General features: G+C 60.2%; 402 protein-coding genes, 4 pseudogenes, 2 riboswitches and 1 other annotated feature (2 of these 409 only partly in view). Of the genes and pseudogenes, 207 read left to right on the forward strand and 199 right to left on the reverse strand.

Features of this window, described 5'->3' with window-relative positions:
• The 3 genes from fecA to fecI form a co-directional block, all read right to left on the reverse strand.
• Window positions 1-145 carry the 5' end (the start) of a TonB-dependent Fe(3+) dicitrate receptor FecA gene (gene fecA / locus J0F90_RS11470; RefSeq protein WP_033640442.1) on the reverse strand. 2207 nt of this gene lie to the left of the window's left edge, so only the first 145 of its 2352 coding nucleotides appear in the window; its start codon is at window positions 143-145; its stop codon lies off the left edge, out of view.
• Window positions 146-259: 114 nt separating this feature from the next.
• The gene (fecR, locus tag J0F90_RS11475) at window positions 260-1216 is read right to left on the reverse strand and encodes a ferric citrate uptake sigma factor regulator FecR (protein ID WP_033640440.1); all 957 of its coding nucleotides are present in this window, start codon (window positions 1214-1216) and stop codon (window positions 260-262) included.
• The gene (fecI, locus tag J0F90_RS11480; RefSeq protein ID WP_033640439.1) at window positions 1213-1737 is read right to left on the reverse strand and encodes a ferric citrate uptake sigma factor FecI; all 525 of its coding nucleotides are present in this window, start codon (window positions 1735-1737) and stop codon (window positions 1213-1215) included. The genes fecR and fecI overlap by 4 nt, the downstream gene beginning before the upstream one ends.
• A gap of 427 nt (window positions 1738-2164) precedes the next feature.
• Between fecI and guaD the strand changes: the two genes are divergently transcribed.
• On the forward strand, window positions 2165-3481 hold the full coding sequence (gene guaD, locus J0F90_RS11485; protein WP_033640438.1) for a guanine deaminase: 1317 nt from the start codon (window positions 2165-2167) through the stop codon (window positions 3479-3481).
• Here the strand turns inward: guaD and J0F90_RS11490 are convergent.
• A complete protein-coding gene (locus tag J0F90_RS11490; RefSeq protein ID WP_033640434.1) occupies window positions 3463-4629 on the reverse strand; it encodes an MFS transporter in 1167 nt (388 codons plus the stop codon). The genes guaD and J0F90_RS11490 overlap by 19 nt on opposite strands.
• Window positions 4630-4732: 103 nt before the next feature.
• Between J0F90_RS11490 and J0F90_RS11495 the strand changes: the two genes are divergently transcribed.
• The 3 genes from J0F90_RS11495 to J0F90_RS11505 all read left to right on the forward strand — a co-directional run bounded on the left by J0F90_RS11495 (window position 4733) and on the right by J0F90_RS11505 (window position 9462).
• Window positions 4733-5647, forward strand: a complete 915-nt coding sequence (locus J0F90_RS11495; RefSeq protein ID WP_033640432.1) for a LysR family transcriptional regulator — start codon at window positions 4733-4735, stop codon at window positions 5645-5647.
• 436 nt (window positions 5648-6083) lie between these two features.
• Window positions 6084-7370, forward strand: a complete 1287-nt coding sequence (locus J0F90_RS11500) for an HlyD family secretion protein (protein ID WP_016927851.1) — start codon at window positions 6084-6086, stop codon at window positions 7368-7370.
• On the forward strand, window positions 7363-9462 hold the full coding sequence (locus J0F90_RS11505; protein ID WP_016927850.1) for a peptidase domain-containing ABC transporter: 2100 nt from the start codon (window positions 7363-7365) through the stop codon (window positions 9460-9462). The genes J0F90_RS11500 and J0F90_RS11505 overlap by 8 nt, the downstream gene beginning before the upstream one ends.
• A 186-nt stretch (window positions 9463-9648) precedes the next feature.
• Here J0F90_RS11505 and J0F90_RS11510 read toward each other — a convergent pair whose 3' ends face one another.
• The 9 genes from J0F90_RS11510 to J0F90_RS11545 all read right to left on the reverse strand — a co-directional run bounded on the left by J0F90_RS11510 (window position 9649) and on the right by J0F90_RS11545 (window position 21276).
• Window positions 9649-9936, reverse strand: coding sequence for a hypothetical protein (locus tag J0F90_RS11510; protein ID WP_025302730.1), 288 nt, complete (start codon window positions 9934-9936; stop codon window positions 9649-9651).
• 42 nt (window positions 9937-9978) lie between these two features.
• Window positions 9979-10146: a hypothetical protein gene (locus J0F90_RS11515; RefSeq protein WP_016927849.1), complete on the reverse strand. Its 168-nt coding sequence runs from the start codon at window positions 10144-10146 to the stop codon at window positions 9979-9981.
• A gap of 24 nt (window positions 10147-10170) precedes the next feature.
• Window positions 10171-10431 (reverse strand): hypothetical protein, encoded by a 261-nt coding sequence (locus J0F90_RS11520; RefSeq protein ID WP_016927848.1) that lies wholly within the window; start codon window positions 10429-10431, stop codon window positions 10171-10173.
• Between the two features lie 244 nt (window positions 10432-10675).
• A complete protein-coding gene (locus tag J0F90_RS11525; RefSeq protein ID WP_033640430.1) occupies window positions 10676-14821 on the reverse strand; it encodes a non-ribosomal peptide synthetase in 4146 nt (1381 codons plus the stop codon).
• Complete coding sequence (locus tag J0F90_RS11530; protein WP_033640429.1) at window positions 14821-18627, reverse strand: AMP-binding protein; 3807 nt, start codon at window positions 18625-18627, stop codon at window positions 14821-14823. Before J0F90_RS11530 ends, J0F90_RS11525 begins: the two co-directional genes overlap by 1 nt.
• A 17-nt stretch (window positions 18628-18644) precedes the next feature.
• Window positions 18645-19094, reverse strand: coding sequence for a toxin-activating lysine-acyltransferase (locus tag J0F90_RS11535; protein WP_025302733.1), 450 nt, complete (start codon window positions 19092-19094; stop codon window positions 18645-18647).
• Between the two features lie 18 nt (window positions 19095-19112).
• On the reverse strand, window positions 19113-20639 hold the full coding sequence (locus J0F90_RS11540; RefSeq protein ID WP_050072187.1) for a hypothetical protein: 1527 nt from the start codon (window positions 20637-20639) through the stop codon (window positions 19113-19115).
• 77 nt (window positions 20640-20716) lie between these two features.
• Window positions 20717-21004 carry an E492 group microcin gene (locus tag J0F90_RS24920; protein ID WP_125460888.1) on the reverse strand — a complete coding sequence of 96 codons (288 nt, stop codon included), beginning with the start codon at window positions 21002-21004 and terminating at the stop codon, window positions 20717-20719.
• Window positions 21001-21276 (reverse strand): hypothetical protein, encoded by a 276-nt coding sequence (locus J0F90_RS11545; RefSeq protein WP_126186697.1) that lies wholly within the window; start codon window positions 21274-21276, stop codon window positions 21001-21003. Before J0F90_RS11545 ends, J0F90_RS24920 begins: the two co-directional genes overlap by 4 nt.
• A 315-nt stretch (window positions 21277-21591) precedes the next feature.
• On the opposite strand from J0F90_RS11545, the gene dcp reads away from it, so the two are divergent.
• On the forward strand, window positions 21592-23793 hold the full coding sequence (dcp, locus tag J0F90_RS11550; protein ID WP_033640427.1) for a peptidyl-dipeptidase Dcp: 2202 nt from the start codon (window positions 21592-21594) through the stop codon (window positions 23791-23793).
• Window positions 23794-23901: 108 nt separating this feature from the next.
• Here the strand turns inward: dcp and J0F90_RS11555 are convergent, their stop codons facing one another.
• Window positions 23902-24798, reverse strand: coding sequence for a LysR family transcriptional regulator (locus J0F90_RS11555; RefSeq protein ID WP_025302737.1), 897 nt, complete (start codon window positions 24796-24798; stop codon window positions 23902-23904).
• Window positions 24799-24903: 105 nt separating this feature from the next.
• Here J0F90_RS11555 and J0F90_RS11560 point away from each other — a divergent pair, with 105 nt between their 5' ends.
• Complete coding sequence (locus tag J0F90_RS11560) at window positions 24904-26319, forward strand: aldehyde dehydrogenase family protein (protein WP_033640426.1); 1416 nt, start codon at window positions 24904-24906, stop codon at window positions 26317-26319.
• A 125-nt stretch (window positions 26320-26444) separates the two neighbouring features.
• Here the strand turns inward: J0F90_RS11560 and J0F90_RS11565 are convergent, their stop codons facing one another.
• From J0F90_RS11565 to J0F90_RS11585, 5 genes are all read right to left on the reverse strand, one after another.
• Window positions 26445-27755 carry an MFS transporter gene (locus J0F90_RS11565; RefSeq protein WP_016927840.1) on the reverse strand — a complete coding sequence of 437 codons (1311 nt, stop codon included), beginning with the start codon at window positions 27753-27755 and terminating at the stop codon, window positions 26445-26447.
• Window positions 27756-27897: 142 nt separating this feature from the next.
• Window positions 27898-28527 (reverse strand): N-carbamoylsarcosine amidohydrolase, encoded by a 630-nt coding sequence (locus tag J0F90_RS11570; protein WP_016927839.1) that lies wholly within the window; start codon window positions 28525-28527, stop codon window positions 27898-27900.
• Between the two features lie 9 nt (window positions 28528-28536).
• Complete coding sequence (locus tag J0F90_RS11575; protein ID WP_016927838.1) at window positions 28537-29289, reverse strand: maleate cis-trans isomerase family protein; 753 nt, start codon at window positions 29287-29289, stop codon at window positions 28537-28539.
• Between the two features lie 15 nt (window positions 29290-29304).
• Entirely contained in the window at window positions 29305-30099 is a 795-nt protein-coding gene (locus tag J0F90_RS11580; protein WP_033640424.1) for an alpha/beta hydrolase, read from the reverse strand.
• Entirely contained in the window at window positions 30096-31247 is a 1152-nt protein-coding gene (locus J0F90_RS11585; protein WP_033634195.1) for an FAD-dependent monooxygenase, read from the reverse strand. The genes J0F90_RS11580 and J0F90_RS11585 overlap by 4 nt, the downstream gene beginning before the upstream one ends.
• Before the next feature lie 326 nt (window positions 31248-31573).
• Here J0F90_RS11585 and J0F90_RS11590 point away from each other — a divergent pair, with 326 nt between their 5' ends.
• The 4 genes from J0F90_RS11590 (at window position 31574) to J0F90_RS11605 (ending at window position 37362) form a co-directional block, all read left to right on the forward strand.
• The gene (locus tag J0F90_RS11590; protein ID WP_025302742.1) at window positions 31574-32632 is read left to right on the forward strand and encodes a 2,5-dihydroxypyridine 5,6-dioxygenase; all 1059 of its coding nucleotides are present in this window, start codon (window positions 31574-31576) and stop codon (window positions 32630-32632) included.
• A 66-nt stretch (window positions 32633-32698) separates the two neighbouring features.
• Window positions 32699-33172, forward strand: coding sequence for a MarR family winged helix-turn-helix transcriptional regulator (locus J0F90_RS11595; protein WP_028128198.1), 474 nt, complete (start codon window positions 32699-32701; stop codon window positions 33170-33172).
• 85 nt (window positions 33173-33257) lie between these two features.
• Complete coding sequence (locus tag J0F90_RS11600; protein ID WP_033640422.1) at window positions 33258-33800, forward strand: (2Fe-2S)-binding protein; 543 nt, start codon at window positions 33258-33260, stop codon at window positions 33798-33800.
• Window positions 33793-37362 carry a molybdopterin cofactor-binding domain-containing protein gene (locus tag J0F90_RS11605; protein WP_033640420.1) on the forward strand — a complete coding sequence of 1190 codons (3570 nt, stop codon included), beginning with the start codon at window positions 33793-33795 and terminating at the stop codon, window positions 37360-37362. The genes J0F90_RS11600 and J0F90_RS11605 overlap by 8 nt, the downstream gene beginning before the upstream one ends.
• Window positions 37363-37368: 6 nt before the next feature.
• Here the strand turns inward: J0F90_RS11605 and J0F90_RS11610 are convergent, their stop codons facing one another.
• Complete coding sequence (locus tag J0F90_RS11610) at window positions 37369-38250, reverse strand: LysR family transcriptional regulator (RefSeq protein WP_033640419.1); 882 nt, start codon at window positions 38248-38250, stop codon at window positions 37369-37371.
• Window positions 38251-38357: 107 nt separating this feature from the next.
• Here J0F90_RS11610 and J0F90_RS11615 point away from each other — a divergent pair, with 107 nt between their 5' ends.
• The 9 genes from J0F90_RS11615 to J0F90_RS11655 all read left to right on the forward strand — a co-directional run bounded on the left by J0F90_RS11615 (window position 38358) and on the right by J0F90_RS11655 (window position 49739).
• Window positions 38358-39101, forward strand: coding sequence for a sulfite exporter TauE/SafE family protein (locus J0F90_RS11615; protein ID WP_033640417.1), 744 nt, complete (start codon window positions 38358-38360; stop codon window positions 39099-39101).
• Between the two features lie 269 nt (window positions 39102-39370).
• Window positions 39371-39694, forward strand: a complete 324-nt coding sequence (locus tag J0F90_RS11620) for a hypothetical protein (RefSeq protein ID WP_080286921.1) — start codon at window positions 39371-39373, stop codon at window positions 39692-39694.
• Between the two features lie 261 nt (window positions 39695-39955).
• Entirely contained in the window at window positions 39956-41230 is a 1275-nt protein-coding gene (locus tag J0F90_RS11625) for an HlyD family secretion protein (RefSeq protein WP_033641424.1), read from the forward strand.
• Window positions 41223-43322, forward strand: a complete 2100-nt coding sequence (locus J0F90_RS11630; RefSeq protein WP_033640415.1) for a peptidase domain-containing ABC transporter — start codon at window positions 41223-41225, stop codon at window positions 43320-43322. Before J0F90_RS11625 ends, J0F90_RS11630 begins: the two co-directional genes overlap by 8 nt.
• A 323-nt stretch (window positions 43323-43645) precedes the next feature.
• Window positions 43646-44701 carry a P1 family peptidase gene (locus J0F90_RS11635; protein ID WP_033640413.1) on the forward strand — a complete coding sequence of 352 codons (1056 nt, stop codon included), beginning with the start codon at window positions 43646-43648 and terminating at the stop codon, window positions 44699-44701.
• Between the two features lie 16 nt (window positions 44702-44717).
• The gene (locus J0F90_RS11640; RefSeq protein ID WP_033640412.1) at window positions 44718-45542 is read left to right on the forward strand and encodes a M55 family metallopeptidase; all 825 of its coding nucleotides are present in this window, start codon (window positions 44718-44720) and stop codon (window positions 45540-45542) included.
• A gap of 200 nt (window positions 45543-45742) precedes the next feature.
• Window positions 45743-47965, forward strand: a complete 2223-nt coding sequence (locus tag J0F90_RS11645) for a xanthine dehydrogenase family protein molybdopterin-binding subunit (protein WP_033640411.1) — start codon at window positions 45743-45745, stop codon at window positions 47963-47965.
• Window positions 47965-48423, forward strand: coding sequence for a (2Fe-2S)-binding protein (locus J0F90_RS11650; RefSeq protein WP_016927823.1), 459 nt, complete (start codon window positions 47965-47967; stop codon window positions 48421-48423). The genes J0F90_RS11645 and J0F90_RS11650 overlap by 1 nt, the downstream gene beginning before the upstream one ends.
• Window positions 48424-48434: 11 nt before the next feature.
• Entirely contained in the window at window positions 48435-49739 is a 1305-nt protein-coding gene (locus J0F90_RS11655; RefSeq protein ID WP_033640410.1) for a c-type cytochrome, read from the forward strand.
• Between the two features lie 37 nt (window positions 49740-49776).
• Here J0F90_RS11655 and J0F90_RS11660 read toward each other — a convergent pair whose 3' ends face one another.
• Window positions 49777-50946 (reverse strand): cupin domain-containing protein, encoded by a 1170-nt coding sequence (locus tag J0F90_RS11660; RefSeq protein WP_033640408.1) that lies wholly within the window; start codon window positions 50944-50946, stop codon window positions 49777-49779.
• A gap of 561 nt (window positions 50947-51507) precedes the next feature.
• Between J0F90_RS11660 and J0F90_RS11665 the strand changes: the two genes are divergently transcribed.
• From J0F90_RS11665 to licT, 3 genes are read left to right on the forward strand one after another with little or no spacing between them, the layout of a single operon-like run.
• Window positions 51508-53364 (forward strand): beta-glucoside-specific PTS transporter subunit IIABC, encoded by a 1857-nt coding sequence (locus tag J0F90_RS11665; protein WP_033640407.1) that lies wholly within the window; start codon window positions 51508-51510, stop codon window positions 53362-53364.
• Window positions 53361-54776 (forward strand): glycoside hydrolase family 1 protein, encoded by a 1416-nt coding sequence (locus tag J0F90_RS11670; protein WP_033640406.1) that lies wholly within the window; start codon window positions 53361-53363, stop codon window positions 54774-54776. The genes J0F90_RS11665 and J0F90_RS11670 overlap by 4 nt, the downstream gene beginning before the upstream one ends.
• Window positions 54777-54796: 20 nt before the next feature.
• Window positions 54797-55639, forward strand: coding sequence for a BglG family transcription antiterminator LicT (gene licT / locus J0F90_RS11675; RefSeq protein ID WP_033640405.1), 843 nt, complete (start codon window positions 54797-54799; stop codon window positions 55637-55639).
• Here the strand turns inward: licT and J0F90_RS11680 are convergent.
• A complete protein-coding gene (locus J0F90_RS11680) occupies window positions 55624-56538 on the reverse strand; it encodes a LysR family transcriptional regulator (protein WP_033640404.1) in 915 nt (304 codons plus the stop codon). The two genes, licT and J0F90_RS11680, sit on opposite strands and share 16 nt — an antisense overlap.
• Window positions 56539-56641: 103 nt before the next feature.
• On the opposite strand from J0F90_RS11680, the gene J0F90_RS11685 reads away from it, so the two are divergent.
• Entirely contained in the window at window positions 56642-57208 is a 567-nt protein-coding gene (locus J0F90_RS11685; RefSeq protein WP_016927816.1) for a chromate transporter, read from the forward strand.
• A complete protein-coding gene (locus tag J0F90_RS11690; RefSeq protein WP_028127817.1) occupies window positions 57205-57726 on the forward strand; it encodes a chromate transporter in 522 nt (173 codons plus the stop codon). The genes J0F90_RS11685 and J0F90_RS11690 overlap by 4 nt, the downstream gene beginning before the upstream one ends.
• A gap of 4 nt (window positions 57727-57730) precedes the next feature.
• Here the strand turns inward: J0F90_RS11690 and J0F90_RS11695 are convergent, their stop codons facing one another.
• On the reverse strand, window positions 57731-58084 hold the full coding sequence (locus J0F90_RS11695; RefSeq protein WP_016927814.1) for a protease inhibitor Inh/omp19 family protein: 354 nt from the start codon (window positions 58082-58084) through the stop codon (window positions 57731-57733).
• A 411-nt stretch (window positions 58085-58495) separates the two neighbouring features.
• Here J0F90_RS11695 and J0F90_RS11700 point away from each other — a divergent pair, with 411 nt between their 5' ends.
• Window positions 58496-60112 (forward strand): serralysin family metalloprotease, encoded by a 1617-nt coding sequence (locus tag J0F90_RS11700; protein WP_033640403.1) that lies wholly within the window; start codon window positions 58496-58498, stop codon window positions 60110-60112.
• Window positions 60113-60154: 42 nt separating this feature from the next.
• Here J0F90_RS11700 and J0F90_RS11705 read toward each other — a convergent pair whose 3' ends face one another.
• Both J0F90_RS11705 and J0F90_RS11710 read right to left on the reverse strand, forming a co-directional pair.
• Window positions 60155-60805, reverse strand: coding sequence for a dihydrofolate reductase family protein (locus tag J0F90_RS11705; protein ID WP_033640402.1), 651 nt, complete (start codon window positions 60803-60805; stop codon window positions 60155-60157).
• A 69-nt stretch (window positions 60806-60874) separates the two neighbouring features.
• Complete coding sequence (locus tag J0F90_RS11710) at window positions 60875-61879, reverse strand: alpha/beta fold hydrolase (protein WP_033640401.1); 1005 nt, start codon at window positions 61877-61879, stop codon at window positions 60875-60877.
• Window positions 61880-62113: 234 nt separating this feature from the next.
• On the opposite strand from J0F90_RS11710, the gene J0F90_RS11715 reads away from it, so the two are divergent.
• The 4 genes and pseudogenes from J0F90_RS11715 to J0F90_RS24890 form a co-directional block, all read left to right on the forward strand.
• Window positions 62114-62545: a DcrB-related protein gene (locus tag J0F90_RS11715; protein ID WP_016927810.1), complete on the forward strand. Its 432-nt coding sequence runs from the start codon at window positions 62114-62116 to the stop codon at window positions 62543-62545.
• 31 nt (window positions 62546-62576) lie between these two features.
• Window positions 62577-66839, forward strand: coding sequence for an RHS repeat-associated core domain-containing protein (locus J0F90_RS11720; RefSeq protein WP_072009666.1), 4263 nt, complete (start codon window positions 62577-62579; stop codon window positions 66837-66839).
• 11 nt (window positions 66840-66850) lie between these two features.
• Entirely contained in the window at window positions 66851-67174 is a 324-nt protein-coding gene (locus J0F90_RS11725; RefSeq protein WP_033640400.1) for a hypothetical protein, read from the forward strand.
• A gap of 134 nt (window positions 67175-67308) precedes the next feature.
• A pseudogene (locus J0F90_RS24890) lies at window positions 67309-67559 on the forward strand (RHS repeat-associated core domain-containing protein); the annotation flags it as partial.
• A gap of 193 nt (window positions 67560-67752) precedes the next feature.
• Here J0F90_RS24890 and J0F90_RS11735 read toward each other — a convergent pair.
• Together J0F90_RS11735 and J0F90_RS11740 are read right to left on the reverse strand one after the other, a co-directional pair.
• On the reverse strand, window positions 67753-68649 hold the full coding sequence (locus J0F90_RS11735; protein ID WP_033640399.1) for a PhzF family phenazine biosynthesis protein: 897 nt from the start codon (window positions 68647-68649) through the stop codon (window positions 67753-67755).
• 54 nt (window positions 68650-68703) lie between these two features.
• Window positions 68704-69621 (reverse strand): DMT family transporter, encoded by a 918-nt coding sequence (locus J0F90_RS11740; protein ID WP_033640397.1) that lies wholly within the window; start codon window positions 69619-69621, stop codon window positions 68704-68706.
• A 181-nt stretch (window positions 69622-69802) separates the two neighbouring features.
• On the opposite strand from J0F90_RS11740, the gene J0F90_RS11745 reads away from it, so the two are divergent.
• The 4 genes from J0F90_RS11745 to J0F90_RS11760 all read left to right on the forward strand — a co-directional run bounded on the left by J0F90_RS11745 (window position 69803) and on the right by J0F90_RS11760 (window position 72388).
• The gene (locus tag J0F90_RS11745; protein WP_033640396.1) at window positions 69803-70672 is read left to right on the forward strand and encodes a helix-turn-helix domain-containing protein; all 870 of its coding nucleotides are present in this window, start codon (window positions 69803-69805) and stop codon (window positions 70670-70672) included.
• Between the two features lie 17 nt (window positions 70673-70689).
• Window positions 70690-71124: a VOC family protein gene (locus tag J0F90_RS11750; protein WP_033640395.1), complete on the forward strand. Its 435-nt coding sequence runs from the start codon at window positions 70690-70692 to the stop codon at window positions 71122-71124.
• Between the two features lie 310 nt (window positions 71125-71434).
• On the forward strand, window positions 71435-71887 hold the full coding sequence (locus tag J0F90_RS11755; RefSeq protein ID WP_028127408.1) for a MoaF-related domain-containing protein: 453 nt from the start codon (window positions 71435-71437) through the stop codon (window positions 71885-71887).
• Window positions 71888-71896: 9 nt separating this feature from the next.
• Entirely contained in the window at window positions 71897-72388 is a 492-nt protein-coding gene (locus J0F90_RS11760; RefSeq protein ID WP_033640394.1) for a nuclear transport factor 2 family protein, read from the forward strand.
• A 171-nt stretch (window positions 72389-72559) separates the two neighbouring features.
• On the opposite strand, the gene J0F90_RS11765 is transcribed toward J0F90_RS11760, so the two are convergent.
• Complete coding sequence (locus J0F90_RS11765) at window positions 72560-73759, reverse strand: multidrug efflux MFS transporter (RefSeq protein ID WP_004940721.1); 1200 nt, start codon at window positions 73757-73759, stop codon at window positions 72560-72562.
• 251 nt (window positions 73760-74010) lie between these two features.
• On the opposite strand from J0F90_RS11765, the gene J0F90_RS11770 reads away from it, so the two are divergent.
• Window positions 74011-74457, forward strand: coding sequence for a MarR family winged helix-turn-helix transcriptional regulator (locus J0F90_RS11770; protein ID WP_033640393.1), 447 nt, complete (start codon window positions 74011-74013; stop codon window positions 74455-74457).
• Between the two features lie 36 nt (window positions 74458-74493).
• On the opposite strand, the gene J0F90_RS11775 is transcribed toward J0F90_RS11770, so the two are convergent.
• On the reverse strand, window positions 74494-74775 hold the full coding sequence (locus J0F90_RS11775; RefSeq protein ID WP_033640391.1) for a YjcB family protein: 282 nt from the start codon (window positions 74773-74775) through the stop codon (window positions 74494-74496).
• Between the two features lie 294 nt (window positions 74776-75069).
• Between J0F90_RS11775 and mrdA the strand changes: the two genes are divergently transcribed.
• Window positions 75070-76995: a penicillin-binding protein 2 gene (mrdA, locus tag J0F90_RS11780; RefSeq protein ID WP_033640389.1), complete on the forward strand. Its 1926-nt coding sequence runs from the start codon at window positions 75070-75072 to the stop codon at window positions 76993-76995.
• A gap of 107 nt (window positions 76996-77102) precedes the next feature.
• Window positions 77103-78821 (forward strand): penicillin-binding transpeptidase domain-containing protein, encoded by a 1719-nt coding sequence (locus J0F90_RS11785; RefSeq protein ID WP_033646122.1) that lies wholly within the window; start codon window positions 77103-77105, stop codon window positions 78819-78821.
• A gap of 6 nt (window positions 78822-78827) precedes the next feature.
• Here J0F90_RS11785 and J0F90_RS11790 read toward each other — a convergent pair whose 3' ends face one another.
• Together J0F90_RS11790 and J0F90_RS11795 are read right to left on the reverse strand one after the other, a co-directional pair.
• A complete protein-coding gene (locus tag J0F90_RS11790; RefSeq protein ID WP_033640386.1) occupies window positions 78828-79226 on the reverse strand; it encodes an SRPBCC family protein in 399 nt (132 codons plus the stop codon).
• 46 nt (window positions 79227-79272) lie between these two features.
• Window positions 79273-80511, reverse strand: a complete 1239-nt coding sequence (locus tag J0F90_RS11795) for a hypothetical protein (protein WP_103086402.1) — start codon at window positions 80509-80511, stop codon at window positions 79273-79275.
• A 338-nt stretch (window positions 80512-80849) separates the two neighbouring features.
• On the opposite strand from J0F90_RS11795, the gene J0F90_RS11800 reads away from it, so the two are divergent.
• Window positions 80850-82475, forward strand: a complete 1626-nt coding sequence (locus J0F90_RS11800) for a methyl-accepting chemotaxis protein (protein ID WP_392391985.1) — start codon at window positions 80850-80852, stop codon at window positions 82473-82475.
• 154 nt (window positions 82476-82629) lie between these two features.
• On the opposite strand, the gene osmB (J0F90_RS11805) is transcribed toward J0F90_RS11800, so the two are convergent.
• Complete coding sequence (osmB, locus tag J0F90_RS11805; RefSeq protein WP_004940700.1) at window positions 82630-82842, reverse strand: osmotically-inducible lipoprotein OsmB; 213 nt, start codon at window positions 82840-82842, stop codon at window positions 82630-82632.
• A gap of 230 nt (window positions 82843-83072) precedes the next feature.
• Here osmB (J0F90_RS11805) and J0F90_RS11810 point away from each other — a divergent pair, with 230 nt between their 5' ends.
• The 3 genes from J0F90_RS11810 to J0F90_RS11820 all read left to right on the forward strand — a co-directional run bounded on the left by J0F90_RS11810 (window position 83073) and on the right by J0F90_RS11820 (window position 84401).
• A complete protein-coding gene (locus tag J0F90_RS11810) occupies window positions 83073-83468 on the forward strand; it encodes a DUF427 domain-containing protein (protein ID WP_033640383.1) in 396 nt (131 codons plus the stop codon).
• A gap of 131 nt (window positions 83469-83599) precedes the next feature.
• Window positions 83600-84070 (forward strand): Rrf2 family transcriptional regulator, encoded by a 471-nt coding sequence (locus J0F90_RS11815; RefSeq protein ID WP_016927780.1) that lies wholly within the window; start codon window positions 83600-83602, stop codon window positions 84068-84070.
• A gap of 193 nt (window positions 84071-84263) precedes the next feature.
• Window positions 84264-84401 (forward strand): AcrZ family multidrug efflux pump-associated protein, encoded by a 138-nt coding sequence (locus J0F90_RS11820; RefSeq protein WP_016927779.1) that lies wholly within the window; start codon window positions 84264-84266, stop codon window positions 84399-84401.
• Between the two features lie 39 nt (window positions 84402-84440).
• Here J0F90_RS11820 and J0F90_RS11825 read toward each other — a convergent pair whose 3' ends face one another.
• The 6 genes from J0F90_RS11825 to J0F90_RS11850 form a co-directional block, all read right to left on the reverse strand.
• A complete protein-coding gene (locus tag J0F90_RS11825) occupies window positions 84441-85202 on the reverse strand; it encodes an amino acid ABC transporter ATP-binding protein (protein WP_033640382.1) in 762 nt (253 codons plus the stop codon).
• Window positions 85199-86104 carry an amino acid ABC transporter permease gene (locus J0F90_RS11830; RefSeq protein WP_033640380.1) on the reverse strand — a complete coding sequence of 302 codons (906 nt, stop codon included), beginning with the start codon at window positions 86102-86104 and terminating at the stop codon, window positions 85199-85201. The genes J0F90_RS11825 and J0F90_RS11830 overlap by 4 nt, the downstream gene beginning before the upstream one ends.
• Entirely contained in the window at window positions 86101-87015 is a 915-nt protein-coding gene (locus tag J0F90_RS11835; protein ID WP_033640379.1) for an ABC transporter substrate-binding protein, read from the reverse strand. The genes J0F90_RS11830 and J0F90_RS11835 overlap by 4 nt, the downstream gene beginning before the upstream one ends.
• A gap of 17 nt (window positions 87016-87032) precedes the next feature.
• Window positions 87033-88370 (reverse strand): LLM class flavin-dependent oxidoreductase, encoded by a 1338-nt coding sequence (locus J0F90_RS11840; RefSeq protein WP_033640378.1) that lies wholly within the window; start codon window positions 88368-88370, stop codon window positions 87033-87035.
• Window positions 88371-88389: 19 nt separating this feature from the next.
• Window positions 88390-89694, reverse strand: a complete 1305-nt coding sequence (locus tag J0F90_RS11845; protein WP_033640377.1) for an MmgE/PrpD family protein — start codon at window positions 89692-89694, stop codon at window positions 88390-88392.
• A 225-nt stretch (window positions 89695-89919) separates the two neighbouring features.
• Window positions 89920-90807 carry a LysR family transcriptional regulator gene (locus J0F90_RS11850; protein ID WP_033640376.1) on the reverse strand — a complete coding sequence of 296 codons (888 nt, stop codon included), beginning with the start codon at window positions 90805-90807 and terminating at the stop codon, window positions 89920-89922.
• Window positions 90808-90928: 121 nt separating this feature from the next.
• On the opposite strand from J0F90_RS11850, the gene J0F90_RS11855 reads away from it, so the two are divergent.
• Both J0F90_RS11855 and J0F90_RS11860 read left to right on the forward strand, forming a co-directional pair.
• Window positions 90929-92095, forward strand: coding sequence for a serine hydrolase domain-containing protein (locus J0F90_RS11855; protein ID WP_033640375.1), 1167 nt, complete (start codon window positions 90929-90931; stop codon window positions 92093-92095).
• On the forward strand, window positions 92086-93303 hold the full coding sequence (locus tag J0F90_RS11860) for an MFS transporter (protein WP_033640374.1): 1218 nt from the start codon (window positions 92086-92088) through the stop codon (window positions 93301-93303). The genes J0F90_RS11855 and J0F90_RS11860 overlap by 10 nt, the downstream gene beginning before the upstream one ends.
• Here the strand turns inward: J0F90_RS11860 and J0F90_RS11865 are convergent.
• Window positions 93230-94105: an alpha/beta hydrolase gene (locus J0F90_RS11865; protein WP_033641421.1), complete on the reverse strand. Its 876-nt coding sequence runs from the start codon at window positions 94103-94105 to the stop codon at window positions 93230-93232. The genes J0F90_RS11860 and J0F90_RS11865 overlap by 74 nt on opposite strands.
• 149 nt (window positions 94106-94254) lie before the next feature.
• Between J0F90_RS11865 and J0F90_RS11870 the strand changes: the two genes are divergently transcribed.
• From J0F90_RS11870 to J0F90_RS11880, 3 genes are all read left to right on the forward strand, one after another.
• Window positions 94255-95004 (forward strand): DeoR/GlpR family DNA-binding transcription regulator, encoded by a 750-nt coding sequence (locus J0F90_RS11870; RefSeq protein ID WP_033640373.1) that lies wholly within the window; start codon window positions 94255-94257, stop codon window positions 95002-95004.
• Between the two features lie 12 nt (window positions 95005-95016).
• Window positions 95017-96084: an oxidoreductase gene (locus J0F90_RS11875; protein WP_033640371.1), complete on the forward strand. Its 1068-nt coding sequence runs from the start codon at window positions 95017-95019 to the stop codon at window positions 96082-96084.
• A 113-nt stretch (window positions 96085-96197) separates the two neighbouring features.
• Entirely contained in the window at window positions 96198-97592 is a 1395-nt protein-coding gene (locus tag J0F90_RS11880; protein ID WP_033640369.1) for an MFS transporter, read from the forward strand.
• Here the strand turns inward: J0F90_RS11880 and J0F90_RS11885 are convergent.
• The 7 genes from J0F90_RS11885 to J0F90_RS11915 form a co-directional block, all read right to left on the reverse strand.
• A complete protein-coding gene (locus J0F90_RS11885; RefSeq protein ID WP_195757903.1) occupies window positions 97577-98113 on the reverse strand; it encodes a dihydrofolate reductase family protein in 537 nt (178 codons plus the stop codon). The two genes, J0F90_RS11880 and J0F90_RS11885, sit on opposite strands and share 16 nt — an antisense overlap.
• A complete protein-coding gene (locus J0F90_RS11890; RefSeq protein ID WP_015377846.1) occupies window positions 98113-98514 on the reverse strand; it encodes a VOC family protein in 402 nt (133 codons plus the stop codon). The genes J0F90_RS11885 and J0F90_RS11890 overlap by 1 nt, the downstream gene beginning before the upstream one ends.
• A gap of 146 nt (window positions 98515-98660) precedes the next feature.
• On the reverse strand, window positions 98661-98855 hold the full coding sequence (locus J0F90_RS11895; RefSeq protein WP_004928567.1) for a ribbon-helix-helix protein, CopG family: 195 nt from the start codon (window positions 98853-98855) through the stop codon (window positions 98661-98663).
• A gap of 80 nt (window positions 98856-98935) precedes the next feature.
• Window positions 98936-99724, reverse strand: coding sequence for a spermidine synthase (locus J0F90_RS11900; protein ID WP_033640367.1), 789 nt, complete (start codon window positions 99722-99724; stop codon window positions 98936-98938).
• Between the two features lie 30 nt (window positions 99725-99754).
• Window positions 99755-100210, reverse strand: a complete 456-nt coding sequence (gene fabZ, locus J0F90_RS11905) for a 3-hydroxyacyl-ACP dehydratase FabZ (RefSeq protein WP_004928563.1) — start codon at window positions 100208-100210, stop codon at window positions 99755-99757.
• 188 nt (window positions 100211-100398) lie between these two features.
• Window positions 100399-100893, reverse strand: a complete 495-nt coding sequence (locus tag J0F90_RS11910) for a TIGR00645 family protein (protein ID WP_025302805.1) — start codon at window positions 100891-100893, stop codon at window positions 100399-100401.
• Between the two features lie 94 nt (window positions 100894-100987).
• A complete protein-coding gene (locus J0F90_RS11915; protein WP_033640366.1) occupies window positions 100988-102184 on the reverse strand; it encodes an MFS transporter in 1197 nt (398 codons plus the stop codon).
• A 97-nt stretch (window positions 102185-102281) separates the two neighbouring features.
• Between J0F90_RS11915 and J0F90_RS11920 the strand changes: the two genes are divergently transcribed.
• A complete protein-coding gene (locus tag J0F90_RS11920) occupies window positions 102282-103223 on the forward strand; it encodes a LysR family transcriptional regulator (protein ID WP_015377850.1) in 942 nt (313 codons plus the stop codon).
• A gap of 6 nt (window positions 103224-103229) precedes the next feature.
• On the opposite strand, the gene J0F90_RS11925 is transcribed toward J0F90_RS11920, so the two are convergent.
• A complete protein-coding gene (locus tag J0F90_RS11925; protein WP_004928553.1) occupies window positions 103230-103523 on the reverse strand; it encodes an Rdx family protein in 294 nt (97 codons plus the stop codon).
• A gap of 127 nt (window positions 103524-103650) precedes the next feature.
• A complete protein-coding gene (locus tag J0F90_RS11930) occupies window positions 103651-104889 on the reverse strand; it encodes an NAD(P)/FAD-dependent oxidoreductase (RefSeq protein WP_033640364.1) in 1239 nt (412 codons plus the stop codon).
• 65 nt (window positions 104890-104954) lie between these two features.
• On the opposite strand from J0F90_RS11930, the gene J0F90_RS11935 reads away from it, so the two are divergent.
• Window positions 104955-105866 (forward strand): sulfite exporter TauE/SafE family protein, encoded by a 912-nt coding sequence (locus tag J0F90_RS11935; protein ID WP_227944605.1) that lies wholly within the window; start codon window positions 104955-104957, stop codon window positions 105864-105866.
• Between the two features lie 16 nt (window positions 105867-105882).
• Window positions 105883-107172, forward strand: a complete 1290-nt coding sequence (gene blh, locus J0F90_RS11940; RefSeq protein WP_033640361.1) for a bifunctional sulfur transferase/dioxygenase Blh — start codon at window positions 105883-105885, stop codon at window positions 107170-107172.
• A gap of 65 nt (window positions 107173-107237) precedes the next feature.
• Here the strand turns inward: blh and J0F90_RS11945 are convergent, their stop codons facing one another.
• The gene (locus tag J0F90_RS11945; protein WP_033640360.1) at window positions 107238-107456 is read right to left on the reverse strand and encodes a hypothetical protein; all 219 of its coding nucleotides are present in this window, start codon (window positions 107454-107456) and stop codon (window positions 107238-107240) included.
• Between the two features lie 249 nt (window positions 107457-107705).
• On the opposite strand from J0F90_RS11945, the gene adhP reads away from it, so the two are divergent.
• Window positions 107706-108722: an alcohol dehydrogenase AdhP gene (gene adhP, locus J0F90_RS11950; protein WP_016927758.1), complete on the forward strand. Its 1017-nt coding sequence runs from the start codon at window positions 107706-107708 to the stop codon at window positions 108720-108722.
• A gap of 55 nt (window positions 108723-108777) precedes the next feature.
• Here adhP and exaC read toward each other — a convergent pair whose 3' ends face one another.
• Entirely contained in the window at window positions 108778-110298 is a 1521-nt protein-coding gene (gene exaC / locus J0F90_RS11955) for an acetaldehyde dehydrogenase ExaC (protein WP_016927757.1), read from the reverse strand.
• Window positions 110299-110573: 275 nt separating this feature from the next.
• On the opposite strand from exaC, the gene J0F90_RS11960 reads away from it, so the two are divergent.
• A complete protein-coding gene (locus tag J0F90_RS11960) occupies window positions 110574-112346 on the forward strand; it encodes a sigma-54-dependent Fis family transcriptional regulator (protein ID WP_033640359.1) in 1773 nt (590 codons plus the stop codon).
• A gap of 55 nt (window positions 112347-112401) precedes the next feature.
• On the opposite strand, the gene J0F90_RS11965 is transcribed toward J0F90_RS11960, so the two are convergent.
• A complete protein-coding gene (locus J0F90_RS11965; RefSeq protein WP_103086403.1) occupies window positions 112402-113319 on the reverse strand; it encodes an ABC transporter substrate-binding protein in 918 nt (305 codons plus the stop codon).
• A 149-nt stretch (window positions 113320-113468) separates the two neighbouring features.
• On the opposite strand from J0F90_RS11965, the gene J0F90_RS11970 reads away from it, so the two are divergent.
• Window positions 113469-114665, forward strand: a complete 1197-nt coding sequence (locus tag J0F90_RS11970; protein ID WP_033640357.1) for an MFS transporter — start codon at window positions 113469-113471, stop codon at window positions 114663-114665.
• On the opposite strand, the gene J0F90_RS11975 is transcribed toward J0F90_RS11970, so the two are convergent.
• Entirely contained in the window at window positions 114662-116755 is a 2094-nt protein-coding gene (locus J0F90_RS11975; RefSeq protein WP_033640356.1) for a putative bifunctional diguanylate cyclase/phosphodiesterase, read from the reverse strand. The two genes, J0F90_RS11970 and J0F90_RS11975, sit on opposite strands and share 4 nt — an antisense overlap.
• A 907-nt stretch (window positions 116756-117662) precedes the next feature.
• On the opposite strand from J0F90_RS11975, the gene J0F90_RS11980 reads away from it, so the two are divergent.
• Complete coding sequence (locus J0F90_RS11980; protein WP_072009665.1) at window positions 117663-120698, forward strand: autotransporter domain-containing protein; 3036 nt, start codon at window positions 117663-117665, stop codon at window positions 120696-120698.
• 139 nt (window positions 120699-120837) lie between these two features.
• Here J0F90_RS11980 and pqqF read toward each other — a convergent pair whose 3' ends face one another.
• From pqqF to J0F90_RS12020, 8 genes are all read right to left on the reverse strand, one after another.
• Window positions 120838-123153, reverse strand: a complete 2316-nt coding sequence (pqqF, locus tag J0F90_RS11985) for a pyrroloquinoline quinone biosynthesis protein PqqF (protein ID WP_033640352.1) — start codon at window positions 123151-123153, stop codon at window positions 120838-120840.
• A gap of 2 nt (window positions 123154-123155) precedes the next feature.
• Window positions 123156-124292, reverse strand: coding sequence for a pyrroloquinoline quinone biosynthesis protein PqqE (gene pqqE, locus J0F90_RS11990; RefSeq protein ID WP_033640350.1), 1137 nt, complete (start codon window positions 124290-124292; stop codon window positions 123156-123158).
• Window positions 124285-124563: a pyrroloquinoline quinone biosynthesis peptide chaperone PqqD gene (gene pqqD, locus J0F90_RS11995; RefSeq protein WP_016927749.1), complete on the reverse strand. Its 279-nt coding sequence runs from the start codon at window positions 124561-124563 to the stop codon at window positions 124285-124287. Before pqqD ends, pqqE begins: the two co-directional genes overlap by 8 nt.
• The gene (pqqC, locus tag J0F90_RS12000) at window positions 124563-125318 is read right to left on the reverse strand and encodes a pyrroloquinoline-quinone synthase PqqC (RefSeq protein WP_015376769.1); all 756 of its coding nucleotides are present in this window, start codon (window positions 125316-125318) and stop codon (window positions 124563-124565) included. Before pqqC ends, pqqD begins: the two co-directional genes overlap by 1 nt.
• A 9-nt stretch (window positions 125319-125327) precedes the next feature.
• Complete coding sequence (gene pqqB / locus J0F90_RS12005; protein ID WP_033640348.1) at window positions 125328-126239, reverse strand: pyrroloquinoline quinone biosynthesis protein PqqB; 912 nt, start codon at window positions 126237-126239, stop codon at window positions 125328-125330.
• A gap of 58 nt (window positions 126240-126297) precedes the next feature.
• Window positions 126298-126375, reverse strand: coding sequence for a pyrroloquinoline quinone precursor peptide PqqA (gene pqqA, locus J0F90_RS12010; protein WP_004937827.1), 78 nt, complete (start codon window positions 126373-126375; stop codon window positions 126298-126300).
• Window positions 126376-126492: 117 nt separating this feature from the next.
• On the reverse strand, window positions 126493-127542 hold the full coding sequence (locus J0F90_RS12015; RefSeq protein WP_033640346.1) for a dipeptidase: 1050 nt from the start codon (window positions 127540-127542) through the stop codon (window positions 126493-126495).
• Between the two features lie 81 nt (window positions 127543-127623).
• A complete protein-coding gene (locus J0F90_RS12020) occupies window positions 127624-128286 on the reverse strand; it encodes an O-methyltransferase (RefSeq protein ID WP_033640344.1) in 663 nt (220 codons plus the stop codon).
• Between the two features lie 93 nt (window positions 128287-128379).
• Between J0F90_RS12020 and J0F90_RS12025 the strand changes: the two genes are divergently transcribed.
• Window positions 128380-129021 (forward strand): TetR/AcrR family transcriptional regulator, encoded by a 642-nt coding sequence (locus J0F90_RS12025; RefSeq protein ID WP_033640343.1) that lies wholly within the window; start codon window positions 128380-128382, stop codon window positions 129019-129021.
• Window positions 129022-129028: 7 nt separating this feature from the next.
• On the opposite strand, the gene J0F90_RS12030 is transcribed toward J0F90_RS12025, so the two are convergent.
• The gene (locus J0F90_RS12030) at window positions 129029-129958 is read right to left on the reverse strand and encodes a LysR family transcriptional regulator (protein WP_033640342.1); all 930 of its coding nucleotides are present in this window, start codon (window positions 129956-129958) and stop codon (window positions 129029-129031) included.
• 68 nt (window positions 129959-130026) lie between these two features.
• A complete protein-coding gene (locus J0F90_RS12035) occupies window positions 130027-130833 on the reverse strand; it encodes a helix-turn-helix domain-containing protein (RefSeq protein WP_227944604.1) in 807 nt (268 codons plus the stop codon).
• A 127-nt stretch (window positions 130834-130960) separates the two neighbouring features.
• Between J0F90_RS12035 and J0F90_RS12040 the strand changes: the two genes are divergently transcribed.
• Window positions 130961-131749, forward strand: a complete 789-nt coding sequence (locus J0F90_RS12040) for a cyclase family protein (RefSeq protein ID WP_033640340.1) — start codon at window positions 130961-130963, stop codon at window positions 131747-131749.
• A 3-nt stretch (window positions 131750-131752) separates the two neighbouring features.
• Entirely contained in the window at window positions 131753-132280 is a 528-nt protein-coding gene (locus J0F90_RS12045; protein ID WP_033640338.1) for a carboxymuconolactone decarboxylase family protein, read from the forward strand.
• Window positions 132281-132350: 70 nt separating this feature from the next.
• Here J0F90_RS12045 and J0F90_RS12050 read toward each other — a convergent pair whose 3' ends face one another.
• The 3 genes from J0F90_RS12050 to J0F90_RS12060 form a co-directional block, all read right to left on the reverse strand.
• Entirely contained in the window at window positions 132351-133820 is a 1470-nt protein-coding gene (locus J0F90_RS12050; RefSeq protein WP_033641419.1) for a pyridoxal phosphate-dependent decarboxylase family protein, read from the reverse strand.
• Between the two features lie 18 nt (window positions 133821-133838).
• Entirely contained in the window at window positions 133839-135221 is a 1383-nt protein-coding gene (locus tag J0F90_RS12055) for a diaminobutyrate--2-oxoglutarate transaminase (protein WP_004937838.1), read from the reverse strand.
• 505 nt (window positions 135222-135726) lie between these two features.
• Complete coding sequence (locus J0F90_RS12060; protein ID WP_033640337.1) at window positions 135727-136947, reverse strand: NADH:flavin oxidoreductase/NADH oxidase family protein; 1221 nt, start codon at window positions 136945-136947, stop codon at window positions 135727-135729.
• A gap of 70 nt (window positions 136948-137017) precedes the next feature.
• On the opposite strand from J0F90_RS12060, the gene J0F90_RS12065 reads away from it, so the two are divergent.
• Window positions 137018-137425: a MerR family transcriptional regulator gene (locus J0F90_RS12065; RefSeq protein WP_033640336.1), complete on the forward strand. Its 408-nt coding sequence runs from the start codon at window positions 137018-137020 to the stop codon at window positions 137423-137425.
• Here the strand turns inward: J0F90_RS12065 and eno are convergent.
• The 3 genes from eno to J0F90_RS12080 are packed head-to-tail and all read right to left on the reverse strand — an operon-like array spanning window position 137422 to window position 140119.
• Window positions 137422-138705, reverse strand: coding sequence for a phosphopyruvate hydratase (gene eno, locus J0F90_RS12070; protein WP_033640335.1), 1284 nt, complete (start codon window positions 138703-138705; stop codon window positions 137422-137424). The genes J0F90_RS12065 and eno overlap by 4 nt on opposite strands.
• Window positions 138706-138721: 16 nt before the next feature.
• On the reverse strand, window positions 138722-139150 hold the full coding sequence (locus tag J0F90_RS12075; RefSeq protein ID WP_033640334.1) for an adenine nucleotide alpha hydrolase family protein: 429 nt from the start codon (window positions 139148-139150) through the stop codon (window positions 138722-138724).
• A 3-nt stretch (window positions 139151-139153) separates the two neighbouring features.
• Entirely contained in the window at window positions 139154-140119 is a 966-nt protein-coding gene (locus tag J0F90_RS12080; RefSeq protein ID WP_080286918.1) for a DHHA2 domain-containing protein, read from the reverse strand.
• Between the two features lie 40 nt (window positions 140120-140159).
• Window positions 140160-140235, reverse strand: a riboswitch (Fluoride riboswitch).
• 176 nt (window positions 140236-140411) lie between these two features.
• Between J0F90_RS12080 and J0F90_RS12085 the strand changes: the two genes are divergently transcribed.
• The 3 genes from J0F90_RS12085 to J0F90_RS12095 all read left to right on the forward strand — a co-directional run bounded on the left by J0F90_RS12085 (window position 140412) and on the right by J0F90_RS12095 (window position 143673).
• Complete coding sequence (locus J0F90_RS12085; RefSeq protein WP_033640333.1) at window positions 140412-142292, forward strand: diguanylate cyclase domain-containing protein; 1881 nt, start codon at window positions 140412-140414, stop codon at window positions 142290-142292.
• Window positions 142293-142363: 71 nt separating this feature from the next.
• Window positions 142364-143212: an AraC family transcriptional regulator gene (locus J0F90_RS12090; RefSeq protein WP_033640332.1), complete on the forward strand. Its 849-nt coding sequence runs from the start codon at window positions 142364-142366 to the stop codon at window positions 143210-143212.
• A 53-nt stretch (window positions 143213-143265) separates the two neighbouring features.
• Window positions 143266-143673 (forward strand): DUF2000 family protein, encoded by a 408-nt coding sequence (locus J0F90_RS12095; protein ID WP_016927731.1) that lies wholly within the window; start codon window positions 143266-143268, stop codon window positions 143671-143673.
• Window positions 143674-143722: 49 nt separating this feature from the next.
• On the opposite strand, the gene J0F90_RS12100 is transcribed toward J0F90_RS12095, so the two are convergent.
• A complete protein-coding gene (locus J0F90_RS12100; protein WP_033640331.1) occupies window positions 143723-144592 on the reverse strand; it encodes a LysR substrate-binding domain-containing protein in 870 nt (289 codons plus the stop codon).
• 181 nt (window positions 144593-144773) lie between these two features.
• Between J0F90_RS12100 and J0F90_RS12105 the strand changes: the two genes are divergently transcribed.
• From J0F90_RS12105 to J0F90_RS12120, 4 genes are all read left to right on the forward strand, one after another.
• Window positions 144774-145946: an MFS transporter gene (locus tag J0F90_RS12105; RefSeq protein WP_227944603.1), complete on the forward strand. Its 1173-nt coding sequence runs from the start codon at window positions 144774-144776 to the stop codon at window positions 145944-145946.
• Window positions 145947-145963: 17 nt separating this feature from the next.
• On the forward strand, window positions 145964-147010 hold the full coding sequence (locus tag J0F90_RS12110; protein WP_033640330.1) for an NAD(P)/FAD-dependent oxidoreductase: 1047 nt from the start codon (window positions 145964-145966) through the stop codon (window positions 147008-147010).
• A gap of 315 nt (window positions 147011-147325) precedes the next feature.
• Window positions 147326-147643 carry a cupin domain-containing protein gene (locus tag J0F90_RS12115; RefSeq protein WP_015377878.1) on the forward strand — a complete coding sequence of 106 codons (318 nt, stop codon included), beginning with the start codon at window positions 147326-147328 and terminating at the stop codon, window positions 147641-147643.
• Window positions 147644-148000: 357 nt separating this feature from the next.
• A complete protein-coding gene (locus tag J0F90_RS12120; protein ID WP_033640329.1) occupies window positions 148001-148792 on the forward strand; it encodes an AraC family transcriptional regulator in 792 nt (263 codons plus the stop codon).
• Between the two features lie 41 nt (window positions 148793-148833).
• Here J0F90_RS12120 and J0F90_RS12125 read toward each other — a convergent pair whose 3' ends face one another.
• A complete protein-coding gene (locus tag J0F90_RS12125; RefSeq protein ID WP_033640328.1) occupies window positions 148834-149730 on the reverse strand; it encodes an NAD(P)/FAD-dependent oxidoreductase in 897 nt (298 codons plus the stop codon).
• A 156-nt stretch (window positions 149731-149886) separates the two neighbouring features.
• Between J0F90_RS12125 and J0F90_RS12130 the strand changes: the two genes are divergently transcribed.
• From J0F90_RS12130 to J0F90_RS12150, 5 genes are all read left to right on the forward strand, one after another.
• Entirely contained in the window at window positions 149887-150501 is a 615-nt protein-coding gene (locus J0F90_RS12130; protein WP_033640327.1) for a TetR/AcrR family transcriptional regulator, read from the forward strand.
• Window positions 150502-150576: 75 nt separating this feature from the next.
• On the forward strand, window positions 150577-151686 hold the full coding sequence (locus J0F90_RS12135) for an efflux RND transporter periplasmic adaptor subunit (RefSeq protein WP_033640326.1): 1110 nt from the start codon (window positions 150577-150579) through the stop codon (window positions 151684-151686).
• A complete protein-coding gene (locus J0F90_RS12140; RefSeq protein WP_033640324.1) occupies window positions 151683-154793 on the forward strand; it encodes an efflux RND transporter permease subunit in 3111 nt (1036 codons plus the stop codon). Before J0F90_RS12135 ends, J0F90_RS12140 begins: the two co-directional genes overlap by 4 nt.
• Entirely contained in the window at window positions 154786-154980 is a 195-nt protein-coding gene (locus tag J0F90_RS12145; protein WP_126186462.1) for a Rossmann-fold NAD(P)-binding domain-containing protein, read from the forward strand. The genes J0F90_RS12140 and J0F90_RS12145 overlap by 8 nt, the downstream gene beginning before the upstream one ends.
• A gap of 177 nt (window positions 154981-155157) precedes the next feature.
• Window positions 155158-156693 (forward strand): phospholipase D family protein, encoded by a 1536-nt coding sequence (locus J0F90_RS12150; protein WP_033640323.1) that lies wholly within the window; start codon window positions 155158-155160, stop codon window positions 156691-156693.
• Here J0F90_RS12150 and J0F90_RS12155 read toward each other — a convergent pair.
• Together J0F90_RS12155 and J0F90_RS12160 are read right to left on the reverse strand one after the other, a co-directional pair.
• On the reverse strand, window positions 156653-157030 hold the full coding sequence (locus J0F90_RS12155; RefSeq protein ID WP_042706934.1) for a thioredoxin family protein: 378 nt from the start codon (window positions 157028-157030) through the stop codon (window positions 156653-156655). The genes J0F90_RS12150 and J0F90_RS12155 overlap by 41 nt on opposite strands.
• Window positions 157027-157449: an MAPEG family protein gene (locus J0F90_RS12160; RefSeq protein WP_033640320.1), complete on the reverse strand. Its 423-nt coding sequence runs from the start codon at window positions 157447-157449 to the stop codon at window positions 157027-157029. Before J0F90_RS12160 ends, J0F90_RS12155 begins: the two co-directional genes overlap by 4 nt.
• Window positions 157450-157634: 185 nt before the next feature.
• On the opposite strand from J0F90_RS12160, the gene J0F90_RS12165 reads away from it, so the two are divergent.
• Window positions 157635-157949 (forward strand): ArsR/SmtB family transcription factor, encoded by a 315-nt coding sequence (locus J0F90_RS12165; RefSeq protein WP_033640317.1) that lies wholly within the window; start codon window positions 157635-157637, stop codon window positions 157947-157949.
• A 30-nt stretch (window positions 157950-157979) separates the two neighbouring features.
• On the opposite strand, the gene J0F90_RS12170 is transcribed toward J0F90_RS12165, so the two are convergent.
• Window positions 157980-158393, reverse strand: coding sequence for an energy transducer TonB (locus J0F90_RS12170; protein WP_072009664.1), 414 nt, complete (start codon window positions 158391-158393; stop codon window positions 157980-157982).
• A gap of 293 nt (window positions 158394-158686) precedes the next feature.
• Between J0F90_RS12170 and J0F90_RS12175 the strand changes: the two genes are divergently transcribed.
• On the forward strand, window positions 158687-159772 hold the full coding sequence (locus tag J0F90_RS12175; protein WP_033640314.1) for an NAD(P)-dependent alcohol dehydrogenase: 1086 nt from the start codon (window positions 158687-158689) through the stop codon (window positions 159770-159772).
• A gap of 62 nt (window positions 159773-159834) precedes the next feature.
• Here the strand turns inward: J0F90_RS12175 and J0F90_RS12180 are convergent, their stop codons facing one another.
• The 3 genes from J0F90_RS12180 to J0F90_RS12190 all read right to left on the reverse strand — a co-directional run bounded on the left by J0F90_RS12180 (window position 159835) and on the right by J0F90_RS12190 (window position 162953).
• Window positions 159835-160776, reverse strand: a complete 942-nt coding sequence (locus J0F90_RS12180) for a sugar phosphate isomerase/epimerase family protein (protein ID WP_033640311.1) — start codon at window positions 160774-160776, stop codon at window positions 159835-159837.
• A gap of 10 nt (window positions 160777-160786) precedes the next feature.
• A complete protein-coding gene (locus J0F90_RS12185; protein ID WP_033640308.1) occupies window positions 160787-161962 on the reverse strand; it encodes a Gfo/Idh/MocA family protein in 1176 nt (391 codons plus the stop codon).
• Between the two features lie 67 nt (window positions 161963-162029).
• A complete protein-coding gene (locus tag J0F90_RS12190) occupies window positions 162030-162953 on the reverse strand; it encodes a substrate-binding domain-containing protein (protein ID WP_033640306.1) in 924 nt (307 codons plus the stop codon).
• A 317-nt stretch (window positions 162954-163270) separates the two neighbouring features.
• On the opposite strand from J0F90_RS12190, the gene J0F90_RS12195 reads away from it, so the two are divergent.
• Entirely contained in the window at window positions 163271-164293 is a 1023-nt protein-coding gene (locus J0F90_RS12195) for a LacI family DNA-binding transcriptional regulator (protein WP_033640304.1), read from the forward strand.
• Between the two features lie 34 nt (window positions 164294-164327).
• On the opposite strand, the gene J0F90_RS12200 is transcribed toward J0F90_RS12195, so the two are convergent.
• The gene (locus tag J0F90_RS12200; protein WP_033640302.1) at window positions 164328-164990 is read right to left on the reverse strand and encodes a hypothetical protein; all 663 of its coding nucleotides are present in this window, start codon (window positions 164988-164990) and stop codon (window positions 164328-164330) included.
• A gap of 176 nt (window positions 164991-165166) precedes the next feature.
• Here J0F90_RS12200 and J0F90_RS12205 point away from each other — a divergent pair, with 176 nt between their 5' ends.
• A complete protein-coding gene (locus tag J0F90_RS12205) occupies window positions 165167-165547 on the forward strand; it encodes a nuclear transport factor 2 family protein (protein WP_033641413.1) in 381 nt (126 codons plus the stop codon).
• A gap of 150 nt (window positions 165548-165697) precedes the next feature.
• Here the strand turns inward: J0F90_RS12205 and J0F90_RS12210 are convergent, their stop codons facing one another.
• Window positions 165698-166168: a GrpB family protein gene (locus tag J0F90_RS12210; RefSeq protein WP_050072205.1), complete on the reverse strand. Its 471-nt coding sequence runs from the start codon at window positions 166166-166168 to the stop codon at window positions 165698-165700.
• A gap of 272 nt (window positions 166169-166440) precedes the next feature.
• Here J0F90_RS12210 and J0F90_RS12215 point away from each other — a divergent pair, with 272 nt between their 5' ends.
• Entirely contained in the window at window positions 166441-166818 is a 378-nt protein-coding gene (locus J0F90_RS12215) for a VOC family protein (protein WP_016927710.1), read from the forward strand.
• A 220-nt stretch (window positions 166819-167038) separates the two neighbouring features.
• Here the strand turns inward: J0F90_RS12215 and J0F90_RS12220 are convergent, their stop codons facing one another.
• Window positions 167039-167974, reverse strand: coding sequence for a GlxA family transcriptional regulator (locus tag J0F90_RS12220; protein ID WP_033640301.1), 936 nt, complete (start codon window positions 167972-167974; stop codon window positions 167039-167041).
• 113 nt (window positions 167975-168087) lie between these two features.
• Here J0F90_RS12220 and J0F90_RS12225 point away from each other — a divergent pair, with 113 nt between their 5' ends.
• Window positions 168088-168885: an SDR family NAD(P)-dependent oxidoreductase gene (locus J0F90_RS12225; RefSeq protein WP_016927707.1), complete on the forward strand. Its 798-nt coding sequence runs from the start codon at window positions 168088-168090 to the stop codon at window positions 168883-168885.
• Between the two features lie 11 nt (window positions 168886-168896).
• Here the strand turns inward: J0F90_RS12225 and J0F90_RS12230 are convergent, their stop codons facing one another.
• The 3 genes from J0F90_RS12230 to J0F90_RS12240 form a co-directional block, all read right to left on the reverse strand.
• Window positions 168897-169361 (reverse strand): carboxymuconolactone decarboxylase family protein, encoded by a 465-nt coding sequence (locus tag J0F90_RS12230; RefSeq protein WP_033640300.1) that lies wholly within the window; start codon window positions 169359-169361, stop codon window positions 168897-168899.
• A 3-nt stretch (window positions 169362-169364) separates the two neighbouring features.
• On the reverse strand, window positions 169365-169802 hold the full coding sequence (locus tag J0F90_RS12235; RefSeq protein WP_033640298.1) for a cupin domain-containing protein: 438 nt from the start codon (window positions 169800-169802) through the stop codon (window positions 169365-169367).
• A gap of 75 nt (window positions 169803-169877) precedes the next feature.
• The gene (locus J0F90_RS12240; RefSeq protein ID WP_033640296.1) at window positions 169878-170333 is read right to left on the reverse strand and encodes a carboxymuconolactone decarboxylase family protein; all 456 of its coding nucleotides are present in this window, start codon (window positions 170331-170333) and stop codon (window positions 169878-169880) included.
• A gap of 170 nt (window positions 170334-170503) precedes the next feature.
• On the opposite strand from J0F90_RS12240, the gene pdxR reads away from it, so the two are divergent.
• The 3 genes from pdxR (at window position 170504) to J0F90_RS12255 (ending at window position 173456) form a co-directional block, all read left to right on the forward strand.
• The gene (gene pdxR, locus J0F90_RS12245) at window positions 170504-171913 is read left to right on the forward strand and encodes a MocR-like pyridoxine biosynthesis transcription factor PdxR (protein ID WP_033640294.1); all 1410 of its coding nucleotides are present in this window, start codon (window positions 170504-170506) and stop codon (window positions 171911-171913) included.
• A gap of 177 nt (window positions 171914-172090) precedes the next feature.
• Complete coding sequence (locus J0F90_RS12250; RefSeq protein WP_033640293.1) at window positions 172091-173005, forward strand: NAD-dependent epimerase/dehydratase family protein; 915 nt, start codon at window positions 172091-172093, stop codon at window positions 173003-173005.
• A 61-nt stretch (window positions 173006-173066) separates the two neighbouring features.
• On the forward strand, window positions 173067-173456 hold the full coding sequence (locus J0F90_RS12255) for a hypothetical protein (RefSeq protein ID WP_048795332.1): 390 nt from the start codon (window positions 173067-173069) through the stop codon (window positions 173454-173456).
• A gap of 68 nt (window positions 173457-173524) precedes the next feature.
• Here the strand turns inward: J0F90_RS12255 and J0F90_RS12260 are convergent, their stop codons facing one another.
• Window positions 173525-173983 (reverse strand): YbaK/EbsC family protein, encoded by a 459-nt coding sequence (locus J0F90_RS12260; RefSeq protein ID WP_033640290.1) that lies wholly within the window; start codon window positions 173981-173983, stop codon window positions 173525-173527.
• A 169-nt stretch (window positions 173984-174152) separates the two neighbouring features.
• Between J0F90_RS12260 and J0F90_RS12265 the strand changes: the two genes are divergently transcribed.
• Window positions 174153-174578: a DUF2231 domain-containing protein gene (locus J0F90_RS12265; RefSeq protein WP_033640288.1), complete on the forward strand. Its 426-nt coding sequence runs from the start codon at window positions 174153-174155 to the stop codon at window positions 174576-174578.
• A gap of 10 nt (window positions 174579-174588) precedes the next feature.
• Window positions 174589-175890 (forward strand): PQQ-dependent sugar dehydrogenase, encoded by a 1302-nt coding sequence (locus J0F90_RS12270; RefSeq protein WP_033640286.1) that lies wholly within the window; start codon window positions 174589-174591, stop codon window positions 175888-175890.
• Between the two features lie 40 nt (window positions 175891-175930).
• Here J0F90_RS12270 and J0F90_RS12275 read toward each other — a convergent pair whose 3' ends face one another.
• The gene (locus J0F90_RS12275; protein WP_033640284.1) at window positions 175931-176539 is read right to left on the reverse strand and encodes a class I SAM-dependent DNA methyltransferase; all 609 of its coding nucleotides are present in this window, start codon (window positions 176537-176539) and stop codon (window positions 175931-175933) included.
• A gap of 244 nt (window positions 176540-176783) precedes the next feature.
• Between J0F90_RS12275 and J0F90_RS12280 the strand changes: the two genes are divergently transcribed.
• From J0F90_RS12280 to J0F90_RS12290, 3 genes are all read left to right on the forward strand, one after another.
• On the forward strand, window positions 176784-177170 hold the full coding sequence (locus tag J0F90_RS12280) for a DUF2946 domain-containing protein (protein ID WP_229601634.1): 387 nt from the start codon (window positions 176784-176786) through the stop codon (window positions 177168-177170).
• Between the two features lie 224 nt (window positions 177171-177394).
• Window positions 177395-179461, forward strand: coding sequence for a TonB-dependent copper receptor (locus J0F90_RS12285; RefSeq protein ID WP_033640281.1), 2067 nt, complete (start codon window positions 177395-177397; stop codon window positions 179459-179461).
• Window positions 179462-179602: 141 nt separating this feature from the next.
• Complete coding sequence (locus J0F90_RS12290) at window positions 179603-179764, forward strand: hypothetical protein (protein ID WP_016927696.1); 162 nt, start codon at window positions 179603-179605, stop codon at window positions 179762-179764.
• Between the two features lie 27 nt (window positions 179765-179791).
• On the opposite strand, the gene J0F90_RS12295 is transcribed toward J0F90_RS12290, so the two are convergent.
• Window positions 179792-180685 carry a LysR family transcriptional regulator gene (locus J0F90_RS12295; protein ID WP_016927695.1) on the reverse strand — a complete coding sequence of 298 codons (894 nt, stop codon included), beginning with the start codon at window positions 180683-180685 and terminating at the stop codon, window positions 179792-179794.
• Window positions 180686-180769: 84 nt separating this feature from the next.
• On the opposite strand from J0F90_RS12295, the gene J0F90_RS12300 reads away from it, so the two are divergent.
• A complete protein-coding gene (locus J0F90_RS12300) occupies window positions 180770-181546 on the forward strand; it encodes an NAD(P)H-dependent oxidoreductase (protein WP_033640280.1) in 777 nt (258 codons plus the stop codon).
• A 15-nt stretch (window positions 181547-181561) separates the two neighbouring features.
• Here the strand turns inward: J0F90_RS12300 and J0F90_RS12305 are convergent, their stop codons facing one another.
• Window positions 181562-182212 (reverse strand): LysE family translocator, encoded by a 651-nt coding sequence (locus tag J0F90_RS12305; RefSeq protein ID WP_028127429.1) that lies wholly within the window; start codon window positions 182210-182212, stop codon window positions 181562-181564.
• A 91-nt stretch (window positions 182213-182303) separates the two neighbouring features.
• Window positions 182304-182858: an NAD(P)H-dependent oxidoreductase gene (locus J0F90_RS12310; protein ID WP_033640278.1), complete on the reverse strand. Its 555-nt coding sequence runs from the start codon at window positions 182856-182858 to the stop codon at window positions 182304-182306.
• Window positions 182859-182959: 101 nt separating this feature from the next.
• On the opposite strand from J0F90_RS12310, the gene J0F90_RS12315 reads away from it, so the two are divergent.
• Window positions 182960-183319, forward strand: a complete 360-nt coding sequence (locus J0F90_RS12315) for a winged helix-turn-helix transcriptional regulator (RefSeq protein WP_033640277.1) — start codon at window positions 182960-182962, stop codon at window positions 183317-183319.
• Window positions 183320-183323: 4 nt separating this feature from the next.
• Here the strand turns inward: J0F90_RS12315 and entS are convergent, their stop codons facing one another.
• From entS to fes, 4 genes are read right to left on the reverse strand one after another with little or no spacing between them, the layout of a single operon-like run.
• Window positions 183324-184607: an enterobactin transporter EntS gene (gene entS / locus J0F90_RS12320; RefSeq protein WP_033640276.1), complete on the reverse strand. Its 1284-nt coding sequence runs from the start codon at window positions 184605-184607 to the stop codon at window positions 183324-183326.
• A gap of 58 nt (window positions 184608-184665) precedes the next feature.
• Entirely contained in the window at window positions 184666-193176 is an 8511-nt protein-coding gene (locus J0F90_RS12325; protein WP_033640275.1) for a non-ribosomal peptide synthetase, read from the reverse strand.
• 51 nt (window positions 193177-193227) lie between these two features.
• Entirely contained in the window at window positions 193228-193452 is a 225-nt protein-coding gene (locus J0F90_RS12330) for an MbtH family protein (RefSeq protein WP_004937955.1), read from the reverse strand.
• Between the two features lie 30 nt (window positions 193453-193482).
• Complete coding sequence (gene fes / locus J0F90_RS12335) at window positions 193483-194790, reverse strand: enterochelin esterase (protein WP_227944602.1); 1308 nt, start codon at window positions 194788-194790, stop codon at window positions 193483-193485.
• A 201-nt stretch (window positions 194791-194991) separates the two neighbouring features.
• On the opposite strand from fes, the gene J0F90_RS12340 reads away from it, so the two are divergent.
• Window positions 194992-197181 carry a TonB-dependent siderophore receptor gene (locus J0F90_RS12340; protein ID WP_033640273.1) on the forward strand — a complete coding sequence of 730 codons (2190 nt, stop codon included), beginning with the start codon at window positions 194992-194994 and terminating at the stop codon, window positions 197179-197181.
• A 176-nt stretch (window positions 197182-197357) separates the two neighbouring features.
• Here the strand turns inward: J0F90_RS12340 and J0F90_RS12345 are convergent, their stop codons facing one another.
• Window positions 197358-198134 (reverse strand): SDR family NAD(P)-dependent oxidoreductase, encoded by a 777-nt coding sequence (locus J0F90_RS12345; RefSeq protein ID WP_033640272.1) that lies wholly within the window; start codon window positions 198132-198134, stop codon window positions 197358-197360.
• Window positions 198135-198310: 176 nt separating this feature from the next.
• Here J0F90_RS12345 and J0F90_RS12350 point away from each other — a divergent pair, with 176 nt between their 5' ends.
• Window positions 198311-199225: a LysR substrate-binding domain-containing protein gene (locus J0F90_RS12350; protein WP_033641411.1), complete on the forward strand. Its 915-nt coding sequence runs from the start codon at window positions 198311-198313 to the stop codon at window positions 199223-199225.
• 67 nt (window positions 199226-199292) lie between these two features.
• Here J0F90_RS12350 and J0F90_RS12355 read toward each other — a convergent pair whose 3' ends face one another.
• Both J0F90_RS12355 and J0F90_RS12360 read right to left on the reverse strand, forming a co-directional pair.
• The gene (locus J0F90_RS12355) at window positions 199293-199913 is read right to left on the reverse strand and encodes a helix-turn-helix transcriptional regulator (RefSeq protein ID WP_016927684.1); all 621 of its coding nucleotides are present in this window, start codon (window positions 199911-199913) and stop codon (window positions 199293-199295) included.
• A gap of 111 nt (window positions 199914-200024) precedes the next feature.
• Window positions 200025-201482, reverse strand: a complete 1458-nt coding sequence (locus J0F90_RS12360; RefSeq protein ID WP_033640271.1) for an amino acid permease — start codon at window positions 201480-201482, stop codon at window positions 200025-200027.
• Between the two features lie 618 nt (window positions 201483-202100).
• On the opposite strand from J0F90_RS12360, the gene J0F90_RS12365 reads away from it, so the two are divergent.
• Window positions 202101-203375 (forward strand): Glu/Leu/Phe/Val family dehydrogenase, encoded by a 1275-nt coding sequence (locus J0F90_RS12365; protein ID WP_025302877.1) that lies wholly within the window; start codon window positions 202101-202103, stop codon window positions 203373-203375.
• Between the two features lie 67 nt (window positions 203376-203442).
• Here J0F90_RS12365 and J0F90_RS12370 read toward each other — a convergent pair whose 3' ends face one another.
• Complete coding sequence (locus J0F90_RS12370; RefSeq protein ID WP_050072193.1) at window positions 203443-204432, reverse strand: ankyrin repeat domain-containing protein; 990 nt, start codon at window positions 204430-204432, stop codon at window positions 203443-203445.
• A gap of 336 nt (window positions 204433-204768) precedes the next feature.
• Here J0F90_RS12370 and J0F90_RS12375 point away from each other — a divergent pair, with 336 nt between their 5' ends.
• Window positions 204769-205338 carry a DJ-1/PfpI family protein gene (locus J0F90_RS12375; RefSeq protein WP_004937978.1) on the forward strand — a complete coding sequence of 190 codons (570 nt, stop codon included), beginning with the start codon at window positions 204769-204771 and terminating at the stop codon, window positions 205336-205338.
• A gap of 6 nt (window positions 205339-205344) precedes the next feature.
• Here the strand turns inward: J0F90_RS12375 and J0F90_RS12380 are convergent, their stop codons facing one another.
• The 5 genes from J0F90_RS12380 to J0F90_RS12400 all read right to left on the reverse strand — a co-directional run bounded on the left by J0F90_RS12380 (window position 205345) and on the right by J0F90_RS12400 (window position 213221).
• Window positions 205345-205698 carry a DUF1493 family protein gene (locus tag J0F90_RS12380; protein ID WP_033640270.1) on the reverse strand — a complete coding sequence of 118 codons (354 nt, stop codon included), beginning with the start codon at window positions 205696-205698 and terminating at the stop codon, window positions 205345-205347.
• Between the two features lie 156 nt (window positions 205699-205854).
• Window positions 205855-207297 (reverse strand): efflux transporter outer membrane subunit, encoded by a 1443-nt coding sequence (locus J0F90_RS12385; RefSeq protein WP_033640269.1) that lies wholly within the window; start codon window positions 207295-207297, stop codon window positions 205855-205857.
• 1 nt (window position 207298) lies between these two features.
• Window positions 207299-210436 (reverse strand): efflux RND transporter permease subunit, encoded by a 3138-nt coding sequence (locus tag J0F90_RS12390; RefSeq protein WP_033640268.1) that lies wholly within the window; start codon window positions 210434-210436, stop codon window positions 207299-207301.
• Between the two features lies 1 nt (window position 210437).
• Window positions 210438-211586: an efflux RND transporter periplasmic adaptor subunit gene (locus J0F90_RS12395; protein WP_033640267.1), complete on the reverse strand. Its 1149-nt coding sequence runs from the start codon at window positions 211584-211586 to the stop codon at window positions 210438-210440.
• A 120-nt stretch (window positions 211587-211706) separates the two neighbouring features.
• Window positions 211707-213221, reverse strand: coding sequence for an MDR family MFS transporter (locus tag J0F90_RS12400; protein ID WP_033640266.1), 1515 nt, complete (start codon window positions 213219-213221; stop codon window positions 211707-211709).
• A gap of 82 nt (window positions 213222-213303) precedes the next feature.
• Between J0F90_RS12400 and J0F90_RS12405 the strand changes: the two genes are divergently transcribed.
• Window positions 213304-213972: a TetR/AcrR family transcriptional regulator gene (locus J0F90_RS12405; RefSeq protein WP_227944601.1), complete on the forward strand. Its 669-nt coding sequence runs from the start codon at window positions 213304-213306 to the stop codon at window positions 213970-213972.
• Here J0F90_RS12405 and J0F90_RS12410 read toward each other — a convergent pair.
• Together J0F90_RS12410 and J0F90_RS12415 are read right to left on the reverse strand one after the other, a co-directional pair.
• Window positions 213969-214664 carry a class I SAM-dependent methyltransferase gene (locus tag J0F90_RS12410; RefSeq protein ID WP_033640263.1) on the reverse strand — a complete coding sequence of 232 codons (696 nt, stop codon included), beginning with the start codon at window positions 214662-214664 and terminating at the stop codon, window positions 213969-213971. The genes J0F90_RS12405 and J0F90_RS12410 overlap by 4 nt on opposite strands.
• A 76-nt stretch (window positions 214665-214740) precedes the next feature.
• A complete protein-coding gene (locus J0F90_RS12415) occupies window positions 214741-215880 on the reverse strand; it encodes an agmatine deiminase family protein (RefSeq protein WP_033640261.1) in 1140 nt (379 codons plus the stop codon).
• Between the two features lie 143 nt (window positions 215881-216023).
• Here J0F90_RS12415 and J0F90_RS12420 point away from each other — a divergent pair, with 143 nt between their 5' ends.
• The 3 genes from J0F90_RS12420 to J0F90_RS12430 all read left to right on the forward strand — a co-directional run bounded on the left by J0F90_RS12420 (window position 216024) and on the right by J0F90_RS12430 (window position 221222).
• Window positions 216024-216887: a LysR substrate-binding domain-containing protein gene (locus tag J0F90_RS12420; protein ID WP_033640260.1), complete on the forward strand. Its 864-nt coding sequence runs from the start codon at window positions 216024-216026 to the stop codon at window positions 216885-216887.
• 161 nt (window positions 216888-217048) lie between these two features.
• Window positions 217049-218722, forward strand: a complete 1674-nt coding sequence (gene ggt / locus J0F90_RS12425; RefSeq protein ID WP_033640258.1) for a gamma-glutamyltransferase — start codon at window positions 217049-217051, stop codon at window positions 218720-218722.
• A 202-nt stretch (window positions 218723-218924) separates the two neighbouring features.
• A complete protein-coding gene (locus J0F90_RS12430; RefSeq protein WP_103086404.1) occupies window positions 218925-221222 on the forward strand; it encodes an FdhF/YdeP family oxidoreductase in 2298 nt (765 codons plus the stop codon).
• 48 nt (window positions 221223-221270) lie between these two features.
• Here the strand turns inward: J0F90_RS12430 and J0F90_RS12435 are convergent, their stop codons facing one another.
• From J0F90_RS12435 to J0F90_RS12445, 3 genes are all read right to left on the reverse strand, one after another.
• Window positions 221271-222041 (reverse strand): DeoR/GlpR family DNA-binding transcription regulator, encoded by a 771-nt coding sequence (locus J0F90_RS12435; RefSeq protein ID WP_033640255.1) that lies wholly within the window; start codon window positions 222039-222041, stop codon window positions 221271-221273.
• Window positions 222042-222154: 113 nt separating this feature from the next.
• A complete protein-coding gene (locus tag J0F90_RS12440; protein ID WP_033640252.1) occupies window positions 222155-223378 on the reverse strand; it encodes an NAD(P)/FAD-dependent oxidoreductase in 1224 nt (407 codons plus the stop codon).
• On the reverse strand, window positions 223368-224771 hold the full coding sequence (locus J0F90_RS12445; protein WP_033640249.1) for an NAD(P)/FAD-dependent oxidoreductase: 1404 nt from the start codon (window positions 224769-224771) through the stop codon (window positions 223368-223370). The genes J0F90_RS12440 and J0F90_RS12445 overlap by 11 nt, the downstream gene beginning before the upstream one ends.
• Window positions 224772-225029: 258 nt before the next feature.
• On the opposite strand from J0F90_RS12445, the gene J0F90_RS12450 reads away from it, so the two are divergent.
• The 3 genes from J0F90_RS12450 (at window position 225030) to J0F90_RS12460 (ending at window position 228172) form a co-directional block, all read left to right on the forward strand.
• Window positions 225030-226490, forward strand: a complete 1461-nt coding sequence (locus J0F90_RS12450; protein ID WP_033640247.1) for an FGGY-family carbohydrate kinase — start codon at window positions 225030-225032, stop codon at window positions 226488-226490.
• Window positions 226483-227715 carry an ethanolamine utilization protein EutH gene (gene eutH, locus J0F90_RS12455; protein ID WP_033640245.1) on the forward strand — a complete coding sequence of 411 codons (1233 nt, stop codon included), beginning with the start codon at window positions 226483-226485 and terminating at the stop codon, window positions 227713-227715. Before J0F90_RS12450 ends, eutH begins: the two co-directional genes overlap by 8 nt.
• A gap of 100 nt (window positions 227716-227815) precedes the next feature.
• Window positions 227816-228172 carry a DUF1937 family protein gene (locus tag J0F90_RS12460; protein ID WP_033640244.1) on the forward strand — a complete coding sequence of 119 codons (357 nt, stop codon included), beginning with the start codon at window positions 227816-227818 and terminating at the stop codon, window positions 228170-228172.
• Between the two features lie 38 nt (window positions 228173-228210).
• Here J0F90_RS12460 and J0F90_RS12465 read toward each other — a convergent pair whose 3' ends face one another.
• Both J0F90_RS12465 and J0F90_RS12470 read right to left on the reverse strand, forming a co-directional pair.
• Complete coding sequence (locus J0F90_RS12465) at window positions 228211-230136, reverse strand: DUF3857 domain-containing protein (RefSeq protein WP_033640243.1); 1926 nt, start codon at window positions 230134-230136, stop codon at window positions 228211-228213.
• Between the two features lie 122 nt (window positions 230137-230258).
• On the reverse strand, window positions 230259-230828 hold the full coding sequence (locus J0F90_RS12470) for a helix-turn-helix domain-containing protein (protein ID WP_033640241.1): 570 nt from the start codon (window positions 230826-230828) through the stop codon (window positions 230259-230261).
• Between the two features lie 129 nt (window positions 230829-230957).
• On the opposite strand from J0F90_RS12470, the gene J0F90_RS12475 reads away from it, so the two are divergent.
• A complete protein-coding gene (locus J0F90_RS12475; RefSeq protein ID WP_033640239.1) occupies window positions 230958-231854 on the forward strand; it encodes a DMT family transporter in 897 nt (298 codons plus the stop codon).
• A 210-nt stretch (window positions 231855-232064) separates the two neighbouring features.
• Here J0F90_RS12475 and J0F90_RS12480 read toward each other — a convergent pair whose 3' ends face one another.
• The 5 genes from J0F90_RS12480 to tetR form a co-directional block, all read right to left on the reverse strand.
• Window positions 232065-232670 (reverse strand): nitroreductase family protein, encoded by a 606-nt coding sequence (locus tag J0F90_RS12480; RefSeq protein ID WP_033640238.1) that lies wholly within the window; start codon window positions 232668-232670, stop codon window positions 232065-232067.
• Window positions 232671-232739: 69 nt separating this feature from the next.
• Window positions 232740-234038: a c-type cytochrome gene (locus J0F90_RS12485; RefSeq protein ID WP_033640237.1), complete on the reverse strand. Its 1299-nt coding sequence runs from the start codon at window positions 234036-234038 to the stop codon at window positions 232740-232742.
• A gap of 28 nt (window positions 234039-234066) precedes the next feature.
• Complete coding sequence (locus J0F90_RS12490) at window positions 234067-236325, reverse strand: xanthine dehydrogenase family protein molybdopterin-binding subunit (RefSeq protein ID WP_033640235.1); 2259 nt, start codon at window positions 236323-236325, stop codon at window positions 234067-234069.
• Window positions 236322-236795 (reverse strand): (2Fe-2S)-binding protein, encoded by a 474-nt coding sequence (locus J0F90_RS12495; protein WP_033640233.1) that lies wholly within the window; start codon window positions 236793-236795, stop codon window positions 236322-236324. The genes J0F90_RS12490 and J0F90_RS12495 overlap by 4 nt, the downstream gene beginning before the upstream one ends.
• 175 nt (window positions 236796-236970) lie before the next feature.
• Window positions 236971-237612 (reverse strand): tetracycline resistance transcriptional repressor TetR, encoded by a 642-nt coding sequence (gene tetR / locus J0F90_RS12500; RefSeq protein ID WP_033640232.1) that lies wholly within the window; start codon window positions 237610-237612, stop codon window positions 236971-236973.
• 76 nt (window positions 237613-237688) lie between these two features.
• Here tetR and tet(41) point away from each other — a divergent pair, with 76 nt between their 5' ends.
• The 4 genes from tet(41) to J0F90_RS12520 all read left to right on the forward strand — a co-directional run bounded on the left by tet(41) (window position 237689) and on the right by J0F90_RS12520 (window position 242567).
• The gene (gene tet(41) / locus J0F90_RS12505; RefSeq protein ID WP_033640231.1) at window positions 237689-238855 is read left to right on the forward strand and encodes a tetracycline efflux MFS transporter Tet(41); all 1167 of its coding nucleotides are present in this window, start codon (window positions 237689-237691) and stop codon (window positions 238853-238855) included.
• Window positions 238856-239051: 196 nt separating this feature from the next.
• On the forward strand, window positions 239052-240008 hold the full coding sequence (locus tag J0F90_RS12510; protein ID WP_033640230.1) for a sulfonate ABC transporter substrate-binding protein: 957 nt from the start codon (window positions 239052-239054) through the stop codon (window positions 240006-240008).
• Between the two features lie 259 nt (window positions 240009-240267).
• A complete protein-coding gene (locus tag J0F90_RS12515) occupies window positions 240268-241002 on the forward strand; it encodes a MurR/RpiR family transcriptional regulator (RefSeq protein ID WP_016927659.1) in 735 nt (244 codons plus the stop codon).
• Window positions 241003-241130: 128 nt separating this feature from the next.
• The gene (locus J0F90_RS12520) at window positions 241131-242567 is read left to right on the forward strand and encodes a 6-phospho-beta-glucosidase (protein WP_089184643.1); all 1437 of its coding nucleotides are present in this window, start codon (window positions 241131-241133) and stop codon (window positions 242565-242567) included.
• 48 nt (window positions 242568-242615) lie between these two features.
• Here J0F90_RS12520 and J0F90_RS12525 read toward each other — a convergent pair whose 3' ends face one another.
• From J0F90_RS12525 to J0F90_RS12545, 5 genes are all read right to left on the reverse strand, one after another.
• Window positions 242616-243953 carry a D-serine ammonia-lyase gene (locus J0F90_RS12525; RefSeq protein ID WP_033640228.1) on the reverse strand — a complete coding sequence of 446 codons (1338 nt, stop codon included), beginning with the start codon at window positions 243951-243953 and terminating at the stop codon, window positions 242616-242618.
• 109 nt (window positions 243954-244062) lie between these two features.
• Window positions 244063-244752 (reverse strand): VIT1/CCC1 transporter family protein, encoded by a 690-nt coding sequence (locus tag J0F90_RS12530; RefSeq protein ID WP_033640227.1) that lies wholly within the window; start codon window positions 244750-244752, stop codon window positions 244063-244065.
• Between the two features lie 26 nt (window positions 244753-244778).
• Window positions 244779-245252: a VOC family protein gene (locus J0F90_RS12535; protein WP_015377932.1), complete on the reverse strand. Its 474-nt coding sequence runs from the start codon at window positions 245250-245252 to the stop codon at window positions 244779-244781.
• Window positions 245253-245263: 11 nt separating this feature from the next.
• Window positions 245264-245614, reverse strand: a complete 351-nt coding sequence (locus tag J0F90_RS12540) for a DUF1428 domain-containing protein (RefSeq protein WP_016927653.1) — start codon at window positions 245612-245614, stop codon at window positions 245264-245266.
• A 104-nt stretch (window positions 245615-245718) separates the two neighbouring features.
• On the reverse strand, window positions 245719-247161 hold the full coding sequence (locus J0F90_RS12545; protein ID WP_033640226.1) for a GGDEF domain-containing protein: 1443 nt from the start codon (window positions 247159-247161) through the stop codon (window positions 245719-245721).
• A gap of 465 nt (window positions 247162-247626) precedes the next feature.
• On the opposite strand from J0F90_RS12545, the gene J0F90_RS12550 reads away from it, so the two are divergent.
• Window positions 247627-249687 carry a TonB-dependent siderophore receptor gene (locus J0F90_RS12550; protein ID WP_033640225.1) on the forward strand — a complete coding sequence of 687 codons (2061 nt, stop codon included), beginning with the start codon at window positions 247627-247629 and terminating at the stop codon, window positions 249685-249687.
• A gap of 50 nt (window positions 249688-249737) precedes the next feature.
• Here J0F90_RS12550 and J0F90_RS12555 read toward each other — a convergent pair whose 3' ends face one another.
• Window positions 249738-250553: an alpha/beta fold hydrolase gene (locus tag J0F90_RS12555; RefSeq protein ID WP_033640224.1), complete on the reverse strand. Its 816-nt coding sequence runs from the start codon at window positions 250551-250553 to the stop codon at window positions 249738-249740.
• Between the two features lie 129 nt (window positions 250554-250682).
• Here J0F90_RS12555 and J0F90_RS12560 point away from each other — a divergent pair, with 129 nt between their 5' ends.
• Entirely contained in the window at window positions 250683-250850 is a 168-nt protein-coding gene (locus J0F90_RS12560) for a hypothetical protein (RefSeq protein WP_227944600.1), read from the forward strand.
• Window positions 250851-250898: 48 nt separating this feature from the next.
• Here the strand turns inward: J0F90_RS12560 and J0F90_RS12565 are convergent, their stop codons facing one another.
• Entirely contained in the window at window positions 250899-253328 is a 2430-nt protein-coding gene (locus J0F90_RS12565; protein ID WP_042706499.1) for a DUF3772 domain-containing protein, read from the reverse strand.
• Between the two features lie 448 nt (window positions 253329-253776).
• Between J0F90_RS12565 and J0F90_RS12570 the strand changes: the two genes are divergently transcribed.
• From J0F90_RS12570 to J0F90_RS12580, 3 genes are all read left to right on the forward strand, one after another.
• The gene (locus J0F90_RS12570) at window positions 253777-255507 is read left to right on the forward strand and encodes an ABC-F family ATP-binding cassette domain-containing protein (RefSeq protein ID WP_033640222.1); all 1731 of its coding nucleotides are present in this window, start codon (window positions 253777-253779) and stop codon (window positions 255505-255507) included.
• Between the two features lie 47 nt (window positions 255508-255554).
• Window positions 255555-255995, forward strand: coding sequence for a GNAT family N-acetyltransferase (locus tag J0F90_RS12575; RefSeq protein ID WP_033640221.1), 441 nt, complete (start codon window positions 255555-255557; stop codon window positions 255993-255995).
• A 66-nt stretch (window positions 255996-256061) separates the two neighbouring features.
• Window positions 256062-256907: an inositol monophosphatase family protein gene (locus J0F90_RS12580; protein WP_033640220.1), complete on the forward strand. Its 846-nt coding sequence runs from the start codon at window positions 256062-256064 to the stop codon at window positions 256905-256907.
• On the opposite strand, the gene J0F90_RS12585 is transcribed toward J0F90_RS12580, so the two are convergent.
• The 5 genes from J0F90_RS12585 to J0F90_RS12605 all read right to left on the reverse strand — a co-directional run bounded on the left by J0F90_RS12585 (window position 256850) and on the right by J0F90_RS12605 (window position 261794).
• Window positions 256850-258226 (reverse strand): cation diffusion facilitator family transporter, encoded by a 1377-nt coding sequence (locus J0F90_RS12585; RefSeq protein WP_033640219.1) that lies wholly within the window; start codon window positions 258224-258226, stop codon window positions 256850-256852. The genes J0F90_RS12580 and J0F90_RS12585 overlap by 58 nt on opposite strands.
• Before the next feature lie 26 nt (window positions 258227-258252).
• Window positions 258253-258432, reverse strand: coding sequence for a hypothetical protein (locus tag J0F90_RS12590; RefSeq protein ID WP_004938106.1), 180 nt, complete (start codon window positions 258430-258432; stop codon window positions 258253-258255).
• A gap of 107 nt (window positions 258433-258539) precedes the next feature.
• A complete protein-coding gene (mgtS, locus tag J0F90_RS12595; RefSeq protein ID WP_004938109.1) occupies window positions 258540-258632 on the reverse strand; it encodes a protein MgtS in 93 nt (30 codons plus the stop codon).
• 129 nt (window positions 258633-258761) lie between these two features.
• Window positions 258762-259784 (reverse strand): magnesium transporter, encoded by a 1023-nt coding sequence (locus J0F90_RS12600; protein ID WP_033640218.1) that lies wholly within the window; start codon window positions 259782-259784, stop codon window positions 258762-258764.
• A 75-nt stretch (window positions 259785-259859) separates the two neighbouring features.
• A riboswitch (M-box (ykoK) riboswitch) is annotated at window positions 259860-260033 on the reverse strand.
• Window positions 260034-260174: 141 nt separating this feature from the next.
• The gene (locus J0F90_RS12605; RefSeq protein ID WP_033640217.1) at window positions 260175-261794 is read right to left on the reverse strand and encodes an ABC transporter substrate-binding protein; all 1620 of its coding nucleotides are present in this window, start codon (window positions 261792-261794) and stop codon (window positions 260175-260177) included.
• 411 nt (window positions 261795-262205) lie between these two features.
• Between J0F90_RS12605 and J0F90_RS12610 the strand changes: the two genes are divergently transcribed.
• From J0F90_RS12610 to J0F90_RS12620, 3 genes are read left to right on the forward strand one after another with little or no spacing between them, the layout of a single operon-like run.
• Window positions 262206-263222, forward strand: a complete 1017-nt coding sequence (locus J0F90_RS12610; protein WP_016927639.1) for an iron ABC transporter substrate-binding protein — start codon at window positions 262206-262208, stop codon at window positions 263220-263222.
• 33 nt (window positions 263223-263255) lie between these two features.
• On the forward strand, window positions 263256-264839 hold the full coding sequence (locus tag J0F90_RS12615) for an ABC transporter permease (RefSeq protein ID WP_033640216.1): 1584 nt from the start codon (window positions 263256-263258) through the stop codon (window positions 264837-264839).
• Window positions 264836-265873 carry an ABC transporter ATP-binding protein gene (locus J0F90_RS12620; RefSeq protein ID WP_033640215.1) on the forward strand — a complete coding sequence of 346 codons (1038 nt, stop codon included), beginning with the start codon at window positions 264836-264838 and terminating at the stop codon, window positions 265871-265873. The genes J0F90_RS12615 and J0F90_RS12620 overlap by 4 nt, the downstream gene beginning before the upstream one ends.
• A 33-nt stretch (window positions 265874-265906) precedes the next feature.
• On the opposite strand, the gene J0F90_RS12625 is transcribed toward J0F90_RS12620, so the two are convergent.
• Complete coding sequence (locus tag J0F90_RS12625; RefSeq protein ID WP_033640214.1) at window positions 265907-267403, reverse strand: alpha/beta hydrolase; 1497 nt, start codon at window positions 267401-267403, stop codon at window positions 265907-265909.
• 221 nt (window positions 267404-267624) lie between these two features.
• On the opposite strand from J0F90_RS12625, the gene J0F90_RS12630 reads away from it, so the two are divergent.
• Both J0F90_RS12630 and fusA read left to right on the forward strand, forming a co-directional pair.
• Window positions 267625-267873 carry a CsbD family protein gene (locus J0F90_RS12630; RefSeq protein ID WP_016927634.1) on the forward strand — a complete coding sequence of 83 codons (249 nt, stop codon included), beginning with the start codon at window positions 267625-267627 and terminating at the stop codon, window positions 267871-267873.
• A gap of 237 nt (window positions 267874-268110) precedes the next feature.
• Window positions 268111-270216, forward strand: coding sequence for an elongation factor G (gene fusA, locus J0F90_RS12635; RefSeq protein ID WP_033640213.1), 2106 nt, complete (start codon window positions 268111-268113; stop codon window positions 270214-270216).
• A gap of 27 nt (window positions 270217-270243) precedes the next feature.
• On the opposite strand, the gene J0F90_RS12640 is transcribed toward fusA, so the two are convergent.
• Both J0F90_RS12640 and J0F90_RS12645 read right to left on the reverse strand, forming a co-directional pair.
• A complete protein-coding gene (locus J0F90_RS12640; protein ID WP_033640212.1) occupies window positions 270244-271212 on the reverse strand; it encodes a DMT family transporter in 969 nt (322 codons plus the stop codon).
• Window positions 271213-271310: 98 nt separating this feature from the next.
• Window positions 271311-272138: an AraC family transcriptional regulator gene (locus J0F90_RS12645; protein ID WP_016927631.1), complete on the reverse strand. Its 828-nt coding sequence runs from the start codon at window positions 272136-272138 to the stop codon at window positions 271311-271313.
• A 197-nt stretch (window positions 272139-272335) separates the two neighbouring features.
• Here J0F90_RS12645 and J0F90_RS12650 point away from each other — a divergent pair, with 197 nt between their 5' ends.
• On the forward strand, window positions 272336-273769 hold the full coding sequence (locus J0F90_RS12650; protein WP_016927630.1) for an NAD-dependent succinate-semialdehyde dehydrogenase: 1434 nt from the start codon (window positions 272336-272338) through the stop codon (window positions 273767-273769).
• 48 nt (window positions 273770-273817) lie between these two features.
• Here the strand turns inward: J0F90_RS12650 and J0F90_RS12655 are convergent, their stop codons facing one another.
• From J0F90_RS12655 to J0F90_RS12665, 3 genes are read right to left on the reverse strand one after another with little or no spacing between them, the layout of a single operon-like run.
• On the reverse strand, window positions 273818-274720 hold the full coding sequence (locus tag J0F90_RS12655; protein WP_033640211.1) for an alpha/beta hydrolase: 903 nt from the start codon (window positions 274718-274720) through the stop codon (window positions 273818-273820).
• Complete coding sequence (locus J0F90_RS12660) at window positions 274710-275603, reverse strand: alpha/beta fold hydrolase (protein ID WP_033640210.1); 894 nt, start codon at window positions 275601-275603, stop codon at window positions 274710-274712. Before J0F90_RS12660 ends, J0F90_RS12655 begins: the two co-directional genes overlap by 11 nt.
• Window positions 275604-275629: 26 nt before the next feature.
• Window positions 275630-276685: a sugar phosphate isomerase/epimerase family protein gene (locus tag J0F90_RS12665; RefSeq protein ID WP_033640209.1), complete on the reverse strand. Its 1056-nt coding sequence runs from the start codon at window positions 276683-276685 to the stop codon at window positions 275630-275632.
• A 140-nt stretch (window positions 276686-276825) separates the two neighbouring features.
• Between J0F90_RS12665 and J0F90_RS12670 the strand changes: the two genes are divergently transcribed.
• Window positions 276826-277416: a TetR/AcrR family transcriptional regulator gene (locus tag J0F90_RS12670; RefSeq protein ID WP_033640208.1), complete on the forward strand. Its 591-nt coding sequence runs from the start codon at window positions 276826-276828 to the stop codon at window positions 277414-277416.
• Here the strand turns inward: J0F90_RS12670 and J0F90_RS12675 are convergent.
• Together J0F90_RS12675 and J0F90_RS12680 are read right to left on the reverse strand one after the other, a co-directional pair.
• Window positions 277413-277715, reverse strand: coding sequence for a cupin domain-containing protein (locus J0F90_RS12675; RefSeq protein ID WP_028127440.1), 303 nt, complete (start codon window positions 277713-277715; stop codon window positions 277413-277415). The genes J0F90_RS12670 and J0F90_RS12675 overlap by 4 nt on opposite strands.
• Window positions 277716-277793: 78 nt before the next feature.
• On the reverse strand, window positions 277794-278726 hold the full coding sequence (locus J0F90_RS12680; RefSeq protein WP_033640207.1) for a LysR substrate-binding domain-containing protein: 933 nt from the start codon (window positions 278724-278726) through the stop codon (window positions 277794-277796).
• A gap of 169 nt (window positions 278727-278895) precedes the next feature.
• Between J0F90_RS12680 and J0F90_RS12685 the strand changes: the two genes are divergently transcribed.
• From J0F90_RS12685 to J0F90_RS12725, 9 genes are all read left to right on the forward strand, one after another.
• Complete coding sequence (locus tag J0F90_RS12685; protein ID WP_033640206.1) at window positions 278896-279846, forward strand: branched-chain amino acid ABC transporter permease; 951 nt, start codon at window positions 278896-278898, stop codon at window positions 279844-279846.
• 10 nt (window positions 279847-279856) lie between these two features.
• Window positions 279857-280969, forward strand: coding sequence for a branched-chain amino acid ABC transporter permease (locus J0F90_RS12690; protein WP_033640205.1), 1113 nt, complete (start codon window positions 279857-279859; stop codon window positions 280967-280969).
• Window positions 280966-281736, forward strand: a complete 771-nt coding sequence (locus tag J0F90_RS12695; protein ID WP_033640204.1) for an ABC transporter ATP-binding protein — start codon at window positions 280966-280968, stop codon at window positions 281734-281736. Before J0F90_RS12690 ends, J0F90_RS12695 begins: the two co-directional genes overlap by 4 nt.
• Complete coding sequence (locus J0F90_RS12700) at window positions 281729-282442, forward strand: ABC transporter ATP-binding protein (RefSeq protein ID WP_033640203.1); 714 nt, start codon at window positions 281729-281731, stop codon at window positions 282440-282442. The genes J0F90_RS12695 and J0F90_RS12700 overlap by 8 nt, the downstream gene beginning before the upstream one ends.
• A 76-nt stretch (window positions 282443-282518) precedes the next feature.
• Complete coding sequence (locus J0F90_RS12705; RefSeq protein ID WP_370531000.1) at window positions 282519-283628, forward strand: branched-chain amino acid ABC transporter substrate-binding protein; 1110 nt, start codon at window positions 282519-282521, stop codon at window positions 283626-283628.
• A gap of 18 nt (window positions 283629-283646) precedes the next feature.
• The gene (locus J0F90_RS12710; RefSeq protein WP_033640201.1) at window positions 283647-284138 is read left to right on the forward strand and encodes an L-2-amino-thiazoline-4-carboxylic acid hydrolase; all 492 of its coding nucleotides are present in this window, start codon (window positions 283647-283649) and stop codon (window positions 284136-284138) included.
• The gene (locus J0F90_RS12715; protein WP_033640200.1) at window positions 284135-285361 is read left to right on the forward strand and encodes a Zn-dependent hydrolase; all 1227 of its coding nucleotides are present in this window, start codon (window positions 284135-284137) and stop codon (window positions 285359-285361) included. The genes J0F90_RS12710 and J0F90_RS12715 overlap by 4 nt, the downstream gene beginning before the upstream one ends.
• 83 nt (window positions 285362-285444) lie before the next feature.
• Complete coding sequence (locus tag J0F90_RS12720) at window positions 285445-285792, forward strand: ArsR/SmtB family transcription factor (protein WP_004938187.1); 348 nt, start codon at window positions 285445-285447, stop codon at window positions 285790-285792.
• Window positions 285793-285795: 3 nt separating this feature from the next.
• Window positions 285796-286329: an SRPBCC family protein gene (locus tag J0F90_RS12725; protein ID WP_016927616.1), complete on the forward strand. Its 534-nt coding sequence runs from the start codon at window positions 285796-285798 to the stop codon at window positions 286327-286329.
• Here J0F90_RS12725 and J0F90_RS12730 read toward each other — a convergent pair whose 3' ends face one another.
• On the reverse strand, window positions 286330-287358 hold the full coding sequence (locus tag J0F90_RS12730) for a transporter (RefSeq protein ID WP_033640199.1): 1029 nt from the start codon (window positions 287356-287358) through the stop codon (window positions 286330-286332).
• A gap of 186 nt (window positions 287359-287544) precedes the next feature.
• Here J0F90_RS12730 and J0F90_RS12735 point away from each other — a divergent pair, with 186 nt between their 5' ends.
• From J0F90_RS12735 to J0F90_RS12755, 5 genes are all read left to right on the forward strand, one after another.
• Window positions 287545-289155: an inorganic phosphate transporter gene (locus J0F90_RS12735; protein WP_033640198.1), complete on the forward strand. Its 1611-nt coding sequence runs from the start codon at window positions 287545-287547 to the stop codon at window positions 289153-289155.
• A 26-nt stretch (window positions 289156-289181) separates the two neighbouring features.
• Window positions 289182-290096: a polyphosphate kinase 2 gene (gene ppk2, locus J0F90_RS12740; RefSeq protein ID WP_016927613.1), complete on the forward strand. Its 915-nt coding sequence runs from the start codon at window positions 289182-289184 to the stop codon at window positions 290094-290096.
• Window positions 290097-290216: 120 nt separating this feature from the next.
• The gene (gene nudI, locus J0F90_RS12745; RefSeq protein WP_033640197.1) at window positions 290217-290642 is read left to right on the forward strand and encodes a nucleoside triphosphatase NudI; all 426 of its coding nucleotides are present in this window, start codon (window positions 290217-290219) and stop codon (window positions 290640-290642) included.
• Window positions 290643-290735: 93 nt separating this feature from the next.
• Window positions 290736-291572: a D-alanyl-D-alanine endopeptidase gene (gene pbpG, locus J0F90_RS12750; RefSeq protein ID WP_033640195.1), complete on the forward strand. Its 837-nt coding sequence runs from the start codon at window positions 290736-290738 to the stop codon at window positions 291570-291572.
• Window positions 291573-291710: 138 nt separating this feature from the next.
• Entirely contained in the window at window positions 291711-292697 is a 987-nt protein-coding gene (locus J0F90_RS12755) for an LLM class flavin-dependent oxidoreductase (protein ID WP_033640194.1), read from the forward strand.
• Here the strand turns inward: J0F90_RS12755 and J0F90_RS12760 are convergent.
• On the reverse strand, window positions 292694-293998 hold the full coding sequence (locus J0F90_RS12760; RefSeq protein WP_016927609.1) for an aminotransferase class I/II-fold pyridoxal phosphate-dependent enzyme: 1305 nt from the start codon (window positions 293996-293998) through the stop codon (window positions 292694-292696). The genes J0F90_RS12755 and J0F90_RS12760 overlap by 4 nt on opposite strands.
• A gap of 66 nt (window positions 293999-294064) precedes the next feature.
• Between J0F90_RS12760 and J0F90_RS12765 the strand changes: the two genes are divergently transcribed.
• Genes J0F90_RS12765 through J0F90_RS12775 form a run of 3 tightly spaced genes read left to right on the forward strand, consistent with a single transcriptional unit; the run spans window position 294065 to window position 295878 of the window.
• A complete protein-coding gene (locus J0F90_RS12765; RefSeq protein WP_016927608.1) occupies window positions 294065-294319 on the forward strand; it encodes a hypothetical protein in 255 nt (84 codons plus the stop codon).
• Window positions 294316-295032: a glutamine amidotransferase gene (locus J0F90_RS12770; protein WP_033640193.1), complete on the forward strand. Its 717-nt coding sequence runs from the start codon at window positions 294316-294318 to the stop codon at window positions 295030-295032. Before J0F90_RS12765 ends, J0F90_RS12770 begins: the two co-directional genes overlap by 4 nt.
• Window positions 295033-295035: 3 nt before the next feature.
• Window positions 295036-295878, forward strand: a complete 843-nt coding sequence (locus J0F90_RS12775) for a PfkB family carbohydrate kinase (protein ID WP_033640192.1) — start codon at window positions 295036-295038, stop codon at window positions 295876-295878.
• Between the two features lie 43 nt (window positions 295879-295921).
• Here J0F90_RS12775 and J0F90_RS12780 read toward each other — a convergent pair whose 3' ends face one another.
• From J0F90_RS12780 to J0F90_RS12795, 4 genes are all read right to left on the reverse strand, one after another.
• Window positions 295922-296635, reverse strand: coding sequence for a flagellar brake protein (locus J0F90_RS12780; RefSeq protein ID WP_004938226.1), 714 nt, complete (start codon window positions 296633-296635; stop codon window positions 295922-295924).
• Between the two features lie 76 nt (window positions 296636-296711).
• A complete protein-coding gene (locus J0F90_RS12785) occupies window positions 296712-297494 on the reverse strand; it encodes an N-formylglutamate amidohydrolase (RefSeq protein WP_033640191.1) in 783 nt (260 codons plus the stop codon).
• Between the two features lie 101 nt (window positions 297495-297595).
• Window positions 297596-299317, reverse strand: coding sequence for an ornithine lipid synthase OlsF (gene olsF / locus J0F90_RS12790; protein ID WP_033640190.1), 1722 nt, complete (start codon window positions 299315-299317; stop codon window positions 297596-297598).
• A 155-nt stretch (window positions 299318-299472) separates the two neighbouring features.
• Window positions 299473-301143 carry a DUF4091 domain-containing protein gene (locus J0F90_RS12795; protein WP_033640189.1) on the reverse strand — a complete coding sequence of 557 codons (1671 nt, stop codon included), beginning with the start codon at window positions 301141-301143 and terminating at the stop codon, window positions 299473-299475.
• Window positions 301144-301608: 465 nt separating this feature from the next.
• Here J0F90_RS12795 and J0F90_RS12800 point away from each other — a divergent pair, with 465 nt between their 5' ends.
• The 13 genes from J0F90_RS12800 (at window position 301609) to uspE (ending at window position 314728) form a co-directional block, all read left to right on the forward strand.
• Window positions 301609-302862 (forward strand): ABC transporter substrate-binding protein, encoded by a 1254-nt coding sequence (locus J0F90_RS12800; protein ID WP_033640188.1) that lies wholly within the window; start codon window positions 301609-301611, stop codon window positions 302860-302862.
• A gap of 78 nt (window positions 302863-302940) precedes the next feature.
• Window positions 302941-303882 (forward strand): carbohydrate ABC transporter permease, encoded by a 942-nt coding sequence (locus J0F90_RS12805; RefSeq protein WP_015377976.1) that lies wholly within the window; start codon window positions 302941-302943, stop codon window positions 303880-303882.
• A gap of 10 nt (window positions 303883-303892) precedes the next feature.
• On the forward strand, window positions 303893-304711 hold the full coding sequence (locus J0F90_RS12810; RefSeq protein WP_016927600.1) for a carbohydrate ABC transporter permease: 819 nt from the start codon (window positions 303893-303895) through the stop codon (window positions 304709-304711).
• A 21-nt stretch (window positions 304712-304732) separates the two neighbouring features.
• A complete protein-coding gene (locus J0F90_RS12815) occupies window positions 304733-305845 on the forward strand; it encodes an ABC transporter ATP-binding protein (RefSeq protein ID WP_033640187.1) in 1113 nt (370 codons plus the stop codon).
• A 20-nt stretch (window positions 305846-305865) separates the two neighbouring features.
• Window positions 305866-307149 (forward strand): Gfo/Idh/MocA family protein, encoded by a 1284-nt coding sequence (locus J0F90_RS12820; RefSeq protein WP_016927598.1) that lies wholly within the window; start codon window positions 305866-305868, stop codon window positions 307147-307149.
• Between the two features lie 18 nt (window positions 307150-307167).
• A complete protein-coding gene (locus J0F90_RS12825) occupies window positions 307168-308073 on the forward strand; it encodes an ROK family protein (protein WP_033641409.1) in 906 nt (301 codons plus the stop codon).
• A 332-nt stretch (window positions 308074-308405) separates the two neighbouring features.
• Window positions 308406-309176, forward strand: coding sequence for a transcriptional repressor AgaR (gene agaR / locus J0F90_RS12830; protein ID WP_016927596.1), 771 nt, complete (start codon window positions 308406-308408; stop codon window positions 309174-309176).
• A 26-nt stretch (window positions 309177-309202) separates the two neighbouring features.
• Window positions 309203-310369, forward strand: a complete 1167-nt coding sequence (locus tag J0F90_RS12835) for an SIS domain-containing protein (protein WP_033640185.1) — start codon at window positions 309203-309205, stop codon at window positions 310367-310369.
• 9 nt (window positions 310370-310378) lie between these two features.
• Window positions 310379-311233, forward strand: coding sequence for a tagatose bisphosphate family class II aldolase (locus tag J0F90_RS12840; protein ID WP_033640184.1), 855 nt, complete (start codon window positions 310379-310381; stop codon window positions 311231-311233).
• A gap of 305 nt (window positions 311234-311538) precedes the next feature.
• On the forward strand, window positions 311539-311850 hold the full coding sequence (locus tag J0F90_RS12845; protein WP_033640183.1) for a hypothetical protein: 312 nt from the start codon (window positions 311539-311541) through the stop codon (window positions 311848-311850).
• A gap of 219 nt (window positions 311851-312069) precedes the next feature.
• Window positions 312070-312594, forward strand: coding sequence for a methylated-DNA--[protein]-cysteine S-methyltransferase (gene ogt, locus J0F90_RS12850; RefSeq protein ID WP_004938274.1), 525 nt, complete (start codon window positions 312070-312072; stop codon window positions 312592-312594).
• 280 nt (window positions 312595-312874) lie between these two features.
• Window positions 312875-313639 carry a fumarate/nitrate reduction transcriptional regulator Fnr gene (locus J0F90_RS12855; RefSeq protein WP_004938278.1) on the forward strand — a complete coding sequence of 255 codons (765 nt, stop codon included), beginning with the start codon at window positions 312875-312877 and terminating at the stop codon, window positions 313637-313639.
• Window positions 313640-313765: 126 nt separating this feature from the next.
• Entirely contained in the window at window positions 313766-314728 is a 963-nt protein-coding gene (gene uspE / locus J0F90_RS12860; RefSeq protein WP_004938281.1) for a universal stress protein UspE, read from the forward strand.
• A gap of 55 nt (window positions 314729-314783) precedes the next feature.
• Here the strand turns inward: uspE and pntB are convergent, their stop codons facing one another.
• Both pntB and pntA read right to left on the reverse strand, forming a co-directional pair.
• Window positions 314784-316178 carry a Re/Si-specific NAD(P)(+) transhydrogenase subunit beta gene (gene pntB / locus J0F90_RS12865; protein ID WP_033640182.1) on the reverse strand — a complete coding sequence of 465 codons (1395 nt, stop codon included), beginning with the start codon at window positions 316176-316178 and terminating at the stop codon, window positions 314784-314786.
• Between the two features lie 10 nt (window positions 316179-316188).
• Window positions 316189-317718 carry a Re/Si-specific NAD(P)(+) transhydrogenase subunit alpha gene (pntA, locus tag J0F90_RS12870; RefSeq protein ID WP_028128335.1) on the reverse strand — a complete coding sequence of 510 codons (1530 nt, stop codon included), beginning with the start codon at window positions 317716-317718 and terminating at the stop codon, window positions 316189-316191.
• Between the two features lie 537 nt (window positions 317719-318255).
• Here pntA and ydgH point away from each other — a divergent pair.
• The 3 genes from ydgH (at window position 318256) to J0F90_RS12885 (ending at window position 321543) form a co-directional block, all read left to right on the forward strand.
• Window positions 318256-319206 carry a DUF1471 family protein YdgH gene (gene ydgH, locus J0F90_RS12875; protein WP_033640181.1) on the forward strand — a complete coding sequence of 317 codons (951 nt, stop codon included), beginning with the start codon at window positions 318256-318258 and terminating at the stop codon, window positions 319204-319206.
• Between the two features lie 244 nt (window positions 319207-319450).
• Window positions 319451-320842, forward strand: a complete 1392-nt coding sequence (locus tag J0F90_RS12880) for an amino acid permease (RefSeq protein WP_033640180.1) — start codon at window positions 319451-319453, stop codon at window positions 320840-320842.
• Window positions 320843-321057: 215 nt separating this feature from the next.
• The gene (locus J0F90_RS12885) at window positions 321058-321543 is read left to right on the forward strand and encodes a hypothetical protein (protein ID WP_033640179.1); all 486 of its coding nucleotides are present in this window, start codon (window positions 321058-321060) and stop codon (window positions 321541-321543) included.
• A gap of 168 nt (window positions 321544-321711) precedes the next feature.
• Here J0F90_RS12885 and J0F90_RS12890 read toward each other — a convergent pair whose 3' ends face one another.
• The gene (locus J0F90_RS12890; RefSeq protein WP_004938301.1) at window positions 321712-322122 is read right to left on the reverse strand and encodes a hypothetical protein; all 411 of its coding nucleotides are present in this window, start codon (window positions 322120-322122) and stop codon (window positions 321712-321714) included.
• A gap of 184 nt (window positions 322123-322306) precedes the next feature.
• On the opposite strand from J0F90_RS12890, the gene folM reads away from it, so the two are divergent.
• From folM to J0F90_RS12910, 4 genes are all read left to right on the forward strand, one after another.
• The gene (gene folM / locus J0F90_RS12895; protein WP_016927586.1) at window positions 322307-323029 is read left to right on the forward strand and encodes a dihydromonapterin reductase; all 723 of its coding nucleotides are present in this window, start codon (window positions 322307-322309) and stop codon (window positions 323027-323029) included.
• Window positions 323030-323104: 75 nt separating this feature from the next.
• Window positions 323105-323830 carry a two-component system response regulator RstA gene (gene rstA, locus J0F90_RS12900; RefSeq protein ID WP_004938307.1) on the forward strand — a complete coding sequence of 242 codons (726 nt, stop codon included), beginning with the start codon at window positions 323105-323107 and terminating at the stop codon, window positions 323828-323830.
• A complete protein-coding gene (rstB, locus tag J0F90_RS12905) occupies window positions 323827-325131 on the forward strand; it encodes a two-component system sensor histidine kinase RstB (protein ID WP_033640178.1) in 1305 nt (434 codons plus the stop codon). Before rstA ends, rstB begins: the two co-directional genes overlap by 4 nt.
• 34 nt (window positions 325132-325165) lie before the next feature.
• Window positions 325166-326665 carry a carboxypeptidase M32 gene (locus tag J0F90_RS12910; RefSeq protein ID WP_033640176.1) on the forward strand — a complete coding sequence of 500 codons (1500 nt, stop codon included), beginning with the start codon at window positions 325166-325168 and terminating at the stop codon, window positions 326663-326665.
• A 168-nt stretch (window positions 326666-326833) separates the two neighbouring features.
• On the opposite strand, the gene J0F90_RS12915 is transcribed toward J0F90_RS12910, so the two are convergent.
• Window positions 326834-327739, reverse strand: coding sequence for an alpha/beta fold hydrolase (locus tag J0F90_RS12915; RefSeq protein WP_033640175.1), 906 nt, complete (start codon window positions 327737-327739; stop codon window positions 326834-326836).
• 184 nt (window positions 327740-327923) lie between these two features.
• Between J0F90_RS12915 and asr the strand changes: the two genes are divergently transcribed.
• The 3 genes from asr to J0F90_RS12925 all read left to right on the forward strand — a co-directional run bounded on the left by asr (window position 327924) and on the right by J0F90_RS12925 (window position 329306).
• Complete coding sequence (gene asr / locus J0F90_RS12920) at window positions 327924-328199, forward strand: acid resistance repetitive basic protein Asr (RefSeq protein ID WP_033640174.1); 276 nt, start codon at window positions 327924-327926, stop codon at window positions 328197-328199.
• Between the two features lie 86 nt (window positions 328200-328285).
• Window positions 328286-328366 carry a small membrane protein YdgU gene (gene ydgU / locus J0F90_RS24925; protein ID WP_455677416.1) on the forward strand — a complete coding sequence of 27 codons (81 nt, stop codon included), beginning with the start codon at window positions 328286-328288 and terminating at the stop codon, window positions 328364-328366.
• A gap of 127 nt (window positions 328367-328493) precedes the next feature.
• A complete protein-coding gene (locus J0F90_RS12925; protein WP_033640173.1) occupies window positions 328494-329306 on the forward strand; it encodes a trypsin-like serine peptidase in 813 nt (270 codons plus the stop codon).
• Between the two features lie 38 nt (window positions 329307-329344).
• Here the strand turns inward: J0F90_RS12925 and J0F90_RS12930 are convergent, their stop codons facing one another.
• Window positions 329345-330121, reverse strand: coding sequence for an AraC family transcriptional regulator (locus J0F90_RS12930; protein WP_033640172.1), 777 nt, complete (start codon window positions 330119-330121; stop codon window positions 329345-329347).
• A 101-nt stretch (window positions 330122-330222) separates the two neighbouring features.
• Between J0F90_RS12930 and J0F90_RS12935 the strand changes: the two genes are divergently transcribed.
• Complete coding sequence (locus J0F90_RS12935) at window positions 330223-331380, forward strand: MFS transporter (RefSeq protein ID WP_033641408.1); 1158 nt, start codon at window positions 330223-330225, stop codon at window positions 331378-331380.
• Here the strand turns inward: J0F90_RS12935 and hrpA are convergent.
• Window positions 331358-335245, reverse strand: coding sequence for an ATP-dependent RNA helicase HrpA (gene hrpA / locus J0F90_RS12940; protein ID WP_072009661.1), 3888 nt, complete (start codon window positions 335243-335245; stop codon window positions 331358-331360). The two genes, J0F90_RS12935 and hrpA, sit on opposite strands and share 23 nt — an antisense overlap.
• Window positions 335246-335514: 269 nt before the next feature.
• Here hrpA and azoR point away from each other — a divergent pair, with 269 nt between their 5' ends.
• Window positions 335515-336120 carry an FMN-dependent NADH-azoreductase gene (gene azoR, locus J0F90_RS12945; protein WP_016927576.1) on the forward strand — a complete coding sequence of 202 codons (606 nt, stop codon included), beginning with the start codon at window positions 335515-335517 and terminating at the stop codon, window positions 336118-336120.
• Window positions 336121-336239: 119 nt separating this feature from the next.
• On the opposite strand, the gene J0F90_RS12950 is transcribed toward azoR, so the two are convergent.
• From J0F90_RS12950 to J0F90_RS12965, 4 genes are all read right to left on the reverse strand, one after another.
• A complete protein-coding gene (locus J0F90_RS12950) occupies window positions 336240-336563 on the reverse strand; it encodes a YdbL family probable chaperone protein (RefSeq protein ID WP_033640171.1) in 324 nt (107 codons plus the stop codon).
• 8 nt (window positions 336564-336571) lie between these two features.
• Window positions 336572-336769 carry a YnbE family lipoprotein gene (locus tag J0F90_RS12955; protein ID WP_004930472.1) on the reverse strand — a complete coding sequence of 66 codons (198 nt, stop codon included), beginning with the start codon at window positions 336767-336769 and terminating at the stop codon, window positions 336572-336574.
• Window positions 336766-339378 carry a YdbH family protein gene (locus J0F90_RS12960; RefSeq protein ID WP_033640170.1) on the reverse strand — a complete coding sequence of 871 codons (2613 nt, stop codon included), beginning with the start codon at window positions 339376-339378 and terminating at the stop codon, window positions 336766-336768. The genes J0F90_RS12955 and J0F90_RS12960 overlap by 4 nt, the downstream gene beginning before the upstream one ends.
• A 324-nt stretch (window positions 339379-339702) precedes the next feature.
• Window positions 339703-340527, reverse strand: coding sequence for a LysR family transcriptional regulator (locus J0F90_RS12965; protein WP_206640382.1), 825 nt, complete (start codon window positions 340525-340527; stop codon window positions 339703-339705).
• A 139-nt stretch (window positions 340528-340666) separates the two neighbouring features.
• Between J0F90_RS12965 and J0F90_RS12970 the strand changes: the two genes are divergently transcribed.
• The 3 genes from J0F90_RS12970 to hslJ all read left to right on the forward strand — a co-directional run bounded on the left by J0F90_RS12970 (window position 340667) and on the right by hslJ (window position 342571).
• A complete protein-coding gene (locus J0F90_RS12970; RefSeq protein WP_016927572.1) occupies window positions 340667-340957 on the forward strand; it encodes a putative quinol monooxygenase in 291 nt (96 codons plus the stop codon).
• 142 nt (window positions 340958-341099) lie between these two features.
• Window positions 341100-342092: a 2-hydroxyacid dehydrogenase gene (locus tag J0F90_RS12975; RefSeq protein ID WP_016927571.1), complete on the forward strand. Its 993-nt coding sequence runs from the start codon at window positions 341100-341102 to the stop codon at window positions 342090-342092.
• A 50-nt stretch (window positions 342093-342142) separates the two neighbouring features.
• Entirely contained in the window at window positions 342143-342571 is a 429-nt protein-coding gene (gene hslJ, locus J0F90_RS12980) for a heat shock protein HslJ (RefSeq protein WP_033640169.1), read from the forward strand.
• A gap of 23 nt (window positions 342572-342594) precedes the next feature.
• Here the strand turns inward: hslJ and J0F90_RS12985 are convergent, their stop codons facing one another.
• A complete protein-coding gene (locus tag J0F90_RS12985) occupies window positions 342595-342849 on the reverse strand; it encodes a DUF333 domain-containing protein (RefSeq protein WP_016927569.1) in 255 nt (84 codons plus the stop codon).
• A 201-nt stretch (window positions 342850-343050) separates the two neighbouring features.
• Between J0F90_RS12985 and J0F90_RS12990 the strand changes: the two genes are divergently transcribed.
• A complete protein-coding gene (locus tag J0F90_RS12990) occupies window positions 343051-343233 on the forward strand; it encodes a hypothetical protein (RefSeq protein ID WP_151261873.1) in 183 nt (60 codons plus the stop codon).
• Window positions 343234-343326: 93 nt separating this feature from the next.
• On the opposite strand, the gene ssmE is transcribed toward J0F90_RS12990, so the two are convergent.
• Window positions 343327-343659: a multidrug efflux SMR transporter SsmE gene (gene ssmE, locus J0F90_RS12995; protein ID WP_004930487.1), complete on the reverse strand. Its 333-nt coding sequence runs from the start codon at window positions 343657-343659 to the stop codon at window positions 343327-343329.
• Between the two features lie 237 nt (window positions 343660-343896).
• Here ssmE and nifJ point away from each other — a divergent pair, with 237 nt between their 5' ends.
• The 3 genes from nifJ to J0F90_RS13010 all read left to right on the forward strand — a co-directional run bounded on the left by nifJ (window position 343897) and on the right by J0F90_RS13010 (window position 349146).
• Window positions 343897-347430, forward strand: coding sequence for a pyruvate:ferredoxin (flavodoxin) oxidoreductase (nifJ, locus tag J0F90_RS13000; protein WP_033640168.1), 3534 nt, complete (start codon window positions 343897-343899; stop codon window positions 347428-347430).
• A gap of 232 nt (window positions 347431-347662) precedes the next feature.
• Window positions 347663-348601 carry a tRNA 2-thiocytidine(32) synthetase TtcA gene (gene ttcA / locus J0F90_RS13005; protein ID WP_004930494.1) on the forward strand — a complete coding sequence of 313 codons (939 nt, stop codon included), beginning with the start codon at window positions 347663-347665 and terminating at the stop codon, window positions 348599-348601.
• Between the two features lie 146 nt (window positions 348602-348747).
• On the forward strand, window positions 348748-349146 hold the full coding sequence (locus tag J0F90_RS13010) for a VOC family protein (RefSeq protein WP_004930496.1): 399 nt from the start codon (window positions 348748-348750) through the stop codon (window positions 349144-349146).
• A 218-nt stretch (window positions 349147-349364) separates the two neighbouring features.
• On the opposite strand, the gene zntB is transcribed toward J0F90_RS13010, so the two are convergent.
• On the reverse strand, window positions 349365-350348 hold the full coding sequence (gene zntB / locus J0F90_RS13015; protein ID WP_016927567.1) for a zinc transporter ZntB: 984 nt from the start codon (window positions 350346-350348) through the stop codon (window positions 349365-349367).
• A 155-nt stretch (window positions 350349-350503) separates the two neighbouring features.
• Between zntB and J0F90_RS13020 the strand changes: the two genes are divergently transcribed.
• From J0F90_RS13020 to J0F90_RS13030, 3 genes are all read left to right on the forward strand, one after another.
• Window positions 350504-351202, forward strand: a complete 699-nt coding sequence (locus J0F90_RS13020; protein WP_033640167.1) for a hypothetical protein — start codon at window positions 350504-350506, stop codon at window positions 351200-351202.
• A complete protein-coding gene (locus J0F90_RS13025) occupies window positions 351154-352245 on the forward strand; it encodes a hypothetical protein (protein WP_033640166.1) in 1092 nt (363 codons plus the stop codon). Before J0F90_RS13020 ends, J0F90_RS13025 begins: the two co-directional genes overlap by 49 nt.
• Window positions 352246-352439: 194 nt before the next feature.
• Window positions 352440-352688 carry a hypothetical protein gene (locus J0F90_RS13030; RefSeq protein ID WP_004930507.1) on the forward strand — a complete coding sequence of 83 codons (249 nt, stop codon included), beginning with the start codon at window positions 352440-352442 and terminating at the stop codon, window positions 352686-352688.
• Between the two features lie 159 nt (window positions 352689-352847).
• Here J0F90_RS13030 and J0F90_RS13035 read toward each other — a convergent pair whose 3' ends face one another.
• Together J0F90_RS13035 and J0F90_RS13040 are read right to left on the reverse strand one after the other, a co-directional pair.
• On the reverse strand, window positions 352848-354482 hold the full coding sequence (locus J0F90_RS13035) for a peptide ABC transporter substrate-binding protein (RefSeq protein WP_033640165.1): 1635 nt from the start codon (window positions 354480-354482) through the stop codon (window positions 352848-352850).
• 158 nt (window positions 354483-354640) lie between these two features.
• The gene (locus tag J0F90_RS13040) at window positions 354641-354991 is read right to left on the reverse strand and encodes a hypothetical protein (protein ID WP_015378006.1); all 351 of its coding nucleotides are present in this window, start codon (window positions 354989-354991) and stop codon (window positions 354641-354643) included.
• Window positions 354992-355197: 206 nt separating this feature from the next.
• Here J0F90_RS13040 and mpaA point away from each other — a divergent pair, with 206 nt between their 5' ends.
• A complete protein-coding gene (gene mpaA, locus J0F90_RS13045; RefSeq protein ID WP_028128339.1) occupies window positions 355198-355905 on the forward strand; it encodes a murein tripeptide amidase MpaA in 708 nt (235 codons plus the stop codon).
• A gap of 3 nt (window positions 355906-355908) precedes the next feature.
• Here the strand turns inward: mpaA and ycjG are convergent, their stop codons facing one another.
• Window positions 355909-356883 (reverse strand): L-Ala-D/L-Glu epimerase, encoded by a 975-nt coding sequence (gene ycjG / locus J0F90_RS13050; protein ID WP_033640164.1) that lies wholly within the window; start codon window positions 356881-356883, stop codon window positions 355909-355911.
• Window positions 356884-357108: 225 nt separating this feature from the next.
• Between ycjG and tpx the strand changes: the two genes are divergently transcribed.
• Window positions 357109-357612 (forward strand): thiol peroxidase, encoded by a 504-nt coding sequence (gene tpx, locus J0F90_RS13055; protein WP_016927561.1) that lies wholly within the window; start codon window positions 357109-357111, stop codon window positions 357610-357612.
• A 57-nt stretch (window positions 357613-357669) separates the two neighbouring features.
• Here tpx and tyrR read toward each other — a convergent pair whose 3' ends face one another.
• From tyrR to pspA, 7 genes are all read right to left on the reverse strand, one after another.
• The gene (gene tyrR / locus J0F90_RS13060; protein WP_033634193.1) at window positions 357670-359241 is read right to left on the reverse strand and encodes a transcriptional regulator TyrR; all 1572 of its coding nucleotides are present in this window, start codon (window positions 359239-359241) and stop codon (window positions 357670-357672) included.
• 313 nt (window positions 359242-359554) lie between these two features.
• Window positions 359555-360616: a YcjF family protein gene (locus tag J0F90_RS13065; RefSeq protein ID WP_004930545.1), complete on the reverse strand. Its 1062-nt coding sequence runs from the start codon at window positions 360614-360616 to the stop codon at window positions 359555-359557.
• The gene (locus J0F90_RS13070) at window positions 360613-362010 is read right to left on the reverse strand and encodes a YcjX family GTP-binding protein (protein ID WP_033640163.1); all 1398 of its coding nucleotides are present in this window, start codon (window positions 362008-362010) and stop codon (window positions 360613-360615) included. The genes J0F90_RS13065 and J0F90_RS13070 overlap by 4 nt, the downstream gene beginning before the upstream one ends.
• Entirely contained in the window at window positions 361991-362257 is a 267-nt protein-coding gene (gene pspD / locus J0F90_RS13075; protein WP_031299672.1) for a phage shock protein PspD, read from the reverse strand. Before pspD ends, J0F90_RS13070 begins: the two co-directional genes overlap by 20 nt.
• 94 nt (window positions 362258-362351) lie before the next feature.
• Window positions 362352-362711: an envelope stress response membrane protein PspC gene (gene pspC, locus J0F90_RS13080; RefSeq protein WP_015378011.1), complete on the reverse strand. Its 360-nt coding sequence runs from the start codon at window positions 362709-362711 to the stop codon at window positions 362352-362354.
• On the reverse strand, window positions 362711-362938 hold the full coding sequence (pspB, locus tag J0F90_RS13085; protein WP_004930553.1) for an envelope stress response membrane protein PspB: 228 nt from the start codon (window positions 362936-362938) through the stop codon (window positions 362711-362713). Before pspB ends, pspC begins: the two co-directional genes overlap by 1 nt.
• 63 nt (window positions 362939-363001) lie before the next feature.
• Window positions 363002-363667: a phage shock protein PspA gene (pspA, locus tag J0F90_RS13090; protein WP_033640162.1), complete on the reverse strand. Its 666-nt coding sequence runs from the start codon at window positions 363665-363667 to the stop codon at window positions 363002-363004.
• A gap of 184 nt (window positions 363668-363851) precedes the next feature.
• Between pspA and pspF the strand changes: the two genes are divergently transcribed.
• On the forward strand, window positions 363852-364859 hold the full coding sequence (pspF, locus tag J0F90_RS13095) for a phage shock protein operon transcriptional activator (RefSeq protein WP_033640161.1): 1008 nt from the start codon (window positions 363852-363854) through the stop codon (window positions 364857-364859).
• Between the two features lie 193 nt (window positions 364860-365052).
• On the opposite strand, the gene zigA is transcribed toward pspF, so the two are convergent.
• Genes zigA through folE2 form a run of 3 tightly spaced genes read right to left on the reverse strand, consistent with a single transcriptional unit; the run spans window position 365053 to window position 367727 of the window.
• Window positions 365053-366240, reverse strand: coding sequence for a zinc metallochaperone GTPase ZigA (zigA, locus tag J0F90_RS13100; protein ID WP_033640160.1), 1188 nt, complete (start codon window positions 366238-366240; stop codon window positions 365053-365055).
• Window positions 366241-366250: 10 nt separating this feature from the next.
• Window positions 366251-366811: an LbetaH domain-containing protein gene (locus J0F90_RS13105; protein WP_016927555.1), complete on the reverse strand. Its 561-nt coding sequence runs from the start codon at window positions 366809-366811 to the stop codon at window positions 366251-366253.
• Window positions 366801-367727, reverse strand: a complete 927-nt coding sequence (gene folE2 / locus J0F90_RS13110) for a GTP cyclohydrolase FolE2 (RefSeq protein WP_033640159.1) — start codon at window positions 367725-367727, stop codon at window positions 366801-366803. The genes J0F90_RS13105 and folE2 overlap by 11 nt, the downstream gene beginning before the upstream one ends.
• A gap of 204 nt (window positions 367728-367931) precedes the next feature.
• Here folE2 and sapA point away from each other — a divergent pair, with 204 nt between their 5' ends.
• Genes sapA through sapF form a run of 5 tightly spaced genes read left to right on the forward strand, consistent with a single transcriptional unit; the run spans window position 367932 to window position 373229 of the window.
• Window positions 367932-369584, forward strand: a complete 1653-nt coding sequence (sapA, locus tag J0F90_RS13115; RefSeq protein ID WP_033640158.1) for an ABC transporter substrate-binding protein SapA — start codon at window positions 367932-367934, stop codon at window positions 369582-369584.
• Window positions 369581-370546, forward strand: a complete 966-nt coding sequence (gene sapB, locus J0F90_RS13120) for a putrescine export ABC transporter permease SapB (RefSeq protein ID WP_004930575.1) — start codon at window positions 369581-369583, stop codon at window positions 370544-370546. Before sapA ends, sapB begins: the two co-directional genes overlap by 4 nt.
• Window positions 370533-371423: a putrescine export ABC transporter permease SapC gene (sapC, locus tag J0F90_RS13125; protein WP_004930580.1), complete on the forward strand. Its 891-nt coding sequence runs from the start codon at window positions 370533-370535 to the stop codon at window positions 371421-371423. The genes sapB and sapC overlap by 14 nt, the downstream gene beginning before the upstream one ends.
• Window positions 371423-372415 carry a putrescine export ABC transporter ATP-binding protein SapD gene (gene sapD, locus J0F90_RS13130; RefSeq protein WP_016927551.1) on the forward strand — a complete coding sequence of 331 codons (993 nt, stop codon included), beginning with the start codon at window positions 371423-371425 and terminating at the stop codon, window positions 372413-372415. The genes sapC and sapD overlap by 1 nt, the downstream gene beginning before the upstream one ends.
• Before the next feature lies 1 nt (window position 372416).
• The gene (sapF, locus tag J0F90_RS13135) at window positions 372417-373229 is read left to right on the forward strand and encodes a putrescine export ABC transporter ATP-binding protein SapF (protein WP_004930589.1); all 813 of its coding nucleotides are present in this window, start codon (window positions 372417-372419) and stop codon (window positions 373227-373229) included.
• Between the two features lie 146 nt (window positions 373230-373375).
• Here the strand turns inward: sapF and J0F90_RS13140 are convergent, their stop codons facing one another.
• Window positions 373376-373633, reverse strand: a complete 258-nt coding sequence (locus J0F90_RS13140) for a hypothetical protein (RefSeq protein ID WP_033640157.1) — start codon at window positions 373631-373633, stop codon at window positions 373376-373378.
• Between the two features lie 17 nt (window positions 373634-373650).
• Here J0F90_RS13140 and J0F90_RS13145 point away from each other — a divergent pair, with 17 nt between their 5' ends.
• Both J0F90_RS13145 and J0F90_RS13150 read left to right on the forward strand, forming a co-directional pair.
• A complete protein-coding gene (locus J0F90_RS13145; protein WP_016927548.1) occupies window positions 373651-374835 on the forward strand; it encodes a CMD domain-containing protein in 1185 nt (394 codons plus the stop codon).
• Window positions 374836-375296: 461 nt separating this feature from the next.
• Window positions 375297-375845, forward strand: a complete 549-nt coding sequence (locus J0F90_RS13150) for an inclusion body family protein (protein ID WP_015378018.1) — start codon at window positions 375297-375299, stop codon at window positions 375843-375845.
• An 88-nt stretch (window positions 375846-375933) separates the two neighbouring features.
• Here J0F90_RS13150 and J0F90_RS13155 read toward each other — a convergent pair whose 3' ends face one another.
• Window positions 375934-376839, reverse strand: coding sequence for a LysR family transcriptional regulator (locus tag J0F90_RS13155; RefSeq protein ID WP_016927547.1), 906 nt, complete (start codon window positions 376837-376839; stop codon window positions 375934-375936).
• Between the two features lie 65 nt (window positions 376840-376904).
• Complete coding sequence (gene dacD, locus J0F90_RS13160; protein WP_033640156.1) at window positions 376905-378074, reverse strand: serine-type D-Ala-D-Ala carboxypeptidase DacD; 1170 nt, start codon at window positions 378072-378074, stop codon at window positions 376905-376907.
• A gap of 282 nt (window positions 378075-378356) precedes the next feature.
• Between dacD and J0F90_RS13165 the strand changes: the two genes are divergently transcribed.
• Complete coding sequence (locus J0F90_RS13165; protein ID WP_016927545.1) at window positions 378357-380663, forward strand: FdhF/YdeP family oxidoreductase; 2307 nt, start codon at window positions 378357-378359, stop codon at window positions 380661-380663.
• Window positions 380664-380678: 15 nt separating this feature from the next.
• Here the strand turns inward: J0F90_RS13165 and J0F90_RS13170 are convergent, their stop codons facing one another.
• Window positions 380679-381533: a LysR family transcriptional regulator gene (locus tag J0F90_RS13170; protein WP_033640155.1), complete on the reverse strand. Its 855-nt coding sequence runs from the start codon at window positions 381531-381533 to the stop codon at window positions 380679-380681.
• Between the two features lie 99 nt (window positions 381534-381632).
• On the opposite strand from J0F90_RS13170, the gene gloA reads away from it, so the two are divergent.
• Window positions 381633-382160: a lactoylglutathione lyase gene (gloA, locus tag J0F90_RS13175; protein WP_016927543.1), complete on the forward strand. Its 528-nt coding sequence runs from the start codon at window positions 381633-381635 to the stop codon at window positions 382158-382160.
• A 187-nt stretch (window positions 382161-382347) separates the two neighbouring features.
• Window positions 382348-384282, forward strand: a complete 1935-nt coding sequence (locus J0F90_RS13180; protein WP_033640154.1) for an exoribonuclease II — start codon at window positions 382348-382350, stop codon at window positions 384280-384282.
• 74 nt (window positions 384283-384356) lie between these two features.
• Here J0F90_RS13180 and J0F90_RS13185 read toward each other — a convergent pair whose 3' ends face one another.
• Together J0F90_RS13185 and J0F90_RS13190 are read right to left on the reverse strand one after the other, a co-directional pair.
• A complete protein-coding gene (locus tag J0F90_RS13185) occupies window positions 384357-385667 on the reverse strand; it encodes an MFS transporter (protein ID WP_033640153.1) in 1311 nt (436 codons plus the stop codon).
• 30 nt (window positions 385668-385697) lie between these two features.
• Entirely contained in the window at window positions 385698-386861 is a 1164-nt protein-coding gene (locus J0F90_RS13190; protein WP_033640152.1) for a M20 aminoacylase family protein, read from the reverse strand.
• A gap of 385 nt (window positions 386862-387246) precedes the next feature.
• Between J0F90_RS13190 and J0F90_RS13195 the strand changes: the two genes are divergently transcribed.
• Window positions 387247-389313, forward strand: a complete 2067-nt coding sequence (locus tag J0F90_RS13195) for a carbon starvation CstA family protein (protein WP_033640151.1) — start codon at window positions 387247-387249, stop codon at window positions 389311-389313.
• 84 nt (window positions 389314-389397) lie between these two features.
• Here J0F90_RS13195 and J0F90_RS13200 read toward each other — a convergent pair.
• From J0F90_RS13200 to fsa, 5 genes and pseudogenes are all read right to left on the reverse strand, one after another.
• Window positions 389398-389850, reverse strand: a pseudogene (locus J0F90_RS13200) (hypothetical protein); the annotation flags it as partial.
• A gap of 56 nt (window positions 389851-389906) precedes the next feature.
• Entirely contained in the window at window positions 389907-390209 is a 303-nt protein-coding gene (locus J0F90_RS13205; protein ID WP_033640149.1) for a hypothetical protein, read from the reverse strand.
• On the reverse strand, window positions 390196-400848 hold the full coding sequence (locus tag J0F90_RS24690; RefSeq protein ID WP_103086405.1) for a hemagglutinin repeat-containing protein: 10653 nt from the start codon (window positions 400846-400848) through the stop codon (window positions 390196-390198). The genes J0F90_RS13205 and J0F90_RS24690 overlap by 14 nt, the downstream gene beginning before the upstream one ends.
• A 68-nt stretch (window positions 400849-400916) precedes the next feature.
• On the reverse strand, window positions 400917-402521 hold the full coding sequence (locus J0F90_RS13230) for a ShlB/FhaC/HecB family hemolysin secretion/activation protein (protein ID WP_227944653.1): 1605 nt from the start codon (window positions 402519-402521) through the stop codon (window positions 400917-400919).
• A gap of 374 nt (window positions 402522-402895) precedes the next feature.
• Entirely contained in the window at window positions 402896-403561 is a 666-nt protein-coding gene (gene fsa, locus J0F90_RS13235) for a fructose-6-phosphate aldolase (RefSeq protein ID WP_033640146.1), read from the reverse strand.
• 149 nt (window positions 403562-403710) lie between these two features.
• On the opposite strand from fsa, the gene J0F90_RS13240 reads away from it, so the two are divergent.
• The 4 genes from J0F90_RS13240 (at window position 403711) to osmB (J0F90_RS13255) (ending at window position 408334) form a co-directional block, all read left to right on the forward strand.
• A complete protein-coding gene (locus J0F90_RS13240; protein ID WP_033640145.1) occupies window positions 403711-404610 on the forward strand; it encodes a glycyl-radical enzyme activating protein in 900 nt (299 codons plus the stop codon).
• Between the two features lie 4 nt (window positions 404611-404614).
• A complete protein-coding gene (locus J0F90_RS13245) occupies window positions 404615-407047 on the forward strand; it encodes a formate C-acetyltransferase/glycerol dehydratase family glycyl radical enzyme (protein WP_033640144.1) in 2433 nt (810 codons plus the stop codon).
• Window positions 407048-407097: 50 nt separating this feature from the next.
• Window positions 407098-407844, forward strand: a complete 747-nt coding sequence (locus J0F90_RS13250; RefSeq protein ID WP_004930631.1) for a DeoR/GlpR family DNA-binding transcription regulator — start codon at window positions 407098-407100, stop codon at window positions 407842-407844.
• Between the two features lie 271 nt (window positions 407845-408115).
• A complete protein-coding gene (osmB, locus tag J0F90_RS13255) occupies window positions 408116-408334 on the forward strand; it encodes an osmotically-inducible lipoprotein OsmB (RefSeq protein WP_004945176.1) in 219 nt (72 codons plus the stop codon).
• Window positions 408335-408522: 188 nt separating this feature from the next.
• On the opposite strand, the gene yciH is transcribed toward osmB (J0F90_RS13255), so the two are convergent.
• The gene (yciH, locus tag J0F90_RS13260) at window positions 408523-408849 is read right to left on the reverse strand and encodes a stress response translation initiation inhibitor YciH (protein WP_033640142.1); all 327 of its coding nucleotides are present in this window, start codon (window positions 408847-408849) and stop codon (window positions 408523-408525) included.
• A gap of 10 nt (window positions 408850-408859) precedes the next feature.
• Window positions 408860-409588: an orotidine-5'-phosphate decarboxylase gene (pyrF, locus tag J0F90_RS13265; RefSeq protein ID WP_042705513.1), complete on the reverse strand. Its 729-nt coding sequence runs from the start codon at window positions 409586-409588 to the stop codon at window positions 408860-408862.
• Between the two features lie 329 nt (window positions 409589-409917).
• Between pyrF and bhsA the strand changes: the two genes are divergently transcribed.
• Together bhsA and J0F90_RS13275 are read left to right on the forward strand one after the other, a co-directional pair.
• Entirely contained in the window at window positions 409918-410178 is a 261-nt protein-coding gene (gene bhsA, locus J0F90_RS13270) for a multiple stress resistance protein BhsA (RefSeq protein WP_016927533.1), read from the forward strand.
• A gap of 172 nt (window positions 410179-410350) precedes the next feature.
• Entirely contained in the window at window positions 410351-410650 is a 300-nt protein-coding gene (locus J0F90_RS13275) for an Arc family DNA-binding protein (RefSeq protein ID WP_004930644.1), read from the forward strand.
• Window positions 410651-410718: 68 nt separating this feature from the next.
• On the opposite strand, the gene lapB is transcribed toward J0F90_RS13275, so the two are convergent.
• The 3 genes from lapB to pgpB form a co-directional block, all read right to left on the reverse strand.
• The gene (gene lapB / locus J0F90_RS13280) at window positions 410719-411891 is read right to left on the reverse strand and encodes a lipopolysaccharide assembly protein LapB (protein WP_016927532.1); all 1173 of its coding nucleotides are present in this window, start codon (window positions 411889-411891) and stop codon (window positions 410719-410721) included.
• 6 nt (window positions 411892-411897) lie between these two features.
• Window positions 411898-412200 carry a LapA family protein gene (locus J0F90_RS13285; RefSeq protein WP_004930650.1) on the reverse strand — a complete coding sequence of 101 codons (303 nt, stop codon included), beginning with the start codon at window positions 412198-412200 and terminating at the stop codon, window positions 411898-411900.
• A 298-nt stretch (window positions 412201-412498) separates the two neighbouring features.
• On the reverse strand, window positions 412499-413263 hold the full coding sequence (gene pgpB, locus J0F90_RS13290; RefSeq protein ID WP_016927531.1) for a phosphatidylglycerophosphatase B: 765 nt from the start codon (window positions 413261-413263) through the stop codon (window positions 412499-412501).
• Window positions 413264-413542: 279 nt separating this feature from the next.
• Between pgpB and ribA the strand changes: the two genes are divergently transcribed.
• On the forward strand, window positions 413543-414136 hold the full coding sequence (gene ribA / locus J0F90_RS13295) for a GTP cyclohydrolase II (RefSeq protein ID WP_004930678.1): 594 nt from the start codon (window positions 413543-413545) through the stop codon (window positions 414134-414136).
• A 56-nt stretch (window positions 414137-414192) separates the two neighbouring features.
• Here the strand turns inward: ribA and acnA are convergent, their stop codons facing one another.
• Window positions 414193-416865: an aconitate hydratase AcnA gene (gene acnA / locus J0F90_RS13300; RefSeq protein WP_033640140.1), complete on the reverse strand. Its 2673-nt coding sequence runs from the start codon at window positions 416863-416865 to the stop codon at window positions 414193-414195.
• Window positions 416866-417166: 301 nt separating this feature from the next.
• On the opposite strand from acnA, the gene J0F90_RS13305 reads away from it, so the two are divergent.
• A complete protein-coding gene (locus J0F90_RS13305; protein ID WP_126186631.1) occupies window positions 417167-418024 on the forward strand; it encodes a DUF6216 family protein in 858 nt (285 codons plus the stop codon).
• Between the two features lie 65 nt (window positions 418025-418089).
• On the opposite strand, the gene cysB is transcribed toward J0F90_RS13305, so the two are convergent.
• The 3 genes from cysB to topA form a co-directional block, all read right to left on the reverse strand.
• Window positions 418090-419064, reverse strand: a complete 975-nt coding sequence (gene cysB, locus J0F90_RS13310; protein WP_004930690.1) for an HTH-type transcriptional regulator CysB — start codon at window positions 419062-419064, stop codon at window positions 418090-418092.
• 221 nt (window positions 419065-419285) lie between these two features.
• On the reverse strand, window positions 419286-419420 hold the full coding sequence (locus tag J0F90_RS24820) for a hypothetical protein (RefSeq protein WP_255253503.1): 135 nt from the start codon (window positions 419418-419420) through the stop codon (window positions 419286-419288).
• Window positions 419421-419425: 5 nt separating this feature from the next.
• Complete coding sequence (gene topA, locus J0F90_RS13315) at window positions 419426-422023, reverse strand: type I DNA topoisomerase (protein WP_004930691.1); 2598 nt, start codon at window positions 422021-422023, stop codon at window positions 419426-419428.
• Window positions 422024-422450: 427 nt separating this feature from the next.
• Between topA and J0F90_RS13320 the strand changes: the two genes are divergently transcribed.
• Window positions 422451-422702 carry a YciN family protein gene (locus tag J0F90_RS13320; protein ID WP_004930700.1) on the forward strand — a complete coding sequence of 84 codons (252 nt, stop codon included), beginning with the start codon at window positions 422451-422453 and terminating at the stop codon, window positions 422700-422702.
• Window positions 422703-422753: 51 nt separating this feature from the next.
• On the opposite strand, the gene sohB is transcribed toward J0F90_RS13320, so the two are convergent.
• Window positions 422754-423800: a protease SohB gene (gene sohB / locus J0F90_RS13325; RefSeq protein ID WP_016927527.1), complete on the reverse strand. Its 1047-nt coding sequence runs from the start codon at window positions 423798-423800 to the stop codon at window positions 422754-422756.
• Window positions 423801-424159: 359 nt separating this feature from the next.
• Between sohB and J0F90_RS13330 the strand changes: the two genes are divergently transcribed.
• Together J0F90_RS13330 and cobO are read left to right on the forward strand one after the other, a co-directional pair.
• Entirely contained in the window at window positions 424160-424921 is a 762-nt protein-coding gene (locus J0F90_RS13330; protein ID WP_016927526.1) for a YciK family oxidoreductase, read from the forward strand.
• A gap of 13 nt (window positions 424922-424934) precedes the next feature.
• Window positions 424935-425525: a cob(I)yrinic acid a,c-diamide adenosyltransferase gene (gene cobO / locus J0F90_RS13335; RefSeq protein WP_033640138.1), complete on the forward strand. Its 591-nt coding sequence runs from the start codon at window positions 424935-424937 to the stop codon at window positions 425523-425525.
• A 39-nt stretch (window positions 425526-425564) separates the two neighbouring features.
• Here the strand turns inward: cobO and rluB are convergent, their stop codons facing one another.
• The 5 genes from rluB to rnm all read right to left on the reverse strand — a co-directional run bounded on the left by rluB (window position 425565) and on the right by rnm (window position 429595).
• On the reverse strand, window positions 425565-426461 hold the full coding sequence (gene rluB / locus J0F90_RS13340; RefSeq protein WP_015378049.1) for a 23S rRNA pseudouridine(2605) synthase RluB: 897 nt from the start codon (window positions 426459-426461) through the stop codon (window positions 425565-425567).
• Between the two features lie 162 nt (window positions 426462-426623).
• On the reverse strand, window positions 426624-427421 hold the full coding sequence (locus J0F90_RS13345; protein ID WP_033640137.1) for an alpha/beta fold hydrolase: 798 nt from the start codon (window positions 427419-427421) through the stop codon (window positions 426624-426626).
• Window positions 427422-427570: 149 nt separating this feature from the next.
• Window positions 427571-427930 carry a Rap1a/Tai family immunity protein gene (locus J0F90_RS13350; RefSeq protein WP_016927523.1) on the reverse strand — a complete coding sequence of 120 codons (360 nt, stop codon included), beginning with the start codon at window positions 427928-427930 and terminating at the stop codon, window positions 427571-427573.
• A gap of 115 nt (window positions 427931-428045) precedes the next feature.
• Window positions 428046-428666, reverse strand: a complete 621-nt coding sequence (locus J0F90_RS13355) for an L-threonylcarbamoyladenylate synthase (protein ID WP_016927522.1) — start codon at window positions 428664-428666, stop codon at window positions 428046-428048.
• Window positions 428667-428713: 47 nt separating this feature from the next.
• Complete coding sequence (gene rnm / locus J0F90_RS13360) at window positions 428714-429595, reverse strand: RNase RNM (RefSeq protein ID WP_016927521.1); 882 nt, start codon at window positions 429593-429595, stop codon at window positions 428714-428716.
• Between the two features lie 239 nt (window positions 429596-429834).
• Window positions 429835-429938 (forward strand) — a sequence feature (Trp leader region).
• Between the two features lie 24 nt (window positions 429939-429962).
• Here rnm and J0F90_RS13365 point away from each other — a divergent pair.
• The 6 genes and pseudogenes from J0F90_RS13365 (at window position 429963) to J0F90_RS13395 (ending at window position 437056) form a co-directional block, all read left to right on the forward strand.
• A complete protein-coding gene (locus tag J0F90_RS13365; RefSeq protein ID WP_033640136.1) occupies window positions 429963-431525 on the forward strand; it encodes an anthranilate synthase component 1 in 1563 nt (520 codons plus the stop codon).
• Window positions 431525-433121: pseudogene (trpD, locus tag J0F90_RS24695) on the forward strand (bifunctional anthranilate synthase glutamate amidotransferase component TrpG/anthranilate phosphoribosyltransferase TrpD). The gene J0F90_RS13365 and the pseudogene trpD overlap by 1 nt, the downstream one beginning before the upstream one ends.
• A gap of 3 nt (window positions 433122-433124) precedes the next feature.
• Window positions 433125-434486 carry a bifunctional indole-3-glycerol-phosphate synthase TrpC/phosphoribosylanthranilate isomerase TrpF gene (trpCF, locus tag J0F90_RS13380; protein WP_195757907.1) on the forward strand — a complete coding sequence of 454 codons (1362 nt, stop codon included), beginning with the start codon at window positions 433125-433127 and terminating at the stop codon, window positions 434484-434486.
• A gap of 41 nt (window positions 434487-434527) precedes the next feature.
• Window positions 434528-435718, forward strand: coding sequence for a tryptophan synthase subunit beta (gene trpB / locus J0F90_RS13385; RefSeq protein ID WP_033640132.1), 1191 nt, complete (start codon window positions 434528-434530; stop codon window positions 435716-435718).
• Window positions 435718-436524: a tryptophan synthase subunit alpha gene (gene trpA / locus J0F90_RS13390; RefSeq protein ID WP_033640131.1), complete on the forward strand. Its 807-nt coding sequence runs from the start codon at window positions 435718-435720 to the stop codon at window positions 436522-436524. The genes trpB and trpA overlap by 1 nt, the downstream gene beginning before the upstream one ends.
• Window positions 436525-436741: 217 nt before the next feature.
• Window positions 436742-437056 (forward strand): BON domain-containing protein, encoded by a 315-nt coding sequence (locus J0F90_RS13395; RefSeq protein ID WP_033640130.1) that lies wholly within the window; start codon window positions 436742-436744, stop codon window positions 437054-437056.
• 44 nt (window positions 437057-437100) lie between these two features.
• Here J0F90_RS13395 and ompW read toward each other — a convergent pair whose 3' ends face one another.
• Entirely contained in the window at window positions 437101-437733 is a 633-nt protein-coding gene (ompW, locus tag J0F90_RS13400) for an outer membrane protein OmpW (RefSeq protein WP_016927514.1), read from the reverse strand.
• Between the two features lie 286 nt (window positions 437734-438019).
• On the opposite strand from ompW, the gene J0F90_RS13405 reads away from it, so the two are divergent.
• Together J0F90_RS13405 and J0F90_RS13410 are read left to right on the forward strand one after the other, a co-directional pair.
• Window positions 438020-438460, forward strand: coding sequence for a YkgJ family cysteine cluster protein (locus J0F90_RS13405; protein WP_028127465.1), 441 nt, complete (start codon window positions 438020-438022; stop codon window positions 438458-438460).
• Window positions 438461-438494: 34 nt separating this feature from the next.
• Window positions 438495-439247 (forward strand): YciC family protein, encoded by a 753-nt coding sequence (locus J0F90_RS13410; RefSeq protein ID WP_016927513.1) that lies wholly within the window; start codon window positions 438495-438497, stop codon window positions 439245-439247.
• A gap of 53 nt (window positions 439248-439300) precedes the next feature.
• On the opposite strand, the gene J0F90_RS13415 is transcribed toward J0F90_RS13410, so the two are convergent.
• Window positions 439301-441004 (reverse strand): SulP family inorganic anion transporter, encoded by a 1704-nt coding sequence (locus J0F90_RS13415; RefSeq protein ID WP_016927512.1) that lies wholly within the window; start codon window positions 441002-441004, stop codon window positions 439301-439303.
• A 221-nt stretch (window positions 441005-441225) separates the two neighbouring features.
• Here J0F90_RS13415 and J0F90_RS13420 point away from each other — a divergent pair, with 221 nt between their 5' ends.
• Both J0F90_RS13420 and yciA read left to right on the forward strand, forming a co-directional pair.
• Window positions 441226-441765, forward strand: a complete 540-nt coding sequence (locus J0F90_RS13420) for a septation protein A (protein ID WP_033640129.1) — start codon at window positions 441226-441228, stop codon at window positions 441763-441765.
• Window positions 441766-441841: 76 nt separating this feature from the next.
• The gene (gene yciA, locus J0F90_RS13425) at window positions 441842-442270 is read left to right on the forward strand and encodes an acyl-CoA thioester hydrolase YciA (RefSeq protein ID WP_004932085.1); all 429 of its coding nucleotides are present in this window, start codon (window positions 441842-441844) and stop codon (window positions 442268-442270) included.
• A 67-nt stretch (window positions 442271-442337) separates the two neighbouring features.
• On the opposite strand, the gene tonB is transcribed toward yciA, so the two are convergent.
• Window positions 442338-443081 carry a TonB system transport protein TonB gene (tonB, locus tag J0F90_RS13430; protein ID WP_016927510.1) on the reverse strand — a complete coding sequence of 248 codons (744 nt, stop codon included), beginning with the start codon at window positions 443079-443081 and terminating at the stop codon, window positions 442338-442340.
• A gap of 236 nt (window positions 443082-443317) precedes the next feature.
• Window positions 443318-443971 (reverse strand): epoxyqueuosine reductase QueH, encoded by a 654-nt coding sequence (locus tag J0F90_RS13435; protein ID WP_033640128.1) that lies wholly within the window; start codon window positions 443969-443971, stop codon window positions 443318-443320.
• Between the two features lie 175 nt (window positions 443972-444146).
• On the opposite strand from J0F90_RS13435, the gene J0F90_RS13440 reads away from it, so the two are divergent.
• Window positions 444147-444443 (forward strand): YciI family protein, encoded by a 297-nt coding sequence (locus J0F90_RS13440; RefSeq protein WP_016927508.1) that lies wholly within the window; start codon window positions 444147-444149, stop codon window positions 444441-444443.
• Window positions 444444-444614: 171 nt separating this feature from the next.
• Window positions 444615-445565 (forward strand): amidohydrolase family protein, encoded by a 951-nt coding sequence (locus J0F90_RS13445; protein ID WP_033640127.1) that lies wholly within the window; start codon window positions 444615-444617, stop codon window positions 445563-445565.
• A gap of 208 nt (window positions 445566-445773) precedes the next feature.
• Here J0F90_RS13445 and J0F90_RS13450 read toward each other — a convergent pair whose 3' ends face one another.
• From J0F90_RS13450 to J0F90_RS13465, 3 genes and pseudogenes are all read right to left on the reverse strand, one after another.
• Window positions 445774-447660, reverse strand: a complete 1887-nt coding sequence (locus tag J0F90_RS13450; protein WP_080286916.1) for a hypothetical protein — start codon at window positions 447658-447660, stop codon at window positions 445774-445776.
• A 174-nt stretch (window positions 447661-447834) separates the two neighbouring features.
• A pseudogene (locus J0F90_RS24835) lies at window positions 447835-448164 on the reverse strand (substrate-binding domain-containing protein); the annotation flags it as partial.
• A 168-nt stretch (window positions 448165-448332) separates the two neighbouring features.
• Window positions 448333-449199: a LysR substrate-binding domain-containing protein gene (locus tag J0F90_RS13465; protein ID WP_033640124.1), complete on the reverse strand. Its 867-nt coding sequence runs from the start codon at window positions 449197-449199 to the stop codon at window positions 448333-448335.
• A 91-nt stretch (window positions 449200-449290) separates the two neighbouring features.
• On the opposite strand from J0F90_RS13465, the gene J0F90_RS13470 reads away from it, so the two are divergent.
• Window positions 449291-450247, forward strand: coding sequence for a DMT family transporter (locus J0F90_RS13470; RefSeq protein ID WP_033640123.1), 957 nt, complete (start codon window positions 449291-449293; stop codon window positions 450245-450247).
• Between the two features lie 23 nt (window positions 450248-450270).
• Here the strand turns inward: J0F90_RS13470 and J0F90_RS13475 are convergent, their stop codons facing one another.
• Window positions 450271-451272: a LacI family DNA-binding transcriptional regulator gene (locus tag J0F90_RS13475; protein ID WP_028127466.1), complete on the reverse strand. Its 1002-nt coding sequence runs from the start codon at window positions 451270-451272 to the stop codon at window positions 450271-450273.
• A 71-nt stretch (window positions 451273-451343) separates the two neighbouring features.
• Entirely contained in the window at window positions 451344-451898 is a 555-nt protein-coding gene (locus tag J0F90_RS13480) for a D-lyxose/D-mannose family sugar isomerase (protein ID WP_028127467.1), read from the reverse strand.
• Between the two features lie 228 nt (window positions 451899-452126).
• On the opposite strand from J0F90_RS13480, the gene J0F90_RS13485 reads away from it, so the two are divergent.
• The 5 genes from J0F90_RS13485 to J0F90_RS13505 form a co-directional block, all read left to right on the forward strand.
• A complete protein-coding gene (locus J0F90_RS13485; protein WP_004932112.1) occupies window positions 452127-453161 on the forward strand; it encodes an NAD(P)-dependent alcohol dehydrogenase in 1035 nt (344 codons plus the stop codon).
• 4 nt (window positions 453162-453165) lie between these two features.
• Window positions 453166-454683 carry a xylulokinase gene (gene xylB / locus J0F90_RS13490; protein WP_033640122.1) on the forward strand — a complete coding sequence of 506 codons (1518 nt, stop codon included), beginning with the start codon at window positions 453166-453168 and terminating at the stop codon, window positions 454681-454683.
• The gene (locus tag J0F90_RS13495; protein WP_016927502.1) at window positions 454680-456185 is read left to right on the forward strand and encodes a sugar ABC transporter ATP-binding protein; all 1506 of its coding nucleotides are present in this window, start codon (window positions 454680-454682) and stop codon (window positions 456183-456185) included. Before xylB ends, J0F90_RS13495 begins: the two co-directional genes overlap by 4 nt.
• Window positions 456186-456261: 76 nt before the next feature.
• Window positions 456262-457239: an ABC transporter permease gene (locus J0F90_RS13500; RefSeq protein ID WP_016927501.1), complete on the forward strand. Its 978-nt coding sequence runs from the start codon at window positions 456262-456264 to the stop codon at window positions 457237-457239.
• Between the two features lie 33 nt (window positions 457240-457272).
• Window positions 457273-457568, forward strand: the 5' portion of a protein-coding gene (locus J0F90_RS13505) for a substrate-binding domain-containing protein (protein ID WP_033640121.1). 712 nt of this gene lie beyond the right edge of the window; only the first 296 of its 1008 coding nucleotides appear in the window; the start codon lies at window positions 457273-457275; the stop codon falls past the right edge of the window.

A 457568-nucleotide genomic window follows, 5' to 3' on the forward strand; every position in this document is an offset into this window, starting at 1 on the left:
CGGCCGGAATGTGATAGGTGGCAGCGGCGCTGGCGGCGCTCGCCGTCAGCGGTGCGGCGAAGACCAGGCCAATGGCCACGGCCAGCGGCGTGGCCCGTTTTCCCCAAAGCGAAGCCGGAGCGACCTTTCCCCAAGCGTTGTTCATACCTTCTCCTGAATCATTTTTTATTTATTGCTGCAGTGTTTTCCTGGGAGTCGGATGAGCAAAGCAAAAGGGACAATCAAGAATGCGATTTTTTATCATTTTCATTTAAAAAATTCAGGCGGGGACGATTTGCAGCCAATAGCGGGTAAAGCTCTGCAGGCGAACCGGCAGCGTCTGGCTGAGCAGGGCGAGGGCGCGATCGGTATCGTTGAGCGGGAAACTGCCGCTGACGCGCAGGCCGGCAACGGCCGGATCGCAACTCAGATGGCCGCGCCGGTAGCGCGCCAGTTCGGCGATCACCCGGTCCAGCCGCCACTGGCTGACGCTCAGCACGCCGCGCAGCCAGCCGTCCTCCTGCGCGGCGGGGTGTTTGTCGCCGAAGGCCGTCGCGCTGAAGCTGATCTGTTCACCGGCGTTCACCCGGCGCTGTTGTTGCGCGTTTTGCGCCAGCTGCGCCTCGACCGCATGCTCCAGCACTGTCAGGCGCGTTTCGCCGTCGCTCTCGCGCACCAAAAAACGGGTGCCGAGCGCGCGCATCGCCCCCTGCGGGCTTTGCACCCACAGCGGCCGGGGATCGCGTCCGGTAACCAGGCTGATTTCCCCGGCGTGCAGGCGGATCAGCCGTTGGCGATCGTCGTAATGCACGTCCACCGCGCTGGCGGTGTTCAGCACCAGCTGGGTGCCGTCGCTTAACACAATGGGTTTGATTTCACCGGTGGCGGTGCGGTAGTCGGCGCGCAGCTCCCGGCCGAGCGGCGACTGGTAAAGGAGGCCGCCGCCGCCCACGCCGAGCAACAGCAGCAGGCTTTTCAGTAGGGTGCGGCGATCGATCGCGGATTGGCGGCCGGCGCGATCGAGCGCGCGATAGCTGAATTTGCCCGGCACGCCCTGCAGCTGGCTCTGCAACGCTTCGACGCGCTGCCAGGCCCAGCGGTGATCGTCATGCTGCTGGTGCCAGGCTTGCCACTGTTGGCGCTGGCGTTCGGTGACGCGCTCGTCGCACAGCAGGGCATACCAGTGTGCGGCCATTTTCAGCGCCTGGCGCTGCTCGGGGGTGATGGCGTTGCTCATGAATAAACGTCGTTTTCGAGGCTGAACAGCAGGCAATGCTCGGTGGCTTTGGCCATGTATTTTTTAACCGAGCTGACCGACACGCCGAGGCGCGCGGCGATGTCCGCATAGCCCAGGCCTTCGAGCTGCGACAACAGAAAGGCCTGTTTTACCTTCGGCCCCAGGCCGTCGAGCATGGCGTCGATCTGCTGCAGGCTGTCCAGCAGGCTCTGGCGCTGCTCCGGCGACGGGGCGTAGCCTTCCGGGATCAGCGCCAGCATCTCCAGATAGGCGCGCTCCAGCGTTCTGCGGCGGAACAGATCGACCATCACCCGCTTGGCGACAGTGACCAGAAAATCTTTCGGCTCGCGCAGGGTTGCCGCGGCGTCGCCTTTCAGCAGGCGCATAAAGGTGTCCTGCGCCACATCGTCCGCATCGAACGCGCAGCCCAAGCGCCGGCGCAGCCATCCCTGCAACCAGGCGTGATGGGTGGCGTAGAGGCGCGACAGCGCGGCGTGCGGGGCAGAAGCGGTGGCGGACATGATTTTCGCATTGCTGGTCAAAAAGATGCGCGGATGATAATTGAGAATAGTTATCGTTTCAAGTTTGGTTGTTGTCCTCAGGCCGAGATTCAACCCCCAGGGGCGGTGTTGAAAATAAGCCGTGCGCCGTGAAGATATTCGCTTGCCCATTCAAGGTGCAGCGGCGCGGTGTTATTTTGGCAGGCAAACGGTTGCTATTGATCTGCCGGCGAAGAGCGACGTTTGCTTTATTCTTTTTTGCCGGTCAACTCCCCTTGGTTAATTAATATCACTTTGTTTTTTAAGTGGTAATTTATTTTACGCCATCAGCTGGCACGCGGCTTGCTATGCTTAAGCCGGTCTTGGCGTTTGGGCGACAAAGGCATTGTTTCATCGGCGCAGGTTATTACGCGGGTGAGGTGGGCCGGTCGCGACAAGGAAGAAAATAATGGCACTGCAATTCACCACGGCTATTCGTGGCAATTTTTTTGATATCTCAGCCTGTGTGGAGGCGCCGCAACAGCTTGAGGAACGCTTGCGGCATATTCCCGACGGTTTACTGCTGCTGAACGACGGCGTCATCGTCTGGTTCGGCAGCTGGCGGCAGGGCGAGGCGCTGCTGCCGCCGGGTTTCACGGTCACGGAGTATCGCGACAAACTGATCGTGCCGGGGTTTATCGACACCCACATCCACTATCCGCAAACCGAAATGATTGGCGCCTATGGCGATCAACTGCTGGACTGGTTAAACAATTACACCTTCCCGACCGAAAGCCGTTACGACTGTGGGCAGCACGCCGACGCGATGTCGGCCTTCTTTCTGCGGGAGTTGCTGAGTAACGGCACTACCACCGCGCTGGTGTTCGGCACCGTGCATCCGCGGTCGGTCGATGCGCTGTTCAGCCAGGCGGCAGCGCTGAACATGCGCCTGATCGCCGGTAAGGTGATGATGGATCGCCATGCGCCGGAGGCGCTGCTGGAAACGCCGGCGCAGAGTTACCGCCAGACGCGCGAACTGATCGAACGTTGGCACGGCAAAGGCCGCCTCGGTTACGCCATTACGCCGCGCTTTGCGCCCACCAGTACGCCGGCGCTGCTGGCGCAGGTGCAGCGGCTGCGTGAAGAATATCCCGACGTTTGGCTGCAGACGCACCTGAGCGAGAATCCGCAGGAAGTGGCCTGGGTAAAAGCGCTGTTCCCGCAGAGCCAAAGCTATCTGGACGTTTACCACCGCTACGGCATGACCGGCGATAAAAGCGTGTTCGCCCACTGCCTGCATCTGGAGGAGCAGGAGTGGGACTGCCTGTGCGAGACCCGTTCGGCAATCGCCTTTTGCCCCACCTCCAATCTGTTCCTCGGCAGCGGGCTGTTTGACCTGCAGCAGGCCTGGCGCAAGCGGGTGAGGCTCGGCATCGGCACCGATGTGGGGGCCGGCACCACCTTCAATATGCTGCGCACGCTGGGTGAGGCGTACAAGGTCGGCCAGCTGCAGCATTACCGGCTCTCCGCCGTAGAAGCGTTCTACCACGCCACCCTGGGCGGCGCCCGCGCGCTGTCGCTGGACGACAAAATCGGCAACTTCAACGTCGGCAAAGAGGCGGATTTCGTGGTGCTCGATCCGGCGGTCACGCCGCTGCAGCAGTTGCGCTACGCCAACAGCGCCACGTCTGCGGAGCAAGGGTTCGTACTGATGACCTTGGGAGACGATCGTAACATTTATCGCACCTATGTGAATGGTAAGGTGGTTTATGAGGCGTCGCGCTGACGCAGCCGCGCCTGCAGCCAAACGCTGAGCGGCGCGACGGCGACGGCGCTCAGCGCACACAGCCATAACAGAGGTTGCAAACTGAGCGGGGTGAGGCCGCCGCTCAGCAGCGTGGAGGAGAGCAAGAAGGCCACCGTGGCGCTCAGGTGTATCAGGGCGGTTTGCAGCGTGCCGAAGGCGGCGCGTTGCCGATTGTCCGGCCAGCGCATGCTCAGGGAAGAGATCGCCACCAGCCGCGCATAGGCCGCCGCGAGAAACGCGACCATGAACAGTTCACCGCGATCGCCACCGCGCGCCGCCAGCCACAGGCTGCCCAGCAGCAACAGCGTGGCGCCCACCGTCAGCGTCACGGCGCCAACGCGTTGCAGCCAGCGGCCCGCCAGCACGGTCGCCAGATAGCCGGCCACGCCGCCGATGAGAAACAGCCAGGACAAATGCGCGTCTGCCACCTGTAGCCGCTGGGTGAGCAGCGGCGCCAGCACCGGGATCAGCAGCATCGGGCTGAACTGTGTCAGGCCGGCGGCGGAGGCGAACAGCAACAGCCGGCGATCGAGCGTGACGGGCGCGGCAGCCTGTGGCTGCGGCGCATCCTTGGGAACAAACAGCGCCACCAATACGGCCGCCAGCAGACACAGCCCGCCGATAGCCGCCAGCGCGGCGCGCCAGCTTGCCACTTCGCACAGGTACAGCATGCCCGGCATGCCGACAATGCTCACCAACGAAAAGGACGCGATCACCGTCGCCAGCATTCGGCCGTGCAGCGCGGCAGGCGCGGCGTTGAGCAGCAGGCCGATCCCGACGCCCATCGTAGTGCCGCCCAACAGCCCGGCCAGCAGCCGCAGCGCCAACAACCAGTAAAACTGCTGGGTTGTGGCGATCAATAAGGTGGTCACGCCCAGCAGCGTGACGTTGAGCATCAGAAAGCGCCGTTTCTCAACGCCGCCGATCCAGAAAAATGCGCCGATGCCGGAAATCACCGCCGCCAGCGTATAGGCCGCGCTGACATAGCCGGCGAAGCTGACGGGCACGGAAAAATCGCCGGCCATGTAGATGAATATCGGGTTGAATACCATGTATTCCAGGGCATTGGTGAACTGAATAAAGGCGATGACCAGCGCTATCGCCGTCAGCTTTCTCGCGGGTGTCATAAGCATCCATGGGTTGCAGAGTCAGGCCGGCAGTGTAGCGCTTGGCGTTGATCGGGATTAGATGGTAGAAATGGCATGGTTTGTTATCAAATCAGGGATAATCATGCGCGATAAATTGGATTTAAACCTGTTACGCATTTTCGTGGCGGTGGTGGAGCAAGGCAGCTTCGTCGGGGCGGCGCGGGCGCTGGCGATGCCAACCTCCAACGTCAGCCGCTATATCTCTCAGTTGGAGCGCCAGCTTGAGCAGCGGTTGATCGAACGCAGCACCCGCTCGATGCGGCTGACGCCGAACGGCCAGTTGCTGCATGAACGCACCCAGCCGCTGCTGGCGTCGCTGGAACACACCGCGCAAACCCTCAGCGAGCGGCAGCAACAGCTGCGCGGGCCGCTGCGCCTGTGCGTGCCCAATGAAGTTGGGCCATACCTGTTGGGCGAGCCGCTGGCGGCGTTCGCCCTGCAGCATCCGCAGATCGAAATCAGCTGCGTAACCAACCTGGCGGGTATGACGTCGCTGCTTGATGATGTCGATCTGGCGGTGATGATCAGCCGGGGCATGCTGGACGACAGCGACTATGTCGCGCAGCCGCTGGCGTCTTTCCCCTGCATCGTGGTGGCCGCCCCGGCGCTGCTGGCGCAGTGGCCGCCGTCGTCGGAGATTGAGCAATTCACGCAATCGCCCTGTATCAGCACGGTGGATGCGCTAAAGGGGATGCCGTGGCAGTTCGTCCGCCCGGACGGCAAGTTCGTTACCGTCCCGGTCAATGCGCGCTATCGCGTCAACAGCGGGGAGATGGCGCTGAAGGCGGCCTTGGCCGGCGTGGGGTTCGCCATGCTTTCCGAGCTCGGCTGCCGGCCGTTTCTGGCCGACGGGCGATTGGTTGAGGTGCCGCTGACGTTGCCGCCGGCGCCGCTGCAGCTGTATGCCGTTTATCCCGGCCGCCGCTATCTGCCAGCCAAAACGCGCGCGCTGCTGACCTTTCTGATACAGCAGGTCGGCGAGGCGGCTCACGTCTAATCACTTGTTTTTGCTCAAACTGCCAACTGCCCTAAGCTAGGAGGTGACTCAGAGGGAGCCATTCCCCGAGACCTTATTCCGTGAACATGGAGGCGTTTCGATTTGATGCGTTATCCACATTGCTGCTCGATCCGGCGGTCACGCCGCTGCATATTACATATGGCGAGAGATAGAATGAATAGAGTTATTTGATTAGGAGACTCTTTATTGGTTTTTTATCGATATGCATAGTGATATACGGCTATGTGGCTGGGTAAGTGCGTAAAAAACATTGCATTTCTTCGGAACGCCCGATATCATAATGAGAATAATTATCTTTACGATATCGCTAATTAAAAACAACAGACCTGTTTTAATCTCTGCTGCTGTTTTTCGATATGCTTCCGCATTTTACGAGCCAAGGCTGGCTTGAATTTTATTTCTGGAAAGGGATGTCATGCGTGATTTGTTTCGACAGGAAGCCACGGATCATCAGCGGGCGAAATGGGCGGGTAAGGCTTTATTGATAAACGGCTTGCCTGCCTGGTGCTTTGGTCTTTTATCGTTTTTATTTATTCTTGTTTTCCTCTCTTTTCTTATATTCAGTCATTATACACGCCGCATTAATGTTTATGGTGAAATCACCACCTTCCCCCGCTCAGTCAACGTGTTTGCGCCCCAACAAGGCTTTATCTCGGAACGCTTCGTCGAAGTGGGGGATGTGGTTAAAAAAGGCCAGCGTCTTTATCAGATTGATGTCAGCCGAGTGACGGATAACGGGAAAGTGAGCGCCAATACGCGCCTGGCGCTTGAAAACCAGTTAAAACATGTCGACAGCATCATTCTTAAGTTGCAAGACAACAAGCGTATGACGCTGGAAAATCTACGCGCGCAAAAAAAACAGTATGAATTGGCGCATATGCAGTCCAAACAGCTGTTGGATAATGCACGAGAGGGGGTGGCATTTGCTCAGGACAACATGCGTTCCTATAAGGAATATCAGCAACGCGGTCTGATTACCAAAGATCAGCTTAGCGGGCAAACCTATTCATTTTATCAACAACAAAGTCTGTTCCAAAACCTGCATAGTCAACACATTCAGGAGTCGTTGCAAATTACGAATTTGGAAAGTGACATCGTTACGCGCGCGGCAGATTTCGATAACCAAATTTCGCAGTACCAGTTTCAGCGCAATGATTTGCAACGGCAGTTAGCGGAAGCCGATGCCAGCGGCGCATTGATCGTGAACGCCCCAAGCGATGGCCGCATTGAGTCTCTCAGCGTTACGCCGGGTCAGATGGTCAATAGCGGTGACAGCTTGGTACAGATTATTCCACGTAATGGCGCGATTTATCAGCTAGTTTTATGGTTGCCGAACACCAGTGTGCCTTATGTTTCAGCGGGGGACGGCATTAACATTCGCTATGACGCTTTCCCTTATGAGAAGTTCGGTCAGTTTCCCGGCAGAATAGAAAGCATCGCTTATGTACCGGCCTCCATTCAAGAAATGTCAACTTACAGCAGTTCTCCCGTGCATCAACCCAGCGCGCAAACGGCATCTTTTTACAAGGTAACCGTTTCCCTGGATAAAACGCATATCAGTTACCAGGGCAAAGCGTTGCAGCTCACTAACGGCATGCGGGCTCAATCCACGCTGTTTCTGGAAGAAAGGCCTCTATATCAATGGATGTTCTCACCTTTCTACGATATGAAAAACAGCCTGATGGGGCCAATCAATGACTGAATCTTATTTAGACGCGCTAAAGGGCAAACTCAATTTGTCGCTGCGCCGCAAAGTGCCGCAGATCCTGCAAACTGAAGCCTCGGAATGCGGGCTGGCCAGTTTAGCGATGGTATGCCATTACCATGGCTTGCAAATCGATCTGTTTAATCTGCGCAGCCGCTACGGCTTTTCTTCACGCGGGGCGACGCTCTCCGCGTTGATTGACATCGCGAGCGCACTCAAGCTGCAATCCAGAGCGTTATCGCTGAATATCGATGAGCTTAAAGCGTTGAAAATGCCCTGTATTCTGCATTGGGACATGAAGCATTTCGTGGTGCTTGTCAGTGTCAGCCGAGGGCGGGCGGTGATCCATGATCCTGCCTTTGGCCGTAAAGTGCTGGAGTTGCATGAACTGTCGCGGCATTTTACCGGCGTAGCGCTTGAGCTATGGCCAGACAGTGAATTTCAGCCGATCAAACAGCAAAGCAGATTGCGCTTTCGTAAGCTGATGAGCAATGTGCGCGGCCTTAAGGGAGCCTTGCTAAAGATCTTCTGTCTGTCGATCGTGATTGAAGCGGTTAATCTGCTGTTGCCCGTTGGTACGCAGTTGGTCATGGACCATGTGATTTTGGCCGGCGATCATGATCTTTTAGCGCTGATATGTATAGGATTGCTGTTCTTTATTTTATTCCGCACCGGCGTATCCATGTTGCGCTCGTGGATCTCTATCGTCATGGGCGCGTTGATAGACGTGCAATGGAAGGCGGGAGTGTTTGATCATCTGATGAAATTGCCGCTTTCCTTCTTTGAGAAGCGCAAGTTGGGTGATATTCAATCCCGTTTCGGCTCATTGGATACGATAAGAGCGACTTTCACTACCAGCATCGTCAGCAGCATTATTGATGGCATCATGTCTGTCGGGGTATTTGTCATGATGCTGCTCTATGGCGGCTGGTTAGTTTGGGTGGTGCTCGGCTTTACGGCGATATACGTCATTCTCAGGCTGTCGACTTATCAACATTATCGGCAGCTGTCGGAAGAGCAGTTGGTGAAGGGCGCGCGGGCCGGGTCTCATTTCATGGAGACGTTATATAGCATCAGTACGTTAAAGGCGTTGGGGTTATCTGAAACCCGTTCACAGTATTGGCTGAATCTAAACGTAGAAACGATCAATGCGGGTATCAAGCTGACCAAGTTAAACATGATGTTTGGCGGTTTGGGGGCGTTTATTGCCACCTGCGATCAGGTGATCATCCTTTGGCTCGGCGCGGCATTGGTCATAGACAATCAAATGACGATCGGCATGTTTATCGCGTTTAACGCCTACCGTGGGCAGTTCTCGGAGCGTGCCAGCAGCCTGATTGACATGATGCTTCAGCTGCGAATGTTAAGCTTGCACAATGAAAGGGTGGCGGACATTGTGCTTTCGTCACCGGAACCGCAAATGCCCGCGCGTCAGCTCTTCACAAAAGGCAACGCCGCAGAGCTTCAGGTGCGGAATCTGCGCTACCAGTATGATCGTTTGGCGAAACCCATTATCACGGATTTGAATCTCAGCATTGCTGCGGGAGAAAGCGTGGCGATTGTCGGCCCCTCCGGCGTGGGTAAAACCACATTGATGAAGTTAATGTGTGGGTTGCTGTCGCCGGATGAAGGGGCCGTGCTGGTCGATGGTATGGATATCAGCAACATTGGCGTTAATAATTATCGCCAATGTATCGCTTGCGTGCTGCAGGATGACAAGCTGCTGGCGGGATCTATCGCTGAAAATATTTCAGGATTTGACGCCGAAATGGATCTGAAACGTATTGAGGCGTGCGCACGGCGTTGCAATATGCATGATGATATTCAAAACATGCCGATGGGCTACGAAACATTGATCGGCGAATTGGGGGGAAGCCTTTCTGGCGGACAGAAACAGCGTTTATTGATAGCCCGTGCGCTCTATCGCCGCCCAAGCATTCTGTTTATGGACGAAGCGACCAGCCACCTGGATCTCGACAATGAAACACATATTAACCGCGCTATTTCACAACTGAACATTACCCGCGTGATTATTGCGCACCGTCCATCGACGATTGCCTCTGCGGATAGAGTCATTCAACTCGGGTAACGTCAGCTTCGCTTCACCTGGCTTCTTCATCTCGACATTTTCGCTACGCCAACCGCGCTGCTCACCCTGTGGTGGGCCCATGACAAAAAGGGTTATCATAACGATAACCCTGGCATGAAATGACGCTTTAGGCGCTGAAGCCAACGTTAACCGGGGAGGTCAGCCGTGTGGCTGGCAGGGCCCCGATCAGTTCGAATCGGTATTGTTGTTGTTCCCCCACATGGTACCGCCGCCGTTGCTCCCGCCCCAGGGAATGCCTGATGGGCCAACAGAGCCGGGGGCACGATCGCCAGTGACATAGTTACCGACAGCACCGCCGACAATGGTGCCGACAACGCCGCCCGCCACGCCACCGATAGAGCCGATGCCACCGCCGATCGCTGCGCCGACCGTTTCCGCGGAAACCGTCAATGTACCGCTGCGATCTCCTGCACCGGAAATGATTGAACATTCTTCAGAGGTAAGATTGCGCATATTTGCTCCTTAATCATTAAATTTTAAAATAAGCCACGTTTATCATGCCGAGCGTTGCCCGCGATCGCTATTGAGCAATTTATGGGTGCCGATAACGGCAACGGCGATAAGGGCGTATTTCAAGAAGCGATTGAGGGTGAAATAATCCGCAATCGTGCCAGCAACAAGCCCAATTAAAATGGCGAACAATACAATAAGTGACTTTTTCATATGATGAACACGAATCTTCCTGTATTAGTTACTGTCGGCAGGATTGTTCGTCGATGTTTGTTTATTACCACCCAACATGGATTCCACCATTTTGCCTGCGGTATAGGCGGCACCACCGATAACGGCACCGGCAACAGCGCCTGGGCCGGCACCGACACCGCCAGCCATGGCGCCGGTCATCGCGCCACCAACCGCGCCGGCCGCGACGGCCCCGCCCAGCTCCGCATAGCTGAAATCCCCAGCGGCTGCGATAAAGTTCACTTCATTAATCGTAAGTTCTCTCATAACGACTTCCTTATATTATTGGTTTTTGGTTTTTGCAGTTTTCCGATACCAGAAAAATGCCACTAGCAAGGTTGAAAAGATAAAGGATTGAATGATTGTGCTGGTAAACCTCCTGTCTTCGGAAAAAAATAACGAATAAAAAATATCCATGAATGTGTAGTAAAAGCAGAACAAAAAAATCCAACTGCTGGGTAATTTCATCAGTGCCTCGATAGGTTTGATTGGCCAGGGGTATCTTCTCGCGTTATTCCAATGATGTGGACAACGCGCGCAGCATCCGCGTCAGCGCTCGAAGAAGTTGAGCGTTGTTTAAAATGCTGTAATGCGTTTCTGCACAATAATTGAGTTGAACGTCATGAGAGGATTGCCTCTCCCAGCGTTGTGCAAGATTGGGGTGTTTACGCTGACGTTGCTGGCTGAGCCAAAGCGTCAGCGGTATCGCTATCTGTGGCAGAGGGCCGGCGTTATTCGTCAGATCAAAGGATTTTTTCAGCGCCCAACAAAAGGCTTCGGCATGTTCCAGCGTGATCTTCTCCGCAAGCACGCTCTGATTCAGCGCATAGTGCATTTTTATCTCGTTGGCGAAGCTGTCTATCGCGTTCGTTTCTTGATGCCGACACAAATGGCGCGCAATACCGAGAGAGTCGAACAGGCTGAGGTAACTTTGCGCCACGCTGAAACCTCGATTCACTGAGGGGGGCTGGGCGGGCAAACCGCTGTCGACAAGCACCGCATGCGCAAAGGGCGCGCCTTGTTCCGTAGCCTGCGCCGCCATATGGACAGCTAATTGGCCGCCCAATGACCAGCCGGCGATAACGGCAGTGTCGCGTTTGGCACGCGGTATGGCCGTCAAATGGGAGGCGGCCAATCGCTGCAGGGTGAGTGTGTCGTCTGCGCCTGGCGCGGCCAACCCCGGGCTGGCGATGGTGATGATGTTGGCGCAGGCGGAAAGTTGTTTTGTCCACTTTGCATATTGATGCACCTGGCCACCGGCACCATGCACCAAATACAAGGTGGGCAGAGAGGGGCGATCGGCTGCGCCGGACAAAATCGATAACGGCAGGGGCGCGTTATCGCGCAGACGCTCGGCAAGTTTATCGAGTTGTGAGTAGCCAAGGATTTCCGCCAGGGTTAATTCCACATTAAGGGCACGTTTGATGTTACCCAAAAACGTGATGCCGGAAAGCGAGCTGCCGCCATTGCTGAAGAAGCTGGCATAGGGGTCGATCTTGTCTGGAGCACAGCCTAACGTATCCGCCAACAACTCACGTAGCAGCATGAGTTCCGCGGACGCGGCGGGAACAACATCGCTGGCCTGACTCCGTTCGGTGCCTGGCGATAGCAAGGTGCGATCCAATTTGCCGTTGCGTGAAAGCGGGAAACGTTCAATAAGATGATAGTGGGATGGCGCCATATACGCGGGCAATGCGGCCGTAACCTGCTCGCGTATTCTTTGCTCCGCCTTGACGCTGGCTTTCCCCGCCTCGGTCAATGTGAAATAGGCTTCCAGATACGGTGTGCCGTTCCGGGTTTCATCGCGACAGACGACGCACGCTTCAGCGACCAGTTCGCTGCTTTTGAGCGCGAATTCGACGTCACCCAATTCGACGCGAAAACCCTGCAGTTTCACCTGTTGGTCTTCGCGGCCGAGAAATTCGATGTAACCGCTGCGATGCCAACGGCCACGATCGCCGGTGCGGTACACGCGTTCTCCGGTGGTTGGGAGAAGAACAAAGCTGCCGGCGGTGGTTTGCCTATCGCGCCAATACTCGCGGGCAACGCCAACGCCACCGATATAAATGTCGCCGGTAACGCCGAAACCGCACGGCTCGAGTTTTTCATTCAACACCCACATGCTTTGATTCGGCAATGCGGTTCCATAGGGGATGGCGTTTCTGTAGTGCGTATCTCGTGTAAGCGGATGATAAATTGACCATATTGCCCCTTCGGTGGCACCGCCAAGGCTGGTGATGGTGGCGTTGGGGCAAAGCCGATGTGCTTCGGCGATCAGCCGCGGAGAGATACGATCGCCGCTCAGCCAGATATGCCGCAGTTGAGGCAGCGACAGGATGTTTTCTTGTGCGCAGTATTGCACCAGCATTTGCAAGATGGCGGGAACCGAGTTCCAGATGCTGATTTTCCGCTGGCGTATCGCATGTAGCCATGCTGACGGCTCTTTAGCGTCGTGCGGCGATAACACGGTTACCGATGCGCCGGCTAGCCAACTGCCGAACAGGTCATAGACCGATAAATCGAAGGCCAGGTCGGCGAGCGCCAATACGTTGTCACGATGTGAAACGTTAAACAGTTGATTCATGGTCAGCAAGGTATTGGTGACGGCGCCGTGTTCCATCGCCACGCCTTTTGGCGTGCCTGTCGTCCCCGATGTATAAATGACATAGGCGAGTGCTTCCGCTTCGCCTGGTGGGAAGGTTGCTGCGCCTGTGACAGGGGGAGAAAACAGCGCCTCCAGATCCTGAACGCGGGTTGTCTGCGGATAGCGGGCGCGATGGTGAACCCGATTGCTCACAACCCAGGCGCAACCCGATATTCGCATAATGGCCGCTACGCGGGCATCCGGTAATCCTTCGGCCAACGGCAAGTAGGCGCGTCCGGCGAGGATCACGCCGAGCGCCGCAATAGCTTGATGAGCGCCGCGTGGAAGATCGATGGCGATGAGCGCGCCTGGGGCGGTATGGGCGTTCAGCCAATGCGCCACGAGGCCGGCGTGCCGCAATAGCCGATCGTAATGCCACACCTGATCTCCCTCGAACAACGCCGGGCGATCCCCATGCTGGTGGGCAGCGCGTAACAGCCGATCGGAAAGAGGTTGCCGCAAGCAGGCCGGCATCGCCTGCCCGACGGAGAGCTGCCGCAATTGCCGGTTATCGGCCATTGGCGCCAGCGAATAGTGGTCGACGGCCTGCGAAGGATCGCAGGCAATTTGCTGCAACAGCAATGCGTAAGCTTGCGCCAATCCGTTAATACGCTCCGGCGTAAACAGCTTGGCGTTGTATTGCCACTCCAACTGAATGCCTTCTGCGCCGGAAATTACTTCCAGAACCAGATCAAACTTGGGCGGCGCATAACTTCTTGGCAGGGGGTTAACCTGCGCACCGCCAAGATTTAGCTCGTTGCTTTTGCGATGTTGGCAGACGAACATGATTTGAAAAATGGGGTGGAACTTGCCGCGCGTGGGCTTGAGTTGTTCAACCAGGTAAGAGAAGGGCAATCCCTGATGTTTGAAAGCGCGCGCAAATTTATTGGCGTTCTTTTGCAGCAGCGCGGTGAAACTGTCGTCGCCAGTGATGATAAATTGGTGAGCGATCGTGTTGACGAAGCTGCCAACGGCGTCGTTTAACGTCGGCTCATTCCTGTTGGCGATCGGGCTACCGATGACCACGCGATCCGTCGCCGATTCTCTGGCAATCAGTAACGCGAAGGCGGAGTGCAACAGCGTAAACAGCGTCGTACCGTTATGTTTGGCTAACTGGGCCAGGGCCGGCTCCAGTTCGTTCGTAAGCGATGTTCTGACGATATTCTGTGTTTTGCCTGCCGCGGTGATGGCGATATCGTATTCAAGCGCGTGTTTTTCCGGCGCACCATCCAGTTCATCGCGCCAAAACGCCATGCTGTCATCGACATTGGCGACGGCGAGGAAAGGGTCTTCAAGATAGCGGAAAAACGCCTGGCCGTTGTCATAATGCCAATGCTCTTCGTACGCTTGATAGTCACGGCTCAGTTCATCCACCAGCAAATTGGCCGTCCAGCCGTCGACCACGCAATGGTGGAAGGTCAAGAATAGATAGTGGTGCTGCGCGCTCTTTCTCAAGATCCGGCAGCGCAGGGGATACTCAGCCGCGAGGTCAAACGGAATCGTACACTGGGCGTTAAGCGCCGCCAGCATATTTTCTTGCTGCTCTTCACTGTTCAGCCTGCTGATGTCCTCGAGGCTGTGTTCGAAAATGGTTTCATCAGGATGCACGATGTCAACGGTGATGGCTTCACCGTCTAGCCGGTAGCGGCCGCAAAGCGCACCGTGCCGCTTGAGCAGTTTTTTCAACGCGGCGAGCAAACGCTCGGGTTCAAAGGGCCCCAGGATCTCTTTAGCGATCGGAATGTTATACAGCGGGCTGTTCTTGGTGAAGTTTTCATACAGCCACAGGTATTGCCCCGCGTAGTGATTGACGGTGTAACAAGGCTTCTCGCCGGTGTGCCGCTCTGAATTGTCCGGCGTACAGACAGATAAAAATGCGGTAATGTCTTCCTGCACCGCACTGAGTGCGGCGGCGTCAACATGCTCGATGGTTTGGCGTCGAGGCGACAGTTCGCCGAATTTTGCTCCCTGTTTCGCCATTTCCATCAGATTGATCAAGCCGATGACGCTCATCAGTGCGCTCCTTCCATGTTGACGTCGATAGTTTTCGCTGTTCGACCGCTTTTATTCGGGCGTTTGTCGCTGTGGGCGGAAATCAAATTCAGCCAATGCGCTAAGCTACACAACTGCACTCCCGGGTTTCTCCGCTGCGCCATTGTGAAGGCGGCGCGATGGTCGATATTCTCGCCATCATCGAAACCGAAGATCCTCAGTACGCAGCCGTTCAATCGCTCATTGGCCGTATCGAACCGAATGTGCGGGAAATAACCCAGCCGCGCAGAGAGGGCTATCAACTCTGTAACACCGGCGTCGACGGCTTGGCGGCGCGCATCGACTTTATGCAGCAACAGTAGCCGCTCATGCCGGAAATCGCGTAGCAGGCCTTGCGTGAGTCTGGCTCCGCCGGCCGTATCATGCATAAAGATCATGTGGTTAACTCGACCGGGCAGGGTGTGCAGCAGGGCCGAAAGTGCATCAAGCCAACTGGCATATTGAGTGGCTTCGTTCGGTACGTTGAATATGGCCGCGTTCAGCGACCATTCAGCAGGCAACGGCAGCGCCTGCGGTGACAGAATGTCCACACCGCGTTTGTCGGCGAGGGCGGCCAATAAAAGCCGTTCATCTGTGCCTTCGGGAGATTGAATAAACAGCCTGCTGCTGGTCGGCGCCTCGGTTGATAGACAGCGGCCGATAGCGCAACGGATGTCCAGATGCTGCGGATCCAGACCATAGCGTGCATGGGCCAACTGCGTCAGGTGTCGGCAGAAATCGGCGAGTCTTGGATGTTCAAGAATGTCGCTCAGGTTCAGATCCAACCGACAGTGGGCGTTAAGCACGTTAATGATTTTTATGGCCTGCAGGGACTCGCCGCCGAGCGTGAAGAAGTCGCCATCGTCACTGCCCAGCGTCGCCAGCCAAACTTCATGCACTAGGGTGTTGAATGTCGTCGAACGCAACTCCCGTGTGGGTTCAGGCATCCGGGATTGTCTCTCCAGGGTGCGATAATCAATCTTGCCGTTAGCCAGTTTGACCAGCGGCGTTGGATGATGCACGAAGCGCTGAGGAATATGGGCATTGGGCAATTCGCCGTACAGTGTGCGGCGCATTGCCTCACTGAGCGGCTGCCGGCTGTGATAATGCGCGTACAGTTCCGTTCCCGCGTCGCCGCTTTGGGCCAGTACGGCAATCTCGACAATGGAGGGCAAGCGGGCCAGACAGCTTTCTATCTCACCCATATTGACGCGCTGCCCGGCGATTTTCGCTTCACGAATTTTGCGGCCAAGGAACACCAACTGCCCATCTTGGCGCTGGCAGGCGATATCGCCGGTACGAAAGGCGGGCATGAGATGGCCGTTGGCCTCAAGGGTGACGAACTTTTCCGCGCTCAGCGTTGGCTGTTGCCAATATCCCAGGCCGACGGTCGCTCCGGCTATCAGTAATTCGCCGCTGCAGCCGAGCGGCAACGGCCTGAGATCCTCGCCGACGATCGCCGTATATATACCATCCAGCGGTGTGCCTATCGTCACGGCGGCGCCATCGTTTTTGATTTCTGCGGCCGTCGCCACCACGGTTGTTTCGGTTGGGCCGTAGGAGTTGAATAACTTCCTGCCTTTGGGATAGTGCGCGAACCAGCGTTCTTTGGCTCGCGGTGAAAGGCTTTCGCCGCCGATGATAACGGTAGTGACGGCCGGCGGTAGCGTCTGTTCACCGCCGGAGGCGAACAGCATTTCATTAAAGTAGGCGGTCGGCAGATCCAACAGGCTGATTTGATGATCGTCGCAGAATGTGAAGAAAGCGGCAAAGCTGTGCTTGACGGTCTCGGGGGCGATACACAGGTGGGCGCCGGCCCCCAGCGTCATGAAAATTTCTTCGATGCAGGCATCGAAATGCAAGGGCGCAAATTGCAACACGCGTTCGTGCGGTTGAATGCCATAGCATTTTATCGCCGCATCGACAAAAACGTTGAGAGCATGTCGGGCGCCTATCACGCCTTTAGGCATTCCCGTCGAACCGGAGGTAAACATGATATAGCTGGTTCCGACCGGGAACGCCGGCGCTTCAGTCGATGTTTGCCGGCGAAACACGGTGAAGTGTGCGAAATCCGTCGGCATATTGAGTGTCGATGCGCGCCAATGCGCCAATGCGCCAGGCTCGGAATGAACGGAGGGACGCGTGCGATCGGTAATCAGGATAGCGTCGCTAAACTGTTCAAGCAGTTGACGGTAAGCCGCTCCATCCCCTTTGGCATTCAGGTTGACGAAGGGCATTTTCAATTGCAACGCAGCAAGCATGCAGATGATGGCCTCCGGCCCTTGCGGCAAGTCGAGCAACAGTACGGTATGTGCGGCGCGAACGGGAGCCAGGACATCGGCCAGCGCACGCCACTGCTGCTGCAAAACGGCATAAGACAGCGTTCTGAGCGATGACGAAGCGTGTTCAGGCGTGAGGATCGCCGTGCGTTGCGGCGCTTGAACGGCGGCACGATCGATACGCTGCATGATATCGACCACGGTGTCGTTGGCTGTTTTACCCAGCAGCGAGAGCGGGAAACGTTGTCGCAATGCCGCGACGGAAAGATTTTCCGGATCGTCGTACAGCAAGGTGCACAAGGTCTGTATCCCCTGGCTGTGCCGCACCAGACTGGCCGCATCGTAAAGCCCTGAGTCGGCATCGATCTCCAGCCGCAGCGTTTGGTTATCGAGATCGGGACGCATGTTGAAGACCAGATCCTGCGCGCCTCCTGAGCGTAAGTTACGGATTTCACTACGCTGAGCGGGAGAGAATGAGGCTGCCGCTTCAAAGGGAATGATATTGACCACGATGTTGAACAACGGCGAGCGGCTGGCGACGCTCCTCAGACTTTTTATCTCTTCGTAACGAAACGCTTGATGTTTCTTGAGTTGCTTGAGCGCGTGTTCAATGGTTTGCGCCAACTGTCGGCATGAGGCGGTGTCTTCAATATCGAGAGTCAAAGGAACAACGTTGGTCTTGCAGGTTAGCGCCTGCCTCGACAGGGCGTCTGTTCGCGCCATCATAGGAACGCCGATCGTTTGCTGCTTCTCGCCGGTACATAAGTACAAATACGCCATCACCGCTACAAAAGTGCGCGCCAGCCAAGAAGGATGTTCGGTTTGCAGCGCAAGGCGCTCGACAGGATAGGGCAACGACGTCACATGGCGGATGGTCTGTCCCGAGGGAATATTGGCGCAGGCTAATGTCATCGGGTCTGGCAGTGAGGCGCTGGCCGCTTGCCAAAAATGTCGGTCTGCTTGATAGGCGGCTGACTGTTTATACTCAGATTCAGCCCTGAGCAAGGCATCGATCGCCGGTACGTCTTGCGGTTGTTGTGTCTGGTCTCGGTAGGCCTGCGCCACTTGATGGATCAGCAAATAAGTGCCGTAACCATCAAGCAGCAGATGGTGGCTGCAGAAATACCACAGAAAGCGTTTCTCACCCAGCCTGATGATTTTTTGTCTGAATAACGGCGCCGCGTTCAGCGAGAAGGGGCGCTTAGCATCCGCTTCCATTAATTCGATAGCGGTGGCCATATCGTTGCCGCTCTGCGAAAGATCTACCCATTCCACTGAGATATTGGCGGTGACGGGATATTGATAAGGCGTGCCGTTATCCTCATCAAACAGAACGTGCAGCGTAGGGGTTTGGCTGACGACACGATGAATAGCACGTTTCATTCTTGCGATATCGAGAGTGTGATTTATTTCGACATATTCCGCGATATTATAGCTCGATTTGTCATCGCCGATCTTGGTGCCATAGTAAAATCCTGCCTGTGAATCCAGTAATTGATGTTTGCTCATTGCCTCATCCCTGACAATTATTTTTCTTTATTTTTTACAGTCATCAGTCTGCCCGTTCGGCGGGAGCGCCACACAACCGTGCGGCGTTCTACGATGGGGTGAACTCTTTTAAGGTGTTCCAAACATAAATGCGCGCTGCCTGGCTTGCAGCAAAAATCTAAAATACACAGCGTGCCGCCCTCATCCCATTCTGAGTTATGGAGAAGAAACTGCGGATCGTTAATAAATCGACTCAGCGTCTCATCTCTCAGGTAGGCCCAGGTTATATACCCTATCGGGTTATCCAAATGGTCGAATAATATTTTAAATTGGTTTTGATTAATCGCTTCCTGAGTCCATAGCTGCAACGTTTTTATATGGTACAAACTGTAATTTTTATTCATCAACATACAGTTAACGGCGAAGCCCAGGCTCTCGTATTGACTGAACCTACTTTTACCCTGCTGGTTTTCTTTGATAAAACTCACGAAATATCCTCAGCGTTATTATTGTAATACGTTGATCGCCTGGCGCTCGAAACGGTCGAGATAGGTTTGCAATTGTTCAGTGATCTCGCTGACTTCGCCGCGCCAGCCGGCAATTTCTTGAAAAATCACTTCACGGCGCATGAACGTGCGGGAACCCAACCTTCTGGTGACGGTCTGCTTCATCGCCAGTTGTAATCCGGCGGAGGTTTGAGCTGCTGATGTTTCCTGAAGGTATTGCGCGTATAACCGACGGAACGCCAGAGAAAATCTCTCCTCCGCGGTCGTACCCTGTTGTTCGGCGGGAACCCTTACGGGCGCGTCGATGAGCCGGTGCAACAGGGCAATCGCCGGATGAGCATTCCCCAGGCCAAGACCTTGTCGACGGGTAAAGACGCCGGGAGCCAAATCGAACATTTTTTGCAAGCGTTCGCCTAAGGCGAACCACTCGGCGGTGAGAGGCAGGCGTTGTAAAAATGCAGGGTCAAAACCCGCCATACCGAGATTATCCAGCAGGCAGGCTCGTTTATAGGCTATGTTGAAGGCCGCACCGATGCCTTGGTGCGCTGCCGCGAGAAATGCCGGGCCGAATTGATGCTTGGCTAAATAAAAAGCGAGATCTTGCAAGCCTCTCAGCAACAAAGGGGCGTCTTCATTGAGCTTGTTGTGTTGAATGTAGCTGCGTCCGGGATCGCGACGTTCTGCGGGAAAAACACTGCGAACACCATGAAAGTCCAGCAGCCTGCCGGCCATATCGCAATTGGAGGGTGAGGTCATCATCACCAAATGCCGGGTGCGGCAGTACGCGATCTGCGTCGCGAGACGCCGGGCAAGCTCGCAGAGCCCGTAGAATGCTTGTTCTTCCTGGGGCAATGCCAACCAGCTTGCGGCGTCAAACTCCGGGGGACGAGGCAGAAAAGCCGGTGCGGCGACAATCAGCTTTTCGACCCGCTGAATATCCGAAGGCTGCCTTTGCATCGCATCATGAGGATGATAGTAGGGTGCGCGGCAAAAATGTGCAGGGCGCACGACGGGCTCACGCACCAGCAACGCCTTGCGGTTATGGGGACTTCTCGCCGATTCAGGAGAGATGGCGGCTAAGGGGCTATCGGTCAACAAGATCGCCTTATTGGGCACGGCACCGTAAGGCAGCAGTTTGGCCATGACGTTCCCCCATAATGCCTCCAATACTGCGCCGGTCATCGTCAACTCGCCATCGACATGCTTTGCCCCTTGACCGACTAACGCATTAGCCCCAATACCTTTAACCTGCCAACGCCCATCAAAGCCACAGCGTGCTCCGCCGCCGTTGCGCGAAATAGCGCCGCCGCCATAACGTTCGGCGAAAAAGACTTTTTCATCGTTTAAGCGCGGCGTACCGTCATCAAAAATAGCATGGCGATTATTTTCTTCGATGAGATAGCTGGTCTCTTTTTTCAGTTCGTCTTGTTCGGCAGGGCTTAATGCATTGTGCCAGAGTAATTGAGAACCTGTCTTTTTTGCGACGAAAGGGATCAAGCTTTCGTGAAGCATGGCGAGCTTTGTCATTTTTTAATCGTTATTTTTATTGGTGCAGAGTAAGTTAAATCCCGGCCTTATTGCACAAGGAATAATAAGACTGTTTTTTAATTTGATGAATCCGGTGTTGAAAGTGAAGACGAAGGTGAAGGGCGGCCACCGCCACTGCCATTCCAGGTTGGGCCCATAGGAACCTGTGGAATAGCAACGTTAACCGGCATGTGTGGTGCGGCTTGAATAGCTATTTCCGTCCCGACCCCCACGGCTAAGGATACGGGGGTGGGTAATTTCGCTATTGTGCTCAGGCTACCGACAATGAGCGAAGTCGGATTATAAGAGTCGTTGCCGTCAGATCCGTTAATACATGACAATTCAACTTCCGTTAAGGCTCTCATTTAAACTCCTTCTTGCGAGAGGTGATAGATAAAACAAGCGAAAAAATAATCGCCATCGGCAAACCATAACTGGCCGTGGTTTTAAGGGCGGCCGTATCCAAAAGGATCGCCTGGCGCTGCAGGCAGTAGTCTAAAAATACGGCAAGGGGAAATATCAAGAACAGCATAACGATGTGGTACGTGCGCACGCCTTTTTTCTTCGCGTTTTTATAGATCGCACTGATAATGAGGATGAAAATGACAATAAGAACTATTTCCGTTATAAGGTACAATTTGATTAGCTCCATTAATCAAAATTTACATCAAGTTACATTGGGTAACCTGATAAGTCAACAGGGTATTTTATGATTCCTCTTTATTTATCATGGTATTGAATTAATTAATCATAAAATGATTACTTTTTGTGACTATGTGTCGATGATGAAAAATAAAGATGTCAAAGAAGCGTTTGGCCGCGGTCGGCGAGGCGGTTAACTTCTAATCACTTGTTTTTGCTCAAACTGCCAACTGCGCCTAAGCTAGGTGATGACTCTGAGGGAGCCATTCCCCGAGACCTTATTCCGTGAACATGGAGGAGTTTCGATTTGATGCGTTTATCCACATTGGTGCTGGCGATCGGCATGGCGCTGGGCTCGCAGGCACAGGCAGCAGAAACCCAACCTCACGCCGACCATAGCGCGCTACCCAGCGGCCAGGCGAAGGAGGCTACCGTGACCGGTGAAGCCAATCAGCACGACAAGCAAAAGACTCAGAATCCGTTCTTCTATCAAAGCCGCCTGCCGTTCCAGGCGCCGCCGTTCAACCTGATCAAGGAAAGCGACTACGCGCCGGCGATCGACGCGGGCATCAAGCAAAAGCGGGAAGAGGTGGAGAAGATCGCCAACAACCCGGCCAAGCCCAACTTCAAGAATACCTTTGTGGCGCTGGAGCAGGCCGGTTCGCTGCTGACGCGGGTGATGAACGTGTTCGGCGCCATGACCTCGGCTAATACCAGCGATGCGCTGCAGAAGCTGGATGAAGAAACCTCGCCGAAGCTGGCGGCGCTGAACGACGACATCATGCTCAACGGCAAGCTGTTCGCGCGCATCAAGGCCATCTATCAAGATCGCGATGCGCTGAAGCTGGATCCGGAGTCGCGTCGGCTGGTGGAAGTCACCTATAAGAACTTCGAGCTGGCGGGCGCCAACCTGTCGGACGCCGACAAGGCCAAACTGAAAGCGCTGAACCAGGAAGCGGCGACGCTGAGCACCCAGTTCACCAACAAACTGCTGGCGGCGAGCAAAAACGGCGCGCTGGCGATAACCGACCCGGCGAAGCTGGACGGTCTGTCCGAAGGTGAGCTGGCCGCGGCAGCGCAGGCGGCCGCCGAGCGCAAGCTGGAGAAACAGTGGCTGTTGGTGCTGCAGAACACCACCCAGCAGCCGCTGCTGCAGAGCCTGAAAGATCGCGGCACCCGCCAAGCGCTGTTCGACGCCTCCTGGACGCGTGCGGAGAAGGGGGACGGCAACGATACCCGCCAGACCATTTCCCGTCTGGCCAAGGTGCGCGCCGAGCAGGCCAAACTGCTGGGCTACCCGAACTACGCCGCCTGGAAGCTGCAAAACCAGATGGCCAAAACGCCGGATGCCGCCTTGAGCTTTATGCGCAACATCGTGCCGGCGGCCACCGCGCGCGCCGAGCGTGAAGCCAAAGACATTCAGGCGGTGATCGATCAGCAGAAAGGCGACTTCAAGGTGCAGGCCTGGGACTGGCAGTTCTATGCTGAACAGGTGCGCAAGGCCAAGTACGATCTGGACGAATCGCAGATCAAACCTTACTTCGAGCTGAACAACGTGCTGAACAACGGCGTGTTCTACGCCGCCAACCTGCTGTACGGCATCAGCTTCAAAGAACGCAAGGACATTCCGGTCTACCAGCCGGACGTTAAGGTGTATGAAGTGTTCGACAAGGACGGCAAATCGCTGGCACTGTTCTACACCGACTACTTCAAGCGCGACAACAAGGGCGGCGGCGCCTGGATGAGCAACTTCGTCGATCAGTCGAAGCTCAACGGCACCAAGCCGGTGATCTACAACGTCGCCAACTTCACCAAACCGGCGCCGGGGCAGCCGGCGCTGCTGTCGTATGACGACGTGATCACCATGTTCCACGAGTTCGGCCACGCGCTGCACGGCATGTTCGCCGATCAGGAATACCCGAGCCTGTCGGGCACCAACACCGCGCGCGATTTCGTCGAGTTCCCGTCGCAGTTCAACGAGCACTGGGTCAGCGATCCGAAAGTGTTCAGCCACTTCGCCAAGCACTACCAGACCGGCGAGGCGATGCCGCAGGAACTGGTCGACAAGATCAAGAAGGCCGACAAGTTCAACAAGGGCTACAGCATGACCGAGCTGCTCTCCGCCGCGCTGCTGGACATGCACTGGCACATGCTGACCGCCGATCAGCCGCAGCAGGACGTGGACAAGTTCGAGGCCGAGTCGCTGCAAAAAGACAAGGTGGATCTCAGCTATGTGCCGCCGCGCTACCGTTCCAGCTACTTCCAGCACATCTGGGGTAACGGCTACGCCGCGGGCTACTACGCCTATCTGTGGACGGAAATGCTGGCGGACGACGCCTTCCAGTGGTTCACCGAGCACGGTGGCCTGACCGCCGAAAACGGCCAGCGTTTCCGCGACATGATCCTGTCGCGCGGCAACAGCCAGGATCTGGAGAAGCTGTACATCGACTGGCGCGGCAAAGAGCCGAGCATTGAACCGATGCTGATCAACCGCGGGCTGAAGGACGAATAATCCCGAGGGTATGAACAAGGAGAGTGAATAAACCAACGGCACGCCAAATGTCGGGTCGCATTCCGACGTTTGGCGGTGCCGTTTTCTGGTCGGCAGGGAGAAGACAAGCTACCTGGCCTGAATTTCATGCACCAAATCGATAAATGCTTTGAGCCCCGGAGGCACATGTCGTCTGCCGGGATAATAGAGACGCAATCCGCCGAAAGCTGGGCACCATTCGTCCAGTACGCTAATAAGGCGGCCTGATGCGATATCTTCACGGGCAAACCAATCTGAAACGAAGGCAATCCCCACACCGCTCAATGCGGCACGATGAATGGCGCGCATTTCATTCAATACAATGCGCGGCGGTACGTTGACTCGAAGTTTCTGCTGGTGGCGTTCCAATTCCCAATGGTAAATCCCTCCGTGTGACATACGCATCCCGACGCTTTTGTGCCGTAACAGATCCTCCGGCGATTGCGGTATGCCATGTTCAGCAAAATAGTCTGGTGTAGCGACCACCAACATGCGGATATCTCCCGTTAGCTCCACGGCGATCATGTCCTGCGGGACGGACTCCGCCAAACGGATCCCCGCGTCGTAACCTTCCGCCACAATGTCCACCATTCTTGATTCGCTGGTGATATCGAGCCGCATTTGCGGGTAACGCCGCAAATACGTTTCGATCAACGGTTCGTAGAGCAGGGAGACGCACTCCTGCGGTGCGCTGATGCGCAGCGTGCCGGTTGGCGCGTCGGGCTGGGTGGCGATCTCTTCCGATGCACGCCGAATCTCGGCCAGAGCGGGGGCGATTCGTTCTACATAACGCGCGCCCGCCGGCGTCAGCGCCACGCTGCGGGTCGAACGGTTAAACAGACGTATTTTCAGGCGGCTTTCCAACCCGGCCACCGCATTGCTGACGGCGGTGGCCGACATGCCTAATTGCCGTGCGGCGGCGCGAAAGCTTTGTCGCTGCGCTACGGCCAACACGACTTCCAACTCTGTCAGTCCACTGCGATGCATAGATTATCCCGATTATCGGTACAGTTCGTACAGGATAGACCCACTTATCGTATTGATCATCTGTTTCTATACTCGTTTGACTAATCGGAACATGTGGAGCACACCATGCAAAAAATTGACAGCATTTATATCAACGGTGAATTCGTGACACCCCACGGTGAAGAACGCTTCACGCTGTTTAACCCGGCGACAGAAGACGTGATTGGCACTGTGCGTCTGGCGGACGAGGTGGATGCCGAGCGGGCGATTGCCGCAGCCAAGGCCGCATTTCCTTACTGGTCCAAGACCAGTAAGGCGGAACGCCTTGCCGTATTGCGCCGTATGCACAAAGCGGTTATGGCCCGTGAAGATGCGCTGATGGACGCTGTCGTGATGGAATATGGCGCGCCCAAAATTCGTGGGCGCTGGATGGCCAGTTACCCGGCGGACGCGATAGCTCAGGCGATCGACGCGCTGGAAAATTTCGAGTTTACGGAACAGGCGGGTAAGGCGCAGGTCATCATGACGCCTGTCGGCGTCGCCGGGCTGATTACGCCTTGGAACAGCGATGCCGGATTTATCTGCAACAAACTGGCGACGGCAATGGCGGCAGGGTGCACCGCGGTGATCAAACCCAGCGAAATGAGCGCGATGCAAACGCGGGTCATCACCGAAGCGTTGCACGACGCGGGCATTCCTGCCGGGGTATTTAACATTATCACCGGGCGAGGCGAGGTAGTGGGTGAGGTCATTAATCGACATCCCGATATTGCCAAGATCTCGTTTACCGGTTCCACGGCGGTGGGCAAACATATCGTAGAAAGCGGTGCAGAATCGCTGAAACGGGTGACATTGGAACTGGGGGGTAAATCGCCGACGCTGATCCTGGACGATGCGGATGTCATGCAGGCCGTGCCTTTGGCGCTTGCCGCCGGTTTTATGAATAGCGGCCAGGCCTGCATTGCAGGCACGCGAATTCTGGTGCCGCGCAGCCGTCAGGCGGAGTTTGAACAGGCGATTGCCGACGCGGTAGGCAAAGTCCGGTCGGGCGATCCGCGCGATGAAAATACGGAAATCGGCCCGATGGTGAGCCAAAAACAGTGGCAACGGGTGCAGGATTATATACGCCTGGGCGAGGAAGAAGGGGCGACATTGTTGGTTGGCGGCGTTGGCCGTCCATCGGGTATGGATAAAGGCTGGTGCGTGAAGCCTACGGTATTTGCGGGCAATAACCGGATGCGCATTGCCCGGGAAGAAATTTTTGGTCCGGTGCTGGTGATCATCCCTTACGACAATGAGGCCGAAGCGCTTGCGATCGCCAACGACACCGCCTACGGGCTGAGTGCGCTGGTGTTAAGCGGCGATCGCGAACGCGGGGTGCGGGTGGCGCAGCAGATTGACTCCGGGCGTGTTCTGGTGAACACGTTGGATCATGAACCTAAAGCGCCGTTTGGCGGTTTCAAACAGTCCGGGCTGGGCCGCGAGATGGGCAAATGGGGGATGCAGGCTTATCTGGAAGCAAAAACGTTGTTGGTGGGGTAACCCAGAGCCCATCGCCGTTATTGACATGCCCTGTTATGGGGAGAAAACGGCGCAAGAATCAAAGCAGACAACGGTCCCTTATCATCATTGTCATTGTCTTGCGCCTTTTCCCTTTCTATTAACGCTCAGCGGTTCACCACCTTGGCCGGCAGGGCCACCACCAGCAGCGAGCTGAGCAGCAGGCAGCCGGCGAAGGCCCAGAGCGCGCCGCCGCTCTTGCCGGTCAGATCCAGCGCCAGCCCCATCAGCGAATTGCTCACCAGCCCGGCGATGTTGGCCAGCGAACAGGCCAGCGCGAAGCCGGTCGCCGCCGCCGTGCCGCGCAGGAAGGTGGCCGGCAGGCTGAAGAACACCGGCACCGCGCCGATGATCGCCGCCTGGGCGATGGAGAACAGCAGCACCGTGGCCAGCGCGTTGTGAGTAAAGAAGGTGCTGCCGGCCATCGCCAACGCGCCGATGATAAACGGCACGATGATATGCCAGCGCCGTTCGCGCAGCCGGTCCGAACTGCTGCCGATCAGCAGCATGCCGAGCAGGGCGGCGACGCTGGGGATCGCCGTCAGATAGCCGATGGTGGTGATGTCGGTGACGCCGGCGGTTTTGATGAAGGTCGGCATCCAAAAGCCCATGGCGTAGGCGCTGAGCAGAATAGCGAAGTCGATGCCGCCGAGCATCCACACCTTCAGGTTGAAGAAGCCGTCGCGGAAGCTGTGCTTGCCGTGATCGGCCTCGGCGTCGTCACGCGCCAGATCGTCGGCGATGCGTTGTTTCTCCTCGGGCGTAAGCCACTTGGCCTGCTGATAAGTGTTAGGCAACAGCCAGAAGGTCAACACGCCCAACAGCACGCTGGGAATGCCTTCCAGCAGAAACAGCCACTGCCAGCCGTGCAGCCCGTGGCGCATGTCGAAATGGCCCATGATCCAGCCGGAGAGCGGCCCGCCGATCACGCTGGACAGCGGCAGGCCGATCATGAACAGCGCGATGATGCGGCCGCGGCGATAGGTCGGGAACCACAGCGTCAGGTAAAAGAGCACGCCGGGCAGGAAACCGGCCTCCGCCACGCCGAGCAAAAAGCGAATGACGTAGAACTGGGTCGGCGTGGTGACGAACATGGTGGCGGTGGACAGCAACCCCCAGGTGATCATGATGCGGGCGATCCACATCTTGGCGCCGACGCGCTGCAGGATCAGGTTGCTCGGCACCTCGAACAGAATATAGCCGACGAAGAACAGCCCGGCGCCCAGACCAAAGGCCGCTTCGCTCAGCTGCAGCGCGTCGGCCATCTGCAGCTTGGCCAGCCCGACGTTGATGCGATCGAGGTAGGCTGCCAGGTAGCACAGGCAAAGAAACGGGATCAGTTTCCAGGTGATTTTGCGGTACAGCAGCAGCGATTCTGCGTCCGCTTTCCCCGCCAGCGGGGTGTCGACAATGGCCATGATGTTGTCTCCAGGTGGTGCGTGTTGGCCTCCGCAGGAGGCGCCTGTTGTGTTTGCGTTGCATGGGCGCCGCCCTGTTTCGGGCGGTCGCGTGAGGCGCTGTCTGCGCCTTCGTTATTGTCGTTGCAGGTGAATCGTTGACTCATAACCGGTTCAGGTAGTCGAGCGCCTCCTGTTTGTGCACCACATCGCCGTATTTGCTGTCGATGTCGAACAGGTTGGCTTCGTGCGGGCCGGGGTGACGATCGCCGACGCACTCGCGCACCACCATGGCGCGAAAGCCGTGCTGCACCGCATCCACCGCGCTGGCGCGGATGCAGCCGCTGGTGGAACAGCCGATCATCAGCAGCGTGTCGATCCCTTGCGCCACCAGCAGCGGCGCCAGCGCGGTGCCGAAGAAGGCGCTGGCGTATTGCTTGCTCAGCACCACCTCATCGGCCAGCGGCGCCACCGGCGGGCAGAACGCCGCCAGCGGGTTGCCCGCCACCATGTCTTTCATCACCGGCGCTTTCTTCACCCACAGGCCGCCATCGGCAAAATGGCCTGCATGATAGCGGATATGGGTGTGGATCACCGGAATTCCCGTTCGGCGCGCGCAGGCCAGCAGCTCGCGGCTTTCCTCGACCGCGCTGACTACGCCCGGCGCGAACAGCGGCGCGCCTTCGGTGGTGTAGGCCTGCATAAAGTCGATCGCCAGCAGCGCCGGGCGCCGGCCGAAGCCGATGCGCTGGCCCCAGACGCCGCGATAGTTGTCGCTGAGGGTGTCGTTCATTCTGCCTCCTCAATAGGCGCCGGACAGCAGGGCGCCGGCGCCTGGGACGATCGGCTCCAGCTCCAGCGCGGTCAGCATCGCGTAAGTGGTGGCGATGGCGGCGGTGATCACCGGTTTGCCGGTTTGGGCCTCCACCGTCGGGACGGCCGGCAGCGAAGGCATCTGCACGCAGGCGGACAGCACGATAGCATCGACCTCGCGTAAGTCCATCTCGGCGACGATCCCCGGCAGCCTGGCCGGATCGTGCCGGCCGACGTCGAGGTTGTCCGGGATCTCCAGCGCGCGCCATACCTTGACCTCGATGCCTTCGTGCTGGATGTAGTCCACCACCAGCTGGGTCAGCGGTTTCATGTAGGGCGCCACCAGCGCGATGCGTTTGGCGCCGATCACCTTCAGGCCGTTGACCAGCGCGCCGGCGCTGCTGATGACCGGCGCGGCGGCCTGATTGTCTTTCGTCACCTGCGCCAGCCGGGCCTGCGATTCGCGGTGGTAACCCAGCCCCATCGCCATGATGGCCACCAGGCAGGCGTAGCCGAGCACGTCGACCCGCGCGTCGGACAGCTCCAGCGCGCAGCGATCGGACTCGGCGTCCATCGCCGCCAATTCTTCTTTATTGACGTGTTTCATGCGCATGCGGCTGGAGTGAAAGGTGAAACGCTCAGGGCGTATCAACTGGCGCGCGCCCAGCATCGCCGGGATCTCGGTTTCCATCGTGGTGTTGGAGCTGGGCACGATCTGGCCGATGCGGTAGTGGTTGCTCATGTCGGTGTTCCTCAGTTAATCCAGAAAATCGCCCAGGGCGCGGAAGAAGCCGTCGAAATCGTCCCACGGGATCATGTGTCCGGCGTTCTCGACCTCGACGATGGCGATCTCCGGCTGCAGCGCGCGGATCTCCGCCCGGTCTTCGGGCTGAATGACGCCGCCTTTGCCCGCGGCCATCAACAGCGTCGGCATGGTCAGCTGCGGGTAGTCGCGGTGGCTGTCCACCTGATGAAAATCGTCGTAGGCGCGTTGGATCGCCGGCTCGTAGCAGGTATGCAGCCACTCGGCGCGCAGCTGGCGCTGTTCTTCGCTCCAGGTTGGGCAAAAGGCGCGCATCTGCTCGGCGCTCATGCCCGGCAGCGACTGCCGGATGGAGTCGGCGTACCACGGCCATTGGCCGGGATAGGCGCGGCGGCCGGGGCCGGAAACCGGCGGATCGACCAGCACCAGCCGCCGCACGCCGGCGGGCCGCAAAACGGCGGCGCGCAGGGCGAAGCGGGCGCCCATCGAATGGCCGAGCAGGGCGTAACTGTCCAGGTTCAGCGCGGCGGCGAAGGCGTTGACGTCCTGTGCGCAGGTCTCTGCGTCATAAGCCAGTTCCGGGCCGCTGGACGACAAACCGCGGCCGCGCACGTCGAGCACGTAGACGTCGTATTTTTCCCCCAGCCGCTCGGCGACGAAGCCCCAGGTGATCGCCGGGCTGGTGATGCCGGGGACCAGGATCAGCGCCGGGCCGTGGCCGCCGTAGCGCAGATAGTGTTGGCGAATGTCGTTGGCGTGAACGTGGGCGCCGTAGAGGAAGGTGCTCATGCGGCGTTCTCCGATTTCAGCGCTTGCGCGTACAGGTCATAGCCGTAAACCCAGGCCGGATCTTCCTGGGTGCGCAGGAAGGTGTTGGCGTTGGACACCGCCTGCACCCTGGATGCGCGCTCCTTGCGGTTGGCTTCATACAGCTGGAAAGCGGTGCGGTAGTCGCTGAGGCCGGTTTCCTGCAGGCAGCGGGTCAGCATGGCGGCGTCTTCGATCGCCATCGCCGCGCCCTGCGCCATGTGCGGTTTCATCGGATGGCAGGCGTCGCCGAGCAGCACCAGACGGCCTTCGCTCCACAGCGGCAGCGGTTTGCGGTTCAGCAATGGCCATTTGGTGACCTGTTCGCTGGATTCGATCAGCGCCTGCACGATCGGGTGGTAGCCGGCGAAGGTCTCGAACATCTCTTCGCGGCTGCTGTCGATGAAGCTGCCCTGGAAATCCCAGGCCGGGTGCGGCACGCCGCTGACGTAGTAATACTCGTCGCGCCGTTGGGTGGTGTAGTAGACCATCAGATGGCGGTCCGCCGACCACCACTTCACGCAGTCTTCGAACGTCAGGTTGTATTTCGCCAGCTTCTCGCCGCGGATCAGCGCGCGGTGGGCCACCCAGCCGCTGTAGGTCGGCGCTTCCGCGCCCAGCAGGTGCTCGCGAATGCGCGAGTTGATGCCATCGGCGCCGATCACGATATCGGCGTGGGCCGAGGTGCCGTCGACGAAGTTCAGCACCACCTCGTCACCGCGATCTTCTATCTTGCTCAGGCACTTGCCGAAGTGCAGGGTGCCGGGCTGCAGCGCGGAGAGCTGCAACGCCTGCAAATCGCCGCGGTGCACCGTCACATAGGCGGCGCCGTACTCCCGGCGGGCGAAGGCGCCCAGTTCGATGCGCGACAGGTAGTCGCCGCTTTCGGCGTCGCGGCTGAACCAGAAATCGGGATGAGACGCCATCTGCTCCAACCGTTGCTCAATACCGAGGCGGCGGAAAATTTTCAGTACGTTCGGCCCCATGTGAATGCCCGCGCCGAGGCGTGAGAACGCCGGGCTCTGTTCATACAGATCGACGGTAAAGCCGGCTTTTTGCAGCAGCCCGGCGGCGGCGGCGCCCCCCAGCCCGGCGCCGACGACGGCGATGCGTGGTTGTTTGCTCATCATGTTTCCCCTGTCTGTTGGCTTTTTTCAGCGTAGGCCCAACGCGTGGCTGGACGATCGATTTATAGTGTATGCGCTAGATAACGCAAAGTTGCAAAAGTGTTAAATCAGATCTCGCTCACGCTAATTGACAGCGTGTTACTGTTAAACTCATGTTAATCACAGGATTGATGCGGGATGAAATAGGACTTTCTTATGGTGGATATTCGCAGCTTGCTTTCCTTTGCTTTTTTGACTTAGATGAAATGAGTGTGTTCACTTTAAATTGTTTGAAAAACCACCGCCGCCTTGCGGGCGTCGGTCACCCTTGACGAGACAGGAGACAGGCCATGGCGGTCAATGAAACCCAGTTGGTACAGCTGTTCGAGCAGGTGCTTACGCTGTCGAAGGTCGATGCTTCGCAGAGCGTGGCGATTTTGAAAAGCCATTATTCCGATGCGCGCACGGTGCGCGCCGCGACCGACGCGGCGCTGCGGCTGGGCGCCAAGGTGTATGCCGTCGAACTGCCGGCGTTCAACCATCCGCGAGCGATGGGCAACGACATGACCGCCTATTGCGGCGATACCGCGCTGACCGGCAATCTGGCGGCGCAGCGTGCGCTGGAGGCCGCCGACCTGATCGTCGATACCATGATGCTGCTGCATTCGCCGGAGCAGGAACAGATCCTGAAAACCGGCACCCGCATCCTGCTGGCGGTGGAGCCGCCGGAGGTGCTGGCGCGCATGTTGCCCAACGCGGAGGACAAGGCGCGGGTGCTGGCCGCCGCCGCCGTGCTGGAGCAGGCGAAGCTGATGCAGGTGACCTCCGCCGCCGGCAGCGATTTCCGCGCGCCGCTCGGGCAATACCCGACGGTGACCGAGTACGGCTATGCCGATGAACCGGGGCGCTGGGATCACTGGCCGAGCGGTTTCCTGTTCACCTGGCCGAATGAGGAGCAGGCGGAAGGGGTGCTGGTGCTGGAGGTCGGCGATATCTTGCTGCCGTTCAAAAGCTATGCGCGCGAACGCATCACGCTGGAGATCGAACAAGGGTTCGTCACTCGCATTCACGGCGGCTTTGAGGCGGAATACCTGCGCGAATACATGAAATATTTCGACGATCCGGAGGTGTACGGCATCTCGCACATCGGCTGGGGTCTGCAGCCGCGCGCCCAGTGGACGGCGATGGGCCTGCACGACAAGAACGACGGCATGTGCATGGACGCGCGCGCGTTCTACGGCAACTTCCTGTTCTCCACCGGGCCGAACACCGAAGTGGGCGGCACGCGCAAAACGCCTTGCCATATGGATATCGCGCTGCGCCGCTGCGACATTCGCCTCGACGGGCAAACGGTGGTGGCGGACGGTGAAGTGGTGGCGCCGGAGGCGTCGCGCGTGCGCCGGGCGTAATCGTTGCTGCCAACGGCGGGGGTTTGTACTATTCTCGTGGATTCCATAGATGGTGAGAGTAACGCAATGACGCCCCCCGAATACCCGTCAGCCGTGAGCGGCCAACCCGAAAATTATCATTTTACCGAGCAAGTCGGGCACCTGCTGCGCAAGGTTTATCAGCGCCACGTGGCGATTTTCCAGCAAAACGTCGGCGATTCGCAGCTGACGGCGGTGCAGTTCATCACCCTGTGCGCGGTGCGCGATATGGGGCCGAGCTCGCTGACCGAGCTGGTGCAGGTGACGGCGGTGGATCAGGCCACCATCCGCGGCATCGTCGAACGGCTGAAGGCGCGCGATCTGATCACGGTGACGCCGGATCCGATCGATCGGCGCAAGGTGGTGGTCGGCCTCACCGACGCCGGCGGCGCGCTGCTGGCGGAAACGGTGCCGCAGGCGGCGAAAATCACAGAACTGACGTTCGGTACGCTGAACCCGGCCGAACGGATAGCACTGATATTCCTGCTGAATAAAATGCTGGAAGAACCTGCCACCGGCTGATTCGCCCGCGCAACGTCGGTTGCCTGGTGGTCGGCGGCGAGAGGCCAGCCCATAAGATCATCACGTGCAGGCGGAGACGCGAACAATGGCGATATCTGAAGTGCAATCGCCCAGGGACGGCGCGAAAACCACGCTGACGGAGCATCCGCTGATGCTGTCGGTGAACGGCGAACAGCTTCATGCGCAGGTGATGGCGGATACGCCGCTCTTGCTGGTACTGCGCAACGATCTGGCGCTCAACGGCCCGAAATACGGCTGCGGCCTGGGCGAATGCGGCGCGTGCACCGTGCTGATCGACGGCGTGGCGGCGCGCTCCTGCGTGATCCCGGCGCTCGGCGTGTCCGGCCGGGCGATCGTGACCCTGGAAGGCCTTGGCGATCGCCAGCGCCCGCACCCGGTGCAGCGTGCCTTTATCGAAGAGCAGGCGGCGCAATGCGGCTACTGTCTCAATGGCATGATCATGACCACCAAAGCCCTGTTGGATCGCAATCCCGCCCCGAGCGAGGCGGAGATCCGTCAGGCGCTGTCCGGCAACCTGTGCCGCTGCGGCACCCATCTCGAAATCCTGCGTGCGGTTCAGCGCGCCATCATTCTCTGCCGCGATGAGGACGCCCACGCCCATGACTGATTCCCGTGTCCCATCGCCGAGCCAGGCCGACTTGCTGCAGCGCGACGGCGTGCTGCTGATCGTCGACAGCGTGCAACCGCCGCCGGGGCTGGTGCCCAAGGGGCAAACGCCGGTGCTGAAGCCCAAAGAGCAGGGGCTGTTTATCGCCCTGTGCGGCAGCGGCGAAATCTATGCCTTTAACGGCCATGTCGATCTCGGCACCGGCGTGCGCACCGCGCTCGGGCAGATCGTCGCCGAAGAGCTGTACCTGCGCATGGATCAGGTGCAAATGGTGTTGGGCGATACCGAACGCGCGCCGAATCAGGGCGCCACCATCGCCAGCGCCACGCTGCAGATCTCCGCCGTGCCGCTGCGCAACGCCGCCGCCGAGGCGCGCCGTTGGCTGTTGCGCCAGGCGGCGCAGCGCTTCGATGCGCCGGTGGAACAGCTGACGCTGGAAGAGGGCGTGATCCGCAGCCCGCAGGGGCAGGCGCTCAGCTACGCCGAGCTGGTGGCCGGCGACCATGTCGAACTGCCGATTTCCGGCGACGCGCCGCTGAAACCGCAGGCGGAATATCGCCTGGTGGGCACCAGCGCCGCGCGCGTCGATATTCCGGCCAAGGCGACCGGCGAAACCACCTACGTACACGATATGCGCCTGCCGAACATGCTGCATGGCCGGGTGGTGCGGCCGCCCTATGCCGGGTACGACAGCGGCGAATTCGTCGGCACCAGTCTGCTGGCGGTGGACGAAACCTCGATCGCGCATATTCCCGGCATCGTCAAACTGGTGGTGATCGGCGATTTCATCGGCATTGTCGCCGAGCGCGAAGAGCAGGCGATTAAGGCGGCGCAGGCGCTGCAGGTCAGCTGGAAAGACTGGCGCCGCAATTTGCCGCAGATGACCGACGTGGCGCAGGCGCTGCGCGACAACCCGCATTCGACCCGGGTGGTGCACGATACCGGCGACGTGGACGCGGCGCTGGCGGCGGCTGACAGGCGTTTCACCCGCAGCTACCTGTGGCCGTATCAGCTTCATGCCTCGATTGGCCCTTCCTGCGCGCTGGCGGACTACCGGCCGGAGCGTCTGCAGGTCTGGTCAGGCAGCCAGAACCCGCACCTGCTGCGCGCCGATCTGGCCTGGCTGCTGGAGTACCCGGAAGCGCAGATCGAGATCGTTCGCATGGAGGCGGCCGGCTGCTATGGCCGCAATTGCGCCGATGACGTCTGCGCCGACGCGGCGCTGCTGTCGCGCGCGGTGGGCCGGCCGGTGCGGGTGCAGCTGACCCGCGAGCAAGAGCATGTGTGGGAACCGAAGGGCACGGCGCAGCTGATGGAGGTGGACGGCGGGCTGGACGCCGCCGGGCACCCGGTCGCCTACGATTTTCGCACCTATTATCCTTCCAACGGCGCGCCGACGCTGGCGCTGTTGCTGACCGGCCGAGTCGAGCCGCTGCCTGTGGCCTATGAAATGGGCGACCGCACCTCGGTGCCGCCTTATGAGTATCCGGCGCTGCGCGTCAGCATCGAGGACATGGCGCCGATCGTGCGCGCCTCCTGGATGCGCGGCGTTTCCGCCTTGCCCAACACCTTCGCCCACGAGTCTTATATCGATGAGCTGGCCCACGCCGCCGGCGTCGATCCGCTGGAGTATCGGCTGCGCTACATCCATGATGAACGCGCCAGTGAACTGATGCGCAGCACCGCAGAACGCGCCGGCTGGACGCCGCATACCGAACCGATGCAGACCCCGGCGGAAGACGGCGTGCTGCGCGGGCGCGGCTTTGCCTACGCCCGTTACATCCACAGCAAGTTTCCTGGCTTTGGCGCGGCCTGGGCCGCCTGGGTGGCCGACGTGGCGATCGACAAAGCCAGCGGCGAAGTGGCGGTAACGCGCATCGTGGTCGGCCACGACGCGGGCATGATGGTTAACCCGGACGGCGTGCGCCACCAAATTCACGGCAACGTATTGCAATCGACCAGCCGGGTATTGAAAGAGCGCGTGACCTTTGAGGAATCGACGGTCTCCGCCAAAGAGTGGGGGGCTTACCCGATCCTGACCTTCCCGGAGGTGCCGGAGGTGGACGTGGTGATGATGCCGCGCCCTTACGATCCGCCGCTGGGCGCCGGGGAGTCGGCGTCGGTGCCCAGCGCGGCGGCCATCGCCAACGCGGTGTTCGACGCCACCGGCATTCGTTTTCGCGAGCTGCCGATCACCTCGGACAAGCTGCGAGAGGCGCTGAACGGGCCGGACGCCGAGCGGCAGGCCGCGCCGCCCAAGAAAAAGAAGCGCGGCAAATGGTGGTTCGGCGGCGCGGCGGGGCTGTTCGGCGCGGTGCTGGGCATCGCCGGCAGCGCCTTGCCGTGGCGGGCGGAGATCGCGCCGGTGGCGACGCCCGGCGCCGGCACCTGGTCGGCCGCCACGCTGGAGCGCGGCCGTCAATTGGCCGCCGCCGGAGACTGCGCGGTTTGCCATACCGCGTCGGAAGGGGCGACCAACGCCGGCGGGTTGGCGATGGCGACGCCGTTCGGCACGCTCTACAGCACCAACATTACCCCGGACGTGGCAACCGGCATCGGCAACTGGTCGTTTACCGCATTCGATCGGGCGATGCGTCAGGGCATCGCCCGCGACGGCCGCCACCTCTATCCGGCATTTCCTTACACCGCCTTCAGTAAAATGACCGACGGCGACATGCAGGCGCTGTACGCTTATCTGATGTCGCAACCGGCGGTGCGCCAGAGCAATCCGGCCAATCAGATGCGCTTCCCGTTTAACCTGCGGCCGCTGATGGCGGGCTGGAACGCGCTGTTCCTGCGCCAGGGAGAATATCAACCCGATCCGCAACAAAGCGCGCAGTGGAACCGCGGCGCCTATCTGGTCAATGGGCTCGGTCACTGCGCCGCCTGCCATTCGCCGCGCAATCTGCTGGGGGCGGAAAAGGGCGGCGCGGCTTTCCTGGCGGGGGGGATGGTGGACGGGTGGGAAGCGCCGGCGCTGAATCAATTGGCCAACGCGGACAAACCCTGGACCGAGGAACAGCTGTTTCAGTACTTGCGCAGCGGGCATTCCGCCGAGCACGGCGTGGCGGCCGGGCCGATGGGGCCGGTGGTCAGCGAACTGGCGACGTTGCCGCAGAGCGATCTGCGGGCGATGGCCAACTATGTGATGTCGTTGAGCGCCAAGGCGACGCTGAATGTGGAACCGCAGGCGCAGTTGGCGGCCCGCGCGTTGCCTGCGGGTCAACTGGCGGGCGAGCGGTTGTTTCAGGGCGCTTGCCAGGCCTGCCACAGCGCCGCCGCCGGCGGACCGCAGCTGTTCGGCGTCAGCCCGGATCTGGCCAATAACACCAATATCTTCAGCGATCGCCCCGATAACCTGATCAAGGTGATCCTGCAAGGGATCCCCAAACCGGCCACCGCCGAATTGGGCTTTATGCCGGGCTTTAAGGACAGCTTTTCCGATCGGCAGGTGACGGCGTTGGTGAATTATCTGCGCCAACGCTATGCCGGCGACAAACCGGCCTGGCGCGACGTGGAGGCTCAGGTGGCGCGGCTGCGCGCAGAGCCGGGCACGCACTGAGCCGCCTCAGGCTTGGCGCAGGAACGCCACCAGCCGCTGCGCCGGCAGCGGCAGCTGCGCCAGGTCACGCACCGCGATTGACAGACGCCGGGTCGCCCACTCGTCCGTCAGCGGCAGGGCGCCGTGTCGGATCTCCGGATGGCGTTGGGCGCTCTCTTCCGGCACCACCGCCAGCCCGGCGCCGCGCAGCACCATACGGCAGATGGCGTCGAAATTAGCCGCACGCGCCCGCAGCCGCATCGGGCCGCCGCTGCGTATCGCCAGCTGTTCCAGATGCTGTTGCAGCGCACTCTCTTCCGGCAGACCGATGAAATCAAAAGGCAGGGCGTCCGCAAAGCTGAGCGTGCGGCGGCCGCTGAGCGCATGCCCCGGCGGCAGCGCCAGCACCAGACGATCCTGGCGAAAAGGGTAACTTGTCAGCCCGCGCAGATCGGCGTGGTCCGCCACGATGCCGATATCCGCCGCCCGTTCGGCGATGGCCTGCGCGATGGCCGGGCTGGGCAGCTCCTCCAGCGCGATGTCGGTGTGCGGGTGCAGCACCAGAAAATCCGCCAACAGCTCCGGCAGAAAAGCGTCGGCGGCGACGGTATTGGCGACAATGCGCAGCTGGCTGCGCTGGCCCGGCGCGAACTCGGCCATATCACCCCGCAGCCGGTCGCGCTGTTGCAGCAGCACACGCGCGTGTTGCAACAGGCGCTCACCGGCGGACGTCGCCTGGACGCCGCGCGGATTGCGCGTCAACAGCGCCACGCCGGCCTGTTGTTCCAGCCCGCGCATTCGGGCGCTGGCGGCGGCCAGCGACAGCCCGACGCGCTCGGCGCCGGCGGTGATGCTGCCGGTTTCGAGCACCGCCGCCAACAGCCGCAGATCGATAAAGTCAAAATGCATGCGTTCTTCCTCTGTCTTTGCCGCAGGCAGGCTCTGCCATTGCCGCATTGTGCCGCGGCGCGGCGCCGGCCACAATCGGGCCGTTGATTCGCCATAAGGATAGACGCATGTCGCTGACGTTACTCGAGATTATCGCCCTGACGGGCATTTTTACGCTGGCCGGCACGGTCAAAGGGGCGATCGGTCTGGGGTTGCCGACGGTATCGATGGGGTTGCTCAGCCTGATGATGCCGCCGGGGCAGGCCGCCGCGCTGCTGCTGTTGCCCTCGTTGATCACCAATCTGTGGCAGTTGCTGTGCGGGCCGCGGTTGGGGGCGCTGTGCCGGCGGCTCTGGCCGATGATGCTCTGCGTCATGCTGGGCACGTTGCTGAGCGCCGGCGCGCTCACCGACATCGACGGCCGCCTGGCGCCGCTGGCGCTGGGCGTTTGCCTGATCGGCTATGCGCTGCTGGGTTTTACCCGTTTCGACTGGCGCGTTTCCGCCACGGCAGAGCCTTGGCTGGGACCGCTGTGTGGCCTGGTGACCGGTACGTTGACCGGCGCCACCGGCGTATTCGTCATACCGGCGGCGCCCTATCTGAACGCATTGGGCCTGGCGCGTGACGATCTGGTGCAGGCGCTGGGGTTGTCGTTCACCGTCTCGACGCTGGCGCTGGCCGCCGGATTAGCCTGGCATCAGGCGCTGCCCGCTACGCTGCTCGGCGGTTCGCTGTTGGCGCTGTTGCCGGCGCTTGCCGGCATGTGGCTGGGGGAGAGGGTGCGTCGTCATTGGCGCCCGCAGCTGTTCCGCCGCCTCTTCTTTATTGGGTTATTAATCTTGGGCGTTGAGATTATTTGGCGATTCAATTAATTGAATCGATAGTGCCTACGTGTAATTAGGTTCGGTATATTATTCCGGGTTTTATTTTAATATGATGGGTTGCAATGTTTAGAACACACTTTTCTTATTGGTTTTTTCATGAAATACAGGATGGTTATGGATTGTTATTAGTGTGTTTTACTTTTGCCACTACAGCTATTTTTAATGACTGTAAAACCAGTAGACCCATAGGAGAGTATTTATGAAGGAAATTTTAAGTAGCCAATTCGATGCGGTGTCGGGTGGATGGCAGGATCGCGATGGGAGTGGAAAAAGATCGTCTGATAACGGAGAGGGGGTATATGATGAATAGATATATTTTTTTTATAAAGAGGGATGAATCAAAAGTGCTAAGAAAGGAAGTGGTTACACGAGAAATTATTAAGGATATGAAGCGGAAGGGATTCAGAAAGCATCATGTCGAAGTGGAGGCTGATAACGGAAGCGATGCCATTAAAAAATTAAATAAGAACAGCACTGATTATTTGGATTCATTGAAATATTTTTCCGGTGATTTATTGTTTTGTTCTATTTGTGTTATTGTTATGACGATAGTCTATTTCGCCACGATGGAAATGAGTTAGGGTCAGATACTGTTGGATTTGAAGAAATAAAAAGGCTTATCGAACTGGATTTCTCTGATTTTCCCTGGATATGACATTGCCATTGAGTGAAACATACGTTCATAAAAATCTATTGGCGCCAGGATCACTCAGAAGATTTAAAGGCGTTTACTTTAATAGTTTCATATCCTATCGCCAAAATTAACTGACCTGCTGCTTGTTTTATTGTCAATACAATAGCCTGTGAATTTGAATGTTAGCTATCAATAAGGGATGCTGATCATGTTTCGCCAGGAAGCGATCGATAATCAGAGAATGAAATGGCGTGGCAGGGCGCTCCTGCTACCCGGTATTCCCGTTTGGGGCACGACAGGGCTCTGCCTGTTTTTCTTCATCGCCTTTCTCACCTTCGCGATCGCCGGTACCTATACCCGGCGGGTCAACGTGACCGGCGAGATCAGCACTTATCCGCGCGCCGCCAACGTCTATTCCGCCGTCCAAGGGATAGTGGTCAAACAATTCGTCACCGAAGGGCAGGTGATTGCCGTTGGTGCCCCCATTTACCAGATTGACGTCAGCAAGAGCACCCGTAGCGGTGTGATCAGCGACAACCAGCGCCGGGATATCGATGGCCAGCTGGCACGCATTGCGCAAATCATCAACCGACTGGAAAGCAGCAAGCAGGCCACGCTTATCATGCTGGAACAACAGAAGGCGCAATACACCGCTGCATTCATCCGCTCCACTGATATCCTCAAACGCGCCCAGGAAGGGATACGCATCATGAAGGAAAACATGGAGAGCTACCGGCACTATCAGACCAAGGGGCTGATCAATAAGGATCAGCTTACCAACCAGGTGGCGCTGTATTACCAGCAGCAGAACAACCTGCTGGGCCTGTCCGGCCAGAACGAACAGAATGCGCTGCAGATCACCGCGCTGGAAAGCCAGATCCATATCCAGGGTGCCGAATTCGACAACCAGATTTACCAGATGGAGCTGCAGCGCTACGAGCTGCAAAAGGAGCGGCAAAACATAGATGCCACTGGCGATATTATCGTTCGCGCGCTGGCCGGAGGCCGTATCGATTCGCTGAGCGTCACGGTTGGCCAAATGGTCAACGTCGGCGACAGTCTGCTGCAGATTATCCCGCAAAACATCGATCGCTATGCCCTGGTACTGTGGGTGCCCAACGACGCCATCCCCTACATCGCCGCCGGCGATAAGGTCAATGTGCGCTATGACGCCTTTCCGGCGGAGAAATTTGGTCAGTTCGCCGGCACAGTGTCCGTCATCTCCAAAGCCCCGGCTTCGCCGCAGGAAATGCTGACCTACCAGGGAGCGCCCAAAACGGCGCTGACCGCCGCCGTGCCGTACTACAAGGTGATCGTCATGCCGGAGAAACAGGCCATTGCCTATGACGGTAAACGCCTGAGCCTGGAAAACGGCATGAAAGCGCAAAGCACTCTGTTTCTGGAAAAAAGGAAGATGTATCAATGGATGCTCTCGCCGTTCTACGACATGAAACACAGCGCGACGGGGCCAGTCAATGAGTAGGACCACATTCAAACAGCGGGTCAGCCAACTGGATCTGCGGCTGCGCCACCGGGTTCCGATGGTGCACCAGACCGAGTCGTCGGAATGCGGGCTGGCCTGTCTGGCGATGATCTGCGGTTATTACGGCAAAAACATCGACCTGATCGCGCTGCGCCGGCAGTTCAACCTGTCATCCCGCGGTGCAACGCTGGTTGGACTGACCGGTATCGCCGAGCAATTGGGGTTGAGCACCCGTCCTCTGTCTCTGGATCTGGACGAACTCGGTGCGCTAAAACTGCCCTGCATTCTGCACTGGGAATTCAACCATTTCGTGGTGCTGGTCAGCATCAAAGGCCACCGCGCGGTGCTGCACGATCCGGCGCGCGGGCGCCGGGCCGTCAGCCTGACGGAACTGTCGCACAGTTTCACCGGCATAGCGCTTGAGGCCTGGCCCGGCAGCGAATTCACCGCCGACAGCGTCCGTCATCGCATTCATCTTCGCACGCTGATCGGCAGCGTGCATGGCCTCAAGGGGGCGCTCGGCAAAATCTTTTGCCTGTCTCTGGTGTTCGAAACCATCAACCTGGTGATGCCCATCGGCACGCAGCTGGTGATGGATCACGCTATTCCTGCTGGCGATCGCGGGTTACTGTCGCTCATCTGCGCCGGATTGATGCTCTTTATCTTGTTGCGGGCTGCCATCGGCATGGTGCGGGCATGGTCAGGATTGGTCATGGCGGCGCTTATCAACGTTCAGTGGCAGGCCGGGTTGTTCACCCATCTGTTGCGCCTGCCACTCGGTTACTTTGAACGTCGTAAACTGGGTGACATTCAGTCACGCTTCGGTTCACTGGATACGCTGCGCAGCACTTTCACCACCAGTATCGTCGGCGCCATCATGGACGGCATCATGGTGATCGGTGTGTTGGTGATGATGGTGCTGTATGGCGGCTGGCTGACCTGGGTAGTGCTCACTTTCACCGCGCTTTATGTGTTGATGCGGCTGCTTACCTATGGATATTACCGTCAGCTGTCTGAGGAGGCGCTGGTGAGAGAGGCTCGGGCCGGCTCGTATTTTATGGAAACGCTGTACGGTATCGCTACCGTCAAGATGCAGGGCATGGCAGAACGCCGCATCGCTCACTGGCTAAACCTTGAAATCGACACCATCAACACGGGTATCCGCGTCACCCGAATGGACATGCTGTTTGGCGGGATCAACACCTTTATAGCGGCGTGTGACCAGATCGTCATTCTGTGGTTGGGAACCAGCCTGGTGATCGATAACCAGATGACCCTCGGCATGTTCGTGGCGTTCGGCGCCTTTCGGGGGCAGTTCTCCGATCGCATCGGGTCGCTGACGGAATTTTTGCTGCAGCTGCGCATGATGAGCCTGCATAACGAGCGCATCGCTGATATCGCCCTGCATCCGCGGGAGGCGCGTAAGCCCGATCACCCTTACACGGCGGGCCTGCAACCTTTGGGATTGACGACCCATGCCCTGAGCTATCGTTACGACAGCCAGTCACCGGCTATTTTTGATGGCCTGGACATCAGCGTTGCGCCAGGCGAAAGCGTGGCCATCGTGGGCCCGTCCGGCGCCGGCAAAACCACGTTGATGAAGGTGCTGTGCGGACTGTTTACCCCGGATTCAGGGCGGGTTGAGGTGAACGGCGTCGATATCCGGCAGCTCGGCATCAACAACTACCACAAAATGATTGCCTGCGTGATGCAGGACGACAAACTGTTCTCCGGCTCGATCCGGGAAAATATCTGCGGGTTCGCGGACGAGATGGATGATGCCTGGATGGAAGCCTGTGCCCGTGCCAGCTATCTGCATGAGGTGATCATGCGCATGCCGATGGGGTATGAAACCCCGATCGGCGAGTTGGGGGAGGGATTGTCCGGCGGGCAAAAACAACGGTTATTCATAGCCCGGGCAATCTACAAAAAACCGGCTATTTTGTTCCTGGACGAGGCCACCAGCGCGCTGGATAAGGAGAGCGAAGCTGCCGTGAATCAGGCAATTAAGAGACTCAACATCACTAAGCTGATCATTGCCCATCGTGAAACGACCATTGCGTCGGCAGATCGAGTTATACATTTTGGATAAGGGGGGATATCACCCGCGGCACCGGCCATTTACACTGTTTTTCCCCCTAAAAACCCAATAGGTTCAGGCCGCCAATGACGATTACTTTCATCGGGCTGTTCTCCTCGCATGGCGATAACCGAAGCGGCGATTATCGTGCCCGCTAGCCGGGGCGGTGGCGCGCGGGCTGACGTAGAGGGGCGGCCGCAAACGCAAAGTGGTGCAGGCAATGAACGGCGACGGGGCAAGGCAATTTTTGCTGCCCGCTTCCGCTTTCAATTTACGGCGCGGCTCATTGCGCGATATTCTGGTTTTCTGATGGGCTGACGGCGGATGAGGGAACCATGACAGACAGCCAGGCGTTTGAACAACAAAGCCTCGACAATCTGCTGAGCTATTGGCGGCGCCATCGCCGCCTGCCGGGCGCGCGCTATCCGGCCGGCCCGACCGACACCCTGTGCGACGTGCCGGGCGTCAGCGTCGGGCATCACACGCTGGCCGACGGCGAATGCCAGACCGGCGTTACCGCTATCGTGCCGCCGGGCGATCTGTTTAACCAGCCGCTGCCGTGTGGCAGCGCGGTGCTCAACGGCTTCGCCAAGCCGCTGGGGCTGGTGCAGCTGAACGAGCTGGGGGTGCTGCAAACGCCTATTCTGCTGAGCAACACCTTCGCCGTCGGCACGCTGTTCAACGCCATGGTGCGGCGCAGCTGTCTGCGTTACCCGCAGATCGGCCGCGGCAGCGCCACCATTAATCCGCTGGTGCTGGAGTGTAACGACGGTTACCTCAACGATATTCAGGCGATGGCGGTGCGTGAGGAGCACGTCTTCAGCGCGCTGGATAACCATTCCACCCGCTTTGCGCGCGGCAGCGTCGGCGCCGGGCGCGGCATGAGCAGTTTCGGCTTGAAGGGCGGCATCGGCACCGCCTCACGCTATTGCCCTGGGCTTGGCACCACGCTCGGCGTGCTGGTGCTGGCCAATTTCGGCACCCTCGACTCGCTGACGCTGAGCGGCGTGCGCGTCGGCCAGGCGTTGGGTAAACTGTTGGCGGACCCGCCGCCGCAGGTGGACGCCGGTTCGGTCATCATCATCATCGCCTGCGATCGGGCGCTGGACAGCCGCCAACTGAACCGCATCGCCCGCCGCGCGGGCGCGGGTCTGGGGCGGGTAGGCAGCCATTGGGGGCACGGCTCCGGCGACATCGCGCTGGCGTTCTCCACCCGGTTGCTGGGGGCCACGCTGCCGGACGAACGGCTGGAGCCGCTGTTTGCGGCGGCCGCGGACGCCACCGAATATGCGGTGTTGGATGCGTTGCTGAGCGCCGAGGGCGTCAGCGGTTTCCAGCAGCATGCGCGCGTGGCGCTGGGCCCGCTGCTCGATCGGCTGGCGGCAAATTAAATAACGGGAGTGTGATGTGAAAGTCTTTATCTCTGCGGATATCGAGGGTATTGCCGGCGTGATGCGGCCGGAGCAGTGCAACCCGGCCCACGCCGACTATGCGGCGGCGCGCGAGCTGATGGAGCAGGAGGTCAACGCCGCCATCGACGGCGCTTTCGCCGGCGGCGCCACCGAGGTGACGGTGGCCGACAGCCACGCCATGATGCAGAACCTGCGCGCCGATCGCATCGATGCGCGGGCGCGCCTGGTGCAGGGCAAACCGCGCGGGTTGTCGATGGTGGAAGGGCTGCAGCATCAACGTTACGACGGCCTGATGTGCATCGGTTATCACAGCGCCGCCGGCGAACGCGGCGTGCTGGCGCATACCATCAACGGTCGGGCCTTTTATCGCGTCAGCCTGAACGGCGAGGTCGTAGGCGAAAGCGATCTGTATGCGGCGATGGCGGCGGAGTTGAACGTGCCGTTGTGGCTGGTGAGCGGTGACGACGAGCTGCAACGTTGGATCGCTGAACGTTATCCGCAATCCGGCTATGTTTGCGTAAAACGCGCCCTCTCGCAAACCGCCGCCGAATCGCTCAGCCCACAGCGGGCGCGGGCGGAGATCCGCGAGCGGGCGATGCAACAGGTGCGCCAGGGCGCCAGACTGCCGGTGGAGCGCCGTTTTATGCCGCCTTACCGGCTGACGCTGATGGCGGCCAAACCGGTGCTGGCGGATCTGTTCAGCCTGGTGCCTGGCGTGGAGCGCCAGGACGCGCTCACCGTGGCCTTCGACAGCGACAACATGGCGGCGCAAATCAACCTGCTCAGCGTCTTCTCCTCTCTGGCGGCGACGCAGAGCTGACCCCGGTGCGGGTGCCTGCCCGCACCGCACGATTCTCCAATAGAAAAACCCTCTTCAACATTAAGTCTACTGGATAATAGGCTACGCTAATTATTGCTCTGTTGCGCTATATCACCTGACGGGCGCGACAAGCCATTCCCATAACAAGATTTGTTTCGCCGAAGGCAGTGACGCCTTCGGCTTTTTTGGAGTCATGAGCAATGAGCATATCCCAAGTTCCGCTTTCGCGGCGGCGGTTTATCGTCGGCGCCGGGGCGTTGGTGATCGGCGCTTATCTGCCGTCCACCGGCGCGCTGGCGCGTTCGGCTGCCCCGATCGCCTCCGGCGCGGCGGCGTTAGACGCCAACGCCTTCGTTCAGATCGGCGCCGACGGCGTCGTCACCGTCATCAGTAAACACACCGAAGTGGGCCAGGGGGTCTATACCGGCATGGCGACGCTGGTCGCCGAAGAGCTCGATGCCGACTGGGCACAGGTGCGGGTCGTGGCCGCGCCGGTGGACACCAATATCTACAAAAACCTGGCCTTCGGATTCCAGGGCACCGGCGGTTCCAGCTCGGTGGCCAATGCCTATGAGCAAATGCGGCGCATGGGCGCCATGGCGCGCGCGCTGCTGGTGCAGGCCGCCGCGCAGAGCTGGAAAACCTCGGCGCAGGAAATCACCGTGCAGGCGGGCAAGATCCGCCATGCCGCCAGCGGGCGCGAAGCGGGCTTCGGCGAATTCGCCGCGCTGGCCGCCACGCTGCCGCCGCCCGATCCCGCCAGCCTGACGCTGAAGGATCCGGCCAATTTCACCCTGATCGGCAAAGCGCGCGGTTTGCACCGCGTCGATTCGCTGGCGAAAACCAACGGCAGCGCGCAGTTCTCGCAGGATATCCACGAGCCGGACATGCTGACCGTCACCATCAAGAAACCGCCGCGTTTCGGCGGCAAAGTGGCGACCTTCGACGCCGAGCGGGCGCTGGCGGTGCCGGGCGTGGTGGCGGTGAAGCAGGTCGCCACCGGCGTGGCGGTTTACGCCAAAAACACCTGGGCGGCGATCCAGGGGCGGGAACGGCTGCGGGTCACCTGGGACGACGCGCAGGCCGAACGGCGCAACACCGAGGAGATCTACGCCGAATTCCGCCAGGTGGCGCAGAAAACCGGCGTGGTGGCGAAGAGCCACGGCAAGCCGGACGAGGTGTTCGATAAGGCCGACAAGGTGATCGAGGCCGAATACACCTTCCCGTACGTCGCGCACGCGCCGATGGAGCCGCTGGACGGCTATCTGTTCTGGGACGGCGAGAGCGTCAAGGCGCGCTACGGCTGCCAAATCCAGACGCTCGACCATAAGCAGCTGTGCGATCTGTTCGAGTTGCCGCCGGACAAGGTGCAGATTGAAACCATTCTGGCGGGCGGCAGCTTCGGCCGGCGCATCGATTTAGGCAACCCGACGCTGGGGCCGGATCTGGCGGCCGACATGGCGGCGGCGGCCAAGGGCATCGGCCCCGGCCACGGCGTGAAGGTGGTGTGGACGCGCGAGGACGACATCCGCAACGGCTGGTATCGCCCGATGATCCTGCACCGCCTGCGCGGCGCCATTCGGGGCGGCAAGGTGGTGGGCTGGACCGATACCGTGGTCGGCCACTCCTGGACGCGCCACAGCGCGATGGATGCGCTGGTGGTCAACGGCCTCGATCAGATGATGGTCGAGGGCGCCAGCGAGGTCTCATACACCTTCGAAGCCTTCCGCTGCGATGCGCATATCGTGCCCGGCAAGGTGCCGACCACCTCGCTGCGGTCGGTCGCCAGCACCCACACCGGCCACGCGGTGGAGAGCTTTATCGATCAGCTGTTGCAGGAAACCGGCCAGGATCCGGTCGAAGGGCGGCTGGCGCTGATGGGCGATGCGCCGCGCGCGGCGGGCGTGCTGCGGGCGGTAGCGAAAGCCGCCGGCTGGCAGGGCGCTAAAGTGGTAGACGGACGCGCGCGCGGCGTGGGCGTCGCCAAGGCGTTCGACACCTATGTGGCGCAGGTGGCCGAGGTGTCGATCGGCGAAGGCGGCATCCCCAAAGTGCATAAAGTGTGGTGCGCGGTGGACTGCGGCGTGGCGGTGAATCCCGACGTGATCCGGGCGCAGATCGAGGGCGGCATCGGCTACGGCCTGAGCCTGGCGCTGTACGGCAATATCACGCTGAAAGACGGCGTGGTCGAACAGTCCAATTTCAATAACTTCCGCCCGCTGCGCATCGATGAGATGCCGGAGATCGAGGTGATCATCGTGCCTTCGACCGAGAAACCGACCGGCGTGGGCGAGCTGGGGGTGCCGACCATCGCCCCGGCGGTCGGCAATGCGCTGGCGCTGCTTGGGCGGCCGCGCACCTCGCTGAGCCTGCCGCTGCATAATCCCACTGCGAATCCGGCGTCTGACAAGGAGAGAACCTGATGATTCATTTAACCGTAAACGATCAGCCGCTGACTTTCGAGGGCGATCCGCACATGCCGCTGCTGTGGTTTCTGCGTGACGAAGCCGGCTTGACCGGCACCAAATTCGGCTGCGGCATCGCCATGTGCGGCGCCTGTACCGTGCATCTGGACGGCGTGCCGGTGCGTTCGTGCATGACGCCGGTCTCCGCCGCCGTCGGCAAAAAAATCACCACCATCGAAGCCGTGGGCGCCACGCCGGAAGGCAAGGCGGTGCAGGAAGCCTGGCTTGATCTGGACGTGGTGCAGTGCGGTTACTGCCAGTCCGGCCAGATCATGAGCGCCAGCGCGCTGCTGGCGCAAAGCAAGAATCCGAGCGATGCGGACATCGACGCGGCGATGGGCGGCAACGTTTGCCGTTGCGCCACCTATGTGCGCATTCGCGCCGCCATCCACCAGGCCGCCAAGGCGTTGGGTTAGGGAGAGATGCGATGAGCAATGCCTTGAAAGGGCTGTTATGGCTGATTATCGCCGTGGTGGTGTTGGCGGGAGGATACGCGCTGTATACGCTGCTGCGGCCCACCGGCGCTGAGCCTGCGGCGCCGATCGCCGGGGCGCCGGCCGGCATGACCGACAAACTGGCGCGCGGCGAGTACCTGGCGCGCGCCGCCGACTGCGTGGCGTGCCACACCGCGCCGGGCGGCGCGCCTTATGCGGGCGGCTTCGCCTTCAAGCTGCCGTTCGGCACCATTTACGGCACCAACATCACCGCCGACAAGGAAACCGGCATCGGCAACTGGAGCGACGATCAGTTCGTGCGCGCGGTGCGTGAGGGCATCGGCCCACAGGGCAACCTGTATCCGGCGATGCCTTATACCTCCTACACCGGGCTGAGCCGCGATGACGTGCTGGCGATCAAGGATTATCTGTTCAGTCTGCCGCCGGTGAAACAGGCCAACCCGCAAAACGAGCTGTCGTTCCCGTTCAACCAGCGTTGGGGCATGAAATTCTGGAACCTGGCGTTCTTCCAGGAGCAGCGTTTCGCGCCGGATCTCAACAAGGATGAACAGTGGAATCGCGGCGCCTATCTGGCGACGGCGCTCGGCCACTGCGGCGAGTGCCATACGCCGCGCAATCTGGGGTTCGGTCTTAACCAGAGCAAGCACCTGAGCGGTGAAGTGGTGCAGGGCTGGTTCGCCGCCAACATCACGCCGGACAAACAGACCGGCATCGGCGGCTGGAGCGACCAGCAACTGTCGCAATATCTGGCCAACGGCCATGCGCCGGGGCGCAGCAGCGCCGCCGGTCCGATGGCGGAAGCGGTGGAAAACAGCCTGCAGTTCCTGACGCCGGAAGATAATCTGGCGCTGGTGAAATACCTGCGCGACATCGAACCCATCACCGGCGACAGCGCGGCGGCGGTGAACTTGCAGCCGAAGGGCGCGGGGGCTTCCACCCCGATCCTGCCGGGCGGGCAAGACAGCTCGCTCGGGCGGCGGATGTTCGCCAACGACTGCAGCGGCTGCCACCAGTGGAACGGGCCGGGCCGCCAGAGCGAGTATGCTTCGCTGGTGGGCAGCACGGCGGTGAACGATCCGCAGGGGCGCAGCGTGGTGCAGGCTATCCTGAAGGGGACGAGCATCAGCGTCGGCGAGCGGCATGAGATGATGCCGTCGTTCGGCAGCGCGTATTCCGACGAGGAAGTGGCGGCGGTCGCCAACTTCGTGGTCGGCCACTTCGGCGATAAGCAGGGCAGCGTCACCGCCAAACAGGTGGCGGAGCAGCGCAAGCAGTAACGAAAAGCGGCGAGGGAGATTCTCCCTCGCCGCGGCGTTATCGGCTGCGCCGCGACATCACCCGTTTGTCTTTCGGTCTATCCTGCCAGTCCTCAACCTGATTATTGAAGTTGTCCGCCAGCAGGTAGGCCGGGGTTTTCGCCAGCCAGTCGGACAACGAAATATCCTGATAAATGCCGTTGTCCATCACGATCAGTACCTTCAAATCCTCATCGCCGATGTTCTCGATGTAATGGCCGAAGCCCTGCGGCACGTAACCGACGTCCGAAGGGGCGTACTCTTCCGTCTGCGCGTGGCCGTGCGAGCTGAACACCGTCATGCGGCCTTTGCCGGCAATATAGTATTGCCATTCGTTGGCGTTGGGGTGCCAGTGCAATTCCCGGATCGCGCCGGGTTTCACGATCTCGATGATGCCGGTCATGGTGGTGGAAATGGGAAATTCTTTCGACGACACCAAATGGACACTGCCGGCGTCATTTTCAAAGAACGGCTTTTGCTTCATTAATTCATAGCGGTGGGTCAGCGGGGCATTATTTAATCCGCCGTCGCTTTTCGGTAATGGCAAGGTGGGCGGAACGGCGCCGCCGACAATATAAGCTTCGCCCTGTTTGGCCTTGGAAAATACCGCCGCCGGCATGTCGACGCTTTTTTCCAATACCTCTTTCGGCATATGCGCCACCCAATCGGTGATGCTGAAGGTGCCGAATTCGGAGAAATGGCCGTTATCGAACGCCAAAATAAAATGCGCGCCGTCCGCAAGCGCCTGAATGGAATGGCCGTAGCCTTTCGGGAAATACCAGACGTCGCCGGGGCCGAAATCCGCCACCTCACATTTTCCCTCGGGATCGAGGATGGTGATGCGCGCATGGCCTTCCAGCATGAATGCCCATTCGGCGGCGATGGCGTGCCAATGCAGTTCGCGCACGCCGCCCGGCTCCAGCGTCATGTCGACGCCCGCCACGCCTTCGGAGATCGGGAATTGCTCGACGGTGGCTTCGCGCGCCCAGCCGCTGGGCAGGCTGCGTTTTTTGCTGTCGGTGAATTTGTATTTATAGAGATGTTGCGCATCGGCAGGCGGCTGATAGCTGCTGGGAGGCACGATATTGCGATGGTCGTCGGCAGCGGCATTTTTGGCGATGCCGCCGATCATGCCGGCGGCGGCCGCGCTGACGGCGGAGACTTTCAATATATCACGACGCGATAGCATAGCATTTTCTCCAATATAAAGCCGTGTGCCTGCAGAAGCAGGCGACGGGGAAGGCGCGATCGCCATTGAAATGATTTTTGTCATCGGCGGGAATAGGCTGTGACCCTTAAATCCTAGCGGCTGGAAGGTATTGCGTAGGCGTTTATTTGTTTGCGTTTGTTACTAAGTGAGAGCGGGTTTAATTATTCATTGTTAATCTCAATAGTCATGGATCTGAATTAATCTTTCCCTGTAATTAAATAAACAAAGTGTCAATAAAACGCATTATTTTGGGTTATTTCATTACGATTGCGCTATGGGTGTGCGCAAAAAGCGTGCAGCGGCGACATTGCAGTGCATTTACGCTAAATCGTGACGCCTTTCACAACGCTGACGTCTGGCTATTGCCGAGTATTCGCGAGTATGGTGATACTTTTAGCGCGGTCGAGAAGACCGCACACCATTTTTATTGCGGCGTGTTACTGCTAAAGCAGGCAAGACCAAAATAGGAATGCACTTCTCCTTGTGACGAGGCGCATTTCCATTTTGGTCTTTTTTTTTTGCATTTTACCGGGGAAGACGATGGACTATCAAAAACTTGGCTTAGAAATATTGGCGCGGGTCGGCGGTAAAGGCAACGTCAGCAAGCTGACGCACTGCGCGACCCGTTTGCGTATGGAATTCAACGACGACGCTAAAGTGGATTCGAAGGCGATCGAAGCCCTGCCGGGCGTTATCAGCGTGGTGGTGCGAGGCGGCCAGTTTCAGATCGTGGTCGGCAATAACGTGCAGCAAACGTTCCGCGTGCTGCAAAAGGAGATTGGCCAGCCGCAAACCGGCGCTCAAAAGCAGCAGCCGAAAGGTGGCGTGGTGTCACGGATTATCAGCGTGATTTCCACGACCTTTACCCCGGTGATCCCGGCCATTACCGGCGCGGGGATGATCAAGGCGCTGCTGGCGATCCTCAAGCTGGCCGGGGCGATAGATCCCGCCGGCACGACCTATCGATTGCTGGATACCGTCGCCGATGCGGCCTTTTTCTTCCTGCCGGTGCTGTTGGCTTACGGTGCCGCGATAAAATTCGAGTGCAATCCCATCCTGGCGATGACCCTCGCCGGCGCGTTGCTGCACCCTAATCTGGCTCAGATGCAGGCGGCGGGCGCCGCGATTGATTTTCTCGGCATTCCGGTGCGGCTGGCGGATTATGCCGGCTCGGTGTTGCCGATCATTTTTACCGTGTGGCTGATGTCCTATATCGAGCGGTTTGCCGAGAAAGTTTCGCCGACGATGATCAAGTTCTTCACCAAACCGATGATCGTGCTGCTGGTCACCGCGCCACTGGCGTTGGTGGTGGTCGGGCCGTTCGGCATTTTCCTCAATGACATGGTGGCCGCCGGTGCGGCGATCGTCGATGGCAAGGCCAGCTGGCTGATTCCTATGTTGATGGGCGGGTTGCAGCCATTTTTGGTGATCACCGGCACCGCCTGGGCGATGACACCGATCGCCACCGGCCAATTGACCAAGAATGGCTTTGAGATGATTAACGGGCCGGGCATGTTGGCGTCCAATATTGCACAAGGCGCGGCGACGCTCTGTGTGGCATTCCGCACCAAGAACACGAATTTGCGCCAGTTGGCGTCCTCCGCCGGTTTTACCGCGTTGTTGGGGATCACTGAACCCTCGCTGTACGGGGTGACGCTGAAACTGCGCAAACCGTTGATCGCGGCGATGATCGGCGGTGGCTGCGCCGGCATTTACGCCGGGTTGAGCGGGTTGGTGCGTTATGCCTTCGTTTCTCCTGGCCTGGCCGCTTTGCCGGCGTTTATCGGTGAGAACCCGATGAATATCGTGCACGCGCTGATCACTTGCGCCATTGCCATCGTCGTGACCTTTGCCCTGACCTGGATCCTTGGCTTCGACGATCCGGTCGAGGAGACGAACGACGAGACTCAGGTGGCGGCGGCCGACGAGGCATCGCCGGTTTTCAGCCCGCTGACCGGCAAAGCCGTGACGTTGGATCAGGTCAACGATGACGTTTTCTCCCAGGGCTTGTTGGGCCAGGGCATGGCGATCATACCGTCGGAAGGCGTGCTGCGTGCGCCGCTGGACGGCGAGATCGTGACTTTCCTGCCGTCAAAACATGCGGTCGGCATCAAGGGGGACAACGGCGCGGAGCTGTTGCTGCATATCGGCATCGACACGGTAAACCTGGGTGGCCAACACTTTGACTCCGGACTGCAGATCGGCGATCGCGTGAAGGCCGGCGACGAGCTGGTGCGTTTTGACATCGGCGCGATCGCCGCATTGGGCTTCGATCTGACGACGCCGGTATTGATCGTCAACAGCGAAGCGTTTCAGGTTCAGGTGTTACCTAAGCCGCATGGCGTTCATGCCGGTGAGACGATTATGGCGCTGAAGGCCAATAAGGAGCCGGCATGATTTATCAACGCTTGCACGATTTTCCCGCCGAGTTTCTCTGGGGCGCGTCGACTTCCGCCTATCAGGTGGAGGGCGCATGGAATGAAGACGGCAAAAGCCCGTCGATCGTCGATATGCTCGAACATCCCGCAGGCACGGCGGATTTTACGGTGGCCAGCGATCACTATCATCGCTTTCGCGAGGATGTGAAGCTGTTCGCAGAACTGGGGTTAAAGGCCTACCGGTTTTCGGTTGCGTGGACGCGCGTGTTGCCCGATGGCGTCGGCGAAGTCAATGCGCCGGGGTTGGCGTTTTACCGGCAGTTGATCGACGAATTGCTGGCGCACGGCATCGAGCCGGTGGTGACGCTGTATCATTTCGATCTGCCTTATGTGCTGGAGCAGCAGGGCGGCTGGTCCAATCGCGCCACCATCGAGGCTTTTGTCACTTATGCCGGCGTGCTGTTCGACGCCTTCGGCGATCGGGTGAAGTATTGGCTCACCATCAATGAACAGAACACCATGATCCTGCACCCCGGCGCTATCGGCACGCCCAAAGGCGGTGCGTTGCCTGACAAACGGACGCTGTATCAGCAGAGTCATCATATGTTGGTCGCTCAGGCCAAAGTCATGGCATTATGCCATCAGCGCTGTCCCGGCGGGAAAATTGGCCCGGCGATCAATACCACCTCGATGTATCAGGAGACCTGTCATCCGCTGGATGCCATTGCCGCTCATAACTGGGAGACGTTGCGCTGTTGGAGTTTTCTCGATGTGGCGGTGCATGGCCGCTACAACGCCCTGGCCTGGCGTTACCTTGAGGATCGGGGGTGGTCGCCGGACAGGGAGCCGGAGGACGCGGCGCTGCTGTTGGCGGCACGACCGGATTATGTGGCGATCAATTACTATTCCACCGCCACGATCGCCGCCAGCCGCGGCGACGGTTCAGACGTGAGCGCACGCGCCGGCGATCAGCAAATTATGCTCGGCGAACCGGGTGTGTATCGTGCGGCGGAAAACCCGTTTGTCGGCAAGACGCGCTACGGATGGGTGATCGATCCGGTTGGCCTGCGCTTAACGCTGCGCAAGACCTTCGAGCGCTATCACCTGCCGATACTGATCACGGAGAACGGCATTGGCGCGCCGGATGAATTGCGGGCGGATGAGACCATCGACGACGACTATCGCATTGAATTCATGCGGCAGCATGTCGAACAGATGCGGCTGGCGATCAACGATGGCGTCGAGCTGCTCGGTTACTGCCCGTGGGCGGCGATTGACGTCGTCAGCACGCATCAAGGTTACGCAAAGCGCTATGGATTTATCTACGTGAACCGCGGAGAACGGGATCTTAAGGATCTGCGGCGCATCAAAAAACGCAGTTTTGACTGGTATCGGCAGCTTATCGCCGCCAATGGCCGGTTGGGCAAATAAGCAAGGTGACGGCCGAGACGATGAAAGTCATTAAGGTGCTCAACAACAGTCTGGTGTTAACCGCGGACGACGATAACCGTGAGGTTATCGTCATGGGCAAGGGAATTGGTTTTAACAGCAAAACCGGAGACGAGATCAACCCGGCCGCCATTGAGAAAGTGTATGTGGTGCAGGAGGGGCAAAAGGGGCGGGATTACCTGCGGCTGATTGAAACTGCCCCGACGGAGCACATCGAAATTGTGCAGATGATCCTCAGTGAGGCCAACCGCCAACTGAACGGCAACATTAATGAACAGATTTTCTTTACGCTGGCGGATCACGTCAGTTTTGCTATCGAACGTCATCACAAGGGTATCACCATCCAAAACCGCCTGCTGTTCGAGGTGAAGCGTTTCTACCCGCGAGAGTTTGCGGTGGGGCTGCAAGCCTTGGCCTACATTAACCAGCGGCTGAATATCCAACTGCCTGAAGAGGAAGCGGGCAATATCGCCTTTCACCTGGTCAACGGCCAGACCGAAGTGCAAAACATGGAGCACACGTTGCTGGCGGTGAAGATGCTGAAAGATATTTTCAATATCATCAAGTATCACTTTCGCCTCAATATCGATACCGATTCGCTGAACTACGCGCGCTTTTTAGTGCATATGCAGTTCTTTATCCAGCGCATGCTCGACGGCAAACAGATGACCTCGAAGGCCGACTTTCTGTTTGCCCAGATGATGGCCGAGTACCCGCATGCCTATCGCGGCGCGCTCTTGATCCGCGATTACGTGAAGAATCTGCTGCAAATGGAGATGTCGAACGATGAGCTGCTGTATTTGATGATCCACCTGACGCGCATCACCGATCAGCCCGAGGCCTGAACCGCCTCGGCGACCAGTTCGCGAAAGCGCTCGACGATCGGCGAGGCCGGGCTATGGCGCAGCGCCAGGTAAAGCGGGGCGCTGAGCTGCGCTTCTCCGGCGATCGTGCGGTAGACAATGCCGTCGCCGCCCAGCCGCCGCATCGAGCCGGGCACGATTGACAACCCCAGCCCGGCGCCGACCAGGCTGAGGGTGGCCGGCAGGCGCGGCGCTTCCTGCACGATGCGTGGGCTGAAGCCGGCGCGGTGGCAGGCGGCCAGGATGGCGTCGTACAACCCCTGACCGGCGGGGCGGCGATAGAGAATAAACGCCTCGTGGGCCAGTTCGGCCAGCGGCAGCGGTTGCTGCGTTTCTTGCGCCAGCCGGTGGCCCAGCGGCAGGGCGACGATCATCGGCTCGCTGAGCACCGGCTCGACGCTCAGGCCGGGAATGCCGTTGGCCGGCGAGCGCACGAAGGCGGCGTCGAGGCGCTGTTCCAGCAACGCCTCCATCAGTTCGCCGCTGCCGGCTTCTTCCAACTGGGTGGTGATACCCGGCAGGATGTCGCGGTAGCGGCGCAGCAGGTTGGGCACGAACGGATGCAGCGCGGCGGAACTGGTGAAACCGATGGCGATGTGGCCCTGCTCGCCGCGGGCGGCGCGCTGTACCGCTTCGCGCAGGCGTTCGGCGCGCGCCAGCAGGGCGCGGGCCTCTTCAAACAGCACGCCCCCCGCTTCGGTGACGCGCACGCCGCGCGGCAGGCGCTGCAACAAGATTACGCCCAGTTCGTCTTCCAGCCCCTGCAGCAGGCGGGTCAGCGGCGGCTGTTGGATAAACAGCCGCTCGGCGGCGCGGGTGATGTTGCCTTCTTCCACCACGGTGACGAATGCCCGCAGGCGACGCAGTTCGATCATAGCCATACCTCAAAGGTATCTTTGGTTTTTCCGGAATGCATTAGACATCATGGCACGGCGGCGCGCATGATACCAGACATCAAAACAAGCGATGTGGAACGGCAATGTCATGTCAGATATCAATACGTTAAAACCGCACCCGGCGGCAGCGCCGGGTAATGCAGAGCTGTTTTTGGGCTTTCTGTGGCTGGGGCTTATCGGCTTCGGCGGTGTGCTGCCGATGGCGCGCAGTATGCTGGTGGAGCGCCGGCGCTGGCTGAGCAGCGAACAGTTTACCGAGCTGCTCGGTCTGTGCCAGTTTCTGCCCGGCGGCAATGTGATCAACCTGTCGGTGGCGGTGGGCATGGAGTTTCGCGGGCTGCGCGGCGCGCTGTGCGCCTTGCTGGGCCTCATCAGCGCGCCGACGGCGATCGTGGTGGGGCTGGGCGTGGTGTACGCCCGTTTCCAAAACGATCCGCATGTGCAGCATGTGTTCGCCGGGCTGGCCGCCGCCGCCGCCGGGCTGCTGCTGTCGACCGGGATCAAGATGCTGCTGCCGCTGCGCGGTAAATGGCCGGCGCTGGCGATCGTCGCGCTGGCGCTGATCGCCATTGCCTGGCTGCGCCTGCCGCTGTTGCCGACCATGCTGGTGCTGGCGCCGCTGAGCATTCTTCTGATGTGGCGGTGGCCGTCATGAGCGGGGTGTTGATGGCGTTGGCGCTGATCTTCACCGAGCTTTCTTTATTGGCGTTCGGCGGCGGCATGACCATTCTGCCGGAAATGCAGCGGCAGGTGGTGGAGGTGCATCAGTGGATGAGCGCCCAGGAGTTCAGCGCGCTGTTCGCCATGGCGCAGGCCGCGCCGGGGCCGAACATGATGATCGTGCCGCTGGTCGGCTGGCACGTCGCCGGCTGGGCGGGGCTGCTGGTGTCTTCGATCGCCAAGTTCGGGCCGTCTTCCATCGTTACGCTATTGGTGATGGGCGCCTGGCGGCGCTTTAAGGATCGCCCGTGGCGCCGCATCGTGCAGGCCGGACTGGTGCCGCTGACCGTGGGGTTGGTAGCGGCCAGCGGTATCTTGATCGCCGAGGCTTCCGCGCCCAGCTGGCGGCTGGCGGCAATCGTGGCGCTGGCGACGGGGTTGAGCATGAGCAAGCGCCTCCATCCGCTGTGGGTGCTGGCGGGCGGCGCGCTGCTCGGGTTGCTGTTCGCCTGAAGGGTTAGCGCGGGATCAGTACAAAGCGCGAAGGGCCGTTGCGGTCGATCAGCTCATAGCGCTTCGGCGCGGTCAGGGCCAGAAACGCCACCATGCTCCCTTCGGCGTCGGTCAGCGTCATGCCGTCCGGCGTCGGCCGCCAGGCGACCGGCAGCGCGTGCAGCGCCAGCGGCTGCAGGCATTGGGCGGAGGCGCTGAAACGGAAAGCGTTGGTGTTGGCGACCGCTTCGTCGCTCAGCTGCACCTCGCAGACGGTTTTACCGTCGCCGATGGCGGCGAGCTGCCAGTCGCCCTTCAGCGCGGCGGGTTCCAGCAACGGCAGTGAACTGCCCAGGGCACTGCTGCACAATATGCTCATAACGACTCCTGTCAGGCTGGCGCGGCGCAAGGCGCGCATAAGGAAATGGGTTGGCATCGGGTCACTCCTTTCGGCTGTCCGTTCACACTTTAGCACGTACCCATCTTGATGATGAGGGAAGGATTAGGTTTTTTAATCCTCGATTATTCTGATCTAATCGGCGATAAAGTGAGCAAAAAGACGAATAATTAACCCGTTAATGCGCTCATTTTTCTCATTAATATAGTGAGAATACAAATTGTTACGCGTATCTCCATCTCTATGCCCGGCGCGGTGAAGCCAGGCCGGGTGGGGTCGCGCCAGCGGGGTGAGTCACTATACTGGTCATTCCTAAGCCTTGGCTTAGATTAGAACGACTGATGAATAGTCTTACAAAGCGAGTGGGTTCCTATTGTGTAAAAGGAGAATACAATGCGCAGTCGCCACAACGACATTTTGCAAGATGACGATGAGTTCACCAGCCTGAGCGCCACATCCCCCAACGATCATAACTATCAGTTTTACTATCACCAGCCCGGCAGCATTTATGACGGATTGGGTTACGGCGCGCTGTTCACGCTGGACAACGCTAACCTGTACAGCAATCAGCGCGGCGGGGCAGCCATCGACAACCTGGGTAAAATCCGCGATAACTTCAGCTTCGATCGCGCCGCCGATCAGCTGACGCGGCCGGGCCTGACGCACAACGGCGATCAGGTGTATCATCAGTCGGTGACGCTGACCTACTCCTTCCTGACGCAGAGCGCGCTGAACCGCATCGGCCAGACCGGCGACGGCGACAAGGGGCTGCAGCCACTGACCCAGGCGGCGCAGGCTCAGGCGCTGAAATCGATGCAGGCGTGGGCCGACGTGGCGAACGTGACCTTTACCGAAGCGGCGTCTACCGATATCAACCACCGCGCGGACATCACCTTCGCGTACTTCACCCAGCGCGCCGACGGCAGCACCGCCGCCGGCAGCGGCCCGAATGCCATCAACGCGTACGCCTATTACCCGCCGAGCTCCAAACCGGGCAGCGATAACGCCTTTGCGGGCACGGTGTGGTTCAACAAAAACTTCGCCACCCATCAGGCGCCGGTTAGCGGTGACTTCAGCAGCCAGACCTTCACCCACGAGCTGGGGCATGCCCTGGGGCTGGCGCACCCGGGATCTTATGACGCGTCGCTGGGCAACCCGAGCTACCAGAACGATGCCGCCTATTATCAGGATTCGTTGCAATACTCGATCATGAGCTATTTCAACGCCGGTTACACCGGCGCCGACACCAAAGGGGTGTACGGCTATGGCCCGATGGTGGATGACATTGCCGCGATCCAGAAGCTGTACGGCGCCAACATGAACACCCGCACCGGCGACACGGTGTACGGCTTCAACTCCAACACCGGGCGCGATTTCCTGACCGCCACGGCGGACAACGGCAAACCGGTCAACTTCGCGGTGTGGGACGCCGGCGGCAACGACACGCTGGACTTCTCCGGCTACAGCCAGCAGCAGATGATCAACCTGAACGACGGCGCGTTCTCCAGCGTCGGCGGCGGCACGCAGAACGTCGCCATCGCGCGCGGGGCGATCATCGAGAACGCCATCGGCGGCAGCGGGCGCGATGTGATCATCGGCAACGATCAGGACAACCTGCTGGCGGGCAACGCCGGCTCCGATATCCTGTACGGCGGCCTGGGGGCGGATCATCTGTGGGGCGGCAAAGACGCCAATAACTTCACCGACTATTTCGTCTATCTCAACGCCAAAGAGTCCACGGTGGCGGCGTTCGACGTGATTGAAGACTTCGAGCACGGCATCGACAAGATCGATCTCTCCGGCCTGCGCTTCAACAACAGCCTGAGCGAGCTGCGCTTTATCGACAGCGGCAGCGCCTTCAGCGGCCAGAAAGGCGAAATCCAGCTCAACTTCGACGCTTTCAACGGCACCACCGATCTGCTGATGAACACCCAGAGCAACAGCTATGCCGCCGACTTCAAGATCCACGTGGTCGGGCAGGTCGAGCAGAGCGATATCTTGTTTGCCTGAGGTGATGAAGGGAAAAGAGAAAAGGGCCGAACGGCCCTTTTTTTACGGCTGGGCCGCCGCCGCGCCTTCCGTCACGAAGGAACCGGTCGTTACCTCGCCGGAACGGCGGTAATGAGCCACAATGACGCCGCCGGGCGAGACCACCGAGTGGGACAGCGTGAAGGCCGCCGGCGCCGCGTTGTCATCGAACAGCCGCTTGCCGCCGCCGAGCAACACCGGGTAGGTGAGCAAGCGCAGTTCGTCCACCAGATCGTTGGCCAGCAGCTGTTGCATCAGCGTGCTGCTGCCCTGCACCAGCAGCACCGGCCCCTGGGCGCGCTTCAGCTCGCGCAGCCGGGCGAGGATGTCTCGCCCCAGCCACTGGCTGTTCTCCCACGCCAGCGTCTCGCCGTGGTGGGTGGCGACGTACTTGGTGGCCTGATTGAACACGCGGGCGATGTCGGCGGAAAACGGGTCGGCCTCGTCGGTGATATGCGGCCAGTAGCCGGCGAAGATATCGTAGGTGCGCCGCCCGAGCAGCAGATCGAAAGGCGCGGAGAAAAGATCGCTCATCGTTTCCGCGACGGCGTCATCCCAATAGGGCGCGGTCCAGCCGCCGAAACGAAAGCCGCCGCTGCGGTCTTCGTCCTGCCCGCCGGGCGCCTGCATCACGCCGTCGAGGCTGACGAACGCGCTGGCAATAATCTGTCGCATGGCTGTCTCCTGCAGTTGAGTGCCAGCTGAAAGTTTAGCCGCCGTGCGGCGGCCGCACCAACCGGCCGCTCAGGGTTGCAGCGCCTTGAGCAACGCCTGATGGAAGCGCGCCGGTTCCTCCATTTGCGGCGCATGACCCAGCCCGGCGAACTCGATCAGCGTGGCGTGCGGGATGAGTTTCGCCGCCTGTTTGCCCAGCACCGCGTAATGCCCGATTTTGGCCTTGACTGCCGGCGGGGCGATATCGCTGCCGATGGCGGTGGTGTCGGCGGTGCCGATCATCAGCGTGGTGGGCGTCTGCAGATCCTTGAACTCGTAATACACCGGCTGAGTGAAGATCATGTCGTAGATCAGCGCCGAGTTCCACGCCACCAGGCGGTGGCCCGGCCCGTTGTTCAACCCGGCCAGCATATCCACCCAGCGATCGTACTCCGGCTTCCAGCGGCCGCCGTAGTAGGTGTGCTGCTCATAATTGCGGATGCCCTCGGCGGTGGTGTTCAGCTCGCGCGCGAACCATTGATCGACGCTGCGCCACGGCACGCCTTTCGCCTTCCAGTCCTCGAGGCCGATCGGGTTGACCATCACCAGCCGTTCCACCGCCTGCGGATACATCAGGCTGTAGCGCGTGGCCAGCATGCCGCCGGTGGAGTGGCCGATGACGATGGCCTTGCTGATGTTCAGGTTCTGCAGCAGGCCGTGGGTATTTTGCGCCAGCTGCTGGAAGCTGTACTGGTAATGCGCCGGCTTGCTGGAGGAGCAAAAACCGATTTGGTCCGGCGCTATGACGCGGTAGCCGGCCTTGCTCAGCGCCTTGATGGTGTCCTGCCAGGTGGCGGCGCAGAAGTTTTTACCGTGCAGCAACAGCGCGGTGCGGCCGTTGGCGGCGCCTTCCGGCGGCACGTCCATATAGCCCATCTTTAACGGCTGCCCCTGCGAGGTGAAGCTGAACTGCTGCAACGGGTAGGGGTAGTGAAAGCCCTGCAGCTCCGGGCCGAACGTCGGCGTTTCGGCGGCGCCGGCGGCGAACGCGGCCAGCGCGGCGCACAGCAGCGCGCTACGGGTGAATCTCAGCATCCTGATCTCCTGAAAAACGGACGAGAGCCGAGTATAGCCACAATCAAGGCGTCGGTGCGCCAGTGGTTTCAGATAATTCTGTAATATGACGGTTTGATTCCCGGCCAGATTCCGGCAACGCTCTTTTTCACAGTGAACGCGGTCACGCCGTGCAACATTGGCGACGCCTGATGGTTTTATTTCAAGGCTAAGTTATGCGATGCTTAAGCATTATTTATGCAAAAGGATCCTCGCATGTCCGCTTTATCCCGCTGCGCTTTCAGCGAAGGCAGCGTCGCTTTGCCGGAAGGCTATGCCGATCGCACGGTCAACGTCCTGTTGGCCGGCGATGATGTTTCCCCCTCAGTCAATATTTCCCGCGATGCGCTGCAGCCGGCGGAGAACCTGGAAGGCTACGTCACCCGCCAGCTCGATGCGCTGGCGCAGGGGCTGAAAGGTTGGGCGTTCAAAAGCCGCGAGCCGGCGTCGCTGGGCGATGGGCTGGCCGCCGGTGAGTGGGTGCGCGCCAGCTACCTGCGCGACGGCAAACGCATCTGGCAGAACCAGGCGGTGTTTGCGCTGGCGGAGGGGCGGGTGCTGGTGTTCACCCTGGCGATGGCGCGCAAGCTGACGCCGCAAGATGACGCGCTGCTGCAGCAGGTGCTGAACAGCTACCGGGCGGCCTAACGATGAACTCTTTGCGTAAAAGGAACTTACGATGACCGAAGCGGCCCGCGTCGGCGATACCATCGGGCATTCCCATGCCCTGGCCGGCATGATTGCCGGCACCCTTGTCGGCGGCCTGATCGCCGCCGCAGGCGCACTGGCGGCGGGTGCGCTGTTCGTCGCCGGCCTGGCGGCTTCCTGTATCGGCGTCGGCGTGCTGCTTATCGGCGCCAGCCTGGCGGTGGGGTATCTCACCGGGGAGGCGGCCACCGCGGCGCGCGACGGCATTGCCGACGCCGGTGCCGGTAGCCTGACCCCCAAAGGCAATATCGTCACCGGCTCCCCCAACGTCTTCATCAACGGCAAACCCGCCGCGCTCGCCACCAACAGCCAGGTGGCCTGCAGCGACGACGGCCCGAGCATGCAGATGGCGCAGGGCTCCGACAAGGTCAGCATCAACGGCCAGCCCGCCTCGCGCGTGGGGGACAAAACCAACTGCGACGCGCAGGTGATGGAAGGTTCGCCCAACGTGTTTATCGGCGGCGGCACCGTCACCACCTTGCCGATCAAGCCCGAAGTGCCGGATTGGCTGTATAAGGTCTCCGATCTGACGCTGCTGTTCGCCGGCCTGGTGGGCGGCGTGGGCGGCGCCGCTGGCAAGCTGGGGGCGCTCGGCAAACTGCTGGGCAAGCTGCCCGGCATCAACAAACTGGCGCGCATCGCCTGCCGCGCCGGCACCCTGATGACCGCGACCGCCGCGGTCGGCATTATCGCCCGGCCGGTGGATATCGTCAGCGGCCAGAAATTCCTCGACGGCGAAGACGATCTCGATTTCGTGCTGCCATCGCGCCTGCCGGTCGCCTGGCAGCGCTATTGGCGCAGCGGCAACCCCGGCGACAGCGTACTGGGCCGCGGCTGGAACCTGTTCTGGGAGAGCAGCCTGCAGCCGTATCAGGACGGCCTGGTGTGGCGCGCGCCTTCCGGCGACTTCGTCGCTTTCCCCATGGTGCCGCGCGGCCACAAAACTTACTGCGAAGCCGAAAAATGCTGGCTGATGCACAACGACGACGGCAGTTGGCAGCTGTTTGACGTCGGCGAACAGATTTTCCACTACCCGCCGCTGGCGGGCGAGCAGCCGAGCCGGCTGAGCATGATCACCGACGCCATCGGCAACGCCACCTCGCTGTTTTACGACGACGAGGGGCTGCTGAGCGAACTGGTGGACAGCGCAGGGCAGCGCCTGATGTGCCGCTATGCGCAGGGCCGCCTGCGCGAAGTGGCGCTGCAAACCGCCGAAGGCGAACGGACGCTGGCGCGCTACGGCTACGATGAGCAGGGCCAACTGACGACGGTGAGCAACCGCGCCGGTGAGGTGACGCGCCGCTTCGGCTGGCGCGACGGCCTGATGATCAGCCACCAGGACGCCGCCGGGCTGCTGAACGAATACCAATGGCAAGAGATCGACGGCGTGCCGCGCGTGACGGCCTATCGCAACAGCGCCGGAGAATCCCTTGAGTTCGGCTATGACTTCGCCGGCGGGCGCCGCAGCGCGGTGCGCGGCGACGGCAAGCGGGCGGAGTGGCGGCTGGATGACGACGACAACGTGGCGCAGTACACCGATTTCGACCAGCGCCGCTACGGTTTTATCTACCAACGCGGCGAGCTGTGCAGCGTGCTGCTGCCCGGCGGCGCGCAGCGCCAGAGCGAATGGGACCCTTACGGCCGCCTGTTGTCGGAGACCGATCCGCTCGGCCGCGTGACGCGCTATCAATATTCGCGCAACAGCGGCCGGCTGTTCGCCGTCGCGTACCCGGACGGCAGCAGCGAGGCGCAGCATTGGGACACGTTGGGCCGCCCGACGCGTTATGTCGATGCGCTGGGCAATGCCACGCTGTACCGCTATCCGGATGACGAAGAGAGCCTGCCGGCCAGCGTGATCGACGCGCTGGGCGGGGAAGTGAAGCTGGAGTGGGACGCCCGCGGCCAGCTGACGCGCTACACCGACTGTTCCGGCAGCGTGACGGCTTATACCTACGATGCGCTGGGGCAACTGACGGCGCAGACCGATGCCGAAGGCCACCAGACGCGCTACCGGTGGGATAACGGCGGCCGCCTGCACACCCTGATCCACCCGGACGGCGGTGAAGAGCGTTTTAACTGGAATGCGCACGGCCAGCTGGCCGAACATCAGGACGCGCTGGGCAGCCTGACCCGCTGGCAGTACAACGCCCTGGGGCTGCCGGTCAGCATCACCGATCGCATCAACCGCACCCGGCGCTATCACTACAGCCCGCAGGGCTGGCTGACGCGGCTGGAGAACGGCAACGGCGGCGACTACCGCTTCAGCTACGATGAGGTGGGCCGTGTGCTGGCCGAAGAGCGCCCGGACGACACCCGCCACTATTATCGCTACGGCGCGGCCGGGCTGCTGGAGGAGCACCGCGAGGTCGGCCTGCCGGGCAGCGCGGGCGAGCTGACGCAGCGCGAACAGCGCTTCCGCTTCGACGAGGCCGGGCAGCTGGTCTGGCGCGGCAACGCCAGCGCGGAATGGCATTACCGCTTCGACGCCATGGGGCGGCTGCGCGAGCTGAACCGCCTGCCGACGGCGAGCGGCGCGGCGCTGGGCATCGAACCGGACAACGTGCAGATGCGCTATGACGCCGCTGGGCGGCTGCTCGGCGAGCAGGGCGTGAACGGCGAGCTGCAATACCAGTGGGATGCGCTGGCCAACCTGCAGGCGCTGACGCTGCCGCAGGGCGATCGCTTGCAGTGGCTGTATTACGGTTCCGGCCACGCCAGCGCCATTAAATTCAACCAGCAGGTGGTGAGCGAATTCACTCGCGATCGCCTGCACCGGGAAACCGGCCGCAGCCAGGGGGCGCTGCAGCAGCAGCGGCGTTACGACGCCATGGGCCGCCGCAGCTGGCAGAGCAGCGCCTTCGGCCACGACAAACTGACCCGGCCGGAAGACGGCGTGCTGTGGCGCGCTTATCGCTACACCGGCCGCGGCGAGCTGGCCGGAGTGAGCGACGCGCTGCGCGGCGAAGTGCACTACGGTTACGACGCCGAAGGCCGCCTGCTGCAACACCGCGAACCCAATCAGGGTAAACCGGGCGCGCGGCTGGTGTACGACCTGGCGGATAACCTGCTGGGCGAGCGCAGCCCACAGAACGACATCGACGCGCACCTGCCGCTGGCGCCGATTGCCGACAACCGCCTGACGCACTGGCAAAAACTGTTTTACCGTTACGACGCCTGGGGCAACCTGATCAGCCGGCGCAATGGCCTCTACGAACAGCACTACCGCTACGACGCCGACAACCGGCTGGTGCAGGCGCACGGTCGCGGCCCGCAGGGCGAATTCGAGGCGCAGTATCATTACGACGCGCTGGGCCGCCGCAGCCGCAAGGCGGTGCGCTACAAGGGCAAAACCGAACAGACGACCCGTTTCCTGTGGCAGGGCTACCGGTTGCTGCAGGAGCAGCGCGACGACGGCAGCCGCCGCAGCTGGAGCTACGATCCGGCCAGCCCGTGGAGCCCACTGGCGGCGCTGGAGCAGGCGGGCGACAGCCGCTCGGCTGATATTTACTGGTACCACACCGATCTGAACAGCGCGCCGCTGGAAGTGACCGACGCGGCGGGCAACCTGTGCTGGTCCGGGCAATACGACACCTTCGGCAAGCTGCAGGGCCAGACGGTGGCCGGCGCGGCGAAGCGGCAGGGCGCGCAATATCAGCAGCCGCTGCGCTACGCCGGGCAATACCAGGACGACGAAAGCGGCCTGCACTACAACCTGTTCCGCTACTACGAACCCGAGGTGGGGCGTTTCACCACGCAGGATCCGATAGGGTTGGAAGGCGGGCTGAATTTATATGCTTATGTCATGAACCCACTGACGTGGGTTGATCCTTTGGGATTAGCTGGGTGTCAGAGTGTAAACGCTAAACATATTTTTCATGGTGAGATTAACCGCCGAGGTCGTGCTGTTGGTTTCCATCATGAAGGAAGCATTGGGCATCTAGGAAAAGCTAGAGTAACTCAAGTCACGACACCACCAAACGCTCATGGCGTATATAAAGGTAAAGTGGAAATATTCGATTCTACTAGTGGGCAATGGGTACAAAAAGGGCCAGAATCTACATTTTTCCCAACATCATGGAACAGGCAGAAAGTAATGTCCGAAGTCCGTGGGGCATATAATAATGGCACGGTCATGCCAAATGGAAAATGGGAGGGTATATCTCCGAGTGGCGTGAAAATTGGTGGCTATTTGGATTCTGGTGGGAATATTAATACAGCTTTCCCAATAATGTAATGGAGGTGGGAATGAGATTTTTTATTGGTGATGACGGTTATCCATCTATAGAAGCTAATGGTGATTTTAGGATACTGATTGACTTTTTAAAGGATGATATCCAAAGAAGTATCTATGGTGTCAATGAGTTTATTGAGGCTTGTAAGCTTGTAAGATCTGGATCTCTGCCATTTTGGGAGGGGACGGGGAACTCTCATACTATAACTATTAAACCTAACGGTGTAGAGATTTTTAATGAGTACACCGAGGAGTCTATGATTGTTTCGAGTATAGATGAGTTTGAGGGGTATCTTGAGAAATGGAAGCATCTAATTTCAAATACAAGTAGCTTGTGAGAGTGAGAGGGATAAATAATATACTTTAACGCTAAAAAATTAGGTTCAGCGAGGCGTTCTTTAGAAATAAGAATGAACTGGTTTATATAAGTCTGCAAAACGACATCCTCGCGCACCTGCCACTGGTGCCGATCGCCGACAACTGGCAGGCGCACTGCCGCGGCCCGCAGGGCGAATTCGAGGCGCAGTATCATTACGACGCGCTGGGCCGCTGCAGGAGCAGCGCGACGACGGCAGCCGCCGCAGCTGGAGCTACGATCCGGCCAGCCCGTGGAACCCGCTGGCGGTGTTGGAGCAGGCGGGCGACAGCCGCTCGGCGGATATTTACTGGTATCACACCGATCTGAACAGCGCGCCGCTGGAAGTGACCGACGCGGCGGGCAACAAAGATTAAAAACACTCCAGAGAAGTATTCAGAGTCAAGCTTTGACTTGCTGGAGGAATACAGTTCAGGAAAAGCAAGGGTTGCGTTAAGTACCTATGATCATGTTTTCGATGTTACAGGTAGTTTTAAAATATTGTATGAATAATGGCGGCATTTTGTGCCGCAGAAAAAGTTCGAAACGGTAGGAGGCATACTAAATACCCAATGTGCCGTTAATCAGGGTGCAGCACTGCCCGCCGATCCAGGGTTCGCCGTCAATAAAGCGCACGCTCACGCGGCCATCTCGATTCAGTTGGGTGCCCTGGCGCACCAGGTAGCCCTGCGCGGTCCGGTCGCCGTCGGGGAAGCGGCTGGCTTGCAGCAAGCGCGCCAGGCAGGCGTTGGCGCTGCCGGTTACCGGATCTTCAATCAAAACACCGCATTCCACCATAAACGCGCGCATTTCGTAATCGGCCGGTTCGGTTGCGGAGCAGGCGCCATAGATCACGACGCCATCCACATCACACGCGGTTTGCAGCTGTTTAATCGTGGCCTGATCCGGCGTTACCGCCAGGCAAGACTGCGCGTCCGGCAGGCGCACCATCAGCCAGCGAATGCCCATCTCGGCAATCACCGGCAGAGGGCTTGCTGCAATCACTGCAGGCCGTAAAGCGGCCGTCAACCGTTCGGTTTCCTCGGCCGCCATGGGGCGGAACTCAACTTCGGGCGCGGCGAACGCCAAGGTGCCGTCCGGCAGGATATTGACCGCCACCAGGCCGACGCCGCATTCCTGCATCACCGTTCCGGGGCGTTTAGGCGCCAATCCGGCTTCCAGCAGGGCGTGTGCGGTGCCCAGCGTCGGGTGGCCGGCGAAGGGCAGCTCCTTTTCGGTAGTGAAGATGCGCACCTTATAATCCGCCGCCGGGTGCGTCGGTTTAAGCACGAAGGTGGTTTCCGAAAGGTTGGTCCAACGGGCCAATGCCAGCATCTGCGCGTCGTTCAGCCCTTCGGCTTCCAGCACCACCGCCACAGGATTGCCGAGCAGCGGCGTGGCGGTGAAAACGTCCACCTGTTTGTAGGCGCGGGGTGTCACATCATCGCTTCTGAGCATTGGCCATCATCCGTTATCAACAAAACCTGATGATAACGATATTCGCCAATGGCTTCAAAGGGTTGAGTTTTGTTTTGAGATATCTGCCCGTCGCCACTTCAGCCCCGGCTTGGCGAACATCACCAGGTTGCCCAGCAGGATCAGGCACAGGCCCAGCACGGCGTTGAAGTGCCACTGGTAGCCTTCGTAGATCGTTGAGATGGTCAGTGCCACCAGCGGGAACAGCAGGGTGCTGTAGGCCGCCGCGCCGGCGCCGATGCGGCCGAGCAGGCTGAAGTAAGCGGCGAAGGCGATCACCGATCCGAAGATCGCTAGGTACAGCAGGGAGCCGATATAGCGGCTGCTGAATTCGATCTGGAACGATGCGCCCTGTGCCAGGGCGATCAGCGCCATCAGCATCGCGCCGTAGGTCATGGCGTAGGTGTTAGTGGAAAAGATATCCAGCCCGCGGCGCTGATGGCGCGCGCTGATCATATTGCCCAGCGAGAAGCCGTAGGTGCCGAGCGCGCTCAGGCCGATGCCTTTAAGCAGCTCCGGCGCCATGCGGGTGGCGGCCAGATCTTGCCAGAACAGCGCCACGATGCCGGTCAACCCCAGCAGCGCCGCCGGCAGCAGGTTGGGGCTGGGGCGCTGGCGGAAGAACAGCAGGCTGTTGAGGGCGTTGAACAGCACCGCCATCGAGAAGATCACCGATTCCAGCCCGCTGCTGATGTAAGCCGCCGCGTGGTAGAAGCAGAAGAAGTTGAAGCCGAACACGCAGCAGCCCTGCAGCACGCAGAACAGATGATCGCGCGGGGCGATGCGGCGCAGGCGGCGCGTTAACAACAGTACGGCGAACATCACCGCGGCGGAAATGGCGAAACGGTAAGCGATCGACACGGGAATGGCCACCGGGCCTTCCTGTTGCAGGGTGATCGCAATCCAGGTGGTGCCCCAAATCAGCACCACGGCGAGGTACAACAGCGCATTCATTCTATTTGTTACTCCGAAAAAACCGATGGCGCAGTATCCGCTTTGGCGCGCGGCGGCGCTTGCAGCGCTTTGCGCCCAGTTGCATATTCTTGCGCTTTTTTTGCCAAAAGCGCGGGGCGGCCGCTGGCATGCCGCGGCGCCACTCTTTACACTGTCGGCATGTCGAACAACGGGGCCGGCGATGTCCAACTATCAGGCGTTTGAAACACTGCGTGAACACAAGGCGCGGCTGCACGGCAGTGTGCTGCTGGGCACCGGCGTGGAGCTGGCCGCCTGGTCCAACTGCAACGATCGCGTCACGCAGGAAAGCGCCGACCATCATACCCTGAGCCTGTACGTCGCCGACGGCTATGAGTGCTACCAGCAGGTGCCGGGCGGCTGGCGCAACGGCGGCGGGCCGGATCGGTTCTGCATCATGCCGCGCCAATACGCCTCCACCTGGGATGTGCGCAGCGATCTGTCGTTCGTGCACCTGTATTGCACCGATGGGCATCTGCGCCGGCTGGCGGAGCAAACCTGGGATCGCAGCCCGGCGGCGATCAACGTGGAGCCGCGCAGCTTCGGCGAAGATCCGCAGATCACGTTGCTGTATCGCCAGTTTTTGCTCAACTGCGACTGGCGGGACAGCGCCAATCTGCTGGCGCTCAGCAGCGCGTCGAACCTGCTGATGTCACACCTGATCCAGCGCTACAGCCAGCTGCAGTGGAAGCTGCCGCCGGTGCGCGGCGGCCTGGCCCCTGCGGTAGCCAGGCGGGTGCGTGAATATATCGCAAGCCACCTCGATCGGCCTTTGCTGCTGGCGGATCTGGCGGTGCAGGCCGGGTTGAGCGAATACCATTTCGCCCGCATGTTCAAGCACGCCACTGGCCTGGCGCCGCACCAATTTGTGATGCGCGCCCGGCTGCAGCGGGCGGAACAGCTGTTGCGGCATAGCCAACAGCCGATCACCGAGATCGCGCTGGCGTGCGGCTTCAGTTCCGCCAGCCATTTCAGCAACCGCTTCAAGGCGGCCTATGGATTTGCTCCGCTGCAGGTGCGGCAGGGGCGCTAACCGAAAGGGAGTGCAGCATGGATCAACAATTTGCCGGGCTGGGCGTGTTGTTTGTCGCCGGATTCGGGCCCATCACGCGTGAGAGCGACGAGAGCAAGGCGTTTTATGTCGAGGCGCTGGGGCTGCCGCTCAAGCCGATGCCGGGCAACGAGAGCTATCTGCTGTCGGAGCAGGGCGCGCTGGGCGGCGTGAAGCATTTTGCCCTGTGGCCGCTGGCGCAAGCGGCGCAGTCCTGCTTTGGCGACGATCGCTGGCCTGCGGATCTCGCGGTGCCGCAGGCGTGGATCGAGTTTGACGTAGCCGACATGGCGGTAGCCACCCAGGGGCTGGTCGATCGCGGTTATCGGCTGTTGGTCGCCAACCGCGAAGAGCCGTGGGGGCAAAGCGTTACTCGGTTGCTCAGCCCGGAAGGACTGCTGGTTGGCGTCACCTATACACCTTGGCTGCGTTAAACGCCGTGCCGTTCGTCGCCGTTTCGCAGCGGCGGGCGGCCTAAGAACAAATACGCATTAGCTTAAAGCGATCTGCGCTATAGACCTATCGAATCCCCGAGTTGTTTCCTTCCTTGAAAGCAGTAATCCCGTTCATTGCGTAAAAACCAAGGGCCAGAACGCGCTATTGCCATGCCATTTTACGGCGATTTTCCCTCGTCTTTTTTTGCTGCCAGGTGCCTGATGGTAATAGAGATTATTCTTATATTTCCATCAATGCTTAAGAAATAATAATGATTCTCGTTTTCAACCACGGAAAGGAGAAGGAACGATGAAAACAGTGAAACGAACGGGCATCGCGCTGGCGATAGCCCTGACTTTCCCCCTGGCATTGCCTGCCGCTATGGCGGCGCAACCCTCCCTGACAAACAGTAAGGCGGCGACGATGACGGAAAAACACGGGCAGTTTATTGCGGTCGGTAAAGTGGTGCAGGTGACCTTCGGCGATTTCGCCTTCAAGCTGGATTTTACCGATGACAAGACCATGACCTTCACCGGTATCGGCGAGGCGTCGCAGGGCATCACCGATACGGTGCAGTACACCGCGGTGGAGATTCGGCCGAAGGTCTACATGGTCTATTGGCACGAACCGCAGTCCGGCGACAACGTGACGCATATCGAGGATTTTGAGCGCGGCGAGGTGTACACCAACATCGCCGCCAAGGACGGCAGCTTCACCCATCTGAAAGGGCAGCTGAAAATCGTAGGTCACTCAGGAAACTAAGGAGCAGTTATGAAAAAGGCATTGATCACCTGTGCGATCGTCGGCGGCTTGCTGGCGAGTTACCCGGCGTTGTCAACGGATCAGACGGCGTCGCAAAAGTCGGCCGGCAAAGGCGGCTATCATCATGCCCAGCAAAAGCTGAAGGTGGTGGAGGATCTGTACGCGGGCTTCTTCAACCGCCACGACATCGGCGTGGCGCAGAGGCTGATTGTGGAAAACTACAAGCAGCATAACCCGTTCGTCGGCGACGGCATCAAGCCGTTCCTCGATTTCTTCAGCCAGACCTTCAAAGACAATCCGCAATACAGCGCCAAAATATACCGCAGCGCGGTCAACGGCGATCTGGTCTACGTTCACGTCAAATACCAAAATAATCCGCAGGATCGCGGCACCGCCAGCGTGGATATTTATCGGGTGAACGATCAGGGGAAAATCACCGAGCATTGGGACGTCAATCAGGATGTGCCGGAGAAATCGGCTAACGACAATACCATGTTCTGAGCCACAAGGGCCGCTGCGGCGGCCCTCAACGCGCCCGCAACACTTTATTTACTTACATAAATATTAAATGACCGCCGCGTCGAGTAGGCTACGGCCGCCTTTGGCAGTGGTGGTACGGTTGATGGGCGTCATTGTCCCGCCACTGCTTGAGGCGTTTCCCCACATTTCCCGTTATCCCGCGCGTTGATTTTCCACTTTTTTGAACTGATGGCGCAGCTGCAGCGCATTGCAAAGCACCAACACCGCCGTCACGGCGAACACCCAACGGAACCCCATCATCGCCGAAATGCCCGATCCCAGCAGCGGGCCAACCACGTTGCCCAGGTACATAAAGGATTGGTTATAGCCGAAGATGCGCCCGGTCACCTGATCGGAGGAATACTTCAGCAGCAGCGCCTGCACCGCCGGCATCAGCGCGCCGTCGGCAAAACCCAGCAGGAAGCGCAGAATGCCCAGTTGTAATGGCGTATTCACCCAGGCCATCACGGCGAACAGACCGGTGGTGAACAGCAGCGCGGCGATCAGGATGCGCGCGGTGCCGATGCGATCGCCGAGCCGCCCGAGGCGCGGCGCGGAGATCAGCGCCGCAATGCCGGGCACGGCGGCGATCATCCCGCTGACAAAGGCAATATTGCTGACATCGCCCGACAACTCGCGGATGAACAGCGTCAGGATCGGGCTGATGGACGAGTTGGCCAGCTGGATCATCAAGGTACAAACGAACAAGGTGACGATCAGCGTCGGATAAGGCAGTGAACGGAACACCGCCTTGCCGCTCAGCTGATCCGCTTTTTTCACCGTAATGCGCCGTTCTTTAATCAGGAACAGCGTCACCAGGAAGCTGACGAACATCAGCCCGGCGGTGACGAAAAATACCACCCGCAGCCCCAGATGATCGGCCATCAGCCCGCCCAAGAGCGGGCCGGCGATGACGCCGGAGATCTGCCCGGTAGAGAGCGTGCCCAGCGCCCAGCCGCTTTTATCGCGCGGCGCCTGCGAGGCGACCAGCGCCATGGCGTTGGGAATATAGCCGGACGTTAGCCCCATCAGAGCGCGCAGCGCGAACAGCTGCCAGACGTTGGTGGCCAGCCCCTGCAGCGCGATGACGATCGCCATGCCCAGCGAGGCGCGCAACAGCATCAGCTTGCGGCCTTTGCGGTCGGCCAGGCTGCCCCACAGCGGCGACACCACCGCCGAGACCAAAAAGGTGCCGCTGAACACCAGTCCGGACCACAGGCTGAGGGATTGATGATCGCTGACGCCGAGCTGTTCGACGTACAGCGGCAGAAAAGGGAGGATTTGGCTCATCGCCAGCCCGGTGAAGAAACACCCGAGCCAGACCGAGATCAGATTGACTTTCCACGCTTCCATCGGCATACCGTACCACGTTGAATAAGGAGGGATTTATTAAGCAACATAATAATAACACTGCAAATTAATCGGCGAGGGGCAAATGCGTGAGCAAACGTAACCCTGCCGATGCAGTGTCTTTTTTGCTATATATTAATAGCTATATTATCATAGGTAATTAGGTTAAGCCAGAGCGACGCGGTAGCCAGGCAGGGCACTGCGCGATCCGGTGGTGTGAAAGCAGGGATAAACTGAACGCTAGATTGATGCCAATGAAAAAAGATCACCCTGAAGACGTGACGCTGCTGCGCACGCAGTTAATGTCGCTGGTGCGCCGTTTGCGGCGCGAGTCGCGCAGCGACGAAAAATCCTGGGCCCAGCTGATGCTGTTGGGGGCTATCGATCGCCACGGTGGCGAGGCGACGCCGTCGCTGCTGGCGGAATCGGAGCGCATGCGCTCTTCTAACCTGGCGGCCGCGTTGCGCGAGCTGGAAGCCGATGGGCTGCTGGTGCGCACGCCGGATGCCGAAGACAAACGCCGGGTGCGGGTGCGCCTGACGCCCGCCGGGCTGGGCCTGCTGCAGCAAAGCCGCAGCCGGCGCGAGGCGTGGCTGCTGGCGGCGATGGAGAGCTGTTTAACGGAGCGGGAGCAGGCGCTGTTGATTGAGGCGGGGGCGTTGATGGCGCGGCTGGCGGCGGCGCCAACGGACGAGGAATAATCGCTGGGCGGCCGGTACGCCGCCTCCGCGGTGAGATTACGGCATCGGCCAATCGACCGGCATGGTGCTGACCACGTCCACGTAGCGATCCCAGGCCGATGACCAGAAGTGGGTGAAGGCTTCCAGGGTAAGGTGGATGCCCATCAGGCCCATCACGAACCAGCAGGCGGTAAACAGGCCCAGGCTGCTGAACATGAACGCCATGCCGTTGCGGCTGGTTTTACGGCAAACGACGTTTAACTGGCTGGCGAAGAACATCATCACGGCGCTCAGCAACTCCCAGCGCATCATGACTAAACCGGTGGCAATGGTACTCATCGAACTCGATCCTATGTAACAAAAAGCCGCATCCGGCAGGGCGCCGACAGGGAAATGCGGGGGAATAACGGGAATAATGTGATTTAGATCACATTGTAGCATTGAGGCGAACGGCGGCTCAATGGGGATCGCGGTGAAAAAATCGCCGCCGGTAACATTCCAATATGCTGAAACAGTTATGCCATTTCATTAGCAACCTTTTCATGGGGCGGCGCGCCCGATAACGCTATGCTTGCCGGCTTTTCAGTTCCCTGATTTTGCGGGGAAATGTGACGCAAAAGGTACCGGCACCGCATGGCCCTGTTAAAAGAAAAAATTCGCGATCATTCCGCGGAAGAGAGGCTGTTCATCCGCCGGGCGGGCGTGGCGCTGGCGCTGGTGGTGGCCTGTTTCGGCGTGCTGATCGCCAATCTCTACCGGCTGCAAATCCGCCAGCATGGTTTTTACCAGACGCGCTCCAACCAGAACGACATCAAGATGCTGCCGCTCGCTCCCAGCCGCGGGTTAATCTTCGATCGCAACGGCACTCCGCTGGTGCGAAACGTGACACTGTATCGTATCGAGATCACGCCCAGCAAAATCACCGACATGGCGGCGCTGCTGCAGGCGCTGACGCCGATCGTCGATCTGACGCCGGAAGACATCAGCGCGTTTCGCGACGATATGCACCACAACAGCCGCTACAAGCCGGTGACGCTAAAAACCGGGCTGAGCGACACCGAGGTGGCGCGTTTTGCCGTCAATCAATACCGTTTCGACGGGGTAACAATCGATACCTATCAACAGCGTGAATATCCTTACGGCGCTCAGCTGGCGCACGTGCTGGGCTATGTGTCGAAGATCAACGACAGCGATCTCAAGCGCCTGGACAAGGCCGGCCTGAGCGAAAACTACGCCGCCGACCGCAACATCGGCAAACAGGGCATCGAAGCCTATTACGAGTCAGAGCTGCACGGCACCACCGGCTATCAGGAGGTGGAAGTGGATAACCACGGGCGGGTGATCCGGCTGCTGAAGGAGCAGCCGCCGCAGGCCGGCAAAAACATTTACCTGACGCTGGATCTGCCGCTGCAGCAGTACATTGAATCGGTGCTAAAGGGGCAACGCGCCGCGGTGGTGGTGGAAGATCCGCGCGACGGCGGCATTCTGGCGATGGTCTCCAGCCCCAGTTACGATCCCAATCCCTTCGTCAAAGGCATCGGCTATCAGGCCTATAAAACGTTGTTGAGCAATCCGGAGCTGCCGCTCATCAACCGCGTTACCCAAGGGTTGTACCCGCCGGCTTCCACGGTGAAGCCCTATATGGCCGTTTCGGCGCTGTTCGCCGGGGTGATCACGCCCACCACCACCTTTTTCGGCGCGCCGACCTGGACGCTGCCCGGCACCGAGCGCCGTTACCGCGACTGGCTGAAAACCGGCCACGGCATGCTCAATGTCACCAAAGCGATTGAGGAGTCCGCCGATACCTTCTTTTATCAGGTGGCGTATGAGATGGGCATCGATCGCATTCACCATTGGCTGAGCCAATTCGGCTACGGTCAGTCCACCGGCATCGATCTGAACGAAGAGTACCGCGGCGTGCTGCCGAGCCGAGACTGGAAACTGAAAGTGCACAAAAAGGGCTGGTATCAGGGGGATACGGTCTCGGTGGGCATCGGCCAGGGGTATTGGGTGGCGACGCCGATCCAGATGGTAAAAGCGTTGACCACGCTGCTCAACAACGGCAAGGTGAAAACGCCGCACCTGCTGTATTCGCTGCAGCAGGGCAACCGGGTGACGCGCTACCAGCCGCCGGCGCAAGCGGCGCAGATCGGCGATCCCAACTCGCCTTACTGGGGCATCGTGCGCAACGGCATGTACGGCATGGCCAACTTGCCGAACGGCACCGGTTACAAGCTGTTCCATACCGCGCCGTATCAGATCGCCGCCAAATCCGGCACCTCGCAAGTGTTCAGCCTGAAGCAAAACCAGACTTACAACGCCAAAATGATCCCGGTGCGGCTGCGCGATCACATCTTTTATACGCTGTTTGCGCCCTACAAAAATCCCCGGGTGGCGATGGCGCTGATCCTGGAAAACGGCGGCGGCGATGGCGTGGTGGCGGGGCCGACCGCGCGCGCGATCCTCGACCACATTTTTGACCCGGCCAACGCGCCACAGCCCGGCGATACGCCGCAAAGTAAACCGCAGTTAAACGACAGCGCGGATGTGCAACGGTGATGCGGTTTGTTTTTACTTTCTTACAAACTGCAATCTCCTGACCATTTCCGGCAAGGTAGACTGAAATAACACCATAAACTGAATAAAAACGCAGGGTTAACACAACAGTGGCGCCATCGACCAAAAAGAGCGGTAAAACCTATTCCACAGTTCGTTTCGGCTGGATTTGCGCCGGCATGCTGGTCTGTTTTTTTCTGTTGGCGTTCAGGGTCGGCTACCTGCAACTGCTGGAACACCAGCAGTTGGCCAATCAGGCTGACCAGCGTTCGATCCGCACCCAGGTGGTGCCGACCAACCGCGCCATGATCACCGATCGCAACGATGAGGCGCTGGCGGTCAGCGTGTCGTCCAAAGACATCGTGCTGGATCCGAAGCATATTCTCGATACCCAGACCGATACCGGCAACGAACGCTGGCAGAGCATGGCCAACGTGCTGAAGATCCCGCTGGTGGACATCCAGCATCTGATCCAGAGCAACGCGCACAAACGTTTTGTCTACCTGGCGCGTAAGGTGGAGGACGACAACGCCGCCTACATCAGCAAACTGCACCTGACCGGCGTCAGCGCCGAGCAGGATTTCAGCCGCTTTTATCCGATGGGCCAGGATGCCGCCGGGCTGATCGGCATCGTCGGCCAGGACAATCAGGGGCTGGAGGGCATCGAGCTGGGGTTCAACCCGCTGTTGCAGGGAAAAAACGGCCTGCGGGTCTATCAGAAGGATGGCAGCGGCGCGGTGATCGGCGTGCTCAAAAGCGTGGATCCGGTGCCGCCGCCGAACGTGACGCTCAGCATCGACAAATTTATCCAGTACGTGCTCTATGCGCAGATCCGCGACGGCGTGGTGGCTAACCAGGCCGACTCCGGCTGTGCGGTGCTGGTCAAGATCGACACCGGCGAAATCCTCGGCATGGCCAGCTATCCGTCGTTCAACCCGAACAACTATGGCAGCACGCCGGCGAAAGATATCCGCAACGTGTGCAGCAGCGACAGCTTCGAACCGGGTTCGACGGTGAAACCGGTGGTGGTGATGGTGGGGTTGGAACATAAGCTGATCCGGCCGGATACCGTGCTGGACACCACGCCGTATCGGGTGAACGGTCACCTGATCAAAGACGTCGGCCACTGGTCGAAACTGACCATCACCGGCGTGCTGCAAAAATCGAGCGACATCGCGGTATCGCATATTGCGCTGGCGCTGCCGGCCACGGTGCTGCCGGCGGTCTACCGCAGCTTTGGCCTGGGGCGGCCGACCGAGCTTGGCATCGGCAACGAGAGCAGCGGCTATCTGCCGCAGCACCGTGAACGCTGGGCCGATATCGAACGCGCTACCTTCTCCTTCGGCTATGGGCTGCGCGTGACGCCGCTGCAGATGGCGCGCGAATATGCCGCTATCGGTTCCTTCGGCATTTATCGGCCGCTGTCGATCACCAAGGTGACGCCGCCGGTAATGGGGCAACGTATTCTGCCGGCGGATACGGTACGATCCGTGGTGCATATGATGGAGAGCGACGCCTTGCCGGGCGGCAGCGGGGTGAGCGCCGCGGTGCCGGGCTATCGGCTGGCGATCAAAACCGGTACCGCCGAGAAAATGGGCCCCAGCGGCAAATACGACGGCGGCTACATCAACTACACCGCCGGCGTGGCGCCGGCCAGCGATCCGCAGGTGGCGCTGGTGGTGATGGTCAACAACCCGAAAGCCGGCAAGCACTTCGGCGGTTCGGTGGCTGGGCCGGTGTTCGGCAAGATCATGGCCCAGGTGCTGGAGCACATGAATTTTCTGCCGGACGCCCAGCCGCTTAACGTGGTGTCGTCGGTCAAGGGGTAAGGGGGATTAGCGCGATTCCAGCAGGCGCTTCAGCGCCTGCAGATCGGCGTTCACCAGCCCGACGTCGCGGGCGAACAGCGCGTCGTCCATCTCCGGCTGGCGGAACAGGGTGAAGATCACCTCGGTGCCGCGCCGGTTGGCGAGCGCGCGCAGCGGCACGTAGACCACGCCGCCGTCCGGTAGCGTCACCCAATGATCCAGCACGCCGAAGGCATTCGGCGCGCTGAAGCGAATGCGGATCGGCCCTTGTGGGGTGTTTGCCACCCAATCTTCCCCTTCCCGCCGTAAGCTGTTGGCTAACCCCCTGGCCCACAACGGGAAGTTTTCCGGGCGGCTGAGAAAGGCGTACACCTCGTCACAGGGGCGGTTGATGGCGACATGCAGCGTTTGCGCGCTCAGCATCATGATTTCTCCGGTTGACGGCGATACTTCAGTGTAGATCCCGCCGCGCTCAGAAGTAGTAACCGATGTTTACGTTGGTGCGAAAATACCATTTATTGCTGCCGGAGGACTGGGTGCCGGTCCAGCCGGTGGCGTTTTCCACGCCGCCCCACGGGTTGGCGTTCTGCGCCCAGGTCAGATCCACCCACAGCATCACCGGCATGGCGAACACCTGCACCCCGAGCGTATTCATTTTGGAGTCGGAACCGCCGTGCTTATCCTTCCAGAGCACGCTGTAGTCGTTGTAGAAGCGCAGCTTTTTCACCGGCCCCCAGGGTACGTCGACGTCGCGCGCCAGGTTGATGGCGGCGGTGGTGGCCTGCGACGGGATCAGATAGGCCGGCGTCAGGCCGTTGCCGCCCATCAGGATCACCGAATTGTTGGCCCCGGCCGGGCCTTTGGCGTCGTAACCGTAGCGGATCAGCTGGCCGGACAGATGCCAGGGATCGTTATTCACCAGCGTATGCAGGCCCGCCGCCCAGAAGCTGCCGTTATCGCCGGTCGCCTGGTTGTAGAGCCGCGAGGCCGCCAGCGAACCGCCGAGCTCATTGTCCCAGCCGCCCTGGTGGAAAGTGCGCCTCAGCCGCAGGTTTATCTGATCGCGTTTTTCGTTGCGCTGCAGGTGCTGTGACGCATAGTTGGTGTTTTTCAGATCGTCGTAGCTGGCGACGTCGGGGGCGTAACGCACGCCGGTTGGCATCATGCGCGGGTAGTAGGCGGCGTCGAAGGCCCAATCGTCATACTGATATTGGTATTTGGCGCCGAGTCCGGTGTTGACGCCAAAGCCGAGGTAAAACGGAATGCCGTACGACCAGCCGAACTGCGGGTAGGGCATCAGGCCGAACGGTTTGAACGGCGCGCCCAGTTGCACGGTGGAGCGCTCAGACAGGCGGTAGCCGATATAGGCGCGGTCGATGGCGTATTTGCGCCGATCCTGAAACCAGAATCCGCTATCGAAAAACGCGTCGTTGACCTGGCCGGCGGTATCAATGCGAAAGGCGTCAAAGCGTAAATGCGGAGGATTTCGATAATTGCTGCTGCGCCAGTCTTCATAGCGATAATTGGCGCGCAGCGCGCCGCCGATATCAATATTCTTTTTATTATCCTCGCTTTGCCAATGAATATGCGGAAATGCCGGGCGGCTTTTTTTTACCGGCGCCATGGTGGCAGCGGCGTCGCTGGGCAATGCGACGGCGGTCGCGTAACTCACGGGTGAAACAAGAAAAAAACAAAGCGTGATCTTGCGCATGCCTGGCCCCTGGTGAAAGTAGACGGTTTATTAAGGCGAGCGAATTTCACCTGTGAATAGGGTGATTTTGCTCATCAGTTTTATATTTGAGACGATTTTATATGTGCGTTTCATATATTAAATTCGCCGTCGATTAATATATGAAACTTTGTTTCTTGTTTAATGGAAAAACTATAAATCCGGTATTAAACAAGTCAAGAAATAAAAATGAGCCTTGACGAGAAATTCCGATTATTGGGTCGCCCTGGTTGGCGGTGGGCGACACAAAGCAAGCTGAAATAGTGGTGTCATCAATGCCCGTTAGACTCGCGGCATCCTGGTATCACTGACTAAAAATCATGAACATAAAACTGACACTTGGCCGCCGGGCAAAACCTGCGGCAGCGCTGCCGCACGCATTTGGCATCGGCAAGAGCATGGGCTTATTAGGCGGCGTAATTTGCGTTATTGCGCTATTTTCTCTGCTGCAATTGTTTTCCACCGTATTTATTTCCAATATTCTGCGCGACGCCAAGGTTAACCTGGTGACGGGCGACGGGTTGCATCGCCAGCAGGCGACAATGGATCGCGCCAGACTGTCGCTGCTGACGGCCAGCGACAGCCTGAACCGCGCGGGCATCTATTATCTGCAGGACAAAGTCACCGGCTCCGACGGCAGTTGGCATAGCCTGCTGGATGAATCGTTGGCGGCGTTGGCGGCTTCAAAGCAGGCCTTTGCCCGGTTCGAGCGCTTGAGCGCGGCTGCGCCCGAAGCGACGGGCGCCCTGAAAGACAGTTATCGCCTGTTCTATGACGGCCTGAAGGAACAGGCGCAAGGGTTGCAAAACAGCGCCAGCATCGATGCGTTTTTCGCCGTGCCGATCCAGGCGTTTCAGGCGGATTTCAACGAAAAGTACCTCGCGTATCAGGCGCTGAACGAACAGCGTGGCGATGACGTCAACGTGCGGCAATTGGCGGCGCTGGAGCAGGCCAAAACCTTTGCGCTTGGCGCATTGGCCGCGCTGGCGCTGATCGCCGTGGGGGTGTGGTTCGGCGTCGCTCGCTGGGTGATAGCACCGCTGCAGCGGGCAATTGTCCACCTCAACGTGCTGGCCGCCGGCGATCTTTCGCGGCCGCTGCCGCCTGAGCGGGCGTTGAACCGCGAGATGCGTCAGCTGCAGACCAGCATTGGCCATATGCAAAGCGGCTTGCAGCGCCTGGTAAGCGAGGTGCGCGATGCGGCGAGCGGGATCCTGAACGGCGTCGAGCGGCTGGCGGGCGGCAATCGACAGTTGACGGCGCAGTCGGCGAAGCAGGACGGGGAATTGCAGTTGGCGACCGAGCACGTGCAGCAGCTGGCGGCGCGGGTGGAAGAAAACGGCCAATACGCCCAGCAGGCCAGCCAACGAACCGAATTGGCCCGGCAGTGCGCCGGCGCCGGTGAGCAGATGATGCAAACCGTCAACGTTTCGATGCACGGGATCGTCAACCAATCGGCCGAGATGCGCGGCATTGTCGCGCTGATCGACAGCGTGGCGTTCCAGACCCATATTCTGGCGCTGAATGCGGCGATCGAGGCCGCGCATGCCGGCGTTCACGGCCGCGGCTTTGCCATCGTAGCCAAAGAGGTGGGCCTGCTGGCGCAAAAAAGCAGCCATTCGACGCGCGATATCCAACAGTTGATCAACCGTTCGCTGCTGCAAATCGATCAAGGATCGCAGGCGGTCGAACTTCTGACGGGCAATCTGCGCCAGATTATCGATCTGGTGAACAAATGCAGCGCGCTGATGGGGGAAATCTCGTTGGCGTCGTTCAATCAAGGGGAGAGCATTCAGGCCGTGACGGCGCGCATTGCGACGCTGAATCAGGTGGCGCAGCAAACCGGCGACGTGGTGAGCGCGGTGACCGAGGCTTCGCAGTCGCTGCAGGGCGAATCGGAACGCTTGGAAAAAGCGATGGCGCGTTTCAGGCTGCCTGTGCAATAAATAACCCTGGCGCGGGTTAATGAATAATAAAGCTGCGCTTAATGTTATTCATTATTTCCCCGCGCTGAGGGACGTTATTTCGATAAATAAAAACAGGCCGGCGCTTGTGGATTAAAAAAGCGCCGGCCTGCAGAGAATTATTTTAACGGGAGGATTAACGGCTGGTCTGGTGGCCGATAATGCCGCCCAGCGCTGCGCCGCCGAGGGTGCCCAGCGTGCTGCCGTCGGTCAGCACAGCGCCGCCGACCGCGCCGACGCCCGCGCCGATCGCCGTGTTGCGATCGCGATTGGACATATGCCCACATGCGGTAACGGAAAGCGTCGCCATCACCACCACCAACACACCTGCGGCACGTTTAATATTCATAATGAGTTCCTGGTAAATTGGCTGATTAATGGATTAAAAATAATCCGATTAACCCGCCGGTAGAAGTTGGGATGAATGTATTCCTCAGAAAGAAAATCGAACAGGTAAAAATTCTTAATTTTGCGGCGGTGAAAAGCGATTGCTCGCCGAATGTGCGGCCGCCGACAAAACCGCTGGTCTATACTGGGAAGACGCCTCGCGGGGGCGGGGCACACACTCTGGAGGCCGCCATGTCCGATCTCGTTTCCGCATCCGGCAAACCGGTGAAAATCCCCGGCCCGGATCACCCGATCACCTTGACCCGTCATCCGACGCGAGTCGTGGTGCGTGCTGCCGGGAAAATCCTGGCCGACAGTCGTAATGCGCTCATCCTGCAGGAAGCCACCTATCCGCCGGTGTTTTACTTTCCGCGTGAGGACGTGAATATGGCGCTGTTGCAGAAAAACGAGCACGTCAGCTACTGCCCGTATAAGGGCGACTGCAGTTATTTCACCTTCGCGCTGAACGGCGAGCAGGGGGCCAATACGGCCTGGAGCTATGAAATGCCTTACAACGCCGTGGTGGCGATCAAGGATAATCTGGCATTTTATCCCGATAAAGTGACAGAAATCAGTACTGAAGCCTGACCAGCCGCCGCCGTCGGGCGGGGGCAGGTTGACATTCCGCTTATCCCTACTCATTATGTGTATTACTGGAGACTGATACGCTTTCCTTATGTTTTAATCCGACATAAACGAAACTCTGAGCAGGTGCCAAGGTGTCTACCTCTACGCGATTTGCCGTTGCCATCCATATTCTGACCAACATCACGCTGTGTCGTGGCCAGACGGTGCGTTCCGAAGATATCGCGCGCAGCGTCAACACAAACCCGACGGTGGTGCGGCGGATCCTCGGCGCGCTGGCGGAGGCCGGGCTGACCTATTCGCAGATGGGGCAAGGCGGCGGGGCGCTGCTGGCGCGGCCGGCAGAAGCGATCTCGCTGCTGGACGTGTATCGCGCGGTGGAGGATCAACCTTATTTCATGCTGCACCGCGCCCGGCCTAACGATGCGTGTTATATCGGCCACGCTATTACCCCAGTGCTGGAGCAAGAGTTTGCGCGCGTTGGTCACGCGCTGGAAGCCAGCCTGGCGCAAACCAGCATCGCCGAAATGGCCGGGCAGGTCGAGCGGCAAGCCGGCTATCCTTTCGTCCCTTGTTCATCGCAATATCAAGCGGATACGCAATAAAAACCCACGCCAATTCCGTCTTCCCGCAGAGCATTTTTTGCATTGCGTTAATGTAATTGTGTAAGTTACATTAGCTCGCATCAAGTGTGATGTGGCTCACGTTTTAGACTGCCTCCCCACGATAATCGATCGATTGGCCGGAAACCTTTTCTTCCGGCGCAGATTCGCTGTGCTTATAAACCAGGAGAAAACGATGTTAGAAATGATTGAAAGCTTGGCCACCGTGGTGGTCCTGGTGCCGGTAATGGTGGCCGTCTTGCTCGGCGCGATTTACGGTCTGGGTGAAGTGTTCAACGTCTTTTCCGCTATCGGCCGAAAAAATAACGGCTGAATTTGAACGTCAGGGGACGCAACGCCCCCTGACGTAGGGTTACAATACCGTCGCCAGGAAGTTGCGCGTCCTCTCATGTCCCGGCGCGTCCAGAACCTGCTGCACGCTGCCCGTTTCAACCACCTTTCCCTGATCCATAAAGACAATCTGGTCGGCCACTTCGCGGGCGAAGCCGATTTCATGCGTGACCACCACCATCGTCATGCCCGAATGCGCCAAGTCTTTCATCACCTGCAGCACTTCGCCAACCAATTCAGGATCGAGGGCGGAAGTCGGTTCATCAAACAGCAACACCTGCGGGTTCATCGCCAGCGCGCGGGCGATGGCGACGCGTTGCTGCTGGCCGCCGGACAGTTCACGCGGCCAGGCGTTGATGCGATGTTCCAACCCGACGCGGGCGAGCAACTGCTTCGCCCGTTCCTGCGCCTCGGCTTTTTTTTCCTTTTTCACCCGCTGCGGCGCGTCGCTGACGTTTTGCAACACGGTGCGGTGCGCAAACAAGTTGAACTGCTGAAATACCATGCCGATGCTTTTACGCTGTTCGGCCACCTCGGCTTCTTTCAGCTCGTACAGATGCCGGCCTTTTTGACGATAGCCGATCAGCTGTTCGCCAACGCGAATGGTGCCGCCGTCCAGCTTTTCCAGGTGGTTGATGCAGCGCAACAGGGTGGATTTGCCGGAGCCGGAAGGGCCGAGGATCACCGTCACTGAACCCGCCGGAATGGTCAGGCTGATGTTTTTCAACACTTCGGTGCCGGAAAAGAATTTCCGCACCCGGTTGATGTGGATGGATGCGCTCATTGTTCACCTCCCTGAGGGGCTTTGCGGTTGAGGAAGAACCCGCCGCTGCGCGTTGCCTGCGTGCCGCGGCCAAAATAGCGCTCCACGTAGTATTGGCCAATCGACAGAATCGAAGTCATGGCCAGATACCACAGGGTGGCGACCAGCAGCAGCGGGATGACCTCGTAGGTGCGTTGGTAAATGATCTGCGCCGAATACAGCACGTCCTGCAGGGCAATCACCGACACCACCGCGGTGGTTTTCAACTGCCCGATCACCTCATTGCCCGCCGGCGGCAGGATGGTGCGCATCGCCTGCGGCAATACCACGCGCCACAGGATTTGCCCACGACGGTAACCCAGCGCTTTGGCGGCTTCCAGCTGGCCGCTGCCGACGCTTTGGATGCCTGCGCGCACGATCTCCGCCGCATAGGCCGACTGATGCATCACCAGCGCGATCACCGCCGCGCTGAAGGTGCTGATAAGGGTATTGGTCGGCGCGCTGGCGACTTCGCCCAGAAACGGGATCCACAAGCTGATGCGCGGATAAAGCGCGGCGATGTTGTACCACAGGAACAGCTGCACCAGCATCGGCACCGCACGGAAGAACCAGGTGTAGAACCAGCTTACCGCCACCAATACCGGATTGGCCGACAGGCGCATCAGCGCCAGCAGCACGCCGCCGGCGAAGCCGAACACCACCGAAATCACCGTCAGCTTCAGCGTCATGAGCACGCCGTTGAGGATGGACGCCTCGGTCAGATTTTCCGCCACCACCGACCATTCAAAGCGCGGGTTGTGCAGCATGGAATTGATGATAACGCCGACGATCAGCAGCACAACCAGGGCGCTGAGCCAGCGCCCGTAATGCCGGTGGCCGACGATGCTCAGTTCCGCGTCGTCGACAGGGTGTTGCCCACTCATTTTGCGATCTCTTCATTGATGCCGGCGGTTTTCACGGCACCAAAACCGATATCCCAGCCGTCGAGGATTTTCTGGTAGCTGCCGTCGGCGATCAGAGAATTCAGCGCCGCCTGCACCGGTTTCACCAGTTCGGAGCCTTTCGGCAGGGCGATGGCCACCGTGGTGCCGTCGATGTTGATATCACCGGCCAGCGTCAGCGGTTTAACGTGGGTGGCCTGGTAGCGCAACCCTTCATACGGGCCGAAAAACATCGGCACGCGGCCGCTGATCACCGCCTGCACCCCGGCCGGGCGATCCGGGAAGATCGGCATGGTGATGGCCGGCTTGCCGGCGGCGACGCATTGATCGCTGGCCTGCTGCAGGCGGGTGATCTGCGAGGTGCCTGCGCCGGCGCCGACGGTCTGGCCGCACAGCTGGGCCAGCTCGGTGTAAGGGCCAAGCGCAGCGTCTTTGCGGGCGATCAAGGCCAGCTTGGAAGCGTTGTAATAGCCGACGAAGTCCACTTGCTGGAAGCGCTTTTTGTTGGCGTCAATGTTGGCCAGCGCGACGTCATAACGGCCGGACTTCAGGCCGGGGATGATGTTGTCGAAACCGCCGGTGTCCTTCCAGTGGATCGCCACGCCCAGGCGATCGGCAATCGCGCTCATCACGTCGATTTCACGCCCGGCCAGCGTTTTGTTGTCCGCCTGGTAAAAGGTGGTCGGCGGGGTGTTCGGGTTGGTGCCGGCAACGATATAGCCGGCCTTTTTGATAGCGTCAGGCAGGCTGTCGTGCAGCGCCGGATCGGCGGCAGCTTTCACCGCCGCCTTGAAGGGAACATCGCCTTCAGCGGCATGAGCTGCGGCCAACGGCGCCAGCGTGGAGGAAGCCAACAGCAGGGACAGTACGGTACGTTTGAATGTGGTTTTCATCATGATTTCCCTGCGGATTAAGCCGATTTTACGTTAGCGAAGTTGATTGCCGGTTCCGGCAGACCCAGGTTTTCACGCAGGGTTGCATGCTGATACTCTTCACGGAACAGGCCACGGCGGCGCAGCTCCGGGATCACCAGCTCGACGAACAGTTCCAGCTGGTTAGGCAACACCGCCGGCATGATGTTGAAGCCGTCTGCGCCTTGCTGTTCCAGCCACAGCTGGAAGTCGTCGGCGATCTCTTCGGCGGTGCCTACCACCACGCGGTGGCCGCGCGAACCGGCCGCGACGGCCGCCAGCTCGCGCAGCGTCAGGTTTTCCCGCGCGGCCAGATCGGTCAGCAGTTTCACGCGGCTTTGGCCGCCTTCGGTGGCGCCCACGTTCGGCACCGGGCCGTCCAGCGGGTAATCGCTTAAATCGAAACCAAAGCGCGCCGATAACTGCTCAATGCCGTTATCGATATCCACCAGTTGATTCAGCTGATACCAGGTTTCCTGCGCTTCTTCTTTGGTACGGCCGACAATCGGCATCACACCTGGCAGGATCAGCAGGTGGTCCGGGTTGCGGCCGGCGTCGGCCACGTATTTTTTCTGGCTGCGGTAGAAAGCCTGTCCTTCTTCCAGGCTGGCGGCGGCGGTGAACACCACTTCGGCGGTTTCCGCCGCCAGCTGTTGGCCGGCCGGGGAAGAGCCGGCCTCAATGATCACTGGCCGCCCCTGCGGCGAGCGGGAAATGTTCAGCGGGCCCTGCACCGAGAAATGCTTGCCCTTATGGTTGGCGGCGTGGATTTTCTCGTCGATGGCGTACACGCCATTTTGCTTGTCGCGCACGATGGCGTCTTTTTCCCAGCCGTCCCACAGTTTGTAGCTGGCCTCGAGGAATTCCCGCGCCACTTCATAGCGTTCGGCGTGCGACGGCAGATCTTCACGGCTGAAGTTGCGCGCCGCATCGCTGGAGAATGAGGTCACCACGTTCCAGGCGGCACGGCCGTGGCTGATATGGTCGATGGAGGTCATGGCGCGCGCCAGGTGGAAAGGTTGATCGAACGTGGTGGAGGCGGTCGCCGCCAGCCCGATATGGCGGGTATTGACCGCCAGCGCCGCCAGCAGCGTCAGCGGCTCCAGGCGTGACATCGTCGAGGGCAGGCGGTGCACGCTGGTTGCCAACGCGTCGCCGACGAAGAACATATCGAAGGTGCCTTCTTCGGCTTTTTTTGCGATCCAGGTGAACCAGTCGATATCGGTCGGTGAACCGCTGGCGCCTTCTGCGCGCCATCCCCCGATGTGGTGCCCCAGCGCCTGAACGAACAGGCCGAGACGGAGTTGGCGCGATGGTGTTGAAGGTGAAGTACTCATAGTTATTCCTGTTTTATTATTAATTTAACAATGCAATCAGTCGCGGCAGCGCGCCAGGGGACATAAGCGCGCAGTCGCGGATAACGCTCTCGCCTTCGAGGCCCGGAAGCAGCTGCAAAATGGCGCGCAGCTTGGCGTCGAGGTCTGTCGGCCGGGCGGCGGTTTGCTTTCTTGTGACTATGTCACTTATTTGCCTTCCGTCCTGCAGCGTCAGGGTCAGGCGATGGAAGCGCATCTCCGGATCGAGCGCGTCCGGCGGGGCCGCGGGATCGGCATGGCGCTCAACTTTTGCCGCCAGGGCGGCGATAGCCGCATCGACCGGCTGTTCGCCGTAATGCGTCAGCGTGACCTCGCCGTGGTATAGCGCATCGGCGATGACGTATTCGAGGCTAAAGCGCGCTTCCACACCGGTGGCCGGTTGGCGAATATAGGGCGCGGTATCTGCGCCGGGCGGAAAACTGACCTCAACCAGGGCGATCTCTGCAAGGGCGTCGCCTTGTTCCAGCAGCCGCTCGCGCAGGGCGAGCGCCGCCTCGGCCGCGCTGTGAGTGCCACCGCAGGTCGGGTAGCGCTTGAACTCCAGCCCCGGCTGCAGGATGCGCCAGGGCGTGCCCCAGCCGGCGGTCAGGCATTCCGGTTTTTGCCGGCCGTCGCCGTGGGAAGCCAGCAGGCTGTCCAGCACGCCCTCCGGTTGGCCGATGAAACCGGCCTGAGCCAGCAGGGCGGCGTTGACCGCGTTGCGTGCCGCCAGGCCGGCGTGCAGCGGTTTGGCCGCCGAACCGAACTGGCTGCGCAGGCCCGCCGCCTGGGTGGCCGCCAGGCCGAGAGCAATCTGCGTTTGCCGCTGGTCAAGCTGCAGATAACGCGCCACGGCGGCGCAGGCGGCGACCGCGCCCAGTGTGGCGGTGCTGTGAAAACCCAGCACGTAATGTTGCGTGCCAGCGGCCAATCCCAGCCGGCCGGCGGCCTCTACGCCGATGACATAGGCGGTTAACAGTTCAGTGACATTGTCACTCTCACCGTTCAGCGCCAGCAGGGCGGAGAGCACTACGGTGCTCGGATGGCCACGCAGCGCAGGATGGTAATCATCGAAGTCCAACGAGTGGCTGACATAGCCATAGCGCAATGCGCGGTTCTCACTGCCGTTCGGCGGAAACGTCGTGCCGATCGCTGCCAGACCGGCATCGCTCAACGCCCCGCGGGCAATCGGCAATGCGCAGGCGAAGTAATCTTTCACGCCGCGGCGAGCGGCTGACAGAGCGGTTTGATCCGGCTGGCTGTTCAATATCAGATGAGCGAATTGGGCGGTTATCGATAATGACAAGGCGTTAACACCTGAATTTATAGATGGTTATGCACGAGTGCGGGGTGAAAGGTATTGTGTGGCGGTTTTCTTTGTCCCGAAAGAACGAACGGCGCTTCCATATCGCTGAATGGAATATCACGACGGCACTGTGCCGCCGTCAGGGCTGCTGGCAGGCGCGGCAGGCTGCGATTTAGCTATTTTTGTGCAAATCAAAGCTGAATTTGTTCTAACGCGGTAGAGGACTTAGGCCGAGAAAAGGCGAACGCTCATGATGTCGATAAATGCCCTGAGACGCGGTGTAAGATGTTTGCTGGAAGGCCAGAGGATTTTGAGACTGCCACTGTGTCGGCATTGGTCGCCAAGCACGGGTTGGAGCCGCTGCTGCTCCATCGCCTCCCGTACCGCGAAATCGGGCAGGCAGGCGATGCCCAGGCCCTGTTCCGCCAGGTAAATCAGCGTGTCGACGGTATTGCATACCGTGCGCTTGCCCAGGCCTTCGTCGAGCAGTTTATCTCCGCCCGCCACCGGCCAGGTCTCGACTTTGCCGGTGGTGGGGAATCTGTATAACAGGCAGGCGTGATCGCGCAGTTCTGCCGGCTGGCGGGGTATTCCCGCCCGGCGCAGATAGTCCGGCGCCGCCACCAGCTGTAGGTGAAACGTGCCCAGTTGGCGGCTCATTAAGCGAGAGTCCTCGGTATCGCCCACGCGGATCACCGCATCGAACCCTTCTTCGATCACCGCGACTCGACGGTCGGAAAAATCGGTTTCCAGCTCAATCTCCGGGTAACGCCGAACAAATTCCGCCAGCACCGGATTCAGCAGGCCGCCCACCAGCGGCAAACTGACACGCAGCTTGCCGCGCGGGGCGCTGTGCGTATCGCTGATTTCCCGTTCCGCCGCCGCCAATTCCCCGAGAATGCGCTGACAGCGGTGCAGAAACAGCCGGCCTTCGGCGGTCAGCGTCATGCTGCGCGTGCTGCGGTGAAACAGGCGCGTGCCCAGCCGGTTTTCCAGGCGGGCGATGCTTTTCCCCACCGCGGAAGCGGAAATGCCGAGCACGCGCCCGGCCTCAACGAAACTCAGCGTCTCCGCGGCCTGCACAAAGACGCTCACCCCAGACAGATTATCCATTGCTTGCCCTATTACGGACGTGAGTGTCCGCTATGAAAGGAAATCTAGCCTGTTTTTTCGTTAATCGCCACGCTCTATGCTCGGTGGCGACAGCATGGGCTGACTATCTGAGGTAATAAAGATGAATGAATACGGATCCACCGGCAACGCGATTGACGGCGCGATAGAGCAAGCCTTGCGCGAAAAACGATTGGTTGGCGCGGTCGTTTTGGTGGCGCAGGGCGGTGAGATCGTTTATCGCCGCGCGGCGGGCATGGCGGATCGCGAAGCGGGCAAGCCGATGGCGCTCAATACGCTGTTTCGTCTGGCCTCGGTGTCCAAACCGATCGTGTCCACGGCGGCGCTGGCGTTGATGGCGCAAGGCGCCATGCGGTTAGACGATCCGATCACGCGTTGGCTGCCGAATTTTCGCCCGCGGCTGGCGGACGGCACCCAACCGTTGCTGACGCTATGGCATTTGATGACCCACACCGCCGGATTAAGCTACCGTTTTTTCCAGCCGGAAGGGGGATTCTATGCCCGGCTCGGCGTCTCCGACGGCATGGATGACGCGTCTGTCAGCCTGCAGGAAAACGTGCGGCGCATTGCCTGCGCCCCTTTGCTGGCTCCGCCCGGCGCGGCGTGGCGCTATTCTATCGCCACCGATGTGCTGGGCGCGGTTATTGAACAGGCGAGCGGCCTGCCGCTGGCGCAGGCGGTCAACAAATGGGTGACCGGGCCGTTGGCGATGACGGATACCGATTTCCTGGCGGTGGACGCCGCGCGCCTGGCGGCCGCTTACGCCGATCATCCCGGTGAGCCACGCCGCCTGCGCCAACCGGATCGTTTACCGTTCATCGATGGCAGCGCCGGTTTTCATCTGTCACCGGCGCGTGCGCTGGATCCGCAGGCGTACGCCTCCGGCGGCGCCGGCATGGTCGGTTCGGCGGAGGATTTCCTGCGCCTGCTGGAAACGTTGCGCCAGGGGGGCGGGCAGGTGCTGCCGGCCGAATGGGTGACGGCGTTCACCAGCAACCAAATCGGCGATTTGCCGATGCCGTTTTGGCCGGGACGCGGGTTTGGCCTGGGCATCACCGTGCTGAAAGATCCCGTCGCCGCGCACACGCCGGAGTCCGTCGGGACCTGGCGAATGGGCGGCACCTATGGCCACTCGTGGTTCGTCGATCCTGTCCGGCAGCTCAGCGTGGTGGCGTTTACCAACACGGCGCTGGAGGGGATGTCCGGTGCTTTTGTCGGCGAGATTTGTCAGGCGGTCTATGCCGCGACGGGAGCGATGCAATGCGCCTGATGCCGCCGATTTTCTTCCTCGCGCTGGGGCTGTTCGGCGTTTACTGCATCGAGTTCGGCGTGGTGGGCATTTTGCCGCTGATCATTGCACGGTATGGCATCTCCACGGCGCAGGCCGGCTGGCTGGTCGGGATCTTCGCCTTGACTATTGCGCTGCTCGGGCCGCTGTTGGTGCTGTTGGCGTCGCAATTCAATCGCAAACGCATGTTGTTGATCGCGTTGACCGTGTTTGCGGCGGCCAGCGCGCTGGCCGCACAGGTGGACAGCTTCGCCATGCTCATGCTGCTGCGCATTGTGCCGGCGTTGTTTCATCCGATCTATTTTTCACTGGCCATGGTGGCGGCCGCGGCGCTTTATCCGCCGCATCAAGCTCCCAAAGCAACCGCCTATGCGTTCATCGGCACCAGCATGGGCATGGTGCTGGGGATACCGCTGACGCAATGGATCGCCGGACAGTTCAGCTATGAAGCGTCGTTCAGGTTCTGTGCCTGGGTGAACCTTCTGGCGGCGCTGGGATTGCTGTGGCGTTTGCCTGATGCGGCCGTGCAGCGCCTCAGCTATGGCAAACAGTTGGCAATCCTGCGCAGCGGTACGCTGTGGCTGAATATCACTACCTGCGTGCTGATCTTTGCCGCCATGTTTGCCGTCTATGCTTACGCGGCCGAGTACCTCAGCCGCGAAATCGGTCTCAGCCGCGGCGTCATCGGCTTTCTTCTGGTGGCGTTCGGTGTGGGCGGCGTCGCGGGCAACCTGTTGGCCGGCAGATGGCTGAGCCGCCACCGTGCGGTGACGGTGCTGCTGCATCCGCTAGCCTTGATTGCGGCTTATGCGCTGCTGTATCGCTATGGCAGCGTGAATATTGGCTCGATGACGGCGCTTTGCCTGTATTGGGGAGCGGCGCACACCAGCGGTTTGATTGTCACGCAGATTTGGCTGACCGCCGAAGCCCCGCAAGCGCCGGCGTTCGCCACCGGGCTGTATATCGCCTTTATCAATCTGGGCGTGGCGGTGGGGGCGCTGGCGGGCGGCGGGTTTATCACCGCGTGGGGGCTACAGGGCAGCCTGCTGTGCGGAGCCTTGTTCGCCGCGCTGGCGGTGATTACGATCGCCGCCAGGCTGCGGTTGCAGCGGCAGGCTACCGTTGCGTTGCGTCGATCATCGCCATCACCTGCCGGAACATCGCGCTTTCCGCATCCGCCAGCTCGTTGACCAGCGTAAAGTGATTGCAGTGGCGGTCGGCCAGCAGCTGGACGTCGAGGCCATGCGCCAGGCAGGCGTCATAATAGGCCTGCGTCTGGTTTTTGAAACCTTGGGTTTCCCGCTGGCCGACGTCGAGCAGGATCTGCGGCGCATGGTCTTTCTCCGGCAGCAGAAACAGCGGGCTGAGGGTTTGCGCCTGTTCGGGCGTCAGATGCAGCCAGTCGTTGATGTAGATATCGCACAGCGGGCGCAAATCGTAGAGGCCGCTCAGCGCCAGCGCGCCTTTGATCGCGTCGGGCGGCAGGCGATAGCGTTGCTGCCAGCCGTCGGCGATCAGCATGCCGCACAGGTGACCGCCGGCCGAACTGCCGCTGACGAAAATGCGCGCAGGATCGATGCCGAAGGGGGCCCCGTGATGATAGAGCCAGGCGACGGCGCTGCGCACCTCGTGCACGATTTCCGCGAGCGTCGCTTCCGGCGCCAGCGTGTATTCCAGCGTGGCGACCGCCACGCCGCGGCGAGCAAACGCGGCGGCCATCGAACAGGCTTCCTCTTTGCGCTGTGAATGCCAATAGCCGCCATGAATAAAGATCAGCAGCGGGGCGGGTTGTGCGCTGGCCGGGAACAGATCGAGGCGCTCGGCGGCGCTCATGCCGTAGCGCAGGTCGTAAATGCCGGGCGTCTGCGCCTTGGCTCGCTGGGCCAGCGCGGCGTATTCCGCCATGCAGGCGTCAAAATCCTCCACCGAAGCGCGGGCGTTGTATTGCACGGCGCGTGCGCTCAGGTCTTCAAACGTCAGATCGATGTTCATGCCTTTCTCCGGATTGTTATGTGTTATGCCTTCATCATCGTCCCGCAGGCGAAAAGATGTTTGATCGCCGGTGCGCACAATTGCGACTTCTCCATTGCTGTTATCTGCTGTATATTGCTGTTTTATGCTTTTTACTGCGGAATAAGCCCATGCACAAAGCGGCAAGGCAGCGCCATTTACTGGATTTGCTCAGCGAACGCGGACAGGCGGCGGTGGCGGAACTGGCCACCGCCATCGGCGTGTCGGTCGATACCGTGCGCCGCGATCTGGCCGATCTCGAGCGGCAAGGGTTGGCGCAGAAACATCACGGCGGCGCGATCGCGCTCGAACCGTCCGGCATGCCACGTCAGGCGCGCGCGGCGCTGTTGCCGCAGATCAAGCAGCGGCTCGGCCGCGCGGTGGCTGCGCAGATCCCGCCCGGCAGCACCCTGATGCTGGATGCGGGCAGTACGCTGTTGGCGGTGGCGCAGGCGTTGCGCGGCCCGGCGACGGTGATCACCGCTTCGCTGGATATCGCGCAGTGCCTGAGCGACAGGCCGGAGATCAACCTGATCCTGCTTGGCGGCCAGTGGGATGCGAGCCAGCGGCTGTTCGCCGGCAGCGCCACGCTGGCGTTGCTGGCGCGCTACCGCGCGGATATCGCCTTGCTGGGCGCCTGCGCGGTGCATCCTCAGCTGGGACTGAGCGCCGGCGAAGAGGCCGATGCAGAGGTCAAGCGCGCCATGCTGGCTAACAGCGGCGAGCGCTGGCTGGTGGCCGACCATATGAAGCTGGATCGCTGCGAACCGCATCACGTGGCGGATCTGGCGCAGATCCAACGCCTGTTTACCGATCGCCCGTGGGACAACCTGGACGAACAGTCATTGATTGAACTTTGTGTCGTCGCCGACGACCGCTAGAGGAGAACACTGATGAACGATACCACTCGACCGTTGCAGGTGGCGCTGATTGGCTACGGCTTTGTCGGCAAGGCGTTTCACGCGCCGCTGATTAACGCGGTGCCGGGGTTGGAACTGAGCGTGGTGGCTTCGCGCGATGCCGCCAAGGTGCATGCCGATCTGCCGCACGCGCAGGTGATCGCCGATCCGCTGGAGGCCATCCGCCGGCCGGAGGTGGATTTGGTGGTCATCGCATCGCCGAACGCCACCCATGCGCCGCTGGCGCTGGCCGCGCTGGAGGCGGGCAAGCATGTGGTGGTGGATAAGCCGTTTACGCTGGATTTGGCGCAGGCGCGCGCGCTGATTGCGGCGGCGGAGAAGCACGACCGCCTGCTGTCGGTGTTCCAGAACCGTCGCTGGGACAGCGATTTCCTGGGCGTGAAGCAGGTGATCGAACAGGGGCTGATTGGCAAGGTGACGCACTTTGAGTCGCACATCGATCGTTACCGCCCAGAAGTGCGGGTGCGCTGGCGTGAACAAAACCTCCCTGGCAGCGGGCTGTGGTTCGATCTGGGGCCGCACATGGTCGATCAGGCGCTGCAGCTGTTCGGCTTGCCGCACAGCGTGCAGGCCAACATCGCCACGCTGCGCCCCAACGCGCAGATTAACGACTGGGCTCACGTGGTGCTCAACTACCCGACGCACCGCGTGATCCTGCATGGCAGCATGCTGGTGGCGGGGGGCGTCTCACGCTTTACCGTGCACGGCGAGAAAGGCAGCGTGGTCAAAGCGCGCGCCGACGGGCAGGAGAGCCAACTGCTGGCCGGCGTGACGCCGGGATCGGCGGAGTGGGGCAAAGACGACGATGCGATGAGCCTGTTTATCGGCACGGAGCCGATGCGTACGCTGCCGACACCGGATGGCGATCAGCGCCAGTATTACTTCCAGGTGCGCGATGCGTTGCGCGGCGCAGGCGCCAACCCGGTCACCGCTGCGCAGGCGTTGGCGGTGATGGCGGTGCTGGAAGCGGCCACCCTGGCGGCGGAAACCGGCGTCACCCAAACTCTGCCGCTCACCGAGGCGGAAATCGCCGCCTGGTGACGGCTCGCGTCAGATAAGGCGTCAGACGCATGGATACAGTGCACGCCGTGCGTCTTCCGCCATCCCAACCCCTGACATAGGCTAATTCTCAGTCTATGTCAGGAGTGTTCATCATGTTATCCCATCCTTCGCCGCAAGGCGTCCGCGGCATACTGGCCGCTCTTTCTCTGAGCATGCTGCTGTCATCGCTTGGCATCAGCATTGCCAACGTCGGGCTGCCGGCGCTCGCCACCGCGTTCCATGCCTCGTTCCAGGCGGTGCAGTGGGTGTTGCTCTGCTATTTGCTGGCCGTCACCACTTGCATCATCGGCATCGGCCGTTTGGGCGACAGCCTCAATCGCCGCCGCCTGCTGCTGGCGGGCATCGCGCTGTTTACCGCCGCTTCGCTGGTTTGCACGCTGGCTCCGCAACTGTGGCTGTTGCTGGCGGCGCGCCTGATGCAGGGGCTGGGGGGCGCAGTCATGATGTCGATCGCCATGGCGCTGGCGGGCGAGGCGCTGGGGACGGAAAAAATCGGCCGCGCGATGGGGCTGCTCGGCACGATGTCGGCCGTGGGCACCGCGCTGGGGCCGTCGTTGGGCGGCGCGCTGATCGCCGGTTTCGGCTGGCGGGCGATGTTCCTGATCAACCTGCCGCTGGGCCTGCTGGCGCTGTGGCTCGCCTGGCGATACTTGCCGAATGGGCCGCGCGCGGCAGCGCGCGCGGAACCGTTCGATCGCGCCGGCACGTTGCTGCTGGGCGGCGCATTGCTCTGCTATTCGCTGGCGATGACCCTCGGGCGCGGCGACTTCGGCGCACTCAATCTGGCGTTGATGCTGGGGGCGCTGTTGGCGGGGGCGCTGTTTATCCGCGTGGAGCGCGGCGCCGCATCGCCGCTGCTTGCGCCGTCGATGTTCCGTCATCCGGCTCTGACGGCGGGGCTGGCGGCCAGCGCGCTGGTGATGACGGTCATGACCGCCACGCTGGTGGTCGGGCCGTTCTATCTGTCACGCGCGCTGGAGTTAAGCGCCGCGCAGGTGGGGCTGGTGATGTCGGCGGGGCCGGCGGTGGCGATCCTGACCGGCATACCGGCCGGCTATCTGGTGGATCGTTTTGGATCGCAGCGCATTGCCCTGCTCGGGCTGATGGCGGTGGCCGCCGGCGCGGCGCTGCTGTCGCTGCTTAACCGTTGGGGCGTGCTCGGCTATATCGTCCCCATCGCGCTGCTGACCGCCGGCTATGCGCTGTTTCAGGTGGCCAACAACACCATGCTGATGAAAGATCTGTTTCCTGAACGGCGCGGGCTGATCGCCGGCATGGTGAACCTGTCGCGCAATCTCGGGGCGATCACCGGCGCGTCGGCGATGGGGGCGCTGTTTTATCTGGCTTCGCAGCAGGTCGCGGGCGCTGCGGCCGCCGCGGCTTACGGCATGCGGGTGACCTACGGCGTGGCGGCGTTGTTGGCATTGGCGGCGTTGCTCATCGCCTTCGGCGGCCGCCGCCTGATGCTGCGTTACGGCGCGCGCTGAACCGCGTAGCGTTCTTGTACGAAACCGTTGTCCGATGAGGTGACGGCAAGCAGGCGCAGGCGCTGCTCCGGGCCGTCGGCGCCGAATAAGGGGATACCGCCGCCCAGCAGCAGCGGCACGCGCGTAATCGTCAGTTCGTCGATTAAGCCGGCCTGCAGGAAGCGCTGCACGGTCTGGCCGCCGTCGATATACAGGTGACGGCAGCCGGCCTCGGCCAACCGCGCCACGATGCTGGCCGGTTCGCCGCTCATCCAGCGGACAGGTTCTGCGCCGTGCGATGCGGGCTGCGTCGACAGCACCACCACCGGCAGTGCGCCATAGGGCCACTCGGGAAAGGCGCGGACTTTTTCATAGGTATGGCGACCCATCACCAGCGCGTCGATGTCGGCGACAAACGCTTCAAAACTCAACCCATTGAGCAGCGAAACCGCGTATTCGGGCCGCAGCAGCCAGTCAATGTCGCCATCCGGGCCGGCAATGAATCCGTCTACGCTGGTGGCGATGTAAACCGAGCATTTCATCAGGCGAGATCTCCCCGATAAACCACATGCACCTTGTTGCCGTCGGGATCGCGCAGGTAAGCGCCGAAATAGCCTTTGCCGTAGTGCGCGCGCTCGCCGGGTTCGCCTTCACTGCTGCCGCCCGCCAGCAGACCGGCGGCGTAGGCGCGTTTAACCGCCAGCTCGTCGGCGGCGAGAAAGGCCAGCATGCTGCCGTTGCCGGCGCTGGCGGGCTGTCTGTCGAAGGGTTGGTAGGCGTAAAAACGCGGCAGCGTTTGGCCTGGCATCACCCAGCAGCGGGCGGCGGGGCCGCCGTCCGGCGTCACTTCCCGCCGTTGTAAACCCAATGGCAACAGAATGGCGTCGTAGAACGCGGCGGCGGCATCCAGATCGCTGACGCCGACGGTAATATGGCTGAACATGGCGCGTTTCCTTTCCCAAGAGAGAATAATGAACGCCTAAAACAGTAGCAGCGATATCGCAGGATGGACAGACTGCCGTGGAGGATTCGGATTAGGGACGCGCGCAGGGGGAAGCGCGCTTCACGGTTTGCGGGGCAGGCCGCCGTTCAATTGCTCTCGACTCGCGGATTGGCGTGGGTCGGCTGGCTGGGATAATCCACCTGATGCTTGTGCAGATAATCGCGGATCAGCTGACGCACCACCTGGGAAGGGGTGACGTCCTGCTGCAGGCACAGCTCTTCCAGGGCTTTCTTCTTGTCCGGGTCAATCAGCACCGTTAGCCGCGCCGTTTTCTTTTCCATCAGGATCCTCCAGAGAATGATGACTGAATGATAATACCATGTGGACGAAGCGGCCAGCCAGACCGCGTCGCCGCTCGTTCTTAGCGGAAATGCAGCCGTTCTATCTTGCGTGACAGGTAGCCGAGTTCGCAGTTGAACAGCTCGCCGCTGCCGGCGGCCAGCGTGCGAAGCGTGCTGAGCGGCAACGTCACCTGGGCCGGCGTGGCGTAAATGATCACGTTGCCGCTGGGGGCGACGCAAAACAATACGGTGCCGAATATCCGGTGCAGGCTGTGGTACAGCAGGCTGTTCTCATCGGGCAGATCGTGGTAATTGAGCACCAGCCAGCCCCCGTCGTTCAGCCGCGCGGCGCAGTTTTCCAGGAATGTCTGGGTGCCTTGCTGCGGATCCATGGCGAACGCCGAATAGAGATCGGAGAAAATCAGATCGTAACGCGTCTCGGCGGGCGGGCGCACAAAGTCCATGGCGTCGGCGGTACGCAGGCTGATGGTGTCGGTGGCCGGCAGCGTAAAATAGCGGCGCGCGACGGCGATCACTGCGGCGCGCAGTTCAACCACGTCCAGACGCATGGCCGGATCGAGCGCGTGCAGCGCACGCAGCAGGCTGCCGCCGCCTAACCCCAGGATCAACGCCGAGCTTGGCGGCTGCCAGGCCACCGCCATCAGCATCGCTTTGATGTAGTTGTGGATCGGCTGCGCGGGGTTGCTGAGGCTCATCTTGCTTTGCTCGCAGATGCCGTCAAACCGCAGCGTGCGGTAGCCCTTGTGATCGGAAACGATGATTTCGCCCCAGGCGTCGGCTTCGCGAGCGATCACCTGGCCGCGCGGGGAGAAATCGAGGGTTCTGAGTAAGCTGTCAACCAGAGACATGGTATTCGCAGGGTTCCTTTGGCAAGCGGCCTATTTACGGGCGCACATGAAATCGGCGGTGCAAATGCGCCGGCCATCGATGCTGGCGCGGCCGGTGAAGCGGGCGATCGCGCCACGCCGGCGTACAAAGGCGACCTCCATCAACACCTGGTCGCCGGGACGGGCGGCGCGATAAAACCGCGCCCGCTGAATGGAAGCGAAGTAGTAATGTTCCCCTTCGTTCAACGCCCCGAGATAATAGTGCGCCAGCAGCCCGGTGCTTTGCGCCAGCGCTTCCACCAACAGCACGCCGGGAAAACCGGCGAAGTGCGCATGGCCGTTCCAGAACGTCGGCTCATTGGCGGTGATGTTCTTGATGGCGCTCAGCCGCCCTTCGGCAATGCAGGTGCCGGCGGGCAACACGCGATCGACCAACAGGCAGGGATAACGATGAGGCAGAATCGCCTGAATATCGTTGAATTGCAGGGGGTGACCGTTTAATGGCATGGAGGTGCGTGATCCTGTCTGCGGCGAATCCGGTGCGGTGGCCGGCGTTCGGTCCATAATGAGTGTAATGACATTATAATAAAATTATCATCAGATGTGCCAGATGAAAGACATGACGGCGGCGACGGTTGGGGAATAGCGAAGGAGGGGATGACACCCGATCCTGACGATCGGGCGTGGCGGCGCGTTTAATGCTTGGAGCGGGTCACCTTGTCCAAATAACCCATCACGAAGGCGGAGAGCACGAAGGTGAGGTGGATGATCACATACCACATCAGCTTGTTGTCGGGCACGTTCTTGGCGTCCATAAACACCCGCAGCAGGTGAATGGAGGAGATGGCGACGATAGATGCGGCGACCTTGTTTTTCAACGAGGTGGCGTCCATTTTGCCCAGCCAGCTCAGTTTTTCTTTTCCTTCGGTGATATCCAATTGCGAGACGAAATTTTCGTATCCGGAGAACATCACCATCACCAGCAGCCCGCCAACCAGCGCCATGTCGACCAACGACAACAGGGTCAGGATCAGATCGGCTTCAGCGACGGAGAAAATATTGGGCAGGACGTGCAGGATCTCCTGAAAAAATTTGATAGACAGGGCGACCAGGGCCAGTGAAAGGCCGAAATAAACCGGCGCGAGCAGCCAGCGGGAGGCGTACATCGCGTTTTCTAGCAAGCGTTCCATCATAAAATTGTTTTAAATGCGTAGCAAAAAGGGCGCTCAGTATAGCGCAAGAGGCCTGGGTAAAATCAACCGCTTGCGCCAGTAGAGGGCGATATCAGGCCGCTACGCGCGCCGTTTTGCGCCCGCTGCGGATCCACAGCGCCACGGCCCCCGCCGCCGTCGCCAGCGCCACGACGCCCGGCCAGCCCGCGCTTGCCAGAATGCGGCTGCCGAGGGCGGCGCCGGTCGCCATACCGATGAATACGCCGGTGAACAAGAGGGCGTTCAATCGGCTGCGAGCTGCTGGATCGAGACCGTAAACGATGGTTTGATGCGCGATCAGCGTAGCCTGGATGCCCAGATCGAATCCGACGGTGCTCAGCGCAATGAGCGCCAGCTGCGCCGGGAGCGGCAACAGCGGCAGCAAAAACATCAAGGCGAAGGAGGCCAGAACCAGTCCCGCGCCGATACGGGTCACGACGTCAGGGCCGTGCCGATCGGCCAGACTTCCCGCCAACGGCGCCGCCAGCGCACCCGCCCCCGCCAGGCCAAACGCGCCGGCGGCCGCGCTGCCGATCTGGTAGCGCTCCGCCAGCATCAACGCCAGCGTTGACCAGAAAGCGCTGAAGCCCAATGACAGAAAGCCTTGCGCCAGCGTCGCGCGCCGCAGCGCGGGATACTCGGCCCACAGATGTCCCAGCGAGCGCAGCAGCGCGGGGTAACTCAGCGCGTTATGGGGGCGAAGACGCGGCAACATGCGCCAGATCGCCAGCGTGATCGGCAAAACGCCCAGCGCCGCGAGCGCGTAGACGCTGCGCCAGCCGGCGAACTCGGCGAGCGCGCCGCTGAACACGCGCGACAGCAAAATGCCGGCCAATAGCCCGGTCATCACCGCGCCGACGGTTTTGCCGCGGCTGGCCTCTGGCGCCAGCGTGGCGGCGGCGGGGATAATGTCCTGCGCGACGGTGGCGGTCAGGCCTATCGCCAGGCTGCTGAGCAACAACAGCGGAAACGAGGCGGCAAAAGCGCAGAGTAACAGCGTCAGCGCCAGCAGCGCGCCTTTTACCAGAATGATCCGCCGGCGATCGTACCGGTCGCCGAGCGGCGCCAACAGTAAAATGCCCAGCGCATAACCTAACTGGGTCAGCGTCGGCACCATGCCGGCATCGGCGACGCCGGCGTGGAAATCGGCGCCCATCATGCCAAGCATGGGCTGACTGTAATAGATTGACGCGACGCTAAGGCCGGCGCCGGCGGCCAGCAGAAATACGACGTTGGCGGACGGTGCGCCGTGGGTGGTGGCGGTGCTCATGGCAAAAATTCCTGCAAGGTGAATGTGCGGCCATTTTTACCGCTTGCTTCATTCCGCTGTAGCCCCCTCGCAGGTAAAACTGTTATACACTTAACGTATGAATAAAATTAACTTACCTAACGGCGACCGCATAACTTTGCTGCATACGCTGGTGCGCATCGTCGAAAGCGGCAGCTTGTCAGCCGCGGCGCAGCAGCTGGGCACTTCGCAGCCGACAATCAGCCGGCGTCTGCAGGCATTGGAACAGCTGCTGGGCGCCAAACTGATCCAGCGGACGACCCACGCCCTGAAACTGACCGACGACGGCGAGCGCTGTTACCGCCAGGCGCGGGGGCTGATCGAACAATGGCAAAGCCTGGAAGAAGGGCTTGGCGGCGCGCGCGACGAACCGGTCGGCGTGTTGCGCGTGCGGGCGCCGCACGCATTCGGTCAAGATCAGCTGATCGGTCCGTTGGGCGAGTATTTGCGGCGCTATCCGCAAACTTACGTTGAGTGGACGCTGAACGATCATTCTCCGGACTTTATTCCCGAGGGGGTGGATTGCGCCATTCACGTCGGGGCGGTGACCGATCCGTCGGTCGTGGCGGTGTTGCTGGCGGAGGTGCCGCGCAGCACGGTGGCGTCACCGGCGCTGTTGGCTGAACGACCGGCGATCGTCGATCTCGACGATTTAGCCTCATTGCCGTGGTTGGCGGTAAACAGTTTTTATCGTAATGAGGTCGTCTTGACTCACGCGACCAGCGGTGAACAGCGGCGTTTCGACATCGCGCCGAGGTTGAGCACCGACAGCCTTTATGCGGCGCGCAAGGCGGCGCTGGAAGGGCTGGGCGTCGCGATCGTGTCGTCTTGGGTGGTGAAAGAAGAATTGGCGCAAGGCGCTCTGCAGACGCTGTTACCCCTGTGGCGAGCCGAGCCACTGCCTATTTACCTGTTGTATCCCTACGCCAGCTATTATCCCGCGCGTTTACGCAAATTCATGGAAATGATGAAAGAAACGATGCCGCGCATTCTCGGCGCGCAGCCGCCGACGGGGCGCTGACGGCCTTCAGTGTCTGGCTTTTTTTCCGTCGCTGTGGCCGAGAGAACGATCGGGGAAGCTGTGATCGCGCAGCCGCTGCTTTAACTGCGCCGCATCGGGGAAGCCGCCGTCAATCTTGCGATCCCAAATCATCACGCCATCGACGCTGATTTGGTAGACCCCGCCGGTGCCCGGCATCAGGGTGACGGAGGCGAGATCGTCGCCGAAGGTGTTCAGCAGCTCTTGCGCCATCCAGCCGGCGCGCAGCAGCCAGTTGCATTGTGAACAGTAGTGAATCGTAACGGCGGGTGCGTTTTTCATCGTTGATCGACCGGTTAGTGGTGACGGCTTGCAATCTGCCTGCGGGCTCGCAAGCGATGGTGGCTGTGTATCGCCAAATAGTCAAGCGCCTGCTGCGGCCAGAGCGACAAGGGGAGCCGCGTGCTCGTCACGGCCGCTTGCTTCCGGCAAACCATTCAACCCCGCGCAGCATGCCCGCCCAATAAAACCGGGGCAAAAACCAGGCTTTCAGCCACCAGGCCATAAGGCTGGGCTGGGTGGCGTCGAGCAGTGGAAACGTGGGCAGCAATTTACCGTCATAGCCAAACTCCGCCAGCACAACTTTGCCTTTCTCGACCGTCAATGGACAGGAACCATAACCATCATAATGGGCTGTGAGAGGCGTGCCATGAATACGTGCCGCGACGTTTTCCGCCACCACCACCACCTGCTTTCGCGCTGCCGCCAGGGTTTTGGCGTTTGGCGTTGAGCAACAGTCGCCTACCGCAAAAATATCCGGCCAATGCTTATGTTGCAGCGTCAATTTATCCACATCGCACCAGCCGGCGCCATCCGCGAGTCCGCTTTGCGAAATAAACGCCGGGGCTGATTGTGGCGGCACCACGTGAAGCATATCGAAGGGCAGGGTTAACTCGCGTTTTTCTTCTTCATTTGCCTCCACGGCGAATATCGCTTGCCGATTTTCGCCATCTATACGGATTAAATTATGATTGAAGTTGACCTGTGCACGGTATTTTTCCAAATAGCCGCTCAGCGGAGGGACAAATTGCGGAATGCCGAAAACCGCCGTGCCCGCAAGGCAGAAATTGACGTTAATATTATTCAGGGTGCCTTGGCGGCGCCAGTGGTCGCATGACAGATACAAGGCTTTTTGCGGTGCGCCGGCGCATTTTATGGGTAACATCGGTTGAGAAAATATAGCCTGGCCGCCTTTCATTTCCCGGACCAGTTTCCAGGTGTATTCGGCAAGGTCAAAGCGATAATTAGAGGTGACGCCGTTTAATCCCAGGGTTTCTTCAAGGCCCTCTATTTTATCCCAGCGTAAAACGAGGCCGCAGGCAACAATAAGAAAGTCATAGTTTATTTTCTGCCCTTGGCGGGTCTCGATGTATTTTTGACTGGGCTCAACCCTGACAACGCTATCCTGTACCCATGCGGTACCTGAGGGCAGGACAGCGCGCATGGAACGCCGTGTTTTATTGATATCAAACAGCCCGCCGCCCACCAGGGTCCATGCCGGTTGATAATAATGGCAGTCGCTAGGTTCAATTACCGTTATATCAATGCCTTTAACTCGCTTCCTTATGCTTGCCACGACGCTTATTCCAGATGAACCACCGCCAATAACAACAACTTTCTTCTTGGTGTTTATTTTTTCCGGTTTCATGCAGGCCTCCTTTCATAAGAAAGTAGGGGGTTAATGCCCAGATTAAAAGGGAATTCATAGAACTTATGGTTATATTAAAAATCACATATTCGATTTGGCTATATGTAATAGCTAAATGTAATAAGTTATTTGACAATCAATGCGAACTGATCGTTAATAAATACCACAAACACCGTTCAGGAATTAACCCATTGGATTTTTTCCATTTTACTTTTTATACCCTGATGTTATTGGTGATAACCGGAGGAATAGTCGGATTTCTCTTGGCCCTGACAGGCGGAGGCGGCTCCATCGTTTGTGTGCCGCTGCTGCTGTATATGGTGCAAATCCCGGATACGCATTTGGTGATAGGCACCAGCGCCATGTCCGTCGCCGTCAGCGCGCTGCTCAACCTTTTTGCGCACGCCGCCAAAGGAAACGTCCGGTGGCGAACCGGCATTGTCGTGTCGCTGGTCGCGGTGGCCGGCACGCTGGCAGGTTCACAAATGGGAAAAATTACGGACGGGCGCTATCTAACCCTGCCTTTCGCTTTGCTGATGCTGATTGTCGCCGGATTAACGCTGAAAAAAAATCACCGGGCCGGCAACGGATTGGCTTCTCCTGATGCGGCCTTTCATCCCGCCATCGTGTGGCCCTGCGTGTTGGCGCTGGGCGCGGTGGCCGGCTTTCTGGGGATCGGCGGCGGATTTTTAGTGGTGCCGGCGCTGCTCTGGTTTTTCCGCTTTTCGCTGCTTGAAGCGGTGGCCACCTCGCTGGTGGTGGTTTCTGCCATGGGTTTATCGACGAGCGCAAGCTATGCCTTGTCCGGCAAGGTGTCGCTCGTCATCACGTGCTGGCTGATCGTCGGCGGTGTTCTGGGGGGCGTCGTGGGGGTTGCGCTCACCGAGCGCCTGAAGAAACGCGAGGACATTATCCGTGTGCTCTACGCCGCCATGCTCTTGGTGCTGGCCCTTTATATGCTTTTTAAAAGCTTATAAGACAGAAGGAAAAAATATGCGCATCCGTACATACCATCATCAGCTCTCCTTTTCGGGGGCGCCCGCAGCGAGTGATTTCGCTACCCTGCATCAACAAGGCTACCGGCTTATCGTCAACAACCGGCCGGACGAAGAGCCGGGAGAGTATCTTGACCATCAGCAAGAGAAAGCGTTGGCTGAACAAGGGGGGATGCGTTACGTCTATCTCCCTTATACGTTCGATACGCTGACCTGGGAGACCGTTTACACCTTCCAGTTTCTGTTGCGGCAAGGCAAGAAGACCCTGGCGCATTGCAGGAGCGGGGCGCGCTCGGCTTGCCTCACTCTGCTGTATGCGCTGCGTGAAGGGCGGATCGATGAAGCGCAATTCCGCAGCCAATGCGAAGAATATGGCGCGGATGCCGATAAGGCGCTCAGTTGGTATCGCCGGCATCAGCCCGTTCAGTCTCATGCGGAAGTGCATGCGTTTTATGAGCCGGAAAGCGGCAGCCTGCAGTATGTCGTCGCCGATCCCAAGGCGCGTCGCTGCGCCATCATCGATCCGGTGCTGGATTTTGATCGCCGATCGGGCACGGTCTCGCATCAGCAGGCCCGCACCATTTTAAGCTTTATCCAGCAGCGAGGATGGGGAGTGGCCTGGGTGCTGGATACGCACCCGCATGCCGACCATTTTTCTGCCGCCACCTGGCTGGCGCAGAAAACCGGCGCCCTTACCGGCATAGGCGAAAAAATTACCGCCGTGCAGGGGCTGTGGCAAGACATCTATAATTTGAAAGAATTGCCTCCCGCCGAGACCCTGTGGGATGCGCTGTTTGCGGATGGGGACGTCTTTTTTATCGGCAACCTGCGCGCTGAAGTCTTGCTGTCTCCTGGCCACACGCTGGCGTCCGTCACTTATCACATTGCCGATGCGGCGTTTATTCACGATACGTTTTTCATGCCGGACAGCGGCACCGCAAGGGCCGATTTCCCCGGCGGAAATGCGGAAGCCCTGTGGGATTCGTTGCAGCGGATCTTGAGCCTGCCTGCGGATACCCGCCTGTTTACCGGCCATGATTACCGCCCGGCGGGGCGTGAGGCCCGGTGGGAAAGCACTGTGAGAGAGCAGCGCGAGAACAACCCCTGGGTGGCTAACATGGATAAAGCTCAATTTATCGCGCAAAGAAAGCAGCGAGACGCCACGTTGCCGCATCCGGAATTGATGCTGATGGCGCTGCAGGTCAACATTCGCGGCGGCGTACTGCCTGATTGCGAAGATGATGGGCGGCACTACCTCAAAATTCCTGTTAATCGCTTCAAGGGATGAATCAAACAGCAAAATTTCAGGCGGAATAGGCAGAAATCATCGGCGCCGGCAGCAGGGGCGCGGTGTCAGCGGTTGGATGTTTGTTTTGCGGCGATCCGGTTGATGCCATACAGCAAAATAACGCTGACGCCGCTCACGAGCAGCGAACGCAACAAGCCACTCATCTCCTGGGTTAGGCCCCAGCTATCCAGCGCCATAAAGAGCGCAACGGTAAGCAGCACCGCCAGTGGCACGCTCCACCAGCGGAACTGTATTTTGGAGAGCATGTGCAGTTGCCCCTTCATTTTGCGTTGGTGCTCCGATCGTGCCTCGTTGATGACCCGTAGGCACCCTGACTTTTTTTATCATCCGCCGCCGCTGGGGCGGCTGTCAATCCGAATGAGATCGCGCCGTCTGTTAATGGTTTTTTATGAAATAATCAGACTGATTCATATTTAATTATTTGTTTTTACACAAAACACGCGGCGCTTGCCCTCGCCGAATACAGTCACTACATTAACAACTGTACTTCCCACACTGCTAAGGAAAACACCATGAAAGCTGCCGTAGTGACGAAAAACCATACCGTAGACATTCAGGATAAAGTGCTGCGCCCGCTGAAGCACGGCGAAGCGGCGTTGAAAATGGAGTGTTGCGGGGTGTGCCACACCGATTTGCACGTGAAAAACGGCGATTTCGGCGAGGTGCCGGGCATTACGTTGGGGCATGAGGGCATCGGCGTGGTCTCCGCCGTCGGTGAGGGCGTCACCTCGTTAAAAGTGGGTGACCGCGCCAGCGTCGCCTGGTTTTACCAGGGGTGCGGCCATTGCGAATACTGCGTCAGCGGCAACGAGACCCTGTGCCGCTCGGTGAAAAACGCCGGCTACAGCGTTGACGGCGGTATGGCGGAAGAGTGCATCGTGGTGGCGGACTACGCGGTGAAAGTGCCGGATGGGCTCGATTCTTTCGCCGCCAGCAGCATCACCTGCGCCGGCGTCACCACCTACAAGGCGGTGAAGATTTCCGATATCAAACCGGGGCAGTGGATCGCCATTTATGGGCTTGGCGGGCTAGGCAACCTGGCGTTGCAGTACGCCAAGAACGTGTTTAACGCCAAAGTGATCGCCATCGACGTCAACGACGGTCAGTTGGAGTTCGCCAAACAGATCGGCGCCGATCTGACCATCAACTCCAAAACGCAAAACGCGGAGGAGATCATTCAACAGCAAACCGGCGGCGCTCACGCGGCGGTGGTGACGGCGGTGGCGAAAGCCGCCTTCAACTCGGCGGTGAATGCGGTGCGCGCCGGCGGTAAAGTGGTGGCCGTGGGGCTGCCGCCGGAGAGCATGGATCTGAGCATTCCGCGCCTGGTGCTGGACGGCATTCAGGTGGTGGGGTCGCTGGTGGGCACGCGCGAAGATCTGAAGGAGGCGTTCCAGTTCGCCGCGGAAGGCAAGGTGACGCCGAAAGTGACCAAGCGGCCGCTGAGGGATATCAACGCCATCTTCGACGAGATGAAGGCGGGCACCATTCGCGGTCGCATGGTGATCGATCTCGGCATGGCGAAGTAGGCCACGCGCAAAAAGAAGGCCACCTGCGGGTGGCCTTCTTGTCATTACGCCGGGTTCAGAACAGGCCCAGCGGCTTGGCGTCGTAGCTGACCAGCAGGTTTTTCACCTGTTGATAGTGCGATAGCGCAGCCTTGTGGGTCTCGCGCCCGATGCCGGAGTTCTTGTAGCCGCCGAACGCGGCGTGCGCCGGGTACAGGTGGTAGCAGTTGGTCCATACGCGCCCGGCCTTGATCGCGCGGCCCATGCGGTAAGCGCGGTTGATGTCGCGGGTCCACAGCCCGGCGCCCAGCCCGAACTCGGTGTCGTTGGCCAGCGCCAGGGCTTCGGCCTCATCCTTGAAGGTGGTGACGCCAATCACCGGCCCGAAGATCTCCTCGCGGAAGAAACGCATGCTGTTGTTGCCGGTAATCAGCGTCGGCTGCAGGTAGAAACCGTTTTGCACTTCGTCGCCGCGCTGGGCGGGCTCGCCGCCCGCAACGATTTTGCCCCCCTCGTTTTTAGCGATGTCGATGTAGGACAGGATCTTGTCGTACTGCTGTTTTGACGCCTGGGCGCCGATCATGGTCTCGGTGTCGAAGGGATCGCCCTGGCGGATGGTAGCGATACGCGCCAGCACTTTCTCCATAAACTGCGGGTAGATGGATTCCTGGATCAGCGCGCGTGAAGGGCAGGTGCACACCTCCCCCTGATTGAAGAAGCCGAGCACCAGCCCCTCAACCGCTTTGTCGATAAACTCCGGTTCCGCCTGCATGATGTCTTCAAAATAAATGTTCGGCGATTTTCCGCCCAGCTCGACGGTGCTGGGGATGATGTTCTCCGCCGCACAGGCGAGGATGTGGCGGCCGACCGGCGTGGATCCGGTGAAGGCGATTTTTTCGATGCGTTTGCTGCGCGCCAGCGCTTCGCCGGCCTCGCCGCCGAAACCTTGCACGACGTTGAGCACGCCCGGCGGCAGCAGATCGCCGATCTCTTCCATCAGCACGCTGATGCCGAGCGGCGTTTGTTCCGCCGGCTTCAGCACCACGCAGTTACCGCCCGCCAGCGCTGGCGCCAGTTTCCAGGCGGCCATCAGCAGTGGGAAGTTCCACGGAATGATCTGGCCGACCACGCCCAGCGGTTCATAGATATGGTAAGCCACGGTGTTCTGGTCGATCTCCGCCGCGGTGCCTTCCTGCGCGCGCAGGCAGCCGGCGAAGTAACGGAAATGGTCGACCGCCAACGGCAGATCGGCATTCAGGGTTTCGCGGATCGGTTTGCCGTTGTCCCAGGTTTCGGTCAGCGCCAGCATCTCCAGCCGCGATTCGATGCGATCGGCGATCGCCAGCAGCACGTTGGAACGCTCCTGCACGCTGGTTTTGCCCCAGGCGTCCGCCGCCGCATGCGCCGCGTCAAGCGCCAGCTCGATGTCTTTGGCGTCGGAACGCGGGAATTCGGCGATCGGCTGGCCGGTCACCGGCGAGGTGTTGGTGAAGTAGTTGCCGGATACCGGTTCGACAAATTTGCCGCCAATGTAGTTGCCATAGCGTTTACGGAACGAAACCAGCGAGCCAGGCAAACCGGGGTGAACATATTTCATGTGAAGCACCTCTCTGCAGATGATAACCGGCGCTATTGCGCTGCGCCTGTGAGTGCGGCCTGTCGCCGCAGCACAGAGAAGCACGCCCCGTGCCAGATTAGCGATGGACGTAGCATTAGTAAAAAAATGGCTATTTATTAAAATGTTAGGCATTGGAAGGGGTAAGGTAATCGAGCGGTGCCGCGACCGCCGATGATTTTTTGTGTCCCGTGTCGCAACGACTGGTACACATTTATGATACACATTTGCAACACTCGCGAACGGGGGAGAAACGCATGTTGTCTGACGACCGCTTGCCCGCAGAGGGCGCCAGCGTGCTGACCCAGCCGTTGGCGGAATCCTGGCAACGCAGCCAGGGTTATGGTTTGACGCGCACCGATCAACATATCCCGTTTATCAAAGCCGGATTGCTTGAAGAGCTGCGCAGCCGCAACGATTGGGTGCCGCAGCGGGTACAGCCGTTGATCGAGCAGCTGGGTGCGCAAATTACGCGCCAGCCCGCCATTGTGGTGATCGCCGACGCCGGCGGACTGGTGCTGGAAACCCGCGGCAATACCGACTTTCTGCATAAGGCGTCGCGCTTTGCGCTGGCGCCGGGCAACCAGTGGGGAGAAGCGGAGCGGGGCACCAACGCCATCGGCACCGCGCTGGCGCTGGGCGCATTCTGCGAAGTGCGCGGCGACCAGCATTTTCTCAACCAAAATGCCGGATTGAACTGCACCGCCGCGCCGATCTATCGTCCGGATGGCCGCATTGCCGGCATACTGGATCTCTCCGCCCCCGCGCAGCGCCCGTACCGCGATGCACAGCGCCTGATCATGCAGGCGGTGCGGCATATCGAACACCGCTGGGTCAGAAGCGCGATCGCCGATCGCCACTGGACGCTGCGCCTGCACGCCGATGCCCGCTGCCTGGGCAGCGCGCAAGAGCTGCTGCTGGTGTTTCACGACGAAGTGCTGATCGCCGCCAATCGGCTGGCGATGATGGAGTTCCGGCTTTCGTCGGCCTCATTCGGCTCCGTTGAGTTCACCCAACTGTTTCCCGACCTGTTGCGACAGCCTTCCGGCGCACCGCGCCAGACGCTGGCCGGCAATCAACAGCACTATTATTCGTTGCTTGAGGTGCCGCAGCGCCGCGTCAGCGCTCTGCGTTCTGCGCCGCCGGAACGGCACGACGAGCAGCATCAGAAAGCGCTGCGCATTCTCAACGCCGGCCTTTCGCTGTGCGTGACCGGCGAAACCGGCTGCGGTAAAGAGCATTTCAGCCGCCGCCTGTTTCAAGAGAGCCGCTGGCGCAACGGCAACTTTGTGGCGATCAACTGCGCGGCGCTGCCTGAGCCGCTGATCGAATCCGAACTGTTTGGTTATGCGCCGGGGGCGTTTACCGGCGCCAATCCGAAAGGCTACATCGGCAAGATCCGCGAGGCGGACGGCGGCGTGCTGTTTCTCGATGAAATCGGCGACATGCCGGCGGGCCTGCAAACGCGCCTGCTGCGGGTGTTACAGGAAAAAACGGTCACGCCCCTCGGCAGCCGCAGCGCTTATCCGGTCGAATTCGCGCTGGTCTGCGCCACGCACCACGATCTGCATCGGCAGGTAGAGGCGGGGGCGTTTCGCGAGGATTTGCTGTACCGCATACAGGAATACAGCCTGCGCATCCCGCCGCTCAGAGAGCGGGTGCAGCTGGAGGCCTTCATTTTGCAGCTATGGCGAGAGCTGGGCGGCGAGCGGCGCGACATTCGTCTGTTGCCGGATGCGCTGGCGATGCTGGCGCGCTATCCGTGGCCCGGCAACGTGCGGCAACTGTTGAGCACGCTCAAGGTGCTGCTGGCGCTGGCGGACGATCATGCGGTACTTACCCTGGACGATCTTCCTCAGTCCATCGCGGTGCTGGCGCCGCGGCAAGAGAACGCCGATACCGAACAGGGGGCGCTGCAGGCGGCGATCGACAGGGCGGGCGGCAATCTCAGCCGGGCGGCGAAGGCGCTCGGCGTTTCGCGCAGCACGCTGTACCGCAAGCTGGGAAGGCAGAAAACGGCGGCGGAATGAGGCGGCATGATTGCTCATCAATAACCGGCCCCTCGATGCGGGGCCGGTTCATGCTCTAGTCCCCCAGCCCCGGCGGGTTAATCTCGGAATGGGCAATCTTCTCGTCGCTCTCCGCCCAGCGATCCAGCACCTGCAGATAGCTGCCGTTGGCGATGGCGCTGTTGAGCGAAGCCTGCACCGCGTCCACCAGGCCGTTGCCTTTTTTCAGCGTGACGGCGATGTTGGCGGTCTTCGGCCAGCCGCCGGGCACGATGCCCACCAGCCGGGTTTTGCCGGTCAGCCGCGCCTGATAGGCGCCGGAAACGTTGGGCCCGAAGGTGGCGTCGGCGCGGCCGGACTGAATGGCCAGCGTGGAGGCGGCCTTGTCGGTGACGTACACCGGTTGCAGCGGCGCTAATCCCTTGGCGCGGTTCTCTTTGTCCCAGGCCAGCAGCACCGCTTCCTGATTGGTGCCGGAATCGACGATGATCTTTTTACCGGCGATATCCGGCGCGGTTTTGATCTGGGTGATTTTACTGTCGGATTTGACGTAGAAACCCAGCGTATCCTGCCGATAGGTGGCGAAATCGAATTTGGTCTTGCGTTCGTTGGTCACGGTGATGTTGTAAACCGCGGCGTCATATTTGCCGGAGGCCACCCCCAGCGGCCAGTCTTCCCACGAGGTGGGCACCAGCTTGAGTTTCAACCCCAAACCGTCGGCCACCAGGCGCGCGATGTCCGCCTCGCTGCCAATCACCGTTTTATTGTCGCGGGCGTACAGGCCGAACGGCGGGCCGCTGCCCAGCAGAGAAATGGCGACCGTCAGCGTGCCGGGTTCCACGAACCGGAAGCCGGCGGGGATTTTGGCCACGGCTTCGGCGCTTTTCGCCGTGTGGATAGGCGTTTCGTTGGAGACGAGATCCACGCCTGGTGCGGCGGCGGCGGAAAAACTCAGCAGCGCCGCAATCACTATCATCTTTTTGCTATATATCATTATGTTAATTACCTTCATTATTATGGGTGTCACACGGTCGTTGCACTATCTCTAAAGGCGGCAGATCTGTGAACGAACAAAATCAACTAACCAATCTTGGAAAAATCATGAGGCGCCTCTGGCGGCGCTGAATCGATCGAGGATGAACCATGTCGTCGCGTTTCGCTACGTTGGGCCGCATACCGCGCGGCGTGTGGGTATTGGGTGGCGTGAGCCTGCTGATGGACGTTTCCTCGGAGATGATCCATAGCCTGTTGCCGCTGTTTATGGCGACGACGCTCGGCGCCAGCGTGATCGTCATCGGGTTGATCGAAGGGCTGGCGGAGGCGACGGCGTTGATCGTCAAGGTGTTCTCCGGCGTGCTCAGCGATTATCTCGGCAAACGCAAAGGGTTGGCGCTGCTGGGTTACGGGCTGGGCGCCATCAGCAAACCGTTTTTCGCCATCGCGTCGTCGTCCGGCATGGTGATGAGCGCGCGCCTGCTGGATCGCGTAGGCAAAGGCATCCGCGGAGCGCCGCGCGATGCCCTGGTGGCCGACGTGACGCCGCCGGAGATCCGCGGCGCGGCTTTCGGGCTGCGCCAGTCGCTGGATACCGTCGGCGCCTTTTTAGGTCCGCTGCTAGCCGTCGGTCTGATGCTGCTGTGGCACAACGATTTTCGCGCCATCTTCTGGGTGGCGGCGATCCCGGCGGCGCTGGCGATTGCGCTGCTGTTTTTCGGTCTGAAAGAGCCGGCCGCCGCGATAACCCACAAGCGCACCAACCCGATTACCCGCGCCAACCTGCGGCTGTTGGGGCGCAGCTATTGGTGGGTGGTGAGCATCGGCGCGATCTTTACGCTGGCGCGTTTCAGTGAAGCGTTCCTGGTCTTGAAGGCGCAGCAGGGCGGCACGCCGCTGGCGTTGATCCCGCTGGTGATGGTCGCCATGAATCTGGTCTACGCCTGTTCGGCCTATCCGTTCGGCAAATTGTCCGACCGCATGAGTCATGAAGGATTGCTGAAAGCCGGGCTGCTGGTGCTGATCGCCGCCGATCTGGTATTGGCGCTGAGCGATCATTGGGCGGGCGTGCTGTTTGGCGTGGCGCTGTGGGGCGTGCACATGGGCATGACGCAGGGGCTGTTGGCGGCAATGGTGGCGCACACCGCGCCGGCGCATCTGCGCGGCACCGCGTTCGGCATGTTCAATCTGATCAGCGGCGTGGCATTGCTGCTGGCGAGTCTCGGGGCCGGAACCCTGTGGGAGCTGTTCGGTTCCGCCTCCACCTTTTACGCCGGGGCGGTCATTTGCGTGGTGACGCTGGTCGGCATGAAACTGGCGCCGTTCGGCGCACGGCAGGGCGCTTAGCGGCCCTCGACAGATTGCGGCATCGCCTGCAGCAGCTCGGGCACCTGCTGGGACTCGACCGCCCGGCTGAACAGAAAACCCTGGCCGATATGGAAACCGGCTTCGCACAGCGTTTGGCGCTGCTGCTCGGTTTCCACGCCTTCGGCGATGATATCGATCGACAGCTTTTGACCGAGAATGCCGATGCTTTCCACGATCGCCAGGATCGCCGGTTCGGTGTTCATGCGTTGAATAAAGTCGCAGTCCAGCTTAATGCAGTCCAGCGGGTAGTCCATGATATGGCTGAACGAGGAGTGGCCGGTGCCGAAATCGTCCAGCGCGATGCGGATACCCATCTCTTTGAGCATTTGCAGCGCGCGCAGTACGTATTTCGAACCGTGCTTGTTGAACGCGTGTTCGGTCACTTCCAGTTCGATCAGGTGATGGGGAATGCGGAACTTCAGCAGGCGTTGCAGGAAGGTTTCGGCGTAGTTGTCGCGTAAAAACTCGATCGGCGACACATTCAGCGAGATAGGCCGCACCGCCACGCCGGCCGCGCGCCAGCGGGCGATATCGGCGAAGACTTTCAGCTGCATGGCTTCGCTGATCTTGGTTGCCAATTCGTAGTCGTTGAACGCCTCGCTTACCGTCGCCGGCAGCTGTACGCCGTTTTGCGGGCAGTGCCAGCGCAGCAGCGCTTCAAAGCCGACGATGCTGCCGTCGATCAGGCAGACCTTCGGTTGGTAGCTGGGGCGGATGCAGTTGTCGCGCACGATCTGGCGCGCGTAGTTGAGCTGGCTGGCGCGGGCGCGGGCTTTGTCCATCATCTTGCGATCGAACATGTAGACGCCGCCGCGGCCGCCGTCTTTCAGTTCATACAGCGCGGTATCGGCGCATTTCATCAGCTCCGAAGCGTCGCGAGCGTCTTTGGGATAGATGGCGCCGCCGATGCTCATGCCGCAATGCAGCGTCTTGCCGCCGTGGGTGATCGGCGTCTCCAACTGCAGCAGAAACTTGTTGGCGATGCGGAAAATATCCTGCTCGTTTTCGACGTCGCTGATCACCACGGCAAACTCGTCGCCGCCGAGGCGGGAGACGAACGAATGCGCATTCATGCAGGCGCTGAGCCTTTTACCCAAGACCCGCAGCAGATGGTCGCCCGCCGCGTGGCCCAGCGTGTCGTTCACCAGCTTGAAGTGGTCAAGATCCAGCAGCATCAGCCCAAGCGACTTTTTGCCGTGCAGGGCGCGCTTCATCTCTTGCTTCAGCTTTTTCTTGAATAAGCGTCGGTTGGGCAGGCCGGTCAATTCGTCATATTCGCTGGCGAGCAACAGGCGCTGTTCCATCACGCGTTGCGACGTCACGTCGCGCGAGACGCACAAAATCTCGGCCACGGCGCCGTGTTCGTCGCTGACCGGTGTGAGAATGTTGTCCCAGTGCTGTTTTTTACCCTGCGGCGTCACGCTCAATCCCGCGAAGCGCGCATTTTTTCCGGCTCTGACGCTGCGCAGCGCCTTGCTGCCGCGGCGACGGATCTCGGGGGACAGGAGCCCCAGCCAGGGCATGCCAAACTCTTTTTGCGCCGGATCAAGACCGAGCGCCAGGCTGCCGGAGCGATTCATGTGGCGCAGCGTGCCATCGTGATTGATGACTTTGATGCAATCGACGCTGGCGTCCAGCATGTCTTGCTGGATAGAGAGCGCCTGAACGTTTTGCTGGCGTTGCAGCATTTGCGGATGGATGTCGGTGGCGGTGAGATACCAGCTGGGCTCCTGCGCCATGCCGTCCTGACGGGCGTTAAACGCCAGCATGAACCACCGGTAGGCGCCGCTGCGCTCGCGCAGACGAGCTTCGCCGGCGAATGAGGAGAGGGCAACGATCGCCTGGCGCCATTGCGCGGCCAGGCGATCGCGATCGTCGGTGTGCAGGGCATCGAGCCAGTCTGCGGCGCCGTGCTCACCGGCGATGGCGCCGGTATAGTCGCGCCACTGCTTATTGAAGTAACCGCCAAGGCGGTTGCCGAAGCAAATCAGACCCGGCAAGTCGTCTACGATTTCGCTATAGAGATCAATCGGATTTTTGTTATTGCTCTGCTTGGGCAACAGGGTCATGCGGTATTTCCTCGGAAAATTACCCATATTCGTGCTCTATAGCAGAGCCTCTTTCAATATAGTCTTGCCAATGAAATTAGGAATAGCCAGCGGACGCGGCTAAAAACCGGCCTGGTAGCATGAAATAGATTACGCAAGAACGCATTAGGAATACTCCTGTTATTTATAAGCCCCTCTTATATTGCATCGAAAAATAAGTGCTCCGACCACAGTGGGCTATTGCCATAAAAATTAATCAATCTGATGTTTCTATTTGATGAGATATTCAGGTGTTTTCATGCTCTTCCATCGTCTGCACTGTCGCCGCTATGCGTATTCACCGATAAAAATCTCACTTATGGCGGCAATAGCCGTCATTTCATGCACTCTTCAGCGGTTATCGCAGCACCGTCGCTCGGCGCTTAGAGAAAAGTCATGATACAAATCAAGAAATGTTTTGTTTCATCTGTTGACACTTTGCTTACGTATAAGATAGCCTCGCGAATGAAAATCATTAGCAAAACTGGATGATGAAGCAAAATGCACCCACAGCCTGATCCTTACGCCCGGTCCCGATGGTCGGGTCATTCCGGCGCAACGGCGCCGGCAAGCGTACATTCGCCTCCTCTCCAGACGTCTGCGCCATAGGCGCCCGGCGCGATGGCATCCCTTTGTCTGTCTGCGCCCATTTGCATCTCTCAGCATGTCTGTTCGTGCGGCCCGCGCCGGGTCCGCATGTGTTATCCGTCGTTTCACGATCATAGGAGGTTTCAGCGCGGTTAAAACGTAAGTTTTCTTCTGGGTATAAATAAACATGGAGCGTAAAATGATACTTAATAAAAGATTGAAGTTAGCGTATTGCGTTTTTCTGGGTTGTTATGGCTTATCCATTCATTCTTCTCTTGCCGCTTATCAGGACCCCGGTCGATTGGGCGCGCCTGACAGTTGGAAAACCGCGGAGTTTAATCGCCAATGGGGGCTTGAGGCTATTTCCGCCGAATTCGCCTATGCCAGAGGCTATACCGGAAAAGGTATAACCATCGGCGTTATCGATAACGCCATTCTTTCCCATTCTGAATTCTCCGGTAAACTGACGCGCCTGGATAACGGCAGCTATAATTTCTCGTATGATAAACAAGATAATATGTCTTTCGGCGATCACGGCACGCACGTAGCCGGTATCGCTGCGGCTAAAAGAGATGGCGCAGGCATGCACGGCGTCGCTTTCGACGCGGATATTATCGGCACCAAATTGAATGATTACGGTAATCGCAACGGCCGTGAAGAGCTGATTCAGAGCGCGGCTCGCGTCATCAATAACAGCTGGGGGATCGCGCCGGATATCCGGCGAGACGCCAAAGGCGATATCATCTGGTTGCCGAACGGCAGGCCGGACTACGTGGCATTCGTAAAAAGCGAAGTGATCGCCGAGATGATGCGCAGCAAATCCAGCGTGGAATGGGGCAGCGAACAACCGGTGCCCACCGGCGGGCACAGCGCCATGTCGACGCTGCTGCGAGCGGCCAGGCACGGCAAGCTGATCGTCTTCTCGGCAGGAAATTACAACAACTACAATATCCCGGAAGCGCAAAAGTCACTGCCTTACGCTTTCCCGGACGTACTGAATAATTACCTGATTGTGACCAACCTGAGTGACGAAAATCAGTTAAGCGTTTCCTCGACCAGCTGCGGACAAACGGCCAGCTACTGCGTTTCCGCGCCGGGTTCTGATATTTACAGCACCGTTGGCCGGCTGGAATCCAATACCGGCGGCGCCGTGAATCGCGAAGCTTATAATAAGGGCGAGCTGTCGGTTAATCCCGGCTACGGCAATAAATCCGGCACCTCAATGGCGGCGCCGCACGTTACCGGCGTTGCCGCCGTATTGATGCAACGTTTCCCTTATATGAGCGCCGATCAAATATCCGCAGTCATTAAAACCACCGCCACCGATTTGGGTGTTGCCGGTATTGATAATCTGTTCGGCTGGGGACGTGTCAATTTACGCGATGCGATCAACGGTCCGAAAATGTTTATTACCCAAGAGGATATCCCGCAGGAATATTATGTGCCGGGCTCCTACAGTGAAAAACAGTTCGTGGTGAATATCCCCGGCCTGGGAAATATCGTCGAACCCGGTACCTCTGTTGAGCGGCGCTGCACGTCGAGCGAATGCGACTTCGATTCGTGGAGTAACGACATCAGCGGGCACGGCGGCTTGACCAAAACGGGCGCCGGTACGCTGGCGCTGTTGGGTAATAACACCTATCGCGGTGATACCTGGGTGAAACAGGGCGTGTTGGCGATCGACGGTTCGGTGGCATCCAACGTCTATATCGAAAATAGCGGCACATTGTCCGGTGAGGGCACCGTAGGCGCCTTCAGAGCGGCTCGGAGCGGCAGCGTCGCGCCGGGCAACGGCATCGGCACGCTGCATGTGTTGCACGATGCCATTTTTGATCGCGGTTCGCAGTATAACGTGGAAGTGGCGGACAATGGCCGCAGCGATAAGATCGCCGCGCGGCGCGCTTTCCTCAACGGCGGCAGTGTGAATGTCAGCCTGGAGCGCAGCCAAAACCTACTGTCGCAGAATGAGGCGCAGAGTCTGCTGGGCAACAAGTACACCATCCTGACCACGACGGACGGCGTTACCGGTAGATTCGAAAACGCCAACCCATCGTATCCGTTTGTTAAAGTCGCGCTGGATTATCAGGGCAATGACGTCGGCCTTGGCATCACGCGCACCGACGCCAGCTTTGACAGCCTGGCCAGCACTGAGAACGAGAAAGCGGTAGCTCGTGCGGTGGAGACGCTCAACGCGACGGAACCGGTCACGGAAACGGCCAAACGCAGCGTGGCGATCCCGGCGGCCGAAGAGGCCAACCTGCTGCAAAGCGATGGGGGCGAGGCGCAAGCCGTGAGCGAAGAGGCGAGCATCGTGGCGGGCCATCCGGTCTATGAAAGCTTCCTCGGCTTCACCTCGGCCAGAGAATTGCAACAGGCGACCCGTCAACTGTCCGGCCAGATCCACGCGGATATGGCTTCCGCCCAGATCAACGAAAGCCGTTACCTGCGCGATACCGCCACCGAGCGCTTGCGCCAGGCGGAAGGCCGCCGCACCGCTACCGACATTAAAGCGGATGACAACGGCGCCTGGGCGAAACTGCTGGGTAGCTGGGGGCATGCTTCCGGCAACGACAACGCCACCGGTTACCAGACCTCCACCTATGGCGTGCTGTTAGGTCTGGACAGCGAACTGTTTGACGACGGCCGGCTTGGCATGATGACCGGGTATACCCGCACTTCGCTGGATGGCGGTTATCAGTCAGATGCTCACAGCGACAACTACCATCTGGGGCTGTACGGCGACAAACGCTTCGGCGCGTTGGCGCTGCGAGCGGGCGGCACCTATACCTGGCATCGCATCGACACCTCGCGCTCGGTGAACTACGGCGCGCAGTCGGATCGCGAGAAGGCCAAGTATAACGCGCGCACCGGTCAGCTGTTCATCGAAAGCGGCTACGATTGGACGAGCGATGCGGTCAACCTTGAGCCGTTCGCCAACCTGGCGTATACCCATTACCGTAACGAGGAGATCAACGAGCAAGGCGGGGCAGCGGCGCTGCGCGGCGACAAACAAAGTCAGTCCGCCACCGCCTCGACGTTGGGGCTGCGCGCCGACACCGAGTGGCAAACCGACAGCGTGGCGATCGCGCTGCGCGGCGAGCTTGGTTGGCAGCATCAGTACGGCAAGCTGGAGCGTAAAACGCAGCTGATGTTCAAACGCACCGATGCGGCGTTCGACGTGAACAGCGTGCCTGTTTCTCGCGATGGCGCGATTCTGAAAGCGGGCGTCGATGTATCGATTAACAAAAACGCCGTCCTGTCCCTTGGCTACGGCGGGCAGCTGTCGTCCAACCACCAGGACAACAGCGTCAACGCCGGTCTGACCTGGCGCTTCTGATCGCGGTTGCATGCTTCGCTTTATTCAGCCCTCATCGTGACGATGGGGGCTTTTTTTTCGCGGCCAGCCGGCCTTCTGCGGCATGAGCGATACTTTCTCCGCGACCTATTCCCCCGGCCGGTGTTCGCCGCCGGGTTAATCAATCAGAGGAAAACAAACGCTGCTGCCAATAGCGCAATTGCGTCAGCGTGATCGGCGCAGCGGCGGCAATGGCCGCGCGATTTTCCAACGCAATCTCCCGCGCGCGTTGCAACGGCTCGGCGCTGAAGCCTTGCAAGTTTTGTTGCAGCGCCTGTTGCGTTTGCTCCAGCTCACCAACGCTAACGTGCGTCAGCTCATGATGCATCTGCAGCAAGAATTCGTCGTTTAACTGCCGCAGCTGTTCTGCGGTGAACGTCGGGGATTGCAGCGCGAACAGCAGGCCTTCGGCATGGGTGCAGCGGTGGAAGGCACATTGCACCACGTAGCCCACGTTGCGTTCCACGCGCAGCCGCTGAAAATAGCGCGGCGCGTAAAGCCGGGCCAGCACGCGCAGCGCCCAGCGGCCTTCGGCTTCATCGTTTTGCAGCGGGTAAAACTGCAGCAAGGCGTGTTCGGCGCCGCTTTCCGTCAGCGTGACAGGGGGATGTAAACGCGGCGGCGTTTGCGGCTCAGCCGTTATGGCGTAGGGGAAGTCATACAGCAAATGTGACAGCCGCCGTTTTAACTCGCCATCGCCGCCGACCAGAGTGGCATGCCAGTGTGGCGCCGTTGCCGTAGAGACGTTCAGCGCCGCCGGTAATTGGGCCAACAGGCGGCGAATGGCGATATCGTTTTGTTGTTTTAACTGCGCGTGGCGCAGGTTTCTCGCCGCCTCGTTGATGACGGCCGGCGGCTGCGCAGCCAGAGCCCGGTTCACGACGTTCAGGCCGTGGCAGATCAGCCCGTGGCTGCCCGCCAGCTGCAGCAGCCACACGCCCTGGTGGCGTTCGACGCTTAAATGTCCCTCCCGATGCGCCAGCTCCGCCGCGCCAGGACGCAGCGCCGCCTGCAAGCCACAGGCCTGTTCTTCGCTGAGTGCGCCATGTGACGATGGGCGCAGCAACAGCACCGGCTGCGCCTCGCCGGAACGCAGATGCTGCAGCGGCGCCTGGCCGGGCGGCAAGGGCGGGATCGGCAGCGCCGCCGAAGCGGAGAAAAAGCGGAAAGGTTCCACTGTAGGCGCCAGCGCGGCGCCGGCGAAGGGGCCAAGGGTCAGCGGCAGCCCTTGGATTTCGCGCGTTTCACCGCCCCCCTCGGGCTGCACGGCCAGGCGGCGGCGCGGCGCCGCCATCAGCATAGCGAGTTGCCGCGTCCAGTCGTCATGCTGTTCCGTCGGCGGCAGCCCAAACGCTCTGGCCCGCAGTTGATCGAGCGGCGCCAGACGGTGAAAATCGCGGTTCGCCAGTTGCCCGAAATGCTCGAGCTGGCCTGGTGTCAGCGCGTTCAACGCCTGCAGCCATGCCAGCAAGGCGCTTTCGATATGGGCGGCCTCAGACGCCGAGCCGTGATTGACGGTGAAAATAAAACTCAACAGGGCGCTGTTTTCGCCGCAGCGGGCATAATCCAGCCGAACGGCGTCGCCCCACGCGTGCGCGCGCAGCCGTGCCAGCAGCCCGCCAGGGGCGTCGTCCAGCAATAAACGCTCAAGCCGCCGCAGCCAGCCGCGTGAACGGCAGTGCGGCAGGGCAAACACCAGTCGCAGCTGCGGCGCGCCGGGAAGAGACAGCGTGTAATCTTGCCCGGCGGCCAGCGGCGGCAATGTCTCGGGCGGCGCGGCGCTGCCCGACGGCAAGCCGCCACCGTAGCGCTGTGCCAGCGCATGCAGCTGCTCAAGCGATTGTGGGCCTTGCAGCCACAGCGTCATGTTCGGTGCGCGGTAATAATGGTGGTGAAACTGCCGCAACGCCTGCTGCAACGCGGAAATATCGCTGCCGAAAGCGGCGCGGCTGCCGATATGAAAGCGATGCAGCGCGTCAAATCCGCTGAACATCTGCCGCTGCACCGCTTCGCAGCGGGTTTCAACATCGGCGCGCAGCAGGCGGTATTCGGCGTCGATGACCTCGATCTCCTGGGCGATCGCCTCAGTCGCCAGCTGCGGAGCGGCGAGCATATCGCTCAGCCGCGCCAACCCATCCGCCAGATGGGCGGCGCCCACCTCAAAGAAAAACGCGGTTTGCGTGGCCTGGGTGGTGGCGTTTAACCGGCCACCGGCCGTCTGGGTCCAGCCCATCAGCCCATCTTGCGCGCTGAAGTTCGCGCTGCCGCGAAACAGCATATGCTCCAGCAGATGCGCCAGGCCGGGCCAGGCGGCAGGCGCCTGAAAGCTGCCCGCTTCGATGCGCACCAGCGCGGCGGCGGCGTCGGCGGCAGGGTCGCTTATCGCTTTGACGGCCAAACCGTTATCGAGCTGCCACGAAGCGGCGGCGGGCGCCATCGTCAACCCTTGAAGATCAGACGGGAGTTGGTCTGATTGCGAAAACGCAGCTGATCGATACCGATCTGCGAACGGTTCGCCGCTTCCCGCGCCGCCAGGATGGTGCCGTGATGCGGCGATTTGCCGCACACCGGGTCGGCGTTGTCGGCGTTGCCGGTCAGCATGAACGCCTGGCAGCGGCAGCCGCCGTAGTCTTGCTCTTTCTCCGAACAGGAACGGCAGGGCTCCGGCATCCAGTCATAGCCGCGATAGCGGTTAAAGCCGAAGGAGTGGTACCAGATATGCTGCAGATCGTGCTCCAGCACCGACGGAAACTTAATCGGTAACTGACGGGCGCTGTGGCAGGGTAACGCCATGCCTTCCGGCGTCACGCTCATGAAGATGGCGCCCCAACCGCCCATGCAGCCTTTAGGCCGCTCCTCGTAGTAATCCGGCGTGACGAACAGCAGGTTAGCCAGTTTGCCGTCGGCGGCCATGCGCTCGCGATAGCGTTTCACCACGGCTTCTGCCTCGGCGATCTGTTCGCGGGTCGGCAGCAGGCCTTCACGGTTCAGGTGCGCCCAGCCGTAGAACTGGCAGGTCGCCAGCTCGACGTCGTCGGCATCCAGCTGGATCGCCAGTTCGATGATGCGGTCGATCTGGCCGATATTATGGCGATGCAACACGAAGTTGAGCACCATCGGATAGCCGAGCGCCTTGACCGCCTTGGCCATCGCCAGCTTCTGCTGAAATGCCTTGGCGGAGCCCGCCAGCGCGGCGTTCAGCGTTTCGTCGCTGGCCTGAAAACTGATCTGAATATGATCCAGCCCGGCGTCGGCGAAGGTCTGCAGCTTTTTCTCGGTCAGGCCGATGCCGGAGGTGATCAGGTTGGTGTAAAACCCGAGATCGCGGGCGGCGGCGATCAGCTCGGGCAGGTCTTTACGCACCAGCGGCTCGCCGCCGGAGAAGCCGAGCTGCACGCTGCCCATCGCCCGCGCCTGGCGGAACACCTCTATCCACTGCGCGGTAGTCAGCTCTTTTTCCTGCGCGGCAAAATCGAGCGGGTTGGAGCAGTACGGACACTGCAGCGGGCAGCGGTAGGTCAGCTCCGCCAGCAGCCAGAGCGGCGGATTCACCGCCGGCGCACGTGGTTCAGTCACGGAAGGTCACCCATTTTTGTTCGTAGGCGCGCTGGAAAAATTCCAGCACGTCGTCCGCCAACCCTTCGGCGCCGGGGAAGCGGGCGTTCAACTGGGCGATGATGCCGTTCAGCGTAGTGTGGCCGTCGACCAGTTGCAAAATGGCGGCGGCGCTGTCGTTCAGCTTGGCCATGCCTTCCGGATAGAGGATCACATGGCTGTTTTGCACCTGCTCCCATTGCAGGCGGTAACCGCGGCGGAAGACGGGAGTGTGTTCAGGGTTCAGCGTCATTACACCAGCCTCTGGTTGTGCCATACCCGCGCGGCGGTCACGCTGTGGTAAGGCGGGCGGTTCAGGGTGTAGGCCATGCTCATGGCGTCCAGCATGCTCCACAGAATGTCCAGCTTGAACTGCAGGATCTCCAGCATGCGCTGCTGCTTTTCAACGGTATCGCAATAGTCCAGCGCCAGCGCCAGGCCGTGTTCCACGTCGCGGTTGGCCTGGCCGAGGCGGCTGCGGAAATAGTCGTAGCCGGCGGCGTCGATCCACGGGTAGTGTTGCGGCCAGCTGTCGAGACGCGACTGGTGGATTTGCGGCGCGAACAGTTCGGTCAGCGAGCTGCAGGCTGCTTCCTGCCAGCAGGCGCGGCGCGCGAAGTTGACGTAGGCGTCCACCGCGAAGCGCACGCCCGGCAGCACCAACTGCTCGGATAGCAGGGCGTCGCGCTGCAGCCCGACGGCCTCGCCGAGGCGCAGCCAGGCCTCGATGCCGCCTTCGCTGCCGCCGTAGCCGTCGTGATCCAGAATGCGCTGCACCCACTTGCGACGGGTGTCCGGCTGCGGGCAGTTGGCCATGATCGCCGCATCCTTGATCGGAATGCTGGTCTGGTAGTAGAACCGGTTGGCCACCCAGCCCTGGATCTGCTCACGCGTCGCTTCGCCGTTGTGCATCGCGATGTGATACGGGTGGTGGATGTGGTAATAAGCGCCTTTGGCGCGCAGCGCCGCTTCAAATGCCTGCGGCGTCAGGGGACGTGGTTGCGTCATGGCGATTCCCTACAGTTCGATATTCATGCCGTCCCAGCTCACTTCGATGCCGGCGGCGGTCAGGCTCTGCCGTTCCGCGGAGTCTTCATTGAGGATCGGGTTGGTATTGTTGATGTGGATCAGGATCTTGCGTTTGGCGGGCAAGGTGCTGAGCAGGGCCGCCAGCCCGTGCTCTTCCGCCAGCGCCAGGTGCCCCATGTCTTTGCCGGTATTGCGTCCCACGCCGGCGTTGGCCAGCTCGTTGTCACGCCACAGCGTGCCGTCGATCAGCAGGCAATCCGCCCGGCGCAGCCAGGGCATCAGCGCCTCGTCCGGCTCACCCAGGCCCGGTGCGTACAGCAGACCGGCCCCGCGCGCGGTATCTTCGATAAACAGCGCCACGTTGTGGCCCGGCAGCGGGCGATCGCGGTACGGCGAATAGGGGGGCGCGTTGCTGAGCAGCGGAATGGCGGTGAAGCGCACGTTTGGGCAGACCGCCGTGCGGAACGGTTCGCCGGGCGTCACCGGGTGGTGAATCAACCCGCCGTTCCAATGGGAGAGCATGGGAAACACCGGGAAGCCGGTGCTGAGATCGTCATGCACTTCAGGGGTGCACCAGACGTGGTGTGGGCAGCCCTCACGCAAATTGAGCAAGCCCGCGCTGTGATCGATCTGGCTGTCGGTCAGCACGATCGCGCCGATGCCGGTGCCGCGCAGCACGTCGGGATTGTTCAATTCGGGCGAAGCCAGCAGCTGATGGCAAATATCCGGTGAAACGTTGCACAGCACCCAGTTTTTACCGTCGTCGCTGACGGCGATGGAAGACTGCGTGCGACGCGTAGCGTTGATGCTGTGGCTGCGAACGCCCCGGCAGTTGTCGCAGTTGCAATTCCACTGGGGAAAGCCGCCGCCCGCTGCCGAGCCGAGAACTTTTATCTGCATGTCTGAACCAGAAAAAGAGGGAAAGAAATGCCCGCGCGAAAGGCGGGCAGACAGGCGATTAACGGTTGGAAATGTACAGCGTCACTTCCAGCCCCAGACGCAGGTCAACAAACTCAGGTTTAGTCCAGGTAGTCATAGCGGTGCTCCTTTACATGCATCGTGATAGTTCGAGCCCAATGAGAAATTTTCGCATTAGGTCGGCCCAATGTTGGCGAAATGTGACGAAGATCGCAACCTTTAAAGCGTAACCGGGTTATTCACCCCAGGTGGCGGCGAGCGCGTTCAGCCAGTTGCGCCAGGTCAGCTTCTCCAGCAGCCGGTTATCGAACCCGGCCTGCGCCAGCGCTTGCGTCAGGCGCGGAAGGCCTGCGGCGTCCTCCAACGGTTGCGGTACGTTGACTCCGTCAAAATCAGAGCCAAATCCCACGCGATCTTCACCAAGTTTAGCGATCAAATACTCAACGTGTTTAACAATTTCTGTTAAGCCGGTCGTTGCACTGTCACGTTTACCGTCCACCCGCAGGAAGGCGGTGCCGAAATTGACGCCGACCATCCCGCCGCTCTGGGCGATGGCGTCCAGCTGCGCGTCGGTCAGGTTGCGCGGCTGCGGGCAGAGGGCGTGGGCGTTTGAGTGGGTGGCGACCAGGGGCGCGCGGCTCAGCGCGGCGGTTTGCCAGAAGGCTTTCTCGTTCATGTGCGAAACGTCGATCATGATGCGTCGCTGGTTGCAGGCGCGGATCAGCGCCTCGCCGGCCGGCGTCAGGCCGGGGCCGGTATCGGGCGAGCCGGGGAACGGCCCGCTGACGCCGGTGCCGAAGGCGTTAGGCAGATTCCAGAATGGCCCGATGCTGCGCACGCCCAGCCGGTAGAAGGCCTCCAACTGCGTCAGCTCCGCATCGATCATGCCGGCACCTTCGATATGCAGCACCGCGGCGATTTGCCGGTTGAGGCGGCACTGCTCTATCTCGGCGGCGGTGCGGCAGATGCGCAGCCGCCCCTGAGAAGCCTGCTCCAACTGCTGCAGGATGGCGATTTGCCGTTCGGCGATCGCCAGCGGATCGAAGGCGGCCTGCGCCTCGTCCTGCGTTTGATTACGCATCTGGGCGATATAGCCGACCGGAGGAATAAATACCGCGAACAGCCCGCCGCAGAATCCGCCGCGCTGCATGCGGGAGAAATCGATGTGGCCCGGCGTGACGCGGGAATAAAAGGCGGCGACCGGATCGTCGTCATGCTGCAGCCACAGATTGAGCAGCAGGTCGTTATGGCCGTCGAAGACCGGCCAGAGAGGGGGAAGCGTCATGGGCGTTTCACTGCGTCAGGCATCGTGAACGCTATGTTCTCCCATCGAGCGAGGGGGAACAACCCTCGCTCGATGGGGATTTTAAAGCCGAATTGTCAATTCGACGTCATCCGCGAACGGCGTGGAGAGATAGCCCGTCGCCGGATCGCGCACCCGCGCCAGGTAATCCGGGCTGTCATCGGCGTTGTCCGCGACGATCAGCGCACCGGGCCGCAGACGGCTCTCAAGCAGGTCGAGAATATCGGGATAAAGTCCCTTGGCGCCGTCGAGCAGCAGCAGGTCGACCGTGGCCGGCAGATCGCCGCGCAGCGTTTCCAGGGCGTCGCCGACGCGGATCTCTACCAGGTCGATGACGCCGCCTTCGGTCAGGTTGTCGCGCGCCCGCGCCGCTTTGCTCGGTTCAAACTCGCAGGTAATCAATCGGCCGCCGCCGTTATCGCGCAGTGCGGCGGCCAGGTGCAGGGTCGAAATACCGAACGACGTGCCGAATTCGACGATGCTTTGCGCCCGGCAACCCCGCGCCAACATGTAGAGCAAGGCCCCGGTCGCCGGCGACACGGCCAGCGGGAAATCCTTCAGGCGGTGGTAGAGTTCGCGGTACTCGGTTTTGCTCTGCATCAGCCGGCTTTGCTCTGCGTCCGGCACGTCGCGGAACAGGGCGGCAAGCGCCGGCGACCGGCGGGATGCCTGTTGGAACAGGCGGTTTAGCAGCGGCGCTAAGGGGGCAGTGGTCAGGGTACTCATGGCAAATTTCCTGTCGTAAATGGAGCGCGTTAGCGCATGCCGTTATAATATGACGAACTATTCGCATTCCTCTATTCGCATTGGCCGCCCGCTATGACTGAACGCCGCAGTAAGCAAATTTCCTCGAGAAAACAACCGCAACAGGCGCGCTCCGCCGAACTGGTGTCCGCTATTCTGACCGCCGCTATTCAGGTTTTGGCGCAGGAGGGGGCGGCGCGTTTCACCACCGCCAGGGTGGCCGAGCGTGCCGGCGTCAGCGTCGGGTCGCTTTATCAGTATTTCCCCAATAAGGCGGCGATCCTGTTTCGTTTGCAGAGCGACGAATGGCGGCAGACCACGGATATGCTGGGCCGTATTTTGGCCGACCGCGAGAAAACGCCGTTCGCGCGCTTGCGATTGTTGGTGCAGGCGTTTATCCGTTCGGAATGTGAAGAGGCGCAGATGCGCGTAGCGTTGAATGATGCGGCGCCGCTTTACCGCGATGCGCCGGAGGCACAGGCGGTAAAGGCAGCCGGCAAGGATATCGTGCAGGTTTTCATGTGCGAAGCGTTGCCTGATGTTCCGCAGGTCACTCGCCGGTTGGCGGGCGATCTGATCGTCGGCACGTTGGGGGCGGCGGGCAAGCAATTCTCCGAAACGCCGCGAACTGATCCCGAGATCGCGGCTTATGCCGATGCGATGGCGGACATGTTCTGCGCTTATCTGGCCGATTTAAACGGACATCAGAGGCCGTAAACGCTTTTTAGGTGACATTGTCACTCGACGGGGGCTGCGCCTGCCGACGACAAACCGACAGCACCAACTGCCGCAGCCAGCGGTGATCCGCCTCGGCGTCCAGGCGCGGATGCCACATCTGCGAGACGGTGATGGGCGGCGTTTTTACCGGCAGCTCGAAGACGCGCAGCGGGCCATCGGCAGGTTGAGCCTGCACGAAAGAGGCGGGAAGCAACGCCAACAGGTTCGAGGCCTGCGCCACCGCCAGCGCGGCGGGAAAGCTCGGCACCACGGCGGCGATATGGCGTGCCAGCCCCAGCTCCGCCAGCGCGGCGTCTACCGGCCCGAGGATGCGCCCGCTGCGCGAGGCCACCACGTGGCCGCAGGCGGCGTAGTCGGCGACGTCAATCTCCGGCTGTTGCGCCAGCGGGTGTGCGGTTCTCATCACGCCAACGAAGCGATCGCGGAACAGCGCCTGCAGGCGGATTTCCGGGCCCATGTCACCCAACACGCCGATCTCCAGATCGACCAGACCTTCACGCAGGGGGCGGTCGCTTTTCTCCGGCTTGGGCGCAAAGCGCAACCGCACCCGCGGCGCCTGTTCGGCGGCGGCGATCAGCGCCGGGCCGAAGGCCTCGACGAAGCCGTCATTGGCGCGCAGCGTGAAGGTACGATCCAGCGCGGCGGGATCCAATGCTCCCTGCGCCGGACGCAACACAGCGCGGGCTTCGAACGCCGCGTGCCGCGCCCGCTCGCGCAGCGTTTCGGCATAGGGCGTCAGCACCATATGACGGCCGGCGCGCACCAGCAGGGGATCGCCGGTGGCCGCGCGCAGTCGGCTGAGGGTACGGCTCATCGCCGAGGGGCTTAAACCGAGACGGCGCGCCGCGCCGGCAACGCTGCCCGCCGTCAGCAGCGCGTCGAGCGCGATCAGCAGGTTGAAATCAGGGTCTGTCATGCGTGCGCATCCTGTCGTGCTGAATAGGGGGAAGGCGTTCGATGCAGTTTGTGCGTACGAATGCTGCATCAGTCGCCATGCATTATGCCTGAGCCTGTTTTCGGGGGGCCATGACTTACCGCTAAAAAACCGGAGGGGGACTGGCCCGTTTGCCGTCTGAACATGGCGATAAACGCGGAAGGATCGTGATACCCCAGGGTAGAGGCGACATATTTGACGGCTCTCCCTTCCTGCAACAGCGTCATCGCCATGAGGGTTTTGCTTCTCAGCTTCCATTCATTGAAAGAGATGCCGGTGGCGGCGAGAAATCGCCGCGAGAGCGTACGCTCGCTCAAGCCCAGCATGCCCGACCATTGCGCCAACGTGTTGAAATCGTGCGGCGCGGCGCTCATCTTTTCGGTCATGATCTTGATCACGTCGTCGCTGCCGAGCGGCAGGTAGCTGTCAAAACGCTCCGACAGCGCCAGCTGCTCAAGCAATGCGGTCACCAACGTCTGGTCCTGAGGCGTGTGCGGATAGCCAATGCGCCTTTCTGAAAAATCGGCCAGCACCGCTTTGACGATCTTATTCAGCCGCAGGGTTTGCGGTTTGCTCGGTAAGGATTGGCATAGCGGGGGGCTGACATGAAGAATGACATAGTCAATTGCACTCTTTGCTACGGATTCATGTTCGGTATTAACGGGGAGCCAAATGGCATATTCCGGTGTGGATAAATAAATATTGTCCTCAATATTTATTTCCGCCAACCCTTTCATGGAATACATCAGTTTGCCCCATGGCAACGCCTGTAAAGGGAATTGCGTTCCTGCCGGCCAGGATTTATTTCTGAACCAAATCGATATTGGGATTTCCCCGGTCAATTCTGACGGTTTCATGACGCCTTCCTGTCCGTTCATGGCTGCGTCTTCCTATTATAACAATAAGTTGTCTGATAATCGGCATTTCTATTCTATGGGGAAAGCTTACTCTGGGCAGGTCATTCCCCTGGATAAAGGTAACAATATGTACGGTAAAATCATTGATCTTTCGGTGCCGCTGATGAGCGGGATCGCTTCCGATCCGGAGCGGTTTCTGCCGGAAATCGAGTATGTTGACAACAAGCGCGGAGCGTTGCAGCTGGCGGAGTCATTTCCCGGCCTGGATCCCCTGGCGCTGCCGCGTCAGGAGGGCTGGGCGGTGGAATTTGTCCGCATGAGCACCCATGCGGGGACGCATATGGACGCCCCTTATCACTACCATTCGCATATGGACGACGGTTCGGCGTCAAAAACCATTGATGAAATACCGTTGGAATGGTGTATCGGCCCTGGCGTCAAATTGGATTTTCGCCATTTTCCAGACGGTTATGTGGTCACTGCACATGATATTGAGCGTGAATTAGCGAGGATTGATCATCCGCTCGCCGTCGGCGATATTGTTCTGGTCAATACGGCGGCCGGTGGGCGCTACGGCAGTGAAGATTTTATTCATCGCGGTTGCGGCATGGGCCGTGAGGCGACGCTGTATCTTACTGAACGCGGCGTCAGAGTGGTTGGCACCGATGCCTGGAGCTGGGATGCGCCATTCAGCCATACGCGCACCAAATTTGAACAAAGCGGCGATATTTCGCTTATTTGGGAAGGGCACTATGCCGGCAGTAAATATCCTTATTGCCAGATTGAAAAACTGTGCAATCTTGAATTGCTCCCCCCCTGCGGATTCAACGTGATCAGTCTGCCGGTCAAAGTTTATAAGGCATCCGCCGGCTGGGCTCGGCCGGTTGCAATTATCGATGAACGCGCGGGGGAATAAACGATGGCCAGAATAAAACTGCCGGCAGTGAGTGAATTAACGGTTGAGCAACAGCAACAATATGCCCGTTTTCCCGCCAATCTTACGCTGGGTCTGTTGAAAACCAGCCGTTCGGCGCAGGGATATCTGTCGCTGGGCGCTTCTTTTCCGGCCGGGCGACTGTGTGATAAAGATCGGGAAATGATCATATTAAGGGTTGGCGCGTTAAGCCACAGCGCTTATGAGCGTATGCAACACTATCCGTTGGCGATCCTTGCGGGGTGGCGCGATGACGACATCGAGAAAATAGAGCAGGGTGTGGGCATCGACGCCAGAGGGGCGGCCATCTTGCATTTTGTCGATGAATGCGTGCAGCAGGTGAAGGTTTCTGCCGACACGTTTAACGCGGTCAGGCGCTATTATGATGAGGTTCAACTGGCTGAACTGTCATTAATTATTGGGCACTACATGATGACGGCGCGCTTTTTGGAAACGCTGGAAATCGATCTGGACCTACAAGCGACATCCTGGGAAAACATGTCAACGGATTGAGTACGCGCTGAGCGCGATAAAAAAGCCGATAACCTGGGGCTATCGGCTTTTAATGCGCAGTGGCGGAGGGTTACGCCGGCAACTGCTGCGCGGTTTTCTCGACCAACGCCAGCAACAGCTTGATGTCTTCCAGCGTCACGATCGGGTTCAGCAGCGTCATCTTCAGGCAGGTTACGCCATCGAACTCGGTTACGCCGACGTTGGCGCGGCCCGATTCCAGCAAGGCGTCACCGATACGCTGGTTGAACAGCGCGACGGCCGCGTCGCCATTCGCCGCCAGCTGCGCCGGACGGTAGCGGAACAGCACGCTGGCCAGCTGCGGCTGCATCACCAGTTCCAGTGCTTCCTGATCGGCGATGTAACGCGCCACCTGTTGCGCCAGCGTGACGCCATGATCGATGATCTCGGCGTATTGCTTCTGCCCCAGCGCTTCCAGCCCCATCCACAGCTTCAACGCATCGAAGCGGCGGGTGGTCTGCAGCGATTTGGACACCAGGTTCGGCACGCCTTGCGCTTCGTCGAACTCGGAGTTCAGGTAGGCCGCCTGATAACGCATCAGCTCGTAGTGGCGCTCGTCTTTCAGCAGGAAGGCGCCGCAGCTGATGGTCTGGAAGAACTGCTTATGGAAGTCCAGGGTGATGGAGTCCACCAGCTCCAGGCCGTCCAGGTAGTCGCGGTACTGCTCGGAAAGCAGCAGCGCGCCGCCCCAGGCCGCATCCACGTGCACCCAAATCTGCTGCTCCGCCGCCAGCCGTGCGATATCGCGCAACGGGTCGATCGCGCCGGCGTCGGTGGTGCCGGCGGTGGCGACAATCGCCATCACCTGCTCGCCGTTGGCCTTGGCCTGCGCCAGTTTTTCCGCCAGATCGTTCACGTCCATGCGGGCGAAGCGATCGGTTTTCACCAGGGTGACGGACTGATAGCCGAGGCCCATCAGCGCCATGTTCTTCTGCACCGAGAAGTGGGCGTTTTCAGAACAGAACACTTTCAGCTTGCGCAGATCGCCCACCAGACCGTCCTGCTGCACGGAGTGGCCCTGACGCGCGAAGAACGCGTCGCGCGCCAGCATCAGCCCCATCAGGTTGCTCTGGGTGCCGCCGCTGGTGAATACCCCGGCGTCGCCGGACGGGTAACCGACCTGGGCGCGCAGCCACTCAATCAATTTCATTTCGATCAGCGTGGCCGACGGGCTCTGATCCCAGGAGTCCATGCTTTGGTTGGTGGCGTTGATCAGCACTTCGGCGGCCTGGCTAATCACCAGGCTCGGGCAGTGCAGGTGCGCCACGCATTGCGGGTGGTGCACCGACAGACTGTCTTTCAAAAAATACTCGATGGCGCGCTCGATCGCCGCCTGGTTGCCCAGGCCTTGCGGGGTGAAGTCGAGCTTGATGCGCTCGCGCAGTTCGGCAACGCTTTTGCCCTGATACATCTCGGGCTGTTGCAGCCACTGCACGACGGCTTCACTGCTCTGCGCGATCGCCTGGCGGTAAGCCTCGGCGCTGTGCGCCGAGGAAGCCAGAATCGGGTTTAACTTGGACATCGCGGTCATTCGCTCCAATCAGACTGGCTTGACGCCGGCGGCCAGCAGCGCCTGCTCAAATTTATCCAGGAAAATACCCAGCTCATCATTGGTGATCAGCAGGGAAGGCAGCAGGCGCAGCACGCAGCCGTTGCGCCCGCCGCGCTCCAGGATCAGACCGGATTCGAAGCATTTCTTCTGCAGCAGCGCGGACAGCTCGCCATCGGCCGGGTAGCAGCCCATATGATCCTGCGCTTCGTTCGGCTTGACGATCTCGATGCCGATCATCAGGCCCAGACCGCGGACGTGACCGATCACCGGATAACGTTTCTGCAGCTCGGCCAGCTTGCCTTTCAGCCACTCGCCCTGAGCGGCCACTTTGTCGGCGACCTTATGCTCTTTCAGGTACTGCAGGGTGGTCAGGCCGGTGGCCATCGCCAGCTGGTTGCCGCGGAAGGTGCCGGTGTGGTGGCCCGGTTCCCAGGCGTCGAACTCTTTTTTGATGCCCAGCACCGCGAGCGGCAAGCCGCCGCCGACCGCTTTCGACATCACGATGATGTCTGGCTCGATGCCCGCGTGTTCGAAGGCGAACAGCTTGCCCGTACGGGCGAAACCGGCCTGAACTTCGTCGATGATCAGCAGAATGCCGTGTTCCTGGGTCACTTTGCGGATGCGCTGCAGCCACTCGGCCGGCGCCGGGTTAACCCCGCCTTCGCCCTGAACGGCTTCCAGGATCACCGCAGCCGGTTTACGCACGCCGCTTTCCACGTCGTTGATCAGGTTGTCGAAGTAGTAGGTCAGCGCCTTGACGCCGGCTTCGCCGCCGATGCCCAGCGGGCAGCGGTATTCATGCGGGTAAGGCATGAACTGCACTTCCGGCATCATGCCGTTGATCGCCGCCTTCGGCGACAGGTTGCCGGTGACCGACAGCGCGCCGTGGGTCATGCCGTGATAACCGCCGGAGAAGCTGATCACGCCGGAACGGCCGGTGTGCTTTTTCGCCAGCTTCAGCGCGGCTTCCACCGCATCGGCGCCGGACGGACCGCAGAACTGCAGGCAATACTCTTTGCCTTCGCCAGGCAACAGAGAGAGCAGGTAATCGGAGAAACGATCTTTCAACGGGGTCGTGAGATCGAGAGTATGTAACGGCAAGCCGCTGGTAATGACATTTTGGATGCTTTGCAGGACGTCGGGGTGATTATGTCCAAGAGCCAACGTTCCCGCCCCGGCCAGGCAATCAAGATATTGATTATTCTCAACATCAGTGATCCAAACGCCCTGGGCTTTCGCAATTGCCAACGGCAGTTTGCGCGGATAACTCCTAACATTCGACTCAAATTCGGCTTGACGCGCCAAATAGGTTTCATTGTTTCCGTTTAATGAGTTTGCAACTAAAGTATCAATACGGACTTTATCCGTCATCATATCTCTCCTACAACCGAAGGTCTCAACACGCAACGATTGAATTAATGAATTAGAAAAGTAACTGCCTTGTGAAAAGCGCGACCAATATATGGCTTTTTCGCCTGGGACTCAATAGCCGATTTTGTTTTGAATTGTTTAGTTTTTTCTTAGGCTCATCAATATGTTGTTGATTTGTTGACCGTTGGTTTTGCCGGCAAAAAACAACATTTCCTTAACATTGCGTAAAAATCCCTTTCTGCTTTCCTTTGTCCGCTTCTTTAATGCATTTATTATTAAGGTGAATTTCCGATTAATAACATAAATAGAAAATAGCGGCTTATTTTCATCTATTCACCACCTTAAGTCCTATAGCGGTTATATACACAAAATTTGTGATGAATATAAGTCATCGAGCGTTAAAAGCGCGGTATCCAGAGTGGTGATTTCTTGCAGATTTTACGTAGCGCGATCGAAAAAGCGGAATTTTTGTGCGGCGCCGGCGAGTCGGCCGGCGCCGTGGTCATTAACGTTGCCGTAACCAGACGTGATAGCGGCGCAGAGTGCGGCGGGTGCGCCATCTATCGATGAGCAGCGACCACAGTGGGGAGTAACGCACGTTGCGCGTCCGATCGCGGCTCAGGGCGTGCATGCGGCGCTTGATCAGCGCCATGCGGGCGAGCAGCGTCAGCGTTTTGTCGCGCCATTTTACCGGAGCGGGCAGTGCATGAGGGGCTTCGCCGGTTTGCCAGCGGTGCGGCAGATCGGGAATTTCCGCCATGGCGGTGGCGATGCCGACTACCGCGACGCCGCTGTTCAGCACCTGTTGCGCCACCGTCGGGCGGGTGATGCCGCCGGTGGTCATCACCGGCATGCGGGCTACTGCGGCGAGATCGCGGGCGAAGGTCAGAAAATAGGCTTCGCGCGCCAGGGTGCTGTCGTCCGCCGCTTCCCCCTGCATCGCTGGGCTTTCATAACTCCCGCCCGACAACTCCACCAGATCGACCGGCAGTTCGTTGAGCATCAACAATACCTGTCGGGCCTCGTCCGGCGAAAAGCCGCCGCGCTGAAAATCGGCGGAGTTCAGTTTGACCGCCACGCAAAAGCCTGGCGAGACACGCTGGCGCACCGCGCTCACCACCTCCAGCAGCAGGCGGGCGCGATTCGCCAGCTCGCCCCCCCAACGATCGCTGCGCTGGTTGGACAACGGCGACAAGAACTGGGAGATGAGGTAGCCGTGCGCCGCATGGATCTGCACGCCGGTAAACCCGGCCTGTTCGGCGGCGTGCGCGCTGGCGGCGAAGCGGGCGATCACCTCGGCAATCTGCGCTTCGCTCATGGCCTGCGGCGGGGCAAACTGCTTGCTGTACTTGCCCATCGCCATTGGGATGGCGGAGGGCGCCCAGGCGTTGCCGCCCATATTGGCCATCACCTGACGACCCGGGTGGCTGAGCTGCATCCATACCTGCGCGCCTGCCTGGCGCGCGGCCTTGGCCCACGTTTCAAACGGGGCGAGCGGCGTATCCTGTTCCAGCACCACGCCGCCGGGGCCGGTCATGGCGCGGCCGTCGATCATCACGTTGCCGGTGATGATAAGGCCGGCGCCGCCGATACCCCAGTGGCGATACAGACGCCATAGCGCGGGGCCGGGCAGTTGGCCTTCATCGGCCAGATTTTCTTCCAACGCGGCCTTGGCCAGACGGTTGGGTAAGCGGCTGCCGTTGGGCAGAATCAGCGGGGTAAACATCGGGTACGTTCCTGTCGCAGGGTGAATGGCGCTATACTAAGTTTAAAGTTAACTTTAAGGTCAATAGGGCATGAAAATCGGAGAGTTGGCGGAGCGCGCCGGCATGGCCGCCTCGGCGATACGTTACTACGAACAGCAGGGTCTGCTGCCCAAAGCGGTGCGCGGCGTTAACGGATATCGGGTGTATAGCGAAAGCGCGCTGGAGCGGCTGCACCTGATCCAAATCGGCCAGAACCTGGGATTTTCGCTGCAGGCGATCCGCGGGGTATTGGCGCTGCAGGGCAGCGATTATGAGGATGGGTTGATACAGGGCGTCGACAGCCGGCTGGCGGAAATCGAGCGGATGATGGCGACGCTGAACGAGCAGCGTGAGACGTTGATGGCGACGCGGCGTATTCTGTTGGAATCCGGCGTGGCGGGATTATGCCGCGCAAAAAATGAAAAACAGGCCGGTGCGTGGCCGGCCTGCAAAGATTAACGGCGTTTAAAGGCGGCGCGCCCGGCATATACCGCCGCGGTGCCCAATTGCTCCTCAATGCGCATCAGCTGATTGTATTTTTCGATGCGCTCGCCGCGGCACGGCGCGCCGGTTTTCAAATGGCCGGCTCGCATCGCAACCGTCATATCGGCGATAAAGCTGTCGACGGTTTCGCCGCTGCGGTGCGAGATAAAGGCGCCCCAGCCGTTTGCCTGGCAAAGTTGCACGGCGGCGAAAGTTTCGCTCAGCGTGCCGATCTGGTTCAATTTGATCAGCGCCGCATTGGCCAACCGTTCATCAATCCCGCGCTGGATGTATTTCACGTTGGTGACGAACAGATCGTCACCGACCAGTTCCACTTGATCGCCCAAGGTGTCGCTGAGAATGCGCCAGCCGGCCCAATCGTCCTCGGCCAAACCGTCTTCAATCAGCACGATGGGAAAATCCTGCACCAGCCGCTGGTAATAGGCCGTCATCTGTTCGGCATCCAGTTCAGCGTTTTCGCTGCGCAGGCGGTATTTGCCGTTGGCATAGAATTCACTTGAGGCCGGGTCCATACAAATGGCGATATCGTCTCCCGGTTGATAACCGGCTTTCTCTATCGCCTGCACGATCAGCTCCAGCGGTTGCCGGTTCGAGGCAACCGCCGGCGCGAAACCGCCTTCGTCGCCGACGCCGACCGACAGGCCTTGTTCCAACAGGATTTGGCGCAGCGCCTGATAGACTTCACTGCCCCAGCGCACGGCCTCGCGCAGCGACGGCGCGCCCAGCGGGGCTATCATAAACTCCTGAAAGTCCGCCCCTTGCCAACGGGCGTGCACGCCGCCGTTGATGATATTCATGCAGGGCACCGGCAGCAGGTTGGCGCCGATGCCGCCCAGATAACGATACAGCGGCAGTTGCGACAATTGCGCCGCGAGGCGGGCGGCGGCCAGAGAAACGCCGAGCAGGGCGTTGGCCCCCAATCGGCTCTTGTTCTCGCTGCCGTCCAGCGCGATCAGCCGGCGGTCAATCTCCTCTTGTTGGCGCACATCCACCCCGCGCAGCGCCTCATTGATCGCCGTTTTGACGCTGTGCACCGCCTCCAGTACGCCTTTACCGCCGTAACGGTGCGGATCGCCGTCGCGGTGTTCCACCGCCTCGCGTGAACCGGTGCTGGCGCCGGAGGGAACCGAAGCCCGTGCCACGACGCCCGCCGCAGTCATTTCAACTTCGACGGTCGGGTTGCCGCGCGAATCCAGGATCTCTCTGGCGGTTACGCTTTCAATCTCATAGCTCATGGGTAGTCACCTCATTCTAGGGAGTAGGCACATGCTTTATCAGCACGTCGATCGACAAATGGTTAATGAACTCGAAGCCGAAGGAGGCAAAGACGCCGAACGGACGGTTCTGATGGCCGAGCAGCAACAGATCGACCCCTTTGCGGGCAATCAGGGCTTCGACGTCTTTGAAGCGATGGATGCTGACAATTGCGCGCACCTCCAGGGGGATTGAGCAGTCTTCCACCAGACGGCTGAGCATGGCTTTGGCGGCGATCACCTCGCTGGACTGGCGATCTTTGGTCAGCGAATCGCTGAGGTAGTCCAGCTCGGCATAGTCGGCGCTGATGTGCGCCACGGTAATGCGCGTATTCATCTGCTGATTGAGGCGTTCGGCATGACGCAACAGCAGCCGGCCGTCGCGTTCATCCTGCACCAGCAGTAAAGCATGTTGGTAGAGCGGCATGACTTATCTCCCTGCGTTAGCGATCTGGCGGGTTAACCACGGTAAAACCTCTTTTTTCCGGCTCGTCATGCCGGGCAGCGACACCTGACGAATGTCGAGCACCCGGTTCGGCGAGAAATACAGGGTGGAGCGACGGCAGGTGATATCGGTGACCAATAGCGCGGCCATCGCCAGCCCGGCTTCCTGCTTCGCGTGTTCAAGCGCTTGTTGCAGCGCGGGCAACAGCGGATCGATGTCGCTCATGGCCCGCACTTCTATCTGCGACAGCAGCAGCGAGACGCTATGGATGCGATAATTCTTGGCGTCGCGCTGCAGCAACTGCGCGGCGGATTGCCCCGAAAGATCGGTTTTGGCGGCCAGCAGCCCGGCGGTGAAGGCGTCATAGTCAACGTGAGAAATTGCGCGCAACCGCGAGACCGCCAGCCGATCCTGTTCGGTGGTGGTCGGCGCGCTCAGCGCGACGGTATCGCTCAAAATCGCGCCCAGCAGCAGCGTGGCCTGGGCGGAAGAAAGCGGCATCGGCCTTTCCGCCGCCAGGATCTGCAGGATCACGGTGGCGCAACAGCCGACGGCGCGAACCCAGACATCGGGCGGGTTGCGGGTGATTAACGTGCCCAGCCGGTGATGGTCGATAACGCCGACCACATCGCTGTCGGGCAATGAGGCCGGCCCTTGTTCGACGTCGGTAAAATCGACCAGCCAGACTTTACGGTCACGGAGATCGTCTTTCAGCAGCGGAGGCGCTTGTACGCCGGCGGCGGCCAGTATGTAGCGGGTTTCCGGCGTCAGTTCGCCAAGGCGGAAAGCGACGGCCGGTTTGCCGAGGTGATTGAGCCAGTCCGCGACCACCAGCGCGCTGCAGATGCTGTCGCTGTCGGGATTCTTATGGCCGAAAACGTACAGCGGCATTTCCCGCACGGTGAGATCAGGCTGGGGCGGAAAAGGGGTAAAACGTGAGATTTCATTCATAGCGACTCCTGACATACCTGCCTAAAAAATAAAGCGAAGTTGTATATCAGGCGTCATCATCCGGTTCGAGCGAACGCGGCGGTTGGGAAAGGTGGAACACCATCACCTTGTGAACGACTGTAGCGCAGCGCGGTGGCAAACGCAACGCCCGGCAAAGCTGGCGAGAATGCGCAATCGGATTGATACTGAGTGAGTCTATGATGGACAAGGATATTTGCCGCCAACCGACGAAAACGCTGAACGGACTCACGCCGGCTATGCCGGGGCCGTCGGTGACACATTGGGAGACAACATGCTCGAACCCTGCTTCCCCGAAAACGAAGCTGAACGCCTGTCGGTATTGAATTCGCTGAACGTGCTGGATTCAAACTCGGTGGAGAAACTGGATCGCATCACGCGGCTGGCGGCGAAATACTTCGGCGTGACCATCGCGCTGGTGTCATTGATCGACCGGGATCGCCAATGGTTTTTATCGCGTTACGGCCTGGATGCCCGGGAAACGCCGCGCAATATCTCATTTTGCGGCCATGCTATCTTGCAACGCGAAGCGCTGGTGGTGCCCGATACCGCCAACGATCCGCGCTTTTTTGATAATCCGCTGGTGATTGGCGGACCGCGGATCGGTTTCTACGTTGGGCAACCGCTGCTGTCGCTCGACGGGTTGCCGCTCGGCACCCTGTGCATTATCGACAGCCAGCCGCAGCCGTTTTCCCCGGAACAACTGGCCGACCTGCACGACTTCGCCGCCGTGGTGGAGGAGTATTTGCAGAGCATTGAACGCCACGTCTATACCGAAAACCTGAAGTCCAATCTGCAACGCTCGGAAGCCCTGTTCGAACAGACCTTCGCCCAGGCGGCGGTAGGGATGGCGCTGGTGTCGCTGCAGGGGTATTGGTTGCGGGTCAATCCGCGCATCTGCGAAATGTTGCGCTATTCCGAGCGCGAGCTGATGGATCGCACCTTTCAGGACATTACCTATCCGCTCGATCTCAACACCGATCTGGAAAAACTGCAGCAACTGCTGAGAAACGAGATCAGCACTTATTCGCTGGAGAAACGTTATTTCCGCGCCGACGGCTCGATCGTCTGGGTGCAGCTGACGGTGGCGTTAAACCGGCTGCCTAACGGCAAACCGGATCATTTCATCTCGGTTATCGTCGATATCAGCGAGCGCAAGGCGGCGGAGGCCGATCTGTTCGCTCTGCAACACGAGCTGGAACAACGCGTCGAAATCCGCACGCGGGAGCTGAACGTGGTCGTCAAGAAACTCAACGAAGAGATTGAAACCCGGGTGCTCGCCGAATATCAGCTCAGCGCGGAGAAGGAACGCCTGCGCGCCATTACCGACAATATGCCGGCGTTGATCAGCCAGATCGACGGCAATGAACGCTACCTGTTCGCCAACAGCGCCTACAAAACCTGGTTTGGCCTGGAAGAAAGCTGCCTCAGAGGAATGACGGTGCGCGATTTTATGGGGGAGAACGTTTATCAGATAGCGAAACCGATGATAGACAGGGCCCTGGCGGGGGAAATGGTGAGCTTTGAAAATGAGCTCCAGACCCAAAAGGGACTGCTGATGATCCACACCACGCTGGTGCCGTGCGAAACGCAGGGGTTTTACATTCTGTCCATGGACATTACCGAGTTGAAGCGGCTGCAGCAGCGGCTGGAATATGACGCAACCCATGACATGCTGACCGGATTGACCAATCGACGCGCGTTTCTACGCCGGTTGTCGGGCACGCTGCAGGCCTGTTGCCATCAGCGGCAGATGGCGCTGTTGTTTATCGATCTCGACGGGTTCAAAACCCTTAACGACAGCTATGGTCATGACTTCGGCGACGCGATCCTGAAGACATTCGCCACATTGCTCAGCGCCTGCGCAGGCGAGCACCACAGCGTCTCGCGCCTGGCCGGTGACGAGTTCACGGTGATCCTGTGGCCGTTGACGGATCCGCGGCGCGAGGTCAGCGAATTTTGCGAAAACGTGTTGGCGCAACTGGCCAAAATTACGCAGATCGGGCCGCAGAAGGTACGGCTTTCCGCCAGCATCGGCGCGGCCATTTCTCCACGCGGCGATGTGACGGAGGAGATGCTGTTGACCCGCGCCGACGGCGCGATGTATCAGGCGAAATCGGCCGGAAAGGGCACTTATGCCATCTGCGAGCTGTGAGCGTGCAACGGTGGCGGTCTCAGGGTAAGCTGTTTTTTCTTTTCCTGTGAGCAGAACTCCGGATTTATTGCATGGCGTCCAATCATCAACATACAGACTGGCTCGAACTGCGGCGCGATGACGAAACGGGTATTGAGAGCGTCAACGCCCACTTTCAGGGGCATGCCTACGATCCTCACGATCATGATGAAATGCTGGTGGGCGTCACGCAGCAGGGCTTGCAGCGTTTCAATTGCCACCGCTCGCTGCACACCAGCCGGCCGGGGCGCGCCATGCTGATCGAGCCGGGCGCGGTGCACGATGGCCATGCGCCGCAGGCCGAAGGGTTTACCTATGCGATGCTTTATCTGCCGCAGCGCTGGGTCTCCGACGCGATGCAGCGCCGCGGATTGGGGGACGCTTCAGTGCTGGAAGGCGCCTTCCACAGCACGTTGACCGACGATCCGATGCTGGCGACCGCGATACAACAGGCTTTTTTTGCGTTGCATCAGAGAGAAGGCCGGCTGGCGCGCGATCAAAGCCTGGACCAACTGCTGACGCTTTTGGCGCGGCATATACGCGTCAGGCCAACGTCCCAACGCGATGACGCTTTGATTGAGATGAATCGTTTACGGGACTACTTGCACGAACACATGGCGGATAATCCCAGTCTGGAGGAACTTGCGCTTCAGTGCGGTCTGGATCGTTTCCGTCTGACTCGCCAATTCACCCGCGCTTTCGGCCAGTCGCCGCATGCTTACCTGATCCGGCTGAGGCTGCGTGCCGCGCGACTGTTACTGGCGCAGGGGGAAGAGCCGGCGCAGGTCGCCATGCAGGTAGGCTTTGCCGACCAGAGTCATTTGGGCCGCTGGTTCCGGCGCGCCTACCGTTTATCGCCGGCGGCCTATCAGCGGCAGTGCACAAACGTTCTATACCGCTGACTCGCTCATCGCCGATGATGCGCTTTTAAGAGCACAACGGAGTAGAGCGAAACATGTTTGATACCAAGATAGCGTTTATCGTGCGCGACGATCTGCAAACCTGGCAGCGGCTGAACGTGGTGGCCTTTCTGGCGACGGGCATCGCTGCCGCCGCCCCGGAAATCATCGGCGAATGTTACGTGGATGCGCAAGGCAGACGCTACGGCGGCATTTCCGGGCAGCCGATGCTGATTTTCGCCGCGGATCTGCCGGGCCTGCAAAATGCGCATCGCAAAGGGCTGGAACGGGAATTGACGCTGATCCCCTATGTGCACGCCATGTTCTCGACCGGGCACGATGCAGCCAACCGGCAGGTTTTTCTCGCCGAAGACGCGGACAACCTGGATTTGGTCGGCCTGGCGCTGCGCGGGCCGAAGAAAGCGGTGGATAAGGCGATAAAAGGCCTGACGCTGCACGCCTGAGAAATACCGTTAGCGCGGTGCGCTTTTGCGGCGGGATCCAATACGGCGCTTACGCCTGGAACGTCTGCAGCCAGGTGGCGAACTTTCTCACGACCTCATCGTCCCGATCGCGCAGCAGCAGGGAATAAACGCCGGTTCGAATCGTCAACGCCGGGAAGGGCGACACCAGCCGGCCGGACGACAGATGTTTGGCGCAGAACAGGTAAGGCACGACGGCCAGTCCCAGGCCGTCTTCGGCCGCCTGAATGGCGGCGAAGGTATGGTCGAGCGTCAGCGGCGGCGGCGAGGCGTCCAGCGCCGTCGGATAGGTATTCAACCAGCTGCGCCATAAATCTTCCCGGGCGCGGATGCGAATGGCTGTATGCCCGGCCAGATTGTCTGGCGCACTGATCGGCATGGTGCGCAAATAGCTCTGGCTGCAGACCAGCAGGCTGTCTTCCTGCAAAAAAGGGATCGCCTTCAGCCCTGAGAAGTGCGCGGGGTCGCGCCTGATCGCCAGATCAAACGGCATATTGCGATCGACGGCCCCAGTGGCGGTGGTGATATCAACCGCGACCTCCGGATGAATCTCGTTGAACGCCGCCAGTTTCGGCATCAGCCAGTGCATGGTGAACGTCGGCAGGCTGTGCACCACCAGCCGTTGCCGACCGGCGATCGCTTTCAGCGCGCTTTCCGCGGCATACAGTTCGCTTATCACCCGAGATGCGGTGCGGGAAAAATTCTCGCCGGCCTGCGTCAGCCGCACGGATTTGTGTCCGCGATAAAACAGCGTGACCCCCAGCTGTGCTTCGAGACTGCGAATATGGCGGCTGACCGCGCCGGTGGTGAGAAACAGCTCATCCGCAGCGGCGCTGAAGCTGCCGAGACGGGCGGCGGCTTCGAAAGCGGACAGGTGCGGCAGGGAGTGGATTTTTTTCATAGGTTGAGTCTAGCTCAACCAAATGAGGGAGGAAAGATCGTTTGTCAGCCGTTGATTTTACTCACTATGATGAGGCATCTCCTTCTGATCGCTGAGTTTATGATGCGGATCTTTTGGCTATCGGTCATGTGTGTTAATGGCGTTATCCTCACCCTGCGGTTGGCAGGGAGGCGGCGCTGAAATGCGAGCTTTCTTTTTGCTTTGCGTGAGCCGGGCTGGCCTCTGCCTGGGCACCATGATGTTTGCCGGCGCGCTGCCGACCATCAGAAGCGAGTGGCAGCTCGACGCCGCCTCCGCCGGTACGGTGCAGACGGTGTTCAGCCTGACCAACGCCCTGGCGTTGCTGGTGGCTTCCTGGTGGTGTGATTCGCTGGGCGCGCGTCGCGTGTATCTGCTGTTTTCCTGGCTGGGCGCCGGTGCGCTGATGCTGTTCGCCGTGTTTGCCCATTCGTATATCGGTGCGCTGGTGTTGATGGCCTTCGTCGGCCTGACGCAGGGCGGCGCCTATACGCCGGCGCTGCTGTTAGCGATGGGGATGAACGGCCCGGCCCGACGCGGTTACGCCATCGGCATGATCCTGGCGGCCAGTTCGTTGGGGTATTTTCTGTCGGTTTTCATCGCCGGTTGGAGCGCCATGCGCTGGGGCGCCGGCGTGGCGTTTTCCCTGTGCGCCGCCGGTGCGTTACTGGGGGCGCTGGCGGGTTCGTTGGCCCTGGTCGGTTATCAGGAACCGCAACCGCGCACGCTGGGAAGGAAGACGAAACGAGAAAGCTATGCTATCACCTATGCGACCCTGCTGTTGCTGATCGGGTATATCGCTCACAGCTGGGAACTGCTCGGTAACTGGGCCTGGGCGCCCAGCCTGGTCAGCGAGGCGTTGAGCGGTTTCTCTCTGGATCCGCTCAGCGCAGGATTGATCGTCGCGGCGGTGATCCACCTGGCCGGCATGATCGCCACGCTGATTGTCGGCACCGTTTCCGACTATTTCAATCGTGCATCGGTGTTGATGTTTATGGGCGCCGCGGGCGCGTTGGGATCGCTGCTGATGGGGTGGTCGGCGAACTGGGGGCCAGGCTGGACGCTGCTGTTCGTCAGCATCGGCAGTTTCTTTATTCTCGGCGACTCCGGCGTGCTGTCGGCGGCGATGGCGGACAACGTGCCGCCGCAACAGCTCGGTAGCGTGATGGGCTGGCGATCGTTGCTGGGGTTCGGCATCGGTTCGTTCGCCCCGTTATCCTTTGGCGTCGTGATGGATACCACCCAGAGCTGGGGCTCGTCTTATGCCGTGTTGGCCTGCGGCGGCGGGGTAGCCTGCCTGGCGGCAGGGTTGCTTTGGCGACAACACGTGAAATGAGGTTCGGACATCATTAAATGAATGGAACATCATCACGCATGGTCATCGTGGGCGCCGGGATTGTCGGCGCATCGATCGCCTATCATCTCGCGCGCCAAGGGCAGCACGTTATCGTCGTTGAGCAGGCGCATCCCGCGGCGGGAGCCACAGGCCGCTCGTTCGGCTGGATCAGCGAAGGCGTGCTTGAGGGCGCTCCCGACGCGTTTCTGCGGCGCGAGATCGTGGCTGACTGGATACGCCTGGCGCAGGAGATCTCGGATCTCTGGGTGAATTGGTCCGGCGCGCTCAGCTATGGCCAGGCGCCGGCGACGCAAAACCCCGATAATCGGCTTTTGCCCTCCGCCGAGGTGACAGTGCTGGAACCGGGGCTCAGGCAGCCCGATAGCCAAGCGTATTTTGCGGCGCGTGACGGCGCCGTCGATCCGCAAGACGTGACACAGCGGTTGCTCGAATGCGTTCGCTCCTGGGGCGGGGAGTTGCTCCTGGGGCGAACCGTCAGCGGATTTTTGCGTGAAGACGGGCAGATCATCGGCATCGTTACCGAGGAAGGCGCGATTGCCGCCGATCGGGTGGTGCTCGCCTGCGGTACGGGGATCTCGGCGCTGCTGGACGGCAGCGGATTCTCGCTGCCGATCGAGGCGTCACCGGCCATTTTGTTACGCTATCACGCGGCGGCGCAGGTGGTGAACACGCTGATTGCGGGCGACGACATCGAAGTGCGTCATGCGCAAAATGGCGATCTGCTGGCGGCGGAGGATTATCCTGCGCACGGCGATGAAAACCGCGTGGAGGGCGAAGCGCAATCGGCGATTGAAGGGCGCCTGTCAGGCACGGCGCCCTTGCAACTGCAGGCGTGTGCGGTGGGGATGCGCCCCCGGCCGCGCGACGGTTATCCCATCGTCGGGCCGCTGGGCGCCACCTGCCTCTATGTGGCGGTGATGCATCCGGCCGTGATGTGCGCACCGACGCTTGGCCGGCTGATCGGCGACGAGCTGCTGCATGGCGTTAACCCCGCCATTCCGCACGCTTATCGCCCGGCGCGATTTATTAATGATGGGGTGTGAAGGGGGGAGATCATCGCGATCTCCGGCAGACGGCGCATTGGTCTCGTCGTTCAGGTTTTCCGACTACGGATCAGCACCGTAATGCGCTCAACCGTGCAGCGGTTTTTTGCGCCGTCGGCGAGGCTCTTATATATTTAGTAGCATGCCTGAGGCAGGTTAGGCATGAAACGGCGGCCGATCGGGCCGCTGCAAGTACGACAGTTAATCCGTTCGCCAAGAGGCTGCGAGCCTGTGCTTTCGGTAGGGACAGCCGCCAATCGTTTTTACGGCGACCGAAGGCGGAGCAGCTACTCACCGGTCACGAGGACACTTACCATGCATAAGAGAACACTGGCGTCACTGCATTACGAAAACATGCCTTACGATGGGGTACACTTTCACATTTTGAAACGGGAGACGCCTGGCCATACGGCGTTGCTGAAGCTGGATGCGGGCAGCCGACAACCGGCGCGTTTTCACCCGGGCTGGGTGAAACTGATGGTGCTGAGCGGTGAACTGAAGGTTGACGATCAGACGTTGCAACCCCATGAGATGTTGATCATTCCTGCCAATACCGCTTATACGGTACAGGCCATCACGGAAGTGATTTGTCTGGCGATTTCCGAGCTGGACGGCGCCGAGTTGGCCCGTTGATGAGATAACCACGTTGGATGGAGGAGAGCCTAGGCGCTCTCCCTATCCCTTCAGCATTAAGCTGCCCCCCAGGCCGAGCTACCTGCTGATTGATGCGTACACCTCCTGATTTATGCCACCGCGCTTTCCCTCTCCATCACTTTCGGCCGCGTCGCCCCCGCAACGAGCCGCCATCGCGCAGCGCATGCGCAACGTCATCGCCTCCGTTTTACGCAGAACGATGAAATTTTGGTGTAAATAGTGAGTTTCTTCGCATAAGGCCCCTGGTGTGGCTTGCGAGAACGTCACTATATGGAGGATCATGCGGTCCCTCTATCAAATAAAAGACATTCGCGTTATCAAAAGGGACAAACGATCATGGGATTCGAAGTCGACAACGCCGAAACGAAACGCATCGACCTCAGCAGCCACGAAAATTCCTCGTTCGAGGTGACGGGGCTGGTGAAACACTATCCGGCGGGCTTCGTCATTCCTTACCACTCGCATAAACGCTGTCATTTGCTCTATTCGCAACAGGGCATTATGGCGGTCGAGGCGAGCAGCGGGCGCTGGATCGTGCCGCCCACCACCGCGGTTTGGTTGCGGCCGGGGGTAGAACATCAGATCGTCATGCAGAGCAACATCTGCGTTTACGGGATTTTGGTCGATGAAATCACCGCCGCGCGTTTGCCGCTGCGCGACGGCGTATTACAGGTTTCACCGCTGTTGCGAGAACTGATCGCCCAGTTGGCGACGCTGGCGCCTGAAGGGGCGGAGACCAAACGCAATGCGCTGCTGAGAGCGTTGTTCCTGGAGGAACTGAGCCTGCAGCCGCAGCTGGCGCTGCATCTGCCTTGGCCGGCAGAGGCGAGAATGGCCGAAATTTGCCGGCAGTTGGTCATCACACCGGCCGACGAACGCGGTATTGAGGCCTGGGCCGATTCACTGTCGATCAGCGTAAAGACCTTTCAACGCCATTTCAGTCAACAAACCGGCATCACCTTCGGCCAGTGGAAACAACGTCTGCGGCTGCTGTCGTCCATTCCGCTGCTGCTGGCCGGCAACTCGATCATCCACGCCGCCTTCGAAAGCGGTTACGAGAGTCACAGCGCCTATTCGGTGGCGTTCAAAAAACTGTTTGGCGTTTCGCCTTCGCGCTTTACGCTATAGCCTTATGGCAGTAGCCGCTTGGAGATCGTTGTTGCTTGCACTCAAGTGAGCATCGACTGCTGAGCGAAGATACCCGCCATCGCGCCTTGCCATGTCGCCGTGGTGACTGAGGGGATGCCGGCGTTGGCAAGGTCACCGGCGGCATAGATGCCTGGCATACTGGTTTCGTGGCGCTCATCGGTCTTAAGGACGATGCCGGTTGGCGTATTGAGCGTGGCGAGGCCCAGTGCGTCATGAAGGCGTGTGGACGGCCTGGTAAGCGGATGTGCGAAGAGAATATCGACTGCGACATCGGTGCCGGTATCGATCTTGATGGTGGCAATCTGGCTCCCGTGACGTGCGATTTCGGCGATCCGGCCATCAACGAGAGGGACCTGGCGGGCCGCCAGTTCGGTCCGTATGTCGGGAGAGATGTCGTGTCCATTGCTGAAGACAGTCAACCTGTCGGTCCAGTCGTGAAACAGCCTGACCTGATTCATCGACTGCGCTCCAGACCAGACGAGGCCCCAATGCTGGTCAGCAACTTCGAAGCCATCGCAATAGGGGCATGGGATGACGGATGTGCCCCAGCCTTCAGCAAAGCCAGGAATGTCAGGCATCTGGTCAACAACGCCATAGCTCAGGATCAGGCGGCGCGCACGTAGGGTTTCACTATCGCCAGTGAGGGCGGAGAAATTGTCGATAGTACCGGAGATGCTGTCCGCGCGGGCATTAACCATCTTGATGGCAGGGTAGCGCGCGAGTTGCTGCCGCGCCGCGGCCAGGATGTCGGACGGTGGTTTGTCATCGTGGCCGAGCACACCGTGTGAACGGCTAGCGAAGCGGTTGCGCTGAAGGCCGGTATCGAGAACGGTGACCGTGCGACGGGCACGGCCAAGCTGCAGGGCTGCGGCGAGACCGGCAAAGCTGCCGCCGATGATGATGACGTCATTATTCATGGTGAGATGTTCCGTTTTGTTGATTCAGTGGAGTGCCCGGGGTCGCTGTATCATCCGGCGAAAAATCTGTCAGAGCGCAAGTGTATTTAGGATTGTGACCACATTACCAATTGGTCACTCGTTGTCAACCGAGCTTCATTGGGCTAAGATGGGAAAATGACTAAACAGATGAATGAAACTCCTTCCAGGGGACCTTCCGACCACAGTGTCCGCGATCAGGTCGTCGACGCGGCCACTGAGCATTTCGGTCACTATGGCTACGAAAAAACAACGGTTTCCGACCTCGCCAAAGCAATTGGTTTTTCAAAAGCTTATATCTATAAATTTTTCGATTCCAAGCAGGCGATTGGAGAAGTGATCTGCGCTAATCGGCTGGCGATCATAAGGGACATTGTCAACGCAGCGATTGCGGATGCGCCGACAGCCGCAGAGAAAATAAGGCGATTATTCAAGGCATTGTCAGAATCTGGCTGCGATTTATTTTTTCATGACCGTAAGTTGCACGATATTGCGGCCGTTGCTGTGCGTGACAAATGGCCCTCAGCACAAGCTCATGAGCAGCACCTGCGGCAGCTCATTGAGCAGATCATTGTTGAAGGGCGCCAGGCAGGTGAGTTTGAAAGAAAAACGCCACTGGACGAGGCGGCGGATGCGATTTTTATGGTCATGCGTCCCTATATCAGCCCGGTTCAGCTGCAATATAATTTGGAAACCGTCCAAGCAGCGGCGGTATTGCTGCCATCACTGATCCTGAGAAGTTTGTCACCCTGATGTTGTGACCATTGACAATAATGGTCACAAGTATAAGTATGGGTTCCTGTCCTGTTCAATTCATTAAGGGAACCCATGCTCGGACTTAAACCTGTCACCTTTGCTGTCTGTCTGTTGCCGTTTGCCCTTGTGGCCTGCGGTGAGGCTTCCGATAACCGCGATCCACGCAGTCTGCCACCTCTGGTCAGGTCTGCCGCAGCGATCAATGCAACCGACTTTTCCCGTGCTTTTACGGGGGTGGTGGTTGCACGAATTCAGAGCGATCTTGGTTTCAGGGTTCAAGGCAAAATCCTGGAACGTCTCGTCGATACCGGTCAGGCCGTGAAACGTGGTCAGCCGTTAATGCGTCTGGACCCGGTTGATCTGAGCCTACAGGCTCAGGCTCAGCAGCAGGCCGTCGCCGCAGCAAAAGCGCGAGCCCGACAGACAGCGGATGATGAATCGCGTTATCGCGGTCTGGTCACCACAGGCGCTGTGTCGGCATCCGCTTACGATCAGGTTAAGGCTGCCGCAGAGACGGCCAGGGCTGACCTCAGTGCCGCCAAGGCGCAGGCGAATGTGGCGCAAAACGCCATGGGCTATGCAGTCCTGGTCGCTGACGCCGACGGAGTGGTGATGGATACGCTGGCCGAACCTGGTCAGGTGGTCACCGCCGGACAGCCAGTTATCAGACTGGCGAGGGCAGGACAACGCGAAGCGGTCGTCCAGTTGCCTGAGACGCTGCGCCCGGTAATTGGAAGCGTGGCACAGGCCTCTCTGTACGGCAGCGATACCCCCTCTGTTTCTGCGAAGCTACGGTTACTCTCTGATGCAGCCGATCCGCTGACGCGCACGTTTGAAGCAAGGTACGTGCTCGACGGTCCATTGTCTGGTGCCCCTCTGGGGTCCACTGTCACCATCCATATTGCGCAGAACAGAGCATCGCAGCCGTTGCTGCAGGTGCCTTTAGCGGCTGTTTTTGACGCGGGTAAAGGCCCGGGGGTCTGGAGCATTTCAGGAAATCCCGCCAGAGTGACATGGCGGTCCGTGCAGGTCGTGAGCCTCGGGGATGATGCAGCAAGCGTCACCGGCAGTCTTAAGCCTGGCGAACAGGTCGTGGCGCTGGGCGCTCATCTACTGCATGATGGTGAAACAGTCCGGCTGGCGAAGCAGAGCGATATCCGTGTCGCCGGGAGTCGTCCATGAGTCGCGGACGTTTCAATCTTTCCGCGCTCGCCGTCCGCGAGCGCTCCGTTACGCTGTTTCTTATCCTGTTGATCACCGTTGCCGGTATTCTCTCGTTCCTTGGGCTGGGGCGCGCAGAAGACCCGCCTTTTACGGTCAAGCAGATGACCATCATTTCCGCCTGGCCTGGAGCAACGGCTAAGGAAATGCAGGATCAGGTGGCCGAACCGCTGGAGAAGCGTCTCCAGGAGCTCAAGTGGTATGACCGCACAGAGACCTACACGCGTCCCGGTCTGGCTTTTACCATGCTGTCATTGCTGGACAGCACTCCCCCCGCAGAGGTCCAGGAAGAGTTCTATCAGGCGCGCAAAAAACTCAGCGACGAGGCTAAAAATTTGCCGGCAGGGGTGTCTGGACCGATGGTCAACGATGAGTTTTCGGATGTTACGTTTGCGCTCTTTGCGCTGAAGGCAAAAGGAGAGCCACAGCGGCTACTGGTGCGCGATGCCGAGTCATTACGCCAGCGCTTATTACATGTTCCCGGGGTAAAAAAGGTCAATATTATCGGTGAGCAGGCCGAGCGGATATTTGTCTCATTTTCCCATGACCGTCTGGCAACCCTGGGGGTCTCTGCCCAGGATATCTTTGCAGCCCTGAACAACCAGAACGTGCTGACACCTGCGGGCTCGATAGATACCCGTGGTCCGCAGGTTTTTATCCGTCTGGATGGGGCTTTTGACACACTGGAAAAAATTCGTGAAACGCCGATTGTGGTGCAAGGGAGGACGCTGAAGCTTTCCGATGTGGCGACGGTCGAGCGTGGCTACGAAGATCCGGCGACCTTTATGGTGCGTAATCAGGGCGAACCTGCACTTCTGCTGGGTATCGTGATGCGTGAGGGCTGGAATGGTCTGGAGCTGGGTAAAGCGCTGGATAAGGAAGCCGCCAGCATCAATGCGGACATGCCACTCGGCATGACATTCGTAAAAGTCACCGATCAGTCAGTTAACATCAGTTCCGCCGTAGATGAGTTCATGATCAAATTTTTCGTCGCGTTGCTGGTCGTGATGGTGGTCTGCTTTCTCAGTATGGGTTGGCGTGTGGGTGTGGTGGTCGCTGCTGCTGTGCCCCTGACGCTGGCTGTCGTCTTTGTGGTCATGGAGGCGTCAGGTAAAAACTTCGACCGTATTACCCTGGGCTCGCTCATCCTGGCCCTGGGGTTGTTGGTGGATGACGCCATCATTGCCATTGAAATGATGGTGGTGAAAATGGAGGAGGGGTACGACCGAATCAAAGCCTCAGCCTATGCATGGAGCCACACTGCTGCGCCGATGCTGGCGGGCACCCTGGTGACGGCCGTTGGCTTTATGCCCAACGGTTTTGCACAATCCACGGCGGGTGAATATACCAGCAATATGTTCTGGATTGTGGGAATTGCATTGATTGCCTCCTGGGTGGTGGCAGTGGTGTTTACCCCTTACCTTGGGGTGAAAATGCTGCCGGATATCAAAACGGTTCAAGGGGGGCACACCGCTATCTACAACACCCGCGGCTACAACCGTTTTCGTCAGTTGCTGGCGCGGGTCATCGCGCGAAAATGGTGGGTCGCGGCTTCTGTCGTCGCGGTATTCACCGTTGCGGTTCTCGGCATGGCGCTGGTGAAAAAACAGTTTTTCCCGACGTCTGACCGGCCAGAGGTCCTTGTGGACGTCCAGATGCCGTATGGCACGTCCATTGAACAGACCAGCGCCGCCGTGACGAAAATTGAGGACTGGCTGAAGCGCCAGAAAGAAGCAAAAATCGTGACGGCTTATATCGGGCAAGGGGCACCACGTTTTTATCTCGCCATGGCACCGGAGCTACCCGATCCCTCTTTTGCGAAAATTGTTATCCTGACGGACAGTGAGGGATCCCGTGAGGCGCTCAAGTTCCGTCTTCGCCAGGCTGCGGCTGATGGACTGGCTCCTGAGGCGCGAGTTCGCGTGACCCAACTGGTGTTTGGCCCCTATTCACCCTATCCGGTTGCCTTCCGTGTGACAGGATCAGATCCGACGGTATTACGAGGCATCGCGGACAAGGTGAAAATGGTGATGCAGGCCAGCCCGCTGATGAGAACGGTCAACACGGATTGGGGCTCACGCGTGCCAACGCTGCATTTCACCCTGAATCAGGACCGCCTGCAGGCAGTGGGGCTGACGTCAAATGCCGTGGCCCAGCAGCTTCAGTTCTTGCTTTCGGGTGTTCCGGTCACCGCGGTGCGCGAAGATATCCGTTCGGTGCAGGTCGTGGGACGCGCTGCCGGCGATATCAGGCTTGATCCGGCGAAAATAGAGGGTTTCACCCTGATCGGTTCTGCCGGGCAGCGTATTCCGTTATCGCAGGTTGGCGAGGTCGAAGTGCGCATGGAAGACCCGGTCCTGCGACGTCGCGACCGTATGCTAACCATTACCGTGCGAGGCGATATCGCCGAATCCCTTCAGGCACCTGATGTCTCCACTGCGATTTTCAAACAACTGCAGCCCATCATCGCAACGCTTCCGAATGGATACCGGGTTGAACAGGCTGGCTCTATTGAGGAGTCAGGGAAAGCGACCCAAGCGATGGTGCCGTTATTCCCTATCATGATAGCCATGACATTGCTGATCATTATCCTTCAGGTGCGTTCGATGTCGGCGATGGTGATGGTCTTTATGACCGCACCGCTGGGGCTGGTCGGTGTAGTGCCAACTTTGCTGCTCTTCAACCAGCCCTTTGGCATCAATGCGCTGGTTGGTTTGATTGCCCTGTCAGGGATCTTGATGCGCAACACGCTGATCCTCATCGGGCAGATTCATCACAACGAGCAGGAAGGGCTTGAACCCTATCATGCGGTCATTGAGGCAACGGTACAGCGCTCCAGGCCTGTACTGCTGACGGCGATGGCGGCCATTCTGGCCTTTATCCCGTTAACCCACTCGGTATTCTGGGGAACCCTGGCCTATACCCTGATAGGCGGGACACTGGGTGGGACCATTATTACGCTGGTGTTCCTGCCTGCTATGTATGCCATCTGGTTCCGGATAAAGAGCCCAACGGCAACCTTGCCAACCGAAAACCATTCCACGTCTGAAGGATTAAAAAATGTCTGAACATAAAGCCGTTCTGATTACCGACGTTTCATCAGGCATTGGCGGGGCTGCCGCCTTGGCTTTTAAAGCCAGAGGTTGTCAGGTATTTGGTACCGTCAGGGATATCAATGGCGCTTCGCCGTTGAATGGCGTTGCGCTGACAGAAATGGATGTTCGTCATTTAAGAAGCATGCCTAAGCGGGAATAAATTCAAGCCGATAGATGTGCCAGTTGTGCAATACGGCGCAACTGGCATGATTTTGATAGTACCGTAAGATATTTTTTCGTTTTCCAAGCGGACCTCGCGCATAGCGCGCTTCTCCTATAGATTGAAGCAACCTAATGACGTATAAAGCAAAGCAGTCAACCTCCGAGGCCGCTTCCCGTGATAAAAATTGTCGTGTATCTGATTATCGCCGTGACGATCGCCATTATTGCGGCAAGAGTCATCTTTCGTTTGCCGGATATTTCGCAGCGTTCGCCGCAGGCGGCGTTGCCGGCGGATCCTACCGCGCTATTGCCGGCGCGGGCCGCCGAACAGATGGCGGCACATCCCGGCCTGAGCGGCGTGGTGCCGCTGGTCAGCGGCCACGATGCGTTCGCCAGCCGCCTGGCGCTGGCGCGGATGGCGGAAAGGTCTATCGATGCCCAGTACTATATCTGGCATAACGACACCTCCGGGCAGATCCTGCTGAAAACCTTGTATGACGCCGCCCAGCGCGGCGTGCGCGTGCGGCTGCTCTTGGATGATAACGGCGTCGCCATGGACGAGACCCTGGCGGCGCTGAACGCCCAGGAAAACGTCGAGATCCGTCTGTTCAACCCCTCAACCGTGCGCACGCCGAAGTTGGCCGGCTACGCCTTTGACTTTATGCGCATGAACCGGCGCATGCATAACAAGTCTTATATCGTCGACGGCGCTGTGGCGATCATCGGCGGCCGCAACATCGGCGACGAGTATTTCCAGGTCGGCGACGAAAACTATTTCCTCGATCTCGACGTGTTGAGCGTCGGCAACGTGGTGGCGGAAACCGCCGAGGTCTTCGATCGCTACTGGAACAGCGCTTCGGTGTTTGGCGTTGAGCAAATTATCCGAGGCAAAGGCAATCTTTCTGCTTTCCTGACGCAGGCCACCGCGACCGAAAGCAGCGACCGGGCCCGCAAACTGGCGGTGCAGCTGGAAACCAGTGCGGTGCGTTTTCGCGATGGCGCCGTGCAGCCGGAATTCACTCAGGTCGAGCTGGTGGCCGACGATCCGGCGAAAGGGTTGGGTAGGGCTTCGCGCGATCGTTTGATGGTGACGCAGCTCAGCAAGATCATCGGCGGCGTCAACCAGCAATTGGATCTGGTCTCCGCCTATTTCGTGCCGGGCCGGGAAGGGGCAAGCTTTTTTGAATCGCTTGCCAAACAGGGGAAGTCCATCCGCGTGCTGACCAACGCGATGAACACCACCGACGTGCTGGTGGTGCATGCGGGCTATGCCAAATACCGACGTGAGCTGCTGCAGGCGGGCGTGGAGCTGTTCGAGTTGAAATTGCGCGCCGGCCAACCGACGGGGCGCAAGGAGCTTAAACCGCTAGGGTTGTCCGGCGCGGCGCTGCACGCGAAAACCTTCGCCATCGACGATAAGCGGGTGTTTATCGGTTCGTTCAATTTCGATCCGCGCTCGGCGCACCTGAACTGCGAAATGGGATTCTTGATCGACAGCCCGACGTTGGCGGCCGACACCCGTCAACTGTTTGATGGCCCGCTCGAGTATGCCGCCTATCGGCCGACATTGACGCCCAAGGGCAAAATGGTGTGGAACGAAGCCTTCGAAGACGGCCACACCGAGGTGCATCAACAAGAGCCCGGCGCCGGCTGGGTAAAACGCATCGTTCTCACCGTGGCCGGCTGGCTGCCGATCGAGTGGATGTTGTAACGGCGGCGAATGCCGCCGCCACCCGTTGAGTCAACCGTTGCAAGGGAACCTCACCCGCGATGATTGCGATGAGGCGCGCATCCTCAAACAGGGCGAGGGAGGGCACGGATTTGATGCCGAACGCAGGGGCGAGCGTCGGCGCCAGCGCGACGTCAATGCTGCCGAAGGCGATCTCGTTGGCGTGACGGTGCAGCTGTTCAACGATCCCCTGCATATTCTGGCAGGGGCGGCACCAGGATGCGGAAAAGTAGAGGATGGCCCGCTGCCCCTCGGGTTTGTCTGCGTCATAGAGGAAACGGGTCACCGCATGGGGCTCCGCCAGGTTCGTGATCGTCATGGCAGGCTCCTGACGATCTCCATCCCCATCCAAAACATCGTGACGATTTGTGTGAAAAAGAAAGCGAAGCGCCAGGTGGCGACGTTTTCTGTCTGCTCGAAACCGATGTGAACCAGGCTCTGCGCCATGCGCGCGCCGAGCAGGACCAGAGACAAGACATTCAGCGTGGTGCTTTCCACCTGAAATACGGCTATCGCCACAACGAGGGCCGTATAAACCGGCAAATTCTCAATGCAGTTGCGATGCGCCGCAATGGCGCGCTGGTAGCCATCGCTGCCCTGCGGTTTGTTCGCTTGCCATTCGCTGACCGTGGCGCGGCCGGTTAAAATTCTGGACCAGCGATAAACGCCGACGGTGCCGAATAGAATCAATAATGTCCAGCCGGCAAACGCCAGCAGCACCAGGGTTGGCATATTCATAACGCATTCTCACTTGTGTAGGGGAAGGCCGACGGCCTCAGGGGGAGCCACTTGGCATGAATACAAGGTTATATTAGATTTATGTAAATTAGCAATATCTAATTTAAATAGTGCTAATATAATGCTGTGCCAGCGTCTGAAAGCCGCTATAATGCGGCTGAATGATGACGGGGCCGTGATTGACCATGAATGCAAAAGCTAGCCAAGATCCCTTTCTGATCGAAGGGGCGATTGAAGCCGCCAGGCTGTTGAAAGCGATAGGCAACGAACACCGCTTGCTGGTGCTTTGCCTGCTATTGAAACACGATGAGATTGCCGTGGGGGAGCTACAACAGTTGGTGCCGCTCAGCCAATCGGCGCTGTCGCAGCATCTGGCGAAAATGCGCAATGAAGGTCTGGTAACGTACCGACGCGAAGCGCAAACCCTGTTTTACCGCATCGATGACCCAAACGTGGCGAAAGTGATCGCCACGCTCAGAGAGATTTACGCGCCGAAGTGAACAGGGCGTTGATCGCCGGCCGAGATTCGCTTATCGGTTGGCATCTGCATCACCAGAGAGTTTAAAAGTAAACAACGCCGTTTCATGAACACGGCCCGGTGTCCAGCAGCTGCGTGCGATGGCGCTTTTGGTGTCGCGATAGAACTCTGGGGTGCCCGTCAGCACGATATTTCTGGCTTTACCCTTATCATCAACATCAAACGTTGCGCTCACTTCGCCTTCGCGTTTTTCTGCCTTCGCAGAGGCGGAATAGTGTGGCCGCTCATAAAAAACTTGTCCGTCGCATCCCAGGTTAGGCGGTTGCTTTGCCGTTGGAACATCGCTGCCTGCACGCCAGGCATAAACGCAATCATTCACCGCACTGGCTTTTTCACAGCCATCAGGCTGCATTGGCACGCAGCCGGCAAGTGCCAGGCTCAGCGGGAGGAGGGGGAGTCGTGACATGGCATTTCCTGCATGACTTATCAATCAGATAACGTATATTTTCGCTGAGCGTAGAGTATTTGGAAAGAGAAATGATGCAGCGTCTGTCGATATAAATCGGCCGTGTTTTTCGGCAGAGTGATAAAGCAGAATTTATTGGATTTTATTTTATTGAATTATATTTTTTATATTATTTACCGATAAAGATTACTGGCGTTTTTAATTATTTCCCAAGGCAGTAAAATCGGAAAAAATGACCGATTGGATTATTCTTTTCTGTAGCCACTTCGGCAGAAACCAAAGGATATTCCGCCATGCGCATGATGAAAGCCGCCGCCTTTATCGAAAAGGGGCGAATAGAACTCATTGAAAAACCTATTCCTTCCCCTGGCCCCAACGATGCCTTGCTCAAAATAACCACGACGACAATCTGCGGCACGGATATTCATATCCTCAAGGGGGAATACACGGTGCCGCGTAGGTTGACCATTGGCCATGAGCCGGTCGGCATTATTGAAAAGTTGGGAAGCAATGTTAAAGGCTTTCAAGAGGGGCAGCGGGCATTGGCTGGGGCTATTTGCCCCTCTTTTACTTCCTATTCATGTCAGGACGGCTTTCCCGCGCAGGACGGTTCCTATTTACCCGAATGCCGCTGCCATGGCTATAAAGCCACGGCGGGTTGGCGCTTCGGCAACGTTATCGACGGCACTCAGGCTGAATATGTCTTGGTGCCTGATGCGGAAGCTAATCTGGCGCTCATCCCCGACGGTCTGACGGATGAACAGGTGCTGATGTGCCCGGATGTGATGTCTACCGGTTTTAAAGGCGCGGAAAATGCCAACATTAAAATTGGTGACACGGTGGCCATCTTCGCCCAGGGACCGATCGGTTTATGCGCCACTGCGGGCGCTCGCCTGCAGGGCGCCAGCCTGATTATTGCCGTCAGCAGCTCTCCCGAAAAGCTGATGATGGCGGGAAAGATGGGGGCAAACGTCTTGCTGAATTACAAGGAAACCGATGTGATTGATGAAATATTCAAGATTACGGCGGGGCGTGGTGTGGACGCCAGCATCGAGTGTTTGGGGACGCAGGCCACCTTTAATCAGGCGCTGCGTGTCTTAAAACCCGGTGGCACATTGTCCAGCCTTGGCGTCTATAGCGACGATATTCAATTGCCTGTCGAGGCGTTTTCCTATGGGCTGGGCGATCATACGATTCGTACGGCTCTGTGTCCCGGCGGCAAGGAACGGATGCGCAGAATGATGAACGTCATCCAGCATGGCGGTTTGGATCTCACACCGTTCGTGACGCATCGTTTTCAGTTGGAGAATATTGCCGAGGCTTATCATATGTTCTCTGAAAAGCGCGATGGCGTAATTAAGTTGGCGATAACGCCGTAACTGTGCAACACAGGATGAATCTGGCGCAGCGACTGCAGCGACCGCAACCGCTGCGCCTGGTGTTACCTGCTTATCGTCTGCTGCAGCGCCTGAACGGAAGAGGCGATGCCGGCATCGACCGACATGGTCAAGTCTTCCATTTCCAGCGACACCCAGTCGTTGTAACCCATCATGCGCACCACCGAGAAGAATTCCTTCCACCACTGCAGATCCCGGCCGCAGCCGACGGCGACATAGTTCCAGGCCCGGCCGGCCACCTCGTCGATCGGTTTGGTTTCCAGCAGTCCGTTAACTTCGACGACACCGCGCTCCAGGCGCACGTCCTTGCCGTGTACGTGGTGAATCGCGGGGCCAAGGGCGCGGGCCACCGCGATGGGGTCCGCGCCCATCCAGATCAAATGGCTGGGATCGAGGTTCAGGCCCACCATCGGGCCAACGGCCTCGCGCAGCCGGAACAGCGTTTCCGGGTTCCACACCAGCATGGCGCTGAAGTTTTCCAGCGCAAAGCGCTCAACGCCGCACGCTTTGGCTCGGGCGACCAGCGCCTGCCAATAGGGGATCGCCACCTCATTCCATTGATAGTCCAGACAGTTTTTCACCGTCGGCGGCCAGCTGACGGTATAGGTGATCCAGTTGGGGACGGTGTCATGCGGGCTGGCCGGCGGCAGGCCGCTCATCATGACGATTTTCTTCACCCCCAGCAGGCCGGCCAGCTCCAGCGTATTGTCGGTTTGGCGCAGATGGCGCTGCCCCAGCTCGCCCGGATCGAGCGGATTGCCGGAGACATTGAGCGCGGCGATCTCCATGCCGCGGCTGGCCAGCGCTTGCTGCAGCTGCCGGCGTTTGGCGGGGTTGGCCAGCAGTTCCTCGGTATCCAGATGGGGCGCCGGGGACCAACCGCCGGTGGTCATCTCCACGCCGCGCACCCCCAGCTCCAGCAGCCGATCCAGCATCGGCTCGAAGGATAAATGGCCCAGGCTGTCGGTACAGAACGAAAGTTTCATGGTGCTTTCCTTATTGGTAATTAACCCAGGTGGCGCCGTTGTCGGCGGAACGAACGCAGTTTTCAATCCAGCGCACGCCTTCCAATCCGGCATCGATATCCGGATAGATCAGCGCGGCCAGCGTCTGCCGATCGCCGCGCTGACTGGCGCTGATGGCGATGGCGAACTTGAGGTAAATATTGGCCCAGGATTCGGCTAGCCCTTCGGTATGCAGCGCGCCGAGCCGCTCTTCTGCCAGCGCGCTGTCGTCCAGATAGGGCATGCCGTGGTGCAGCGTTTGGTTGGGCCGCCCCTGGATCTCATAGCGCAATTCGCCGGGCGTGGAATCGCTCCATTGCAGGCTGGCGCGTGAGCCCACCACGCGAATGCTTTGGCTGTCCATCGCGCCCGCATTGATGGCGGAGGCCCACATGCGCCCGACGGCGCCGTTTTCGTAGTGCATCAGCACCATGGCATTGTCTTCCAGCGGGGCGCGGGAAGGGATAAAGCTCTGGCGATCGCACAGCAGGGAGGCAATTTTCATATCGGGCATGACCAGCTGTGAGATGTAGAAGGTATGGGTGGAAATGTCGCCCAGCACAAAGGAGGGGCCGGCGATTTTCGGATCGACGCGCCACTTTTGCGCCTCGAACGTGTCCGCGCTTTCGTTGGCGTTGAAGCCATGGGTGTACTGCAATTCGACCATGCGTATTTCGCCGATGTCGCCGTTCGCGATCATGGCGCGCATCTGCATCAGCAGCGGATGCCCGGAGAAGCCGTAGGTTACGCCGACGATCAGGCCTTTCTCCGCCGCCAGCGCCTTGATTTCTCTCGCCTCCGCCGTAGTGAAGAACAGCGGTTTTTCGCAAATGACATGCAGGCCGGCATTCAGCGCGGCGCGCGTGATTTCATAGTGGGTGCCGTTAGGGGTGGCGATGGTCACCACCTCAACGCCATCTTCGCGGTTGGCCTCTTGTTTCAGCAACTGCTGATAGTCGTCATAGCAGCGTTCGGCGGGCACGCCGAGATTGACGCCAAACTCACGCCCGCGCGCCGCGTCGATATCAAAAGCGCCGGCAACCAGCCGATAGGCGGTATTGTCGCGCAGTGCGCCGGAACGGTGCTTGTAGCCCACCTGACTGAGGCGGCCGCCGCCGATCATCGCCCAACGCAGCGGGCGAGGGATGCTTCTTTCACCATTTAACATGCTGACTCCTGACACTGTGGCTTTGCACTCGGGTGCAAAGCGGGTTGAAAAAGAGAGTGGCGACGGTTTATTTCTGGTTCATCTGCGCAAATTGCGGGTAGTTTTCTCGCGTCACGGTGGCATAAGGCACCCAGTTGTAAGACTCGGTTTTGGCGTGATCCAACATCGCTCGGGTCACTTGCACCGCGCCGATCGCCTGGGCTTTGGCATCCTGGAAAATGGTCACCGCCAGGTCGCCGTTTTTGATAAATTGCAGGCCGTCGGGCGTGCCGTCGATACCGGCAACCCGTACGCCGTTCTTTTTGGCCTGCTTCAGCGCCATGATCGCTCCGATGGCCATCTCATCGTTGTTGGCGGCGATCGCATCGATCGGTACGCCGTTCAGCAACCAGCCGGAAACCACGTCGACCGCTTCATTGCGTTGCCATTTCGCAGTCTGTTTCTCTACCACTTTCAGCTCTTTGTGTTTGGCGATCACCGCTTCCACCGCGCGGGTGCGCTCGCGGGTTTCTTCGTTGGAGAGGGCGCCCATCAGGATCGCCACGTTGCCGCGGTAATTCATTTTTTTGGCTAGGGCCTCCATCTGCAGGCGGCCACTGAGCGCCGAGTCGGAGCCGACGTAGGCCGTCGCGCCGCTCAGCGGCACTTCGGGTTTGCGGTTGACGAAGATAAGGGGGATAGCGGCGCGTTTGGCGGCCGCTATCATCGGCTGGACGCCTTGCGTATCGACCGGGTTGAGGATAATGGCGTCCACGCCCTGATTAATCAGATCGTCTACCTGCTGCACCTGCAGGGCGACATCGCCTTTGGCATCGACGAACTGGCCTTGCAGCTGCTGCGCAGCCAGTTCACGCGCCATTTGGCTGCGCAGGATGGAGACGAAGTTGAGATCGAAATTGGCCAACGCCACGCCGACCTGATAGCTCTTGGCCTGAGCGGTCATGACAAACAGCGAGCAGGCTAACATCAACAACAGTCTGGTTTTTTTCATTACGGTATCCTGTTGAGAAGAGAGGTGTTATGTAAAAACAGTTCTTTTGCAACCGGGTGCAAATCAGAAGAAAAAACCGCGATGAGTCTCTGAATGCCACCGTGAATGTCGGCCATGAAGAAAATTTGGTCAACAGGGGAAAGGTGAAAACAGCGCGGACGATCACAAACTCTTTACGGCTTGCACCCGATTGCACAACAAATTGCAATCGGGTGCAAAAACGGGACATAATCGCAGCAGGTATGCCGGCAGGCGCTTAGGGGATCTGAGCGAGCAGGGTATAGTGTGACTTCACCGAAGCAGGGATCGACGCAACCATGATAAAACACCACAAAGCCACCGCCAGCGACGTCGCCGAAAAGGCCGGCGTCTCTAAATGGACGGTATCGCGCGCCTTTACGCCCGGTGCGTCGATCTCGGACAACGCGCGTGAAAGCGTATTGGCGGCGGCCGCCGAGCTGGGCTATCGGCCAAACCTGCTGGCGCGCAGCCTGTCGCAAAAACGCACGCACATCATTGGCGTAGCCATCGACGAGATGAAGAACCCGCATTCGATGATGATGCTCGATATGGTCACCAAACAGCTGCAAACTCGCGGTTATATGGCGCTGCTGCTGAACATCACCGCGGGGGAAAACTACCGGGCGGTGATGGCGATGGCCGATCAGCTGCAGGTCGATGGCATTCTGTTCCTGGCGACGGTGTTAACCAAAGAGTGGGCGGCGATCGCGCAAGATCTGCATCAGATCCCGCTGGTGCAGGTGTGCCGCAATACGGAAAGCGAACACATTGATGTGGTCAATATCGACGGCTACCGCGCCGGCGAAGAGATCGCTGCGCTGCTGATAGAGCAAGGGCATCGGCGCTTTGGTTACATGAAGGGGCCGGACACGCAAAGCAGCCATTTGCTGCGCATGGAAGGCTACCGCGACAGGCTGATGGCCGCCGGCTTTCAGCTGGATCGGGTGCTCACCGCCGGCCACTACGATCGCCAGCGCGGTTTCCAACTGATGAGTGAATACCTGCAGGCAACGCCGGAAAGCGAGCGGGTTGAGGCGCTGTTCTGCGAGAACGACGTGCTGGCGCTGGGGGCGCTCGAAGCGCTCAGGCAAACGGCGCCGTCGTCCGCGATGGCCGTGGTGGGCTTCGACGATATCGATGAGGCCGGCTCAGCCAACTGGGCGCTGACCAGCTACAGCCAACGCATCGACCGACTGGTCGAAGAAGCCTTGAATCGCCTGATCGACAATCGCGCCACGGCAGACGGCGCCTGGCGGCACGGAGAATTGCGGGTTCGGCGGTCGCATGTGAAGCAAGAGGGAATTCAGATCGCTGATTGAGTTCATGGCGGATAATATTTCCGCCATGCTAAAATTATGGAGTTTCATCTGGCACAGAGATAAGCCAGGGTGTAGCAGAGCCATTTTTTATGGCCTCAAGATAATTTTCCACCATAATCTGATTTTTTTCAGACATTTCACAAAATATTACCAGTTGGCCGAATAGTTCAGTGTCATCATTGATTTCATCAGGAATTACTTCCGGAACGAATGTAATAGCGCGTTTAGACAACGTTCGCACGGTGAATTTTTTGCCAAACTCAGGTTGGCTATCAAACGCATTAACGCCTATTTCAAGTAAATTCAAAGAGGGTGAATAGATGGCATACCATGATTTTTGGTAGCAAAAAATCCCACCTTTAAATTTTGGCATTGCTTTGAAATTAATTGTGTTTTCCGTTTTTATTCGCTTTATGGCAGTTAATGTATACTTTTTCGTTGAGTACAGTTCCTTGAGAAAAATGGCAGCACATAAAAAAACAAAGCCTGCTGAAAGAAAAGAAAATATGGTAATCAGAATGCCAGTGGCAGAAAGATCTGAATTGAGAAGGAACATTATCGTAATAGCGACAACTAGAAATAAAGCTATATTTATCAACCCATCTTTTTTTGTTATGTCCTTCCTGAATTTCACAATGAAATAAATTACTGCAGCAAAGACTAAACCATAAAAAAAGAGTAATGACCGATCGGGCATGATTCCATTCGCCAAAAAATTGATATTGCGTGTAATTTATAGTAATGGTTTAAAATAAGCAATATCCGGTTTGATTTTCAACCGTTACGACAGGAATCACATCCGCTTAAATCTGAACCCCTGTGTGAGTTTCTTGTCTCCAGATTTCACGTAGCGCGATCAAAAAGGAGGGCATGTTGACCCATTTTGCAGAGTGGCTTAGCCAAATTCAGGCGCTTGAGGTTGAACTGCACCAGCCAACGACGCGCTGCGATCCGAAACGTGTCGCGGCATTGTTGCATGAAGACTTTGAAGAGATTGGTCGTTCAGGGCTGCGCTATGACAAGCGCCAGACCGTTGCGGCGCTGGAGATGGAAACGGATTATCCGCAGATTGTCGCCGAAGCTTTTAAGCTGGCGCAAATCAGCGAAGGCGCCGTGTTGCTGACGTATAAAAGTTTTCAGCGTGACGCACAGGGCCGCGCCGTTCGTTGCACTGAGCGCTCATCGATTTGGCTCCTGAAAGATAAAGAGGGTTGGCAGATGCGATTTCATCAAGGTACGCCGACTGATGATTGATTGCGTTTAAAAGCGGCGAGTGACAGTAAGCCTGGCGGGAAAATGGAATGTCGGAATGATAACGTTGAAGGTGAGGCGAGAGATGATGTGCAGGGCTAATCCCGGTGCGTATTCAGTATTTCAATTTAACATAATATACATTATGCGCACCTAAGTGGTGATATGTGGATTCTGCCGTCCAGGCCTGATTACTTGGGGTTTCTCCTGCGGCCAACCAGGCCAGCGCAGCGCCAACTGCTCATGCCGCTGAACAAATTCGTTTTTCAACCGGCCATAAGCCGCCGGGTTTTGCCGGCTGTCTTCTGCTGCCTGACGTTTGATTGCCGCATATTGCTGAGCAACATCATGATGCTTGCGCAGATAATCTCTGAACGCCAAATGTCTGATCACCTGTTCACTTCCTGCAGTAAATGCATGATTGCCGTTTCCCTTGATGTAGTAACGCCTGCCGGCTATGCCGTTCTCGCCGCGCGGCGTAGATCTCATATCATGCATCCTGTCATTCAAACCATCCAACGCCGCCAGGCTTTCAACTTCTAGCAAGATATCAATCGCTGGTTTGGCCGGCAGCTCCTGCTGATGAATTGCCGTTAACATGCCGGCCAGTATGCGCTCTGTCATTTCCTGCCCCAATAATGATGACTGGGCATAGTTTTCTATGGCGCCTACCTGCCGGTATTGGCCAGAAATCCCCTGCTTTTTTTGATCGCGCTACGTGAAATCTGATAAAACGTGGCGGCTACGATACTGCAGATTTCACCCAAACGCGTCACTTAAACGGGCAGTATTTGCACGCTAAATGCGCATTGGCGCGCGTTTGATCGCTTTCGGCACGCACCTCGGCGTTGGCTATACTGAATGGGAACATTCCTCCTCGCTCCAGGAGCCTCCCCATGTTTGATCATGTGAAATTTGGCGTCAGCGACTTTGCCCTCAGCAAAGCGTTTTTCCTCAATGCGCTGGCGCCACTGGGCGTAAAAATCGTTGCCGAAGGCGACCCCGGCTATGGCATTGAGTTGTGTCCCGAACGGGGTAATGTGTCATTGTGCCTGTTTCAAACCGATGAAAAGCCGGCGCATCTGCACCTGGCATTTGCCGCAAGCAGCCGTGAGCAGGTCGATGCGTTCTACCACGCCGCGCTAAACGCCGGCGGCAAAGACAATGGCGCGCCCGGTTTGCGGCCCAATTACCATGCCCATTACTATGCGGCATTTGTGATCGCCCCGGATGGCCACAATATCGAGGCGGTTTGCCACAACCCGATGGACTAATGATTTTTCTAGTTAAAACAGTCTGTTAATTATGACCTCACACACTCTATTTAACATAACATTGTGATGCTCGCTAACCCTGTTCTGGCCGCCATTCTTCATATTTCCAGTAAAGCGGATGGTGATCCGTTACTTTGGCAGCCCCATCGCGGAGTAAAATATTCTGTAGGCTGATGTCATTGACGCTGCTCTTCCCTACTCTCCTTATATCTGAAGTCCCTCAGCCTTCAGTATGGCGTACCTGACGACGAATAACTTGCGGCGGCTGCCCAATCGTACGAATAAAAGCGCGTCGCATACGTTCTCTGTCGATAAATCCTGTTTGCCTGGCGATCTCATCCAGCGAACTGTTGCTCTCCTCTAACATCGCCCGCGCCGATTCCAGCCGCAGATACTCAACGGCCCTTGCCGGCGACTGTCCGGTTTCCGCCTGAAAGATACGGCTGAATTGACGAGGCGACAGATTCGCCACGTCGGCCAGTTCTTCAATATTTAGACGACGGTCCAGATTGCGGCGCGCATAGGTCAGCACCTTCTGAATGCGATCGGTTTTCGGTTCCAGCTCCAGTAGTGACGAGTACTGCGATTGCCCACCCGTGCGGCGATGGTAAAGCACCAGTTTTCGCGCTATAGACCGGGTGATATCGGGGCCCAAATCACTTTCGATCAACGCCAGAGCGAGGTCGATAGCCGCTGTCATCCCTGCTGATGTCCAGTACGGACCATCGCAGACAAATATCCGGTCTTCTTCAACCTGTATCTTCGGGTAGCGCTGCTTGAGTTCCCGGGCATACATCCAGTGCGTGGTGGCGCGATGTCCGTCCAGCATTCCGGCTTCCGCAAGCAAAAATGTCCCAATACACGCTGCTGCGACCCGACGGGCGAATGGCGCGGCGCGGCGCACGAACGCGATGGTATCGGGTGTCGCCTTTTCCATACTGGCGCCAAACAGCAAAACATCGTAATGCGTTTCAGTAAAGGCTTCCGTCACCACATCGAAGCCCGCGGATGTGCGTAACGCGCCGCCATTTTCCGAAAGCAAATGAATGTCATAGACCGGTTCCGGCAACACCATATTGGCGACTTCAAACGCGGTAATAACCGCAAAGCCCATCGGCGAATAACCGGGTGTGAGGATAAAACCGACTCTGCGCATATAGCGGACCCATCATAATCCAATGTCATAAAAAGGTGTTTATATGACATTTAAGACATAAAATGCGAGTGTTATTGTGCTCATCATTGAAAACAACCACCCTGGAGAAAAACATGAGCACATCATCAAATGGCACCGCCCTGGTGACCGGCGCTTCAAGCGGCATCGGCGCACTCTATGCCGACAGACTCGCTAAACGCGGCTACGATCTGATCCTTGTGGCGCGCAATACTGACCGTCTGGAACAGGTTGCCCAACGGATCCGCGATACTCATCATCGACAGGTCCGTATTATCGGCGCGGACCTCGGTAACCCGCAGGAACTACGCCATGTGGAAGAGCTACTGCGTAATGAAACGTCACTGACTATGCTGGTGAATAATGCCGGTTTTGGCGCCGTAACGCCGCTTCTGGATTCGAATGTTGATGAAATGGAAGCGATGATTAACCTCAACGTCACCGCGCTGATGCGTTTAACTTATGCGGCTGCACCGGCAATGCTCGCTCGCGGAACGGGAACAATCATCAATATCGCGTCTATCGTCGCGATTAGCCCGGAAACCCTGAATGGGATTTATGGCGCAAGCAAAGCCTTTGTGCTGGCGTTCAGCCACTCTCTGCAGCACGAGCTCGGGGATAAAGGGATTCGCGTTCAGGCCGTTTTACCCGGCGCGACGGCGACCGCGTTCTGGAATGTGCCAGGCGTAGGCGGCCATGAAAATCTGCCGCAATCCTGGGTCATGAAAAGCGAGGAGATGGTCGATGCCGCGCTGGCAGGTTTAGATGCCGGTGAAACGGTGACCATCCCGCCATTGCAGGACGGTGAAGAATGGAATGCCTGGGAGGCCGCTCGGCGTACCATGAGCCAGCATCTCAGCACTGCGCAGCCGGCCCCGCGTTATCGCCGTTAAGGCACGTCCATTCATGACTTCTGATGTTCCAAAACCGCCTGAGGGATATTACGAAAGCTTATCGCCAGGCGGTTGTAGGCGTTGATGAGACTGATAGCCAGCGTAAGGTCACATACCTCTTCGTCGCTGAAATAGCGCCGCAAATCTGGCACGTGTTCACGCCGGTTTGATGAAGGGGCAATGAGCGTCATATATTCAGCCCAGGCTAACGCCGCGCGCTCCTTTAAAGAAAAAATGCCTTCGGTACAGACCCATCCCTGGAGCGCCGCCAGTTTCTCAGCGCCGACGCCCTCTTTCATCAACATACGCGTATGCAAATCAGTGCAATACGCGCAGCCGTTAATCTGGCTGACGCGTAAATTAATGAGATCGCGCAGTCGCTCGTCCAAACCGCAATGACAGAGGTAATGGTCAATGGCGCTGAATGCCTGGACGCCAGCGGAAGACGTCCGGGTGTAATCAATTCGGACGCCCATTTATTACGGCTTACTGTCTGGCGTGGTGAGCTGAGTATCTTTGGTGTCCACGACAAATACCGCCAGTAGTTTCGCCGGTTTGGTTTTGCTGGCGTTACGGCTGACAACATGGTGCGCGCCAGGATCTTCATACCAGCTTTCGCCTGCCCGATAAGTCCGTTCAGGTTGACCTTCGACCTGACTGATAATATCGCCTTCCACGACATAGGCGTAGATAAATGAAGAAGGAGCATGCGTATGAGATGCCGATGCAGCGCCCGCAGGATAAAGGACTTCGACGGCAGTAAGCGATTTACCCGGAATGTTGGGGATCGCATGCGAAAAATTCGGTTTAACCGTCTCGCCTTGCCCCTGTGGTTCAACGCCATGCGCCAAAACGGTTGTTGAGAAGATCATTCCGACAGCGGCTACTGCGGATAAAAATGGATTTCTGCTTATCATATGACGGGCTCCTGACTGGAGTTGTTAAGCTTGCAGGTGTGACGCCGCGCGATCGCCACGTCACAACACGCAATATCAGGGTTTTTGCGCTTCCTGCGGTACATTGCGGAAACTGATAGCCAGACGGTTATAGGCGTTGATTAAGCCTATCGCCATCGTCAAATCCGCCAGTTCCTTATCTTCGAAAACGGCAGATGCCGCCGCAAAGGCTTCATCCGGAACATGCGTTTCAGAAACCCGGGTGACGGTCTCGGCCCAGGACAGCGCCGCCTTTTCACGCGCGGTAAAGACCTCTCCGGCTTCCTCCCAGACTTGCACCAAAGCAAGTTTGACGGGGCTGAGACCTTTCTTCAGGAGATCGCGTGTGTGCATATCCAGGCAATAAGCGCAGCCGTTAATTTGGCTGACGCGCAAATTAACCAGTTCCACGAGCGTATTCTCCAGGCCACATTGCGCGACGTAGGCATAAACCCCACCGAGCGCTTTAACCCCTGCCGGAGAAGTTTTAGTATAATCAATGCGTTGACTCATTTTTTATTTCCTTTATCGTTGAAACTGAGTCAAGCATAACAGCTGGATTTACACTTAAAAGAACCAAAAAACGAAGATTTTGCTGTACCACGCATCCGGGATGGCTAAAACATGCTGACCAGAGATGCCTCTGCTATTTCAAGTACACCTGCTGATTAATGGAGCGATATATGAACAGACCCACTCTGGCGCTGACGATTGACCGTAACGCACGGATATCCATCGCCGAGCAGATCCGCCAGGGGATCACCGAAGCCATTGAGAGCGGTGTTCTTGCGCCAGGCACAAGGCTCCCTTCATGGATTGACCTTGCCATACAATTGGGTATCTCTCGCGGCACGGTTAAGACCGCCTATGAACGGTTATCCGATGAGCAACTTGTCGTGATGTCCCGCTCTCGTGGAACCTGCGTCGTGGATAATCTACCGCCGGGCAGGACGGCGAAAAAGGTGCCTGAATCCGTACCCACTTCAGAATTGTTTCAGGATTTTCTCTTTCCTACAGGCGATTTTCAGATGGGGATCCCTGCCGGCGATGTCTTTCCCGTCCCCCTCTTTTCACGCCTTTTTGCGGCGTCAGCCCGTCACGCCGTGCAGTCCAGACAATGCTATGGCGACCCCAGAGGGGAAAGCGAATTGCGCCGCGAAATCGCCGGTCAGCTCACCCTTTCCAGAGGAATCAAATGCCATCCTTCTCAAGTTTTCGTAACTGCCGGATTCACCGGAGGACTTGGCCTCATACTGCACGCGCTGTCTTTACGCGGGCACAAAGCCTGGGTGGAAAATCCTGGCTTTCCGCCGGCAAGAAAAGCCTTGAGCCTTGCGGGCCTGGCCACGGTACCTGTGCGGGTCGATTCCGAAGGGATGGATATAGAATATGGCATCCATCACGCGCCTGACGCGGCAATCGCGCTGGTCACCCCCGGGCAGCAAGCGCCCCTGGGGATGGCATTATCATTGGAACGGCGCCACCGTTTAATTGAGTGGGCCCACCAAAATGGCCGCTGGATCATCGAGGATGACTATCTGGGGGAGTTGCAGCTTAATCGCCGCGCGGCGCCAGCGCTGGCGTCACAGGATATTTATGGTCGGGTTATCCATATTGGATCATTCAGTAAAACCATTAGCCCGGCTCTACGCCTGGGGTTTGTCGTGGCGCCGCCATCGCTTGTCGAGACGGTTGCTGATGTCGCCGCCTCGCTTTCCCCCGCTCCGACTCCCGCGATCCAGATGGCGGTGCATGCCTTTTTGAGTGAGGGGCATTTTCTTCGGCATCTGCGAAAAATGAAAAGAGTTTACCATGCCAGAAGTACTGAACTTTCCCGCATAATGAAGGCGTTAGGCTACACCGTTCAGGTCCATGGTTTATCCGTTTTAATCAACCTGCCAGACGGCTCTCAGGATCGCACCATTGCGCATTACGCCTATAACTTTGGCCTGGCGCCATCCCCGCTTTCAGCCTGGTATCAGTCAGGGGTAGCGGAAAAGTCCGGTCTGTTGCTTGGCGTATCAGGCAAGGAAGGCGAATCACTCCTCCATGCCTGCGAGCGGCTGGATCGATTGATCCGTAAACTCGCTTAACGGCCCCCTTGCGATTCTCGCGCTTTCCTCTTCCGCTTGTCTCGCTCTGGTACACAAAAATCATTCGTTTTTGGTTCTTTTTAAGATCTTACTCTCTTTCTATCCTGTAGGGGTCAGTCAGCATTGCCGGGTACACAACCGTGTCCGGCTGTACTCATAAGGCATCGGAGGAGAAGTATGAGAATTTTAATTGCAGGCGCAACGGGGGCAATCGGGCTGCCAATGACAAGGGTGCTCTGCGCCCTTGGACATCAAGTCGCAGGCTTGACGCGTCAAGGAAAAGGTATCGCCCAACTCCATGAACTCGGCGCCGAAGCGCTGTGTGTGGATGCGATGGATTCACATGCGGTGCGCGAAGCTGTCGAAAAGTTTCAGCCTGATACGATTATCGATCAACTGACATTGCTGCCGGCTAATCCTGCCGACATTATCCGCTCGATCCCCGCGGATACGGCTTTACACAAAGTGGCCGGACATCATTTACTTGAAGCGGCGAAAGCCTGCGGCATCAGCCGTTATATTCTTCAGTCCCGTGGCTTTTATCTTGATGCGGCGGCCGGAAAACTGGCCAGTGAAAGTGCCGCCCTGCGGATCCAGGCGCCGGGGGTGATCGGGGAAAGCTGTAACGTATTGTCTGACTATGAAAACGCCGTCAGGATGCTTCCCGGGATCGCAGGGGTGGTGCTGCGTTACGGATTCTTCTATGGCCCTGGCACCTGGTATCGACCAGAAGGCGCCATCGCCGAACAGGCTCGCAATGGCGAAAGCGTCATTTTTGGCGAAGGTAATGCAGTCTGGTCTTTCGTGCATATTGACGATGCCATTGCCGCCACCATTGCGGCGCTGGGATCCGAACCTGGTACCTATAATATTGTCGATGATAATCCGCTTCCGGTGAATCAGTGGCTTCCTGAGTTTAACCGTTGGGTCGGCGCGCCTGAACCTACGCGGTTGAGTGCCGCAGACGCGCTATCGCTCGCGGGTGAAGAAGGACTCTACTATCACACCGCCCTGACCGGAGCGTCCAACCAGGCCGCGAAAGAAAAACTCGGTTTTTCACCTCGCCCTCTGATCTGGCACCGCCAGTCCTGAATACGATACGGTGCGGCGCAGCCGCACCGTACTGTGACAATATCAACAGGTATCAAAAGAAATGAGCCATCGGGATAAACAGTATTTTGATTTTATGCTTGGTGATAATCGATTATTACGCGCATCTTTAATACCTCGCCATGACGGGAGCTATAGTCCGCACCTCTCGGAAATTGTCGATATCCCCCATCCGGCAGACGATATTCCGCTGACCCCGGTCCCCTGTGAACAAGGCAGCGGCCAGTACGAGGCCTTCATGCAACTGTTAGGGGTGGTTCTGTGGAAAATTTCAAAGACAGCAACACGACTAGAGTCTGTCATCATCAGAGCGGGTGTAGATGACGATGGCGAGAAGACGCTGCTGAAGATCACCCATCATTTTGCCCCCGGGGTGATGGTAAGCCGGGGGCGCGTCGCTGACGTAGTAAGCGTACGGCGAGAACCGTATTGACGAAGTGAGTGACATTTCAAACGGGCTAAATCGGGTGACTTTGTAATCTTGCAATAACACACTTGCAGTTACCCTGTCACGTCAATCCACTCCGCTCCGGTGATGCTGGCCAGCCGTTGCGGCGCAATTCTCACGCCTGAGTTATCACTGCCGCCTGCCGGAAGCACTTCACTGTAGCTGCACAGGCTGCGATCGCAGTAAACTCTCACCGTTGCCGGTGCGGCAAAGGGGCAAACGCCGCCGGGCGGATAGCCGGTCAGCGCCTCCACCTCCTCCGCCGGCAGCATGCGTGCCTTTACGCCAAAGAATTGCTTGTACTTCTTGTTATCGATTCTGGCGGTTCCCGCCATCACCAGCAGCACCACGCCATCGTTCACGCGAAACGACAGCGTCTTGGCGATCTGCCCGCCCTCCACGCCAAAGGCTTCCGCCGCCAGCGCTACCGTCGCGGTATTCTGTGTCAGCACCGTCACCGCCGTTTCCGGCGCGTGCTCGGCCAGAAAACGCTGAACGCGTTCTATGCTCATGCTCCTTCCTCCTGATATTGCTAAGCCATTGATAATGCCGCAGTGATGGTTTCGGTTTTAACATCGCATGCTAAAAATGAGAATCAAAATTGTTCAAATCGCTGGATCTGAACAAAGCTTTAAGGGGCCAATGGCCTTTTTACCCATCATTTTTCATGGAGATGCCTGCATGACCACGCAAACGACAGCAAGGCCCTCAGCGGCCGCAGTGGCCGTCTATGAATGGCTCAACCCGATACCTTATGGATTTTTCACCGCGGCGCTCATTTTCGACATCATTTATGCCTGCACTGCCAATATTCAGTGGGTTAATGGCGCCAGCTGGCTAATCGCCATCGGCCTGATTTTTGCCATCATTCCTCGCCTGATTAACCTGGTGCAAGTATGGTTCGGCAGCGCTCGGCTGCTGGGTTCGTCGGTCAAACTCCATTTCTGGCTGAACCTGTTGGCCATCGTTCTCGCCATTATCAACGCTTTCGTGCATAGCCGGGATGCGTATGCCGTGGTGCCGCAAGGCCTGGTGCTGTCTGCGATCGTGGTCGCGCTGCTCAGCCTGGCGAATATTCTGCTGGCCCTTGGCGCCCGCGCAAAATAAGGAGGTTTTCATGAAGCTCTCATCTCTGGCGCTCACCCTTTCCGCCGTATTGACCTTGGCCGGCTGCGATAACAGTGCCGTCATTTCGCCGGAACAACAAATGGGGCCGGATCCGGCGTTGCCGGCGGCGCAAGATTTCCTGATGCCGCCGATGCAGGTGCCAAAGGGCGTGGGCTGGCAGCAAAACCAGATGCCGAAAGTCGCCGAAGGCTTGAAAATCGACAAGGTGGCAGACGGTTTGCTGCACCCGCGTCAGTTGCTGACCCTGCCCAACGGCGATGTGTTGGTGGTGGAGGCCAACGGGCCGGGCACCGAAGCGGTCAGCACACCCAAGCAGCTGATCGCCGGGCTGGTTAAGGGTCAGTCAGGTAAAGGGGGAAAAGGCGGTAACCGCATCACCCTGTTGCGCCCCACCGCCGACGGCAGCTGGGAAAAGCATGTCTTCCTCGAGGGGCTCGATTCTCCGTTCGGCGTTCAGCTGATTGGCAACACCCTGTATGTGGCCAACACCGGCAATATCATGCAGTACGCCTATCAGCCGGGCGAAACGCGCATCAGCGATCCGGGTAAAGAGCTGGCCGATCTGCCGGACACCATCAACCATCATTGGACCAAGGCCCTGCTGGCCAGCCCGGACGGTAAAAAGCTGTATGTCGGCGTTGGATCCAACAGCAACATCACCGAAAACGGCCTGGCCGTAGAGTACCGGCGCGCCGCGGTATTGGAAGTGGACACCGCCTCCGGCGCCAGCCGCATCTTCGCCAGCGGCCTGCGCAACCCGACCGGGCTGCAGTGGGAACCGCACAGCGGCAAGCTGTGGGCCATCGTCAACGAGCGTGACGAGATCGGCGCCGATCTGGTGCCGGACTACCTGACCTCGGTACAGGACGGCGGCTTCTACGGCTGGCCTTACAGCTATTTCGGCCAGCACGTCGATCGTCGGGTGCAGCCGGCGCGGCCGGATCTGGTGGCGAAAGCCATCAAGCCGGACTACGCCCTCAGCTCGCACGTCGCGCCGCTGGGGCTGTTGTTCTACACCGCGAGCGCTCTGCCGGCCGACTATCGCGGCGGCGCCTTTGTCAGTGAGCACGGCAGTTGGGATCGCTCGCCGCTGAACGGCTACCGGGTCAGCTACGTGGCGTTCGAACAAGGCAAGCCGGTCGGTAAACTCAAAGCGGTGGTCACCGGCTTTGTCTCCGACGACGAGAAGGAACTCTATGGCGCACCGGTTGGATTAGCGGTCGACAAGGCCGGCGCCCTGCTGATTGCGGATGACGTGGGCAACACCGTTTGGCGCGTCAGCGCTAAATAACGTTAACGTGCAGGTTCCGATGAACCTGCACGTGACATTGTCACTTGATGCTTTGCGCCAACCAGACCGTTCTTCCCCCGCAGGCGGGATCTTCCACCACATGATCGACCACGCGGAAGCCGTTCTCCTGCAGCAGGCGCGTATACTCCTCCGGCGCCAGGCTGGCGTGAAACAGCGGCTGGCCGTCGAAATTGCCGATCGCCACGCCGTCTTCAGGGCCGCTGGTGAACATCAGTGCGGCATGCGGCTTGGCGTGCCGTCTGAACAGTAGAAACATGCGGCGCTGATCGTCGCGCGCCAGATGGAAGAAGCTGTCCCAGGCCAGCAGGCCGTCGAATCTTGTCGCCAGACTCAGCCGGCGCATGTCCATCTGCCGCCACTCCTGCTGTGGAAAACGCTGCCGGCAGCGCGCGATCATCGCCTGCGCGCCGTCGATGCCGGTGACTCGATACCCTTGTTCGATAAAATAGGCGGCGATCGGCGCGCCATTGCCGCAGCCGAGATCCAGCAGCCGCGCGTTGGCCGGGGTAAGCTGCAAAAAGCGGTCGAGCCACGGCCGCTCAAACAGCGTGGTGGGTCTGAGGCGTTCCCAGGCGGCGGCATGTTCGTCATAAAGCGAAATAATCGTGCTCGCCAGTTCTTCCGTCATTAATATTGTCCCCGTCACGTTAGTGGCGCAATAAAAATAGCCTTTGGTCAGAATTAAAGCGCTTATCCGATAATATATTCATCAACAGGCCGTTGACCAGAAATAAAAGGTTTTAACATTTCGACATAAACCAGTACAATTCCCTCCCCTGTGTTAACCCTTTTTTAGGTTGATTGTGTCGTTAATTCAGCCCTCTGCATCGCGAAATCGGGCCGCCGCCTGGTTAGGGATGTTTGCCATTCTGATGTTGTTCATTGCGCCGGTGATCTCGCGATCTCTGGAGCATGTACGCGCCGGAAGTGCTGGAACGGCCGTCATGGCGGATTGCGGCATGGATATGCCGATGCATCACGGGATGCGCTCGCCGTCGTCTGAACCTGAAAAAGCCTCGCCGCCGCTGATGCAGCACGGTGGCGGCCACCACAACATGGCGATGATGATGGACGACAGCGCCTGCGGCTACTGCGTGCTGTTGCTGCACGCGCCGCTGCTGGACGTGAGCCACGCCCCGCTGTTCTGGTCTCAGTCGCTGGCTTCGCGCCCGCCGCCGATCCGCTATCTCGTTCCCCTGTTTGCCCACGTCGTTCACACCGAATTACAGCCGCGCGCGCCCCCCCTCTCTTTCCTCTGATTTAACAATAAGCCCATTGCCGTTCTCTGTATTGCCGTTGATCGCTTCAACCCGGCGGAATTAATTCGCCCAACGATTAAGCACCGAGACGACATTATTAATCCGGTTATTTCCACGCTGATGGAATTAACCCCCGTATTTACCGATGGTGATTTTCGCCAGGCTGCCCCACGCCTGAATAATCCCTCGGCCAAGAACGGAAAAAGTTAGCTTAAGGAAAGATGATGTTTAAACCCGTTTATAAAAAGAACGCCGCCACCCGCGCCATCACCGCCGCCATGCCGCTGTTCCTGCTGGCTGGCCACGCGGCGCAGGCGCATCAGCACCCTGCCGACACACAGGTTAATGATGGCGACGTGATCACCGTCACCGCACCGCTCTACTCTCCGCTGACCATCGTGACGTCACCGAAAACTCCGCGTCAGCCGGTGCCGGCCAGCGATGGCTCGGACTACCTGAAAACCATTCCCGGCTTTTCTCAGATCCGCAACGGCGGCACCAACGGCGATCCGGTGTTCCGCGGCATGTTCGGTTCGCGGTTGAAGATCCTCACCGACGGTTCGGAAATGCTGGGCGCCTGTCCATCGAGAATGGATGCGCCCACTTCTTACATCTCGCCGGAGAGTTTCGATCTGTTGACCATCACCAAAGGGCCGCAGACGGTACTGTGGGGGCCGGGATCGTCGGCGGGCACCGTGCGTTTCGAACGTGAACGCCCACGCTTCGACAAGCCGGGCGTCAAGGGCAACGCCAGCGTGCTGACCGGCTCCAACGGCCGCTGGGACGAGAATATCGACGCCAGCCTCGGCGCCGAGCAAGGTTACTTGCGGGTGATGGCCAACAAATCTCGTTCCAACGATTATCAGGACGGCACCAATACGCGCGTGCCGTCGCGCTGGGACAAGTGGAACGGCGATCTGGCGCTCGGCTGGACGCCGGACAACGATACGCTGCTGGAAGTGACCATGGGCCGCGGCAACGGCGAAGCGCGCTATGCCGGCCGCAGCATGGACGGTTCGCAGTTCAAGCGCGAAAGCCTGGGCATGCGGGTGGAAAAATCCAACATCGGCGAGGTGCTGGATAAGCTGGAAGCGCAGGTCTACTACAATTACGCCAACCACGTGATGGACAACGTCACCCTGCGCTCACCGGGCAGCGGCGGCATGGGTGGGCACGGTGGCCATGGCGGTATGGGCATGGGCGGCCACGGCGGGCACATGATGTCTTCCGGCATGACGATGCAGCTCGATCGCCGCACCGTCGGCGGCCGCGTGATGGGCACCTGGCAGTGGCAGGACGTGAAGCTGGAAAGCGGCCTGGACACGCAGACCAATACCCACCGCAGCATGAGCCGCGGCAGCTGGGAAAAAGATGCCCAGTTCAACAGCTACGGCGCCTTCAGTGAGCTGACCTGGTCCACCAGCGAGCAGGATAAACTGATCGGCGGCGCGCGTCTCGATCGCACCCTGGTGGAGAACTTCCGCAACGGCGGCGACGCGGAGCGTTCCGACACCCTGCCGAGCGGTTTTATGCGCCTGGAGCACACGCTGGCCGAGCTGCCGCTGATGCTGTACGCCGGCGTCGGTTATACTGAGCGTTTCCCGGATTACTGGGAGCTATTCTCGCCGAAGCTCGGCCCGAATGGCAGCAAGGATCCGTTCTCCGGCGTCAAGAGCGAGAAAACTACGCAGCTCGACATCGGCGCACAATACAACGGCAAGCGCTTCAACGGCTGGGTCTCCGCTTATGTGGGCCGCGTCGATGATTTCATCCTGTTCAAATACGATCCGCACAATGCGCGTCTCAGCCAGGCCGATAACGTCAACGCCAACATCATGGGCGGCGAAATGGGCATGGGTTATCAGTTGAGCGAGCACTGGAAAACCGACGCCAGCCTGGCCTACTCCTGGGGCAAAAATACCAGCGACGGCCGCCCGCTGCCGCAGATCCCGCCGCTGGAGGCGCGTCTGGGGCTGACCTACGAGTACGGCGACTGGAGCGGCACCGGGCTGTGGCGTTTGGTCAGCAGCCAAAACCGCGTGGCGATCAACGAAGGCAACGTGGTGGGCAAAGACTTTGCCGAAAGCGCCGGCTTCGGCGTGCTCTCCGCGAACGCCGCCTACAAGGTGAATAAAAACGTCAAGCTGAGCGCCGGTCTGGATAACATCCTGAACAAGACCTACAGCGAGCACCTCAACCTGGCGGGCAACAGCGCCTTCGGCTATTCGGCCAACAGCGCGGTGAATGAACCGGGCCGCACCCTGTGGGCCAAGGTTAACGTCACCTTCTAAACCGTTCACCGGGCGATGGGCAACCGTCGCCCGGTCATGCGATATGCGATCCGGTTCTTAGGATATGAGTTTTAAGTTTTTCCCATTCGGTTAGGCGGCGATTACTATCGTCCTCAGGTTAATCATGGCCCCGGAGGGAATATGCAAAAGATCACTCGTTTTCTGGCCCTGCTCGGCGAGCTGATGATCGAAAAAGCCGAAGACGCCGCGCCACAGGCAGCCCAGCCTGACGATCGCGACGACGCGTTGCCACCGCGCCTCGAACGCGGCGTTCCGCTGGCTGACCGCTTCCTGTTCATGTAATTTCCCGCGCTGTTTACATTAGCACGCTCACACTGAACGCACGATATGTTCGCGCAGCCACCGGTGAGCGGGATCCCGATGCGATCGTTCGTGCCACAGCATAGTCATTTCAAAACCCGGCACCGCCAACGGCGGTTTGAGTTGCTGCAATAACGGTTGGTTGCGCACCAGCCGCTCCGGCAACATCGCCACCAAATCGGACTGCGTCAGTACCGAGATAACGAAGAGAAAATGCGGCACGGAAAGCACCACGCGCCGCGTCAGCCCCACGTCCGCCAGCGCTTGGTCGGTGATGCCGTAGAAACCGCCGCCGTCCGGCGAAACCATCACCTGCTCCAATAGGCAGAATTGCGCCAGCGTCAGGTTTTCATGCAGCTTAGGGTGACCGACTCTGCCCACCAGCACATAGCGTTCACGGAATAGCGTACGCTGACGCAGACCGGGCGGCGCCCCTTCGCGGGTGTGAAACGCCAGATCGATCTCTCCCTGTTCCGCCAGTTTGGCGATGCGTGACGGCGCGGTTTCCAGCACCGCCAGCCGGGTGCCGGGCGCCGCCGTGCGCAAACCGTTCAGCGCCGGCAGGACGATGGTGGATTCGCCGTAGTCGAAGGCGGCCACACGCCAGATATCGGTCGCCACGGCGGGATCGAACGGCGTCGCCGGCGTCACCGCCAACTCAAGCGCCGCCAGCGCCTGACGCAGCGGTTCCCGCAGTTGCTCCGCTCTGGCGGTCGGACGCATGCCGCGCGGGCCGGGCAACAGCAGCGGATCGTCAAAGATCGCCCGCAGTTTGGCGAGATGCACGCTGACTGCCGGCTGAGAGAAATTGAGCCGCTGCGCCGCGCGCGTGACGTTGTGCTCCGCCAGCAGCGCGTCGAGCGTCACCAGCAGATTGAGATCCAGCCGCCTTAAATTATTCATGGTTATACCTGGGATAACGGTAATTCATTTCTAATATACCTTGTGACGCCCTAACCTGCAGCTCTCACACCAAGGAGCGTTGTTATGAATGTGCTGATTGTTTACGCCCACCCGGAGCCGCAGTCGCTGACCGGCTCACTGAAAAACTTCGCCGTTGAGCGCCTGACGCAGGCCGGCCATCAGGTCCAGGTGTCAGACCTGTACGCCATGAAGTGGAAAGCGGCGATCGACGCCGACGACAGCCAGGAAGGCGCATCAGGCCCACGTTTCGATCCTTCGCTGGATTCCCGGCGCGCGTTCGCCAACGGCGTGCAGAGCGCCGACATCGAACGGGAGCAACAAAAGCTGCGTTGGGCGGACGCGGTGCTGTTGCAGTTCCCGCTGTGGTGGTTCTCGATGCCGGCGATGCTGAAAGGCTGGTTCGATCGGGTCTATGCCTATGGTTTTGCCTACGGCGTCGGTGAGCATTCCGATACCCATTGGGGCGACCGTTACGGCGAGGGTATGTTGGCGGGCAAACGAGCGATGCTGATCGTCAGCGCCGGCGGGTGGGAATCCCATTACGCCCCGCGCGGCATCAACGGGCCGATCGACGATATTCTGTTCCCGATCCAGCACGGCATGCTGCATTACCCGGGGTTCGAGGTGTTGCCGCCGTTCGTCACCTATCGCGCCGGTAAGACCGACGAGACGCGCTTTGCCACCCTGTGCGAACAGCTCGGACAGCGGCTCGATAACCTGTGGCGCACCGAGCCGATTCCGTTTCGGCGGCAGAACGCCGGTGACTACCTGATCCCGCAGTTGACGCTGAAAGCCCATCTGGCGCCGGGGCAAGACGGCTTTAGCATTCACCTGAAATAGCGCGAGCCGCTCCCCTTATCGCGGCGCTGACACAGCGCCGCCCCCGAGGAGGAGTTTGGCGCCCAATCCCATCATGACCACGCCCGTAAATCGCTGCTGCCAGACCAACAAACGGGGATTGCGGGCGAGCCATTGCCCCACGGTGCCGGAGGCCATAGCGACAGAGCCCAGCGAAAGGATCCCGGCCAGCTTTTGAATGGAACCTAAAACGAGCAATTGCAACCAAACCGGCCCGGTTTCAGGGTTAACAAACTGCGGGAGGAAAGCAAACATGAACAGCAGCGACTTAGGGTTGGTCAGGCTGTTAATCGCCCCTTCTTTCACCGCCTGCCACCCGGTCATCATCCGGGGTTTCAGCACGGCATCGGAACGCTGCCGGCTTACCTTCAGCATTTTTATCCCCAGCCAGACCAGATAGGCGGCCCCAACCCAACGCAATACGTCCAACGCCAGCGGATAACTATGCAGCAACGTGGCGAGGCCGAGCACCAGCATGGAAACCTGCACCATACCGGCGACAAAAACCATGCCGAAAACATTGAGCAGCGCGATGCGACGGCCTTGGCCGATACCCCGGGCCAGCGTGAGCATCATATCCGGTCCGGGAGAGAGTTCCAGAAGGGTGAGTGCAACAAGAAAAGCAATAAACGTTTCGGCTGAAGGCATGGGGTTATCACCGGCGAGTCAAAGAATACGGCAATCATATTCCTCCCCGGACATTCGCAACAGCACTATCAGACGCATCCGGGGCGTGTCGTTAATTCAGGGCGGCGAGAAATGCCTGATAGCCTTGCGCGCTGCGATCCAATTCGTGGGATTGCAGCGGCTCCACCGTCCCGTCCGAAGCGGCTTCCTTGCCGTAAAAGGCAAAGAACGAAGCATAGTCGGCCCGCACGTAATCGGCGGTCACTTCAAACGGCCGGAAGATCTCCTCCAGCGAGTAGCGATAACGCCCGTCGCGCGCGTAATCTTCTGCGCGCACGCCCGCCGTGACCGCCAGCGCCAGTTTCTTGTTCTGCATCTTATAGCCGCTGCGGGAACCGTAGGCCCAGCCGTAGGTGAGCACGTCGTCCAGCCATTTTTTCAGCAGCGGCGGGCTGCTGAACCAGTAAATCGGGAACTGCAGCACGATGTTGTCATGCGCTTCAATCAACTGCTGTTCTTTGGCGACGTCGATCTGCCAGTCCGGGTAGGCCTGATGCAGTTCGTGCACGGTATACAGCGCCGGATAACGGCGCAGTTCCTCCAGCCAACGTTTGTTGACCACCGAGTTCGCCATATCGGGATGTGTTACTACCACCAAGGTTTTCATACTGATCTCTCCAGTCAGGTGTTTCGACGCATCTTAGGGTATGCTGACAGAATGTAAAATACGCACACTCACGACACATACTTACCCTGGAGAAAGTGTAAATGACCGCCGAATCCCACTGCAGCCCAACGGGCATCAGCCTCGAAGACACCGGCTATGGCTACACCCTGTCAGTGATCAACGGCAAATATAAAATGATTATTCTCTACTGGCTGGCGCTGTATAAGCCGGTATTGCGGTTCAACGAACTGCAGCGCTGCGTCGGCACCATTTCGTATAAAACGCTCAGTTCGACGCTGAAAGAGCTGGAAAAAGATCGGCTAGTGGTGAGAAAGGAGTATCCGCAGATCCCGCCCAAGGTGGAGTACAGCCTGTCCGAGCGCGGGCGTTCGCTGATCCCGGTGATCGACATGATGTGCAACTGGGGGGAGCAGCACCGGCCGGAGCCGCCGGTGCCGTGAGGGGTTAGTTGTCCGCCGCCGCTGAGGTTGCCGGCGCGGGTTCATCGTGCTCAACCAGCGCGTCCGCCGGCCGGCACTGGCGCAGCGTGCGCACGCTGAAAGCCACCAGCACGCCGAGCACAGCGGCGAATGCGCCAAACGACAGCACGCTCATCAACGGGGTAAATACCCTGCCCAGTACGCCGAGCCCCAGCGCGCCGATCGAATCGCCGGTCACGTCCTGCGCGGTGCCGAGGCTGTTCACCCGCCCCAGCAGATGATCCGGCGTGTTGCTCTGGATCAGCATGAACTGCAGAAGTGAGGCGATAGCGTTGGCGTAGCCGTAGCACACCAGCGCCAGCAGCGCCGGCGCCAGGTGGCTGAACAGCCCCAGCGAAGCGATGGCGGTGAACGCGACGATGGCGGCGATCAGGATCAGCACGCCGGGGCGAGAGAAACGCCCCACCCAGCCGCTGGTCAGCGCACCCAGCATCGCGCCGAGCGGCACCGCGGAGTACATCAGGCCGATAGAGGACGCGCCGACGTGGTAAGCATCCTGCGCCAGCGCCGGGAACAGCACCCTGACGGCGCCGACGATGCTCATCAGCATCCCCAGCAGCACCACCGACCCCACCACCTTATTGCGCCAGACAAACTGGAAGCCGCTGGCGAGCGCGCGCAGCGGATGTTCCGGCTCCTGCTGCTGCGGCAACAGCGTCGGCAAGCGCACCAGCGGCACAAGGGTGCCCAGCGTCCCTGCCGCCGCGACGGCGAAGGCGAGACCGACGCCGCCGAACACGATGATAATCCCGCCCAGCGCCGGCGCCAGGATCGCGCCGATGCGCACCGTCACCATGCTCAAGGCCCCCGCCGCCGCCAGGTTTTCACGCCCGACCAGCAGCGGGATCACCGCCATCAGCGCCGTCATGCCCAGCGCGCCGAAGAAGCCGTCCCAGGCCGCCAGCAGGTAGAGCGCCCATAGCGAAGGCGCCGGGGCGAAGGCGTTCAGACTCAGGGCGACAAACCCCAGCCCGCAGGTGCCGCGCGCAAACAGGATCAGCTTACGGCGATCGTAGCGATCGGCGAGTACCCCGCCCAACATCAGGCCGATAAACATGCCCACGCCGTCCAGCGCCACCGCGACCCCCACCTGCAACGTGGAGCCGGTCATCGCCTGGATCTGAATCGGCACCCCCACCGCCAGCATGCCGAGGGAAAACACCGACAGCATGCGGGCGCAGAAAATCGCGCGGAAATGCGCATTGCTTCTCAGCAAACTGAAATCAAGAAAAAAAGAAGGTCTGGCCATAGTGTCCTGCATATCATGTTTTAGTGCGGGCCGGGACGCACGCCCCGGCCCGGTTGCGTTATACCAACCCGTATTGCCGCGTCAGGAGCGAATGCAACAGCGGCCCGAGCGTCTCCAGCGAGGCCGGCGACAGAATGTCCGCGTGCTCGCAGCTTTGGTGATGACAGATCAGCCCATCCAGATACGGTGCCCACACGGCGTTGATATCCATCTCCGGCGGCAGCGTCCGGTCGGCGACGAACAGCGTCGCCGTGCCGTGGAAACGCCGGCTGCGCGCCTGAGACAGAAGGCGCACCGCGTCGCGGTAGTTGGCGACGATGCTGTCGAACATCGCCGCCTTCTCCGCCATCAGCGCCGGATCGCCATGATCTTCCGCCATAAACTCGGCCTGTTCCTGCGCCACCTCCTTCTGCGCCTCCTCCTCGCTGGGGCCGGTCCAGTCCTGGCCTTCCGGCGGATAGGTATCCAGCATGCCGAGGAACGCCACCTCTTCGCCCTGCTGCTGCAAACGCGCGGCCATCGAGTGCGCCAGCGTGCCGCCGAGCGAATAGCCCAGCAGGTAATAAGGCCCCTGCGGCTGCAGGCGGCGCAGAGTGGCGAGATGACGATCGACCATCTGCTCAATGTCCTCGCAGGTGGCGATGGCGCCATCCGGCCTTGGCGACTGCAGGCCGATGATCGGGTAGCTCCCCGGCAGATAACGGCTCAGCCCCGAGTACTGCCAGGCGAAACCGGAAGCCGGGTGCAGACAGAACAGCGCCGGGCCTTGGCCGGCCCGCAACTGCAGGCACTCGCCGACGCCGCGGCTTTCGGCCGAGTTGGCGGCCTGCGCGTCATCGAGCAGGTGCGCCATCTTCTCCAGGCTGCGGGCGAACATGATTTGCCCGACGCTCAACGGCCGCGGGACGCGCCGCCGCAGCTCCGCCGCCAAACGCATCGCCAGCAGCGAGTGGCCGCCCAACGCGAAGAAGTCGTCGTCGGCATACACCGTCTCGCGCCCCAGCAGTTCCCCGAACAGCGCCGCCAGCAGGCGTTCGCTGTCGCTGTGCGGCGCGCGGCCGCTCTGCGGGTTCAACTGCGGCCGCGGCAACGCCTTGCGATCCAGCTTGCCGCTGGCGCTGAGCGGGAAGCTGTCGGTCATGACATAGCTGACCGGCATCATATGCGCCGGCAAACGCGCCTCCAGCGCCTGATGCAGCGCGCCGGTATCCAGCGTCACGCCCGGTTGGGCGATCAGCCAGGCGACCAACTGGCGCATATCGGCGCCGCCCAGCCCCGTCGCGCCCTCGCTTAATTCGATGGCGTGCACCGCCGCTTGCGCTACCCCCGGCTGCGCCAGCAGCGCCTGTTCGATTTCGCCCAGCTCGATGCGCTGGCCGCGGATCTTCAGCTGATCGTCGCTGCGGCCCAAATACTCGACGCTGCCGTCCTCCAGCCAGCGAGCGATATCGCCGGTGCGATACATGCGCGCGCCGTTGCCGGCGGGATCGGCGACAAACCGCTGCGCCGTCAACTCCGGCCGATGCAGATAGCCGTCGGCCAGCTGAATGCCGCGCAGGTAGAGATCGCCGGCGCAGCCGACGGGCACCGGCCGCAGCATGGCGTCGAGAATGCTCAGTTGGGTGTTCCAGACCGGTTTGCCGATCGGCACGCCGGCGCCGTTCACCGCCGCCAATGCCTCGCCGGACGCCGGTTGATAGGTAACATCAACCGCCGCCTCCGTCGGGCCATACAGGTTGTGCAGCGGCGCGGCGACCAACGCCTGATAGCGGGAAGCCAGTTCGCACGACAGCGCTTCGCCGCTGCAGAACACGCGTTTCAGGCTGGCGGCGGCGCGCCGTGGCGCCCGCTCGTTCAAGGCCTCCACCCAGATAGCCAACATGGACGGAACGAAATGCAGCGTGGTCACGCCATAGTCGTCGATCAAGGTCGTCAGCGCCTGCGGATCGCGGTGCGCCTCCGGCGGCGCCATCACCAGGCGCGCGCCGACCATCAGCGGCCAGAAGAACTCCCAGACGGAAACGTCGAAGCTGCACGGCGTTTTCTGCAGGATCACGTCCTGCGCATCGAGCGCATACTCGTGCTGCATCCAGAACAGGCGGTTGACGATCGCCCGGTGGTTCACCACCACGCCTTTCGGCCGCCCGGTCGAACCGGAGGTATACAGCACGTAGGCGGGATGATCGCCGCTCCCCGCCGGTGGGCGCGGCGCCGGTTCGCGCCCGCTGTCGTCCAGCGCATCGAACCGCAGCGTCGGCGCCAGCACGGCGAAGCGGGCATCCAACGCGCTTTCGGTGATAATCAGCCGCGGTTTGGCGTCCTCCACCATGTAGGCCAGCCGCTCGTCCGGGTAACCGGTATCCAACGGCAGCCAGGCCGCGCCGGTTTGCACAATCGCCGTCAGCGCCAGGCTGAGGCGCACGGAACGCGGCAACGCCACCGCGACGATATCGCCCGGCTGAATGCCGGCCGCCGTCAGCCGTTCGGCCAACAGCGCGGCCTGGCGCTGCATGTCACGGTAGCTGAGGCTGTGCCAGGCGTCCTGCAGCGCGATGCGTTCCGGCGTGCGCCGCGCTTGATCGGCGATCGCCTGATGCAGAGTGGTGTCCGCCACCGCCTGCCCGGTGCGGTTGACCGCCGCGATCAGCGCCTGCTCCTGCGGCGTTTGCAATTGCCAGCGCGGCAACGGCAGATCCGGTTGCGCAATCCATTGTTGCAGCAGCGCCATCAGCCGCGCGGCGAAGCGTTCAGGCTGCGGCACCGAATCGCGGTACTCCATCAGCAGACGCAGGCGCTCGCCCGGCAGCACCAGCAGCGTCAGCGGATAGTGGGTATAGCCTTTGTTACGGATAGCGTCGCAGCGCAGCGACCCTTCGCCGCCCAGCAGAGCGTCGTTGTCCGGATAGTTTTCCACCACCAACAGCGTATCGAACAGCGTGCCCGCCCCGGCCAGATGCTGGATCTCCCCCAACCCCAAATCGTCGTGCTCCAGCAGTTCAATCTGCCGGTGCTGCAGTTCGGTCAGCTGTTCCGTCAACGAACGGTCATGCTGCAGACGAACCCGCACCGGCAGCGTGTTGCTGAACAGGCCAACGTGTTCCTCGACCCCTTCTATCTGGCCAAAGCGGCCGGAAACCGGCGAGCCGAACACCACGTCCTGATGGCCGCAACAGCTGGCCAACTGCAGCGCCCAAATGCCCTGCATCACGGTATTGAGCGTCAACCCACGCTCGCGGCACAGGGTCAGCAAGCGCCTTTCCTCGGCCGGCGGCAGCGTCATTTCCAACTCCTGCACGCGATCGTCCTGCACTTCACCGAACAGCAACGTCGGGCGCACATCCTGCAGCGTCTCACGCCAGAGGCGGCGCGAAGCTTCAGCATCCCGCGCGGTCAGGCGGCGCACGATATCGGCGTAGTTCGAACGCAGCGGCGGCAATGCCTGCTCGCCTTCACGCAATGCCAGCATCAGATCGTTGAGCACCACCGGCGTCGACCAGCCGTCGACAATCAGGTGGTGCGCGTTAAGGAACAGCGTGTAGCGTTCGCTATCGCCGTGTTTGATCCGCAGCGCATGCAGCATCGCGCCCGGCTGATTAAACAGATCGCGCTGCAGCTCTTTCTGTTCCAGCTCATTCAGCGCCTGCATTTCTTGCTCTTCGGACAGCGGCGGCAGCCTGTGGCTGTCCAGCGGCCAATGGCTTTCCTGCGGTATCAGCTGCAGCGGTTCGCCCTCGAGGTTGAATCGGGCGGCCAGCTGCGGATGGCGGCGGATCACCGCATTCATCGCCTGCTGGAGTTGATGTTCGTCCAGTTCGCCGCAGAGGCTCAGGCGCGTCAGCGAGTTATAGCTGCCGCCCTGCTGCGCCGTCTGCGCATGGAACAGCAGGCCGTGCTGCAACGGCAACAGCGGCAGCGCCGCGGCCAACGGCCCGCACTCCCGCTCCCAGGCGCGCACCGCCTCATCGTCGGCGCCCGGCTGGGCGATCTCGGCCGCCACCAACGTCGCCGCCGCGCGATCGGGATGCCGTTCGGCAAATTCGCACAGCGAACGCACCGCTTGTTCGATGCCGCTGTGCAACTGCGCAATGTCGCTCTCGCTGAAAATCCCCTCCAGCCAGCTCCAGTTGATCGCCAGGCAGGCGCCGTCGCGCCGTTCCTCGACAAAGATATTCACTTCCAGGCCATACGACAGCGCCTGCTGCGCATCCTGCGCCACGGCGAAGGCGTCGCGGAAGCGGGTTTGGCTGCGTTGCGGCGTCCAGTGCCCCTCATCCTGGCTGAAACGTCCGAGGTAGTTGAACAAGATCTCCGGCGCATTGCGCTGCGCCAGCGCCGCCAGTTCGTCACGCCGCGGGTGCAGATAACGCAGCTGGCCATAACCGACGCCGCGATCGGTCACCGCTCGCGTCGCCCGTTTCACCGCGCGCACGGCCTCATTGTGCTCGGCGTCATGCAGTTCAATGCGCAGCGGATACTCCGCCGTCAGCCAGCCGACGGTGCGGGCCAGATCGAGGCCGTCGTCCAGTTCGGCGCGGCCGTGCGACTCCAGAGAGAAACGCAGCGAAGCGGCCTGGAAACGCTGGCGGCAAGCCTGAGCCAGCGCGCACAGCATGATCTCTTCAACCTGGGCGCGGTATCCCTGCGGCAATGCGCCGAGCAGCGCGGCGGTCAGCCGGCTGTCGAGCAGCGTGCGTTTTTCCGATACGTCGCCCGTGCGATCGTTCAGCGGATCCAACGCTCGCCGTCCCAAACGCGGTGCGCCGTCCGCCAGCATCCGCCGCCAGAACGGCAGCTCGGTTTCCCGGCGTTCAGCGTCGGCTCGTAGGCGTGCAGACCACTCATAGAGCGAGGTTTCTTCCGGCGGCAATGTGATCGGCTGCCCCTGCATGGCGCTGTCGGCCACCTGCCGCAGTTCGTCGAGCAGGATGCGCCATGAAACGCCGTCGACCACCAGGTGATGGATCGCCAGCACCAGCCCCAGGCTCTGCCCGTCGCGCTGCAACAGGATCGCCTGCATCATGGCGCCGGCTGCCGGATCGAGATGGTCAAGCGCGGCATCAAACGCCTGTTCCGCCGCTGATTCCAGCTCACCGGACACGGTATCAACCTGCATCAGCTCACCGGCGGCGGCGGTTTCAACCACCAACTGACCGTCGCGGATCCGCGCGCCCAGCGCCGGGTGCGCCGCACGCAACTGCTCCAAGGCATAACGCAGCTGTTCCGGCTGCAGCTCGGCAGGCACGCGCAGGAAAACGCCGTGCGCGAAGCGACGATGCATATCGCCCGTCTCGGCAAACCAATGCAGGATCGGCAGCCCGTCGATCGGGCCTTGCTGCACGCTGCATGCGGCCTGAGAGCCAACGGCCAGCGGCTGCATCGCCTGCGCCATGCGCGCGGGGGTGTGCAGCGCGAAGATCTCGCGCGGCCGCAGCAGATACCCTTTGCGCCGCAGGGCGGTACCCAGCCCCATCGCCGAGATGCTGTCGCCGCCGAGCGCGAAGAAATCGTCGTCGGCGCCGACGCGATCCATCCCCAGCAGCTGCGCCATGGCGCCGCAAATCAGCCTTTCCTGCTCGGTGGCCGGCTCGCGAATGCTTTGCGCCAGCGTCTCCTGCGGTTTGGGCAGCGCCTGGCGGTCAATCTTGCCATTCACGTTAAGCGGCAGCTCCGGCATCACCACCAGGATCGCCGGCACCATATAATCCGGCAGACGCTGCGCCAGTTGCCCCAGCAGTTCGCTTTGCAGCGTGGGTGAGGCGCGCCGCGCGTCATTCTGCACCGAGCAATAACCGATCAGGCGATAGGTGGCGCCGATCGGCTCGGCGATCACTACCGCCCGCCCCACGTCCGGCAAGGCGGCCAAGGCGCTTTCCACCTCACCCAGCTCGACGCGGAAGCCGCGCACCTTGATTTGGTGATCGGTCCGGCCAATGAACACCAGCTGGCCCTCCGCGCTCCAGCGCATCAGATCGCCGCTGCGGTACATCACCTCGCCCTCGACAAACGGATTGGCGACAAAACGCGCCGCCGTCAGATCCGGGCGCCGCAGGTAACCGCGCGCGATGCCTTTGCCGGAAATGTACAGCTCGCCCGCCGCGCCGATCGGCACCGGCTGCAGGCGGCCGTCGAGCAGCCAGACTTCGGTATTGGCGAGAGGACGGCCAATCACCGGCTGTTCGGCGGCCGTGACCGGCGCGCCGAGGGTATCGACGGTGTATTCGGACGGGCCGTAATAGTTGTGGATCTCCACCTCCGGATGTTGCTGCATCAGGTTCCACAGCGTCGGCGTCGCCGCCTCGCCGCCGATCATCACGAACGCCGGCAGCGGGAACTGCCCTTTCAGCAGGCCGCAGTCCACCAGTTGCGAGAAGAACGACGGCGTGATGTCCAGCAGATCGATCGGCGTCTGCTGGGTTTGTTCCAGCAGCGCCCAGGGGTCGCGGCGCAGCTCCTCATCGAAGATAACCAGTTCGCTGCCCATCATCATGCAGAACAGCGGTTCCCAAGAGGAGTCGAAAGAAAACGAAGCGGTATGGCCGGCGCGCAAACGGCGCGCGTGGCGAGCCTGGAATTTTTCGATCGCCGGGCCAAACAGAGAGGCCTGATGCGACAGGAACAGGTTCAGCAGCCCGCGGTGCGTGGACATCACGCCCTTGGGTTTGCCGGTCGAACCGGAGGTGTAAATCATATAGGCCAGATGCGCCTCGTTCAGCGGCGCACGCCGTTCGTCATCCGTTATCGGCGTGGCCTCGGCGGCCGCGCAGCGCGCCAGGCACGCTGCGTCGTCCAGGCACAATACCTGCGGCAGATCCGGCATATTGACCTGCGTCGCGCGGTGGGTCAGCAGCATCGCCGGCCGCGCGTCGTCGCACATCAGCGTCAGGCGTTCACGCGGGTAATCCAGATCGAGCGGCATATAGGCCGCGCCGCTGGCCAACACGCCGAACAGCGCGACCAGCGTGTTCACCGAGCGCGGAATGCCGATGGCCACCACGTCTTCCGCGCCGATGCCGCTTTCGATCAGCACTCGCCCCAGCTGCATCACCCGTTCGGAGAGCTGACGGTAGCTGAGGCGCTCGTCGCCGCAGGCCACCGCCAACGCCTCGGGCTGCCGCTCAACCTGGCGCTGGAACGCATCCATGATTGACACCATGCCCGCCGGCGGCGTCAGATCGGCGCCGCGCCCCCAGGCCGCGAGTTGCCTTAGCTCCCCTTCGCTGATCAACGCCAGTTGACCGTTCGGCTGGTGCGGCTGCCGCGCCAACTGCTGCAGCCAATGGCCGATGCGCTCCGCGTGGTGATGCAAGGTGCGCGGCGAGTATTTGGCCGGGTTGGCGACTAACGACAGCGTCAGCACGCCGTTGCGAAAGCCGATCTCAAACTCCAGGTCATCGACCGGCCCCATCGCCAGCGTATGGGTAACGGCCGCCTGGCCGTCGAAGGACAAGGCGCTGTGGTAGACCTTGACGTTGATCACCGGGCCGTACAGTTCCTGATGGCCGCCGACCAGGCCGAGATCGCGTTTGATCTGCTCCGCTTCATAGCGTTGATGGCGGCGCGCCTGTTTGATTTGCGCCACGGTCGCCTGGCAGACGTCCGCCAGCGACATCTCCGGCGTCACGTTCAGCAGCAGCGGCAGCACGTTAACCACCGGGCCGACCGCCGCCAGCGCCTGGGAGCCCATACGGCGCATGAAAGGAAAGCCGAGTGAAAAACGGGTTTCGCCGCTCATGCGCGCCAGATACATCGCCAACGCCGCCGTGACGATATCGGCCGGTTGCAGCGACTGCAGCGCCGTATCGCGCAGCGCTTCGTCAAACAGCGATTCCGGCAGCACCAGCGCCTGTTTGAGCGGCCGGGCGCCCGGTTCAACCTCCCGACTCTCCGTCGATAATGACAGCGGCGACGGCAAATCGCGCAGATGCTGTTGCCAGAATTCGGCCGCCCGCCGGCGCGCCGGCGACGTTTGCCATTGCTGAAACTCTTCCACCACCTTGCCGAACGGGGTAAACGGCGAGGCCGCCGGAGACAGCCCGTGGCGCAGCGCGCGATAGATATCGGCGATCCGGCGGGTGATGGCTTCGAAACTGAAGCCGTCCAGGGTCAGATGATGAAAGCGCTGGTACCAGAACCAGCGATCGGCGCTGACGCGGATCAGCGCATGGCGATAGAGCGGCCGCTCGCCGTCCGCAGGCAAATCCTGCGCCAGATCGTCGTTCATCAGCGCCAGCGCCGCCTGCTCGGCGTCCGGCCGCGCGCTGAAATCGAACCACTCCGGCGCCTGTACGCGCGCCGGGTCGGCTATCAGCGGTAAACGCTGCACCGGCTGGCCGTCCTGCGCCTCAAAGAACCGCGCCTGAACCGTATCCGCTTCGGCCAGCCCCTGACGGATCGCGCGCTCCAGCGCCGAACGATCGATAGCGCCGTGCAGTTCGGTGTAGTGCGCCACGGCGAAGCTGTTGCGGCGCAGCGCGATTTGGTCGGCGACCCAGATCCCCGGTTGCGCCGCAACCAGCGGATAATCCCGATACTCGACCTGAGTATCCGGTAAAGAAAGCGTTTCTGACATGGTGTCTGTCCTTTCCCTCAAACGGAATGTATCGATGTGGTTGCCTGGCGCTTAACGCGCCGCATCCGCCGCTTTCAGCGCCGCCGGCCGCATGTCCTGCCAGTGCGTTTCGATGTAGTCGATGCATTCGCCGCGCGACGCCGGCCCCATCAGCACGCGCCACCCCTGCGGCGTATCGGCAAACTGCGGCCACAGTGAATACTGCTGCTGCGCGTTGACCAGCACGGAGAATCGGAGGCTTTCGTCATCGAACGGGTTTTGTTGTTCCTGAGTCATTTTCATTACCTGTCTGTCAAAATGTGTGGGTTATTCCATCACGGCAAGCAGTCGGCGCACGCCGTCCACCAGGCCGCCGCGCCAGCAAAGCGCATCGTGCCCGCCGGAAAACACGCGGTATTCGGCGCGGTGCCCGGCCGCCGTCAGCGCCTGATGCATCTGGCGATTGACGAATTCGATGTCCGCCTCCCGATCGCCGGCCTGTTGGATCACGGTGAGCTTGGGTGTCGCCGCGCTGCGCTGCCGTACCTGGCGTATCAGCCAGCCTTCCTCCAGTTCGTGGCGTTTTTCGAATTGGGTAACGAATTGCACCGTAGGCCACCAGAAGGAGCCGGACTGGCTCAGCACGTGGCCGAAGCGCTCTGGCCAGTGCAAACCGGCATATAACGCCGCCAGCCCGCCGTAGCTCTGGCCGGCGACGACGGTGCGCGCCCCTGCCTCGCTGAACGGTTCGCGCCGCTGCGCCTGCGGCAGCAGTTCGTCGATCACCGCCTGCCAAAACGCGGCGTTGCAAGGCAGCTCGTTTTCCCTGTGTTCGCCATCGATCGCATCGATCAGCAACCAGCACGCGGGCGGCAACCGCCCTTTCGCGGTTTCGTTCTCGATCACCGGCAACAGCGCGTGCCTTTCGATCCAGTTTTGGCCATCGAGCAGCAGCACCAGCGGGCGGTTCGCTTTCACCGCCGCCTCGCCGCTGGCATACAGCCAAACGCGCCGCTGGTTACCCAGCCGTGCGCTGTGCCACTGAAAAAGCTGTAGCCGCGCCTCATCCAGCGGCCGATCGGCGGCCTGCCAGGCGCTTTGATCGTCGGCATCCGGCCCTTGCGCCAGGGATACGGGCCGCGGGCGATGAGACGGCCCCAGAGAGAGGCGATTCAGCGGATCGGCGATCGCCAACGGGAACAGCGATACCCACCAGGCACGCTGCTGGCGGTCGCGTAACGTTTCGTCGTCGCTGAAGACGGGGGGGAGGTCTCGCTCGGTAATGGGGATCAGGCTGTAGCTGCCGCGCCAGCGGCGATCGATAACGGCCGAGCCGTACCAAACGTCGGTGCCGGGGAGCCTGGTCAGGCTGCTGGGGGACGTGCTGTGGTGATCGGTAATGCCGTTGATATCGGCGTAAACGCGGCATATCGGCGAGTGCCGTTCATCGCCGGCGGGGTCGCGCCATAACCAGGTCATTTTGACGTGCTGTTCATCGTGCGCTTCGACGATGGGCGTGCCGTGAGCGGCAACCTTCTGCCACCACGCGGATTGCCCTGCCGCCTCTTCACGCAGCCATTGCGCCGCCAATCCCTCAAGGTCGTTTCCTGGCCTCTTTTCCGGCAAAAACTCCATAGCGCCCCTTACATAACATGAGTGATTTTTACAAAACCTGACAATCGTATTGATACTCATTATCATTTTCAATACTATTTGTCGGATTTTTACCGTCGTGCAAACACGACGTCTCCACGTCGACGGGATAAGACCGCTTGTCGGCATTTCGGGGTTTATCAGGGTGGCATGACACACAAAAGCAGGTATGCAGGAGAGATAATGAAGATTAAAAACAAAGGGATAGAAAACGGAAATGCGGAGGCGATGTCCGCCAAGCGTCTGTTGCTGGGATCGGCGCTGGCGTTATTGCCCTTGGCGCCACACGCGTCTGCGGCAGCGGACGAAACGATTTTGGTGACCGCCGACGCGCAAAACAGCGTGACCGCGCCGGTCAAAGGGATCGTCGCCAAAGAGAGCGCCGCCGGCACCAAGACCGCCGCCCCTCTGCGCAAGACGCCGCAGTCCATCTCGGTGGTCACGCGCGAGCAGATGAATGACCAGGAGCCGGCGTCGGTCGCCGACGCGCTGAACTACACCAGCGGGGTGATCACCACCTACCGCGGCAACTCCAACCGTAATGACGAAGTGATCAGCCGCGGCTTCCGCTATGCGCCCAAGCTGCTCGACGGTCTGCACTTTGGCCTTTCGAGCCAAAACGGCGGCGCCGGGCAGATCGATCCCTGGCTGCTGGAGCGCGTGGAGATGGTGCACGGCCCGGCCGGCGTGCTGTACGGCCAGGTCAGCCCCGGCGGCGTGGTGGTGATGACCAGCAAGCGCCCTACCGCCCAGAGCATTCACGAAGTCAAATTCAGCACCGGCAACCGCCATCTGGCGGAAACGGCGTTCGATTTCGGCGGCAAGCTCAACGACGACAACACCCTGTTCTACCGCCTGAACGGTATCGCCCGAACCGAACACGAGTTTGTCAAAGACAGCAAGCAGCAACGGGTGGCCATCGCCCCGGCCTTCACCTGGCTGCCGAACGAAGACACCAGCTTTACGCTGCTGACCAGCTACCAGAACGATCCGAAAGCCGGGTCGCGCAACTTCCTGCCGCGCGCCGGCACGCTGTTCCCGACCAGCGCGGGCTATGTGCCCTATGACTTTAACATCAGCGAACCCAGCTTCAACAAGTCGCGGCGCGAGCAGGCGTCGATCGGCTACAGCTTCGAACATAACTTCAGCGATGCGCTGTCGTTTACCCAGAACCTGCGCTTCACCCACCGCGATGAAGACTATAAGTATCTGGTTTATAACGTAAACTCGAAGGTCAACGACCACACCGTCACCCGCATGGCGCAGCATGAAACGCAGATGACCAACGAGTTTGGCGTGGATAACCAGCTGAAGGGCCTGTTCGATACCGGCGAAGTGAAACACACCGTGCTGGGCGGGCTGGATTACCGCTACAGCCATAGCGATTATAAAATGTATCGCGATCGCGGCAACGATTACCCGATCGACTGGGCCAACCCGGTTCGCCCCAGCATCGATGGCAGCACGCTGGCGCTGGCTTCCAGCGACTTGAAGACGCTGAATCAGATCGGGGTGTATCTGCAGGACCAACTGGAGTGGAATAACTGGAATCTGTTGCTGTCCGGCCGTCAGGACTGGTCGCAGGTCAACACCCGCGATCGCACCAGCGGCGGAAAGGAACAGACCTACAACGATGCCCAGTTCACCGGCCGCGCGGGCCTGCTCTACGCTTTCGACAACGGCATTTCGCCGTATGTCAGCTACAGCACCTCGTTCGATCCTAACCTGTACCCAAGCGCGCCGGGCGCCGATCCGCTCAAGCCGACCACCGGCAAACAAACCGAGGTGGGCGTGAAGTACCAGATCCCGGGCGGCAATACCCTGCTGACCCTCTCCTGGTTCGACATTACCCAGCGCAATGTGGCGTCTTACAACCGTCTCACCTCCGCCTACGAGCAGATCGGGGAGGTGAAATCCAAAGGGATTGAGGCGGAAGTGCACGCCCAACCAACGCCGGAGATCAAGCTGACCGCCGCCTATACCTACACCGACGTCGTGACCAAAGACTCCAACTCGGCGGACGAAATCGGCCACAGCCCGGCGGGCATCCCGCGCCACGCGGCATCCGCCTGGGGCAGTTACAGCTTCCTGAGCGGCGCGCTGAACGGCCTGACCGTCGGCAGCGGCGTGCGTTACATCGGCGATGCGCCGGCCGACGCCATCGGCCAGTACGACGTGCCGCACTACACGCTGTACGATGCCATGGTGAAATATGACCTCGGCCAGGCTTCGTCGGCGCTGCGCGGCGCGGCGCTCCAGCTCAACGTGCAGAACCTGACGGACAAGAAATACGTCTCATCCTGCAGCGGCGAGTACGCCTGCTTCTATGGCAGCGGCCGCAGCATCATCGCTTCGGTCAACTATCGCTGGTAACAAAAAGGGGTGGCCAACATCGTAATGTTTGTCAGTTAGCGTTTTTCTGAAGATATTGATGACGTTTTCGGGCGATAAATGAAAATGAGCAAGGGGCCGTAAGATGCGGCCCCTTGCAACCCACGCCTTTGTCCAATCCCCATGCCGCACGCGGGTTAACTCGTGCGGCATGGTCATCAGGCGTTACGCCCCGCCATCACGCCGCCATCGATATCCCAGATAGCGCCGGTCACCCAGCCAGTCTTGTCAGAAAGCAGGAAAGCGACGGTTTCCGCGATGTCGACCGGTGAACCCACGCGTCCGATCGGATGAAAGCTGTCAAAGCTGTTCATCACATCCTTCACGTCGTCTTTCGGAATGAAGCCCTCATAAATCGGCGTGTGAACGACAGCTGGAGAAACCGCATTCACACGGATCCCTTTTTCACCCAGTTCAATAGCCAAGTTTTTGGTCAGCGCGTGCAGACCGGCTTTGGCCATTGAGTAGGCTGAAGACGGTGTGGCACCGATGGCCTGTCGTGCCCACATAGAGCCAATATTGACGATAGCGCCTTTGATATCGGCCTCGACCATATTGCGCACTACGTCGCGGGTGATAAAAAACGTGGCGCGGTTAATGCTCATGTACATGTCATAGTCTGACGCTTCATGTTCTGTAAACGGTTTCGGGAAGAACACGCCAGCCGCATTGACCAGCAGACTGATATCTTTGTGTTCGCTGTTAATGATGTTCACTACATGCTGCAGACCTTCTTCTTTCATCAGGTCTGCAACGATGACGGAAACCTGGCCGTCTGCAGTCAGCGCCTGACGGGCCTGCTCGGCTTTGTCCTGACGATGGCCAACAAGCACCACGCTGCCGCCGCTTTTCAGGACCCGCTTCGCCGTTTCGAAGCCCATACCGCTTGTACCGCCGACCACTAACAGTTTTTTGCCAGCAAAAGATGTATTCATCGCTAACCTCTTTACATTCATCTGGTTGTCATTAATAAGAAGCCTTGCTTCTCATCGTGTGAAACCAGATTGCCACCCTGAAAACCGATTGACGACTGAGAAGAAATTGCGACACAGGAAAGAAAATCTTTCTCGCCGGCGTATACTGAGGAAAAGAATGAATCAGGATGATCACAATGCGATCGTTAAACCGACTTAAATGGCTGCACGCTTTTGAAGCCACCGCCAGGCATGGCAGTTTTACCGGCGCGGCACAGGAGCTGGGCGTCACACCCGCCGCCGTAGGTCAGTTGGTCCGTTCGCTGGAAGACTGGGTCGGACACCCGCTTCTTCACCGCACCCGCTCCGGCAAGGAGCGGCTGACGCTGGTAGACGAAGCGCAGGAGGCCCTACAAGATATCACTCAGGGTCTCGATAAGCTGGAAACCGGTTTAAGTAAGCTTCGTGGTCGCCGGTCACGCTCGGTGGTCGTGGTGACGGCGTCCCAGGTACTGATGATGAACTGGCTGATGGACCGCCTGAACCGGTTTGCGGAAACGCATGAGAATATCGATCTGCGGCTTAACGTCACGGAAAAGCTGATGGACGTGTCGTATGGCGAGGCGGATATCGGCATTCGCTGTGGACAGGGAGATTGGCCCGGCGTGAGTAAAACCTGGCTAATGGATGAGGAAGCCGTGCTGGTCTGCAGCCCACGCCTGGCTCCCCCCGAGAAAATGGCCTGCAGTGAATGGCTCGCCACGCAAAAACTCATTCACGATGACACGCCGCATCCTGGTGCGGATTTTCCATCATGGGGTGATGTGCTGAGAGCGGTCGGTGCGCCCGAAACGCTGGAAAGCGGGCTGCATATCAATTCTACTTCAGCAGTGATCCTGTCGGCGCTGAGCGGCAGGGGCGTGGCCATCGTTCGAAACGCTCTGGTAAAGCAGCTTATCGAAACCGGGCAGTTGGTTCATCTCCATCCCGACCATCGCTGGCCACTTAGATGGTCCTACTATCTGGTCACCCCGCAGCAAAATGTCATGCGTGATGAAGTGAAAATTTTCCACGACTGGCTTCTTCAGGACGTCGTCTCAGACCGTTCATAAACGATCATCGCAGCTATTGCGCTACCTCGGCATTCGCCCTGGGGCGTCGTGCCCTTTCCCGCCGCCTTTACTCCTGTTTCAATTCCCGCAAGTGCTTGTACACCGTGGCGCGCCCCATCGACAGCACGTTGGCGATGTAGTCCGCGGCGCTTTTGGCCTTGAACGCGCCCTGATGGTAGAGATCGCTGACCAGTCGCCGTTTTTGTTCGCGGCTTAGCGCGCCGAGCGCGGCGTTTTCGCGCCGCAGCCAATCGTGCAGGAAGGTGTTGATCTTCTCCTGCCAGTCGTCTTTGAACAGCTCTTGTGGCTGTGGTTGCAATCGCGTGACCGACAGGAACATGTCCAGCGCGTTGCGGGCGTCCTCGAACATCGCGGTGCTCAGGTTGATGCACAGCAGATAACTGGGCTTGCCCTGCTCGTCGCGTGCGGCAATGCTCACCGAACGCATCTTTTTGCCGTCCCAGTTCAGCTTCTCATAGGGGCCGGTCACGCCGGCGCCGCCATCGAGCTCGAAGTCTTCCAGCCCGGCGTCGTCGCCCGGTTTGCGCTTCGACAGGTTGTTCGCCAGATAGGCAATCTTGTTGGTGGCCAGATCGTGGATCACCACTTCCGCATTCGGGAAAAACAGCGCCGCGATGCCGTCAGCGACCGAGCGCAAAAGTTCGAGTTGAGAAGAAGAGTTCGGCACGCTGGGGTATCTCCGTATGGCCCGGTTTGGTTGGCTGTTCAGCTGCTTAGCATACCGCAGTTGCCGCCGCTTGCCGAGTGGAGCGGCGGCAAGCGGCGTATCCTTCGCCGGTTATTCCGCCTCGGCGCCGCGCCGATAAAACACGTAGCTCTCGCGCGCCACGCTGTCGCGGACCCGATAGCGCCAGATCAGCCCGAGCGTGGTAAACCACAGCGGCATGCTGCACAGCGCGATCAGCGTATCGCTATCGAACACCATCAGCACCAGCGTAAAGGCGAAGAATGCCAGCGTCAGCCAGGCCATCGCGACCCCGCCCGGCATTTTGAAGTGCGAAGCGGCGTGCAGATCCGGCCGCTTCTGGCGATACACCAGATAGGCGACCAAAATCATGCCCCAGCTGTAAACCACCAGGATCGCCGCCACGGTAGAGACGATGGTGAACAGCGTCATGACGTTCGGCACCAGTACCAGCAGCAAGGTGCCGGCCACCATGCAGAAGCAGGAAAACAGCAGGCTGCGGATCGGAATGGCCGTGGTGCGAGACAGAATGCGGAACTGACCGTGGGCATGCTTTTCCATCGACAGGCTGTACAGCATGCGGGTGCTGGAATACACCCCGCTGTTGGCCGAGGACATCGCCGAAGTCAGCACCACGAAGTTGATCACCGCGGCGGCGGCCGGCAGCCCCGCCCGATCGAACAGCATCACGAACGGGCTGCTGTCCGGCGAGATGTGGCTCCATGAGGTGACGGCGATAATGGTCAGCATCGAGCACACGTAGAAGACGATGATGCGCGCCGGGATCGCGTTGATCGCCTTCGGCAGCACCTTCTCGGGGTTTTTGGTCTCCGCCGACATCGTGCCCAGCAGCTCGATGCCGGTGCAGGAGAAAATGGCGATCTGGAAACCGGCGAAAAAGCCGAAGATGCCGTGCGGCATGAAAATGGCGGGATCGGTGACGTTATGCAGCGAAGCGGTCACGCCGTCCGGCGAAGTCCAGCCGCTGAACACCATCCAGGCGCCGGTGGCGATCAACGCGACGATCGCCACCACCTTGATCATCGCGAACCAGAATTCGGCCTCGCCGAACATCTTGACCGACAGCATGTTGAACAGACACAGAAACCCCAGCGTCAGCAGCGCCGGCAACCAGGGCGAGACGTCTGGCAGCCAATATTGCACGTAGCCGCCGCACACCACCACGTCGGCAATGCAGGTCACGACCCAGCTCAGCCAGTAGGACCAGCCGAGAAAAAAGCTGGCGCGCGGCCCCAGGTATTCGGAGACAAAATCGGCGAACGAGCGGTAATCGAGCCGCGTGAGCAGCAGCTCCCCCATCGCCCTCATGACCATGAACATGAAAAAGCCGACGATGGCGTAAGTCAGTACGATCGAGGTGCCCGATAGCGCGAGGGTTTTCCCGGCGCCCATAAACAGCCCGGTGCCGATGGCGCCGCCGATCGAAATCAGTTGAATGTGGCGCGCGCTCAGCCCGCGCTGCAAAGTTTGGGCACAGTGAGGCCCCTCGGCTGAACCTGGGCTCAGCCGATCGCAGTGGTTTTTTGTCATGGTGTTACCTGTCCGTCGTTAAGGCGATTAAGCAACCGATGCGCGGTTGCAGCAGGAATGAAACGCCCGCGGGCGCTCTAACCGGCAAAAAATTGAGACCAAACGCTGCCCGCCCCGTTGTGACAGGGAGGTAATAATAATGGGTACCAAGAAAATGCTCTCGTGAGCCGTCGTATCGCCCACGGTTGGCGTACAAAGCCTGAGCGTGGTGGGTAAACACTACAATATCAAATGGTTATACTTTCCCTTGTGCAACAAAAAAACGACGCCGGAGCCGTTTTAACATTAATTTAACTCTGGCGAGGGGAAATGCCATTGTCAACATGGCAGTTAAATAAAATGAAACTTTTTGATCACATTCAAGCTTCTGAAAAATAGATAAAAAGGGTTTTTATGCGCTTTATATGCATAAATTATGCATGTGATCGCTCACCGTCGACAAAAAGTAATTAACTATTCATTTACCGCTCTGCAGGCGGCGAAAAACCGTCCGCTGGCCCGATGAGAGGGGGGCTAACAACCGGCATAATTAGTGGTAAATTTAGCGTCGCAAAGTGTTATGCGCTTGCTAATCCACGGTTAAACGAAATAAATACCTCTAATATATAAAGGTTGGTTATGGAAAAGCTATCCTACGCTTCAGACAGCAGCACCACCGCTTGGGCTACATATCTGCAACAAATCGATCGCGTCGCCCCTTACCTCGGCGACCTGTCACGCTGGGTTGATACGCTGCGTCACCCTAAGCGCGCTTTGATTGTCGATATCCCGCTGCAGATGGACGATGGCACCATCCGTCACTTCGAAGGTTTCCGCGTACAGCACAACCTGTCGCGCGGGCCGGGCAAAGGCGGCATCCGCTTCCACCCTGACGTCGATCTGAACGAAGTGATGGCCCTGTCCGCCTGGATGACCATCAAGTGTGCCGCGGTCAACCTGCCGTACGGCGGCGCCAAGGGCGGCATCCGCGTCGACCCGTTCAAACTGTCTGAAGGTGAACTGGAGCGACTGACCCGCCGCTACACCAGTGAAATCGGCTTCATCATCGGGCCACAGAAAGACATTCCTGCGCCGGACGTCGGCACCAACGCCAAAGTGATGGCCTGGATGATGGACACCTACTCCATGAACCACGGCACCACCATCACCGGCGTGGTCACCGGCAAACCCATCCACCTCGGCGGTTCCCTGGGCCGTGAGAAAGCGACCGGCCGCGGCGTGTTCGTCACCGGCAGCGAAGTGGCCAAGCGTCTGGGCGTGCAGATCGAAGGCGCCAAAGTGGCGGTACAAGGCTTCGGTAACGTGGGCAGCGAAGCGGCCCGTCTGTTCGTCGGCGTCGGCGCGCGCGTCGTCACCATCCAGGACCACTCCGCTACCCTGTTCAACGCCGACGGCATCGACCTGGTGGCGCTGACCGAATACCAGGCCAAGCACAAGCAGATCGCCGGCTTCCCTGGCGCCAGCGAGATCGAGAGCGAAGCGTTCTGGTCGGTCGACATGGACATCCTGATCCCTGCGGCGCTGGAAGGCCAGATCACCCGTCAGCGCGCCGAAATCCTCAGCGCCAAACTGGTGCTGGAAGGGGCTAACGGCCCAACCTTCCCGGAAGCGGACGACATTCTGCGTTCCCGTAACATCACCGTGGTTCCGGACGTTATCTGTAACGCCGGCGGCGTAACGGTCAGTTACTTCGAGTGGGTGCAGGACATGGCGAGCTACTTCTGGAGCGAGTCCGAGATCAACGAGCGTATGGACAAGATCATGACCGACGCGATGGTCCACGTCTGGAACAAGGCCGCCGAGAAAGAGTGCAGCCTGCGCACCGCCGCTTATATCGTGGCCTGTGAGCGCATCCTGACCGCACGTAAAGAGCGCGGCATCTACCCAGGTTGATGCCAGCTTATTTGGCCTGCGAGCGGGCCATTGTATCAGGGGGCGAAAGCCCCCTTTTTCGTTTCACCTATTTTTGAAACAAGGCCACGATTTCCGGCGAATACAGGTCGGGATATTTTTCTGCCGCCCCGAGTATATTCTGACGAACCGTTTTACCTTTTACGCTTGGATCTGCTGCCACATACTCTGCCGGGAAAGCCAGCGCATCTTTATCGGCACCCGCAGCCAACAACGCCTTGACGCAGTCAGGATTATTGCTGGTCAGGCTTTCCAGCAGCGGTGTGCCAACAGGCCAGGCCTGTTGCTGGGGCGGTTGAGCATCGATAGAGGTTCCGGGTTTATGCAACAAGGCGATACGCTGCGCCGCTTGCGGGTCCGGCTGGCCGTCCTGGGAAGAATCCCGCGTGCAAACAAAGTGCAAAGGCGTTGATCCTACCTTGCTGACGCCATAAGGATCTGTACCGGCGGCTACCAGCAGTTTGATGACCTCCAGATTAGCCGCCCCTTCCCCCATGATCGGTGAGAATCCTTGCGGGGTAACCTGCTTGGCATCCGCACCAGATTGCAGCAACAGTTTCACTAACGCGGGCGCGGCTCCTTGGCTTTGGGCGGCGGCAATAAGCGGTGTATTAGTCCCCCCTTGCGCAATGACATTGGTATTGGCACCCGCTTTTAGCAAGCTCTGTAAAATGTGAAGGTCATCATCGGATAATTCAGACTTGTCGGTATTTCCCAACGCTGACAACAATACGGTTTCTCCATTGTCACTGATGGCTTGATTCACATTCACCGACATATCAAGAAAACGGTCGAGCAGCGCCGGCTGTTTGTAATAGGCGGCATACCATACCGTTTGAATAGTGGGGTGAGCGCCATTTTTGATCAGTTCATTAATGGTGTCCATATCGCTACTGCTCTTAGAGTAAGCATACGTCATTACCGACTCATCCAGTTTTTGGGTGAGTTCCTCTTGTTCGCCAGCGTGTGCGACAACCGAGCTCCCCAGCAGGCTCAGCGCCAGTGCGCAGGCTGTGGCACAGCGATTTAAAATAGGCATTTTTTTGTTCCTTCAAAATAATAAAAAAATTAAACAAGTGCTTTCCATTATTACGCAATGGTAATAATCACAGAATTCTTATGTATTCGTATGAAGCGTGCTAACAGATTTCCTTTCCATTTTAGTGGGGAGCCGTTTTTCTATCATAGGAAACAAACGAAAATCAAATTCATTACTGATGAGAACGCCTGGATAATTATGGCCTTTATTCTCGCCAAGAAAGTCAACTCAATTTTTACGCTTTTTTATCGTGTATTCCACCGCACTTTGCGGTTCGCATTCCCGGGGGGGCTGGGCTATACCTTAGGCATTCCCCTTTCTGCAGGAGTTGTGATCATGAGCAAGAAAAAGATCCTGATGCTGGTCGGCGACTACGCCGAAGATTACGAAACCATGGTGCCGTTTCAGGCATTGCAGATGATCGGCCATTGGGTGGACGCCGTGTGCCCCGGCAAAGCCGTCGGCGACTACATCCAGACCGCGATCCACGATTTTGACGGCGCGCAGACCTACAGCGAGAAACCCGGCCACCGTTTCACCCTGAACGCCGACTTCGCCGCCGCCAAAGAAGAGCACTACGATGCGCTCTTGATCCCTGGCGGTCGGGCGCCGGAATACCTGCGCCTGAATCCCGACGTGATCGCGCTGGTGCAGGCGTTTGACGCCGCGAAAAAACCGATCGCCGCCGTTTGCCACGGCCCGCAGCTGCTGGCAGCGGCCGGGGTGTTGAAAGGCCGCACCTGCAGCGCCTACCCGGCCTGCGCGCCGGAGGTGCGGCTGGGCGGCGGCCATTATGCGGAGATCGGCATCGATCAGGCGCACGTCGATGGCAATCTGGTCACCGCCCCGGCCTGGCCGGCGCATCCGCAATGGCTGGCTAAGTTCGCCGAGGTATTGGAGCAGTAACGCGCGCTAACGGAGCTGCTCGATCAGGAAATGGATGTCGTACAGCCAGCGTTTGGCGCGCGCGGAGCGCACCAGCATGGATACGCACAGCGGCCGGGTGTGTTCTTTACAGGCGGAGGGGGAAAACCAGCGCCCGGTATTGCTCGGCGGCTGGAAATAAAGCTCGTGATTGTAGTTGCCGCTGTCGACGCCGAAGGTATCGAAGTAGCGGCGCATCAACGTGTTGGAGTCGCTGAACGACAGGTTGAGCGCGGTGTTGATCTCGGTTTCCGGGGTGATGGCCACGCCCTTCTGCAGCCGGCCTGATGCGTTGAAGGCGGCGATAAGCGCGATGACCTGTTGCTGAATGTCTTCTGCCATGACGACCTCGAGCCGATATGAAGAAAAAGTGAGTGCAATTATCTGTCTGACTCTGCCCGCCGCGGCGAGTTCGGGATGCCGGCCGGGTTTTCTGTTTCTTTACACTTTCCATAAAAAACCGCGCGCAGCCACACTTCTGGCGCGCGCGGTCGACGGTTAGCGGCTGAGCGTCGTCTTGTCGGCGATGACGCCGTCCCCCTGCCGCTCGGCGGCAACCCCGCCGCCCAACACTTTATACAGGGTGGCCTGATTGTCGTACGCGGTCTGCTGCGCGGCGATCAGCGACTGCTGCGCCGTATACAGCGTGCGCTGCGCGTCCAGCACGGTCAGATAGCTGTCCACGCCCTGGCGGTAGCGCAGTTCGGCCAGACGATAATATTGCCGCGCCGCCGCCACATAGCCGGTTTGCGCCGCCAGCTGTTCCTGCAGCGTGGCTTTGCGCGCCAGCGCGTCGGCGGTTTCCTGAAATGCCGTCTGCACCGCTTTCTCATAGGTGGCGACATACAGATCTCTCTGCGCTTTGCTGTAGTTCAGTTGCGACGTGTTATAGCCGCCGCTGAAAATCGGCAGGCTGATGCTCGGTGCGAACGACCACACGCCCGCGCCGTGGCTGAACAGCGACGAGAGTTCACCGCTGCCCACCCCGCCGCTGGCGGTCAGGCTGATCGACGGGAAGAACGCCGCCCGCGCCGAGCCGATATTGGCGTTGGCGGATTTCAGATTATGCTCGGCCTGCAGCACGTCCGGCCGCGTCAGCAGCACCTGCGAAGACACCCCGGCCGGCAGGTCGCGCATGATCCCGCCCAGCGCGTCGATGCCGCCGGGCAGCAGGTTTTCCGGCACGCTTTGCCCCACCGCCAAATCCAGCGCGTTTTTCGCCTGCGCGGCGCTGGTCGCATAGCTGGCGGCGTCCGATCGCGCCTGTTGATAAACGGTCTCCGCCGACGCCACGTCAACCAACGATGAAATCCCGTGCTGCTGGTTCTTGCGCGTCACCTCCAGCGACCGTTTGGCGCTTTCCATCGTCTGCTGCGCCACCGCCAGATTGCTGCGCTCGGCCGCCACCGCCACCCAGTCGGTGACGATATCGGCGATCAGCGTCAGGCGGGTGCTTTTCGCCGCCTCCGAGTTAGCCAGGTAAGTTTCGAACGCCGCCCGCGACAGGCTGGCGTTTTTGCCGAACAGATCCAGCTCAAAGGCGCTGACGCCGGCCTGCGCTTCGTAACTCTGGCTGATGGCGGTGGCATTGCCGTTACCGGTCAGCGAACGCCCGCGACTGCCGTCGGCGGTGGCGTTGATCGTCGGCAACAGCGCCGCGCGCTGCTCACCGTACAGCGCGCGCGCCGACGCGATATTGGCGATCGCCTCGCGCAGATCGCGGCTGCTGCTCAGCCCCATCGCCACCACCTGGCGCAACCTGGCGTCCTGCACATAGTCGCGCCAGGCGATGTCCGGGTAGCTCAACGCCTGCTTGCCGGCGGCCTCGCCCTGCGGCAGCGTTGCCGCTATCGGCGCCGTCGGCCGCTGATAATCAGGATCCAGCGAAATACAGCCAGCCAACAGCAGCGGCAAAGTTAACATCATGACTCGTTGCAACACGTTATTCTCCTGCCTGTGGCGGCCGGCTGGCGGAGCGGCGGCTAAACACGCGGCGCACCAGCACATAAAACAGCGGGACGAAAAAGATGGCCAATGCGGTGGCGGTAAGGGTGCCGCCGATAATGCCGGTACCGATGGCGATGCGGCTGTTGGCGCCGGCGCCGCTGGATACCGCCAGCGGCAGAACCCCGGCGGTGAACGCCAGTGAGGTCATCAGGATCGGCCGCAGGCGCATGCGCGCCGCGTGAACCGCCGCGCCAATCAGCGTTTCACCGCGCTGATGCATTTCCTCGGCGAACTCGACGATCAGAATGGCGTTTTTCGCCGACAAACCGACGATGGTGAGCAGCGCCACCTGGAAGTAGATATCGTTCTCCAGCCCGCGCAGCGTGATTGCCAACAGCGAACCCACGATGCCCATCGGCACCACCAACATCACCGCAAACGGAATCGACCAGCTCTCATACAGCGCCGCCAGGCACAGGAACACCACGATGAGCGAAATGGCGTACAGCGACGATGCCTGGCCGCTGGTCAGCCGCTCCTGATAGGAGAGCCCGCTCCAGGAATAGCTGCTGCCGGCGGAGAATTTCGCCGCCAGTTTCTCCATCTCGCTCATCGCCGTGCCGGAACTGACGCCGGCGGCGCCCTGCCCGGTGATCTCGAACGACGACAGCCCGTTATAGCGCGACAGGTTTTCCGGGCCGTAGATCCAGTGTGAGGAAGCAAAAGCGGAGAACGGCGTCATGCTGCTGTCGCCCGCCGCGTTGGTGCCGCGCACAAACCATTTGTCGAGATCTTCCGGCTTGGCGCGATACTCTACGTCGCCCTGCATATAGACTTTTTTCACCCGGTTGCGATCGATAAAGTCGTTGACGTAGGTGCTACCGAACGCGCTGCTGAGCGTGCTGTTGACGTCGCCGGCGCTCAGGCCGAGCGCCTGCAGTTTGCCGCTGTCGATCTCCACCTGCAGCTGCGGAGTGTCCGGCAAGGTGTTGGCGCGCACCGCCAACAGCGATGGATTGCCGGCGGCGGCGGCGACGATCTGATCGCGCATCGCCTGCAGCTCGGCGCGGGTGGTCGCCCCTTTGGCCTGCAGTTCGAAGGTGAAGCCGTCGGACTGGCCGAAGCCGTCGATCGCCGGCGGGCTCATGGAGAACACCTGGGCGTCGCGCAGCGAGGCAAAGTGCGCCATGGCGCGTTTGGCGATGGCGTCGGCGGTGTTTTCGCTGCCGCCGCGTTGGCTCCAGTCTTTGAGGCTGACGAACGCCATGCCGGCGTTTTGCCCGCTGCCGCTGAAACCGAAGCCGTTGATGGTGAAAATGGTGCTGACGTTGGCCTTTTCCTGCTCAAGGAAATAGGCGGTGACCGCCTCGCTCACCGCCGAGGTGCGGGCATTGGTGGCGCCGGCCGGCAAGGTGTACTGCACCATCACCGAACCCTGATCCTCATTGGGCAGGAAACCGGTCGGCAAACGCAGATACATCACGGCGGTGGCGATCAGCAGCAGGCCGTACAGCAGCAGATAGCGCGTCGGCCGGTGGATCACCCCGCCGACCTTGTCGGCGTACTTCTCCTGCAACCGGTTATAACCGCGGTTGAATTTACCCAGCAGCCCTTTGTCGGTCTGTTCTTCATGCGTCGATTTCAGCAATGTGGCGCACAGCGCCGGCGCCAGCGTCAACGCCAGCACGACCGACAGCACCATCGAGGAGACGACGGTGATCGAAAACTGACGGTAGATCACCCCGGTGGAACCGCCGAAGAACGCCATCGGCAGAAACACCGCCGACAGCACCAGCGCGATGCCGACCAGCGCGCCGGTGATCTCGCGCATCGATTTCTCCGTCGCCTCGCGCGGCGGCAGTTTATCTTCACGCATCACGCGTTCGACGTTTTCCACCACCACGATGGCGTCGTCCACCAACAGCCCGATCGCAAGCACCATGCCGAACAGCGTCAGGGTATTGATCGAGTAGCCGAACGCCGCCAGCACGCCGAAGGTGCCCAGCAACACCACCGGCACGGTGATGGTCGGGATCAGCGTGGTGCGCAGGTTTTGCAGGAACACGAACATCACCACCACCACCAGGACCACCGCTTCGAACAGCGTTTTCACCACCTCCTCGATCGAGATGTTGATGAAGTCGGTGCTGTCTTTCGGGTAGGCCACCTTATAACCCTGCGGCATCGCGCTTTGGTATTCCGCCACCTTGGCCTTCACCAGCTTGGCGGTGTTGAGGGCGTTGGCCCCCGCCGCCAGCTTGACCGCGATCCCCGCCGCCGGGTGGCCGTTGAGGTGCGCGCTGGCGGAGTAATCTTCGTTGCCCAGCTCAACCCGCGCCACGTCGCCCAGCCGCACCAGCGCGCCGCTGCTGTCGCTTTTCAGGATGATATTGCGAAACTGTTCCGGCGTTTGCAGCCGCGACTGTGCCTTCACCGTGGCGGTCAGCTGCTGATCGGCGGCGGCAGGCAGATCGCCTACCTTGCCGGCGGACACCTGGGTGTTTTGCGCCTCGATCGCCGTCTGCACGTCGGAAGGCATCAGCGCATAGCTCGCCAGCCTGGTCGGATCCAGCCAGATGCGCATCGCGTATTCCGAACCGAACACCTGCACGTCCCCCACGCCCTCGATGCGCGACAGCGGATCCTGCAGGTTGCTGACCAGATAGTCGGAAATGTCGGCCATCGTCGCCTTGTCGTTCTCGTCATACAGCCCGACGATCAGCAGAAAGCTGCTCTGGGATTTCTTGACCGTCACGCCTTGGGCGGTGACCGCGCTCGGCAAGCGGCTTTCCGCCTGCTGAACTTTGTTTTGCACCTGCACCTGCGCGATATCCGGATCGGTGCCCTGATCAAAGGTGACGTCGATGCTGACCGAGCCGCTGGAGCTGCTGGTCGAAGAGAAATACAGCAGGCCATCCAGACCGGTGAGCTGCTGTTCAATCACTTGGGTGACGCTGTTTTCCAGCGTTTCCGCGTCCGCGCCCGGATAAGTGGCGGAGATGGAAATCTGCGGCGGTGACACGTCCGGGTACTGTGAGATGGGCAACGAATTGATCGACATCAGGCCGCACAGCATGATGATGATGGCGATCACCCAGGCGAACACCGGGCGGCGGATAAAGAACTGCGCCATATCACTGCTCCCCGCGTTGGGCTTTGTCGAGCGAGACGGCGACCGGCTTCACCGCCGCGCCGATCGTCACCTTGCTGGTGCCTTCGACGATCAGGCGATCGCCCTCGTTCAACCCGCTGCCGATCAGCCAGTTGCTGCCCACCACCCGTTCGGCGGTGACGGTGCGCTGCGCCACTTTATTTTGCTCGTCCACCACCAACGCGGTGGCTTCCCCTTTGGCATTGCGGGTGATGCCCTGCTGCGGCGCCAGAATGGCTTTAGAATCGACACCGTTATCCACCGTGGCGTGGACATACATGCCGGGCAACAGTTCATGTTCGGGGTTGGGGAACACCGCGCGCAGCGTGACCGAACCGGTGGCCTCATCCACCGCCACCTCGGTCAACTCCAGCTTGCCGGCGTGGGGATAAGACGTGCCGTCCTCCAGCTTGATGGCGACCGGCGTGACCGCGCCGCGCTGTAACGCCGCCTGCTGGCGTCGCAGCTTAAGCATCTGGGCGCTGGACTGGGTCAGATCGACATAGATCGGATCCAACGCGCGGATGGTGGCCAACGCATCGGTCTGGCTGGCGGTGACCAGCGCGCCCGGCGTCACGGATGAGATGCCGATGCGCCCGGCGATGGGCGCACGCACCTGGGTATAGCCGAGATTGATGCGCGCCGTCTCCAGCGCCGCCTGATACTGCGCCACCGACGCCACGGCCTGCAGATACGCGGCTTTGGCGTCGTCTGCGTCCTGTTTGGAAACGCCGTTTTCTTTCACCAGCACCGCATAGCGCTGCGATTTGAGCCGGGTGGATTGCACCGTGGCCTGGGCGTTTTTCAGCTGGGCGGCGGCCTGATCGTAGCTGGCCTGATAGCTGGCGGGATCAATTTGATACAATACCTGCCCGGCTTTCACCTCGGCCCCTTCGGTAAACAGCCGCTGCTTGATGATGCCATCGACCTGCGGCCGCACGTCGGAGGTCATGGTGGCGTTGACCCGGCCGGTCAGCTCGCTGCTCAGGGTCACCGACTGGCCGCGCAGCGTGACCACGCCGACCTCCCGTTCACCGCCTGCGCCCGTCGGCGCGCCGGCGTTTTGCCCATCGCAGGCGGCCAGCGACAGCGACAGCGACAGCCCCAGCGCTAAAAGCGTTTTCCTCTGCATTGCAATACGATCCTATTGAGAATAACTATTCTCAATATATCGAATGCCGCGATGCGCTTCTGAAAGGGTTGCGTAAGGATTCGGTAAAAGTCCGTCGGGCAGAACCGGCCGGTATCGCGATTATTTGTGCCGCAGCGGCACGTCTTTCAAGAGCCAGGTCAGCGCAAAAGCCAGCGCCATCACCCCGGCGGCAATTTGATACACCGAATGGATCGCCCCGCCGAAAGCCTGCAGGTAATCCTGCTGCAGCGCCGTCGGCAAATGGTGCACCGCTTCTGCGCCGAGCGAGCGCGGCAGCTGCGCGCCTTCCGGCAACAGCGCCGCCAAACGGGTGTGCAACACCTGCGTGAAAATCGCCCCGAACACCGCCACGCCTATCGAACCGCCGATAGAGCGGAACAGCGTGGCGCTGGACGTCGCAACCCCGATATGTCGGGGCTCCACGCTGTTTTGCGCCGCCAAAATCATCACTTGCATCACCATGCCCAGCCCCAATCCCAGCAGGCAAAGGTACAGATACAGTTGCTGCACCGGCGTGTTATTGGTCAGAGTGCCGAGCAGCGTCATGGCCCCCAGCGCGCACAGGGTACCGACGATCGGGAACAGGCGATATTTACCGCGTTTGCTGATGATCCGCCCGCTGATGATCGAGCTGGCCATAATGCCGCCCATCAACGGCAGCAGCTGCATTCCGGCCTGCGATGGCGTCGAGCCTTTCACCACCTGCAGATACAGCGGCAGGAAAGTCACGGAGCCGAACAGCGACATGCCGACGATAAAGCCGATCAGGCCGCACAGCACGAAGGTGCGGTTGCGAAACAGCCCGAGGGGAATGATCGGTTCAGCGGCCAGCCATTCCTCATAGATAAAGCCGCCCAGCGACACCAGGCCAAAGGCCAGAATGCACCACAGCTGGCCGTCCGACCAGGCCATTACCGTGCCCCCCTGGCTGGTGAACAGGATGATGCAGGTGAGCGCCATCGCCAGGTAACCGGCGCCCAGGACGTCGATTTCATGCCGCACTCGATTAACCTGCGACTGAAACACTGCGCCAATCACCAGCAGGGCGAACAGACCCAGCGGAAGATTGATGTAGAAAATCCAGCGCCAGGAAAAATGCTGCACCAACAGGCCGCCGATCAGCGGCCCCACCACCGTGGCCAGGCCGAATACCCCGCCGAACAGCCCCTGATAACGGCCGCGTTCCGCCGGCGGGATCACGTCGCCGACCACCGCCAGGGTGACCACCAACAGCCCGCCGCCGCCCAACCCTTGCAGCGCGCGCATCATAATCAGCTGCGTCATATTTTGCGCCAGCCCACACAGTACCGACCCAAGCAAAAACAGCAAAATAGCGATTTGCAGCACAATCTTGCGGCCGAAAAGATCGCCGAATTTGCCGTACAGCGGCACCACGATAGTGGAAGACAGCAGATAGGCCGTCACCACCCAGGACAGTTTTTCAAGCCCACCAAACTCGCCGACGATGGTCGGCAGCGCGGTGGAGACAATGGTTTGATCCAGCGCCGCCAGCAGCATCACCAGCAGCAACGCGGAAAACAGCAACGGGAGCGAAGGCGCCTTGGCTGGCGCCCCGCCGTGATCGGGCTGGATTGTCGGGTTTTCTATCTCCATCGGAGTCAGTTCACTTGTAATTAATTAATCGCATAATTAATATATGAGTCATCCTTTTCTCCGGTCAATGGATCTCACCGCGATGACAGCACGAAACGTTCAAACTCCCGCCAAGCCTCGCCGCCCCGGCCGGCCGAGCGGCGGCCCCAAAGGGGCTGACAAACGCGAGCATTTGCTTGATACCGCACTGAACCTGTTTGCCCGCCAGGGGATCGTAGACACCTCGTTGAACGCCATTGCGCGCGAGGCAAACGTCACCCCGGCCATGCTGCACTACTACTTTCATAACCGCGATCAGCTGCTGGACGTGCTGATCGAGGAGCGCTTTCTGCCGGTGCGCAAGATGGCCGGCGAAGTATTCGACGCCAACGCGGACGATCCCGTCACCGCCTTCACCCTGCTGGCGCAACGTTTTATCGACATCGCGTTGGAACACCCTTGGTTCGCCCCGCTGTGGCTGCGGGAGGTCATGAGTGAAAGCGGCGTGCTGAAACAGCGCATGGATGAACGCTTCGGTAATGAACGCCATCAGATCGCGCTGCAAGCCATCGCGCGCTGGCAGGCGCAGGGTAAACTCAATCCCGATCTCGAGCCTGCCCTGCTGTTCTTCACCCTGTTCGGCATCACGCTGCTGCCGCTGGCCACCGCGCCCAAATGGCGGCGCGAACGGGATAAAGGCCAGCTAAACGCCGAAGATATCGCCCGCCACGCCGTCGCCCTGCTGCGCTACGGCATCGGTCCGGCGCGTTAACTCACTGGCTCTGGGGATTTAACCAGCCGAAACACCGTTTTGGTGTGCCAATAGTAGTCGATCGCCGCCGCGATATTCGGCATCCAACCGTCCGGCTCATAGGGTACGAAGCCGGAAAAACCCAGCCTGCGGGCAGAAACCTGGAACCCCGCGCCGGAGAAAATGCGCGCATAGTCGTCCAGCGAGCGATCCTGCACCACGGTATGCGTCTGTTCAGCTACCCTTGCGCGCCATTGCGGCCACAGCGGGTTGTCGGTGTGGCAACCGGTCACCGCATAGTAAACGCCGCCCGGCTTCAGCGCCCGCAGCATATCGGCGGCATGCTGCGCGATATCTTCGATCAGGTAGATGACCTCATGGCTGAAGGCGATATCGAAATGGTCATCCCAGCCCGTCAGCCGCGTGTCGGTTTGATAACCGATCGGCAGGTTTCCTTTCAGGCGGTTGGCGTGTTCGACGGACTGGCGGGCGATATCGACGCCGAGCCCTTCACGAAATGGCCGGATTTGGTGCAACAGACGCAGAAAACCGCCCTGATTGCAGCCGACATCCAACACCCTGACGCCGGACAGTTCGTGTTCCGGCACCAGAGTTAGCAGATGCCGCCAGATAGGCGCATGGCCTTCCGCAATGGCCTGCTCTGCGTGCGGATCGCGATACCAAGTGGGGATGCTCAAGGGGGAGTCGTTCATTATGGCCTCCTTATGTTTCTACTCAGCCAACCACAGCCTATGGCGACAAACAACCGCGTGCGCATTTTTTGAACATTCACTGCTCTGGCTTGCCATGCACCGGCAGTTGGCTGGTCACGCAGTGAATGCCGCCGCCGCCGGCGGCGATGGCGTCGATCTCCAACTGTACCACCTTGCGCTGCGGATAGAGCGCCGACAGCAGCGTAAACGCCGCCTTATCCGCCTGCGGGTCGCCAAATTCAGGGGCGATCACCGCGCCGTTGATCACGAAGTAGTTGATGTAGCCCGCCGCGAAATCGGGATTGCGGCGGCTGAATCGGCTGTCGCGCGGCGCCAGCGGCGGCGAAAGCGTATGCACCTGCAACGTGCGGCCATCTGCGTCGGTCGCTGTCTTGAGGATCGCCAGATGCGCCTGGGTAACCGCATGATCATAAGAGGCCGGATCGGTATCCAGGTTGGCCACCACCACGCCCGGCCGCACGAAACGGGCGTAAAAATCGACGTGGGCATCGGTGATATCCCGGCCTTTAATGCCCGGCAGCCAGATAATTTTGCGCAGGCCGAGCATCGCTTTCAGCTCCCGCTCAACCCGCTCCCGGCTCCAGCCCGGGTTGCGGTTCGCATTCACCCAGCAGCTCTCGGTCATGATGCCAGTGCCGTGCCCATCCACTTCGATGCCGCCGCCTTCGCCTACCAGCGCGCTGCGGCGCGGTTGAGCGACGCCGTATTTTTTGGCGGCGAACGCCGCCAGACGCACATCCTTGGCATGTCGCTGTTTATTGCCCCAGCCGTTGAAGTTGAAATCCACCGCGCCCAGCGCACCGGCGTCGTTGACGACGAAATTGGCGCCGATGTCGCGCACCCAGATGTCATCCAACTCGGTGACGACATAGCTGACGTTATGGCTGCCGCAGATCGCTTCCGCCAGTTGCCGTTCGTGCGCGCGGCAAAATACCGTCAGCGGCTGAAACTCGGCGATGGCGCGGGCGATGCGCCCCTGCGCGGCCTGCACGTCCGCCGTGAACCCGCCCCAAATCGCACGCTGCGCGCCGAATGCGAGAAACGCCCGCTGCTGCGGTTCCCCTTCATCGGGGAGGCGCCAGACCGGGTTAAGCGCAGCTTTCGCGTGACCGTGTAACGAAATGTCCAGCGATGCCGCCAAACCCACGCCGGCCACTGCCGAAAGCTGCTTGATAAAGGTGCGACGCGTTGCCATAAACGGCCTCTTTAAATTAATTTAAATTCAAATGGTTAGCCGGTTTATTTACGCTCCGGCTCTTGAATCCCATGCTAGTCTTCCCCTGCCACCGCGACAAACGATATATTTAGTGGATATCTGATTAGACAGGCTTATCGATAATGTTAAAACACTGGCCTCCTTTGAGCGCCCTGCGCGGTTTCGAAGCGGCGGCGCGCCTGGGCAGTTTTCATCAGGCCGCCGAAGAATTGCACCTGACCCAATCGGCCATCAGCCAGCAGATCCGCAGCCTCGAGGCGTTTCTGGAACAGCCGCTGTTCTTCCGCACCGGCCGCAGCGTAACGCTGACCGACGCCGGCCACGATCTGTTCAGCACCGCACAGGTGATGCTGCAACAGCTGGCCGTCGGCATTCGCCGTTTGGATCAGTACCGCAAACCCAACCAGTTGATCGTCAACACCACCCCGGCCTTTGCCCGCCACTGGCTGACGCCGCGGCTGGGCGATTTCAACCGGCGACATCCGCAGATCGATCTGTGGCTGTTCACCAGCTTTGAACCGCCGGATATGGCGGCGGACAGCATCGATCTGGCGATCCGCGACGATCTCAGCGCGCAGGCGGACTGCACCTTCAAGGTTCTCTGTACCGACCGGCTCTACCCCGCCTGCCACCCCAGCCTGCTGGCGTTGACGCCGGAGCAGCGCGTGACCTTGCACGGCGAACGTGAGATGGACTGGAGCCACTGGGCGGTGGCGGGCGGCGCGCACGTCGGCCAACGCGACAGCGGGCTGAACTTCTCCGATCCTGGTCTGCTGCTGGACGCCGCCTGCAATGGCCTCGGCATCGCGTTGGTCAGCCAACTGCTGGCGCAACACGCGCGCGACGTCGGGCTGCTGCAACCGCTAACCGAGCAACGCGTGCGCGGCGCCAACTGGGCGTGGCTGCTGCACCGCGACAGCGAACACAATCCGCTCGCCCGGCACTTCTGCCAATGGCTCCAGTCGGCGCTGTCCGCCGGCGCATAACGCGCCACGTCACGATTTGCTACTCTGGTCAGGCGGCCCCGCCTGACCGCTGCTACCTTCAATAAAGCGTCGCAACAACCCGAAGAAAACGCGCTAACCTGCTGTTTCAAAATAATTAGTTGAATTCACCTGATAACTGAACATCGCTAAAAGGATCTTCTATGTCTGCCGGTTTATTGAAAACGATAGCTCTGAGCGTGGCCCTTGCCTGCACCGTTCCCGCCGCCTTTGCCGCCGATCTGACCGCCGGCGCGGTCGCCGCCCCGGATCAGTATGGTGCCAAGGTCGCCGCGCACATTCTGCAGGCCGGCGGCAACGCGGTCGACGCGGCGGTCGCCACCGCCTTTACCCTGGCCGTTACCTACCCTGAAGCCGGCAATATCGGCGGCGGCGGCTTTATGACGTTGTACGTCGACGGCAAACCCTATTTCCTCGACTACCGCGAAGTGGCGCCCAAGGCCGCCGGCAAGACCATGTATCTGAACGAGAAAGGCGAAGTGATCGAAAATCTCAGCCTGGTGGGCAGCCGCGCCGCCGGCGTGCCGGGCACCGTGCTGGGGTTGTGGGAAGCCCATAAGCGTTTCGGCAAGCTGCCGTGGGCCGAACTGCTGACGCCGGCGATAGGTTACGCCCGGCAAGGTTTCACCGTGGCGGACCAGCAGTATCAATACCGTGAAGACGCCAACAAACTGTTCGCCGGTAAAACCAACTTCGGCGACTATTTCGGCGCCATGAAGCCCGGCACGGTGTTCAAACAGCCGGAGCTGGCCGCCACCCTTGAGCGCATCGCCAAATCGGGCGCCGACGATTTTTATCACGGCGAAACCGCCCGCCTGCTGGTGGCGCAAATGCAGCGCGACAACGGGCTGATCGGCGCGGCGGATTTGGCCGACTATCGGGTGAAATGGCGTGAACCGATGCGCATCAGCTGGCGCGGCAACACCGTGTATACCGCCCCGCTGCCCAGCTCCGGCGGCATTGCGCTGGCGCAGCTGCTGGGGATAAAAGAAGATCGCGCCGCCGACTTCAAGGGCGTGCCGCTCAACTCGGCGCGCTATATCCACCTGCTGGCGGAAATCGAAAAACGCGTGTTCGCCGATCGCGCCGACTACCTCGGCGACCCGGATTTCACTAACGTGCCGGAAGCGCAGCTGATCGCCCCCGACTACCTGCAAAAACGCGCCGCCGAGATCAACCCGACGGCGATCTCGCCGACCGAAAAGGTGCGGCCGGGGCTGGAAACCCACCAAACCACCCACTTTTCGATCGTCGATGCCGCCGGCAACGCGGTCAGCAACACCTATACGCTCAACTGGGACTTCGGCAGCGGCGTGGTGGTCAAAGGCGCCGGCTTCCTGCTTAACGACGAGATGGACGACTTCAGCGCCAAACCCGGCGTCGCCAACGCCTTCGGCGTGGTGGGCAGCGACGCCAACGCCATCGAGCCGGGCAAACGCATGCTCTCCTCGATGAGCCCGACCATCATCACCCGCGACGGCGACGTCACCCTGGTGATCGGCACCCCGGGCGGTTCACGCATCTTCACCTCGATCTTCCAGGTGATCAACAACCTCTACGATTACCACCTGCCGCTGGCGCAGGCGGTGGCCGCCCAGCGCGTGCACCATCAGCTGTTGCCGAAGGACACCGTCTACTATGACAGCTTTGCGCCGCTGACCGGCAAACCGGCGGACGAGCTGAAGGCCATGGGTTACACCCTCGAAGACCAGGGCTGGAACATGGGGGATATTCAGGTCATCCGCATCGATGGCCGCACGCCGGAAACCGCGTCCGATCCGCGTGGCCGCGGCGTGGGCCTGGTGGTGAAAAAGTAACGCCCCGGCGGCCCGCCTTCAATTAGACGGGCCGCTGCTTCCCCGCATTGACTGCCGCTGCGCCCTTTCTTACTCATCTATACTGAAGCGACAGGCGCGCGTTTGACGACGGCGGCGTCTGCCTTCCTTCTTAGACGATAACGAAAATATTATTTTCAAATCAATCACCTGCATTTATCGTAAGCGGTGTCGGAGGCAATCAATAATGGCGAAAAGACGAGCAGTACCCGGTGTCCATCCCTACGATGGGCCCGCCGGCGGTTGGGGCGCGCTGAAAGCGACGGCCATCGCCGTGCGCACGCAGATGGATACCTTAGAAGCGCCGGTGACGCTGATGCGCACCAACCAGCCCGACGGGTTTGACTGCCCGGGATGCGCATGGCCGGATAAAGAGCATCGCTCCACCTTTCAGTTTTGCGAAAACGGCGCCAAAGCGGTGACCTGGGAAGCGACCAGCAAGCGCGTGACGCCCGAATTCCTGGCGCAAAATACCGTGACCTCACTGCTGCAAAAAACCGATTATCAGTTGGAAGACTATGGCCGCCTGACCACGCCCCTGTTTTATGACGCCGGGACGGACACCCTGCGCCCGCTGGCGTGGGACGAGGCGTTCCAACGCATCGCCGCCGTCTTGCAGACGCTGCCGCCGGAACAGGTGGAATTTTATACCTCCGGCCGGGCGTCCAATGAGGCGGCCTACCTGTTCCAGCTGTTTGCGCGTGAATTTGGCAGCAATAACTTTCCCGACTGCTCCAACATGTGCCATGAGCCGACCAGCGTTGGCCTGCCGCAATCGATCGGCATCGGTAAAGGCACCGTCTCGCTGGACGACTTTGACAGCGCGGAGCTGGTTATCTCCATCGGGCACAATCCGGGCACCAACCACCCGCGCATGATGGGCACGCTGCATGAGCTGGCGCGCAAAAAAGTGCCGATCATTGTCTTTAACCCGCTGCGCGAGCGGGCGCTCGAACGTTTCACCGATCCGCAAAACGTCATCGAAATGGCGACCTACAGTTCGACCCCGATCGCTTCAACCTACTATCAGGTCAAAGCCGGCGGTGACGCCGCGGCGCTCAAAGGCATCGCCAAAGCGTTGCTGCAGTTGGATGATGAGCATGGCAATGCGCTGGATCACGCCTTTATTGCCGAGCACACTGAAGGGTTTACGGCTTTCGCCGCCGACCTGAAGGCCACCGGTTGGGATGCGATTGAGGCGGAGAGCGGCCTGGCGCGCCGGGATCTGGAACAGGTCGCCGTCGCTTACGCGAAATCCAACGCCACCATCGTGACCTACGGCATGGGCATTACGCAGCACAATAAAGGGACGGCCAACGTGCGCCTGATCGCTGACCTGCTGCTGCTGCGCGGCAACATCGGCAAACCGGGCGCCGGCATTTGCCCGCTGCGCGGCCACTCTAACGTGCAGGGCAATCGCACCGTCGGCATCACCGAAAAACCCTCGGCCGAATTTTTGGCGAAGTTGGAAACGGTGTTTGGCTTCACTCCGCCCAAGGCCCACGGTCACGATGCCGTGAAATGCATGCAGGCGATGATCGACGGCGCCTCGAAGGCGTTGATCTGCCTGGGCGGAAACTTCGCCGTGGCGCTGCCGGACCCCGATCAGAGCTTCCCGGCGATGAAAGCGCTGGAGTTAAGCGTGCATATCGGCACCAAACTCAACCGCAGCCATCTGTTGGTGGCGAAAGAAACCCTCATTCTGCCCTGCCTGGGCCGCACCGAACTGGACATGCAGGCCGGCGGGCGACAATCGGTGACGGTGGAGGATTCGATGTCGATGGTGCATGCCTCGTCCGGCAAATTAAAACCGGCGTCGGAGCTGTTGCGTTCGGAACCCGCCATTGTGGCCGGCATGGCCAAAGCGGTGATGCCCGCCAGCAAGGTGCCCTGGGATGAACTGATCGAAGATTACGACGTGATCCGCGATCTGATCGAAAAAACCATTCCGGGCTTCGACGATTACAACGCGCGCATTCGCCAACCCGGCGGTTTCCGCATGCCGCTGCCGCCGACCGAGCGCCAGTGGCCGACGGCGACGGGCAAAGCGATGTTTTCGGTGTTCAGCGGGTTACATGAAGACCAGATTGCGGCGGAACAAAATACGCTGCGGCTGATCACCCTGCGCAGCCACGATCAGTACAACACCACCATTTATGCCCTGGATGACCGCTATCGCGGGGTTTTCGGCCGGCGCGACGTGCTGTTTATGAATGACAGCGATCTGCAACGTTTGGGGCTGGAGCATGGCGACGTGGTCGATCTGGAAACGGCGCTGCCCGGCAGCACCCAGCGCCTGGAAGGCATCACGGTGATCGCCTACAACATCTCAGCCGGATCGGTCGGCGCCTACTACCCGGAAGCCAACGTGCTGGTGCCGCTGCATTACATCGATGAGGAGAGCGGCACGCCTTCGTACAAATCGGTGCCAATCCGCGTGAAGTTGAGATCCAAAGAGGTGCGCGCGGTCGATATCGCCTGACGGAAGCGGTTTGAGCCTTTCTCCGCATGGAGAAAGGCTTCTCCCCCTTTAGACCTGCGCCACCAACACATTAACGTTGGCGGGGAAAACCAAGCCTTCTAATGCGTTACCGCTGTCGGAGGTCACCAGATAATCGACCTCGGACCATTTGGCCACCAGCGTCATCGCATGCCCGCGCAGCTTATTTTCGTCGGCCAGCACGATACACTTGCGGCTCTGGGCAATCATTTTGCGCGCGATGGCCGCTTCATTGACGTTCTGATCCATCACGCCGGTCTGCAAATTGACCGCGCCGGCGCCGATGATGGCGTAGTCGGCGAAAAACGCCTCGATATTATTCAATGCGATCGCGCCCAGGCACGCCATTTTGGAGTCGATGAACTGCCCGCCGATCAGCACCACGTCAATGGAGTCATTTTCCAGACAGACGTTGGCGATAAGCGGCGAGTTGGTGATGACCGTCAGTTGATCGATCGTTGCCAACTGCCGGGCAAACTCCAGCGTGGTGGAGCCGAAATCCACGAACACCGTATCGCCCGGTTGGAGCAGCGTCGCCGCTTTCTCCGCGATGGCGCGTTTCTCGGCCTCGGCGATTTTGGCCCGTTCGTTGAATTCATGCTCGAATTTAAACTGGCTGCTCACCGCGCCGCCGTGGATCTTCTTGATCAGCCGATAGTCTTCCAGCTTGTTCAGATCGCGCCGAATGGTTTCCTGCGAAACCTGGAATTTATCCGCCAGCTCATTCACGTAAACCCGGCCGTTGGCCTGGATCAGCGCCAGAATTTCATTGCGCCTCTCCACGGAATTAGAGATATCCATTCACATTACACTCGCTGCCTTAAGTAAGGGTGACTGCTTGCGCCGAGACTCGCGGCGTCAACTGACGGAATACTACGGGTTTCAGGGCGTTAGACGCAAGCCGTTGCCATCGTTCACCCGGCGGTTTCGATGCTGATGTGCAGCGCGTCACGCTCGCCGTCGGGCGGCAAGGCGATGTTGCGCAGCAGGATCCGCCGTTCCGGCAGGCAGCGATGCGTTTTGCGGTACAGCACTTTCTCCCCCAGCCGCACCACCACCGAACCGGACACCGCCTGTTCCACGCGCATATTGATCGTGACCGTGGTGGTTTTGCCGATCAGCGCCACGTTGGCAGGCGAGGTCAGGCGGATCCGTTCGTCATGTCGCACCGGGAGGATTTGCCGCGCCGGTGGCAGCGTGCGCTGCAGCGAACGGGCAACGGCCTCGCCAACGCGCAGCCCTTCCTGATAGCACTGGTCGCCCATGTCCGCCGGATGCAGCATGTTACCGACGGCGAAATAGGCGGCGTCGGAACAGCGGCCGAACTGATCGGTCAACGGGCAGCCGCTCTCCGGCCGTTGCGCCAGGTGGCTCTGGCGGATCAGCGTATATTCCCCGGTGAAGCGGCCGGTGAAGATCAGGCTGTCGCAGGCGATGCGCTGTTTCTCCCCTTGACGGTTTTCCACCTCGATGGACTCAACCCGATCGCGGCCGGCAATATCGGTCACCCGCGAATAATAATGAATCGGCACCCCCATCAGACGCGCATAGAGCGCGCTCAGCCGCCAGGCGACGGGCCTGCCGCCGCTTTCAATCATGGCGACGGCGCGCACGCCGGCGTTGCGCAACGTCCATAGCGCGGAGAAACTGACTAGCTCGGTGCCGACCACCACCGGCGCCTTACTTGGCTGCAGCCCGCGCAGATAGACGAACTGCTGCAGCGCACCGGCGGTGAGTACGCCCTGCGGCCGTAGGCCGCTCACCAGGCGAGGATGGCGCGGCGTCTCACGCACGCCGGTCGCCAGGATCACCCGCTGCGCTTTCAAGGTGCTGACGCCGCGGCGATCCGTGATGGTCAGCTCGCCGCCCGGCTTGATGGCAAGCACCGTCACGCCGGTGCGGATTTCCACCTGCCCGGCGCGCGCCAGTATCTTATCGACATAGGTGGAGCCAAGCATCGGCCGGTAAAACGTTTGCAGCCCGAAGGTGGGGTGCCGACAGTGCCTGGGCACGCCGCCCGCTTGCTGCTCCCGCTCCAGGATCACCACATCCTCGATGCCCGCCTGCCGCAACGCGGTCGCCACCGCGATCCCGGCCGGCCCGGCGCCGACAATCGCCACCTGATACTCAGTTTTCATCAATGCTCCCTACGGCCAGCGTCTGGCCAAAACGATCGCCTACCATTTCCGCCACCCGGCTGCTGCAATAAAACCCGTTGCAGCGCCCCATCATCACGCGCGTGCGGCGCCGCAGCCCGCCGATGCACTCCGGCGGCACGGCGGAATCGAACGCCGCCTCAATCTCCCGCTGTGTCACCAGCTCACAATGGCAAACGATGCCGCCGTTATCCGGGCGCGCGTAATCGCGCAGCGCGTAGTCGGCGAGCATCGGCATCTGCGGCCAATGCACGGTTTGCGGCGGCGTCGGCGTGAAGCACGGCGTAAAATGGTCGAGGTAAAGCTGCTCCACGTATTGCGCGATGCCGAGCGCCGCCGTTAGGCCGGTGGAGCGAATGCCCGCCACGCAGATCCACTGCCGATCGGGATAGTGCTGAATGCGGTAGTGTTTCTGCTCGGTCGCCGGACGCAAGCCGGCATAGCTGGCGGTCACGCTGTAATTCGCCAGCGAGGGCAGCAGCCGGGTGCCCTGTTCGATCAGTTCGCGCATTTTGGTTTCGTCTACCGTTGCCGTTTCTCGATCCTGCTGTTCTTCGGCGGTCGGCCCCAGCAGCAGATTGCCGAAGATGGTTTTCGACAGCAGCACCCCTTTGGTGATGGCCGTCGGCACCGGCAAGATAATGGCGTTGACCTGCCCGGCGGCGGCCTTGTCGAACACCAGAAACTGCCCTTTGCGCGGGCGAATTTCAAACTCGGGCTGATGGCAGAAACTTTCTACCCGGTCGCCCTGATTGCCGGCGCAGTTGATGACGATTTTGCCGTGAAACTCGCCCCGGTTGCTGGTTAGCCGCCAACCGGCCGGCAAGCGTTCGGCGCCGGTCACCTCGGTATTGAAGCGATAGTTGCCGCCGTGTTTGACGCCCTGCGTCAGGTACGCCAGCGGTGTGCTCCAGGGATCGATCACGCTCTCTCCCGGCACCTCTACCGCCGCCAACGCGCCGGGCGCCAGCTGTGGCTCACGGCGATACAGCTCGGCGGCGTCGATCTGTGCCACGTCCAGCACGCCGTTGTCGTGCGCCTGTTGCACGATCGCGGGCAGCGCCGCCAACTGCTGCTCATCCCAGGCCACGACCAGCGCGCCAGTGTGCAACAGCGGCAGATTCATTCGTTCGCGGATGGCGATAAATTCCCGGTACCCGGCCTGCATGCAATGCAGTTCCAGGCTGCCGCTGGGCGCATCGAAACCGGTATGCAGCAGCGCGCTGTTGGCTTTGCTGGCGCCAGACAGGATATCGCCTCCCTTTTCCAACAGCAGCGTTCGGGCGCCCATCAGGCAGAATTGGCGGAATACCGCACACCCGACCACACCGCCGCCAATCACGACAATGTCCCAATCCGTTTGTTCTTCCATCATGCTGATGTCCCGTTTTGATGTGATAACCACAATAAAACCACACAATAACCGCATTTGAAATGGCAAAAACAACACAACTCCCAAAAAAAAGCCGCAGAATGCGGTGATAAGCAAAAAGTATGAGGTCGATCACGCGGGGTTATTTTATCTTGTGATTTATGTTGCTTTAATGTGTGAAATTGAAGATAGATTATTAAAACAGTCACACAACCAACACCAGGCACAATAAAAAAACAAAACCTATAAGAGAGCGAAGCAATGATGAATCAACGTTATGCCGCGATTGATCAGGGAACCACCGGCACCCGGGTCGTGGTGTTCGGCGAAGACGGCAGGCACCATTCGCCGGCCAGCATGCCGCACAAGCAGATCACCCCCAATCCGGGCTGGGTGGAACACGACGCCCTGGAGATTCTGGCGAATATCCGCCGCTGTCTCAGCCAGTGCGATATGGTGGACACCATCGGTTTAGGGCATCAGGGCGAAAGCCTGCTGGCCTGGGACGCCGACAGCGGCCTGCCGCTGTACAACGCCATCGTTTGGCAAGATCAGCGCACCGAGCCGGAGATCCAGCGCCTGAAACGCGAAGGCGTCGAACCGCTGGTGATGGCGAAAACCGGCCTGCCGCTCGATACCTACTTCTCCGCCAGCAAGATGGGCTGGCTGATGAACAACGCGCCGGGGGCTAGGCAGTTGGCGCAACGCGGCCGCCTGCGGCTCGGCACCATGGACGCTTTCTTCCTGTTCCACCTGTGCGGCCGGCATCTCACCGACTATAACTCGGCCTCGCGCACCTCGTTGTTCAACATTCATACCCTGCAGTGGGATGAGGAGCTGTGCCGTTTGTTCGGCGTGCCGATCGACAGCCTGCCCGAGGTCAGAGACAACATCGGCCACTTCGGCGACGTCGCGCTCAACGGCAAACCGGTGCCGCTGACGGCCTGCATCGTCGACCAGTTTGCCGGTACATACGGCCACGGCTGCCATCAACCGGGGCAGATGAAGATCACCTTCGGTACCGGCGCCTTTTTACAGGCGATCACCGGGCCGCGTCCGATCGATGCCGGCGAGTCCGGCCTGTTGCCCACGCTGTGCTGGAAGCTGCCCGGCAGCGAGCCGGTGTATGGCCTGGACGGCGGCGTTTATAACGCGGCCTCCGCCATTAACTGGGCGAGAAAGATAGGCCTGTTCAACGACTTCGATGAATTCGGCGATTTCCCGACCCAGCCGGCCATCGCGCGCGGCCTGGCCTTTGTACCCGCGCTCTCCGGGCTGGCCTGCCCGTACTGGGATCGCTCCGCCGCCGGGATATGGGCCGGCCTGTCGCTGGAGACCGAGCGCAAGGATCTGCTGCAGTCGATCCTCGAAGGCATCGCCATGCGTTCCGCCGAGGTGATCAACGCCATGGATAAGTTGAAACCGATCGGCGACAGCATTTCGGTGGACGGCGGTCTGTCCGCCAACCGCTATTTCACGCAGTTCCTCGCCAACCTGATCCAAAAGCGCATCGTTACACCCGCCAATAAAGAGCTCACCGCTCAGGGCGTGGCGCTATTGGCGCGTAAAGGGCTGGGCGTGGAACAGCCGCTCAAGGTGCTCAACCGCTATGAAGTGACGGAGCCCGCCGAGGTCGATATGGCGGTCTGGTTTGCCCGCTATCAGGAAATCATCGCGCGCTCGCGCGGCTTACGTTCATCGCAGGAGGAACACCATGGCTGAGTTCGGTAATTTCATCATCTATATCATCATGGCCGGCACTCTGATCGGTGCGTTGGCGTCAATCGTCAAACCGGAAGGCGAGCTGGGACGTGAGTTCGTCAACGGCATTCACGCCATCGGTCCGGTGTTTCTCGCCCAGGCGGGCATCATGGCCGCAATCCCAATCATCTCTTACCTGATCATGTACAGCATCGGCCCCTTCTTCTCGGCGCTCGGCTCCGATGCCTCGATAGCGGCGCTGGCGGTGATCGCCGTGGACATGGGCGGCTATCAGTTGGCCGACGCCATCGCCGCCAACCGCGACATGTGGATCGTCGCCATGTTGGTGGGCTACACCTCCGGCGCCAGCATCGTGTACCTGATCCCGGTCGGGCTTATCATGCTGAACCGCGACGACCATAAGTATCTTGCGCTGGGCGCGATGGCGGGCCTGATCAGCATTCCGTTCGCCGTGTTGATCGCCCTGGTGACCATCACCTTCAATAACCTGCCAGTCAGGGAGATTATCTCCACCACGTCACCTGCCGCGCACTATCTGCAGTTGGACTTTCTGCAGGCGCTGCGGCTGCTGTCCCCGCTGTTTGCCCTGTGCTTCCTGTTGGCGTTGGGGCTGAAGCTGCGACCGGCGGCGATGGTGAAAGGGTTCCTGATCTTCGGCAAGGCGGCGGACGCCTTTATCAAACTGGTGTTGGCACTGTGCATCATCGAGCATTTCACCGGCGTGTTTAAAAAGGTCTTCGGCGGCTGGGTATTCGATCCGTTATTCGCCGACAAAGACGAATTATTCCGCGCTATCGAGATCGCCGGTTACATCGGCATTATGCTGGCGGGCACATTCCCCATTTGTTATTTGTTCCAGCGCTATTGCCGTAAGCCGATGCATTTCATCGGCAGAAAACTCGGCCTGTCGGATACCGGCGCGCTGGGCTTTATTATGGTGTTGGCCAATATCATCGCGGTTTATCACCTGTTCAAGGGCATGCGTGCGCGCGATAAGGTGCTGTGCGTCGCCTTCGGCATCTGCGCGCAGGCCACGCTGGGTGATCACCTGGCATTTACCGCCAACTTCCAACCTTCGCTGGTGCTGCCGATCATGATGGGTAAATTCCTCGGCGGCATGATTGCTGTCCTGATCGCCATCAAGATCTCGGTGCCGGAAGCCGAATTGCTGGAAAAAGAACAGACGCAAAGGCAGTCGACGGCCATCGCCGCCGCTGCTCGCTGAATTTATCCCTAAGCCATAAAAAATAAACGGGGCGCCGCCTCACGGGGAAGCTGCGCCCTTTTTTCGCCCCGACCATCAATGATTGAGAGAACAAACGGTAATGAGAAAAATATTTTTAGCCTGCCCCTACAGCCACGCCGACGCCAACGTCGTGCAGCAACGCTTTATCGCGTGCAACGACGTCGCCGCCACTATCGTACGCGCCGGCAGCGCCGTTTTTAGCCAGGTCAGCATGTCGCATCCGATCAACCTGTGTTTGCAAGAGCTCGACAAAACCGCCATCGGCAAGCTGTGGGCGCCGATCGACGCCCTGTTCATGGCGGCAATGGATGAGTTGATCGTGCTTGATTTACCGGGTTGGCAAGAGAGCGGCGGCATCAAGCGCGAGATGGACTCTTTCGCCGCGCGCGGCTGCCGCGTCAGCCTGTGGTCCGAGGTCGCAGGCGAGTTCAACTGAGGCGTGCGCCCCGCCGCTTAGCGCGACGGGGCGGCGGCTTATTTGCCGTTGGCCAATTCGCCGTACACCACCTGGCCGCGGAAACCGCGCCGCACCTGCTGGAACAGCTCGCGGAACGCCGGGTAATCCTGCGCCTGGCACAGCGCTTCCTTGCCGCGAATGGCGTTCACCTGCAGGCGGTGATTGACGGTCACCTGCTGCCCGTCGCGCCGCCACGCGACGCGATAGTCGCCCGCCGCATTGCGGAACTGCCTGTCTTGCGGAATGGCGATAATCGGCACGTTGGCCGGCAGCTGCAGACGGTAGGTTTCGTCGTAGCGCTGCGCGGTGCAGTAGAACGGGGTTTCGTTGCCCGGCGCCGCCGTGGTGGTATACAGCGTGCGGAACGATTTGCCGCCGGGCGGGTTGGGCAACGTCATGCCGCCCACCACGCCGAAATCGACGTAGTCGTCCGCCTTGAAGCGGAAGCGGTAACCGAACTGCTTTTTGAGATCCAGCGGATCGCTGTTCATCGCCACCTCGCCGCTGCCGTCGATGCCGGAGGCGGACATGATCGTCGCTTCGGCCTGCGCCCGGTTCTGGCGGTTGATCTGCGAGAAGTAGCCCCGCAGGTCAATCTCTTCCACTTCGCTCAGCCGGCGCTCGGTTTGACCATGCAGATTGCCCGCCTTGTCGAACACAAAATCGACGCTCAGCGCGCTGTTGACCGGCTGCTCGTCGCTGCCCGGCGTGCGCGCCAGTTTGGCGTCGCGCGTGAGCAGCACCGGCGCCCCCAGATCGCCCTCCGGCAGTTGGCCGAACCGCGCCCAGGGATTGGTGGAGTCCAGGTACAAATTGAACTCCGGCACGTAGGTGATGGCGTGATTAAAGCGGCCGAGCAGCGGCACGTTAGGCAGTATCGGGCCTTCATCCATGCCGATCAGCACCGGCGAGCTTTCAATGCCCTTGGCGGCGAGCAGCGCCTCCAGGATCACCACGTGATCCTTACAGTCGCCATAGTGATTATCGAGAATGCTCTGCGCCGAATTCGGCTCCAGCCCGCCGTTGCCCAGGTACACCGCCACGTAGCGAATGTTTTGCGCCACCCAGCGATAGAGGGCCTCCGCCTGCTCGCGCCGATCGCTGATGCCGGCGGTGATGTTGTCCGCCAGCGCCTGAATGCCCGGCGTCACCTTCGCCGCCGCGCCGGCCTTCAGCTGGTAGGCCTTGGCCAACTGCGGCCACTCGCGGTAGGTGCTGGCCATGATGGTCGGGCTGAAGGTCCAGCTGTCCGCCGCCCAGTTTTGCGCCTTCATCGGCGCGCTGCGCGAATAATGCCAGCGCCAGTGCGCTTGGCCGTTGCGGATCTGCGGTTGGTCCCCGCCCTCGACGCCGCGCGTGAAGATATGCATCGGCAGCTTGGCCGGCGCCTGCAGGGTCACTTCGGCGTCGTCGAACTGATCGAAAACGCTGAAGGTCTCCCACAGGCCGAAATAGTCAGGGAAATACGGGGTGTTCTGCGTGCGGCGCAGTTCGTACACCACGCGCGAGCCCGGCGCCAAGTTGGAGAACACGATGACGCGCACTTTGCGGTCGGCATACAGCGGCGCCGTGGCGCTGGAGTAGCTCTCCTGGGTGTAGATGCGATCGGGCGCCACATCGTGGCGCTGGCCGTCGGCAGTCAGCGTATAAGCGGCGACCACCTCCAGCGTTTCCATTTTCTCGCTGTAGCTCAGGCGGATCTGGCTGAATTTTTCGACCGCCGCCTTGGTTTTCAGCAGCACTTCGTAGCTTTCCGTCTTCACGTTGGTGGCGTTGGCGTTAACGCGATAATCCGCACGATAGCGCACGAAGCTGAAATCGTTGTTGGCCGTATCGTTCTGGCCCTGATCCGCCGCGGCGGGCGGTGCAGCGGCCAACACGGTGGCCGGGTGCGTCGCCGTCAAACCGGCGAGTAACAGTATGGAAGGAATAGCGATTTTCATCTTCGGTCCTTGAAGGGCGTTAAGCAGCGACACCGGGCCATACGCCCGTCCCGGCGTCAAAACAGGCGGGCACACTAATATAATTGAGAATCATTTTCAATAAACGAACCGTCAACGCCGCGCTAGCCCTGCTCGATCAACATGACGGCGGTGGTCTCCGGCTCCAGCGCTTCGAAAATATGCTCGCGATCGGCGGAGTAACTGATGTAATCCCCGGCGCTCAGCACCTGCGGCTGATCCGCCGGGCCAAGGCGCGCCCGTCCACTGCTGATGATCACGTGCTCGACGGTGCCCGGCGGATGCGGCCGCGAGCATTTCGTTTCACCAGGTTGCACCCGCAGCCGGTAAATGTCGCGCTGCGCGCCCGGCGGGCAGGTGGCCAGCAGCGTGGCGGCGTAGTTGCCCTGCTCCGACAGCGCCGGCGTTCCTTCATCGGCGCGGATCACTTGCACCGGCCTGCTCGGCTGTGAAATCAGCCGGCTGACCGGCACATCCAGCGCCATCGCCAACGCCCACAGCGTTTCCAGGCTGGGATTGCCGCTGCCGGCCTCGAGCTGCGACAGCGTGGATTTGGCGATGCCTGCGCGCTTCGCCAGCTCGGTCACCGACAGATTCAATCGCTCCCGCTCACGGCGGATTGCCGCCGACAAGAGGCCGATCGGCGTGATGTTCTGCATCAGGTTATCGCTCATTGTTCATTATACCGTTCAGTTGTTCGACTTGACGAACACCGTCAACCATGTTCATCATAATGTCCGATTGTTCATTTTAATGACTAAACGGCTTCATCACAAGCACGGCCAGGCAACGAGGAAAATGACATGAAAACGAAAACGCGCGGCGCAGTGCAAATGATCCTCGCCATGACGATCTCCGGCACCGTCGGTTGGCCGGTACTCGTTTTAGGGCAGCCGCCCGCCACGGTGGTGTTTTGGCGCTGCGCGTTCGGCGCGCTGGCGATGCTGGCCACCTGCGCCGCGCTTGGGCAGTTGAAACCCGGCGCGATCAACCGGCGGCAGCTGGCTGTCGCCATCCTCGGGGGTATCGCGCTGGTGCTCAACTGGACGCTATTGTTTGCTGCCTATGCACATGCCTCGATCGCTGTCGCCACCGTGACCTACCACGTTCAGCCGTTTATGTTGGTGGCGCTGGGGGCGCTGCTGTTCGGCGAAAAACTGACGGCTAACCGGCTGGGCTGGCTTCTGCTGGCGTTCGCCGGGATGCTGTTGATCGTCACCGGCCGGCAGAGCGGTGGCGGCGAAGGCGACTATCTGCTCGGCGTGGCGCTGGCGCTGGGCGCGGCCCTGATGTACGCCCTGGCGGCGGCGATCGTCAAACAGCTGGCCGCGTTGCCGCCGCAGCTCATCGTGTTGATTCAACTGACCGTCGGCGCGCTGGCGATGGCGCCGTTCGCCGCTCTGGCCCACCTTCCCGCGAAACCGACCGACTGGCTGCTGCTGGCTACCCTCGGCCTGGTGCATACCGGGTTGATGTCCACGTTGCTCTATGGCGCGATCCAGAAAATCCCCACCGCTCTGGTCGGCGCGCTGTCGTTCATCTACCCGGCGGTGGCGATCGTGGTGGACTGGGCGGCGTTCGGGCACCGTCTCAGCCTGTTGCAGCTGCTGGGCACGCTGGCCATTCTCGGCGCGGCGGCGGGCATGAACTTCGGCTGGCGATGGGCGTCCGCCGCGCACCGGGCCGGTAAAATCGGTTAATCCCGCCCGATGGGCAAGCTATGCACAATAAGGCATTCGCCTTGTGTCCGGCGCGGTGCTATTTATTTAAACCGTGTAGGGTAGAAGGAGTTTTTCTATGTGGCATCACCGCCTGCAACGGCGCATCCGTTTCAGCTACTGGAACGAACTGTGCGTCACAAAAAAATAAGGGAAGGCGCAAGCCTTCCCTTTTGTCATTCACCGTTCAGCTCAGAAGCGATCGGTTTTCACCACCTCGTCGAACGGCAGTTTGCCGATGCGCGGATAAGGCTGCCCCGCCGCCTTGCCGATGGCGACCATCAGCGCGATCTGATAGTGAGCCGGTTTGTTGATAATCTCGCCCACCGCGTCGAAATCAAACCCGTCCATCGGGCAAGAGTCGTAACCCTGCGCCTTGGCCGCCAGCATCAGCGTCTGGGCGAAGATGCCGCTGCTGCGCATCACCTCGTCGCGCTGCACCTGCGGCTTACCACGATAATACTGATCGACGGCCGGGATCATGAACTGCTGTACCGGCTCCGCCGCCTCGGCCCAAACGGTTTTTACCTGTGACTCCCAGCTCGACAGATCGCCGCACAGCACGACCAGCATCGATGCGTCGGTCACCTGCGCCTGCCCCCACGCCGCTTCGCGAATTTTCTCGCGCTGTGCGCGATCTTCGATCAGCAGCGGGCGCCAGTGCTGCAGGTTAAACGCGCTGGGTGCGCCCTGCAGCGCAATGTTCAACAGCGCTTTTTTTTCTTCGAGCGTCATCACGTGCTGCGTATCAAACTGCTTGGTGGCGCGGCGTTGGCGGATCGCGTCTAACGTATTCATTTTACTGCCTCTGTCCATGTTAAAAGTTCTATTGTCGTCAACGCGGCGCGGCTGTCCAGCCCCCGGCGGCTATTTCTGCGCGGTTTCGGCGCGCAAGCGGCCGACCTGCGCCGCCAAGTCCGGCCACGGCGCCTGACCGGCATAGTGCTGCCGCAGGTAGTTGAGCAGGATGGCGATCTGCGCGTCATCCAGGTTATGGCGGAAGCCCGGCATATAGCCCAGCTCGGCGTTCGCCGGCCGCTGTATGCCATCGAGCACCACGCGAATGGCGTTGTCCGGCGCCTCGGCGAACAGGTTGGTGTTCAGCGCCAGTGACGGCCGCACTCCCGCCATCTGCGCGCCTTTTTCCTGCGCATGGCACGCCATGCAGGCGCCGGAAAACAACCGCGCCCCTTCCGAACTCAGAGGCTCCACCTGCCGTTCCGCCTGAGCGTTTAACGTTGCCGCCGTAGCGCCCGCCACCGTTTCAGGATGATAGCTGCGCAGATAGACGGCGATCGCCTGCAGATCGGCCTGCGGCAAGCGCGACAGCCCTTCTTCGATCACCGGCGCCATCGGGCCGGCGGCGACGCCGTGGTTGGCCGAGTAGCCGGTGCGCATAAACTCGACCAGATCCTGCTGCGTCCAATCGAGCGGCGCGGGCGAGTGGCCGGTCAACGCCGGCGCCGTCCATCCCTCCGCCACGCCGCCGGCCAAATGATCGCCACCGGTTTTTTCGCCGAACAGCACGTTGCGCGGCGAATGGCAGGCGCTGCAGTGCCCCAGCCCTTCGACCAGGTACGCGCCGCGGTTCCAGTCGGCGCTCTGGGCCGCCTCGTCCTGCATCGCGCCCGGCGTCAGGAACAGCAGGTTCCAGGCAAAGATGCCCTGGCGAATATTGAACGGAAAGTGCAAATCGGTGGCCGGTGGCCGGTACTTGACCGGCGGCTGTGACATCAGGTAGGCGTACAGCGCCTGCAGATCGTCGTCGCGGGTGCGGGTAAAGGCGGTATAGGGAAACGCCGGATAGAGATAGCGGCCCTGGCGATCGACGCCGTGGCGCATGGCGCGCTCGAACGCCGCGTAGCTCCAGCTGCCGATGCCGGTTTCCACATCCGGCGTGATGTTGGTGGTGTAAATGGTGCCGAAGGGGATTTCCATCGCCAGCCCGCCGGTGTTGCGCTCGCCGCCCGCACGGGTGTGGCACACGGCGCAGTCGCCGAGATCGGCTAACGTTTTGCCGCGCGCGATCTGCGCCTCGCTGAAACTGTGGGTCGCATCGGCGGCGAGCGGCGCGATTTCCGGCTGCCAACTGGCGACCACGCCGGCGATCACAACGGCGATCACCGTAACGCCGCCCCACCCGACGATTTTTTTCATCTTACTCATCTTTGCTGTCCTTGTTCGTTACGGGGGGCTAATGGCCGGCCTGAGCGCGCAGCGCAGCGAGCACCCGCGCCGGTGTGAACGGCACCTCGCGCAGGCGCACGCCGAGGGCGTCAAACAGCGCGTTGCCGATCGCCGCCGCACTCGGCACCGAGGCGGACTCTCCTGCGCCCATCGGCGCTTCGTCCGGGCGGTCGATCAGTTGGATATCGATCTGCGGCAATTCGTCAAAGCGCAGGATCGGATAGCCGCCCCAGTCCAATGACGTCACGCCCGACGCGTTGAAGGTCACAAACTCTTTCAGCACCCTGCTGGCGGATTGGATAATGTTGCCGTGCACCTGATGGCGCACCCCGGCCGGATTGATCATCCGGCCGCAATCATGCGCCACGAAGATTTTATTGAGCGTGATCTGCCCAGAAAGGCGATTGACGCTGAGATCGCACACCCAGGCCGCCCAGGCGGCGCCGAAGCCGGGGAATTTGCTGTGGAAATAGCGCGCATAGGCGAAACCGCGGCCGCTCACCACTTCGGCCCCGGCGGCGCGCGAGCGGTGCGCCGGGCCGTCTTGCCAGTTAGCCTGGCGCTTCAGGGCCTCAATCAAGGCCACCGCGCGCGGATCGTTCAGGTAACGCAGGCGAAACGCGATCGGGTCCTCGCCGGCGCGCCAGGCCAGCTCGTCGATCCAGGATTCATGGGCGAACACGTTGGGCAGCGCCGAAACGCCGCGCATCCACGACGCCCGCACGATCGGCGCGGCGTCCTGACAGATCACCCGCATGTGCGGATACGCGTATTGCGGAATGGCGGTGCGATCGCCCATCTGTTGCACGTCGGCCCGGTTGGCCACCTTGCCGGTCAACACCAGCGGCAAGGTCACCGCATTGTTGGAGGGATAGCTGGTTTTCAGCTCGTAGGCCGCCACCCGATTTTGCGCGTCGAGGCCGCCGCGCACCCGGATCAGCTGACCGGTGCCCTTCGGCTCCCAGCCGGACTCCTGTTCGCGCATCAACTGCACCCGCACCGGGCGGCCGGTCGCCCGCGCCAACAGCGCCGCGTCCGCCGAGACGTCGTCGGCGCAGTTGCGGCCATAGCAGCCGGAGGCTTCCATGCGGGTGATGTGCACCTGCTCAGACGGCAACTCGAGCAGCGTGGCGATGTCTTTGCGCAGATCGTGCGGGTTTTGCGTGCCGGACCACACCTGCGCCCGCCCGTCTTTAACCTCCGCCACCGCGCAGGAAGGGCCGATCGAGGCGTGCTGATGGTAGGGCCAGACATAATCCGCCCGCACTTCAGTATGCAGCGCAGCCAGCGCGGCATCCGTGCCCGCATCGTCGCGCAGCACGCGATCGGTTTTCGGGTTGGCCTCCAGCGCAGCGGGCAGCGCTTCCGGCGACAGATCCGGCAAGCCGGCCCAGGGTTTCCACTCGGTTTTCAGCCGACGCATGGCGGCGATCGCCTGCTCTTCGCGCTCGGCCACGATGCCGATGAAATCGTTGATCACCACCAGTTTCACGATGCCCGGCAGGTGCGCGATCGAACGTTCATCCACCGACAACAGGCCGCCGCCCAGCGGGGCGCTGCTGTCGGCGCCTACGTAAGGCGGCCGCACCACCCGGCCATGCAGCATGCCGGGCAAACGCAGATCGTGCACGTAGGTCAGCCCACCGCTCACTTTGGCCGGAATGTCGACTCGGGCAACGGCGCGGCCGACGTAGCGATTCTGCTGTTCACCGTTCAGCGGCACGTTTTTATCCAGCGCCACGTGCAGATTCTGCCCGCTCGCCAGCTGCGCATAGCTCAAGGAACGCCCCGGGTGCTTGGTCACAAACACCTGTCCCGCCGCCGCCGTCAGCTGGTCGGCCGGCAGCTCGAAGGCTTTGGCCGCCAGCGCCGTCAGCATATGTCGCACCTGCGCCGCCGCCTGGCGCAGCGGCACCGACGTGACCTGGATGGTGGCGCTGGCGATGGTCGGCCCCTGATCCGGCGTGCGTTGCGTATCGCCCAGGATCATCGTGACGTGCTCGAACGGCACGCAAATTTCGTCGGCGACGATCTGCGCCAGCGCGGTGCGAATGCCGGTGCCGAGATCGACGTGGCCATTGAAGGCCGTCACCCGGCCGTCGGCGGTGAGGCTGATAAAGCTGTCTACCCTGTCCAGTGGCAGATCGGCAGGCGCTACAACCGCCTCGGCGGCGAAGGCGTTAAACGGCGCGGGCAGCAGACTGCTGACCATTACCACACCGCCGGCTTGCAACAATTGTCGGCGGGTCAGTTCGAGGCGGCTCATGCTTGCCTCCGCGCAGCCAGCAGATCGCGGGCGCGCTCGGCGGCGCGCAAGATCTCAAGGTGGGTGCCGCAGCGGCACAGGTTGTAGGCCAGCTCTTTCTTGATTGTCTGTTCATCTGCATCCGGCTCGCGTTCGAACAACGCGACCAGCGTCATGATCATGCCGTTGGCGCAGTAACCGCACTGCGCCGCCTGCTCATCGATAAACCCTTGCTGCACCGGGTGCGGCGTTTCCGCTGTTCCCAGGCCTTCCAGCGTGGTGACGGACTTGCTTCCTACCGCGGCCAGCGGCATTGAGCAGGAGCGAGCGGCGACGCCGTCGATAAGCACCGTGCAGGCGCCGCACTCCCCCAGGCCGCAGCCGTATTTGGGGCCATTCAAGTGCAGATCGTTGCGTAAAACGTACAACAGCGGGGTCTCGGGCGAGATATCGCCGAGTGGAACCACCCGGCCATTAACATTGATTTCCATGGTGAAACTATCCCTTAAACAAACGGATTTAATCCGTAACATCACTGCGGCGAATAATTGAGCAGCATGCTAATAATTATCATCAAAAGACTTGATGATGTTAAGGGAATGTAGCCGCCATGGCTTTAACGAAAAGTGGGTATTTTCTATAAATTTCCGATAGATAAGCGCGATTTTATGATTGCCGCCCGTGATTATTGTCGATTGCCAGTCCGGCCTCGGCGCCATCGACCAACAGCCGCACGCTGGCTTCGAACAGCGCGTCTGCGCCCTTATCCTGCAAAGTGTCCCAGCCTTCGCACAGCAGCGGGTAACGCTGGCGATCGGCGTCATTCAGCGTATCGTCCGGCTGCATTTGCTGCTCTTCCAGCACCCAGCCTACGACGAAGCGCCCGACGGCGAACAGCACATTCACCGCGCGTTCAGGCGTCAAGCCCGCCCGGCACAGCAGCGCCACCTTGGCCTCGATAATGGCGAATTGCGACTCCTGCGGCCGGGTGCCGGCGTGCAGACGCGCGCCGTCGCGGTAAGCCAGCAGAGCCCGACGAAAGTTGCCGGCATTGGTGACAACCCAATCCTGCCAGGGCATATCGGCGGGCAGCTCTTCACGGTGATCCAACATGATGGTTTCCGCCATCGCTTTCAACAGCTCGGCTTTGTTCTTGAAATGCCAATAGAGCGTGGGTGATTGCACGCCGAGGTGTTGCGCCAGGCGGCGGGTGCTCAGCGCATCGATGCCGATCTCATTCAGCAGCGCCAGCGCCCCGCGCAGGACGGTTTCACGCGTTAAACGCATCGCAGTATTTTTTTCGCTCATCTCTCTATCACTGATAGGGTAACTGTGGAATACTCAATACTCTATCACTGTTAGAGTCGCAATTTTGAAAAAACCTATGTGGGTTATTTTGTTGACGGTGTTGCTGGATGCGGTGGGCATCGGTCTGATCATGCCGATCCTGCCGGCGCTGTTGCGCTCGCTGGGCGGTCTTGAGGCCGGCAGCCTGCACTACGGCGCCCTGCTGGCGGCCTATGCGTTGATGCAATTCCTGTTTTCACCGATCCTCGGCGCGTTGAGCGATCGCTTCGGCCGGCGGCCGGTGCTGTTGATTTCACTCGCCGGCGCGGCGGCCGACTACCTGCTGATGGCGTTCGCGCCGACGCTGGCCTGGCTCTATCTGGGCCGATTGCTGGCGGGCATCACCGGCGCCAACATGGCGGTCGCCACCGCTTACGTTACCGATATTACTCCTGCCGGCCAGCGCGCGCGGCGTTTTGGCCTGGTGGGCGCGGTGTTCGGCGTCGGCTTTATCGTCGGCCCGCTGCTCGGTGGCTCGCTGGGCGAATGGCATCTGCATGCGCCCTTCCTGGCGGCGGCGGCGATGAATGCCCTCAACCTGATCATGGCGTTTTTCCTGCTGCCGGAATCGCGCAAACCCCGTGCCCGCGCCGCCGAGAAAATCCGCCTCAATCCCTTTTCGTCATTGCGACGGCTGCACGGCAAACCGGGCCTGCTGCCGCTGGCCGGCATTTACCTGATCATGGCGCTGGTTTCACAGGCGCCGGCCACGCTATGGATTTTATACGGTCAGGATCGTTTCGGCTGGAGCATGATGGTGGCGGGCCTGTCGCTGGCCGGTTACGGCACCTGCCACGCGCTGTCGCAGGCCTTCGCCATCGGCCCGCTGGTCGCACGGCTCGGCGAACGCAAGGCGCTGCTGATCGGCCTGGCGGCCGACGCGCTGGGTCTGGTGCTGTTATCGATCGCCACGCGCGGCTGGGCGCCCTTTGCGCTGCTGCCGTTCTTCGCCGCGGGCGGCATGGCGCTGCCGGCGCTGCAGGCGTTGATGGCGCACAAGGTGGACGATGACCATCAGGGCGAGCTGCAAGGGACGCTGGCCAGCATGGGCAGCCTGATCGGCGTCGCGGGGCCGCTGGTGGCGACGGCGCTGTATGCCGCCACGCGCGATGTCTGGCCCGGCCTGGTCTGGGCGTTGGCCGCCGCCCTGTATCTGCTGGTGCCGCTGTTGCTGGGGCGTTCGCGCGAGCGTGACGCGGCATAGCGTCATGCCCCCCTCTCCCGCTTAAGCTCATTTATGGCTAAACAAGGCATTATTCAGCATAAGCGGGCGCTTTACACGCCACTGCGCCGCTCATTATCATCGCCCTTATCCCGCCGCAGGAAAATTTAAATGCCGTTTCATGGCGTTACGCCCAGCGCGTCATCGCTATCGTTCACTTGCCTATCGGAAAATCAGGATGAGAAAACTCACAACGCCGCTGATCGCCGCCCTGCTGCTCGGCCTGTTTAGCCTGCCGGCCGGCGCGCAAGAGAAACCGCAGCAAATCACCATCGGTTACCAGAAAGCCAACATTTTTGCGCTGCTGAAATACCGCGGCACGCTGGAAAAAGCCCTTGAGCCGCAGGGCGTCAAGGTTCGCTGGATAGAATTCCCCGCCGGCCCGCAGATGCTGGAAGGATTGAACGTCGGCAGCATCGATCTGGCGGCGACCGGCGACGCCCCGCCGGCCTTCGCGCAAGCCGCCAAGGCCGATCTGGTTTATTTGGCGCATTCGCCGCCCAGCCCGAAAACCGAAGCCATCGTGGTGCCGCAGGATTCGCCGATCCGCTCCGTGGCCGATTTGAAAGGCAAACGCGTGGCGTTGAACAAAGGATCTGACGTCAATTACCTGCTGGTGAGCGCGCTGGAACAGGCCGGCTTGAGCTACAAGGACATCACGCCGGTCTATCTGCCGCCGAGCGATGCCCGCGCCGCCTTCCAGCGCGGCAGCGTCGACGCCTGGGTGATTTGGGATCCCTACTACGCCGAGGTGGAAACCCGTGCCAACGCCCGCCTGCTGAAAGACGCGGAAGGCCTGGTGCCGCACTACACCTTCTATCTCGCCAGCCGCCGCTTTGCCGAAACGTACCCGGACAGCGCCAAACAGGTGATTCAACAGCTCAGCGCGCTGAGCGACTGGGCCAACGGGCATCCACAGGAAGCGGCGGCGATCCTCGCTCAGAGCACAGGCCTGGATCAGGCCATTTGGGCCAGAGCCATCGCTCGCATGCCGTTCGGCAGCCAGCGCATGTCGCCGGAGGTGTTCAGGCAGCAACAACAGTTGGCGGATAAATTCACCGCCATCGGGCTGCTGCCGGTTAAGGTGGATGTCAACGCCGCCCGGTGGTCAGAAGATAAACCCGAGGCGCCATAGCTTTTGCCGCGCGTTGGCTTTAGAAAGCAGAAACCGGCATTTTGCCGCCGGCATCAGTTGGCCTATGCTAACCCTGTGTGATGAAACGCGTTTTCATGGCATGTCTTCCGGAACGTTTTTGCTTTAATTTGTTCGTCGTGAACCCTGGGCCGCCCCTGACTGGTGCGGCTTTTCTTTTTGTTCGGCAGTGCCGGCAGCGGCGAATTTTGCTATGGTACCCCGCAGATAAATGTCCCGTTTTCAGCCGCCGGATCGACTCATGTTTACCCATAAAGCAATCGCCGAGCTCAACGCCCTGGAGCTGATGGTTTATAACTACGTCAGCAAACACAAAAATCAAGTGATGTACATGACCATCCGCGAGCTGGCCGAGGCCGCCGGCGTGTCCACCACCACCGTGCTGCGATTTTGCAAAAAAATGGGTTGTGACGGTTATTCAGAATTTCGCATCCGTTTCAAACTGTATCTGGAGCAAACCGATGCGCCGCCGGTCGATTCCGGCATCGGCGAAATTCTCAGTTTTTTTAAAAGCGTCAGCAACGACGAATTTAATCAGTTACTCGATGAAGCGGCGCACCATATCGCCGCCGCCGAGCGGATTATTTTCGTCGGCATCAGCACCTCTGGCGCCTTGGGGAAATATGGCGCGCGTTTCTTTTCCAACGTCGGGAAATTCAGCACCCATATCGACGATCCTTATTATCCCGTCAACAGCGATATGTATAAAAACGCGGTGGCGATCATGTTGTCGGTCTCCGGCGAGACCGAAGAGATCCTGCGACTGGCGAGCCAGTTCAGCCTGCACCACTGCAAGATCATCAGCATCACCAACAACGAAACCTCTTCGCTGGCGCGGCTGGCGGACTTTAATCTCTCCTACCACGTGCCGCAGCATTTGATCGGCGGGCATCACAATATCACCACGCAGATCCCCGTGCTTTACATTATTGAAACCATCGGCAAACGGCTTGGGCATATTAATTCGGAAAAATAAAACAGGCTGTTTTTTTATTGTGACAAATCACTTTGTACGGCGATTTGTTATATCGTGACATTTCTTTCGGTCTTGTTACTCTATTGGCAATGCAAACGTTATTATCCTTCATTAAATAAGATGAGACATTGACGATGAAACAGTTGCCGAAAGATTTTCTGTGGGGAGGCGCGGTCGCCGCGCACCAGGTTGAAGGCGGTTGGGATCGGGGCGGCAAAGGGCCAAGCATCGCCGACGTGCTGTCCGGCGGTTCGCACGGCGTCGATCGCGTGATGACCGACGGCGTGCTCGACGGCTACCGTTACCCCAACCATGAAGCGGTGGATTTCTACGGCCGCTACAAGCAGGACGTGGCGCTGTTCGCCGAGATGGGTTTCAAATGCTTCCGCACTTCGATCGCCTGGACGCGCATCTTCCCGAACGGCGACGAAGCAACGCCAAACGAGGCCGGCCTGCAGTTTTACGACGATCTGTTCGACGAGTTGCTGAAATACGGCATCCAGCCGGTGATCACCCTGTCGCACTTCGAAATGCCTTACCATTTGGTGAAAGCCTACGGCGGCTGGAAAAATCGACGGGTGGTGGAGTTCTTCGTGCGCTTTAGCGAAGTGGTGATGCGCCGCTACCGCGAGAAGGTGAAGTACTGGATGACCTTCAACGAAATCAACAACCAGAGCAACTACCGCTACCCGCTGTTCGGCTACTGCTGTTCCGGCGTGGACTACACCCAGGAAGACAACCCTGAGCAGGCGCTGTACCAGGTGTTGCACCACCAGTTCGTCGCCAGCGCGCAGGTGGTCAAACTCGGTCATCAGATCAACCCGGAATTCAAGATCGGCTGCATGCTGGCCTGCGTGCCGTTTTACCCTTACTCCTGCAAGCCGGACGACGTGATGTACGCCGTGGAAGCGATGCACCAGCGCTATCTGTACACCGACGTGCAAATGCGCGGCTACTATCCCAGCTACCTGCTGCGCGATTGGGAACGCAAAGGGCTGAAGATCGAGATGCAGCCGCAGGACGCGCAGATCCTGCGCGAGGGCTGCACCGACTACATCGGCTTCAGCTACTACATGAGCAACGCGCTGCAGGCCAACGCGGTGGAAGGCAGCGACGGCATGTTCGGCTTCCCGGGCAATGTGCCGAACCCGTACGTCAAGGCCTCCGACTGGGGCTGGCAGATCGATCCGGTCGGGCTGCGCTATTCGCTGAACGTGTTGTATGAACGCTACCAGAAGCCGCTGTTTATCGTGGAGAACGGCTTCGGCGCCTTCGATAAGGTGGAAGCGGACGGCCAGATCAACGATGACTATCGCATCGACTATCTGCGCGCCCATATCGAAGAGATGAAGAAAGCGGTGATTGAAGACGGCGTAGATCTGATCGGCTACACGCCGTGGGGCTGCATCGACTGCGTGTCGTTCACCACCGGTGAGTACAGCAAACGCTACGGGTTCATTTACGTCGACAAACACGACGACGGCACCGGCACGCTCGAACGTTCGCGCAAGAAAAGCTTCGACTGGTATCGCCGGGTGATCGCCAGCAACGGCGAACAGCTGTAACCGCACGACAGACAATCAGGGGCGATTTTCGCCCCTTTTTACTGCGCCTTACTCCGCCGCCTGCCCGGCGGCGAGATACTTCGCCATTTCCGCCGCCGGCACCATGCCGCCGCCGGTCGCCCACACCAGATGCGTCGCCTGCGCCAGACTCTCGGCGCTGATGCCTTGCTCGCTGAGCGCCCTGGCATGGGCTGCAACGCGCCACGGCCCGGCCATGCCCGCCAACGCGGATGGCTCCAGTTGGAGATGCTCGTGCCGGTCCAACAACCCGAGCAGCGCAAACATCTCTTCATCGCTCAGCGTGTAAAACGCGCTCAGTAGGCGCTCCATCGCCCGGCCGACAAAGCCGGAGGCGCGCCCCACCGCCAACCCGTCCGCCGCCGTGCGGTTGTCGATGCCGAGATCTTGCACCGCAATGCCGTCATGCAACCCGCTGTAGACGCCGAGCAGCATGCAGGGGGAATGGGTCGGTTCGGCGAAAATGCAGTGAACGTGATCGCCGAACGCCAGCTTGAGGCCAAAGGCCACACCGCCCGGCCCACCGCCGACGCCGCACGGCAGATACACGAACAGCGGATGCTGCGCGTCCACCACAATGCCCTGTTCGGCAAACTGCCGCTTCAGACGGCCGCCCGCCACCGCGTAGCCGAGGAACAGGGTTTGTGAATTTTCATCGTCGATAAAGAAGCAATTCGGATCGTTCGCCGCCCGTTGGCGCCCTTGTTCGACCGCCACGCCGTAATCGTCGGCGTATTCCACCACCGTCACGCCATTGTCGCGCAGCTTCTGTTTTTTCCACTCTCGCGCATCCGCCGACATGTGCACGCTGACGTCAAACCCCAGCCGGGCGCTGATGATGCCGATCGATAATCCCAGATTGCCGGTCGAGCCGACGGCGATGCGGTACTGGCTGAAGAACTGACGAAACGCGTCGGAAAACAGTCGGGCGTAGTCGTCGCCGATCTGTAGCAGCCCCGCCTCCAGCGCCAGTTTCTCCGCATGCGTCAGCACCTCATAGATGCCGCCGCGCGCCTTGATTGAGCCGGAAATCGGCAGATGGCTGTCCTTTTTCAACAGCAGGCGCCCGCCCAACGACTGCCCATAGCGCCGATCCAACGCCTGCTGCATGGCGGGGATCGCCACCAGCTCGGATTCGATGATCCCCTTTGTGGGTTGGGTTTCCGGGAAGGCCGCGGCGAGATAAGGCGCGAATCGCGCCAGGCGCTGCTCCGCGTCGGCGACGTCGGCAGCGGTCAGCCCGACGTGGGGCAGCCCTGCGGCCAACGTTGTCGCGCGTGGATTGAACCAGGTGATCGGCTCTAGCGCGACCATGCGTTGCAACAGCGGATGCTGGGCGACCCACGATAGGATCTGTGATTTCTGCATAAGTGTCCCTGACTGATGTTGGCGTTGCCGTCACCTTGCCGCGAACGCCGACGGCTGACAAATGATAAATTCTGAGCTTGAGGTGCAATAGATTGATGCAAACGCGGCGTTAGCCGGCCGTCACGCCAAACAGCAGGCCGACGCCGGAAGAAACTGCCATCGCCAGTGCGCTCCAGATGAGAATGCGCGCCACGCCCGGCAAGATCGGCGCCCCGCCGGTTTTCGCGGCGATGCCGCCGAGAACGCCGAGGGAAATCAGCGCCGAGGCCACCAGCGCCGGCCGCGTCCAGGCGACCGGTGCCCACAGCGCCACCAGCAGCGGCAGCAGCGCGCCGAGGGAGAAACTCAAAGCCGATGCCAACGCGGCCTGCAGCGGCCGGGCGCGGGTGGCGGAGGAAATGCCCAGCTCGTCGCGCGCGTGCGCCTCCAGCGCATCATGCGCCATCAGCTTTTCCGCCACCTGCCGGGCCAGCGCCGGATCCAGACCGCGATGCACGTAGATTGACGTCAGTTCGCGAAACTCCCCCGGGTAGTCTTCAAGCAGCTCCGCCTGCTCTTCCGCCAGCGCGGCCTTTTCGGTATCCGCTTGCGACGAGACCGACACATACTCGCCGGTGGCCATCGACATTGCGCCGGCCACCCACCCGGCGACGCCGGCGATCATCAGCGCGGAATGCGAGGCGCTGGCCGCCGCGACGCCCAGCAGCAGGCTGGCCGTTGAAACGATGCCGTCGTTGGCGCCGAGCACCGCCGCCCGCAGCCAGCCGATGCGTTCGATACTGTGCCGTTCTCGATGCATCCTTTCTCTCCCTCGTTCTCTTTCCGCTAGCCCCGCGCCGCCGCTTCCAACCCGGCGATGTCGATTTTGCCCATCAGCAGCATCGCTTCCGTGACCCGCCGCACACGAGCGGCGTCCGGATCGTTCATCAACTCCGTCAGGCGCCGCGGCACGATCTGCCAGCACAGCCCCCAGCGATCGCGCAGCCAGCCGCACTGCTCCGCCTCGCCGCCCTCGCTCAAGGCATCCCATAGCCGGTCGACTTCCGCCTGATCGTCACATTCCACCATCACGGAGAAGCTGTGGTTAAACGGATCCAGCGGCCCGGCTTCGATCGCCGCGTAGCGCTGGTCGCCCAGCGTGAAGGAAGCCAGCTTCACGCTGCCGGCCGGGCCGCTCGGCGTATCCGCCGGCAGGTCGGAAAACCAGTTCACGGACGAACCGGGGATCAGCGCGACATAGCAATTCAGCGCCGCTTCCATGTCCTTTTCAAACCACAGATGTTGCGTAATTCTGGCCATTTGCGCCTCCTTTACGCATCGAGGATCGGCGCGAACCCGCCAAAGATCATGCGTTTGCCGTCAAACGGCATCTCGCCCAGCGCCTTCATGCGCGGATCGTTCATCATTTTCTCGTTGGCGGCGTCGCGCACCGCCTTGGAGGGGTACTCTATCCAACTGAACACCACCACTTCGTCGTCCTGGGCCTTCACCGCGCCGCGAAAGTCGGTGAGCTTGCCGTCGGGCACGTCATCACCCCAACACTCCACGATGCGCGTGGCGCCAAACTCTTTGAACAGCGGCGCCGCTGCGGCCGCCAACCGGTGATAGGCCTCCTTGTTGGCGGCCGGCACCGCCACCACAAAACCGTCTACGTATTTCATCCTGGCATCCTCTTGTCTGATTAAGGACAGTCGGTTCAGCGCGGGCGACGTTGCCTGCGCCCCCTACCAGTTTAGACGGCGGGCGCGCAACCCGGATCGGAAGTTCAGCGGTCAGGATCGTTCGGAGGGTAAGATTCCGGCGTGGCGACCCGGTTACGGCCGGCGTTTTTCGCTTTGTATACCGCCAGATCCGCCAGTTTGAGCAGGTCGGCCAGGCTGTGGCCGGAACCGCCCGGGCAGGTCACCATGCCAATGCTGACGGTGATCTGCAGCGGATGACCCGCCGGCATGGTGATCGATTCCGCCTCAATGCGTTGCCGCAGCCGTTCGGCCAGCTGCAACCCCTGCTGTGGCTGGCCGAGCGTCGAAACGATAGCGAACTCTTCGCCTCCCATGCGGCCGAACAGGTCACCGACGCTCAGATCGGCGGCGATCGCGCGGGTAAAGGCCATCAGCGCCTGATCGCCGCCGGCATGGCCAAAACGGTCATTAATCGATTTGAAATAGTCGATATCGAGCATCATGACGCACACCAGCTCGCCCTTTTGGTCTATCAACCGTTCGCCGCGCTGCATAAACGCATTGCGCGTCAGCACGTGCGTTAACGCATCGTGATTCGCCACGTGCTCCAGCGTGCGCAGCAGCGCATTACGCGCATAGTTCATGCTGGCCACGGCGATGGGCCCCAGCGCCAACAGCGCGATGCCCAAACGCATCGATACCGCGTTTTGCAACACTTTCATGTCGAGCGTCGCGCTAAGCAACCCGAAATCGATCGCCAGATGGCACCACAGCACATAAATCAGCACCGCAATCATGGTGCAGAACAATGAGAAGGACATCGCCAGCCACAGCAGCACCGGCATGGGAAAGATCACCGCCCCGGGGCCGCCGATCAGCACGCTGCACACCGCCGCCAGCAACAGCAGCGCCAATACCGTGAGTTTTCGTCCCGCGCGCGGCCATTGGCTGCGCTGGGTGAACAGGGCGCCGGCCGCCGCAAGGCGGCGTCGCCAATCGGCGGGAAACGCCAGAATAAACGGCATCAGCGTGACGTAGTTGGTGAATTCGGACGAGAACCACAGCGCCAGCGAGGTCAGATACGGTCTGCCGAACAGCCACTGCGAAGTTGCGGCGCCCACCGCGCCGGTCGCGGCGGCGGCCGCCAGGCAGATGCCGAACAGGTACATGCTGGAGGCGCCACGCTGCAACGTGCGCGCCGGCGGCGACAGCCGCATGAACAACAGATACCCCACCACGACGCCGGTCAGATTGGCGGCGTTCAGCAGCAGCGCCTTTTGCAGCGAACTGCCGGTCAGCAGGTCCGCCGCCAGATAGCCCAGCACCGCCATGCCCCAGCCGGCCCGCGTAGCCCACTGTGGCCGCCGCACCAAAACGGCCAGCAGTACGGCGTTCACCGGCCAGAATATTGCCAAAAAACTGCCGGGACGACTCACGATGCCCAACAGACACAGAGTGAACACCAGCAAAAAAATGATGAGCGCGGGCCAAATTTTCCGGGTATCGGACAACGAGGTGGTTTGCATCTTGGATCCAGAGACTTCCGCTAGCGTAAGGTGACAATCTGTTCGTGTCACAACCGTCGACGATGAGGAGAAGATAAGCGGCCGACTCGCCTATTATTGCCAGTTTTGCCGGCCCGGACATCTGTTTATTCATCTAGGAAAAATATATTTGTGTATCAATATATTGACAGTAATCACCTATCTGGCGAACAAACTGTCGTGACTCTCCCGTCACTACGATCGTTATTGCCACCCAGCCGATTTTTTACCGGCAAAATCGCCGTCTTTTACTGTAAAGACAAAATTAAATCGTGCAGTGAAGGGATACAGGCATTGCCCACTATTCAAAATGCATAAATGATAATTATAATGATAATCGTTACTATTTATTATTTTTCACGGAATTATATGCACCAGTCAGTTCTTCGCCCCCCCACTCAAAGAAATAAAAATCACGTTCTTCACGCGCTGCCCCTGTTTGCCGGTTTGTTCCCCGTGCTGGCGATCGCCGCCGCGACCGGCGCGAAAACGGAGGAATCCATTACGGTAACCGCCACGGCCCAACCTATCGGCAGCTATAGCGCCGATACCGCTTCGACCGCCGGCAAGACCGCCGCGCCGATCGCCGAGGTGCCGCAATCGGTCAGCGTCGTCACCTCTCAGGTCATTGACGACTTCCAGGTCAAAAGCGTCAATGACGCGATGAAGTTCGTCAGCGGCGTCACCCAGGGCAACACGCTCGGCGGCACGGAGGATGGCTTCGTCAAACGCGGGTTCGGGGTTAACTCCGACGGCTCGGTCTTCATCGACGGCGTGCGCAGCAACCAGGGGCTGAGCATGGACGCCACCACCGATCGCGTTGAGGTCCTGAAAGGTTCCGCTTCGCTGCTGTATGGCATCCTCAGCCCCGGCGGCGTCATCAACCTGATCAGCAAAAAACCGCAGTATGACTGGAACACCCGCATCAGCGGCGCCACCAACAGTGTTGGCGGTGGCAGCGGCAGCGTCGATGTGACCGGCCCGCTGGGCGGCGGCTTCGCCTTTCGCCTGATCGCCGAACGCCAGCACGCAGATTACTGGCGCAATTTCGGCAGCGACGAACACACGCTGATCGCCCCCTCGCTCAGTTGGTTCGGCGACCAGGCTTCCTTTAACATCGCCTACAGCGAATACAAGTACGACATTCCTTACGATCGCGGCACCGCATTTATCGACGGCAAGCCGGTCGATGTGCCCTATAACCGCCGCTTGGATGACTACGCTAACCACGCCTGGGGCAAGAACAAACGTCTGAACGCCCATTATGAGTACGCGCTGGATCCGATCTGGACGACCCGCTTCAACTACGCCTGGCTGCAACGCCGTTACGACAGCAACGAAGTGCGCGCCACCGCGGTCGACACCACGACCGGCATCGTCTCGCGCCGCGCCGACGCCAACCGCGGTTTCAATCATCAAACCCACTATTACTCCTGGGATCTGACCGGCTCGCCGCAGCTGTTCGGCATGCAGCACGACCTGCTGCTGGGCGTGGACTACGAGAAGAATCAGACCTACAAAGCCTATTCCTATCGCGGCAAGGTCTCGAAGACCTTCAACATGTACGATCCTGTGTATGGCGAAACGCCGGTCACCGACAGCACCACTTACAGTGACGCGTCAAGCAACCTGCGCGCCACGCTGTTCAGCCGTTCCCTGTACGCCAAGGACAGCATTCATCTCACCGATCAATGGATCGCGGTGCTGGGCGCGCGCTATCAGTCGTATTATCAGAACAACAGCAACGGTTTCCAGAAACCGAAAAATACGCTCAATGACAAAGATGACCAGTTTTTGCCGCAGGCGGGGTTGGTGTATAAGCTGACGCCGAGTCTGTCGCTGTACGGCAATTACAGCCGTTCGTTCACGCCGTCCACCGCTATCGACGACAATGGCGACGTCGCCACGCCGGAAACCGGCACCACCTATGAGGTGGGCGGAAAATGGCAGATCACCCCGGCGTTTGACGCCACGCTGGCGCTCTATCGCATCGATGAAAGCAACATGTCGATCTTTATCAACGGCGTGACCCGCAGCATCCCCAAAGCGCGTTCCACCGGTGTCGAACTGGAGTTGAACGGCGAAGTGGCGCGCAACTGGGATCTCACCGCCAACTACAGCTACGACAAAACCGAAATTGTCGAAGACAACCTCAACCCGGACAACGTCGGCAATCGGCTGGTCAACGCCCCAACCAACATGGGCGGCCTGTACCTCAGCCACCGCATGACATTGCCGGTGGTGCCCGGCGAGGTGCGCATTGGCGGCGGCGCGCGCTACGTCGGCCGCCGCGCCGGCGATCCGGAGAACAGTTTCACCATGCCGGCCTATACCGTGGCGGATGCCTTTGTCGCCTGGGACAGCAAGCTGCTGGGGAAACATACTCAGCTGAAACTGAATGTGAAAAACCTGTTCAACCGCGAATACTATGCCTCCAGCGCCGGTAACTTACGCGTGATTGAGGGTGAACCGCGCAGCCTGAGCCTGCAGGCGACGGTCGATTTCTAACCTGTCACGCCTTGGGCGCCGTTTGGCGCCCGTTTTCTTTGCGCCAGCCCTCAAAACGCCTTGCGACATATCACACCGGCGAGAAAATCCAACAGCGCGCGGTTGAACAATGCCGGCCGCTGCAGCGGCGCGAAGTGGCTGACACCCGGCAGCGTCACCAGACGGGCGCCGGGGATGCTGTTGCTCAGGTAGGCGGCATGTTCGGCGCGGATAAACTCATCGTGTTCGCTGTGAACAACCGTCACCGGCACGCGAATGGCCGCCAAATCCTGTGCGCGGTAGTCCGGCTGGCTGCTCATCATCAGGCTCACGGCGGCGACGAACGCCTCGAAATCGTCCGGCGTCGGCGACAAGGCGGCATAGTCCTGCGCATGGCGCGCAAAACAGCGCTCAACGATGGGGTTGGACGCGGGCGGTTTAACGCCGCTGGCGTCCATATTACAGCCGAAGAAAAAAACGCCGTCCACCCGCTGCGGCGCCCGGTGGGCGGCGATAAGCGCAACACAGGCGCCATCGCTCCAGCCCGCCAGCGCGGCGTGCGGGATCCGCAACGCGTCCATTACCGCCAACAGATCATCGGCCATGCGATCGTAACGGTATGGCCGGGCGTCGCGCGTGCTGCGCCCGTGCCCGCGGCTGTCGATGACCAGCACGCCATACCCGGCGGCCAGCAGCGCCGGCAGTTGATACCCCCAGTTGCCGCTGTGGCCCAGGCCGCCATGCAGCAGGATCACCGTCGGGTCAGCGCCATAGACCGCATACCAGATGTGTGCGCCGTCGTGTTCGACAAAACCCTGCCAGGAACCGGGCGGCAACGGCGGCGCGCCCTGCGCGGCAAAGCGGGTCAAATCGTCGTCGGTTTGCATCTTTCTCCCCTCATTCGCCGAGGTTGAGCATCGACACGGCATCAAGGGAGTATAGATCGCAGCGGCGAACGGTGCCGTTCGCTTTCCCTGCATATACTTAAAGGAGGAATCGCAATGGAGGACGGTGAGATGAAGAAGATAATTCTCGTGTTTTTGACGTTGATGCTGAGCGGTTGTATCGGCGGCGGCGGCGGCCCATCGAATGCGCCTTCGGCATCGCCGAATGAACCTTACACCTGCACCAAATCCAGCGCCAACAGCGACTGCTCGCAATCGGTGGAGCCGTCGATGTACTAGCCACGTTCGGCGGGCCGTCGCTTAACGGCCCGCCGCCTCAGACCGGTGCTAGGAGGAGTGTTCCTCTTCGTTGGCCTGATACCGCGTCGCCTGCTGTTTCATAAACACCACTTCTTGCGGGCTGGACAGGCTCACTTCCTGCGCGCGCAGCAGCTTGAGGATATTGAACAGCAGTTCGCTCTTGGTGGCGCCGACCATGCGCGGGCTCGGCACGTAGCCGGTCACGCTCAGGATAATGCCGTCTGGCCCCAGTTGGCTAAAGCGCACGTAAGGCGCCGGCGTATCCAGAATGGTTTCGTACTCGTTATAGGCGCTGAGCAAGATATTGCGCACCTGCTCCGGATCGATGGAGGTCGGGAACGTCAACGCGATGGTCACTACCCCTTGCGCGTTGCCCATGGTGGCGTTGCGCACGTTCTGCGAGATCAGCTGCGAGTTCGGTACGATCATGGTGGAACGGTCGCTGAGCTGGATTTCGGTGGCGCGCACGTTGATGCGCCGCACGTCGCCTTCCACGCCGCCGATGCCGATCATATCCCCGACCTTCACCGGGCGCTCGGTCAGCAGGATCAGGCCGGAAATAAAGTTCTTCACGATCTCCTGTAAACCGAAACCGATGCCGACCGACAGAGCGCTGACGATCCACGCCAGGTTGCTCCACTGGATGCCCAGCGCCGCCAGGGTGATCAGAATCACCAGCACATAGCCGATATTGCTGAACAGCGTCACCAGCGAGGCGCGGATGCCGACGTCCGAAATGGTTTTCGGCAACAGCTCAGAGCCTAGCCAGCGCCGCACCGCGCGCAGAATGTAGATGCCGATCGCCAGGCAGATCACGGCGTTGAGCAGGTTGCCGGGCACGATGTTGAAACGCTGCAACCCTTCGCCGGTCAGGATGGAGACGATTTTCTCCATCAGCGAGCCCGGCGTGGTGCTGCCGAACGAACCGTTGAACAACGCGACAATCATCAACAGCAACAGCGAACATTTGGCCAGCGCGGTGGTGATGATCGACATCTGTTCCAGGTGGCGGTCCTTGAAGCTGAGCGTTTTCTTCAGCATCTTGCCGCTGACGGTCTGCGGCGAAAACAGCGCGGCGCACAGGTCAGTGGCGAACAGCACCATGAAGTAGAACGCCATCAGCACCAGCACCACCCAGATCAGCTGGTAGGTCAGGAAACGGGCGAAGGCGATGTAGCCGATGAGCAGGGAAAGCAGGATCACCACCGAACAGACCAGGGTGACGATGTGCACCAGCCCGCCGACCAGCGTGCGTTTTTCCAGGTGCGCGCCCTGCTGCTCCAGACGGCGACGAATGCGCTGGCCGCGCAGCGGCGCCGCCAGCAGCACCATGCCGATCAGCCCCGCCACCAGGCCATTGCCGAAGATGGTGGTGGCCAATGAGGCGCTAACGACGTTGTTGATCAGTTCCACGGTGCCGAACGCCAGCGCCAGACCGGCCAGCAGCGGCGAGAAGTAACGCAGCCCGGCGGCCACTTCATTGTCCAGCGAAGCCAGACGCCACGACGGACGATTCAGCGACAGCGCCGCACGCCCCAACCCGGCGATCAGCGCGCAGAAAATCCCCAGACGGTTAAAGCCTTCGGCGAAGTCTTCCAGCATCACCGGCAGCGGCTGCACGCGGATAAAGACGTAATACAGCAGGTTCAGCGCGATCGAGGTAGTGAATACCGTCACCGCCACGGTGGTGATCGCCATAAAGCTGCGACGCAGGCGCCCGTCCGGCAGGAAGCGAATGCTGACCCAGGCAAGGAAACGCTCGGACAAATAGCGCCCCCAGGACCAGACGATCACCGCCAGCGCCAGCAGCGCCAGCGTGCCGTAACGCCATTCATCCTGCCAACTGGCGTCCCAGGCCGCTTTCATCTCGGCATTGAACTGGTCCAGCCGCTGCACATCATCCGCTGACGGCTGCACCACCGGCGTCCAGAATTTGACGCCCAAAATGCTGCCGGTGTTCAGCGCCAGCTGGGTTTTGAACGCCACCCGGCGCAGATCGCTGATCTGCTGGCCCAGGTCGAAGGCGCTGGTCTTGATGGCCTGCGCGCGTTTTACCGCATCGTCCAACTGCTTCTTGCTGTTGTTCAGCGCATTGCGCTGCTGGGCGACGGCCGGGGTTTCCGGCAGCGCGCCCGCCGCCGGGGCCGGCCCCAGCACGTCCAGCTGCGCCTGCAGTTTTTCCTGCAGCGGCTGCAGATCGGTAGCGAGTTTGTCCATGCTGGCGACCAGATCGTCCGTCGCCAACCGCAGCTTGCTGAGCTGGGTGTCGGTCGTCGCTTTGGAAACCAGCTGCTTCATGCTGTCCAACTGCTTTTGCGCGGTTTTCAGCTGCGTAGCGGGATCGGGCGCGCTTTCAGCGGCGGGATCATCCTGAGTGGCGGCGACGGCGCCGAACGGCGTCAGCTGCAAACCCAACAGCAATAATAACAACAGGAGGAACGGGCGAGGCTTTAACATAAATTCAGTGCTCAGCATCATTATCTGATAGACAGACGAACAGGCGGCGGATGAACCGTCGCTTAACCATAAACGCTAATTATAATAGCTGCTTAATGTCGGCCGAAATACCGTAATTATTCCCATTGTGTGCCACGCGCCCGCGCTCGCCTTAGCTTGCTGATTATTCAGGCGCTTTTACTGGCGGCGCGGCGTAAAGCGCTCTATACTCCTGCCACCGATTAACCTGCAACCAATAAAAGGAGACTTACTATGCTGACGTGTGAATTGGTTTTTCACTCACACTTCTTTGGTAATCGTCGCCGCTCAAGCATTACCGGTATCGTGCTGCGATAACCCAGCTTGAGCGAAGCTTACTAAAATCCAGGATCTTCCCTCCGGCTTACCGGGTTGTCGTCAGCGATGTTTGACGATAGGCATTGCCATGCCTGTAACTCTTGAGTAAGCAATGAGCACATTACTGTCTGCACAATCTGTCGGTTACGACAACGCGTTCGGCGTCCTGCTGAGCGAGATATCCTTCAGCCTGAAAAAAGGCGACCGCATCGGTTTGATCGGCGATAACGGCTGCGGCAAAAGCACCCTGCTGCAAATCCTCAGCGGCGCCCTGCCTGCGCACACCGGAACAGTGACATTGTCACATCATTGTCTGATGGCGCGCATCGAACAGCACCTGCCGCCTGAACTGCACGCCTGCTCCCTGCTGGATGCCGTGCTGGCGCAGTTGCCTGCGGGCCAACACCTCAGCGAGCGCTGGCGCTGCGAAGCCTTACTGGTGGAGCTGGGATTTGAATCAGAGAGCTGGATATTGACCGCCGGCACCCTCAGCGGCGGCCAGCATACGCGGCTGTTGTTGGCGCGTGCGCTGATCCGCCAGCCCGACCTGCTGCTGCTCGACGAACCCAGCAACCACCTGGACCTGCCCACACTGCTGTGGCTGGAACAGTTCTTGCGAAGCTGGAACGGCAGTTTCGTGTTGGTGTCACACGACCGCTATCTGCTCGATCAGGTGACCAACTGCACCTGGATCCTGCGCGACAAAACGCTGCAGTTCTTCCGTTTGCCCTGCTCTGCGGCGCGCACCGCGCTGGCGGAACAGGACGCCGCGGACGAACAGCGGCGCCACGCCGAGCAAAAAGAGATCGACCGGGTGGAAAAAAGCGCTAAACGGCTGGCGGTCTGGGGCAAGGTCTACGACAACGAAGATCTGGCGCGCAAGGCCAAGCAAATGGAAAAGCGCGTCGATCGGTTGAAGGAAGAACAGACCACCCTGACCGCCGGCAGCCCGTGGCGGCTGCGGCTGCAGGGAGAAGCGCTGGACGCCGATCGCCTGCTGGCGCTGCCGCACTGGGCGGTGCGCCCGGCGCCGGATGCGCCGGTGCTGTTCAACCTCGAACATCTGCGCGTGAAAAGCGGCGATCGCATCGCCATCGTTGGGCGCAACGGCTGCGGCAAATCGTCGCTGCTGCGTCTGCTGTGGCGCGAGTATCAGCAACAAACGCAGCGCCCGGCGCTGTTCCATCCGCGGGTGCGCATCGGCTATTACGATCAGAGCCTGCAGCAGCTGCGCGATGAAGACACGTTGAGCGAAGCGCTGGCGCAGTTCGCGCCGCTGACCGAGGAACAGCGGAAAATGGCGCTGATCGGCGCCGGGTTCCCTTACCTGCGCCACCATCAGCAGATCCGTTCGCTGAGCGGCGGCGAGCGTTCGCGGCTGCTGTTTGTCGGCCTAACGCTGGCCAACCATTCGTTGCTGCTGCTGGACGAGCCCACCAACCACCTGGATATGGCCGGCAAAGAGGAGCTGGCGGAAACGTTGCGTCAGTTCCCCGGCGCCGTCATGCTGGTCACCCACGATCGGATGCTGATCGAACAGAGCTGCAACCGCTTTTTGCTGATCGACCAGCAAAAATTGGAGGAGTGGCACGATCTGGCGCCGGTGTATCAGCGCCTGGCGGGCGAAACGCCGGCTCTGCCGACGGCGGGCAAGGCCGATGCAGATACTCCGACGCCGGACGAGCGATTGGAAGGCGAAGAAGCGCTGTTGACCGCCCTGTTTGCCCTCGAAAGCAAACTGGAGGCCGATCTGGCGCGCAAGCCGAAGCACCAGAAACCGGAGCTTCAGGCGCGCTGGTGCCGCGAGATTGCCGACATCACCGCCCGGTTGAATCTGGGCTAACCTTGACAGGCCGCCATCCGGCGGCCTGTTTTTTGACGGAGTGCGACATGGCATTTTCCCTTGAGCAAGCCTCGCTCGCGCAGCGGCCGCTGCTAGCGGCCATGCTGTCCGATTGCCTTCACGAGCTGGGCGTCGATGGGGATTACCCCTATTTGCCGCTCTACTGGCGCGAGGCCGGCCGCTACCCCTATTTGATGTTGAGCGATCGGCAAACGGCCGGGTTCGCGTTGGTCAGGCGTCTCGATAGCGCCACCGTCGAAATGGCGGAGTTCTACATCAAGCCCGAATGGCGACGCAACGGGATGGGGCAACGGGCTGCCCGCGCCTTGTTCGCGCGGCATCCCGGCGGTTGGTCGCTGTCAGTCAGCCAGGATAATCCGCGCGGGCTGGCGTTTTGGCGCTCGGTAATACCGGCCGGGGCCAAGACCGAACCGCTTTCAGCCCACGACGCCCTGATACTGCTACGTTTTTATTATCCGCCGCGCTGAACGACACATTACGTTCATTCTTTTATGGCAGAGTAAATCGATTCGTTCTTTGTTATCGAGCCTGCCATGACGTTACTTTCCCCACGGGACATCGAGGCGCGCTACCGCTTCGCGCGTGAGATCGCCCGCGCCGCCGCCGATCTCGCTTTCAGCTTTTATCAACGGCGGCAAAGCCTGGCGGTTGAGTTTAAACAGGGGCTGCAGGATGTGGTCAGCGAAGCCGACCGCCGCGTCGAGGCGCTGATCCGCCGCATGATCAACCGCCGGTTTCCCCTGGACGGATTTCTCGGCGAAGAAAGCGGCGGCAGCGGCGAAAACGCCGCCTGCATTTGGGTCGTCGATCCGATTGACGGCACCGCCTGCTTCCTGAACGGGTTGCATACCTGGTGCATCGCGATAGGCGTGGTGATCGACGGCGAGCCGACGATCGGCGTGGTCTACGATCCCAACCACCGCGAGATGTTCTGCGCCTGTCGCGGCAAAGGCGCTTTCCTGAACGGGGAACCGATCGGCGTGCATGCCGGGCGCAGCGTCGCGGATGGCGTGATGGGCGTCGGGATTTCACCGCGCGCTTCGGCGGAGGAATTCAGCGGCTTTCTCTGTCGCCTGCTGCAGGCGGGAGGAATGTTTGTGCGCAGCGGCTCCGGCGCGCTGATGACCGCCCAGGTGGCCGCCGGTCGGCTGCTGGGCTATTACGAACCGCACATGAACGCCTGGGACAGCCTGCCAGGACTTGTGCTGACGCGCGAAGCCGGCGGCATGGCGAATGACTTTATGCACAATGACGGGCTGCGGCGCGGCAACCCGCTGCTGCTGGCCAACGCGGCGCTCTATCCGCAGTTGGCCGAGCTGATTCAGACGCCGGGCTTGATCGGCTCGACGTGCCCTATCGCGCGCGTAATGGCCGGATAAAGCGCGCGCAGCCGCCGTTCAATCAGATCGACCGCATCGTGCGCGGCGGCGATGGTCACCGCCGGCGAGACCCGGCAGTGGAAGTTAACGATGATGCCGCCGTCGGTCTTGCGCGCGCGGATGTTATGGACGTCTTGCACCATCTCCCCCTGCTCCAGCGCCGACTGCAGTATCCGCCGAATATCGGCCAGCTCCGCCGCATCGACATCCTCGCTGGCCAGCCAATGCGGCGTCTGGGGCTCCAGATGCGTCTCTATTTCAGTGTTTTCGCCGATCGCCTGGCGCAGGATCCCTTCTATTTCCGTGGCGATGTCATGCGCCTGCGCCACGCTGGCGTGGGCCGGCACCGCCAAATCCATGCCGATCGCCATACGCGTCGGCAACTGCTGCAGGGTCACATTCTGCACCTGCGCGCCGTGGTTGGCGGCGATCGCCCGAATGCGCGTCGCCATGTCTTCGTCGCTGCGGGTCTGCGGCACCGCGATGACGGTGAATTCCGCCCTGGCGTACTGCTCCCGCAGCCGTTCGACGATCTCTCGCTTCAGCGCATCGATGCGCTCCAGCGGCAAGGTGCGGCACACCGCCACCGTGATCTCGACAAACAGCACCGCGCCGGCGTTGCGAATGCGCACGCTGTCGCAAGCCAGCACCGCCGGGAAGCTGTCCAGCGTGGCGCGAATGTCTTCGGTCGTCCCGGCCGGCGCAGCGTCCATCAGCGAGTCGAAAGAGCGCTTACCCAATTTAATCGCCGCGATGAAGATAAAACCGGCGACGATCAGCGCCGCGATGGCGTCCGCACGGCCAAAACCCAGCAGCACAAACACCATGCCCAGTAGCACCACGCCGGACGAAAGCATGTCGGAGAAGAAATGCAGCGCATCCGCTTCCAGCGCCGCGCTGTCGGTCGCTTTAGCGACGCGGTTGAGCGCCCGCACGCGGAAGAAATCGACGCAGATGGAGATCAGCAGCACCGCGATCACCACCGGCGCCGCGACGATCTCATGCGGTTGCCCGAGCAGGCTGCCGCCCGCCTCATAGACAATCCAACCGGCGGCAGCCAACAACAGCAGCACCTCGAACAGCGCCGCCAGGTTTTCCACCTTGCCGTGGCCGAAGTGGTGATCGTCATCGGCGGGCTTATCGCTGATGCGCACCGCCAGCCAGGTAATGCTGGTGGCGATAAAATCGGTAAAAGAGTGGATCCCTTCGGATATCAGGCCAATACTGCCGGTGAAAATGCCGGCGACGAATTTGCCCGTAGCCAGCAACCCGCTGGCGATCATCGAGTTTCTGGCTACGGCCTGCTTTTCATTTTGCATGATGCTGCTCACATTCGGACGGTGATTTATTTTTTTACTTTAGAGGATAATTGCCAGACAAAGGCGATCAGCAGCATACTGCCAGAGAATGTCAGCATGAGGCTAGTAAGAAAATTGGATTTTCCGGTGGAATAAAAATAAATCTCATTAACGCCCACCGAGATCATTAAAATGGCGTAGAGCAATCCCAGAATAAGAATCGTCATTATTATCAACTCCCGTTTTAGGCTGCGCGTTCAGCGCGCCGCTAAATCCTCCCCATAATAAATAGCGATCGCGGGGAGGATGCATCTAGGCGGATCTTTAGCGTTCATCAATCATCCCATTTGGTGCTCATATAGGCCGCCAACAGGCCCAGCGAGCTGATCATTGCCAGGAATCCCATAAAAATAGTCATGTTTCCCATTATTTTGTCCTCAGGTTAAATGTTATCGATAAAAGCCCCTTGCGTTAAATATCGGGGTTGGTCGGCGTCCATGGTTTTTAACGTCCTCCTCAGGTTTGTCACATTCCCGCCCTTTACGGGCGGAGCGGTTTAAATACCCAAAACGTGCTGGGCGATTTTGAAATAAATAATCAGGCCGGTGCCATCGATAAAGGTGGCGATAAACGGCGCCGACACCACGGCAGGATCGATGCCGAGCCGTTTCAGCAGCATCGGAATGATCGATGAAACAATGGCGCTCCACACGGTGATCGCCACCAGCGACAGGCTGACGACCAGCGTCACCTCCATGCCGACGCCCATGATCCAGGCGCGCACCCAGGCCGCCAGGCCAATGGTGACGGCGATCAGCAGCGAGGTCGTGACCTCCTTGCGGATCACCGCGCCCAGATTGCGCAGGCTGACCTCGCCCAGCGCCATGGCGCGCACCAGCGTCGAGGTGATCTGGGTGCCGCTGTTGCCGCCGGTGCCGATCAGCAGCGGGATGAAGAACGCCAGCGCAATCGCCGCTTCGAGTTGATCTTCAAACGCTTTCAGCACGTTGCCGGTGTAAGCTTCGGCGACGAACAACATCAGCAACCACACCGAGCGTTTGCGCCACAGCGCCCACGGGCTGGTCTCCAGATAAGGCTTGTCCAGCGGCAGGCTCGCGCCCTGACGCTGCGCGTCTTCGGTGTTTTCATCTTCGACCAGCCGAGCGATCTCGCGCTCGCCCAGTACGCCGACCAGCGTGTTGTTGGCCACCACCGGCACCACGTCCAGCCCCCCTTTGCCCAGCAGATGCGCCACGTCGTTGCGGTCATCGTCGGGTGAAACCTGGAAATAGCTGTAATCCATCATCACGCCGACGGCTTTATCCTGTTCTTCGCACTGCAACAGTTTTTTCACCGACAGTGTGCCGCGCAGATGATAATCGTCCGCGGTAATAAAGACCCGGGTAGGAATTTCGTCCGTTTTGAGCTGTGAAAGTAAATATTCCCGGGCATGATTGACCGTCATCGTCGCGGGAACGGTAATAAAATCGGCGTTCATATAACCGGCGACCGAAGTTTCATCGAGAGTTTCAGTCGCGTTCAGCGCCGGAGAAGAAGAGTATTGATGTGACTTGATCATTTTGTCAGTCCCTATTTCTGTTGTGAACTTCAACAGCGAATCGCATAGGGGCGTAACCACAGAGGGAGTGCAGACTGCCTATCTCCGCGTCCAGGTTTTAGCACTATACAACGTATCCGAGCTGTTGCTCGGAAGTTACTTTGGGCTGAACCTTAATCCGATAAAGCCTGTCTTAACCTTGGGCATCTCTCGATGTCGTCAGATCAGTAACCTGTGTTTGTATAGGAGCCTCGCCAAACGAGATACTGCATATAAACTACCGGCGCAGTATAGGCGTTGTTTTATCCGGCGGGAAGAAAAGATTGCCCGTCGTTTATGGAGTATTTAGGATAATGTTATTAAACGGACATTTATAAAAACGGCTGATATAAATCAGCCGTCTTTTATTTTTCAGTGTTCGAGAATGTAGACGTTTTTATCGTATAAGGCGCCCTGACGAGTAAAGTCGATCCCCTTCACGTAAGGTTTGATGAGCGTGGCGTTGGCTTCGTAGTATACCGGCGCTACCGGCGTATCGACGGCCAGCACCGCCTCGGCCTGCTGGAAATATTGCTGCACCTGCTGCGGTGTCGGCGCCGCCGTCGCCTGGTGCAAAATGCGATCGTACGCCGGGTTGCGGTATTTGGGGCTGTTCTCGCTGCTGTCGGAACGGAACACGTTCAGGAAGGTAGAAGGATCGTCGTAATCCGCCAGCCAGCGGGTAAAGGCCACGCTGTACTGCCCGCGGTTGATATTGTCCAGCGTGACTTTGCGCTCCTGGCTTTGCAAGGTGGCCTCTGCGCCAAGGTTCTTTTTCCACATGGCGGCGGCGGCGATGACGATCTTCTTGATGGTGGCGTCATTGCTGTACAACACGGTAAAGCGCAGCGGATGCTCGGCGTTGAAACCGGCCTCCGCCAGCAGTTGCTTCGCCTGGCCGTGGCGTTGTTCCGGCGTCAAACCGGCCGCGGCGCCGGGCTGCAGGCGATAGCCGCCCGCGCCGGTCGGGGTAAAGGTCCAGGCCGGCTGCTGGCCGTATCCCAACACTTTGCCGGCGACGATCTCTTTATCCAGCGCCAGGTTCAGCGCCTGGCGCACCCGCACATCGTTAAACGGCGCCTGCTGATTATTGAAAGCGAAATAACTGGTGGAGAGCAGCGGATAAGTCACCAGCTGTTGCTCGCCGAGCGTTTTTTTCAGTTGCTGATACAGCTCCGGCGGCGTGGTATACCCCAACTCAACCTCACCGGCGCGAAAACGCGCCACTTCCGGGAAGCCCTGGATCGGCAAGAAGGTTACCTTGTTGAGCACGGTATTGGCGTTATCCCAATACTGCGGGTTACGTTCCACCACCACCTTTTCGTTCACCACCCACTGGCTGAGGCGAAACGCCCCGTTGCCGACAAAGTGCGCCGGCTGCGTCCAGTTTTTGCCGTACTGCTCCACCACCTTGCGGTTAACCGGCAAAACCGGGAAATGCACCAGTTGCTTGAGCAGATAGGAATTGGGCTCCGACAGCGTCACCTGCAGAGTGTGCGCATCCAGCGCCTTGACGCCCAGCTCGCTCGGCGGTTTGCTGCCGGCGTTGATCGCTGCGGCATTCAGCACGTAGGCCGAAGCCAGATAGCTGCCGTACGGCGAGGCGGTTTTCGGATCGGTGAGGCGCCGCCAGCTGTAAACGAAATCGTCGGCGGTCACCGGGTCGCCGTTCGACCATTTGGCCTGCGGCCGCAGGTGGAAAGTCCAGACGTTGCCCTGATGCTCCCATTTCTGCGCCAGCGCCGGGATGGCTGCGCCGTCTTTTCCGACGCGCAGCAGACCTTCGAACAGATCGTTGAAGATATAGAACTCCACATTGCTCTCGGCCAGGTTCGGATCCAGCGTCGCCGGTTCATACCCGTTGGCCCGCACCAGCTCTTGCACCGCCGCCAGTTTAACGCCTGCCGGCACCTCGGCGGCATGGGTAGCCGTAGCGTTAAAAGCCAGGAGGATTAAACCAGCCAGTTTCTTGCCATTAAATGAATATTTCACGTCGATATCCCTGATTAGTGTTTTATCGCGTTTAATATGCAATGAGGCAGTGGAATAAATTAAATTATTAATCGCTATGAGTCATAACCAAAAGCGGTGTTGAATTTCTTTCATTATCAAAGAAGTACTGGCGACGGAACGATGAAGAACATGAGGATAAACGCGGAGACCGGCATTGCCGCCGGGAACGCCGTGAATCGGCGGTGACATAAATTCAGGCAATCAATATAGATTATTCCAGCCGAAGCTTAACGTATCCTTAGGGCAATTCATTTTGTGAGCGATCGTCAAAAATAATTTAATACGAATCGTTTTCACTATCATTATTGATGTTCTTGGCTAAAATCGGCCTGCTTGCGCTTGCCAGGCGATATTCGTTTTCTTCATTCGAACGCTAAAAAGGATAACTGCATGAAGCTGCGTATTTCATCTCTCGGCCCCGTCGCCCTGCTCGCCTCCTCGATGATGCTGGCCTTTGGCGCTCAGGCGGCCTCCGCCGACCAGGGCATCGTTATTTACAACGCCCAGCATGAAAATCTGGTGAAATCCTGGGTCGACGGGTTTACCAAAGACACCGGCATCAAAGTCACGCTGCGCAACGGCGGCGACAGCGAGCTGGGCAATCAGCTGGTGCAGGAAGGCAGCGCCTCGCCTGCCGACGTGTTCCTGACGGAAAACTCCCCGGCGATGGTGTTGGTGGATAACGCCAAGCTGTTCGCCCCGCTGGACGCCGCCACGCTGGCCCAGGTGGAACCACAATATCGCCCAAGCCACGGCCGCTGGATCGGCATCGCCGCCCGTTCTACCGTGTTTGTTTATAACCCGGCCAAACTCAGCGACGCGCAGTTGCCGAAGTCACTGCTGGATCTGGCCAAACCGGAATGGAAAGGCCGTTGGGCCGCTTCGCCATCGGGCGCCGATTTCCAGGCGATCGTCAGCGCGCTGCTGGAGCTGAAAGGCGAGAAAGCCACGCTGGCGTGGCTGAAAGCGATGAAAACCAACTTCACCGCCTATAAGGGCAACAGCACGGTAATGAAAGCGGTCAATGCCGGCCAGGTCGACAGCGGTGTGATCTATCACTACTACCCGTTCGTGGATGGCGCGAAAACCGGCGAAAACAGCAACAACATCAAGCTGTATTACTTCAAACATCAGGATCCTGGCGCGTTCGTTAGCATCTCCGGCGGCGGCGTGCTGGCTTCCAGCAAGCATCAGCAGCAGGCGCAGGCGTTCATCAAGTGGATCACCGGCAAACAGGGCCAGGAAATCCTGCGCACCAACAACGCCTTCGAATACGCCGTCGGCGTCGGCGCGGCCTCCAACCCGAAACTGGTGCCGCTGAAAGATCTGGACGCACCGAAAGTAGACGCCGCACAGCTGAACAGTAAAAAAGTTGTCGAACTGATGACCGAGGCCGGCCTGCTGTAAGGCCCGCCGGCAAACCGAGAGTTTTTGATCGTTATGTCAAACCTGAGTACCCACGCCGCGCAGACCGCGCGGCGTTATTCTGTTGTCCCCCGTCACCCGCGGCCAGGGGCGATCGTGGTGGTCAGCGCCGTGTTGCTGTCGCTGCTGGCGCTGTTGCCGCTGGGATTCGTTATCGGCGTGGCGTTTGAAACCGGCTGGCAAACGGTCAAAGCACTGGTTTTCCGCCCACGGGTGGCGGAACTGCTGTTGAATACTCTGTTGTTGGTGGTGTTGACGCTGCCGATCTGCGCCGTGCTGGGCGTGGCCCTGGCCTGGTTGACCGAACGCACCACGCTGCCGGGCCGCCGTCTCTGGGCGGTATTGGCGACCGCGCCGCTGGCGGTGCCGGCCTTCGTGCAAAGCTATGCCTGGATCAGCCTGGTGCCGTCGATGCACGGCCTGGGCGCTGGCGTTTTCATCTCGGTGCTCGCTTATTTCCCGTTTATCTACCTGCCGGCCGCCGCCGTGCTGCGCCGCCTGGATCCCGGTATCGAGGACGTCGCCACCTCACTCGGCTCGCGGCCGCCGGCGGTGTTTTTCCGCGTGGTATTGCCTCAATTGAAACTGGCGGTCTGGGGCGGCTCGCTGCTGATCGCGCTGCACCTGCTGGCGGAGTATGGCCTGTACGCCATGATCCGTTTCGATACCTTCACCACCGCGATCTTCGATCAGTTCCAGTCGACCTTCAACGGCCCGGCGGCCAACATGCTGGCCGGCGTGTTGGTGCTGTGCTGCCTGGGGCTGCTGTTGCTTGAGGCGATAAGCCGCGGCCGCGCGCGCTATGCCCGCGTCGGTTCCGGCAGCGCCCGCAGCCAAACGCCGCGCCGCCTTTCGCCGCCGCTCGCCGCGCTGGCGCTGCTGCTGCCGATCGCGCTGACCGCGCTGGCGTTGGGCGTGCCTTTCATCACCCTAGCCCGCTGGCTGTGGCTGGGTGGATTCGAGGTGTGGCGCAACGCCGAGCTGTGGCCCGCGCTGTGGCAAACGCTGTCGCTGTCCGCCGCTGGCGCGCTGCTGATCACGCTGTGCGCCATTCCGATGGCCTGGCTCTCGGTACGCTATCCGGCCCGACTGTATCGGGTGCTGGAAGGCTGCAACTACGTGACCAGCTCGCTGCCCGGCATCGTGGTGGCGCTGGCGCTGGTGACCATCACCATTCACAGCTTCAGGCCGATTTACCAGACCGAAATCACTCTGCTGCTGGCGTATCTGCTGATGTTTATGCCGCGGGCGCTAATCAATCTGCGCGCCGGTATCGCACAGGCGCCGGTGGAATTGGAAAACGTGGCGCGCAGCCTGGGCAAATCGCCGGCGCAGGCGTTGTGGAGCACCACGCTGCGGCTGGCGGCGCCGGGCGCCGCTGCGGGCGCGGCGCTGGTATTCCTGGCGATCGCCAATGAACTGACCGCCACGCTGCTGCTGGCGCCGAACGGCACCCGCACGCTGGCCACCGGCTTCTGGGCGCTGACCAGCGAGATAGACTACGTCGCCGCCGCGCCTTATGCGCTGATTATGGTGGCGCTGTCATTGCCGCTCACCTGGCTTCTTTATTCTCAATCTAAACGCACGGCGGGACTATGAGCACGCTCGAACTGCACGGTATCGGAAAATCTTACAACGCCATCAGAGTGCTGGAACACATCGACCTGCAGGTTGCCGCCGGCAGCCGCACGGCGATCGTCGGCCCTTCCGGCTCCGGCAAAACCACTCTGCTGCGCATCATCGCCGGCTTTGAAATCCCCGACGGCGGCCAGATCCTGCTGCAGGGACAAGCCATGGGCAACGGCGGCGGCTGGGTGCCTGCGCATCTGCGCGGCATCGGTTTCGTTCCGCAGGATGGCGCGCTGTTCCCGCATTTTACCGTCGCCGGCAACATCGGTTTTGGCCTCAAAGGCGGCAAGCGCGAGAAACAGCGGCGCATCGAGGCGCTGATGGAGATGGTGGCGCTGGATCGCCGTCTGGCGGCGCTGTGGCCGCACGAGTTGTCCGGCGGGCAGCAACAGCGGGTCGCGCTGGCGCGCGCCCTGTCGCAGCAACCCCGGCTGATGCTGCTAGATGAACCGTTCTCGGCGCTGGATACCGGCCTGCGCGCCGCCACCCGCAAAGCGGTGGCCGAACTGCTGACGGAGGCCAAGGTGGCATCGATTCTGGTCACCCACGATCAGAGCGAGGCGCTGTCGTTCGCCGATCAGGTGGCGGTGATGCGCAGCGGCCGGCTGGCGCAGGTGGGCGCGCCGCAGGATCTCTATCTGCGGCCGGTTGATGAGCCGACCGCCAGCTTCCTTGGCGAAACGCTGGTGTTGACCGCCGAACTGGCGCACGGCTGGGCCGACTGCGCACTGGGGCGCATCGCCGTCGACGATCGCCAACGCAGCGGCCCGGCGCGCATCATGCTGCGCCCGGAGCAGATTCAAATCGGTTTGTCCGATCCGGCGCAGCGCGGCCAGGCGGTGATCACCGGCATCGATTTCGCCGGCTTCGTCTCCACCCTCAATCTGCAAATGGCGGCCACCGGGGCACAGCTCGAGATCAAAACCGTCAGCCGCGAAGGCCTGCAGCCCGGGGCGCAGGTCACTCTCAACGTGATGGGCCAGGCGCATATTTTCGCCGGCTGACTCTCTTAAGGCCGGGCTGCCCCCCCGGCCTTCTCAGCGGCAAATCTTGTCTCGGCGCGGCTTTTTCGGCGCCAGCAGATAATCCACCACGCTTTCGTCAACGCAGCTGTCGATACCGTTCAGCGCCAGCGTATGCCCGTCGCGTTCGCGGGTGATCAGCGGGCTTTTAAAGGCGGCGGCCATCGCTTGGGCATTGCGGTACGGCGTGGTCGGATCGTAGCGCTGCGCGACGAACAGCAGCGGCGGCAGCGCGGCGGACGCCACCGGGGTGTGCGGCCGATCTTTGCCGCGGTACGGCCACAGATCGCACATTTCCAGCGGATACTCGTGCAACGGCAGGTAGTGAGCGTACAAAGCGGCGGTATTGATCTCCTGCCGCTGCCTGCGCAACTGCTGCGGATCGGCCGTCGGGTTGGCGACGTCGGCGCAGGTGATGACGTTCAGGGCGTCATCGGCGTCCGGCGAATAGCTTTCGTCGATCAGATCGGAAACCTGCTGCCCCGCGATGCCGGCATCGAGCTGGCGCAGCACGGTCGCCAGTTCATGCCAGCGCTCCGGCCACAGCAGCAGCGAACGCGTGACCGTCAGCACATCGTCGGCGGAGATTTCATAGCCTGCCGCAGTGACGAACGGCTGCTCGTGCAGCTTGCGCAGCAAAGCGTGATAGCGCTGAAGCGCCTGATTGGCGCCGCCGCCCAGCTGACAACTGTCGGTTTTGCCGCAGTAGGCGGTGAAGCGCAGGAAGCTTTGCTGAAACCCCCGTTCCTGGTTCAGCCGCTGGGTGAAATCGTCCTCCGCCAGATCCACCACCCCGTCCAGCACCAGCGCGCGCGTTTTCTTCGGAAAACGTTCGGCATACAGCGCCGCCACCTTGGTGCCGTAAGAGTACGCCACCGCCGTCAGCCCCGGTTCGCCCAGCGCCTGGCGGATTGCGTTCAGATCGTTGACCGCCTCGTCGGTGCCGATGTGTTGCAACACGTCCGCGCCGGTTTGTTTGATGCAGGCGGCAATCAGGGCGCGCGTCTGATTCTCCGCACCGGCCACGTCGTTGTCGTCCGGCGTCGGGGTTTCGTCGCCTTCGGCCAGCTGGCAGGAGATTTTCGGCGTCGACTGACCGACGCCGCGCGGATCGTAGCCGATGATGTCGTAGGATTTTCGCAGCTTGGCGACATGGGCGTCGTTGCCCAGATAGGGGTTGATGCCCGGCAGGCCCGGTCCACCGCTGATCATTACTACGCTGCCCTTTTTCGGCCCGGTGGCGGGCTGCAGGGTCAGCGCCAGACGCACGGTCTGTTCGCCCGCCTGCGCCGCATGGGCGGGCGGCGTGGCGTACGCCAGCGGCACCTCGAGATAGCCGCAGCGCAGCCCCGGCGGCGGCGCCTCATCGAACCAGCGCTGAAAGCCGCTGTTGAGACAAGATTGCCAACGAATGCCGTTCCCGGCCGCCGCCCCGTGGAGCGCAGGCTTGGCCTGAGCGGGCAACGCGGCGGCGGTCGCGGCGAGCAGCGCCAGAATACGCAGTACTGACATGGGGAGTCCTTTCAACTCAACGAATCGGTCAAAGGGTAAAGATTCTCGGTTAAACCGCTAGCCAATAGAACATAAAAAAACGCGCGGGTGAAGCCGACGCCGCGCGTATGGAAAGACTTTTCTTTGCTCAGATTGATCTTATAACGCACAGAATGCTGCAAAAAATGCCATTCACCTGCTAGGCTTAGGGTTCGTTAACCCACAAGGAACAGGAGAGCAGCATGTTTGGAAAAGCGGAAGACAAAGCCAATGAAGCCGCAGGTGCGGTACAAGAAGCGTTCGGCAAAGCCGTTGATTCTCCGGAGCATCAGGTGCGCGGCGCGGCGCGCAAATACGCCTCCCAGGCCAGCTATGCCGCCCGAGACGCGGCGGATAGCGTAAGAACCCAGGTGGAAGCCAACCCGCTGGCCGGCGTAGCCGTTGCGGCGGCGGTCGGCATCGTTTTCGGCTTCTTGCTGGGACGCAAATAAGCGGCGAACGCGCCGCTCGACAACAGGCCCGTTACGGGCCTTTTTTTCGCCCTTTCTTCACCTGCGTGCAAACTTTCATCTATCACAGCCATCGCTTAAAAAAACCAACGCCTTCAACTACGATTAGTTTGTGACCAGAGCGAGGCTCTGCGATCCGGCGGATAACCCTATGAGGATTATCACCATTATCCATGCTGTTTAAGCCGCTCTCCTTCATGCGGCTAAGAAAGGTTGATTATGGCTCGCACCACCCCTATCGAACGTTACCGCAATATCGGCATCTCCGCGCATATCGATGCCGGCAAGACCACCACCACCGAGCGGATTCTGTTTTACACCGGGGTCAGCCACAAGCTGGGTGAAGTGCATGACGGCGCGGCGACCATGGACTGGATGGCGCAGGAACAGGAGCGCGGCATCACCATCACCTCGGCGGCCACCACCTGCTTCTGGAACGGCATGCAGCATAATTATCCGCAGCACCGCATCAATATCATCGACACCCCCGGGCACGTCGATTTCACCATTGAAGTGGAGCGCTCGATGCGCGTGCTGGACGGCGCCGTGATGGTCTATGACTCGGTGGGCGGCGTGCAGCCGCAGTCGGAAACCGTCTGGCGGCAGGCCAACAAGTACAAGGTGCCGCGGCTGGCGTTCGTCAACAAGATGGACCGCATCGGCGCGGACTTTTTCCGCGTACGCAAAATGATGATCGAGCGCCTCAAAGCCAATCCGGTGCCGATCGTTATTCCTATCGGCGCCGAAGACCACTTCAGCGGCGTGGTGGATCTGGTGCGGATGAAAGCCATTCTGTGGGACGAAGCCTCGCAGGGCATGAACTTCAGCTTCGAAGAGATCCCGGCAGAGCTGCGCGACTCGGCGCAGGAGTGGCGTGAAAATATGATTGAGGCCGCCGCCGAAGCCTCGGAAGAACTGATGGAGAAATACCTTAACCAGGTGCCGCTGAGCGAAGAGGAGATCGTTCACGGGCTGCGGGTGCGCACCGTCGCCGGCGAAATTCAGCCGATGCTGTGCGGGTCGGCGTTCCGCAACAAGGGGGTGCAGCGCATGCTGGACGCGGTGATCGAGCTGATGCCCTCGCCGCTCGACGTGCCGCCGATGGAAGGCCACGGCGAACACGATGAAATCATCACCCGCAAAGCCGACGATAATGAAAAATTCTCGGCGCTGGCGTTCAAGCTGATGACCGATCCGTTCGTCGGCCAACTCACCTTCGTGCGCGTCTACTCCGGGGTGCTGGCCAAAGGCAGCAGCGTTTACAACCCGATCAAGGGCAAAAAGGAACGCATCGGCCGCATCGTGCAAATGCATGCCAACGATCGTAAGGACATCGACGAGCTGCACGCCGGCGACATCGCCGCCTGCGTCGGCCTGAAGGACGTCACCACCGGCGATACGCTGTGCGACCCTGGCGCCATCATTACGCTGGAGCGCATGACCTTCCCCGAACCGGTGATCGCCCAGGCGATCGAGCCGAAAACCAAGGGCGATCAGGAGAAAATGGGCATCGCGCTGCAGCGGCTCTCTTCGGAAGATCCGTCGTTCCGCGTGCGTACCGATGAAGAATCCGGCCAGACCCTTATCTACGGCATGGGCGAGCTGCACCTGGAGATCATCGTCGATCGCATGCGCCGCGAGTTCGGGGTGGAAACCACCACCGGCAAGCCGCAGGTGTCGTACCGCGAAACCATCCGCAAACGGGTGGCCGACGTGGAAGGCAAGTTCGTGCGCCAGTCCGGCGGTAAAGGGCAATACGGCCACGTGGTGCTGACCGTCGAGCCGAACGAACCCGGCAAAGGCTTCGAGTTCTTCGATGAAATCAAGGGCGGCGTCATTCCCGGCGAGTTTATTCCGGCGGTGAAAAAAGGCGTGACCGAGGCGCTGAACAACGGCGTGCTGGCCGGTTATCAGGTGGTGGACGTCAAAGTGCACCTGACCTTCGGTTCTTACCATGACGTCGACTCGTCGGAACAGGCGTTCCGCATGGCGGCGATCTTCGGCTTCAAGGACGCCTGCCGTCTGGCGGATCCGGTGATCCTTGAGCCGATCATGTCGGTGGAAGTGGAAACGCCGGAGGATTACGCCGGCAACGTGATGGGCGACCTCTCCTCACGCCGCGGTCTGGTGCAGGGCATGGAAGAGATCCCGGGCGGCGGCGGCAAGGAGATTCGCGCCAAGGTGCCGCTGTCCGAGATGTTCGGTTACTCGACCACCCTGCGTTCGATGTCGCAGGGCCGCGCCACCTACACCATGGAATTCAGTCACTACGCCGAAGCGCCGCGCAACGTGGCCGAAGAGATCATTCACCACAGCAAGCGTTAACCCTCACGCCCGCCGCCACGGCGGGCGTTATCTCGGTTTGTCTTCCAGCGCCACCACCACCGGCTGCGGCTTGATGCGCATGGCGTACACCACGCCGGCGATCAGACAGACGATGCCGGCCAGCGTCAGCAGCGGCGGCCAGGCCTGGCGCAGCAGAAAGGTATAGGCCAACCCCGCCAAAATTTCGAACACGATGAGCGGCCCCACCAACACCGTCGGCAGCCGCTGGCTGGCTTCGTTCCAGCACAGCGCCCCCAGCCAGGAGCAGAACACGCCAATAACCAGCATCAGCGGGATAAACACCTCGGGGCGCGGGCCGAACGGCAAGGCGAACGCCGGTTCGCTCAGCGCCAATTGGCCGCAGACCGCCAGATAGCCCAGCAGCGCCAGCGGCAGCGTCACCAGCCCTTGCGCCGTGGCCCAGGTGGCCGGCCGCTGCGTCGGATTCTCCCGCAGCCAGCGTGAATTGCGCAGCGGGAACCAGGTCCAGCACGCCACCGCCAACACGGCCAGCCCAAGACCGCTGAGATAGCGCCAGCCGTCGATCGGCACCGCATTGCCGCGCAGCTCGGCGACGTTCACGCACGCTAACCCGCAGACGATCAGCAGCAGCGCCGGCGCCAGCTGGCCCCAGGCCAGGCGCCCGTCATGCCGGCCGTAAAACAGATTGGCGCAAATGGCGATCACCACCGGCAAGGTGCCGATGATCATGGTCGACACCGGCGCCCCGGTGCGCTGAATGGCGCTGGCCAGGCACAGGTAGTACAGCAGATTGCCGATGGCCGTCAGCTTGAGCGCTTCCAGCCAATCCTGACGCCGCAGCTTGCGCAGACGGCGACGATCAAACCACGCCAGCGGCAAGGTAATCAGCCCAAAGGCCAGATAGCGCCCGGTGGACTGCAGCGCGGCGGGATAGTCCGGCACCAGCAGCGGGCCGACGAAAATCAGTCCCCACATCAGCCCGGCGGCCAGGGCAAACACAACGCCAATGAACATAACGACTCCGACAAACGGCCGGCGCGGCCAACCCGCCCGACAAGACAGCGGCAGAGTAGCGAAAACGCGGGGAGGAATTATTGTAGCAGGTTGCTGTTTTAGCCCAATTTCACCTGTTTCTGGAAACGCACTGGCGTGACACCGTAACGATTGGCGAAGGCGCGCGTCAGGTGCGCCTGATCGGTCAACCCCGCCGCCGCCGCCACCTGTGCGGCGGGCATGCCGCGCTCCAGCATGCGTTTGGCCTGCGACAGCCGGATCGCCATCAGCATCTGCTGCGGCGAGACGTGGTATTCGGCCTTGAACTTGCGCAGGAAATGGTACGGGCTGAGCGACACCAGCTCGGCCAGTTGGTTAAGGGTCACGGCCTCGGCGAAGTTATCGCGCAGATAGCTTTTCACCACCTCGAAACGGTGCGCCGCCTCGGCTTTTTCCCGCTGCCCGGTGCGGATGTGCGGGTGCAACAGCTCGACGGCCTCCAGCAGCAGGCCATCGAGCGTGAGCGGATCGTCGGTTTGCCACAGCGTGGCGAGAATGGCGGACAGGCGCTGCGCCGCCCGCGGATCGTGGCGCACCGCCTCGGTAAACCACTGGCTCCTATCGCCGGACAGCTGCTCCAGCGCCTCGGGCGCCAGATAGAGCATGCGGTAACACCAACCGCCCGGCGTTTCGGCTTCGCCGGTATGCAGCTCATCAGGATTCATCAGCACCAGCGCGCCCGGCGCCGCCAGGTGCTGCGCCCCGCGATAGCGAAAACGCTCCGCCCCGGCATCCACGGTGCCGATGGCGAAGGCGTCATGGGTATGCGGCTCGAAGGCATAGCGTTCGATATGCGCCTGATAGAGTTCGACGCCGGGCAGATGCGACAAATGCCTGAACTGCGCGCAATCCTTTTCGAACGGAAACTGTTGTGGTACCCCTTGCACCCGACCTCCTCATCCGTGCTGACAATCTGCTCAGCATAGCCAAAACATCGCCGATTGAGTAGCCGCTCTGGTCCTTTCGTGCCCCTCGCCTGGACGATCGCCGCCATTCGGCGTAGGGTTAAGGTCCCTGTCCCATTCAGTCGCGCCGCATCGCGAAACTCAGCGGCCCCTGATCACTCCGCAAACAAGAGGCAACAATGTATCCGGATACTCAACTGTATATCGATGGACAATGGCGCAATGCGCTGGCCGGGAAAACCCTGCCTGTCACCAACCCCGCCAGCGACGAGGTAATCGGTCAGGTGGCGCACGCCGCCACAGAGGATCTCGATCTGGCGTTGGCCGCCACCGCGCGCGGGTTTAACGTCTGGCGCGACACCGCCGCGCACCAGCGCGCCAACCTGATGCGCAAAGCCGCTGCGCTGCTGCGCGAACGCGCCGACGCCATCGCCGCCATCATGACGCAGGAACAGGGTAAGCCGGTGGCGCAGGCCAAAATCGAGATTCTCAACGCCGCCGACGTTATCGACTGGTTCGCCGGCGAAGCCACCCGTACCTACGGGCAGATTATTCCGTCCCGCGCTCGCGACGTGCAGCAGCAAACCCTGAAACTACCGGTCGGCCCGGTAGCCGCCTTCACGCCGTGGAACTTCCCGATTAACCAGATCGTGCGCAAGCTGTCCGCCGCGCTGGCGGCGGGCTGTTCCATCATCGTCAAAGGCCCGGAAGAAACGCCGGCCTCACCGGCAGAGCTGATCAAAGCCTTCGCCGACGCCGGTATCCCAGCCGGGGTGATCGCGCTGGTGTACGGCACCCCGGCGGAAATCTCGGAATACCTGATCCCGCATCCGACCATTCGCAAGATCTCCTTCACCGGCTCCACCCGCGTGGGCAAGCATCTGGCGGCGCTGGCCGGCCAGCATATGAAAAAGGCCACCATGGAGCTGGGCGGCCACGCGCCGGTGCTGATCTTCGACGACGCCGATCTCGACGCGGCGGCCAAAGAGCTGGCGCAGTCCAAGTTCCGCAACGCCGGCCAGGTCTGTATCGCCCCGACCCGCTTCCTGATCCAGCAAGGCGTTTACGAGGCCTTCGTGGAGAAATTTACCGCCGCCGTGCGTGAGCTCAAGCTCGGCAACGGGCTGGAAGACGGCGTGACGATGGGGCCGATGGTGCTGAGCCGCAGCGTCGACAATATCGAGGCGCTGGTGCAGGACGCTATCGCCCATGGGGCGAAGGCCAGCACCGGCGGCAAACGCGTGGCGGGCAAAGGCAACTTCTTCGAACCGACGGTGCTGCGTGATGTGCCGCTGAGCGCACGCGCCATGTCGGAAGAGCCGTTTGGCCCGGTCGCCCTGCTGCGCCCGTTCGCCACTTATGACGAGGCGATCGCCGAAGCCAACCGCCTGCCGTACGGCCTGGCCGCCTACGCTTACAGCCGCAACATCGCCACCGTCAATGCGCTGGGGCGCGACGTGGAGAGCGGCATGCTGAGCATCAACCACATCGGTTTCGGCCTGCCGGAAACGCCGTTTGGCGGCGTGAAAGACTCCGGTCACGGCACCGAAGGCGGCAGCGAAGCGATCGAGTCCTACCTGGAAACGCGCTTTGTCACCGTCGCCGGCCGATAATCGCCCGGCGGATGAATAACCAGAAGCCCCGCAATGCGGGGCTTTTTTTTACTCGCGAGCCAGTTCGAACAGCCGCCGCGCCGCCGGGGTCAGCCCCAGCATGTGAATGCAGGCATGCACCATGCCCGGCAACCGTTCGCAGCGCACGGTCACCCCCGCCTCACGCAGCCGTTGTGCATACTGTTCGGCCTCATCGCGCAGCGGATCATATTCGCAGCTCAGGATGGCGGCCGGCGGCAATCCGCGCAGCGTGGCGGCATGCAACGGTTCCGCGCCGGGATCGCGCCGCTGGCTCAGATACTGCTGCCAACAGAACACCATCGCGTCGCGCGTCAGAAAGTGCCCCTCGGCAAACTCGCGATAGCTCTTCGTCGCCATTTCGCGGCTGAGCGCCGGGTACAACAGCAGTTGACGTTCAATGTACGGGCCGCCGCGATCCCGCGCCAACAGTGCGACCGCCGCCGCCAGATTGCCCCCGGCGCTATCACCGCCCACCGCCAGGCGCTTCGCGTCAATCCCCAACTGCGGCGCCCGTTGCGCCACCCAGCAGAGCGCCTGATAGACATCTTCCAGCGGCTGTGGAAACGGGTATTCCGGCGCCAGACGATAGTCAACCGACAGGATCACCCGGCCGGTGGCGTTAGCCAACGCCTGACAAGGCCGATCGTACAACGCCAGTGAGCAGAGGCACCAGCCGCCGCCGTGGGCGAATAGCATCGCCGGCTGCGCGTTCGCGCCGTTTTCCCCCGCCGGTAGATAGGCGCGCAGCGCCATCCGGTGTCCATCGGCGGTGACCACCGTATAGTCCCTGACGCCGCCGCTCGCTTCCGCCTCGCCCTGCAGCTGGCGTAAACCGGTTTCCGTGGCCGCGCGCATTGCCGCCAGCGAAGCGGGCGGCGGCACGGCGGCCGACGCCGTCAAAAAGGCGGCGATGCGTTCATCAAGCGGCATGCTGCTCTCCCGCCAGGAACGGCGTAATCAGCGCGATAAACGCCTCATGACACTCCTCGGTGATGAAATGCCCGCAGCCGGCGACCGTTTCGCCTCGCAGATCGTGCGCATTGCCCCGAAGCGTGGTCAGCGGCGCATCGCCGGTGGCGTGCTCCGCTCCCACCGTCAACACCGGCATCGTCAAGGGCGTAGCGGCGCGCAGCCGGTTCTGGCGAACGGTTTCCGGGATCGCTCGGTAATAGTCGAATCCGGCGCGCAGGCCGCCCGGCGCCGAATAGGCGGCGATATACACCTGCGCCGCTACCCGATCGCGCCGATAGGACCAGCGGTTGAAGATATAGCCAAGATACTCCCGCTCGCGCCCCTGGGTCAGGGCCTCCGGCAAATCCGCCAGCTGGTTGAACATGAAATGCCACAGGAAGATATTCTCCTCCGGCGCGACGAAAATCGGCGGCGGCGGCGCCAGCCCGGGGATCACCGCCTCCGTCAGCACCAGACGTTCCACCGCCTGCGGGAAGTCGCTCGCCATGGCGTAACCGATCCACATGCCGATGTCGTGGCCGACCAGTTGGTAACGCTCATGGCCCAGCAGCAACATCATCGCGTGCAGCGCCGCGCCGATGCTGCCGGTATCGTAACCGCCGACGGGCTTGTCAGAATCACCGATGCCCGGCGGATCGACGGCGATCGCCTGAAAACCGGCCGTCGCCAGCGCTTGCATCACATGGCGCCAGGTGTACCAGGTTTGCGGCCAGCCGGGGATCAGCAGCACCGGCCGCCCTTCACCGGCCACCACGCAGTGAATGCGCCGGCCGTTGACCTGGAGATAGACGTGTTCCGCCGCGAGATCCGCCAACTGGATCTCGTTCTGTCGATATTGCATGGGGTGACTCCCTGAAAGGTTAAGGCTCAGCGAATGCCGAGCAAGGCATTGATCTGTTGTGGGTTGACCGGCGCGCCGGCGAAGTCGTCGAACACTTTGTCGGTGACGCGGATAATGCGATCGCGAATGAAGGCCGCGCCTTCGCGCGCGCCGTCCTGCGGATTTTTCAGGCAACATTCCCACTCCAGCGTCGCCCAGCCCGAATAGCCGTACTGCGTCAGGCGCGAAAAGATGCCGTTGAAATCGACCTGGCCGTCGCCCAACGAGCGGAAACGGCCGGCACGATCGACCCAGGATTGATAGCCTCCGTAAATGCCCTGGCGACCGGTCGGATTGAACTCGGCGTCCTTGACGTGGAACATGCCGATAACATCCTTATAGATATCGATAAATTCCAGATAGTTAAGCTGCTGCAGCACCATATGGCTCGGATCGAACAGCACCCGGCAACGCGGGTGGTTGCCCACGCGCTCAAGAAACATTTCGAACGTCACGCCGTCGTGCAGATCCTCACTCGGGTGAATTTCATAACACAGGTTGATGCCCTGTTCTTCGCAGGCGTCGAGCACCGGCAGCCAGCGTTTGGCGAGTTCGTCGAACGCGGTGTCGATCAATCCTTCCGGGCGCTGTGGGAACGGGAACAGATAGGGCCAGGCCAGCGAACCGGAAAAGGTGCCCAGCTCGCTGAGCCCGAGCCGCGCCGACGCCTTCACCGCCAGCAGCATTTGCTGCCGCGCCCACTCGCCGCGCGCCTGCGGATTGCCCTGCAGCGCCGGCGGCGCGAAGCTGTCAAACAGCGCATCGTAAGCCGGGTGTACCGCCATCAGCTGGCCGAAGATATGGCTGGTCAATTCACTGACCACCAACCCCTGCTCCGCCAACATCCCGGTCAGATCGTCGCAGTAAGTTTGGCTTTCCGCGGCGGTGGCCACGTCGAACAAACGCCGATCCCAGGCCGGGATCTGCAAGGCGGTAAACCCGGTTTGCGCCGCCCACTCGGCGATGGCCGGCAGGCTGTTGAACGGCGCTGTCTCATCGCTGAACTGCGCGAGATGCAGGCTTGGACCTTTGAGGGTTTTCATCGTAAACTCCTATTGGTTGTCGATTGACAAACAATAGGAGCAAAGCGAATTGACCGCAAGCGAAATTTATAAAGACATTGGTATTCCCGTCGATTTAAGCGATCCTATGTCGCTGAATGACAGGTAAATTGGAGCAGCGAATGGCAGGCAGACCGCGTGAGTTCGATCGCGAACAGGCGCTCTTGAAGGCGCGAAACTTATTCTGGCGGCAAGGTTACGAAGGCACCTCGATGTCGGATCTGGTGGCGGAATTGGGCATTGCTTCCGCGCGCATCTACAAGGCGTTCGGCTCCAAAGAGCAGCTGTTCCGCGAGGCGATCGCCAGTTACGAAGCCGAGGAAGGCGGCTTCGCCGATCGCGCCTTCGCACAGGAAAGCGGCATTCGCCCGGCGATCCAACGTATGCTGGAAGATGCCGTGCGCCTCTACAGTCGGCCGGATCTGCCGCAGGGCTGCATGGTGGTCTCCGCCGCCGCCAGCGTCAGTGCGGAAAACGATGGGCTCAAAACCTGGCTGGCAGAGCATCGGTTGCAGCGTACGCAGCAGATCGTCGAACGGCTGCGGCAGGCGGTGCAAACCGGTGAATTGCCCGCCGACACCGACGCTGACAGCCTGGGGGACTACTTCGCCGTCTTCCTGCACGGGCTGTCGATTCAGGCGCGTGACGGCGTCACTGAAACGCGACTATTGGATGCGGTAAAGATGGCGCTGACGGTACTGGGCGACGCTTAATCCTCCGGCAGATCGACAATCACCAGCGTGCCTTCGCTGCCCGGCAACACGCGGTGCGGTACGCCGGCCGCGGCCTGATACAGCTGGCCAGCCCGCACCACCACCTCTTCCCCCGCCACCTGCAGCCGCAGGTGGCCGCTGATCACCAGCAACCCTTCGCTGTAATCATGCACTTCATCCGCAATGCTGCGCGCATCCATACGCAGCACTTTGATGTTGGCCGCACCGACGCGGCCCAGCACGGAGGAACGCCAAGCCTCGGGCAGTTCGGCCGCCTGCTGGTTTAAATCGAACAGCATCGTCATACCTTATTACTACAGAGGAACCGGCACTCTACTGCAAAGCCGTCACCTGCTGAAAGACGCGTTGGTTGTAGATTATGCCCCGGCGTTCTGAGCCGCCGCCTCACGGCGCAGCCACTGCCGCAGATTTTCGCCCTCCTGCGACAGCTCACTATCCAGCCGAGCGCACAGGTAATAATCGCGGCCGTCATCGATCGGCAGATCGAACATTTTGATCAACTCACCGCTCTCAAGGTACTGGGCGATTAACGGTTCACGCATCAACGCGCACCCTAATCCCGCCTGTACCGCCGCCAACGTCAACAATCCGTCTTCAAACATCGGGCCGATACTGCGCGGCGGGCGCTTGACGCCGGCCTGCTGAAACCATTGCATCCAGGTATTGCGTTCCTCGTCGTGCAGCAGCGGCAGCGTCGCCAGTTGATCCGGCGTATCGAGCAAACCGTGCAGTTTACTGAATGCCCGGCTGCACACCGGCACCATTTTGCCAGACATCAGCTTCTCGCTGCGATAGCCGGTCCACTGCCCGACCCCGAAGCGGATCGACAGATCGGCGGCGTCGCTCAGGTAATTGCGGTGGTTGGCGTAGACCACATTGATGTCGATATCCGGATTTTCACGCAGAAAGCCGCGCAGCCGCGGAATGAACCACCCCATGCCGAACAGCGGGATCAGACTGATGGTCACCTGCCGCGACGCGGATTGTTCACGCACGTGTTCGGTCGCCTGGCGCAGCACGTTGAACGCCGAGCGAATCGAACGGTAGTACTCCCGCCCCTCGCTGCGCAACACCAGGTTACGCCCCTGCCGTTCGGTCAACGGCATCTGCAAAAATGCCTCCAGCGTTTTGAGTTGATGACTGACCGCCGAAGGCGAAATCATCAGCTCGTTAGCCGCCGCGCTGATCCCCCCCAGGCGCGCGATGGCCTCGAACGCCCGCACGGCGCGCAGCGGCGGATCGTTCGGCAGCATCGGCAACGGCTCATCATACTGTTCTGTTTTTTTCATATATTGACTGTTTTTGGGAAATGGACACTGAAGGAATGGATTTAATATACATAAAAATCAATACATTAAAAACACTCGTTTTTTATATAAGAAAGTATTTTTCCGTATTTTACAATTTTTTTAAATTCTCTACTGTGAGCCTCTGATTCATTATCTCCGGACTCTCCTTATGGATACGCTGGTACAGCAAACCGTCAACGGTTTGATGCTCGGCAGCATTTATGCGCTGATCGCGCTCGGCTACACCATGGTGTACGGCATCCTGCGCATCATCAACTTCGCGCACGGCGACGTGCTGATGGTCGGGGCGCTGAGCGCGCTGTCGGCGATCGGGGTGTTGCAGCACCACTTTTCCGCTTTACCGTCCTACGCCACGCTGCTGCTGGCGGCCCTGTTCGCCATGGCTATCTGCGCCATCACCTCAATGGCGATCGAGCGCCTGGCCTATCGCCGGCTGCGTAATGCGCCGCGCCTGGCCCCGCTGATCAGCGGCATCGGCGTGTCACTGCTGCTGCAAACCCTGGCGATGCTGATCTGGTCACGCAATCCCCTGATGTTTCCGCAGCTGTTGCCGATGGCGCCCATCGCCCTGACCGCAGGCAGCGCCGAACATGCGCCGGCGGTGATCACCGGCACGGCGATCGTCACGCTGGCGGTGGCCGTGGCGGTGATGGCCGGCCTCTGGCTGCTGGTCGAACACAGCCGTTTCGGCCGCGCCATGCGCGCCACGGCGGAAAACCCGCAGGTCGCCGGCCTGATGGGCATCAGTCCTGACCGCATCATCGTTCTGACCTTCGCGCTCGGCGGCGCGTTGGCGGCGGTGGCCGGCATCATGATGGCCAGCAACTACGGCAACGCCGGTTTCTCGATGGGCTTTCTGCCGGGCATCAAGGCGTTTACCGCCGCCGTGCTCGGCGGCATCGGCAACCTGCGCGGCGCGATGCTTGGCGGTTTGCTGCTGGGTCTGTTCGAATCGCTGGGCACCGGCTATCTCGGCGAGCTGACCGGCGGCGTGTTCGGCAGCAACTACCAGGACGTGTTCGCGTTTCTGGTGCTGATCGCCGTGCTGGTCTTCCGCCCCTCCGGGCTTTTGGGCGAACGCATCGCCACGCGCGCATAAGGGCATCACGATGACCGTTTTGACTCCCCCCGTTCCTCTGACCACGCCGCGTCGCGCCGGGCTGGGGCTGACGCTGTTCATTCTCGCCCTGCTGCTTGCGCCTTGGGTGGCGGGCGCCGCCGGCGGCAACTACTGGGTGCGGGTCGTCGACTTCGCCCTGCTGTATCTGATGCTGGCGCTCGGGCTGAACATCGTGGTGGGCATGACCGGGTTGCTGGACATGGGCTTTATCGCCTTTTACGCGGTCGGCGCCTATCTCGCCGCGCTGCTGTCGTCACCGCATCTGACGCAGCAGTTCCCGCTGCTGCTGCAGTGGTTCCCCGACGGGCTGCATCTGCCGATGCTGTGGCTGATCCCGCTGGCGGCGCTGCTGGCGGCGGTATGCGGCATCCTGCTCGGCGCGCCGACGCTGCGGCTGCGCGGCGACTATCTGGCGATCGTCACGTTGGGATTCGGCGAGATCGTGCGCATTTTGATGCGCAACCTCGATCGTCCGGTCAATCTCACCAACGGCCCCAAAGGCATTTCCGGCATTGACCCGGTCAGCCTGTTCGGCCTGAGGTTTTCCGGCATGCACGAGTGGTTCGGCGTGCGTTTTTCCGGCCTGTACCTCTATTACTATCTGTTCGCCGCGCTGCTGCTGGCGATCCTGTTCATCAGCCTGCGGTTGCAAAACTCGCGCATCGGCCGTGCGTGGACAGCGATCCGCGAAGATGAGGACGCCGCGCGGGCGATGGGCATCAACACCCGCAACTTCAAGCTGCTGGCCTTCGCCATCGGCGCCACCTTCGGCGGTGTGGCCGGCGCGTTGTTCGCCGCGTTTCAGGGCTTCGTGTCGCCGGAATCGTTCACCCTGCAGGAATCGATCGCCGTACTGGCGATGGTGGTGCTCGGCGGCATGGGGCACATCCCCGGCGTGATCCTGGGCGCGCTGCTGCTGGCCGCCCTGCCGGAGCTGCTGCGCAGCAGCATGGGACCGCTGCAGCAGGCGCTGTTCGGCCAGGTGCTGATCGATCCGGAAATCATCCGCCAACTGTTTTACGGCCTGGCGCTGATCCTGGTGATGCTCTATCGCCCGGCGGGCCTGTGGCCGGCTCGCCATGCCGGGAGGACCGCCGCATGACGCCGCTGCTTGCTTTAAATCACGTCAGCAAACGCTTCGGCGGCCTGACGGCGGTGGATGACGTCAGCATGAGCATCCGCCAAGGGGAAATCTACGGCCTGATCGGGCCGAACGGCGCCGGCAAAACCACCTGCTTCAACCTGATCACCGGCCTGTATCGCGCCGATGAAGGCGAGTTCAGCCTGTTGGGCCAGCGCTATAAACCCCAGGCGATCGACAAAGTGGCGCAGGCCGGCATTGCCCGCACCTTCCAGAACCTGCGGTTGTTCAACGAAATGAGCGTGCTGGAAAATGTGATGGTCGGCTGCCACGTGCGCACCCGCAACGGCCTGTGGGCAGCGATCGCTCGCCACCGGCGCGCCAAGGCAGAGGAACAGGCGGTGCGCGATAAATCCCATGCGCTGCTGGAGTACGTCGGCATCAGCCAATTCGCCCATTACCGCGCCGGCGATCTCGCCTATGGCCACCAACGCCGCCTGGAGATTGCCCGCGCGCTGGCGACCGAACCCCGGTTGCTGGCGCTGGACGAGCCGGCGGCCGGCATGAACGCCGGTGAAAAAGTAGCGCTGCGCGAGCTGCTGCTGCGCATCCGCGACAGCGGCAAAACGCTGCTGCTGATCGAACACGACGTCAAGCTGGTGATGGGCCTGTGCGATCGCCTGACGGTGCTGGACTACGGCAAAGCGATCGCCGAAGGCGAACCGGCGCAGGTGCGGCGCGAACCGGCGGTCATTCAGGCCTATCTGGGAGGCGGCGCGCATGTCTGAAGCCCTGCTGAGCGTTAAACATCTCAAAGTGTCTTATGGCGGCATTCATGCGGTCAAAGGCATCGATTTCACGGTGAACGCCGGCGAACAGGTGACGCTGATCGGCGCCAATGGCGCGGGCAAGACCTCCAGCCTGCGAGCGCTGACCGGCCTGCAGCCGTTCGAAGGCGACATCCTGTTCGACGGTTGCTCGATTCGCGGCGCGCCGCCGCACCGGTTGCTGCAACGGGGGCTGGTGATGGTGCCGGAGGGACGCGGCATTTTCACCCGTTTGACGGTGCGGGAAAACCTGCAGCTCGGCGCCTATGCGCGGCGTGACAAATCGGCGGTGCGGCAAGATTTCGAACGGGTGTGTGCCATCTTCCCGCGGCTGAGCGAGCGCCTGCACCAACCGGCCGGGCTGCTTTCGGGCGGTGAACAGCAGATGGTGGCGATGGGCCGCGCGCTGCTCAGCCGCCCGCGGCTGCTGATATTGGACGAACCCTCGATGGGGCTGGCGCCGATTGTGGTGGAAGCTATTTTCACGGTCATCAAGCAGTTAGCCCGTGACGGCGTCACGCTGCTATTGGTCGAGCAGAACGCGCGCCTGGCGCTGGAGTCCACCGATCGCGCCTACGTGTTGGACAGCGGCAGCCTGAGCCACAGCGGCCGTTCCGCCGAGATGCTGGACGATGAAAAAATCAAACAGATCTATTTGGGTGAATAACCGTTGTTTCTTTTAACCGCACCAGGAGTATGACATGCAACAGAGCATTCGCATCAAACCGTTGGCGCTGGCCGCCATGACAATGATTCTTAGCCTCCCGGCGCTGGCGGCCGACACCGTGCTGATCGGCCTGGCCGGGCCGCTGACCGGCCCTTCCGCGCGCATCGGCAAAGATCTCGAAAACGGCGCGCAACTGGCGATCGCCGACGCTAACGCGCAGAAACCGACGCTGAACGGCAAACCGGTCACCTTCAAACTGGTGTCCGAGGACGACCAGTCCGACCCGCGCACCGCCGTGGCCGTGGCGCAACGTTTGGTCGACGAAGGCGTCGCCGGGGTGGTCGGCCACTGGAACACCGGCACCAGCATCCCGGCGGCGCGCATCTATCACGACGCCGGCATCGCCCAGGTGGCGCCGGTCGCCACCGGTCACGGCTATACGCAACAGGGTTTTGACACCAGCTTTCGCGTGATGGGCCACGACGACGACGGCGGCAACTATGCCGGGCAATATGCGGTGAAAACGCTGAAAGCCCAGCGCATCGCGGTGATCGACGATCGCACCGCTTTCGGCCAGGGGCTGGCGGACGAGTTCATCAAATCGCTGCAGGCCCAGGGCGTGCAGCCGGTCGCCCGCGAGTATGTGGATGACAAGACCGTCGATTTCAGCGCCGTACTGACCACCGTGCGCAGCAAAAACGCCGATCTGATCTTCTTCGGCGGCGTAGATTCCCAGGCGGCGCCGCTGGCGCGCAAACTGAAGCAGCTGGGCATGAACGCGCAGCTGATGGGCGCCGGCGGCTTTGTCAGCCAAACCTTCCTGACGCTGGCGCAGCAAGAAGGCGAAGGCGTCGTCGCGTTGGAGCCGGGGCTGCCGCTGGAACAGATGCCGGGCGGCAAGGCGTTTGAGCAAGCCTACCGCGATCGTTACCACACTCACATCGAACTGCATGCGCCCTTCGCCTACGACGCCACCCGGGTGCTGATCGCCGCCATCGAACAGGCCGGCTCGGCCAACCCGGCCGATTATCTGCCGAAACTGCGCGCCATACATTATCAGGGCGTGACCGGCGCCATTGCCTTCGATGCGCAGGGCAACCTGCAACAGCCGAGCTTCACCCTGTACCGGGTAGTCGACGGCAAATGGCAGCCGCAAACCGTGTTGGGCGGCGCCAAACCACAATAAATCAAGAGGAGCAAGGCGATGAGCTGTGCAAATAACGAATTGGGCATTTTGGCCCGCAGAAAGATCGAGGCGGAAATCATCAAACCGATCTACCAGATTCTGGTGCGTGAAATCGGCAAGACGCGCGCTCAGGCAGTGATCGGCGAAGCCATCGAGAATGCCGCCATCGCGGCGGGCAAACAGTTCGCCGCTCAGGAACCGAACGGCGCGGATCTGCGCAGCTTCGCCGCCTTGCAGTACCTGTGGGAAAAAGACGATGCGTTGCGCGTCGAGGTGATCAATCAGGACGAACAGCACTTCGACTATAACGTCACCCGCTGCCGCTACGCCGAGATGTATCATGAGATGGGGCTGGGAGACATCGGCCACCTGCTCTCCTGCGCTCGCGACAGCCAGTTTATCGTCGGCTATGCGCCTGACGTTGAACTGCAGCGCACCCAGACCATCATGTCCGGCGCTCCCTGCTGCGATTTCCGTTACGCCGCCAAAACGCCGGGAGAAAAGCAATGACGCATCGGGTCAACGGCGAGCGCCTGTGGCAAAGCCTGCAGGCGATGGCGCAGTTCGGCGCCATCGCTGACAACGGCGTTACCCGCCTGGCGCTCAGCGAAGAGGATCGTCAGGCGCGCGACCAGCTGCGCCGGTGGGCGCTGGAGGCCGGTTGCAGCGTGCGCGTCGATCGGATGGGCAACATGTTCCTGCGCCGTGAAGGCGCGCGGCCCGAGCTGGCGCCGGTTGTCACCGGTTCTCACGGCGACTCGCAACCCCGCGGCGGCCGTTTCGACGGCATCTACGGCGTGCTGGCCGGATTGGAGGTTATTCGCAGCCTTAACGATCGGCAGATCGTCACCGAACGCGCGATTGAAGTGATCAACTGGACCAACGAAGAAGGCGCCCGCTTTGCGCCGGCGATGATCGCCTCCGGCGTGTTCGCCGGGGTATTCGACCTGGAATACGGTCTGACGCGCCGCGACGAGCACGGCGTCAGCCTCGGCGAGGCGCTGGAGCGCATCGGCTACGCCGGCGAGTATCCGGTGGGCGGCACGCCGATCCATGCCGCCTTCGAGTTGCACATCGAACAGGGGCCGATTCTGGAAGCGGAGCATCTCGACATCGGCGTGGTGACCGCCGCACAAGGGCAGCGCTGGTATGAACTGGAGGTCGTCGGCTTCAGCGCCCATGCCGGCACCACGCCGATGGACCGCCGCCGCGACGCCCTGCTGGGCTTTGCGGCGCTGGTCACGGCGGTCAACCGCATCGGTTGGGATTTCGCGCCCGACGCGCGCGCCACGGTGGGCATGGCGCAAATTACCCCCAATTCACGCAACGTGGTGCCGGGGCGCGTCTTTTTCAGCGTCGAATTCCGCCATCCAGAGGAGTCAATTCTGGAGCAGATGGAGCAGCGCCTGCGGGCGGCGGTGAACGCCGTCAACGGCGGCGGCCTGACCGCGCGCGCCGAGCGCATCTTCCAGTATCCCCCGATCGCTTTTGATCGAGGCTGCATCGACAGCGTACGTCAAGCCGCGCAAGCGTTGGGCTATCGCCATCGCGACATGATTTCCGGCGCCGGCCACGATGCCTGTTACCTTAACCGCGTCGCCCCGACCGCCATGATTTTCATTCCCTGCGTGGACGGCATCAGCCACAACGAGCGGGAAGATATCACCCCCGCCTGGGCCGCCGCCGGCGCTGACGTATTGCTGAACGCGCTGCTGGCGCACGCCGGCGCCTGATCGTCGCCCCGGTTTCTCGCCGGGGCAAAAAAATATTCAACAAAACGGTTGAATATTAGCCCGTCTGCTCTATATTCAACCATATGGTTGAATTATCTTCCTCACAGCTGGACGCCATTTTTCATGCGCTAGCCGACCCGACCCGCCGTTCGATGTTACGCGCGCTGGCCGGCGGTGAGCGCAGCATCGGCGAACTGGCCGCGCCGTTGCAGATGTCGTTCGCCGGCGCCTCCAAGCACGTGAAAGCACTGGAACATGCGGGCCTGGTGCAACGCACCGTGCAAGGAAGAAACCATATCTGCCGGCTCGAACCCGAGCCTATGGCGCAGGCCATGCACTGGCTGCAAACCTATGAACATTTCTGGACTGAACGGCTGGATGCGCTCGAACAGGCGCTGCTGCAGCCCGAACAGCTTCCTCCCAAGGAGTGAACCATGAATGATTACGGCATGATTATCGAACCCGGCACGCTGCGCATCCAGCGGCTGCTGCCCGGCCCCATCGAGCGGGTGTGGGCTTACCTGACCGAATCCGACAAGCGCGCCACCTGGCTGGCGGCCGGCGCCATGAAGTTGGAAAACGGCGCGCCGCTGGAGCTGGAGTTTCGCAACTCCGATCTGGCGGGCGAGCACGAGCAACCGCCGGCCAAGTACAAGCAGCACGGCGGCTGCGTCAGCAACCGCGGCCACATCACCTGCCTGTTCCCGCCGCGCCTGCTGAGCTTTACCTGGGCCGAACAGGATCAGGGGCGCCCTTCCGAAGTGACCTTCGAGCTGACGGAACAGGGAAACGCGGTGCTGCTGACGGTCACCCACCGGCGCTTGGCCAACCGCGACGAGATGCTCAGCGTCGCCGGCGGCTGGCACACCCATCTGGATATCCTGCTGGATCGTCTGCACGATCGGGCGCCGCAGCCGTTCTGGAGCACCCATGCCCGGCTGGAAGAAGAGTACCGCGCCCGCCTGTAATTACGACTCGTCCCGGCGCCTGAACGCCAGATAACCGGCGATCAGCGTAAAACTGCCGACCAGCAACACCAGCAGGATAAAACCGTGGTGATTGCTGGCCAGCGGTATCCCCCCGACGTTCATGCCGAAGAAACCGGCGACGATGTTGATCGGCAACGCCAGCACGGTGATCACCGTCAGGGTGTAGAGCGTGCGGTTATTCTGCTCCATCAGCTTGGCGCCCAGCTCTTCCTGCAATAGCCGGATGCGTTCGGTCAGGCTGGCGAGATCGTTCAACACCACGGTGAACTCTTCGGTAAACTGCCGCAGATCTTGCACCACCTTGCGGCTCAGCCAGGCCGGCGGCCGGTTCAACAGCCGAAACAGCGCGGCCGGTTCCGGCGCCAACAGGCGCTGAAAGCGCAATAACATGCGGCGCATGCGCCCCAGCTCGGCGCGATTGCGTTTGACGCGGCGGGTCAGCAAGCGATCCTCGATGGCATCAACATACTGGTTAGCCTGCCGCACCACCTGTTCCAGCACGTCCTCCTGCTCTTCCAGCAGGTGCGCCAGCAGCTCGGTAGACGACGCCAGCTCCAGCGCCGTCAGGCGACCAAGCAGCCGTTCAATCAATCGCACCGGTTTGTGACGCACGGTGACCACCAGCCCACGGCAGCAATAGAGCCACAGCGTCGCCGTTTCCGGGTTGCTGTCCTCAGGGTGGAAAATCACGTCGTTGAGCACCGCGAACAGATCGTCGCCCTGGCGCTCGATGCGCGTCGTGTGGGAACCATGCCGAATTTCATGGAAGAAAAAATCGGAAATGGCGAAATGGTTTTTCAGCCACTTCTCCGCCGCCGCGTGGTTGAGATTGAGGTGCAGCCAGACAAAGCCGTCGCCGGACGGCAAAGCCTGGTAAGCCTGGCAGACCTGTTGCGAGTTCAGGCGCGCCGGCGGCTCACCGGAACGAAACACATGGCCGTAGATCAGCCCGGTCACTTCATCATCGAAATCAAGCTTGTGCATCTTTTCCGCTAACCGTTGCACCATAACGCCTTATCCTGCCGGTTGCCGTTAACCCAAGACCGTCCCCGCTGTTATAACAATCTTTATTTATCGGCGTTAATGATTTTCGCCGTTCCCGATGATTAATATTTTCGTCATAAAAAGGCCACATTCATTCAGAATACTTTTCAGGCGACAGCTACCGCATTCAATCCTTTCAGGAAGGTCATTATGAGCGATAACAGCGCCGTTCAAACGGGTGTGCCGGCCGCATCCAGCCTGCCCAAGCTGCATCAAAAGAACAGTCGACTCACTGTTCTTTTTTTTGTGTTCTTATTAATTCTGGGGATCGCGTTTGCCGGGGTGAACTTGTTTAACGACGTCAGCGACGCCGGCGCCGTCTATACCAGTTACATTCCGTTTTTATTATTGGGGCTGGCGCTGCTGATCGCGCTGGGCTTTGAATTCGTCAACGGCTTCCACGATACCGCCAATGCGGTCGCGACGGTGATTTACACCCACTCGCTGTCGCCGATGGTCGCCGTGGTGTGGTCCGGTTTCTTCAACTTTCTCGGCGTGTTGCTCTCCAGCGGCGTGGTGGCCTTCGGCATCATTTCGCTGCTGCCGGTTGAGCTGATCCTGCAGGCCGGCACCGGCAACGGTTTCGCCATGGTGTACGCCCTGCTGTTCTCCGCCATCATCTGGAACCTCGGCACCTGGTGGCTCGGGCTGCCCGCCTCGTCGTCGCATACGCTGATCGGCTCGATTATCGGCGTCGGCGTGGCCAACGCTCTGATCCACGGCCGCACCGGCACCAGCGGCGTGGACTGGGGCCAGGCGATCAAGGTGGGCTACGCGCTGCTGCTGTCGCCGGTGATCGGCTTCGTGTTCGCCGGCCTGCTGCTGCTGGCGCTGAAGCTGTTCGTCAAGAACCGCCAGCTGTACAGCGCGCCTAAGGACAATAGCCCGCCGCCGCTGTGGATCCGCGGATTGCTGATCCTCACCTGCACCGGCGTTTCCTTTGCCCACGGCTCCAACGACGGGCAGAAAGGCATGGGCCTTATCATGCTGATCCTGGTGGGCACCATGCCGATCGCCTACGCCCTGAACCGTTCGATGCCGCCGGAGCAGATCCCCCGGGTGGCGGCGCTGGCGGAAGTGACCAAAAACGAGCTGCTGCGCCAGTTCCCGGCCGGCCGCCAAACGCCGCCGCGCGAGGTGCTGACCGGCTATGTGCGCACCAGCGAACTGACGCCGGAGGTGGTGCCGGCGCTGGCGCAGCTGGCCGGCGCGATCGGCGATCAAATCCGTCAGTACGGCTCGGTCGACAAGATCCCGGCGCAGGCGGTGTCGAACACCCGCAATGACATGTACCTGGCGTCCGAGACCATCAAGCACCTGAAGGCAGAGCGTCAGTTGCAGATCAATTCCGATGCGCAGCGCAACCTCGACGCGTTGAAAGGCGAACTCGACAACGCCACCCGCTTCATTCCCTTTTGGGTGAAAGTGGTGGTGGCGATTGCGCTGGGGCTCGGCACCATGGTTGGCTGGCGCCGCATCGTGGTGACGGTGGGCGAAAAGATCGGTAAATCGCACCTGACCTACGCCCAGGGCGCCAGCGCCGAACTGGTGGCGATGACCACCATCGGCGCGGCCGACGCCTTCGGTTTGCCGGTTTCGACCACGCACGTACTTTCGTCCGGCATCGCCGGCACCATGGCCGCCAACCGCTCCGGCCTGCAGATGGCCACCCTGCGCAATCTGCTGATGGCCTGGGTGCTGACGCTGCCGGCCTCGGTACTGCTGTCGGCGGTGCTGTACTGGATCTTCAACCATTTCTAACACCGGGCTGACACGGAGAAAATCTGATGACCATGCATGAATTCAACCGCGATGACGGTTTCAACCAGCGCCTGCTGCAAGAATTTTACGACAGCTACGATGAAGAGCTGGAAATGGAGCTGGACGACCTGCGCTTCGACGCGGCAGAAGTCGACAGCGACGCGAAGAAAGCCTGGCGCAAACAATACTTCCGCGAACTGCTGCGCCTGCAGGGCGAACTGGTGAAGCTGCAGGATTGGGTGATGCGCACCGGCCACCGGCTGGTGATCCTCTTCGAAGGCCGCGACGCCGCCGGCAAGGGCGGCGTGATCAAACGCATCACCCAGCGTCTCAACCCGCGCACCTGTCGCGTGGCGGCGCTGCCGGCGCCGAACGACCGCGAACGCACCCAGTGGTATTTTCAGCGCTATATCGCGCATCTGCCCGCCGCCGGCGAAATGGTGCTGTTCGACCGCAGCTGGTATAACCGCGCCGGCGTGGAACGCGTGATGGGCTTTTGCAACGACGAAGAGTACGAGGAGTTTTTCCGCAGCGTGCCGGAATTCGAAAAAATGCTGACGCGCAGCGGCATCCAAATCGTCAAATACTGGTTTTCGATCACCGATGAGGAGCAGGAGCTGCGTTTCCTCAGCCGCATTCACGATCCGCTCAAGCAGTGGAAGCTCAGCCCGATGGATCTGGAAAGCCGCCGCCGCTGGGAAGACTACACCGAGGCCAAAGAAATCATGTTAGCGCGCACTAACATTGCCGAGGCGCCCTGGTGGGTGGTTCAGGGCGTCGACAAGAAAAAGGCCCGCTTGAACTGCATCACTCACCTGCTGCAACAGGTGCCTTATGAGGAAGCCGAAGGCAACGTCATCACGCTGCCGCAGCGCAAACGCAGCCCGGAGTACCACCGTAACCCGGTGCCGGACAACATGGTGGTGCCGGAAATCTACTGACCGTAGCGCAGAGAGGCGGTTGCCGCAGCTCTGCGCAAATGCAACGCTTTGATTTCTCTCACGCTAAGGGGCCAAACCCCATGTTAAAGTGGCTGCTTTCCATTTTGACAGGAGTCTTCCATGCGCCAACGCATCATTGTCTGCCCGCTGATTGAAAACGATAACGCCTTCCTGCTGTGCAAAATGGCGGCGCACAAGGGCGTGTTTCCCGGCCAGTGGGCGCTGTCCGGCGGCGGCGTCGAGCCGGGTGAACAAATAGAACAGGCGCTGCGGCGCGAAGTGCGCGAAGAGTTGGGCGCCGCGCTGATCCTCGACAACATCACGCCCTGGAGCTTCCGCGATGACGTGCGCATCAAAACTTACGCCGACGGCAGCCAGGAGCAAATCTACATGATTTACCTGATTTTCGACTGCCACGCCGCCAATCGCGACGTGACGATCAACGACGAGTTCGACGACTACGCCTGGGTGCCGCGCGAACGCCTGGCGGACTACGATCTGAACGAAGCCACCCGCTTCACGCTGCGGCAAAAGGGATTGCTGTAACAGTTTGAGCGATTATCACCCTATTTCCTTCACATTTGCCGGGCAGACTCTTTTGATATTTTTTAATCACTTAGGGTCACTATTGCCGTCGCTATGCTTTTATTTCTCCCTGTTCTCCGTCTGTCCGTCCGGCGCTTCGGCGCCGCCGCCCTGTTCAGCCTGCTGTTCGTTTTGGCGCCCGCCCATGCGGCCGCGCCGCCATTGGTGTTGAATGCCAAATCGGTGCTGGTCGTCAATCAGCGTACCGGAAAAACGCTCTATCAGAAGCAACCGAACCGCGTGCTGCCGATAGCGTCTCTCTCCAAGCTGATGACCGCCATGGTCGCCCTAGACAGCAAACGTCCGATGGCCAGCAAGCTCAAAGTCACCGCCGCCGATCGCGATCTGCTGAAGAAAACCCATTCGCGCCTGACCATCGGCTCGGTGCTCAGCCGCCGCGACATGCTGCACATCGCCCTGATGTCTTCGGAGAACCGCGCCGCCGCCGCGCTGAGCCGCAATTATCCCGGCGGACGCAAGGCCTTCGTGGCGAAAATGAATCAGAAAGCGCGCGCCATCGGCATGAAACGCGCCCGCTTCTACGATCCGACCGGGCTGACGCCGCGCAACGTGGCGACCGCCAACGATCTGCTGAAGATGGTCAATCACGCCTATCGCTATCAGTCAATTCGCCGCTTCAGCACCGACAAGCAGCAGATCGTGCGCCCCGGCCGCGGCCAGTTGGTCTACCGCAGCTCCAACGGCCTGATCAACAACCCCGCCTGGAAGATCCAGCTGCAGAAAACCGGCTTTACCGACGAGGCCGGTCACTGCCTGGTGATGCGCACCACCATCAAGGGGCAGCCGGTGGTGATGATCCTGCTCGGCGCACAGCCGCGTTACGGCCACTACCGTGACGCCATTCGTCTGAAGGCCTGGCTCGAGGGGTAACACCGCGGCGCTTTACCGTTCTGCGCATATCCAAATCCGTTTTGGATCAATGGAATATCCTATCGCCAATCAGTATTAAGGCGCACGCCGCCCACATGGTATTTGTCTGGCATATCTGATGAGGAAAGGAGCGGGAAAATGGCTTATGCCTTGAGCATATTGGAAAAGAGTCCGATCGCCGAAGGGGAAAGCGCCGCGCAGGCGCTGGCGCGCACGCTGCATCTGGCGCAACAGGCGGAACGCTGGGGATATCGGCGTTTCTGGTTAGCGGAACACCACAATACGCCGCAGCTCGCCTGCCCGTCGCCGGAGGTGTTGATCGGTTATCTGCTCGGCCAAACGTCGCGCATTCGCATCGGCTCCGGCGGCGTGATGCTGCAGCACTACAGCGCCTACAAGGTGGCCGAAAACTTCAACCTGCTGGCGGCGCTGGCGCCGGGGCGCGTCGATCTCGGGGTGGGCAAAGCGCCCGGCGGGCTGCCGCTCGCCACCCAGGCGCTGCAGGCCGCCCATGACCGGCAAAACAAACCGGCCTTCCCGCAGCAGCTGTCGCAGTTGACCGCGTACCTGAACGACGACGCCGAACCGGGCCTGAGCGCCACGCCGTTGCCGCCGCACGCCGCCCAGCGCTTTTTGCTCGGCGCCAGTAAAGAGAGCGCGACGCTGGCGGCTGAATCCGGCTGGGCCTTCGTGTTCGCCGCGCATCTGAACGGCAATCCGCAAGACATTAAAGAAGCGCTGGAGCACTACACCGCACACAGCGGCGGCCGCAAGGGGCTGCTGGCGGTGGCGGCGATCGTGGCGCAGAGCCCGGAGCAGGCCGCGACGCTGGCGGCGGATATTCAGCAATACCGCGTGCACGTCTCCGGTGAGCAGAGCGTGACCGTCGGCAGCCTGGCCCAGGCCGAGAGTTTCGTGCAACAGGCCGGCGCCACCGACTACCGCATCGAGCCGCGAGAAAGCCATGTTCTGCTCGGCACCGCGCCGCAGGTGCATCAGCAACTGGCGCAGCTGCAGCAGCAGTACGGCGTGGACGAGTTCATCATCGACACGCCGATCGCCGAACCGGTCGCCCGGTTAGCTTCGCTGCAGTTACTGGCGGAGGAGAGTTTGACGCCGGCCTAGTTGATCGCCGCCCCGGCCCGCATGGCGTCGGTCAGATCCTGCGCCAGTGGCGCCAACTGCGCCGGCGTGACGTTAGCCAGGCTGACGCGGAGCGCCGGGCCGCCCTTCAGGCGGAAAGGTTCACCGCCCTGCACCAACCACCCCCGCTGCGCCATCAGCTGCGCGGCGGCGGTTTCCGACCGCACCGGCAACCACAGATGCAGCCCTTCACCCACCGCCAGCGCCGTGTGATTCAAGGCATTGAGCCGCTGCACCAGTTCATCCCTTCTGGCCTGATATGCCTGTTGCGCCCGCTGCAGTTGCCCTTCCTGCAAGGTCTGTCTCCACAGCCTGGCGGCGATCTGCTGCAAGATATGGCTGACCCAGCGTTCGCTGATGTACTGATCGGCGCGCATCGCCTGCAGCAACGTCGGGTCACCGCAGGCCAGCGCGATGCGCAGATCCGGGCTGAGAAACTTGCTCAGCGACAGCACATACAGGCCGCGATCGCCGTCGAACGGCAGATGCAGCGGCTGCTGCGACAACGGCCCCCAGAAATCGTCGACGATCGCCAGACACTGCGGATTGTCGCGCAGAAAACGCCGCCACTGCTGCGCGCGTTGCGCAGAGAGCGAGACGCCGGTCGGATTGTGGGCGCGCGGCGTCAGGATCACCGCGCCGGCCGCCCCGCTTTCCGGCAACCGACAACCCTGTTCATCTACCGCCAGCGGCAGCGGCCGCAGACGCAGGTGGCGCAACAGCGTCAATAGCGGCGGCCAGCAGGGATCTTCCACCCACACCGCCGCGCCCGGCTGCACATGGCAGCGCAGCGCCTTTTCCATCGCATCCAGCGCGCCGGAGAACACCGCTGGCTCCCCCAGCGCGACGCCCTGGCGGCCGAGCCACTCGCGCCCCAGACCGGTCAATACCGGCAGATCGCCGCTGATGTCATAACCATTTTGCTGCGGGAACGCCTCCGCCGCGCCAAGCGCCAACGCCGGCAACAATGCGGCATCCAGATTGCCGCTGGCCAGATCGCACATCCCCGCCGGCACCTGACGCGGCGTATAGGCCGCACTCACCGCCGCCAGCGGCGGCTCCAGCACCACCGTTCCCGCCCGCCCGCGCGTCGCCACCAGACCGGCATCGCGCAATCGGGCGTAAGCGCTGGCGACGGTATTCGGATTGACCTCCAGCTCCGCCGCCAGTTGGCGTACCGGCGGCAACAGCTCGCCCGGCCGCAGCGCGCCGTCTTTGATGCGTGCGGCGATCTGCTCGGCAATCTGGACAGCGCCGCCGCCTTTTGCATACAATGAAGTCATACATAAATCCTTTTGTACTAGTTCAAATAAGATTACCCGTTTCCGCGGCCAAAAGTAAGGGGTTCCATGGATAAACATTACGTGCTCGACATTCAGTATGCAGGAAAAGCCTTTGCCCGCCTGCAGATGTTCACCCCCTGGGCAGCCGATCAGCTGGAACAGGCGTGCGCGCTGTTCCCGGCCGCGCAGGGTTATCAGGTGCAGCTCAGCCAGGTCAGCGAACGCCGCATCGTCTACCAGAGCGGCGCGCAAGGCATCACGGTGCTGGGCGAGTCGCTGGCGCTGACGCCGTTCACCCACGCTAGCGAGGTTAAACAATGAAAAAAGCCGTCGCCATTCGACACGTCAATTTTGAAAACCTGGGTATCCTCGGTTCCCTGCTCTCACTGCGTGGCTATCAGATCGATTATTACGATGCCGGCCGCGATGATATTCGTGCTATCAATAATGAAGAGACCGATCTGTTGGTGGTGCTCGGCGGGCCGATCAGCGCCGCCCAGCACTTTTCCGGTGAGCAGCGCTACGATTTTCTCGACCATGAATTGGCGCTGGTCAAACAGCGCCTGGCGCAGCGGCGACCGACCCTCGGAGTGTGTCTCGGCGCGCAGGTGATCGCCCAGGCGCTGGGCGCCGACGTGATCTCGCTCGGCGTCAAAGAGATCGGCTTCGCCCCGCTGACCACGCTCGCGGCACAAGACGACTCGGTGCTGGCGCCGCTGGCCGATACGCCAGTGCTGCATTGGCACGGCGATATGTTCATGATCCCGGACGGCGCCCGCTGCCTGGCCGGCACGGCGATTTGCCCGCATCAGGCTTTCGACTATCAGGGGTTCGCGCTCGGCCTGCAGTTCCATCTGGAGGCGGATCACCGCGATATCGAACGCTGGCTGATTGGCCATGCCTGCGAGCTGGAACTGGCCGGCGTTGCGCCCCAGAGCCTGCGCGAACAGGCGGCGCGCCACGGCGCGCAGCTGGAACAGCGCGCGCGGCAGGTGTTCGCCCGCTGGCTGGATAATAACGAACCAAGGATGTAACTCATGCAACAGGCTTCACCCTTGCGGTCACCGTCCATCGACGTGATCAGCATTCAATCTCAGGTGGTCTACGGCAGCGTCGGCAACGGCATCGCCTACCGCGCCCTGCTGAAAAAGGGGCTGGAAGCGCTGCAGGTGCCCAGCGTGCTGTTCGGCTGCCCGCCCTATTACGGCAAGCCGCACGGCGGCGTCATCTCCGGCGAGTGGTTCGGCGGCTTTCTCGACGATCTGATTGCCCGCGGCGTGATGAAGCGTACCCGGGCGGTGATTGTCGGCTACCTGGGCGATGTGATGCAGTGCCATATTCTGGCCAACTGGCTGCAGCGGGTGCGCTCGCTCAATCCTCAGATAAAAATCTATATCGATCCGGTGATGGGCGATTACGGTGAAGGGATCTACGTGGATGAGCGCATAGTCAACTGCTATCGATCGCCGTTCCTGCGGCTGGCCAACGGCCTGACGCCGAACGGTTTCGAACTGGAGCAGCTGTGCGGCCGCTCTCTGAGCAGCCGGGAGCAGACGCAGCACGCCGCGCAGGCGCTGTTGAACGACACCACCGAATGGGTGCTGGTCACCAGCGCGCCGGGCGTCGCGCAGCGCGAAGACGAGGTGGGATTGATGCTGGTCACCCGGCAGGAAACACAGTGCTTTACCCATCCGAAGGTTAAATCGGCGGTCAAAGGCACCGGCGATCTGTTCACCGCATTGCTGGTCAGCCATCTGCTGCGCGGCGCTGCGCTCGACGCGGCCGTGGTCGCCGCCGGGGGTGAGGTGTGCGACGTGCTGGCCGAAGCGGCGCATTTCGGTTGGGAAGAAATCGGCAGCCTGCGGGCGTTAAAGCCCTAAGGCCGGTGGAGAGTCAGGGGCAGCGTGCCGCCCCTGATACCTATCAGCGTTTTTTCTTTTTGTTGAAATCCAGCTCGAAGGCGAACACCGCGCTCTGAATTTTGCGCTCCATCGCCAACCCCAGCTTGAGGAAACGGCATGACAGGCGCGAGAAGTGCACCACCTGATCGTTATCGTCGGTTTCCTGATCGTCGTTGACCACCACCAGCTCCATGTTGACCTTGAAGCTGCCGTAGCTGCCCAGATCCAACTCCGCTTTCTTGAACTGCAGGCCCGGCTGGAAGAAATCCGGTAGCGGCCCGTCGAAGCGCAAACCGACGCCGCCGGCGGACAGATCGTGGATCCGCAGCTCGTACGGCGTGCCGTCCGGGTATTCGCCGGTACAGAAGAATTGGCGCCAGTGCGGCGTGGTGATGCGGAACTGACGGCGGCGCTGGATGTAAACCAACTCCTGCGGCAGTCGGGTCGAGCAGGCCTGGACGCCCTGATGTTCGGTCAATTCCGCCTGGCCGACGGAAAACTCGATTTTGGCGTCGTGGCTTTCAATGACGATGGTGCAGGCGCCGTCGATGGCGTTTTCCGCTTCCTCACCGCTAAACACGATATTGTCCGGCCCGACGCTCAATAACAGACTTTGAAACCGGTGCTGCTGATTTTCTACGCGCAGCGGCGTGCGTTGTTTGCAAATTTCACGCAGAATCGCCAGAACTTCAAAACGCTCCCGTTTGATAAACAGTCCGTTATCGCTGTGCTCCACACGTCTCTCCTGACTTTTTTTCTAATGACGTATTACGTATTCCTTACGGTTATCATCTCTGGGAATATTCCTAAAGTCAAATTTGCCAACGCTGCCAGGCCTGCGGCAGCAGGCGTGCGAAACGTTTCGCCCACGCCTGCTGCCCGCGTTCATCGGCGATCAGATCCTGGCGGATTTCGATGCCGACATAAGGCAAACCGCGCCGTTCCGCATGCACCGGCAACGTGTAGTCGGTGGCGTCGGTCATTGCATAGGGCTCGTTGATCCCCACCTGCAAATCCCCCTCTTCGCGCAGCAGTTCGGCCAGCAGCAGCGCAAATTCCGGGTAGCGATTAAACAGCAGCCCCACCTGCCAGGGGCGTGATTCCCCTTTGAACACCGGCGTGAAGCTGTGCATGGCGATCACCGCCGTCGGCAGTTCGCGCAGCTGACGTTGCCCCAAATGATCGTCGATGGCGTGGTGATACGGCAAAAACACCTCACGCTCGCGCGCCAGCGCGTGCTCGGCGTCGATACCGATATTGCCGGGTATCGGCGTTAGTTCGGACAAATGTGGGATCGAGCTGGCGATGCCGGGCGCCCGGTTGCAGTCGATCACCAGCCGTGAGTAACGCTGGTGGATCAGGGTGGCGTCCAGTTGGCGGCTCAGATGGCGCGACACGCTCAGCGCGCCGATATCCCAGCCGATGTGGCGTTCAATCTCCCCCGGCGGCAAACCGAGATCGCCAAGATATTGCGGTATCGCCTTGCCGGCGTGATCGCACAGCAGCAAAAAGGGCGCTTTGCCGCGCGGGATTTCAACGGCAGCTGCGGGCGGTTCATCGGCGGACAATAGCGGCGGGATAAACGAATGAGGCATGACAGGCTCCGGCGGTGGAAAGCAAAACGTTTATCGTAGCGCTATCCCGTCGCCGGCCCCAAGGTCGTGCTTAGATCAAAAAGGCATGAGTCAGACTATAGTCATGCCGTCTCGGCCGGCTGCGGCTGGTGCACCGCGATATAACGCTGATAGCGCGACGGCTTGAGCCGCGTGGTATCCACCAGCACCAGTCCGTCGATACAGTTGTTGAACGCCGGATCGGTGCCGAAGTCGATGAACTGCACCCCACCCGGTTCGCACAGCTCGGTGTATTGCTTGTACAGCGTCGGGATCGAGCAGCCGATGTTGCTGAGCAGGCTCTTCAGCCGCACCAGATCTTCCTGATAGTTGTCCCCGGCAAACTGCGCCAGCACCTGCGGCAGCGACGCCGGATAAGGCCGCCGCGACTGCGCGAAGGCGTGATCCGGCGAGAAATAGAGCCGATAGAAGGCGATCAGCAAATCGCGCGCCGCCAGCGGCATGCCGCCGGAGATCGACACCGGGCCGAACAGATAGCGGTACTGCGGGTATTTCGACAGATAGGCGCCGATGCCCAGCCACAAATAGTCCAGCCCGCGCTTACCCCAATAGGCCGGCTGAATAAAGCTGCGCCCCAGCTCAATGCCCTGCGCCAGGATCGGTTCCATATCGCGGTCATAGTGGAACAGGCTGTTGCTGTAGATGCTTTCCAGCCCTTTGTGCGCGATTTGTTCGGCGGTAGGGATAAAGCGATAGGCGCCGACGATCTCCAGCTCCTCCTCATCCCACAGCACCAGGTGGTAGTAATCGTCGTCGTAGCTGTCCAGATCGCGGCGGCGGCCGGATCCTTCCCCCACCGCGCGGAAGGCGATCTCGCGCAGGCGCCCCAGCTCGCGCAGGATCGGCGTACGCGCTTCGTCATGGCGACGGTAGAGATAGATGGTTTTACCGTCCGGCGTTACCCCCAACCGTTCGCAGTTCGCCAGCGCCTTTTTCAGCTCAAGACGATCTTCCGGCAGCGCGATCGGCGACTCGCTGGCGAACAGCCCCGGCTTGCCCTGGCCCAGGCGATAGACGTGGCGGCGAAAACGCTCCGCCAGATCCTTGGCGCTGGTGTGGCCGTCGTGCCAGTTGGCGAACGGCACGCGGCCGCCCACGCGGATCTTGATGCGCCCGCCCCGCTGCTGGAACATTTCGCGCACCAGCAGCAACGTCGACAGCGGCCGGTAGACCAGTGAGGTAAAGTAGAACAGGTTGCTGTTGCGCGCGCTGATGTGGATTGGCACGATCGGCGCGCGCGCTTTGGCGGCCAGGCGCAGAAAACCGGTATGCCAGTGGCCGTCGCGGATGCCTTTCGGGCTCATGCGCGACACTTCGCCGGCCGGGAACAGGATTAGCGCGCCCTGATTGTCCAGTTGTTGCTGCATGCCTTCAATCTGTTTGCGGCTGGTTTTATAAGCGACGTTATCCACCGGCACGAACAGGCTGCGCAGCGGTTCAATGTAGGTCAGCAGTTGGCTGGCCACCACTTTCACGTCCGGGCGCACCGCCGCGACGGCGCGCAGCAGCACCAGGCCGTCGAGCGAACCGATCGGGTGATTGGCCACGAGCACCACCGGCCCCTGGCTCGGGATGTTTTCCAGATCGCCGTCCACCAGCTCGCAGCTGAGGTTAAAGTAGTCCACCACCTGCTCGATCAGATCGAGCCCTTTCAGGTGGGGATAATCGGCGGCGAACTGCTTGAATTCTTTTTCGAAGAGAAGGGTTCTTAGCAGGCTGCGCTGCCAGGCAGGGGTATTGCGGTGTGGAAATGCATCTTGCAACAGAGAATCCAGGCTGAACATCGCGTTATCTCCTGACGTAGTCGCTGCAAACTTAAGCCAGAGCCGTGACTCTGACGTGTCAGTTACATGACAATAAAGTGAATCCATCGACTATCAGGTATAGCAAAGTAATGGCGAATTGGGAGCGAAAGACGCATTTTCGCCCCCACTTGCCTTCACATCGGCGCCAGCAACGCTTCAATGCGGCGGTTTACCGCGTCGCGCAGGCGCAGCAGCGGCCCGGCCTGGTGCGGATAACGCTTGAAGGTGATGCGCATGCCCAGCTCGCGTTCGATCAGCGCCTCAACCGTCGGCCGGTCGGTCAGACTCTCCAGCAGTTGCAGCGCGCGCATGTCTTGCAGCCCCTGATGCAGCACCCGCAGGCGCAGCGACTCCACCGGCTGCAGATCATCGCCCGGATAGACCACGAACGGATCGCCGGAGGGAAACGCATGGCCGCTGTCGGTCACGGCATAAGGGTTGATACGTTCGAGCGAATGGGCGCTGTTATAGAAGTTGAATCCCCAATGCAGAAAGCCGGCGATGCGGTACAGATAGAGCTGCACGCCCAATATGCGGTTGCGCGCCGAAGGCTGGGCGAAGAACCGGTTGGCGACCTCGGTCTTCTGCACGCAGCAGTAATAGGCCCACAGGCCAGGCACCCGGTGTTCGATAAAGGGCTCAATATGATCGGTGGCGGCGACCGGGATTTCCACCAGGCCTCGCTGATAGAAAGCGAAATCCGACAGCGCATCGAAAGTGCGAAAGCCATCCAGTAGCGGCAGCAGCGCGGCGCTAGCGCGCCGGTAGGCCGCCAGGTTGTCCAGCGTCGGCTCATCGGAAACATGGAACCACACCTGCCGTTCCAGCCCCCGTTCGCGGAACCAGGCGGTCAACGCCGGCAGCAGCGCCTGCAGAAAACGCTGGTACGCTTCGCCCTGCGCATCGGTGTGCCAGCCGAAAAGCGGTCGCGCCTCGCCCTGCTCCTCCACCACGATCTTCGGCGCATGCGCCGCGCCCCATTGGGTAAACAGCGGCGCGATTTCGAAGTGCTCGATGCCCTCTTCCTGCGCCAACGCTATCCACTGCGCCAGGAGACTGAAATCGAAGTCATACCCCTGCGCCGAACGCGACACCCTCACCAACTGCACCGTGGTGCGTTCACCGCCGACGGCGGTATCCAGCGGCGGCGTAAACAGCGGCGTCAGCAGCATATTGACCCCGCTATGCACCGCGCAGCGCACAAAGTTGCGCACCGCGCGCCAGTAATCCGGGCTGAACACCGCCAGACGGTAGTAATCCGCCAGGCAGTCGGTGTGCAACCACTCGGTGTGCAACAGCGTTTGCGGCGGCAACGCCGCCGGCACCAGATGCAGCGTCAGCGTGGCCTCGGCCAGCGCCTCGCCGCTCTGGGCATCCCGCAGCCGCAGGGTCAACGGAAAGTCGCCGGCCAGTTGCGCGTCGGCCGGCGGCGTCAGGGTCAGCCACAGGCTGCCATAATAGCGGCAGGCGGCAAAAAAACGCCGTTGCGGCAGCGGTATCAGCGGATCGGGAAATAAGCCCGGCTCAGTCGTCAGGTAATTCTCATCGGTCTCGCGATAACAGGGAAAACCGCTCGGCACCGATTGCACCTGGCGCACGCTGATATACTCCGCCAGCGGTCCGTCAAGTTGATAACTGAGCTCATGGCGAGTCTCGTTGCCCGGGGTTTGCAAACAGTACACCGCCTGCCAGGAAAGCACCTCGTTATTTAACCCGCTCAGCCGATTTTCTACGGAAACGGGCGGCATATTTTGGCAATGAAATACTTTCTCCAGGCAATGCGTAAATACCAGAGACAGGCGCATGATAATCGGCCCTCTTTATTTTGGATAAGTCAATATTGTGAAATTCAGGCTAACGTCTTTTATCGCCACAGACAATAGCCGGCAATAAAAAACGTTCCTGCACCCTCCTCTGACAGCCACAGCAAGATTTTTTTGTTTATTTGCATCACAAAAATGAAAGAAGAAGAAGCTTGCACAATAAAAATGTTTTTAATCCCCATTATGGTGCAAGGGTTATCAGTTATTCCTATGCCTGCGAAGGCCGCTAAATGCCGCGCCACCGGGGAAAAAACCCTTCAAAAGGTTAACGAATTGTGAATAAACACACCTTTCACTTGGCCGTCAAAGCCTTTCGATTTTAACAACAACGAAACATTGACGCCCCATTTTTGGGCGTTTGGGGGTGTATTGACACATTGAAAGTTAAGGGATAGAAAGAATTCACGTTGCGAAAAACGCTATTCGTCGCTCACCGAGGGGAAAGCAATGTCACCGATAAAAAATACCGGCCGCTTGCTGGCGCATTCTATTCTTGCCAGCGCATTATTATTACCCACGCTGCTCCATGCCGCAGATAAAATAACTTTGCGCTATGCCGTTTGGGACAGAAATCAATTACCCGCCGAACAGGAGATTGCCAAGCGCTTTGAACAGGCCAATCCGGATATAAAAATAGAAATAGAATTAACCCCCTCAGCGCAATATTTCGTTAAATTAGATTCCGCAGCCGCCGGCGGCGTGGCGCCGGATATATTCTGGATCAATATGCCTTATTTTGTGCAGTACGCCAAAAACGGCATTATGGAGCCGTTGGCGCCCTATATTAAAGACAGCGGCCTTAAGCTGGACGACGTGGTCGCCAGCTCGGTGAAAGCCTACCAGTACGACGGCCAGCAGATGGCCATCCCGCGCGACGTCGATTCCATCGCCGTGTGGTACAACAAAAAGCTGTTCGATCAGGCCGGCGTCAGCTACCCCACCAACGACTGGAGCTGGGACGATCTGAAGAGCAAGGCCGCCGCGCTGAAAAACGGGCTGAAAGGCGCCGCCTTCCCGCTGGTGATGGATCTCAGCATCGACGGTCAGGACAGCTACATGAATCTGCTGTTCCAAAACGGCAATCACATCGTGCCGAAAGACGGCCAGCCCACCGACATCGCCAACGACAAATCCCTCTGGGTCTACCAGCAGCTGCAGGACATGATGAAAGACGGCCTGATGCCAAGCGCCCAGCAGATGAGCGAAGTCAAAACCGAGAATATCTTCCAGTCCAACCGCGCCGCGATGGTCTATGCCGGCTCCTGGCTGGCGGCGCCGTTCGCCAATAACCCGCTGATCAACGACCACATCGGCGTGGTGATGATGCCCAAAATTGAACGCCAGTCCGGCGTGGCGCACAGTCTGGCCTTCGCCATGTCGGCCAAAAGCGCCCACAAGCAGGCCGCCTGGAAATATATCGCCTTCATGAGCAGCGAAGCCTCGCAGGCAGAGCTGGCCAAGGTGGTGATCCCGGCCAACAAGACGGCGGCCAAGGTCTGGGCGCAGCAGATCCAAAAGGTTGACGTCACACCTTATATCCAGACCCTTGAAGTGACCCAGGCTTACCCCACCGCCGGCACCAATACGCCGAAGTGGCAAAACATGTGGATCGCCAGCCTGAAAAAGATCTTTATGGGCGCGGATGCTAAGCAGGAAATGGACAAATCGGTCAAGAAGATCGCGCGCGTCATGGAGCAGTAATCACCCCGCCGCGGCGCGCAGCCCCGAGCGCGCGCCGCGGGGGAACCACGCTGAACGTCATAGGTGAGGAATGGCAACATGTCGCTGGCAGAAACGGCTACGGTCACCCTGAAACACCCCCGGCGCACCGCCCGTCCCGCGCTCAATCGGCTCGAACGCGCCGAGCGCTTCTGGGGCTGGGTGATGATCCTGCCGCTGCTTTTGGGGGTGACGGTGTTTTACCTGATCCCCTTCTTGCAAAACATCTTTTACAGCTTTACCGATCTCAACCAATTCATGCGCTGGAGCAGCATCAGCGTCGATAACTATCTCAACCTGTTCGAAGACGACGACTTTTACACCGCCGCCGCCAACACCCTGTTCTACGTGGTGGTCTGCGTGCCGATCAGCCTGAGCCTGTCGCTGCTGCTGGCGATCGGCCTCAACCAGAATATCCGCGGCAAAGGCCTGCTGCGCACCCTGCTGTTCCTGCCGGCGGTCACCATGCCTGCGGCGGTGGCCATGGTGTGGCAATGGCTGTTCAACAAGGATTTCGGCCTGATCAACCAGGCGCTGGGCCTGCTGCACATTGCGCCGGTCGCCTGGCTGTCCGATCCGGACGTGGTGCGCATCAGCGTATCCATCATCATCATCTGGTCGTCGCTGGCGCTGAAGATCATCATTTTGCTGGCCGGACTGCAGAGCATTCCGCGCCAGCTGTACGAGGCGGCGGATATCGACGGCATCGGCACCCTACGGCGCTTCTTCTGTATCACGTTGCCGATGATGGTGCCGACGCTGTTTTTCGTGTCGGTGATGAGCTTTATCGAGATCCTGCAAGTCTTTGACGTGGTGTTCCTGATGTTCGACCGCGCGCTGGTGGAAAACGACGTGATGACCGTCACCAACCTGTTCTACAAGTACGCGTTTTACCTGCAGGAAAAAGGTTACGCCTCCGCCATCACCGTGGTGCTGTTCGCCGTCACGCTGGTGATCACCCTGATTCAAATGGCGATCGGCAAGCGCCTGAAAGTCAGCTGAGGAGCTGCACATGAACGCAAGCAAGAAAACGCTGGTGTACCTGTTTATGGGGCTGGCGGCGCTGGCCTCGGTGGTGCCCTTTATCTGGATGCTGGTGACCTCGCTGAAAACCCAGGCCGAGAGCATCCAGATCCCGCTGACGCTGCTGCCGGCGCATCCCAGCCTGCAGGCCTACGGCCGGGTGATGCACGAAATCCCGTTCGCCGGTTTTTATCTCAACTCGCTGCTGGCGACCTTCTTCACCGTCAGCCTGCAGATGGCTATCGCCACCCTGGCCGCCTATGGCTTCTCGCGCCTGCATTTTCGCGGCCGCGATGCGGTGTTTCTGGTATGCGTGTCGATCCTGATGGTGCCCGGCCAGGCGTTTCTGATCCCGCAATTCCTGGTGGTGCAGAAGCTGGGGTTGGTCAACAGCATCACCGGGTTGGTGCTGCCGGGCATTTTCAGCGTTTACGCCACCTTCCTGCTGCGCCAGTTCTTCCTGGCGGTGCCGAAGGAGATGGAGGAAGCGGCGCTGATCGACGGTTACAGCTACTTCGCCATTTTCTGGCGCATCATGCTGCCGCTGATCCGGCCGGGCATTATCGCCTGCGTCATCATCAACGGCCTGTGGAGCTGGAACAACCTGATGTGGCCGCTGATCGTCAATACCACCACCGAGAAGCTGACGCTGCCGGTAGGGCTGGCCTCGCTCTCCAGCCGCGCCGGGGTGGAATACCCGCTGCTGATGGCCGGGGCGCTGATGGCGGTGATCCCGATGCTGATGCTGTTCATTATTTTCCAACGCTATTTCATCCAGGGCATCGCCAGCGCCGGGGTGAAAGGCTAACGCGCAGACAAGGTAAACGACATGGCCGGAATTCAGTTAAACAGCGTTAAAAAAGTCTACCCCAACGGTTTCCACGCGTTGCACGGCGTCGATCTGGACATTGAAGACGGGGAATTTATGGTGTTCGTCGGCCCGTCCGGCTGCGCCAAATCCACCCTGCTGCGGATGATCGCCGGGCTGGAGAGCGTCAGCGAGGGGCAGATCCTGATCCACGATCGCTGCGTCAACGACAGCATGCCGAAGGATCGCGGCGTCGCCATGGTGTTCCAGAACTATGCGCTGTACCCGCACATGACAGTGTACAAGAACATGGCGTTCGGTCTGATCGGCAAAGAGAGCAAGGCCGAGATCGACCGCCGGGTGCGCGATGCGGCGGAAAAGCTGGAGATCACCAATCTGCTGCAGCGCAAGCCGGGCCAGCTCTCCGGCGGCCAGTGCCAGCGGGTGGCGGTCGGCCGCGCCATCGTGCGCAAGCCCAAGGTGTTCCTGTTCGATGAGCCGCTGTCCAACCTCGACGCCAAGCTGCGGGTGTCGATGCGCGTACAGCTGATCGAACTGCACAACCAGCTGAAGCAGGAAGGCGCCGCCGCCACCATGGTGTACGTCACCCACGATCAGGTCGAAGCGATGACCATGGGCGATCGCATTTGCGTGATGAACCGCGGCGCCATCATGCAGGTGGATAAACCAATCAATCTGTATCACCACCCCGCCAACCGTTTCGTCGCCGAGTTTATCGGCAGCCCGTCGATGAATTTGCACGATCTGGCGATCGTGCGCGACAGCCAAACGGTGCGGCTGCGCATCGGCCTGCAGCACCTGCTCGATCTGCCGCCGGCGCTGCAACGGCAATTGGCGGACTACCCGCATGCGCGGGTGTGTCTCGGCATCCGGCCGGAGTCTTTGCGGCTGTGCGCGCCCGGCAGCGCCAACTGTTTCCCGGCGCAGATCGTCACTATCGAGCGCATGGGCAACGAAGAGCTGCTGCACTGCGAACTGGCCGATCTGCGCTTCGTGCTGCGCATGGCGTCGCTGCCGGACTGGGAGCCGCGCCTCGGCGAAAGCATTCATCTGGCATTCGATCTGACGCGCGCGCATTTGTTCGACGAGCTCAGCGGCCAAAACCTCAAATAACAACAGCGGAGTATCCAGCAATGTCGTCAACACAACCCAACAGCTTTGCCCATCGCCCGGTGCGGGTGCTGGTGGTCGGCGCCGGGGCGCGCGGTGAAATCTACTCGCGCTATGCGCTGGCGCATCCCGATTTGATGCAGGTGGTGGCGGTAGCGGAACCGCGTGACGCCTACCGCGAGCCGTTCGTGGCGCAGCATGCCATCGCGCCGGAAAACGTCTTCACCGACTGGCGTCAGGCCGCCGACGCCGGCAAGCTGGCCGACGCGGTGCTGATCTGCACCCAGGATCAGATGCACCTGGAACCGGCGCTGGCCTTCGCCCGCCAGGGCTACGCCATGCTGCTGGAAAAACCGCTGTCGCCGGACGCCGACGAGTGCCGCGCCATCGTCGCCGAAGTGACGCGCCAACGGCTGATCTTCTCGGTCGGCCACGTGCTGCGTTACACCCGCTATACCCAAAAGCTCAAACAGTTGCTGCGCGACGGCGCGATCGGCGACATCGTCAGCCTGCAACATTTGGAACCGGTCGGCTACTGGCATCAGGCGCACTCCTTCGTGCGCGGCAACTGGCGCAACGATCGGCAGGCCGCCTTTATGCTGCTGCAGAAATCCTGCCACGACATCGACTGGATCCGCTACGTGATGGAGCAACCCTGCGAACAGGTCAGCTCCTTCGGCAACCTGCGCCACTTCCGCCAGGAAAACCAACCGGCGGGCGCGGCGGACAACTGCCTGGATTGCGCGGTAGAGGCAAACTGCCCCTATTCCGCCAAACGCATCTATCTGGGCGACGATCACAAGGCCACGCCCGGTTTTCTGCGCGTGCTGACGCCGGAACCCGACCAGACGACGCTGCGGGCGGCGCTGCGCGACGGGCCTTACGGCCGCTGCGTCTACCGCTGCGACAATAACGTGGTCGACCATCAGGTGGTCAACATGCAGTTCGCCGGCGGCCGCACCGCGTCGTTCACCATGACGGCCTTTACCCGCCACGAAGATCGTCACACCCGCATCTTTGGCAGCCGCGGCTGCCTGGAAGGCGACGGCCGCCATATCCGCATCACTTCGTTCCTCGACGACGGCGAAACGCATTACGACACCGACGCCGGCCAGGATCTGCACGCCATGGCCGGCCACGGCGGCGGCGACTACTTCCTGATGCAGCACTTTATCGCGGCCATTCGCGCCAACGATCCGAGCCAGGTGCTGGCCGGCCCGGCGGAAGCGCTGGAGAGCCACCTGATGGTGTTTGCCGCCGAACGCGCCCGCCGCGAGGCGGCGGTGATCGCCCTGAGTGGAGCCTAAAGCATGGCCACGACAGAGATGCGTTACGGCTTCGACATCGGCGGCACCAAAATTGAAATGGCCGCTTACGATCGCCGGCTCAATCAGGTGCTGCTCCAGCGGGTGCGCACCCCAACCGGCGATTACGGCGAGTTCGTGGCCTGCATCACCGGGCTGGTCGAGCAGGCGGATCGCGAACTGCACACGCGCGGCAGCATCGGCATCGGTTTGCCGGGGATCACCGATCCCGTCAGCCGCCGCCAGTTGGCGGTCAACGTGCCCTGCCTGACCGGCCATTGCCTGGCGGATGATTTGACGCAGGCGCTGGCGCGACCGATCGCTATTGAGAACGACTGCCGCTGCTTCGCGCTGTCGGAAGCCAGCACGCCGCAAACCGCGCACCTGCCGCTGGTGTTCGGCGCCATCATCGGCACCGGCGCCGGCGGCGGCCTGGTGGTGAACCGGCAACTGCACAAGGGGCGCAGCGGCGTGGCGGGCGAATGGGGCCATATGCCAATCTCGGCCCAGCTGGCGCAGCGTTACGATCTGCCGCTGTTCGGCTGCAACTGCGGGCTGACCGGCTGCTTTGAACGCTACGTCTCCGGCAGCGGTCTGCTGGCGCTGAGCCGCCATTTCGCCCATCCGGCCGCTGACGTGCCGGCGCTGGTCGCCTGCTATCGTGCCGGTGATGCGCTCGCGCAGCGGCTGATGACCATCTACGTCGACATCCTGGCCAGCGCGCTGGCCGGCTTACAGCTGCTGCTGGACGTTGATGCCTTCGTGCTGGGCGGTGGATTGTCCAACGTCGGCGAGCTTTACCGGCTGTTGCCGCCGGCGATGCGGCATTGGCTGCTGCCGGGCATGGAGCCGGCGGCGGTGTTCCCGCCGGTACACGGTGACAGCAGCGGCGTGCGCGGCGCAGCGCTTTTACGCGCGCCGGCATAAAAAAACAGTGAAAGCCCGGAGATTGTCGAGCGATCGCTGCGGCTTTCGGCATCGACGGACTTAATGAATAAGCGCTGGGAATTGGCGACTGAAAAATAACGAATTTGCCGTTTTCACTTTGCGTTAACACTGCTTTCGGTTGCCGCCCAACCGAAAGCAAAATCAAATATAACCAACTGATAGATATAGATATTTTAAAATTAATCGATTGCATTTCAGTGTTTCGTTTGCTGTAATTCGCCACGAACAACTGAAAGCGCTCCGGTCGGTATCGCTGCGGCTTATTAAGCCGCGGTCGGGCACGGCTACAGGTAAATCAGGAGTCTGCGTTAATGATCAATACCGCAAAACGCCGGGAATTAATTATCGACCAGCTGTGTCGCGAGGGCACGGTGCGCGTGGAGCAGCTCAGCCAGCAGTTTTCGGTGTCCAGCGTCACCATCCGCAGCGATCTGCGCCAGCTGGAAAAACACGGCTGCGCGGTGCGCGCCTACGGCGGCGCCATGTTGAACAAACAGTTCGCCTTCGACCGCCCGTTGCAGGACAAGGGCCGCATCAATCGCGACGTCAAACACGCCATCGCCTGCGCGGCCGCGGCGCTGATTGAAGACGGCGACGCCGTCATCCTCGACTCCGGCTCCACCACCAGCCAAATGGCGCCGCAGCTGGCGGGGAAAAAGGATCTGGTGGTGATGACCAACGCGCTCAACATCGCCTTCGAACTGGCCAACAACGAGGAGATCGACCTGATGGTGGTCGGCGGCAGCGTGCGCCGCAAAGCCTGGTCGCTGTACGGCCCCGCCGCCGAACAGCAGCTGCGCCAGTATCGGTTCGACAAGCTTTTTCTCGGTGTCGACGGCTTCGATCTCGCAAGCGGCATCACCACGCCGGATCCGGGCGAAGCGCAGCTGAACCGGGTGATGTGCGAGGTGGCGCGCGAAGTGATCGCCCTCGCCGACGCCAGCAAATTCGGCCGCACCAGCTTTTGCATGATCCGCGACATCGGCCAGATCCACCGCCTGGTCACCGACAGCCGCATTCCGGAACACTATCTGCAGGCGCTGCACCATTTAGGGATCGACGTGATTATCGCCGACCGTTAACCGAGGCTTTTTAAGGAGCTGTCATCATGAACGCGTATTTCTCTTACGAGGCGAATTGGCTGAAGCAGCGCAACGCCTGGCATACCGCCGCAGAAATTTGGCAACAGCCGGATTTGTGGGCGGCGCTGCACCGCCAACTGCAGGATCAACAGGCGCAGTGGCAACCGTTCCTGGCGCCGTTGCTGGCTAATCCGCGCCTGCAAATCGTCTTGTGCGGCGCCGGCAGCTCGGCATTTGCCGGCCGCGCCCTGGCCCCCTGGCTGCGCGAACGCACCGGCCGCGACGTGGTGGCTTACGGCACCACCGATATCGTCGCCAACCCGCTGCAGTATCTTGACCCTGACCGGCCGACGCTGCTGGTTTCCTTCGCCCGTTCGGGCAACAGCCCGGAAAGCGTGGCGACGGTGGAGCTGGCCGATCAATTGCTGCCGGAAAGCTATCATCTGATGCTGGTGTGCAACCCGGACAGCCGGCTGGCGCAGTACGCGCATCAGCGTGGCAACGTCTGTTCGCTGGTGATGCCGCAAGGCGCCAACGATCAGAGCTTCGCCATGACCTCCAGCTTCAGCTGCATGATGCTGAGCGCCGCGCTGCTGCTCGGCCCGGCTTCGCTCGAGGCCGCCCAGGCGCCGTTGAACGCCATGGTGCAGCGCTGCCGCGCACTGCGCGAAACGCTGCAGCCGCAGGTGAAGGCGCTGGCCGCCAGCGGTTTCCGCCGCTATATCACCCTCGGCGGCAGCTGTTTTACCGGCCTCGCCGAAGAGGCCTCGCTCAAGATGCTGGAGTTGACCGCCGGCCACATCGTTACGCGCTACGACTCGCCGCTCGGCCTGCGCCATGGCCCGAAATTCATGGTCGACGGCCAGACGTTGGTGGTGCTGATGTTCTCCCACAACGACTATGCCCGCCAGTATGACCGCGATCTGTGGAACGAGCTGCAGCGCGATGGGCAGGCGATGCAACTGGTCGGGTTGACCGGCGAACGCCAACCTCTGTCCGATGCCCTGCTGCATATGCACGATGCGGCTGACGATATCTGGCTGCTATTCCCGTATCTGCTGTTCAGCCAGATGCTGGCCTTCGAGAGTTCGCTGGCGCTGGGGCTGACCCCGGATAACCCCTGCCCGACCGGCGAGGTCAACCGGGTGGTGAAAGGCGTGACGATTTACCGTTTTCCTTCCCCCGAGCTGTAAGGAGATCCCATGTATCTGATAGCCAACCGAGACATGCTGCTCAAGGCGCAGCGCCAGGGTTACGCCGTTCCGGCGTTTAACGTCCACAATCTGGAAACCGTGCAGGTGGTGGCGGAGACCGCCGCCGAGCTGCGCTCGCCGGTGATCATGGCCGGCACGCCCGGCACCTTCAGCTATGCCGGCACCGACTACCTGATCGGCATTTGCCAATCGGCCGCGCACCGCTACGATCTGCCGCTGGCGCTGCATCTGGATCATCACGAAGCGCTGGACGACATCGAGTATAAGGTGAAAAGCGGCATCCGCTCGGTGATGATCGACGGCTCCCATTTGCCGTTCGAGCAGAATATCGCCAAGGTGGCCGCCGCAGTGGCCCTGTGCCACCGCTACGGCGCCAGCGTGGAGGCGGAGCTGGGCCGCCTGGGCGGGCAGGAGGACGATCTGATCGTCGATACGACGGACAGCTTTTATACCGATCCGGCCGCGGCACGCGAGTTTGTCGCCGCCACCGGCATCGATTCGCTGGCGGTGGCGATCGGTTCCGCCCACGGCCTGTATCACGGCGAACCGAAGCTGGACTTCGAGCGCCTGGCGCTGATCCGCGAACAGGTGGACGTGCCCCTGGTGCTGCACGGCGCCTCCGGCATTCCGGAAGCGATGGTCAAGCGCGCGATCTCGCTCGGCGTTTGCAAGGTCAACGTCGCCACCGAATTGAAAATCGCCTTCGCCGATGCGGTAAAAAGCTACTTTTCGCAGCACCCGGACGCCAACGATCCGCGCAAATACATCGTCCCCGGCAAGCTGGCGATGAAAGAAGTGGTGGCGGAAAAGATCCGCATCTGCGGCAGCAGCGGCATGCTGTAACCCCGCTCTCGCCCCCGTTGCTGCGGCCGCGCAACGGGGGCGAAAACGGCCGCCATTGCCCGACTTTCCTGAGAGAACGATCACAGCCTGCTATCCCGCCCGCGCCTCAAATCATTAACTGGTCTTCACTATGATCCAAATCATGGTTTTACTCATCCTACCTCCCTATTATCAAATTCATTGAATGCGGGCAGTAGGATTTTTGCCCATTCGTTTTTATTTCGCCAGGCGAAATGGCTTATTTGATGAAAACAAGCGCGCTTGTTTTTTAATTGGCAGTGTTTTTACTCTGAAAGGAACAGCATATGAACCATTACTTAGCCGTATTAAGCGCATTGGTCATTCTGCCCTTCGCTCTGCAAGCAAAACCGCTTTCCGGCAGTCAGGTCGCCTCCGGCGTCGTGCGCTTCACCGGCGCCATTACCACGCCGGCCTGCACCGTCAAACATCAGGATGAAAAGCTTATCTCCAACTGCTTCGGTAAAGTGACGGAATATCAGAACGGGTATATATCCTCTTCGTTAACAGAGATGCCAAAAGAATTAGTTTCTGCCGTCAGCAGTGAGATGGTGAATAACGATCCCCATTTAAAGCGCGTGACTATCAGCTATAAGTAACCGCAAAGCGGCACTGCCTGCTTAAATAATAAACAAGGCACGGCTCGTCTTGATGAATTATAAATTTATTTTATAAATTTATCGCACAATAACTCCCCGCCTTACCGTAAGCCGGCTATTCGGGCAACCCTGCGGTTGCCCATCAGCATGTCCGAAATCCGCCATCATCTCCCTCCGTTTCATGCGATAATCGCCACACTAAACCGAGGAGTGATCCAGATGCAGACTTTTTTGATTGATCGTACCGCGACGCCGGTGGGTGAACTGGTGCTGATCGCCGATGAACAGGGGCGCCTGCGGGCGATCGACTGGACCGATCACGAAGCGCGCCTGATGAAGCTGCTGAACACCCACTACCGCGCCGATCGCTTCACTCTGCGCGAGCAGCGCGATCCCAGCGGGCTGACCGACGCCATGCAACGCTATTTCGCCGGGGAACTGAGCATTATCGATCGGTTGCCGGTGATGACCGCCGGCACCGAGTTCCAGCGCACCGTGTGGCAACAGCTGCGCCAAATCCCCTGCGGCGAGATCCTGACCTACGGCCAGCTGGCGCAACGTATCGGCCGTCCGACCGCCTCGCGCGCGGTCGGCATGGCCAACGGTTCAAATCCGATCAGCATCGTGGTGCCCTGTCACCGGGTGATCGGTTCGCAGGGCGCGCTGACCGGCTATGCCGGCGGCGTACAGCGCAAGCAATGGCTGCTGCAGCATGAAGGCTACCTGCCGAAAAGTTTGCTGTAGCCGCTGCGATCGGCTTAAGCAGCGCCATTGTTTGGCGCTGCTTAATAAAGCACATTGCTCAACGCCGCGCTCGTGCCCGCTGGGCACTATTAATAACCTGTGTGAATAAAACGCATAAGTCACAAATAATACTCATAACTTCAGTCCGATACAGAATAATCGGCGGCATGTGTGCGCAAAATTCGCACACAGTACCCCTATTCATGTTAATGCCACCCTTATCAGCTGCAGCAAAAGATGTTAAAATTGACTCATATCAATTATTGAATGAGCGTAATCTATGATCCCGGAAAAACGCGTGATTCGTCGTATCCAGTCTGGTGGTTGTGCGATCCATTGCCAGGACTGCAGCATCAGCCAGCTGTGCATTCCTTTCACCCTCAATGCTCACGAGCTGGACCAGCTCGACAACATTATCGAGAGGAAGAAGCCCATCCAGAAAGGCCAGACCTTGTTCAAGGCCGGCGACGAGCTGAAATCGCTGTACGCGATCCGTTCCGGGACCATTAAAAGCTACACCATCACCGAGCAAGGCGATGAGCAGATCACCGGCTTCCACCTGGCGGGCGACCTGGTAGGCTTCGACGCCATCGGTGGCCTGAAGCACCCGAGCTTCGCGCAGGCGCTGGAAACCTCGATGGTGTGCGAGATCCCGTTCGAGACCCTCGACGATCTGTCCGGCAAAATGCCGAACCTGCGCCAGCAGATCATGCGGTTGATGAGCGGCGAGATCAAAGGCGACCAGGACATGATCCTGCTGCTGTCGAAGAAAAACGCCGAAGAACGCCTGGCGGCGTTCGTTTACAACCTGTCGCGCCGCTTTGCGGAGCGCGGCTTCTCACCGCGCGAGTTCCGTTTGACCATGACCCGCGGCGACATCGGCAACTACCTTGGGCTGACGGTGGAAACCATCAGCCGCCTGCTGGGCCGCTTCCAGAAAAGTGAAATCCTCAGCGTGAAAGGCAAATACATCACCATCGAAAACGCCGACGCGCTGTCGGTGCTGGCCGGTACGCCGCGCATCAACGTGACCGTCAACGCCTGATTCCCCCGCCGGATCACCATTTCACCGAAATTGTTGATCCGGCACGCTTCCGTTGTTGTTCTGTTTTTCAATGTTGGGTTACTCTGTAAATTAACAGACTGTTGATTTCAGCTGTAAGGAGGCCCTATGGCGAAGTATCAGAATCTTCTGGTGGCTATTGACCCCAATCAGGACGATCAGCCGGCATTGCGCCGCGCCGTGTACCTGGTAAAACGGAACGGCGGGCGCATCAAGGCCTTCCTGCCCATCTACGACTTCTCTTACGAAATGACGACCCTGCTCTCCCCGGATGAAAGAACGGCGATGCGGCAAGGTGTGATCAGCCAACGCGCCGCCTGGATCAACGAGCAGTGCCGCTTCTATCTCAACGACGGCGTGCCGATCGAAATCAAAGTGGTTTGGCATAACCGCCCCTTCGAAGCCATCATTCAGGAAGTGCTTTCCGGCCAACATGACCTGCTGCTGAAAATGGCGCACCAACACGATCGGTTAGAGTCGGTGATCTTTACCCCCACCGACTGGCACCTGCTGCGCAAATGCCCTTGCCCGGTGTGGATGGTGAAAGACCAGCCCTGGCCGGAAGGCGGCAAGGCGCTGGTGGCGGTCAACCTGGCCAGCGAGGAACCCTATCACGACCCGCTCAATATCAAACTGGTGCAAGAAACCGTCGAACTGGCGCAAAACGTCAACCAGACCGAGGTTCATCTGGTCGGCGCCTATCCCGTTACCCCGATCAACATCGCCATCGAATTGCCCGACTTCGACCCGAGCGTCTACAACGACGCCATTCGCGGCCAGCATCTGATCGCCATGAAGGCGCTGCGGCAGAAATTCTGCATTAAGGAAGAGTTCACCCACGTGGAAAAAGGCCTGCCGGAAGAGGTAATCCCCGATCTGGCCGAACATCTGCAGGCCGGCGTGGTGGTGCTGGGCACCCTGGGCCGCACCGGCATTTCAGCCGCCTTTATCGGCAACACCGCGGAACATGTGATCGATCATCTGAAATGTGACCTGCTGGTGATTAAACCGGAAAACTTCAACTGCCCGATCGAGGCGGATGAAGATGACGAGCATGACGACGAAGATTAACCTTCGCGCATAAAAAACGGGCCGCTAAGCGGCCCGTTTTTTTGGTTGCCCAATTTTACTTCTGCAGCGCCCGCAGAATCGCCTCCACGCTGTCTTTGGCGTCGCCGAACAGCATCTGGGTGTTCTCCTTGAAGAACAGCGGGTTCTGCACGCCGGCGTAGCCGGTGTTCATCGAGCGTTTGAACGCGATTACGTTCTGCGCTTTCCACACTTCCAATACCGGCATGCCGGCGATCGGGCTGCGCGGATCTTCCAGCGCCGCCGGGTTCACCGTGTCGTTGGCACCGATCACCAGCACGGTGTCGGTATCCGGGAAATCGTCGTTGATTTCATCCATCTCCAGCACCACGTCGTACGGCACCTTCGCCTCCGCCAGCAGCACGTTCATGTGGCCCGGCAAGCGCCCCGCGACCGGGTGAATGCCGAAACGCACCTTCACGCCGCGCGCCCGCAGTTTTTCGGTGATTTCCGCCACCGGATACTGCGCCTGCGCCACCGCCATGCCGTAGCCCGGGGTGATGATCACCGACGTGGAGTTCTTCAACTGCTCGGCCACCTCTTCCGCCGTGGTTTCACGGTATTCGCCCATCTCTTCGGCGTCGCCGGTGGAAGAGCCGTCGCTGCCGAAACCGCCGGCGATCACGCTGATAAACGAACGGTTCATCGCCTTGCACATGATGTAAGACAGTATCGCCCCCGAAGAGCCCACCAGCGCGCCGGTGACGATCAGCAGATCGTTGCTCAGCATGAAGCCCGCCGCAGCCGCCGCCCACCCCGAGTAAGAGTTGAGCATCGACACCACCACCGGCATGTCGGCGCCGCCGATCGAGGCGACCAGATGCCAGCCGAACGCCAGCGCGATCGCCGTCATCAACAGCAGCGTTACCACCTGCCAGCCCACGCTGTCGGTGCGCACGAACGCCACCAGCAACAGGAACGAGATCACCAGCGCCGCCAGGTTCAGCTTGTGGCGATTCGGCAACATCAGCGGTTTGGAAGAAATGATGCCGCGCAGCTTGCCGAAGGCGACGATCGACCCGGTGAAGGTCACCGCACCGATAAAGACGCCGAGGAACACTTCGGTCAGATGGATATTCGCCATCACCGGCTCCATCGGCGCGCCGTGATCCAGGTAGCTGTTGAAGCCGACCAGCACCGCCGCCAGGCCAACGAAACTGTGCAGCACCGCCACCAGCTCCGGCATTTCGGTCATCTCGACCTTCTTGGCCAGATAGACGCCGATCGAGCCGCCGATGATCATGGCGATGATGATCCAGCCGACGTTGCCGGAATCCGGCCCCAAGATGGTGGCGATCAGCGCGATCGCCATGCCGGCGACGCCGAACAGGTTGCCCTGCTTCGACGTTTCATGACGCGACAGGCCCGCCAGGCTGAAAATAAACAAAATAGCGGCAACAATGTATGCAGCTGTAACCAATCCTCCAGACATTTGTTACCCCTTAGTTCTTGCGGAACATCTTCAGCATGCGCTGAGTGACGGTGAATCCACCAAAAATGTTGATGCTGGCGATCAGCACGGCGATAAAGGAGAGGAAACTCACCCAGCCGCCATGACCGATCTGCAGCAGCGCACCGACCACGATAATCCCTGAGATCGCGTTGGTGACCGACATCAACGGGGTATGCAGCGCATGGCTGACGTTCCAGACCACGTAGTAACCGACCACGCAGGCCAGCGCGAACACGGTAAAGTGCGACAGGAACTCTTTCGGCGCCGCGTCCGCCAGCCAGCCGAACAGCAGGATCGCCAGAGCCATCAGGCCATACTTCAGCCACGGCGAGGTCGGTTTGGCTTCGGGTTTGGCGGCCGGTGCGGCAGCGGGCGCCGCTTTCGGCTGGGCGGAGACCTGGATCGGCGGCGCCGGCCAGGTGATTTCACCGCTGCGCACCACGGTAACGCCGCGGATCACCGTATCGTCGAAATCGATGTCAATCTCGCCGTTTTTCTCTTTCGACAGCAGCTTCAACAGGTTGACCAGGTTGGTGCCGTACAGCTGCGAAGATTGGGTCGGCAAGCGGCTCGGCAGATCGGTATAGCCGATGATTTTCACGCCGTTGTCGGTCACGGTAATGGTGTCGGCCACGGTCAGTTCGCAGTTGCCGCCGGTTTGCGCCGCCAGATCGACGATCACGCTGCCCGGCTTCATCGACGCCACCATCTCTTTGGTAATGAGCTTCGGCGCCGGTTTGCCCGGGATCAGCGCGGTGGTGACGATGATATCGACCTCCGCCGCCTGTGCGGCGAACAGCGCCATCTCGGCCTTGATAAAGGCTTCGGACATCACTTTGGCGTAGCCGTCGCCGCTGCCCGCTTCCTCTTCAAAATCCAGCTCGAGGAATTCCGCGCCCATGCTCTGCACCTGCTCTTTCACCTCCGGGCGGGTGTCGAAGGCGCGCACGATGGCGCCGAGGCTGCCCGCAGCGCCGATCGCCGCCAGGCCGGCCACGCCGGCGCCGATGATCATCACTTTGGCCGGCGGCACTTTGCCGGCGGCGGTGATCTGGCCGGTGAAGAAGCGGCCGAACTCATGCGCCGCTTCGACGATCGCGCGGTAGCCGGCGATGTTGGCCATCGAGCTCAGCGCGTCCATCGACTGGGCGCGCGAGATGCGCGGCACCGAGTCCATCGCCAGCGCGGTGACGTTGCGCGCCGCCAGCTTGGCCATCAATTCAGGGTTTTGCGCCGGCCAGATAAAGCTGACCAGCGTGCTGCCTTCGCGCATCAAGGCGATCTCGTCGTCTTGCGGCGCGTTGACTTTCAGGATCAGATCCGACTGCCACACTTCGTTTTCGTCGACCAGCGCCGCGCCGGCGGCTTCGTAGGCGACGTCCTCAAAACTGGCCAGTTTGCCCGCCCCGCGTTCAATCGCGACGGTAAAACCCAGCTTCAGCAGTTGTTCCACCGTTTTAGGCGTGGCTGCGACCCGGGCTTCATTGGCCAACCGCTCTCTTGGTACACCAATACGCATAATGTTCCCTTCTCACCTGTCTTGGATGATGTTTATTATTTTCCTGCCCATAGCACGGCGCCGCCGGCGGGCGAAGCGTTAACTTGCCCGCACTGATTTCAGACGCCAACTATAACCTACTGAAAATAAGGTCGATGATCCATAATTGCTTACGCATTCAGCCCTGTTTTTACATAAAAACGCCGCGCGTGATATGACAAATCGCAATTTACTGTGAAAAAATCCATACAGAACAGCGTATTCTGCGTGGCAAGAGGTTTACGCCTGGCGTAACGAATTATGGCCATGCGCGGCGGAAAAGCATAAAAGTTATCATTTTGTGAATAATTAACATTAATGACACCCAAGCCGTTATTATGGAAACTTATGACGGTGGCGCCATCCGTGCGACACGCGTCACCGTCACCGATTTGTCGCACGGGATAACATAAAATGCTGAGACAGTTTTCAGAATTACATGTAATAATCGACGGCTGAATTACACTTAAACAGTTCAGTACGTTATAAACGTTAATGCGCTAGGCGAAAGGATTTTTTATGAAGCTGAAGACCACGATCATCGCGTCAGCCTTGTTATCACTCACCGCGCTGTCTGCTCATGCGGCGCAAGAGTTAACTCCTGAGAAAGCAGCGGTGCTGAAGCCGTTTGATCGCATCACGATTACCGGCCGCTTCAATGCCATCAATGAAGCCGTCGACGCCGTATCCCGCCGTGCAGACAAACTGGGTGCCGATTCCTTCTATATCCAGGACAGCAACAACAGCAACAACGGCGGCAACTGGCGCGTCACCGCAGACCTTTATCATAAAGATGCGCCAGAAGTGAGCAAAACACCAAAATACCGCGTATTTAACGGCGTGAATGAACTGCCTAAAGAGGAAGCCTACCTGCTGGAGCCTTACGATACCGTGAGCGTCAGCGGCTTCTACCGCAGCCAGCCGGACATCAACGACGCCATCTCCAAAGAAGCGAAGAAAAAAGGCGCTGCATCCTTCTTCATCGTGCGCCAGGTTGACGCCAACTCCGGCGGCAACCAGTTCGTCACCGCCTATATCTATAAGGCCGATGCGCCGAAACGCCGCGTGCAGAGCCCGGACGCCATTCCGGCCGATTCTGACGCCGGCCGCGCCGCGCTGGCCGCCGGCGGCGCCGCAGCCGCGAAAGTCGAAATCCCTGGCGTCGCATCTTCTGGTTCGCCAAGCCGCGAAGTGGGCCGTTTCTTCGAAACCCAGTCCTCTACCGGCCAACGCTATACCGTCACGCTGCCTAACGGCACCAAGATCCAGGAAGTGAACAACGTGACCGCCGCGCAGATGGTGCCGTTCGACTCCGTCACCTTCACCGGCCACTTCAACAGCATGACCGATGTCTCCACCGAAGTGGCGAAACGCGCGGCTGAGAAAGGCGCCAAGTACTACCACGTCACTCGCCAGTGGCAGAACAAGAGCGGCGGCAACCTGACCGTCAGCGCCGATCTGTTCAAATAAAACCCGTTTTTAGGTTTACCATCGGGCAGCCCTTGAGCTGCCCGTTTTTATTGCCGCTTTTTCCATCGCGCGTTGAATAGTTTTTTGTAAATTCCGCATATTCAATCATTGCATCTCTAATCATCCCTCCGTAGAATTTGCGCCAATTTTTAGGGCTATTGTCTATTCGCGCAGTGGTTGTTAATACATTGTTGCAGCCAAGCAGTTCCCTTCCAGTTGTTTATTCTGCGTTCAGGATCCGTCATTGGAAAAAAAACTCGGTCTTACCGCGCTAACCGCTTTGGTGCTCAGCTCGATGCTGGGCGCCGGCGTGTTCAGTCTGCCGCAAAACATGGCGCAGGTCGCCAGCCCCGCCGCGCTGCTGCTGGGTTGGGGGATCACCGGCGTCGGCATTCTGTTTTTAGCATTCGCCATGCTGTTGCTTACGCGTTTGCGTCCGGATCTGGACGGCGGCATCTTCACCTACGCCAAAGAAGGATTCGGCGAACTGGTGGGCTTCTGCTCCGCCTGGGGTTACTGGCTGTGCGCCGTGATCGCCAACGTCTCGTATCTGGTGATCGTGTTCGCGGCGCTGAGCATTTTCACCGATCGCGGCGGCAACGTTATCCTCGGTGACGGCAATACCTGGCAGGCGCTGATCGCCGAATCCGCCCTGCTGTGGATCGTGCACGCGCTGGTGCTGCGCGGCGTGCAAACCGCCGCCAGCATCAATCTGGCGGCCACCCTCGCCAAGCTGTTGCCGCTGGGAATGTTCGCCGTTCTGGCGGCGATCGCCTTTAAAATGGACGTGTTCACACTGGATTTCAACGGCGTCGCCCTCGGCAAACCGGTGTGGGAACAGGTCAAGGACACCATGCTGATCACCCTATGGGTGTTTATCGGCGTGGAGGGCGCGGTGGTGGTTTCCGCTCGCGCCCGCAATAAGAAAGACGTGGGCCGCGCCACTATGCTGGCGGTGCTGTCGGCGCTGGCGGTGTATCTGATGGTCACGCTGCTGTCGCTGGGCGTGGTGCCGCGCAGCGAACTGGCCGAGATGCGCAATCCGTCGATGGCGGTGCTGATGGTAGAACTGATCGGCCCGTGGGGAGACGTGCTCATCGCCGCCGGCCTGATCGTTTCCGTGTGCGGCGCCTACCTGAGCTGGACCATCATGGCGGCGGAAGTGCCGCTGCTGGCCGCGCAGCACGGCGCGTTTCCGCGCGTGTTCGGCAAGCAGAACCGCCATCACGCCCCGTCCTCTTCGCTGTGGCTGACCAATATCGCGGTGCAGCTGGCGCTGGTGCTGATCTGGCTGACCGGCAGCAACTACAACTCGCTGTTGACCATCGCTTCGGAAATGATCCTGGTGCCTTACTTCCTGGTCGGCGCATTTCTGTTCAAGGTGGCTTACCGCCGCCGCGACAAACGCCTGATCTTCGCCGCCACCGGCGCCTGCGTCTATGGCCTGTGGCTGCTGTATGCTTCCGGGCTGATGCACCTGCTGATGTCGGTGCTGCTGTATGCGCCAGGGCTGTTGGTGTTCATGTATGCCCGCCGCGGCCATCGGGATATCAATCTGCTCAATCGCCTGGAAAAAAGCAGCATCTTCTTGCTGCTGGTGGCCACGCTGCCTGCCGGCTGGTTTATGTTGCACTAAAATCGCCTTCCCATGCGGCTGCCCGTCAGCCGCATTTCGTTTCCTCGCCCTTCCTCTTACCCCGCTCCCCGTTATTGATCCGTCAGTGGCTCCGCTTGCGATTTCAAATGCAATTAATTATCATTATCATCCAAGCATTGACGGTAAGACACGAGTGCCCCCGCCGAGAGGCGTCAGGAGGCGGGTTTGGACAGGCTGAAAATGGAAGGCATTTCATGGCTGAAAAACTGCTGCACGCATTACCCTTGTTTGCCGCTTGGGAAGCACTGATCGCCAAGGGCAACACGGCATTCAATCAGCGGCGCGATCGCCTGGCGATGATGCACTATCAGCAGGCGCTGGGCGTCGCTCAGGCGATCATCGCCGAGAAACCCTGGCTGAATGTGGAATATGCCGCCAGAGTTAACGCACTGAATATTTTCGAGTCTGCCCTGGCCGCGTTGATCGTCACATTCAACAACATTACCCATCTGCGCCTGCGGCAAACGCCCCTCCGCGGCGTTGAGCCGCATGTGCATCAGGCTCGGCTCGCCATCGAACAGGTGATGGACGATACCTCGCTGTGCGAACAAATGCAGCAGGCCGCCGAGCGGCACCTGCTGCGCTTTCGAATAGAAACGCTGCAGGTGCTGCGCGAACATCGGCTGCCGGAAACCGGCATCTGCGCGCCTGCTGGCAACCATTCCGCCACCGTGCATTAAAAACGACACAACGCCCTGAGGAGGGTAATCCGCCAATGAATGAATTGAGTGATGGGATGAAGGTTTGACGCCGACCGTGACGCGGCGCGAAATTTCACATTCATGGTTAGGCCATCGCGGTAAGTCAATTGCCTAACCATGAACGGGCGGCCGGGTCGATACACCCGGTCAGCTTTTAGGGGGAATGGTGATGGTCATGCGCTCACCCACCAGGGCGATCGCAATGCCTTCCTCGCACTCTTTTTGAATGGCCGCCAGCTGTTGCGCTTCCAGCGCATAGGGCAACTGAATATCAAACACCGTCAGGCCCTGCTGCTGCGCCAGGTCAATCAGGCGCACGATATTGGTTTCATCGCTGACCTGTGTCGACACCACTTGCAGCGCCAGCTCTTTCAACTGCTCTTTGCGCGTTTGTGACGTGGTCACGCGCGATTTTAACACCATGCCGAAGATCGGCATCACACCATAAATAGCATCAACAAAGCGCCAGTGCTTCCTGCACGATGCGGACAGAAAATCCATATAGTCAAAACAGATTTTCTCACTGCGCGCGATGGATGCAAGGTGATTGCTGTTCATCCCCTCATTCCTCTCATGGCCAGTGTTAACCCGTGGTCTTTCAAGCCGCCGCCGGGCGGCAACCTGAAACGCATTGGGGATCTTACATCCAGAAATGGATAATCATGCGAAGCTTTAACGACTTTCCGCCGTATGATGGCATAATTCCCCTATTGTTTGCCAGTCTGTCCAGGAGCTTTAATCAATGGAACACCCCAACTCTGCCCCGGTGCTGATTACCGGCGGCGCGCGGCGCATCGGGCTGGCGCTCGCCAGAGCGTTTCTCCAGCGCGGCGTTCCCGTCATCATTGCCTATCGCAGCGAATATCCGGCGATGACCGAGTTGAAAGCCTTGGGCGCCAGTTGCATTCAGGGCGATTTTTCCACGCACGAAGGCATCTACCGTTTCGCCGACCAGGTACGGCAGGTGGCGCCCAAATTGCGCGCAGTGATCCACAACGCCAGCGCCTGGCAGGCCGAGTCGGCGGAAGTGCCGCCGGAGCAAGTGATGGCGGCGATGCTGCAAATTCACGTCTATACGCCCTATTTGCTCAACCAACTGCTCGAATCTTGCCTGACCGGCCAGGGCCAGGCAGGCGCGGACATTATCCATCTGACCGACTACGTGGTGGAAAAAGGCAGCGACAAACATATCGCCTACGCCGCCAGCAAGGCCGCGCTGGACAATATGACCCGCTCGTTCGCCCGCAAGCTGGCGCCGGAGGTGAAGGTCAACGCCATCGCGCCGGCGCTGATCATCTTCAATCCGGGCGACGATGAGGCCTACCGCCAACAAGCGCTGGCGAAATCGCTGATGAAGGTCGCGCCGGGCGAGAGCGAAGTGGTCAATCTGGTGAACTACCTGCTGGAGAGCCGTTACGTGACCGGCCGCACCCACGGCGTCGACGGCGGGCGGCCGCTGCGCTGAGGCAAAGATCCGCATAGCGCTTCGCTGTGGGCCGCGCTATGCTGAAATCCGCTTTTCTTATTAAAACACGGGCATATGCATAAAATTGTTTTTGTGGAAGACGATCCTGAAGTCGGCAAACTGATCGCCGCCTATCTGGGCAAACACGACATCGAGGTGCTGATCGAACCGCGCGGCGACAGCGCGCAGGCGCGCATCGAGCGCGAGCAACCCGATTTGGTGCTGCTGGACATCATGCTGCCCGGCAAAGACGGCATGACGCTGTGCCGCGATCTGCGCCCGACCTTCCCCGGCCCGATCGTGCTGCTCACTTCGCTCGACAGCGACATGAACCATATTCTGTCGCTGGAGATGGGCGCCAACGACTATATCCTGAAAACCACGCCGCCGGCGGTGTTGCTGGCCCGCCTGCGTTTGCACCTGCGCCAACACAGCCAGCAGCCGAAAGAAGAGTCGGTTCAGCCGCTCACCCAGCATAACGCGCTGCATTTTGGGCTATTGTGCATCGATCCGGTCAACCGGCAGGTCACGCTGGGCGAAGAAACGATCACCCTGTCCACCTCGGATTTCGATTTGTTGTGGGAACTGGCGACCCACGCCGGGCAGATCATGGATCGCGAGGCGTTGCTGCAAAACCTGCGCGGCGTGAGCTACGACGGTATGGACCGCAGTATCGACGTGGCGATCTCCCGCCTGCGCCGCAAGCTGTACGACAACGCGCTGGAGCCGTTCCGCATCAAGACCGTGCGCAATAAAGGTTATCTGTTCGCCCCTAATGCCTGGGCATCGGTGCAACAATGAGAAAACTTTTCGTCCAGTTCTTCCTGTTGCTGTTCGTCTGTTTTCTGGTGATGGCGATGCTGGTTGGCCTGGTGTACAAGGTGACCGCCGAGCGCGCCGGCCGCCAGTCGATGGACGATCTGATGAAAAGTTCGCTGTACCTGATGCGCAGCGAGCTGCGCGAAATCCCGCTGAAGGACTGGAACAAGACCATCGCCACGCTGGATCTCAACCTGTCGTTCAAACTGCATATCGAACCGCTCGGCAAACAGGAGCTGAGCGAGGATCTGAAAAAACGGCTGCGGCTGGGGGAAATCATCGCCCTCGACGATCAGTACACCTTTATGCAGCGCATTCCGCGCAGCCACTACGTGTTGGTGGTCGGCCCCATTCCTTATCTGTTCTATCTGCACCAGATGCGCCTGCTGGATCTGGTATTGCTGGTGTTTATCGGCATGTCGCTGGCGCTGCCGGTGTTTCTGTGGATGCGGCCGCACTGGCAAGATCTGCTGAAGCTGGAAAACGCCGCCCAGCGACTCGGCGCCGGGCACCTGGATGAACGCACCCACTTCGATCCCACCTCCAGCCTGAGCCGGCTCGGCGTGGCGTTCAACCAGATGGCCGACAGCGTCAACACCCTGATCGCCAGCAAGAAACAGCTGATCGACGGCATCGCGCACGAGCTGCGCACGCCGCTGGTGCGCCTGCGTTACCGGCTCGAAATGAGCGATAACCTGTCCGAAAGCGAGCAGCAGGCGTTGAACCGCGATATCGGCCAGCTGGAGTCGCTGATCGACGAGCTGCTGACCTATGCCCGTTTGGATCGCCCGCAGGTTGCGTTAAACATTGAACCCATCGATCTGCCAAAATGGCTCGAGGACAAGGTCGATGATATCCGTCTTATTCATCAGGAACGCGACATCCAGCTCGATATCCCGCACGTCGGCGACTTCGGCGGCGTCGATCTGCGCCTGATGGAGCGCGTGCTCGACAACCTGGTCAACAACGCGCTGCGCTATTCCGAACAGCGTCTGCGCGTCGGCCTGTGGTTTGACGGCGACCTCGCCTGCTTGCAGGTCGAGGATGACGGGCCAGGTATCCCGCCGGAAGAGCGCGAGCGGGTGTTTGAACCTTTCGTCCGTCTCGACCCCAGCCGCGATCGCGCTACCGGCGGCTGCGGGTTGGGGCTGGCCATCGTCCATTCCATCGCCGTCGCCTACCAGGGGCAGGTGTTCGTCGAAGGCAGTTCGCTCGGCGGCGCCAGTTTCCGTTTCTGCTGGCCGGTAAAGCCGACATTCAGTTTAAAAGCCGATCTGGCGTAATGCCGCCAGACCTTCTCATTGGAGCCGAATAATAATGACATCTGCACATTCCAACACGTCTGCTTACGATCACCTGCGCGCCCTGTTCAGCCGGTTGTCGCGTTTCGGCCACCTGTCCGCCATCGCCGGTTGGGACATGCAAACCATGATGCCGCCGGGCGGCAGCAAGGCACGTTCCGAGGCGCTGGCTGAGCTGAGCGTGCTGCAGCACCAGATTTTAACGGCGGAAAGCACCGGCGCGCTGTTGGATCGCGCGCAGCAAGAGACGCTGGACGAGATCGACCGCGCCAACCTGCGCGAAATGCGCCGCCAGTATGAAGACGCCGTGCTGCTGCCGGCCTCGCTGGTCGAAGCCAAGTCGCTGGCCGGCGCGCGCTGCGAACACGCCTGGCGCGCCCAACGCCCGGCCAACGATTGGGACGGCTTCGCCGAGAATCTGCGCGAGGTGGTCAAGCTCAGTCGGGAAGAGGCGCAGATCCGCGCGCAGGCGGCCGGCACCAGCCGTTACGACGCCCTGCTTAACCTGTATGAACCGGGCATGCGCAGCAGCGATCTCGACCGCATCTTCGGCGATCTGAAAACCTGGCTGCCGGATCTGTTGCAGCGCGTGGTGGCCAAACAGGCTAATGAGCCCTGCCAGGCGCCACAAGGTCCATTCAATGTGGACACCCAGCGTCAGCTGAGCCTGAGCGTGATGAAACTGCTCGGTTTCAACTTCGACAACGGCCGCGTCGACGTCAGCGCCCACCCGTTCTGCGGCGGCGTGCCGGAAGATGTACGCATCACCACGCGTTACAACGAGAAAGAGTTTTTGACCGCGCTGCTCGGCATCGTGCACGAGACCGGCCACGCTCGCTACGAGCAAAACCTGCCGCGCGATCTGCTCGGCCAGCCGGTCGCCCTGGCCCGTTCCACCGCTATCCACGAATCACAGAGCCTGCTGTTCGAAATGCAGCTGGCGCGCGGCAATGAATTCCTGAAAATATTGCGTCCGTTAGTCACCGCACAGTTTGGCGAACAGCCGGCGCTGGAAGAAGCCAACTTCATTCGCCTCAACCAGCGCGTTAAACCGGGCCTGATCCGCGTCGACGCCGACGAGGTGAGCTATCCTGCTCACGTCATCCTGCGCTACGAAATTGAAAAAGCGCTGATCGAAGGCGATATCGAAGTGGAAGACATTCCGGCGCTGTGGAATGAGAAGATGAGTGCTTACCTCGGCCTCGACACCATCGGCAACTACCGCAATGGCTGCATGCAGGATATTCACTGGACCGACGGTGCCTTCGGCTACTTCCCGACTTACACCCTCGGCGCGATGTACGCCGCGCAGCTGTTCCACAGCGTGCGCCAGGCCCTGCCTTCGCTGAGCGAAGATATCGCCGCCGGCAACCTGCAGCCGCTGTTCCACTGGTTGCAGCACAACATCTGGCGCCACGGCAGCCGTTTCCCGACCGAGACGCTGATCGTCAATGCGACCGGCGAAGCGCTCAACCCACGCTACTTCCGCCAGCATTTGGAAAACCGCTACCTGTAATCTCTCCTGGCGCGGCCCCAGCCGCGCCCTTTTTCCGTCTGCATGACCGGATAATGTTTCATAGCGCACGTTCCCTGCCGACAACGCCTTGGCCGCAGAGTGGCGGGTGGCTACTCATCATTAGTATGTTGTAACTAAAATGGCAAAAAACGCCGGCGTCCCGGCTTCTCATCCCAGCGCATGACGGGCGATCATCGCCGCCAGCTGAGGCCTCAACGGCGCAGGCAGGTCATGCCCCATGCCCGGCATAATATGCAATTTGGCGTTGACGACAGCCCGAGCGATCGCCACCCCGCCGGCCTTGCGCACCAGCCGATCGCGATCGCCGTGAATGACCAGCGTCGGCGCGGCTATGCGCCGGCTGTAGCGACGCAGATCGCCGCTGCCGAGCAACGCGGAAAGTTGCCGCTGCACGCCTTCGGGATCCACGCCCCGCTTCAATAGCCGATTAACCAATGCATCCAGTTCCGCCTCCTCCGGCGGGTAAAACCGGGTACCGAGCGCGCGCAGGAAGGCCTTCATTCCCTCGTGGCGCTGCTGCAGCGTCAAATCGGCCGCCGGCCGGCGCGCCAACAGCCACAACAGCGAAGGCGCCGGCGGTGGCAACAGCGGCTGATTGGTGCTGGAGAACAAGATGCATAACGAGGCGACGCGCTGCGGGTATTCGGCGGCCAGCACCTGGGCGATCATCCCTCCCATCGAAGCGCCCAGTACGTGAGCCTGCGGGATGCGTAAATGATCGAGCAGATGCGCCGCGTCCGTCGCCATGTCCCCCAGGGTATAAGGCACCGGCGTTTGCCAGCCGAGCTGAGCGCGCAGCATCAGCAGCCACAACGGCTGCGTGCGCTGCGCCTGCGTTTTGCCGGAAAGGCCGACGTCGCGGTTGTCATAACGGATCACCCGAAATCCCTGGGCCACCAGGGCGCGGCAGAAGTCGTCAGGCCACAACAGAAGCTGCGCGCCGATGCCCATGATGAGCAGCAACGGCGGGTGCGCCTCATCGCCCCAGTCCTCATAGGCCAGCGGCACCTCGCCCTGTTCGGTCACGCCACAACGAATCACTATCTCGTTCATTTTAAATCTCTTTTACCGTGCCTGGCGGTCATTATAGCAGCAATCCCCTCGCCGCCGCCGCCCTGTACATTAGGTTACATGCCGAAACCAATCACTCACGGAAAGCCGGGCGCCGTTTGCCTACTATCATTTCAACGGCCCCGCAGTGGGGTTGATACCCAAAAGTCATGTTGAGGATTCTACGATGAAAAAAGTATTAGCTCTGGTTGTTGCCGCTGCAATGGGTCTGTCTTCCGTGGCTTTCGCTGCCGAGGCTGCCACCACCGCACCTGCGGCTACCGCAACCACCGCCACCGCTGCGCCGGCTAAAGCTCAGGTGAAACACCACGGCAAAAAAGCACCGGTACAGAAAGCGCAGGCGGCCAAGAAGCATCACAAAAAAGCCGCGAAGAAATCCCCGGCTCAAAAGGCCCAGGCGGCTAAAAAGCACCACAAGAAAGCCAGCCACAAAAAAGCGTAATGACGTGAGGGTCCCCTCATCGCTTCAGGCTTGACGTGTACGACACCCGGTTCGCCGGGTGTTTTTTCATCGGGGGGTTCTCATTGATGCTGCGCCGCTACCTGTTCGAGATCGTTCTGACCGCCCTGATCCTTTGCGGACTGATCGCCGTCTTTTTTTACCTGTAGCCTGCCGCGTTGCCGGCGGGAAATTATTGAAAAATCAATTATTGCCCATCCACATGGCTGCTAAATCAGTCTATAGTTAGCATTCAGTGTGTTTATGGATGATCCGTATTTGTCAGGCAAGAGATCTATGCGCATATCCGTTTTACTGTTGCTGTGCTCACTCCCGCTTATCGCTGCTCAGGCGGCACGCGCCGACGGCCCGTCCAAGGCCGAGCAAACGCGTCTGTTTTTCGGCAAAGATGAACGAATCAAGGTCACGGATACCGCCGCCCAGCCGTGGCAAGCCATCGGCCAGGTCGAAACCGCCAGCGGCAATCTGTGTACCGCCACGCTGATCTCTCCGCACCTGGCGTTGACCGCCGGCCATTGCGTTCTGGCGCCGCCCGGGCAACTGGATAAAGCCATCGCCCTGCGCTTCGTGGCGGGCGATAAATCCTGGCGGTATCAAACCGGCGATATCGAGACCCTGGTCGACAGCAAGCTGGACAAAAAGCTGAAGCCGGACGGTGATGGCTGGATCGTCCCGCCCGCGGCGGCCGCTTATGACTTTGCGCTGATCCGTCTGAAAGACAAAAAGCCGCTGCCGATCGCCCCGTTGCCGCTGTGGCAAGGCGACAGCAAGGCGTTGACCCAGGCCCTAAAACAGGCCAAGCGGCTGATAACTCAGGCGGGTTACCCGGAAGACCACCTGGATGACCTCTACAGCCATCAAAACTGCAAGGTCACCGGCTGGGCCCAGCAAGGCGTACTGTCGCACCAATGTGATACCCTGCCCGGCGACAGCGGCTCACCGCTGCTGTTGAAAACCGCCGACGGCTGGCAGCTGATCGCCATCCAAAGCTCGGCGCCGGCGGCGAAAGATCGCTATCGCGCCGATAACCGCGCCCTGGCGGTGCCCGGCATCCGCGAAGCGCTGGACGCCCTGGCGGCAGGCAAATAATCCTCTCACAACGGCGCATTATGCGCCGTTGTGCTTTTTCAGCCCCCTTGCATATAGCGCCGCGGCGTGGTGCCGGTGAACTGACGGAAAAACGCGATAAACGCACTGTCGCTGGAAAACCCCAACCGCTGCGCCACCGCGCTGACCGACGGCAACGACGCCAGCAGTTCGATCGCGCGTATCAGCCGCCACTGCTGGCACCACTGCTGATAGCTCAGGCCGGTTTCCCGCTGAAACAGCCGCGTCAGCGTTTTGGCGTGCAGGTGCAAGCGCTGCGCCAACGCCGCCAACGCCGGCAACTCGTCGCTCTCCGGCAGCGTCGCCAGCCAGGCGGCAAGACGCTTATCCTGCGGCAGCCGCAACTGGGTATTCTCGCGCTGCGCCTCGCCCAACTCATTGATCAGCACCGCCAGCAAATCGCGCGCGTGGGGCTGTGCCAACGCATAGTCCAGCGGCCAGTGCGCGATGCGCTCGACGATCGCCGCCAACAGCGGGTTTACCGCCAGCACCGTTGCCTGTGGCGGCATGGCGGCCGTCAGCGCCGGATCGAAATACAGCGAGCGATACGCGACGCGGCCGCGCAGCTGCACCCGATGCGCAATGCCGCCCGGTATCCAGACGCTGCGCGTCGGCGGCAGAATCAGCCACTGCTGCGCCAACGTGACCGTCATGCACCCCTGCGGCGCATACAGCAGCTGCGAACGCTGATGCCAATGCAGCCCGGAGTCGTGATCCGCCAGTGCCGCCGCGATGCCGAGAGCCGGTGCCGGCAGCCGATCCGGGTCGAACGGGTGATGCTGTTGAATCAGCGCCATCAGACTGTCCTATACCTGTTGTTTTTTGTCCGGATGATTGTAATCGAACAAAACGCTGCTCCCTATACTGGCCGCCTTAACTTTTAGGGAGAATGTGCATCATGCAACGCTTATCTTTGCCGCTGCTCGTCACCGCCATCATGACGCCGCAGCTCCTGGAAACGCTGTACAGCCCGGCGCTCACCGCCATCCGCAGCGACTTCGGCGTCAGCGCCGCGCAGGCCGGGCAGACGTTATCCATCTATTTCTTCGCCTTCGCCCTCGGCGTCGCCTTTTGGGGAGCCTTCTGCGATCGGTTCGGCCGCCGTCCGGCGATGCTGGCCGGCCTGGCGTTCTATCTGGTCGGCGCCGGCCTCGCGCTGCTGAGCGGCAGTTTCACGCTGTTGCTGGCCGCCCGTACGCTGATCGCCTTCGGCGCCGCGGTCGGCTCAATCGTCACGCAAACCATGCTGCGTGATGTCTATCAAGGCCCGGCGCTGGGGCGCATGTTCGCGCTGGTCGGCATCGCGCTCTCCATCAGCCCGCTGCTGGGGATGTTCGCCGGCGGCGCGCTGGTCGCCTGGGGCGGCAGCGCGGCGATTTTCACCGCACAGGCGGCCTGGGCGCTGGCGCTGCTGCTGTGGAGCTACGGCACATTGCCGGAAACGCGGCGGCGGCAAACCGCAACGGCTGCCGCGCCGGGCATTGCCCTGACGGCAATACTGCGCGATCGGCACATCTGGTGCTCGGCGCTGCTGGTCGCCAGCTTCAATATCATGGTGTTCAGCTACTTCAGCCTGGCGCCGTTCATGTTTGAAAGGCTGGGGTTGAACAGCCAACAATTTGGCTACTCGGGCGTGATGCTGGCTTTGGGCAGCCTGGCGGGGGCGCTGTTGAACCGCCACCTGCTGGCGCGCGGCGTCAGCGCCAAACATCAGATCCTGCTGGGCGGTTTGCTGGCGGCGGCCAGCGGCGTGGCATTGTTCTGGTGGCAACACAGCCTGTGGATGCTGCTCCCCTGCGCGCTGGTGATGCTGGCGTTCGGGTTGGCTATCCCGAATGTGCTGAGCCAGGCGCTGAGCCGCTACCGGCAGCAACTCGGCACCGCCGGCGCGTTATTCGGGCTGCTGTACTATCTGTTGATCGGCCTGGGGCTGACGATCGCGGCGCGCGGGCAGGACTTGGCCGCCACGCTGCTGCTGTGCGGCCTGTTGAGCCTGTGGTGCGCCGGCCGCTTGCCGGCCGGTGCGCCCGAGCTTAACCCGAAAGCTGCTCGATAGTTTGCAAAATGCGCTTGTCGGAAATCGGGTAAGGCGTGCCCAACTGCTGCGCGAACAGGCTGACGCGCAGCTCTTCGATCATCCAGCGCACCGCCTTCACCTCTTCCTCCTGCTGTCGCTTCGGCGGCAGCTTGTTCAACCACTGCTGCCACGCCTGCTGCACCTGCTCCACCCGCAACATCTGCGCGCGGTCGCGGTGCGGATCGATAGCCAATTTTTCCAATCGGCGCTCGATCGCCTGCAGGTAACGCAGCGTATCCGGCAGGCGTTTCCACCCGTTGCCGGTCACGAAGCCGCGGTAGACCAGCCCGCCGAGCTGGGTCTTGATGTCCGACAGCGCCAGCGCCAACGACATGTCCACCCGGCCCTTCAGCCGTTTGTTGATGTTGAAGACCGCCGTCAGGATCTGTTCAACCTGCTTGGCCACCTCGACGACCGTGTCGTTCAGCTCGGCGCGGATCTGCTCCTGCAGGCGCGCAAAGCCTTCTTCTTGCCAGACCGGGCCGCCGTGTTCGGCGATCAGCTTGTCGATGCCGCACGAAATGCAGTCGTCGATCAGCTCCAGCACCTTGCCGTACGGGTTGAAATAGAGCCCCAGCTTGGCCTTGTTCGGCAGCTTTTCATGCAGGTATTTGATCGGCGAAGGAATATTCAGCAACAGCAGGCGGCGCGTGCCCTGCCACATCGCCTGTTGCTGCTCGATTTCGCTGTCGAAGAGGCGGATCGCCACGCTGTCCTTTTCATCCACCAGCGCCGGGTAAGCCTTCATCGAATAGCCGCCGCGCTTCTGCTCGTAAAACGCCGGCAGTTGGCCAAAGCTCCAGACTTGCAGATTGCTCTGCTCCAGCCCGTCGTCGGCCACCGCCGACAACGTCTCCTGCACCTTCTCTTTCAGCTGCAGGCGCAACGCGGCCAGGTCTTTGCCTTCGCGCAGCGTCTGGTTTTTCTCTCCCACCACGCGGAAAGTCATCTTCAGGTGATCGGGCACCTGATCCCACTGCCAGTCATCACGTGACACGGTCACACCAGTCATGCGCCGCAGCTCGCGCTCCAGCGCGTCCAGCAGCGGCAATTCCAGCGCCGTTACGCGGCCCAGGAACGCCTCGGCGTAGTTCGGCGCCGGCACGAAGTTGCGACGCACCGGTTTCGGCAGCGACTTGATCAGCGCAATCACCAGCTCACGGCGGATGCCGGGGATTTGCCACTCGAAGCCCTGCTCCTCCACCTGATTGAGGATCGGCAGCGGAATATGCACCGTCACGCCGTCGGCGTCGGTGCCCGGTTCGAACTGATAGCTCAGCCGCAGCTTGAGATTGCCCTGATGCCAGAAGTTTGGGTAGTCGAGCGCGCTGATCTTGTTGGCGCCGTCTTTGATCAGCATCTCTTTTTCGAAGTTCAGCAGATCCGGCTGCTGTTTGGCCGCGTTCTTCCACCAGCTGTCGAAATGACGGCCGGACACCACGTCGTTGGGGATCCGGCGATCGTAGAAGCCGAACAGCGTTTCGTCGTCCACCAGAATATCGCGGCGGCGCGATTTATGCTCCAGCTCTTCCACTTCGGCGCGCAGCTTTTGGTTGTCGCGGAAGAAGGCGTGGCGCGTCTGCCAGTCCCCCTCCACCAGCGCATGGCGGATAAACAGCTCGCGGCACAGCAATGGATCGATGGCGCCGTAATTGACCTGGCGCGCCGCGACGATCGGCAAACCGAACAGCGTGACCTTTTCGCTGGCCATCACCGCCCCCTGCGACTTCGACCAATGCGGCTCGCTGTAGCTGTGTTTCACCAGATGCTGAGCCAGCGGCTCGATCCATTCCGGTTCGATGCGCGCGGCGATGCGCCCCCACAGGCGGCTGGTTTCCACCAGTTCGGCCACCATGGTCCACTTCGGCGGCTTCTTGAACAGGCCGGAGCCGGGGAAGATCGAAAAGCGGGCGTTGCGCGCGCCGGTAAATTCCTGCTTGTCCGCATCCTTCTGGCCAATGTGCGACAGCAAGCCGGTCAGCAGCGCGGTGTGCACGCTGCGGTAGTCGGAAGGCGTGCTGTTGATAGGCAACCCCAGCTCTTTCACCACCTGGCGCAGTTGGGTATAGATATCCTGCCACTCACGCACCCGCAGGTAATTGAGGAAATCGTTGCGGCACAGCCGGCGGAACTGGCTGGAAGAGTTCGCCTTTTGCTGCTCCTGCAGATAATCCCACAGGTTGACGAACGCCAGGAAATCCGAGTCTTTGTCGGCGAAGCGGCGGTGTTTTTCGTCCGAGGCCTGCTGCTTGTCCATCGGGCGCTCACGCGGATCCTGAATCGACAGCGCGGCGGTGATGATCATCACCTCGCGCACGCTGCCGCTCTTCTGCGCTTCCAGCACCATGCGCGCCAGACGCGGGTCGATCGGCAACTGCGCCAGTTGGCGGCCTTGCGGCGTCAGCTGATAGTGGCCGTTGTCGGCGGTGGCGATCGCCCCCAGCTCTTCCAGCAGGCGCACGCCATCCTGAATGTTGCGTTTATCCGGCGCTTCGACGAACGGAAACGCGGCGATGTCGCCCAGCCCCAGCGAGGTCATCTGCAGAATGACCGACGCCAGGTTGGTGCGCAGAATTTCCGGATCGGTAAACGCCGGCCGCGACAGGAAATCCTGTTCGGAGTACAGACGAATGCACACCCCTTCCGACACGCGGCCGCAACGCCCTTTACGCTGGTTGGCGGAGGCCTGCGACACCGGCTCGATCGGCAGGCGCTGCACCTTGGTGCGGAAGCTGTAGCGGCTGATGCGCGCGGTGCCCGGATCGATGACGTATTTGATGCCCGGCACCGTCAGCGAGGTTTCCGCCACGTTGGTGGCCAGCACGATACGGCGGCCGTGGTGCGACTGGAACACCCGATTCTGCTCGCTGTTCGACAGACGCGCATACAGCGGTAGCACTTCGGTGTGCGGCAGATTGAGGCGGATCAGGGCGTCGGCGGTGTCGCGGATCTCGCGCTCGCCGCTCATGAAGATCAGAATGTCGCCCGGCCCTTCGCGTCCAAGCTCGTCCACCGCATCGAAAATCGCCTGCAGCTGGTCGCGATCGGTATCGTCGCCGTCGTCGACCACCGGGCGGTAACGCACCTCCACCGGGTAAGTGCGTCCGGAAACCTCGATGATCGGCGCATTGTTGAAGTGGCGCGAGAAGCGCTGCGGATCGATGGTCGCCGAGGTGATGATCACCTTGAGATCCGGGCGCTTCGGCAACAGTTCGCGCAGGTAGCCGAGAATAAAGTCGATGTTGAGGCTGCGCTCGTGCGCTTCATCGATGATCAGCGTGTCGTACTGCATCAGCAGGCGATCCTGCTGAATCTCCGCCAGCAAGATACCGTCGGTCATCAGCTTGACCAGGGTGTTTTCCCCCACCTGATCGTTGAAGCGCACCTTGTAGCCCACGCTGCCGCCGAGCGGGGTTTCCAGCTCGTCGGCGATGCGGTTGGCGACGGTGCGCGCCGCCAGGCGGCGCGGCTGGGTATGGCCGATCAGCCCTTTCACGCCACGCCCCAGCTCCAGACAGATCTTCGGCAACTGGGTGGTTTTCCCCGAACCGGTCTCCCCGGCGACGATCACCACCTGGTGATCGCGGACAGCGTTTAAAATGTCCTGCTTTTTCTGGCTGACCGGCAGGCTTTCCGGATAGGTAATGCGCGGGCAAGACGCGGCGCGCGCCTGCACTTTTTGCCGCGCCGCCGCGATGTCGCTTTCCACTTCGGCGGCGACCGCCAGCTGGGCATCGGGATTTTTGATTTTTCGTGCGCCCTGCAGGCGACGACGCAGGCGTTGTTGATCGCGGAGCATCAGCTCGCCCAGTTGGGCCGGCAGTGCCTCGAGCGGAGATTTCACGTTCGGTGTTCCTTGTTTCATCGTGGCCAAGACCAGGCTTGGCAACGGTTTAATGTTTTTTTAGCGATTTTTTTGCTTTAGCCGCACAGCCTATCACAAACGGCTTTCTCCCCCTACTTTCGCGAGTAAAGCCTCGGCATGTTATTCAATAAAATCGAACGAAGATCTCGAAATATTGCGCTATCACTGTGGGTGGAATGTGAATAGCATGTACTTCATGCAAGGGACGCTGAGTCCTGATGTCACTGTCACAACGTAAGGAATTATCGATGAGCAACGTATTGGTTCTGAAATCAAGCATCCTGGCGACCTACTCTCAGTCTAACCAACTGGCCGATTTCTTCGTAGAGCAATGGAGCAACGCCCATGGCGGCGACACCATCACCGTGCGCGATCTGGCCGCACAGCCAATCCCGGTGCTGGACGGCGAACTGGTCGGCGCGCTGCGTCCTTCCGATGCTCCGTTGACCCCGCGTCAACAAGAAGCGCTGGCGCTGTCGGACGAGCTGATCGCCGAGCTGCAGGCCAATGACGTCATCGTGATTGCCGCACCGATGTACAACTTCAACATCCCGACCCAACTGAAAAACTATTTCGACCTGGTTGCCCGCGCCGGCGTGACCTTCCGTTACACCGAAAACGGTCCGGAAGGCCTGGTGAAAAACAAACGCGCCGTGATCCTGACCAGCCGCGGCGGCATCCATAAAGGCACCCCGACCGACCTGGTAGAACCTTACCTGCGTCTGTTCCTGGGCTTCATCGGCATCACCGACGTGGAGTTCGTCTTCGCGGAAGGCATCGCCTATGGCCCGGAAGTGGCGACCAAAGCACAGGAAGACGCCAAGGCGGCCCTGTCTCAGGTGGTTGCTGCCTAAGACCCTGCGCAGGGGCGCCGTGCCCCTGCCGGACAAGAGGCAAGTCCTGTCAAACCTGCACTACCCTCATAATAATCATCTATCCGTATCTTTTGGCGCGCCAGACGGCGCGCTTTTTTTTATTTCTTCAGCCACTGCCCGTTGATGCCGCGCACATACTCGCCGCTTTGCGCGCGCGTCACCAGCTTTTGACCGGCCATGCGCGCCACTTCGTCGACGGCGATATGGTTGCCGTCCGCCACTTCCTGATACTTCTCGGCGCGGCCGGCGTTGATGCGTTTCACCAGCGCCAAGGTTTCCGCGTCCTGCTTCACCGGCGCGATATAACCGCTCAGGGTTTCCCCCACCCGACCTTGCTGCTTCGCCTCATCCAGCGTCAACGCCATCGCCATGCCGCTGAACAACCAGACGGTGCCGGCCAGCCACAAATAACGTTTTTTCATGTCGGCTCCTAGAACAGACCGCTTTGGGTTTTCAGCAGGTTTTCGACGTCCTTATCCACCTTGATATGAATTTCATGCTCGATCTTGACGTTCATATTGATGGTGATCGGATCCTTCGGCGTCGCCACCTCGATGCGCGGCACGCAGCCGCTCAGCAGCGAAACGCACAGCACCGCTGCCAGCGCCGACACACTCATGATTTTCATTGTTGCTCCCCAGGTTGTGAGAGGGCCTGCTCCAGCCACTCCTGTAAATTGTCGCCGAAGCGCAAACTGCGCCACAGCTGAAACACGTTTTCCTGATGGCGATAGTTCAGGATCACCTCGCGCTTGGCGCTTTTCTGCGGGTTGATGCCGTCGATGCGCGCGCTCAGCGTCAGCTCGCCCAGGTTGTCGAGATCGACCCGGGCGTGCGAACGGTTGATTTCCATGTAGCGCAGCCAGTCGATCGCCGCGCCGGTCGCCAGGTTGTTGCTGCCGATGGCGTCGGCCATGTCTTTGTCCAGGCGCAGCGTCAACGTGCCGGCGTTGGCGATCCAGCCGTTTTGCACCAGCCATTTCGGGTGATTCAGGAACAGCGGCAGCTCGCCGTCGACCCGGCCGGACATGGCGAACTGCTTCGGTTTCAGAGCGGTGAACAGCGCGCTGAGATCGACCTTGTCCAGCTTCAGCACCGCGGCGTCATGCTGCGGCAACCGCAGCGCCGACAGGCTGATATGCCCGTTGAGCATGTCCACGCCGACGTTGCTCAACGTCAGCGGCTGCCTTTCGCTATAAGGATAGGTGCCCTGCAGATCGGCGGAAATGTTCTGCATCTCGAACAGGTTGCTGAAAGACTTGATGCGCAGCGACACCGGCTGTTTGGCCCCCAATTGCCACTGATGCTGCTTGAACCGGTACGACAGGATAAAATCCAGGCCGCTCATCTCGCCGTCCTTCAGCCACATGCCGCCGTTTTTCACCACCCAGTGGCCACCGGCCTCAAACCCCTGTTCGCGCGCGGCGGAAAACGCCGACTGCGCGTAAAACTCGCCGTCGCGCAGCGTGAGATTGAGATCCGGCGCCAGCAGCGGTTGGAACACCTTCAGCGACTGTTTCGGCCACCAGGCTTCGCCGCGCAGACGTTCGCCGTCCCAACGGCCGCGCAGCGCGATCGGCCCAATCTGTTGCGCCTGCAGTTTGCCCTGCAGTTGGAAACTGTCCGGCGAACGGCCGTTTACCTGCAGCGCCAGCACCGGCGCCGGCAGATAGCCGCCGTCGCTGAAGCTGACCTTATCCGCCGCCAGCTGCAACTCGCCGTTGAACTGCGGACTTTGTTCATCACGCCGCCAGCGCAGCGGCTGATTGAGGCTCAGGCGCGGCGCGGCGACCGTCACCAGACCGTACTTCAACTTATCGAAGCCGGTGGAAAGTTTGTCGAGCACCAACTCACTGTCGCGCCAACGGCCGCTGCCGGCGACGTCCCAGGCGGCCTGCAGCGGCGGCAAGCGGCCATTGCCCCAGTAACGCCATTGCCAGTTGCCCTTGTCCGGCCAGAAATCCTGTGCCTGGCCGTCCAGGTGCAGCTTGAAGCGGCCCCAGTAACTGTCGCTGGCGCTCAAAATCGCCTGCAGGCGGCCGGTGATGCCGGCGGCGGTCACCTTCACGCCCGCCAGCGGCAAACGCGCCTCTTCCAGCGTCATTTCCGGCGTCACCTTGCCCCACAGGCGCAGCAGCGACCCCGGCTGCAGCACCAGCGTCGGGTTGAGAATGCTGCCGCCGATCACGCCCGGGATCGACGCGGTAGTGGAAAAGTCGGCCAGATTGGCCTGGCCGGTCAGTTGGAAGCGCAGATCGCTGTCGGTCAACCCCACCTTGCCCGGCCCGAGGGTGAGCACCGCATTGCCCTTGCCGTTGTGACCCGCGGTGATGACGTTCAGCCGCGCGCTGATCTCCGTTTCATCCAGCCCTTTGCTCCAATCGTGCAGCGCGATGCTGAGCCCGCCGTTCAACGGCTGCTCGCTGTACGGCCAACGCCACTCTCCCTGCTTAATGCTGACCCGCTGCGGCGAGACTTCCCACGGCAACACCGCCAGCGGGCGATCGTCACCTTTTTCGCTTACCGTCAACACGCCCTGCTGCTGTTGCCAGCGCATGTCCAGCAATACCGGTTTTTCCAGATAGGCGGTCTGCATTTCCCCCTGCAACGAGCCCTGCGTCGGCAGGCTAGCCAGATCCAACGGAATGGTTATCTTGCCGGCGAGGTGCAGCGGTTGTGCGCTGTTGGGCGGAACCACGGTCAGGCTCTGCAACGTCAGCTGCTGTTTTTCATCCAGCTGCGCCTCGGCGCTCAGATTCGGCCCCCGATAATGCAGACGTTGCCCGTCGGGGCCGGAGGAAAGCTGCAGCTTGCCGGCATAGCGCTGCCAGGGAATGAGCGTCAGGTCATTAATGGTGAGATCCAGCGGCGGCAACTGTTGCTGCAGCTGATCGAGCGCCAGCGGCGCGCTGTTGGCGTCGCCGCTCGGCAGTTTTGACAAACAGGCGCTATCGACGCTGACCTTATCGCTCGACAGCTGCCAGCGGCCCTGGCGGTAAGCCAGCCGCGTCGGCCCAACGTTGGCCAACAGGCAATCTTGCGCAGTGAAACGCGCCCCCGCCAATGCCAGGCCGCCCTGGCGCCAGTGCAATTTGCCCTGCAATTCCAGGCGGCTCCCCGCCGGCAACCAATGCGATAACACCCCCGGCAGCCAGCGCGGCAAGGTTTGCCACAACGCCAGCACCAGGATTGCGCAGCCCGCCACCGTCCCTATGAATACTTTCAATCGCCTGGTCATTAAATGATTGCTTCGTTCCTGAGTTAGGCATTGGTTAAGTCTATGCCTGAATTGACAATAATGATGGCACGAATTTGACATAGGGTGAAGCCGAGCGGGCTCGGAGAAGCGATTTGCACCTTTTTGGCGCAAACGTGTGCGGAGTTGTAGATTTTCGTTACAACTACATCACATAAACAGGACAGTTTTCAGACTTTTGTTATTGTTGTTACCGTTGATGATTAATAGTCTTGCAACCATTCTAATAAAAGTTTAGCTGCTAGCTAACTGTGTACTAGAGAAGCCATTCCCCACACCCCCGTGGGGATTTTTTTGCCGTTAATTTCAAATCACGGCCTCAATAAAAGCCTGTACTATGCGGCTGTCGCTCGCTTTACGCCAGATAGCATAAATATCGCTGCGCATTTCATTCCCGCACTCGATATACGCCACCTCCCGCTGTCGCGCGAGGCTTTCAGGGACAAACGCATACCCCAACCCCGCTGTTACGCAGGCGAATATCACGTCGTAGCATTCCACCTCCAGCAGCGCGGCGGGGATGATTTGCTGCTTTTGCAGCCAGGCGTCCACCAGATGGCGATAGTGGCATTGACGCGAATAAACATAGAGATCGCTTTTTGCCAGCAACGCTGGCTGATACGCCCCGCCAATGAAGACCAAACGCTCCTGAAAAGCACGCCGGCTCTGCAGCTGCGGATGTTCTATCGGCCCATCTGAAAACACCACGTCCAGAGTCCCTTTTTGCAATTGAAACTCCAGATCCAGCGAATAGCCTTGCACCACACTCAACTGAACGCGGCGGTTCTGCGCACGGTAATGCGCCAACTTTTGCGGCAGATGATGACTCAAGGCGATATCCAGCGCGCCAAGCTTCAATTCACCCTGTACCGGATCCTGTTCAAGCTGCGCTCGCGCCCGCTCTTCGATAGCCAAAAAGCGCTTGGCCTTATGGTAAAGCGCCCGGCCTTCCGGTGTGAGCGACAGCCGATTGCGCTCACGATCAAATAGCGTAACGCCATACGCCGTTTCCAACTCTTTTAATTTCTTGGTCACGTTAGAGGGCACGCAAAACAGCCGCTCCGCCGCAGCCGTGAGACTCTCCGACTCCACCACCATACAAAAGGTGACCAACTGAGCACGTTTCAACACCACAACCCTTCACCAAAAATGAATGATAACCGAACTTTATTTCACTTTTAATCAACCATCAAGCCCATAGAATCCTCGCAGTCAGCACATTGCTGCCTCCTGGAAATTCCAGTTTCATTATCGACAGAGGAAATAAACCATGATCACACTCAACGTCTTTTTTCAGGTCAACCCGGCCAAACGCCCAGCTTTTCTCAGTCTGCTCAACACTATGGTGCAGGAATCCAATAAAGAAACCGGCTGCTCTTTTTACCAGCTTTGGCAATGCCAGAACGATGAAAACAGCTATGCGCTGATCGAAAACTGGGACGATAAGGCGGCGCTTTCGGCACACCAGAAAACGCCGCATTGGATCGCCTTTAACGATGCCGTCAACGGGTATTTGACCCATGATTACGATGAGCACCATTACACGGAAATCGCTCGCTAACATCGCGTGAACCGGCCCAATGCGGGCCGGTTTCATCCCCCTGTTTCATCGGACAAACCCCGTGCAGGACAAACCGCTAACCAATTGTCGAATTTACTAAAATCTGTTAAATTGATCACAAAATCACGGTGGAGAAACCACGATGAAATTGGCGATATACAGTACCAAACAGTATGACCGTAAATACCTCGAACTGGTGAACCAGCAGTTTGGCTATGAGCTGGAATTCTTCGACTTTTTACTCAGTAAAAAAACCGCCAAAACGGCCGCCGGTTGCAAGGCGGTGTGTATCTTCGTCAACGACGACGGCAGCCGTGAAGTGCTCGAAGAACTGGCGGCGCTGGGCGTCGAAATTCTCGCCCTGCGCTGCGCCGGTTTTAATAACGTCGATCTGGACGCCGCCAAAGAACTGGGCATCAAGGTGGTGCGCGTGCCGGCCTACTCGCCGGAGGCCGTGGCGGAACACGCGGTAGGCATGATGATGTGCCTGAACCGCCGTATTCACCGCGCTTATCAGCGTACCCGTGACGCCAACTTCTCGCTGGAAGGGCTGATCGGTTTTAACATGCACAATCGCACCGCCGGCGTGATCGGCACCGGTAAAATCGGCGTGGCGACAATGCGCATTCTGAAAGGCTTCGGCATGAAGCTGCTGGCCTACGATCCGTTCCCGAGCGAACAGGCGCTGGAACTGGGCGCGGAGTATGTCGATCTGAAGACGCTGTACGCGCAATCCGACGTGATCACCCTGCACTGCCCGCTGACGCCGGAGAACCACCATTTGCTGAATGCCGACGCCTTCGCGATGATGAAAAACGGCGTAATGGTGATCAACACCAGCCGCGGCGCGCTCATCGACTCCACCGCCGCCATCGATGCGCTGAAGCAGCAAAAAATCGGCGCCCTCGGGATGGACGTCTACGAGAACGAACGCGATCTGTTCTTTGAGGACAAGTCTAACGACGTGATTCAGGATGACGTGTTCCGCCGCCTGTCGGCCTGCCACAACGTGCTGTTCACCGGCCATCAGGCTTTCCTGACCGAAGAGGCGTTGACCAGCATTTCCCAAACCACGCTGCAGAACATCAGCCAGTTGGATCGCGGCGAAGCCTGCCCGAACCAGTTGAACGCCTGAGCGTAACCTCGGGGCGCCCTTGCGGCGCCCTGTTTATTTGAGAGAACGCGATGAGAAAAACCACGGTGGCCGCCCTTGCGGCGCTGGCCTTAGCGGGGTGCAGCATGAAACCACACACGGCCGTCACGCCAGGCGATCTGCTGCATCACAACTTCGTGTTGCAAAGCGTGGATGGCGACACGGCAAAATCACCGGCGGGCGGCGGGCTGCTCAATCTGGAGTTCGGCGAGAACCTGCATGTCTCCGGCACGATGTGCAACCGCTTTTTCGGTCAGGGGCAATTACGCGACGGCGTGCTGACGGTGAAATCGCTGGCCACGACGCGCAAGCTGTGCCCTGATGAGCAGCGAAACCGCTGGGATCGGGTGATCGGCACCGTGCTGGAAAACGGCGCCGAAGTGACGCTAAACGCACAGCAGCTGACGCTCACCGGCAGCGGCCACACGCTTATTTATACCCTGCGCGATTGGGTGTATTGATCCTGCAGGCCAGGCGCCGGGGCTTACCCGGCGCAGCTGCCCAGGGCCAGCGTGCGCTCTTCGCACTGCTTGCCGTTCGGCATCTGGCACATGCGCAGCGCTTCACCATTCAAATTGTGCGCGATGGTGGTAACGCCACCGACCGCCGCGCAACCGGTGCTGGTCTGCAACGTATTGATTCTGGCACTGTTGCCCTGCTGTACTGGCTCTTCGTTATTGCTGCTGCAGGCGGCTAAAAGCAGCACGGCGCTGGCAAGCAGCCATTTTGATGTCGTCATTATCCCACTCCTGAACCCGGAACTGCGCTGTGTAAAATCGCCATTGCTGATAACGCGCGTCACTTGGCGGACACGTTTCGCTATCTTTGATGCAAACTTGTTTAATCTAGCTCGATATATAAATAATGAAAATATATTCCAGCCATTATTTGTCGTTTTTTTGCGCCGGCCGGACATTTATTTTGTTTGCAGAATATTTCCGTGACGGCGCCACTCGCTGCCAAGCGCTGGCCGCACGCAAAAAGTGATAACGTCACCGCTGCCATCGAGGAAGTTTTTCCCGCGACATTGGTATTAATTATCTTCGCGTGCTTTCATTGCGGCGGCGCATTTTTTGCTACCGGAGAGAACGATATTTGCGTCTATGCTGGCGGCGCTAAGTAATTAGCATTCCACTATTTTCAGTGAATGATGACTGAATTCTTCAACCGGCGCGACTTGCTGTCACGCCGGCCTTTTTTTACATTAAAATAACACTCAGTGCACCGAGGCTTTCGACAGTAAATTAATCACCAGCACGCCGGCAATAATTAATCCCATGCCGACGATCGCCGGCCAATCCAATTTTTGCTGATAAACGAACACTGCGGCGACCGACACCAGCACGATGCCCATGCCCGACCAAATCGCATACACGATGCCCAGCGGCATGCTTTTGACCACCATCGACAGCCCCCAAAACGCCACGCCATAGCCCAGCACCACCAGCAGCGACGGCCACAGGCGGGTAAAGCCCTCAGAGGCTTTCAACATGGTGGTGGCGATCACTTCCGCGACTATCGCCATCGTCAAATACATAAATGCGCTCATGGTTTTCTTCTGTCAATTTGCCGATGCGCAATTATGACGCGCCGGAAATAAATTGTCTTTAAACGGTGAAAACAATTTATTGCCCCGGCCCCTAATCGACGAGGAAATACGCTTTTGACGATTTATCACCCGCCACACAAACACGATAAAGCCACGTTCGCCCCCTCTGTTAGACTTTTTTCCATTACTGCGAAAGTGCGCTTTCGCGGCTTTGTGAGCAATGAAAAGGTAACGCCGATGATAACTACAGATGGTAATAATGCAGTCGCTTCCGTGGCCTATCGCACCAACGAAGTGATTGCCATCTACCCTATCACGCCAAGCTCCACCATGGCGGAGCAGGCGGACGCCTGGTCCGGCGATGGCCGGCAAAACATCTGGGGCGATATCCCCCGGGTGGTGGAAATGCAGTCGGAAGGCGGCGCGATCGCCACCGTGCACGGCGCCTTGCAAACCGGCGCGCTGTCGACCTCGTTCACTTCATCGCAGGGTCTGCTGCTGATGATCCCCACGCTGTACAAACTGGCCGGCGAGCTGACGCCGTTCGTGCTGCACGTCGCCGCGCGCACCGTGGCCACGCATGCGCTGTCCATCTTCGGCGACCATTCGGACGTGATGGCGGTGCGCCAAACCGGCTGCGCCATGCTGTGCGCCGGCAGCGTGCAGGAGGCGCAGGACTTCGCGCTGATCTCACAGACCGCCACCCTCAACGCGCGCGTGCCGTTTATCCATTTCTTCGACGGTTTCCGCACCTCGCACGAGATCAACAAGATTGTGCCTCTCAGCGACGATACGCTGCGGCAAATGCTGCCGCAGGCGGCGATCGACGCCCACCGCCGCCGGGCGCTGTCGCCGGATCATCCGGTGGTGCGCGGCACTTCCGCCAACCCGGACACCTATTTCCAGTCGCGCGAAGCCACCAACCCGTGGTATGACGCCACCGGCCAACACGTGATCGACGCCATGGAAGCCTTCGCCGCCCTCACCGGCCGCCACTATCGGCCGTTCGACTATTACGGCCACCCGCAGGCCGAACGCGTGGTGGTGGTGATGGGCTCCGCCGCCGGCACCTGCGAAGAAGTGATCGACACCCTGCTGACCCGCGGCGAGAAAGTCGGCGTGCTGAAGGTGCGGCTGTTCCGGCCATTCTCCGCCAAACACCTGCTCGGCGCGCTGCCGGACAGCGTGCGCAGCGTCGCGGTGCTCGATCGCACCAAAGAACCGGGCGCACTGGCCGAGCCGCTGTATCTGGACGTGATGACCGCGCTGGCGGAAGCCTACAGCCGAGGCGAGCGCGCCACGCTGCCGCGGGTGATCGGCGGCCGTTACGGCCTGTCGTCGAAAGAGTTCGGCCCAGACTGTGCGCTGGCGGTGTTCCGTGAGCTGGCCCAGCCGCAGCCGCGCCCGCGCTTTACCGTCGGCATCTTCGATGATGTCACCGGGCTTTCACTGCCGCTGAGCGATGAAATCCTGCCGCAGCGCGCCTCGCTGGAAGCGCTGTTCTACGGTTTGGGCAGCGACGGTTCGGTCTCGGCCACCAAGAACAACATCAAAATCATCGGCAACGCCACGCCGCTGTATGCGCAGGGCTATTTCGTCTACGACTCCAAAAAGGCCGGCGGCCTGACGGTGTCGCATCTGCGCGTCAGCGAGCAGCCGATCAATTCGGCCTATCTGGTCAGCCAGGCGGATTTCGTCGGCTGCCACCAGCTGCAGTTTATCGATAAGTACCAGATGGTTGAACGCCTGAAGCCCGGCGGCACCTTCCTGCTCAATACCCCTTACGGCGCCGATGAGGTCTGGTCGCGCCTGCCGCAGGAGGTTCAGGCGTTGTTGCACCAACGCCAGGCGCGTTTCTATATCATCAACGCCGCCAAGCTGGCGCGCGAATGCCGGCTCGGCGCGCGCATCAACACCGTGATGCAGATGGCGTTCTTCCACCTGACGCAGATCCTGCCGAGCGACGTGGCGCTGCAACAGCTGCAGGACGCCATCGCCCGCAGCTACAGCAGCAAGGGCCAAGAGATCGTCGAGCGCAACTGGCAGGCGCTGGGCGCCACCCGCGGTGCACTGATTGAAATTCCGCTGCAGCCGGTCGACGACAGCAGCCCGATGCGCCCGCCGGTGGTCTCGGACGCCGCGCCGGACTTCGTCAAAACCGTTACCGCCGCGATGCTGGCCGGGCTGGGTGATGCGCTGCCTGTTTCCGCCTTCCCGCCGGACGGCACCTGGCCGGTGGGCACCACCCAGTGGGAAAAGCGCAACATCGCCGAAGCGATCCCGATCTGGCAGCCCGACCTGTGCACCCAGTGCAACCACTGCGTCGCCGCCTGCCCGCACTCCGCCATTCGCGCCAAAGTGGTTCAGCCGGCGGAGATGGAACACGCCCCCGCCTCTCTGCAGTCTCTGGATGTCAAAGCGCGCGATATGCGCGGCCAGAAATACGTACTGCAAGTGGCGCCGGAAGATTGCACCGGCTGTAACCTGTGCGTCGAGGTCTGCCCGGCGAAAGATCGCCAGAACCCGGAGATCAAGGCCATCAACATGGCGTCGCGCCTCGATAATCTGACGGCGGAAAAAGACAACTACGACTTCTTCCTGCAGCTGCCGGAAATCGATCCGGCGCAGCTGGAGCGCATCGACATTCGCACCTCGCAGCTGATCACGCCGCTGTTCGAATACTCCGGCGCCTGCTCCGGCTGCGGCGAAACGCCGTACATCAAGCTTCTGACCCAGCTCTATGGCGACCGTTTGCTGATCGCCAACGCCACCGGCTGTTCCTCGATCTACGGCGGCAATCTGCCGACCACGCCTTACACCACCAACGCCGAAGGGCGCGGGCCGGCGTGGGCCAACTCGCTGTTCGAAGACAACGCCGAATTCGGCCTGGGCTTCCGTCTGACGGTCGATCAACATCGCGCACGGGTGCTGCGCCTGCTGAACTCGCTGGCGCCGCAGCTGCCGGAGCAGTTGGTCAATGCCTTGCAGATGGACGACGTGGCGCCGGAGCCGCGCCGCAAGCAAATCGCCGAACTGCGCACGCTGTTGGCGAGTTTCGAAGGTGAAGACGCACGCCAGCTGGCGGCCGACGCCGATTACCTGGTGGATAAATCCATCTGGCTGATCGGCGGGGACGGTTGGGCCTACGACATCGGCTTCGGCGGTTTGGATCATGTGCTCAGCCTGACGGAGAACGTCAACGTGCTGGTGCTCGACACTCAGTGCTACTCCAACACCGGCGGCCAGCAGTCGAAAGCCACGCCGCTGGGCGCGGTGACAAAGTTCGGCGAGCACGGCAAGCGCAAGGCGCGCAAGGATCTGGGCGTCAGCATGATGATGTACGGCCATGTCTACGTCGCGCAGATCTCGCTGGGGGCGCAGCTTAACCAGACGGTGAAAGCGATTCAGGAAGCCGAGGCCTATCCGGGGCCGTCGCTGATCATCGCCTACAGCCCGTGCGAAGAGCACGGCTACGATCTGGCGCTCAGCCACGATCAGATGAAACAGCTGACCGCCACCGGCTTCTGGCCGCTGTACCGCTTCGATCCGCGCCGCAGCGCCGAGGGCAAGGCCGCATTGGCGCTGGATTCGCGGCCGCCGAACAGCAGCCTGGCTGAAACGCTGCTGAACGAGCAGCGTTTCCGACGCCTGAACGCGCAGCAGCCGGAGGTGGCCAGCGCACTGTATCAGGCCGCCGAGAAAGAGCTGAAGGAGAAATACGATTTCCTCAGCCTGCTGGCCGGCAAGGCGGAAAAGTCCGCCGCTGAGTAACCCCTGTCAGGGCGCGAGCGATTCGCGCCCTGTTCTTTTACTACCGACGGCGTAAATCGCAGCAACAAAACCTGCTGGCATTCCTGCGCGCAATCCGTACCATACAGACCTCGCGTCGGGTGCGTGGCGGCTGGATGATGAATAATGATCAAAATCGGCCGGTTGAATGGTAAACTCGCGGTCTACAACCCCATGCCCCTAGTGCCCCCCATTGAGAATGAGCACGATTTAAATGTCAGAAAAGCAATCCGTTAGCCAAAAAGAGCAGTACAACCTGAACAAATTGCAAAAGCGCCTGCGCCGCAACGTGGGCGAAGCGATCGCCGATTTCAATATGATTGAAGAAGGCGACCGCATCATGGTCTGTCTGTCCGGCGGCAAAGACAGCTACACCATGCTGGAGATCCTGCGCAATCTGCAGCAAAGCGCGCCGGTCAACTTCTCGCTGGTGGCGGTGAACCTCGATCAGAAACAGCCCGGCTTCCCGGAGCATATTCTGCCCGCCTATCTGGAAAGTCTGGGGGTGGAATACAAGATCGTCGAAGAAAACACCTACAGCATCGTTAAAGACAAGATCCCGGAAGGGAAAACCACTTGTTCACTGTGTTCGCGCCTGCGCCGCGGCATTCTGTACCGCACCGCCACCGAACTGGGCGCCACCAAGATCGCACTGGGCCACCACCGCGACGACATTCTGCAGACGCTGTTCCTCAACATGTTCTACGGCGGCAAGATGAAAGGCATGCCGCCCAAGCTGATGAGCGACGACGGCAAACACGTGGTCATCCGCCCGCTGGCCTATTGCCGCGAGAAAGACATCGAGCGTTTCTCGATCGCCAAAGCGTTCCCGATCATTCCATGCAACCTGTGCGGCTCGCAGCCTAATTTGCAGCGCCAGGTGATCGGCGACATGCTGCGCGACTGGGACAAGCGTTACCCAGGCCGGTTGGAAACCATGTTCAGCGCCATGCAGAACGTGGTGCCTTCGCACCTGAGCGATATCAACCTGTTCGATTTCAAAGGCATTCACCACGGCAGCGCCGTGGTGGACGGCGGCGATTTGGCCTTCGATCGCGAAGACATCCCGATGCAGCCGGTCGGCTGGCAGCCGGAAGACTCGGACGACGCAGCGCCTGCGCCAGAGCGTTTGAACGTGCTGGAAATCAAATAAGCCCCCTCGCCGCTTGCCATCCTGCGAGCGGCGACATTTCCCTTTCCCGACGATCTCGATCCTGTTCACAGTTTGCGCAAAATTTGCTGGGCAGTGCCGTTTTTACCCTATACTGTTTATTTATACAGTCATATGGAGATCGCGCAATGAATATCACCCCCTGCCTGTCCCACGTCTCGCTGGGCTCCAACGATTTCGAGGCCGCCGCCGCCTTTTACGATCGTGCGCTGGCCGCTTTGGGTTGCCGACGGGTGCTGGAGCATCCCGGCGCCATTGGTTACGGCCGCGACTACCCGGAGTTTTGGCTACAGGTGCCGATCGACGGCCGGCCGGCCTCACCCGGCAACGGCACGCACGTCGGTTTTTTCGCCACCAGCAAGCAACAGGTGGATGAATTCCATCGCCAGGCGCTGCTGGCCGGCGCCGTCGATGAAGGCGCGCCCGGTTCGCGGCCGCATTACGGCGAGGCTTACTACGGCTGCTTTGTTCGGGATTTGGATGGACACAAGATTGAAGCCAGCTTCTGGGATGAAAGCGCGGCCTGAAGAAGAAAGGAAGCCGAATAAAAAAATGCCGGTGATTAAACCGGCATTGTACGAATCAAATGTGCTATGCAGTAATTCAAAAATAAGAAAGTAAGACAATTATGGAGCGCAACGCCCATCGCTTGACGTTGCATTCACCTGCGAGAGAGATCATGCCCCATTTCCCCCGGCTAAATGTTGATATTGCTCAATGTTAACCGGGTTTTCGTCATTTTTGCCTACAGCCAGCGGCTGCGCTTCAACCACCAGGCGACGCCAAGCACCAATCCGACCAGCATCAGGCAAAATGCCGCGAAACCGAAAGGATTACCGCCGCCCGGAATACCGCCAAGGTTGACCCCGAACAGCCCGGTCAGGAAAGTGGTGGGCAGAAATACCATCGCCAACAATGACATGGTGTAAGTGCGGCGGTTCATCGCGTCGGCCATCACCGTGGTGATTTCGTCGGACAAGATGGCGGTGCGCGCAATGCTGCCGTCCAAATCGTCCAATCCCCGTCCCAGGCGATCGGCGATATCCTGCATGCGGCGGCGATCGTCGTCGCTCATCCACGGCAGGCGGTCGCTGGCCAGCCGCGCGAAAACGTCGCGCTGCGGCGCCATGTAACGGCGCAGCACGATCAGCTGTTTACGGATCAGCGCCAGCTGGCCGCGCTCCGGCACCTGCTGCTCCAGCAAGGCGTCCTCCAGATCGATAATCTTGTCGTGCAGATCCTCGATAAATTCGCTGGTGTGATCGGTCAACGCATCGGAAATTTCCACCAGCCAGCTGCCGCTGTTGGTCGGCCCAGCGCCGCTTTGCAAATCGTTCACCACCTGATCGATGGAATACACCTTGCGGTGCCGGGTGGAGATAATCAGCTTGTCGGTGATATATACGCGGATGGTGACCAGCTGATCCGGCCGGGAATTAGCGTTAAAGTTGATGCTGCGCAGGGTGATCATGGTGCCTTCGCCCTGGCGGCTGACGCGCGGCCGTGAGCTTTCGCCGGAGAGCGCTTCGCGCACCGAGTCCGGCAGCAGCGGCGTGGTACTCAGCCATTCAGCGCTGGCCGGGTGCGCGTAATCAAGATGCAGCCAGCACGGCGCGTCGCAGGTGATCTTGTCATCCTGTTCGATCGGCGTGACGCCCCCCTTGCCGTCGAGTTGGTAGGCGTAAACCGCATCGGCGACCTGCAGCTCGCTCCCCTCAATCACATCCATTCATTTATCCCCTCAGTCTTGCTTATGTTGCTGAGTCTAGCGTTAACGTCTTGGAGATCAAAGGCCAAGCTGTAACGCCAGTTTTCTCGTTGTCCCATAAACGTGTTCTATACTTCTGCCGCAAGGAACGCCAGACAGCCCGAGAGGAGACTCGCATGTTACCAATCAGCACCGCAGATATCTTGAAAGTCGTCTTACCGACCGTCATTACGCTGTTTATCGCCGTGGTCAAAACCCCTTTTCGCATTCGGCGGGAAAAACACGATAAGCTGCTCAAACTGCTCGAGTCTGTCGAGAAACCCCACGCCGCCCCCATTTGCCTGCTGCAGTTTCGAGACTATATGGGAAATAAAACCATCAGGCTGACGGCATTGCGGCTACTGCTGGCGCTGCCGGACAGTGTGACGGCGCTGGAACGTTATCGTTTCACCGGTGGCCGCCAGCAAATCCTGCGCGCCACGTCCGCAGGCTTCGTTTTGCGGCCAAACGCCGATAGCAAGTTCAAACGTTTTTTGCTTTCCGGCCGTTATTTCTTGCTGTACCTGCTGTTCGTCACGCTGCTGGTGCTATTGCTGGCACTGGCGCAATGGGGGCTGCGTGGGGTAGAAATCACCACCACGTCGATCACCTATCTGACCGGCGCGCACATTGGCGACGGCTGGCAACTGCTGTTCCTCGGCTTATTGTTTACTATCATTATGCTTAGCCTGGTATTCATGATTTTCAGACAGTTGATGCTGGCGGGCAATCTCAGCTCGGAAAGCGCCTTTTATCGTTACTATCAACAGGCGCGTGAGGAACAACGATGCCGGGAAGTCCTGAGACAACTGCGCGCTGCGCTGCGCCGAACCTGACGAGAATGCGCCGCCTGCGCTGCATCGCAATGGCCGTCCTGCTGCTGTTCGGCCAATCGGCTCGTGCAGAGCCGGTGTTAGAACGCCTCGCCACGCCCTATCACGCGCCGACGGCGGCGGGTTCACTGCCTTATTTTGTCGCTCACGCTCACTCCCTCCAGCCGCGTACCGCGCTGGTGGTGATGCACGGGCATCCACGCGACGCCGCCAAGACGTTGCAAGCGGCGATCGATGCCGCGCAGGGAGCGGGAGACAACGGCTTGCTGGTCGCCCCGCTGTTCCAGGTGCCGGTAAAACTCGCCGTCCACTGCCATTCCGCCGGTCTGCCCCAGCCGCAAGACGGTGACGCTCTCTGGCGCTGCGGCTCGTGGATCGCAGGCGGTTTGGATAATGGCGGGAAAACCGGCTCGTTCAACGCCATGGATAACCTGCTGGCCGATCTGAAACGGCGTTGGCCGTCGCTGCAGTCGATAACCGTGGCCGGTTTTTCCGCCGGCGCCCAGTTCGTGCAACATTATGTCGGCTTTGCTCAACCGCCAAGCGGAGTGCGTCTGCGCTATGTGGTGGCCGATCCCGGCAGCTGGCTCTATTTTGATCGCCTGCGCCCTCTGCCCGCAAGCTGGGGAAGCTGCGGCAGTGAGAAAACCTGCCGCTTCCGCTGGCAAACGCTGGACGCCGGCCGTTGTCCGCAGGCCAATCGCTGGAAATTCGGTCTGGAAGCGCTTCCCGCTCACCTGCTGCGCGCCGCAGACGCGGCTCGCCGGCGCTATGCTGCGGCCGATATCACCTATCTGGCCGCCGCCGATGATACCGGCACCGCGCCGGGCGCCTACTATCGGATACTCGACAAATCCTGCGCCGCCCAGCTGCAGGGCCCCTATCGATTGCAGCGCGCCCTGGCCTACGCCGACTACGATCGGCGTTATCTGGCGCCGCAGAAGCCGCATCGGTTAACGATCGTTCCCGGCTGCGGGCACAATGTCGCCTGCGTCTTTCCCGCCCCGACGGCCAGGCAGGCGCTTTTCCCCATTAATGCAGACTAATAATAACGGCAATGAAATAAACCCTTGCCGATAAATCGGACAATATCGCCGATAAAGCGCTGGCAATAGCGTTATTATTATGACTTAACATATTGCTATCAATTTTAATTCAAAATGATAATAATAAATCAACACAAAGCTGTTTCAGCGCAAATTTTAGGGGCATATACTTTTCTCACTACGAGGAGGTAGTTATGTTACGCGACCATTTAAAAATAAACGCCAGCGATACGCTGGAAAAAATCAGCAATATCCATTTGCAAAACCAGGGCCAGGAAGAGATCAGTGAGTTCGTGGTGAAAAACGCCGCCGGCCTGCAGATTGGCAAGGTCTCCGTCCACGATCGTTTCAGCACTCGTCGCTCTTACCCCACCAGCTACCGCATCACCCAAACCGACATGAGTGGCCGTGTGGTGGTGGATGCCATGCGGGACTGTCTATAAGCGTAACCACTCGCTGAAATAGCGAAACAATAATGTGATGATGGCAACCCTGTTTATTATTAAACGGGGTTTATCGCGTGGAAAAATTAATTACCTTCGTTGTTGCAGCGTCGAGAAAATAAAGCCCCCGCATTAGACGGGGGCGATCAATAAATCGACTCAGTGTTTGATGATATACATCGTTTGACTATAGGCCACGTCTTCCGGATTGGTGATCGGGTAGCCTTTTACCCACGGTTTGATCAGGCGGCCGTTGGTGTATTGGTAAATCGGCGCGATCGGCGCCTGATCGGCAATGATCTGTTCCATTTTGTTGTAATCGGCGGTCACCGCCGCCGGATTGGTTTCCCGCCCCGCCTGCGCCAGCAGCTTGTCGTAGTCCGCGTTCTTGAACTTGGCGATGTTGCCGCTGTGGGTGGAGGTCAGCAGCGACAGGAAGGTCGACGCCTCGTTATAGTCACCCACCCAGGAGGCGCGGATCACATCGAAATTGCCGGTGTTGCGGCTGTCGATATAGGTTTTCCACTCCTGATTCTGCAGCTTGACGTCAATACCGAGCTTTTTCTTCCACATCGAGGCCACGGCGATGGCGATCTTCTGGTGGCTTTCCGAGGTGTTATACAGCAGCGTCAGCTTCAGCGGGTTGTTCGGGCCGTAACCGGCCGCCTGCAGCAACGCCTTGGCCTGTGCATCCAACTCCGCCTGGGATTGCTGTTGCAGCAAGCTCGCTTCCGGTTTGAACCCGGCGGTCACATCCGGCGTGAAGTGATAGGCCGGTTTTTCGCCGGTGCCCAGCACTTTTTCCGCGATAATCTTGCGATCGATGGCGTAGGACAAAGCCTGGCGCACCCGCACGTCGTTGGTTGGCGCGCGCTGGGTGTTAAACGCGTAGTAATAGGTGCCGAGCTGATCCGGCGTGTACACCTGTCCCGGAATGTCTTTCAGCAGCTTCTGATACATGTTTTTCGGGAAGGATTCGGTGATGTCGATGTCACCCGCCAGGTAACGCTTGGTGGCGTTGGATTCCTGGTTGATCGGCACGAAGGTCACTTTAGTCAGCACGGTACGCGCATGATCCCAGTAATGGTCGTTAGGCGTCAGCACCAGCTTCTCGTTCACCACCCGCTCCTGCAGTTTGAACGCGCCGTTGCCCACCAGATTGCCGACCTTGGTCCAATCATTGCCGTATTTTTCCACCACCGTCTTATTGACCGGGAACAGGCTGAAGTTGGCCGTCAGGCTGACGAAGTACGGCACCGGTTTGTCCAGCTGCACTTTAAGCGTGTAGTCGTCCGGCGCCGACACGCCTAAACGATCGGCCGGCAATTTGCCGCTGATGATCTGCTCGGCGTTCTGGATCCCCGCCAGCTGCGCGAACCAGGCGAACGGCGACAGGTTTTTCGGCTCTACCAGCCGCTGCCAGCTGTAAACGAAATCCTTAGCCGTGACAGGGTCACCGTTTGACCACCGCGCGTCTTTGCGCAGATGGAAGATATAAGTCTGGTTGTCGCTGGTCTGCCAACGCGTGGCGACGCCGGGGATCACTTTACCGCTGGCGTCCTGATTGACCAGCCCTTCGAACAGATCGCGCGCCAGCTGAGCCTCCGGCAAGCCTACCGCTTTGATCGGATCGAGCGAGGCCGGTTCGTCTTTAATGTGGCGCACGATTTCCTGTTTGGCCGCCAACGCGGTGCCCGGGGGAACCTGCGCCGCCATAGCGCTGCTCATACAGGCGCCGATCGCCGCCGCGCAAAGCGCCAAACGAAAACCCCGTTGCATTCTTCTTCCCGTCATTATGATTTTCCCCCGTTAACCATCTGAATTTTTTATCATATAGCACAAGATCCATCCGGCCTAGAGCCCGCGGTCGAGAAGTTGCAAAAAGTGCGATTCAGGCGATAAAAAACCCGTGCGGCGCAGGGCGGCACGGGCGGTGTTTGCAGCGGCGACCGTCAGTCGTACAGGTGGATGCTGTTGATGCGGTAGCTGAACTCTTCGCCCTCTTCTTCATCGAACACGGTGAAAAAGCCTTTCTCAGCCAGCGGACGTGCCGAGATATCGGTTTTTTGCAGCTGGCGCGCGTCGGCGTCGTCATAACCGTAGTCGAGGTAGAAGGCATCTTTCTGATAATCGATATGCAGGGTGAACGGATAGTTCGATTCGTCACCGCGCCCGTCGTCGTTTTTCACCACGCCGAACCATTCCCCCTGGCGGATCTGGTTTTCAGCGTCCACGCCGCACAGCAGCGTGATGGTGTCATTTTCATTTTCGCTATAGCTGGCGATGATTCTGGCTACTGGCATGTTAAATCCTCTTGCGGGTGATTGGCTTAGCACTGCCGTTAGTATAACAATAGCGTCAGGCCAGGTGCGGTTTAATTGGCGTTTTCACCGCAGCGGCCTCACAGATCGCGCAAACGCCGCACAATTGCGATGGGAAAGATGTCTCAAAGCGTAATACACTGAATAAAATGACAATGACTCTCGACCTTTCATCCAGGGACAACACCATGACCGAACATCGACCACGCAGTGAACGTGGCCAGTTGGCCATCGCAGGAGAGAACTACGGCAGCTCGCTGCTGGGCGCGCCGCTGCTCTATTTCCCGGCGGCGAACGGCGGCCCGCAGACCGGGCTGATCATCGCCGGCACCCACGGCGATGAGAGCGCCGCCATCGTGACCCTGTCCTGCGCGCTGCGCAGCATCGCCCCCGAGCAGTTGCGCCATCACGTGGTGCTGGCGGTCAACCCCGACGGCTGCCAGCTGGGGCTGCGCGCCAATGCCAACGGCGTCGATCTGAACCGCAACTTCCCGGCCGCCAACTGGCGCTCCGGCGACACCGTCTACCGTTGGAACAGCGCGGCGCCGGTGCGCGACGTCAAACTCTCCACCGGCGGGCGCCCCGGTTCCGAACCGGAAACCCAGGCGCTGTGTCACCTGATCCATCGCCTGAAGCCGCACTGGGTGGTGTCGTTCCACGAGCCGCTGGCCTGCATCGAAGATCCCGCCAGTTCGCGGCTCGGCGTTTGGCTGTCGCACAAGTTCGAGCTGCCGCTGGTGACCAGCGTCGGTTATGAAACGCCCGGCTCGTTCGGCAGCTGGTGCGCGGATCTGTCGCTGCCGTGCATCACCGCCGAATTCCCGCCGATCTCCGCCGATGCCGCCAGCGAGCGTTACATCGACGCGATGACCGAGCTGTTGACCTACCCGAATTAATCCCTACGGGGCGATATCGACGATCGCCCCGCATTCGAACGCCAGGCCCGGTTCGGCATCCCGCGCCAGCCAGGTAGGGCCGTCCAGATCGACGAAGCGCGCCGCCGGCGCCAGCGGCAAGGCAGCGGATATCGCCCGCGACGTACACAACATGCAGCCGAGCATGATGGCGAACCCTTGTTCGCGCGCGGCCTGCGCCAGCGCCAACGCCTCGGTCAAGCCGCCGGTTTTGTCCAATTTGATGTTGACCATCTGATAGCGCTGCGCCAACTGCGGCAGATCGGCGCGGGTGTGGCAGCTTTCATCGGCGCAGATCGGCAGCGGATGAATAAAGTGCTCCAACGCGGCGTCGTCACCGGCCGGCAACGGTTGCTCCAGCATCGCCACGCCGAGATCGGCCAGCAGCTGGCAGCGCGCCGCCAGCCCTTCCGCCTGCCAGGACTCATTGGCGTCGACGATCAGCGTCGTCTGCGGCACCGCGGCGCGGATCGCCACCAGCCGCTCGCTGATATAGTGATCGTCGAGTTTGATTTTCAGCAGTGTGGCGCCCTGCCGCTCCAGCTCGCGCGCGGCGAAGGCCATCGCTTCCGGCGTGCCAATGCTGACGGTCTGCGCCATGCGGATCTGCGCCGGCGCCGTCACGCCGCTGCGCTGCCACAGGCTCTGCCCGTGCAGCCTGCACTCCAGATCCCACAGCGCCGAATCCAGCGCATTGCGGGCCGCGCCCGCCGGCATCTGCGTCAGCAGCTGCTCGCGGGTGATGCCCCGCGCGATCGCCGGCGCCATCTCTGCCAGCTGCGCCATCACCGATTCCTCGCTCTCGCCGTAACGCGGATACGGCGTGCATTCACCGGTGCCGCGCACGCCCTGCTGTTCGATTTCGACCACCACCACCCGGGCTTCGGTGCGGCTGCCGCGCGCAATCACGAAGGCGGTATGCAGCGGCCAGGCTTCCGGGTAAAAACGCATGTCTCTCATAACGGCTCCTGAGCGAAAACTGCGCATTCAGCCAGGCTGATGCGCCGGTGATGTTTTATAGAACAGTCTAATATATACAACTATTTAGCAAACTTTGATATCCAATCCGTCCCGGTTGTCATAAACTGGCGCCAGGGTGTGAACCTGATGTTAACTGCCGTTGTCGGCGCGCCGTTTCATCAGGTTCATACCCTTTGTATAAACACCTGTAAAAGGAATCTAGCAATGACTCAGACAGTACATTTTCAAGGCAATCCGGTCGGCGTAGCGGGCAAGCTGCCACAGCAGGGCGAACAGGCCAAGGCCTTCTCGCTGGTTGCCAAAGACCTGTCAGACGTGGCGCTGAGCAGCTTCGCGGGTAAACGCAAAGTCCTGAACATCTTCCCAAGCATCGATACCGGCGTCTGCGCGACGTCGGTGCGTAAATTCAACCAGCTGGCCAGCGGCCTGGATAACACCGTGGTGCTGTGCATCTCCGCCGACCTCCCGTTCGCGCAGTCTCGTTTCTGCGGCGCGGAAGGCCTGAGCAACGTGGTCACCCTGTCCACCCTGCGCGGCGCCGAGTTCAAGCAGGCGTACGGCGTCGAAATCACCGAAGGCCCATTGGCGGGCCTGACCGCACGCGCGGTCGTGGTGCTGGATGGCCAGGACAACGTACTGTACAGCGAGCTGGTGAACGAAATCACCACCGAGCCGGACTACGACGCGGCGCTGGCTGCGCTGAAATAACAAAGCCGGCGAACGCCGGCTTTGGAAACACGCTAAAGGCGCCGCAAGGCGCCTTTCTTATTCTTCGCCCTCGGCGCCGCCTTTACGGCTGCTCAGGCCATACTCGCGCAGCTTGTTGGCGATGGCGGTATGGGAAACGCCCAGTCGCTTCGCCAGCTTGCGAGTGCTGGGATAGGTGCGATACAGGCGCGTCAGCACCGAGCGCTCGAAACGCTTGCTGATGTCGTCCAGCGAGCCGTCCAGCACCTCGTCGCCCAACGACATCTCCACCTCGAACTCCGGCAACACGATGTCCTGCGGCCGCAGCTCGTAGCCTTCGGTTTGCGTCAGCGCGCGGTAGATGGCGTTTTTCAGCTGACGCACGTTGCCCGGCCAGCCGTATTTGCTGAGGAAGCCGCCCAGATCGCTCGCCAGCTTGGGCCGCGCTACGCCCTGTTCATCGGCGAAGCGCGCCACGAACAGTTCGGTCAGCGGCATGATGTCCTGCGGACGTTCGCGCAGCGGCGGGATGGTGATGGTCAGCACGTTGAGGCGATAATAGAGGTCTTCGCGGAATTCGCCGCGCTGCACCAGCTCGGTGAGGTTTTTCTGGGTGGCGCAGATCACGCGCACGTCGACGTGCACCTCATGCTCCTCACCGACGCGACGGAACGTGCCGTCGTTGAGGAAACGCAGCAGTTTGGTCTGCATGCGCGGCGACATTTCGCCGATCTCATCCAGCAGCACCGAACCGCCGTTGGCCTGCTCGAAGAAGCCTTTCTTGCCTTCCAGCGCGTTGGGATAAGCGCCCGGCGCATGGCCGAACAGCTCGCTCTCCACCACGTCATCCGGCAGCGCGGCGCAGTTCAGCGCCAGGAACGGCTGTTTGCCGCGCGGGCTGCGTAAATGGCAGGCGCGGGCCAGAATATCCTTGCCGGTGCCGGTATCGCCGACGATCAGCAGCGGCGCATCGAGCATCGCCAGCTTGCGCGCCTGCTCCAGCACATGACGCATCTTGGCGCTCACCGCGACGATGTGGTCGAATTCGGTATCGTCGTTCACCGACAGATTTTGCAGTTGGCGGCCCATGCGCGCGGTGGACTTCAGCATCACCACCGCGCCAACCGCGGCCGGCTGCTGCTGTTGGTCTTCCAGATAAATCGGCGTGATGTCCATCAGGAAGTCCTGGCTGCGGATCACCACCCGCTCGGCGTGCGGCGCCGTATGCTCGCTCTCCAGCCAACGGCTGAAGTTATAGCCGCCGATCAGCGCCCCGGCGGTCTGGTTGCGGATCTTGTCTTCGCTCAGGCTGAACAGCGCCTGCGCCGCCGGGTTGGCCAGCTCGACCTTGCCTTTCATGTCGATCGAGAACACCGGTTCCGGCATCGACTCCAGCAGCGCACGCAGCGCGCGATGCTCGCGTTCGGAAGGCATAAAGCTGACGGTGCGCACGTCGGTTACGCCGGCGATGCGGCGGATCTCCGCCATCAACGCGCGGAAAGTATCGAAATCCAGCTGGGAGAAATTGAGGTAAATGCGGCCGATGGGATCGATTTCGATGCCACGTAAGTCAATGCTGCGCGATACCAAAAGATCGAGTAATTCTCGAGTGAGACCGAGGCGGTCTTCGCAAAATACTTCCAAACGCATCAGTGTTGGCCTTATCTCTGCAGGTGCGGGGATCGTTGACGATGATGATACTCCCTCGCACCGGGCGGTAGAAGCGATCTGTCAGCAAAAGTTGACAGAACTCTGATTTATTGCCGTGGTTGCTGATTTTAAACGCAAGCGGATAACAGCATCGGCGTCATTTTAGCCTGCAAACAGAGAGTTATCACAACCAGAATTAATTTTGCAGAGATTTATCACGCAATCACAGGGGGATCGACTGTCGTCAAGTCTCGATTACGTCCGGCGTCGGCGCCGTTGAGAAAACGGCGCTCCTGAGAGCGCCGTCGCGGGGTTATTTGGCCTTGCCGTCGCTCTTTTTCAGCGTATCTTTCAACTGGCCGATCAGCTGGCTGCGGAAATCGCCAAGCTTCGGTTTTTCCCCTTCCAGCCACGGCAGCGGGCGGCACAGTTCCATCGCCTTGATGCCCAACCGCGCGGTCAACAACCCGGCGCCAATGCCCTGCGCCGCGCGCGCCGACAGCCGCGCCGCCAGATCCTGCGACATCCAGTCCATGCCCACTTCGCGCACCAGTTCGGAGGCGCCGGCGAAGGCGATGTTGAGCAGCACCAGCCGGAACAGACGAATGCGGCTGAAGTAGCCCAACTCGATGCCGTACAGCGCGGCGATGCGGTTAATCAAACGGATGTTGCGCCAGGCAATAAACGCCATATCCACCAGCGCCAACGGGCTGACGGCGATCATCAGCGTCGACTCGGCGGCGGAGCGGCTGATTTCGCGCCGCGCCTGGTTGTCGAGCACCGGCTGCACCAGTTTGGCGTACAGCTCCACCACTTCACGATCGTTTTGCGTTTCATGCAGCGACGCCTGCCAGCGCTGCAGCGCCGGATGCCCCTGATCCAGACCGGCCTGGCGCGCCAGCTTCTCGCAGAATTCGCGCCCTTGCCCCAGTCCGTGGCTGTGCAACAGCTCGCGCGCCACGTCGCGCTCCTCCGCGCGCTGGCGCAGCCGATACAAACGCCGCCACTCGGTGACCACCGAACCGACGCCGGCAAACACGATCAGGCCGCCGGCCACGCCGCCGCCCATGGCGATCCAGTCCTGCTGCACCCAGGCGGTATGCACCCACTGCACGCCCTGCGCCACCACGCTGACGCCGAACAGCGCCAGCCCGGCGGTCACCATTTTGCGCCACAGGCTGCGTTTAGGTTTCAGCGCGGCGTTAATGATGCCTTCGGCGCGCCCTTCCTCCTCCTCCTGCTGCAGCTCCGGCGCCGCCGGAAAGAAGCTTTCCGCCTGTTCGGCATCGAAAGCGACGCCGGCGCGCAACGCCGGCTCCTGCGGCGGCTGCAGCGGCTCGTCAAAATCGATACGCGGTTTGATCGGCTCGCTCATCGCAATTTGTCTCCCAATAAAAACTCCATCACCGCATCCAGACGGATGTGCGGCAACGGGCTGTCCACGCTCATGGCGCGCGGACGAAACTCATCGAAATGGAACCCCTGGCTCTGCCAGAACGCCGGCCCCGGCAGACGGGCGGGCACTTCGCCGGGGAACACCGTCAGCGGCGCGCCGTCGCTCAGGCGGTTGCCCTTCAATGCCGGAATGCGCTGCCCCTGATGATCGACGATGCCGCTCTCGGTCGCCTGCACCGAGGCCAGGCCGACGCAATCCATGCTGATGCCCTCGAACGCCGCGTTCTGCCACGCCTCTTGCACCAGCTGTTGCAGCAAGGACACCAGATTGGCGTGCTGATCGGCGGTGATATGGTCCGCCTTGGTGGCGGCGAACATCAGTTTGTCGATGGTCGGCGAGAACAAGCGGCGAAACAGCGTGCGCTTGCCGTAATGGAAGCTCTGCATCAGCTGGGTCAGCGCCAGACGCATGTCGTTGAACGCCTGCGGGCCGCTATTGAGCGGCTGCAGGCAGTCAACCAGCACGATTTGCCGATCGAAACGAACGAAGTGTTCTTTGTAGAAGTTTTTGACGATCGACTGGCAGTAATAGTTGAAGCGAGCGCGCAACATGCCGATGTTGGTGTGTTTATCGGCCTGCGCCAGCTTCGATTCGCCGATCGCGGCCACGTCGGGCCACGGGAAAAACTGCAGCGCCGGCGCGCCGGCCATGTCGCCCGGCAGCACGAAACGCCCCGGCTGAATGAAGTGCAGCCCTTCGCTTTTGCAGCGCAGCAGATAATCGGTGTAGGCCTGGGCGATCGCCGCCAGGCGGTTTTCGTCGGCCTGAGCCAGCGGATCGCAGGCCTTGCACAGTTCAAGCCAGGGCTTGGCCCATTCGGCGCGTTCGCCCTGCAGCAGCCCAGTCATCTGGCGCGACCAGGCCAGGTAATCCTGCTCGAGCATCGGCAGATCAAGCAACCATTCACCGGGATAATCGACGATCTCCAGGTACAGCGTGGAGGTGTCTTTGAAGTGGCGCAGCAGCGAGTCGTTGGAACGGTAGCGCAACGCCAGCCGGATTTCGCTGACGCCGCGCGTCGGCGTCGGCCAGGCCGGCGGCGTGCCGTACAGCTGCGCCAGCCCTTCGTCATAGGTGAAACGCTGGATGCCGAGGTCGCGCTGCGGGATGCGTTTAACGCCCAGCAGGCGCTCTTCGCGCACCGGTGAAAACAGCGGCATGCGCGCGCCGCTGTGCACATGCAGCAGTTGGTTGACGAAGGCGGTGATAAAGGCGGTTTTGCCGCTGCGGCTCAGGCCGGTCACCGCCAGGCGCAGATGGCGATCCATTCCGCGGTTGACCAGCGAGGTTAACTCATTTTGCAGTCGTTTCATTGCTCTCCTTGACGTAACGCCCGAATGCCTTGTTCAGACCTTTACGGAACAGCGGTTCCAACACCAGCGCCAGCACGAAGCGCACCGGTTTGCGGCCGACGGTCTTCAACAGCCAGCCGGCGGCGCCCGCCGGGCCATAGTTCAATAACGCTATGATGATGACTTTAGCCAATGTCTTCAACATTGCCGCCGCTCCTCGTTTAAATCCACCCGTTCTGGCGGTGTTCGCGACATCGATTTTATTCATGACAATGCCCTCCGGCACTAGATGATTAAGGTTATTCACGGGATAACGGCGGCGAAGATGCCCGGCCTGCGCAGGCCGGGTATCGCAAGAAGGGTTACAGCTTGCGGAAACGGCTCTGTACGCCGAAGGTATCGGACGTCACGTAGCGCTCGACCTGACGCAGCTGCTGCTCGCCGCTGCCCAGCTCATACTCCAGCTGATCGAGCAGCTGGCGCGGCGTCTTCTGATGCTCGCCTTCGAAGCGGCTGGCCGGCGCCTCGTCCAACACGAACACCAGCGCGATATAGGCCACCAGCGTGAAGAAGAACAGCCCAAAGAACAGCGACAGCACCACCATCACGCGGATCAGGCGCACCGGCACGTCGAAATAGTGGGCCAAACCGGCGCAGACGCCTTTCACCATGCCTTCTTCGGGTACGCGATAAAGCTTTTTACTGCCCAGCGTATTACTCATCAGGACTGTCTCCAGTTCGGGTGTTCCGCATCAAGGATCTCTTCCAGCGCCTGAATGCGTTCACGCATGCGTTTGGCGTCTTCCGCCAGCTGCGCCAGGCGCTGCATTTCTTGCTGACTCAGCTGGATGCCGGTCTGCTGCCGATTGCTGTAATGCAGCCAAAGCCAAATCGGCGCGACAAACAGCACGAAAATTGTCAGCGGAATGGCAAGTAATAAAGCACTCATTGTTATTCCTTCTTATCGGGTCCTGGATAGGCGGCCACCTCCGGCGTGTGGCCGCGGTTCGCCTTACTCTGAGCGGTTCATTTTAGCTTTCAGCGCCGCCAGTTGCTCACTGATGGCGTCGTCGGCTTTCAGCTCGGCAAACTCTTGGTCCAGCGACTTCGTTTTACCGATGCTGATGCTTTCCGCTTCGGCTTCCATGTGGTCGATGCGGCGCTCGAACTGTTCGAAACGCGCCATCGCCTCATCCAGCTTGCCGCTGTCGAGCTGACGGCGCACTTCACGGGAAGAAGACGCGGCCTGATGACGCAGCGCCAGCGCCTGCTGCCGCGCGCGGGTTTCGGTCAGCTTGTTTTCCAGCTCGCCGATTTCGCTCTTCATGCGCGCCAGCGTTTCTTCTACGGTCGCCACTTCCTGCGTCAACGTGGCGATCAGATCGGCTACCTTTTGTTTTTCGATCAGCGCCGCGCGGGCCAAGTCTTCTTTATCCTTACGCAGCGCCAGTTCGGCTTTTTCCTGCCAGTCGCTTACCTGGCTTTCACCCTGCTCGATGCGGCGCAGCAGCTGTTTCTTTTCCGCCAGCGCTCGCGCCGACGTAGAGCGGACTTCAACCAGCGTGTCTTCCATCTCTTGGATCATTAACCGCACCAGCTTCTGCGGATCTTCCGCCTTGTCCAGCAGGGTGTTGATGTTGGCGTTCACGATGTCGGCAAAACGAGAAAAAATACCCATAATTCACTTCCTCTTGGTTCTGATGGCGTCTGAAGCGCCGCGTTAAGTCGTACAGCTTGCCCAAAGATATAATCAAAACCCGTGCCAACTTTTATATCATTGAAAAACAACAATTCTTTATTTTTGACTCTCCGAGCGCTTGCTGTAGAGTGATTATTTTCACCAAACATTGGCGAATTTCATCATGAACGAACAGCCAGAGAATTTGTTGGGCGAAGCAAACGCCTTCATCGACGTATTGGAGCAAGTCTCCCAGGTGGCAAAGCTGAACAAACCGGTGCTGGTGATCGGCGAGCGCGGCACCGGCAAGGAGCTGATCGCCCACCGCCTGCACTACCTCTCCAACCGTTGGCAAGGGCCGTTCATCTCGCTCAACTGCGCGGCGCTGAATGAAAATCTGCTGGACTCCGAGCTGTTCGGCCACGAGGCCGGCGCCTTTACCGGCGCGCAGAAACGTCATCTGGGCCGCTTCGAGCGCGCCGACGGCGGCACGCTGTTCCTCGATGAGCTGGCGACCGCGCCGATGCTGGTGCAGGAGAAATTGCTGCGGGTGATCGAATACGGTCAGCTGGAACGCGTAGGCGGCAGCCAGCCGCTGCGGGTGGATGTGCGGTTGGTGTGCGCCACCAACGACGATCTGCCGGCGCTGGCGGCGGCGGGCAAGTTTCGCGCCGATCTGCTGGATCGGCTGGCGTTCGACGTGGTGCAGCTGCCGCCGCTGCGCCAACGCCGGCCCGATATCATGTTGCTGGCCGAGCACTTCGCCATCCAAATGTGCCGCGAGCTAGGGCTGCCGCTGTTTCCCGGCTTTACCGAACGCGCCAGGCAGACGTTGCTCGAATATGGCTGGCCGGGCAACGTGCGCGAACTGAAAAACGTGGTGGAACGTTCGGTCTATCGTCACGGCGACAGCGACAGCCCGCTGGATGAGATCGTCATCAACCCGTTTGCGCCGCGCGAGGCCACGCCGGTCGCGCCCATTCCTGAAGACGCCGCCGCGTTGCCGCCGCTGCCGTTGGATTTGAAACACTGGCAGCTCGAGCAGGAGAAGGCGCTTCTCGAAGCGGCGCTGCAGCAAGGCCGGTTCAATCAGCGCAAGGCGGCGCAGCTGCTGGGGCTCACCTACCATCAGCTACGCGGCATGCTGAAAAAACATGCGCTGCTGCAAAACGGCGAAGCGGACGAGGAATAGCGGGCAAAAAAAAAGCCAGCACCCGAGCTGGCTTAAAAAACACTGGAAGCAATGTGAGCAATGTCGTGCCTTCCACATCAGAGCCGCAAACCGCGGCCTTCCGTGAACTGCCAGGCGATGATAATAGTTATCAGTATCGTCTGTAAAGCACTTTGTTGAGAATTTTTCTCATTACCACACGAAGATTGCGCAATTACCACTCAGGGAACGGGTCCGCCATATCCAGCCAATAGTCCACGCCGGCGGCCATTTCATCGTCGCTCAGCAGGCAGTCATCCAGCAAACGCACGATCGCCGCCTGTTGCAAGTGCTGGCCGATAAACACCAACTCCTGGCGCATGTCGCCGAACGGCTCCACCCATTTCTCCTGAATATGCGCCCGCGTTTCCGGATCCTGCGGCCAATTATCTTGCGGGATAGCGCGCCAAAAGGTGCCCGCCAGGCCGTAATGGGCGATGCCGCCGGCCTGGCTCCACTGTCCGGCCTGTCGCGGACGCGTCGCCAGCCAGAAGAAGCCTTTCGAACGCAGCAGCTTGCCGCCGCCCCAGTCGCCGTTGATCACACGGTAGAACTTGTCCGGCGCAAACGGCCGCCGCGCTTGATAGACAAAACTGCTGATGCCGTAGCTTTCCGTTTCCGGCACGTGTTCGCCGCGCAGCTCTTTCAGCCAGCCGGGCGCCTGCTGCGCCTTTTCAAAGCTGAAGCTGCCGGTATTCAGCACCGCCTCCAGCGGCAGTTTGCCCGGCGCGATCGGCACAATGCGGGCGTCGGGATTCAGGCTGGCCAGCAGCGCCATCACTTCGCCCTGCTGCGTTGGCGTCAACAGATCGGTCTTGCTGACCAGGATCACGTCGCAAAATTCAATTTGCTCAATCAACAGGTCCGCCACGCTGCGCAGATCGTCCTCGCCCAGGCTTTGGCCGGCCTCCTGCAGGCTTTGCGCCTGTTGGTATTGCTGAATGAAATTCACCCCGTCGACCACCGTCACCAGCGTATCCAGCCGGGCGAATTGGGACAGGCTTTCGCCCGTTTCATCCTCAAAGGTAAAGGTTTCCGCCACCGGCAGCGGCTCCGAGATGCCGCTCGATTCGATCAACAGGTAATCGAAACGCCCCTCCTGCGCCAGTTCGCGCACCGACACCAGCAGATCTTCGCGCAGCGTGCAACAGATGCACCCGTTGCTCATCTCCACCAGCTTCTCTTCCTGGCGATCGAGATGCACTTCATTCTCTACCAGCGCGGCGTCAATGTTCACTTCGCTCATGTCGTTGACAATCACCGCCACGCGCATGCCCTGCCGGTTGTTCAGGATATGGTTCAGCACCGTGGTCTTGCCGGCGCCGAGAAAGCCGGAAAGCACGGTCACGGGAAGTTGTTTCATGGAAACCTCATTAAAATTCATTGCGTAATGCCTGATAACCGCGCACCAGTTCGACGTTGGTGGCGGCCACTTCTTCCGAAAACTGCAGCGCGCCGCGATCGACCTGGCGATAACGCGACAAATCGCTGTCCGGCCCCACGCGCTCGGTCGAGGGGATATAGCGGTTTTCCGGCAGCGTCACGCCGTCCACCACCGCGTTGTAGCGCACCACGCAGCCGGACTGAACGTGGCAGTTGAACAGCACGCTGTTGAAACCGATAAACACCCGATCGTCGATGCGACACGGGCCGTGCACGATGGCGCGGTGGGCTATCGAGCTGTAACGGCCGATGGTGACCGCCGCCCCGCTCTTGGAATGGATCACCACGCCGTCCTGAATATTGGAGTGCGAGCCGATGACGATCGGCTCCATGTCGCCGGTTGCGTTCAACTCGTCGGCGCGGATCACCGCATACGGGCCGACGTAGACGAAATCTTCGACGATCACCCGGCCGCAAATAATGGCGGTGGGATCGATGTAGGCCAGCGGCGAAACCTGCGGCAGATGGCCGCTGGGATTTTTACGCAGCATGGTGTTCTCCCCGCCAGCTCAGCTTCGCCACCGCATTGTGGGCATGCAAACTCTCCTGATGCTCGACGCGCAGCGAGAAGGCGCGGTAGTCGCACTGGCTGCGCAGCATGCGATACAGACGCCGCGCCGCGTCCTCGCAAAACATCAGGTTCTGACCGTTGGCCAGCGCGAAGGCCTGCTCGTCGCGGCGTTTCACCAGCGTTTGCACCGGCGTGCCCAATGCGTGTTCGATGCGGTCAATCAGTTTCACCGGTTCGAACGCCCTTTCATTCTCGGGCGTTACGGTGATCCAAGCCCAGCTGCGCTGGCTGTGGGGGGTGGCCGGCATCCCTTGCTCCAGCAGCCACTCGCTCACCTGCCGCTGGCTGACGCGCTCCGCCGCCTGTTCAAAATCAAACTGAAACTGTTGCTGCGCCAGCTGGCGGCTGAGCGCCGCCGAACTCGGGCAGGTGGAGGAGTAAGGCACGCCGACGGTCAGCGCCAGCGTCAGCGTGCCTGCCAGGGTGGCCTCGATGCGCAGCGGATAAGCTTTCCAACCGCGCTGCGGCGACAGCAGCGCCGAGCGTGACAGCAACAGCTCGCCGCTGAGCGTCAGGCTGGCGCGATCGCTGTGTTCCGGCTGCGAATCCAGAAAAGCCTGCAGCGTCCGACCGATGCGCTGCGGCGTCAGCTCTCCCTGCGTCAATTCGTCCAGCGCCAGATACAGCCGCGACATGTGAATGCCGCGTTCCCCTGCCGCCTCGGCGCGCAGGTTGATACCGGCGTCGACCTTCGCCATCAATGGTTTGCCGGCCAGCTCCAGCGGCAGCGCGATCCCTTGCATCCCGACCCAATCGAGCCCGACATCACTCATTTCACCGCGCCCTGCCTGAGCGTCCGGCAGCGAACGGCGTGGTGGAAGTGCAACTTCGTTCATACATCCCCTTGCGTTGTTGTGACTTTGCCGGGGAACGGTAACATGTTTTTGTTATATTATAACATAACATAAAAAACTTTTTTCTTGCCGCTGAACGGCCTGATTAATCAAGTCGCAGAAAACTCAGCGATTTTGCTCAATGGATTGGGCTGCCGGTCAGAGTGCGATACACTAACGCTATTGCTGATTAACCCATGAGCCTCTATGCGTGGTTTACCCTTTTGGATACTGTCGTTATGCCTGACGGGCTCTGCCCTGGCCGCGACAACACCGCCCGCGCCCGCCGCCGCGGCGCCGCTGCCGGACATTCGCCAGAGCGGCTTTGTCTATTGCGTCAGCGGCATACTGAATACCTTCAACCCGCAAATGGCCAGCAGCGGCCTGACGGTGGATACCCTGGCCGCCCAGCTGTACGATCGCCTGCTGGACGTCGATCCCTACACCTATCGCCTGATCCCCGAGCTGGCGCAAAGCTGGGAAGTGCTGGATAACGGCGCTACCTACCGCTTCCATTTGCGCAAGGACGTGCCGTTCCAGACCACCGCATGGTTCACGCCCACCCGCAAGATGAATGCCGACGACGTGGTGTTCAGCTTTGCCCGCGTATTCGATCAGAAACATCCGTATCACGACGTCAACGGCGGCGAATACCCCTATTTCGACAGCCTGCAGTTCGGCGATTCGGTGCAGAGCGTGAGAAAGCTCGACGACTACACGGTGGAAATTCGCCTGCAGTCGCCCGACGCCTCGTTCCTGTGGCACCTGGCGACTCATTATGCGCCGGTATTGTCCGCCGAATACGCCGACGCGCTGACGCGCGAAGGCCATCAGGAGCTGATCGATCGCGAGCCGGTCGGCAGCGGCCCGTTCCTGCTCAACGAATACCGCTCGGGGCAATATATTCGCCTGGCGCGCAACGCCGCCTACTGGAAGGGCCTGCCGCGCATGCCGCAGGTGGTGATCGATCTGGGCGCCGGCGGCACGGGCCGCCTCTCCAAGCTGCTGACCGGCGAGTGCGACGTACTGGCCTATCCGGCGGCCAGCCAGCTGTCGATTCTGCGCGACGATCCGCGCCTGCGCCTGACGCTGCGCCCGGGGATGAACATCGCCTATCTGGCGTTCAACACCCGCAAACCGCCGCTCGACAACCTCAACGTGCGCCAGGCGATCTCGCTGGCGATCAACAACCAGCGGTTGATGCAGTCGATCTATTACGGCACGGCGGAAACCGCCGCCTCGATCCTGCCGCGCGCCTCCTGGGCCTACGACAACGACGCGCACGTCACCGAGTACGATCCGGCCAAATCGCGCGAGATGCTGCGGCAGGCCGGCGTCAGCCAGCTGAACCTGAAGCTGTGGGTGCCGACCGCCTCGCAGTCTTACAACCCGAGCCCGCTGAAAACCGCCGAACTGATCCAGGCCGATCTCGGCCAGGTGGGCATCAACGTCACCATCGTGCCGGTGGAGGGCCGTTTCCAGGAAGCGCGCCTGATGGAGATGAACCACGATCTGACCCTGACCGGCTGGGCCACCGACAGCAACGATCCGGACAGCTTCTTCCGGCCGCTGCTGAGCTGCGCGGCAATCCGTTCGCAAACCAACTATGCTCACTGGTGTGATCCGGGCTTTGACGAAGTGCTGCAGAACGCGCTGCTGTCGCAGCAGCTGTCTCAGCGCATCGACAACTACCGCAAGGCGCAGAAAATCCTCGAGCAGCAACTGCCGGTGCTGCCGCTGGCGTCTTCCCTGCGCCTGCAGGCCTATCGTTACGACATCAAGGGATTGGTGCTGAGCCCGTTCGGCAACGCCTCGTTCGCCGGGGTGTACCGTGAATCCGCGCCGGAGGTGAAAAAGTGATTATCTTTACCCTGCGCCGCATTCTGCTGCTGCTGATCACGCTGTTCTTCCTGACGCTGGTCAGCTTCAGCCTGAGCTATTTCACGCCGCGCGCGCCGCTGAACGGCGCCGCCCTGCTGGACGCCTATCAGTTCTACTTCGTCAGCCTGCTGCACTGGGACTTCGGCGTCTCCAGCATCAACGGCCAGGCGATCAGCGAACAGCTGCGCGAAGTGTTCCCGGCCACCATGGAACTGTGCCTGCTGGCCTTCGCCCTGGCGCTGTTCATCGGCATTCCGCTGGGCATCATCGCCGGCGTGCTGCGCGGCAAGTGGCAGGACACCGCCATCAGCACCTTCGCGCTGCTGGGCTTTTCGATGCCGGTGTTCTGGCTGGCGCTGCTGCTGATGCTGTTCTTCTCGTTGCATCTGGGCTGGCTGCCGGTTTCCGGCCGTTTCGATCTGCTGTATCAGGTGAAACCCATCACCGGTTTCGCGCTGATCGACGCCTGGCTGTCGGACTCGCCGTACCGCGCCGAGATGATCGGCAGCGCGCTGCGCCACATGATCCTGCCGATCGCCGCGCTGGCGGTGGCGCCCACCACCGAAGTGGTGCGGCTGATGCGCATCAGCACCGACGACGTGCTGAGCCAAAACTACATCAAGGCCGCCGCCACCCGCGGCCTGTCGCGCTTCACCATCATCCGTCGCCACGTGTTGCACAACGCGCTGCCGCCGATCGTGCCCAAACTGGGGCTGCAGTTCTCCACCATGCTTACGCTGGCGATGATCACCGAAGTGGTATTCAGCTGGCCGGGCCTCGGCCGGTGGCTGATCAACGCCATTCGCCAGCAGGACTACGCGGCGATCTCCGCCGGCGTGATGGTGGTCGGCACGCTGGTGATCACCATTAACGTTCTGGCCGACATTCTGGGTGCGGCAACCAACCCGCTGAAACATAAGGAATGGTATGCCCTTCGATAACGTATACCGCGAGAAAAAGATGCCGAGCCCGCTGCGCTACACCTGGCGGATTTTCTACGGCGATGCGCTGGCGATGATCGGTTTTTACGGCGTGATCGCCCTGCTGCTGCTGTCGCTGTTCGGCAGCCTGCTGGCGCCCTATGCGCTGGATCAGCAGTTCCTCGGCTATCAACTGCTGCCGCCGTCCTGGTCGCGCTACGGCAACGTGTCGTTCTTTCTCGGCACCGACGATCTCGGGCGCGACATCCTCAGCCGCCTGTTGACCGGCACCGCCGCCACCTTCGGTTCCGCGCTGGCGGTGACGCTGGCCGCGGCATTCTGCGGGGTGATCCTCGGCGTGTTCGCCGGCGTCACCCACGGGCTGCGCTCGGCGGTGCTTAACCACATTCTCGATACCCTGCTGTCGATTCCGTCGCTGCTGCTGGCGATCGTGGTGGTGGCGTTTATCGGCCCCAAACTCGAACACGCCATGCTGGCGGTGTGGCTGGCTCTGCTGCCGCGCATGGTGCGCACCATCTACAGCGCGGTGCACGATGAGCTGGAGAAAGAGTACGTGGTGGCGGCGCGGCTTGACGGCGCTTCCACGCTGCAGATCCTGTGGTATGCGGTCATGCCGAACATCGCGGCGGTGCTGGTGACCGAATTCACCCGCGCGCTGTCGATGGCTATTTTGGATATCGCCGCGCTCGGCTTCCTCGATCTCGGCGCGCAGTTGCCTTCTCCTGAATGGGGAGCGATGCTCGGCGATTCGCTCGAGCTGGTGTACGTCGCGCCCTGGACGGTGATGCTGCCCGGCGCGGCCATCCTCGTCAGCGTGCTGCTGGTTAACCTGTTGGGCGACGGTATGCGCCGCGCAATCAATGCCGGGGTGGAATAATGCCGTTACTCGATATCCGCAATCTGACGATTGAATTTATGACCGCCGAAGGGCCGGTCAAGGCGGTCGATCGCGTCAGCATGACGCTGACCGAGGGCGAGGTGCGCGGCCTGGTGGGCGAATCGGGCTCCGGCAAGAGTCTGATCGCCAAAGCCATCTGCGGCGTGACCAAAGACAACTGGCGCGTCACCGCCGATCGTTTCCGCTTCGACGACATCGATCTGCTGCAGCTGAGCCCGCGCGAGCGGCGCAAGCTGGTGGGCCACAACGTCTCAATGATCTTCCAGGAGCCGCAGTCCTGTCTCGACCCTTCCGAGAGCATCGGCCGCCAGCTGGCGCAGGCCATCCCAGGCTGGACCTACAAGGGCCACTGGTGGCAGCGCTTCAACTGGCGCAAACGCCGCGCCATCGAGTTGCTGCACCGCGTCGGCATCAAGGATCATGACGACATCATGGGCAGCTTCCCGTACGAGCTGACGGAAGGCGAGTGCCAGAAAGTGATGATCGCCATCGCGCTGGCCAACCAACCGCGCCTGCTGATCGCCGATGAGCCGACCAACGCCATGGAACCGACCACGCAGGCGCAGATTTTCCGCCTGTTGGCGCGCCTCAACCAGAACAACAACACCACCATTCTGCTGATCAGCCACGACCTGCAGATGATGAGCAAGTGGGCCGATCGGGTGAACGTGCTGTACTGCGGGCAAACGGTGGAGAGCGCCCAGTGCGAAGAACTGCTGGCGGCGCCGCACCACCCTTACACCCAGGCGCTGATCCGCGCCATGCCGGACTTCGGCCGCTCGCTGCCGCACAAAAGCCGGTTGAATACGCTGCCGGGCGCCATTCCTTCGCTGGAACACCTGCCGATCGGCTGCCGCCTGGGGCCACGCTGCCCTTACGCACAGAAGAAGTGCATCGAAACGCCGCGCCTGCGCCCGGTCAAAAACCACTTCTTCGCCTGCCACTTCCCGCTGAACATGGAGGAGCAATAACATGGAAACGCTGTTGGAAGTGCGCAACCTGAGCAAAACCTACCGCTATCGCACCGGGCTGTTCCGCCGCCAGCACGTCGAGGCGGTGAAATCGGTCAGCTTTACCCTGCGCGAAGGCCAGACGCTGGCGGTGATCGGCGAGAACGGCTCCGGCAAATCCACGCTGGCGAAGATGCTCTCCGGCATGGTGGAGCCGACCGCCGGCGAACTGTTGATCGACGATCATCCGCTGGAATTCGGCGACTATCGCTACCGCAGCCAGCGCATTCGCATGATTTTTCAGGATCCGAGCACCTCGCTCAACCCGCGCCAGCGCATCGGCCAACTGCTGGACGCGCCGCTGCGGCTGAACACCGATCTTGAGCCTGCCGAGCGCGAGCAGCGTATCAACCAGACGCTGCGCCAGGTCGGCATGCTGCCGGATCACGCCTACTACTATCCGCACATGCTGGCCTCCGGGCAAAAACAGCGCGTCGCGCTGGCGCGTGCGCTGATCCTGCAGCCGAAGGTGATCGTCGCCGATGAGGCGCTGGCCTCGCTGGACATGTCGATGCGCTCGCAAATCATCAACCTGATGCTGGAGCTGCAGGAAAAACACGGTATTTCCTATATTTATGTCACCCAACATCTCGGCATGATGAAGCATATCAGCGACCAGGTGCTGGTGATGCATGAAGGGGAAATCGTCGAACGCGGCAGCACCGCCGAGGTGTTGGCGGCGCCGCTGCACGAATTGACCAAGCGTCTTATCGCCAGCCACTTCGGCGAGGCGCTGACCGCCGATGCCTGGCGGCGCGACGGCGGCCGCTTCTGAGTCACGCCTTCACCTACAAACCCGCTGCGGCGGGTTTTTTATTGCGGTACGCGCCTGCCGCTTAGCAAGAAAACGCACATACAAATTACATTCTTGTTATATATCCTTATATTTTATTCCTTTCAGTTATTGATTAGTCCGTAACATTATTTTATCTCGCCAGGGCGATCGGTGAGGATATCCCCTACGTTGAGTCTCTCATACGACAGGATATCGCACTGATGAACAGCCTTCGCCATCGCCGCCTCACGCAGCTTCTGCTCACCCTGGCCGCCGGTTTCTCTGTTTATGGCCACGCGCTGTGCTGCGATGAGCTGCGCTAAATCCGCCTTTCGCCCCGCCTGGGGGCATGTTGCCTCTTTGTCCAGCCGCCGCTGCCGTACGCCGCGTTGGCTGTTGATCATGATTAAGGATTGACCCTATGGAACGACTCCGTCGACAACATAATGCCCAGTGGTATCACGAAACCCAAAGCAGCGTGCGGGGCGATGCGCCGCTGGAGCCTCAGGCGGCCACCCTTCGCGATCGCTTTCTGCTGGGGCTGGGCGCCTTCGCCGATGAAGCCTTAAACAATGCGCTCAGCGCTCGCGCCGGGGTGTTCAACGCCTCATTGGCCGGCTACCATGCGCTGTTTCCCGATCAGGTGCCATTATCACGATACGTGACAATGTCACCCTACGATCGCCTCAGCACCGCGTTGACCGTCGCTCAGGTGACGGGCGTGCAGTCGCTTTGTAGCCACTATGCCGCCCGCCTCGCCCCGCTGCACAGCCCGGACGCTTCCCGGGAAAGCAATATCCGCCTCGCCCAGATCACTCAATACGCCCGCCAGCTTGCCAGCCAGCCCACGCTGATTTGCCGCAAGGCGCTGCAACAGCTTGGCGACGTCGGGCTGAGCCCGGCGGATATCGTCACCTTTTCGCAAATCATCGGTTTTGTCAGCTATCAAGCGCGCGTGGTCGCGGGCGTCGCGGCGTTGGCCGGCCGGCCGGCGGCGGTGGTGCCCGGCTTCCCTAACGTCGAAGACGCCGTTGGCGTCGCTTTCAGTGCCGAAGAGTTAAGCTGGACCGCGCGTCTGCCGCCGATCGACACGGAAGCCGCCGCCGCCGAACAGCTTGACGTGCTGGATCAGAGTCACCCGCAGGCGCGCGCCGAATCTTATTATCTGCTGTTGGCGCACGATGCCGCCGCATTGCGCGAGCGTAACGGGGTGTTCAACGGCATCAATGCCGAAGGATATGGGTTATCGAGCCGCCTGAAGGCGCTGGCGACGCTGGCGGTTTCGCGCATCAACGGCAGCCATTATTGCGCGGCCACGGTGACGCAAGAGCTCCAGGACGACGGACTGGCCCAGGCGCTGTTCGCCGGGCTGCCTCAGGGGCTGGCATTTACCGAGGATGCCGTCAAACGCGCGGTGATCCACACCGCCGCCGAGCTGACGCGCGCACCGGAGAAATTTACCCCGCAGAGCGTGCAGCCGTTGTTCAACAGCGGCCTGAATCAGGCGCAGGCGCTGGAAGTGATCCTCACCGCCGCGCTCTACGCTTGGGAAAATCGCCTGCGCCAAACGTTGGGCGATGCGGAACCGGTACAACCGGCGCTGTGATCTGTCATCACTGAGTTGACGGCTAACGTTCTTCGCCGTTAACTCCCCCCTTCTCTGTTTTGGCGAAAAACTTCACCAAAATATAAATTGATAAAGCAAAAATCCAAACACACTTCATTTATCAGGATTATGATTCGTTTTATTCTGCCACCGGCGAAACACAGGGTTCGTCAAAATTATGTCTGCAAACAAAGCAATAGGCAGATTGCGCCATCGCTCAATTCTGTAACCGTTCTCATCGCAGAAGCAGTAAAACAAGGTTTTAACCCTGCTAATTATAGATGGACTCATTAAAACCCCTAACCTTTCAGCAGTGGTCGTCTTGCTATTTAGTTTCTATGATTAAGCCGATAGCGGCGTTGTGATGACCCATTTTAAATATTCAACAAAGATAAACGCTCGCCGTTATTCTCATTATTTTCAATTTTCTATCACAGCAAAAAATATTGTGAGGTAACCCTATGTCTGAACAAGAACTTAAATCCAGCAACAGTATCGTTAACGTGATTGTCGTCATCGATACCGATGCCCTGATAGAAGCATTCGAGAATAACAATCCCAGCCAGGACGCCGGCAACCCGACGGGCATTGGCCATCAATACGCCTATATGGTCGTCACCTCCGAACAGGTGATCGGCGGCTCCGGCACGGCGGACCTGAACTTTAAGGCCAATGTCGGCGACGTCATTCGCTGGACCGGCACCTCAGAATCCGCCAATTTCGACGCCAGCGTGCTGATCTACGGGCTGCCGCAGTTCGGCAGCGGCACCCAGGTTTTCTCCAACCCGACCTTCAAAATGTACACCCGCAGCTCGATGATGCCGGCGCAAAATACCGTATTCCCCGTCAGCTTCACCAACCAAACCTATTGGTTTATACAGGCAGACATTACCAATACCGGTACGGAAAACTATTGCATTCAATTTGGCCTTTATTATCGGCCAAACGGCGGCGATCAGAAATTACTGGGTTATTTCTATTGGGATCCGACCATTACCATCAGCAATTAACATAATTTCATCGGCCGTTAGAGAAAACATGATGATGGCCCCACGGGGCCATCATCATGGCTGGAACGTCGGATAAACATAAACGTCTCTATTCCTTTTGCCGACGCAGCCACTCGCTGGCGGCGTCGAAGAATTTTTGCGCCAACGGCGTAGCGCGCTCCGCCATATCGACCACCACCGCCGCATGACGCGGCATAGCGCCGATGGCCACCGGGCGCCGCTGCAGCTCGGGCATCAGCGGCGATTGCAGTTGGCCACGCGGGAACAGCCCGCAGCCCAGGCCGACGAAAATCCCCTCCAGCAGTTGGAAGATCGACGCGGTCTCGAGCCGCGTGTGCAGCGTCAACCCGGCGTCGCGGAAGTGCTGATCGAGATAGCGGCGGAAATAACGCGTCGGTTCGGCCAGGCACAGCGGCAAGGCGGCCACCGCCTCCAGCGGCAACGGCGTGTCGCCCACCAGCTTAGGGAAGTGTTGCGGATGAAATACCAGCTCGACGCCGGTTTCCACCAGCGGTTGCGATTGAAAATGCAGTTCCTTCAGCGTCGACAGCTCGAAAAAGCCGATGCCGATGTCGACGGTATGCGCCGTCAGCGCCTCCAGCAGTTGATCGGCGCTCAGCACCGCCAGCCGGTAATCAAGATGCGGATAACGCTCGCTGACCGCCTTGAGCATTTCCGCCACCGAGATGCTGCACTGCGGCACCACGCCAAGGCGCAACGTGCCGTGCAAACCGTGCTTGAGCGACTCCACCTCCAGCTTCAGTCCCTGGTAAACCGAGACAATCTCACGCGCCCACGCCAGCACCCGCTCGCCTTCGGCAGTAAAACCGCCGAAATGGTTGCCGCGGTTAATCAGCGAAACGCCCAGCTCTTTTTCCAGGTTTTTCAATCGCATGGACAGCGTCGGCTGGCTGACGAAGCTGGCCTCCGCCGCTCGACCGAAGTGGCGTTCCCGTTCTAAATTACACAAATAAATCAGTTGTTTAATATCCATAGCGCGGCTCAATGATCGGCATTCGCGCTCAGTATACCACCGGGCGTCGTCGCTCGCCCGGTGAGTCAGAGCTTCAGCTTCATGTAATCCATCAGGCGCGAGAACACGCCGCCCTGCGGCACCGCCTGCAGCGCCACCAGCGGCAGGGTTTTCACCACCTGGCCATTATCGCTGATGCGGATCTGGCCAACGGTTTGTCCTTTGTTGATCGGCGCTTCCAGCCGCGCGGCATTGATCACGTACTGCGCCTTCAGTTTGTCCGCCTCGCTTTTCGGCAGGCTGAGCGACTGTTCTTGCGCGCTGCCGACCGGCAAGCGGTGGCTTTCGCCGTACCAGACCGGTTCGTCCCCCAGGCTCTGGCCGGCGCTGAACAGGTGCACCGTGGTAAAGTCGCGCAGCCCCCACGTCAACAGCTTACGCGCCTGTTCCTCGCGGCCTTTGGAACTTTTGCCGCCCATCACCACGGCGATCAGGCGGCGATCTCCTTCGGTAGCGGAGGCGATGATGTTGAAGCCGGCCGAGGCGGTGTGCCCGGTTTTCAGGCCGTCGACGTGCAGGGTCTTGTCCCACAGCAGGCCGTTGCGGTTCTGCTGCGTGATGCCGTTCCAGGTCAGCGATTTCTCGCTGTACATATGGTATTCCGCCGGCTCGCTCATGATGATGGCGCGCGCAATCACCGCCAGATCGCCGGCGGTGGTGAACTGCCCCGGCGCATCCAGCCCGTGTACCGTTTCGAAATGGGTGTTCTGCAGGCCCAGCTGCGCGCTCTTCTCGTTCATCAGCTTGACGAAGTTGGCCTGGCTGCCCGCCACATAATCGGCCATCGCCACGCAGGCGTCGTTGCCGGAATCGATGATGATGCCGCGGCTGAGATCGCGTACCGTGACCCTGTCACCAGGCTTCAGGAACATTAGCGAGGAGCCTTTGAACACCGGGTTGCCCTGCGCCCAAGCGTCTTTCCCCACGGTGACGACATCGTCGAGGCCAATCTTATGCTGGTCGAGCGCGTGGTCGATCACCAACCCGGTCATCAGTTTGGTCAGGCTGGCCGGATTGCGCCGCTCGTCGGCATTGCCGGCGGCCAGCACCTGGCCGGTGGTGTAATCCATCAAAACGTAAGAGGCGGCGTCTATCGCCGGTGGGGTCATGGTGGGAAAATGGGGCGTCGTTTCCGCCGCCTGCGCCGCTAAAGGCAGTAATATACCGCCGATCACCACTGATACTGAACGCTTCACGCTGTGTTCCTCAGGCCCGCAGGCTGAATAAAATGCCAATATAATCCGCGAGATAGACTGCATGAATTCACTTTCAGACGAAACCATTACTCTTTTGCAGCGGGTGTCTTTATGCAACCATTTGTTTAGGTCAGCGTCCGCCTGCGATAGATACGCTCTATGCCGCCATTGCACCATTCGATTAGACGCCCGCCTGCCGCGCTCCTAAACTTGTGACATAAATACGCAAAACGCATAAAAAAGCGTTTACTTTTTAGCTACAACCACCTGCGAAGTGTCACCATGAAATTCAAACCGTCAATCAAGCCTTATACCGGCCCGGCGGGCGGCTGGGGTTCGCTTGAAGCCACCACCCGCTTTGTCCTCGACAGTAAACAAACGCTAAAAAACATGCGCAACCTGATGCGCGTCAACAAGGCGCGCGGCTTCGACTGCCCCGGTTGCGCCTGGGGCGACGACAATCACAGCACCTTCAGCTTTTGCGAAAACGGCGCCAAAGCGGTCAGTTGGGAAGCGACGCGCAGCGCCGTCGAGCCTGAATTCTTCGCCGCCCACAGCGTCAGCACCCTGCAGCAGCAGAGCGACTATTTCCTCGAGTATCAAGGGCGCCTCACCCATCCGATGCGCTACAACGCCGAAACCGACCACTATGAGCCTATCCATTGGCCGGACGCGCTGGCGCTGATCGCCAAACACATCAACGGCATGGACAACCCGAACCAGATCGAGCTGTATACCTCGGGCCGCGCCAGCAACGAAGCGTCGTACCTTTATCAGCTGTTTGGCCGCATGCTCGGCACCAGCAACTTCCCCGACTGTTCCAATATGTGCCACGAAGCGAGCGGCGTTGGGCTGAAGCAGAGCATCGGCGTCGGCAAAGGCACCATCCGCATCGATGACTTCGAAAAGGCCGACGCCATCTTCGTGTTCGGTCAAAATCCCGGCACCAACCACCCGCGCATGCTGCACAGCCTGAAAAACGCCGCCCGACGCGGCGCGCGCATCGTCAGCTTTAACACCCTGCGCGAACGTGGGCTGGAAAGGTTCGCCGATCCGCAGGATCCGGTGCAGATGCTGACGCCAAAGTCCTCGCCGATCAGCTCTTCCTATTACCAGCCGAATCTGGGCGGCGATATGGCGGCGGTGCGCGGCATGGTGAAAGCCCTGCTGGAAACCCACCGTCAGCGCCTCGCCGCCGGTGAACCCGCCCTGTTTGACCTGGCGTTTATCGAACGGCACAGCGTCGGCGTAGAGGCTTATCTGGCGCAGGTGGACGCCACTGAATGGCGGACCATTACCGCGCAATCGGGCCTGAGCGAAGCGCAATTGCGCCAGGCGGCGGCCACCTACCAGGGCGCCGAACGGGTGATCTGCACCTGGGCGATGGGCGTGACTCAGCATAAGCACTCTATTGCAACGGTGCGTGAAATCACCAACCTGCAGTTGTTGTTCGGGCAACTGGGCAAACCGGGCGCCGGTCTGTGCCCGGTACGCGGCCACAGCAACGTCCAGGGCAACCGCACCATGGGGATCGATGAGAAGTCGCCGAAGGCGCTGCTCGACAGCCTGGAACGCCACTTTAACTTCACCGCCAATCGCGCGCTGGGCCACAACACGGTGGAAGCGATCGAAGCGATGCTGCGCGGCGAAGTGAAAGTGCTGATCGCGCTGGGCGGCAACCTGGCCGCCGCGGCGCCGGACACCGAGCGCACCGCCCGCGCCCTGCGCAACTGCGATTTGACGGTGCATATCAGCACCAAGCTTAACCGCAGCCACCTGGTGACCGGCAAAGACGCGCTGATCCTGCCGACGCTCGGCCGCACCGAACTGGACATGCAGGCCAGCGGCTCACAGTACATCACGGTCGAGGACTCGTTCAGCATGGTGCACGCCTCGGAAGGCATCGGCAAACCGCTGGCGGATACTCAACGTTCGGAGACGGCGATCGTCTGCGGCATCGCCGACGCCGTGCTGGGTACGCAACAGCTGGACTGGCTGGAATTGGCCGACGACTACTCGCTGATCCGCGATCACATCGCCGCCACCATTCCCGGCTTCGAGGATTTCAACCGGCGCTGCGAGCAACCCGGCGGCTTCTACCTGGGCAATGCCGCCGCCGAACTGCGCTTCGCCACGCCAAGCGGCAAGGCGGAATTCAGCGACGCCGCGCTGCCGACCACCCTGTTCCCGCAGCTGGGCGGCGAGCAAGCGCCGTTTACCCTGCAGACGCTGCGCTCGCACGATCAGTACAACACCACCATCTATGGTCTGGATGACCGCTACCGCGGCGTTTACGGTCAGCGCGAAGTGCTGTTCATCCATCCGGAAGATCTGGCGGCGCTGGGCCTGCAGGATGGCGAACGGGTAGAGATAGAAACCCTGTGGAACGACGGCGTGGTACGTAAGGTGGATGGATTCAAGCTGGTGAGTTACGACATTCCGCGTGGCAACCTGGCGGCCTACTACCCGGAAACCAACCCGCTGGTGCCGCTGGCCAGCTTCGGCGACGGCACCGGCACCCCGACGTCGAAGTCGATCCCGGTGGCGATTCGCCGCAGCGAGCAGCAACCGTCGCTGCGCATCGCCTGAAAACGCGCGCCCGGTTCACGCCGGGCGCGCCAATATTTCCAGGATAGTCTGCAATTCCTCGGACAGCTGATGCCGCCGCCAGACGAAATAGAGATCGCTCACGCCCTCCTCGCCCATTTCCACCACCTTCAGCCCCGGCGCCGGCAAGATCAGCGGCAGCAACGAGCCGGGCACGCAGGCGACGCCGCAACCATCCTTCACGCAGGCTGCCATCGCGGCATAAGATTCCATTTCCAGCGTCATGCGCGGTTTCAGCCCGCGCGAGGCCAGCCAGTGATCGACCTTCAGCCGGAACGAGCACTCGCGGCTGAACGTGTAAAACTCCAGCGGCGCCAGCGTGGCGGCGTCGGGTTGCCCGACATCCGCCGGCATCAGCAGCACCAGCCGTTCGTCAAACGCCTTTTGGCTAGCCAGCAGCGGATGCTCAATCGGGCCGTCGGTGATCGCCAGATCGAGATCGCTGTCGATCAACATGCGTTCCAGCACCAGCGAGTCGCGGCTCAGCACGTTGATGTGCAAATGGGGCTGTAAACGGCGCAGCCGGGCGATGCGCGCCGGCAAGTGACTGACCAGCGAAAAATCCAGCGCCCCGAGGTTCAGCAGCCCATGCTGTTGCTCGCCGGCGAACAGCTGTTTGCTGCGCTCGGCCTGCGCCACGATGTCGCGCGCCTGCTGGTAGAACAGCCGGCCTTTGGGATTCACGTACAGCCGGTTCTTGTCGCGGAAAAACAGCTCGCCGCCCAGCGACTCTTCCAGCTCGCGCAGCCGCAGTGTGACGTTGGAAGGCACGCAGTGCAGCTCACGGGCGGCGGCGGCGATGGTTTTGTGTTCCACCACGGTGCAGAAAAACTTCAGCTGGCTCAGCTTCATCTATCCTTCACTTTTAGTTAGTGTTTTAGTTAAAAACAATCACTTTAGATTAGCATCGATTTCACCTACAGTCTGTCGACACCCTGAGGAGGATCACTGATGCCACTGAATGACTTACTGACGCTGCCCGGCGTGGCGGCCCAACCGGATACGGTAACCGACGGTTACGTGTTCAACCACACCATGATCCGCGTGAAAGACCTGACCAAAGCGTTGGATTTCTATACGCGCGTGCTGGGCTTTACCCCGGTCTATCTGGAAGAGTTCAAAGAAGCCGCCTTCACCATCTGCTACCTGACGCGCAGCCCGCGCGAGCAGATCCCGCAGGATGACGACGAACGCAAACGCTGGGCGCTGAGTCAGCCGGGCATTCTCGAGCTAACCCATAACCACGGCACCGAAAATCAGGCGGATTTCCATTACCACAACGGCAACGGCGAGCCGCGCGGCTTTGGCCACCTGTGCGTCACGGTGCCGGACGTGCGCGCCGCCTGCGAGCGGTTTGAGCGCCTGGGCGTCACCTTCCAGAAACGCCTGCATGAAGGCCGCATGAACTACGTGGCGTTCATTCGCGATCCGGACGATTACTGGATTGAAATCCTGCAGCCGACGCCGCTGCGGGACTGATTGTCCCACGCCCTTCACCCCGGCCTGCGCGCCGGGGTTTTTCATCGTTCGCCCTTCGATTGACCATTCTTGCGCAAAATCGCGCGGCAACGCGGGGTTCCGTGACGTTAGGCTTGCTCGCAGCGGGTGATTCGCGTAAAACTGTCAGCCGCAAATCTTGCCACTCACAACCCATTCACTGGACGATATGTTTCAAGATAACCCGCTGCTGGCGCAGCTTAAACAGCAACTTCACTCTCAGACCCCGCGCGTTGAAGGCGTCGTGAAAGGGACTGAGAAAGGCTTTGGCTTTCTTGAAGTAGACGGTCAAAAAAGCTACTTCATTCCACCGCCGTACATGAAGAAAGTCATGCACGGGGATCGCATTATCGCCACCCTGCACACCGAGAAAGAGCGCGAAATCGCTGAGCCGGAAACCCTGGTCGAGCCGTTCCTGTCGCGCTTCGTCGGCCGCGTGCAAAAGCGCGACGATCGCTTGTCCATCGTGCCCGATCATCCGTTGCTGAAAGAGGCGATTCCGTGCCGCCCGGTGCGTGAACTGACCCACAACTTCCAGGCCGGCGACTGGGCGGTGGCGGAAATGCGCCGTCATCCGCTGAAAGGCGATCGCGGCTTCAACGCCGACCTGACCCACTTTATCACCGACGGTGAAGACCATTTCGCCCCGTGGTGGGTGACGCTGGCGCGTCACAACCTGGAAAAAGAGGCGCCGGAGATGCAGGCGCTCAGCGAGCCGGACGCTGCGCTGGTGCGTGAAGATCTGACCGCGCTCGAATTCGTCACCATCGACAGCGCCAGCACCGAGGACATGGACGATGCGCTGTACGTGACCGACAACGGTGACGGTTCGCTGCAGTTGACCATCGCCATCGCCGATCCGACCGCTTATGTCGAACAAGGCAGCAAGCTGGACGATATCGCCCGCGTGCGCGCCTTCACCAACTATCTGCCGGGCTTCAACATCCCGATGCTGCCGCGCGATCTGTCGGACAACCTGTGCTCGCTGCGCCCTAACGAGCGCCGTCAGGTGCTGGCTTGCCGCGTGACCATCGCCGCCGACGGCGCGCTGGGCGAAGATATTCAGTTCTTCGCCGCCGAGATCGAATCCAAAGCCAAACTGGTGTACGACGAAGTCTCCGACTGGCTGGACGGCATTGCCGGCTGGCAACCGCCGAGCGACGCCATCGCGCAACAGATCACCCTGCTGAAGCGCGTTTGCGATGCGCGCAATGCCTGGCGCCACCAGCATGCGCTGGTATTCAAAGATCGCCCGGACTACCGCTTCGTGTTGGGTGAAAAAGGCGACGTGCTGGAGATCGTTACCGAGCAGCGCCGCAGCGCCAACCGTATCGTTGAAGAGTGCATGATCGCCGCCAACGTCTGCGCCGCCATCGTGCTGCGCGATCGCCTGGGCTTCGGCGTGTACAACGTGCACACCGGTTTCGATCCTGCGCTGGTTGAGCAAGCGGTCACCGTACTGCAGGCCAACGGCGTCGAAGCCGAAGCCGAGAAGCTGCTGACCCTCGACGGTTTCTGCGAACTGCGCCGCCATCTGGACGCGCAGCCGACCCAGTTCCTCGACAGCCGCATCCGTCGCTTCCAGACCTTCGCCGAGATCAGCACTACGCCGGGGCCACACTTCGGTCTGGGTCTGGAGGCTTACGCCACCTGGACATCGCCGATCCGTAAATACGGCGATATGGTCAACCATCGTCTGCTGAAGGCGATCATCAACCAGCAGACGGCGGAAAAACCGCAGGATGACGTGACGGTGCAGCTGGCGGAGCGCCGCCGCCTGAACCGCATGGCGGAGCGCGACGTCGGCGACTGGCTGTATGCCCGCTTCCTGCAGGACAAGGCCGGCACCGATACCCGCTTCAACGCCGAGATTATCGACGTAACCCGTGGCGGCCTGCGTGTGCGCCTGCTGGACAACGGCGCGGTTGCCTTCATCCCAGCGCCGTTCATTCACGCGGTGCGTGACGAGATGCAGTGCAGCCAGGAAACCGGCACCGTGCAGATCAAAGGTGAAGTGGTTTACCGCCAAAGCGATACCTTGCAGGTCACCATCGCCGAAGTGCGCATGGAAACCCGCAGCGTGATCGCCCGCCCGGCGGCCTGAACGCCAGCCTGAAACGGTCGCAACGCAAAGCGCCGGCGGTGAGAACCGCCGGCGTTTTTTTTCGCCCGCGCTCGCTAGCGCAATGGATCGCCGCCGGTTTCACGCAGCAAGGGCAGCACCGCCAGCGAAGCCAGCGTCGCCAGCATCAGGTAGACGGCGGGCGCCAGCAGCGAGCCGCTCAACGCGATCGACTGCGAGGCGATATATTGGGCGAAGCCGCCGAAAATCGCCACGCCGAGGCTATAGACCAACGCAAACCCCAATGCGCGAATGCGCTGCGGAAACAGCTCCGAAATCATCAGCATGGTCGGCACCGAGCCGAGCGTGGTCAATCCGACCAATATCGCGACAATCAGCAGCAGCACCGCCGGATGCGGCGCGGCGCTCAGCCACCAAAACGCCGGCAAGGCCACGATCAAGATAGCGATGCGCGAGCCCCGGATCAGCGGCAAACGGCCATAGCGATCGCACCAGTGCCCGACCAACAGGCTACCGCCGAAGGTCACCAGCCCCGCCAGCAGCATCGCGGCATAGCCGTAGGCTTGCGGCATGCCTAAGTATTTCACCGCGTAAGTGCCGAGATAATACATCGAGATGTAAGTGGCGACGGTAGCGCCAATGGTCAGCATCACGCCAAGCACCACCGCCCGCGAGTGCCGTCGCAGTTGCGCCGGCGGTTCATGGGCCCGCGACACCGGCGGCCGGTCGCTTTCCAATCCGAGACGCAGCCAACAACCGAGCGGCGCCAGCGCCACGCCGATAAAGAACGGAATGCGCCATCCCCACTCGGCCATGGCGTTCGGCTCGCCGGAAAGCACCGGCAAGGCCGCGCTGAGCGCCAGCGCGGTGACGCCGCCGACCACGGTGGCGATGCCCTGCGTCGCCAGCGACCAGCTGGAATAGAAGCCTCGCCGGTTAGGTGGCGCCGACTCCACCAGCAACGACATCGATGCCCCCACCTCGCCGCCCGCCGCCACGCCCTGGATCAAACGCGCCGCCACCAGGGTGACGGTTCCCCAATAGCCGGCGCTGGCGTAAGTCGGCGCAAAACCGATCATCGCCGTGCCCAGGCTCATCAAGGAAATCGTCAGGATCATCGCCGGCTTGCGGCCATGGCGATCGGCATAGGCGCCGATCAAAATGCCGCCCAGCGGCCGCATGAAAAAACTGACGCCAAACGTGGCGAATGCCAACAGCAACGCCAAATTAGGATCGCTCGACGGCGGAAAGAACAGCACACTAATATAAATGACGAAGAAGTTATAAATACCGAAATCGAAAAATTCCAGCGCATTGCCGAAGGAGGCGGCGAAGATGACCTTTTTGCCACCGACCTTCGGGGCCGATATTATTTCCGTTTGGGTTTCAGCCGTATTTTCACTCATCATTATCTTCCCTGTTATTATTTTTCGCGTTTATTTTAAATAGGCTTCAGCCAATGCCCCCCAATACTGGCTGCCGGCCGCCAGGCAGCCGTCGTTGAAGTCATATCCCGGATTGTGCACCATGCAGCTGCCTTCGCCGTCGCCGTTGCCAACGATCAGGTAACAGCCCTGCGGATGCGCATCGAGCATAAAGGCGAAGTCTTCGCTGCCCATCAGCGGCCTGGCACCGTAGTGCGCGCGGGCGGCGCCGAACTGCTGCTCCGCCACGCGGTGGGCGAAACGGGTCATCGCTTCGTCGTTGACCAACACCGGCGTGCCGTTAACGTGTTCCACCGTCGCGTGGGCGCCGAAGCTTGCCGCCTGCGCCTCGATCAGCGCCGGAATGCGCGCCAGCAGCGTAGCGCGCGCCTGGCGATCCAGCGAGCGCACGCTGAGCTTCATCTCCGCGCTGTCCGGGATCACGTTGGCCGCCTCGCCGGCCTTGATGCTGCCAACGGTGATCACCGCCGCCTCCAGCGGATCGATATTGCGCGAAACGATGCTCTGCAGGGCGACGGTGATATGCGAGGCCACCAGCACCGGATCGACCGCCAGCTGCGGGATGGCGCCGTGGCCGCCGCGCCCCTGCACCCGCACGTTGAATTGATCCATCGAGGCCATAAACGGGCCGTGTTGGAAGAAGAACTCGCCGAGCGCCATCCCCGGCATGTTGTGCATGGCGAAGATGGCGTCGCAGGGGAAGCGTTCGAACAGCCCCTGCTCCACCATGCGCGCGCCGCCGTTCAGCATCTCTTCCGCCGGTTGGAAAATCAGGTGCAGCGTGCCGTTGAAGTTGCGCGTTTGCGCCAGGTAGCGGGCGGCGCCGAGCAGCATGGTGGTATGGCCGTCATGGCCGCAGGCATGCATGCGGTTGGCCACGCTGCTGCTCCAAGGTTTGCCGTTGTTTTCCTCGATCGGCAAGGCGTCCATATCGGCGCGCAATCCGAGGCGTTTAACGCCGTCGCCCACCCGCAACGTCCCCACCACGCCGGTGCCCGCCAATCCGCGGTGCACCTCATAGCCCCACGAACTCAGATAATCCGCCACCAGATCGCTGGTGCGGAACTCTTCGAAACCCAATTCAGGGTGCTGATGAATATCGTGCCGAATGGCCGTGAGCTGAGGTAAATACCCTTCGATGATTTTATTTATCATAATTAAATTCCTTTCGTAGCTTTATTATTTATTTGATGAATAATTAAGCCCGTGGGTGAAAATAAAGGTATAACACAGCATGAATAATTTTATTTCGGCACACCTCGACAGATAAAATAATAATCCGCCAGACACCGTGCCCAGATAAAAAACGACGATAATTCGCTGTACGCGCCGTGAAAATGCCGAATGAATAACTGCTCAGGATTATGTGGGCGACAGCCTGCGCCAACGCTGTTTCATCACGTTGTTTTTACACTAAAACCCCACCTGCTTCACATTTCTCATCCGACCTGCCGCGGTTCGGCGGCAAAACTTCTACTGTTAAAACGTCATTCCTAATAACAACGTTGATTTTTACCTCTGCACGCCAAGGAGTTGTTTCATGAAAAACATCAGGTCCGGACTTATCTGGCTGCTGGTGGCGTTGGTCGGCGCCTTCGCTTTCGCCATGCTGGCGCTGAGCCGCGGCGAGCACGTCAACGCCGTCTGGCTGGTGGTCGCCGCCGTCGCCTGCTACAGCATCGCCTACCGCTTCTACAGCCGGTTCATCGCCGACAAGGTCTTTGAGCTGGATGACCGTCGTCTGACCCCGGCGGAACGCCATAACGACGGCCTGGACTACGTGCCCACCAACAAATGGGTGCTGTTCGGCCACCACTTCGCTGCGATCGCCGGCGCCGGGCCGCTGGTGGGGCCGATCCTGGCCGCACAGATGGGCTTCCTGCCGGGGACCATCTGGATCCTGGTCGGCGTCATGCTGGCCGGCGCGGTGCAGGATTTCCTGGTGCTGTTCATCTCCACCCGCCGCGACGGGCGTTCACTGGGGGAAATGGCCAAGCAAGAACTGGGCGCGTTCGCCGGGGTGATCACCATGCTCGGCGCGTTGGGCGTCATGATCATCATCCTGTCGGCGCTGGCGCTGGTGGTGGTAAAAGCGTTGGCCGACAGCCCATGGGGGCTGTTCACCATCGCCGCCACCATCCCGATCGCGCTGTTCATGGGCATCTACATGCGTTTTATCCGGCCGGGCAAGATCGCCGAAATTTCGGTGATTGGCTTCGTGCTGATGCTGCTGGCGATCGTTTACGGCGGCAACGTGGCGCAAGATCCCTACTGGGGGCCATTCTTCACGCTGCACGGCACCACCCTGACCTGGGTGCTGGTGATCTATGGCTTCGTCGCCTCGGTGCTGCCGGTGTGGCTGCTGCTGGCGCCGCGCGACTACCTTTCCACCTTTATGAAAATCGGCGTCATCATCGGCCTGGCCATCGGCATCGTCTTCGCCATGCCGGAGATGAAAATGCCGGCGGTTTCACGCTTTATCGACGGCAGCGGCCCGGTGTTCGCCGGCGCCCTGTTCCCGTTCCTCTTCATCACCATCGCCTGCGGCGCCATTTCCGGCTTCCACGCGCTGGTTTCCAGCGGCACCACGCCGAAGCTGGTGGAGCGCGAAAGCCACATGCGCTTTATCGGTTACGGCGCCATGCTGATGGAATCTTTCGTCGCCATCATGGCGTTGATCTGCGCCTCGGTGCTGGATCCGGGCGTTTACTTCGCCATGAACTCGCCGGCGGCGCTGATCGGCACCACGGTGGAAAATGCTTCGCAGGTCATCAACAGTTGGGGCTTTATCATCACGCCGGAAACGCTGGCGCTGATCGCCAAAGAGGTGGGTGAGAACTCCATTCTGTCGCGCGCCGGCGGCGCCCCGACCTTCGCCGTGGGCATGGCGCACATCATCAGTGAGGTGTTCAACAGCCGGGCGATGATGGCGTTCTGGTATCACTTCGCCATTCTGTTCGAAGCGCTGTTCATCCTGACCGCCGTCGACGCCGGCACCCGCGCCTGCCGCTTTATGGTGCAGGATCTGGTGGGCGTGGCGGTGCCGCAGTTGGCCAACAACCGCTCCTGGTTCGGCAACCTGGCGGGCACCACGGTGGCGGTGGCCGGCTGGGGCTTCTTCGTGTATCAGGGGGTGGTCGATCCGCTCGGCGGCATCAATACCCTGTGGCCGCTGTTCGGCATCGGCAACCAGATGCTGGCGTCGATGGCGCTGATCCTCGGCACCGTGGTGCTGTTCAAGATGAAAAAGCAGCGCTACGCCTGGGTGACAATTCTGCCGACCGCCTGGCTGTTCGTGACCTCCATGACCGCCGGCTGGCAGAAGATCTTCCACGAAAAACCGAGCATCGGCTTCCTGGCGCAGGCGAAGAAATTCTCCACCGGCATCGAGCAAGGCACGATTATTGCCCCGGCCAAATCGCTGAAAGACATGGAAACCATCGTGTTCAGCAACCAGATCAACGCCGCGCTGTGCGGGTTCTTTATGCTGGTGGCGGTGACCATGCTGATCGCCGCTTTCTTCGCCATCCGCCGGGCGCTGCGTTCCGAACAACCGACGGTGCACGAGGTCAGCGCCGCGCTGAGGGAAGAGGCCGGCCGCGGCTGAGTCTCGCCGTTAGGAGAAACGGCCGGCCTCTCAGCGTACTGTTCAGAGGCCAGCCGTTATTTGCTTGAAGATGTCGCCCCCGAGAATATTGTCTTCACCGACCCACTTTTTAATTTCCGTCGCCAGGTACGGCGAGGCGCCGCTCGCCAGCGCGCCCGCCAGATTATTGCCCGCCAGCGCCGTCAGCGCCCCCGTTACCGCCTGCGCCGCCTTCTGCAGGTCGCTGCCGGTGCCGTATTGCCGCATCGCGTTGTCGTACGCCTGCTTCATCACCGCCGCATCGTTCGTTGGTTTCCCGCTATTCTCAAGCTGCTCCCGGGCCTGCGCCAGCGCCGCCGGGTCTTTCTGCGCCTTCAGCTCGGCAATCTCACCCTGCGTGCGGATGACGTCCATCGCCTGGCCGCCAATCTCCCCAATCAACTGCGCCTGCTTCAGCCGGTTCTGCTCCTTCTCCTTGTTGAATATCGGGCTGATGCTGCCGTCGTTGGCATGCTCGGTATCCCGGTTTAGCTGCGCCACATCCTGCTGCTGTTTCCCGGTATTGCCCGGAAACAGCTGAGCGGCATCAGTGCCCTAGCAGAGGCTGTTGATATTTACTTCAGCATCTTCATTAGCTCATTCATTAGTTCGGAAGCATCTTCTTTATAGCTTGATTCCCACTGAGTTTTCCAATCTACTGGGCGTCCTTCATCCTCCCATTCTGATAGAGCAAGTGCATTGATGATTTCCAGTTCAAACCAGATTCTCAGGTAATTATCTCTGCTTTTTTCATCCTCAAACAACTCATTTAATTGAGCCAAATCCTCTGCATAGCTTACGAACTTAGCAAAGCTAACAACGTTATTTAGAGAACTAAACGCACACTCACGAATAGCATCCTTCTTATTTGTCGCCATATTTAACCGTTACCACCCTTCCTGATTCGTTCGTTACCACTGACACTTTGCTTTCAGGATCAAAATGGACTGTTGTTCCGCCGCGGCTAGGAGTCGACTTTCCATTTTTAATTGTATTCTCAACAACAGAAGGAGTTATTCCTCGATCCTGCATCCTATCTAAGGCATGACCTGAATACTCTCGGTTTCCGATTGTACCTGGTTGATTCCTGACGGGTTGATAAGATGGATTACTTGGTTGATTCATCGGATTACGCTTGCTTCCCATAGGGATCGTTGCCGATACCTCATCACTGGCCTTATTAATCAACCTGGACGCTTCAGCGACATCCCCCTTCTTCAGCGCCGCCTCTGCCGCCTTGATCGCCTTACCGGCCGCATCACCAGCACCTGGGATAATCCCTATCGCCGCTACCAGATAATCCAGCGCACTCTGCGCTTCCGCAAAGCTCTTGATATCTCCAACCACCGGTACAAAATCGGCACCTGTCGACAGGATATCTTTCAGCTCTTCCCGGCGCTCAGTATACATCTTCACCGAGCACGCTTCCGCGCTCATTCCGGCACAGTTTTGCTGCTTATAGCGCTCATTTTCAGCGTCGACACGCTCTTCGGCTACCTGCTGAGGTGTCTTACCCTGAGATACAGCGTCAACAACATCACTCAGCGCGTTATTCTCAACCGCATTCTTCCCAGCCTGCCCGCCGGTCACCGCTCCCGCAGTATCCCCCGTCGCCAGGCCGCCTGCAAGCCCTGCGGCCAGCTGGCTTAGTGCGCTGACCTGCTGTTTCTCGCTTTCGCTCAGCTGCTCTGCCGTTTTGCCCGGGTACAGCTGGCCGGCAATGTAGCGCGCCGCCAGTTCCCCGCCGCCGGCGCCCAGTCCGCCTGCTACGGCCGACTGGTTGTTCAGCTCCGCCGTCACCGCACCCAGCACCGCGTGCGCCATCGCATTGGCGGCGATATTGTCTTCACCGACCCGCTTTTTAATTTCCGTCGCCAGGTACGGCGAGGCGCCGCTCGCCAGCGCGCCCGCCAGATTATTGCCCGCCAGCGCCGTCAGCGCCCCCGTTACCGCCTGCGCCGCCTTCTGCAGGTCGCTGCCGGTGCCGTATTGCCGCATCGCGTTGTCGTACGCCTGCTTCATCACCGCCGCATCGTTCGTTGGTTTCCCGCTATTCTCAAGCTGCTCCCGGGCCTGCGCCAGCGCCGCCGGGTCTTTCTGCGCCTTCAGCCCGGCAATCTCGCCCTGCGTGCGGATGACGTCCATTGCCTGGCCGCCAATCTCCCCAATCAACTGCGCCTGCTTCAGCCGGTTCTGCTCCTTCTCCTTGTTGAATATCGGGCTGATGCTGCCATCGTTGGCATGTTCGGTATCCCGGTTTAGCTGCGCCACATCCTGCTGCTGTTTGTCTTTGTCGCGAACTATCAGCGTCCCCTCACTGACGCCGGCCTTGGTCGTGCCCTCGGCGTGCCCGCTGTGGTTGGCACCCGACAGCATGCCGCCGGCCATATTGGTCAGCAGGTCTTTGCCCACCGGCCCGCCGGTGCTGAATGAACCGCCGCTGTGCGTCGCGCTGTAGTCCGCCTGGTTGTGAATGTCCTTCCAGCCCAGCGTGCCGGTATCGAGGCGGTTGTTCTCTTTGTCTGCCGTGCTGGCGATGACGGCGCCGTCGAGCTGGGTGTGTTCTTTGACCTTGACGTCATACCCGCCCTTGCCAGCAAACAGCCCGGTCTGCTCTTTTACCGAGTCGAAGTTGCTGTGCAGCTTGTCCTTGCTGGCGCTTACGTTGGCTGAGCCGGTCATCGAGCCGAAGGTGAAACTGCCGCCCGCGCTGGCGTTTTGCTGTTTGGCATCATAGCGGTCGCTGTCCTGTTCACTTTGCAGCGTCAGGTCACGGCCCACGTCGACGGTGACCTTTTCCCCGCTTGCCTGCGCGCCGATAAGCCGGGTGTCGCGGCCGCTGGTCAGGTTGAGATTACTGCCGGCATCCAGGGTGGTTTCGCTATGGGTCAGGCCGTTGCCGTTCTCATATCCCTTGCCGGCATTGACGCCAGCCGAGACGCTGATGCCATACCCGCCCGAGCCGGCGCCGATACCGACGCCAACGTTGCCGCCTTTGCTGCTGTTCTTGCCGACGGTGCTTTCGCTGTTCTGCGCCGACTGCAGGGTAATGTCCCGCGCAGCATCGAGCGACAGGTCTTTGCCCGCCTTCAACTGGCTACCGGTGATGGTGATATCGCCGCTTTGCGCATTGTGGTTCTTGCTGGTCGTCGTTATTGACAGGTTTTGCCCGGCGGTGAGCGTGCTGCCCTGTGACTGTCGGATGTCAGTGCGGGTTTCGCTTTTCGACGACTGACTGCCGTAGGAGGCGCTGATGCCCACTGTGTTGGTGGCACCTTGCGCCGCACCTTCGTCTCCCGGTTGTAAACCGGCAGCGGCGTTTTTCGCCTCCGCCGAGGCGGTTAGCGCATTATCCCGCTCCCAGGCCTGTGCGGCCTGCACGCCGGACAGCGCGGCTTTGGTATTTTGCAACGCGTTCAGGCGTCCGTCGCCTTCTTTTCGTGCCTGTTGCGCCGAGCTGACGGCGGTGTTGAGCGCGCCGCCCACGGTGCCCGACAATGCCACGCTCAGGCCGCTCTGCTTCTGCTCGAAGGTTTCTTTGCGCGTGCGCCGATCGTAGCCGGGGTCGATAGTCACGCTATCGCCGGTCAACGCCAGGTCCTTGCCCGCCACCAGGTCGGCGCCGCCAATGTGCAATTGGTTGCCCGCCGTGATGTTGACACTGCCCTGGCTGCTGCCGACGGTGCTGACGCTTTGGCTCTGGGTCGTGGCTTTCTCGTCGACTTCGTGTTTGCTCGACTGTTTGCCAATCGTGAAACCGATGCCGCCGCTTCCCAGCAGGCCGCTCTTTTTCTTCTCTTCCAGCAGGTAATGCGTGTCGGTCTCGGTGGCCGCACCGATATCGATATTACGGCCGGCCTGCAGGTTCACGTCCCGATCAGCGGCAATGGCCGAGCCGGTGACCGTCAGATCGTTGCCTGCGCTGACACTGACGCTGTTACCACTCAGCAGCGAGCCGTTCTCACGCGTGGTTCGGTCATCGGTCACAGTGTGGCTGCTGCTCTTGTTCAGGAAGCCTTTTTTCTCGGAACGTTCCTCGCTGTAGCGCGACTCGCGCTCGGTGGCCGTATTGAGGGTGACATCCTTTTTTGCTTGCAGGGCGATGGCACCCTGGTCACTGTGCAGGGTGCTGCCGGTGACCGTGACATCGCCCTCACGCCCGATAACCGTGACGCCCTGCTGACCGCTGAAGGTGCTGCCGGTGCTGATTTCGCGCTCGGTTTGTTCGATGCGATGGCTTTTGGTTTTGCCCTCGCGTTTGTTTTCGCTGTCCAGATCTTGCGTGCGGCTGCGCGCGTCTTTAATGGTCACGTCTTGCGCGCTGGCGCCAATACGCCCCTCTTTGCTCTCAATCTGCGCGCCTTCCGCCAGCAGTTGGTTACCCGCCACCAGGGTGACGCCCTGATCACCGCCGAGTGCGCTTAATGTCAGGCTCTCTTCCTGGCGGTCGTTGCTTACCGAGGAAGTCCGGCTGTTGGCATCCAGGTGTGTGGTATTGGTGGTGCTTTCGGCCTTGATGTTGATATCGCCGCCGGCCTGCACGCGGGTGCTGCCGCCGGCCTTGGCCTGGCTGCCCATGAACGTGACGTCTCGCCCAGCATTGAGCGTGAGGTTGCCGCCGGCGTTAAGCTCACTCCCCTGAGCCTGTTGCCATTCGCCGCTGACGTGCGCCATCCGGGAGCCTGCCGCTTCCGTGCCGCCGCGGGTACGGTTGCCCATAGAGCCCGAGATAACCTCAAGGTCGGCGGTATGGTTGCTTTTGGCGGCGGTGATGGTCAGGTTGTTGCGCGCGCTCAGGTTGAGCGTATCGGTCGCATCGAGCTTTGCCCCCGTGAGCGTGATATCGGTGCCGCGCAGGCGAATGTCGCCGGCGCTTAGGGTTGCCTGACGCAACGCATCCTGCAGATTGGTGCTCAGGGTCAGACTGTCGGCCTGCACGTCAATGCTGCCGGCCTTGATGTCACCGCCCTGATGCAGGAACTGCCCGGCGTCGACCGTCAGGGCTTTGTCGGCAAACAGGTTGCCGGCATTGGTGATGCTGTTGGCCGAGAGTTGCAGATCGCCACCACCAATCACCGCGCCATCGCCGGTCAGGCGCAGCGTGGTCTGTGCCAGGTACACCTTCGGCACCCATACCGTTTGCGGGCCGCTTTCCGTTTGCACCGTCTCGCTCACCAGCCAGACAATATCCTGCTGCAGCGCCGCAATCTGCTCCGGCGTCAGGGCCACGCCCGGTACCAGATGGAAGTCCTGGGCGACTTTACTGCCGTTGTTCATCAACTGCTGATACTGTTCCATCGCATCCCAGCCCTTGACGGACGGTTTGCCGGTCAGCGCCAGCACCTGCTCGCGCACCAGACGCTGCTCGTAAAAACCGTCCCCCAGGCGCTTATGGGCCTGCGCAGGGTCATACCCGACGCGCTCCAGCATATAGTCGCTGCTGATAAAGTTGTCGCGACGGGTAAAGCGTTCATCGGTCACCACCAGGAACGGGCTGCCGGTCGCCGTAGGTTGACTAAACAAACCGTTATTGGGGATGGCGGTGGCCACATTGCCCAGATGCTGTAACTGCGTCAGCGCCAGCTCAGACGGCAGCAGCGGGCGCCCCAGCGGCGAGGACGGCGTGGCACCGGGTTGCGTCATCTGTTCGCCTTGTGCCAGCGTCGTATCGCCGTCAGGTCGGGCAGCCGCCTCTACCGTGAAGGCCAGCGGATTGCGTTCAAGCTCGGCGCGTTCGGCATCCACCGCCTTCAATGCCGCATCCAGTTGACTGATTTGTGCCTGATTGACCGTGGTGTTGGTGATACGGGCCCCGTTAATGGTGACGGTGCCGCTGCCGGTGATCACGCCGTCAACGGTCGCCAACGCCGTGGTCTCGTCCCGGTTGAACGTCGGGTACCAGTGATGCGTGTCCTTGTCATAATGGTCAACGATCACCGCCTGGCGCCGTTCGTTAACCGAGTAACCGCGGTTGTCTACGCTGCCGCCGCCGTCCTGCGTCAGGTTACCGTTGGCGGTGATAACGCTGGCGTCATTGAGCAACGCGCCGGTGATGCGCAGCACCATGTTGCCGCCCGCCAGAATACGCGCGCCGATACCTTCAGAGACCAGCCTGTCGCGCGTCAGCGTGCCGCTTTCGGTTCGCTCGCGGAAGTTGTTGTAATCGGTGATGAATGGCGCGCTGTCGATGTCGACATGCTTTTCGGGATCCCAGGTCATCACCTGCGTCCAGTCGTGTTCCCAATGGAAGCCGTTTTGATAAGGCGTCGGGATAGTCGCCAGTTGGTTTCCCCCCCGCGTCTCGTAGAACGTCATCGCATAGCTGCCGTCGGCATTCGGCTTGAGCGCCAGGTAGTTGACCCACAGGTCGGTAAGTGTGCCTTTGTTGTCCTTGACCCGCACCTGCGCGCGCTTGCCCGCCGCATCAATGGCCAGCAGGGTGCCGTAGCGGTTGGTTTGCGCCGCCGCGTCATCCTGGAAGGTCAACTGCTGGGTGGTCGGCGCCAGGGTACTTTTGTCGGGGTTGACCTTTGAGCCGTAGGAGCGCCAGTAATAGTTGTAGCGGTGCCATTTGTAGTCACTTTTTTCCGCCTCTCGCTCAATCACGAGCCCTTCACGCAGGTTGTTCAAGCGACGGGCCTCAATGGTGGCGTCCCCGTCCGCTTCGATAAAGCTCGCCCGGTTATCTATCAGGTCGTCGCTGTGCAGGTGCAGGCGGTCGGCGCTGTAAATCAGGGCGCCATCCCGGTTGGTCAGTCGCTCACCGGCCTGCACCGTCAGGCTTTGGGTCGCCGCCATCACCGCAGGCTGACCATGGTTGTCGATGACGCGCCCGCGCACGGTGATAGCGTCCCCCATCAGCGCCGCCGTGTTGTCCAGGGTATCGACGTTCAGCGTCATGCTGTCCGCTTCAATACGCCCGGTGTTTTGCAACGCCCCGGTCGTCAGCTGCAGCGTTTTGCCCACCAGGGTGGCCGGATTGGTGATACTGGCTGCATTGAGCACCAGATTGCCCGGCAGCAACCAGTCCGCCTGGTTGGTAAAGGCACCGCTCAGGGAGAACGTCACCGTGCCGTTACTGCTGACGGTGTCGCCGGCCTGTCGGGTGTAGTCCTGCTGCGCGGACAGTGTCAGCGCCTGTAGCCCCAGCAAGGTACCGTTCTGGTTATCCAGAGTACGCGTATTCGCTGTCAGTGCACCGGCGCTCTCCACGCGGCCGCCCTGGTTAAGTAGCGCCAGCGGCGAGTCGGTCTGTGACCGGTCAGCGTTGATATCGAGATTGCCGTCGGCCAGGATGCGTCCCTGACGGTTGTCCAACTGCGTGACACCCGAGAGGGTCATCTGCCCGCTGCTCTGCAGGCGGCCTGCGGTATTGTCGATATCATGGGCGGTGATGTCGGTACGCGTGGTGCCCAGTATCAGCCCGCCGTCGCGGTTGTTCAGGCGATCTGCCCGCACATCAAGCGCTGACTGGCTGCTTATCGTGCCCTGACCACTGTTGTCGAGTGCTTCGGCCTTGAGCGTCAGGCCCTGAGTCGACACCAGTTGCCCGCCCTGATTGTTCACCTGCGTGCCGTCGAACGTGAGCGCCTCACCGCTGTGCACTTTGCCGTGCTGATTGTTAAGCTGGTCGAGTCGGTAGATACCCGAGCCCTGACTGATGAGCGTGCCGCCGGCGTTGTCCAGCTGCTTTGATGTCACCGTGATGCCGCCGCGGCTGCTGAAGACGCCGCGCGTATTATTGATACCGGCCGCCGACACCTGCTGGCCGCCATTGCTGCGCACCGCACCGTCGGTATTTTCCAGCAAGCCAAGAATGCACAGTGTCACCTGTTGCTGGCCGTCTATCGTCCCGCCGGCGTTATTCAGTGCTTGTGCGTCAAGTTGAAGCGCCTCACCACTTTGCACTTTCCCATCGTGGTTGTTCAGCGCGTCGCTTAACGTAAGGCGCTGTTGTTTCTGGCTGTAGAGCAGCCCGCCCTGCGTATTGTCGAGTGCACGGGCGGCGATACGCAGCCCCTCGCCAGCCAGCCACTGACCACCGGCGTTATTGATGGCGCCGGCGTGTTCGCCGTCTTTGGCACCCGTAACAGCAAGCTGCCCCAGCGCCGAGACCTTACCGTTGCGATTATCGATATCCTGTTTGATGCGCAGCGCCAGGTCGTGTGCCGACTGCAGTACACCTTTGGTGTTATTGAGCCAGTCAGCTGCAAGCTGTACGGCCTGCAGACTCTGCACACTGCCTTCCGTATTGTCAAAACTGCCGCTGATCGCCTGCCAGCTGCCCTGGCTGCCCATCCAGCCCTGGGTGTTGAAAATGTCCTGCGCCTGCAGTACCTGAGACGATTGACTAAAAATCCGCCCCTGGCCGTTATTCAGCTTGCCGGTGAACTGCATGTCCAGACTGTCCAGCGCGTTGATGGTGCCCTGGGTATTCAACAAACTGGCGGCGCGCACCTCGGTGCGTCCCTTACCGGTAAACGTGCCGCCCTGATTGTCCCAGCCGCCGGTCAGGTTCAGGGAAAGTGCCTGCCCGCTGAGTACCACACCGGCGGTGCGGTTGGTCAACTGGCCACCCTGCAGAGACAGGCCGCCGCCGCTTTGCAGTGACCCACCATCGTTGTCAAACAGGCTGGCAACACCGCCGTTAACGGCGAGGGCCTGCTGCGCAGTCAGTTTACCGGTGCGATTGAGGATATTGCCTGCGGCGTCAAGTGTCAGGTCACCGCCGGACTGTAGTCGCCCGCCGGTATTGTCGAGCGACTGCGCGCTGGCGGTGACCTGCCGACCACCTTGTGCGGTGCCGCCACGGTTGTCCCAGTCGCCATCGGTCTTGACGGAGAGTGTATTGCCGCCTTCAAACCAGCCGTCCGCGTTACTCAGCTTTTGCGTCGTCAGGTTCGCATCCTGCCTGGCGACCACCTTGCCCTTAGCGTTATCGAGGCGCTGCGCCGCCAGTGTAAGTGACTCGCCGCTGATTTCGCCCTCGCGGTTCACCAACTCAGCCGCACTGTTCAACACCAGTTGTTGCCCGCCCAGCAGTTTGCCGGCCTCGTTACGCACGCTCCCTGCCGCTATGTGAGTTTGCCCGCTCCCCGATATCGTGCCACGGCGGTTATTCAGCTCACCGTCGGTCCGCACGGTCAACGCCTGGCCGGCACCCAGCAGCCCTTGCGTATTGTCCAACCCCTGGCGGGCATGCAGGTCAAGCTGCGCTTGGCCAATCACCTTGCCCTGCGTGTTGTCGAGACGAGCAGACTTCACCGTCAGCACCGCGGCGCTAATTTCGCCGTCGCGGTTGCTGGTGTTACCCGAGGTGGTCAGGGTTGATGCCTGGCCTGACAGCAGCTTGCCGCCGTCGTTGTTGAGGTTCGTTGCCGTTGCCGTGACGGCCGTTTCGCCTTGCGCCGTACCCCCGCGGTTGTCCCAGTCGCCGGTATGGATATCCAACGCCTTGCCGGCACCAATGAGGCCGCGTTGATTATCCAGGCGGCTGGATGTCAGATCGAGATTGCCCTGACCGATGACCTGTCCCTGCGTGTTATCCAACCGCTGCGCCACCAGACGTACGTCATCACCGCTCAGGGTTCCGGACGCGTTATTCAGATCGCTGCCCGCCTCAAGCGTCAGGCCGTTCCCAGCCAGCAGGTTGCCCCCGGCATTATTCACCGCGCCATCAGCATGGAGCGTGAGCCCCGACTGGGTTTTTAACGTGCCCCCCTGATTATCGAGGCGCCCGGCATCGAGACGCAGGTCGCCGTTACTGCCCAGCGTCCCGCCGGTATTGTCGAGCAGGCCGCCGACCTGCCAGTGCTGCGCCGCGCTCCCCAGCGCCACCAGGCGGCCTCGCTGATTGACTAACTGGCTGGCCGAAAGCCGGAGGTTCTGCGCCTCGATGGCACCGTCACTGTTATCCAATGAGCCCGCTAGGGTGACGCGGCTCTCACCGTCACCGGTCTGTGACCAGGTCGCCTGTTGGTTGAACAGGTTTTCGGCATCCACCGTCCAGCGCCCGGCCTTGACTTTGGCCTGCTGCACATCCACATTTCCCTTCGTGCTCACGGCCAGCTCACCGCTATCAACGGTGGATTGGCTCAAGGCCACGCCGCCGTCACGTGCCGTCAGCGCGGTACGACCGGTCGCAACCTGTGCGCCGCTGATATCCACCCGGCGGCCGGACGCGTTGACCTCTTTTTGACTTAGCAGACTGCCACTGGCGCGGATATCGCCCTGGCTATCGAGCTGCAGGTTGGCATCCTGGACCAGCGTGCTGTCGGCATTGCTGCCCGCCAGCAGGTGGCCGCTGCTCTGGATGCCACGCGCGGCGTTCAAGTGCACATCCCCGGCCGCCGCCAGCGTCCCGGACTGCGTTAACATCCCCTCGCGACTCTGCACGGCCAGCTGGCCACCGCTATACACTTTCCCGTGCGTCTCAATGTCACCTTTTGCCGCCAGTTGGATATCGCCGCCAGCCTGCGTGGCCGCATTCGGCCCATCAGACCGCCAGCTGAGCTTGCCTTCGCTGCTCACGGTGAGCGTTTTGCCCGCTCGGGCCTGTCCGCCCTGATTACGTACGCCGACGCCGGCCTCGGTGCCAATCATGCGGATACTGCCGCTGTACATGCCGCCCATCTGTCCCATGTCGATGGCAAGCTCTGGTCTGGTACTGCCGCCGTCCGAAAGCGGTGTCGCGGTTTTACCGTCCGCACTCACGCGGTTACGACCGGCCACCACCGACACGCCTTCTTTAGCCCAGACGCCGGCGTTGACTTCCACCGCGCGCGCCAGAATGTCGACGTACTCGGTATCATGACGGGCATCGCCGTTGAGTCCGCCACCCTCGATGCGCACCACGCCGCGCTCAACCTGGTAGCCCGCCAGGCTGCCGTCGGCGTTCAGTTGCGGCTTGCCGGTGGTCAGGGTCATGCGCCCGGCGTTGATGGTGCCGCAGCCGTTGCAGACAATGCCGGCGGGGTTGGCCACAATCACCTGCGCCTTGCCGCCGGCCACTTCCATAAAACCGCGCAACTGGCTGGGATTGTTGCTGTTGACTTCGTTGAGGATGACGCGCGCCGGCGCGGAATTGGGATTGAGGTTAGGGTTACCCTGGATCATCCCGGCCATCTGGGTCGAGGTCATCACCGCCGAGTTGTTGAGGATGGCGCCTTTGGCGTCGACATCGAACTGCTGATACTGGTTATGTGAGACCCCAGCCTGGTTGGGGGCTGTGATGTTGACCTGCGGCAAGCCGTTCTGGGTATTGATGACCTCCGGCCGCTGGGAAGGATTGGCACCGCCGTCCGCGACAATGCCGTCTGCCATGACGGGGCCGGCAAACATGAGCAGCCCCAGCAGCCACACTGACCGGCGCACGGTGACCCACAGACGACTCCCAGCCGTTATTCCTGAACCGATGCGCTGCCCCGGTTCGCTGCTGCAGCTGCGAGCCAGTTCGGACACCACCCGCAGTTCCCCGTGAGTGCGGCTGAAGATAAGGCGATAACAATGTTTGTTCATGGGTCACATCCGTGAGAAAAGTCAGTCCAATCAGGTCAGTATCAGCAAGGTTGCCGGTATCGCGATGTTCAGATTTCCAGATTTACGCTAAAACCCGCGGTCGCACCGGAGGTATGGAACCCTGCGGGCTTGTACAGCGGCACGCCGGCAAACAGGTCATAGCTGAATCGCCCCCACAGCGCACCGCGAACACCGAGCGCACTGCCCGCCAACTGATGACCCACCAGGTAGCGGGTGCCCGGGCCGTCCACCCGGCCGTAGTCGGCAGCCACATACAGTTCGTGCCCGCGAGAAAACATATTCCAGGCGATTTCGTTGCGCCACAGCAGCCCTTTTTCGCCGGACAGCATCTGTTCGCCGTCAAAGCCTCGCACCGTGTAACGCCCGCCAATGGCCATCCGCTCCTGCGGCGTCAACGCATTTTGGCTCCACTGGCCCCGCACGCTGGTATAAACCCGCCAGGGCTGCTCACCCCAGGAGAAAGGCCGGTTGATACCCAGGTCACCGAGCAAAATGCCGGTACGCGCACTGCCTTCGTGACGCGATTCTTCCGGCGCAGGCAAGGCATTGAACGCCCCGGTACCGCGGCGCCAGCTGATATTCGTATCCAACGTAGTGGTACCGAGGTAACTGCGTTGGTTAAGCCCCAGCTCCCAGCCGGCGATCCGACGTTTTTGCGACACAATATCAACGTTGTCCACAGCGTTAGTGGAATGTTTGCGGTAGCCGCGCAGGTTGAGCGTGGTCTTGTGCGATTGGTCGCGATAGAGCAATCGGGAAACGGTCAACTGAATGTTGTCGCTCTTGCCGCTATAGCGCAGCACCTCGTTGGCGTTAGGGATGTTTTGATGGTAGGTGTAGTCGTTGTAATTGGCCGAGAAGGCCCAATATCCCACCGGGAAGAAGTAATTCAGCGTATGTGAACGATTGCCGAACGGCCCGTGCTGAAACACATCCTTGCCAATGTTGGCGTAGAAAAGGTCATTTTGCGCAAACGGCGCATCGATAGCCAAGGTGGCCGATCCGAGATAACGCCCGGTACTTTTGGAGCCGCTGTCGTCAAGGCCCAGACTGAGCCGTATCGGGCGCCCCTCATACCAGTTGACCTGCAGATCGCTGGTGGCCTCTTGAGCACCGGGTACGATTTTGATGTCGGCACTGGCGCTGGGCACTCGTCTAAAGTTCTCCAGCCCCTGTTCGATATCACGCAAGTTGAGGATATCACCGCGTGAGGCCGGAATAGCGTTCCACATCCGTCCCCGCCAGGAGACCGGTTCCTCGAAACGGATATCACCGATGCGCCCCGGTTGCAGCGTCAACGTCAACACGCCTGTAGTCAGGTCCTGCTCCTGCGCCATTACGCGCGTAGTGACATAGCCTTTCGCCAGTATGACGTTTTGCACCTTGCTGATGGCAAGCGCAATGCCCTGGCCGCCCAAACAGCGGTCTTCGGCATCTGCTGCTGCGCCCAAAGCCCACTGAAAGCGATCGGCAGACTCCCCGACCAACGCTAGCCGGTTGATGATGAAACAAGGGCGTTCATCGGTTGGGTAATTGGGCAGCACAACGTCGGGACGGGAAAGGCGCGCATCGGCCTGCGGGGCATTTTGCTGTTGCAGGGCACGCTCGCGCTCCTGCTGGCGCTGCTGTTCGCGGGCATCAATGGACGCCATACCATCGCTGGTAGCCGCTGAAGCGGAAAACAGGGGTACAACGCCAATCAATAATCCCGACAGCCCACAGCGGATAGAATAAAGTAAAGCACGAGCATTATCTGAGCGCATCCTTGGCTCCTCACTGTTACTTATAGTTATTTATCTAACCAAAATCATAAGTTACGTAAATTAATGTAAATAAACTTACTCTTGGGCGAATTATGAGCTTCGAGGGAGAAAAATCAACAGCTTTATGGTGCTGCAACTCACAAAACCATACGGGAGGCAGCGGGCGTGAGAAGAATTGCGAAACGACGAGAGGATGACGCTATAGGCGCCATCCATTAAAATTAATTGTCGATCGGGAAGAAAATTAACACATCAGGCCGTTATCAGCTCAACAAATTGCTGCCGAACGCCCCCTGCCAATCCTGTTCGAATTTCTCGACCGCGGCCTGCACTGCCGGCGCGTTCAGGAACTGCTCCGCGACGTCCACCGGCAGCGTGATGGCCTGGCAGCCGGCCAACAGGCACTCCAGCGCCTGGCGCGGCGTCTTGAAACTGGCGGCCAGCACCTGCGCCGACGGCGCATGCAGGCTCAACAACTGCTGCAGCTCGTGCACCATTTCGATGCCGTCACCGCCCTGCGCGTCCACCCGATTGACGTAAGGGGCCACATATTCCGCTCCGGCCAAGGCCGCCAACAGCCCCTGCCCGGCGCCGTACACCGCCGTCCCCAGCGTCGGGATGGACATCGTTTTAAGCTTCTTGATCGCCGCCAGCCCTTCGGCGGTCGCCGGGATCTTGACCACCAGCCCCGGGACGCGCTGACTGAGCAGCGCCGCCTCCGCCACCATGCGCTCCGCATCGGCCGCCATCACCTGCGCGAACAGCTTGCCGGTGCCGCCGAGGGCGTCGCGCAGCGCGGGCAGCACTTCCCAGATCGGCTTGCCTTCCTTCGCCACGATGCTCGGGTTGGTGGTGACGCCGTGCAGCGGCAGAATGCGCGCCAGGCGTTTTACCGCGGTCACATCGGCGGTATCGAGATAAAGCTCCATCACGGACTCCTGTGTCATGTTCTGTGGGCGGATTCAAACTCTGATCATCATAGGGCAAAAACCGCGCTAACTTTTGATCAAAATCAATTCAACTTTCATTCGAAACACCTTTAATGGCGAAAGATTCAGCAACGCCAAACGGGTGACTCATGTTCTTCAATCTGCAGCGCTACTCGACCCATGACGGCCCCGGCATCCGCAGCGTGGTCTTTTTAAAAGGCTGCCCGCTGAGCTGCCGCTGGTGTCAGAACCCGGAAAGCCGCTCGCGCCATGCAGACCTGCTGTTTGACGAACGCCTGTGCCTGAGCGGCTGCACGCTGTGCGCCGAGCGCTGCCCGCAAGGCCTGCAGCGTGACGAAGAAGCGTTGACGCTGCAGCGTGAAGTCATCAGCGCAAACGACTACGCGGCGCTGGCCGCCGCCTGCCCGACCGGCGCGCTCAGCCTGTGCGGCAGCCCGGTCAACCCCGACGATATCATGGCCGAGGTGATGCGGGATAAGCCTTTCTACCTGCGCAGCGGCGGCGGTTTAACGCTGTCCGGCGGCGAACCCTTTATGCAGCCGGAGGTTGCAGCGGAACTGCTGCGGCGCGGCCGCGAAGCCGGCATCCACACCGCCGTCGAATCCTGCCTGCACGTTCCGTGGCGTTACATCGCGCCTTCGCTGCCGTGGCTGGATCTGCTGTTGGCCGATCTCAAACACACCGACGAAGTGCGCTTTAGAGCCTGGACCGGCGGCTCCGCCCGCCGGGTGATGAACAATTTCCGCCGGCTGGCGGCGCACGGCGTGCCAATGACCGTGCGCGTGCCGCTGATCCCCGATTTCAACGCCGATCGTCGCTCTGTCCGTGCGATCGTCGACTTCGCCGCCGACGAGATCGGCGTGTCGGAGATCCACTTTCTGCCGTACCACACGCTGGGCATCAACAAGTACCACCTGCTCGGCGAGCCCTACCGCGCCGCCCGCACGCCGCTGGACGCGCCCGATCTGCTGGCCTTCGCCGAAGACTATGCCGGCGCCAAAGGCCTGACCGCCATTTTGCGAGGATAACGCCATGACCACGTTGGATTTGACCACCCTCAGCGCCCGCATTCAGGCGCATAAGAACGCGCTGATTCACATCGTCAAACCGCCGGTGTGCACCGAACGCGCGCAGCACTATACCGAGGCCTATCAACAGCATCAGGATCGGCCGCTGCCGGTGCGCCGCGCGCTGGCGCTGGCTAGCCATCTGGCGAAGCGCACCATCTGGATCGCCAACGACGAGCTGATCGTCGGCAACCAGGCCAGCGAGCTGCGCGCCGCGCCGATCTTTCCCGAATACACCGTCGGCTGGATAGAAAACGAAATAGACCAATTGGCCGACCGGCCGGGCGCCGGTTTTTCGGTCAGCGAAGAGAACAAGGCGATTTTGCATCGCCTGTGCCCCTGGTGGCGCGGCCAAACGGTGCAGGATCGCTGCTACGGCATGTTCACCGACGAACAAAAGGCGCTGCTGGCCACCGGCATCATCAAGGCTGAGGGCAACATGACCTCCGGCGACGCCCACCTGGCGGTTAACTTCCCGCTGCTGCTGGAGAAAGGTCTCGACGGCCTGCGTGAAAAAGTGAACGCGCGCCGCGGCCGCCTGCGCCTGACCGAGTGGGAAGATCTGCACAAAGCGCAGTTTCTCAACGCCATCGACATCGCGCTGGCGGCGCTGAGCGAGCACATCCTGCGCTTCGCCCGCCTGGCGCGCGACATGGCGCAAAACGAACCGCGCGACTGGCGGCGCGCCGAACTGCTGGCCATCGCAGGCAACTGCGACCGGATCGCCCATCGCCCGCCGCAAACCTTCTGGCAGGCGCTGCAGCTGTGCTATTTCATCCAACTGACGTTGCAGATCGAATCCAACGGCCATTCGGTTTCCTTCGGCCGCCTCGATCAATACCTCTATCCCTGGTATCGACGTGAGGTGGAGCTGGAGCAAAAGCTGGCCCGGGAAGACGCCATCGAGCTGTTGCACTGCTGCTGGCTGAAGCTGCTGGAGGTCAACAAGATCCGCTCCGGCTCGCATTCCAAAGCTTCCGCCGGCAGCCCGCTGTACCAAAACGTCACCATCGGCGGACAGAAGCTGATCGACGGCCGGCCATGCGATGCGGTCAACCCGCTGTCCTACGCCATTCTCGAGTCCTGCGGCCGTCTGCGCTCCACCCAACCCAACCTCAGCGTGCGTTACCATGCCGAGATGAGCGCCGACTTCCTCGACGCCTGCGTGCAGGTGATCCGCTGCGGTTTCGGCATGCCGGCGTTCAACAACGACGAAATCGTCATTCCCGAATTCATCAAGCTGGGGGTTGAGCCGCAAGACGCCTACGACTACGCCGCCATCGGCTGCATCGAGACCGCCGTCGGCGGCAAATGGGGTTATCGCTGCACCGGCATGAGCTTCATCAACTTCGCCCGCGTGCTGCTGGCGGCGCTGGAACAGGGCCGCGACGCCACCTCCGGGCAAATATTCCTGCCGCAGGAACAAGCGCTGTCCAAAGGAAACTTCGTCGATTTCGAGCAGAACTTAGCCGCCTGGGATCGGCAAATCCGCTACTACACACGCAAGTCGATCGAGATCGAATGCGTGGTGGACAGCGTGCTGGAAGAGAATGCCCACGATATCCTCTGTTCCGCGCTGGTGGATGACTGCATCGAACGCGGTAAAAGCATCAAGCAAGGCGGCGCCAAATACGATTGGGTTTCCGGCCTGCAGGTCGGCATCGCCAACCTGGGCAACAGCCTGGCGGCGGTGCGCAAACTGGTGTTCGACCAGGGGGCGATCGGCCAGCAGCAGCTAGCGACCGCGCTGGCCGACGACTTCGCCGGGCTGGATGGCGAGCAGCTGCGCCAGCGGCTGCTCAACGCCGCGCCCAAATACGGCAACGATGTGGACGAGGTCGATCGGCTGCTGGTGCGCGCCTACCAAACCTATATCGAAGAACTGAAGCAGTATCGCAACACCCGCTTCGGCCGCGGGCCGATCGGCGGCGGTTACTACGCCGGCACCTCGTCGATTTCGGCCAACGTGCCCTTCGGCGCCGCCACTCTGGCCACGCCCGATGGACGTAAGGCGCACACGCCACTGGCGGAAGGCGCCAGTCCGGCGTCCGGCACCGACCACCTGGGGCCGACGGCGGTGTTCAATTCGCTCGCCAAGTTGCCGACCGAGGCGATCCTCGGCGGCGTGCTGCTCAACCAAAAGCTGAACCCGGCCACGCTGGACAACCCGCGCGATCGGGAAAAGCTGATGCTGATGTTGCGCACCTTCTTCGAGAGCTATCGCGGCTGGCATGTGCAGTACAACATCGTGTCGCGCGAAACGCTGCTGGCGGCGAAGCAACACCCTGACCAATATCGTGATTTAGTGGTTCGCGTAGCTGGCTATTCCGCCTTCTTTACCGCATTATCCCCTGAGGCGCAGGATGATATTATTGCGCGCACAGAACATACTCTTTAAACCTTTGACTCTTAGCGGCCGCGCCTTGGCGGCCGCATCATCAGGCCGATATGAATTTACGACAACAGACCATATTGCAGTTGGTTAACGATCGCCGGCGGATCAGCGTCAATGAGCTGGCGCGCGCCTCAGGCGTCTCGGAAGTCACCATCCGGCAGGATCTCAACCTGCTGGAAAAGCGCAGTTATCTGAAGCGGGTGCACGGCTCCGCCGTGGCCTTGGAGAGTGATGACGTCGACGCCCGCATGATGTCCAATTTCACCCTCAAGCAGCGGCTGGCGCAATACGCCGCCGCGCAGGTCAACGACGGCGAGACGATCTTTATTGAGAGCGGCAGCGCCAACGCCCTCCTGGCGCGCTACATCGCCGAACGCAAGCGCATTACGCTGATCACCGTCAGCCACTACATCGCCAACCTGCTGAAAGAAACCGACTGCGACGTGATTGTGCTGGGCGGCATGTACCAGAAGAAAAGCGAGACCGTAGTCGGCCCGCTCACGCGGCTGTGCATTCAGCAGGTGCATTTCAACAAGGCGTTTATCGGCATTGACGGCTTTCAGGCCGAAACCGGCTTTACCGGCCGCGACATGATGCGCGCCGACGTGGTCAGCGCGGTACTGGCCAAGGGCGTGGAGAATATCGTGCTGACGGACTCCAGCAAATTCGGTCAGATCCAGCCCAATCCGCTGGCGCAGCCGGGGCAGATCAGCCGGGTGATCACCGATTCGCGTTTGGCGCTGGAGTATCAGCATCAGCTGAAACGCCAGGGCGTACAGGTGGAATTGGTCAACGAATAACGCAGATCACCGCCGCACCGCGCGGGCCACGCCGCGCGTCTTTCCCCTTGCACCGCAGGATTTTAAGACTATTTACCTGTTTATCCTTCCCGAGAAACCTATACTCAGTTTCGGCGACTTTTGGGCCGTAACCTGCTAATTATTCGGCCGTTAACAAAAAATGCCATTTTTTATATCGATACTGTACGGGAATCAACAGCAGGCCTGATTTATGGTTAACGCCTATACTTATAGGGCACTTCCATATAGCCAATGCTAAGGAGAAGTCATTATGATGATTATCAATAAACGTTTCGCCACCGCCGCTCTGGCACTGACTCTGGCGTTTTCACTCAGTGCCTGTTCCAACATGTCCAAACGCGATCGCAACACCGCTATCGGTGCCGGCGCAGGTGCAGTCGGCGGCGCAGTGCTGACAGACGGCAGCGCGTTGGGTACGCTGGGCGGGGCTGCGGTAGGGGGCATTATCGGTCACCAGGTCGGTAAATAACCTGACCGAGCGCCCTCGGCCGACAGGCTGGCAAAAGCGCTTCGGCGCTTTGACGTATTAACCAATAACGATGATTTCAGGTCTGTTTTACTTTAAGTCTATGGTTCTTTTGCCGTTAACGGGCTAATCCCCGGCAGCAACAACCTCAAGCCATGCCACGGCATTGCACCGCGGCATGGCGATTCACCTCAACCGCCCGCCAGTTTGACCTTCATGCCTTTGGCTTCCAGCAGTTGCTTGAGCAGATCGCGTTTATCGCCCTGGATCTCGATGACCCCGTCTTTCACCGAACCGCCGCAGCCGCATTTCTTTTTCAGCTCGGCCGCCAGTTTGTCGAGCGCAGCATCATCCAGATCGACGCCGGCGATCAGGCATACGCCCTTCCCCTTGCGGCCGCTGGTCTGACGATGGATGCGCACGATGCCGTCGCCCTTGGCGCGTTGCGGTTTAACCTCTTCCTGCTTGATGCGGCCGCTGTCCGTGGAATACACCAGGCGGCTGTTATCGTCATTCATCGGCGGTTCCTCAGGCCAAAGAGGCGCGGATCGCGCGCAGCGTCGCGGCCGGATCGGCAGATTGGGTGATCGGACGCCCAATCACCATGTAGTCCACGCCGGCGGCCTGCGCCTGCACCGGCGTCATAATACGGCGCTGATCGCCCGCCGCGCTGCCTTCTGGGCGGATCCCCGGCGTAACCAGTTGGAAAGCCTGCCCGCAGGCCGCCTTCAGCCGCTGCGCTTCGTGTGCCGAACACACCACGCCGTCCAGCCCGCAGTCGCGGGTCAGGCGCGCCAAGCGCTCGGCGTGTTCCGCCGGGCTGGCCTCAATGCCGATGCCGCGCAGGTCTTCCGCTTCCATGCTGGTCAACACCGTCACGGCAATCAACAGCGGCGCATCCGCCCCGAATGACGCCAGCGCTTCTTTAGCGGCAGTCATCATGCGCGCGCCGCCGCTGGCATGGACGTTGACCATCCAAACGCCCAGTTCGGCCGCCGCCGCGACCGCATGCGCGGTGGTATTGGGAATATCGTGGAATTTCAGGTCGAGAAATACGTCGAAGCCGCGCCCATGCAGATCGCGCACCAGTTGCGGCCCAAACAGCGTGAACATTTCTTTGCCCACTTTCAGCCGGCAGTCTTGCGGATCGATACGGTCGGCGAACGCCAGCGCGGCGTTCTTATCGGCGTAATCTAACGCCACAACGATTGGAGATGATTTTAAGTCATTGTTATTAGCGTTATTTTCAGACTTCATTTCTTCTACCTTCTGTAAAATAGACATAATCAGGGACTCACCCGCGAAACTGACCGCCGCATTCTACATGCCGGAGGCCAGAAATCCCAGCCGCAGCGCGCACCGGCGCTCTGTCATGTTACCGCTCACCTTTGTCATGGCGCGTCAACGAAAGCGCGTTAGCGATAAACCACGCAGCGTAAAACGCCGTAAAGATGCGTAAATTGTTGATCAGATATTTTGAATGAGTTACTCAGCATTATCAGATTTTCAATCGACGTAGATGCTTTATTATTCAACCCATCGGAAGCGAATGGCTTCCTTCCTAAATAAACAGACTGGAGTCACCTATGAAAACCATCAAATATTTTGCAACCGCTGCCGCTATCGCACTGACCTCTTTCGCCACTTTCGCCGCTGAACCGATCAACAGCCAGCAGGCCGATAACCTGACCGCCACCGGCATCGTTTCCGCAGGCCACGCGACCACCCTCAGCAGCCTGGAAAAAAAGCTGGCCGCTAAAGCCGACGCTCAGGGCGCCAGCAGCTACCGCATCATCTCCGCCGGCGGTAACAACATGCTGAGCGGCACCGCGATCATCTACAAATAATGTTTCCGGTACAGGGCCCGCACGCTCGGGCCCTGCCTCTGTTTCTCGCCTAAAAAAAACGCGTTTGCCCCGCCCTCATTTGTTACATAAATATTAAATTTTTATTACACACTAGACACCCGATCGCCAGTGGCTTAGCTTGAAGGCATCTTCCTGCAGAAAGGCTTTCAAAATGAGCGAGATATCGACACTTACCATTAAAATTCCTCTGGAACTCAAGGAAAAAATCCGCGCCGCCGCCGCTGAAAACGAATTTTCGTTGAGCGTGGAAGTGTGCCAGCGCCTGGAAAGCAGTTTCAGCGCGCCCGCCACCAAAGCAGAAAAACCGGCCAAAAAGGCGGATGACCTGCACCACGGCGAGATCGACAATCAAAGCACCGAAGAAGAAATTGAACAGCCGCTGAGCCAGAAAGAGCTGAAGAAACTCCGCCAGCTGTTGAAAACCGGCGCCAAAGGCGGCAAGAAAAAATAAGCGACGAACAGACGAACATAAAAAACGGGGCGATAAATCGCCCCGTTTTGTTTTGTCGCCCCGCCGCATTATTGGCCGTCCAGACCGCGGATCGGTTTAACCGATGACCAGGCGCGGCACGACGGGCAATGCCAATAGAGCGAGTGCGCGGTGAAGCCGCATTTGTGGCAGCGGTAACGCGGCTTGGTGCGAATTTGCTCGCCGACCATATCGCGCAACAGCAGCAGACTCTCTTTCGCCCGGCCGTCTTCGGCGTCCGCCAGGTGATAATCCATCAGCCGGTAAAACACCCGCATGGTCGGATGGCGTTGCAGCTGGCGGTTGATATAGACCTGCACCACGTCGCGCCCTTCGTGCTGCTCGATAATCTCGGCCAGCATCAGATCGGCGGTGGCGCCGGTGTTCTCTTCCACGCAGCGCTTCAGGAATTCAGCCCAGTTGTGCTGTTGTTCCGGCAGATGCGTGTAGCATTCCTGCAGCATCGGCAGCGTTTCGCTGACCAACTCTTTATCCTGGCTCAGAACGCGTTGTAGCGACTCTGCCGCTTTGGCGTAGTCGTTTTGCGCCATATAGATGCGCCCGAACATGATGGACACGCGCGCACACTGTTTATCGGCGGCGGCCGCCCGTTTGAGCAGGCTCATCGCCCGATCGAGATCGTCGCTGCCCATCGCCTGCAGCGCCAACTCACAGTAAAAGTGCGCGATCTCGACGCGTTGCTTCTCTTTGCCCAGCTTGACCAGCTTTTCCGCCACGTCGATCGCTTTCTGCCAGTCGCTGGTCGCCTGATGGATCACCAGCAGTTGCTGCAGCGCCGAGACGCGAAAATCCGCTTCGTCAGTCAACTGGCTGAACATGTCTTCCGCGCGATCGTACAGCCCGGCCGCCATATAGTCTCGGCCCAGTTGCTGGACCGCCAGCAGGCGCTGTTCGAAGGTCAGAGAGGCGCTTTCCATCAAGGCCTGATGGATGCGGATGGCGCGGTCGACTTCGCCGCGCGAGCGGAACAGGTTACCCAAGGTCAGGTGGGCTTCAACGGTGTTGCTGTCCTCTTTCAACATGTCGAGGAACAGATCGACCGCCTTGTCCTGCTGGTTGGAAAGCAGAAAGTTCACCCCCGCCACATATTCGCGCGACAGGCGGTTGGCTTCTTGCTGTTTATCCTGCTGAGCGCTTCTGCGCCCCATGTACCAACCGTACGCGGCAGCCACGGGCAGCAACAGAAACAGCAGTTCTAACATAGAGGATTATTCCTTGCTGACAACAGGCTGAGCCGCCGGTTCAGCGGGCTGCTCAAGCTGCAGCTCCAGCCTTTTGATTTTGCGCTCGGCGCGACCCAGCGCAATACGCGTGCGCAGGTAGAACAGGCCGCAAATGATCCAGCCGAGAACGAAACCGGCGCCAAACAGCGTGGCCAACAGAGTCGATACGCGATAATCCCCCTGCGCAACCAGATAGTTAAAATTGACCACCTGATCGTTATGCGCACCCAAGGTGACGGAAATCACGAAGATCACCAGAACCAACAAAAAAATCAGCAAATATTTCACATTCTTTCCCGCGATGCCGAGTGAATCGGATGAACGATGCCAAAATGTGGCGTCCCTAACCCTTAAGTTAGCATTTCCCGCTGCGGCAGGGAAACCCTGCCGCACGATAAAACCACATATCTGCTGGCATATTCGGCAGTAAACGGTCTTAGCGAACAAATTGATGAGAAAGCTTCTCAAAACGTCGAATTTATAAGGATATGGGGGCAACCGGGCGAATTGCAATGGCGGGAAAATGTAAGCGGTTAATGCGGCACCGGTCCGATGCCGCCTATTTTGTGACGCGGTCACATATCGATCATATCTCCGGCTTGCGCGCCGCGATTTCCTGCTGCTCTTTTGGCGGCGGGGTCAACGGGCCGAACCAACGCTGCGCCAGCCAGCAGGTGATCACCACCAGCAGCCAACTGATCAGCGTAGCCATCGCCAGATCGCGCGGCCAGTGCATGCCCAGCAGCAGACGGCTGCCCATCACCCCCGTTGCCCACACCATCAGCAGCGCGACGGTTTTATAATGGCGGCGCGGCCACAGCAATCCTACGCCCAGCAGCGCCCAAGTGGCGGCGAACATCGTATGCCCCGACGGGAAAGCGAAGCCGGTTTCAAACTGCCAGTGCTTGCGCAGCCAGTTCGGCACCAGCGTCTGGTCTTGCAGTTGCTCGCGCACCAGCGCGCTGCGCTCTTTACGATGCAGCGAATAGAAATATTTTCCGTCCACGCCGTGGGTTTGCTCGAGCCATACCACAAACGGCCGCGGTTCTTGCACCCGATCCTTGATCAACGACTTGACCCCCTGCCCAATCACCAACGCGGCGGAAAGCAGGATCGCCAGACCGATGGCCGCTTTCAGCCGAAAGCGCAGGCACCACAAAAACCAACCGCAAAGGATAGCGCTGGTCAGAATGCCCCACGGCGAGGTCACGGTTTCGGTTACCCAGAACAGCGCTTTGAGCAGCCGATCATTGCCGCCGGGCTGCCAATGCCAGCCGGATGCCCATACGACCAGCGGCATCAACAGCAGCAGCAGCGCGCCGCCCGCCGTGCGTTTTGCTATCTCATACATTCCCGTTTTCCTCTGCGTGAATCAGGCTGCAGTGTAACAAGAGTGCAATATTGATAACACGCGAAAAATTAAACAGATAGGCAACCTATCGCAATAATAGGTGGCCAGAAAACGCCATCTGCTGATTTGCTGAGCACCGCCCGGCAAGAAGTTGTGGCAAAATAGCCGATAATTAACGAAATAGAGATCGGCGCAGCACGTTTTAGTCTTGGTCAATTTACTGAACCGGACTTAGGATGCGCGACAATGATTGAATCGTAGGTTTTTGTGGAGAGTGACATGCAGCTGAAACGGGTGGCAGAGGCTAAACTGCCGACACCTTGGGGCGATTTCCTGATGGTAGGATTCGAAGAACTGGCGACCGGACATGACCATCTGGCACTGGTATTCGGTGATATTTCCGGCGAAGCGCCGGTGCTCGCACGCGTGCATTCCGAATGCCTGACCGGCGACGCGTTGTTCAGCCTGCGCTGCGACTGCGGTTTTCAACTGGAAGCCGCACTGGAGCAGATTGCGGAAGAAGGCCGCGGCATCCTGCTTTATCATCGCCAGGAGGGCCGCAATATCGGCCTGTTGAACAAGATCCGCGCCTACGCCCTACAGGACAAGGGCGCAGACACCGTGGAAGCCAATCACCAGCTCGGCTTCGCCGCCGACGAGCGCGACTTCACCCTGTGTGCCGACATGTTCAAACTGCTGGGCGTCGACGCGGTGCGTTTGCTGACCAACAACCCGAAAAAGGTCGAGATCCTGACCGAAGCCGGTATCAACATCAGCGAACGCGTGCCGTTGATCGTCGGTCGCAACCCGAAGAACGAACGCTATCTGGCCACCAAGGCCGCCAAAATGGGCCATTTGCTCGACCAGAAGTGATCGCCACCGCCGCGGAAACAATCAGGGCGCCTTACGGCGCCCTTTTTATTGATTAATTACAGCATTTTCCTGATCACATAGTGCAGGATGCCGTCGTTTTCGTAGTAAGTCAGCTCATTGCCGGTATCGATGCGGCACCGGGTGTCGACCACTTCCTTGCGCCCGTCGGCATAGGTGATGTGCACCGGCACCGTCTGGCCCGGCTGCAGCTGTTGCAGGCCGCCAACGCTGATCTGCTCATCCCCGGTCAGCCCCAGGGTTTTGCGCGTCACCCCCTGCGGGAACTCCAGCGGCAAAATCCCCATGCCGATCAGGTTAGAGCGGTGAATACGCTCGAAGGATTCGGCAATCACCACCCGCACGCCCAGCAGGCGCGGCCCCTTCGCCGCCCAGTCGCGGCTGGAGCCGGAACCGTACTCTTTACCGGCGATCACCGCCAGCGGCACTTTCTCCTGCTGGTACTGCATGGCGGCGTCGTAGATAGACAGCTGCTGTTGTGACGGAATATGGCGGGTATAGCCGCCCTCCACGCCCGGCACCATTTCATTGCGGATGCGAATGTTGGCGAAGGTGCCGCGCATCATCACTTCGTGGTTGCCGCGGCGTGAACCGTAGGAGTTGAAATCCTGCGGCGCTACGCCATGCTCGCTCAGGTAACGCCCCGCCGGGCTGTCGCGCTTGATGTTGCCCGCCGGCGAGATGTGGTCGGTGGTCACCGAGTCGGCCAGAATCGCCAGAATGCGCGCGTCTTTGATGTCCTGCACCGGATCCGGCTTCACCTGCATGGTGCTGAAGAACGGCGGATGGCGGATATAGGTAGAATCCTCCTGCCACTGATAGGTCGCCGAACCGGTCACCTGGATCGCCTGCCAGTTGGCGTCGCCGTCGAACACTTCGCCGTATTCCTTGTGGAACATCTCGGTGCGCACTTCTTCCACCGCCTGAGCGATGTCCTGGCTGCTCGGCCAGATGTCCTTCAAATAGACCGGCTGACCGTCATTACCCTCGCCCAGCGGCTCTTTGGTCAGATCGATCTTCATGCTCCCCGCCAGCGCATAAGCCACCACCAGCGGCGGCGAGGCCAGCCAGTTGGTTTTCACCAGCGGGTGGATGCGCCCTTCGAAATTACGGTTGCCCGACAGCACCGCGCCAACGGTCAGATCGCCCTCTTTGATCGCCTGCTCGATAGGATCCGGCAGCGGCCCGGAGTTGCCGATACAGGTGGTACAGCCATATCCCACCAGGTTGAACCCCAGCTCTTCCAGATAGGCGGTGAGTTTGGCGCTGTCGAAGTAGTCGGTCACCACTTTGGAACCCGGCGCCAGCGAGGTTTTTACCCAGGGTTTGCTGCGCAGCCCTTTCTTGACGGCGTTTTTCGCCAGCAGGCCGGCCGCCATCATCACGCTCGGGTTGGAGGTGTTGGTGCAGGAGGTGATCGCCGCGATCACCACCGCGCCGTCGCGCAGTTCGTGCTGCTGCCCGTCCAACGTAAAGGTTTTGCCGTCTGTCTTGGCCTTGTGGCCGCCGATATCCAGCTCGGTCGCGGCCTTGAACGCCTGCGGCACATTCGGCAGCGCGACGCGATCTTGCGGGCGTTTCGGCCCGGCGAGGCTCGCCTCCACCGTCGACATGTCCAGCGCCAGCGAGCTGGTGAAGACCGGCTCATCCCCCGGATTGCGCCACATGCCCTGCGCTTTGGCGTAGGCTTCCACCAGCGCGATTTGTTCGGCGCTGCGGCCGCTGAGCTTCATATAGCCGAGCGTAACGTCATCCACCGGGAAGAAGCCGCAGGTGGCGCCGAACTCCGGCGACATGTTGGCGATGGTCGCCCGGTCCGCCAGCGGCAGATCGGCCAGGCCGTCGCCGTAAAACTCGACGAACTTGCCGACAACGCCGTGTTTGCGCAGCATTTGGGTGACGGTCAGCACCAGATCGGTGGCGGTAATGCCCTCGCGGAGCTTGCCGGTCAGCTTGAAGCCGACCACATCCGGGATCAGCATCGACACCGGCTGGCCCAACATCGCCGCTTCCGCTTCGATGCCGCCCACGCCCCAGCCGAGGATGCCCAGGCCGTTGATCATGGTGGTGTGGGAATCGGTGCCCACCAGCGTATCGGGATAAGCCACACGGCGGCCGCTTTCGTCGCTGTGCCAAACCGTTTGGCCGAGGTATTCGAGGTTGACCTGGTGACAGATGCCGGTGCCCGGCGGCACCACGCGGAAGCGGTTAAAAGCTTTCTGCCCCCAGCGCAGGAAGGTGTAGCGCTCGTGGTTGCGCTGCATTTCGATACGCACATTGTCTTCGAAGGCGTTGTTATCGCCAAATTCATCGACGGTAACCGAGTGGTCAATCACCAGATCCACCGGCGACAGCGGGTTCACCTGCTCGACATTGCCGCCCAGTCGCCGTACCGCTTCGCGCATCGCCGCCAGATCCACCACCGCCGGGACGCCGGTAAAATCCTGCATCAGCACGCGCGCCGGACGGTAGGCGATCTCACGGTCAGCATGGCCGGTTTGCAACCAGGCGACGATGGCCTTGAGGTCGTCAACCTGCACGGTATCGCCATCCACATGACGCAGCAGGTTCTCCAACAGCACTTTCATCGATTTCGGCAACCGGTCGATAGCACCCAGCTGCTTCGCCGCCAGCGGCAGACTGTAGTAGTAATATTCGCTATTCAGCGCAACCAGCTTATCCAGACTTGTTTCACGAAGATCGGACGACATAGCTCCTCCATTTCTTATTGTGACTAAAACAGGGTAATCAGTGAGGTCTTGTTTAAAGATACCACAAAGACAAGTTAACGTTTTGATAACAACACGATTTGATCACAACGATAGGTGGGAACAATCACAGAAGTTAATGTGAAGAGTGTCAGCGAGTTACCTTAACCGCCGCTCCTTGCCTGAAATGCCAAAGCCGCATGAAACGGTTTCATCGAACATGCGCGATAATTTCAATCGGCATTTCCCGATACATCAGCGATATTGAACATTCTGACAATAAAGCACGCGCATGGAGCACATTTTGAATATCACCATCGATCCAACCTTCCAAAATCTAATGGTCGTGGCTACATCACTCATACCGTTGATTTTGTTTATCATTATTATCTATCGCACGCGCTCTGGTTATATTCTACTCAAATTCTTGTGGGATAAAGTTCTGCGCGGTAAGGGCAGCCAGTATGAGAGCATCAAAACATTCGACAGTGAACAGTATGAGGTGCATCGCTTTATTTACCATTACGGCATCAAGGTTAGAAACCTCACGGAAATTGAGGCAACGCTGCGTTGGATGGAGAACAAAGACGTCGCAATGCATGAGTTGCGGCGCATAAAGGACAGATTTACCCCTAAAGATCAGAAAATTAGGCTGGCAAGCGCGATGGAGTTTGCCATCCTTGCTGTATCTATCGTGCTTTTGTACTTCATTACCATTGCCGCAACGAAACTCACAATCACCAATGAAGCCTGGTATGAGTTCAAACAGACCACGCACAGTTTTCTGTTGGGCAAAGACTATGCGAAAAACTCAGATCTGTTTATTCCGTTTATATCAGACAAAAAATGGGAACTGACACGAGAGCAATGCGGAGCCCGTGATGCTTTTCAACGCGCCGCCGAGGTCGGTCTATTGGAAAGTGAGGTACAATCAATCTGTTATAAACTCACCAACGGTGATGACAGTGAACGGCGCGCCGATGTAAAAATACAAAAGAGAATAGGATGGACGCTTTTGGCATCAAGCCTTTATCTCCTTTACCTGGCTGTTATAACGATCGTCGCCGCCAAACGGGCCAAAACGTTGGATAAGCGTATCAATCAAGACGCTAACGCTTTACCTCAGTCTCAACCCCCGACGAATAACCAAGATGCGCCGTAAGCGGCAGCATGCAAAACAGGAGGGACACCCCCTCCTGTTTTGGCCGACGCGCCGCCAACCTGAACTTACTTAATCGGCAGCTTGATGTCCTTGAACATCGCTTCGATCTCTTCGTTGGAGCGCAGCGCCACCGCGCTGTCGACCACGTCGCGCGTCAGGTGCGGCGCGAAGCGCTGAATGAAGTCATACATGTAGCTGCGCAGGAAGGTGCTGCGGCGGAAGCCGATTTTGGTGGTGCTGTAGGTGAAGATGTCGCGCGCATCCACCGTCACCAGATCCGGATCCTGCACCGGATCCACCGCCATGCTGGCGATCACCCCTACCCCCAGTCCCAGCCGCACATAGGTTTTGATCACGTCGGCGTCGGTGGCGGTAAAGACGATGCGCGGCGTCAGACCGGCGCGGTTGAAGGCGGTGTCCAGCTCCGAGCGGCCGGTAAAGCCGAAGGTGTAAGTGACGATCGGGTAAGCCGCCAGCTCTTCAATGCTGATGCTGCTTTTGCCCGCTAAAGGATGATCGGGCTTCACCACCACCGCACGGTTCCAGTGGTAGCACGGCAACATGATGAGATCGTCGTACAAGTGCAGCGCCTCGGTGGCGATGGCAAAATCGGCGGTGCCCTTGGAGACCGCTTCGGCGATCTGCGTCGGCGAGCCCTGATGCATGTGCAGCGAGACGCGCGGGTAACGCTCGATAAAGCCCTTGATCACGTTTGGCAAGGCGTAGCGAGCCTGCGTATGCGTGGTGGCGACGTACAGCGAGCCTTTGTCCGGGTAGGTGTGTTCACCGGCAACGGCTTTGATGGCGTCCACTTTGGACAACACTTCACGCGCGATGCGAATGATTTCCTGGCCGGCGGGGGTGACCTGGGTCAGGTGCTTGCCGCTGCGGGCGAAAATCTGGATGCCCAGCTCATCTTCGAGCATGCGCACCTGTTTACTGATGCCGGGTTGAGAGGTATAGAGCCCTTCTGCCGTCGAGGAGACATTCAGGTTGTGGTTAACCACTTCCACAATGTAACGAAGCTGCTGCAATTTCATATCTTATACCATCCTAGGTTAAACACTGCGGCTTACCCGCAGCCAGGTATATCGGTGTCGCCCCGGTATGCTGAAACTCACAAGCCATAAACCCCGTGTTCTACCCTGATGGTGAAGAAAACGCCGTTGTTAATAAGCTTTAATAATAAAAAAACTTTTTATATAACCACTATACCACGATGCAGCTTCAAGTATAGATCCGCGTCACACTATGATAACGATTATTTTGCATTGGTATCAACGTGAAACGGCGGTGTCGGAGGGATAAAAACAGCAAAGGATAGATCCGTTTGCCCCTTTTCACCAATAAAAAAACCAGCCGCCAGGGCTGGTTTTTCATCTTGCAGGCAGGACATCGCCCTTACTTCTTGCCTTCGACCCACTTGCCGTCCACGTAGAACGCGGACCAACCGGTCGCCTTGCCGTCTTTTTCAGAGGAGACGTACTGCTGCTTGGTTTTACGGCTGAAACGCACCAGCGTTTTGTTGCCTTCGGCATCCGCCACAGGCGCATCGGCCAGGTAGCGCAGTTTCTCCGGCAGACGATCCTTGAAGCGAGCCAGCTCCTCCACCAACGGCGCGCGGGTCTCGCGCGATTTAGGGAAGGTGTTGGCCGCCAGGAACACGCCGGCAGCGCCGTCACGCAGCACGAAATAGGCGTCGGACTTCTCGCACGGCAGCTCCGGCAACGGCACCGGATCTTCCTTCGGCGGCGCCACATCGCCGTTACGCAGGATCTTGCGGGTATTTTTGCAGTTCTCGTTGGTGCAGCCCATGTACTTGCCGAAACGCCCCATTTTCAGGTGCATTTCCGAACCGCACTTGTCGCACTCCACCACCGGGCCGTCATAACCTTTCAGGCGGAACTCGCCCTCTTCGATCTCATAGCCGTCACACGCCGGGTTGTTGCCGCAGACGTGCAGCTTGCGCTGGTTGTCGATCAGATAGCTGTCCATCGCCGTACCGCATTTCTGGCAGCGGCGGCGGGCGCGCAGCGCGTTGGTTTCCGCGTCGTCGCCTTCGAGGATGTTGAGCACTTCCGCTTCAGGCACCAGGTTGATGGTGGTTTTGCAACGCTCCTTCGGCGGCAGCGCGTAGCCGGAACAGCCGAGGAACACGCCGGTGCTGGCGGTACGGATGCCCATCTTGCGGCCGCAGGTCGGGCAGTCGATGCTGGTCATCACCATCTGGTTAGGCCGCATGCCGCCTTCTTCCGGATCCTTCTCCGCCGTTTCCAGCTGCTCGCTGAAGTCGACGAAGAACTCGTCCAGCACCGCTTTCCATTCAGCCTGGTTGTTGGCCACCTCATCGAGGCCGTCTTCCATGCGCGCGGTGAAGTCATAGTTCATCAGCTCGCGGAAGTTCTCTTCCAGACGATCGGTGACGATCTCACCCATTTTCTCGGCATAGAAGCGGCGGCTTTCCACCCGCACATAACCGCGATCCTGAATGGTCGAGATAATGGAGGCGTAGGTGGACGGGCGGCCAATGCCGCGTTTTTCCAGCTCTTTCACCAGCGAGGCTTCGCTGTAGCGCGCCGGCGGCTTGGTGAAGTGCTGGCTCGGGATCAGTTTCTGCAGATCCAGCTCGCTGCCGATTTCGACGTATGGCAGGGTGCGATCTTCATCGCCCTTGCGCAACGCCGGCATCACCTTGGTCCAGCCGTCAAAGCGCAGCGTACGGCCCTTGGCGCGCAGCTGATAATCGCCGGCTTTCACCGTCAGCGTGGTGGAATCGTACTGCGCCGGCGTCATCTGGCAGGCGACGAACTGGCGCCAGATCAGCTGATACAGCTTCTGCGCGTCCGCTTCCATGTCTTTCAACTGCTCGGCGAGCACGTTCACGTCCGAAGGACGGATCGCTTCGTGCGCTTCCTGCGAATTCTCTTTGCTGCTGTACTGATTCGGCGCCTTCGGCAGGTATTTATCGCCGAAGTTGTCGCCGATATAGCCACGCACCATGTTGAGCGCATCCTGGCTCAGGTTGGTGGAATCGGTACGCATATAGGTGATGTGGCCGGCTTCATACAACCGTTGCGCCATCATCATGGTTTTCTTCACGCCGAAGCTCAGGCGGGTGCTGGCGGCCTGTTGCAGCGTGGAGGTAATGAAAGGCGCGCCCGGCTTGCTGCTGGTCGGTTTGTCTTCGCGATCCAGCACCGTGTAGCGGGCTTTTTCCAGCAACTTGACCGCGGCGTGAGTCTGCTCGCGGTTGACCGGCTTGAACGGTTTGTCGTGCGCGTGGGTCACTTCCATCTGCAGCGCGGTTTCACCCTTCGCCAGCAGATCGGCATGCAGTTCCCAGTACTCTTCCGGCACGAACGCCTTGATGTCGCGTTCGCGCTCAACCACCAGACGCACCGCCACCGACTGCACACGGCCGGCGGACAGGCCGCGTGCGATTTTCTTCCACAGCAGCGGCGAGACCATATAGCCCACCACGCGGTCCATAAACCGGCGCGCCTGCTGCGCGTTGACGCGATCAATGTTCAGCTCGCCCGGCTGTTTGAACGCCTGCTGGATCGCGTTTTTGGTGATTTCGTTAAACACCACGCGGCTAAAGCGTTTGTCATCTCCGCCGATCACTTCCCGCAGGTGCCAGGCGATGGCTTCCCCTTCGCGGTCAAGGTCGGTTGCGAGATAAATGTGGTCGGCGTTTTCCGCCAACGATTTTAACTCGGCGACCACTTTTTCTTTACCCGGCAGGATTTCATAATGCGCTTTCCAGCCGTGGTAAGGGTCGACGCCCATGCGATTTACCAGCGCCGCCTTCTCATCTTTTTTAACTTTTTTCTTGGCTTTGTCTTCGGTTGAGTCAGCGCTCTTTTTGCTGGCTGAGCCACTGGTCGGCAAATCACGGATGTGACCGACGCTGGACTTCACCACGTAGTCACTTCCTAAATATTTATTAATAGTTTTGGCTTTTGCCGGGGACTCAACTATTACGAGAGCTTTACCCATATTTACCTTTACCTAATTTATTTCTTCTAAAAAGAAGTCTTTTATCTCGCCGTGCCGCGGCAATTCGTGTCTCTTTTTTTATATTGCGGCAGTCTGGCAAGAGATCAACAGATTTTTTTCTTTTGGTTGCCCAACTGCTCAACCTGAACGCAAGTTGTTGATCCTGCCTGCTATTCACCCATGCCCCAGAAGTATGGCTGTGTGAGTTTTATTCATGGCGTAAACAAAACCTTCCACCCGACGCCGCAAAATCCCACACTGTACCTGATAAAAAGCGTCACGCAACCTAATTAGCATGGAAAGTCCGATTTCGCCAACCGGCGGCCGCCCATGGCCATCCAGACGGCAAATAAACCTTAGTCGGTTTGCGGATAAAAGCGAACCGGCGTTAGAATATGCGCAGAGTTTTTAGTTTGGAGTCTAATAAATGCGCACGAATACTGCACCTATCGGCCGCGAGGCCCTGCTGGCGGAAGCAAATAACATCATCCGCCAACACGAAGATTATCTGCACGGCATGATCGCCACCGACGTTGAACAAAAAAGCGGCGTTTTAGTTTTTCGCGGCGAATACTTTTTGGATGCCGATGGATTGCCCACCGCCAAAACCACCGCGGTATTTAATATGTTTAAACATTTGGCTCACCTGCTTTCGGAAAAATACCACCTGGTCGATTAAGACAAGAAAACGGGGGCGCCTGGCCCCCGTTGATTCACGCTCTCGTTGCCGTTACAACAACGGCTTTTCCCCACGCTGCCACCAGCGCAGCAGCAAACGATCGACGCTTTCCGCCGCGCTGCCGGTGAAGCGATCCATCAGGCGTTTGCGGCGCGTATAGCGCACGGCGATCACTTCGTGGTTATCCAGCTCGGCGATCAGCAAATCATCGCTGGTGCCGATGGCGTCGACCAGGCCCTTCTCTTTCGCCTGTGAACCGAACCAGTGCTCACCGGTGGCGACGCTGTCGATATCGAGCGACGGGCGCTGCTCATGCACGAAGCGCTTGAACAGTTCGTGGGTTTCGTTCAAATCTTCGCGGAACTTCTCGCGCCCCTGTTCGGTGTTTTCACCGAACAGCGTCAGCGTGCGTTTAAACTGCCCAGCGGTGTGCAACTCCACGTCGATGTCGTTCTTCTTCAGCAGACGGTGGAAGTTCGGGATCTGCGCCACCACGCCGATGGAGCCGATGATGGCGAACGGCGCCGCCACGATGCGATCCGCGACGCAGGCCATCATGTAGCCGCCGCTGGCCGCCACTTTATCCACCGCTACCGTCAGGCGAATGCCGCCTTTGCGCAGGCGCTCCAACTGCGAAGCCGCCAAGCCGTAGCCGTGCACCACCCCGCCAGGGCTTTCCAGGCGCAACAGAACTTCATCCTGCGCCGACGCCACCGCCAACACCGCCGAGATCTCTTCGCGCAGCGAGGTGACCTCGTGCGCGTCCATGCTGCCCTTGAAATCCAGCACATACAGGCACGGCTTGGCCACTTCCACCGCGCCGGACTTAGCGCGCTGCTTCTTCAATTTGTCATCAGATTTGGTCTGCTTCTTGAACTGTTTCAGCCAAACCTTCTGCTCGGCGGCATCCATTCGCGCCAGGCGCATATCGCGCTGCATCTCGCGATACTGTTCGCCGAGATCGGTCAGCTGCAGCTCCCCTTTCTGGCGGCTCTTGCGTTGCCCCAAACTGACCGCCAGGATGGCCAACGCGGCGATGGCGAGCACCACCGTGGCGACCTTGGCCAGAAACAGGCCATAAACAGATATAAACTCCACAGATTCCGCCTTTATTTACAGGTTGTTAGTATGCTTATTTCCATTTTAGCCAACCGCAGCGGCTGCTGTCGCGGCTAAATGAAAATTCATTGCGCACAGAGCATCACTATGGGGACGATTTACGGCCGAACCAAGCCGCCACCGCCGCGCTTTTGTTACAAAAGAATGCCATTTCAGCCTGCTACGCATTGAAAATGCCTGCGGATTAAGGCATATAACACCCATTATTCATCAATATGATGAGACGGATTCGCTGCGCGGCCCGCAGACGGTCGAGCCTTCGCTCCCGCCCCGGCCGCGCGTTTCACCCTTGCTCCCCGATATCCGCGGGAGAACAGCCACCCAGGCGAGGATTTATCGTGCATTACCAACCCAAACAAGATCTGCTCGAACAACGTATCATTTTGGTCACCGGCGCCGGCGACGGCATCGGCCGCGAAGCGGCGCTGACCTACGCGCGCTTCGGCGCCCAGTTGGTGCTGCTGGGGCGCACCGAGAGCAAACTGCTGGCGGTACAACAAGAGATCGCAGCCCTGGGCGGCGCCCCGGCCCTGGTGGTCACGCTGGACTTGCTGCACGCCACTCAGGAGCAATGCCGGCAGATAGCCGACGATCTGGCGCGCCAGATCCCCCGCCTTGACGGCGTGTTGCACAACGCCGGCCTGCTCGGCGACATCGCGCCGATGGCCGACCTGTCGATAACCATGTGGCAAGAAGTGATGCAGGTTAACGTCAACGCCACCTTTATGCTGACTCAGGCGCTGCTGCCGCTGCTGCTGAAATCCCACGCCGGTTCACTGGTGTTCACCAGCTCCAGCGTCGGGCGTACCGGCCGCGCAGACTGGGGTGCCTATGCGGTGTCGAAGTTCGCCACCGAGGGCATGATGCAGGTGTTGGCCGACGAGTACAAAAACCGCAATCTGCGGGTGAATTGCATCAATCCGGGCGGCACCCGCACCAAAATGCGCGCATCTGCCTTCCCGCACGAAGACAAGAACAAGCTGAAAACCCCGGCCGATATCATGCCGCTGTATCTGTATTTGATGGGCGAAGACAGCCGCCGCAAAACCGGCATGAGCTTCGACGCGCAGCCGAACCGCAAACCCGGCGCAGCCGAATAATCAGGAGCGTTTCATGGCGGAAGATCGTCATCAACAGCGCCAGCAGCGCCTGAAAGAACAGGTCGATGCGCGCATCGCCGCGGCGCAGGACACCCGCGGCCTGCTGCTGGTGTTTACCGGCAACGGCAAGGGTAAAACCACCGCCGCCTTCGGCACCGTCACCCGCGCGGTCGGCCACGGCATGCGCGCCGGGGTGATCCAGTTCATCAAGGGCGAATGGCCCAATGGCGAAAAGAATCTGCTGCAGCAACACGGCGTTGAATTTCAGGTGATGGCCACCGGTTTCACCTGGGAAACGCAAAACAAGGCTGGCGACACCGCCGCCTGCCAGGCGGTGTGGCAGCACGGCAAACGCATGCTGGCCGACAGCGGCCTGGATCTGGTGCTGCTGGACGAAGTGACCTACATGCTGACCTACGGCTATCTGGAACTGGACGAGTTGAAGGAAGCGCTCCTACGGCGCCCTGCGCATCAAACGGTGATCCTGACCGGGCGCGGTTGCCATCGCGATCTGCTGGAACTGGCGGATACGGTCACGGAGATGCGGCCGGTGAAACACGCATTCGACGCGGGCGTGAAGGCGCAACAGGGGATAGATTGGTAACAAAACGTTCTGGCCCCGAACGGGGCCAGAATGGCGGGATTAGCTGCGTTTGCTTGGCTTGCCCGGTTTGCTGCCTGGCGCACTGCGGCGGCCGCTGCCGGCCACCTGCGAGTGGCGCTTGACCGCACGGCGGATCTGGTTGGCCTTCACGCGGCGGCGCTCACGCTCCACCGGCATTTTGCTGACCGTTTCCGGTTTCAACTCCACCAGCTCGCGCAGGTAGTTGATCGCCGGCAGATCCAGTTCGGCCCAGCCGCCGCGCGGCAGGCCTTTCGGCAGATCGATGTCGCCGTAACGCACGCGGATCAGGCGGCTCACCTGCACGCCCACCGCTTCCCACAGGCGACGCACTTCACGGTTGCGGCCTTCGGTCAGGGTCACGTTGTACCACTGGTTGAGGCCTTCACCGCCCTGGAAGCTGATGGTGCGGAAGGCGGCCGGGCCGTCTTCCAATTGCACGCCTTTGCTCAGCTGCTTCACTTTCGCATCGTCAACCTGGCCGAACACGCGCACCGCGTACTCGCGCTCCACTTCACGGCTCGGGTGCATCAGACGGTTGGCCAGTTCGCCATCGGTGGTGAACAGCAGCAGACCGGAGGTGTTGACGTCCAGGCGCCCTACCGCCACCCAGCGCGAACCGCGCAGCTTCGGCAGGCGATCGAACACCGTCGGGCGGCCTTCAGGATCGCTGCGGGTACACAGCTCGCCTTCCGGTTTGTAGTAAGCCAGCACCCGGCAAACCACCTCTTCGGACTCTTTGATCGACAGGACATGACCATCCAGACGGATTTTCATCGCCGGCGTCACTTCAACGCGATCGCCGAGCTTGGCGACCTTGCCGTCGACGCTGACGCGCCCGGCTTCAATCATGGTTTCGATTTCACGACGCGAGCCATGCCCGGCGCGCGCTAAAACTTTCTGTAACTTTTCGCTCATTGAGCAACCTCTAATGTCGCCTTCACAGGCGTCGGGGGGATACCGCCGCGGCCAACCGCCACAACGGTCATAATACGCTTATCAGGATCGAACCGCGCATTATACAGGCTTTCTAAGGTGTTGAAACCCACTTTATCGGCGGTGGCCCCCTTCAGACGGCGTTCACGGCGCCAAAAAATCCTCCACCGCCCACAGCACCGCGTCAGGCCGTTCCAGAATGCCGAGGTGCGTGCGGGCCTCCCCTAAACGCACCACGGAGAAAAACGGCTGCTCGGCGGCAAACGCCTGCTGTTGCCGCAGGTAGTCGTCGCGGCGATCCAACGAGTAGATGTGCCGGCACGGCGGCGGCGCGCTCATGCCCGCCAGGCGTTGCAGCGGCGAGCCGTATTGCCGATAGGCCTGTTCGATGGCCACGCCGGCGGCACGCCAGAGCCGGTAATCTTCCTGCGCCATCTCGACCTCCAGATGGCGTTTGACCCGATCGTGGCGGATGCCGCCCTGCCAGAAGTCGAACAAGGCGTCGCGCGCCGCCAGCCACTGCTGCGGCTGCTGCATGCGGCTCACCGCCGTAAAGAACGCCGGCTCCGGCTGCGTCATGATCCAGTCGAGAAACACCATGCCCCGCACCCGCTGCGGCAACGCTTCGGCCAACGCCACCGCCAGCCAGCTGGCGTGCGCCACCGACAGGGTGACCGCGTTATCCAAACGCAGCGCCGTCAGCAGTTGGCGCACATCCTCCAGCAAGTCGTCCGCCGTCAGCGACATCTCCGTGGCTTTTGACGACAGGCCATGGCCGCGCCAGTCGATGCTGATCACCCGATAGCGTTCGGCCGCCAGAGCGATGAACGGCTCAAACACGGTTTTCGGTTCGCACCAGCCGGGCAGCAACACCAACGTGAGCGGCCCTGAGCCGATATCCTGATAGTCGAGCATCATGTTGGCACTGTGAAATGCGGTCATATTACCTCCTGCGCGTCTCTCCCCGACCCGTTCGGGGAATACCGACGGGGATAAGGTGACAGCGCAGCAGGTATTGATCTATTGAAGTTCGTGCGGAAAGTCCCCTGGCCGCACCTTATGAAAAAATGCGCACTAATTGGAATGGGAACTTAATGGCGCACGCAGGGATAGGCGGCGCTTAACGCCAGCATGATCACCGACGGTGCGGAATAATGCAGTTGCTCAGGATGCTCGTTCAAATACTGCATCACCGCGTCGGCGGCTACGCCGATGCTCATCCCGGCTTCCGGGCAGATATTGCGATTGCCCTGCATGGAATAAGTATCGAATACGCCGGCGACGTATCCCATGAACATGCCGCCATTCAGCGCTTCGGCCACGGTGGCTTCACCGCTTTTATTTTTTACGTAACCGCCGGATTCCGCCAGCAAACCGCTGCCTGAATAAAACCCCGCATTTGCCATTGAGGAAAATAATAAGGCCGCTAAAAAAGAAACCTGTTTAATCATTGCTGCGCATCCTGCCCATTATCAATTCTGAAGTAGTCAAGAATAGCGGCTTTCACGCGAAATAGCCTCGCTTCAGCCGATTTTCAGACAATGGGCAGGGTGGCAACCTTTTACATCAGCGGAAAGGCGCCGCGTCGCCCGCCCCTTCGCGCACCACTTCCGGCGTGGATTCGGTCAGATCGATAACCGTGGTCGGCTGTTGGCCGAGGAAGCCGCCGTGGATCACCAGATCGACCACCTTGCCCAAATGATCGCTGATCTCTTCCGGATCCGACTCGGCAAAATCATTGCCCGGCAGCATCAGGGTGGTGGACATCATCGGTTCGTTCAGCGCCTCCAGCAGCGCCAATGCGATCGGGTTCGACGGCACGCGCAGACCGATGGTTTTGCGCTTTTCATTCATCAGGCGGCGCGGCACTTCTTTGGTCGCTTTCAGAATGAACGTGTAGTGGCCCGGCGTATTGTTTTTGATCAGGCGGAAGGCCGTATTATCGACGTGCGCATAGGTCGACAATTCGGACAGATCGCGGCACATCAGGGTAAAGTTGTGGTTGCCGTCCAGTTGACGGATGCGGCAAATGCGTTCCATCGCCGCCTTCTCTTCCAGCATGCAACCCAGCGCGTAGCCGGAATCGGTGGGATAAACGATCACTCCGCCCTTGCGCAGCACCTCGACCGCCTGGTTAATCAAACGCGGCTGTGGGTTGTCCGGATGAATATAAAAAAGCTGACTCATGACTTGCTCCTAAAATAATGCCCGCGCGCGTTGCCACGCGCGTAAAATCAGACCGCCTGGCCCGGTTGCGGCCAATCGCGCCACACTGGCTCGACGCCGCCCGGCAGCCACAGCTTGCGCCCCAGTTCGATCCACGAACAAGGTTGATGGAAATCAGAGCCTTGCGAGGCCAACAGGTGGTAGTCCTGCGCGTATTTCGCCAGCTGCGCGCGCTCATGCGGCGCCTGCTGACACTGCGCCACTTCCATGGCGTCGCCGCCGTGTTCGGCGAAATGCGCCAGCAAACGTTTCAACCACTTCGCGGTCAGATCATAACGGCCGGGGTGCGCTATCACCGCCTGGCCGCCCGATTGATGAATCGCATCAATGGCTTGTTCTATTGTACACCACTGCGGCGGCACGTAGCCGGTTTTGCCTTTGGCCAGATATTTCTTGAACACCTGCGCCATGTTGTCCGCCACGCCAATCTCCACCAGATAACGGGCGAAATGGCCGCGGGTCACCGCACCGGCCCCCGCCAACCGCTGGGCGCCGGCATAGGCGTCGGGAATGCGCGCTTTACCCAGACGTGCGCCGATCTCCTGCGCGCGCCGATGGCGACGTTCGGTTTGTTCCGCCAATAGCGCCACCAGCGCCGGGTGCGCGACGTCCACGCCCAACCCAACGATATGAATTTCATGATTTTCCCATAGCGTCGAGATCTCCACCCCGTTGACCAGCCGCAGCGGCAACGCCTGCTCCGCAATAGCGGCGGCGGCCTCAGCCAAGCCTGCGGTGGTGTCGTGATCGGTGATCGCCAGCACGCCCACGCGCATCTCTACCGCCCGCAGCACCAGCTGCGTCGGCGTCAGGTAGCCGTCGGAGGCGGTCGTGTGGCTGTGGAGGTCGTACAGAGTAAAAGCGATGGATGGGGGGTTACTGTCTGTCAAAACGGCTATCCGGCAATGGCTTGGTTTTCTATCATACCCGCGATCGGCGGCCGGACGGAAATCTATTCTGCGCCAGGCAGACGATGAATAGAATTCACGCTGACCGCTAAAACATTGTGCAAAAAGAGGGTTGACTTTGCCCTCACGAACCAGTTAACTAGTACACAAGTTCACGGCAACGGCCGTGTTGGATGAGAGTTAACAAAGAGAGTCTGCAAATGAACACATACATTTCTCTTCACGGTTGGTGGCGTACCTCCCTCTTGCGGGCGGTGTAATCGCGCATAGCTGTCATCTGACAATGCAGATTTCCTGAGCCCGCACCTGATGCGGGCTTTTTTATGGACAGAATTCACTGGAACCACCGATGATGAACACCAAACCACAACTGACATTGCTGAAGGCGCAAGCCAGCTACCGGGGCGATCCCACCACCCTTTTCCACCAGCTGTGCGGCGCCCGTCCGGCCACCCTGCTGCTGGAGTCGGCGGAAATCAACAGCAAACAGAATCTGCAGAGCCTGCTGGTCATCGACAGCGCGCTGCGCATTACCGCACTGGGCCACACCGTCAGCGTGCAGGCGTTGACCGCCAACGGTGCGGCGCTGCTGCCGCTGCTGGACGAAGCGCTGCCACCTGAAGTCCGCAATCAGGCGCGCCCCAACGGCCGCGAACTGACCTTCCCGGCGATCGACGCGGTGCAGGACGAAGACGCCCGCCTGCGTTCACTGTCGGTGTTCGACGCGCTGCGCACGCTGCTGACCCTGGTGGACTCCCCGGCGGACGAGCGCGAAGCCGTGATGCTGGGCGGCCTGTTCGCCTACGATTTGGTCGCCGGGTTCGAGGACCTGCCGGCACTGCGCCAGGATCAACGCTGCCCGGACTTCTGCTTCTATCTGGCGGAAACCCTGCTGGTGCTGGATCATCAACGCGGCTCGGCCCGTCTGCAGGCCAGCGTCTTCAGTGAGCAGGCGAGTGAAGCGCAGCGTTTGCAGCATCGCCTGGAACAGCTGCAGGCTGAGTTGCAACAACCCCCGCAGCCGATCCCGCACCAAACGCTGGAAAACATGCAGCTGAGCTGTAACCAGAGCGACGAAGAGTACGGCACGGTGGTCAGCGAGCTGCAGGAAGCGATCCGCCAGGGCGAGATTTTCCAGGTGGTGCCGTCGCGCCGCTTCACCCTGCCGTGCCCGGCGCCGCTGGCGGCCTACCAAACCTTAAAAGACAACAACCCCAGCCCGTACATGTTCTTCATGCAGGATGATGACTTCACCCTGTTCGGCGCTTCGCCGGAGAGCGCGCTGAAATACGACGCGGGCAATCGCCAAATCGAAATCTACCCGATCGCCGGCACTCGCCCGCGCGGCCGCCGCGCCGATGGTTCGCTGGATCTGGATCTCGACAGCCGCATTGAGCTGGAAATGCGCACCGACCACAAAGAGCTGGCCGAGCACCTGATGCTGGTCGATCTGGCGCGCAACGATCTGGCGCGCATCTGTCAGGCCGGCAGCCGCTATGTGGCCGACCTGACCAAGGTGGACCGCTATTCATTCGTCATGCACCTGGTTTCCCGGGTGGTGGGCACCCTGCGCGCCGATCTCGACGTGCTGCACGCCTACCAGGCCTGCATGAACATGGGCACCCTCAGCGGCGCGCCGAAAGTGCGGGCGATGCAGCTGATCGCCGCCTCCGAAGGCACGCGCCGCGGCAGCTACGGCGGCGCGGTGGGCTACTTCACCGCCACCGGCGATCTGGATACCTGCATCGTCATTCGCTCCGCCTACGTTGAAGACGGCATCGCCACCGTGCAAGCCGGTGCCGGCGTGGTGCTGGATTCCGTCCCGCAGGCGGAAGCCGACGAAACCCGTAATAAAGCCCGTGCCGTGCTGCGCGCCATCGCCACTGCGCACCATGCCAAGGAGGTGTTCTGATGGCCGATATCCTGCTGCTCGACAACGTCGATTCCTTTACCTACAACCTGGTCGATCAGCTGCGCGCCAGCGGCCACCAGGTGGTGATTTACCGTAATCAGATCGCCGCCGAGGTGATCATCGAGCGTCTGCAACAGATGGAACAGCCGGTGCTGATGCTATCGCCCGGCCCCGGCACGCCGTCCGAAGCGGGCTGTATGCCGGAACTGCTGCAGCGTCTGCGCGGCCAACTGCCGATCATCGGCATCTGCCTCGGCCACCAGGCGATCGTCGAAGCCTATGGCGGCCAGGTCGGCCAGGCGGGCGAGATCCTGCACGGCAAAGCCTCGGCGATCGCTCACGATGGCGAAGGCATGTTCGCCGGCATGGCCAACCCGCTGCCGGTGGCGCGCTACCACTCGCTGGTCGGCAGCAACATCCCGGCCGATCTCACCGTCAACGCCCGCTTCGGCGAAATGGTGATGGCGGTGCGCGACGACCGCCGCCGCGTGTGCGGCTTCCAGTTCCACCCGGAATCGATTCTGACCACCCACGGCGCGCGCCTGCTCGAGCAGACCCTCGCTTGGGCGCTGGCGAAGTAATATAAGGAACACGACGATGCAACCTATTCTTGAGAAACTGTACCGCGCCGAGTCGATGAGCCAGCAGGAAAGCCAACAGCTGTTCAGCGCCATCGTGCGCGGCGAGTTGGAGCCGAGCCAACTGGCGGCGGCGTTGATCAGCATGAAAGTCCGCGGCGAGCGCCCGGAAGAGATCGCCGGCGCCGCCAAAGCGCTGTTGGACGACGCTCAACCGTTCCCGCGCCCTGACTATCTGTTCGCCGATATCGTCGGCACCGGCGGCGACGGCACCAACAGCATCAATATTTCCACCGCCAGCGCCTTCGTGGCGGCGGCGTGCGGCGCGAAGATCGCCAAACACGGCAACCGCAGCGTTTCCAGCCGTTCCGGCTCTTCGGATCTGCTGGCGGCGTTCGGCATCCGCCTGGATCTGCCGGCGGAAGAAGCGCGCAAGGCGCTGGACGATCTCGGCGTGTGTTTCCTGTTCGCGCCGCAGTACCATACCGGCTTTCGTCACGCCATGCCGGTGCGCCAGCAGTTGAAGACCCGCACGCTGTTCAACGTGCTGGGCCCGCTGATCAACCCGGCGCGCCCGCCGCTGGCGCTGATCGGCGTTTACAGCCCGGAACTGGTGCTGCCGATTGCCGAAACCCTGCGCGTGCTGGGTTATCAGCGTGCGGCGGTGGTTCACGGCGGCGGCATGGACGAGGTGGCGATCCACGCTCCGACGCACGTAGCGGAATTGAACAACGGCGAAATCAGCAGCTACCAGCTCACGCCGCAGTCCTTCGGATTGGAAACCTATCCGCTGGAAGCCTTGCTGGGCGGCACGCCGGAAGAAAACCGTGACATTTTGGCGCGGCTGTTACAAGGTAAAGGCGAGCCGGCGCACGCCGCGGCGGTCGCGGCCAACGTCGCGTTGCTTCTGAAGTTATTCGGACATGAAGACCTGCGCCAAAATGCGCGGCAGGCACTGGATATGATCAACAGCGGGCAGGCCTATGAGCGTGTCATCGCACTGGCGGCAAGAGGATAAATGATGCAGGAAACCGTGCTACACAAGATTGTCCGCGACAAAGCGCAATGGATCGCGGCGCGACAACAGCAACAGCCCCTGGCCGGCTTTCAGAACGACATCGTACCGAGCGAACGCAGCTTTTATCACGCGCTGCAAGGCACCCGGACGGCTTTCATTCTCGAATGCAAGAAGGCCTCGCCTTCCAAAGGGCTGATTCGCGAAAACTTTGATCCGGTGGAGATCGCCACGGTGTATAAAGATTTCGCCTCGGCGATCTCGGTGCTGACCGACGAGAAATACTTCCAGGGCAGCTTCGATTTCCTGCCGCTGGTCAGTAAAACCGTCAGCCAACCGGTGTTGTGCAAAGACTTTATCATCGATCCGTATCAGATTTACCTGGCGCGCTACTATCAGGCCGATGCCATCCTGCTGATGCTGTCGGTGTTGACCGACGACCAGTATCGCCAGCTGGCGGCGGTGGCCCACAGCCTGAATATGGGCGTGCTGACCGAAGTGATCAGTGAAGAAGAGCTGCAGCGCGCGATCGCGCTGGAAGCGCACGTGGTCGGCATCAATAATCGCGATCTGCGCGATCTGAGCATCGATCTGGACCGCACTCGCCAACTGGCGCCGCGCGTGCCGCATGGCGTGACGGTGATCAGCGAGTCAGGCATCAACAACTATGGGCAGATCCGCGAGCTGAGCCATTACGCCAACGGTTTCCTGATCGGCAGCGCGCTGATGTCTGAACCCGATCTGCGCGCCGCCGTGCGCCGCGTGATCCTGGGCGACAACAAAGTGTGCGGCCTGACCCGTCCGCAGGACTCCGCCGCCGCCTATCAGGCCGGCGCCATCTACGGCGGGCTGATTTTCGTCGGCCGTTCGCCGCGCTATGTGGACATCACCCGCGCCCGCGAAGTGATTTCCGGCGCGCCGCTGAAGTACGTCGGCGTATTCTGCGACGCCCAGGTCGAGACCGTGGCGTTGACCGTTGAGCGCCTCGGTCTGCACGCGGTGCAACTGCACGGCGCGGAAGACCAGGCCTATATCAGCGCCCTGCGCGCCCGCTTGCCGGCCAATTGCCGCATCTGGAAAGCGCTGAGCGTGAAAGATCGGGTGCCGGCGCGCGATCTGCAGCATGTCGATCGCTACCTGCTCGACAACGGCGCCGGCGGCACCGGCCAACGCTTCGACTGGTCGGTATTGCAAGGCGAAGATCTGACTAACGTGATGCTGGCGGGCGGCCTGCGCGCCGACAACTGCGTCGAAGCGGCCAAGCTCGGCTGCGCCGGGCTGGACTTCAACTCCGGCGTGGAAAGCGAACCGGGCATCAAAGATCCCGCGCGCCTGGCCTCGGTCTTCCAGACCCTGCGCGCCTACTGAATACGGCTCTATATTAATAACGGATAATAACGGGAACTCTCATGACGCTGCTTAACCCCTACTTCGGCGAATTTGGTGGCCAATACGTGCCGCAAATTCTGATGCCGGCCCTGAAACAACTGGAAGAAGCCTTTGTCAGCGCCCAGCGCGATCCGGAATTTCAGGCGGAATTTATCGATCTGTTGAAGAACTACGCGGGCCGCCCGACGGCGCTGACGCTGTGCAAAAACCTCACCGCCGGCAGCAACACCAAGCTTTATCTGAAGCGTGAAGATCTGCTGCACGGCGGCGCGCACAAGACCAACCAGGTGCTGGGCCAGGCGTTGCTGGCCAAGCGCATGGGCAAAACCGAGATCATCGCAGAAACCGGCGCAGGCCAACACGGCGTCGCGTCGGCGCTGGCCTGCGCGCTGCTCGGCCTCAAATGCCGTATCTATATGGGCGCCAAAGACGTCGAGCGCCAGTCGCCGAACGTGTTCCGCATGCGGCTGATGGGCGCGGAAGTGATCCCGGTGCACAGCGGCTCCGCCACCCTGAAAGACGCCTGCAACGAAGCGTTGCGCGACTGGTCCGGCAGCTATGAAACCGCGCACTACATGCTCGGCACCGCCGCCGGCCCGCATCCGTACCCGACTATCGTGCGTGAATTCCAGCGCATGATCGGCGAAGAAACCAAAGCGCAGGTGCTGGAGCGCGAAGGCCGTCTGCCGGATGCGGTCATCGCCTGCGTCGGCGGCGGCTCCAACGCCATCGGCATGTTCGCCGACTTTATCGATGATGCCGACGTCGGGCTGATCGGCGTGGAACCCGCCGGTCTGGGCATCGAGACCGGCCAGCACGGCGCGCCGCTGAAGCACGGCCACGTCGGCATCTACTTCGGTATGAAAGCGCCGATGATGCAGACCGCCGAAGGCCAGATTGAAGAATCCTATTCAATCTCCGCCGGGTTGGACTTCCCGTCCGTCGGGCCGCAACACGCCTTCCTGAACAGCATCGGCCGCGCCGAATACGTGTCGATCACCGACGACGAAGCGCTGGAAGCGTTCAAGGCGCTGTCGCGCCATGAAGGCATCATCCCGGCGCTGGAATCCTCGCACGCCCTGGCGCACGCGCTGAAAATGATCCGTGAAACGCCGCAGAAAGAACAGATCCTGGTGGTCAACCTGTCCGGCCGCGGCGACAAAGACATATTTACCGTTCACGACATTTTGAAAGCACGGGGAGAAATCTGATGGAACGTTATCAGCAACTGTTCAAACGCCTGGAAAGCAACAAGGAAGGCGCCTTCGTCCCGTTCGTGACGCTGGGCGATCCTAATCCAACGCTGTCGCTGCAGATTATCGATACCCTGATCGAAGCCGGCGCGGACGCGCTGGAGCTGGGCATCCCCTTCTCCGATCCGCTGGCGGATGGCTCAACCATCCAGAGCGCGACGCTGCGCGCTTTCGCAGCCGGCGTCACGCCGACCCAGTGCTTCGAGATGCTGGCGGCCATCCGCCAGAAGCACCCGACCATTCCCATCGGCCTGCTGATGTACGCCAATCTGGTGTTCCATAAAGGCATCGATGCGTTTTACCAACGCTGCGCCGAAGTGGGCGTGGATTCGGTGCTGGTCGCCGACGTGCCGTTTGAAGAGTCTGCGCCGTTCCGCGCCGCCGCCGCTCGCCACGGTATCGCACCGATCTTCATCTGCCCGCCGAACGCCGATGACGATCTGCTGCGTGAAATCGCGTCGCACGGCCGCGGTTACACCTACCTGCTGTCGCGCGCCGGGGTGACCGGCACCGAAAGCCGGGCGCAGCTGCCGTTGCATCACCTGGTGAACAAGCTGCGCGAGTATCACGCCGCGCCGCCGCTGCAGGGCTTCGGCATCTCCGAACCCGAGCAGGTGAAGGCGGCGCTGCAGGCCGGCGCCGCCGGCGCGATCTCCGGCTCGGCAATCGTCAAAATCATCGAACAGCACCATGCCGACCCGGCGGAGATGCTGACCAGGCTGGCGGCCTTCGTCAGCAATATGAAGCGCGCCACCCGGGCGTGATCCTCTTTAGCGAGCGCCCTGCCGGCGCTCGCTTTAACAGCTTGTTTCCCCTCAAAGTTTGTTCCATTTATTTACATCAAAAATTTGAACAAACCCAGGTCTTGTCTCACAATGAACGTTGTTCGCTATGCATTTCTTCGTTTGATTTGGGGAATGCGCTCGCTGCGGCGAAAAACCGTAGCGAATTTCAACCATAACATTGCATGGAGAGTAATTTATGAAGCTGTTTAAAGCCCTTTCAGCCTTGTGCATGGCAGCCGTTGTGGCGGTCGCGGTGAGCGCTTGCGCGCCGACGGCAAAATCAGAGGGAACAGGCGGTTATATCGATGACACCGTGGTCACCACCAAAGTGAAATCGGCGTTGCTGGCGGATAAAAACATCAAGTCACGCGAGATCAGCGTAGAAACCTTTAAAGGGCGCGTACAGCTGAGCGGCTTCGTGACCTCCAGCGATGACGCCAACCGTGCGGTGCAGGTCACACGCGGCGTGGCCGGCGTGAAATCGGTTGAAAACGTGATGCAGGTTAAATAATACCGACACAGGGAGGCGCAACGCCTCCCTGCTTGCGGCCTTCATCAGAAGCGGTAACCCGCCCCGAACATGAACACCCACGGATCCAGACGCGTATCGAAGCTGTGGTGCCCACCGTTCGCATCGTTGAAGCGAGTTTTGGTTTCGATGTTCATCCACCACACCGACATGTTCAGCATCCAGTGCTCATCCAGGTTGTAATCCAGGCCGGCCTGCGCCGCCACGCCCCAGGAATCTTTCAGATCGAGGTCGCTCAACCCGGCGCTTTTGCCGTAGTCGTTGAACTTCTCGTCGAAGAAGGTGGTGTAGTTAACGCCGACGCCCAGGTAAGGACGCAGTTTGTCCTGCTTGTCGCCGAAATAGTATTGCGCCATCAGCGTAGGCGGCAGTTGGTGAACGGTCGCCAAATCAGTGCCGCCCAGCGTCACCTTGTGGCGGAATGGCGTTGCGGCCAACAACTCAACGCCGATGTTGTCCGTCACCATGTAACCGAAGGTCAGACCGAGCTGAGTGTTGTTTTTCGCATCCAGCGAACCTAACCCCAGTACGTTGTCCGAACCTGCATTTGGACGCACCGTCGCGGTGCCCGCGCGGAACAGGAAATCACCGGCCTGATGCGCACTTGCCAACATAGGCGCCATCATCGTCGCCAATACCATCAGAGTTGTCTTTTTCATTATCCATTCCATTTGTGTGGTTAATCGCTCGAGGGGGAATATACCTACTTTCGGGTATTTGTGATCCCATCGAGATCACATCTTATGTGTAAAAATTTAAAATCCCACTAAAAACAAGGTTACCTAACCGTCTAATAAATCAAGGATTGATCTGCATCAAAAAAACGATTTTGTTGCAAATTATCTACATGTTCAAATTTCTGTTGCGGAGAAAAATGCGGCTGAGGTAATTTCATTTTCCGTGTTGGTTTTGGTTGGTGCCGTGAGGAGTCGGTGGGCAATCAAGATGAGCGAAATCCTTAATCCCTGTGTCAGCTGCGGCGCATGCTGCGGTTATTTTCGAGTGTCATTCTATTGGGCCGAAGCCGAAGACGGCGGCGGCACCGTTCCCCTTTCCTTAACAGAGCCTTTGACCCCATTCCTGCGCTGCATGCAGGGGACCAACAGCAAGTCCCCCCGCTGTACCGCGCTGGACGGTGAAATAGGTAAAGCCGTTTCCTGCTCGATCTACCTTAATCGGCCCAGCCCGTGCAGGGAGTTCGATCAGTCCGGTGAAAACGGCCTGCGCAACGAAGCCTGCGATCGCGCCCGGGAACGCTACGGCCTGCCGCCCTTGCCGGTGCCCTTGCCGCTATCGCTGTCTGACGCGACGATCGTTGAAGAAATAGGCGTAGTGCAATTCGCGGGGTGCCACAGCGGCGTGGAACAGGGTACAATCACCCACTGATTTATCTCTGTTTTCCCGACGCCAAGGAGTCTGCATGCCTATCACGGCCAACGCTTTGTACCGTGACAGTTTTAACTTTTTACGCAACCAACTGGCCAGCATCCTGATGCTGGCTTTGTTGACGGCGTTTATCTCCGTGCTGCTGAATCAGGCCTTCAGCCCTGATGCCGAACAGTTGGCGACGCTCGCTGCCACCACCAGCGATTTTGCTTCGTCTACCGGCATGGGCATTCAGGAAGTGATCCAGCAGATGACGCCGGAACAGCAGATGGTGTTGCTGAAAGTGTCGGCGGCCGCCACCTTCTCTGCGCTGGTCGGCAACGTGCTGCTGGTCGGCGGGATGCTGACGCTGATCCGTCTGGTGTCGCAAGGGCAACGCACCAGCGCCCTGCGCGCGCTCGGCGCCTCGGCACCCGACTTGCCGCGCCTGCTGCTGCTGCTGTTTATCTGCACCCTGCTGATCCAGCTCGGCCTGACGCTGTTTGTGGTGCCGGGCGTGCTGATGGCGATCGCCTTCGCGCTGGCGCCGGTGATCGCCTCCGTCGATAAAAAAGGCGTGTTCGCTTCGCTCAAGCTGAGCAGCAAATTGGCCTTCGCCAACGCGCGCGTGCTGGTGCCGGCGATGATGCTGTGGCTGGCGGCCAAGCTGCTGGTGCTGTTCCTGGTGAGCCATCTGTCGGTGCTGACGCCGAACGTCGCCAGCGTGGTGCTGACCGCGTTGAGCAATCTGGTCTCCGCTCTGCTGCTGATCTACCTGTTCCGGCTGTATATGCTGCTGCGCGGCTAACGCCGGCGTCAGCAAAAACCAAGGGGCGCGCTTCGGCGCGCCCCTTTTTTTGTTTACCCCACCACGGCGGCTTCCGCCTGCTCCTTACTCTGAATCAGCTTCAGCGCCAGATACAGATCCGGCACCAAAATCAACTCTTTATCGCGCCCTAAGCGGTTGATGCGGAACCAACGCGTCAGCTCGGTGCGGCGCCCCGCCAGCACCAGCTTTACGTTACGCTGTAACAGGTCGCGTTTCAGTTCGTCGATGGCCGCCAGCACGCTGATATCGGCATGGGTGAAACTGGCCACCGCATCCACCACCACCCAACGTGGCTGGAACGGCGTGCCGTCCACCAAATTGAGGATACGGCGTTTAAAATACGCCACGTTGAAATAGGTCAGCGGCGAATTGAAGCGATACATCATGACGCCAGGTACCGCCTTCACCCCATTGTTATTGCCCATGGAATGGATCATGCCTTCATCGTTGACGCCCAGCAGCTGTTCCGTCGGCCGGAAGACGGTGCGCAGAAACTGCATCAGCCCCAGCAACACCGCCAGCCCGATGCCGCTGATCACCCCCACCAACAGCACGCTAAGGAAGGTAAATAGCGCCAGGCGAAACGCCTGCGCGTTGCGACGGCGCAAGATCCAGATGCCACGGATGTCCAGCAGCGACCAGGCCGCATACATCAGCACCACACCCAATCCCGCCACCGGAATAAACTGCAGCGGCGCCATCAGAAACAGCAAGACAAAGGCGATGACCGCGGCGGCGATGATCGACACCAGTTGGCTCTTGCCGCCGTTGGCATCATTCACCGCGGTGCGCGAATCCGCGCCGCTGATGGCGAAACCTTGCGACAGCGCAGAGACGATATTCACCAGCCCCAGCGCGCGAAACTCGGCGTCGGCGTTCACCTCATAACCGTTTTTGGCGGCGAAGCTGCGGGCGGTGAGCATCATGCTGACAAAGCTCACCACCGCCAGGTTAAGCGCCGGGATCACCATGTCGCGCAGCAAACCGGGCTGGAAGTCCGGCCACTGGACGATCGGCAGCACGCCGCTGAAACCGCCCACCGTCACCACGCCATGCTGCTGCAGGCCGCCCGCCCAGGTCACGAACGCCGCCAGCACGATAGCGAACAGCGGCGCCGGCCAGTTAGGCCGCCATTTTTTAAATCCAAGCAGCGTCACCAGCGTCAGCAACGACACCGCCATCGTCAGCCAGTCGCTGTGCAGCAAGTTACCGGGCAGCGCGTAGATGCGCTCGATCAGCTGTGCCGGGCGCACCGTGAACCCCAACACCTTGCCGATCTGATCGACAATAATGGTGATCGCCACCCCGTTCAGCAGCCCGCTGAGGATCGGCCGCGACAGCAAATCCGCCAGCGCCCCCAGCTTGAACCGGCTGGCCAGCAGGCACCAGCCGCCCATCATGGCGGTCATCATAATGGTCAGTTGCCAATGGCGTTCCATATTGCCCGCTGCCAGCGGCGTCACCACTGCGGCGATCACCGCGCAGGTGGCGGCGTCGGGCCCGACGATCAGCTGGCGCGACGAGCCGAACAGCGCGTAGGCCATCATCGGCAAGATACAGGAGTAGAGCCCCACTACCGGGCTGACCCCGGCCAGTTCGGCGTAGGCGATAGCCACCGGGAGGGCGACGGCGGCGACGGAAAGGCCGGCGCGAATATCCGGCTTGAGCCAGCTGCGTTGATAGCCCAATAAATGCGTCAAACCAGGCGTCAGGGCCTGGAGAGATTTCCACTGCATGTTGTTTTCCGCGGTAAATTATCTGGTTATTATGACGTTTACTATGCGGCCTGCGGCCCGCGCTGGCAATCTGCCGGCGCTTTCTTGCGTAAGTTTATGCAAATTCCTGCTTTCGCGGCAGAAATCCGCCGGCCAAACGCCGATAATCGGCAACGCCCGGCGGTACACAGAGCTCGCCGAATCCGGTATAGTCGGCCGATGAACAGATGATGGATTGATTTATGAAGCAGTTTCTTGATTTCCTCCCGCTAATTGTCTTTTTCGCTTTTTACAAGCTGTACGACATTTACGTCGCTTCCGGCGCGTTAATTGTCGCCACCGCGCTGGCGCTGGTGTTCACCTGGGTGAAATACCGCAAGATCGAGAAGATGACGCTGATCACCTTCCTGATGGTGCTGGTGTTCGGCACCCTGACGCTGGTGTTCCACAACGATTTGTTCATCAAATGGAAGGTCACGGTGATTTACGCGCTGTTCGCGCTGGCGCTGCTGATCAGCCAATGGGTGCTCAAAAAACCGCTGGTTCAGCGCATGCTGGGCAAAGAGTTGACGCTGCCGGACAAAGTGTGGAGCAACCTCAACCTGGCCTGGGCGGTCTTCTTCCTGGCCTGCGGCCTGGCGAACATCTATGTCGCCTTCTGGCTGCCGCAAAGCGTCTGGGTCAATTTCAAAGTCTTTGGCCTGACGGTACTGACGCTGGTCTTCACCCTCCTCAGCGGTATCTATATTTACCGGCACATGCCGGAAGAACAGAAAAAATAGTTACAAAATTGTTAATGCCTGCGGCGCTTGCCGCGGGCAGTATGATGTTATTCCCTCCTTTTAAAAGCAGACTGCTATGACACAACAACGACCTTTACCCAGCGGCGAGCTGGTGCTGCGCACGCTGGCGATGCCGGCCGATACCAATGCCAACGGTGATATCTTCGGCGGCTGGCTGATGTCGCAAATGGATATCGGCGGCGCCATCCAGGCCAAAGAGATCGCCGAAGGGCGCGTGGTGACGGTGCGCGTAGACGGCATGACCTTCCTGAAACCGGTGGCGGTAGGCGACGTGGTTTGCTGCTATGCGCACTGTATCCGCACCGGGCGCAGCTCGATCACCATCAATATCGAAGTGTGGGTAAAGAAAGTTTCTTCCGCCCCGATCGGCCAGCGTTACCGGGCGACCGAAGCGGTGTTCACCTATGTGGCGGTCGATGCGGAAGGCAACTCACGCGCGCTGCCCGAGGGCAAAATGAACTTCCGCGTCGGCTTCGAAGAATAAACTGACGCTACATCGCAAATGCAAAAAGGGTCGCCGAGGCGACCCTTTCTTTTTGGTGTGACCGAACTCAGTTCAATTCGGTGGTGCCATTCAGCTTGAAGCGGATAGTGACGGTGCGATCTTTCGCTTCTTTGGCTTCATAGCGCCATTTACGCATCGCCTGCTTCACTTCACGCTCGAACATATTGCGCGGTTCGGCCGACAAGATACGCACGTTGCTGACGCGCCCGTCGCTGTCGATATCGAACTGTACCCGCACGTTGCCTTCGATCTGCAAAGCCTGAGCCCGCGGTGGATAGAGCGGATTGGCGCGGCTGATCGGCCTTGGCCCGACCTCGCGCGAGTTGCCCTGCACCGGCGCGGCAGGCGCCTGTTTCACCGGCGCTTTGTCGATCGGCTTGGCCGGCGAATCGTTGTTGAACGGCGACGGTTCGCGCGGCTCGACTTTTTTCGGCTCCGGTTTGACCTGTTTTTCGACCTTCGGCTTCGGCTTAGGTTTTGGTTTCGGCTTGACCGGCTCCGGCTTCACGATCGCCTTTGGCGGCGGCTCCACGATAGGTTCCGGTTCTGGCTCCGGCTCAGGTTCGACCTGCGGCGGTTCCGGCTCGGCCGGCGCCGGCGGTGGCGGTTCGGCCATCGCGGCGGTGTTGACCATCATGACGCTGATCGGCGCGTCCTCTGGCTTCGGCAGCTCCACCACTTCTTTTACCGAAGCGTAAAGCAATCCCGCCACCAGGGCGCTGTGCAGGCCTACGGATAAGACGAAAGGCACGGATATACGGCGATTAAGGAACATCTTTTTTAGCGGCATAATGATTCTGTTTCCTCTGGTTCGCCAAGTTTAAATGCAAATAGCAATCATATTCAATAACGAAAGGCAAACTATCGCTTTAATCGTCAGTATGCGCGGCTAAAACCAGCAAACTCATAAGGATATTAACCTGGCCGTTGCTTTTTTACCGCCGGAGCGACACGCTTCATTAACGTTTGGCCAGGCGTCAAAAAGTAAAAAACCCGCCGGAGCGGGTTAATTGTGGTGAGTCAGCGTTATTCTTCATCGCCATAGTAAAGCACGCCCAGCTTGATCAGCGGCCGCCCTTGCGCCTTACGGTGCAGGTTGGTGTCGCGCAGCGAATAGACGCAGCCGCAGTATTCCTGCTGATAGAAGCGTTCGCGCTTGCTGATCTCTATCATGCGCGACGAACCGCCCTTCTTGCGCCAGTTGTAATCCCAGTACACCAGATCGGGATACTTTTCCGCCGCGCGGATGCCGCAGTCGGTGATCTGCTGCATGTTCTTCCAACGCGAGATGCCCAGCGAGCTGGAGATAGTGTCGTAACCATGCTCATGCGCATACAGCGCCGTGCGCTCGAAACGCATGTCAAAACACATGGTGCAACGAATGCCGCGCTCCGGCTCATTCTCCATCCCCTTGGCGCGGGCGAACCAGTTGTCGGTGTCGTAATCGGCATCGATAATCGGCACTCCGTGCTGCTCGGCGAAACGGATGTTCTCTTCCTTGCGCAGCAGATACTCTTTTTGCGGGTGAATGTTGGGGTTATAGAAGAAAATGGCATACTCGATCCCGGAGGCCTGAATCGCTTCCATCACCTCGCCGGAACAGGGCGCGCAGCATGAATGCAGCAGCAGTTTGTTTTTGCCCGACGGCAAATCGAGTTTTTCCCTTACCAGTTCCGTCATGTCCTCACCTCAATGGCATATCAGTTTAAGCGCGCCGCACTATACGAATAAAAAGTAGCGGCTTCAAGGCATAAGCGCCAATCCGCGGGGAAATTCGCCCGATGCCGTTCCCCTGCCGCGCCTTTTGCGCTACCTTGGTAGCACCGTTTTATAGCCATGATTTTAAAGGTGAAACATGCTTTATCTGATCTACGCGCAAGACGTCCCCAACTCGCTGGAAAACCGTCTGGCGGTGCGCCCGGCGCACCTGGCGCGCCTGCAGGCGCTGCGCGACGCCGGCCGCCTGGTGGTCGCCGGCCCTAACCCGGCCATCGACAGCAACGATCCCGGCGCCGCCGGCTTTACCGGTTCGACGGTGATCGCCGAATTCGCCTCGCTGGCGGAAGCCCAGGCCTGGGCGCAGCAGGATCCGTACGTCGCCGCCGGCGTCTATGCCGACGTGACGGTGAAACCGTTCAAACAGGTGTTCTGATCTCCAGCCCTCCGAATACCGGGAACGCCCGTTTGCGCGCCGTTCCCGGGTCAATGAGTGCTCTTGCCTAACCCGTCGGTAGAAAAAATGCCCTCCTTCCGGGGGCTGCCGCGCCGCCCGCCTATACTCTCCTGAACCAGCGGCATCGCCGCGAACTTCGGAGATCGACCGATGCGACTCGACGTACACGCTCACCTGTGGAGCACAGAGTATCTGGATCTTTTGCAAGCGCATGGCGTAAACGAAGTCGCCGCCTATCGGCAATTGGGCGCCGGCCGCAGCGAGCGCGAACTCGACGCGCGCTTTGCCCTGCTGGACAGCGCCGGCATCGACCTGCAAATCCTGTCCGCGACGCCGCTGTCGCCGCATCTGGAAGACGAGCAGGCGGCCGTTGATGCCGCGCGCCGGATCAATGATGAATATGCGGAGCTGGTAGCGCGTTATCCCACCCGTTTTCGGGCTATTGCTTCCTTTCCGCTGCCCCATATCGACGCTGCGTTACGCGAGCTTGACAGAGCCCTTACCCAGCTTGGCATGTTGGGCGCCTGCATCACCACCTCGGTGCTCGGGCTGTCTATCGCCAATCCTCTGTTCGAGCCGCTCTATCAGGAACTCAATCGCCGCCGCAGCGTGCTGGCCATTCATCCCGCCGGCCGCGGCGCGCACTCGCCGCTCATCGCCGATTACGCTTTAACCTGGTCGATCGGCGCACCGATCGAAGACACGGTCGCGGCCATGCACTTTATCCTCAACGGCATCCCCCAACGCTTTCCGGAGATGAAAATCATTGTGCCGCATCTGGGCGGCCTGCTGCCGATGACGCTGGAACGCCTCGACCAAACCGTCGTGTGGGAAGCGCCGAATACGCCGGAACCCCCGAGCCGAGCCGCCCTGCGCATGTGGTACGACACGGTAGGCCACGATCAGGTGCCCGCGTTGCAAGCGGCGGCAGCGACGTTCGGCGCAGAGCGGCTGTTGTTCGGCACCGATTTCCCGTTCCAGCCGGGCGAACTGTTTCAAACCACGGTGGACTACATCCGGCGCGCGGGATTGCCGGAGGAAGACGTGAACGCCATTTTGGATCGCAATGCGGCTGCGCTGTTTGGGCTGGGTGCGGACTGAAGATCCGTCCTCATTCAGTAACGGGTAGGAGACTCCATTCCGGCCCCGGATTTCGGTTAGCTCAAGTGGGCTTTATGCGGTCATTTAACGCTGTGCTTCACGCAGGCCAGCGACAGCCGCGCATAACGCTGCGTCCACAATGTCGCACACCCCTCGTAATTACGGGATGTGCGACATGTCGTGAACCGGTCAATGTTGGGAAACTGCGTCAGACCTGTCGCAGGTAAACATCCGTAATGCGCAAATCAAAGTTGCTTTTCATTTCGGTGACGTCAATAAGCAAGAAAGCGTGCGTAGCCCAGTCCGGCGCTCGCTCGAAGGCAGGAGGCTGCGTAGGATAACCCTGCATTTGACCTGGGATGATAACGCTCTTCAGATCAGATTCATTGCCGCTAAATTGATAGGTGTAGACGTGACCGGTTTGCTGCTTGAGAATTTGGGGTTCAACGTCTTGTTGCGGACCATATTCACGCAGCTTCGCCCATAGGATTTTGACCTGGCAGCGTTGCCCATCACCCGCGTAAGTGTTGGCGCGAACATGGTGAATAACGCTGCCGTAACCTTTCAGGCGGATGGTTCCCAGCACCGCCTGGAACACACCATTACCAGCGGCCGCGTTGCGCCCCAATGAAACGAAATCGGCCTGGCGAATAAGGCTGAAATTGGTGCTGTTAGTCGTACCCCACCCGTAGCGAGATTTGCGTACCGTATTAACGCCTCCCGGCGGCAGAACCCAAACTTCCTCAGTCCATTTGTCGCTACCGTTGCTATACGTCGTGCCATCCAGCCAATTGTCCTGTACGGCGGTATCGGTTCGCACCTGAGTTAACAGATAAGGCCAGGAGATAGGCAATTGCGTATTACGCAAAGAGACAGAGCCCGTGCCATCAATCCAACCACTGACGTTGGTGTCACCACCTTGTTGCATCTGACCGATATTGACCTTATCAAAGACCACTCGCGCCAAATCACCCACATAGAATGGGTTAGAGGTTGTCGGATAGGCCGTTGGGCTACCGCCTGCTTTGAAGGTAAACAGACCGCCGATAATGTTGACCTTGCAACGTTTGGCATCCGGGATGTTCAGGATGTAATTTTGTGGGCCATAGCCTTCAACGTGACAATCGCGGAAAATATGTTGCCCCCCCTCGATATGCATATACTTTCCGACATGGCTGGTTGAGGTTTGCGGCCCATTCTTACCGTAAATATAATCAAAAGAACAGTTTAAGAAATAGCTGTAGCCCCCCTGTAATTTCACACCGCAATTGCTCTGAGCGAAAATGCAGCTGTGGAAATTCATCTCTTCACCGGAATTGGAAGTATTGTCGGGGAAGTAATAGCAAATGTCGCAGTGATTGAAACTAAAGCCATACATGCGCAGGAAGTAGAAATCAGTAGTGCCGGTTATGCCATAAGCAAAACCTTCGATCCCACCGCCGATAAAGGTCAGCGAATTACGACCATAGCTAGCCGAGAGCGAAGTAGAAAACGTCATGCCATCGACAAATGAATTGGCGCCAGGGCCAATCATACGCAAATTTTTCACGCTGAGATTGCCTTGGGTATAACCGGCGTTGTTTTGCCATTGAATCGCGACTTTACGGTCGGTGGCGTTGCCCTGTGTCATGGCGCTAAAATCCAGCAAGGCGCCGGAGAAATCGTAATCGACGGTTTTCAAATCCAGCTTCAGCGTTTCCGTACATTTAAATTGCCCGCTTCCGAACTGCAGATTCCCGTTTTTCAATACGCGTGAGCCGCTGGATACAGCCTGCGAACTGGCATAATCGTGAGCGGCTTGAATGGCAGGGGCATCCTCTGAAATACCGTCACCTTTCGCACCGAACATATAAGGCGACACCGTGCCGGCAACGTCCAGGACGCGCACCCACAACCAAGCGGCGTTGGGGCGGATGAACATCCCGCCATCATCCATCGGTGTCGATTGCGCTTTGGCGACGAAGATACCGCCGCCGAGGGGCTGACGATTGCTGGCATTCCAATCGCCGTAGTATGCGGTCACGGCGATCAATTCGCCGACTGCGCCAGGAAGAGTGTTTCGTAACGTAGCGATATCAGGGCAGGTATTCATCATATTATCCTCATAGAGTTACTGTATTTATATACAGCCATATAACTCTATGAACGAATGAACCGCGCATCAATAGCGGGAGTGTTGTTCTATTGCCCACCGAACATACCGGTCAATTGGATGTAACGCCTCCTTCCGCTCCTTTTATCCCCCCTATACAAAACCAGAGAAATGCCGTTACGCGACGAGTTCTCCCCACACCACCACCTTGCCCGGCTTGATCTCGGGGTCGGCAATACGACAGAGCGCCAGATTCAACGCTTGCCAGGCGATCTCTTGCAAATCGTGTGGCACGCACGAGAAATGAAAACCGTAGATCTCGGCATGTGAAACCTCATCGATGCTGAACAGCGCCACGTCCTGCATCAACGGCAGACGATGTTCGATGCAGGCCTTGATAGGGTCCAGGGAGATCTGGTTATTGCAGCCAACGAAAAAGTCCGGGGCGCGGTGATTGGCCAGCCAACGGCTCGTCTCTTACCAGGCGACATCCATAAAGAAACTGCTGTTCGGCACCGATTTTCCGTTCCAGCCAGGCAACTGTTTCAAACCACGGTGAACTACATCCGGCGGGCGGGTTTGCCGGCGGAAGACGTAAACGCCATTTTGGTTCGCAATGCGGCTGCTCTGTTTGGGCTGCAGGATGTGAAGCGGCCCACATAAGTTTGGCCACGTTTACTGCACGATATGTTCACCCTCCTGAAAATACTCACCGATGACGCTTTCCAGCATCGCCACCGCCGGTTGGCTGGCGGCCGTGGCAGAACGGAGCAGTTGCACTTCATGTGGTGCGACCGACGGCAATTCGTCGAGTATCCGCATCGCCGCCGAAACCCGTGCGCGGTCAAGCAGCGTGACGGCCAATCCCGCCTCGATGGCAGCCGCCACCACGCTGGCCGACGGGCTGCTCACAACCACCCGCCAGTGCCTTCCCGCCCTGGTCAATGCATCGATCATAGCCTCACGATAAGGGCAATCGGCGGCATGCAACGCCAGCGGCAGTGGCCGGTTAGCCTGCAGCGCCAGCGAACGGCCTCCGGCCCACACTGGCGCAGTCACCGCGAGCGGTGTCTGGCACTGTTTCCCCGAAGGTTGAACCACCAGCGCGAGATGCAGCCGATTACGGCCAACTTGTTCCGCCAGCGCCTGACTGGCAGCGGTAGAGACCTCCAACTCCACCGCGGGAAAACTGTCGGCAAAACGCGGCAAAATATGGCGTATCACATGAGAAGCGTACTCATCAGGCAAGCCCAATTTGATATGACCGCTTAGCGGCGCGCCCTGCAGTTCCCGCAGAATATTGTCATGGGCGCTCAGCAGCCCGAGCGTCGAGGCCAGCAGCTTGTTTCCCAATGGCGTCAACGCCACGGACTGATTGTCACGCTCCAGCAGGCGGCCGCCCGCCACCTGTTCCAGGCGCCGGATATGCACGCTCACGGCGGCGGGGCTGCGATTGACAAATGCCGCCGCCGCGCGAAATTGCCCCAAACGCGCAATAGCGTGAAAAGTGCGTAAGAGATCGATATCCAATGTCGGCCGCATGATTTAACCTCATTAAACAACTGGGCGAAAATTATTCGATTTATTAAATTATAGCCACTCACTACCATCGGGCGGAAAGGAGGTGACCATCATGTCCCTGGCACCATTTCGCCCCTCTTCCCGCTGCGGCAAACATCGCGGCAGAGCCGCCCTCTGGCTGGCTGCGGCCGAGATCCTGCTGATCGTGGCCTGGAGCTCCGGCTTCGTCGGCATCCGCTTCGCCGCCGATTACGCGCCGGTGTTGCTGGTGGCGTTCTGGCGCTGCGTGGTGGTCGCGTTCGTGTTGCTGCCGCTTAGTCTGCGCGCCATCAGGCGCGCATCTCCGCTGACAATAGCTGTTCACGCCGGGATTGGGTTGCTCGCCATGACCGGTTACCTGACCGGCGTCAGCAAAGGCATCGAATATGGCGTGCCGGCCGGGTTGGCCGCGCTCATCGCCGATTTGCTCCCGCTCGGCACCGCGCTGCTGAGCATGCTGTTGCAACGCCGCTTGCCCGATGGCCGCGTTTGGTCCGGGTTAGCCTTGGGGGTTAGCGGGGTAACGCTGGCGACCGGCAGCGCCATCTCATGGGGAGACGCCCCATTGTGGAGCTACCTGTTGCCGCTGGCGGGGATGCTGTCGCTGGCGCTGGCAACGCTGTGGCAGGAACGGCTGCCGCGAACGCAAGCAATGAGTTTGCCAGCCGCGCTGGGGGTACAAAGCGCGGTTTCCGCGCTGGCTTTCGCCGCCATGGCCGGCGCGGAAGGCCCGCTGCTGCCAACGGTAACGACGGGGTTTGTGATCGGCGTGCTTTGGACCGCGCTACTGGCGACCCTGGCCGGCTACGGTCTGTACTGGTTTTGTCTAAGGCGCACTTCTGCGCTGCGCGTGACGAGCCTGCTGTTTCTCAGTCCCTTCGTCACCTTCTGCTGGGCAGGGTTAATGTTCAATGAACCTCTTTCCTGGCCCATGTTGCTAGGCGCGGCGGCGGCAGGAAGCGGTTTGTGGCTGCTCATCCGTCCCGCCGGGCGTGATGAGCCCAAAACAGCGCAACACGCTGAAAAATGACGGATAAGCGAATGGCGGCGCCGTTACGCGACGAGTTTCCCCCGTACCACCACCTTGCCCGGCTTGATCTCGGGGTCGGCAATGCGACGGATCGCCAGATTCAACGCTTGCCAGGCGATCTCTTGCAAGTCGTGTGACACGCACGGGAAATGAAAACCGTAGATCTCGGCATGTGAAACCTCATCGATGCTGAACAACGACACGTCCTGCATCAACGGCAGCCGATGTTCGATGCAGGCTTTGATAATGCCCAGGGAGATCTGGTTATTGCAGCCAACGAAAAAGTCCGGGGCGCGGTTATTGGCCAGCCAACGGCTCGTCTCTTGCCAGGCGACATCCATAAAGAAATCGGCATACAGCACTTCAAACGACGCCACTTTCCCTTGCAGCGCCGCCTGCAGCCCTGTAACCCTGTCCCGTGCAACGTTGGAGTTCTCCGGCCCGGACACCACCACCACCCGCTGCGCTTTCTGTTCCAGAAGCCAGCGGCCCGCCTGAAGGCCGCAGTCCAAGTTATCGATATACACTCCGCTGCAGTGGCGATTGTCCAGCTCACGGTCGATCAATACCACCGGGATATTCAATGTTTCCAACCGCTTTAGATAGGAAGGCTGGTACAGATGATCGTTGGAAATGACCGAGAGAATGATCGCATCGACGTTGTAGCCAATCAGTTTGTCAATGATTCTGTCTTCGCTTTCCTGTGACTCATAGGAATCGAACACCAGAGTGTCATATCCCATTTTTTGCGCTTCAAGCGTCATCAACCGCGTCAGGCCGCCAAAGAACGGGTTGGCCATATCAGGGTTGACGATGCCGATAGTTCTGCTGCTTTTCGCCCGCAGATTGCGCGCCGCAGCATTGACCACATAACCGAGTTCGGCAGCGGTCTCCCGAATGCGGCGCAGCGTTTCCGGATGAACCTTGTCCGGCTGTGAAAATGCCCGCGACGCGGTGATTTTACTGACGTTTGCCTGTGCGGCCACGCTAGCCAGCGTCGCTTTCCGTCCTCGCCCCACCGCCAAATGCAGCTCCTTAGCTTAAGGTTATCATTTTGTACCATTAACAACATCATGACAGAACTTTCATCGTCGCGCTAATGGTTTACGCCTGCCAGGCGGTTAATCCGGGGATCGGTAAAGATATCCAGCTCGTCACGGCTCTCGGAAGAAAACTCGGACACCACCGCGCCCCGCTTCCCCGCCTGAAACCAGTGCCGGGTATTGGGCGCGATGGTGTATTGTTCGCCAGGCCGCAAGAGGATATAGCGATTGCAGGTGTACCAAGGCTCCGCGCCCTCCGGCACCCGGCATACCGGTTCGCCGCCGGCATCATTAAGCGTCAGGTTTTCGTCATCGACAAACAGAAACACCTCGCCCCAACGGCAACGGAACGTCTCTTGTTTGCCGGGCGTGCCGGCGAAAGGAGGATGCAAATGCTCTGGGCAAGTCTGCTCAGGAAACAGCACCAACTCTTTCGCACAATACCGAGGTGAGTTGACATAGGTCAGCAGCTGCAGCCCTGAGACGGGATAGTCAGCCAAGCCAAACGTCGCAATTTCAATACGTTGCTGCTCTTCTTCGGTCAGAACAATGTCCGCCTCGCGCAAGTATTCCAGCGTAGCGGCTATGGCACGTTGTTGTTTGCTCATCATTTCCCCTGCAAAGTAACGGTATCGATATCAGCATACTGATATTAAAACCGTCATTGCATCGCCGATTTTGTGATCTTCATCCCCATATTGAATAACAACCCACCAGCAAAATTAACTCCCGTCGAGTAATTCCAACATCGATCACAGTTTAACCCCCCGCTTTAGCCCACTATCGCCGCATTGAAATGATATCGTTACCATAAAAATGATTCACCAGGAGGCAATATGAAAGCATTAGTGTTGGCCAAAGCGGGGGAAATCGCTATCGAGGACGTCCAGCTTGCCGAAACGCTGGGGCCCGATGATGTGCAGATAAAAATTCATTCCGTGGGCATCTGCGGCAGTGATGTGCACTATTACCAACATGGCCGCATTGGCCCGTTCGTGGTTAACGCCCCGATGGTGCTCGGCCATGAGGCCTCCGGCGTAGTGCTCGCGACAGGTAAAAACGTCACTCACCTCAGCATCGGCGATCGCGTTTGCATGGAGCCCGGCATTCCGGATCTCAACTCGGCCCAGACGCGCGCCGGCATTTACAACCTTGATCCGGCCGTGCGCTTCTGGGCGACGCCGCCGGTGCACGGCTGCCTGCGCGAAACCGTCATCCACCCCGCCGCCTTCACGTTCAAATTGCCGGACAACGTCAGTTTCGCTGAGGGCGCCATGGTGGAACCCTTAGCCATCGGCATGCAAGCGGCCACCAAAGCCGGGATCAAACCCGGCGATATCGCGCTGGTGATCGGCGCCGGGCCGATCGGCGTGGTCACCGCCCTCGCGGCGCTGGCGGGCGGCTGCTCGGACGTCATTATCTGCGACCTGTTTGACGAAAAACTCGCCGTGGCGGCCAGTTATGAGGGGCTGCACGCCGTCAATATCAAAACCGGCGACCTGGCGGGGAAAGTGGCCGCACTCACCAGCGGCAATGGCGCCGATGTCGTGTTTGAATGCAGCGGCGCCAAACCGGCCATCGCTACGCTGGCCGAACATGCGGCGCCAGGAGCGACCGCCGTGCTGGTCGGCATGCCGATCGATGCCGCGCCGATGGATATCGTCGCCGCGCAGGCCAAGGAAATCACCTTCAAGACCATTTTCCGCTACGCCAACATGTACCCGCGCACGCTGCGGCTGTTGAGCAGCGGCAAATTGCGCGTCCAGCCGTTGATAAGCCAAACCTACAAGTTCTCCGACAGCGTGGCCGCCTTCGAGCGCGCGGCGGCGGGACATGCCTCGGACATCAAAATCATGCTGGAAATGGAGTGATCCTATGGCGCTCTATGCTGGCATAGACTGCGGTACGCAAGGCACGAAAGTCGTGATTGTCGACAGCACACAGGGCGTGATCCTCGGTGAGGGCAACGCCCCTCACCGTCTCATCAGCCAAGCCAATGGCCGGCGCGAACAGGAGGCCGACTGGTGGATTGAGGCGCTGGTCATCGCTTTTCGCCAAGCCGTGACTAACGCCGGCGTTGATGCACGGGAGATTCATGCTCTGGGGGTCTCTGGCCAACAACATGGGTTTGTGCCGCTGGACGCAGACGGCAACGTGCTGCACAGCGTCAAGCTGTGGTGCGATACCGAAACCGCAGAGGAAAACGAACGGCTCCTGCAGCAGCTCGGCGGGGCCAACGGCTCGCTGGAAACACTCGGCCTGCGGATCGCCACCGGTTATACCGCGTCAAAAATCCTTTGGTTCAAGACACACCATCCGGCGCTCTGGGCAAAACTGCACACCGTGTTGTTGCCCCATGACTACTTGAATTTCTGGCTGACCGGGGAGCGCGTAGCGGAATATGGCGACGCTTCCGGCACCGGATTGTTCGATGTGCGCACCCGTCGTTGGAGCAAATCCGCGGTCGATCTCATCGACGACAGCGGCCGCCTGTGGCAGGCCCTGCCGCCGCTCAAAAGCGCGGAATGCTGCATCGGCACGGTGCGCTCCGCCGCCGCGGAAAAACTCGGCCTCGGCCCAACGGTGCGGGTATCGACCGGCGGCGGCGACAACATGATGGCGGCCATCGGTTCCGGCAACATCGAGGCCGGCACCCTCACCCTGAGCCTGGGCACCTCCGGCACGCTATTCGCCTGGTCTGCCGCCCCCGTCACGGCGGAATCGGACATGATTGCCGGCTTCTGCTCCAGCACCAATGGGTGGCTGCCATTGATTTGCACCATGAATGTCACCTCGGCCACCACTGCAGTACAAACGCTGCTGGACGAAGACCTTGCCGGCTTTAACGGTTTATTGGCGCAGGCCTCGCCCGGCGCAGGCGGTGTCGAGATGCTGCCGTTCTTCAATGGCGAACGCGTTCCGCCGTTGCCCCACGCGCGCGCCAGTCTGCATAACCTCGATAGCGACAATTTTACCCGCGCCAATCTCTGCCTGGCGGTGGTCGAAAGCGCCACCTATGGCCTGCGCTATGGCATCGAGCTGTTTCGCCGTCAGGGCATTGAAGCTCGCGAGATCCGCCTCACCGGCGGCGGCGCCCGCAGCGCCGCCTGGCGACAAATCGTCGCGGACGTGATGGGGTGCCCGGTAGTCTGTCTGAAAGCCAAAGAGACCGCCGCGCTGGGCGGCGCCATTCAGGCGATGTGGGCGACGACGTTGGCCGACGATCCGCAGCGGAACGCCGGCGCGTTGCTGGCCGAACTGTGCCGGCGTTTCGTTGCGCTGGATGAGACCACGCGCGCACGGCCGCATGCCGGCAGACAGGCGCAATACGAGACGCTTTATCAACGGTACCTGCAACGCTTGCAGCAGACCTATCCGGAGGTGCAACTGTGACGCGAGATCCCCAGACGCAAGCGCCCGCCTACCTGCTGGAGGTCAGCGGCGTCAGGAAAGCTTTTGGCCCGGTCGTGGCCCTCAAGAATGCGGAGTTTTGCCTGCGGCGTGGCTCCATCCATGCCCTGTGCGGCGGCAACGGCGCGGGTAAATCCACCTTTCTCAGCATTCTGATGGGCTTTATTCAACCCGATGGCGGCGACATTTTTATCAATGGCCAACGCTGTGAATTTCATCATCCCCGGGAAGCCCTCAACGCCGGCATCGCCATCGTGCAGCAGGAGCTGAGCGCGATCCCGGATCTGACGGTGGCCGAAAACATTTGGCTGGGCCGCGAGCCGAGACGCCTGGGGTTCGTCGACTTCGCGACGCTCAACCAGCGCACCACCAGCCTGCTCAAAGAACTCGATTTCAAGATCGACGCCCGAGAAAAAATGCGCAACCTGAGCGTCGCCGAGCAGCAACTGGTCGAGATCGCCAAAGCGCTGTCGCATGCCAATGCCGACATCATCATCATGGATGAACCCACCTCGGCGATTGGCGAGGAGGATGCGCAAAAAATCTTTCAGACGCTTCAGCAACTGGCGGCGAAAGGTAAAGGCATTATTTACGTCTCTCACCGTTTGTCAGAGATATTCCAAATCGCGGACAGCTACACCATTTTCCGCGACGGCGCCTATATCCATGAAGGCTATATCGCTGACATTACCCGTGAGCAGCTGATCGAACACATTATCGGCGGCGAGTACGACAGCGAGTTCGCCAAATTCAACCAGCCCGGCGAAGAGGTCTTGCTGGAGGTCAACGGCCTGTGTTGGCGCAGCAAGATAAAGGATATCAGCCTGCAACTGAAGCACGGTGAGATCCTGGGCATCTACGGCCTGGTGGGATCGGGCCGCAGCGAGTTTCTCGATCTTATCTTCGGCATTCAGCATGCAGACAGCGGCACGATCCGCTTGGGCGACAAGACGCTTAACCGCCATTCCCCGCGAGAGGCCATCGACAGCGGCATTGCCTACGTGACGGAAGATCGCAAGGAAACCGGCCTGGTGCTGTGCCGTTCCGTCAGTGAAAACATCAATATCGCCTCTTTTGCCGGCATCAGCCGAATGGGGTTCGTCAGCGAAAAACGGGAGCAAGCGCGAACCCGCGACATGATCCAGCGCTTCAACGTTAAAACCCACGATGGCGAACAGCCCGTGGGCAACCTGAGCGGCGGCAATCAGCAAAAAGTGGTGCTGGGCCGCTGGGCGCTGCTGGATCCGGAGGTGTTGTTGCTCGACGAGCCGACGCGCGGCATCGACGTCGGCGCCAAGAAAGAGATCTACCGATTTATGTCGGAGTTCGCCTTGCAAAACAAGGGGATCATCATGGTTTCCTCCGAGCTTTCGGAAATTATCGGCATGAGCGATCGCATATTGGTATTTCGTGACGGGCAGTTGGCCGGCGAGCTTTCGGCGGCCGATGCGAGCCAGGCAGCACTGATGAAACTTGCGGTTTAACAGAGAGAGAAAAAAAATGAGCAGCGCCCACTCCTTATCACCAGGAATTTCATTTTTCACCCGCAATAAACGCCGTATGCACAAATACGGCATTATCATCGCCTTTTTCGCGCTGTGCCTGATCGTGGCGCTGATTGGCGAATATCAGGTCGCCCAGGGGGCCTGGAGCAGCAATTATTTTCTCAGCAATGAAAACACCCTGATCGTCCTGCGCCAGGTCTCGATCAACGGTATTCTGGCGATCGGCATGACCTTCGTCATCATTACGGCCGGCGTCGATCTCTCCGTGGGCTCGGTGCTGGCGTTAAGCGGGATCGTCGCAGCCCGTTTCGCCACCAACAACAGCGGATTGGCTATCGGCGACACCGCGACCGCCGTCATGGCGCCGCTGATCGTGGCGCTGGGCATCGGCATCGTCTGCGGCCTGGTGAACGGCACCGTGTTGGCTCGTTACCGGTTGCAGCCGTTTATCGTCACCATGGGCATGCTCTCCGCGGCGCGCGGGTTAACCATGTTGACCACCAACGGCAATCCGGTATCGCAATTGAACAGCGATTTCCGCTGGTTAGGCAATGGCTATGTCGGCGGCGTTCCGGTGCCCGTCATCATCTTCATCGTGCTGTTCGCCCTCGCCTGGCTGGTGCTGAATAAAACCCTCTTCGGGCGTTACATCTACGCCGTCGGCGGCAACCCGAAAAGCGCGCGTACCTCGGGGATTAACGTCACCCGCATCAAAATACTGGTGTATACGCTGTGCGGCGCGCTGGCCGGCATCGCCGGCCTGATCCTTACGGCGCGCACCGGTTCGGCGCAGACCAACGCTGGCGCAGGGTATGAGCTGGACGCCATCGCGGCGGTGGTGATCGGCGGCACCAGCATGGCCGGCGGCGTCGGTACGCTGGTCGGCACTTTCTTCGGCGTGCTGATTATCGGGGTGATGAATAACGGCCTCGATCTGCTCGGCGTGCAATCGTATTACCAACAAATTATCAAAGGCGCATTGATCGTTCTTGCCGTATTGCTCGACCCATCGCGTAAGCAACAGCGCGATTAATAACATCAGACCCAACTCTACCAGGAGAAAACCATGAATAAGACCAAGATAGCGTTGTTTGCCTCTGCCATGATGCTCGGTAGCCTGTCGGCGGCTCAGGCCGCCCCGGTAAAAATCGCGGTATTGATGTACGGCAACAAAGCCGAGTTCGTGCAATTGATGGAAAGGTTCGGCAAGGAACACCCGGCGGTGAAAAGCGGCGAAGCCGTACTGACTTTCTACGATGGGCGTTATGATGCATCGGTGCAAAACGATCAGGCCGCCACCGCTATCCAGACGCGCGCCGATGCCATTATCGTCAACCCGATGGATTTTGAGGCCAATATCGA

The sequence above is a fragment of the Serratia marcescens subsp. marcescens ATCC 13880 genome, assembly GCF_017299535.1.
Lineage (GTDB): Bacteria > Pseudomonadota > Gammaproteobacteria > Enterobacterales > Enterobacteriaceae > Serratia > Serratia marcescens.

Excerpts from the sequence above, each read along its gene's own strand:
- J0F90_RS12090 (WP_033640332.1), top strand. The coding sequence starts at position 142,364 with ATGGCGTCCAATCATCAACATACAGACTGGCTCGAACTGCGGCGCGAT.
- J0F90_RS12615 (WP_033640216.1), top strand. The coding sequence starts at position 263,256 with ATGTCAAACCTGAGTACCCACGCCGCGCAGACCGCGCGGCGTTATTCT.
- J0F90_RS13485 (WP_004932112.1), top strand. The coding sequence starts at position 452,127 with ATGAAAGCATTAGTGTTGGCCAAAGCGGGGGAAATCGCTATCGAGGAC.
- J0F90_RS12390 (WP_033640268.1), bottom strand. The coding sequence starts at position 210,436 with ATGGCGCAGTTCTTTATCCGCCGCCCGGTGTTCGCCTGGGTGATCGCC.
- J0F90_RS11835 (WP_033640379.1), bottom strand. The coding sequence starts at position 87,015 with ATGAAAACCACATTCAAACGTACCGTACTGTCCCTGCTGTTGGCTTCC.
- J0F90_RS11850 (WP_033640376.1), bottom strand. The coding sequence starts at position 90,807 with ATGGATAATCTGTCTGGGGTGAGCGTCTTTGTGCAGGCCGCGGAGACG.
- J0F90_RS11790 (WP_033640386.1), bottom strand. The coding sequence starts at position 79,226 with ATGATGCTGAGCGCGCAAACGCTGCATGTCGCCATCAACCGCCCCTGT.
- J0F90_RS12255 (WP_048795332.1), top strand. The coding sequence starts at position 173,067 with ATGAGCCATCGGGATAAACAGTATTTTGATTTTATGCTTGGTGATAAT.
- uspE (WP_004938281.1), top strand. The coding sequence starts at position 313,766 with ATGGCGAAGTATCAGAATCTTCTGGTGGCTATTGACCCCAATCAGGAC.
- pqqC (WP_015376769.1), bottom strand. The coding sequence starts at position 125,318 with ATGACGCAACCACGTCCCCTGACGCCGCAGGCATTTGAAGCGGCGCTG.
- cysB (WP_004930690.1), bottom strand. The coding sequence starts at position 419,064 with ATGAAATTGCAGCAGCTTCGTTACATTGTGGAAGTGGTTAACCACAAC.
- J0F90_RS13140 (WP_033640157.1), bottom strand. The coding sequence starts at position 373,633 with ATGATCAACAGCCAACGCGGCGTACGGCAGCGGCGGCTGGACAAAGAG.
- J0F90_RS11735 (WP_033640399.1), bottom strand. The coding sequence starts at position 68,649 with ATGCTCAGAAGCGATGATGTGACACCCCGCGCCTACAAACAGGTGGAC.
- mgtS (WP_004938109.1), bottom strand. The coding sequence starts at position 258,632 with ATGGGAAACATGACTATTTTTATGGGATTCCTGGCAATGATCAGCTCG.
- J0F90_RS12835 (WP_033640185.1), top strand. The coding sequence starts at position 309,203 with ATGAACGCGTATTTCTCTTACGAGGCGAATTGGCTGAAGCAGCGCAAC.
- exaC (WP_016927757.1), bottom strand. The coding sequence starts at position 110,298 with ATGAAATATGTTCACCCCGGTTTGCCTGGCTCGCTGGTTTCGTTCCGT.
- J0F90_RS12810 (WP_016927600.1), top strand. The coding sequence starts at position 303,893 with ATGAACGCAAGCAAGAAAACGCTGGTGTACCTGTTTATGGGGCTGGCG.
- pqqF (WP_033640352.1), bottom strand. The coding sequence starts at position 123,153 with ATGGCGCCCGCCGCCGCTTCGTGGCAGCTCGATAACGGTTTGGCCGTC.
- J0F90_RS11690 (WP_028127817.1), top strand. The coding sequence starts at position 57,205 with ATGAGCGGGGTGTTGATGGCGTTGGCGCTGATCTTCACCGAGCTTTCT.
- sapD (WP_016927551.1), top strand. The coding sequence starts at position 371,423 with ATGCCGTTACTCGATATCCGCAATCTGACGATTGAATTTATGACCGCC.
- J0F90_RS11645 (WP_033640411.1), top strand. The coding sequence starts at position 45,743 with ATGAGCATATCCCAAGTTCCGCTTTCGCGGCGGCGGTTTATCGTCGGC.
- J0F90_RS12785 (WP_033640191.1), bottom strand. The coding sequence starts at position 297,494 with ATGCCTCATTCGTTTATCCCGCCGCTATTGTCCGCCGATGAACCGCCC.
- J0F90_RS12775 (WP_033640192.1), top strand. The coding sequence starts at position 295,036 with ATGCAACAGGCTTCACCCTTGCGGTCACCGTCCATCGACGTGATCAGC.
- fabZ (WP_004928563.1), bottom strand. The coding sequence starts at position 100,210 with ATGCCATTAAACGGTCACCCCCTGCAATTCAACGATATTCAGGCGATT.
- J0F90_RS12930 (WP_033640172.1), bottom strand. The coding sequence starts at position 330,121 with ATGGCGCTGATTCAACAGCATCACCCGTTCGACCCGGATCGGCTGCCG.
- J0F90_RS12365 (WP_025302877.1), top strand. The coding sequence starts at position 202,101 with ATGGAAAAGCTATCCTACGCTTCAGACAGCAGCACCACCGCTTGGGCT.
- zigA (WP_033640160.1), bottom strand. The coding sequence starts at position 366,240 with ATGAAACAACTTCCCGTGACCGTGCTTTCCGGCTTTCTCGGCGCCGGC.
- J0F90_RS12180 (WP_033640311.1), bottom strand. The coding sequence starts at position 160,776 with ATGAAACTTTCGTTCTGTACCGACAGCCTGGGCCATTTATCCTTCGAG.
- J0F90_RS12915 (WP_033640175.1), bottom strand. The coding sequence starts at position 327,739 with ATGAACGAGATAGTGATTCGTTGTGGCGTGACCGAACAGGGCGAGGTG.
- J0F90_RS12120 (WP_033640329.1), top strand. The coding sequence starts at position 148,001 with ATGGGATTCGAAGTCGACAACGCCGAAACGAAACGCATCGACCTCAGC.
- J0F90_RS12185 (WP_033640308.1), bottom strand. The coding sequence starts at position 161,962 with ATGTTAAATGGTGAAAGAAGCATCCCTCGCCCGCTGCGTTGGGCGATG.
- J0F90_RS12155 (WP_042706934.1), bottom strand. The coding sequence starts at position 157,030 with ATGACGATCACGAACCTGGCGGAGCCCCATGCGGTGACCCGTTTCCTC.
- J0F90_RS11710 (WP_033640401.1), bottom strand. The coding sequence starts at position 61,879 with ATGCTGAGATTCACCCGTAGCGCGCTGCTGTGCGCCGCGCTGGCCGCG.
- J0F90_RS12800 (WP_033640188.1), top strand. The coding sequence starts at position 301,609 with ATGTCACCGATAAAAAATACCGGCCGCTTGCTGGCGCATTCTATTCTT.
- J0F90_RS11555 (WP_025302737.1), bottom strand. The coding sequence starts at position 24,798 with ATGCATCGCAGTGGACTGACAGAGTTGGAAGTCGTGTTGGCCGTAGCG.
- J0F90_RS12760 (WP_016927609.1), bottom strand. The coding sequence starts at position 293,998 with ATGACTTCATTGTATGCAAAAGGCGGCGGCGCTGTCCAGATTGCCGAG.
- rstA (WP_004938307.1), top strand. The coding sequence starts at position 323,105 with ATGCATAAAATTGTTTTTGTGGAAGACGATCCTGAAGTCGGCAAACTG.
- J0F90_RS11565 (WP_016927840.1), bottom strand. The coding sequence starts at position 27,755 with ATGGCCATTGTCGACACCCCGCTGGCGGGGAAAGCGGACGCAGAATCG.
- J0F90_RS12445 (WP_033640249.1), bottom strand. The coding sequence starts at position 224,771 with ATGATGGAAGAACAAACGGATTGGGACATTGTCGTGATTGGCGGCGGT.
- J0F90_RS13070 (WP_033640163.1), bottom strand. The coding sequence starts at position 362,010 with ATGAAACGACTGCAAAATGAGTTAACCTCGCTGGTCAACCGCGGAATG.
- tonB (WP_016927510.1), bottom strand. The coding sequence starts at position 443,081 with ATGCCGCTAAAAAAGATGTTCCTTAATCGCCGTATATCCGTGCCTTTC.
- J0F90_RS12540 (WP_016927653.1), bottom strand. The coding sequence starts at position 245,614 with ATGAAATACGTAGACGGTTTTGTGGTGGCGGTGCCGGCCGCCAACAAG.
- J0F90_RS12440 (WP_033640252.1), bottom strand. The coding sequence starts at position 223,378 with ATGAAAACTGAGTATCAGGTGGCGATTGTCGGCGCCGGGCCGGCCGGG.
- asr (WP_033640174.1), top strand. The coding sequence starts at position 327,924 with ATGAAAAAAGTATTAGCTCTGGTTGTTGCCGCTGCAATGGGTCTGTCT.
- J0F90_RS12845 (WP_033640183.1), top strand. The coding sequence starts at position 311,539 with ATGAACCATTACTTAGCCGTATTAAGCGCATTGGTCATTCTGCCCTTC.
- J0F90_RS13010 (WP_004930496.1), top strand. The coding sequence starts at position 348,748 with ATGAATATCACCCCCTGCCTGTCCCACGTCTCGCTGGGCTCCAACGAT.
- J0F90_RS11705 (WP_033640402.1), bottom strand. The coding sequence starts at position 60,805 with ATGCGACAGATTATTGCCAGCGCGTTCGTCAGCCTCGACGGCGTGATG.
- J0F90_RS12805 (WP_015377976.1), top strand. The coding sequence starts at position 302,941 with ATGTCGCTGGCAGAAACGGCTACGGTCACCCTGAAACACCCCCGGCGC.
- J0F90_RS11935 (WP_227944605.1), top strand. The coding sequence starts at position 104,955 with ATGGTTATATTAAAAATCACATATTCGATTTGGCTATATGTAATAGCT.
- ribA (WP_004930678.1), top strand. The coding sequence starts at position 413,543 with ATGCAGCTGAAACGGGTGGCAGAGGCTAAACTGCCGACACCTTGGGGC.
- J0F90_RS13195 (WP_033640151.1), top strand. The coding sequence starts at position 387,247 with ATGAAAAACATCAGGTCCGGACTTATCTGGCTGCTGGTGGCGTTGGTC.
- J0F90_RS13470 (WP_033640123.1), top strand. The coding sequence starts at position 449,291 with ATGTCCCTGGCACCATTTCGCCCCTCTTCCCGCTGCGGCAAACATCGC.
- ogt (WP_004938274.1), top strand. The coding sequence starts at position 312,070 with ATGCAGACTTTTTTGATTGATCGTACCGCGACGCCGGTGGGTGAACTG.
- J0F90_RS11915 (WP_033640366.1), bottom strand. The coding sequence starts at position 102,184 with ATGAGCACCGCCACCACCCACGGCGCACCGTCCGCCAACGTCGTATTT.
- J0F90_RS12825 (WP_033641409.1), top strand. The coding sequence starts at position 307,168 with ATGCGTTACGGCTTCGACATCGGCGGCACCAAAATTGAAATGGCCGCT.
- J0F90_RS13435 (WP_033640128.1), bottom strand. The coding sequence starts at position 443,971 with ATGACGGAACTGGTAAGGGAAAAACTCGATTTGCCGTCGGGCAAAAAC.
- pspF (WP_033640161.1), top strand. The coding sequence starts at position 363,852 with ATGAACGAACAGCCAGAGAATTTGTTGGGCGAAGCAAACGCCTTCATC.
- J0F90_RS12670 (WP_033640208.1), top strand. The coding sequence starts at position 276,826 with ATGGCAGGCAGACCGCGTGAGTTCGATCGCGAACAGGCGCTCTTGAAG.
- J0F90_RS12590 (WP_004938106.1), bottom strand. The coding sequence starts at position 258,432 with ATGACGATTCTTATTCTGGGATTGCTCTACGCCATTTTAATGATCTCG.
- dcp (WP_033640427.1), top strand. The coding sequence starts at position 21,592 with ATGCGTTTATCCACATTGGTGCTGGCGATCGGCATGGCGCTGGGCTCG.
- J0F90_RS12585 (WP_033640219.1), bottom strand. The coding sequence starts at position 258,226 with ATGCAAAATGAAAAGCAGGCCGTAGCCAGAAACTCGATGATCGCCAGC.
- J0F90_RS12380 (WP_033640270.1), bottom strand. The coding sequence starts at position 205,698 with ATGGCAGAAGACATTCAGCAACAGGTCATCGCGCTTATCGCCGCCTTC.
- J0F90_RS13240 (WP_033640145.1), top strand. The coding sequence starts at position 403,711 with ATGTTCTTCAATCTGCAGCGCTACTCGACCCATGACGGCCCCGGCATC.
- acnA (WP_033640140.1), bottom strand. The coding sequence starts at position 416,865 with ATGTCGTCCGATCTTCGTGAAACAAGTCTGGATAAGCTGGTTGCGCTG.
- J0F90_RS12240 (WP_033640296.1), bottom strand. The coding sequence starts at position 170,333 with ATGAGTCAACGCATTGATTATACTAAAACTTCTCCGGCAGGGGTTAAA.
- J0F90_RS12020 (WP_033640344.1), bottom strand. The coding sequence starts at position 128,286 with ATGAGTACCCTGACCACTGCCCCCTTAGCGCCGCTGCTAAACCGCCTG.
- J0F90_RS11655 (WP_033640410.1), top strand. The coding sequence starts at position 48,435 with ATGAGCAATGCCTTGAAAGGGCTGTTATGGCTGATTATCGCCGTGGTG.
- J0F90_RS11695 (WP_016927814.1), bottom strand. The coding sequence starts at position 58,084 with ATGAGCATATTGTGCAGCAGTGCCCTGGGCAGTTCACTGCCGTTGCTG.
- J0F90_RS12345 (WP_033640272.1), bottom strand. The coding sequence starts at position 198,134 with ATGAATACATCTTTTGCTGGCAAAAAACTGTTAGTGGTCGGCGGTACA.
- xylB (WP_033640122.1), top strand. The coding sequence starts at position 453,166 with ATGGCGCTCTATGCTGGCATAGACTGCGGTACGCAAGGCACGAAAGTC.
- J0F90_RS12575 (WP_033640221.1), top strand. The coding sequence starts at position 255,555 with ATGGCATTTTCCCTTGAGCAAGCCTCGCTCGCGCAGCGGCCGCTGCTA.
- J0F90_RS11610 (WP_033640419.1), bottom strand. The coding sequence starts at position 38,250 with ATGCATTTTGACTTTATCGATCTGCGGCTGTTGGCGGCGGTGCTCGAA.
- J0F90_RS12855 (WP_004938278.1), top strand. The coding sequence starts at position 312,875 with ATGATCCCGGAAAAACGCGTGATTCGTCGTATCCAGTCTGGTGGTTGT.
- J0F90_RS12530 (WP_033640227.1), bottom strand. The coding sequence starts at position 244,752 with ATGCATCGAGAACGGCACAGTATCGAACGCATCGGCTGGCTGCGGGCG.
- J0F90_RS11820 (WP_016927779.1), top strand. The coding sequence starts at position 84,264 with ATGTTAGAAATGATTGAAAGCTTGGCCACCGTGGTGGTCCTGGTGCCG.
- J0F90_RS12665 (WP_033640209.1), bottom strand. The coding sequence starts at position 276,685 with ATGAAAACCCTCAAAGGTCCAAGCCTGCATCTCGCGCAGTTCAGCGAT.
- J0F90_RS12225 (WP_016927707.1), top strand. The coding sequence starts at position 168,088 with ATGAGCACATCATCAAATGGCACCGCCCTGGTGACCGGCGCTTCAAGC.
- J0F90_RS11515 (WP_016927849.1), bottom strand. The coding sequence starts at position 10,146 with ATGAAAAAGTCACTTATTGTATTGTTCGCCATTTTAATTGGGCTTGTT.
- J0F90_RS13065 (WP_004930545.1), bottom strand. The coding sequence starts at position 360,616 with ATGAGCGAGCCGATCAAACCGCGTATCGATTTTGACGAGCCGCTGCAG.
- J0F90_RS12065 (WP_033640336.1), top strand. The coding sequence starts at position 137,018 with ATGAAAATCGGAGAGTTGGCGGAGCGCGCCGGCATGGCCGCCTCGGCG.
- J0F90_RS11540 (WP_050072187.1), bottom strand. The coding sequence starts at position 20,639 with ATGACAAAGCTCGCCATGCTTCACGAAAGCTTGATCCCTTTCGTCGCA.
- J0F90_RS12890 (WP_004938301.1), bottom strand. The coding sequence starts at position 322,122 with ATGAACAGCAATCACCTTGCATCCATCGCGCGCAGTGAGAAAATCTGT.
- J0F90_RS12975 (WP_016927571.1), top strand. The coding sequence starts at position 341,100 with ATGAAATTGGCGATATACAGTACCAAACAGTATGACCGTAAATACCTC.
- tpx (WP_016927561.1), top strand. The coding sequence starts at position 357,109 with ATGACTCAGACAGTACATTTTCAAGGCAATCCGGTCGGCGTAGCGGGC.
- J0F90_RS12100 (WP_033640331.1), bottom strand. The coding sequence starts at position 144,592 with ATGAAAAAAATCCACTCCCTGCCGCACCTGTCCGCTTTCGAAGCCGCC.
- J0F90_RS11660 (WP_033640408.1), bottom strand. The coding sequence starts at position 50,946 with ATGCTATCGCGTCGTGATATATTGAAAGTCTCCGCCGTCAGCGCGGCC.
- trpB (WP_033640132.1), top strand. The coding sequence starts at position 434,528 with ATGACGCTGCTTAACCCCTACTTCGGCGAATTTGGTGGCCAATACGTG.
- J0F90_RS11830 (WP_033640380.1), bottom strand. The coding sequence starts at position 86,104 with ATGAGTGGGCAACACCCTGTCGACGACGCGGAACTGAGCATCGTCGGC.
- J0F90_RS13020 (WP_033640167.1), top strand. The coding sequence starts at position 350,504 with ATGTTACCAATCAGCACCGCAGATATCTTGAAAGTCGTCTTACCGACC.
- J0F90_RS12770 (WP_033640193.1), top strand. The coding sequence starts at position 294,316 with ATGAAAAAAGCCGTCGCCATTCGACACGTCAATTTTGAAAACCTGGGT.
- J0F90_RS12095 (WP_016927731.1), top strand. The coding sequence starts at position 143,266 with ATGTTTGATACCAAGATAGCGTTTATCGTGCGCGACGATCTGCAAACC.
- J0F90_RS12620 (WP_033640215.1), top strand. The coding sequence starts at position 264,836 with ATGAGCACGCTCGAACTGCACGGTATCGGAAAATCTTACAACGCCATC.
- J0F90_RS12735 (WP_033640198.1), top strand. The coding sequence starts at position 287,545 with ATGAGCGATAACAGCGCCGTTCAAACGGGTGTGCCGGCCGCATCCAGC.
- J0F90_RS13405 (WP_028127465.1), top strand. The coding sequence starts at position 438,020 with ATGAGCGAAATCCTTAATCCCTGTGTCAGCTGCGGCGCATGCTGCGGT.
- J0F90_RS12450 (WP_033640247.1), top strand. The coding sequence starts at position 225,030 with ATGATGAATCAACGTTATGCCGCGATTGATCAGGGAACCACCGGCACC.
- J0F90_RS12230 (WP_033640300.1), bottom strand. The coding sequence starts at position 169,361 with ATGGGCGTCCGAATTGATTACACCCGGACGTCTTCCGCTGGCGTCCAG.
- J0F90_RS11795 (WP_103086402.1), bottom strand. The coding sequence starts at position 80,511 with ATGCGCAAGATCACGCTTTGTTTTTTTCTTGTTTCACCCGTGAGTTAC.
- J0F90_RS12580 (WP_033640220.1), top strand. The coding sequence starts at position 256,062 with ATGACGTTACTTTCCCCACGGGACATCGAGGCGCGCTACCGCTTCGCG.
- J0F90_RS12285 (WP_033640281.1), top strand. The coding sequence starts at position 177,395 with ATGTTTAAACCCGTTTATAAAAAGAACGCCGCCACCCGCGCCATCACC.
- J0F90_RS12115 (WP_015377878.1), top strand. The coding sequence starts at position 147,326 with ATGCATAAGAGAACACTGGCGTCACTGCATTACGAAAACATGCCTTAC.
- pqqD (WP_016927749.1), bottom strand. The coding sequence starts at position 124,563 with ATGACGCTGAACCCTGAACACACTCCCGTCTTCCGCCGCGGTTACCGC.
- J0F90_RS13395 (WP_033640130.1), top strand. The coding sequence starts at position 436,742 with ATGAAGCTGTTTAAAGCCCTTTCAGCCTTGTGCATGGCAGCCGTTGTG.
- J0F90_RS11725 (WP_033640400.1), top strand. The coding sequence starts at position 66,851 with ATGAGATTTTTTATTGGTGATGACGGTTATCCATCTATAGAAGCTAAT.
- J0F90_RS11925 (WP_004928553.1), bottom strand. The coding sequence starts at position 103,523 with ATGAAAAACGCACCCGCCGTTACGATTCACTACTGTTCACAATGCAAC.
- J0F90_RS12675 (WP_028127440.1), bottom strand. The coding sequence starts at position 277,715 with ATGCTGTTCGATTTAAACCAGCAGGCGGCCGAACTGCCCGAGGCTTGG.
- J0F90_RS11650 (WP_016927823.1), top strand. The coding sequence starts at position 47,965 with ATGATTCATTTAACCGTAAACGATCAGCCGCTGACTTTCGAGGGCGAT.
- J0F90_RS11505 (WP_016927850.1), top strand. The coding sequence starts at position 7,363 with ATGACTGAATCTTATTTAGACGCGCTAAAGGGCAAACTCAATTTGTCG.
- J0F90_RS11560 (WP_033640426.1), top strand. The coding sequence starts at position 24,904 with ATGCAAAAAATTGACAGCATTTATATCAACGGTGAATTCGTGACACCC.
- sapA (WP_033640158.1), top strand. The coding sequence starts at position 367,932 with ATGCGTGGTTTACCCTTTTGGATACTGTCGTTATGCCTGACGGGCTCT.
- J0F90_RS11755 (WP_028127408.1), top strand. The coding sequence starts at position 71,435 with ATGAAAACAGTGAAACGAACGGGCATCGCGCTGGCGATAGCCCTGACT.
- J0F90_RS11745 (WP_033640396.1), top strand. The coding sequence starts at position 69,803 with ATGTCCAACTATCAGGCGTTTGAAACACTGCGTGAACACAAGGCGCGG.
- J0F90_RS12465 (WP_033640243.1), bottom strand. The coding sequence starts at position 230,136 with ATGAAAATCGCTATTCCTTCCATACTGTTACTCGCCGGTTTGACGGCG.
- J0F90_RS11635 (WP_033640413.1), top strand. The coding sequence starts at position 43,646 with ATGACAGACAGCCAGGCGTTTGAACAACAAAGCCTCGACAATCTGCTG.
- fes (WP_227944602.1), bottom strand. The coding sequence starts at position 194,790 with ATGGAGTTTTTGCCGGAAAAGAGGCCAGGAAACGACCTTGAGGGATTG.
- J0F90_RS13420 (WP_033640129.1), top strand. The coding sequence starts at position 441,226 with ATGAAGCAGTTTCTTGATTTCCTCCCGCTAATTGTCTTTTTCGCTTTT.
- J0F90_RS12435 (WP_033640255.1), bottom strand. The coding sequence starts at position 222,041 with ATGGATATCTCTAATTCCGTGGAGAGGCGCAATGAAATTCTGGCGCTG.
- J0F90_RS11570 (WP_016927839.1), bottom strand. The coding sequence starts at position 28,527 with ATGAACGACACCCTCAGCGACAACTATCGCGGCGTCTGGGGCCAGCGC.
- J0F90_RS12110 (WP_033640330.1), top strand. The coding sequence starts at position 145,964 with ATGAATGGAACATCATCACGCATGGTCATCGTGGGCGCCGGGATTGTC.
- ssmE (WP_004930487.1), bottom strand. The coding sequence starts at position 343,659 with ATGAGCGCATTTATGTATTTGACGATGGCGATAGTCGCGGAAGTGATC.
- J0F90_RS12330 (WP_004937955.1), bottom strand. The coding sequence starts at position 193,452 with ATGACTCAGGAACAACAAAACCCGTTCGATGACGAAAGCCTCCGATTC.
- J0F90_RS13165 (WP_016927545.1), top strand. The coding sequence starts at position 378,357 with ATGAAATTCAAACCGTCAATCAAGCCTTATACCGGCCCGGCGGGCGGC.
- olsF (WP_033640190.1), bottom strand. The coding sequence starts at position 299,317 with ATGTTCAGCCTGGATTCTCTGTTGCAAGATGCATTTCCACACCGCAAT.
- azoR (WP_016927576.1), top strand. The coding sequence starts at position 335,515 with ATGAGCAACGTATTGGTTCTGAAATCAAGCATCCTGGCGACCTACTCT.
- pyrF (WP_042705513.1), bottom strand. The coding sequence starts at position 409,588 with ATGAAGTCTGAAAATAACGCTAATAACAATGACTTAAAATCATCTCCA.
- J0F90_RS12350 (WP_033641411.1), top strand. The coding sequence starts at position 198,311 with ATGCGATCGTTAAACCGACTTAAATGGCTGCACGCTTTTGAAGCCACC.
- J0F90_RS13440 (WP_016927508.1), top strand. The coding sequence starts at position 444,147 with ATGCTTTATCTGATCTACGCGCAAGACGTCCCCAACTCGCTGGAAAAC.
- J0F90_RS12630 (WP_016927634.1), top strand. The coding sequence starts at position 267,625 with ATGTTTGGAAAAGCGGAAGACAAAGCCAATGAAGCCGCAGGTGCGGTA.
- J0F90_RS12250 (WP_033640293.1), top strand. The coding sequence starts at position 172,091 with ATGAGAATTTTAATTGCAGGCGCAACGGGGGCAATCGGGCTGCCAATG.
- J0F90_RS12600 (WP_033640218.1), bottom strand. The coding sequence starts at position 259,784 with ATGATCAAGTCACATCAATACTCTTCTTCTCCGGCGCTGAACGCGACT.
- J0F90_RS12080 (WP_080286918.1), bottom strand. The coding sequence starts at position 140,119 with ATGAATGAAATCTCACGTTTTACCCCTTTTCCGCCCCAGCCTGATCTC.
- J0F90_RS12700 (WP_033640203.1), top strand. The coding sequence starts at position 281,729 with ATGTCTGAAGCCCTGCTGAGCGTTAAACATCTCAAAGTGTCTTATGGC.
- J0F90_RS12130 (WP_033640327.1), top strand. The coding sequence starts at position 149,887 with ATGACTAAACAGATGAATGAAACTCCTTCCAGGGGACCTTCCGACCAC.
- J0F90_RS13320 (WP_004930700.1), top strand. The coding sequence starts at position 422,451 with ATGCGCACGAATACTGCACCTATCGGCCGCGAGGCCCTGCTGGCGGAA.
- J0F90_RS12105 (WP_227944603.1), top strand. The coding sequence starts at position 144,774 with ATGCGAGCTTTCTTTTTGCTTTGCGTGAGCCGGGCTGGCCTCTGCCTG.
- licT (WP_033640405.1), top strand. The coding sequence starts at position 54,797 with ATGAAAGTCATTAAGGTGCTCAACAACAGTCTGGTGTTAACCGCGGAC.
- J0F90_RS12375 (WP_004937978.1), top strand. The coding sequence starts at position 204,769 with ATGAGCAAGAAAAAGATCCTGATGCTGGTCGGCGACTACGCCGAAGAT.
- J0F90_RS12935 (WP_033641408.1), top strand. The coding sequence starts at position 330,223 with ATGCAACGCTTATCTTTGCCGCTGCTCGTCACCGCCATCATGACGCCG.
- J0F90_RS11800 (WP_392391985.1), top strand. The coding sequence starts at position 80,850 with ATGAACATAAAACTGACACTTGGCCGCCGGGCAAAACCTGCGGCAGCG.
- J0F90_RS11575 (WP_016927838.1), bottom strand. The coding sequence starts at position 29,289 with ATGAGCAACCACTACCGCATCGGCCAGATCGTGCCCAGCTCCAACACC.
- pgpB (WP_016927531.1), bottom strand. The coding sequence starts at position 413,263 with ATGTATGAGATAGCAAAACGCACGGCGGGCGGCGCGCTGCTGCTGCTG.
- J0F90_RS13410 (WP_016927513.1), top strand. The coding sequence starts at position 438,495 with ATGCCTATCACGGCCAACGCTTTGTACCGTGACAGTTTTAACTTTTTA.
- J0F90_RS24920 (WP_125460888.1), bottom strand. The coding sequence starts at position 21,004 with ATGAGAGCCTTAACGGAAGTTGAATTGTCATGTATTAACGGATCTGAC.
- J0F90_RS11870 (WP_033640373.1), top strand. The coding sequence starts at position 94,255 with ATGCACAAAGCGGCAAGGCAGCGCCATTTACTGGATTTGCTCAGCGAA.
- J0F90_RS12660 (WP_033640210.1), bottom strand. The coding sequence starts at position 275,603 with ATGCAATATCGACAGAACGAGATCCAGTTGGCGGATCTCGCGGCGGAA.
- J0F90_RS12395 (WP_033640267.1), bottom strand. The coding sequence starts at position 211,586 with ATGCAGAGGAAAACGCTTTTAGCGCTGGGGCTGTCGCTGTCGCTGTCG.
- J0F90_RS11520 (WP_016927848.1), bottom strand. The coding sequence starts at position 10,431 with ATGAGAGAACTTACGATTAATGAAGTGAACTTTATCGCAGCCGCTGGG.
- J0F90_RS12410 (WP_033640263.1), bottom strand. The coding sequence starts at position 214,664 with ATGAACGACTCCCCCTTGAGCATCCCCACTTGGTATCGCGATCCGCAC.
- J0F90_RS12470 (WP_033640241.1), bottom strand. The coding sequence starts at position 230,828 with ATGAGCGATAACCTGATGCAGAACATCACGCCGATCGGCCTCTTGTCG.
- J0F90_RS12125 (WP_033640328.1), bottom strand. The coding sequence starts at position 149,730 with ATGAATAATGACGTCATCATCATCGGCGGCAGCTTTGCCGGTCTCGCC.
- mrdA (WP_033640389.1), top strand. The coding sequence starts at position 75,070 with ATGGCCCTGTTAAAAGAAAAAATTCGCGATCATTCCGCGGAAGAGAGG.
- J0F90_RS12055 (WP_004937838.1), bottom strand. The coding sequence starts at position 135,221 with ATGACGGATAAAGTCCGTATTGATACTTTAGTTGCAAACTCATTAAAC.
- J0F90_RS13155 (WP_016927547.1), bottom strand. The coding sequence starts at position 376,839 with ATGGATATTAAACAACTGATTTATTTGTGTAATTTAGAACGGGAACGC.
- J0F90_RS12260 (WP_033640290.1), bottom strand. The coding sequence starts at position 173,983 with ATGAGCATAGAACGCGTTCAGCGTTTTCTGGCCGAGCACGCGCCGGAA.
- J0F90_RS11775 (WP_033640391.1), bottom strand. The coding sequence starts at position 74,775 with ATGAGTACCATTGCCACCGGTTTAGTCATGATGCGCTGGGAGTTGCTG.
- pspA (WP_033640162.1), bottom strand. The coding sequence starts at position 363,667 with ATGGGTATTTTTTCTCGTTTTGCCGACATCGTGAACGCCAACATCAAC.
- mpaA (WP_028128339.1), top strand. The coding sequence starts at position 355,198 with ATGACCGAACATCGACCACGCAGTGAACGTGGCCAGTTGGCCATCGCA.
- J0F90_RS12075 (WP_033640334.1), bottom strand. The coding sequence starts at position 139,150 with ATGCCGCTCTACCAACATGCTTTACTGCTGGTGCAGGATGAACGCGAC.
- J0F90_RS12360 (WP_033640271.1), bottom strand. The coding sequence starts at position 201,482 with ATGACAAAAAACCACTGCGATCGGCTGAGCCCAGGTTCAGCCGAGGGG.
- J0F90_RS12515 (WP_016927659.1), top strand. The coding sequence starts at position 240,268 with ATGTTTACCCATAAAGCAATCGCCGAGCTCAACGCCCTGGAGCTGATG.
- J0F90_RS12195 (WP_033640304.1), top strand. The coding sequence starts at position 163,271 with ATGATAAAACACCACAAAGCCACCGCCAGCGACGTCGCCGAAAAGGCC.
- J0F90_RS11715 (WP_016927810.1), top strand. The coding sequence starts at position 62,114 with ATGTCCGCTTTATCCCGCTGCGCTTTCAGCGAAGGCAGCGTCGCTTTG.
- J0F90_RS12705 (WP_370531000.1), top strand. The coding sequence starts at position 282,519 with ATGACAATGATTCTTAGCCTCCCGGCGCTGGCGGCCGACACCGTGCTG.
- J0F90_RS12325 (WP_033640275.1), bottom strand. The coding sequence starts at position 193,176 with ATGTCAGAAACGCTTTCTTTACCGGATACTCAGGTCGAGTATCGGGAT.
- J0F90_RS12165 (WP_033640317.1), top strand. The coding sequence starts at position 157,635 with ATGAATGCAAAAGCTAGCCAAGATCCCTTTCTGATCGAAGGGGCGATT.
- J0F90_RS13180 (WP_033640154.1), top strand. The coding sequence starts at position 382,348 with ATGTTTCAAGATAACCCGCTGCTGGCGCAGCTTAAACAGCAACTTCAC.
- J0F90_RS12085 (WP_033640333.1), top strand. The coding sequence starts at position 140,412 with ATGCTCGAACCCTGCTTCCCCGAAAACGAAGCTGAACGCCTGTCGGTA.
- J0F90_RS11490 (WP_033640434.1), bottom strand. The coding sequence starts at position 4,629 with ATGACACCCGCGAGAAAGCTGACGGCGATAGCGCTGGTCATCGCCTTT.
- pqqB (WP_033640348.1), bottom strand. The coding sequence starts at position 126,239 with ATGCAGATAAAAGTTCTCGGCTCGGCAGCGGGCGGCGGCTTTCCCCAG.
- J0F90_RS13230 (WP_227944653.1), bottom strand. The coding sequence starts at position 402,521 with ATGGCGTCCATTGATGCCCGCGAACAGCAGCGCCAGCAGGAGCGCGAG.
- J0F90_RS12765 (WP_016927608.1), top strand. The coding sequence starts at position 294,065 with ATGGATAAACATTACGTGCTCGACATTCAGTATGCAGGAAAAGCCTTT.
- ycjG (WP_033640164.1), bottom strand. The coding sequence starts at position 356,883 with ATGAGAGACATGCGTTTTTACCCGGAAGCCTGGCCGCTGCATACCGCC.
- J0F90_RS12730 (WP_033640199.1), bottom strand. The coding sequence starts at position 287,358 with ATGGTGCAACGGTTAGCGGAAAAGATGCACAAGCTTGATTTCGATGAT.
- J0F90_RS12050 (WP_033641419.1), bottom strand. The coding sequence starts at position 133,820 with ATGTCCAAGTTAAACCCGATTCTGGCTTCCTCGGCGCACAGCGCCGAG.
- J0F90_RS12840 (WP_033640184.1), top strand. The coding sequence starts at position 310,379 with ATGTATCTGATAGCCAACCGAGACATGCTGCTCAAGGCGCAGCGCCAG.
- J0F90_RS11530 (WP_033640429.1), bottom strand. The coding sequence starts at position 18,627 with ATGAGCAAACATCAATTACTGGATTCACAGGCAGGATTTTACTATGGC.
- J0F90_RS12145 (WP_126186462.1), top strand. The coding sequence starts at position 154,786 with ATGTCTGAACATAAAGCCGTTCTGATTACCGACGTTTCATCAGGCATT.
- blh (WP_033640361.1), top strand. The coding sequence starts at position 105,883 with ATGCGCATCCGTACATACCATCATCAGCTCTCCTTTTCGGGGGCGCCC.
- J0F90_RS12695 (WP_033640204.1), top strand. The coding sequence starts at position 280,966 with ATGACGCCGCTGCTTGCTTTAAATCACGTCAGCAAACGCTTCGGCGGC.
- J0F90_RS11875 (WP_033640371.1), top strand. The coding sequence starts at position 95,017 with ATGAACGATACCACTCGACCGTTGCAGGTGGCGCTGATTGGCTACGGC.
- J0F90_RS12545 (WP_033640226.1), bottom strand. The coding sequence starts at position 247,161 with ATGCAAACCACCTCGTTGTCCGATACCCGGAAAATTTGGCCCGCGCTC.
- J0F90_RS12570 (WP_033640222.1), top strand. The coding sequence starts at position 253,777 with ATGAGCACATTACTGTCTGCACAATCTGTCGGTTACGACAACGCGTTC.
- J0F90_RS12280 (WP_229601634.1), top strand. The coding sequence starts at position 176,784 with ATGTTGTTCATTGCGCCGGTGATCTCGCGATCTCTGGAGCATGTACGC.
- J0F90_RS12560 (WP_227944600.1), top strand. The coding sequence starts at position 250,683 with ATGAAGAAGATAATTCTCGTGTTTTTGACGTTGATGCTGAGCGGTTGT.
- J0F90_RS11945 (WP_033640360.1), bottom strand. The coding sequence starts at position 107,456 with ATGAAGGGGCAACTGCACATGCTCTCCAAAATACAGTTCCGCTGGTGG.
- J0F90_RS12315 (WP_033640277.1), top strand. The coding sequence starts at position 182,960 with ATGACCGCCGAATCCCACTGCAGCCCAACGGGCATCAGCCTCGAAGAC.
- J0F90_RS12820 (WP_016927598.1), top strand. The coding sequence starts at position 305,866 with ATGTCGTCAACACAACCCAACAGCTTTGCCCATCGCCCGGTGCGGGTG.
- J0F90_RS12210 (WP_050072205.1), bottom strand. The coding sequence starts at position 166,168 with ATGACAGAGCGCATACTGGCCGGCATGTTAACGGCAATTCATCAGCAG.
- eutH (WP_033640245.1), top strand. The coding sequence starts at position 226,483 with ATGGCTGAGTTCGGTAATTTCATCATCTATATCATCATGGCCGGCACT.
- J0F90_RS11890 (WP_015377846.1), bottom strand. The coding sequence starts at position 98,514 with ATGTTCAGCCATATTACCGTCGGCGTCAGCGATCTGGATGCCGCCGCC.
- J0F90_RS12415 (WP_033640261.1), bottom strand. The coding sequence starts at position 215,880 with ATGGCAACGCGTCGCACCTTTATCAAGCAGCTTTCGGCAGTGGCCGGC.
- osmB (WP_004940700.1), bottom strand. The coding sequence starts at position 82,842 with ATGAATATTAAACGTGCCGCAGGTGTGTTGGTGGTGGTGATGGCGACG.
- J0F90_RS12015 (WP_033640346.1), bottom strand. The coding sequence starts at position 127,542 with ATGACGCTTCCCCCTCTCTGGCCGGTCTTCGACGGCCATAACGACCTG.
- J0F90_RS12715 (WP_033640200.1), top strand. The coding sequence starts at position 284,135 with ATGACGCATCGGGTCAACGGCGAGCGCCTGTGGCAAAGCCTGCAGGCG.
- J0F90_RS12795 (WP_033640189.1), bottom strand. The coding sequence starts at position 301,143 with ATGCGCCTGTCTCTGGTATTTACGCATTGCCTGGAGAAAGTATTTCAT.
- J0F90_RS11620 (WP_080286921.1), top strand. The coding sequence starts at position 39,371 with ATGGGAGTGGAAAAAGATCGTCTGATAACGGAGAGGGGGTATATGATG.
- J0F90_RS12885 (WP_033640179.1), top strand. The coding sequence starts at position 321,058 with ATGGCTGAAAAACTGCTGCACGCATTACCCTTGTTTGCCGCTTGGGAA.
- J0F90_RS11670 (WP_033640406.1), top strand. The coding sequence starts at position 53,361 with ATGATTTATCAACGCTTGCACGATTTTCCCGCCGAGTTTCTCTGGGGC.
- J0F90_RS12610 (WP_016927639.1), top strand. The coding sequence starts at position 262,206 with ATGAAGCTGCGTATTTCATCTCTCGGCCCCGTCGCCCTGCTCGCCTCC.
- J0F90_RS24690 (WP_103086405.1), bottom strand. The coding sequence starts at position 400,848 with ATGAACAAACATTGTTATCGCCTTATCTTCAGCCGCACTCACGGGGAA.
- J0F90_RS11975 (WP_033640356.1), bottom strand. The coding sequence starts at position 116,755 with ATGACCCTGTTGCCCAAGCAGAGCAATAACAAAAATCCGATTGATCTC.
- J0F90_RS13365 (WP_033640136.1), top strand. The coding sequence starts at position 429,963 with ATGATGAACACCAAACCACAACTGACATTGCTGAAGGCGCAAGCCAGC.
- J0F90_RS13465 (WP_033640124.1), bottom strand. The coding sequence starts at position 449,199 with ATGCGGCCGACATTGGATATCGATCTCTTACGCACTTTTCACGCTATT.
- J0F90_RS11960 (WP_033640359.1), top strand. The coding sequence starts at position 110,574 with ATGTTGTCTGACGACCGCTTGCCCGCAGAGGGCGCCAGCGTGCTGACC.
- guaD (WP_033640438.1), top strand. The coding sequence starts at position 2,165 with ATGGCACTGCAATTCACCACGGCTATTCGTGGCAATTTTTTTGATATC.
- nifJ (WP_033640168.1), top strand. The coding sequence starts at position 343,897 with ATGATAACTACAGATGGTAATAATGCAGTCGCTTCCGTGGCCTATCGC.
- J0F90_RS11900 (WP_033640367.1), bottom strand. The coding sequence starts at position 99,724 with ATGTCTCTGGTTGACAGCTTACTCAGAACCCTCGATTTCTCCCCGCGC.
- J0F90_RS13250 (WP_004930631.1), top strand. The coding sequence starts at position 407,098 with ATGAATTTACGACAACAGACCATATTGCAGTTGGTTAACGATCGCCGG.
- pntB (WP_033640182.1), bottom strand. The coding sequence starts at position 316,178 with ATGTCTGGAGGATTGGTTACAGCTGCATACATTGTTGCCGCTATTTTG.
- tetR (WP_033640232.1), bottom strand. The coding sequence starts at position 237,612 with ATGAGCGAAAAAAATACTGCGATGCGTTTAACGCGTGAAACCGTCCTG.
- J0F90_RS12420 (WP_033640260.1), top strand. The coding sequence starts at position 216,024 with ATGTTAAAACACTGGCCTCCTTTGAGCGCCCTGCGCGGTTTCGAAGCG.
- J0F90_RS12690 (WP_033640205.1), top strand. The coding sequence starts at position 279,857 with ATGACCGTTTTGACTCCCCCCGTTCCTCTGACCACGCCGCGTCGCGCC.
- pspD (WP_031299672.1), bottom strand. The coding sequence starts at position 362,257 with ATGAATAAAATCGATGTCGCGAACACCGCCAGAACGGGTGGATTTAAA.
- ompW (WP_016927514.1), bottom strand. The coding sequence starts at position 437,733 with ATGAAAAAGACAACTCTGATGGTATTGGCGACGATGATGGCGCCTATG.
- trpCF (WP_195757907.1), top strand. The coding sequence starts at position 433,125 with ATGCAGGAAACCGTGCTACACAAGATTGTCCGCGACAAAGCGCAATGG.
- J0F90_RS12960 (WP_033640170.1), bottom strand. The coding sequence starts at position 339,378 with ATGACCAGGCGATTGAAAGTATTCATAGGGACGGTGGCGGGCTGCGCA.
- ttcA (WP_004930494.1), top strand. The coding sequence starts at position 347,663 with ATGTCAGAAAAGCAATCCGTTAGCCAAAAAGAGCAGTACAACCTGAAC.
- lapB (WP_016927532.1), bottom strand. The coding sequence starts at position 411,891 with ATGTTAGAACTGCTGTTTCTGTTGCTGCCCGTGGCTGCCGCGTACGGT.
- J0F90_RS12475 (WP_033640239.1), top strand. The coding sequence starts at position 230,958 with ATGAAAACGAAAACGCGCGGCGCAGTGCAAATGATCCTCGCCATGACG.
- J0F90_RS12265 (WP_033640288.1), top strand. The coding sequence starts at position 174,153 with ATGACCACGCAAACGACAGCAAGGCCCTCAGCGGCCGCAGTGGCCGTC.
- J0F90_RS13350 (WP_016927523.1), bottom strand. The coding sequence starts at position 427,930 with ATGATTAAACAGGTTTCTTTTTTAGCGGCCTTATTATTTTCCTCAATG.
- J0F90_RS12200 (WP_033640302.1), bottom strand. The coding sequence starts at position 164,990 with ATGCCCGATCGGTCATTACTCTTTTTTTATGGTTTAGTCTTTGCTGCA.
- J0F90_RS13415 (WP_016927512.1), bottom strand. The coding sequence starts at position 441,004 with ATGCAGTGGAAATCTCTCCAGGCCCTGACGCCTGGTTTGACGCATTTA.
- J0F90_RS12235 (WP_033640298.1), bottom strand. The coding sequence starts at position 169,802 with ATGATAAGCAGAAATCCATTTTTATCCGCAGTAGCCGCTGTCGGAATG.
- J0F90_RS12460 (WP_033640244.1), top strand. The coding sequence starts at position 227,816 with ATGAGAAAAATATTTTTAGCCTGCCCCTACAGCCACGCCGACGCCAAC.
- J0F90_RS12300 (WP_033640280.1), top strand. The coding sequence starts at position 180,770 with ATGAATGTGCTGATTGTTTACGCCCACCCGGAGCCGCAGTCGCTGACC.
- J0F90_RS12680 (WP_033640207.1), bottom strand. The coding sequence starts at position 278,726 with ATGAAAAAAACAGAACAGTATGATGAGCCGTTGCCGATGCTGCCGAAC.
- J0F90_RS11685 (WP_016927816.1), top strand. The coding sequence starts at position 56,642 with ATGTCAGATATCAATACGTTAAAACCGCACCCGGCGGCAGCGCCGGGT.
- J0F90_RS11590 (WP_025302742.1), top strand. The coding sequence starts at position 31,574 with ATGGCGGTCAATGAAACCCAGTTGGTACAGCTGTTCGAGCAGGTGCTT.
- J0F90_RS11585 (WP_033634195.1), bottom strand. The coding sequence starts at position 31,247 with ATGATGAGCAAACAACCACGCATCGCCGTCGTCGGCGCCGGGCTGGGG.
- J0F90_RS12025 (WP_033640343.1), top strand. The coding sequence starts at position 128,380 with ATGACTGAACGCCGCAGTAAGCAAATTTCCTCGAGAAAACAACCGCAA.
- J0F90_RS12290 (WP_016927696.1), top strand. The coding sequence starts at position 179,603 with ATGCAAAAGATCACTCGTTTTCTGGCCCTGCTCGGCGAGCTGATGATC.
- J0F90_RS11860 (WP_033640374.1), top strand. The coding sequence starts at position 92,086 with ATGCGCCTGATGCCGCCGATTTTCTTCCTCGCGCTGGGGCTGTTCGGC.
- pdxR (WP_033640294.1), top strand. The coding sequence starts at position 170,504 with ATGAACAGACCCACTCTGGCGCTGACGATTGACCGTAACGCACGGATA.
- J0F90_RS12275 (WP_033640284.1), bottom strand. The coding sequence starts at position 176,539 with ATGACGGAAGAACTGGCGAGCACGATTATTTCGCTTTATGACGAACAT.
- entS (WP_033640276.1), bottom strand. The coding sequence starts at position 184,607 with ATGGCCAGACCTTCTTTTTTTCTTGATTTCAGTTTGCTGAGAAGCAAT.
- J0F90_RS12140 (WP_033640324.1), top strand. The coding sequence starts at position 151,683 with ATGAGTCGCGGACGTTTCAATCTTTCCGCGCTCGCCGTCCGCGAGCGC.
- J0F90_RS13450 (WP_080286916.1), bottom strand. The coding sequence starts at position 447,660 with ATGATGAATACCTGCCCTGATATCGCTACGTTACGAAACACTCTTCCT.
- agaR (WP_016927596.1), top strand. The coding sequence starts at position 308,406 with ATGATCAATACCGCAAAACGCCGGGAATTAATTATCGACCAGCTGTGT.
- J0F90_RS11600 (WP_033640422.1), top strand. The coding sequence starts at position 33,258 with ATGGCGATATCTGAAGTGCAATCGCCCAGGGACGGCGCGAAAACCACG.
- J0F90_RS12045 (WP_033640338.1), top strand. The coding sequence starts at position 131,753 with ATGGCCAGAATAAAACTGCCGGCAGTGAGTGAATTAACGGTTGAGCAA.
- pntA (WP_028128335.1), bottom strand. The coding sequence starts at position 317,718 with ATGCGTATTGGTGTACCAAGAGAGCGGTTGGCCAATGAAGCCCGGGTC.
- J0F90_RS13275 (WP_004930644.1), top strand. The coding sequence starts at position 410,351 with ATGAGCGAGATATCGACACTTACCATTAAAATTCCTCTGGAACTCAAG.
- J0F90_RS13105 (WP_016927555.1), bottom strand. The coding sequence starts at position 366,811 with ATGCTGCGTAAAAATCCCAGCGGCCATCTGCCGCAGGTTTCGCCGCTG.
- J0F90_RS11605 (WP_033640420.1), top strand. The coding sequence starts at position 33,793 with ATGACTGATTCCCGTGTCCCATCGCCGAGCCAGGCCGACTTGCTGCAG.
- J0F90_RS11920 (WP_015377850.1), top strand. The coding sequence starts at position 102,282 with ATGAATAAAATTAACTTACCTAACGGCGACCGCATAACTTTGCTGCAT.
- J0F90_RS11665 (WP_033640407.1), top strand. The coding sequence starts at position 51,508 with ATGGACTATCAAAAACTTGGCTTAGAAATATTGGCGCGGGTCGGCGGT.
- J0F90_RS12310 (WP_033640278.1), bottom strand. The coding sequence starts at position 182,858 with ATGAAAACCTTGGTGGTAGTAACACATCCCGATATGGCGAACTCGGTG.
- J0F90_RS11615 (WP_033640417.1), top strand. The coding sequence starts at position 38,358 with ATGTCGCTGACGTTACTCGAGATTATCGCCCTGACGGGCATTTTTACG.
- J0F90_RS12215 (WP_016927710.1), top strand. The coding sequence starts at position 166,441 with ATGTTTGATCATGTGAAATTTGGCGTCAGCGACTTTGCCCTCAGCAAA.
- ydgU (WP_455677416.1), top strand. The coding sequence starts at position 328,286 with ATGCTGCGCCGCTACCTGTTCGAGATCGTTCTGACCGCCCTGATCCTT.
- J0F90_RS13355 (WP_016927522.1), bottom strand. The coding sequence starts at position 428,666 with ATGAGTCAGCTTTTTTATATTCATCCGGACAACCCACAGCCGCGTTTG.
- fecI (WP_033640439.1), bottom strand. The coding sequence starts at position 1,737 with ATGTCCGCCACCGCTTCTGCCCCGCACGCCGCGCTGTCGCGCCTCTAC.
- folE2 (WP_033640159.1), bottom strand. The coding sequence starts at position 367,727 with ATGAACGAAGTTGCACTTCCACCACGCCGTTCGCTGCCGGACGCTCAG.
- fusA (WP_033640213.1), top strand. The coding sequence starts at position 268,111 with ATGGCTCGCACCACCCCTATCGAACGTTACCGCAATATCGGCATCTCC.
- yciH (WP_033640142.1), bottom strand. The coding sequence starts at position 408,849 with ATGAATGACGATAACAGCCGCCTGGTGTATTCCACGGACAGCGGCCGC.
- J0F90_RS11525 (WP_033640430.1), bottom strand. The coding sequence starts at position 14,821 with ATGAGCGTCATCGGCTTGATCAATCTGATGGAAATGGCGAAACAGGGA.
- J0F90_RS11770 (WP_033640393.1), top strand. The coding sequence starts at position 74,011 with ATGAAAAAAGATCACCCTGAAGACGTGACGCTGCTGCGCACGCAGTTA.
- topA (WP_004930691.1), bottom strand. The coding sequence starts at position 422,023 with ATGGGTAAAGCTCTCGTAATAGTTGAGTCCCCGGCAAAAGCCAAAACT.
- J0F90_RS11910 (WP_025302805.1), bottom strand. The coding sequence starts at position 100,893 with ATGGAACGCTTGCTAGAAAACGCGATGTACGCCTCCCGCTGGCTGCTC.
- J0F90_RS13145 (WP_016927548.1), top strand. The coding sequence starts at position 373,651 with ATGGAACGACTCCGTCGACAACATAATGCCCAGTGGTATCACGAAACC.
- J0F90_RS12480 (WP_033640238.1), bottom strand. The coding sequence starts at position 232,670 with ATGAATACGTTAGACGCGATCCGCCAACGCCGCGCCACCAAGCAGTTT.
- J0F90_RS12405 (WP_227944601.1), top strand. The coding sequence starts at position 213,304 with ATGACAGCACGAAACGTTCAAACTCCCGCCAAGCCTCGCCGCCCCGGC.
- adhP (WP_016927758.1), top strand. The coding sequence starts at position 107,706 with ATGAAAGCTGCCGTAGTGACGAAAAACCATACCGTAGACATTCAGGAT.
- J0F90_RS12170 (WP_072009664.1), bottom strand. The coding sequence starts at position 158,393 with ATGTCACGACTCCCCCTCCTCCCGCTGAGCCTGGCACTTGCCGGCTGC.
- ggt (WP_033640258.1), top strand. The coding sequence starts at position 217,049 with ATGTCTGCCGGTTTATTGAAAACGATAGCTCTGAGCGTGGCCCTTGCC.
- J0F90_RS12190 (WP_033640306.1), bottom strand. The coding sequence starts at position 162,953 with ATGAAAAAAACCAGACTGTTGTTGATGTTAGCCTGCTCGCTGTTTGTC.
- J0F90_RS11595 (WP_028128198.1), top strand. The coding sequence starts at position 32,699 with ATGACGCCCCCCGAATACCCGTCAGCCGTGAGCGGCCAACCCGAAAAT.
- sapF (WP_004930589.1), top strand. The coding sequence starts at position 372,417 with ATGGAAACGCTGTTGGAAGTGCGCAACCTGAGCAAAACCTACCGCTAT.
- sapC (WP_004930580.1), top strand. The coding sequence starts at position 370,533 with ATGCCCTTCGATAACGTATACCGCGAGAAAAAGATGCCGAGCCCGCTG.
- J0F90_RS13245 (WP_033640144.1), top strand. The coding sequence starts at position 404,615 with ATGACCACGTTGGATTTGACCACCCTCAGCGCCCGCATTCAGGCGCAT.
- J0F90_RS12950 (WP_033640171.1), bottom strand. The coding sequence starts at position 336,563 with ATGAAAAAACGTTATTTGTGGCTGGCCGGCACCGTCTGGTTGTTCAGC.
- J0F90_RS24820 (WP_255253503.1), bottom strand. The coding sequence starts at position 419,420 with ATGTCCTGCCTGCAAGATGAAAAACCAGCCCTGGCGGCTGGTTTTTTT.
- J0F90_RS12815 (WP_033640187.1), top strand. The coding sequence starts at position 304,733 with ATGGCCGGAATTCAGTTAAACAGCGTTAAAAAAGTCTACCCCAACGGT.
- J0F90_RS12640 (WP_033640212.1), bottom strand. The coding sequence starts at position 271,212 with ATGTTCATTGGCGTTGTGTTTGCCCTGGCCGCCGGGCTGATGTGGGGA.
- folM (WP_016927586.1), top strand. The coding sequence starts at position 322,307 with ATGGAACACCCCAACTCTGCCCCGGTGCTGATTACCGGCGGCGCGCGG.
- J0F90_RS12685 (WP_033640206.1), top strand. The coding sequence starts at position 278,896 with ATGGATACGCTGGTACAGCAAACCGTCAACGGTTTGATGCTCGGCAGC.
- J0F90_RS11495 (WP_033640432.1), top strand. The coding sequence starts at position 4,733 with ATGCGCGATAAATTGGATTTAAACCTGTTACGCATTTTCGTGGCGGTG.
- J0F90_RS12040 (WP_033640340.1), top strand. The coding sequence starts at position 130,961 with ATGTACGGTAAAATCATTGATCTTTCGGTGCCGCTGATGAGCGGGATC.
- J0F90_RS12510 (WP_033640230.1), top strand. The coding sequence starts at position 239,052 with ATGAGAAAACTCACAACGCCGCTGATCGCCGCCCTGCTGCTCGGCCTG.
- pspB (WP_004930553.1), bottom strand. The coding sequence starts at position 362,938 with ATGAGTGCTTTATTACTTGCCATTCCGCTGACAATTTTCGTGCTGTTT.
- J0F90_RS12535 (WP_015377932.1), bottom strand. The coding sequence starts at position 245,252 with ATGGCCAGAATTACGCAACATCTGTGGTTTGAAAAGGACATGGAAGCG.
- J0F90_RS12485 (WP_033640237.1), bottom strand. The coding sequence starts at position 234,038 with ATGAGTAAGATGAAAAAAATCGTCGGGTGGGGCGGCGTTACGGTGATC.
- J0F90_RS13445 (WP_033640127.1), top strand. The coding sequence starts at position 444,615 with ATGCGACTCGACGTACACGCTCACCTGTGGAGCACAGAGTATCTGGAT.
- J0F90_RS11500 (WP_016927851.1), top strand. The coding sequence starts at position 6,084 with ATGCGTGATTTGTTTCGACAGGAAGCCACGGATCATCAGCGGGCGAAA.
- pbpG (WP_033640195.1), top strand. The coding sequence starts at position 290,736 with ATGCTTTTATTTCTCCCTGTTCTCCGTCTGTCCGTCCGGCGCTTCGGC.
- J0F90_RS11750 (WP_033640395.1), top strand. The coding sequence starts at position 70,690 with ATGGATCAACAATTTGCCGGGCTGGGCGTGTTGTTTGTCGCCGGATTC.
- J0F90_RS12625 (WP_033640214.1), bottom strand. The coding sequence starts at position 267,403 with ATGTCAGTACTGCGTATTCTGGCGCTGCTCGCCGCGACCGCCGCCGCG.
- yciA (WP_004932085.1), top strand. The coding sequence starts at position 441,842 with ATGACACAACAACGACCTTTACCCAGCGGCGAGCTGGTGCTGCGCACG.
- cobO (WP_033640138.1), top strand. The coding sequence starts at position 424,935 with ATGGCGGAAGATCGTCATCAACAGCGCCAGCAGCGCCTGAAAGAACAG.
- J0F90_RS12370 (WP_050072193.1), bottom strand. The coding sequence starts at position 204,432 with ATGCCTATTTTAAATCGCTGTGCCACAGCCTGCGCACTGGCGCTGAGC.
- gloA (WP_016927543.1), top strand. The coding sequence starts at position 381,633 with ATGCCACTGAATGACTTACTGACGCTGCCCGGCGTGGCGGCCCAACCG.
- fecR (WP_033640440.1), bottom strand. The coding sequence starts at position 1,216 with ATGAGCAACGCCATCACCCCCGAGCAGCGCCAGGCGCTGAAAATGGCC.
- J0F90_RS11700 (WP_033640403.1), top strand. The coding sequence starts at position 58,496 with ATGCGCAGTCGCCACAACGACATTTTGCAAGATGACGATGAGTTCACC.
- rluB (WP_015378049.1), bottom strand. The coding sequence starts at position 426,461 with ATGAGCGAAAAGTTACAGAAAGTTTTAGCGCGCGCCGGGCATGGCTCG.
- J0F90_RS12295 (WP_016927695.1), bottom strand. The coding sequence starts at position 180,685 with ATGAATAATTTAAGGCGGCTGGATCTCAATCTGCTGGTGACGCTCGAC.
- osmB (WP_004945176.1), top strand. The coding sequence starts at position 408,116 with ATGATGATTATCAATAAACGTTTCGCCACCGCCGCTCTGGCACTGACT.
- J0F90_RS13205 (WP_033640149.1), bottom strand. The coding sequence starts at position 390,209 with ATGGCGACAAATAAGAAGGATGCTATTCGTGAGTGTGCGTTTAGTTCT.
- J0F90_RS13025 (WP_033640166.1), top strand. The coding sequence starts at position 351,154 with ATGCCGGGAAGTCCTGAGACAACTGCGCGCTGCGCTGCGCCGAACCTG.
- J0F90_RS11810 (WP_033640383.1), top strand. The coding sequence starts at position 83,073 with ATGTCCGATCTCGTTTCCGCATCCGGCAAACCGGTGAAAATCCCCGGC.
- J0F90_RS12725 (WP_016927616.1), top strand. The coding sequence starts at position 285,796 with ATGAATGATTACGGCATGATTATCGAACCCGGCACGCTGCGCATCCAG.
- J0F90_RS12490 (WP_033640235.1), bottom strand. The coding sequence starts at position 236,325 with ATGAGCCGCCTCGAACTGACCCGCCGACAATTGTTGCAAGCCGGCGGT.
- J0F90_RS12755 (WP_033640194.1), top strand. The coding sequence starts at position 291,711 with ATGGCTTATGCCTTGAGCATATTGGAAAAGAGTCCGATCGCCGAAGGG.
- J0F90_RS12555 (WP_033640224.1), bottom strand. The coding sequence starts at position 250,553 with ATGCAAACCGACGACGATTTGACCCGCTTTGCCGCGCAGGGCGCGCCG.
- J0F90_RS12655 (WP_033640211.1), bottom strand. The coding sequence starts at position 274,720 with ATGCCGCTTGATGAACGCATCGCCGCCTTTTTGACGGCGTCGGCCGCC.
- J0F90_RS13170 (WP_033640155.1), bottom strand. The coding sequence starts at position 381,533 with ATGAAGCTGAGCCAGCTGAAGTTTTTCTGCACCGTGGTGGAACACAAA.
- J0F90_RS11625 (WP_033641424.1), top strand. The coding sequence starts at position 39,956 with ATGTTTCGCCAGGAAGCGATCGATAATCAGAGAATGAAATGGCGTGGC.
- J0F90_RS11965 (WP_103086403.1), bottom strand. The coding sequence starts at position 113,319 with ATGATATATAGCAAAAAGATGATAGTGATTGCGGCGCTGCTGAGTTTT.
- J0F90_RS12565 (WP_042706499.1), bottom strand. The coding sequence starts at position 253,328 with ATGTTAAAGCCTCGCCCGTTCCTCCTGTTGTTATTATTGCTGTTGGGT.
- J0F90_RS11880 (WP_033640369.1), top strand. The coding sequence starts at position 96,198 with ATGTTATCCCATCCTTCGCCGCAAGGCGTCCGCGGCATACTGGCCGCT.
- J0F90_RS12270 (WP_033640286.1), top strand. The coding sequence starts at position 174,589 with ATGAAGCTCTCATCTCTGGCGCTCACCCTTTCCGCCGTATTGACCTTG.
- J0F90_RS13345 (WP_033640137.1), bottom strand. The coding sequence starts at position 427,421 with ATGACCGCATTTCACAGTGCCAACATGATGCTCGACTATCAGGATATC.
- J0F90_RS11580 (WP_033640424.1), bottom strand. The coding sequence starts at position 30,099 with ATGAGCACCTTCCTCTACGGCGCCCACGTTCACGCCAACGACATTCGC.
- eno (WP_033640335.1), bottom strand. The coding sequence starts at position 138,705 with ATGAGCTATGAGATTGAAAGCGTAACCGCCAGAGAGATCCTGGATTCG.
- J0F90_RS12340 (WP_033640273.1), top strand. The coding sequence starts at position 194,992 with ATGAAGATTAAAAACAAAGGGATAGAAAACGGAAATGCGGAGGCGATG.
- J0F90_RS12175 (WP_033640314.1), top strand. The coding sequence starts at position 158,687 with ATGCGCATGATGAAAGCCGCCGCCTTTATCGAAAAGGGGCGAATAGAA.
- J0F90_RS11510 (WP_025302730.1), bottom strand. The coding sequence starts at position 9,936 with ATGCGCAATCTTACCTCTGAAGAATGTTCAATCATTTCCGGTGCAGGA.
- hslJ (WP_033640169.1), top strand. The coding sequence starts at position 342,143 with ATGAGAAAAACCACGGTGGCCGCCCTTGCGGCGCTGGCCTTAGCGGGG.
- J0F90_RS11720 (WP_072009666.1), top strand. The coding sequence starts at position 62,577 with ATGACCGAAGCGGCCCGCGTCGGCGATACCATCGGGCATTCCCATGCC.
- J0F90_RS13500 (WP_016927501.1), top strand. The coding sequence starts at position 456,262 with ATGCACAAATACGGCATTATCATCGCCTTTTTCGCGCTGTGCCTGATC.
- J0F90_RS13030 (WP_004930507.1), top strand. The coding sequence starts at position 352,440 with ATGTTACGCGACCATTTAAAAATAAACGCCAGCGATACGCTGGAAAAA.
- J0F90_RS12910 (WP_033640176.1), top strand. The coding sequence starts at position 325,166 with ATGACATCTGCACATTCCAACACGTCTGCTTACGATCACCTGCGCGCC.
- J0F90_RS12985 (WP_016927569.1), bottom strand. The coding sequence starts at position 342,849 with ATGACGACATCAAAATGGCTGCTTGCCAGCGCCGTGCTGCTTTTAGCC.
- J0F90_RS11680 (WP_033640404.1), bottom strand. The coding sequence starts at position 56,538 with ATGGCTATGATCGAACTGCGTCGCCTGCGGGCATTCGTCACCGTGGTG.
- pspC (WP_015378011.1), bottom strand. The coding sequence starts at position 362,711 with ATGAGTAATACGCTGGGCAGTAAAAAGCTTTATCGCGTACCCGAAGAA.
- J0F90_RS11840 (WP_033640378.1), bottom strand. The coding sequence starts at position 88,370 with ATGAGTACTTCACCTTCAACACCATCGCGCCAACTCCGTCTCGGCCTG.
- J0F90_RS11865 (WP_033641421.1), bottom strand. The coding sequence starts at position 94,105 with ATGAACATCGATCTGACGTTTGAAGACCTGAGCGCACGCGCCGTGCAA.
- J0F90_RS12305 (WP_028127429.1), bottom strand. The coding sequence starts at position 182,212 with ATGCCTTCAGCCGAAACGTTTATTGCTTTTCTTGTTGCACTCACCCTT.
- J0F90_RS12030 (WP_033640342.1), bottom strand. The coding sequence starts at position 129,958 with ATGACAGACCCTGATTTCAACCTGCTGATCGCGCTCGACGCGCTGCTG.
- J0F90_RS12650 (WP_016927630.1), top strand. The coding sequence starts at position 272,336 with ATGTATCCGGATACTCAACTGTATATCGATGGACAATGGCGCAATGCG.
- nudI (WP_033640197.1), top strand. The coding sequence starts at position 290,217 with ATGCGCCAACGCATCATTGTCTGCCCGCTGATTGAAAACGATAACGCC.
- J0F90_RS11970 (WP_033640357.1), top strand. The coding sequence starts at position 113,469 with ATGTCGTCGCGTTTCGCTACGTTGGGCCGCATACCGCGCGGCGTGTGG.
- J0F90_RS13150 (WP_015378018.1), top strand. The coding sequence starts at position 375,297 with ATGTCTGAACAAGAACTTAAATCCAGCAACAGTATCGTTAACGTGATT.
- tyrR (WP_033634193.1), bottom strand. The coding sequence starts at position 359,241 with ATGCGTTTGGAAGTATTTTGCGAAGACCGCCTCGGTCTCACTCGAGAA.
- J0F90_RS13190 (WP_033640152.1), bottom strand. The coding sequence starts at position 386,861 with ATGATAAATAAAATCATCGAAGGGTATTTACCTCAGCTCACGGCCATT.
- J0F90_RS11740 (WP_033640397.1), bottom strand. The coding sequence starts at position 69,621 with ATGAATGCGCTGTTGTACCTCGCCGTGGTGCTGATTTGGGGCACCACC.
- J0F90_RS13035 (WP_033640165.1), bottom strand. The coding sequence starts at position 354,482 with ATGACGGGAAGAAGAATGCAACGGGGTTTTCGTTTGGCGCTTTGCGCG.
- J0F90_RS12220 (WP_033640301.1), bottom strand. The coding sequence starts at position 167,974 with ATGCGCAGAGTCGGTTTTATCCTCACACCCGGTTATTCGCCGATGGGC.
- J0F90_RS12035 (WP_227944604.1), bottom strand. The coding sequence starts at position 130,833 with ATGAAACCGTCAGAATTGACCGGGGAAATCCCAATATCGATTTGGTTC.
- zntB (WP_016927567.1), bottom strand. The coding sequence starts at position 350,348 with ATGGATGTGATTGAGGGGAGCGAGCTGCAGGTCGCCGATGCGGTTTAC.
- J0F90_RS12400 (WP_033640266.1), bottom strand. The coding sequence starts at position 213,221 with ATGGAGATAGAAAACCCGACAATCCAGCCCGATCACGGCGGGGCGCCA.
- ppk2 (WP_016927613.1), top strand. The coding sequence starts at position 289,182 with ATGACCATGCATGAATTCAACCGCGATGACGGTTTCAACCAGCGCCTG.
- J0F90_RS12720 (WP_004938187.1), top strand. The coding sequence starts at position 285,445 with ATGGTTGAATTATCTTCCTCACAGCTGGACGCCATTTTTCATGCGCTA.
- J0F90_RS13480 (WP_028127467.1), bottom strand. The coding sequence starts at position 451,898 with ATGAGCAAACAACAACGTGCCATAGCCGCTACGCTGGAATACTTGCGC.
- J0F90_RS11930 (WP_033640364.1), bottom strand. The coding sequence starts at position 104,889 with ATGAAACCGGAAAAAATAAACACCAAGAAGAAAGTTGTTGTTATTGGC.
- J0F90_RS12160 (WP_033640320.1), bottom strand. The coding sequence starts at position 157,449 with ATGAATATGCCAACCCTGGTGCTGCTGGCGTTTGCCGGCTGGACATTA.
- J0F90_RS12955 (WP_004930472.1), bottom strand. The coding sequence starts at position 336,769 with ATGAAAATCATGAGTGTGTCGGCGCTGGCAGCGGTGCTGTGCGTTTCG.
- J0F90_RS11765 (WP_004940721.1), bottom strand. The coding sequence starts at position 73,759 with ATGGAAGCGTGGAAAGTCAATCTGATCTCGGTCTGGCTCGGGTGTTTC.
- J0F90_RS11895 (WP_004928567.1), bottom strand. The coding sequence starts at position 98,855 with ATGGAAAAGAAAACGGCGCGGCTAACGGTGCTGATTGACCCGGACAAG.
- fsa (WP_033640146.1), bottom strand. The coding sequence starts at position 403,561 with ATGGAGCTTTATCTCGATACCGCCGATGTGACCGCGGTAAAACGCCTG.
- ydgH (WP_033640181.1), top strand. The coding sequence starts at position 318,256 with ATGAAGCTGAAGACCACGATCATCGCGTCAGCCTTGTTATCACTCACC.
- J0F90_RS11855 (WP_033640375.1), top strand. The coding sequence starts at position 90,929 with ATGAATGAATACGGATCCACCGGCAACGCGATTGACGGCGCGATAGAG.
- J0F90_RS11885 (WP_195757903.1), bottom strand. The coding sequence starts at position 98,113 with ATGAAATGCTCGGTTTACATCGCCACCAGCGTAGACGGATTCATTGCC.
- bhsA (WP_016927533.1), top strand. The coding sequence starts at position 409,918 with ATGAAAACCATCAAATATTTTGCAACCGCTGCCGCTATCGCACTGACC.
- rstB (WP_033640178.1), top strand. The coding sequence starts at position 323,827 with ATGAGAAAACTTTTCGTCCAGTTCTTCCTGTTGCTGTTCGTCTGTTTT.
- J0F90_RS12925 (WP_033640173.1), top strand. The coding sequence starts at position 328,494 with ATGCGCATATCCGTTTTACTGTTGCTGTGCTCACTCCCGCTTATCGCT.
- trpA (WP_033640131.1), top strand. The coding sequence starts at position 435,718 with ATGGAACGTTATCAGCAACTGTTCAAACGCCTGGAAAGCAACAAGGAA.
- J0F90_RS12135 (WP_033640326.1), top strand. The coding sequence starts at position 150,577 with ATGCTCGGACTTAAACCTGTCACCTTTGCTGTCTGTCTGTTGCCGTTT.
- J0F90_RS11630 (WP_033640415.1), top strand. The coding sequence starts at position 41,223 with ATGAGTAGGACCACATTCAAACAGCGGGTCAGCCAACTGGATCTGCGG.
- J0F90_RS12710 (WP_033640201.1), top strand. The coding sequence starts at position 283,647 with ATGAGCTGTGCAAATAACGAATTGGGCATTTTGGCCCGCAGAAAGATC.
- J0F90_RS11760 (WP_033640394.1), top strand. The coding sequence starts at position 71,897 with ATGAAAAAGGCATTGATCACCTGTGCGATCGTCGGCGGCTTGCTGGCG.
- J0F90_RS12060 (WP_033640337.1), bottom strand. The coding sequence starts at position 136,947 with ATGTTTACCCCGCTGATTCTGCCCAACGGCAGCCGCTTACCCAACCGT.
- pqqA (WP_004937827.1), bottom strand. The coding sequence starts at position 126,375 with ATGACTACCTGGACTAAACCTGAGTTTGTTGACCTGCGTCTGGGGCTG.
- J0F90_RS12525 (WP_033640228.1), bottom strand. The coding sequence starts at position 243,953 with ATGCAGAAATCACAGATCCTATCGTGGGTCGCCCAGCATCCGCTGTTG.
- J0F90_RS12495 (WP_033640233.1), bottom strand. The coding sequence starts at position 236,795 with ATGGAAATCAATGTTAATGGCCGGGTGGTTCCACTCGGCGATATCTCG.
- J0F90_RS13185 (WP_033640153.1), bottom strand. The coding sequence starts at position 385,667 with ATGAGTGAAAATACGGCTGAAACCCAAACGGAAATAATATCGGCCCCG.
- J0F90_RS13040 (WP_015378006.1), bottom strand. The coding sequence starts at position 354,991 with ATGCCAGTAGCCAGAATCATCGCCAGCTATAGCGAAAATGAAAATGAC.
- J0F90_RS11825 (WP_033640382.1), bottom strand. The coding sequence starts at position 85,202 with ATGAGCGCATCCATCCACATCAACCGGGTGCGGAAATTCTTTTCCGGC.
- J0F90_RS12970 (WP_016927572.1), top strand. The coding sequence starts at position 340,667 with ATGATCACACTCAACGTCTTTTTTCAGGTCAACCCGGCCAAACGCCCA.